We start from the raw sequence: 449,940 nt of genomic DNA on the forward strand, positions 1-449,940 counted from the left end.
GTGGACCTAGATGAACTCCTCCGGCGGGATGGGCCGATGAGGCCGCAGCGCGCAGTCCGAATGGTCGAGCAGTTGGCTGACGCTCTACACGCCGCCCATTCGGCCGGACTGGTGCACCGCGACGTCAAGCCCTCGAACGCGCTGGTGACCGCGAACGACCATGTCTACCTTATTGACTTTGGCATTGCTCATGACGCTGCGGCCCCGAAAATAACGCGAACCGGCGAGATGTTCGGCAGCTTTGGTTACATGGCACCGGAGCGATTCGATATCGATGCCGGTCCACCGGACGCCAGTGCCGACATCTATGCGCTGGCTTGTGTGTTCTATGAGTGCCTCACCGCCTCTCAGCCCTACCCGGGAACCCCGCAGCAGCAATACAGCGGGCACGTGAACCTTGATCCGCCGAAGCCCACTCGGCTCGTTAGCATTCCCGCAGAGTTTGACGAAGTCATTGCCCGCGGCATGGCCAAAGATCCCCGCGAACGCTATGCGAGCGCGTACGACTTATCCGCTGCCGCCCAGCGCGCGCTGCGCGGCAGGTCCAACGAAGCGAAAGTTGTAATCGATCCGATCAGGTCGGCGGCCCCACCCACCCGTCATCACAATCGGGTGCCACCCGCTCCCCCAAGCACGCGGCAACATATGCAAACCACTCCCCCGGCTCCGTTTCACGCGAGGCCTGATGCCGCTGCGCCCGCACAGCGGAGCCGGCAGCGCCGACGGCTCAGTGGCCCATTGATTGCCGGCATCGTTGTCTTGGTCGTGGTCGTTCTCGGCATCACAAGCTATCTCCTGCAACCGAACTCGAACTCACCCGCATCCCAGGCCCCCGCCCCGCAGGCCCCGCAAGGGCCGGGGGCGGCGGGGCAATCGGCAAACCCTTCGGGGCGGCAGCCCGCGCTACCGTTCACCGGCCTCAACAGGCCAGGCGGCATCGCGGTCGACGGCGCCGGCGATGTCTACGTCACCGACGGCGGTAACGATCGGGTGTTGGAGCTGACGACGGGGGCGAGCGCTCCGACCGAACTGCCATTCGCTGGGTTGGGTAACCCGACCGGTGTCGCAGTGGATACCGCCCGCACCGTTTACGTCACCAACGTCGGCAACAATCGAATACTGAAGCTGGCGGCGGGCTCGACCAGCACAGTCGAGCTCCCGATCACCGGCCTCAACGGCCCACAAGCAGTTGCGGTCGACAACGCCGGGAACCTCTATATCGCCGCCGGCAATCGGGTCCTGAAACTTCCGGCGGGATCCAGCAACACCGTGGACTTGGCATTCACCGGTCTCAATGGCGCGACAGGCGTGGCAGTGGACAATGCGGGCGGGGTCTACGTGACCGACAGCGGCAATAATCGTGTGCTGAAACTAACGGCCGGCTCGGCCCAGAGTCTGCCGTTCACCGGCCTGAACAAACCGGACGGCGTAGCGGTGGACACCGGCAGCAATGTCTACGTGGTCGACAGCGGTAACAATCGTGTGCTGAAACTGCCCGCAAACGCGTCCGCGCCAACAGCCTTGTCGTCCAACAACTTTAAGAACCCTGGTGGCGTGGCGGTCGACGCGGCCGGCAACGTCTACGTCGCTGACACAGGAAACAACCGAGTGGTGAAACTCGCGGCAGGCTGAGGCCCCCGGAGCCCGCCGGACATTCATCCGCTCTTTTTCTTGGCCAAGGCGTCTACGCAGCCCTGAATCCACTCCTGCTGATTGAGACCCTGCGCCTGGTTCGTTGCCCAGGAGCCACAAACCGTGGTGGACCCCATCAAGCCAGCTTGGGTTTGTACCAAACTATTGCCGTCGGCGAAGTTGAACCCCTTGTTGTAGGAGTCGCTGTGGCCGAACGAGCCGCCGCAGGCGGTCAGAACGGCGGCAGTAAGCAGGCCAACCGCAGCAAGAACGTTCTTCACTAGCTCAATCCTTTCGTCGGGCAGTCACGAGCAAACGTTGAGGCGGGCGGCTTGCAGAATTCTTGTAACCGAAGAAATTCGCCGACTTCGCTGCACACCAACATGTTTGGCCCGCGATACCGCGGCACATGACGAGCAATTGCGGCCAGAATCCGGCGTGCCGGTGTCGTCATGTGCAGGGCTGCAAGGATTTTGCAAGCCGCCGGCCATACCGTCACTGCGTTCACTGACGTCACCAGATAACGCTGACGCCTTATGGCAAGGGAGAACAAGAATGTCCGATTTGTCGCCGCCCATCGGCAGGCCCCGGTACACCCTCGAAAAGGTAGACGTCCTAACGCAAGACGCGGCTGTAGTCGAGTTGACTCCCTGTCATATCGAGGTTCAGCTGCCACCTGCGACCCTGATTACTGAACAAGCAGTCATCTTCAGCACGGCGGCCGCCACCGCAAAAGTCCGGCCGACGCATTGGTGGACCCGCGCAGTTCGTACTGCCATTGCGGCCACGGCCCGTATCTTCATGATCGCGCCAGCGGACGCCCGGCCAACGCAACACCACTATCCAAGGCGCGACGGCATACTCGAAGACTCCCGCCTGGAACGCGAGATGCACCGGCTATGACTACTTTCGTCGTTTTTTGCGTCGCTGCCACAGTGATGGCGATCGGCATTCCTTACTTGCAGTCTTGGCTGGAGCGCTGGGACTATGACCGTCATTTTGAAGATTGAGGAGCTCGCCGTCACCACAAAATAGAATCGACGTACCCTTCGGACCCGCCGCGCTTGCCGCGTCTGGGTGAGTCCAGCTATGCCAACAGGTCGTGTGGCGTCAGAATGAGACCCTGATGTCGCCAACGCCACGGAGGCATACCTCGCCATGGACGCAACACGACTTAGGTTCGGACTTTTGGGGCCGCTGCTGGTTACCACGGGAGACCAGACCATTGAGTTGGGCTCACCCAAACAGCGTGCTGTGTTGGCCATGCTGTTGATCAACCGGAATCGTGCGGTCGGCACCGAGTCGCTGATTGACGCGACCTGGGACCAATCGCCGGTACCGGCGGCACGCACCAGCATCCACTCCTATGTGTCACACCTGCGCCGGCGACTAGCCGTCGCAGGTGCCGACCCTAACGCCGTGTTGGCCAGCGCGCCGCCCGGGTATCGACTCGGCGTGCCTGATGGCGACTGCGATCTGGACCGGTTCATCACCGACAAGACCGCAGGCATCCAGGCTGCGGCCGCCGGACGATTCGAACAGGCCAGCCACCATCTGCTGGAAGCGCTCCACCAATGGCGCGGGCCGGCGCTGGATGACTTACGCAACTTCGCATTCGTTGAGGCGTTCGCCACCGCGCTCGCGGAGGACCACATGTTGGTTCACGTCGCCCGCGCGGAAGCCGAAATCGCTTGCGGGCGGGCCAATGCCATTATTGGCGAACTCGAAGCGCTAGCGGCCGCTCATCCCTATCACGAACCGCTCTGGGCGCAGTTGATCAGTGCCTATTACGTTGCCGAACGCCAGTCCGACGCCCTGGACGCCTACCGGCGACTGAAAGCGGTGCTGGCCGAGGATCTGGGCATCGACCCCGGCCCTACACTCATCGCCTTGCACGCACGAATCCTGCGCCAGGAACGCTTGGATACCAAGCAGTCCGCCAAGACCACCGCGGCCGGTGCCATGGCTTTCGCGCGCGCCGGCTCCGGCCGCCTGTTGGTTGACGCTGCTTTGCGCGATGCCACCGGACGGCAGTATCCGCTGCGAGGTGCAATGACCCAGATCGGACGCCTTCCCGACAACGACATCGTCCTGCACGATGACGATGTCAGCAGACACCACGCCGTAATCTTGGATAACGGAGGCACTTTCACCATTACGGATCTACGATCGGCCAACGGCGTGGAAGTTGGGCACCGCCCACTCACGCGCAGTGTCACGCTCGCCGATGGCGACGTCATCGGTATCTGCGGCCACCAGTTCACCTTCGAGATCCGGCGCCCCCAGTAGTCGTAAGGAAGGCTGTAGCCCTTCCCTAGCCCGCAGCCGCAACCCCATTTCCCGGGCTTCAAGAATTCTGCAAGTCGACCGCCGAAGTCTATGTGCTGACGGCAACGCGTCGCTGCATCCGCTTGAATTTGCATGCACGAGGGATGGGAAATGAGCAACACATTCTTGGAACAGCTGAAATATGACGTCGCTTATCGGACGATCCGTAGTTACCAGTGGATCCTCAGATGCATCGGGGACATTACCGAGATTGCGACGAATATTACCTGGAGAAACGGTGATAAATAAACTGCAGGCAAGATGCTATCTTGGCCTAGGAATTATCAATATTGGTCGCCTATTGGCGGCATCAGTCGGCGGCGCTCTAGTCGACAGGGCATTGCACCCCATCGATACCTACCATGAAATCCAGAAACGGCGGGCCATCAGCGCGGAGCGGACACTTGAGCCCAGCCTTCCCGAGCATGAACAGAGAAACACTAATGGATCCGCGACGGGCTGAGCTTTACCTTCGTCATATTCGCGAGGGCGGAGCGAAGATTGCGGATTTTCTCACTGCCCGGCCCGATATAGATCCCGATTTTATTGAGGATCTGCCCGCTCGACACGAAGCGGAACTAGAGCGACATATTTCTGACCTGAAGATCACCCAGCAGATTGAGCGGGATGTGTTAGCGATCGAGGAGGAATAGGATGAGTGCCGGGGTTTCGAACTCAAGTGTAAATCGTCGGGAGCAAGAAGCGGTCACCAATTGCCTCAAGGCGACGGGCGGCTCGTGGACTGCCGTGCCGCCCGATTATGCAAATTTTTCTCGCGCCGAGGTTCTGAAAAAGCTCGAACAGGTGCGGGACGCTGTGCTCGCCGAAACGAACGCTCCGAGAGCCGAAGTAGAAGCGGCGCACGACAGGAGCCAATACTTCGTCGAAAGTTCCTTCGACTTCTATGAGCGCAAAAAGGATCTCGGACGAAGGATCGAGCGTGCGTTCGTGGTGCCGGTACGTTCCACCCGACTCGATCACGACCACGGAACAGAAGGCAGCGGGTACGCGAGCGAGTCGACGCCGTTTTGCCCGCTGCTGGATCCAGCCCGATTTGGTGTATCGTCCGAAATCCGCATGCGGACCATATATGGCCTGCCCCCCACCATCCTCGATACGTATTTACGAAGTCCGAATGACAACGAGACGGGGGCGCTTGTCTTGGCACCAGTGTATGCAGATATGGCGCGCGATATATGGTCGAACCCTACAGATGCCGGGCAATCGCGCGAGCTGGCTCGCATCGTCGAGCGGTTGCTGTTCAAGACGGCCGAGTTCGCGCATCATTCATTAGGCGCCAATTTGATTGGTCTGGGGGCGACGCTGCCGCTATTGACAGATTTTGGCGATTCGCTCAAACGCGTCGACCACATGAGGCGACTTACGACGACGACAGGACACGGCGGAACCGTCCATATGCTCGCCAAAACGACGATCGAAGTGATGAAGCAATCCGGCGTCGAGGACCGCGGCACCATTGGAGTTATCGGAGCCGCGGGCTCAATTGGATGGTCAAGCGTCCAGGCCCTCAAGACGATGCTCCCTGATCACAAGTTCGAGGTATTCGACAGACGCGTAGAACGACTGCGGACCCTCCTGGCCGCCGACGCGGATTCCGGCAGGATGAGGCTCAACGAATGCCTTGCGGACGTCTTCAACAACAGCGCCTACATCGTGTGCGCGATCACGGACAAGCTGGACATGATGTCGTCTGAATTCGACGCCGTCGACTTCTCGAACATCAGGGTCATTGACGACAGTCAGCCTGGCGCAATCGACCGAGTCCAAATGGAAAGCCTTGGCGGTCAAGTTTTTTGGGTAGCAGGCAAGGATGCCAGCGCGAATAGATTCATGACACGCGATGGCTACTACACCGAAGGCGTCCCTTACAACTACGGCGACAGCTCCGGCTTACACGGACAGTCCACTGAATTCGCCTGTGGACTCGAAGCTGCGGTCATCGCAGCATGCGGCGACACCAGCAAGGCCGTCAACAAGCGCGTGGTGTACCAGGATGTACAGATCATCGGACATCTCTTTGATGAGTACGGCATCGAAGTCGCAGATTTCCAATCCTTTGGCAGACCGGTCGATATCCGGTGACCGTTGGGTCGGGACTACCGCACCTTCGCGGAGATCTGGTGGGCGATGCTGACCGCGGAACCGGGAGGGCCGGCGCAGGTGGCGACATCTATCGCGACGTTTGCGGCTACGGTCAACGCCCGCTCGCAGGACTGAAGGACGCCGGCGGGCGTAACGGTGGCGCTAAGGGTGCCGTCGTTGTTAGTGACCGGCCCTACGGTATGCATCTGCGAATTACCATTCATGGCAATGACGAATTGGCGTCCTGAGCAGGTCATCCAGCTCTTGATCGAGGCGGTGAAGAAAGAACTCGCACCTTGAGCGGAAGGGAATAACACGACCGCCTGATTGACGGCGTTTTGTTGAGGCTTTTGGGCAACCTCCGCGCGCATGGCGCTCCATCCACTCCCCGCATACACCTCGGCTTGCACCGCGTAAGCCAGGGCCAGACACGCCCGATCCGGCACACGGCTGCTGAAGTCCGGCATCGTCGTCATGGTGCCGACCGCACTCATGCCCGTCGAGTCCATCGCGGCGTTGATCGCATCGATGCCGAGCAGCAACCCGTTCAGCGCATTCGGGGGCAACGGGGGCAGTTCGGGCGTGCTGGCGGTCGAGCTTGGGGGTTGTGCGGGTGCCGACGAGTGCCGGTGTAACACAAGATAACCCGTGATAGCGATGAAACCGCACACCACGACCGCAACCGTCGCGGCGATCGCGGCAATCAGACCCGGTCGACGACGCGGCTGCGGTGTCGTCAACGGCTGGAGGGGCTGTGGGGTTTGCTCGAAATCCGGACGGAGTGCGGGCTGCGGGTGCCGGTATCTGGTAGCCGCCGCCGGGTCGGGACGCGCTATTGATGGGGCGGGTGGCGGCGCAGCCCCCGTGGTCGGCCGGCGAATCGGATCGGTGATCGCAGCGCGGGCGGCGTCGGCGAGCGCGATCGTGGTGTCATAGCGCTGACCGGGGTCCTTGGCCATGCCGGTCGCGATCACCTCATCGACGGGCTGCGGCACGGTGGGTTCAGTGATCGAGGGTCTTGGCGGTGGGTCCTGCAGATGCGCGAGGGCTTGGCTTTCGAAAGAGTCGCCCTGAAACGGCTGGCATCCGGTGAGGCATTCATACAGCACACAGGCCAACGCATAAATGTCTGCGCGGGCATCGACCTCGCCCTTCCTCAGACGTTCGGGTGACATATAAGCCCAGGTGCCAATCGCGGGATCGCCGGTGCCGGTCAGATTTCTCTGCCCGGTATTGCGCGCGATGCCAAAGTCGATCAGATAAGCGAAGTCGTCCTCGTCGAGCAGAATGTTCGATGGTTTGACGTCGCGGTGCACCAGGCCAATCTTGTGTGCGGCATTCAGCGCTTTGGCGACTTGTTCGATGATGCGCACCGTCCGGGTCGCGGACAGCGGCCCGTCACTGAGTATGGTCTGCAGGTCGCGGCCTTCAATGAACCGCATATCAACATAGAGACGTCCGTCAATTTCACCGTAACTATGGATGGGAATGACATGCGGATCGTTTAGCCGTCCTGCCGCATGAGCTTCGATTCGGAAACGCTGCTGAAACTCGTCATCCTCAGACAGATGTGCTGCCAAGACCTTGATCGCAACGATCCGATCGGTAAACGTGTCGTAGGCCCGCCACACCACCCCCATGCCGCCGCGGCCCAGTAACTCAATCAACCGGTAGCGGCCAAACGGGGTGCCGTCCACGTCAGCTTCGTCGGCGCCCATGGTCCAACACGATAAGCCCGGCGCCGTCAAGGCACCTATCGGAAATGCCGACCGCCCTGGGCTTCCCGGCAAGAATCCTGCAGGCTCTTCGTCTCAACCTGCGATTCGGTGTGACTGCGGAGGACAGTCCGTAAAAGAGAGTTGCAAAACAAAACACCCCCGACCATTTCGGCCGGGGGTGTTTCGTACTGCTCGGTTAGTGGTGGTGATGACCGTGGCCGTGGCCGTGGTCGTCTTCCTCGGTGGCCGGCTTCTCGACGACCGCCGTCTCGGTGGTGCTAGATTTAAGCCATGTCTATACAGGCAAAACGTGCTCTCCTCATCATCCGCTTGTCCGAGGTCACCCACGTTGCCGAAGGCTAAGGCCGAATGTCTGGACTGCGGCGTCCAATTTGACCCCAGGCCGAGTGGCCACGGGAAAGCGCGAAGCCGCTGTGAGCGGCACACGCGCCAGTACACAGCGATGTTGAAACGCGCCAGGAGGATGCTGCGGCGGGCGCAAGAATTCGGTGTCAAAGCCGAACTCGTTATTCCAGAGAAGGTCTTTACTCGCGATAACTGGATCTGCCACGTATGCGGGAAGAAAATTCCGCTGCGGTCTAGGTCGTTGCATAATCGCACATCCACGCACGAGTACGATCCGCTATCCCCCTCAATTGACCACATTATTCCGCACAGTGCGGGCGGCCCTCATACCTACGACAACTGCGCCACCGCCCACCGTCGATGCAACTCTTTCAAGAATTCCGAACTGAACTATGTTCACGATGATCCCAATCGGAAACGTCGGCTTACGCGCAAACTTCCTCTGAATGTCGAAGCCGTCAGGGCTCGGTTGAAGCTCCAAACCATACCGCAGGAGGTATCAGAACGTGGACGCCAGCTTTATGGACTGACGGACGATTGCCTGATCTGGACGGGGACCAAACCAAACGCCAGGGGCTATGCCGCCATGTATTTGATTGGCGGGAAGGCTCGACTTATTCATAGGGTGGCCTATGAGGTAATTCATGGTGAGGGATCGGCCGAAGGCCTCACAGTCGATCATCTGTGTGGCGTTCCACTGTGCTGCAATGTCAACCACTTGGAGGCGGTGTCGAACGAAGAGAACGTGAGGCGAAGATCACTCTGGATCACTCATTGCGTCAATGGCCATAAATTCACCGAAGAGAACACATACTATTTTCACACGGACGGCCATCGGCGTTGCCGTCAATGCAACCGGGACGCCTACCATCTAAAAACGCTCGGCCACGAATTCGTACTAGACGAGGAGAACGCACCCGCCAAGCGGGCACGCTGTCTAACCTGCCGGCTGGAGAGGGAATCCACACCACAGTTCTGCCCCTATGGTCACGAATACACGGCGGACAATGATAACGACAAGCGCGATAAACAAGGCAAGCGAGTCTGCAATCAGTGCCGCCGCAACAAGCATCATCTTGAGCAATTCAACCACGAGTTCGTAATTGACAGCTCAAACCCAAGCCTGAAGCGGCAGCGGTGCTTGATCTGTTACAACGCCACCGAGAACGCCACACACTGTCCCCGCGGCCACGAGTATACAGAATTCACGATTGAGTACTCCGTGGATGGCTATCGTAAATGCGCGCAGTGTCGACTCGACCTTCTGCATTACCCCAGCTATGGGCATAATTTCGAGATGGATACCAGCTACACCGGAAAGAAGCGCCGGTGTCTTGAATGCGTGAAGAGAAAGCAGGCGTCAATATCAACCCACTGCAAAAATGGGCATGAATTGACCCCTGAAGTCACGACTTATCACGCCACGCGAGGAAATCGTATTTGCGTTCTATGTGAACTCAACCGCACGCATGTGCCCGCAACGGGACACGAGTTTGTCATCGACGTCAACCACACCGGGCAACTGCGTCGCTGCTTGACATGCAAACAACAAAAGGCAGCGAGTCGGACCCACTGCGCTAATGGACATAAGTTCACTCCAGACACGACCTATTACCACACCTACACCGGCAAACCGCGCTGCGTAATATGCAAAATGAACTATAAACATGTGCCGCAATTTGGTCACGAGTACATGATCTACCAAACTGCCAACGGCAGGCGCTGCCTGACTTGTTTTGAAGACGAGCAAAAGAGAGCTCGAATGCCATGACCGACCAAACCAGACGAGCACTGATCGTCACTCGCCTATCCAAGGTCAGCGACGCTACGACCTCACCGGAACGCCAACGTGAGATCTGCGAGGAACTGTGCCAGCAGCGCGGGTACGAGGTTGTGGGCATCGCCGAAGACCTCGACGTGTCGGGGTCTGTGGACCCGTTCAACCGGAGGAAACGGCCGAACCTGGCTAGGTGGCTTGCGAACGAAGAACAGCCGTTCGACCTGCTCGTGGCGTACCGAGTAGATCGGTTCACGCGGTCCATCCGGCACCTACAGCAACTCGTCAACTGGGCTGACGACCACGGCAAGCTCGTAGTGTCTGCGACCGAAGCACACTTCGATACCACGTCGCCGTTCGCCGCCGTGGTCATCGCGCTTATGGGCACCGTGGCACAGATGGAGTTGGAGGCGATCAGCGAACGGAACGCTTCGAAGTCCCGCCGTGACATCAAGCTCGGTAAGTACCGGGGATCAACACCTCCGTGGGGATACCTCCCCGAGAAGGTCGATGGCGTCTGGCGGCTGTTACAGGACAAAGCGCAGGTCGACATTATCGAGGAGGTAGTTCGTCGCCTACTCGATCACCACCAGCCGATGCAACGGATCGCCCACGACCTCACCCGTCGCGGCGTCCTCACTCCGAAAGACCACTTCGCCCGACATCGCGGCCGGAAGGTCGAAGGCCGCGAATGGAGTGTTACCCAACTCAAGCGGTCACTGCTCAGTGAGACGATGTTGGGCTACGCCATGTCAGGTGGCGAGCCCGTACGTAACGACGACGGATCGCCCGTCATCCGGTCTGAGCCCATCCTCACCCGCGAACAGTTTGACGCCTTGCGGGTGGAACTCGAGAACAGATCGAGACGAGGTGAACCCAGCAGAGCGTCATCCTCATTGCTGTTACGGGTGATCTACTGCGGAATGCCGTGCTCCCACAAGCAAGGCGACGAAGACTCCCCCGGCGACTGCACCGGCGTCTGCGGTGAGCCCGTCTATAAGTTCAACGGCGGCAGCCATAGCCAGTTCCCTCGGTATCGATGCCGCACGATGACGAAAGCGCACAAGTGCGGGAACCGGACGATCCGCACCGACGAGATAGACAGGGTGGTCGAACATACGGTTCTGACGCTCCTGGGAGAATCCGAACGCCTTGAGCGAGTGTGGGATTCGGGTTGTGACAACTCCACCGAGCTATCCGATGTAGAAGCTGAACTGTCGGACATCACGGGAATCGTCGGCACGGGCCCGTACAAGGCCGGTACCCCGTTGCGCGCTCAGCTCGACGCTCGGATCGCGGGGCTGACTGCCCGCTACGAAACACTGTCTTCAGAGGTTGTAAAGCCATCCGGTTGGTCGTGGCAGGGCACCGGCGAGCAGTTCTCCGATTGGTGGGAGCGCCAAGACACCGAGGGCAAGAACATCTGGCTCCGGGCGATGAACGTCCGCATCGAGTACGACCGCGATCAGATCCGGATAGACGCAGGCGATCTGACCGAGATGGCGCGTCAAGTCAGTGCCGCCGGGCCGATAGCCGACATGCTGGAATTGTTCCAGACCATGAGAGACAACAACATTCAAGGAATCACACGGCAACTGGACGGCACTCTGGCGCCGACGCCGTGTGGCACCGATCGAAGCAATTCAACCGAGCACGCTCTAGAACTCCGAAGGCCGTAACTTCTATGCCGCCGAAGAAGTACTTGAAGTTCTACGTCGGCCGCAATTGTGTCGTGGTTCCTGGACGTGGCAGAACCAAAGCAGTCCGTAAAGACTGCGGCGGTTGGTCTAGTTATCAGACTCAGTGGTATCAGAGCAAGCTCACCGGAAACGCGATGCTCAAGAACGGCACGGGTGGTTTGCTTGTTGTTGACATAGACCCGAAGAATGGCGGATCGGTGGAATCGTTGCGGCGCAGATTCCCGGACCTGCTCGACACTAGGACGGTCCAGACGGTCACACCGCACCCTGACGGCTTCGGGGTGCACCTGATCTACACCATTCCCGACGATGTCCGGGTGGCCACGAATCGCCGACTCGGTGTCGGCATAGACGTTCCGCATTGGGCGATGCTGCCGGGGAGCAAGTTCGTAGGCGACGACGGCATCGAGCGGATGTACGAGTTGATCGACGACCGCGAGCCAGCTGCCGCACCCCCGGGGTTGATTGCGGCTGTAGACAAGGGCGTCAAGGACGAGTTGCTCGACAATGAATCGCCGTCTTACATCGACCCCGACGATTCTGTTGGGTTGGTGGACGCACTCGTCAAGAAGTTCGCCAACGCATACGCAGGGGAACGCAACGAGACGTTTGTTCAAGTCGCTCCGACCGTGATCCGGCTCAAAGGTGAGGAGGGCGCGGACATGCTCAGGAACGCCTATACAGGCGATGACGACGGTTGGCTTGAGAGCGCGCTCAGTAGCGCGCTGACCAAGTACGACGGGAGTAGCGCACCCAGCCGTGTCGTTCGTACCGAGTCGCCGTACATCTCCGGTGCACTGGCGCAGACGATGCAGTCGGCGCTGTACGGTAAGTGGCCGGGTGCTGGCGGTGCCAGCGACCGCAGGGTGTTCGTCGGGGTGACCCAGCTGTGTTTGAACACCGGGATGATGCATTGGCCGGCTAGCGTCAGGACGCTCGCGTTGGTGGCTGGTCTTGAACCGAAGACCGTCAGCAAGGCAGTGGCTCGACTGGTGAAATCGGGGCGTCTGTACGCCGTAGAAACCGATGACGGCGGGACACCCGACTACGCCCCAATACCGGGGGAATTGACCACAGTATTGGTTAGTAAGGGAATGCCCCTAGGCATTCCTGTAGTAGATCCACTTCATGATGTGTGGATGAGTGACGGCCTTACGGGCCGTCATGGTCAAGTGTTCGACTTGGTGAGCGTGGGCATCACCCGCGCGAACGACATCGCCAAAGCAGGGGGCATGGGATACGACACAGCGCGTGATGCGCTGTCGAAGCTGGTGAATGTTGGGTTGCTACTCAGGCAGGGCACGGTCTACACCGTGCCTGCAGGCGTGGTTGAGATTGCAGGTCGATTGGCAGATGAGCTAGGCGGCACCGACCGCCGCGAGAAGTTGGCTTCCCGGGTACTTGAGGAACGGCTCCGTCCACGTGGTGATGCCGCTCCCGCTCCGGCTGTCGCAGACGACAACAGCGACGACGACTTGCGTGACTTCCATGAGCAGGAGCTGCTGCGGCAGCTTGGCCTGATCTAGCGGGCCGTCAGCCCGCGTTGTTGTAAACGGTTTGGCGGGAAACCCCGAACTCTTTGGCGAGCGCGGTGACGGACTCACCCGCCGCCATGCGTCCACGCAGAACCTTGACCTGTTCATCGGTGAGGGCTGCTTTCCGGCCCTTGTAGACGCCTTTGGCTTTGGCGATGGCGATGCCCTCGCGCTGGCGTTCGAGGATCATCGATCGCTCGAACTCAGCGACGGCTCCCAGCATCGTCAACATCAGGTTGTTCATGGGTGAGTCATCACCGGCGAACGTCAACGACTCTTTGACGAACTCGACCTTGACACCCTGGCCGGTGAGTTCCCGGACGATCCGGCGCAGGTCTTCGACGTTGCGTGCGAGACGGTCCATAGAGTGCACGACGAGCGTGTCGCCCTCGCGTACGTATTCGATGGCACGGGCCAACTCAGGCCGGTCGGTGTTCTTGCCGCTGGCATGGTCGGTGAACACCTTGTCCAGCTCCACCCCGTCGAGCTGACGACCCGTGTTCTGGTCAACCGTGCTGACTCGCTGGTATCCGATGCGCTGACCCAACTCCGTCTCCCTCACTCAGTCCGTACTGTCCAAATAGACTCTAAGGAGTTGGCGTACACCTGTCAATCAATGCCGCATAAGACCCTAATTTGACGCTGTAGCGGTTAGTGTCGCTTGCCCAACACGGGTGTAGACCAGATGGACATTCCACTTCGGCTCGGACTCAGGCGGCAAACAACGCGGCGAAACAGGATGACGAAGAGTACGGTGGCTCTATGCACGGCTATCAGGAGCTGACGGAGGAAGCCGCTTTCGAGGGCCTTCTGGGAAGAACGTACCCTTGGCTGCCTCGAATGGAACTTCGTCGTGCTTCCGAATTCCTTGTCACGCACATGGACAAGCTTTGTCTAGATGACAGCCCGGAATTCACTCCGGAACTGATGGCGCAGGCGGAAGAAATGGGTCTTGCGTTCGCCGCCGAGTTCAACCTGTCTGCGCCGAACTTGGGGACCTCTCCGTCGGCCCGCGGTCTCCTGCAACGCCTAGCGGTCGACGCGTTGCACAAGGTCGGTATCGGGCGCTAGAGAAGCGACCGCCGTTGAGCACTGCCGGAACTGGCGCGGGTGGTCGCCGCATCCCGGCCCAGCCGGCAGAAAGTCATGCCGAAAAAATTCGTAGAGCTTGGCGGTCCGTTCCACGGGCGACAAAAGTTCTAATTTCGTGGGTGATTTTGTTTGTCTTCGTCGGGTTGGGGCTATTTGTCTGGGTGACTGTCCTCGGGGGTGTGGCGATCGCATTCAACATTCTCACCCAGCATGAGTCGCCTATCCGATCAGGCCTGGGCCCAGCCGGCATGCTGCTTTCGTCGTTCGGATTCTTCGTAGCCCCAGCCATAATTGGCGCGCTGGTCGGCGCGGTATACGTAAGCGCGAGCCAGCCTTCTCCACGCTCGATCGGAAAGCGGATGGAACACATTGAATCGAAGTTGCGTCCGCGGCAGAGCGGCAGGTAGTGCACATGCGTCGACTTGGGGAGTTGTTGGATGAAGGCACCGACACTGAGAAGACATTTGCTGACAGGCTGCTACGCAAGCTGGCGATCGACGGATTTATATGGAATAGAACTTGGCGTCGGGGCGAGGACATTTGGGAGAGGACGGTGCAAATGTTCATTGACCTCGGAAAGCCCAATCCAGAGGTTCGTGCGATGGTTCTCCTGACCGCATGGATGACGGGGGATCCAGACCCGGAGGGATTCGGGCCCATCATTGATCCGTAGGGTGCCCGACACCGGAGGCTCCTGTCTACGGCAGGCATGAGTGCTGGACTACTCCAGGGGGTATACCCCCGCCCCCGCTGTCACGACCGGAATTGGGAAAGTGCTACTGGGCGCGAGGCGACGCGACGGGGGCCGTCCAGATGTCGAAAAGAGCTGTCGGGACTTTGCAAGGTCTCCCGACAAACCCGCTCACCATTAAGCTTGCGATCGACGCCCTCGCGGCGGTAGTCATGGACCTCTCGAACGCCGGCGAGTCGGTCGAGTACATCGAGGGATTCGCTAAAATGGTAACCGCCCTCATCCTGTCAGTCGATGTCGCTGGAGCAAGTGACGACCTTCGCTCATTCGCATTCGACAGAGCCAAATCGGTTCGAGCCTTTCTCAAGAAGCGCACCGAATACATGGCGGTTCGAGCGATCCAACAAGCTGTGGAGGCTCTGAATGGATTTATTGCGCTAGATACCAGCGGAACTGTCGGCATGCAGGATTTGGTTGATGAAGTCAATGACCTCATAGAAGCAAGCAATTACGCCGCTGTCAAAGAGATGATCCCGACCCTTCTTGAAGGTTCTAACGACTATGATCGCCTCACTATCGAATCCATACAGGTGATCGCACAATTGCACTTGAGCGAGTTCGACGCAGCCGGCGCGGGCATCGATCGCCTTTTGGCTTTCCAGATGCATCAGGACTACATGGCAACGCCCCTAATGCAGGGTTTGGGAAAGATACATCAAGTACTCACGGCGCTGAGCGCGAATCTCCCCCCGGCGCTGTCTGCGCGGATCCGGCCGGTTTACGCTCGGACCATGCAGCTGTGGGCGCTGGTAGAGAGCCGATCGAGCCGGAAGCCCGGCGGCGAATAGCTTTCTATTTCGCTCGCCTGGGAAAAAGGTCGCATCACCCGGGCTACTTTGAGCATCGAAGAAGGAATTCGCGCGGGTTGCTCAACTAGTCGCTCCAAGAAGTCGTCGTCTACGCCGTCAAAGGACTCGACCTGGGGAGTTGTTTCGTGGACACCGCGCTTCAAAATCACCTGGACCGCCATACCCCACGGGCTATCTGCGCCGAACCTCGGGAACTCGCCTTCCTTGGAAGGGGCATTCACTCGACCCCATCCCGTTCGCGGAGGTTCTGAAAGCGCTCCTGCAGCAGCTTCTCGATCTCCTCGGGCATCTCCTCGGTCGGCCATTCGTCCATGTCGAGTTGCCGCACCTGCCAAAGCCTTTCGCGGCGGCGCTCGGAAGGCCAGGGTAGGTCGTCATCCCCTTCGACCACTGAAGCTTCATCGGCGGGAACATGCTCACCGGCATCTTCGATTGCCCTCTTGAGCGCCTCGTTCACGCGAGCAAGCCAGGCGACGACACGCGATAGCGGTACGTCGCTGACGAATACTTCTTTGTTGGTCGCACTGATCTGCCCTGGCACCCGATCGGGATATTCGTTCGCAAAGGCGGCCGCTGACCGCCCGCCGACTTCATCCCAGTGCTCGGCGATATTCCGTGTCAGTTCGAACAGTCGCTCGTCAGTCATCTCGGGCCGCACGTCGGCTGGCAGACGATCCTGAGCACGCAGCACGTTGCGGACGGCGACGAAGAACAAGTCGAGTTCATTCGCCACCTGGGCAATCAGTGCGAAAGTGGGGACGCGGATCGGGCGGTGTGAATCGTGTGGGCCGTAGCCATCGTAGTGGCCCTCTCGCCAAGATCGTGCGTGGTCGGTGTCCTCGTTCAGTTGGGCGCGCGAACGCGCGGCCTCCACTGCCCTCATCCAGTCCTGAACGATCGCTTCTAACCGGGTGGCTTGCATCCAGGAGCCCTCGACCCAGCGCAGGCCAGCATGCCATATCGTCAGGTCGTCAGCCGGAACCGCACTGTTTGGCACAACACACCTCCCATAGCCGACGGTGCGAAGGCTTGGAGCCGAAGGGCCGGGCTTTGTCTCCGGACCCGGCCCTCCGAACTCAGTAGAACTTAGTGGTGGTGATGATGGCCATGGCCATGGCCGTGGTCATCATCTTCTTGGCTTACTTTTTCGACGACCGCCGTCTCGGTGGTCAGCACCATGCGGGCCACCGACGCCGCGTTCAGCACCGCCGACCGGGTGACCTTCACCGGATCGATGACACCCTGTTTGATCAGGTCGCCGTACTCCAGCGTCGCGGCGTTCAGGCCCTGCCCCGCGGACAGCTCACGGACCTTGCTGATCGCGACCGCACCGTCGAGCCCGGCGTTGGAAGCGATCCAGTACAGCGGCGCGGTGAGAGCGTCGGCGAACACGCTGACGCCCGTGGCCTCGTCGCCTTTCAGCGATTTTCGCAGCTTCTCCAACACCTCGCCGGCCTGGATGAGCGCCGATCCGCCACCCGCGACGATGCCCTCCTCGACGGCGGCCTTGGCTGCCGCGACGGCGTCCTCGACGCTTTCCTTGCGCTCCTTGAGCGCAGTCTCGGTGGCGGCACCCACCTTGATCACGGCCACGCCGCCGGCCAGCTTGGCCACCCGCTCCTGGAGTTTCTCGCGATCCCATTCCGAATCGCTGTTCTCGATCTCGGCACGCAGCTGCTTGACACGCTTTTCCACCGCGTCCTTCGCGCCGCCGCCCTCGACGATGATGGTGTCGTCCTTGCTGACCACCACGCGCCGGGCCGAGCCCAGCACATCGGTGCCCACCTCGCGTAGCACCAGACCGGCATCGGGATTGACCACCTGGCCACCCGTCACGATCGCCAGGTCCTCGAGGAAGGCCTTGCGCCGGTCGCCGAAGAACGGCGACTTGACCGCAACCGCCTTGAGGGTCTTGCGAATGGAGTTCACCACCAGCGTCGCCAATGCTTCACCCTCGATGTCCTCGGCGATGATCAGCAGTGGCTTGCCCGATTCGGCTACTTTTTCGAGCATCGGAAGCAGGTCGGGCAGCGAGCTGATCTTCTCCTGGTGCAGCAGGATCAGCGGGTCATCGAGCACGGCCTCCTGCGAATCGAAGTCGGTCACGAAGTACGCCGATAGGAAGCCCTTGTCGAAGCCGACGCCCTCGGTGAATTCCAGCTCGGTGTTCATCGTCGACGATTCTTCGACGCTGACGACGCCGTCGGTGCCGACCTTGCTCATCGCCTCGCCGACCAATTCACCGATCACCTCGTCGCGCGAGGAGACGGTCGCTACCTGCGCAATGCCCTCCTTGCCCGACACCGGGATGGCCGCGGCCAGCAGCGCCTCGGACACCGCGTCGGCGGCCTTGCTGATGCCGGAGCCCAGCGAGATCGGGTTGGCGCCCGCGGCCACCTGCCGCAGGCCGGCCTTGATCAGCGCTTGCGCCAGCACAGTCGCTGTGGTGGTGCCGTCGCCGGCGACGTCGTTGGTCTTGGTGGCCACCGACTTCACCAGCTGGGCACCCAGGTTCTCGAACGGGTCGTCCAGGTCGATCTCACGCGCGACGGTGACGCCGTCGTTGGTGATCGTCGGCCCACCGAACGCCTTGGCCAGCACCACGTGCCGGCCGCGCGGGCCCAGCGTTACGCGCACCGCGTCGGCGAGCTTGTTCACGCCGGCCTCGATACCGCGACGCGCGGTTTCGTCGTACTCAATAAGTTTGCTCATCAGGCTCCTTTAACGCGTGCCGCCCCGGAAATCACCCGTGCTTGCGCACGGGGATCGCCGGGGCGGGACACGGTTGTTTACTTGGAAACGACAGCCAGCACGTCGCGTGCCGACAGGATCAAGTACTCCTCGCCGTTGTACTTGATCTCGGTGCCGCCGTACTTGCTGTAGATGACGGTGTCACCCTCCGACACGTCGAGCGGGATCCGCTTGTCGCCATCCTCGTCCCACCGGCCAGGGCCGACTGCGACGACGGTGCCTTCTTGCGGCTTCTCCTTGGCGGTGTCAGGAATGACCAGACCGGACGCGGTCGTGGTCTCGGCCTCGTTGGCCTGCACGAGAATCTTGTCCTCGAGTGGCTTGATCTTCACCTTCGCCACGATTGGAGCCTCCACTATTTGGATCGGGTCCGGGACGTGCGCCCGGACTGGAGTTGGCGGTCGATTCGAGGCTTGCCCGAAACGTCCATTTACCAGATGTTTCGGCATTCGGCCGTGCCCTTGGGCCGTCGTCGCGGGAGCCGACACAAGGGATCGTCCGATTGCCACCTAGCACTCTATACACGAGAGTGCTAGCACTCAAGGCCGCCCTCCTGCTTCCCGCGGATTTACGCTCTCAGCTCAGCCAACCTGGCCTTTTATCACCGGCAGCCCCGGGTCGCTGGCCACGTCCAACGGTGACGGCGCCGCGCCCGCGGCAACCAGGTGCGCGGCGAACGACGCGATCATCGCGCCGTTGTCGGTGCAGAGCCGTGGCCTGGGGATACGCAGCGTCAGGCCCGCCTCGGCGCAGCTTTGGGTGGCCAGCTCCCGCAGCCGCGAGTTGGCGGCCACTCCCCCGGCGATCAGCAGGGTCCCCACCCCGAGCCCGGTGGCCGCGCGCACCGCCTTCATGGTCAGCACGTCGGCGACGGCTTCCTGGAATCCGGCGGCAATGTCGCCCGCGGCGGCGTCGGGATTGCTCTCCACGTAGCGCGCGACGGCCGTCTTGAGCCCGGAGAAGCTGAAGGTATGCGGGTCGTCTCGCGGGCCAGTCATGCCGCGCGGGAACACTGGGATCTCCGCGGCCTCCCGGCCGCAGGTGCGGGCCAGCTCGTCGAGCACCCGGCCGCCCGGATAGCCCAGCCCCAGCAGCCGCGCGACCTTGTCGTACGCCTCGCCCGCGGCGTCGTCGACGGTGCTGCCCAGCTCCAGGATCGGCTCGCCGAGCGAGCGCACATGCAGCAGATGCGTGTGTCCACCGGACACCAGCAGCGCCACACACTCGGGCAACGGCCCATGCTCGTACACGTCGGCGGCCAGGTGCCCGCCCAGATGGTTCACCGCGTAGAACGGCACCCCCCACGCGGCCGAATACGCTTTAGCCGCAGCCACTCCCACCAACAGGGCACCGGCCAGCCCGGGCCCGATAGTGGCCGCGACGACGTCCGGCCTCTCCAGTCCGGCGACCTGCAGCGCACGGCGCATGGCCGGACCGAGCGCCTCCAGGTGTGCGCGGGAAGCGATTTCGGGGACCACGCCGCCGAACCGGACATGCTCGTCGACGCTGGACGCCACCTCGTCGGCCAGCAGGGTGACGGTGCCGTCGGCGTCGAGTCGTGCGATGCCGACTCCTGTTTCGTCGCAAGAGGTTTCGATGGCCAAAATGTTTGTCATCCCACGGCTCCCCCACAAGCGGGAGGTGCCCCCACCCGCCGCATCGTGTACGCGTCCGCGCCGCTGACGCGGTAGTAGCGCTTGCGCAGGCCGATCTGCTCGAAACCCACACTGATGTAGAGCGCGATGGCCGCCTCGTTGTCGGTGCGGACCTCCAGGTAGACGACACCGCCGTCGGCGAACTCGAGCAGCTCGCCGAGCAGCAGCCGGCCGATACCCCGGCCCTGGTACTGCGGGTCGACGCCGATGGTGTGCACCTCGTATTCGAACGGCGGGGTGCGGCCCAACCGGGAAATGCCGGCATAGCCGACGAGGATGCCCGCGGTGCGTGCGCCCACGTAATGGTTGTGGGCACTGGCCAATTCGCGGTTGAACGCCGCCGCGGGCCAGGGGTCGTCGCCGTCGAACAGCTGGGCTTCCAACTCCGCGCACCGCTGAGCGTCGGCGCGGGTCAGGACGCCGATCGTCACGGGCTCGCCGCAGGCCGTCATGGGCGGGCCGCCAGGGGTTTGGCGTCGGGCCGGCGCAGATACAACGCCACCAACGGCTGCGGGCCGGCGGACCAGTCGGACACGGCGGCCACCAACCCGGCCGGCGTCGGGTGGACGGGCTCGCAAACCGGCAGTCCGAACAGCACCGCGTGTGCGGGCGAACCGGCGACCGCTTGGGCCGCGCCGCGGTCGACGCCGGCGGGGGCGTTGACCGCCGGGCCGGCCGTGCGGACCCCGTCGCGGTAGCGGGCCCAGTAGACCTCGCGGCGGCGGGCGTCGGTGACCACCAAGGTGTCGCCGGTGGTCAGCGCTCCGATGGCGTCCAGGCTGCACACGCCGTGCACCGGGATGCCCAGCGCATGCCCATAGGCGGCTGCGGTGGCGATCCCGGCCCGCAGACCAGTGAACGGGCCCGGGCCACAGCCGACCACGACGGCGTCGAGGTCGGTCATCGTCAGCCCGGCATCGTCCAGCGCGGCGAGCACGTTGGGGGTGAGCCGTTCGGCGTGGGCGCGGGCGTCGACGGTGACCTGCTGGGCCAGCACGGTGTGATCGGACAACCGCACAATGCCCGCCGTCACCGCGGGCGTCGCGGTGTCCAGCGTGAGGATCAGATTCACGAGCGGCCCCACTCCCAGGTCGCGATCCGCACGTCGGAGTGGCTGACCCGCTCCAGCCGGATGTCGAGATGACGTTCGGAGAGCCGCTCGGCAAGACCCTCGCCCCACTCGACCACGACGACCGCGTCCTCGAGATCGGTGTCGAGATCCAGTGAATCGAGTTCGCCGAGCAGGTCGGTGCCCTGGTGGTCCAGCAGCCGGTAGACGTCGACGTGAATCATCGTCGGTGCGCCTGCCTGTCGCGGCGGGTGCACCCGGGCCAACACGTACGTCGGCGACGTGACCGGGCCGTCGACATCCATTGCCGCGGCAATTCCCTTGGCCAGCACGGTCTTTCCCGCTCCGAGCGGACCGGAGAGCACCACGACGTCACCGGCGCGCAGCTGCTGTCCGAGCTGCGCGCCGAGCGCAATCGTGTCCTCGACGCGATCGCAGGTCGCCGTGCCTGATCCTGTTCGCCGCGGCGATCGCAAGCCCGGCGCAGCCGGGTGCAGCGAGTCGCCGCCATCCACTCTCAGTTCAGCCACGGCGCCGCATCCGTGCTCGGGTTCGCCGGTACCACAGAGTCATTCTGCCCGGAATGGCCCGATTGACCAGCCTGACCAGCCCGTCGTTGATGGCCTCGGGCTTGTCCAGCAGGGCCAGGTGACTGGCCCCGCTGACGATGACCAGCTCCGATCGCGGCAGCGAGGCCGCCATCTTTCTCGAGTACTCGTCCGGCGTGATCAGATCGTGGTCCCCGCAAGCGATCAGGGTCGGGATTCTCAGCAGTGTCCACAGGCCGGCGGTTTCGTCATGCACTTCCAGCGCGCGCAGGAACCCCACCAAGGTGGGGATCGGGGTGCCGTTCATCATCCGCTGGGAGAACGCGTCCAGGCTGCGGCTGACATGCAGATCGCTGTAGGACGCGGCCCGCAAAATCGGTCCGATCAGCGATCGGGATACGTTGCGGCCGCGGTGCATCAGTTTCGGCGCAGACCGTGCGGTAAACCGAAGTGCTTCCACCGCAGGGTTTTTCAGAATCTCGCCCAGTGGTGAGCGGGTAACCCCTTCGGCGGCAGAGGAAATCAGCGCCGCACCGACGATGCGGCCGCCGTACTGCTCCGGGTACTGCCGCGCATGCGACAACACCGTCATGCCGCCCATCGAGTGGCCGACCAGCACGATCACCCCGCGCGGCGCGACAGCGGTCAGGACGCTTTGCAGGTCCTGCCCCAGCTGCGTCAGCGTGTAGGTCTCGGGCGAGCCTTCGCCGGAACACCCATGGCCACGCTGGTCGTAGAAGACCATGCGCACTCGCGATCCCCACTTCTCGGCGAGCCGCTTGCGCTGAAAGTGGAAGGAGCCCATACGCAGACAGAATCCGTGCGCGAAGACCATCGTCAGCGGGGCGTCCAGCGGGCCGACTTCACGCACCGCCAGCACCACGCCGTCGGGCGTGGTCACCACGTAGTTGCGGTCGCTGTTGAGCCGCTCGAAATCCTCGTCGGCATAAGGGTCGTCGGACAGCGTCACGCGTTGCGTCATCGACCGGCGCACCGACGCGCCGACGATGGTGGCGACCGCAGTCAGCCCTGCCCCTCCCGCAAGCCATGCCCTTCCCCGTTGGCGCCTGCGAGTTTGTTCATCGTTCAACGGTTTCGGCCTCGCGGTAGGTCCTGGCGATGCGCCCCCGTGGGCTGGTGACCACTTCGTAGTGGATGGTGCCGAGCAGATCGGCCCAATCCTGTGCCGTGGGTTCGCCGATAGCGCCGGGACCGAACAGGATCGCCTCGTCGCCTTCGGCCACGTCGAGCGGGCCGGGACCGAGGTCGACCAGAAATTGGTCCATGCAGATCCGCCCGACGGCGCGGCGCAGTCTGCCGTTGATCAGCACGTCGAGCCGACCGCCCAGCGACCGGAAGACACCGTCGGCGTAGCCGATCGGCATCAGCGCCACGGTCGTGTCCTGCTTTGCGACCCAGGTGTGGGCGTACGACACGCCTTCGCCGGCGCGCACCGACTTCACCAGCGCAACAGCGCATTTCACCGTCATCGCCGGTATCAGCCCCATGTCGCCGAGCTCGGGAACCGGGCTCAGGCCGTAGACCGCGATCCCGGGCCGCACCATGTCGAAGGCGAGGTCGGGACGAGACATCGTGGCCGACGAATTCGACAGGTGGGCGATCTCGAACCGCACACCCTGGTTGTGCGCCTCGGCCAGCATCTCGTTGAACCGCTGAGCCTGAACATCATTGATCGAGTTGTCGGGCTGGTCAGCGAAAACCATGTGCGACATCAGCCCGCGCAACCGGACGGCATCGTCGGCGACCGCCTGGCGCAGCGCGGTCAGCATCGATGCGTAGTCACCCGGGGGCACGCCGTTGCGGTTCAGGCCGGTGTCGACTTTGACGCTCACGGTTGCCGTCCGACCGGTCCGGCGTACCGCGTCGAGCAGCTGGTCGAGTTGGCGCACCGAGGACACGGCGATCTCGACGTCGGCGATCACCGCGGGCCCGAAGTCGAGGCCGGGCGGATGCAGCCAAGCCAGGACCGGTGCGGTGATGCCGTCGGCGCGCAGCGCCAGGGCTTCGTCGACGGTGGCGACACCCAGTTCGGCCGCGCCGGCGGCCAACACGGTGTGGGCAACCCGAAGGGCGCCGTGGCCGTAACCGTCGGCCTTGACAACGGCCATTACCTGCGCTGATCCGGCGTGCTCGCGCAGCACCCGCACGTTGTGCGCAATTGCACCAAGGTCCACCACGGCCTCGGCGAGGACACCCGGCGTCAGGGATATCGGCGTGACTGCCACGGCCGCCATTGTCCCAGAGCCGAAGAGAGTGTCGCCGAGCATCGACTTGTTGCGGGGTTTTTGCCCTAATCGGCCCAACAAGTCGACGTTCGGCGTCACCACCTCAGTGCGCGAAGTGCTCGTTGCTGTAATGCCCGCCCGGCTTGAGCTTGTCCAGCGAGGCCAGCGCGCTGCGGGCGTCGTCGTGCAGCGCCCGGGCCAAGTCGGCGGACAGCCCCTCGCGCACCACGATGCGCAGCACGGAGATGTCCGTGGCGTTGTCCGGCATGGTGTAGGCCGGCACCTGCCAGCCGTAACCGCGCAGCTCATGCGAGACATCGAACTCGGTGTAGCCAAGGCCGCGGGCGAGCCGGAAGCTGACCACCGGGATCGCCGAGCCGTCCGAGATCAGCTCGCAGTGGTCTCCGACGCGCAGCTGCTCACCCAGCCAGCGCGCGGTCGTCGACAGTGTGTGCATGACCTGGGTGTATCCCTCGCGGCCCAGCCGCAGGAAGTTGTAGTACTGGCCGACGACCTGGTTGCCGGGACGGGAGAAGTTCAGCGTGAACGTCGGCATGTCGCCGCCCAGATAGTTCACGTGGAACACCAAATCCTCGGGCAGGTACTCCTTGCTGCGCCACACGACGAACCCGACGCCGGGGTAGGTCAGGCCGTATTTGTGGCCACTGACGTTGATCGACACCACCCGCGGCAGCCGGAAGTCCCACTTCAGCTCGGGATGCAGGAAGGGCACCACGAATCCGCCGCTCGCGGCGTCGACGTGCACCGGGACGTCCACACCGCCGCCGGCCGCCAGCTTGTCCAGCGCCGCGCAGATCTCCGCGATGGGTTCGAGCTCGCCCGTGTAGGTGGTGCCCAGGATCCCCACCACCCCGATCGTGTCCTCGTCGACGGCATCGATGACCTGCTCGGGGGTGATGACGTAGCGCCCCTCCTCCATCGGCAGGTAGCGCGGTTCGACGTCGAAGTAACGGCAGAACTTCTCCCAGACCACCTGGACGTTGGAGCCCATCACCAGGTTGGGCGTGCGGCCCTTCCAGTCTTTGCCGACCTTCTCGCGCCACCGCCATTTCATCGCGAGCCCGCCGAGCATCACCGCTTCGCTGGAGCCGATGGTGGACACACCGCAGGCGCTGGACGGGTCGTCGTCGCGTAGGTCCTCGGCGTGGAAGAGGTCGGCGACCATGCATACGCAGCGCTGCTCGATGGCCGCGGTCGCCGGGTACTCGTCCTTGTCGATCATGTTCTTGTCGAACGTCTCGGCCATCAACCGCCCGGCCTGGGGATCCATCCAGGTGGTGACGAAGGTGGCCAGGTTCAACCGCGAGCTGCCGTCGAGCATCAGCTCGTCGTGGATGAAGCGGTAGGCGGCATCCGGGTCCATCGATTCCTCGGGCAGCCGCAGGGCGGGTATCGGCGCGGTGAACAGCCGCCCGGTGTAGGCGGGGGCGATCGAGTGGGCGGGCAGAGATGGGTGGCTGCGGGACACGGCGGATCCTCTCGTTAGCTGTTACAGGGCGGCCAGGGCCGCGCGGATGTGCGCCACGATGCGCGACGCGGAGGTGGGCGCCTCCCCGGGACCCGGATCGGCGGCCGACAGCGCCGCGGCGTGCGCGTGGACGTAGGCGCCGGCGGCGGCCGCCTCGGCGGGCGGTAGTCCCGCGGCGAGCAGCGCGCCGATCATCCCGGACAGCACGTCGCCGGACCCGGCGGTGGCCGCCCAGGACTGCCCGGCCGGATTCAGGTAGACCGGGCCACCGGGGTCGGCGATGACGGTGACATTTCCCTTGAGCAGAACCGTGGCGCCGAACGTGTCGGCCAGCTTGCGGGTGGCGCCTATCCGATCATCCCCGGGCGGGTGACCGGCCAAACGGGCGAATTCACCGGCGTGCGGGGTCAGCAGCGTCGGGGCGCGGCGGTTGGCCACCAGCTCGGGATGCGCGGCAAGGATGGTCAGCCCGTCGGCGTCGACGAGCACCGGCAGGTCGGTGTCCAGCGCGAACCACAATGCGGCGGCGCCGACGTCGTCGGTGCCCAAACCCGGTCCGACCACCCACGCCTGCACCCGCCCGGCCGCCGTGGCGGTCGGTGTCGCGATGACCTCGGGCCATACCGCGAGGACCTGGCTGTGTCCGCTGCCCGCGTAGCGGACCATGCCCGAGGTGGCCGCGACCGCGGCGCCGGTGCACAGTACGGCCGCACCCGGATACGTCGACGAGCCGGCCAGGATGCCGGTCACTCCCTGCGTGTACTTGTCGTCGTGCGGGCCCGGCACCGGCCAGCGGGCGGCGACGTCGTCGGCCTCGAAGCCCAGCACATCGGTGTCCGGGAGATCGAGGCCGATATCGACCAGCGTGACGTCGCCGCAGTCGGCCAGCGCGTGCACGGGCTTTAGGCCGCCGAAGGTGACGGTCAGCGCGGCGTGCACCGCGGGGCCGGTGATCGCACCCGTCCCCGGGTCGATGCCGCTGGGCAGGTCGACGGCGACCACCGGGATGTCTGCAGCGGCCTCGAACACCTCGGCGGCCGCCGGTCGCAGCGGACCCGAGCCGGAAATGCCGACCACGCCGTCGATGACGAGATCGGTTGTCGCCGAGACACTCTCCACAATGCGACCGCCGGCCTTCCGGAAGGCGGCCAGCCCCTTGCGGTGGGTGCGGTCCGGGCTGAGCAACACCGCATCCGCGGCCGCGCCCCGGCGAAGCAGGAAGGTCGCCGCCCACAGCGCGTCCCCGCCGTTGTCACCGGAGCCGACGACCGCGCACACCCGCCGGCCGGCCACACCGCCCGTGCGGGCCGTTAGCTCGCCAATAATCTCGGTGGCCAGCCCGAAGGCGGCGCGCTTCATCAGGGCGCCATCGGGCAGGCTGGCCAGCAGCGGTGCTTCGGCGTCGCGGATCGCATCTACGGAGTAGTAATGCCGCATCGAATTCAGCATTCCATGCTCGTCTGTGTTTGCGCACAGCACTCGTTCAGGAGTCGTCCGTACATTCGGTGGTAGCGACGAATTGGAGGGGCTATGGCGCGCACGGATGACGACACCTGGGATCTGGGAAATGGCGTGGGAGCCACCGCAACCGGCGTCGCGGTGGGCCGGGCACTGGCCACCCGCGCACCCCAGCCACTGATCAACGACCCGTTCGCCGAGCCGCTGGTGCGCGCCGTCGGCGTGGAGTTCTTCACTCGCCTGGCCAGCGGCGACCTGGACCCGGCCGGGGTCGACGACAACGGCGACTTCGGGATGCTGGGGATGGCGGACATGATGGGCATCCGCACCCGGTTCTTCGACGACTTCTTCGTCACCGCGGCCGCCGCGGGGATCCGCCAGGTGGTGATCTTGGCCTCGGGTCTGGACGCCCGCGCCTACCGGCTGCCCTGGCCGGACGGAACGACGGTGTTCGAGATCGACCAGTCCCAGGTCATCGAGTTCAAGAGCGCAACCCTGGCCAAGCTGGGCGCCACCCCGACAGCCGATCGGCGCGCGGTGCCGGTCGACCTACGCCACGACTGGCCCGCGGCCCTGCGCGCCGCCGGACTGGACCCCGGCAAGCCGACCGCGTGGAGCGCCGAGGGTCTGCTGCCGTTCTTGCCGCCCGAGGCCCAGGATCGGCTGCTGGACAACATCACTGAGCTCAGCGCGCCGGGAAGCCAGCTGGCCACCGAAAACGTGCAGGGCGCGGGCGACGCCGTAGAGACGATGGCCGACCGCATGCGTGAGGTCACCGAGCAGTGGCGCGAACACGGCTTCGACATCGAGATGACCGACCTCTGGTATGCGGGCGACCGCAACGACGTCGTCGAGTACCTGCGTTCGCACGGCTGGCAGACAGCCGCCAGCGGGGTCGTGGATTTAGCTGCGAACTATGGTATTTCGCTGCCGCCGAGGCCCGCCGCGCCCGACAAGGAGGGCACGCTGTCGGCGTTGCAATACGTCACCGCCACCCGGAGCTAAGCCTCGAAGGACCTGATCATCCATTCGGTCATCGCGACGGCCAGCGCGGCGCGGTTCTCGCGCTTGATGATGCCGTGTCCGTCGTTGTCGAAGAGCAGGTAGCGCACGTCGCGTCCGAGCTGGCGCAACGTGTCGACGATCTGTTCGGATTCGCTGACCGGCACGTTGGTGTCATGGGCGCCGTGCACCACCAACAACGGCGTCGTCAGCTTGTCGGCGCGCAGCAGGGGTGACAGCTGGTCGAGTAGTTCGCGATCGCCGATCGGATGGCCGTATTCGGGGTACGCGGAGTCGGCGATCCACGGCTCGGTGTTGCGATAGAACGTGCTCAGGTCGCTCATCCCGCAGATGCTGATTCCCGCGGCGAACAGGTCCGGGTGAAACGTCAACGCGGCCTGCGTGAGGTAGCCGCCGTACGACCAGCCTGCGCAGGCAATGCGGCGGGGTTCGACGAAGCCGTTGTCGACCAGGAAGCTCGCGCAGTCGGCGACGTCGTCGATGGCCGCGAAGCGCTTTTCCTTGTCGTCGGCGTGCACGAATGACTTCCCAAAACCCCCGGAGCCACGGACATTCGGCGCCAGCACGACGAACCCATCGTTGACCAATCGCGAGAAGATGTCGTTGTAGCCGGGCCGGGCCTGGCCTTCCGGACCTCCGTGCAAAAAGATGACCGCGCCGGCCGCAGCGTCGGCGTTCATCGGCCGATACAGCCAAGCGTTCAAGCGCAGCCCGTCGCGGGCGATGATCGTCTGCGGCTCGGCGAAGACTGTGGGGATCACCACCGGCTGCTTGCCCTCGGTGTCGATGAATTCCCATTCGCGTGAGCGCGGGTCGACCAATTCGACGGTACGCGGCAGGTCGGGCCCCTCGACGGTCATCGCGACCATCGAGCCGCCCGCGCTGATGGACAGCTCGCTTGCGACCGGCCCGGGCAGCGGAATCGGCTCGCTCAGGGTGTAGTCGGTGTATTCGAGGATCTGTAATTCGCTGCGGCCCTGCAGGTTCCACAGTAGTGCGACGGTGGACAGGTCGTCGCTGACGGCGAACTCGGCGAGGTCGCAATCCGCACGCTCGGCCACCACGATGTAGCTGACGCCGTCCAGCGTGACGGTCACTTCCAGCAATCGGGCCTGCTCGCAGCCATTGTCGCTGCGGATCAGCGCTCGTACGTATCCGTCGGCGCCGGTGCCCGGGTTGTACAGCTTCGTCTGCTCGCCGGAGAGTCCATGGCGCAGGCGACGCGGTTGGTGGTCGTCGAGGATGACCCCCTCGGCGGTCGTCGAGCCGGGATCGGAAGGGAGCAAACTGATTTCGGTCTGTCCGAACATCATGATCATTTCGTGGTAGCCGCGCGGGCCGACCCGAATCAGTGCCGCGCCGGCCCAGGCATCGACCAACCGGCCGCCGGATCGACGGTCCAGCACGGTGTGACGACCGTCGGTCGGATCGATCAGGCAAGACCGCCCCACTCCGTCTTCGCCGGTCAGGATCGCCGCCACCAGGGTGCCGTCCCACGCGATCAGCTCGGCCGTCCCGGCTTCTTCGTCGTCGATACGCCAGGCCATCCGATCGTCGGGATCGGTGGTGACGACCCAGATTTGGCTACGAGACCCGCTCCCGTCGAGCGTTACCTGACACGCCAGCCACTGGCCGTCCGCGGAGTGGATGACGCGAGCGACCGGACCCTCGACCGGCAGCTCCACGTCTCGCGACGAGCTGGCCCGCCAACCGCGCAGAAAGCGTTGCACCGCGCGGGGATAGCCGCCTTCGTCGACGATGTGGGCGACCGCGGTTGCGTCCGGCGACAGCGACGCGCCGTAGACCTCGCGCACCTGCCGCCCCATCGATTCCCACCTCCAGGTTTCTCGCGGCCGTCGTCGTGTCCCGACACGTGACGAGGGTATCGGCCTGGCCGGAATTCCTCTTCCGCGGCCAAGCCGTCAGACCGGCTCCTCGCGGGAACGAAATCGGCGAAACGCGGCCCTGACCCGCGCCGGACTCCACGGCTTGTCCTTTTTCGCCCGGGCCATCGGATAGAAGCAGAGGCCGATGAGGATCGACGTGAAGTGACCGATCGCGGTGAAGTTCAGCCCGTGTTTGGTCATGGTGATCAGCGGAAAACCGAAGATGACCAGCAGCACGCCGAGGTAGAGCCAGCGCCATGGCCGCGCGATGCGATAGGCCAGCACGGCCATGATGCCGACGAGGAAATAGCTCACCCCGATATCGCGTGAGCGAACCAACCGTTCCGATGCGTCGTGTTCCTCGATCGCGAAGTACAGGATGCCTTCGCTGATGTAGGTGGAAAGGATGTGGCTGGTCAACCCCACGGTGAGCCAATTCAGGTGGCCGAGCCAATGTTCGGCCGGGGCGAGAAACAGGGTGAACAGCAGCAGGTAGGGTTCCAGGCTTTTGCCGTCGATCCACAGCAGGCTGGAGAACAGCACGGAGAGCGGGTCGGTGCCCAACTCGTGAATGTTGGTGGAGCGGTGCAGCAGTACCGAGTGCAGTTGCCGCCCGGACATTTGGTTCTGGATGACCGTCGTGATCATCAACACGAATAGCCAGCCGTACGTTAGCGGCGCGCCGCTGACGAAATGCCAGACTCCCAGCGCCAGGCTGCGTAGACGCGCCCCCACCGATCCTTCCGCCACGGCGTCCACCTTTGCATGCCCGGCGGCTTGGGCAAACTGTTATGCCGCCTTTTCGGGTTCGGGTCGTAGATGCCGCCACCAGCAATAGACATAGAGCACCATCGACATCACCAAGGCGACGATGACCCAGAGCGTGACCGTCACGTCAACCCAGGACCCGATCGGGGGCGCGTCGGGCAGAGCATTTCGCAGTGGTATCACCGCGAAGAGCATTGCCGCGTACCACGTTGTCATCGGTGGCTGGAATTTTCGCTTATCGCGCGCCGTCTGAATCGCGACGAATGCGCCCACTCCGGCCACCGCGAGCATCACCACAATGATGACGGCGGCGAACAACGCGATGCTGGGCGACCGGCGCAGTTCGACTCGGTACGGCGACTGCGGATTACCGTCACCAGCAACGGAGAGCCGCCAGCCGGAGACACGGTCGACGAATTTCACCGGCAACTGTTCGGGTCTCTCGCTGCCATAGATGAGGTCGACGGTGATCGGCCCCGATTGATACTTATCCAAGGGCCACACCGACGGATCTCCGCTAATCGTCAGCGGGACAGGGTATTCGCCCGGAAGCATTCCCTTCGTCCACGCGCGCTTGCTGGGCGTGACCGCGGAGTGCACCACGACGGCGAAGTCTTGGTTGAGGCCGCGCGTTCCCGGATCCAGCAGCCCGGGCCCGGGGGTAACGGTCACGTTGGTATGAACCGCGCCCTTCATCGACTGGAGCTCGAGGAAGTCGATCGTCACCGTGGTCCCGTCGGCCTCGGGCTTGCCTTGGGTCAGTTGCAGCGGGCAGCCGCAACCGGACCTGGCGTAGAGCGAGACCGTGGTGATGTAGGCGCCGATGAAGAAAATGACCAGAGCCATGATCGAAAACTTCATGAACCGAGTGCCTCTGGCGAAACCGTTCGATGCCAAGGTTGCCTCCCCGCTGACCGGGCTGTCCTGAGATGGGGTCCCGGCGAGAAATACTAGGCCCGCTGCCCGCCGCAGCTACGGCCCGCCACTCGAGACGGACGCCAGCTCATCGGGTCCGGGCCGCAAATGCCGCCACCAGCAAGAGATGTAGAGCACCATCGAGATCACCAGCACGACAATCACCCAGAGCACGATCGTGACGTCAATCCAGCTTCCGAATGGTGGCGAGTCGGGTAGTGCAGTTCGCAGCGGCATCACCGCAAAGAGCATCGCCGCGTACCACGTTGTCATCGGCGGCTGGAACTTTCGTCGGTTCCGCACCGTCTGGACCGCAACGAACAGGCCCAGGCCGGCAAGGGAAAGGTACACACCGACGATGACCACACCGAACGCCACGGTGCTCGACGTCCGGGAGAAATCCAATCGATATGGCGGGGCATCTCGCCTTTGCCGACCTCAGTCGCGCCGACCTGCCAGCCCAGCAGGCGGTCGACGAATGTCACCGTCGCCCGTTGCGGCACTGCGGCGGGGCCGCGGTCGAGTTCGATTGCGATGGGCTTCGTACGGTAGTGATCGAAGGGCCAATCCCCGACGTCGCCGGAAAGGATCAGCGATACCGGGAAGACATCGGGCAGTGTGCCCTTCGACCAGGCACGCTTGCTCGGCGTGACCACCGATGAGACGTCGACATCGAGGTCTTCCTTGAGTTTGTGGGTCGCCGGATCCAGCAGCGCGGGTCCGGGTGTAATGGTGACGTTGCCGACCAGCACACTGTTGTTCGACCGGATGTCTTCGAGATCGACGGTCACCGTGGTCCCGTCAGTGTCGGACTCACTTTCGGTCACTTGATGTGGGTGGCTCATGCCACTGGTGACATACAGCAGGAGCGAGGCGAGATACGCCGCGATGAAGACGACGACGCCAATGATCCCCCACTTCATAAGCACTGGCTTGGCGTATAGGGATTCATTCACGGACAAGAATGCCCCTCCATTCACTAGCTGTAAGGATGCGGTCTTGCCCGGAGATGCTACGCGGAGAAACCGCGCGAAGGCCTCACGACCGAAGACTCCCGCCGTGCGCAGCTAGTCGCGTTCTGCCTGATTACTCAACAGTGACTGGGCTGAAGCGGGCTGCTCGACAGCAGCGGCTGCAAAAGGGTTGATACCAACGGGATTTCGATCAAATGATCGGCGTAGGGGCGCACGTTGTCGTCGCCCTGTTCGGCGATCACGATGGTCACCGGGCCCCGCCTCTGAATCTCGCCGGCGTAGCAAAACCTTCGCTACACCCGGCCACTCGAGAAGGAGGCCAGCTCATCGGGTTCGGGCCGCAGATGCCGCCACCAGCAAGAGATGTAGAGCCCCATCGAGATCACCAGGATGACGGTCACCCAGAGCACGATCGTGACATCGATGAGGACTCCAATTGGCGGCGAATCGGGAAGCGCATTTCGCAGCGGCACCACCGCGAACAACATTGCCGCGTACCACGTTGCCATCGGCGGCTGGAACTTTCGTTTGTCCCGCACCGTCTGCACCGCGACAAAGAAGGCAAAGAACGCAAGGGCGATCAGCACGCCGAGGATGACGACCGCGAACGCCACGGTGCTCGTCGACCGGACCAAGTCGACTTGGTAGGGGCCGACCAGATCTTCATCGTTGATGCGATCCGTAATGACATCCCAGCCCAGTAGGCGGTCGACCATCGTCACCACCGCCGGCACGCGGGTGGGGCTGGAGCCGGATACGAGCTGGGCGACGACGGGCCCCGAATGGTATTCATCGAAGGGCCACGCGGCGACTTCACCGTCGAGGGCCAGCGAAATGCGAAACACGTCGGGTAGCGTGCCTTTCGGCCAGGTGCGCTTGCTGGCGCTCACCGCGGAGGAGACCGAAATGGTGAGATCGTCCTTGAGATTGTGGGTCTGCGGGTCCAGCAGCCCGGGTCCCGGATAGACGTTGACGCTGGCAACAACCAGGCTGTTGGCCGACTGAACTTCTTGTACGTCAATGGTCACCCGGGTCGCGTCGGGCACCGGCTCGCCCCGAACGACGACATTGGGATGACCCATTCCACCGTCGACGTACAGCCACACCGAGATGGCATAGGCGGCGACAAACAACACGACACCGACGATGCCGAGTATCGCGCGCCGGCTACTCAACGGTGACGGACTTCGCCAGATTTCGCGGTTTGTCGACGTCGTAGCCGCGCGCCTGCGCCACCGACGCCGCAAACACCTGCAGCGGAATGGTCGACAGCAGCGGCTGCAAAAGCGTTGACACCGAAGGGATTTCGATCAAATGATCGGCATAGGGACGCACCGTGTCGTCACCTTCCTCGGCGATGACGATGGTCACCGCGCCACGGGTCTGAATCTCGCGGATATTGGACATCAGCTTTGCGTGCAGCGTAGCCGATCCCTTGGGTGACGGCATCACGACGATGACCGGCAGGTTGTCCTCGATCAGCGCGATCGGGCCGTGCTTGAGCTCGCCCGCTGCGAAGCCCTCCGCGTGCATGTAGGCGAGCTCTTTGAGTTTCAGCGCGCCTTCCAGCGCCACCGGGTAGCCGACATGTCGACCCAGGAACAGCACGGTCGAGGATTGGGCAAACCGATAGGCCAGGGCCACAACGGGTTCGATCGTCGCGAGCACCCGCGACACGATTTCCGGCATCGCTTCCAGCTCGCGGTATTCGCGTTCGACCTCATCAGGATATTTGGTGCCGCGGGCCTGCGCCAGCGCCAGGCCGACCAGGTAGTTGGCGGTGATCTGCGCCAGGAAGGTCTTCGTCGAGGCCACACCGATTTCCGGTCCGGCGCGGGTGTAGAGCACCGCGTCGCACTCGCGCGGGATCTGCGAGCCGTTGGTGTTGCAGATCGCCAATACCTTGGCCTTCTGCGCCTTGGCGTGCCGAACAGCTTCCAGGGTGTCCGCGGTTTCACCGGACTGTGAGATGGCCACCACCAGGGTGCTGCGGTCCAAAACCGGGTCCCTATACCGGAATTCGCTGGCGAGCTCGACTTCCACCGGCAGACGCGTCCAGTGCTCGATCGCATACTTGGCCAGCAGCCCGGAGTGATATGCCGTGCCGCACGCGACGACGAATACCTTGTCGACCTCGCGCAGTTCCTGATCCGACAGCCGCTGTTCGTCGAGCACGATGCGGCCGTTCACGAAATGGCCGAGCAGCGTGTCGGCGACCGCGGTGGGCTGCTCGGCGATCTCCTTGAGCATGAAGTACTCGTAGCCGCCCTTTTCCGCGGCGGCCAGGTCCCAATCAATGTGGAACTCGCGGTATTCGACGTCTTCGTTGCCGTCGAAGTCGGTGATCCGGTAGCCGTCGGCGGTGAGCACCACGCACTGGTCCTGGCCGAGTTCGACGGCGTTGCGGGTGTGCGGAATGAAGGCGGCGACGTCGGAGCCGACGAACATCTCGCCGTCGCCGACGCCGACCACCAGCGGTGTCGACCGGCGGGCGGCCACGATGGTGCCGGGCTCGTCGGCGTTGGCGAACACGAGAGTGAAGTGGCCCTCTAGCCGTCGCAGCACCGTGAGCACCGAAGCGGCGAACTCGCCGGCCGTCTCGCCCTCGCGGTAGGCCTGGGCGACCAGGTGCACGGCGACCTCGGTGTCGGTGTCGCTGGCGAACTCGACGCCGGCCGACTCCAGCTCCTGACGCAGGGTCGCGAAGTTCTCGATGATCCCGTTGTGGACGACGGCGATCTTGCCGGCGGCGTCGCGGTGCGGGTGAGCGTTGCGGTCGGTCGGGCGGCCGTGGGTGGCCCACCGGGTGTGGCCCAGGCCGGTGGTGGCGCGCAGGTCGTCCGGCGGCATTTCGGCGACGGCCTTGTCCAGGTTTTCCAGCCGGCCGGCCCGGCGGCGCACGGTGAGTTTGCCCGTGCCGTCGACCAGCGCGACGCCCGACGAGTCGTAGCCGCGGTACTCCATGCGGCGAAGTGCGTCCATGACGACTTGGCAGGCAGGGGCCTGCCCCACGTAGCCGACGATTCCGCACATTCTGACCAGAATAATGCAGCCGTGCCGGCGGGCCGGCCTGTCGCGGGCCGCCGGGGCGCTGTCGAGCGCGCTAAGGACCACGTCGAACGCGCTCAGGGCGGTTTTCGGCCCGACGTGGCCCCAACCCACGTCGAGTGCGCGCTCAGGGCGGTTTTCGGCCCGAATTGTCGCCCTGAGCGCACACTCAATGCCCTGACGCAACACTCGACGAGCGAGAGGCGCCGTCGGCGCCACCCGACGGTATCGTTGGGCCGCCCACCTGCGCGAAAGGCCTGTTTTGACCGACCCGTACCGCCGCTTCTCCGTCAGGCTCCACGAGCACACCGGGGTGCTGATTCTGTGGGTCCAGCGCAGCTTCACCTTCACCGGCACGCTCGAGCAGTGTGAGAAGGCATACCGCGATCCGCAGCTGCATTGCCTGGTCACCGGCTGGTGGGGCCTGGTGTCGCTGTTCCTGCTGAACCGGATAGCGCTGATCTCCAACTACACGGCGATCCGCCGGGTGCGTGCCCTGGCCACGCAGGCCCCGACGCCCCACGCCGGGGCGCGTTATCCGCCGACCGGCCGGGCCCCTCCCGCCGGCTCAGCAGCCCCACCCGGCCCGGCCGTCGCGCCTCGCCAAGCCCCGCCGCGCCGCCCGGCCGGGCCGCCGCCGCCGCCGGGGTGGTACCCCAACCCGGGCGGGCCGGGGCAGCGGTACTGGGACGGTGTCACGTGGACTCATTGGACCCATCCCCGCTAACGTCAACGCGTGGCCCGCATCCGCAAGCTCGTCACCTCCCTCAGCCGCCGTGGCCCGCACAAGGTTTTGCGTGGTGACCTGGCTTTTGCCGGTCTGCCGGGCGTGGTCTACACCCCCGAGTCCGGTCTGAACCTCCCCGGCATCGCGTTCGGTCACGACTGGCTCACCGCCACTACCCGCTATTCGGGTCTGCTGGAGCATCTCGCGTCGTGGGGCATCGTGGCCGGCGCTCCCGACACCGAGCGAGGTCTGGTGCCTTCGGTACTCAATTTGGCCTCCGATCTCGGCACCGCGCTCGACATCGTCGCGGGCGTGCGGCTGGGGCCGGGCGACATCAGCGTGCATCCCGCAAAGCTCGGGGTGGTGGGCCATGGTTTTGGGGCCTCGGCCGCCGTGTTCGCCGCGGCCGGAATGCCCGGCGCACTGGCGGCGACGGTCGCGGTCTTCCCGACCGTCACGACTCCCCCGGCCGAGCAGCCGGCCACGTCGCTGACGGTCCCGGGCCTGATCCTGACCGCACCCGGAGCCCCAAAGACGTTGAACTCCAACGCGCTGGCGCTTTCCAGCGCCTGGAGTTCGGCCACGCTACGCATCGTCAGCAAGGCCGAGCCCGCTGGGTTGTGTGAGGGCCGACGACTGGCGTCGGTGGTCGGGCTGCCCGGTTCTAACCGCCGCACCCAGCGATCGGTTCGAGCCCTGCTGACCGGATATCTGCTCGCGACGCTGGCCGGCGACAAAACCTATCGCGACTTCGCTGATCCAGATATGGTGCTGCCCAAGACAACTCCGCTCGACCCCGAGGCAGAACCGATCGCCCTGGAAGAGAAGATCGTCGCGCTGCTGAAGTGATCGGGCCGCGTTATGCGGGCCAGCGCGACGTCAACTCGCGAGGTGTCCACGCCGGCCACGTGGGTGTCCCGTCCAGCTGGCCGAAACTCATTTGGGCGACGATGCGAGGGCCCTTGAGCGCACTGTTGTCGTAGACGGTGGCGGAGTCGCAGCGTGCGATGGCGGTGGCAACCAGTGTCCAAAGACGTTGGTAGCGTTGACGAATCTTGTCTTCGGGTACGGCATGTCCGCCGGTGGCAACCCGATGCTTGACCCGCTCCACGGCCAGCTTCTCGGGTATGAGCAGCACGTGCAGCACAATGGTGTAGGACGCCGCGTGTGCGCTGTCGGTCAGCTCGAGTTTGGACGGGTGAGAAAACACCGTTTCGGCGATGAACGATCGGCGCAGTTCGATGAGCCTCGCCCTGGTATCGGCCGCAATCCGCGCGGCCTCGTAGGAATGGGCGGCAGCGTCGGCAGGCCAGCGCTGTCTGGCGATTTCGTCGGCGTTGACGAAGACGCTCGTCGGCAACAGCGGCGCGAGCGTGAATTCGACGAAGGTTGATTTACCGGCTCCGTTGGGCCCGACAACAAGGTCGAGACGGTTCATCGGGCCCCGGCGTTCACCTTCTTGCGCCGTATGGGTCGCGAGTTCGCCGTCAACACGGTCGAACTGCCATCGGGCCGGTATTCGACGATCTCGCCGGCCTCGTTAAGGGCAACGGTGGTGACGCCACGCTTGGCCAGCAGCTTGCCGTAGTTGGCCTGGTTGAGGTTTTCCTGGATCGCCGCGGCGATTTCGGCGTTGAAGACGACACCTTCCTCGACACTCAGCTCGCCCAGTTCCAAATCCCCGGCCAGCGCCGCCTCCACCCGGCGACGTGCAGCGGAGTGCTGGCTCGACACCGCGCGCCCGACCCGCGCCCAGTGATCCAGCTGCTGCTTGGCCGATCGGCTCTGCCGCGCACCCTCGGCCTTCGCACTGTCGACGAGGTCGGCGGCGAACCGGGTAACTCGATCCACGCTCTCAGCCATTTCTCCTCAAATCTGTAGCATTCTGTAACCAGTGTAGCAATCAGCTACACGCGCTGCGAACTCATCAAGAGCACCGCGCTGCGGGCCGCCGGGCGCGGCGTGATTAAGTGTCGTTCATGCGAATCGGAATCGCGCTGGACTATTCGGGCGGCTTCCACGAAGCCGTCGACCGCATCGTCGAACTCGAAAAGGCCGGCATCGACATCGCCGTAGTGGCCGAGGCGTATTCGTTCGACGCCGTCAGCCAACTCGGATATCTGGCCGCCAAGACGAACACCGTCGAACTGGCCTCGGGAGTATTTCCTATCTACATCCGCACGCCGTCGCTGCTGGCGATGACCGCCGCGGGTCTGGACTTCGTGTCCGACGGTCGCTTCCGCTTGGGCATCGGCACGTCCGGGCCGCAGGTGATGGAGGGTTTCCACGGCGTCGAGTTCGACGCTCCGATCGGCCGCACCCGCGAGATCGTGGAGATCTGCCGGCAGGTGTGGCGCCGCGAGCGGGTGCAGTACGACGGCAAGTACTACCAGCTGCCGCTGCCCGCCGACCGAGGGACGGGCCTGGGCAAACCGCTGCAGCTCATCAATCACCCCGTGCGCGAACGTATTCCGGTTACCATCGCGGCGCTGGGCCCGAAGAATGTCGAACTCACCGCCGAGATCGCCGAGGGCTGGCAGCCGGTTTTCTACCTGCCGGAGAAGGCCAACACCGTCTGGGGTGAGGCGCTGGCCGCCGGCAACGCCAAGCGGGATCCGGCCCTCGGACCGCTGGACATCATGGTGCACGCATCGACGGCCATCGGCGACAACGTCGAGGAACGGCTGGCCTGGGTCAAGCCGCAACTGGCCCTCTACATCGGTGGCATGGGCGCCAAGGGCCGCAATTTCTATCACAACCTGGCGACGCGTTACGGCTACGGAGAGGTCGCGGACAAGATCCAGGAGCTGTACCTGTCCGGCCGCAAGAGCGAGGCGATCGACCTGGTGCCCGACGAGCTGGTGCGCAGCATGTCGCTGATCGGTCCGCGCGGTTTCATCACAGAGCGCATCGCCGCCTTCGCCGAGGCCGGTGTGACGACGCTGTTGGTAAGCCCGGCCGCGAGCGACCCGAAGGAAGCCGTGCGCTTCGTCGAGGAAGTGCTGGAGCTGCGCGGCGCCTGACGCGTCATTGCCCGGCCTGCGGAACCTGGTCCGCGGCAATCTCACACGGCGTCGAACCATCGGTCGGCGGCGCGGCCGCGGGAGCGGGCGCTGTGGCCGGAGTGGGCGGCGCGGCCGCGGGAACGGGAGTTGCCGCCGGAGTGGGCGCGCTGGCGGGTGGTTGCTCGCCAACCGGTAGTGGCGGCGTCCCGGCAGGCGGGTCAACTGGTTGAGCCTGCGCGGCTTCCTTTGGCGCAGCAGCCTTTTCGGCGTCGACGTTCTCAGGGTCTTTGTCAGCGTCGTCATGCACGTCGTCGGGGTGAAACGGATCCTCGTCGGAGGTGTCGTCGTCGAAGGGGTCTTTGCCCAACGGATCCGACGGATCGCCAAGCCCGTCCGTCGCCGAACCCAGCAGACCACCTATCGCATCGACAATTTGGCCTGCCAACCCGCTGAGGCCGCCCAGACCGCCGGCTCCCCCACCCAGATCGCCCAGTCCTCCGGCACCCGTGGGGAGGGCGGAAGCATTACCTAGCCCGGCGCCCAAGTCCGACAGTGGAGTCGCGAGGTCCGATAGCGGTGGTGCGGGGGGTGCCGGAGGCGTGGGAATCGCGGCGGGGGCGGAAGCCGGCGTTGCGGGTGCCGGGTCCGCCGCACCGCTGGGAACCACGGCCGCGGGCGCGGTCGCCACTGGCGGCGGTACCGGCTGAGGAGCTACCGGCGGGGACGGTTGAAAACCGGGCCCGAGGTCGCCGGGCGTATCGAAGTACGCTGCGGGCGCGGCACGCATCCGGTCGTTCACCATGTCGTAGGCGGTCCCGAATGCAGACAACGACGAGCGCATGGCCGTCAACCAGTCGTTGCGAATGTCGTTGTCCACGTATGGCGTTATCTGCCCATGGACGACCTGCTCGGCCGTCGACCGCTCCGCCGACCCGGCCGTCACCACCGCGGCGGCGGCCAACCACGCCGACCGATGCGCCTGACTGCGATCGTCGATCGCGATAGCGGTCCCGACCTTGGAGTCGAGCAGATGCCACAAATTGTCGCGCAGCGATTCACACCGCTGCGCGGCCGCCCGCACCTCGTTGGCAACCATGGTCGCGGCATCGCAATGCCGTTGCAGGAACGCAACCGCGGCGTCGCTTCCCACCCCCGTCCATGCCGCGGAGAGCTCGCCAACCTGGTCGTGCTGAATACGTATGCCTTCGGCAACCGCGGCGCCGGCTGCCCGCAGCCGCGCGCAGTCCCGGTCAAGGACATACAAATCGAGGCCGTCTTCGCTGCCGAACCAATCGCGGATCTGGGACGGGTGCGACGTCAAGTCCGGATGCTCGTATCCCAGTGTCTGGCAAGCCCGTACGTAGGCCTGGGTGTGCTCGACAGCGACCCGGCCCTCCGCGAGGCGCTCGGCGACGTCCAACCGATCGGCCATGCTCAGGCGATTCGCGCCGCGGCATACAGCTCGGCGTCGGCGTAGCGCTGCGCCCCGGACCGCAGCGCGACGGCGATCGCGACCGACGCCCGCGACCACTGCGACAGCTGCGTCGTCAAACGCTCCAGCTCGGCTCGCAGCGCATCGCCGCGCGCCGTATACGCCCGGCCGGCCGTCGCGCCGCTAAAACCCAACGCCGCCAGGTGATCACAGACAGCGCTGTCGATCAGTTCGGCGGCGGCCCGCAGTTGATCGGCGACCCGGTGTACCGCCGCGACGTCAATTCCAGTGCGGTCGAAAGTGGCGTGTCGTATTCCCATGCCTAGTCCGACGCCGGACTCCCCGTTGGGGTTCCAAGGCGCTCGAACTAACGCTGATCGCTGACCGCTTCGGCGACGCGGGCGGCCACCCGCTGCGCGGTGTCTTCTTCGGGCGCTTCTACCATGACCCGGATCATCGGCTCAGTTCCCGAGGGGCGCAACAGGATTCGACCGGTGTCGCCGAGTTCGGCCTCGGCCTCGTCGACCGCGCTGCGCACCGAGGGCGCGGTGGCCGCGGTGGTCTTGTCGGCGACTTCGACGTTGATCAGCACCTGCGGGAACGTCTGCATCGACGCGGCAAGATCGGCCAGCGACGAGCCGGTCTGCACCATGCGGGTCATCAGGCGCAGTCCGGTGACGATGCCGTCGCCGGTGGAGCCGTGCGCGGGCATCACGATGTGGCCGGATTGTTCGCCGCCCAGGCTGTATTCGCCGGACCGCAGCTCCTCGAGGACGTAGCGGTCGCCGACGCCGGTCGTGCGGACCGTGACGCCCGCCGAACGCATGGCCTGGTGCAGCCCGAGGTTGCTCATCACGGTGGTGACCAAGGTGTTGGACGCCAGCTCGCCGGCTTCCTGCATGGCCAGCGCGAGCACCACCATGATGGCGTCGCCGTCGACAAGCTCGCCGCTGGCGTCCAGCGCCAGGCAGCGGTCGGCATCGCCGTCATGTGCCAGACCCAGGTCGGCACCGTGCGCGAGCACCGCGGCGCGCAGCGAATCCAGGTGCGTCGATCCGCAGCGATCGTTGATGTTGAGGCCGTTGGGCTCGGCGTTGATCGCGATCACCCGAGCCCCGGCGGCGCGGTAGGCGCGCGGTGCGGCCGACGACGCCGCGCCGTGGGCGCAGTCGACGACCACGGTCAGGCCGTCGAGCGGCAGCGTGCTGGCCTTGCCGACGTGGCGTAGGTAGCGATCGGCGGCGTCCTCGGCGTCGATGACGCGCCCGATCGCGGAACCGACCGGGCGCAAGCCCGGGCCGGCCGCGACCAGCTCTTCGATCTGGTCTTCGGTGTCGTCGTCCAGCTTGCGGCCGCCGGGGCCGAAGATCTTGATGCCGTTGTCGGGCATCGGGTTGTGCGACGCCGAGATCATCACGCCGAAGTCGGCGTCATAGGCGCCGGTCAGGTAGGCCACCGCGGGGGTCGGAAGGATCCCGACGCGCAGCGCGTCGACGCCCTGGCTGGTCAGGCCGGCGATCACGGCGGCTTCGAGCATCTCGCCGCTGGCGCGCGGATCGCGGCCGATCACGGCGACGTGCCGGCCCGGTTTCCCGGGGCTCGCCAGGCGTCGCGCGGCCGCGCTGCCCAGCGATAGTGCCAGCTCAGCGGTCAATTCGCGATTGGCGACTCCGCGAACACCGTCGGTGCCGAATAGTCGACCCATCGGACAAACCTCTCACAGTGACGTCATGCGCACAAAGTGCACTTACTTTTGTGACCGCAACCGCGCAGGTTTACGCGACGACACGCCGAAGACGGCGGACAAAAGACGCACAAGATGCGCGGTCGCGGCCAGAAAGTGATCGCTGATCAGCGCTTGCTGTACTGAGGAGCCTTACGGGCCTTCTTCAGGCCGTACTTCTTGCGCTCGGTGGCGCGCGGGTCACGGGTGAGGAAGCCGGCCTTCTTCAGCGGGGGCCGGTCCTCGGGCTGGGCCAAGATCAGCGCCCGGGCGATGCCCAGACGCAGCGCACCGGCCTGACCCGACGGGCCACCGCCGTGCAGCAGCGCGTAGACGTCGAAGGTCTCCACCCGATCCACGGTGACCAGCGGGGCCTTGATCAGCTGCTGGTGCACCTTGTTCGGGAAGTAGGCCTCCAGGCTGCGACCGTTCAGGTCGAACTTGCCGGTGCCGGGCACCAGACGCACCCGCACCACGGCCTCCTTGCGGCGGCCGACGGTCTGGATGGGCCGGTCGAGCACGATCGGCGCACTGGGCTGGGCCGCGGGAGCCTCAGCGGTGGGCTCGGCAGCGGTCTCGGCCGGGGTCTGTTCGGCGGTCACCTCGACGACGACCTCGACGGTCTCCTCGGGTGCTGCCTCGTTGGTCTCGGTCACTGGGCCACCTGCTTGATCTCGAACGGAACCGGCTGCTGCGCGGCATGCGGGTGCTGCGGGCCGGCGTAGACGTGGAGTTTTTTCTGGATCTGACGGCTGAGCTTGTTGTGCGGAAGCATGCCGACGATCGCGTTCTCGACGACGCGGGTGGGGTGCTTTTCCAGCAGCTCGCCGATGGTGCGTGAGCGCAGACCGCCGGGATACCCCGAGTGGCTGTAGGCCAGCTTGCTCTGCAGTTTGTCGCCGGACAGGGCGACCTTGTCGGCGTTGATGACGATGACGTAATCGCCGCCATCGACATTGGGGGCGAACGTCGGCTTGTGCTTACCGCGCAACAGGGTGGCTGCCGCGACGGCAAGGCGTCCAAGCACTACGTCCGTGGCGTCGATGACGTACCACGACCGCGTGGTGTCACCCGCCTTTGGCGCGTAGGTGGGCACAGCGCTTACCTTCTTTTCTCTCGGGTGGATCCCGGTTCGAGCCGGGTGCCGGTCAGGCGTCCACGGTTGGGGTTTGGTCTCGGCGACCGACATTGACCCGAGTCCCCGGCGTACCGCACGCCAACGGAGCAGCTTACCGACCTACATCCCCGCAGGTCAAAATGACTGTGTGGTCCCGACGGCTCTCCTTCCGCCGGGACCACACAGTGGCTCATGATCGCGGCTACCTTGCCCACAAGCCGGCTGCGCGGCGGTCGGCTTGTGCGACCTCGTCCGCGCCGTCGCGCACCGCGTTGCCAAGGTCGACCAGGATCTCGTTCAACGCGGTCGCCGCTTGGTGCCACTTGAGCTGCTCGGCCTGATAGGCCGACGCCGCCTCGCGGGTCCAGAGCTGCTGCAACGGGGCAATTTGGGAGCGCAGTTCGTCAAGCGCGGCGTTGAGGCGAGCCGACGTGGAGTGGATCTCCTGGCGCACCGAGTGTTCGATTTCGCCGAAGTTATAGGACAGCACTGGGTCCACCGCAATGTCCTCTCACAGATCTCCACCGGCGGCGCCGATGTGATGGGCATGGCTCTGACCGGCAGCCTGCAGCGCGGCCTCGTTCTGCCGAATGGTGTCGGCGATCGCGTGCAGCACGTGATGAAGCCGCAACGACTCGGCATTCCAGCGATCCACCACGTCCTTGAATCGCGCGGCCGCCAGCCCACCCCACACCGACGGCGGCACGCTACTCATCCGGCCGATGAATGCCTGCAGCATCGCGCGGATCTCCTCGTTGCGAGCGTCCGTCGTACCCGCGACCGAGCGCATCAGATCAAAATCGGTGCTCAGCGTGTTCGCACCCGGCGGTGTAGTCACCCTTCTCCTTCCTTCTCCGATACCCAGTACGACCACGCGCGCTGGTGTTCGGTTCCATCCCGATTTCCCAGCCGCGTCGCGGAGCTCATCCGATCGCGTGAGCCGACCGCACCGCCTCGTCACAGGCGTCGCGCACGGCATCTTCTTCACCGGGCCGGCTCTGGCATCCGACACTGATCCGAACCGATCCATCAACCAACACCGTCCAACGGACGTGATGGCTGGCGCGGACTTCGCGGTAGGTCACGGCGGCCCGTCCGGCCGTGACCCCGGACGGGTTGAAGTCGACAAACAAACCCGCGGGCTCGCTGTCGATCGCATGCTTCAACCGGTCCGCAGTGGCGCTGAGCGTCTCCTCTGGAATCGGCGATTGTGTGATGTGCAATGCCACCTCAGAATCTGACGGCGACGTGACCTGCACCCGTGCCGACCCCGGCCCGGCGACCACTCGTCGCGTCGCCCAGTTCGCGGGCACGGTCAATGCAACCCGGCCTTCAACCAGAAACGTCGTCGACGGCGCGTTCCCGGGCGCGACGCCGCGATGGCCGCCCGCCGCGAGCGCCGGCACCGTTGCTACCAGTGCGACTGCCGCGGCGGCCAGACCGCCAAACATCCGGACGCGCGATCGGGCACAACGGGCATCGACTCCCGGCCGCACCACCTCACGCTGGCCCGTGCGAGACGCCGGAAGCTCCAGCCGTGCTAGCCGGGCGTCGTCGATCCGCACTATTCGCCGGCCACTTGTGCGCAAGCCGCGGGCGATCAGCGTCGCAAGCGCCTGCGCCCCGGTAATGCTGCCGGGCACATCGATCAGCACGGTAGTGGTTGTGCCACAAACTATTTCACCGATGCGACCCGCGACCCGCTCGGCCACGGACTGCGGCTCTCCCGTGCGTGCAACGGCGACGACGTCCTCGCCCGTGACCGCTACCAATCGCTCCGCGATCTCCACCACCACCGCTGCTTCCGCACTCGCCGCCTGCCTGAGCAACCACGACCGCGGCCGCACCGCCACATCATCGAATACGGTCTCCGCTGCCGAGGTAACTACATTGAGCCGCGGCGACGGCCACCACGACGGATGCACTACCTGAATTGTTTTCTGCGCGTGCGGATTACCGCAGTCCAATGAACGCAGTCCACTGCGCCACAACGAATCAACCGGGACCGGCAGCCCGTCGACCAGCGCCACTTGATCGTCAATAGCGTCCAGAGCCGCGCGGAGCATCTCCGATGTCTCATCAGCGACTGCGCCTGGGGCGCAACATAACCGGCGAACCGTTCCCGGGCCGGTCGCAATGATCGCGCGATGCGCGTTCACGGGGTCGGGCTCCAGCCCACCTGGATTACTTCTTCGTCGCCGCCATCAGTCAGCCAGACGCCGCGCCCCGCCGGCAATCGCTCCGGACGTCTCGCACCCAATAGCGAGCCGTCATCGGGACGCGCACTCATCATCAATCCCATGCACCCGACCTCACGCAGGCCCGCCAGTAGCGGCTCGAACAGTCCGCGCGCGGCGCCCCCGCTGCGGCGTGCCGCCACGACGTGCAGTCCCAGATCCCGTGCATGCGGCAGGTATTCGAGCAGGGCTAGCAGCGGGTTGCCGGTCGGCGTCGCGACCAGGTCATAATCGTCGACGACGATGTAGATATCCGGGCCGGACCACCAGGACCTGTCCCGTAGCTGCGCCTGAGTCACCTCCGGCGGGGGCATCCGATCCCGCAGCAGATCGACCACGTCCGGCATCAGCCCTCCCAGCGCAGCCGGCGACAGCGCATAGCCGCCGAGATGCTGCGACTGCACGACGCCGAGCAGGGTGCGGCGAAAGTCGACGATCAATAGCCGTGCCTGCCCAGCCGTCTTCGTCCGAACAATTTCGCGGCACAGGGCCCGCAGCGTGCTGGTCTTTCCGCATTCGCGCTCGCCGAGCACCAGTAGATGTGAATTCCGCTCGAAATCGACTGCGACCGGGTGTAATCGACGCTCCTCGAGACCGAGAAGTATGCGCGCTTCACCTTCGCCGCCCGCCAGGTCGAGGACGACGTGGTAGTCGACGTGCGTGGGCAGCAACGGTATGGGCGGGGCGGATGGCCCACCGTGGCGGCATCGCAACTCGTTCGCCTCGAGCGGCCGGGAAATGGCCGTGTGCAGACCGTCGTGGGACAGACCACGACCCGGTCGGTCACGGGGCACCTCGCGCGCCCGTTTTCGATCGAGCTCGGAATCGGCGGGATCGCCCAGCCGCAATTCGATCCGGGTGCCAATCTGATCCCGCAACGAGGGTCTGACCTCCGCCCAACGCGAAGCCGAGAGCACCACATGCACCCTGGACGAAAGTCCCTGAGCAGCAATAGCAGTAATCGGTTCCTCGACCGCCGTGAACTCTTTGCACAGGTTCGCCCAACCGTCGATCACGAGGAAGACGTCAGCGACATCGACGCCCCGCTCGTCAGGGGCGCCCTCCCGCGAGCGCATGATCGACTCGATCTCGGCGACCATGCGTGCCACGAGCCGAGGCTCGGATCTGGTTGCGATCGCGCCGACGTGCGGCAGTGCGCGCAGCGACGCCAGCGTCCCGCCGCCGAAGTCCAGGCAGTAGAAGTGCACCCGGCTCGGATCATGTGTGGCGGCCAACGCGGTGATCAGCGTCAGCAGAACGGTCGACTTGCCCGACCGGGGAGCGCCCACGACCGCGACATTGCCTGCAGCTCCTGATAAGTCGACCATCATCGGTGTCCGGCACTGTTCGAAGGGGCGGTCGACGATGCCGATGGGCACGGTCAGGCGTTCCGATCCCGCATCGGGCAGCACCTCGTCCAGCGGCGGCGCCGCGCCCAGCGGGGGCAGCCACACTCGGTGCGCGGCCGGCCCGTGTCCGGCTAGTCGGTCCAGCGCGGTGCGCAGCAGGGTGGGTGCGGGCAACCCGTCCGACTCGGCGACGCGAGCGACCGGCCCGACGGCTTGCGCGGTGAACCCGTGGACCGATGTCAGGTTCGTGTGGTCTGCGCGCACGGTGTCACGGGCCGGCCCTCCGGCCCGTAGCGGTCCGGACACGAAGACGGTTTGGAAGCGCATCAGCTCGCCGCTTCCGGAACGCAGAAAGCCGGCCCCGGGTGTGTTCGGCAGCTCGTAGGCGTCGGGTGTTCCCAAGACTATTCGTGATTCGCTGGCGGACAGCGTCTTCAAGCACAGGCGATAAGACAGGTGGGCTTCCAGCCCGCGCAGCCGGCCCTCGTCAAGTCGCTGACTGGCAAGCAACAGGTGCATACCCAAGGACCGGCCGAGTCGACCGATCGCGACGAACATGTCGGCGAAATCCGGGTGCTGGCTCAGTAGTTCGGAAAACTCATCGACGATGATGAACAGTACCGGCAGCGCGGTCAATTCGGCGCCCGCCCGACGGGCCTGCTCGTACGCCGCCACACTGGCGCACCCCGCCGTCCGCAGCAATTGTTGCCGGCGGTTCATTTCACCGGCCAGTGCGTCCTGCATCCGCGCAACCAGCGCCGCTTCCTCGGCGAGGTTGGTGATGACCGCGGCGACATGCGGAGCCTGCGCCAAATCGAGAAAGGTTGCGCCGCCTTTAAAGTCGATGAGCAGTAGATTCAGTACTTCGGGCGAGTTCAGCGCCATCATGCCGAGTGCGACGGTGCGCAGCAGCTCCGACTTCCCCGAACCCGTTGCGCCCACGCAGAGCCCGTGCGGCCCCATGCCGTTTTCGGCGGGCTCTTTGATGTCAAGCTCGAGTGGCACCCCGTCGATCGTGTTTCCGATCGGAGCGCGAAGTCGAGCGTGCTGATCTCGGCTGCGCCACAGCGCAATCGGGTCGAAACCGGCGACATCGTCAACCCCGACCAGGCCCGGCCAGCCTGAATCATCCCCGGGGCAGGACGCCGCGCGGACGTGGTATGCGGCAAGCCGACGCGCGCAGATCACCGCGTCTAGCAGATCCATCCGGTCGGGGTGCGACAACGCTTGAGTCAGACCGCCATGGTGGATCGTCAACGGCGAGCCGGTGCGGCAGGGGCCGGCCTCGAGGATGGTCATACCTGCGACGGCGCCATCGAACTCGCTGCGCCCCGGTAGATCGCGGATCACCACCACGCGCGGCGGCAGTCCGATACCGGCCAGTTTGCTTTGCGCCTGCGCCGCGCTTTGATACAGCATTCGTGCAGTGCCCACCGAATCCCGGGCGACCGGATGCTGGTTGTGCGGCAACCACTTCAACCAATCCCAGTCGGCCCGATTCCGGCCCTCGACCACACCGACAATGAGCAGTTGGTCCGGAGGGTGCAGCACGGCCAGCTGGCAGATCATCGCACGCAGCAGTCCGCGTGCCTCGGCCGAATCGCCATCGACAGTGACTGCGGCCGTTGCCGTCAAGTCAATGGCGATCGGCACGTCGCCGACCGTCGCGTGGGTGTGGATGAAGCGGTGGACGGCCGCGGTGGTAACGGGATCCGTCCGCTCGGCGGCGTGGATTTCGGGGGCTACCAGCCGGGTCGAAAGCGGCTGACTACCAATGCCGACACGAACCGAGCAGAAGTCGGCGTCGGTCGCCCGTCGTTCCCACATCCGCGCGCCACCGATCAATGTCCACAGCGTGGCTGGGTCGGGATGGCTCCGACAGAGTGAGACTTGCTGCGCCGCAGCGGTTTCAGCTACCGACTGACGCAGCCGAGTCAGGTATCCCAAATAGTCGGCCCGGCTCGCGGCGATCTCGCCACCGTGCCCACGGCCACGTTGGCTGATCGTCGCCAGGACCATCGAAACCAGCATCATCACCGGGAAGACCAGAAATGCGGGGTTGCGCGTAGACGTCGAGCCGGAGACGAAGGCCAGCGCCATCACGCCCAGGGTGACGACGGACATCCCGATCGGCAGCACGCGCATCAGCGGACTTGTCGTCGACTGCGGCAACTCCGGCGGCGCGGCAACGACGATCTCCGCGGTCACGACTCCCGGCGGCGGCTCCCGCAATCCAGGCACGAACGCCTCAGTCATCCCGGCCCCTCCCAGCGTGCGACGACGGTAAGCAGTGAGCGAAGCGCCCGCAACTCGCCTGTGGACAAGTGCGTACCCGGGTTCCGAAAGTGCTTTAGCGTCTGACCCATCCGAATCTGAAGAGGTTGACGTTGTCCATATCCGATCCGGGGCTTCGCCGTGTGTCCGTGTATGCCGACACTGCGGTCGTCGACTTGGCCCTGCCGTCCGGCATGCCCATTGCCACGCTGCTCCCGCCGATCGTCGACGCCCTCAAAGCCCACGGCGTCAGCGATCCGAACACGACGCGGTATCGGCTGTCGATCCTCGGCTCGGCCACGCTGGATTCATCTACGACCCTGGCGCAGTGCGGAATCCAGGACGGTGATGTCCTCGTCCTGAACCGCTCCGCGACGCCGCCACCCGCGGTTCGATACGACGACGTCGCAGAAGCGGTGTCGGACACGCTTGGTGACCGGGCCCGGAGCCCGTCCCGGACCTCCCGGGCAACACGGCTCAGCGCCGCGCTGGGGGCCGGATGCCTGACCGGCATAGGGTGCCTTGCGCTGGCTCGAAACACCTTCACCCCCAACGCCGTACCTGACTTCGATACCACGACGGGAATCGCTGCGCTTATCGCCTTCGCGGCCCTGATGTTGGCGGCGCTCGCGAATCGCGCATACCAGGACGCCATGGCCGGCCTCACACTGAACCTGGTCGCCACGGCATTCGCCGCGGTCGCCGGCTTTCTCGCCGTACCCGGCGGCCCGGGTCTCCCCAACATGCTTCTGGCGGCTGCTGCGGCGGCGGTCGCCGCCGGGCTGGCGGCGCGTGTATCCGATTGCGGTGCTACCACATTGACCGCGGTGTCGTGTTTCGCGACCGTCGTCGCCGTCGCGGCGTTCGGGGGTGTGGTCACCGGCGTCCGGTTGCAGGTCATCGGTGCCGCCTCGGCACTGGTATCGCTCGGTCTGCTCGGCGTATCGGCACGCGTGGCGATCGTCCTGGCCGGGTTGTCGCCCAAGACGGTCCATACGGCCCCTGATGATCTGGCCGCCCGCGCTATTCGCGCGGATGCCTGGTTGGCCAGTCTGCTGGCCGCGTTCTCGTCCTCCGCGGCCACCGGCGCCATCGTCACCGTAATAGCGGGCACACCGCGGCTCGCCTGCACGGCGCTTGGCCTTGCCACCGGCGGGCTACTGCTGCTGCGCACCGATTCGGTTGCCGGGAGAAGAATACTGACGGGCGTCATCGGCGCTGTGGCCACCATCGGAACAACATTCGGAGCTGCCGCGCTCAGAGCACCAGAGCACGGCGCGTGGGTTGCTGCAGCGACGGCGTTGTTGGTCGCCGGTGCGCTCTACCTCGGGTTCGTGGCTCCCGCGACGTCGCTGTCACCCATGACGCGCAAGAGCGTCGAACTGTTGGAGTGTTTGGTCCTCATCGCGATGGTGCCGCTGACCTGTTGGGTATGCGGCTTCTACGGCGCCGCCCGCGACCTGCATCTGACATGGACTTGACTGCCTCGCGTATCGTGCGGTTGGTGGCGGTATCGGCATTGACGGCATTGACGAACTTGGGAATTCCATTAGCACAAGCAGTTTCGCCGCCGGAGATTGACGACAGGTTACTACCGAAGCCGGCGTTGCCGGCCCCGGGGAGGCCTACCGTGCAACGCGAGGTATGCACGATGGTGAACGGGAACCCAGGGCCGGGGCGAAACCAGTTCGCAGACCTCGATTTACCACGGGTGTGGCGGCTCACCCGCGGTGCGGGCCAACGGGTAGCGGTTATCGACACCGGCGTCTCGCGACACCGACGGTTACCCGACGTGGTGGCGGGAGGCGACTATGTGTTCACCGGCGACGGCACCCAGGATTGCGACGCGCACGGGACGTTGGTCGCCGGAATCCTAGCCGCCGCAGCCGATTCCAAGACCGACAATTTCAGCGGCCTGGCGCCCGATGTCACTTTGATCAGCATCCGGCAGTCCAGCTCGAAATTCGCACCCACGAGCGACCCGTCGAACTCCGGCATCGGTGATGTAGACACCATGGCGCGAGCGGTCAGAACTGCCGCCGACCTGGGCGCGTCGGTGATCAACATCTCGTCGGTGGCGTGCGTTCCGGTCACCTCACCGCTCGACGACCGGGCGCTGGGGGCCGCGCTGGCCTACGCGGTCGACGTCAAGAATGCCGTCGTGGTGGCCGCGGCCGGAAACACCGGTGGCGGCGGACAATGTCCGCCGCAGCGCCCGGATGCAAGTTGGCAGAACATCTCGGTCGCCGTCAGCCCGGCCTGGTACGACGACTATGTCCTGACGGTCGGTTCGGTTGACTTCGCCGGGGTGCCGTCGACATTCACGCTGGCCGGACCCTGGGTCGACGTCGCCGCAACCGGCGAGGCGGTGACGTCATTGAGCTCTGCACCGTTGTCCGGAACCAGTTACGCCGCACCAGTTGTCAGCGGAGTTGCCGCGCTGATCCGGGCCCGGTTCCCGGCGCTGACGGCGCGACAGGTGATGCAGCGCATCGAGTCGACAGCGCATCATCCGTCGGCGGGATGGAATCCGTTGGTAGGCAATGGGACAGTCGACGTCCTTGCCGCGGTGAGCACCGACTCGAGCATGACCGCGACCGCGAAACCACCTCCGGCGCGCGTCCCGATCGGCGCCCCGGCGCCCGGGCCGACGAATTCTCGTGCGCGCGATACCGCGTTGCACGGCGCGGCCATCTGCCTGGTCGCTCTGATCTGCGCGCTGATCATCGGCGCGGCCAAGCGACGGCTACGGGGGTCCCGCGATGACGTCGCGGGCGACTGACGCGTTCGCCCTGCTCAGTTCGGGCCCGGATGGCAACACCACGAGCATCGGCCACGGCGCCGGGACAGCATCAATGCCCAGACCGAGGTCATGGGCGGCATCGTCGTCGTGAATCGCGAAGCGCACGCCGGTGTCGGTGACGAGGTAGCGGGTGCGGGCCCCACGCACGTAGGCGTTGCGGCCGGGTGGCAGGTAGACGGCATCGAGCGCGGGACCGCGACCGTCGGCTTGTGACAACGGCACCGAAGCCTGACCGGCCGGGAGTGGCAGGCCGCTCGCCGTCAGGAATGCGGCATCGGGATGGCCGGAGGCCGCGGGCCCCGAACTCGCACACACGGTGGTGCCGCCGCTCATCCCCCGGTCCCCGGGTGCACGTTCGGGGAACGTCCCCACCGGCAGCGTGTCGACGATTTGGGCGCCGCGGATCACGTCCGGTGCCACCGCGATGATGTTGGCGGCGCCCCGCGAGTCGCTGAAACGCAACAAGTCCGCCGCGACCTGACCGACGCGCTGGACCCCGGTGCTCAGGACGGCGTAATACTCGTCACCATCGCCGCGCGTGACGCGCAACACACTGCCGACCGGAAAGTCGGGAAGCCCGGCTGCCTTGCCGCCCGCGCCCCGAATTCGAGGAACCGTGATCGGTGGAGCCTCCGGGACCGCGTTCAGCAATGCTTGCGAGACGACGAGCGGCGCGTGACCCTCCAATCGCAACGCGCGCACGACCGCGGTGTCCGCAAGATCCACGACAGCCCGCTCGCCGTTGTACAGCAGGTACGCGGGCGGTCCCGGACCCGGTGCGACCAGCAGCGCCTGATCGCGGGTCAGACGATGGACCGACGGTCCCCCGGTCGGCCCGACGACCACCGTCGTGGCCGTTCCACCATCGGTGTCGCAGATCGTCCAGATCGCATCGTCGCCGGACAGCGGCGGCCCGAGAAGCTGCGGTGCACCCGGAATCCCCAGCAACGGGCCACGTTTGGTGCGGCGCAATTCGGACTCGGCAACCGGCTGCGGATTGGCATCGGTCGCCGCGACCAGCCGCGCTGAAGCCAGGTTCAGCACCGGGTGCCAGGTATCGCCCACCCGCACATACAGTGCTCCGGTCTCCTTGTCCATCACGATCTGCGCGCGATCCAGCCGCGCCTGGGGCACCAGCATTCCAAGAAATGCACATCCCGCCACCGTGATGGCCGCCAGCACGCAGCCGACCGTCAGGGGCCCCGGGCGCGCCCGCAGCGGTTCGCCGGACGCGCCCGTATCGCCGCTCAGCAATGCGCGCTCGAGGCGGCGTAGCAGGAATCGGTAACCGCTGACGTGCGCCCAGGTCGTCGGTTGGTGGGGCACTGACCTCCCAAAGTCGGCGAATCCGCTGGTCACGTTAACCGGCTCCGGACGCCGCTGCCCCCGGTTATCCACAGGCGGACAGGTTTGGCCGGGTCTCAATTTGGGTAAAATTGACCGGTGATTTCACACCGCATCCATACCCGTCGGGCGGGCAGCGTGCGGTTAGCCGGTCGCCTGGTCGGCCTGGGGTTCGCCGCCCTGGTCACGGCCGCGGGCCTGCTCGCCACGCCGAGTGCCCCCGTGGCGCACGCGTTCGACTGCCCCGACGTCGAGGTCATCTTTGCCCGTGGCACCAACGAGCCGCCCGGCCTGGGCCGCGTCGGCGACGCCTTCGTCGACACGCTGCGCCAGCAGACCGGATTGAACATCCTGCCCTACGGGGTGAACTACGCCGCCAGCAAGCTGCAGCTGCACGGCGGCGACGGCGCCAACGACACCATCGACCGCGTCAAGAAGAGCGTGGAAACCTGCCCGAACACCAAGATCGTGCTCGGCGGCTACTCGCAGGGCGCATCGGTGATGGACATCGTGGCCGGCGTCCCGATCGGCGGCATCAGCTGGGGCAGCTCGCTGCCGCCGCAGTACGCCAACAACATCTACGCCGTGGCCACCTTCGGTGACGTGGCCGACCGCGCCGGCGGCACCCTGCCCAGCCAGAGCGCGCTGCTGGGCTCCAAGGCCATCGACCTGTGCAACCCCAACGACCCGATCTGCCACGCCGGCCCCGGCAACGAGTGGAGCGGGCACACCGAGGGTTATGTCCCCGTTTACACCACCCAGGCCGCCGCGTTCGTCGCGGCCAAGCTGATGGGTGGCACGGGCCAGTCGGTGCCGGGATACGGCCCGTCGGTCCCGGGCACCGGCCCGCAAACCCCCGGCTACGGCCCGCAGAGTCCCGGGCAAGCACCCGGCCCCCTCCCGCAGAGCCCGCAGGCTCCCGGCCCGCTGACACCGAGCTACGCCCCGCAGTCGCCCACCCCGCCGGTCCCCGCGTCGCCCACGCCGCAGACCGACGTGGTTGCCGCGGTCCACTGACAAACAGTCAATAGTCTGTACCATCGCGGCATGACCTTTGCCGCGAAAAGGCCACGCGCGCACCGTTATGCCAGCGTTACGGCCGCCGCATTCCTCGCCGCGACCGCAATGCTGTTGGGGTTCCCGGCGGTCCCCCGCGCCTTAGCTGCGTGCCCGGCCGTCGAAGTGGTGTTCGCCCGCGGAACCAACGAGCCACCCGGCGTCGGGAAGGTGGGCGGGGCCTTCATCAACTCGCTGCGCCAGCAGACCCAGCGAAATGTCGGCGCCTACGGAGTCAACTACCCCGCTAACGACGACTTCCTGGCCGCCACCGACGGCGCGAACGACGCCAGCGCCCACATCCAGCACATGGCCGACAACTGCCCCAACACCAAACTGGTGCTCGGCGGCTACTCGCAGGGCGCCGCCGTCATGGACATCGTCACCGCGGCACCGTTGCCCGCCCTCGGCTTTCGCGACCCGCTACCGACCGACGCCGCCGATCACGTCGCCGCGGTCGCCCTGTTCGGGAACCCGTCGGGCCGGGCCGGCAATCTGATGACGGCGCTCAGCCCGGATTTCGGCGGCAAGATCCTCAACCTGTGCAACCCGGGCGACCCGATCTGCTCCGACGGCAACTCGTGGCAGGCCCACCTCAGCTACGTGCCCGGATTGACGAACAAGGCCGCACATTTCGTCGCCGCCAAGATCTAGCGGCACAAAGATCCGGTAACGCCCAAGTCGCGGAGTGATCACGGCCGTTCACTGATGCCGGCCGAAAATGCGTACCATCGGCTCATGGGGGTTAGACGGATTCGCAATGCATTGCTGGCGGCGTTCATGGTCGTCGGTTCCGTGGTGGCTTTGGCTCCGGTGGCCTCGGCGGGCCCGCCGTGTCCGGGCGCCGAAGTGGTGTTCGCCCGGGGCCGTGAGGAACCGCCCGGCGCCGGCCTGGTCGGCGATGCGTTCGTCAACTCGCTGCGGTCCAAGACGCAGCTGCCGCTCGGCGTCTACGGGGTCAACTACCCCGCCGACGTGGATCCCGCCAAGGGCGCCAACGACATGAGCAGCCACGTCCAGTACATGGCCAAACATTGCCCCAACACCCGCGAGGTGCTCGGTGGCTACTCGCTCGGCGCCGTCTCGACCGATCTGGTGATCGCGGTGACCCAGCCGTCGTTCGGCTTCAAGAACCCGCTGCCGCCGGGCATCGATGAACACGTCGCGGCGGTCGCGCTGTTCGGCAACGGCACCCAGCGAGTGCTGGGCCCCGTCCCCGGCTTCAGCCCTGCCTTCGCCGGCAAGACGATCGAGGAGTGCGCCCCCGGCGACCCGATCTGCAACGGCAACGGCAAGGCGGTGTGGGCGTCGCATCTGCAGCCGTCCTACATCGACTCCGGACTGGTGGATCAGGCCGCCGCCTTCGCCGCCGGCAAGCTGTAGCCGTATTCCACAGGCGCACAGGCAGTTGCCAGGCGCTTCAAGTGGCGGGAGCCATCGCGCCACCGGACAATGCAGAACGTGACGTCCACCGCCGCAACCGACAAATCGCCCGCTGCCCGGGAAACGCTCGAGGACTACACATTGCGCTTTGCGCCGCGCAGCTACCGCAGGTGGTCCACCGCGGTGGTGGGGATCTCGGCACTCGGCGGTATCGCGTATCTGGCCGACTTCGCGATCGGCGCTAACCTCGGCATCACCTACGGCACCGCAAATGCGTTGTGCGGCATCGGGATTTTCGCGCTGGTGATCGTCGCGACCGGACTACCCCTGGCCTATTACGCGGCGCGTTACAACATCGATCTGGATCTGATCACCCGCGGCAGCGGCTTCGGCTATTACGGCTCCGTGGTGACCAACGTGATCTTTGCGACGTTCACGTTCATCTTCTTCGCGCTCGAAGGCTCGATCATGGCGCAGGGCCTCAAGCTGGGCCTGCACGTTCCGCTGTGGATCGGCTACGCCTGCTCCACGCTGATCATCTTCCCGCTGGTGATCTACGGCATGAAAGTGCTTTCGCAGCTGCAACTTTGGACCACGCCGCTGTGGCTGATCCTGATGGTCGCGCCGTTCATCTATCTGGTGACCAGCCATCCCGAGTCGGTCGGCGAGTTCTTCTCCTACACCGGCAAGCAGGGCCACGGCGGGGTCGACGCCGGCTCGGCGTTGCTGGCCGCGGGGGTTTGCCTGGCGCTGATCGCCCAGATCGCCGAGCAGATCGACTATTTGCGGTTCATGCCGCCGAAGACTCCGCAAAACTCGCGCAGCTGGTGGACCTGGGTGCTGTTGGCCGGTCCCGGTTGGGTGCTGTTCGGCGCGATCAAGCAGATCGTCGGGCTGTTCCTGGCCGCCTATCTGGTCTTCCACCTGGCGGGATCGCTGTCGATCGCGAACCAGCCGGTGCACCAATTCGACGAGATCTATGCGAACTTCATGCCGGAGTGGCTGGCGCTGACGCTGGCGGTGATCCTGGTGGTGCTCAGCCAGGTCAAAATCAATGTGACGAACGCCTATTCGGGTTCGCTGGCCTGGACCAACTCGTTCACCCGCGTCACCAAGCACTACCCCGGCCGCGTCGTGTTTCTCGCCGTGAACCTCACCATCGCGCTGATCCTGATGGAAGCCAACATGTTTGACTTCCTGAACACCATCCTGGGCTTCTACGCCAACTGCGGCATGGCGTGGGTGGTGGCGGTGGCCTCCGACATCGTGTTCAACAAGTACCTGCTGGGCCTCTCGCCCAAGGCGCCCGAATTTCGCCGTGGCATGTTGTATCCCGTCAACCCGGTCGGTTTCGGCTCGATGCTGCTGGCAGCGGGGCTGTCGATCGTCGCGTTCTTCGGCGGCCTCGGCGAAACGCTAAGGCCCTATTCGCCGTTGGTGGCGATCGTGGTCGCGCTGGTGATGCCCCCGATCCTGGCGATCGCGACCCGCGGCAACTACTACCTGCGGCGCACGCACGACGGCATCGATCTGCCGATGTACGACGAGCACGGCAATCCGGTCGGCGACCAGTTGACCTGCCACGCCTGCAATCACGACTTCGAGCGCCCCGACATGCTGGCCTGCGTGGCCCATGCCGCGCACATCTGCTCGCTCTGCCTGTCCACCGACAAGCGCGCCGAGCACCTGCTGGACGCCCAGGCCTAGCGGGTGCGCAGGTCCCGGGTGATCAGGATGCGCGACGCGAGCTCGTCATCGGGCGGATAGTCCACACCGACCAGCGTGAGGCCCTGCGCAGGTGCGGCCGCGAAATCGCTGGATCGTGCCGTCGCGCTGAGTAATTCACGACACCACTCTCGCGTGCGCCGACGCTCGCCGACGGCCAGCAGCGCCCCGACCAGCGAGCGCACCATCTGCCAACAGAACGCATCGGCGCTCACGTGCGCGGTGATCAGATCGCCGTCGCGCGACCAGTCCAGCCGCTGCAGGTCGCGAATCGTGGTGGCACCGCTGCGATAACGGCAGAAGGCCGCAAAGTCGTTCAACCCCAGCAGATCCTGTGACGCCTCGCTCATCGCATCCACGTCCAGGTCGCGCGGCCAGGCGGTGATGTAGCGCGCCCGCTGCGGCTCCACCCCGTAGGCCGCCGTCGACAGCCGGTACTCGTAGTGTCGCCGCAGCGCCGAGAACCGCGCGTCGAAACCCGCTGGGGCGCGGATGATTCCGAGCACCCGAACGTCGGCGGGCAGGAACCGGCCCAACCGGCGCAGCAGCGGCAGGAATTCCGGATCGCCGGTGCGCGGCGAACGCGGATAGGCATTCGGCAAGGCGGCGGCGGGCACGTCGACGTGGGCCACCTGTCCGGTGGCGTGTACTCCCGTGTCGGTGCGCCCGGCCGCCCACAGCCGTACCGGCGTGCGGAAAACCGTCGTCAGCGCGTCGTCGATAACGCCGGCGACAGTGCGCTGCCCGGCCTGAGTTGCCCAGCCCGCGAAATCAGTTCCGTCGTAGGCGATATCGAGCCGCAGACGGACGTCTTCGCTACTTGTCGTCTGACTCGTCACCCTCGTCGGCGGCCTCAGCCTCGGGCTCCGCAGGCGCTTCGGCCTCGGCGGCCGGCTCGGCCGCTTCGGTCGTCGTCTCCTCCGAGGCGGCTTCCTCGGTTGCAACCTCTTCGGTTGCAACCTCTTCGGCCTCAGCCTCTTCGGCCGGTGCCGCCGCGGCGGCGGGCGCCTCAGACTTCTTCGAAGCCTTCACCCGACGCGCGCGGTCGGCCTCGGACGTGACGGTCTTTTCCTGCACCAGCTCGATCACGGCCATCGGGGCGTTGTCGCCCTTGCGTGCCTCGACCTTGATGATGCGGGTGTATCCACCGTCGCGGTCGGCGAAGAACGGCCCGATCTCCTCGAACAGCTTGTGCACGACGTCCTTGTCGCGGATCTTCTTCAGAACCTCTCGACGGTTGTGCAGCGTGCCCTTCTTGGCGTGGGTGATCAGCTTCTCCGCGTAGGGGCGCAATGCCCGCGCCTTCGGCTCGGTCGTCTTGATCCGGTCGTGCTCGAACAACGACGTGGCCAGGTTGGCCAGCAGAGCCTTCTGGTGCGAAGACGACCCGCCGAGGCGAGGGCCCTTGGTGGGCTTGGGCATTGCGCTATCTCCTAATTGGGGCCGACCCCCGTATCAGGTAGGGCCGGGACGGAATGGGCGTTAGAGCTGTTCGGTTTCGGCGTAGTCCGCGTCGTCGTAAGCACCCTCGGTGGACCAGGTGCCGGTGGCGACGTCGTAGCCGGCGACCTCGGACGGGTCGAAGCTCGGCGGGCTGTCCTTGAGCGACAGGCCCAGCTGGTGCAGCTTGACCTTGACCTCGTCGATGGACTTCTGGCCGAAGTTGCGGATGTCGAGCAGGTCGGACTCGGTCCGGCTGACCAGCTCGCCGACGGTGTGCACACCCTCGCGCTTGAGGCAGTTGTAGGACCGCACGGTCAGATCCAGGTCATCGATCGGCAGCGCGAACGAGGCGATGTGGTCGGCCTCGGCCGGCGACGGCCCGATCTCGATACCCTCGGCCTCGACGTTGAGTTCGCGTGCCAGGCCGAACAATTCGACCAGGGTCTTACCCGCCGATGCCAGGGCGTCGCGGGGGGTGATCGAATTCTTGGTCTCGACGTCCAGGATCAGCTTGTCGAAGTCGGTGCGCTGCTCGACACGGGTCGCGTCCACCTTGTAGGTGACCTTGAGCACCGGCGAGTAGATGGAATCGACCGGGATACGGCCGATTTCGGCACCGGAGGCACGGTTCTGCACGGCCGGCACGTAACCACGACCACGCTCGACGACGAGCTCGACCTCGAGCTTGCCCTTGTCGTTCAGCGTCGCGATGTGCATGCCGGGGTTGTGCACCGTCACGCCGGCGGGCGGCACGATGTCACCCGCAGTGACCTCACCCGGACCCTGCTTGCGCAGGTACATGGTGACCGGCTCGTCCTCCTCGGAGGACACCACCAGACCCTTGAGGTTCAGGATGATGTCGGTGACATCCTCTTTGACGCCGGGCACGGTGGTGAACTCGTGCAACACGCCGTCGATGCGAATGCTGGTGACGGCCGCGCCGGGAATCGACGACAGCAGCGTACGCCGCAGCGAATTGCCAAGGGTGTAACCGAATCCCGGCTCCAGCGGTTCGATGACGAACTGGGACCGGCTGTCGGTGAGGATCTCCTCCGACAGGGTGGGGCGCTGAGAAATCAGCATGGTGTTTCTTCTCCTTCTCGGCACCCGCTATTTGATGCCGTTAGGGTTTTCTCTCGGGCGGGATGCCCGAGAGAAGTCTGGGCCCGTTACTTCGAGTAGTACTCGACGATCAGCTGCTCGGTGAGTGGCACGTCGATCTGTGCCCGCTCGGGCAGCTGGTGGATCAGGATGCGCTGACGCTCCCCCACCACCTGCAGCCAGCTCGGGATCGGACGGTCGCCCGCCGTCTCCCGCGCGATCTGGAAAGGCACGGTGTTCAGCGACCCGTCCCGCACGTCGATGATGTCGTACTGCGACACCCGGTAGCTGGGGACGTTGACGTGCACGCCGTTGACGCTGAAGTGCCCGTGGCTGACCAGCTGGCGGGCCATCCGGCGGGTCCGCGCCAGCCCGGCGCGGTACACGACGTTGTCCAGCCGGCTCTCGAGGATCTTGAGCAGCTCCTCACCGGTCTTGCCGGTCTGCCGCACGGCCTCTTCGTAGTAGCGACGGAACTGCTTCTCCATCACGCCGTAGGTGAAGCGAGCCTTCTGCTTCTCCTGGAGCTGCAGCAGGTATTCGCTTTCCTTGATGCGCGCGCGGCCGTGCTGGCCGGGCGGGTAGGGACGCTTCTCGAAGGCCTGGTCGCCACCGACGAGGTCGGTGCGCAGCCGGCGCGACTTGCGAGTGATGGGTCCGGTGTAACGAGCCATGATTGTCCTCCTAGACCCTGCGTCGCTTGGGCGGGCGGCAGCCGTTGTGCGGCTGGGGGGTGACGTCGGAGATCGCGCCGACCTCCAGGCCCGCGGCCTGCAGCGAACGGATCGCGGTCTCCCGGCCCGAGCCCGGGCCCTTCACGAACACGTCGACCTTGCGCACGCCGTGCTCCTGGGCCTTGCGCGCCGCGTTCTCGGCGGCGAGCTGCGCGGCGAACGGGGTCGATTTCCGCGAGCCCTTGAAACCGACGTGGCCCGACGACGCCCAGGCAATGACGTTGCCCTGCGGGTCGGTGATGCTCACGATCGTGTTGTTGAAGGTGCTCTTGATGTGCGCGGCGCCGTGCGGGATGTTCTTCTTTTCGCGCTTGCGGGTCTTCTGCCCCTTCTTGGGCGCGGCGGCTGCTGCCTTCTTGGCGGGTGGCATGGGTTACCTGGCCTTCTTCTTGCCGGCGATGGTGCGCTTGGGGCCCTTGCGGGTACGCGCGTTGGTCTTGGTGCGCTGGCCACGCACCGGAAGGCCGCGGCGGTGCCGCAGACCCTGGTAGCAGCCGATCTCGATCTTGCGGCGGATGTCTGCCTGGACCTCGCGGCGCAGGTCACCCTCGACCTTGAGGTTGGCCTCGATGTAGTCGCGCAGGTGGGTCAGCTGGTCGTCGGTGAGGTCTCTGGTGCGCAGATTCCGGTCGATGCCGGTCGCTTCCAGGATCTCGTTGGAGCGGGTTCGGCCAATGCCGAAGATGTACGTCAGCGCGATCTCCATCCGCTTGTCACGCGGCAGATCGACGCCTACTAGTCGAGCCATAGGTGGCGTTTCCTCTTTTTCTAGGCGGAGGTCTGTTCCCAGGCCGTTCCCGGTGTGATCGGGGCCCGGCCTCCGACCGGGCGTGGATGAGCGGCGTACCCGCTCAGTGGTGCTGGGAGGTCATCATTTAGTTGTCAGTGGGCTGCGGGGTCCATGGCGGCGACCCGCTACGCCCGGCTACGCCGCGCTGGCGATCGCCGCTAGCCCTGGCGCTGCTTGTGGCGCGGATCTGAGCAGATCACCATGACCCGCCCATGCCGACGGATCACCCTGCACTTGTCGCAAATCGGCTTCACGCTGGGGTTGACCTTCACGGCTTTTCGATCCTGTTCTCGTCTGTTGGTTGGTTACTTGTACCGGTACACGATGCGGCCCCGGGACAGGTCGTAGGGAGACAGCTCCACCACCACCCGGTCCTCGGGCAGGATGCGGATGTAGTGCTGCCGCATCTTGCCGCTGATGTGGGCAAGCACCTTGTGACCGTTCTCTAGCTCAATGCGGAACATCGCATTGGGCAGCGGCTCGACCACCCGGCCCTCGACCTCGATGGCGCCGTCCTTCTTGGCCATAACTACTCGTCAAATCCTCGTCGTTTAGTTTCGTTGTCTGCTGCGCCAACAACGGCACAGCATTCACACCGACTTTCCGAACGTGAGCCGGTGACAGGAAATTCCTAGGGAACGGACACACAAAAAAGCCGGCGCGAAAGATGCACCGTCGGTCCATGGTACCCGTTTGTACGGCGTGGCCAAAATCCGTGATCGAAGCGCTCCCGGGCGGCCACCTCGACCCGCCACACCGCACCTGACAAGCGCATACTTGACCCCAATGACAAACCCCCCACGTCACCTTGATGGTGCCGCGCAGTCCCGCAAACCGGTGATACTGACCGTCGACGACGATCCCGCGGTATCCCGCGCTGTGGCCCGGGACCTGCGGCGCAAATACGGCGAGGATCACCGCATCGTGCGCGCGGAGTCGGGTCCCGAGGCGTTGGAAACTCTCAAGCAGCTCAAACTGCGCGGCGAAACGGTCGCGACGATCGTCGCCGACTACCGGATGCCGCAGATGACGGGCATCGAATTCCTCGAGCAGGCGATGGACCTGTACCCAGTGGCCCGCCGGATCCTGCTGACCGCCTACGCCGACACGCACGCCGCGATCGACGCGATCAACGTCGTCGACCTCGACCACTACCTGCTCAAGCCGTGGGATCCCCCGGAGGAGAAGCTCTACCCCGTCATCGACGCGCTGCTGGAAGCCTGGCGCGCGGCGCCCGAACACGCCATTCCGCACACCAAGGTCATCGGGCACCGCTGGTCGGCGCGGTCCTGGGAGGTTCGTGACTTCCTGGCCCGCAACGGGCTTCACTACAACTGGTTCATGGCCGACGAACCCGTGGGCGAGCAGCTGCTCAAGGCCGCCGGCGAGGACGGACTACGGCTGCCGGTCGTCATCACCCAACACGGCGACCCGCTGGTGGAGCCCTCCGACGCCGAACTGGCCGACACACTGGGCCTGTCCACCCAGCTGTCCCAGGACTTCTACGACCTGATCGTGATCGGCGGCGGGCCCGCAGGCCTGGCGGCCGCCGTCTACGGCGCCTCCGAGGGGCTGCGCACGGTGCTCATCGAAAGCACCGCGACCGGCGGCCAGGCCGGCCAAAGCTCCCGGATCGAGAACTACCTCGGTTTCCCGGACGGGGTGTCGGGTGGCCAGCTCGCCCAGCGGGCGCGCCTGCAGGCCGAGAAGTTCGGCGCCGAGCTGATCACCGCCCGCACGGCGACCGCGCTGGAGATCAACGGGCCGAAGCGCACGGTGCGGTTCGCCGACGGCGGTTCGGTCGACGCGCACGCGGTCATCCTGGCCACCGGTGTGTCCTACCGGCAGCTGGACGCGACCGGCTGCACCGAGCTGACCGGCCGCGGCGTCTACTACGGCGCCACGACCTTCGCCTCGGACTGCGAAGACGAAGAGATCTACGTGATCGGCGGGGCCAACTCGGCCGGCCAGGCGGCCATGCACCTGTCGAAGACGGCCAAATCGGTGACCATCTTGGTGCGCGCTCCGTCGCTGGAGGCGTCGATGTCGTACTACCTGATCCAGCAGATCGAGCGGAACCCCAAGATCACCGTCCGCACCTGCACGGAAGTCGAGTGCGCCATCGGCGACGAGCACCTCGAGAAGCTGACCCTGCTCGACAACCGAACCGGCGAGAGCGAAGACGTCAGCTGCGCGCGGATGTTCATCTTCATCGGGGCCGCCCCGCGCACCGACTGGCTGGACGGAGTGGTCGCCCGCGACGACCACGGATTCATCCTCACCGGCCCGGACCTGCGCAACGTGTGCGGCTGGACGCTGGACCGGCCGCCGCATCACCTGGAAACCAGCGTGCCGGGGGTGTTCGCCACCGGCGACGTCCGCTCCACCTCCGCCAAGCGGGTCGCGGCCGCCGTCGGCGAGGGGTCGATGGCCGTGATGCTGGTCCACCGCTACCTTGCCGAGTCGTAGAAGGGTCGCACATCATGACCGCCAAAACGCCGTGTGAGCCCGACGAGCTGCGCAGCCTGTTCCTGTTCGAGGCCCTGACCGACGATCAGCTCGCGGTGTTGTGCGCCAACGGCCACATCGAGAACTATCAGCCGCAACCGATCTGCGTCGAAGGCGAACCGGCGACCTGCTTCTACGTGCTGATCGAGGGCGAGCTGACGATGTCCAAGCTTTCCGGCGGTCAGGACATCGAAACCAACCGCACCTCGCAGCGCGGCGTGTATTGCGGCGCCTGGCGGGCGTTCACCGGTGGGAAGCAGAAGACCTACGACGCCTCGGTCCACGTGACCAAGCCGTCGCGCTTCTTCGTGATGGACGCGCCCATCTTCGCCCAGTTCATGCGCGACCAGTTCCCGATGGCGGTGCACCTGCTCGACGGCATCGCCGTCGGTACCGACCGGACCCGCCGGATCATCGACAACCGGGAGAAGCTGCTGGCCCTGGGCCGGCTGTCGGCGGGGCTGACCCACCAGCTCAACAACCCGGCCGCGGCGATCTCGCGGGCCGCGGCGGATCTGCGTGAACGCGTGGCCAACATGCGCCACAAGCTGGCGATGCTCGCCGACGGCACCATCACGCCCGAGGCGTTGAGCGCCCTGGTCAAGCTGCAGGAGCGGGTCGCCGAGCAGGTCGCCAAGTCGTCGACGCAGCACCTCACCGCACTCGAGACCTCCGACCGCGAGGACGCCGTCGGCGACTGGCTGGAGGACCACGGCATCGAGGGCGGGTGGGACATCGCGCCGACCTTCGTCGAGGGTGGCATCGATACCGATGCGCTGGAACGGATTTCGGCGGTCGCCGAGGAGCTCGAGACGGCCTCGCTGGAGCAGGCGATCCGATGGATCAACTACACCATCGAGAGCGAGCTGTTGATGAACCAGATTCTGGAAGCCAGCAAACGGATTTCGGCGCTGGTCGCCGATGCCAAGCAGTACTCGCAAATGGATCGGGCGCCATTCCAGGTGGCCAACGTGCACGACTTGCTCTACAGCACCCTGGTGATGTTTGCCGACCGGTTGACCAAGGACGCGGGCAAGGACGCCAGCAAGGACGCCAAAGCGATTACCGTGGTGAAGGACTTCGACAAGTCGCTTCCCGAAATCCCTTGCTACCCAGCCGATCTCAACCAGGTGTGGACCAACATCATCGACAATGCGATCGCCGCGATGCGCGATACGGGTGGCACCCTGACCGTGCGCACCTGCCGGTACGGCGAGAACATGGCCCGGATCGAAATCTGCGACACCGGGCCGGGCGTTCCCGCGGATATCCGCGAGCACATCTTCGAGCCGTTCTTCACCACCAAACCGTTCGGGGAAGGCACCGGCCTCGGGCTGGATCTCGCGTTCAACATCGTCGTCAAGAAGCATCGCGGGGATCTGCGGGTGGAATCGGTCCCCGGCGACACCCGGTTCATCGTGCTGCTGCCCCTGGAGAAACCGCCCGTCGCCGACGTCGCCGCCGTCGATGACGACGAAGTGGACGACGCCGACCCGGAATAGCGCCACCGGCGGCCGGGTTAGAGACGGCATGACCGATGCAGCTGCAAGCAAGCCCAATCTTGGCCGGTTCGGAGTGTTCGGACGCGGCGTAACGCCCCGGCAAGCCAAAGAAATCGAGTCACTCGGCTACGGCGCCGTGTGGGTGGGTGGTTCCCCGCCCGCCGAGCTGGCGTGGGTGGAGCCAATCCTGGAAGCGACGACCACCTTGCAGGTCGCCACCGGGATCGTGAACATCTGGACCGCGCCGGCCAAGGACGTGGCCGAGTCGTTCCACCGGATCGACAAGGCCTACCCGAACCGCTTCCTGCTCGGGATCGGCGTTGGCCACCGCGAGATGATCACCGATTACCGCAAGCCCTACGACGCGCTCGTCGAGTACCTCGACGCACTCGACGAGTACGGCGTGCCGGCCCATCGCCGGGTGGCGGCGGCCCTGGGCCCGCGGGTGCTGGGACTCTCGGCGCAACGCAGCGCGGGTGCGCACCCGTATCTGACTACTCCAGAACACACCGCGCACGCCCGCGAGCTGATCGGCCCCTCGGCGTTTTTGGCGCCCGAGCACAAGGTGGTGCTGACCACCGACGCCGAGCAGGCCCGCGCCGTCGGACGCCAGGCCCTGGACATCTACTTCAACCTGGCGAACTACCGCAACAACTGGAAGCGGTCGGGTTTCGCCGACGACGAGGTCGTCCGGCCGGGCAGCGACCGCCTGGTCGACGCGGTGGTGGCCTATGGCACTGTGGACCAGATCGCGGCGCGGCTGAACGAGCACCTCGCCGCCGGTGCCGACCATGTGCCCGTGCAGGTCCTCACCAAAGATGAAAACCTGGTGTCGGCGCTGGCTGAACTGGCGGGCCCGCTTGGACTGAACCGCTCGTAACCAACCGCGGAGGGGAACCTCGTTGAACGACGCCGCATCACTGAAGCCCAACCTCGGCCGCTACGGCGCCTGGCTGCCCACCCGCTCCGTCACACCCGAACTGGCTGCCGGGATCGAAGCACTCGGATATCCCGCCGCCTGGATCGGCGGATCGCCGGACGCCGATCTGGCCTGGGTGGAGCCGGCCTTGGCGCAGACCGGCTCGCTGCAGCTGGCCACCGGGATCGTCAACATCTGGACGGCGGCGGCCGCACCCGTCGCCGAGTCGTTCAAGCGCATCGAAAGTGCTTACCCCGGACGGTTTTTGCTCGGTATCGGAGTGGGCCACCCCGAACACACCCAGGAGTACCTCAAGCCCTACGCCGCGCTGGTCGGCTACCTCGACGCGCTGGACGACGCTCTGGTGCCGACCAGCCGGCGGGTGCTCGCGGCGCTCGGTCCCAAGGTGTTGGCGCTGTCCGCGGAACGCAGCGCCGGCGCGCACCCGTACCTGACCACGCCGGAGCACACGGCCCAGGCGCGCGAACAGCTCGGCAACTCGGTGTTCTTGGCCCCGGAGCACAAGGTGGTGCTGACCACCGACCGCGACAAGGCGCGCGAGGCCGGCCGCCAGCTCGTCCAGCATTACCTGGGGCTGAGCAACTACGTGAACAACTGGCGGCGGCTGGGGTTCACCGAGGACGACGTGCGCGCGCCCGGCAGCGACAGGCTGATCGACGCGGTGGTGGCCTACGGCACCCCGGAGGCCATCGTGCAGCGCCTCAACGAGCACCTCGACGCCGGCGCCGACCACGTAGGCATCCAGGTGCTGGGCGGCTACAACGAGGAGACGCTGCTGCCCTCGCTGCGCGAACTGGCCGGGCCGCTTGGGCTAACCCCCGCAAGCTGACCGCGGCCCTCGGTTAGGGTTTGACCATGCGGTTGCTGGTCACAGGTGGCGCCGGTTTCATCGGCGCGAATTTCGTGCACAGCACCGTGCGCGAGCGTCCCGACGTTTCAGTGACGGTGCTCGACGCCCTGACCTATGCCGGGCGGCGCGAGTCGCTGGCCGACGTCGATGACGCCATCAGGCTCGTCGAGGGTGACATCTGCGATGCCGAGCTGGTCTCCCAGCTGATCGCCGAGTCCGACGCGGTGGTGCACTTCGCCGCCGAGAGCCACGTCGACAACGCGCTGGACAACCCCGAGCCGTTTCTGCACACCAACGTGGTTGGTACGTACACGATCCTGGAAGCGGTACGGCGCCGCGGGATCAGGCTGCACCACATCTCGACCGACGAGGTCTACGGCGATCTGGAACTCGACGACCCGCAGCGGTTCACCGAGTCGACGCCCTACAACCCGTCGAGCCCCTACTCGGCCACCAAGGCCGCGGCCGACATGCTGGTCCGGGCCTGGGTGCGCTCATACGGGGTGCGCGCGACGCTGTCCAACTGCTCCAACAACTACGGGCCGTATCAGCACATTGAGAAATTCATCCCGCGCCAGATCACCAATGTGCTGACCGGCCGACGGTGCAAGCTGTACGGCACCGGCGCCAACGTGCGCGACTGGATCCACGTCGACGACCACAACAGCGCGGTGTGGCAGATCCTGGACAAGGGCCAGATCGGGGCGACCTACCTGATCTCCGCCGAGGGTGAGCGCAACAACCTGACCGTGCTGCGCACGCTGCTTTCGATGATGGGGCGCGAGCCCGACGACTTCGACCACGTCACCGACCGCGTCGGCCACGACCTGCGCTACGCCATCGACCCATCCCTGCTGTACGACGAATTGCACTGGGCACCAAAGCATACCGACTTCGAAGAGGGGCTGCGTGAAACCATTGACTGGTATCGGGCCAACGAATCCTGGTGGCGTCCGCTGAAAGACGCGTCGGAAGCCCGCTACGAAGAACGGGGGCAGTGAGATGGAAGTTCGCGAACTCAAAGTCCCCGGCGCCTGGGAGATCACCCCGAAAAAGCACGGCGATTCCCGCGGCATGTTCTTCGAATGGTTCACCGACCACGGCTTCCGGGATTTCGCCGGTCATGCGTTGAATGTCCAACAGGCCAACTGCTCGGTGTCGGCCGCCGGCGTGCTGCGCGGGCTGCACTTTGCCCAGCTACCGCCCAGCCAGGCCAAATACGTGACCTGCGTGCGGGGCGCGGTGTTCGACGTCGTGGTCGACATTCGGGTCGGCTCACCGACCTTCGGCCAGTGGGATTCGGTGCTGCTCGACGACGAGGATCGCCGGACGATCTACATCTCCGAAGGCCTCGGCCACGGTTTTCTTGCACTGCAAGACAATTCGACGGTGATGTACTTGTGCTCGGCGGAATACAGCCCGCAGCGTGAGCACACCATCTGTGCCACCGACCCGGCCCTGGGCATCGACTGGCCGCTGGTCGACGGCGTCGCCCCGAGTTTGTCCGACCGCGACGCCGCCGCCCCCGGCTTCGACGACGTGCGCGCGGCCGGTCTGCTGCCCACCTGGGAAGAGGCGCAAAAGTTCCTGGTGGAGCTGCGCAGCGAGGCGTGACCGATGTCGTCGCGACTAAAGTGGCGCAGGTCACCGGGGATGTCCGGCCGCTCGGCATGGCCACCTGCCGGTAGCAAAGCGGCAACGTCGGGTTGGCACTAAACCCACGTTTGTCCGAGGTTCATCGACTACCTTGGGCATTCCGCGCGGAATCTCTGGCCGGCCGCGCGGGGAGGACAACAGATACGGATTAGCGCGCATGAAGTTAGCGGAGGTGTTCGACCCTCGATGTAACGCATTGAACCTGTTTCGGCTGGGGCTGGCCGCCGAGGTCATGCTGTTTCACTCCTGGCCGATCACGGGCCACATGCCGCCACAAGCGCTGCTGCAACTCCTCTTTTCGGTGGGCGTCGACGGGTTCTTTGCGATCTCGGGATTCCTGATCACCGCAAGTTGGCTCCGCGACCCGAAAGTCCGTGACTACCTCACCGCACGAGCACTGCGCATCCTGCCCGGGCTCTACGTCTGCCTGATCGTCACCGCGTTCGCGTTCGCCCCGGTCAGCGTGGCGGTTCAGGGCGGTTCGGCCGCGAAACTGCTGCAGTCCAGCGCGCCGTACGAATATGTCCTGAAGAACGCCACGCTGATCTCGGTGCTCCAGTTTGACGTCGCCGGCACACCGCGCAACGTTCCCTCCCCCGGCGCCTGGAACGCTTCGCTGTGGTCTCTGATCTGGGAAGTGCTGTGCTACATCGCCATTGCTGTGATCGGCATCATCGGCCTCGCGAATCGCCGCTGGCTTTCGCCAGTGATCCTGGTGGCCGCGGTGATCGCCGCGGCAATGTTGCCGCCGCTGACGTTCCCCGGCGCATGGACCATCCCCCAGCTCGCCGCGCGCTCCGCCATCATGTTCGCGGCGGGTGCCGTGATGTTTCAGTGGAAGGACGTGATTCCCGCGCGATGGTCACTTGTCGCGGCCAGCGTGGTCATCGTCGTCGCGTCCGCCGCCGTGCTCCCCGATTACCGGGTGGCCGCGGCGCTTCCGCTGGCCTATGCCGTGATCGTTTCGGGTGCCCTGATCCGCCACAAGCGCACGACATTGCGGACGGATCTGTCCTACGGCGTCTACATCTACGCATTCCCGATTCAGCAGATGCTGGCCGTCCTGGGGCTGACCGGCCTGCATCCGGCGCTGTTCTTCGTTATCGCGTTCCTCTCCACCCTGCCACTGGCGGCGATGAGCTGGTTCTGGATCGAGAAGCCCGCGATGGCGCTGAAGTCCCGACTCAAACGGAAGTGGGCCGCGCCGGCGCAGCCCAAAACCGAAGGCACGGCTGCAGACTCCGTCGCCGAGCAGCCGACGCCGGGCGTGCACGGCACGGTGTAGGCGGCCGGCCTTCGGCCCGCTCGATCGCGGCGTGCATCGACTATCTTGGGCGTAGGTGAAACTCGCGCAGGTCTTCGATCCCCGAAACAACGCCCTGAATCTTTTTCGGCTCATGCTCGCCGCCGAGGTCATGCTGTTCCACTCCTGGCCGGTCACCGGCCGCACCCCGCCACGCGTGCTGCTTCAACTGCTGTTCTCGGTAGGCGTGGACGGATTCTTTGCGATCTCAGGATTCCTGATCACCGCGAGTTGGCTCAACGAACCGAAACTGCGTGACTTCCTCGCCGCTCGCGCGCTGCGCATCCTGCCCGGGCTCTACGCCTGCCTGATCGTCACGGCGTTCGTGTTCGCCCCGCTCAACGTGGCAATCGCGGGTGGTTCGGCCACAAAGCTGCTGACGTCCTTCGCGCCGGTCAAGTTCGTCCTGAAAAACAGCGGGGTGGCCTACATCCAGCACTTCGTGGGCGGAACACCGTTCGGCGTCCCCTTTCCCGAGGGCGGCTGGAACGCTTCGCTGTGGTCGCTGATCTGGGAGCTGATGTGCTACCTGGCCGTCGCCGGCATCGGGCTGGCCGGGCTGGCCAATCACCGCTGGGTTTCGCCAGTACTGCTGGGGGTTGCCGTAATTGGCGCTACCCTGGTGCCGCCGCTCGAATTCCCGGGGGTATGGACGGTTTGGCAGCTCGTGGTGCGCTCCACGATCATGTTCGCGGCCGGGGCGCTGCTGTATCAGTGGCGCGACGTGATTCCCGCCCGGTGGTGGCTGGTCGCGGTGAGCGTGGTCATCGTCGTCGCCGCGGCCGCCCTGCTGCCCGATTACCGGGTGGTGGCGGCCCTTCCGCTGGCGTATGCGGTCATCGTGTCGGCGATCAAGATTCATATCAAACGCATGAGATTGCGTACGGATTTGTCCTACGGCGTCTACATTTACGCATTCCCGACACAACAACTGCTGGCAAGCTGCGGGCTTGCGAAGCTGAATCCGATAGTGTTCGCTGGACTTTCGACGACGGCCGTCCTACCCTTGGCCGCGCTAAGCTGGTTCGTGGTCGAAAAGCCCGCGCAGTCACTCAAATTTCGGCTAAAACGGAAGTGGTACGGGGAAGAGCTCTCCGAAGCGGGCCGGGCATGACACCACTGGGGTGGCAAACCGCGTTGGCAGAACCGGTTTGGCGATGCGAAGAAGGGGCGGATCGATTAGATGCACAGACGGGATAACCCGACAGCGGGGGCCACTGGTAGCAGCGCATGAAACTCGGGCAGGTATTTGATCCGCAGAGTAATGCGCTGAACGCGTTGCGGCTCGCCATGGCCACCGAGGTGATCCTCTGGCACTCCTTCGCCGTCACGGGTGGCGTCCTGCCGTCCGCGCACGCACGACAGTTGTTGTTCGGGGTCGGCGTCGACGGGTTCTTTGCGATCTCGGGATTCCTCATCACCGCGAGCTGGGTCAACAACCCAAAGCTGCGTGACTATATCGTCGCTCGGGCACTTCGTATTCTCCCCGGGCTCTACGTCTGCCTGGCGGTGACGGCATTTGTCATCGCACCGATCGGCGTGGCGATTCAGGGCGGAGCGGCCGCAAAGCTGCTCTTGTCCAGCGCGCCGTTCGAGTACGTGCTTAAAAACAGCGCAGTAGCGGTGCTCCAATTCGATGTCGGCGGAACGCCAACCGGTGTCCCATTTCCCGGCATGTGGAACGGATCGCTGTGGACCCTTATCTACGAGGTGCTGTGCTATGTCGGTGTCGCCCTCCTCGGATTGGCGGGACTGACACATCGTCGATGGACTTCGGCGGTGGTACTGGTGCTGGCGGTGTGTTTGGCCGCGTACCTGCCGCCCATGACATTTCCCGGTGTGTGGAGCAACGAGCAGTGCATTGCGCGGTTTGCCATCGTGTTTGCCGCCGGCGCCCTGGTGTATCAATGGAAAGACGCAATTCCCGCTCGATGGTCACTCGTCGCGGCGAGCGTGGTCATCGTTCTCGTGACCGGGTTACTGCCCGACTACCGCCTTGTCGGCGCCATTCCGCTGGCGTACGCCGTCATCGTTTCCGGCGCGTTGATCCACAACAGGTACTTGAGGTTGCCGACGGATCTGTCCTACGGCGTCTACATTTACGCTTTCCCCGTACAGCAGTTGCTGGTTATCTGCGGGCTGGTTCATCTGAATCCCTTCGTGTTCGCGGTCATTGCGACGATCGCTACCCTGCCGCTGGCCGCGCTGAGCTGGTTCCTGATCGAGAAGCCCGCACAGTCCTTCAAGTCTCGACTCAGGAAGAGGCGGGCTGGCGCCGAGCTCCCCGAAGCCAGCCGAACCTGACGCCATCGGGGTAACCGGAAACCATCCACAACAGCACGGTCAGCGCTTCGGCTGCCACGCTGATCGCGGCGTACGGCGAGGGATCCCAACCGTGCTCGGCAAAGCCGAAAAGCCCAGCGGTTCGGGACAATGCAAAGGCGACCAGCGATCCGCCGGCGATCGCCGCCGCGGCCCAGCGCAGCCACCACGGACCGCCGAGCAGGATCAGCAAGCCGACCGCGAACGACGCGCTGGCCTGGACCAAAAACCCCGTGCCGATCGTCGGAATGTGCTGGTAACCGTGGACATAGAGATAGGCGTGGCTGGCGGCGCTGCCGAGCAACGACGCGGCGAAGCCGATCCGGACCAGGATATTCATTGCAGCCTCTGTTCTTTCAAAGCGAGGGCGGTCTCGCCCTTGGTGTAACTGACCTCGCGGATGCCCAGCGCGTCGTGCAGCTTTGCGGCCGGCAACGTGATCGGCTTGGGCGCCGGCCCATCGCCGGGATGCGGCAGCGGGTAGGCGGTCGTCGTCCCGCTGTAGAACGACACGTTGCCCTCCATCTTGGAAAACAATTGGTGCACATGCCCGTTGATGCATGTCACCGAAGCAAACCGGCGCAGGTAGCTGAGTGCCTGGGTGGCGTCGTCGGTGCCCCAGCCCCAATCCGGATACATCGCGAACAACGGGATGTGGCTGAAGACGACGATCGGGGTATCGCTGGAGAGCCCCGCGACGTCCTTTTCGACGAACTCCAGCTGGTCGACACCCAGATGCCCGAGCTTGCGCAGGTTCAACGTGTTGACCAGCGCGATCACGTGGACGCCGGCGGTGTCGAAGCTGTACCAACCGTCGCCCACCGATCCGGCGCCGAACACCTTGCGGTACTTCTGTCCCGCGTCGTCGACCGAATCGTGTTCCCCCGGCACGGTGAACACGTGCGGCGTCTTCAGCCCGCTCATCATTTGCTTCACCTGGTCGAACTGCTCGGGAGTGGACAAGTGGGTGAGGTCGCCGGTGTGAATGACGAAATCCGGTGTGTAGCCGAGGTTGTTGATCTGATCGATCGCGTGCCCGAACGAGCCGGACACGTCCGGGTTGGGTGCGCCGGTGAAGCCGATGTGACTGTCACTGACCTGAGCGAAGCGCAGCGCCGGCTTGAGTTTTGCGCGCTCGGCCGCGGCGGCCCCGGCGACATGCGAGATCACCTCGCCGCCGGCCACGGCGAACCCGACCGCCGCCCCGAACCATGCCCCGTGCCGGAGCAGCTGGCGGCGATTCATCGTGCGCGGGTCATCGCTCATGGCGTCACCACCACGGTGCCGTGCATCATCGGGTGAATCGAGCAGACATAGTCGAAAGTCCCTGCGGTGGAGAAGGTGTGGGTGAAGCTGGCCCCCGTCCCCATGCCGGGCGAATGAAATGAACCGTCGTTTGCGGCAACCGTGTGAGGTTCTTCGTCACGATTGATCCAGGTGACCGTGGTGCCCGCGCGGACCGTCAGCGTCGCGGGTGCGAACGCGAAGCCGTCGATGGCGACCTGGTTACCGCTCGACGGTGCCGAAGGTGCGGTGATCGATGGCATCGCACCGGAATCCGGCCTCATCGTGACCGGGGCGTGCGCATCGGGCCGCGAAGCGGAGCATCCGGCCAGCAAGAGCACCCCCGCCACAAGCAACGCCGAAGGTTTTCGATACAAGATGGCTGTCATGCCAACAGATAGGAGGGGTGGTTACACCGGTTAGGCCGGCCGTTCGGGGTACGGGGGTGGTGCAAGCACCTCGACGACGCCGTTGACCTCACGAATCATCAATGTAGACAGCGGCTTTGGGGCGATCGGTAGTTGATGGGTGAGCACTTCCCCCGCGGGTGAGAACGACGTCGAGTGGCAGGGGCAGCGTAACCTGTCGTCGGGCGCGTCGAACCACAACTTGCACCCCTGATGCGTGCACACCCCGGATACCGCCTCGACTTTGCCATCGACGCGGCGAACGAATCCGCTGACCGACCCGAGGTCGAACGCATGCATGCGGCCGTCCGGCACATCCGAACTCGCCGCGACACGCTGCCAGGTCCCGTCATTGGGCGTGAGTTGTCCTGCGACCGCGGGGCCTTCGGTGATGCCTCCGGTCACGGCGCGATCGATGGAAACCGCGGTGACCGCGGCGGCCGCCGCGGCGGACGTGCCGACGATCACCTGGCGGCGCGTGGTGTTCTGCTTGGGTGTGGGTTGCGCGGGCGGTGCGCCGGCCATTTGTTCGGCGAGACGGCGGTGCAGATCGGTGAGAAATTCCTGGCGCGGGGCGGCGTCACCCTGCCCGGCAGCGCGCAGCTCGATCGCCGTACGGATCTGAGCAGCCTCAAAGTCATCGGGCGCAAACGGTTTTGGCCGGCGGCCCCGCAGCAGATCGTCGACATAGCGACGCAACCCTCGCGCGTTCATGACTGGCCCCCATCGTTGACCTGTGCCGCCAGCCGCAGCGCACGATGTTGAAGCACCTTGGCGTTGGCAACGCTGATTCCGAGTTCCGCGGCTGACTCCTTGATCGAATTCTTTTGCAGGAAGCGTAATTCCAGGATCTGGCGATAGCGGTCGGGCAAATTCTCGAGAACCTGGGCGACGCGCGCCGGTGCGGTGCTGATCGCCTCCTGGCTATCGGGTGGTTGCTCGATGTCCTCCTCGATCGAGGTTATCTCGCGGCCCAGCGTCTCGCGCCAGTGCGCGGCAAGCACCGTTCGCGCCGTGGCACGCAGGTATGCGCGCACCTCACCGACGCTCGCGGTCAGCCGCAGCGGCCGCAGCGCGGCGAGGAACACCTCGGCGGTGAGGTCCTCGGCGTCCGCCCGGTTGCCAACCCGGGCGAACAGCGTGCGGTACACCCAGTCCGCGTTGTCCTGGTACACGGCTTCCCAGTCGGTATAGCCGTCGTTGGGCACCGCGCGCAGGGGACGCGGGCCCGCGGGTTCGTGGTGTGGGGTCACGTGCCTCCTCACCCGATCAATATCTTCTCGGGTTACACCGGGGGTCGGGATCTGGCAAGCAAGCCGTTTTCTATGCATCGTCTAGCAAAAGCGTCTTACTCCTGCGCGAAGCCGCCGGTGGGCCTATCGTGCTTGGTCAACCGCCCGACGCCGGGAGGCCTAGGTGAACATTTCCGCCACGGCAGCGCACAGGCTGGTGTTCGGCGTGACGATGGCTCGGCTGCCGTTCGCGATCGCATTTTTCTTGTGCTCGTATGTCCCGGACGGCCGCGCGCGATGGGCGATGGTCGCGCTCGGTCTGCTCGTGGAGGCCAGCGACCTTCTCGACGGCTACCTCGCTCGCCGGCTGGGGGTGACGACACCCGTCGGGGCGATGATGGACAGCACGGTCGACCATGTGGTGCGGACAACCGAGGCAGTGACCCTGCTCGCGGTCGGCGTCCTTCCCGCGCCCGTGCTGGTGGTGATGATCGGGCGCGACGCCGCGGTCTCGGCGATACGGCAACTCTCGCTGCGCCGGTCGGGCCACGACGGAGGAACGAGGCGCAGCGGCAAACTGAAGGGCATCGCTCAGGGCATCTGCCTGGTGACGCTGACGACCTCGTATGCCGTCGGCCCAGCGCCGGCCCTGTGCTGGCGCACGCTGAACTCCGTTGTGGTCGGCGTGGCGTTGCTCGTCACCGTGCTCTCACTGCTCGACTATTCGATCGCATACTGGCGATCGGCGAGACCCCTGCTCCCGCCAAAGCGGGACGCCGGCGACGTACTTCGCCCACAGAGCAAATCCACCCGCTCTTCAAACTCGATGCCAACGGCAACCTCGTCAACCACCAATTAACCGGCGCCACAAGGTAAATACGATCATCTTGACCTCGCCGACGCTACGACGCGATCGCGCATGGCGCCTGCTGCCCCGTATCCCGCTCGGCAGATGCTCGCCGTCCGCGGGCTTGCCGGCCTGAATATGTTGGCGTTCTTTGCCCTTGGGGTGATCACCACGTTGCCGCGGCGCCGATCCCCGAACTCCCGAGTACCACCTAGTCGCCTTGCGCGGCGAGCGAAGCGACGACGAGTTCGTCGAGCTTCGAGGCGGTGGCGGACAGCACCGTCTTCGCCACGCCCAGGATCCGCTCACGCACCCGCGGCTTGGCCGAGGCCGGCGGCAGCAACTGCCCCACCAGATGACCGAAGAGATCCAGGCGCGAGCCCGACAGCCAGGCCGTCAGGTCGGGGTCGTCGAACCAGCGCAGTTGATTGGCATAGTCGGCCAGCGCGATGCGTAACCAGTCCAGATCGGTATCGGGATGCGGCAACGGCACGCACAACTCGTTTCTGGTGGCGTCGTCCGGATAAGCCGCCTCCACATGGGCGATCAGCGAGGCGCTGAAAATCTGCTGGCAGCCGCGCACGCTTTGCAGCGTGATGCGGCCCGGCTCGAAAATCGCAGTGGCCGGCCGCTTTTCGGCACCGTCGGCGGTGCAGTCGATATAGAGCGCGCGCCCGTCCATCGCCACGTCACCGCCCTCGAGGATCATCTTGTCGTTCTCGATGGCCAGCAGGTGGCCCTTGCGCACCACATCGCCGATGCGGCGCAGCTGGCCCAGTTCGGCCTGGGTCACGGTCGCGCAGCGATACATCGTGGGCGGCACCGCCGCGTCTATCCGCAGCAGGGTGCCGGCGTCCTCGAGGCGGGCGAACAGATCATCGGGCGACGTGGCGTCCCGGATCGCACGCAGCTGCGCGATGAAACCGGCTTTGATCCGGTCGGCGAAGGTCTCCCCGGGCTGCATCATCGCGCGATCCAGGAGCCAGGAGTCGCGGGGCATGATCCAGGTCAGCCGGTCCGGTGCGACGCCATGGCCGAGCAGCCACAGGCAGGTGTCGATGCCGGTCTTGCCGGCCCCGACGACCACATAGCGCTCGTGCGCGCCGCGCCCCGGCAGATCGTTGGGTGGCACGCAGTCGATACCCGGCGCGACGCGATACGACGGCGGGCGCATCGCGGGCACCATCACCCGCATGTAGGTGGCGTCGACGATCCGGCGGGCCACGTCAACGGTGTATTCGGCGCCGGCCAGCGTAACGAAGCGGCCCGCGCCGCGGTATTCGCTCATCGGGAAATAGCGGACCCGCTCGGTCGGCACCAGCCGCTGGCGCATGACGTGGTCGTAATAGGCGCAGACTTCTCCGGCCGTCGCCAACTCGTAAAGCCCTTTGTTCCAGCCGGCCTGATCGATGCTGTCGCGGCCGAGCCGAAGCGAGTTGACACCGTAGAACACCGACGGCTGATGCAGCCGGACGAACGGGTACGCGGCCGTCCAATGCCCGCCGGGCGCGTCGTTACGGTCCACCACCACGACGCTGGCGTCCGTCTCAGAGACCAGCGTGTCCAGGAACGCCATCCCCATGGCGCCCGCGCCGACGACCAGGTAATCGGCCTCAATCGTGTGCATACCGGGCTCAACGCTAGCCCGCACGACCGCGGCTGGTAACCCGCCTTGCCAAGGCCAGAACCCGGTTACTAGGATATGCAAGTATCCGCTCACTCACGCGAACGACACCCAAGGGCACCCCATGACCACACAGATCCCGCACTTCATCGACGGGAAGCGCGTCGCCGGCCAGTCCACCCGCACCGCCGACGTCTTCAACCCCAGCACCGGCGAGGTGCAGGCAAAAGTCCCGTTGGCGTCGGCGGCCGACATCGATGCCGCGGTCGCCTCCGCAGTTGAGGCCCAAAAGGGCTGGGCCGCAACGAATCCGCAGCGACGCGCGCGGGTGATGATGAAGTTCATCGAGCTGGTCAACAAGAACACCGATGAGCTGGCCGAGCTGCTGTCTATCGAGCACGGCAAGACGGTTCCCGACGCGCGCGGCGACATCCAGCGCGGCATCGAGGTGATCGAGTTCTGCATCGGGATCCCGCACCTGCTCAAGGGCGACTACAGCGAGGGCGCCGGCCCCGGCATCGACGTCTACTCGCTGCGCCAGCCGCTGGGCGTGGTCGCGGGCATCACCCCGTTCAACTTCCCGGCGATGATCCCGTTGTGGAAAGCCGGACCCGCGCTGGCCTGTGGAAACGCATTCGTGCTCAAGCCAAGTGAACGCGACCCGTCGGTGCCGGTGCGCCTGGCCGAACTGTTCCTCGAGGCCGGCCTGCCGCCGGGGGCGTTCCAGGTGGTCCATGGCGACAAGGAAGCCGTCGACGCGATCCTGCACCACCGGAACATCAAGGCGGTCGGCTTCGTCGGCAGCTCCGACATCGCGCACTACATCTACTCGACGGCCGCGGCCAACGACAAGCGGTCGCAGTGCTTCGGCGGCGCCAAGAACCACATGATCGTGATGCCCGACGCCGACCTCGACCAGGCCGTCGACGCGCTGATCGGTGCCGGATACGGCAGCGCCGGCGAGCGCTGCATGGCGATCAGCGTCGCGGTGCCCGTCGGCGAGCAGACCGCGGATCGGTTGCGCGCCAGGCTGGTTGAGCGGGTCAACCAGCTGCGGGTCGGCCACAGCCTGGACCCCAAGGCCGACTACGGCCCGCTGGTCACCGAGGCCGCCGTCGCCCGGGTGCGCAACTACATCGATCAGGGTGTGGAAGCCGGCGCCGAAATCGTGATCGACGGGCGCGACCGGCGCAGCGACGACCTGACCTTCGGCGACGCCAACCTCGAAGGCGGCTTCTTCATCGGGCCGACCCTGTTCGACCACGTCACCACCGACATGTCCATCTACACCGACGAGATCTTCGGGCCGGTGCTGTGCATCGTGCGGGCCCACGACTACGAGGAGGCGTTGCGGCTGCCGTCCGAGCACGAATACGGCAACGGTGTCGCGATCTTCACCCGTGACGGCGACGCCGCGCGCGATTTCGTGTCACGTGTGGAGGTGGGCATGGTCGGTGTCAACGTGCCCATCCCGGTGCCGGTGGCCTACCATACCTTCGGCGGCTGGAAGCGCTCCGGCTTCGGCGACCTCAACCAGCACGGTCCGCAGTCGATCCAGTTCTACACCAAGACCAAGACCGTGACATCACGGTGGCCGTCCGGCATCAAGGATGGCGCCGAATTCGTCATCCCGACAATGGATTAGTGCCATGTTCGCCCTGAACGACGACGAGCGGGTCATCACCGAGACGGCGGCCGCCTTCGCCGCCAAGCGCATTGCGCCGTACGCCCTGGAATGGGAAGCAGCTCAACACTTCCCGACCGACGTGTTGCGCGAGGCCGCCGAGCTCGGCATGGCGGCGATCTACTGCCGCGATGACGTCGGCGGCAGCGGGCTGCGCCGCCTCGACGGGGTGCGGATCTTCGAGCAGTTGGCCATCGCCGACCCCACAACCGCCGCGTTCCTGTCCATCCACAACATGTGCGCGTGGATGATCGACAGCTTCGGCACCGACGAACAACGCAAGGAATGGATTCCGCGGTTGGCGCCGATGGATGTCATCGCCAGCTACTGCCTCACCGAGCCGGGCGCGGGATCCGATGCCAGCGCGTTGAGCACCCGTGCGGTCAAGCAGGGCGGCGACTACGTGCTCGACGGCGTCAAGCAGTTCATCTCCGGGGCGGGCGCTTCGGACGTGTACGTGGTGATGGCCCGCACCGGCGGCGAGGGACCGCGCGGCATTTCGGCCTTCATCATCGAAAAGGGCACGCCGGGAATGAGTTTCGGTTCGCCCGAGGAGAAGATGGGCTGGCACGCCCAACCGACCGCACAGGTGATCCTGGAGGGAGTGCGGATCCCCGCCGACGCCATGCTCGGCGGCGCCGACGGCGAGGGCGCCGGGTTCGGCATCGCGATGAACGGCCTCAACGGCGGCCGGCTCAACATCGCGGCGTGTTCGCTCGGCGGTGCGCAGTCGGCCTTCGACAAGGCGGGGGCCTATGTGCGGGATCGGGAGGCGTTCGGCTCCGCACTGCTCGACGAGCCCACCATTCGCTTCACCCTGGCCGACATGGCGACGGGGCTGGAGACCTCGCGAATGATGTTGTGGCGGGCGGCAAGTGCGTTGGACACCGGCGATCCCAACAAGGTCGAGCTGTGCGCGATGGCCAAACGCTATGTCACCGACACCTGCTTCGACGTCGCGGACAAGGCGCTGCAACTCCATGGGGGCTACGGCTATCTGCGCGAGTATGGTCTGGAAAAAATCGTCCGCGATCTCCGGGTGCACCGAATCCTCGAGGGCACCAACGAAATCATGCGGGTGGTCATCGGCCGCGCGGAGGCCGGCCGATTTCGCGCTACCGCTTAGAAAGGCAGCAATGACAGAGCCTTTGAAGATCGCCTTCTTAGGGCTGGGGAACATGGGCGCGCCGATGTCGGCGAACCTGCTGGGCGCGGGCCATGCGGTGCGCGGGTTCGACCCGGTGCCCGCGGCGGCCGCGGCCGCGACCGAAGGCGGCGTCGAGGTGTTCGACAGCGCCGCCGATGCGGTGGCCGGGGCCGACGTGGTGATCACGATGCTGCCCAACGGGGACATCGTCAAACGCTGCTACGCCGAGGTGCTGCCGGTCGCGCGCGAAGGTGCGCTGTTCATCGACAGCTCCACGATCTCGGTGACCGACGCCCGCGAGGTGCACTCGCAGGCCCAGGCGCACGGGGTTGCACAGCTGGACGCACCGGTCTCCGGTGGGGTCAAGGGCGCCGTCGCCGGGACGCTGGCATTCATGGTCGGGGGCGACGAGTCCGCGGTGCAACGGGCACGGCCGGTGCTGGAACCCATGGCGGGCAAGGTTATTCACTGCGGTGCCGCCGGGGCGGGACAGGCCGCCAAGGTATGCAACAACATGGTGCTGGCGGTGCAGCAGATCGCGGTCGGCGAGGCCTTCGTACTGGCCGAGAAGCTCGGGCTGTCGGCGCAGTCGCTGTTCGACGTGATCACCGGCGCGACCGGCAACTGCTGGGCGGTGCACACCAATTGCCCGGTGCCGGGCCCGGTTCCGACATCGCCGGCCAACAACGATTTCAAACCCGGCTTCGCTACGGCGCTGATGAACAAGGACCTCGGGTTGGCGATGGACGCGGTGACGTCGACCGGTTCGGCCGCGCCGCTGGGCACACATGCCGCCGAGATCTACGCGAAGTTCGCAGCCGACCATGCCGACAAGGACTTCAGCGCCGTCATAGAAATGCTGCGCGGCTGACGACCTTCCGCAATGCGGTTGTCTCCGAAGGAGTATTCGATGATCGAAATACTGGATGACATGCCGGCGGGAGTTACCGGCATCCGGGTATCGGGCCGGTTGAACGCCGAAGATCTGCGCACCGTCAAGCCCGCCATGGAAGGGCTCGTGCAGGGCGGCGAGATCAGGATCGTGGAGGTCATCGCGTCCGATTACCAGGGCTTCGGACCCGGCGGGTTGGTCGAGGATCTGAAGTTGGGTCTGGGCTCCGTATTCAAGCATCATTCGGCGTTCAAGCGAATCGCGGTCGTGTCCGACAAGGAATGGGTCCGCCATACCCTGCACGCGCTGGCATGGATGGTCCCCGGCGAGCTCGCCGTGTTCGGGCTCGACGAACTCGACCGCGCCACACGGTGGGCCGCCGGTTAGAAGTCACCGGCGTTGCGGCGCAACGTTTCAATCGAGGACACCAGCGCCTGCGACTCGGCGGTTTCCATGCCGATATCGGCGAACACCTGCTCGTTGAGCGTGACGGTGGCGTCCTCCACCGTCGACCGGCCAAGCTCGGTGATCTGCACCAGTGTCGTGCGGCCATCGGTGGGGTGCGGGACCCGCTGAACCAGCCCGTCGGACTCCAGCCGGCGGATCGCGTGCGTGACGCTGGTGACGTGCACCTGTAGCCGGTCGGACGCCTTGGTGATGGGCAACGCCCCGGTCCGGCTGAACGCGAGCAACCGCAGCAATTCGTAGCGTGAGAAGCTCAGGTCATAGGGCCGTAGCGCCGTCTCGACACGGGCCAGCAGGATCTGATGCGCACGCATCACCGAGGTCACCGCGACCATGCCCTGCGAGACATCCCCCCAGCCCGCACGCTCCCAGTTGGTGCGTGCCGCGGCGATCGGGTCGCGCTTCTTATCGGGGGCCACGCCTTTTCTTACCGCACTTGCGGCAAAAGCGGGTCAACTGGCGCGATTCAGCCGGTGCTTACTTGCCGACCGCGGACAACACCGCCAGGGTGGATGCGCGGCTGCCCACGGTGATCCGCGCGCCGCCGTCCGGGTAGCAGCGCACCCGAAGCCCGCTGTCGGCGAACACCTCACTCCACGGCCGGCCCTGCGCACTCTTCGACGGCAGGTACATGAAGTTCGCGTGCGCGTCGGTGGTGTATATCCCCAGCGCGGACAGGCGCATCCGCAGATACCGCCGCTCGGAGGTGATCATCCGGATCCGTTGCAGCAGTTCGTCTTCAGCGTTGTAGGACGCCGTGACCGCGGGCAGGCTGGTCATCGCGATGCCGAACGGCAGCTGGTGTGACCACATCGTCGCCGCCAGCTCGGGTGCCGCCACCCCATAGCCGATCCGCAGCCCGGCCAGCCCGTAAGCCTTGGAAAACGTCCGCACCACCACGACATTGGGGAATCGCCGCGCCAGTGCCGAAACCTCGACCCGGTGTTCGGGTGCGGTGAATTCGATGTACGCCTCGTCGAGCAGGACGATGGTTTCGCTGCGCACGCGGCGCAGGAACCGGAACAGGTGCGACGTCGGCTCCAGCGTCCCGGTGGGGTTGTGCGGCCGGCACACCACGACGACGCGCGCGTTCGCGGCCGCGTCGGCCAGCCGGTCGAGGTCATTATGACCACCCTTGTCCAGCGGCACCGTCACCAAGTTCAGCCGCGCCATCTGCGCGATGATCGGGTAACCGTCGAAGGTGGGCGTCGACGTGACCATCGTGTCGCCCGCAATGGTCAGCGCCTGCAGGGTCTGCAGCACCACTCCCGTCGCGCCGGCGCCCAGCACCACCTGCTCCGAACCGACCCCGATGCGACCCGCTATCAGGTTGCGCAGCCGCTCGGGCAGGAATTCCGGATACCGGTTGGCCGCATCGATGGACTTGATCAACACCGACCGGACCGCGGGCAGCGGCGGGAACGGATTCTCGTTGAGCGACAAGGCCAGTGGATCAATTGCATCCGGGACGGAGTCATCGATCTCGGCGATGGCAGAACTTGCGACGGGTTGCATCAGTCTCGCCCGCCCCAGCGCACCGCCGCCGCACCGGCGAAGTCGCCGGCGTGGGCGAAGCCCGCCATCAGCACCACGTCGCCGGCCTTGAGCTGACCGTCGGAGATCGCACGATCCAGATTGACCGGGATCCCGGCACCGAACAGGTTGCCGCATTCCTCAAAGGTGTCCCGGTGACGTTCGGGCGGCAACTCCAGCGCGTCGCGCCAGTTGCGCAGAAACGCGCGGTTGGGCTGGTTGGTGACCATCAGATCGATATCCTTGGTGGACAATCCGATTCGGTCGCATACCGCGTACGCCACCTCGGGAACCTGCCGGTTGCCGCGGGCCAGCACCTTGGTGATCTTGCTTTCGGTGAAGCCGATGCTGCCCTCGCCGGGCCCCGCCTCCCACCACTTGCGCGGCGGATCGAAGGAGAGCGTCATCTCCCCGGCGTATTCACCGAAGGTGCGGCACTCGACATCCAGAATGGGCGACTTGTCGCTCACGGCGACCAATCCGACCGCGGCGCCGTCACCGGGCACCGCGGACTGTGCCTTGCGGCGAATCGTCGGCTGGTCGAAGAATTGGCCGGCCGCGTTCTGCGCGATCGCGATCAGCGCGGTCTGGCCTTCGCCGGACGACAGCAGTTTGCGGGCCACGTTGAGCGCCAACACAAATGCCGCACATCCACCGTTGTTCAGGTCGAGCACCCACGACGGTCGCAGACCAAGCCGGTGCGCGATGCCGCCACCTTGCCCGTAGAACGCCATGTCGGGTACCTGAGTGTGGGTGATCAGCACGTCGACGCCTTCGACGACGTCGTGGCCGTGCCGCTCGATCAGTCCTTGCACCGCGCGCTCGATCATGTCGATGGAACTCTCGTCCCGCGCAACGTGATGGCGAAACTTCGGAGCCCGGAACATGACGTTCTCACGGAGCTCGTCGGACTCGGCGAACTGCGCGTAGTACTCGGCGGGGATCGGCTCGCCGGGAAGATAGGTGGAGACGTCGATCAGGCTGACGTTTGGTTTACCCATGGTTGCTCATCTCATCCATTCGGGGGTCACCGGTAGGCCATTGCGGTGGCGGTACTCGGCGATTGCCTTGAGGTTCTTCATTTCCAGCAGGTGGCCGGCGCCGAACATGTCCCAGAAGTCGCCGACCCACACCGGGCGCTGCGCCGGCGCGGTCTCCGGATACGGGTTGTGGTCGTAGAACGGGTGATGGCAATTCGTCCACAGCACAACCGAACCCGGCTTGTCGAGAACCACCTGCGCGTCGATGACCCGCATCAGATAGATCATCCACAGGTGCTTGCCCTGATCCCACGCGCAGTGGTAGTCGACGGTGCGAGCCTGCTCGTTGGCGACGGTGCGCGTATAGATCTCGGTCTCCGAGCCGAGCCTGTCGTAGGCCAGCCACAAGCCGGGCTCGTCGGTCGGGGTGAAACCGCGCAGACTGTATGTCCACTCTTCGAGGCTGCGGGTGTCGGACAGGTACTCGAAAAGCTCGTCCGGCGGGCAGTCGACGTAATCGTTGACGGTGCAGTAATCCCCGAACACCTGATCGTGCGGGTATACCGATCGCATCATGTCCATGATGATCGGAGTGGCCTGCTCCCTAGGACTGGTTTCGATGCGAGTGACCCCATCGATAAGGTCGGGAATATCTTCAAGCGCTGGCAGCGACATTGGGGCATTTCTCCTTAACAGTCGGAATCTCGTCGATAGCAATGGTTTCGGTCTTCGCCGCGGTCAGGAATGGCGCGAAGGGCGGGATCTCGTCGGCGGCGCACTCCACGCTGACCACCGCCGGGCCGTCGATGCCGAGCGCGGTGCCCATCGCCGCGGCGAGTCCTGCTGCGTCGCTGACGTCGATCGACGTCAGGCCCGGAAACATGGCCGCCAGCCCGGCGCCGAGCTGGCTGGGCCGAAATCGGTTGTAGCTGTAGAGGTTGTCGTAGAACAGCTGCTCGCGAGTCACACACATCGCGTGCGCATTGTTGTTGAACAACACGAAGGTCACCGGCAACCGGTATTGCACCGCGGTGTGAACTTCCATGCCGTGCATGAAAAACGCTCCGTCACCGGCGATCACCACGGTGCGCCCGGGCGGCCGTCCGCTATTGGCCCGCCCGAAAGCCATTCCGATGCCGGCCCCGAAGCTATAGCCCATGCCGCCCATGCCCAGTGCGACCGTGAATCTGCCGCCCCGCCGGGCCGGCAGGTAATGCACCGCCGACGCGCCGGTGTTGCCCGCGTCGACCACGATGTCGGCGCGGTCGGGCAGGACGCGGTCGAGCACGGCCATCGCGTCGCGGTAGCGTAGGCCCTCGCCAACCCATGACGGGGGCTTCAATTCGGAGCGAGACACCGCATCGGGCACCCGCACGCCCGTCGGACGCCCGCTGCCGGACAGGGCATTAGTCAGCATCCGCAGCGAGCTACGCAGGTCGTCGGTGTGTACGTGCGTGCACGGAACATAAGGCCGCGCAGAGCCGATCGAGACGGTGCGCACCGCCGACAGGGCGTCGTCGAGCCCGGCGCGGGCCGTGACCGACAGTCGGGTACCGACCACAAGGCACACGGCGCTGGCGGCCACCGCTTCGGCGACACCCGGGTGGCCCATCACGCCGGTTACCCCCAGCGCGGACGACGACCCGAATCCCGGTGTGCCGGAGGCATCTTTGGCGTCCGGCACGGTGGCCACCCGGGCCCGCAACAGTGCGCGCAGCTCCTCGAGCTCGGCACGGGCGTTGTCACGAGCCACCTGCTCGCCGGCGATGATGGTGATCGGTCCGTCGACATTGCGCAGCACCGGAATGATCGGCTGCGGGTTTCCGATCGGCCGCGGGTCGTTAGCGATACCGCGGGATCGATCGGCGTAGACGAAGGCCTGCTGAATGTCCTTGGGCAGCAACAGCACTGCCGGTCCCCCGGTGCGCGCCGCGGCGATGGCCCGCGACATTGCCGCACCGATATCGGCCGGCCGCAGCACCCGCTCGCAGAACACCGACACCGTGGAGAAAACCGCTTCGGCGTTCAGCGATCCGTTGTTGCCGCTGGTGTCCTGAAAGCTGCCGCGGCCATCCATCGTCGTCGGTGCCTGGCCGACCAGCGCCAGCACCGGAACCCGGCTCGTCAGCGACTCCCCAAGGCCCGCTACAAGATTCAGCGCGCCGCCACCCGACGTCGCGGCCACCACACCGAGCCCGCCGCCGCTGCGGCTGTATCCGTCGGCCATCGTTGCGGCGGAGAACTCGTGCTTGGCCAGGACGCCGGTGATGTCGGACCGGAAATGTGCGGCGTCGTAAAGGTCTTCGATGTTGGCGCCGTCCACACCGAAGATGTGGTCGACGCCGACCGAGGCCAGACTTTCGACGATGTGGTCGACAACGCGGTGCTTCCGAGGCATCTGCTCACCTAAAGTTCGATTGAGACGATGCCTAAGGCACGAGTCAGGTGAGCCGCCGGTTCACCTGACGGGTTCTACAGCGAGCGCTGCAACAAAACCTGCCCACTATCGGCGGCCACCACTTGCACGGCGGCGATCTGTTCGATCGGTGTCGAGATGCTCGCGGCGGGCGTCGCGGTGTGGCCGGGTTCGGCCACCCAGGTCGCCAACCGGGTCTGGCTGCCGTCACGACCGACCACAACCATCGCCAGCGTGTCATGGTGCGCGTACGGCGGAGCCAGGCAGACGCACTTCAAGTTGATGGCCGTCCCCCAGTGCTGGCTGGAAATCTGCACCGTCGACGTCAGCAGGTTGGTGCCCACTTGCGCCATCTCCGACGACGCGGCCACCGACTGGACAGGCGCCGCCGGCGTGGTGTGACCCTGGACGCCGACGAACACGCCGACCGCCAGCACCGCGGCCGCAGCCGACGAGGCCACCCAGGTGATCGCCCGGGTGCGGCGGCGGCGCCAGGCCACCTTCGCCAGCAACGACGGCAGCAGCTCGGGCGAGGGCTCCGGGGTAACCGGTGGGATGCCGCCGGACTGCGCGATCGCGGCGGCTTCTTCACTATCAAGCTGCGAAAGCAGGGCCGGCACGCCACTGAGCTCAGCGACGGCCTCCCGGCACGCCGCGCAGTGGACCATGTGCCCTTCGAATTCCCGGCGGTCGACCGACGACAGCGACCCCAGCACGTATGCGGCATCCCACATCGCGTAGCGGTGATTGTCACCCATGATCAAACCAAAGACCTCGTTGTCGCCGGGCGGGCCTACACCTCGGATCGGCGTCTTCATTTCATCCATCTCCTGTCACCCTTCAAGCATTCGGAGCCGATGACCACACGGATTGGTGGTTGGGCTGTCATCGAGTAACTCCGAGTTCCTGCAGAGTGAGCCGCAAAGCCCGCACGGCATAGTGTAGTCGCGACTTCACGGTTCCTTCGGCAATGTCAAGGTCTCCAGCAATCTGCGCGGTGGTCCAGCCGCGGTAGTACGAACGTTCGATGACGGCGCGGTGTTCCGCGGACAGTTGCGTCATCGCATCGGCGATCAACAGCCGGTCCAGGGCGGCGTTGACCTCGTCGGGCGTGGCCTGCTCGGGCGCTCCGTCTTCGTCGAGCGAGCCGACCACGTTGCGATACCGGGCGCTGCGCCGATCGTCGATGATCATGTTCCGGGCAACGGTGAACAACCAGGCACGCGCCGACCGCTCGGTGTCGCCGACGACCTCCGGATGTTGCCAGGCTCGCAGCAGCGTTTCCTGAACGACGTCCTCGGCATGGGCGGCGTCGCCGGTCAGCCGCAGCGCGTAACGCCACAGCACGGCAGCGTGCTCGTCGTAGAGCGCCTTCATCAACGCAGCTTCTGCCGCCGCGGTACCAGCGCCCCGGGCCACTCGATCACCTCCTGCCAATTGACACGAGTGGAGTAGGTGTTTGGTTCGAGGTTCAGCTCAAGGTGAGAATGCGGGGCCCGTCGTCAGTGACCGCCACGGTGTGCTCCCAGTGCGCCGCACGCGATCCGTCGGTCGTGGTGACCGTCCAGTCGTCGTCGAGCACCCGCGTTTTGCCTGTTCCAAGCGTCAGCATCGGCTCGATGGCCAGCACCGAACCGGGGGCCAGCAGCGGTCCGCGGCCCGGGGATCCCTCGTTGGGCAGGAACGGGTCCATGTGCATCTGCCGGCCGATGCCGTGGCCGCCGTAGCCCTCCACGATGCCGAACGCGCGGCCGTGGCGAACCTCGGCGGCACGCGTCCCCATCTCGATGGCGTGCGCGACGTCGGTCAACCGGTTACCGGGGATCATTGCCGCGATTCCGGCTTCCAGCGACTCTCGGGTCGCCACGGACAGTGCTTCGTCGCTGGGGTCGAGCGCCCCGACGCCGAACGTGATCGCCGCGTCGCCGTGCCAGCCCTGCAGAATCGCGCCGCAGTCGATGGACACCAGGTCACCGGGGGCCAGTATTTCCGCCGCGGAGGGGATGCCGTGCACCACCCGGTCGTTCACCGACGCGCAGATCGACGCCGGGTAGCCGTGATAGCCCAGGAACGACGGCGTCGCCCCCGCCTCCCGGATCGCCGACTCGGCGATTTGGTCCAGACTCAGCGTGGAAACCCCGGCGACCGCGGCCGCGTGCACCGCCTGCAGCGCGGCGGCAACCACGGCACCTGCCGCGGCCATCGCGTCGAGTTCGCCGGCGCTGCGCTGCGGCACTACCTTGCGACTGCGCAGCCGCGCCAGCGCGCGCATCGTTACTTGCCCAGCGCTCGCAGCGCGCGGGCGAATACCTCGTCCAACGATCCGATCGCGTCGACGGTCTTCAATTGGTCGTGGTAGTACTCCAGCAGCGGAGCGGTTTCGTCGCGATAGACCTTGAATCGGTTGAGGATGACGTCCTCGGTGTCGTCGGCGCGGCCGCGGCCCTTCAGCCGTTGCAACAGTTCGTCCTCCGACACCCGGAATTCCAGGACCGCGTCGATGTCGGTGCCCCGGCGTCCCAGCATTTCGTGCAGCGCCTTGGCCTGTTCGATCGAGCGGGGGTAGCCGTCCAAAATGAAGCCGCCGGCCGTGTCCGGGTCGTTCAGCCGGTCGTCGACGAGCTGGTTGGTCAGCTCGGAGGGCACCAGGTCGCCGGCATCCAGGTAGCGCTTGGCCTCCAGGCCCAGCTTGGTGCCCTGCCCGATGTTGCTCCGGAACAGATCCCCGGTGGAGATCTGCGGGATCCCGAGCTTTTCGCTGAGTTTCTCCGACTGTGTACCTTTACCCGCCCCCGGTGGCCCCAGCAAAACGACTCTCACTTGAGGAACCCTTCGTAGTTGCGCTGCATCAGCTGACTCTCGATCTGTTTGACCGTATCCAACCCGACGCCAATCATGATCAGAACCGCCGTACCACCGAATGGCAGGTTCTGCACCGCCCCCGCGTTTCCGATCTGCAGGAACAGGTTGGGCAGCACTGCGATCGCACCGAGGTAGATCGAGCCCGGCAGTGTGATCCGGCTCAGCACGAAGCGCAAATAGTCGGCGGTGGGCTTGCCCGGCCGGATACCGGGGATGAAGCCGCCGAACTTCTTCATTTCGTCAGCGCGCTCGTCGGGGTTGAACGTGATCGACACATAGAAGTACGTGAAGAAGATGATGAGCCCGAAGTAGATGCCGATGTAGACCGGATCGCTCGGGTCGGACAGGTACGTGCCGACGAACTTGTCCCACCAGCTGTTGCCCACGCCTCCGCTGCCACTGCGGATCAACTGGGTGATCAGGTGCGGAATGTAGATCAGCGACGACGCGAAGATGACCGGGATAACACCGGCCTGGTTCACCTTGAGCGGCAGATACGTCGAGGTCCCGCCGTACATGCGCCGGCCCACCATGCGCTTGGCGTACTGCACCGGGATACGGCGCTGGCCCTGCTCGACGAACACCACGCCGACGATGATGAGCAGCGCGGCGAGCAGAACGGCGGTGAAGATCATGCCGCCGCGGCTGTCCAGGATCGTCTTGCCTTCCGACGGTATGCGGGCGGCGATGCCGACGAAGATCAGCAGCGACATGCCATTGCCGATGCCGCGCTCGGTGATCAGCTCGCCCATCCACATCACCAGCGCCGCGCCGCTCGTCATCACCAGCACGATGACGACCAGGGTGAAGATGCTCTGGTCGGCGATGATGTCCAGCGAGCAGCCCTGCAGCAGACCTCCGTTGGCCGCCAGCGCCACGATGCTGGTGGCCTGCAGAATCGCCAGGGCGATCGCCAGATAGCGCGTGTACTGCGTCATCTTGGCCTGGCCGGACTGGCCTTCCTTACGCAATTCCTCGAAGCGTGGAATCACCACGGTGAGCAGCTGCACGATGATGCTGGCGGTGATGTAGGGCATTACGCCCACCGCGAACACGGTTAGCTTGAGCAGCGCACCGCCGGAGAACAGGTTGATCAGCGAGTAAATCTGTCCCGCTTCACCACCGCTGGCCTCTTTGATGCACTGCTGGACGTTCGGAAAGTTGACGCCGGGCGACGGCAGCGCCGCACCCACGCGATACAGCACGACAATGCCAAGCGTGAAGAGGATCTTCCGTCTCAAGTCGACTGTTCGCAGCGACGAGATGAAAGCCGAAAGCACTTCTATCCTCCTGCGCGGCCGGGGTTATCCTGCGTTACGCGCGCTCAACACCCGCAGGCCAGGACGTACGGCGTCACGCGTCGAATCGTGTACGAGACTAACAGCTGGTCGGACCGGATCCTCAAAAGGGCGTCATGGAGCCGTGCCAAATGGGCTCAAAAAATTCAGGAAGCGGACAGCCTCGAGGCGTAGAGTTTTGTCAGCTCGTTGCATTTGCTAAGTATCAAAGCTGGCTGTCGACGATTGAGGAGCACCATGACACGCACCGACCAAGACAGTTGGGATCTGGCCTCCAGCGTCGGCGCGACGGCCACGATGGTCGCCGCGGCCCGCGCGGTGGCCAGCAATGAGGACAACCCGATCATCAACGACCCCTTCGCGGGGCCGTTGGTGCGAGCGGTCGGGCTGGATTTCTTCACCCGGGTGGTCGACGGCGAGCTGACCGCCGCCGAAACACCCGAGGGCGGCCTGGGCGACCTGCAGGTCGAGACCGACTCGATCGCGGTGCGCACTCGCTTCTTCGACGATTTCTTCCTCAACGCCGCGCGCGACGGGATCCGCCAGGCGGTGATTCTGGCCGCCGGCCTCGACGCGCGCGCCTACCGGCTGTCCTGGCCGAAGGGCAGCGTGGTCTACGAGGTCGATCAGCCCCAAGTCATCGAGTTCAAGACCACCGCGATGTCGAGCCTGGGCGCGGCACCGTCCGCCGAGCGGCGCACCGTCAGCATCGATCTTCGCGACGACTGGCCGGCGGCCCTGCGCAGCAGCGGGTTTGACGTGACCCAGCCGACGTCGTGGAGCGCCGAGGGGTTGCTGATGTATCTGCCGCCGGAGGCGCAGGACCGGCTGTTCGACAACATCACCTCGCTGTCCGCGCCTTCAAGCGTGCTGGCGACCGAGTTTCATCCGCCGTCCGAGACGACGATGTCGGAGCGGGCTCAGGAATTCAACCAGCGGTGGCTCAATCTGGGCTGCGACATCGACCTGTCGGGATTGTTCTTCGACGGCGAGCGCAGTGACGTCGTCGAGTATCTGAGCGGCCATGGCTGGCAGGTGAGCTCGCGGCCGCGTCGCGAACTGTTCGCCGACTACGGCCGCGACTTCCACGACAGCGAGGCGCTGTCCCAACTTCGCAACATCGTCTCTGTTACCGCAACTCTTCGTTAGGAGCGCCGCATGACGAACACCGACAGCAAGCGATTTGACGGCGACAGTTGGGATTTGGCGTCCAGCGTGGGAGCCACCGCCACCGCGGTGGCGGCCCGCCGGGCGATGGCGTCCAAGGGACCGAACCCGCTGATCGACGATCCCTTCGCCGAGCCGCTGGTCAACGCCGTCGGCGTCGACGCCTTCATCCGGATGATGAACGGCCAGGTCGAGGTGTCCGAGGACGATCCCGCCTTCACCCCGCAGCGGCTCAGCGAAGGCATGGCGGTACGCACCCGCTACTTCGACGCCTTCTTTCTGGAGGCCGCCGAGGCCGGCGTGCGCCAGGGCGTCATTCTCGCGTCCGGGCTGGACACCCGTGCCTACCGGTTGCCATGGCCGGACGGCACCGTGCTCTACGAGATCGACCAGCCGCAGGTGATCGAGTTCAAGACCCGCACCCTGGCCGATCTCGGCGCGACCCCGACCGTCGATCGCCGGACGGTCGCGATCGACCTGCGTGACGACTGGGTAGGCGCGTTGCGCGGCAACGGATTCGACTCGACCCAGCCGACGGCCTGGATCGCCGAAGGACTGCTCGGGTACCTACCGCCGGACGCCCAGGATCGCCTGTTCGACAACATCACCGCGCTGTCGGCTCCCGGCAGCCGCATCGGCACCGGCTACGTCCCGGACATGCGCGACCGCGTCGAAAAGCGGGGCCGCGAGATGAGCGAACGCTGGCGCCGGATGGGGCTGGATCTCAACTGGTCCGAACTGGTCTACACCGGTGAGCGCAACGACGTGGCGTCTTACCTTGGCGAACGAGGCTGGCAGACGACGGTGCGCAGCACCCCGGAGATGTACGCGCACAACGGATTTGAGTTCCCCACCGAACCGTCCATGGTCGCCTTCGGCGACATCAAATACCTATCGGCGACCTTAGGAGGCTGAGCATGACGCGTACCGACCAAGACACCTGGGACCTGGCCTCGAGCGTGGGGGCAACCGCGACCTGGGTCGCCGCCTGCCGCGCTCTTGCCGGCAAGCAAGCGGGCGCCCTGATCGACGATCCATTCGCCGATCCGTTGGTTCGCGCGGTGGGTGCGGACTTCTTCATCAAAGTGCTTGACGGCGAAATCACCGATGAGACCGGCGGCCTCGACCCCGACGCGGACCCCGACGAGGAGTTCAACCTGCAGCGGATGGTCAACATGATGGCCGTGCGCACCCGGTATTTCGACGACTTCTTCACCGACGCGACCGCCGCCGGCATCCGGCAGGTCGTGATCCTTGCGGCGGGCCTGGACTCGCGTGCCTACCGGTTGGATTGGCCCACGGGCACCGTCGTGTACGAGGTCGACCAGCCGGCGGTCATCGACTTCAAGACCACCGCGTTGTCGAACTTGGGCGCCGAGCCCACCGCACAGCGCCGGACGGTTGCCGTCGACCTGCGCGATGATTGGCTAAACGCGTTGCGCCAAGCCGGTTTTGACGAGACAAAGCCCGCGGCGTGGAGCGCCGAGGGCCTGCTGATGTACCTGCCCCCGGAGGCGCAGGACCGGTTGTTCGACGCCATCACCACGCTCAGCGCACCGGGCAGCCGGCTGGCGACCGAATACCACCGCGACGGCATGCCCCTGCTCGAGAAGCGCGCCAAGGCGATGGCCAGGCGCTGGGGGCAATTCGGCTTCGACACCGACGTGTCGGCGCTCGTCTATCACGGTGAACGCACCCCGGCCGCGGATTACCTGAGCGCGGCCGGCTGGCACATTACGGCGCGCACCCGCGCCGATCAGTTCGCCAAGGCCGGGCTGCCCGTGCCACCGGGCGAAGGCCTCAAGGCACTGGAGAACCACATTTCGGTGGTCGCCGTCCTGCAGTAGCCGGTCAGGCCGGTTTGGCCGCCGGAGCGCGAACCACCAACGGCACGGCGGGGAAACACCACGCCAGCTCCGAGCGCGACTTACGCAGCACGGCAGTGCCGTAGCCCCGCTTGCGGTGGTCGGGGTGAATCCAGATCCGCACGTTGACTTCGCCGTGGGCGAGCTCGCCGAAGACCATCCCGACCTTCTCGCCGGAATCGACGGCGACGAACCAGGCCGCTTCTTCGTCGTCGACGCGACGCAGTGCCGCACGGATCTCGTCGTCGAGATTGCCCGCCGGTCCGCCGGATCCATCGCCGGCAGCACCGATCTCCTCGGTGCGGGTGGCGAACAGGTCGCGGTCCTCGGCGGCCGAGAACGGCCGAAGCTCCAGGCTCTCCCCCGAGCTCGCCGGCCGCTCCCCGAGCGTGAAGCTCAGCTGCTTGTTCAGGTCCTCGAGTTCGGCGAGGATCTTGCGGCGCGAATCGATGGTGAGCTGTTCGAAGCACATGCCCATCACCGCTTCGGCGGCGAGGTGGGAGGTGTCGAGCAATTTGACGATCCCCTCGACCGCGGCCGCTTTGTTTTCCGACTCCACCACGACGTCGGCAATTTCATGCCGGCGTTCAAGAGCTTTCAACAGGGCGTCTGCGATCTCTCTCCGGGCGGCTTTGCGGTCCTGGTCGGTCATTGCACCAGCCTAGAACGCCAACCCGGGAACCGCGCTAGATCCTCGAGTCTGAGGCCCGCGACGGCCAGTCTCCCAGCTCCAGGAATCGCCGGTAGCGGTCCTGCACCGGGGTCGCCCAGGCGCGATCGGGATCGACGATGCGCTCGGTGCGGGCCCAGCGCGCGGCATCGGCGATCGACGTCTCCAGCCCGGCCGCCATGCGGCCCAAAAAAGCCGCGCCCAGCGCCGCGCCCTCGGCCACCCCGGAAACCTCCACGGGCCGGCCGGTGGCGTCGGCGATTGCCTGCATCCAGGGCTGAAGCCGGGTCCCACCACCGGTTGCCACGATGCGCGACACCGGAGCCCCGCTCAGCTCGATCAGCTGACGCACGACGAAGCCCGATGCCTCGTAGGCGGCCCTGCGCAGCGCGGCGGGGCCGTGGGTGAGATCGACGCCGTCGAGCACGGCCCGGCGGTCCGGGTCGTGGAACGGTGTGCGTTCCCCGCGAATGTAGGGCGACCACACCGGGACCCGGCGCGGATCGACGGACGCCGGGTCACCGGGTCCGATGACGCGGTCCACCCAGCCCAGAAACAGCCCGCCGGCGTTGCTGGCGCCACCGATCTGGCTTTTGGGCGCCTTGGTGTGCGGAATGGTCCATAGCCCCGGCACCTGACGAGCCTCGGGGACGGTCACCCACACGATCAGCGTGGTGCCACACATCACCAGCACCTCGCCGTCGCGATCGGCGCCGGCCACCATCTGCTCACACAGCGCGTCAACGGCGCCTGTCGCCAGCACGGTTCGGGTCCCGGGTAGCTGCCCGGCCGCGGCGCCGATCGTCTCCACCCGGGGCAGCTGCGCGGCAGTGGCGCCGCGTTCGGCGCACGCCTCCCGGTTCCACCCGGTGCCGTCGAACAGGGGGTACGAGGTGGCCGCGGTGGCGAAGTCGATCACTGCCTCGCCCGCCAGGGCGTGGTTGGCCACTGCCGGCGCCGGCCAGTACCCGGCCGCCTCGGGGGCTTCGACGGCCATCCAGCGCAGGAACTCGGCGGCTTCGCCCAGCGCGGGAAGCGGCTGATCGCCGTCGACCCGTCCGCGCTCGTCACCGTAGAGCAACCCCGGCATGAAGGGCCGGCCCGCGGCGTCGACGGCCGTCAGCGAGGGAACCATCGCCGAAACGGCCACCGCGCGGGGCTCGGGCCCGGAAAGCAGCGGGCGCAGCTGATCCAGGGCCGCCAAAGGGCCGCGCCGCCAAGCCTCGTCGGCATCGTGCTCGAGCCGGTTGGGCGTCGGCACCCGAACCTGATGCGGAATGCGCGCCCGCGCCGTCACGCGGCCATCGGCGTCGGCGGCGACCGCTTTGACCGCCGTGGTCCCGATGTCGATGCCAATCGTGACGCCGTTACGTGACACGGGCGTCACCGTACGCCAGCATTGGCATTCGTGACATCAAGACCGCGTGCCCTGGTGACGGCCCCGCTGCGTGGTCGGGGGTTCGACAAACTCCGGCAGCTCGCCGATGTGGTGTACGACCCCTGGATCGAGGCGACCCCGCTGCGGATCTACAGCCCCGAGCAGTTGGCCGAACGGATCGGCGCCGAAGCCGCCGACGTCGTTGTGGTGGAGAGCGACTCGGTGCGCGGGCCGGTGTTCGACGCGAGTCTGCGTGCGATCGCCTCCACCCGCGGCGACCCCAACAACGTCGACATCGCCGGGGCCACCGCTGCGGGCATCCCGGTGCTGAACACGCCGGGCCGCAACGCCGACGCGGTCGCCGAGATGGCGGTGGCCCTGCTGCTGGCCGCCACCCGCCACCTGCTGACCGCCGACGCGGATGTGCGCAGCGGCAACATGTTTCGCGACGGCGGCATTCCTTATCAGCGGTTCAGGGGTGCCGAGATCGCGGGGCGCACCGCGGGGCTGGTGGGGCTGGGCGCCGTCGGCCGGGCGTTGCGATGGCGGCTGACGGGGCTGGGCATGCGGGTCATCGCCCACGACCCGTATCACGACGAAGCCCGGCACAGCCTCGACGAACTGCTGAGCGAGGCCGACGTCATCTCGCTGCACGCACCGGTCACCGACGACACCACGGGAATGATCGGCGCCACTGAATTCGCCGCCATGCGCGACGGCGTGGTTTTCCTCAACACCGCCCGCGCGCAACTGCACGACACCGACGCGCTCGTCGAGGCGCTGCGCGGCGGCAAGGTGGCCGCGGCGGGACTGGACCATTTCGTCGGCGAGTTTCTGGCCACCGATCATCCGTTGGTGGGCATGCCCAATGTCGTGCTGACCCCGCACATCGGCGGGGCGACCTGGGACACTGAGGCACGGCAGGCGCAGATGGTCGCCGACGATCTGGAAGCGTTGCTATCCGGCAACACGCCCGCCCATATCGTCAACCCGGAGGTGCTGGGGTCATGAAGTTCGTGGACAACCCGGAAGCCGCGGTGCTGGACGCGGCCAAAGACATGCTGCGCCGCGGGCTCGTCGAGGGAACCGCCGGCAACATCTCCGCGCGACGGTCCGACGGCAACATCGTGATCACCCCCTCGTCGGTCGACTATCGCGACATGGCGCTCGACGATCTGGTGCTGATCGACGCGCAAGGCGCTGTGCAGCACGCCAAGGACGGCCGGTCGCCGTCGTCGGAAATGCAGCTGCACCTGGCGGCCTATCAGGCGTTCGACGACATCGGCAGCGTCATTCACAGTCACCCCGTCTGGGCGACCATGTTCGCCATCGCGCATCAGCCGATTCCGGCCTGCATCGACGAATTCGCGGTCTACGTCGGCGGCGACGTTCGCTGCGCCGACTACGCCGCATCGGGCACACCCGATGTGGGGGGTAACGCCGTCAAGGCACTGGAAGGCCGCGGCGCGGCCCTGATCGCCAACCACGGCCTGGTCGCGGTGGGCCCCCGCCCGGACAAGGTCCTGCATATCACCGCACTCGTCGAGCGCACCGCTCAAATTGTCTGGGGTGCAAGGGCTCTCGGTGGGCCGGTGCCGATTCCCGAAGACGTGAACCGCAACTTCGCCGGCGTCTACGGCTACCTGCGCGCCAATCCTCTATGAGCCGCGCACAGCTGGGCCGCGCCTGCGTGACCCGCATCGTTGAGTTTCAGTTCGAGTTGGGGACAACGTCTTTCGCTCAAACCCCGCCGTCCGAATGGCACCACAACGCCGACCTGCTGGTGCCGGACTTCTTCGATCCCGACACCGAGAAATGGCGCATCGCGGTGCAAAGCTGGGTCGTCGAGGTGGACGGACTGACCGTCGTGGTGGACACCGGCGTCGGCAACGACCGTCAGCGCCCGCACATGCCGCCGCTGGATCAGCTGAACACCGCGTTCCTCGCGGGGTGGGAGTCGGCCGGCATCGACCGCAGCGCCGTGGACGTGGTGATCAACACCCACATCCATTCCGACCACGTCGGATGGAACACGATGCTCGACGACGACACCTGGGTACCGACGTTCCCCAACGCCCGATATCTCGCGCCCGCAGCCGATTACCGCTACTTCGCACCCGACGGACCGGTCGCGCGGCGATCGCCGCGCACCGAGCAAGAGGCCACCGCGCAGCGCGGCGATCAGCTGGTCTTCGCCGACAGCGTGCTGCCGATCGACGAGGCGGGCCAGCTCGTCCAATGGTCCGACGACTATCTGATCAGCCCGTCACTGCGACTGCGGGCCGCGGCAGGACACACGCCCGGCTCCTCGGTGCTGTGGCTGGATGCTGGGGTGCCCGCGGTGTTCGTCGGCGACATCACGCACAGCCCGCTGCAAGTGCGCCGACCCGCCGACCCCTGCGCCTTCGACGTCGACGCCCCCGCTGCCGCCGCCACCCGGCACCGCATCTTCACCGAGGCCGCGCAGACGCGCGCCACCGTGATCCCCGCGCACTACCCCGGCCACGGCGGCGCATCGATCCGCACCGTGGCCGACCAATTCGAAGTCGACGAGTGGCTGGACATCGAAAAGCTATGACCTATCGGGTGATTCAATGGTCTACCGGCAACATCGGCAAGCGGGCACTGGGTGTCCTGATCGACCGCAACGATTTCGAGGTGGTCGGCGTCCATGCCTACGGATCTGACAAAGTCGGCCGTGACGCGGGAGTTCTCGGCGAGCGTCCCCCGATCGGTGTGGCCGCGACCGACGATGTCGACGCGCTGATCGAGCTGGCACCGGATTGCGTCAACTACATGCCGCGCGCCATCGACTTCGAACTGGTGGCCAGGCTGCTGCGCAGCGGCATCAACGTGGTGACCACGGGAGACTTCCTGACCGGTTCCTATCACCCGACGGAGCGTGCGGCGCTCGAGGCGGCGGCGCACGATGGCGGCGCGACCTTCCTGGGCACGGGTTTCGAGCCGGGTTTCATCAATGTCGTCGCCGGTTTCCTCACCGGCGCGTGCCGAAAAGTGGACAGCGTCAAGCTCGTTGAAACGTTGGACTGCACCACCTATCCCGTTCAAGACGTCTGGAAGGTACTCGGATTCGGCAAGCCCCCGCGGGGCCGGGTGAAATCGATTGATCCACAGACCCAACGGTATGGCCTCGGCTACTTCGAGACGCTCGACATGATCGCCGGCATGCTCGGCGTCGAGCTCGACTCGACGGAGGCATTCGTCGAGAACGCGGTTCTGACACGGGATTTGCAGCTGGGGTGGACGGACTACGCGGCCGGCACGACCGGCGGTCAACGCCGCAGCTACCGCGGTTACCGCAACGGCCGCCCGGTGATCGAGCTGGCGATCTGCTGGACGATGAGCAGCGACGCGCTCGATCCCCAATGGGAAGACCCTGAGGGTTTCAGCGTGGTGATCGACGGCGAACCGTACGTCGACGCGACGATCCGGTTCGGCCATCCGGGTCAGGATGCGATGACCGTATTGATGGACAGTACTGCCGTCGCGGCGGTCAATGCCGTACCCTTCCTCTGCGATGCGCCCCCGGGCGTCATTACCCCAATTGATCTGCCGATCATCGGATCTCGGGGCGCGATGGCCTAGGTGGCCCGCAGCCGCCAGCCTCGCGGCGGCAGGCCGTGGATCCGGCTGAACTGCCGGCTGAAATAGCCGGGGTCGAAAATCCCGACCCGCCGGGCGACCTCGGCGACCGGCAGATCCGTTTCCTCCAGCAAGGTGCGCGCTTCGGTCATCCGGCGTTCGATGATCCACTCCTGCACGGTGCGTCCGGTGCGGCGCCGCACCACTGTGGTGAGATGCCCCGGCGTCATACCGAGTTCGCCCGCCACGTCGCGCAGCGACAACGCCTCGGCGTAACGGCGCTCGATCACCGCGAACACGTCGGCCAGTAGCGGCTCACCGCTGCGCTTCAGGTCGGCCACCACGTCGCGGGCCAGCCGCGCCAGCTCGATCAGCAATAGCGTCAGGTGCGCCAGGGCCGCCTGCCGATGGCCCTCCTGCCGGGCGGTCAGTTCGGTTTCGATCGAACGGACCGCGTTGTCCCACAAGGATCGTCGATCTTCGGGAATCTCGAGCCGCAACACCCCACCGGACTGCCCGTGCAGAAACGGGAAGAGCACCGGGTGGCCCCGCCACGCCGGCCACGGCGAGCGCGCGTCCTCACCCAACGCGGCGGGATCGAAGAACACCGCGACACCGGCCTCGAGATGTTCCAGCTGCCCCGGGTCGAGCACCTCGCCCGGGGCGGCCACGTACACCAGGCCCGCCACGGGGACGTACCACAGGGCCGGGAAATCGTGAATGTGACGACGCCGCTCGCCGAGGTCTCCGATGTGACGGTGCACCGACACCGGAGAGGCGCCCGGGCCGGTCCGATACTGGTAGATCGGCACACCGCCGCGGTAGTCGATCAGCCGAGCTGCTTGCGTCACAATTGCAGAAGATAGTCCAATTTTTGGCGATGATCACCCAATTCTATGGTCAGCCAGTGGTCCAGTATGGCTTCTGTGACGAAACATCCTCCACATGACTACCTGCCCGCCACTGGCCACGCAGCTTTCCTGCCCGCATACGACTTGATCGCGAGGCTCATGGGCCTGGGCAGCGTCTACCAGCGGCTGGTCAGCCAGGCGGATATCGCCGCCGGTCACCACGTCCTGGAAATAGGTTGCGGCACGGGGAATCTCACGATTCGAGCCAAGCGCGCCCAACCCTCGGCCGACGTGACCGGTTGCGATCCGGACCCGCGCATCCTGGCGGTCGCGAAGCGGAAGGCCGGCGGATTGACCGGCATCCGCTTCGAGCAGGGTTACGCCGAACGGCTTCCCTACGCCGACGGCGAATTCGACCGGGTCCTGTCGTCGATGATGCTGCATCACATCAACGACGATGCGAAACCGGCGGCGGCGGCCGAGATATTTAGGGTACTGCGTCCCGGCGGACGCCTGCACCTGGTCGACATCAGCGGCGACACGACCAGCGGCGGCTTGGTGTCACGGCGCATCCGGCACAACCATCACGCGGCCGGCAACCTCGGCGACGCCGTGCCCAGACTGCTCCGCTCGGCGGGATTCGACTGCACCGAACTCGCCACCACGCGGCAACGGATCGTGGGCCAACTCAGCTTCTACCAGGCCATCCGACCCGTCTAGCGGGTTGCCGGCAGGCGCAGCAAGATTGACCGATGATCGAGATCGGATACGAGATTCGGGACAGAATCGCCTACGTCACGCTGAACCGGCCCCAGGCGAAGAACGCCGTCACGCCGGACATGCACGACGCGCTCTGCCGCGTGTGGGCCGACTTCGAGCACAGCGACGACGCCGACGTCGCGATATTGACCGGTGCCGGTGACGCCTTCTGTGCGGGCGCCGACCTTGCGACGTATGTGCCGATCAACTATGTGGACGCAACACCGAACCGGGTGCGCGACATCGTCGATATGGGGTTCGGTGGCCTCACCCGGGGACTGCACCGGATTCTCAAGCCGACCATCGCGGCCGTCAACGGATGGGCGCTGGCCGGTGGCCTCGAACTCGCGCTGGCCTGCGACGTCCGGGTCGCCTCGGAACGCGCAATGTTCGGATCCTTCGAGGCGAGGCGCGGATTCCATCACGGCGACGGCGGAATCACACGGCTGGTCAACACCTGTGGCGTCGGCGTGGCGATGCAGATGGTCCTCACCGCGGAACCCATCGACGCGACCCGCGCGCTGCAATGCAACATGATCGCCAAAGTTGTTCCACACGAACAACTTATGCAGGAGGCCGAAGTGCTGGCAGGGCAAATCCTGCGCAACTCCCAGCGCGGGGTTCGGTCGGCCAAGCAGACAATCCTGGAGATCATCGGCAAGCCGCTGGACGATCAGCTGAGGACGGAGGGGTGGAACTCGTACACCTGTCTGGACCAGGAGGAAGCTCGCGAATTGCTGGGCCGATTCTTCGACAAAACAGACACCGGGCGAGCGGGCGGTTAGCGCTGGTCGATCGCGACCTTGATGGCGCCGCTTTCGGCCTGGTTGGCAATCGCCAAAAAGGCGTCACGCCAACGGTCCAGCGTGAAGGTGTGGGTCAGCATGGGCCGCAGGTCGATCCGGCCGGCGGCGACGAAGTCGAGATAGTGCGCGATCGCATGCTTGCGCTGCCCCTCGACCTCCTCGAACCCGAAGGCATTGGACCCGACGAGGGCGATCTCCTTGAAGTACAGCGGGCTCCACTCCCACCGGCCGGGCGCATGGACACCGGCCTTCACCAGCGTCCCCCGCGCGCGCAGCAGCCTTACGCCGACCTCGAAGGTCTCGGGCTTGCCGACCGTGTCGTAGACGACGTCGACCGCGCCGGGGTGGGCCATCGGCAGTCCCAGCAGTGGCTGGCGCAGCCGGCCGCCGCCCCAGGCGGCGAGCTCTTCGATCAGGGCCAGACGTGGTTCGTGCGCAAGGACTTTGGCGGCCCCGAACTTTCGCGCGACCTTCCCCTGAGCATCGAAGCGCGCCACCACGGCCACCGCCACGTCGGGATGGAGCGCCTGCAGGATCGCGACCGCACACAACCCGAGCGAGCCGGCGCCGTAGACCAAGACCCGGCCCGAGCGGGGTGGCGGATGGCGGGTAATCGCGTGCAGCGATACCGAGAACGGGTCGGCGAACACGGCCATCTCGTCGGGTATCGACTCCGGAACGGCGAACAGCATGCTGTCGTGCGCGGGCATCAATTCGGCGTATCCACCGGTCACGTCGGCTGACACCCCGGTGTGGATGCCCGGCTTGATATCGCCGTCGGTGAAGCTCCAGCACAGGCTGTAGTCGCCGCTTTCGCAGGCGGGACACTTCGGCTCGATCCCGCGCGGTCCGCACGACAGCCAGGGGTTGAGCACCACCCGCTGCCCCACTTCGAGTCCGCGTGCTCCTGCCCCCAGCGCCACCACGTCGGCGACCACCTCGTGGCCCATCACCTGAGGAAAGGAACAGAAGCCGCCCATCGCGTTGTCGGCGTCGTCCTCGCCGAAATCCATCAGGATCTGCTTGGAGTCCGACCCGCAGATCCCCGTCAATCGCGGCCGGGTGATCACCCAATCCTGGTGTGGCAGTTGCGGATCCGGCACCGCCCGCAGGGCGGTCGGGGTGCGGGCCAGGTTGACGGTCAACGTGTTGGCATCGCCGGGGACCTCGAACGGCTCCGGTGTCACCCCGTACACCAGCGCCTTCATCGGGGCGCCATCCCGGCCACCCCGGCGATGAAGGCGTCGAGGTCGGCGTTCTTGGCGTCGACGACAGCCTTCATGTCGGGCACATAGTGCTCGAATCGGTCGCTGCCCAGCGCGTCGATGATGCCGTCGGCCACTTCTTCGGCGGCGACCTTGGGGCCCTGGTAGAGCGGATCCTCGCTGCCCGGCTGATCCCAGATCTCAGTGTCGACCGGGCCCGGCTCGATCAGTTTCACCGCGACCCCGCTGCCGTGCAGGTCCACGGCCATCGCCTCACTCCACCCGCACAGCGCGAACTTGCTTGCACAATAAGCGGTTTCGTGGATGATTCCGAGCCGTCCGCCGACGCTCGACACGTTCACGATCAGGCCCGAGCCGTGCGCCAGCATTCGCGGCAGCACGGCCAGCGTCATGCGCATCGGGGCGAAGAAGTTCACCCGCATCACGTCCTCGACCTCGTCGGGCTCCAGTTCGGTGACGCGCCGGCGCTTCGGGATCGCCGCATTGTTGATCAGCACGTCGATGCCGCCGAGACCATCCCAGGCCTGCAGCGCAAGCTCCCCGACCGCCGCGGTGTCGCCCAGGTCGGCCACCCACATCGCCGAGGCCGGCGAGGTTCGCCGGCAATCCGCCAGCACCTCGCCGAGGCGGTCGCGCCGCCGGGCGATCAGGCCCACCACCGCGTCCTGTGCGGCCAGCCGCCGCGCCAGGGCCGCCCCCAGGCCCGAGGAAGCGCCCGTGATCAGCACCCGTTTCCCGGCCATGCCGAAGGGCGTTGCGTACGCCATTCGTCAAGGTTGCCCCGAATCGCGGGAAGCGTACAGTGGTGGAAGCTTGTTATATTGGCTAAGTATTAGCGAAGGTAAGCTAAATACATCCGATAGAGGGGGCAACCAATGACTTCCACCAGATACGAGGGCGACACCTGGGACCTGGCGTCCAGCGTCGGGGTGACGGCCACGATGGTCGCGGCCGCGCGCGCGATCGCGACCCGGGCCGAGCGTCCGCTGATCAACGATCCGTTCGCCGAACCGCTGGTCAAGGCCGTCGGCGTCGACCTCCTCTCCCAGCTGGCCAGTGGCGAACTGGATCCTGCCGAGCTGAACGACGTTCACGACGGGGCAGCGGGATCGGCCGGGGCGATGTCGCGCATGGCCGACAACATGGCCGTGCGTACCAAGTTCTTCGACGAGTTCTTCACCGCCGCCACGAAGGCGGGTATCAAGCAGGTTGTGATCCTGGCGTCCGGACTCGACTCCCGCGCCTACCGGTTGGCGTGGCCCGCCGGCACCGTGGTCTACGAAGTCGACCAGCCACAGGTCATCGAATTCAAGACCAAGGCGCTGGCGAACCTGGGCGCCGCGCCCAGCGCCGACCGCCGGGTGGTGGCCATCGATCTGCGCGACGACTGGCCCACCGCGCTGCGCACCGCCGGCTTCGACCCGGCCCAGCCCGCGGCATGGAGCGCCGAGGGCCTGCTCAGTTACCTGCCACCCGATGCTCAGGACCGTCTGCTGGACACCATCACCGCGCTCAGCGCGCCGGGCAGCCGGCTGGCCACCGAGAGTGCGCCGAACCCCGAGCCCGGTGAAGAGGACAAGATGCGCGAGCGCATGCAGACCATCGCCGAGCGCTGGCGCGCCCACGGTTTCCATCTCGACATGGCGGGTCTGGTCTACCTTGGCGACCGCAACGAAGCGGTCGGATACCTCGCCGACCGCGGCTGGCGCCTGGCCAGCAGCAGCATCCGGGAGTTGTTCGCGGCCAACGGCTTTGAGCCGCTCGAGGACGACGACATGCGGATGGGCGAAATCCTTTACACCAGCGGCACTCTGGAGAAGAAATGACAGCAGACACCGGACGCACCGAAGGCGACACCTGGGACCTGGCGTCCAGCGTGGGAGCGACGGCCACCATGGTCGCCGCCTCTCGCGCTGTTGCGTCGCAGGGGCCCGACGCGCTGCTTGACGACCCGTACGCCGATCCGCTGGTGCGGGCGGTGGGGCTGGACGTCTTCGTGCGCGTCATCGACGGCAAGATCGATTTCGAGGACGACGCGCTGCTCAACCGCCAGGCGCGGATTCATCAGATGACGGTGCGGACCAGGTTTTTCGACGACTTCTTCCTGGATGCGACGAAGGCCGGTATCAAGCAGGCCGTCATCCTGGCATCCGGCCTGGACACCAGGGCCTACCGGCTGCCGTGGCCGAGCGGAACCGTGGTGTACGAGATCGACCAGCCGCAGGTGATCGCGTTCAAGACCGACACACTGGCCGGCCTGGGCGCCGCGCCGAGCGCCGAGCGCCGCACGGTCGCAATCGACCTGCGTGATGACTGGCCCGCGGCATTGGCCGACGCCGGCTTCGACGTCACGCAGCCGACCGCCTGGAGTGCGGAAGGCCTGCTGCCCTACCTGCCGCCCGAGGCCCAGGACCGGTTGTTCGACCACATCACCGCCCTGAGCGCGCCGGGCAGCCGCGTGGCCACCGAGCATGTGCCCGACCCCAATGCGTTCACCAACGAGCGCTTGCAGCAGATCAGCGACCGGTGGCGCAGCTTCGGTTTCAACCTCAACGCGGCCGATCTGTTCTACCAGGGCGAACGCAGCGTCGTGGTGGACTACCTGGCCACGCACGACTGGCAGGTGACGGCGCATTCCGCCAAAGAGCTGTATGCCCGCAACGGATTTGAGTTCCCGTCGGACGAGATGACGGCCGCCTTTGGCGACATGAGCTATGTCGCCGCAACCCTGAACTAGGGCGCGGCTAGGGTCGTCTCATGCCTCGTGCACACGACGATAATTGGGATCTGGCGTCCAGCGTGGGCGCGACCGCGACGATGGTGGCGACCGGGCGTGCCATGGCGACGAAGGATCCCCGCGGTTTGATCAACGATCCGTTCGCCGAACCACTCGTGCGCGCGGTCGGGGTGGATTTCTTCACCAAGATGATGGACGGTGAGCTCGACCTCTCGGCCATCGAGAACGCCACGCCGGTCCGCATGCAGTCGATGGTCGACGGAATGGCGGTGCGCACCAGGTATTTCGACGACTACTTCTTGGACGCCAGCGCCGCCGGGGTGCGCCAAGTGGTGATCCTCGCGTCCGGGTTGGACTCGCGCGCCTACCGGTTGCCGTGGCCCGCCGAGACGGTGGTCTACGAAATCGACCAGCCGCAGGTAATCGAGTTCAAGACAACCACTTTGGCCGGCATCGGGGCCCAGCCCACCGCGACCCGGCACACCGTTCCGATCGACCTGCGCCAGGACTGGCCGGCGGCACTACGGGCCGCCGGGTTCGACACCGCCACCCCGACCGCGTGGTTGGCCGAGGGGTTGCTCATCTACCTGCCGCCCGACGCCCAGGACCGGTTGTTCGACAACATCACCGCGTTGTCCGCGCCGGGCAGCACGATCGCCACCGAATTCGTGCCGGGCATTGTGGATTTCGACGCCGATCGGGTACGGGAGATGTCGGGCTCCTTCCGGGAACACGGCGTCGACATCGACATGGCGTCGCTGGTGTACGCCGGGCAGCGCAACCACGTCGTCGACTATCTGGGTACCAAGGGCTGGAGTGTCGAGGGCGTGACGCGAACGGAACTGTTCGGCCGCAACGGCCTGGACGTCCCGCCGCCGGAAAACGACGATCCGCTCGGCGAGATCATCTTCATCAGCGGCCGGCTCGCCGGCTAGAAGCGCGACTCCCCCAGCCACAACACGCTCGCACCGCTGACCGCCTGCTCGAGGTTCTCCACGATCGCGGCGACGGTGCGCCCGAGCAGCGCGCCCAGCGCGTCCGGCAGCGACGCGGCGGCCGGCTGCGAGGACGCCCGGGGCCGCACCAGCGCAAGCAGCGAGGATCCGGGGAAGCTGACGACCCGGACCTCGGCGTCCTCATCCAGACCGGCCAGCACCTTGGCGCGGCGCACCGCGGCGCGCAGACCCCCGAGCTCGTCGACCAGGCCACGCTCGAGGGCGTCGGCTCCGGTCCACACCCGCCCCCGGGCAACGGCGTCGACGGCCTCGGTGCTGAGGTTGCGGCCCTCGGCGACGCGCTGCACGAAGTCGTCGTAGATCAGGTCCGCCTCGGCCTCCCGATCGGCGCGCTGCTGCGCCGTGAAGGGCACGTCGGTCGACCACGCGTCCGCATTGGCGTTGGTGCGCACCGCATCCGAGACGACGCCGAAGCGCTCCTTGAGATCGCGGAACACCAGCTTGCCGGTGATCACACCGATCGAACCGGTGATCGTGGCCGGGTTGGCCACGATCACGTCGGCGGCCATCGCGGCGTAGTAACCACCGGACGCGGCCACCGAGCCCATCGACGCCACCACCGGTTTGCCGCGTTCGCGGGCCCGCGCCACCTCGCGCCAGATGGTCTCCGACGCCGTGACCGAGCCGCCGGGGCTGTCGATCCGCAGGACGATCGCCGACACCGAATCGTCGCCCGCCGCCTCCCGCAGCGCCGCCGCGATCGTGTCACCGCCCACGCTCGAGTTGCCGAACGGCAGGAACTGGGGCCCGCCGCGGCCGTTGACGATCGGACCCTGCAGCGTGATCACCGCGAAGGTGGGCTTGGGGCGGCGGCCGGGAATCGGTGGTGCCGGCGGCACCAGCCGCGATCGGGACGCGGCGGCATAGCGCGTCAGGTTGAGCCGCGGCGTCAGCTTCTCCGGGTCGGCCCCGGTGTCGTCTTCGTCGGGCGAAACACCTTCCACACCAACCAATTCCGCGATCCGCGTGTGGGCCTGATCGCGGAAGCCGATGCGGTCGACCAGCCCGGACGACACCGCGTCGTCGCGCAGCAGCGGAGCCCGGTCTGCCAGCGCGTCGAGCGCGGCGGAGTCGATCTTGCGAGACTCGGCGATCGCGTGCCACACCTGGTCCTGCAGGCTTTCCAGCATCCGGGTGACCGCTTCGCGATGGGCCTCGGTGAAACCCTCTTCGGTGAAAACGTTTGCCGCCGACTTGTATTCGCCCCTCGCGACGAATTCGGCGTCGATTCCCGCCTTGTCCAGCGCGGTGCGCAGGAAGGTCGCGTTGCTCGCGAAGCCGATCAGCCCGACGGTGCCCGAGGGCTGCATCCAGACCTCGCTGAACGCCGAGGCCAGGTAATAGGACAGCGTGCCCGGGTAGGTCTCGGCCCAGGCCAGCGACGGCTTGACCGCACTGAACGCCGCGATCGCCTCGCGCAGCTCCTGGACCACCGCCGGCGGCGCGGCCGCGAGCTGCACCCGGGAGATCAGCCCGGCGACCCGGGGATCCTCGGTGGCGCGGTGGATCGCGGCGACCGCCTGGCGCAGCGTGATCGGCCGCTGCGCCCCGGTGACGAGCGCCATCGGGTCGAAGCCCGCCGTCTCGGGCGGCAGCGAACGCAGGTTGAATTCGAGCACGCAGCCATTGGGGACGCCGTGGTGGCGAGCCGTGTCGACGCGGCCGGCCAGGGCACGCACGTCGTCGACACCGGGCAGCGAAGGCAAAAAGGCGAACATGCTCTGCAGCGTACCGATCGGCGCCCGTAGGGTGAGTTCGTGAGGTTCTCGATCGCCATCCCCCAGTTCGATTACGAGGTCTTCGACCGGGATGGGCTGCGTTCCTTCGTCGAGCGGGCCGAAGAACTCGGGTTCGAGGGAATCTGGACGCTCGAGCAGACCATCGGCCGTTCGCCGATGCTGGCTCCGCTGGAGCTGCTGTCTTATTGCGCGGCGTTCACGCAGCGTTTGCGGCTGGGGGTGGCCGTCCTGGTCGCGTCGCAGCACGAGCCGCTTCAGCTGGCCTCGGCGGTGACGACGGTCGACCGGATCAGCCACGGCCGGCTGGATATCGGTGTCGCACCGGGGCGGGGCGGGGTCACGCTCGCCGCATTCGGCGTCGAGAAGGACACCTTCATCTCCTGGTTCACCGAGGGGCTGAGCCTGATGAAGGCGGCCTGGTCCGACGAGCCGACGGTGGATTTCCACGGCCGGTTCCGCACCGTCGAGAACCTCCCGTTTTCGCCCAAGCCGGTACAGCGCCCGCACCCGCCGATCTGGTTCGGCGCGATGGCCCCCAAGGCCGTGGCCCGGGCGGTGCGCCTCGGTGACGCATTCATGGGCGCGGGCGCGGCGAGCACCGAATCCTTTGCCGGAGTCGTCCCGATCGTGCACCGCGAGCTCGACGCACAGCAGAAGGATCCCGCGCTCTTTCCGATCAGCAAGCGCGTTTACCTGATGGTCGACGACGATGCGGCGCGCGCCCGCGAGCGGGTGCTCGACGGGCTGCATCGCCTCTACGGCGACATGCCCGGCATCGACTCGTTCCCGGTCTCGGGCACACCCGACGACGTCGCCCGCGGACTCCAGGAAGTGATCGACGCCGGAGCACAGTCACTGCTGCTCAATCCGCTCGGCCTCGATGTCCCGGAAAATCGCGAGCAGATGGAACGCCTTGTCGCGGAAGTGATTCCGCAGCTCGGTTAGTCAGCTCCCCAGTTTCTTGCGCAGCCATTCGCCGATCTCGGCGATCGCTTCGTCGACCTCGGGCACCCAGCCCGCGGCGAGGATGAAGGAGTGCTGGCCGCCTTCGACCTCGCGCACCAGGACGTCGTTTCCGGCCGCTTCGATGCGACGGGCGAATTCGGCGTCCTCACCGGCGAGTACTTCGTCGCCACCCCAGAACACCGCGGTCGGCGGCAGCCCGGACAGATCCGCGGCAATCAAACTCACCCGCGGGTCGTCGAAGCCCACGCCGGTGTCGTCCAGCCAGCAGGACCTGAAGAACTCGGCGAGCGGACGGGACAGCAGCCGGTCGCGCTCCGCATTGGTGGTGTAGGTCTCGTTCGTCATCGTGAGATCGACCCACGGGGAGATCGACACGATCGCACCCGGCAGCGCGGCTCCTTCATCGCGCAGGGCGAGCGCGAGGCCGACCGCGAAGTTGCCGCCGACCGAATGCCCAACGCTGGCAATGTTTTCCGGCCGGTACCCCTGGGCCATCAGCCAGTTATAGGCGTTGCGCACGTCTTCGATCTGGGCGGGGAATTTGTTTTCCGGCGAGCGCCGGAAGTTGAGTACCAGGGCGCGCGTGCCCGCCGCCTTCGCGATGTGCGCCGCGGCCTTGCGGTCGGAGTACATGGACGCGACCACGGTGCCGCCCAGGTGGCTGTGCAGCAACACCCGGTCCTGGTCGGCATCGACGGGAATGCACCACAGCGCCTCCACCCCGCCGGCGTCCACTTCGGCGTACGTCACGCCCTCGGGTTCCTTGGTGGCCAGATGCATCGTCTCGATGACGTCGCGCACCGTGTTCAGGTCGAAATTGGGGTTGGCGGACCGCGCGCTCAGAGCGCCGAAGAATTCGGCGAACTCTTTCGCCTGCGTGCTGACCATTGGGGTGCCTCTCACTGGATTTATTGAATAACGGTCGTTATCGTAACGGACGTTATCCTATGCTGGGGTGAGCGTCAAGCAGAAGGGCGGGACCAGTGAGATACCCACCAGGCCAGAAGGCACGCGCGCGCGACGCCCTGGTGCGCGCCGGTACCCGCTCGCTCAAGACGAGCGGATTCAACGGCGTCGGCGTCGACGGGCTGGCCGCCGCGGCGGGCGTGACGTCGGGCGCGTTCTACTCGAACTTCCCGAACAAGACCGCGATTCTCGAGGCCGTCGTCGAGGCGGGACTGGGCGAACCGTTCGTCACGGACACGGGTGCGATGACCCACGCCGAGGCACGGGCGCACATGATCGCTTTTCTCCAGGGATACATGAACACCGATCACAGCCACGATGTGGCTGGTGGGTGCGTGATGCCCGCGTTGAGCGCGGACGTGTCCCGCGCCGAACCGCCCGTCAAAGAGGCCTACCAGCGCAAGATGATCGCACTGATCGATCGGATCACCGAGCTGCTCGACGGAGAACAATCCGACCGCCGGCAACGGGCATGGAGCATCGTCGCCTTGATGGTCGGATCGGTCCTGATCTCGCGCGGCATGCCCGAGCAGAGCGAAACCCGAAGCGCAGCACTAGATTCCGCGCTCAGTACCGCCTCCGCACTAATGGACGCGGGGGCGGAACCGCAGCGTTAGGAGAGCTCGGTGGCCGAGCCGCCGGCGGCGGTGATCTTGTCGCGGGCGCTGCCGCTGAACTTGTGCGCCGACACCTCGACCTTGACGGCCAGGTCGCCGTCGCCGAGGACCTTCACCAGCGAGTTCTTCCGAACCGCTCCCTTGGCAACCAGCTCGGCGACGCCGATGGCACCGCCCTCGGGGAACAGCCGGCTGATGTCACCGACGTTGACGATCTCGTACTCGGTACGGAACCGGTTCTTGAACCCCTTGAGCTTGGGCAGCCGCATGTGGATCGGCATCTGACCACCCTCGAAGGTGACCGGCACGTTCTTGCGCGCCTTGGTGCCCTTGGTACCACGGCCGGCGGTCTTACCCTTGGAGCCCTCACCGCGACCGACGCGGGTGCGCGCCTTCTTCGACCCGGGGGCCGGCTTCAGGTCGTGCAGTTTGATGGTCATTTGGTCTCCTCCACCTCAACCAGGTGGCTCACCACCGCGATCAGCCCGCGGGTCTGGGGGTTGTCCTCGCGGACCACCGACTGGCGAATCTTTCGCAGCCCCAACGTGCGCAGGGACTCGCGCTGCTTCCAGCGCGCCCCAATGGTGCCGCGCACCTGGGTGATCTTCAGCTGGCTCATTGCTGTGCCGTTCCTTCGCGCGCGGCACTGGCGGCCAGCGCTTCACTTTCGCGTCGCGCCTTCAGCATCCCGGCCGGGGCGACATCCTCGATCGGCAGACCGCGGCGAGCGGCCACCTCTTCCGGGCGCTGCAGCAGCTTGAGCGCGGTCACCGTGGCGTGCACCACGTTGATCGCGTTGTCACTGCCCAGCGACTTGGCCAGGATGTCGTGCACCCCAGCGCATTCCAGCACGGCACGCGCCGCACCGCCGGCGATCACACCGGTACCCGGGCTGGCCGGGCGCAACAGCACCACACCCGCTGCCGCCTCACCCTGCACCGGGTGCGTGATCGTGCCGCCGATCAGCGGGACCCGGAAGAAGCCCTTGCGCGCCTCTTCCACTCCCTTGGCGATCGCGGCCGGAACTTCCTTGGCCTTGCCGTAGCCGACGCCGACCATGCCCGCGCCGTCACCCACGATGACCAGAGCGGTGAAGCTGAATCGCCGACCACCCTTGACCACCTTGGAGACACGGTTGATCGCGACGACCCGTTCCAGGTAGTTGCTCTTGTCGCCGTCGCGGTCGCGGTCGCGGCCGCGGCCACCGCCGCCGTCGCGCCGACCCCGCCCGTCACGGGAGTCGCGGGAATCGCGGCCGTCCGGGGCGCCTTGCCCCCCAGCGGACTGCTCCGCCATTATGCGGTCCTTCCAGTTGTCATCAGAATTTCAATCCGTTCTCGCGGGCGGCGTCGGCCAGCGCCGCGATCCGTCCGCCATAGCTGTATCCGCCGCGGTCGAAGACCACGCTGTCGATGCCGGCGGCCTTGGCGCGCTCGGCGATCAATTGACCGACCCGCACGCTGTGGGCTTTCTTGTCACCGTCGACGCCACGCACGTCGGCCTCGATCGAGGACGCGGCGGCCACCGTGGTGCCGGTCAGGTCGTTGACCAGTTGCACGTGGATGTGCCGGGCGGACCGGTTCACCACCAGGCGAGGGCGCTCCGAGGTGCCGGAAATCTTCTTGCGCAGCCGCGCGTGCCGGCGCAGCCGCGCGACACGTCGAGCCGCGGAGATGTTCTTGCCCACCGGCTTTTGGGCGTCAGCCTGTGTTTTCGCCATGACTACTTACCTGTCTTTCCGACCTTGCGGCGGACCTGCTCACCCTCGTAGCGCACGCCCTTGCCCTTGTACGGGTCGGGACGGCGCAGCCGACGGATGTTCGCCGAAATCTGGCCGACTTTCTGCTTGTCGATACCGGTGACGCTGAACTTCGTCGGCGTCTCCACCGCGAAGGTGATGCCCTCGGGCGCCTCGATCAATACGGGATGGCTGTATCCGAGCGCGAACTCGAGGTTGGAGCCCTTGAGCTGCACCCGGTAGCCGACGCCGAAGATCTCCATCTTGGTGGTGTAGCCCTGCGTGACGCCGGTGACCAGGTTGGACACCAGCGTGCGCGAAAGCCCGTGCAACGAACGGCTTTCCCGCTCGTCGTCCGGACGGTTGACCACGATCGCACCGTCTTCGCTGCGGGCCACCGTGATCGGCTCGGCGACAGTCAGGTCCAGGGTGCCCTTGGGACCCTTCACCGAGACCTTTTGGCCGTCGATCGTCACGTCGACTCCGGCGGGAACCGGAATCGGCTTCTTACCAATGCGCGACATGGTTCCCCCTCACCACACGTACGCGAGGACTTCGCCGCCCACGCCTTGTCTGGCTGCCTGGCGGTCGGTGAGCAGGCCTGACGATGTCGAGATGATCGCCACGCCCAGCCCGCCGAGCACGCGTGGCAGGTTGGTCGATTTCGCGTACACCCGCAGACCGGGCTTGGATACCCGGCGCAGGCCGGCGATGCTGCGTTCCCGGCTGGGTCCGTACTTGAGCTGAACCACCAGCGCCTTGCCGACCCGAGCATCTTCGGTCCGGAAGTCGCTGATGTATCCCTCGCTCTTGAGGATCTGGGCGATGTTGGCCTTGATCTTGGAGTGCGGCAACGTCACCTCGTCGTGATACGCCGAATTGGCGTTGCGCAGACGTGTTAAAAAGTCTGCGATCGGGTCCGTCATTGTCATGACAGCGTCTGTAACCTTCCTCGCGATGGTTCCCGTTAGGGGCCTGTCGCGCACCTGTTCTGGAGTGGTCTGTAGTCCTGTGCCTGTTACCAGCTGCTCTTCTGCACGCCGGGCAGTTCGCCCGCGTGCGCCATTTCGCGCAGGCAGATCCTGCACAGCCCGAACTTGCGGTAAACCGCGCGCGGACGTCCGCACTTGTTGCAGCGCGTGTAGCCACGCACCTTGAAGCGCGGCTTGGCGTTGGCCTTGTTAACGAGTGCCTTCTTAGCCATCTACTCAGTTCTCCTTGAACGGAAAGCCGAGGGCCCGCAACAGCGCTCGTCCTTCGTCGTCGTTCGTCGCCGAGGTGACGACGTTGATGTCCATGCCGCGGACCCGGTCGATCTTGTCGACGTCGATCTCGTGGAACACTGACTGCTCGGCCAGTCCGAAGGTGTAGTTGCCGACACCGTCGAACTGCTTGGGCGAAAGCCCGCGGAAGTCACGAATACGCGGTAGCGCAATGGAAGTGAGCCGGTCGAGGAACTCCCACATCCGGTCGCCCCGCAGGGTGACCCGCGCGCCGATCGGCATGCCCTCGCGCAGCTTGAACTGCGCGATGGACTTGCGGGCCTTGCGGATCTCGGGCCGCTGCCCGGTGATCAGGGCCAGGTCGCTGACCGCGCCGTTGATCAACTTGGCATCCCGGGCTGCGTCGCCGACGCCCATGTTGACGACGACCTTGGTCACGGTCGGGATCTGCATGACGTTGCCGTAGCCGAATTCCTTGTGCAGCGCATCGCGAATCTCGTTGCGGTAGCGCTCTTTCAGGCGCGGCTGCACTTTCTCTGCAGTGGTCATGTCAGATGTCCTTGCCGTTGCGCTTCGAAATACGGACGCGCTTACCGGTCTCCTCGTCGACCCGGTAGCCGACCCGAGTCGGCTTGCCGTCGGAGTCGACCACCATCACGTTGGAGACGTGAATCGGCGCTTCCTGGGTCACAATTCCGCCCGAGCGGGCGCCGCGCTGGTTGGTCGAAACCGCGGTGTGCTTCTTGATCGCGTTGACGCCCTCGACGAGCACGCGGTCGCGGTCCGGGTAAACCTTCAGCACTTTGCCTTTGGCGCCCTTGTCCTTGCCCGCGATCACCAGGACGGTGTCGTCCTTCTTGATCTTCATCTACAAAACCTCCGGAGCCAGCGAGATGATCTTCATGAATCGCTTCTCGCGCAGTTCGCGCCCGACCGGCCCGAAGATGCGGGTCCCGCGCGGGTCGTTGTCGGGCTTGATGATCACCGCGGCGTTCTCGTCGAACTTGATGTAGCTGCCGTCGGGACGCCTGCGCTCCTTGACGGTGCGCACCACGACGGCCTTGACGACGTCACCGCGCTTGACGTTGCCACCCGGGATGGCGTCCTTGACGGTGGCGACGATGACGTCACCGATGCCGGCGTAGCGTCGCGACGAGCCACCGAGCACCCGGATGCACAAGATCTCCTTGGCGCCGGTGTTGTCGGCGACCTTCAGCCGCGATTCCTGCTGAATCACTCGATCTCCTGACTGAGTTCACGTGTGCACGGCAGGAGAACACCTCGGCAAACCTCCGGAAAGCAAGGCCCACCACAAACCTGACGTGCGCGGTCTTTGTTACCGAAGGGCACGCGGGGCCTGTGACGCTTGCACGCACCGGCCGAGGTCTGCCCAAGGCAACCCCTAGAGTCTAGGTGAAGACCTGCTCAGCGCCAAATTCCTGGCCGGGCAAATCTCCCCGGGTGCGCGACCCGCCGCCATCGCGCCGCGGCACCCTCATCTAGCAGCGGCGATACCAGCGGTCGCGGGGCTTTAATCCCCTTGCCGGACCCAGGCGAGGATGTACAGACTCATCGCCACCACCAACGCGATCAGCACCCACTGCACGACGGCCTGGTCGATCCAGGAGCCCGGCGGTGGACTGCCGGGCAGGATATTTCGCAGCGGGACGATCGCGAACAGCATGGCGGCGTACCACGTCCCGAACGGCGGCACGAACTTTCTGCGACCCATCACCATCGGAATGGCCACCAACAACGCCAGGGTCGGCAGGGTGATGAGCACGATGCAGATGAAGATGTCGAAGACCAGTGGTCCCTTGGCCCGCTTCATCGTGATGACCAGCTGCGCGTCGTCGAGACCGCGCGAGTTGACGCTGCTGGTTTCGTCGTCGCGGCTGACGGTGACGTCCCAGCCGTCCAAACCCCCGGTCACCTCGACACGGGCCGGTAGCTTTTTGCGGTCGTCACCGGAGCCGACGAAGGTGTCGGCCGAGATTTTCTCGGTCTTGTACGTGTCGAGCGGCCAGTTGGCCGGATCGCCGTGGGCTTCGATCGTGGTCTCGACCTGTGCCGGCGCCTTGCCTTTGGGGAATTGCAGATCACCGAGATCGTTGGTCGGATACAGGCGCACCGCGACGTCGGTGTTCAGCACGTCGAATCGCTTGTCGTACAACGAATCCGGAGGATAGACGAGCACATCCACCTTGAGCCGATTGGCGGTGGTTTTGAAGTCGTCCAGGCGCAATTGCACGATGGTGTCGTTGCCGCCACCCTCACTGAGGTCCAGCGGCGGGAGTGGTCCCTCCGATCGCTGCAAGTAGTGCACGCCGAACAGCGAGAAGGCGTAGACGCCGACGACGACCGCCAGGATGAACGCACCGAGCGAGAGGCGCGGCCGGTGCCTGCTGAAAAAGCTGAGCGGGCCTGACTTCGGCGGCTTCTCCGACTCCGGTGGCGTCCCCGTCGGCGGCGTTTCGGTGGTCACCGGTCCGGGCCGGCAACTCGCTGGCGAAATCCAGCTTGACGGGGCGCCACGGGCAGATGGTAGCGAACATCCACACTGCCCGCGCAACTTGATCCGGTGCCCTGCAGAGTTCTGTCACCTGCCCGAAAGCCGTCGTTAACGCGCGGCGACGAATCCGGGGTCGGCAACGCAGCGAAATCCGATATGGGTGGTAGCGGTGTCCTGCGATTGCGGTGACCGGGCAGCCGGACGGTAGCGGTGGCAGTACTCCGGCGCGCACAGGTGCGAGCCACCCTTCAAGGCCTGGCTGACGGCCGGGTTCGCGGGCCCCGAGGGTGTACAGCAGGCCTTCGGGGGCTCGTCGAGCCGATGGTGCGCAGAAAACTCGGTGGCCGTCCACTCCCAGACGTTGCCGATCATGTCGTGCAGTCCGAACCCGTTCGGCGGAAACGCTCCCACCGGCGACGTTCCCACCCAGCCGAGCGCACCGTCGTTGCGGTACGGGAAGCTGCCCTGCCAGGTGTTGGCCATCAGTTGCCCGCCGGGATTGGGCTCGTCGCCCCACGCGTAGATGCTCGCGCATCCGCCGCGGGCGGCGTACTCCCACTCGGCCTCCGTCGGCAGCCGCCGCCCGGCCCAGCGCGCGTAGGCGGCGGCGTCCGGATACGCGACCTGAACGACCGGGTGTTCGGCCCGGTCCGCGATGTCGCTGTCCGGCCCGAACGGATGGCACCAACTGGCGCCCGGAACCCAGTCCCACCATTGCCGCCAGTCGCGCAGATCGACCGGTCCCGGCGTGGGGCGGAAAACCATTGCACCCGCACGCAGTTCGGCGGGATCGACACCGGGGTACAGCGCCGGGTCGATCGGCTGCTCCGCGACCGTGACATAGCCTGTGGCAGCAACAAATTCGGCAAACTGCGCGTTGGTCACCGGGTGCCGCTCGACGGCGAAAGAGCCCACCCTCGCGGTGTGGATCGGCGCCTCTTCGGGATAGAAGCTCGTCGAGCCCATGCGGAAGGCGCCGCCGGGGAGATCGACCAACTCGGTGAGCACCGTTTCAGGGTAGGCGGCGCCCAACTCGCGTTATGCCCGCGCTAGTTGTACTGCCCAGGCAGGTTGGTTGAGGAAGTGTGACGACACGCTGTAGCGGTCGTTGATGGGTGAAGGTCTCCTGTCGTGGAGTGGAGCTGCTACCACTGCACCCACAACGAACAGGAGACCTTCGTGGTCCACGCTAATGCCGTATTGACCCCTCGTGGGCGGTTGTTGCTCGCGCGCCGCATTGTTGACGAAGGCTGGCCGATTGCCCGGGCAGCCGAACATTTCCGTGTGTCCTGGCCAACCGCCAAGCGTTGGGCTAGCCGCTATGTGGCCATGGGTGTGGTCGGGATGGGCGATCGGTCGAGCCGGCCACACCACTGTCCCAGCCGCACTCCAGAGGTTGTTGTCCGGCGGATCGTGGCGTTGCGGTGGCGGCACCGCCTCTCGCCGTTGGCGATCGCGTCGCGTCTGTCGATGCCGGCCTCGACGGTTCACGCGGTGCTGGTTCGGTGTCGACTGAACCGGTTGTCCCACATCGATATCCGCACGGGTGAGCGGATTCGCCGCTACGAGCACGAACACCCAGGCTCGCTGATCCACGTCGATGTCAAGAAACTGGGCAACATTCCTGTTGGCGGCGGGTGGCGGTTCGTCGGACGTGCGCAGGGCAGCAAGAATCGCGCGGCGACGCCTGGCATCCGCCGCAGCCGCAATCGCGATGAGCTGCTCGGCCACGCCTTTGTCCATACCGTCGTCGACGACCACTCCCGGGCGGCCTATGCCGAGATCCACGACGATGAAACCGCCGACACTGCTATAGCGGTCCTACGCCGAGCAGTGAGTTGGTTCCGCGCGCGGGGAGTCGTCGTTGAACGAGTGATTTCCGACAACGGCAGCTGTTATAAGTCCAAGGCCTGGCGACACGCGTGTTCAGAGCTCGGCGTCAAGCCAAAACACACCCGCCCATATCGGCCTCAGACCAACGGCAAAGCAGAGCGCTTCCACCGCACAATGGCAGCAGAATGGGCATTCAGCCGTCACTACCACAGCGAAGCCCAGCGCCGGTCCGCATTAGCACCCTGGCTGCATACCTACAATCACCATCGGCAACACTCAGCGATCGGGAAGGTCCCGCCCATCACACGGTTGACCAACCTGCCTGGGCAGTACAGCTAGTCCGACTTCTTGTACCAGGTGACCATGTACGCCATCATCGCCGCGACCAGTGCGATCAGCACCCAGATCACCAGCGCTTGGTCAATCCAGGCACCCGGCGGTGGGGCCCCCGGCAGGAAGTTGCGGATTGGGATGACCGCGAACAGCAGCGCGGCGAACCACCCGCCGAACGGAGGTACCAACTTTCGCTTGCCGAGCGCCATCGGAATGACGACCGCCAGCGCCATGGTCGCCAGGGCGAAGAGGACTAGGCAGATGCCCAGATCGAAGATCAGCGGGGCCTTGGACCTCTCCAGCGTGATGATCACGCTGTCGCCGCCTTCGCCGACCCGTTGGACCTGGACGTCCCAGCCTTCCAGTTTTCCGGCCACCTCAACACGGGCCGGTTTGTACTTGCGATCGTCGCCGGAGCCGCCCATGACCTCGGCCGAGAGCGTGTCGGTTTCGTAGGAATCGAAGGGCCAAATCTCGGGGTCGCCGTGCGCCTCCACCGTGGTGGCCACCATTGCCGGTGACTTGCCCGCCGGGTAGGCGAGGTCACCCGCGTCGTTGGGGGGATCCATGCGCACCGCGGTGTCGGTCTTGAGCACCTCCAGCTTCGGGTCCCACATGTTTTCCTGCGGGTAGACCAGCACCTTCACCCCGAGGCGATTGGCGACGGTCTTGAGCTCCTCGATGCGCACCAGCACGACGGTGTCGTCGGCCGCGTTGAGATCCGGGGCCTTCAGCGGTGCCGCCGATTCGCCCAGCAGGTGAAAGCCGAACAACGACAAGGCGTAGACCAAGAAGAAAGCGAACAGGATGACCAGACCGAGCAGCAAGCGGCCCTTCTTTTGGGGCGGCGGCGGGGCGGCGTGCGTTGGCGGGGCTTGGGCGGTCATCGGTCACCTTCCACGAGGGACAACGGGCGGCGAACTCACATCGCTGGGCAATTCCAGCTAACCCGAGACGACACGAAGTCCGATGGTAATGAACTCGTGCCAATCGCGCCGGAAATGCGACTATTCGCAAACTGCCTTAGTCATCCTGTCACCTTCGGTCGGCGTTGCAAACTTTGGTATTCACCCGATGTTTGTTTGCGCGTCGCTTCGATAGCTGTAAATGTCGACGTGTGTCGAAACCGGGTGGACATTCACCCCGAAACCGAGCTCGCCGCCGACGCCGGGCGCCGTCTTCGCCGTCCAGGCGACGCGTACCGACCTGCCCGAAATCTATGCCGCCGGAGACCGAGTCCACACCTGCCTGCCCTTGCTCCGATTGATGCGGTTACCCCAGGTCACCGCTGCCATGAATCACACCGCATCGCTAGACTTCGGTCACAGCCCAAGGCCGTCTGACCCGCTGCCGTTCCCAAGGAGGCAAACAACGTGAAGCACAACAAATCGGCTGCCGCCATAAGCGTGCTGACCGCGGCTGCACTGGTGCTCTCGGGATGCGGCAAACCCCACACCTCCCTGTCGTACGCCAACGGAGCGCGAGTGGATTGCGGCGGCAAACAAGAAATCAGCGCCAGCGGTTCGACCGCGCAGGCAAATGCGATGAAGCGATTCATCGATGCGTACGCGAAGGCCTGCAAGGGACAAAATCTGTCCTACACCGCAAACGCTTCGGGGGCGGGAGTCGCCGATTTCCTCGCGGGCAAAACCGACTTCGCCGGCTCCGACCTACCGCTTTCCGGTGACCAGTACGCGGCGGCCAAGCAGCGCTGCGGCGGCGCCGATGCCTGGAACCTGCCGGTGGTGTTCGGCCCGATCGCTATTACCTACAACCTCAACGCGATTGACTCGCTGGTGCTCGACGCGCCCACGCTGGCCAAGATTTTCAACGGCACGATCACGCGCTGGGACGACCCGGCCATCACCGCGATGAACGCGTCGATGCCGCCGGAGAACATCCATGTCATCTACCGCGCCGACCCCTCCGGCACCACGGCCCACTTCCAGGCCTACCTGCAGGCCGCCTCCGGTGGGGCCTGGGACAAGGGCACCGGCAAGACCTTCAACGGCGGCGTGGGCACCAGCGCCCACGGCAATGTCGGCACCTCGTCGGCGGTGAAGAACACCGAGGGCGCGATCTCCTACAACGAGTTGTCGTTCGCCATGGACCAGGGACTGTTCGCCGCCCAGATCAAGACCCCGGCGAGCCGGAAATCGTTGCGGCCGGTGCGCATCGGGACCGACACCGTCGGCAAGACCATTGCAAGTGCCAAGATCGTCGGCAAGGGCAACGACCTCGTGCTGGACACCGCACCCTTCTACAACCCCTCCCAGCCCGACGTGTACCCGATCGTGATGGTCACTTACGAGATCGTCTGCTCGAAATACCCCGACCCGGCCGTCGGCCAGGCGGTCAAGGCTTTCCTGCAAGCGGCCGTCGGTCCGGGCCAGGCGGACCTCGACAAGAACGGCTACATCCCGCTGCCGCCCGACTTCCAATCACGGGTCTTCACCGCTATCGACGCCATCACGTCGGCGTCGATCGAGAATGTGCGCTAAGGCTTTTCGAGCTCTAGGTTTTCTTCGACTTTCGATCTCGCTGTCGCCACCAGCCGACGAGGAACAGCGACATCGCGGTGACCAGTCCGATCAGCACCCATAGGACAACGGCTTGGTCGATCCACGAGCCGTACGGTGGGCTACCCGGCAGCACGTTGCGCAGCGGAACGACGGCGAACAGCATCGCGCCGTACCAAGTCGTCATCGGCGGCAAGAATGAGGTCTTGCCCAACACCACCGGAATGGCCACCCATAATGCCAACACCGGCAGAGCGATAAGCACCAGGCACACACCGAGATCGAAGATCAGCGGACCCTTGGCCCGGTGCAGCGTGATGACCACATCATCCATCACATTGGGATCGGCATCGTCGGGGTCGTGAACGCGGGTGACGCTGGCGTCCCAGCCGTCCAGCCTTCCGGTCACCTCGATACGGGCCGGCGATTTTTCGCGGTTCTGGCCGGTTCCGGTGAACACGTCGGCGGCGATGACGCCCGTTGTGTACGAGTCGAATGGCCAGTTGCCGGGATCGCCGTGTGCCTCGATGGTGGTGGCGACTTGGGCGGGCGCTTTTCCGACCGGGTACTGCAGATCGCCTAGGTCGTTGTCGGGATACAGTCGCACGGCCGCGTCGGTGGTCAGCACGCCGAAGTTCTTGTCGTACAGCGAATCCTTGGGGTAGACAAGCACATTCACGGTCAGCCGATTCGCCACCGTTTTCAGCTCGCTCAGGTTCACCTGTACGACGCTGTCCTCGGCCTCGACCTTGCTGAAATCCACGGCGGGCAGCGGCGGTGCCGATTTGGCCATCAGGTGCATCGCGATCAGGGAGAGCACGTAGACACTGATGACAGCTACGAGAATCCCGAAGGCTATCGCGATTTGCCGTCCGCGCGAATCTTGTTGCGACGGCGGCAACGGCGCAGCTTCAGCGGTCATCGGACATCACCACCACGAGTAGAAGCGGATAGTTTGCGCCATTCCCGGCAGGCACGGGGTCAGATGCTAGCAGTCGGGCGCGCAGTTTCAGGGGATAACGACCGCGAATTGCTGCATCACCGTGGATTTCGCCGCGTCGAACCCGGGCGCACCCGCGGGCCCCTCCATATGGACAACCACCAGAAAAGCCTTGGTGTTCGTCCAGATATGGGTGATCCGGTCGGCGATGGCGACCCCACCGGCTCCCCCGACACTGCCGCTGAGCAACTGGCTGCTGTAGCCGCAGAACTGAGCCGCGTCGACGCTGACCTGGACGCCCGGCCGTGCGGTGCGCAGGTCGGCGCCGTAGCGCAAGAACGCCCCGCCGGGTTCAAGGTCGGTCGGTGTGATCGTCACCTGCACCGACAACCCGTCGGGCCCGGTCGCGGTCAGGGCCACATCACCGGTGCCCGGCGCCGAGTTCCAGCCGTCGGGTAGCGGGACCGTGAGCTTGGGCGCCACCGGATCCGACACCGACGCCGCGGTCATCCGGCCGTTGCCGGTGGCCGCCGGTAGGCAGGCCAGCGCGTTGGGCGGAATGTGATCAGGCGGTGTGACCTCGACGCCCGGCACCGGCTCGGCCGGGTCGGATTTGCGCGGCTTAGTCCCCGAGGTCGGCGTCGACGACGCCGTCGTGCTGGCCCGAACGGCGTTGCCGCCGGTCGTTTTTCCGCATCCCACGACCAGGCATGCCAGCACACAGATCACCCCCGCCACGGCCAGCGGGACAGACCTAGCTCGTCGTGAGCGCTCAGTCTCGCGAAAATGCAAGCGCAAGTTCGGATTCCACGTCTTGGTAGGGTCGTCCGGACAAATCGATGGTGACCGCGGCGATACTCCCGCCGGTGAAGACGAACGGTGCCTTGTAGCTGCTTGATACTCCCGACCCGCCGTTTCGGCCGACGGTGATGCCGGCACCCGCCAAACCGAAGGTACCGGGGTGGGTGGTGACATCCGCGAGCGTGCCGACCACCTCGTCATCGATGAACAGGGTGACGTCACCCAGCGGAGTATGACTGTTCGGCACGGTCCCGGTCCGCGCGTAGCTGGCGCCGAAAAGGTGTCTGCCCAACGGAACCGCGCCCGAGGAGGACACCAGCTGCTGGCGCTCACCCAAGAAATTGTAGACGTAGTGCAGGCGTCCGTCCTGGATGAACAACACATGCCCGCCGTGCGCACCGCCCTGCTTGAACAACACGCCTTCGGCGCCGGTGGTATCCACGGTCACGTCGGCCAGCACGCCGAACGAGCGGCCACGGATTTCGGCCGCGGCACCGATTCCGACGTCCGCGCAGTCCGGGTAGTAGATGTAGCTGGTCCGCTCCCCCACCAGGTAAGGCCGGAAGCGGGTCAACGTCTCCATCATGTTCAGGTCCCCCAGCGGAAGGCCGTTGTACTTGGCGGCCTCGGAAAACCACAGCGCCTTAAGCTCTTCCAGCTTCTCGGGTTGCTCGGCGGCCAGGTCGTGGCACTGGCTGCGGTCGGCCTCGATGTGGAACAGCTCCCAGCGGTCGGTGTCGAAATGCGACCAGCCCGCCGGCGAGGCGGCGTGCACGGTGTTGGCGAACCAGCCGTTGTGCCAGATCCCGCGGGTACCCAGCATCGTGTAGAACTGGGTCTGCTTGCCGGTATCGGCGTTCGCATCAGCAAGGGCCGCTTTGAAACTCACGCCATCCAACGGCTTCTGCGTAATACCCTTGACCGTGTCCGGCGGTGTCATGTCCAGCAGCTCGTAGACGGTCGGGGTGATGTCGGCGACGTTGACGTAGGTGTCGCGAATCTCGCCGTGTGCGGCAATTCCGTTGGGCCAGGAGATGATTGCCGTGTCGGCGATACCGCCCTCGTGCGAGGCGTAGCGCTTATAAAGCTTGTAGGGCGTGTTGAAAGCCATCGCCCAGCCGATCGGGTAATGGTTGTAGGTCTGGGGTCCACCGAGGTGATCGAAGAGCTTCATGCTCTCCTCGACGGTGTCGATGTATCCGTTGAAGAACTTGCCCTCGTTCACCGATCCGTTCGGGCCGCCCTCGCCGCTGGCGCCGTTGTCGGAGATCACCACGATGATGGTGTTGTCCAGCTGGCCCGACTCCTCGAGATAGTCCAGGATGCGGCCGATCTGGGCATCGGTGTAGCTCAGGAAGCCGGCGAACACCTCGGCCATCCGCGAAAATAGTTTGCGCTCTTCGTCATTCAGCGATTCCCAGGGGCGAACCGTGTCCTGCAGCGGCCACGGCTCACCGTTTGGCCCCTTGACATCCAAGTACGGATTGATCGGGGACAGTTCGGTATCCGGCGGCACCAGCCCCATCGATTTCTGCTTTTCCAGGACGACCTCGCGGTAGCGTTCGTAGCCTATGTCGAACTTGCCGGCGTACTTGTCGGCCCATTCCTTGAACACGTGATGCGGCGCGTGTCCGGCGCCGGGGCACACGTAGCTGAACCAGGGCTTGTCGGGCGCAATCACCTTGGCATCTCGGATGAATTCGATTGTCTTGTCGGCGATGTCCTTGGACAGGTGGTAGCCGTCCTCTGGGGTGCCGGGCGGGTTCACCGGGTGGTTGTCGTAGACCAGGTCGGGGTACCACTGGTCGGTCTCGCCGCCCATGAATCCGTAGAACCGCTCGAAGCCGCGCGAGGTGGGCCAGTGCCGTTTCGTCGAGGCCATGCTGCATTCTTCGAGCGGCGTGAGGTGCCACTTGCCGACGCAGTAAGTGTTGTAACCACGTTCGGCGAGCACCTCGGAGATAAGCGCGGTATCGGTCGGGATTCGGCCGTTGCAATTCGGGAAACCGTCGGTGAATTCTTCGATGGTGGCCATACCCACCGTGGTGGCATTGCGACCGGTCAGCAGCGACGCGCGGGTCGGTGAGCACAGCGCGGTGGTGTGAAATTGAGACAACCGGATGCCGCGCTCGGCAATCCGCGTCATCGTGGGCATCTCGACCAGACCGCCGAAGCAGTCCCAGGTCGCGATGCCGGTGTCATCCCAGACCAGATACAGGATGTTCGGCGAATTCTCCGGGGCCGTCGGCGCCGCGTACGGACCCCAGTCCGGCTCCGAATCGCGAATGTCCAGCTCGATCTTGCCTTGAAATTTCGGGGAGTCAGAAGACATGCGCCGAGCGTAACGCCACGCAAGCGGGTGGTGCCCACGATTCAGGCCGAAAGCAAAACGCCCGAGACCGTGCTGTCTCGGGCGTTGCTTGTCGCTCGGAAGTTACTTGGCCTTTTCCAGCACCTCGACGAGACGCCACCGCTTGGTGGCCGACGTCGGGCGGGTCTCCATCAACGAGACACGGTCGCCGACGCCGGCGACGCTGTCCTCGTCGTGCGCCTTGACCTTCTTGGTCGTCCGGATGATCTTGCCGTACAGCGCGTGACGCATACGGTCTTCCAGCTCGACCACGATGGTCTTCTGCATCTTGTCGCTCACCACGTAGCCGATGCGCGTCTTGCGACGGCCACGTGTCTTCGGGTTCGCCGGGGTGTGCTGCGGCCCCTTCTCTTTCGAAGCGCCATCCTTGCCGGCGGCTTGCTTGGGGGCGGCCTTAGCTTCTGCCATCACGATTCCTTACCGTCGGGTCCGGACGCCAGGCCCAGCTCTCGTTCACGCAGCACCGTGTAGACACGGGCGATCTCCGAACGCACCGTGCGCAGCCGGCGGTTGTTGTTGAGCTGTCCCGTCGCCATTTGGAAACGGAGATTGAACAGCTCCTCCTTGGACTCGCGCAAGCGGTCGGTCAGCTCTTCATTGGTGAGCTCCCGCAGTTCGCCAGGCGAAATACCCACTGCCATCAGAACTGATCCTCTCGGGTGATGATGCGTGCCTTGATCGGCAGCTTGTGGATTGCCCGGGTGAGCGCCTCGCGGGCGGTCTGCTCGTTGGGGTAGCTGAGCTCGAACAGCACCCGGCCGGGCTTGACGTTGACGATCCACCACTCGGGCGAGCCCTTACCGGAACCCATCCGGGTTTCCGCGGGCTTCTTGGTCAGCGGACGGTCTGGGAACACGTTGATCCACACCTTGCCGCCACGTTTGATGTGCCGGTTGATCGCGATACGAGCCGACTCGATCTGCCGGTTGGTGACGTAGGCGTGCTCGAGGGCCTGGATGCCGAAGTCGCCGAAGTTCACCTGCGTGCCACCGCTGGCGATGCCGCGCTGGCGTGGATGGTGCTGCTTGCGGTGCTTAACTCTGCGGGGAATCAACATGATTCAGCTCTCCGTGCTCTGCGGTTCGGGTGCAGGCGCAGCTTCCGCGGGGGCGGCGTTTTCCTCGGCGCCCGCGGCACGCCCAGCCTCAGTGCTGGTGGCCGTGGTACCCGATGCACCGCTGCGGCGAGGGCGGGTGCCCGACGGCCGTTCGCGGCGCGGACGGTCGGCGCCCGCCGGTGCGGCAGCGGCCAATTCGCGCTTGCCACCGACGATGTCGCCCTTGTAAATCCACACCTTCACACCGATCCGGCCGAAGGTGGTCTTGGCCTCGTACAGGCCGTAGTCGATGTCGGCGCGCAGCGTGTGCAGCGGAACCCGGCCCTCGCGGTAGAACTCCGAGCGGCTCATCTCGGCGCCACCGAGGCGGCCCGAGCACTGCACCCGGATGCCCTTGACGTTGGGCTGGCGCATCGCCGACTGGATGGCCTTACGCATCGCGCGACGGAACGCCACACGGTTGCTCAGCTGCTCGGCAACACCCTGAGCCACCAATTGTGCTTGCGACTCCGGGTTTTTCACCTCGAGGATGTTCAGCTGGACCTGCTTGCCGGTCAGCTTCTCCAGGTCGGCACGGATCCGGTCGGCCTCGGTGCCGCGGCGGCCGATGACGATACCGGGACGCGCGGTGTGGATGTCGACCCGGACGCGGTCGCGGGTGCGCTCGATCTCCACGTCGGCGATGCCGGCGCGCTCCAGACCGGTGGACAGCAGCCGGCGGATCGCCACGTCTTCCTTGACGTAGTCGGCGTACTGCTTGTCGGCGTACCAGCGGGACTTCCAGTCGGTGGTAATCCCCAGCCGGAAGCCGTGCGGATTGATCTTCTGGCCCACTAGTCTGAGCCTCCCTTCGCGTCAGAAGTCTCAGACGTCTTGGCTTCAGATTGCGGCGCAGCCTTTTTCGCGGGCGCCTTCTTGGCAGCGGGTGCCTTCTTGGCGGGCGCCTTGGCCGGAGCCTTCTTGGCCGGCGCCTTCGCGGCGGCCTTGCTGCCCTCGGCGCGGCGGGTCCGCGACGACTTGGACGACTGCTGGTCCTTGCTCGGACGGCTTTCCACCACGACGGTGATGTGGCTGGTGCGCCGGCGGATCCGGAACGCGCGACCCTGGGCGCGCGGGCGGATGCGCTTGGCGGTGGGGCCCTCGTCGGCGTAGACCGAGGCAACCACCAGGGTCGCCGGGTCCAGGCCGTCGTTGTTCTGCGCGTTGGCCGCGGCGCTGGCGATCACCTTGGCGACCGGCTCACTGGCGGCCTGTGGCGCCCAGCGCAAGATGTCGAGCGCGTCGGTCACCGACTTGCCGCGCACCAGGTCGATGACCCGGCGCGCCTTCGTCGGCGAAACCCGCACAAACCGTGCTTTGGCGACGGCCGACGGATATTCAGTCGTCGAGGTGCTCATCGGCGCTTGGCCTTTCGGTCGTCCTTGATGTGGCCCTTGAAGGTGCGCGTCGGCGCGAACTCACCGAGCTTGTGGCCGACCATCGCCTCGGTAACGAACACCGGGACGTGCTTGCGGCCGTCGTGCACCGCAAAGGTGTGGCCGATGAAGTCGGGAATGATCGTCGAACGACGCGACCAGGTCTTGATGACCTGCTTGCTGTTCTTCTCGTTCTGTACGTCCACCTTCTTGAGCAGGTGGTCGTCGACGAACGGTCCCTTTTTCAGGCTGCGTGGCATCTGCTACTCCTCGACTTCCTAGCGACCGTGCTTCTTGCCGGTGCGCCGGCGTCGGACAATGAGCTTGTTACTGGCCTTGTTCGGCTGACGGGTGCGGCCCTCGGGCTTACCCCACGGGCTGACCGGGTGGCGACCACCGGAGGTCTTGCCCTCACCACCACCGTGCGGGTGGTCCACCGGGTTCATCACGACACCACGGACGGTCGGGCGCTTGCCCTTCCAGCGCATACGACCGGCCTTGCCCCAGTTGATGTTCGCCTGCTCGGCGTTGCCCACCTCGCCGACGGTGGCGCGGCAGCGCACATCGACGCGGCGGATCTCACCACTGGGCATACGCAACGACGCGTAAGTGCCTTCTTTACCGAGCAACTGGATGCTGGATCCGGCCGACCGCGCCATCTTGGCGCCACCGCCCGGCCGCAGTTCCACGGCGTGGACCAACGTACCGGCCGGGATGTTGCGCAGCGGCAGGTTGTTACCCGGCTTGATGTCCGCGTTGGCGCCGGACTCCACCACGTCGCCCTGCGAGAGTCCCTGCGGGGCAATGATGTAGCGCTTCTCGCCATCGAGGAAGTGCAGCAGCGCGATGTTGGCGGTGCGGTTCGGGTCATACTCGATGTGCGCGACCTTGGCGTTGACACCGTCTTTGTCGTTACGCCGGAAGTCGATCACCCGGTAAGCACGCTTGTGACCGCCACCCTTGTGGCGAGTGGTGATGCGGCCGTGGGCATTACGCCCACCGTGCCCGTGCAGCGGGCGCACCAGCGACTTCTCCGGCTCCGAACGAGTGACCTCGGCGAAGTCGGACACGCTCGCGCCGCGGCGACCCGGGGTCGTCGGCTTGTATTTGCGAATTGCCATGTCTTATCAGGTCTTTCTCTCGGGCGCGGCTAGGCCGGTGCTCCGAACAGGTCAATCGGCTTGCTGCCCGGGGCCAGGGTGACAATCGCGCGCTTGGTGCCCTTGCGCTTGCCAAACCCGGTCCGGGTGCGCTTCCGCTTGCCCTGTCGGTTCGCGGTGTTCACCGATGCGACCTTGACGGAAAAGATCTTCTCGATAGCGATCTTGATCTGCGTCTTGTTCGAATCGGGGTGCACCACAAAGGTGTACACGTTGTCGTCGAGCAGGCTGTACGACTTCTCCGAGATGACCGGAGACAGGATGATGTCGCGTGGGTCAGTGACGGTCGCCATCAGGCCGAAACCTCCACATCGTTGTTGTCCGCGGTTCCCGTTGCTGCCGCGATGTAGGCGTTGAGCGCCTCGACGCTGAACACCACGTCGTCGGAGCGCAGCACGTCATAGGTGTTGAGCTGACCCGGCGCCAGGATGTGCACACCGGGCAGGTTGCGCACGCTCTTGGCACCGGCCTCGTCGGTGCTGCCGATGACGACCAGCACCTGCTTGCGATCGGTCAGCGTGCTCAGAAATGCTTTGGCGCTCTTGGTCGACGGAGTCTGACCCGACACCAGCTCGGTGATCGCGTGGATGCGGCCGTTGCGGGCCCGGTCGGACAGCGCCCCGCGCAATGCGGCGGCGATCATCTTCTTCGGCGTGCGCTGGCTGTAGTCGCGCGGCTTGGGGCCGTGTACGGTGCCACCACCGGTGAACTGCGGGGCGCGGGTCGAACCCTGCCGCGCACGTCCGGTGCCCTTCTGCCGGTAAGGCTTACGGCCACCACCGCTGACCTCGCCGCGCGTCTTGGTCGAGTGCGTGCCCTGGCGGGCCGCCGCGCGCTGCGCGGTGACGACCTGGTGCATCAACGCGATATTGGCGGGGGCGTCGAACAATTCGGCGGGCAGCTCAATCGAGCCATCGACCTTGCCGTCCGGCGTCTTTACGTCAATTTTTAGCGCTGCCATTACTTCTCACCTCGTTTGATCGCGGTGCGAACCACGACGAGTCCGCCGGTGCGGCCGGGGACCGCACCCTTGATCAACAGCACGCCGTTCTCGGCATCGACCTTGTGCACCACCAGGTTCTGCACGGTCACCCGGTCGTTGCCCATCCGGCCCGCCATCCGGGTGCCCTTGAAGACGCGCGCGGGAGTGGCGCAGCCACCGATGGAACCCGGACGACGGTGTACCGCCTGGGCACCGTGGCTGGCGCCCTGGCCGCGGAAGCCGTGACGCTTCATGGTTCCGGCGAAGCCCTTGCCCTTGGAGGTTCCGGTCACGTCGACATAGGCGCCGTCGGCGAAGATCTCCGCCGTCAGCTCCTGGCCGACCTCGTATTCGGCAGCCGCCTCCGGGTTGTCCAGACGCAGCTCGGCCAGATGGCGGCGCGGGTTAACGCCCGCGGCGGTGTACTGGCCCGTGACGGGCTTGTTGACCTTGCGTGGGCTGATCTCGCCGTAGGCCAATTGCACGGCGCTGTAGCCGTCGAGTTCCGGGGTGCGGATCCGCGTGACCACGTTGGGCCCCGCCTTGACCACAGTCACCGGCACGACCCGGTTGTTCTCGTCGAACACCTGCGTCATGCCCAGCTTGGTACCCAGAATGCCTTTTCTTGCCATGAGTTCGCCGATCTCCTACTGGATGTTGACGTCGACACTGGCCGGAAGGTCGATGCGCATCAAAGCGTCAACGGTCTTCGGCGTCGGATCAAGAATGTCGATCAACCGCTTGTGGGTGCGCATCTCGAAGTGCTCCCGCGAGTCTTTGTACTTATGCGGGGAGCGGATGACGCAATACACATTCTTCTCGGTCGGCAGCGGCACCGGCCCTACGACGCTGGCACCCGTACGGACGACGGTCTCGACGATCTTGCGCGCCGAGGCGTCAATGGCCTCATGGTCGTAGGCCTTAAGCCTGATGCGGATCTTCTGTCCCGCCACGCTTCTCCTACCCTCACTCCTCTTGAGGCCCGGGTATCCGGGCCTGGTGCCACCGACGCGCCGACTCGACCCGGCCCATCTGGGGCCGATCGAGCGCTGCGCCGGATACTGCGCCGCTGTTTACCTGTCGTGGTTCACCGGCCCCCGCGGTCGGGCGTGTCACCCTCACACAGCCTTGTTCGCGGCCAAAAAATAGTCGCTCCAAGGATGGGACCGGACGCACCCGTTTGGGCGCTGGTCGTATGCCCGGCCAGGCGCGAACCCGGCTCAAGGCAACCCGAACAGTATGCCCTAGATCATGGCCCAAACAAAATCCCGCCCAAATCCCGGCCAGAATCCCGCGACCAGGTCAGATAGGCGATTTCGAATAGTAGCGAGGAGAGTGGTCCTTCGCCGATGGTCACCCGGCGCTTAGCGTCGGATTTGGGGCGCCGATTCGGGCAAGGGGGACCATGAGCACGCCGATTGTCGACGATGCCGCGAAGGTGTTGATCGATCCCATCGCCTACACCGACGAGGCGCGATTCCATGCGGCACTGAGCCACCTACGCGCACAGGCACCGGTGTCCCTGGTCGACTGGGAGCCTTACCTACCGTTCTGGGCTGTCACCAAGCACGCCGACATCATGCGGATCGAGCGCGCCGACGAATTGTTCGTCAACGAAGCCAGGACCGTGCTCGCTCCCGCCGAGGTCGACGCGCTGGACCGCGCCCGGCTGGACGCCGGGGTGGGCCTGCGCACGCTGGTCCACATGGACGGCTCCGACCACCGGGCGTTTCGCGCGATCGGCGCGGACTGGTTTCGGCCCAGGGCGATGCGCGCCCTGCAGGCTCGCATCGCCGACCTGGCCAAGATCCATGTCGACAAAATGGTGGCCGCAGGCAACGAATGCGACTTCGTCCAAGAGGTCGCGGCGAACTACCCGCTGTACGTGATCATGTCGCTGCTCGGGCTGCCGGAATCGGACTTTCCCCGCATACTCGCGCTCACCCAGGAGCTCTTCGGGGTCAGCGACGCCGAACGTCGCCGCGGCAGCACACCCGAGCAGCAGCTCGAGGTGGTGCTGGAATTGTTCGACTACTTCACCGCGCTCACCGCGTCGCGGCGCGAACGGCCGACCGAGGACCTGGCCTCGGCGATCGCCAACGCCACGGTCAACGGCAAGCCACTGTCCGACATCGACGCCGCGTCTTATTACGTCATCGTCGCCACCGCCGGCCATGACACCACCAGCTCGACGATCGCGGGCGGTCTGCGGGCGTTGATCGAAAATCCCGACCAGCGCCGGCGATTGATCGACAACCTGGGAATGATGCCGTCGGCCGTCGAGGAAATGATCCGCTGGGTGACCCCGGTCAAGGAATTCATGCGCACCGCCGTCAAGGACACCACTATTAGCGGCGTACCGATCGCCGCGGGGGAATCGGTGTATTTGTCCTACGTTTCGGCCAACCGGGACGAGGAAGTGTTCGACGAGCCGTTCCGCTTCGACGTCGGCCGGGATCCGAACAAGCACTTGGCATTCGGCTACGGCGTTCACTTCTGCCTGGGCGCCGCCCTGGCCCGCATGGAGCTGAGCGGCCTGTTCACCGAACTGTTGCCGCGGCTGAAATCCATTGATTTCAACGGGGAACCGGAACTCGTCGCCACGACGTTCGTCGGTGGTTTCAAGCACCTGCCGATTCGGTACTCGCTGCGCTAGCCCTGCCCTGCGCACGCTGAACGTGCAGGAAACCGTCGACGGCCGCGAGCGCGCATTCCCGATAGTCAAAGTCCGGCAGCGTGGACAGACGCCCGAGCACCAGCGGACCGATCAGCAGGGCGATCGCCCGGGATCGGTCCACCTCACCGAGTTCCGCGGCCTCCGGGCTGTCGAATAAGGCGTCGAACGGCGCGGCGTACTGCGCGGCGATGCGTTCGCGAAGCGTGGTGATCGCCGGGCTGTCGGTGGAGCTGGCGCGGTGGGGCTCCGGCAATTCGTCCAGATCGCGGCCCAGGGACAGCCAGGACATGGCCGTCATCACCGCGGGCGCTTGCGCCACCGATTCGGCTTGGGCGAGCACCAGGGCGACAAGCCGATCCCGCAGCGAGCCCTCGTCGGGCGGTATCGGGGACGGCGGTATCAGGCTGTTGAACGCCGCGGCCAGCAAATCATTACCACTCGGGAAGTGGCGATACAGCGTAGCTCTCGCCACGTTGGCGGTCCGGGTGACCGCTTCCACGGTCACCGCACTGGGGCCCCCGGAGTTGAGCAGCGACGCGGCGGCTTCCAGTAAGCGAGCCCGCGATCGCGCGGGTCGCGGATCAGTACTTCCCTCGGTGATTGTGACTCACCTCCCTGTTTAGAAACAAGACTATCGGTCCGCCTACGAGGCTATTGGTCTCGAACCCTCGCGCGCTCCCGAAGGGATGCGCATCTCATGGTCGATGTCCTGATCCGGCCTGACCAGCGTACTGATGCAGTGAGCATTGGCGGTAGCCCTCGCGGGCGCGCCTCGTCGGCGGCTACACCGTGGCGCCGGCCCGCCTGCTGCTGCCGGCCGGTGCGATCGGTGATCGTTACAGCAGGCGCGGCGTCCCGCTGAACGGATTGCAGGTTCGCGGTCGGCTCGGCCGTCGCGATCGCGGTGGCCGCCATCCTGGAAGCACCCAATCGGGGCTGGGGGGATCCGCCGGTGTGGGGCGGCATCGGCGCCGCGGCGATCATCGCGGCGCTCCCGGCACTGGTATCGGGATCTACACGGCCTCAACGACTTCGGCGATCATGGGTGCGGTTCCTGGCCGGACAGCTCGGACCGCAAGGGGCCACACTCGCCGAGGGGGCCGAAACCTATTGCGGCGCATTGTTATCGAACGGGGCGGGGACTGAATCGGAATTCGCGACAGTCGAGCCTCGGTGTTGCATCTGCGCGTCCGGGCGGACGATGGCGCCGAATGCCTGCGGGCCGAGCGCTACGGCGAAACGATCGAAGCGGTCAAGGCGCGAGTCCTCGAGATGACCATCGAGGTCTCCACCCGGGGCGCCGCGATCAACAGGGGCGTCGACAAGGGCGGTCAGGTTCGCACGGCAATGGAGGTACACGACGTACCTCGCTTCGGGGCGCACGGCGCGATCGAACGCCGAACTCGTGGAGAAGGTAGCGCGGACCGCCCGCGAATACGGCCGGCCGATTGCCACGCCGTCGCAGGCGCGCCATCTGATCCTCGTGCGCGACACCCCCCGCACCGGGTTGACGCCGCAACCGAATTTCAACTCGTCTCGTAACACGGACTGCCAAAAGGACAGTCAGGCAACGAATTCCGCCGCGCGGTGTCCGAGCATCACGATGGTCGCGTGCGGACCGCGGCTGGTGATGGCGGGCAAGACCGAGCCGTCGATCACCCATAGGTTGTCCAGCCCGCGCACGCGACACCGGGGGTCGACGACCGCGTGCGGGTCGTCGTCAGACCCCATCGGGGCACTGGCACACAGGTGCTGCGATGTCGCCCACGCCGGTGGCCCGACATATGTTGCCGCACTGGCGAGTTCACGTGCCAACTCGCTGCCGCGGCGCAATGCGGCGACGTCCTCGGGCTCGCTGTCGTAGCGGTGCTCGATGCGCGGGGGAACGGCCGGATCGGCCGACACCAGCGAGATACGCCCGCGTGCTCGCGGCTGCATCAGCGCGACCCCGAGATGCGGCCAGTCGGGATGCCCCGCGGTGCCGTCACCCGTCATCGCGACGAACCCGCCCGTGTACGGTCTGATCTCGATGTCCTCGGCGGCGTTGAGTACCACCTCCAGCACGGGCCGGCCGGTGGCCACCGTCCAGTCGGTGGGCAACACCCACTCCGGGTGATCGCTGCAGAACATTCCCACCGGGAGCGGCGCCGTCACCGGCACGCCGAGCGCCCGCAACATTGCCTCATCGCCGATGCCGGACAGCATCAGCAGCTGCGCTGTTTGAATAGCACCGGCGCACAAAACGATTCGATCAGCGGTGAGCGTCGTGGGTCCTTGCGGACCCACCGCGTCGACTCCCGCGGCGGCTGTGCCGTCGAACCGCAATTGCACGGCCCGAGTCCACGACAGCACAGTCAGGTTGGATCGCCCCAGCGCCGGCAGCAGATATCCGGCGCCCGACCCGATGCGGACGCCGTCGACGATGTTGAGCGGCACCGCACCGACACCCGGGACCAGCTCCGGCCCGCAATCATTGAGGTCGGCAATCCAGGAAAACCCGGCAGCCCGCGCCGCTGCGATGAAACGTTCACTGGTACCGGTCATTTCGTGGGTTCGGCGCACCCGGATCGGCCCGCTGTCACCGTGGGCGGGACCGGTGAAATCCAGGTCGGTCTCGATGGCGCGGAAATGGTCGATAACGTCGGACCACGCCCAGCCCGGTATCGCGGCACGATCGAAATCGCGCGGCAATCCGCGACAGAAGTACCCACCATTGACCGCCCCGGAACCCCCGACCGTCGCCCCCCGCACGATCGGCAGCTCGCGAACGGGCTGATCGGTGATGCGGCTGGTGTAGCGCTGCACCAGCGGGCTGCCCGCCCCGATCGGCAGCTGTAGCCCGTTGGCGGTTTGGGCCAGCAGCGCCGGATCGGCGAGCGCGGGCCCGGCCTCGAGAACGGTCACGGTGCGGCCGGGGTCGGCGGAAAGACGTTCGGCAACAACCGATCCGGCACTTCCGGCGCCGACGATCAGCACATCGCTGTGCGTGCTGGTCAAGGCGGCGGCTAGGTCCGGATCTGCGGTTTGAGCGCGCGCAGGTTACGCTCGCGGACCACGCCCCACCACAGCCCGAGGCCGTAAGCCAGGTCGTCGACGCGCTTGAGCAACAGGTAGGTGAGCAGCCCGATCGGCTCGGCCTCGTCGCCGGTGGCGTCCCGGCGGCGCAGCCAGTCGACCACTCCGTCCATCACGGCCGCGACCACCACGACGCGTCGGCAATGTCGCGACACGATGGCGGCGAGCAACGCGACGGGCCAGTAGTGCCGACAGATGGCCGAGGCCAGCTGCAGCGCCGCCGACCACAGACCGCGAGTCGCGATCACCACGACATCGGTGAACGCGGTATCGGCACTGCGCATGGCTTTGGCGATGCGCCGACCGGTCACGATCGCGATCACGATCGAGGCCACCTGGGACAGGCTGGTGCCGAGCGCCATCAGAATCCACGCCATCAGCGCCCACCCCGAGATCACCACCGGGGCGGTCTTGTCGGGGTGGCGCACCGACAGCGGTGCCGCGGAACCGCCGTAAAATGCCTTGCGCGCAAGCCAATCCCGCAATTGCGTGCGGTGATCGTGCGCGACCAGCGCGATCGGTTCGTAGCGCAGCCGGGCGCCCGCCTCGATCAGTCGCCAGCACAGGTCGACGTCCTCGCCGGACTGCATGGTCTCGTCGAAACCGCCGACCTCACAGATGGCCGAGCGGCGGCAGATGATCGCCGCGCTGGGCACGTAGGACACCGTGCTGTGCGGCAAAACCGGCGCTTCCCGCTGCCCGAGGTCCAGTGAGGAGTGCACCGCCTCGTACCGGGCCACCACGTTCTCGCTGTGCGCCAAGCCCACGATGCGCGGCGCGACCAGGGCCACGGTCGGGTCGCAGAAGTGCCCGAGGAGGGCTTCCAGCCAGCCGCGGCGCGGCGAGACGTCGGAGTCCATGAACGCGACGAAGTCGGTGGTGCATGCGGCCAGACCGGTGTTGCGCGCCGCTGCCGGACCCTTGCTGCGGGGGTGGTGGAGCACCTCGATATCGCAGTGCGTGCCGGCAAAGTCCGCCTGCTCGATCGGCGACAGCGAACCGTCGTCGACCACGATCACGCGCAGACCGCGCAATGAGTTCAACAAACGCCCAACACCAGAAACGTTGTCCCGCACCGGGATTACCACGGTGACATCGCGGTGCGATGGGCCGCCGGCCGGGCGCGGATGGGCGACGGTGGCGTCCAGCAGAGTGCGGGCCAGCTGAGCGCTGAGGTCGTCGCGGACCTTCAGCCGGCCATCGGAGAGCATGCCCTGAGCGGCGGGCGCCAGCTTGAGCAGCCGGGTCGGTGAGCCGCCCAGCAGGGCGGAGCCGTCGCCGAGCACCCGCACGCGGCGATCGACCTGAACGGCGAACCCGTCCGGCAGTCGAGGCTGACTCATGTCAGCATCCCGTCGGGGCCGGGCGACCAACGCACGATCCGGCGCACACAACCGTCGACCATCTCGGAGAAGATGCGCTTGCCCTCGGCCGCAGTGGCGGTGGTCGGGTCCCCCAACACTCCCACCGGGCTGACCGCCGCGACTCCGCCGGTACGCATCGCGGGGAGCAACTCGGGCAGCGGTGCCCGGTTCCCGGCGAGCCACCGGTCGGTCAGCACATCGGACGGCGAGATATGCAGCAACACCGATGTTTCGGTATGGCCGGCATGGGCGTCGGCGCCGGCGGTCGCGCAGGGGCACCACGCGACGTCGCGTCCCTCGGCGCGAAGCGTGGTCACCGCGCGGTGCAACGCCTCCGCGTTGCCGCCGTGGCCGTTGACAAAGACCAGGCGCTGGGCCCAGCAGGCGGCCGACCTGCCGTACTCGACCAGCAGCATCGTCAGCGCGTCGGTGCCGATGGAGATCGTTCCGGCGAAACTCTGGTGCTCGCCGCTGGCGCCGTAGGCGATGGCCGGCGCGACCAACCACGCCTGCTCGAGGCTTGCCCGGGCCCCCCTGGCGACCGCCGTCGCGATGCGGGTATCGGTGTCCAGCGGCAGGTGCGGACCATGTTGCTCGGTCGACCCCAGCGGGATCATTATCGGCGGCGAGGTGCTCAATAGCTCGCTCGACGTCGCAGCTCCTAATTCGCCGAGTACGGGCACTCGGTGATGGTAGGCCGAATTCACCTGGCGTGCACCAATTGTTGAGCGTTCAAAGTTATTTTTTTTCTGGGTTGTTCATCAAGGCGCCGAAAGTCGGCTCGTTCGTCACGGTTGCCACGCGCGTATCACAATTTTCGCATACGTCGATTTTCGCTGGCAATCCCAGATCCGCGCGAATTCGGCTTCACTGACGACGAAGTCCGGGAGGGCACCCGGCCCGAAATTGGGCAAAGTTGCCCAACATGGTCAGAATTCGGTCGACCGTGCCGCGATCAAGCCCGTCCGCCCGGCGGCACGCCGAGCGTCCGGGTGAAGCCGTCCGGCACCAGAATGTCGTCCGGCGACAGATCGTGGACCGAGGCGTGCCCCAGCCCCATGAGCGCCGAGTCGATGCCGCCGCGCAAGACGTCGAGCACGTTCTCGACGCCGGCCTGACCATTCGCGGCGAGGCCCCAGAGATAGGCACGGCCGATCATCACCGCCCGCGCTCCCAACGCCACGGCCTTGACCACGTCGCTCCCACGCCGGATGCCACCGTCCAGCAACACCTCGACCTGATTGCCGACGGCCGCCACCACCGGGGGCAGCGCGCGGATCGACGCGGGCGTCCCGTCCAGGTTGTTGCCGCCGTGGTTGGACACCGATATCGCCGAAACACCGGCATCCACAGCTCTTTTCGCGTCATCGACCCGCATGACGCCCTTGAGCATGAACGGCCCGCCCCACAGCTCGCGCAGCCAGGCGATGTCTTCCCAGGTCGGTGGGGGGGTGCCCATCCACTCCCCGTAGGCCTGGAAGAAAGGCGGACCGGCCTCCCCGCGCGCCGCCTGGTTCGGCACCGAGAGCGCCGGCGGACGCATGGTCTTCGCCCACTTCAGGAACCACCGGGGCTTGAAGGCCGCCTCCGGAGACAATCTCAGAATGGTCCGCAGGTTCATCTCTTCGGGAATCTTGGGGCTGCCCCAGTCGCGCCCATGCGAGAACGACCAGTCGGTGGTGACGATCAAACCGACCGCACCGGCCGCGCGCGCCCGCTCGACCCGCGCGGCGATCGCGTCGCGCCCGCCCAGCCAGTACACCTGGAAGAACAGCTTGGAGTTTGCCGCGATCACTTCCTCGATCGGCTTGCTGGCGAACGACGACAAACCCATCGCCGTTCCCCGTGCCGCAGCCGCCCGCGCGACGGCGACCTCACCGTCGGGGTCGACCGCCTGAACGCCGGTCGGCGAAATCAACACCGGCAGGGAAATATCTTGTCCCATAACGGTTGTTGATAAATCGCGCTTTTCTTGCGCACCTACCACATGGGGCGCAAAACCGAGTTCGCCGAAAGCATCGACGTTGTCGGAAACCGTGATTCCCTTTTCACTGGCCGCAACAAGGGCTGAATAAACGGATTTCGGCAGCCGCCGCTTTGCGCGCTGTTGAGCGATCGCGACGGTTTCAAACCACTCGTCGGCCATGGCTAGACGGGGCTTTCGTTGCACAGCCGCGCCGGCGGTTGCTGGGGCGGCCGCACCGACAGGGTCAGCGGCACCGGCTGGCGCACCTTCTGGCCGCGCGAGTGGTCGGCACGCGGACGCGGGGTCTCCCGGTTGCGGGCCAGCGCCGACGCACTGTGCCCCTGGACGCATTCGGGATCCGGCCCGTCCATCGGCAGGCCGGTAAAGAATTTGGCCGCCATGCAGCCGCCACGGCAGCTGTCGTAGTGCCCGCAACTGCCGCAAGCGCCGGCCGATTGCGGCTCACGCAGCTCGCGGAAAAGCGGTGCGTTCTTCCAGACGTTGTCAAAACCGCCGTCGGACAACACGTTTCCGGCCAAGAAGCGGTCGTGGATGGCGAACGGGCAGGCGTACACGTCTCCCACCGGATCGATCAGGCACACCACCCGGCCGGCGCCGCACATGTTCAGCCCGGACAGCGCACCGGAGGAGCCGAGTGGCGCCAGGTGGAAGAAGGAGTCACCGGTGAGCACCCGCTCCCCCTTGGCGACCAGCCAGTCGTAGAGCTGAACCTGCTGGGCCGCGGTCGGGTGCAGTTCTTCCCACACGTCCGCGCCACGCCCCGACGGCCGTAACCGGGTGATCCGCAGCGTGGCGCCGTAACGGCTTGCCAGAGAAGCGAATTCGTCGAGCTGGTCGACGTTGTGCCGGGTCACCACGACGGAGATCTTGGCGTCTTTGAATCCGGCCGCGGCCAGGTTCTCCAGCGCACGCACCGCCATCGCGAACGACCCGGGCCCGCGGACCGCGTCGTTGACCTCCGCGGTAGCACCGTCCAGCGAGATCTGCACATCCACGTAATCGCTGGCCGCCAGTCGCGCGGCGACCTCCGGCGTGATGCGAACCCCGTTGGTCGAGAACTTGACCCCGACATGGTGGGCGGTCGCATAGTCGACCAGCTCCCAAAAGTCCGAGCGCACAGTGGGTTCCCCGCCACCGATGTTGACGTAGAACACCTGCATGCGTTCCAGCTCGTCGATGATGTCCATGCACTGCCGGGTGGACAGCTCGCGTGGATCGCGCTTACCCGACGAGGAAAGGCAGTGCACGCAGGCCAGGTTGCAGGCGTAGGTGAGCTCCCACGTCAGGCAGATGGGCGCATCGAGCCCGTGCTCGAATTGTTCGATGAGCCGCGGTACGGCCGCTGTTGTCATTGATGGTCCTCCTGGGGCACCAGCATGCGGGAATCGACCAACACACCCAACGCGTGCAGATAAGGTCCCTGCTCGCAGTCCTCGACCCCCTCGACCCGCAGGGCCGACCGGACGTCGGGATGGTCGGCCAGCGACCGCACCACCGCGAGGATGGTGCGGTTCTTCAGAAAAGAAAGCTTGCGGGTGCCGAAGTGATAGAGCAGTGCGCCAAACGGTTCCGGTCGAACCGCGACCTGCGGGTGCAATCGCCAACCGCGATCAGGGTCGAACCGGCCTTCGGTCGGTCGAGCCTGCGCGGACGCAGGCACGGTCAGTAAACCCCGCACATTCCGTCGATGGACACCTCTTCAACCAGGGTCTCGGTGACCAGCTCGGCGTCGGTTTCGATTTCGCGGTCCATATGAATTGCCTCTCGTACGGTCTCGACAACGATGGTCGATCTTGTCACAATCGTCGTCAGAATATGGCATCGAGTGCCGTAATGGAAGGGCTGGTCTGATGCTTCCACAGTCGCGAGTCGGCCGGCGCCGCTCGACGACACCGGGCCACATCACCGACGTCGCGATCGAGCTGTTCACCGAGCGGGGATTTGCCGAGGTGAGCGTCGACGATGTTGCGCAGGCTGCCGGGATCTCGCGGCGCACGCTGTTCCGCTACTACGCCTCCAAAAACGCCATCCCGTGGGGCGAATTCGACACCCATCTCGCGCATCTGCGGGAGCTGCTCGACAGTGTCGGCCCGCGAGTTCGGTTGGGTGGGGCGTTGCGGGCAGCGCTGTTGGCGTTCAACACCTTTAACGACTCCGAGACCGTCGCGCACCGTCAGCGGATGCGTGTCATCCTGCAGACCGCCGAACTGCAGGCGTATTCGATGACGATGTACGCCGGCTGGCGCGAGGTGATCGCGGAATTCGTCGCGCGGCGCACGGGAGCCGAGACGACCGACCTGCTGCCGCAGACCGTCGCATGGACGCTGCTCGGGGTCGCGCTCTCGGCCTACGAGCATTGGCTGCGAGACGAATCCGTCACGTTGCAGACCGCACTCGGCAAGGCCTTCGACGTCGTCGGCGCCGGGCTGGGCAAGCTGTAACCGTGAGCACCGAGCACCTGCTGCACACCCTGCGCGCGCAGGGGCGATTCTGCGGCACGTCGGGGTCGACGATGTACGAGGAACTGTTCGAGCTGGTGGCCTCCGACGTCGAAACAGGCGGCGTCTTCGCAGCGATCCTGTCCGGACAGGAAGACGTCCCGTCGCGCGAGGCGGTGCCGCTGCGGCTGCTGGGCGGTTTGCACCGATTGGTGCTCGACGGCCGGGCAGCGGTGTTGCGCCGCTGGTATCCCAGCACCGGCGGCACCTGGGATGCGGGCAGTGCGTGGCCCGAGATCACGCTTGTCGCGCAAGGCCATGCCGAGGGTCTGCGCGCGGCGCTGGGACATCCGCCGCAAACCAACGAGGTGGGCCGATCCGCCGCCCTGATCGGCGGGTTGCTGCGGATTAATCACGAAATCGATTTGCCGATACGGCTTTTCGAGATTGGATCGAGTGCCGGACTGAACCTTCGGGCCGACCGGTATCACTACCGCCATGCCGGCGGGCAGTGGGGACCGATCGACTCGCCGGTTTTGATCGACGACGCATGGCAGGGTCGGTTACCGCCGGCCGGTTCGGTGCGGATAGCCGAGCGGCGAGGCTATGACATCGCGCCCGTCGACGTCACCGGCGCCGACGGGGAGATGACCGCGCTGAGCTACGTCTGGCCCGACCAGGCCGCCCGGCTGGAGCGGCTGCGTGGCGCCATCGCGGTCGCCCGCAACGTACCCGCGCAGCTGGTGCGGCAGAGCGCCGCCGCCGCGGTCGCCGGCCTGACCCTGGCCGAGGGCGCGCTGACCGTGCTGTGGCATTCGATCACGTGGCAGTACCTGTCACAGGACGAACGGGGCGCCGTACGCGCTCGCGTCAACGCACTCGGCGAGCGCGCGAAGTCCGCCGCACCGTTCGCGCATCTGACGATGGAACCCGCGCGCGACGGACGGGGCAGTCCGCTCAAGTTCCTGGTGCGCGCCCGTCGCTGGCCGGGCGGCGACGCTGTGGTTCTGGGCGAGTGCCATCCGCACGGCCCACCCGTGAACTGGCAATAGGCGCGATAGGCAAAAAATTTTCGCCCACAACCCGTCGGAGTTGGCGTTGCCGCCGCGACGATAAGGGTGTGAGCGCCGAAAAGGGTCACCAATCCGACGCTCGACGCGCGCTTTTGGCGCTCTACGACGAGGCGTTGCCAGTGGTTTACGGGTACTTCGTCCGACGCTGCGGCGATCGTGGCGCGGCGGAGGACCTGACGTCGGAGACCTTCCTCGCGGCGATGGACGCCGCGCGCAGGGCCGAACCGCCGCCGATTTCGATCCCGTGGTATCCGGGACACCGAGTACGGCGTGCTGCTCGACGCCACCGACCCGCACGGCACGGCGTTCGCGGTGCACCAACCCATTGCCGGCCGAAAGCGCCCGGAAATCAACGGTTCCGGGCCCGGCGAACTGTCCTATGTCACCTACGAGGTGGCGGATTCGGCCGGATTCCGCGAGTTCTATGGCCGACTGCTGCGGTGGACCTTCGAGCCGGGCCGCGTCAGCGACGGCTGGCAGGTGGTGGGGTCGCATCCGATGGCCGGCGCGGCCGGTGGCAGCACGCGTCCCGCCACCGTGCCGATGTGGACGGTCGCCGATATCGAGGTGGCGATCGCGCGGGTCCGCGAAGCGGGCGGCACCGTGCTGGCCGAGCCGGCCCGCCAGCCCTACGGCATCAGCGCCGAGTGCACCGACGATCAGGGTGCGCGGTTCTACCTGGGGCAGTTCTAGCTCAGCGCCTCGGGGTTGGCGATCCGGATCGGCGCTCCGTCCAGCCAGGCGACCACGGCTTCGATGCTGTCCGAATAGAAGGCGGCCAGCATCTCGCGAGTGACGTATCCCAGGTGGGGAGACAACGTCACATTCGGCAGACGGCGTAACGGATGGTCGGGCGCGGGAGGTTCGATGTCATAGACATCGAGGCCGGCGCCGGCGATGCGCCCCGTCCGCAGCACCGAGATCAGCGCCGTCTCGTCGACGATCGGGCCCCTGGACGTGTTGATCAGATAGGCGTGCGGTTTCATCAGGGCCAGCTCGGGTTCGCCGACCAGGCCACGCGTGCGCTCGGAGAGCACCAGATGGATGGAGACCACGTCGGAGGATTCGAACAACGCCGCCTTGTCGACCCGGCGCGCACCGGCCGCCGTCGCGGCCTCCTCGGTCAGGTTCTGGCTCCACGCAATGACTTCCATGCCAAACACGTTGGCGTACTCGGCCATCCGCTTTCCGGTCCGACCCAGACCCAGCAGCCCGAGGGTCTTGCCGGCCAGCGTCACGCCGACACTGCTCTGCCACCCGCCATCGCGCATCCGCCGGTGCTCGTCGGCCAGGTTGCGCACCGTCGCGGTCAACAACCCCCACGCGAGTTCGGGAGTGGCGTCGCGGACCGCGCGGAATCGCGGGTTGGCGAAATCCGAATGGGCAACCAGGACGCCAAATTCGCTGGCCGCGGCCATGTCCAGGTTCGGCAGGCTCATGCCCACGATCGTGATCAACTTCAGATTTGGAAGCTGCTCGATCAGCTTGCGCGGCAATGCCATCCGTTCGCGCAGGGTACAGATCACGTCGAACGGCTGCAGTACCTCTGCGGCTTCCGCTTCAGAGAGATGCCGGTCGAAGACGGTGATCTCGGATCGGCTCCGCACCGGCGACCAGTCGGCGAGCTCGAGTGCCATACCGGCGTAGTCATCGAGTATCGCCACCCGGGGCATGGGTGTCAGCCTAGCATCTCCGAAATCGGTGTTGCCGCAGCGATTTTACCGCGGGCCTTCATGACTTTGCCCGGCAAACCGCCGCCGACCACGCCGACCACTACCCCGTCCCGCTCGTAGTAGGCCAGGAACTTTCGTCCGTCGTCCTCGACGAGGTGCACGATGTCGGTGGCCTCCGGCTCGCCCAGGCACTGGATTTTGACGTCGTACTGGTCGCTCCAGAAGTACGGCACGACCGCGATAGACGGCACCTCTTGCCCAAGCATCGCGGGCACCACCACCCTGGCTTGGTCGGCCACGTTGCTCCAATGCTCCACGCGCGCTTGATGTCCCGTCGCATCACGCCACGAGGCGACATCTCCTAGCGCCCACACGTTGGGCGCAGTGGTGCGCCCGGCCTCGTCACAGATGACACCGTTGTCAACGTCGACACCACTGCCCTCCAGCCATTCGGTGGCCGGCCGCGATCCGATGCCGACGACCACCAAATCGGCGGCAAGCTCGGTGCCGTCGCTGAGCACCACGGTGTCGACCCGGCCGTCTCCGCGCACCTCGGCCACACCGATACCGGTACGCACGTCGACGCCTTCGCCGCGATGCAGGCGCGACACCAGTTCGCCGATCTGTTCGCCGAGCACCGACGCCAGCGGCGTCGGCTGCGGCTCCACCAGCACCACGTCGACCCCCAGGCTGCGCAGGCTGGCCGCGACCTCGCAGCCGATGAAGCCGGCGCCGACCACCACGGCGTGCTGCGCCTCGGAAGCGTGCTCGCGCAGCGCCATGCTCTCGTCGAACGAGCGCAGCACGCGAATATCGTCCAGATCCGGGAACGCGGGAATCCGTCGCGGGACCAACCCCGTCGCGATCACCAGCTCGTCGTAACCGAGCGAGGTTCCGTCGGAAAGGGTCAGCGTCTGCGCGGCGGTGTCCAGGCCGGTGGCCGCCGCACCGAGCCGCAGCGTGATGTTGTTCTCGTCGTAGAACTCACGCGGCTTGAGGACGACGTCGTCGACCTCTTTGCGCAGCACTTCCTTGGACAACGGCGGCCGATCGTAGGGCAGATGGACCTCGTCGCTGACGATCGTGACGGGCCCGGTGTAATCCGACCGGCGCAATTGCTCGGCCGTGCGCGCAGCCGCGAGCCCACCCCCGACGATCACGATTCCTTTATTGCTCACGTGGAGTTCATAGCACGCGGGGCGGTCAGTACTTTAGGGCACCCTTATCGACGGGGATCTGCATTCCGGTAATCGTGCCCGCGCCGTCGCCCGCCAGCCAGGCTACGACGTCGGAGACCTCTTCGGCCGCCATGAATCCCTTGTACTGCATCGGCATTGGCGGGAAGCTGTGCACAAAGCGGGGATGCTTGGCGAAGATCTCCATCATCGCTTCCGGTTCGATCATCGGGGTGTCGATCGAGTAGGGATGGATGGAGTTGACCCGGATGCCGTATTCGCCGAGCTCGATCGCCAGGGTGTTGGTCAGTGCGGTCAGCCCGAACTTGCTGGCCGAGTAGTGGCCGTTGCCTGGTGTGGCCTTCAGGCCGGCCGACGAGCTGACGACGATGATCGATCCGCCGTTGCCGGCCTCGATCATCGCGGGAATCGCGGCGCGCAGGGTGCGCCAGGTGCCGGTCAGGTTGACCCCGATGACGGTGTCCCACTGCTCGTCGGTGAGTTCCCAGACCCGGCCCCAGCCCAGCACACCGGCGTTGGCGACCACGATGTCGAGCCGGCCGAACTGCTCCACGCCGTCGGCCACCAACTGGCGCACCGTGGGGTCGTCGCGAATGTCCCCGGCACGGGCCAGGATCTTGCGGCCCTCGGCCTCCACCAGTCGGACGGTCTCGCTGAGATCTTCGGGGGTGGCCGGCGTGTACGTCACGGTGTCCGACGCGGATGCGCAGATATCGAGCGCGATGATGTCGGCGCCCTCACGGGCCAGCCGCACCGCGTGTGCGCGCCCTTGCGCGCGGGCGGCACCGGTAACGAATGCCACCCGTCCTTGCAGTGATCCGTCACGTCCCGACACGGCACGCCCCTTTCGCCGAATCACAGGCTAGCAGCGAAACTGAAACGTGTTCTAACTTGGTTCGAAGACTCGTAGCGCTCAGATCTCCGAGATGATCTGGGTCCGCCGCGCGTTGTACTCCTCGTCGGTCAACGCGCCACTGGTGCGCAACGTCTCGAGCTGTTGGAGTCGCTCGGCGATCGATGCCTGTGGGGGTGAGCCGACCGGTGACGCCCCGGCCGGGGCGCCTTGCGCGGCGGGTGCCTGCTCGGCCGCGCGGCGCACCACGGCTTGGATCTGCTGACGCAGCCCCGGGTTTGACCGGATGTCGACCATCCGGTTGAGCGGAACGTTGTTGTCCTTGAGGATCCGCAGGATCTCCATCAGCGGTCCCGCCTGCCCGCTCAGGTCATAGGTCCTGTTGTCCTCGGCCACCGTAAACTGCGCCGGCACCAGCCCGTTGACCAAAGCGCTTCGTTCCCAGTCGATTTGGTATTCCTGCGTGGTGGGGTCGAGCAGTACCACGAGCTTGCGCGCGGTGAGATTGCCCAACCTGGTGACGCTGGCGATGACCCGGTCTTGACTGTCGAACGGTGTGAACCCAGGCCCGGCGATGTGCAGGTCGACCTTCACCAGCGGCTGGTCGTTGATCCGGGTCCCCGTCTCGGCGAGCCCGGTGATCTGGGCGAGCGCCAGCACGCCGTGCTGTTCCAGCAAAGCCGACTTGGCCGCCGACTTGGCGCCGTAGTTGGTCAGTGCGAGCGCGATCAGAACGTCGGCCACGGTGATGAGCAGCCCGACATAGAACATCCACTGCAGCACGTTGCCCAGGCCGAGAGTGAAGTAGACGACCAGAAAGATCGGCCCGACCAAACCGCCGCACAGCAAAACCACCAACTGCGTCTTGAGATAGCGCGCCAACACGTGGGTCTCCTCGCCTTGCCGGGAAGTTCGTGTCAGATTAGCGCTGTCGCATGCGTTGTATCCATAGCCGGAGCGTGCATCAGCCCTGGCCGGTCAGCGCGATGGTGTGGGAGGCCGGCCTTTGGGAGACGCCGCCGGGGCCGGCGTGGCCAGGCCACTCGACACGGCCGGTATCGCCGCCGGCAACATCGAGGCCGACGAGAGCTCCGCGGTCGCCACATCCGCCGGGGCAGCCGAGGCGGTCGCCGGGCCGGATACATCCACTGCCGCCGCCGGGGCCGCCGGGGCCGGCCCATAAGACGGTGCCTGTGCGTGCGGCGCCGTGGCCGCGGGGGCCGAAGCCGCCGATCCCGCCGGCGCGGCCGCCACCGTGGTGGTCGCCGCCATCGGGGTCACTGTCGCCGCGGCCGGCGCGGCCGCCGGTGCCACCGCGGCGGCCGGCGCCGTGGCACCCGGCTGCACGGCCGCTGCAACCGGCACCCCCGACGCCATGCCACCCGCCTGTGCCGCGGCGCCGATGACCGCCTGCTGCGAGCTCAGTGCCTGGCCCGATGCGCCGGCCGCGCCCAGCACGGGCTGCGCGGCCGCCTGCAGCGGCATCGCGTTGACGACCTCGGTGTCGGCATATTGGGTCGCGCCACCGCTCATGAGCTCGACGAATTGCTGATGGAACAGCGCCGCCTGAGCGCTGATGGCCTGGTAGGCCGCGGCGTGCACGCCGAACAGGTGCGAGATGCTCGCCGACACCGCGTCGGCGCCAGCGGCCTCAACGGCCGAAGTCGCGCCGGACGCCGCCGAGTTGGCGGTGTTGATGGCGGTACCGATTTTTGCCAAGTCTGATGCCGCAGCCGCCACATACTCCGGCGTCGCATTTACGAACGACATCCGAACCTCCCGGCCAGGCCGCGACGGTCAACTTCCCCGACCGTCAATTTCAGACTGGACATTGCAGGATCTTACCGGAAATTAGCTGACCAGGTGTGCAGCTTTATGCAGGCCCGAAATGCACAAAGCCCGGACCGCCGAAATCGGCCAGTCCGGGCTCTGCGCTGTAGAGCTAGTTGATGATCTTGACGACCCGGCCGGCGCCGACGGTACGGCCACCCTCGCGGATCGCGAACCGCAGCCCGTCGTCCATGGCGACGGGTTGGATCAGCTTCACCGAGATGTTGGTGTTGTCACCGGGCATCACCATTTCGGTGCCCTCCGGCAACGTCACCACACCGGTCACGTCGGTGGTGCGGAAGTAGAACTGCGGACGGTAGTTGTTGAAGAACGGCGTGTGCCGGCCGCCCTCGTCCTTGGACAGGATGTAGACGCTGCCCTCGAACTCGGTGTGCGGCGTGGTGGTGCCGGGCTTGACCACAACCTGGCCGCGCTCGACGTCCTCACGCTTGATACCACGCAGCAACAGCCCGACGTTGTCGCCGGCCTGCCCCTGGTCGAGCAGCTTGCGGAACATCTCCACACCGGTGACCGTGGTCTTGGTGCTGGTCGGCTTGATGCCGACGATCTCGACTTCCTCGTTCACGTTGATCACGCCGCGCTCGACACGGCCGGTGACCACGGTGCCACGACCGGTGATCGTGAAGACGTCCTCGACGGGCATCAGGAACGGCTTGTCGGTCTCACGGACCGGGTCCGGAATCGACTCGTCGACGGCGTCCATCAGCTGCTCGACGGACTCGACCCACTGGGCGTCGCCCTCGAGCGCCTTGAGCGCCGAGACGCGGATGACCGGAGCCTCCTCGTCGAACTCCTGGGCGGCCAGCAGCTCGCGTACCTCGAGCTCGACGAGCTCGAGCAGCTCCTCGTCGTCGACCATGTCGGCCTTGTTCAGCGCGACCAGGATGTAGGGCACGCCGACCTGACGCGCGAGCAGCACGTGCTCACGGGTCTGCGGCATCGGGCCGTCGGTCGCGGCAACCACCAGGATGGCGCCGTCCATCTGAGCCGCGCCGGTGATCATGTTCTTGATGTAGTCGGCGTGACCCGGGGCGTCCACGTGGGCGTAGTGACGCTTCTCGGTCTGGTACTCCACGTGGGAGATGTTGATGGTGATACCGCGCTGACGCTCCTCGGGCGCGTTGTCGATCTGGTCGAAGGCGCGCGACTCGTTGAGGTTCGGGTACTTGTCATGCAGGACTTTGGTGATCGCCGCGGTCAGTGTCGTCTTGCCGTGGTCAACGTGACCGATGGTCCCGATGTTGACGTGCGGCTTCGTCCGCTCGAACTTCGCCTTCGCCACTTCTGTGTCCTCCTGGACTGATTGGTGCTTTTGAAAAGCAGTGTTGATGTTGTTGTAAGTGCCGCGGTGGTAACCGGGCTAGGTTACTCCGAGCTGATGTTCACTCGCCCGTCGCCTTAGCGATGATCTCCTTCGAGACGTTCGCGGGGACTTCGGCGTACGAGTCGAACACCATGGAGTAGTTCGCCCGGCCTTGAGTCTTGGACCGCAGGTCGCCGACATAGCCGAACATCTCCGACAGCGGGACGTGCGCCCGAACGACGCGCGCACCAGCCCGCTCCTCCATGGCCTGGATCTGGCCACGGCGGGAGTTCAGGTCGCCGATCACGTCACCCATGTAGTCCTCGGGTGTGGTCACTTCGACCGCCATGATCGGCTCGAGGATCACCGGCTGGGCTTGCTGCGCAGCCTTTTTCAGCACCTGTGACCCTGCGATCTTGAATGCCATTTCCGAGGAGTCAACCTCGTGGTAGGCACCGTCGAGCAAGGTGACCTTCAGGTTCACCAGCGGGTAGCCGGCCAGCACGCCGTACTGCATCGCGTCCTGGGCACCCGCATCCACCGACGGGATGTACTCGCGTGGGATGCGACCACCGGTGACCTTGTTCTCGAATTCGTAGGTCGCACCGTCCTCGCCGGTGAACGGCTCGAGGTTGATGAGCACCTTCGCGAATTGGCCCGAACCACCCGTCTGCTTCTTGTGGGTGAATTCGACCTTCTCCGCGATCCGCTTGATGGTCTCCTTGTAGGCGACCTGGGGCTTGCCGACGTTGGCCTCGACCTTGAACTCGCGGCGCATCCGGTCGACCAGGATGTCCAGGTGCAGCTCGCCCATACCACCGATGACGGTCTGGCCGGTCTCCGCGTCCTGGTGCACCTTGAAGGTCGGGTCCTCCTCGGCGAGCTTCTGGATCGACAGCGACAGCTTCTCCTGGTCGCTCTTCGTCTTGGGCTCGATGGCCACCTCGATCACCGGGTCGGGGAAGGTCATCGACTCGAGCACGATCTGCTGGTTGGGGTCGCTCAGGGTGTCACCGGTGGTGGTGTCCTTGAGGCCGATCACCGCGTAGATGTGCCCCGCCGAGGCCGTCTCGACCGGGTTCTCCTTGTTGGAGTGCATCTGGAACAGCTTGCCCAGCCGCTCCTTCTTGCCCTTGGTGGCGTTGATGACCTGGCTGCCGGAGTCGACCTTGCCCGAGTACACCCGGACGTAGGTCAGCTTGCCGAAGAACGGGTGCGTGGCGACCTTGAACGCCAGCGCCGAGAAGGGCTGGTCCGTCGACGGGTTGCGGGTGATCTCCTCGTCCTCTTTGCCCGGCGCGTGGCCAATGGCCGGCGGCACGTCCAGCGGCGAGGGCAGGTAGTCGATGACCGCGTCCAGCATCGGCTGCACGCCCTTGTTCTTGAACGCACTGCCGCACAGCACCGGGTAGGCCTCTGAGCTGATGGTCAGCTTGCGGATGGCGCCCTTGATCTCGGCGACGGTGAGCTCTTCGCCGCCGAGGTACTTCTCCAGCAGCGCCTCGTCGGTCTCGGCGACGGACTCGAGCAGCTTGGTGCGGTACTCGTCGGCCTTCTCCTGCAATTCGGCAGGGATGTCGATGGTCTCGTAGGTCTCGCCGAGCTTGGTCTCGCCCCGCCACACCTTGGCCTTCATCTCGACCAGGTCGACGACGCCCTCGAAGTCGCCTTCGGAGCCGACGGGCAGCTGGATCGGGATGACGTTGGCGCCGAGGCGCTCTTCCATCGTGCGGACCGAGAAGTAGAAGTCGGCGCCGATCTTGTCCATCTTGTTGACGAAGCAGATCCGCGGCACGTCGTACTTGTCGGCCTGACGCCAGACCTGCTCGGACTGCGGCTCGACGCCCTCCTTGCCGTCGAACACGGCAACGGCACCGTCGAGAACACGCAGGCTGCGCTCCACCTCGACGGTGAAGTCGACGTGCCCGGGTGTGTCGATGATGTTGATCTGGTTGTCATTCCAGAAACAGGTGGTGGCCGCGGAGGTGATGGTGATTCCGCGCTCCTGCTCCTGCTCCATCCAGTCCATGGTGGCGGCGCCGTCGTGGACCTCACCGATCTTGTAGCTGATACCGGTGTAGTAGAGGATGCGCTCGGTCGTCGTCGTCTTACCGGCGTCGATGTGCGCCATGATGCCGATGTTGCGGACCTTGGTCAGGTCGGTCAGCACGTCCTTCTGTGCCACAGAAGTCTTCCCACTCTTTCGTTGCCTAGTTAGCTATCTGTCGCTTTGCGCCCCGGCCGCGCTACGGCCGGTGAATGTCACCAGCGATAGTGCGCGAAGGCGCGGTTGGCCTCGGCCATCTTGTGGGTGTCCTCACGCCGCTTGACGGAAGCCCCGAGGCCATTGCTGGCGTCCAGGATCTCGTTCGCCAGCCGCTCGATCATCGTCTTCTCCCGGCGGGCCCGAGAGAAGCTGACAAGCCAGCGCAGCGCCAGCGTGGTGGACCGGTCCGGACGCACCTCGACGGGCACCTGGTAGGTCGCACCACCGACACGGCGGCTACGCACCTCGAGGGCGGGCTTGACGTTGTCGAGAGCGCGCTTGAGCGTGATCACCGGATCGGTGCCGGTCTTGTCGCGAGCCTGCTCCAGCGCACCATAAACAATGCGCTCGGCGACCGATTTCTTCCCCTTGAGCAGAACTTTGTTCACCAGCTGGGTCACCAGCTGCGACCCGTAAACCGGGTCGTTGACCAGCGGACGCTTAGGCGCGGGCCCCTTGCGCGGCATTAGCTCTTCTCCTTCTTGGCGCCGTAACGGCTGCGAGCCTGCTTGCGGTTCTTGACACCCTGGGTGTCCAGCGAGCCGCGGATGATCTTGTACCGCACACCGGGCAGGTCCTTCACACGACCACCGCGTACCAGCACCATCGAGTGCTCCTGCAGGTTGTGGCCCTCGCCCGGGATGTAGGCGGTGACCTCGACCTGGCTGGTCAGCTTCACGCGCGCGACCTTCCGAAGCGCCGAGTTCGGCTTCTTCGGGGTGGTGGTGTACACGCGGGTGCATACGCCACGGCGCTGCGGGCTGCCCTTCAGGGCCGCGGTCTTGACCTTGGCGATCTTGTCGCGGCGACCCTTGCGGACCAGCTGCTGAATGGTTGGCATCTACCGGCTTTCTGTGTTCGAAGTCTTCGTGCTGCTCTTAAGTCTCTGTACTGCAGTTTTGCCTCGCCGCACTACCCCGCGGCCGGGTGTGTCGCACCCGCTCAGCATCGGAACCATCCGATGCGTGGTGGACATGCGAATTGGCCCGGCATCCATTTCCTTACGTCAGGCGCCGTAAGCCGCCAGGCACGAGCCACCACAATACCCGCCACTGGTCGGGCAGGTCAAAGCGGCCGCTGGACGCAACGGCTGACCTCAGCGCGCGCGTGCGGTGGCCCGCTATTTCGGCGGAGCTCCGTCCGGCGCGGTGCGCTTGTCCAGGCCCGTTGCCAGCCGCAACACCATCTCGGCGAACAGCGCATCGGTGTCGATGTCGTCCATGACACCGGTCATTTCCAGCAATACGAACCCGTGCAGCGCGGACCAGAATTCCAGTGCGGCGAAAAAGGCCTCCTCGCCGTCGAGGCCGTAGGAGGACAACACCGAGATCACGGGGGCGGCCGCTCCCCGGGTTGCCGCGGTGTATTCGGGGTCGTCGCCGCCCAGCGGCATCCGGGTGAACGCCGAGTACCGACCGGGGTGGTGATGGGCGTAGCTGCGGTAGGCACCGGCCATGACCAGCACCGCGTCGTCGCGGGCGCGCCCCTCCCCGACCCGGTTCAGCATGGTGATGATGTCGTCGATGACCCGGATCCGCACCGCGCGACGCAGGTCCTCCAGGCTGTCCACGTGGTTGTAGAGCGACGGCCCCTTGGTGCCCAACTGCGTCGCCAGCGCGTTGATGGTCAGCGAGTCCCAGCCTTCCCGGTCCAGGAACGTCAGTGCGCCATCGACGATGCCGTCGCGGCTCAGCTTTCCCGGCCGGGACGGGGATCTGCCGCCACGTGGGCGGCCTGCCGCCGACGGCTGTTCCGGATGAACTGCCATGGCGATCGCCCTTCGATTGCGGTGACTAGGTGAAGGTCAACTAATGACTCTAGTTGACAGAGTCGCCAATCTACTCGGACCGATCCGGGGCGGGTCGCGGTTGACTACGACGAAAATATTTGCCACCGAGCAGGCAAATACACGTAGGCTCAGTCCAGCAGATACCCGCCACAGACGTACCCAGTGAAGGGGGCCGCGGTGCACTGGAGAGCCGTCGCCGGGTCGCTTGCAACCTGTGTCATCGCGATTGCCGCTACGCCCGCGGCGCCGGCACACGCCAAGAACGGCGACACCCACGTCATCGGGCAAAACACCACGCAGGTGGTGGACTGCAATGACGCAACCCTGATCGTCAACGGCACCGGGAACTACATCAACGCGCTGGGCAACTGCTGGGCGGTGACCGTGATGGGCTCGGGCAACACGATCATCGCGGACTCGGTCACGCACGACATCACGGTGTACGGCTACGACCAGACCGTCTTCTTTCACAACGGCGCGCCGATCCTGTGGGATCGCGGCCGGGAATTGGGCATGGTTAATCGGCTGCAGCAGGTGCCCGCCTGAGGTGCAGTTTCGCTACCGAGGAGGGGATTATGCGCGTCCACATCACTGACCATCCGTCCAAGCTCGCGGTGCTCGCCCTCGCGGCGGTAGTGCTGGCCGGTTGCAGTTCGACCGCCAACCCGCCCGGGAACCCGAGCTCCACGACGAAGAGCAGCGCACCCACCACGACGACCGGCGCGGCGGCGCCGACGACGTCGGGTGGCGAAAGCACCACGGCGTCAGTCGAAATCGGGAACACGCTGAACTACGGATCGATGGGGACGACGGCCACGCTCGACTGCGCCAGCGGCAAATCGCTGAACGTCGCCGGTTCCAACAACACCTTGACCGTCACCGGCAGCTGCGTGACGGTGAATGTCGGTGGCACCAACAACAAGATCACCATCGACAAGGTCGACACCCGCATCACGGTGCTGGGTCTCGACAACACCATCACTTACAAGGACGGCGAGCCGAAGGTGGACAACCTCGGCTCGGGTAACACCATCAACAAGGGCAGCTGAGCGGCTAGCCGGCCGGTGCGCCGTGGCGGCCGGCGCCGGCCGCGAACCGCCCCGCCCCTTCGTTGGCCTCCGCGGCAACCTTCCAAATGCTGGCGAACTCTTGCTCGATTGCCGCCGATTCCGCCAACCCCCACTGCTGTAGCGCCGAAAGCCGGTCCGCCCGCAGGCACTGCTGGGGCAAGGCGGCCAATTCCGCGGCCAACTCCTCGGCCGCCTGTCGCGATTCGCCTTTGGGGACAACACGATTGGCCAGTCCCATCGCGAGTGCTTCGTCGGCTTTGACGCCGCGGCCGGTGAGGATCATGTCCATCGCCCGGCTCTGCCCGATCAGCCGCGGCAGCCGCACGGTGCCGCCGTCGATCAGCGGCACTCCCCAGCGGCGGCAGTACACACCGAACACGGCATCCTCCTCGGCCACCCGCAGGTCGCACCAGATGGCCAGCTCCAGACCACCCGCGACGGCGAAGCCGCTCACCGCGGCAATCACGGGTTTGGACAACACCATTCGCGATGGGCCCATCGGGCCGGGACCGGTGGTGTGGATCGCGTTGGCCTCCGGCGTGCCGAAGGCCTTCAAATCCGCTCCCGCGCAGAAGGTTCCGCCGTCACCCCACAGCACGGCCACCGAGGCGGAATCGTCGCGGTCGAATTCGTCGAACGCCTCATGCAGCGCCGCGGCCGTCGGGCCGTTGACGGCGTTACGCGCGCCCGGCCGGTTGAGGATCACCGTCGTCACCGGACCCTTACGCTCTACTCGCACCGGATCAGTCATCTCGCCTCCAGAAGTTGAGTTGCATCGCGCCGCTGCAGCAATTCGGTCGCGAAGTCGTGGTAGGCGCTGCGCAGCCCAGCGCCCGGCCAATCGCCGTGCAGCAGTTCGGCGGGCAGCATCGGGTCGGTGAGCAGGTGCCGCACTATCGCGGCAGCCACCACAAACCGGCCGGGAATGTCGCAGGCTTCGGCCATCTCGTCCAGCAACCGGCTTCCGTCCTTCACCCACGCCGGTAGATCCCACAGCTCGGCGACCAACTGCTCGGGCTCGTCGTCGCGCGCCTTGAGCACCCGTACCCGGTCGGCAACGTCGGGCTCCAGGTCGAGGTCGAGGTTGTCGGGCCGCATCCAGACACCCTCGCGCAGCTCACCGAAACGCTTGCGGTACAAGCTGGCTCGCTGCGCGGCCCGGGTGCGGGCATCGGTGCCCACACTGGTGACAATCACGACGTGCCAATCTCCGTGCCAGGCCCGGGTTCGTGGCCGCATCGCCTCGTCCTGACGGCCCTGGCGGGCCAGCAGCCGATCGGAGAGCCGATACCCGTCGGCGGAGCGGACCAGATCGCCGGCACTGACCATTCGGGTCAGCGCGACCCGCAGCGTCGTCTCCTTGATCCCGAAATCGGCTGTCAGCCTGATCAAGTCGCTCGCGGTCGCCCAGGCGGGGTGAGCGCCGAGCAGCACGCTCAGCACCACGGACCGGGCCGTCATGTTCGGCATGGCTACACTCCGGAGGTACGGCGGCCGTAGTCACCGAACGGCTCGTCGCGATGGCGGACCGCTTCGCGGAAGCCGTGCTCGACGGAGTCGGCGACGAAGTCGTGGCCCTCTTGGGTGTGCCGGGCGACACCGTCGAACACCGTGCTGACCATCCGGCTGGTGGCCACACCCTGTTGCAGCAGAGCAGAATTCAGCGCAAGTTTGACCATGATCAGTTGATTGACCGGAACCGAGGCGATGCGCTGCACAAGGCGCTCGGTGCGCTCGTCGAGGTCTTTCGGGTCCGGCGCCTCGACGGCCAGCCCCCACTCGGCGGCCTGTGCGCCGGTGATCGAATCACCAGTGAACAGAAGACGTTTGGCGCGCTGATCACCGAGCCGGTGCGCCCACAGGCCGGCCGCCGGGACGCCCCACACCCGGGTGGGCGGGTAGCCGATCTTGGCGTCGGCGGCGGCGATCACCTGGTCGGCATGCAGCGCGATGTCGGTGCCGCCGGCCACACAGTAGCCGTGGATTTTGACCACCGTCGGCTTGTCGGCGTGCATCAGGCTGGAAAACCCGCGCACGAATCGGCTCATCATCTGATAGTCGATCATCGGGTCCCACGGGCGGTCCGGCAGGTGGTTGACGCCCTGGGTTTTTCCATCGAGCACGGTGCCTTGGTATGCCCCGGTGCCGCCTGCCGAGCCGGTGCGGTCGGCGTAGGCGGACAAGTCGAAGCCGGCGCAAAAGCCCTCGCCGCGACCGGATACCAGAATGACGTGCACGTTCGGGTCGAGATCGGCACGCTCGACCAGCGCCGAGAGCTCCAGCGGGGTGTCCGCGACGATCGCGTTGCCCTTTTCCGGCCGGTTGAAGGTGATCCGCGCAACCCGGTCGGTGACCTCGTAGGTCATCGTTTTCAGATTGTCGAAGTCGACCGGCCTGATCGCATGAGTCATGTTCTGGCTCAGCCCTTTACCAGCGACCGCTCCAGGATGGGGGCCAGATCCAGGCCGGCCGGCATGGTGCCGAACGCAGCACCCCACTGTCCGCCCAGCCTGGTCGCCAGGAATGCCTCGGCGACGGCCGGGTGGCCGTGGCGCACCAACAGCGAGCCCTGCAGGGCCAGGCAGATGTCCTCGGCAACCTTGCGCGCGCGGTACTGGATGGTGTCCAGATCGCTCAGGTCGTGCCGTAGTCGTTCGACATGGCCGCCCAGCCGCGGATCCTGGCGCGTGCTCCCATCCAGCTCGGCGAACAGCACCTCGACGCATTCGGGCCGAGTTGCCATGGCGCGCAAGGTATCCAGCGCGCTGACATTGCCGGAGCCTTCCCAGATCCCCATCAGCGGCGCCTCGCGGTACAGCCGCGGCATGCCGGACTCTTCGACATAGCCGTTGCCCCCCAGGCATTCCAGCGCTTCGGCGGCGTGCGGGGTGGAGCGCTTGCACACCCAGTACTTGCTGGCCGCCAGGCCGATGCGGCGCAGCAGCGCTTCCTTCTCGTCTCCGCGCAGCGCGGCATCGGTGGCACCGGCCATCCGCATCGCGACGATCGTGGCGGCCTCGGCCTCGACGGCCAGGTCGGCGAGCACGTTGCGCATCAGCGGTTGGTCAATCAGGTAGGCGCCGAACGCTTTTCGGTGCTGGGCGTGATGGATGGCGCGGGTCAGCCCGGTACGCATGCTGGTGGCGCTGCCCAGGGTGCAGTCCAGGCGGGTGAGGTTGACCATCTCGATGATGGTCGGCACCCCGCGCCCCTCCTCGCCCACCAGCCAGGCGGTGGCGCCGTCGTATTCCACCTCGCTCGAGGCGTTGGCGTGGTTACCGAGCTTGTCCTTGAGACGCTGCAGGAACATCCGGTTGCGGGTGCCGTCGGGCAGGATGCGCGGCAGCATGAAGCACGACAATCCGCCGGGCGCCTGCGCGAGGACCAGGAAGATGTCGCACATCGGCGCCGAGGTGAACCATTTGTGACCGACCAGGCTGTAGGTGCCGTCGCCGTTCGGGGTCGCCTGAGTGGTGCCGGCGCGCACGTCGGAGCCGCCCTGCTTCTCGGTCATCGACATGCCCGCGGTGATGCCGGCCTTCGTGGTGGCCAGCTTGAGTTCCGGGTCGTACTCGCGACTGGTCAGCAGTGGTTCGTATACAGCGGCCAGCTCGGGGTTGTAGCGCAGCGCCGGGACGACGGCATAAGTCATCGAGATCGGGCAGACGTGACCCGGCTCGACATTCCACGCCGAGGTCTTCGCGGCCCGCACCACATGCGCGCCCGGGCGATCGTCGGCCCACGGCGCCGCATGCATGCCGTGCGCAATCGCCGCGCGCATCAACTCGTGGTAGGCCGGGTCGAACTCGACCTCGTCGACCCGGTGCCCGGTGCGGTCATGGGTGTGCAGGATCGGCTGATTGCGGTCCGCGAGCTCACCCCAGCGCTGGGCCTCGTGACTGGCCGACAACGCCCCGACCGCGTGCACCTCGTCCAGACCCCACTGCCCGCCCTCGCGGATCAGGGCCTCGACGAGCATCGGTGATGTCGCGGGGTTGTAGTTGTCCAGCGGCGGAACCTGGTTGGTGACGACGTGCGTGTCCGACATGCCACCCATATTACAGTTTTTCAACAACTGCACAAGAGGTGTAATACGCCGGTCCTGGGTTCAGGCGTTGGTGTTCTCCCGCAGGAACGCGATGTCGTCCTTGCGGCCCTCGTCGGAGGTTTCACAGATCACCGGCGCGTCCGCGGCCTTGACCGCCGCGACCAGCAATTCCGGATCGATCTGTCCGGTGCCCAGATTGGCGTGGCGGTCGCGGCCCGAGCCCGCCTCGTCCTTGGAGTCGTTGCAGTGCACCAGATCGATCCGACCGGTGATGGCCTTGATCCGATCGACGGCATTGACCAGCGCCTCACCGGCCGCCCAGGTGTGGCAGGTGTCCAGGCAGAAGCCAATTCCGCTGTCGCCGATGACATCCCACAGCCTGGCGATGGTGTCGAAGTGGCGGGCCATCGCGTGGTCGCCGCCCGCGGTGTTCTCCAGGTACACCGGCACGGTGGATTCCAGCTGATCGAGCGCCTTGCGCCAGCGTACGAAGCCCTCGTCGAGGTCATTGTCGTCGGCGACGTGGCCACCGTGCACGATGACCGCCGCGGCGCCGATCTCGGCGGCCGCATCGCAGGTCTGCTGCAGGATTTTGCGCGACGGGATCCGTACCCGGTTGTTCGCCGACGCGACATTGATCAGATAGGGCGCGTGCACGTAGATCGGCAGCGCCGCGGCCCTCAGCACGGCGGCGTCCTCACGGGGCTTGGGCGCCTTCCAACTCTGCGGGTTGCCGAGGAATATCTGTACTACGTCAGCGCCCTCGGCCTCCGCTGCGGCCAGCGGGTCTTGCGGACTGACGTGCGAACCGATCAGCACGTTGGCCAGTCTAGTGAGCGGCGCCGACGCGCCGCGAGTTACCGCGAGCAGACGCAAAAGCCCCACACACGCCGTGCGTGCGGGGGCTTTTGCGTCTGCTCGCCCGGGCCTAAAGGTGGCGGTTAATGCGCGCGATCAAGCCAAGCGGATCCAGTCTTATGTCGTTGACGGTCATTGGAATCACTGTCCACCCGCACTCCTGTAGGCGAGCGGTTTTGAGCCGATCGTGGACAAAAGCCTCGCGGCTCATGTGCCATTCGATGCTGTCGTACTCGGCGATGACCATCGCATCCGGCCATGCGAAGTCGACGCGCCAGCACCTCCCGTAATGATCGACGATGCTGTACTGCAACTCCGGCATACGCAACCTATTGTCGACAAATACGAGCCTGGCCTCGCTCTCCATCGGCGACTCTGCGCGACCGTCGGCGTGGCCGGTCAACTCTCGAACCTTGACGATTCCGCGGCGGCCTTTGTGCTCACGGATGACGGCTTCCAGTTCCCCTCTGGTGCATGCGCCAACGTAGAGCGCCGCATCGAGCGTGGCTAGGGCACGCGGACGCCGCAGCATCCGCGCGACTTCGATCACCGTCCACGCGGGTGCGGTCGCAAGACGACCTTCGACTCGTCTCAACGGTGCGCCGATTCGCTGATGCACCATGACTCCGACTGACGGCCGCATTCGCACCCCGGGATCGAGAATGTGAACGCACGACACGCCTTCCGTATCGAATCCGTACAACGCTGCTGCCGTCCCCATGCACGCCACAATCGGCTGGCCGGCAACAAGATCGAGCGCTCCAAGTTTCATCAACACGTCGGGTTCGTGTAACGCATAGACTCCGCGGCATACCCGAACAAGCCTGCCCGCCTTGATCATTCCGGCGAGACGCTTGCGAGAGACCACGGTCAGGAGTTCGCGGGTCGTCGCCAACCCGCCACGGGCTACTAACACGCTTTCGATATCCACGCCAGCGACAATGCATCGCGGTCAGGGCCGAAAGTACTCATCCACCAACGCGTTGGGGATCAAGGCGCATCTATGGATATGGTGACAAGACGCAAAAGCCCCCGACACGCCGTGCGTGCGGGGGCTTTTGCGTCTGTTCGCGCTACTGACTAGCGGTAGTCGCTGTAGCCGTAGTCGTCCAGCGGAACCGCGGCACCGGTGGCCTGGCCGAAGTCCGGGCTGTAGTACTGATCCTCGTAGGACGGGATCGTGTACGCCGCGGCGCGGGCCTCCTCGGTCGGCTGAACCTGGATGTTGCGGTACCGGTTGATTCCGGTACCGGCCGGGATCAGCTTTCCGATGATCACGTTCTCCTTCAGACCATTGAGCTTGTCGCTGCGGCAGTTGATCGCCGCATCGGTCAGCACTCGCGTGGTCTCCTGGAACGACGCCGCACTCAGCCACGAGTCGGTGGCCAGCGACGCCTTCGTGATACCCATCAGCACCGGACGTCCGGCCGCGGGCTCGCCGCCCTCGGCCACTACCCGGCGGTTCTCCGCTTCGAACTCCGCGCGGTCGATCAGCGAACCCGGCAGGAACTCCGTCGCGCCCGAGTCGATGATGGTGACGCGGCGCAGCATCTGGCGAACGATCACCTCGATGTGTTTGTCGTGGATCGACACACCCTGAGCGCGGTAGACCTCCTGGACCTCGCGGACCAAGTGGATCTGCACCTCGCGGGGGCCCTGCACGCGCAGCACCTCGTGCGGGTCGGCCGAGCCTTCCATCAGCTGCTGGCCCACCTCGACGTGGTCGCCGTCGGAAAGCACTCGCTCGGAACCGTCTTCGTGCTTGAACACACGCAGCCGCTGCCGCTTGGAGAGCTTGTCGTAGACGACTTCCTCGCCGCCATCGTCGGGAACGATGGTGATCTTGTAGAAGCGCTCGCCGTCCTCGAGCTGAACCCGCCCGGTGACGTCGGCGATCGGCGCCTTGCCTCGCGGCACCCGGGCCTCGAACAGCTCCTGCACACGCGGCAGACCGCCGGTGATGTCCTCACCGACACCACCCTGGTGGAAGGTACGCATGGTCAGCTGCGTACCGGGCTCACCAATGGACTGCGCGGCCACGATACCGACGGCCTCGCCGATGTCGACCAGCTTGCCGGTCGCCATCGAACGCCCGTAACAGGTCGCACACACACCGGTACCGGTGGTGCACGTCAGCACCGAACGGACCTTGATCTGCGTGATGCCCGCAGCCAGCAAGGCCTCGATCGACGGGTCGCCCAGGTCCTCACCACGCGCGACGACGACGTTGCCGGCCTCGTCGACCGCGTCGGCGCCCAAAGTCCGTGCGTACGCCGAGGTTTCGATGTACGGGTCACGGATCAGGGTGCCGTCGGGCTGACGCTCGGCCAGCTCGACGATGATGCCGCGCTCGGTCTCGCAGTCGTGCTCGCGGACGATGACGTCCTGCGACACGTCCACCAGACGACGGGTCAGGTACCCGGAGTCGGCGGTACGCAACGCGGTGTCCGCCAGACCCTTTCGAGCGCCGTGCGTGTTGATGAAGTACTCCAGCACGGTCAGGCCCTCGCGGAACGACGACTTGACCGGACGCGGGATGAACTCACCCTTCGGGTTGGTCACCAGGCCCTTCATGCCGGCCAGCGTTCGGGTCTGGGTGAAGTTACCCGTGGCACCCGAGTCGACGATCGTGATGATCGGGTTGTCGGCCGGGTAGTGCTCGCGCAGCGCCTTACCGACCTCGTCGGTGGCTTCCTTCCAGATCTCCACCAGCGCCTCGTTGCGCTCGTCGTGGTTCAAAGCACCACGCTGGAACTGCTTTTCGACCTTGTCCGCCCGGTCCTCGTAGTGGTCGAGGATCTCCTTCTTCCGCGGCGGCACCAGCACGTCGGCCATCGAGACCGTGACGCCGCTTCGGGTCGCCCAGTAGAAACCGGCGTCCTTCAGCTTGTCGACGGTCTGCGCGACCACGATCATCGGGTAGCGCTCGGCCAGATCGTTGATGATGGCAGCCTGCACCTTCTTGTGCATCTGCTTGTTCACGAACGGGTAGCCCAGCGGCAGCAGCTCGTTGAACAGCACCCGACCCAGGGTCGTCTCGGCCATCCACGAATCGCCTGGCTGCCAACCGTTCTGACCGAACAGCTCGGTCTCGATCTCGGCCGGCGGACGCAGCTGCGTCAACCGCACCTTGATCTGGGCCCGAACCGAGAGCAAGCCGCGGTCGGACGCCATGATCGCCTCGGCCGGCGAGGAGTACACGCCCTGCTCCGGCTGGTCCTTGCCGGCCGCGCGGTATTCGCCTTCGGCCCCGGCCACCTCGGTGGTCAGGTAGTACAGCCCGGTCACCATGTCGAGTCGCGGCATGGCCAGCGGGCGGCCGGACGCGGGCGACAGGATGTTGTTCGACGACAGCATCAAGATGCGAGCCTCGGCCTGCGCCTCGGCACTCAGCGGCAGGTGCACCGCCATCTGGTCACCGTCGAAGTCGGCGTTGAACGCCTCACACACCAACGGGTGCAGCTGAATGGCCTTGCCCTCCACCAGCATTGGCTCGAAAGCCTGAATGCCGAGTCGATGCAGCGTGGGCGCACGGTTCAGCAGAACCGGGTGCTCGGCGATGACCTCTTCGAGCACGTCCCACACCTGGGGACGCTGGCGCTCGACCATTCGCTTGGCGCTCTTGATGTTCTGCGCGTGGTTGAGGTCGACCAGCCGCTTCATCACGAACGGCTTGAACAGCTCCAGCGCCATCAGCTTGGGCAGACCGCACTGGTGCAGCTTGAGCTGCGGGCCGACCACGATGACCGAACGGCCCGAGTAGTCGACACGCTTACCGAGCAGGTTCTGACGGAACCGGCCCTGCTTACCCTTGAGCAAGTCGCTCAACGACTTCAGCGGACGGTTACCCGGCCCGGTGACCGGACGGCCGCGACGGCCGTTGTCGAACAGCGCGTCCACCGACTCCTGCAGCATCCGCTTCTCATTGTTGACGATGATCTCGGGCGCACCGAGGTCGATCAGCCTCTTGAGGCGGTTGTTGCGGTTGATCACGCGGCGGTACAGGTCGTTCAGGTCGGACGTGGCGAACCGGCCACCGTCGAGCTGCACCATCGGGCGCAGCTCCGGCGGGATCACCGGCACCGCGTCGAGCACCATGCCCATCGGCGAGTTACCCGACTGTTGGAAGGCCGCGACGACCTTCAGACGCTTCAGCGCACGAAGCTTCTTCTGCCCCTTGCCGTTTCGGATGACGTCACGCAGGATGTCGGCCTCGGCGTCGATGTCGAAGTTCTCGATCAACTTCTGGATCGACTCCGCGCCCATGGCCCCGGTGAAGTACTCGCCGTACCGGTCGACGAGCTCGCGGTAGAGGTTCTCGTCGACGATCAGCTGCTTGGGAGCCAGCTTGGTGAACGTCGTCCAGATGTCATCGAGCCGGTCCAGCTCGCGCTGGGCCCGGTCGCGGATCTGACGCATCTCGCGCTCGCCACTGTCGCGAACCTTGCGCCGCGCATCGGCTTTCGCGCCCTCGGCCTCCAGCTCGGCCAGGTCGGCCTCCAGCTTCTGGGCACGGGCCTCCAGGTCGGCGTCGCGCTGGTCCTCAACACCCTTGCGCTCCACCACCATTTCGGCCTCGAGCGTCGAGAGCTCGTTGTGCCGCATCTCGTCGTCGACCGCGGTGATCACGTAGGCCGCGAAGTAGATGATCTTCTCGAGATCCTTCGGCGCCAGGTCGAGCAGGTACCCGAGGCGCGAAGGCACGCCCTTGAAGTACCAGATGTGCGTGACCGGTGCGGCCAGCTCGATGTGTCCCATCCGCTCGCGACGCACCTTGGCCCGAGTTACCTCGACGCCACAGCGCTCGCAGATGATGCCCTTGAAGCGCACGCGCTTGTACTTGCCGCAGTAGCACTCCCAGTCGCGAGTCGGTCCGAAGATCTTCTCGCAGAACAGGCCGTCCTTCTCGGGCTTGAGCGTGCGGTAGTTGATCGTCTCCGGCTTCTTGACCTCGCCGTAAGACCATTGCCTGATGTCTTCCGCGGTGGCCAGGCCAATACGGAGTTCATCGAAGAAGTTGACGTCGAGCACGTAACTCCCTTTCCCCTTGCGGGTTTAGATACTTGAAAACGTTGGTTAGGCCAGATCCTCGACGGACGCGGATTCGTTGCGGGACAGGTTGATTCCCAGGTTCGCGGCGGCGCGCTCCAGGTCTTCATCCTCGCCCTCGCGCAGTTCGATCGCCGCACCATCCGACGACAGAACCTCAACGTTGAGGCACAGTGACTGCAGCTCCTTGAGCAACACCTTGAACGACTCGGGGATACCCGGCTCGGGGATGTTCTCGCCCTTGACGATCGCCTCGTATACCTTGACCCGGCCGACGGTGTCGTCCGACTTGATGGTCAACAGCTCCTGCAGCGTGTACGCCGCGCCGTAGGCCTGCATGGCCCAGCACTCCATCTCACCGAATCGCTGACCACCGAACTGCGCCTTACCACCCAACGGCTGCTGGGTGATCATCGAGTACGGACCGGTGGAGCGGGCGTGGATCTTGTCGTCCACCAGGTGGTGCAGCTTCATGATGTACATGTAGCCAACGGTCACCGGGTACGGGAACGGCTCGCCGCTGCGGCCATCGAACAGCCTCGCCTTGCCGTCCGCGTTCACCATCACGTCGCCGTCGCGGTTGGGCAGCGTGCAGGCCAGCAGGCCCTGCAGCTCCTCCTCCTTGGCGCCGTCGAACACCGGGGTCGACACCGTCTGGTCCGGCTGCGCGTGCCGCAGGCCCTCCGGCAGGTTCGCCGCCCACTCGGGCGTGCCCTCGATGTTCCAGCCGGCCTTGGCGACCCACCCGAGGTGGGTTTCCAGGATCTGGCCGATGTTCATACGTCGGGGCACACCGTGGGTGTTCAGGATGATGTCGACCGGGGTGCCGTCCGGCATGAACGGCATGTCCTCGACCGGCAGGATCTTGCCGATGACGCCCTTGTTGCCGTGGCGTCCGGCCAGCTTGTCACCGTCGGAGATCTTGCGCTTCTGGGCCACGTAGACGCGAACCAGCTCGTTGACACCGGCGGGCAGTTCGTCGTCGTCCTCACGCGAGAACACCCGAATGCCGATCACCTTGCCGGACTCGCCGTGCGGCACCTTCAGCGAGGTGTCGCGGACCTCACGGGCCTTCTCACCGAAGATCGCCCGCAGCAGCCGCTCCTCCGGAGTCAGCTCGGTCTCACCCTTCGGGGTGACCTTGCCGACCAGGATGTCGCCGTCACGAACCTCGGCACCGATGCGCACGATGCCGCGCTCGTCCAAGTCGGCGAGCACCTCGTCGGAGACGTTCGGGATGTCCCGGGTGATCTCCTCGGCGCCCAGCTTGGTGTCGCGGGCATCGATCTCGTGCTCCTCGATGTGGATCGAGGTGAGCACGTCCTCTTCGACCAGGCGGTTGGAGAGGATGATCGCGTCCTCGTAGTTGTGGCCTTCCCACGGCATGATCGCAACCAGCAGGTTCTTGCCGAGGGCCATCTCGCCGTTTTCGGTGCAGGGACCGTCGGCAATCACCTGGCCGGCCTCGACGCGGTCTCCCGCGTCGACGATCGGCGACTGGTTGGCGCAGGTGCCGTGGTTGGACCGGGCGAACTTGCGCATCCGGTAGGTGTGCCGGGTGCCGTCGTCGGCCATCACGGTGATGTAGTCGGCGGACACCTCCTCGATCACCCCGGCCTTGTCGGCCACCACCACATCGCCGGCGTCGATCGCGGCGCGCAGCTCCATACCGGTACCGACCAGCGGCGCCTCGCTGCGCACCAGCGGAACGGCCTGGCGCTGCATGTTGGCACCCATCAGGGCACGGTTGGCGTCGTCGTGCTCGAGGAACGGAATCATGGCCGTGGCCACCGACACCATCTGGCGCGGCGAGACGTCCATGTAGTCCACCTCGGACGACGGCACGTACTCGACCTCGCCCGCCTTGCGGCGAACCAGAACGCGCGACTCCTCGAACCGGCCGTCGGCGTCGATCGGCGAGTTGGCCTGCGCCACAACGTGGCGGTCCTCCTCGTCGGCGGTCAGGTAGTGGATCTCGTCGGAAACCACACCGTCGACGACCTTGCGGTACGGCGTCTCGATGAACCCGAACGGGTTGACCCGCGCGTACACCGACAGCGAACCGATCAGACCGATGTTCGGACCCTCAGGGGTCTCGATCGGACACATCCGGCCGTAGTGCGACGGGTGCACGTCACGGACCTCGAGGCCCGCGCGCTCACGCGACAGACCGCCCGGCCCCAGCGCTGAGAGGCGGCGCTTGTGGGTGAGCCCTGACAACGGGTTGTTCTGGTCCATGAACTGGGACAGCTGGCTGGTGCCGAAGAACTCCTTGATCGCCGCCACGACGGGACGGATGTTGATCAGGGTCTGCGGCGTGATCGCCTCGACGTCCTGCGTCGTCATCCGCTCGCGGACGACGCGCTCCATCCGGGACATACCGACCCGGATCTGGTTCTGGATCAGCTCTCCGACGGTGCGCAGACGGCGGTTGCCGAAGTGGTCGATGTCGTCGGTCTCCACCGGAACCTCGGTGCCGCCGGGAACCGTCATGGTCGCCTGGCCCTCGTGCAGGCGCACCAGGTACTCGATGGTGGCGACGACGTCTTCCTCGGTCAGCGTCGACGACGTGATCGGCTCGCCGGCGTGCAGGCCGAGCTTCTTGTTGACCTTGTAGCGGCCGACGCGGGCCAGGTCGTAGCGCTTCTCCTTGAAGAACAGGTTCTCCAGCAGGGTCTGCGCGGACTCTTTGGTCGGCGGCTCGCCCGGACGCAGCTTGCGGTAGATGTCCAGCAGCGCCTCGTCGGTGCCGGCGGTGTTGTCCTTCTCCAGCGTCGACATCATGATCTCGGAGAAGCCGAACCGCTCGTGGATCTGCTCGTTGGTCCAGCCCAGCGCCTTGAGCAGCACGGTGACCGGCTGACGGCGCTTGCGGTCGATGCGAACGCCGACGGTGTCGCGCTTGTCGACGTCGAACTCCAGCCACGCACCGCGGCTCGGAATCACCTTGACGCTGTGCAGCAGCTTCTCGGTCGACTTGTCGATCGACTCGTCGAAGTACACACCGGGCGACCGGACCAGCTGGCTGACCACGACGCGCTCGGTCCCGTTGATGATGAACGTGCCTTTCTCGGTCATCATCGGGAAGTCACCCATGAAGACCGTCTGGCTCTTGATCTCACCGGTGTTGTTGTTGATGAACTCGGCCGTGACGAACAGCGGAGCCGCGTACGTCATGTCCTTGTCTTTGCACTCGTCCACCGGCGCCTTGACTTCGTCGAAGCGGGGGTCGGAGAACGACAGTGACATTGAGCCCGAGAAGTCCTCGATCGGCGACAACTCGTTCAGCACCTCTTCGAGGCCACCGACCGGGTTGACGTCCCCGCGGCCGGAGGCAATCTCACGCCAACGCGGCGAGCCGATCAACCACTCGAAGGAGTCGGTCTGCACGTCGAGAAGCCCCGGAACCTCAAGCGGTTCGCGGAGCTTGGCGAAAGAAACTCGGTCAGGTGCTCCAGGCACGGAGTTGTTAGAACTAGAGGAGTCCGTCTTGCTCTGGCGAGAATCTGCCAAGATGCATCCTTCCAGCACCTCGTGCGACTGACGAGAACCGGGCCACCGGGTCTGTTCGCCGCAACTTGTTTCGGTTTATGCCGGCGAACGAACTACCAAGCCTCACGCGCGCAACTAAATAGCTGAACCGCAGAAGGGGCTCAGGCTAAGACCACGGTGTCAGGTGGCGGGTGAGGTGGGCAGGAAGTAGCCAGCGCAACGTCCAACAATAGCGCAGGCGCGCGCATTCCTCAACTACCCATCCGGGGAGCATCGGCGCTGGCTGGCATCTCGACTTTCCCGTAGGTACATGCTGCCCAACAGATTGGCCTGTGCGCGCCCGTTCGTCAAGAGGAAGGGGCGGCAAGTTGTCGCCGAATTCCTCTGTCCGCAGCTTGCGGCGCGCACCCCTAGACCCGTCGCCACTGCAAGCCGTGGCGACGGGTCTAGGTCAGACGATTGCGGCTAGTCGCCGAACTCGTGCGCTTGGTACTTGTGTGTGCCCTCGAGGTCGTCGAGGATCGCGGCCTGCGCCTTCTTGGGCAAGGTGTGCAGCATCTCGCGCACCCGGGCCTGGCGACGAGCCACACCCTTGCGCTCGGGCATCCCCGGCGTCGCGGTGATCTGCGGCGGCACACCCTCGATCTCCTCGGTACCACCGGCGTGGTGACCGGCATCGAGCAGCGCCTGCTCTTCGGCCATGGTCGCCTCGTCCTTCTCCTCCGACATACCGATCGGGCCGATACGCCGGCCGTTGAGGAACTGGCGCACCACCGGCTCATCGCTGGTCAGCAGCACCTCACGCGGACCGAACATCACCAAGTGCTTGCGGAACAACATCCCGATGTTGTCCGGCACCGTGCGGGCGATGTTGATGTTGTGCGTCACGATCAGGATCGTCGCGTCGATCTGGGCGTTGATGTCCAGAATCAGCTGGCTCAGATACGCGGTACGGACCGGGTCCAGACCGGAGTCGGGCTCGTCGCACAGGATGATCTGCGGGTCCAGCACCAGGGCGCGAGCCAGGCCGGCACGCTTGCGCATACCACCGGAGATCTCGCCGGGGAACTTCTTCTCGTCGCCGCCCAGACCCACCAACTCGAGCTTCTCCATGACGATGTCACGGATTTCGCCTTCCTTCTTCTTGGTGTGCTCACGCAGCGGGAAGGCGGTGTTGTCGAACAGGTTCATCGAGCCGAACAGCGCACCGTCCTGGAACAGCACCCCGAACAACGTGCGGATCTCGTAGAGCTCCTTGGCCGAACACTCGATGATGTCGGTGCCATCGATGACAATCGAGCCACGTTCTGGACGAAGGAGGCCGATCAAAGACTTCAAAAACACGGACTTGCCGGTACCCGACGGGCCCAGCAAAACGCTGACCTCCCCGGCAGGGACATCCAGGGTCACGTCTTCCCAAATCCTCGATGATCCGAAGGACTTGGTCAGACCATTGACCTCGATAGCGACACCCATAGGGAACCCTTCCGTCGACGCATGCTGCCACCTGCCCCTTTGTGTGGCATGAGTCACTGTAGCGCACGCCCGGGACCGCACAGCATGGTTGCACAGCACCGGAGCGAAAAATTCGCTGACCTGAGACCCGCCCCTGCAGGCAGGCTAATGGTCCCGGCAGTGACCGTAAAGTGTCAATCGGTTGGAGCCCAGTTGCCGTGGAAGCCCATCGGTACCCGCTGCGGCAGGTGAACGGTCGCAACCGAGTCGAGCGTCTGAGCGTCCAGGATCAGCAATTGCCCTTCGTCACGGCCCCGGTGATAGGCGTAGCCCATCAGGACGCCGTCGTCCTCGGCACGCTGCCCCGAGCCGTTGGTGGGGTTGGGCACAAAGGACATCTCGCCGAGCAAAAGGTCCGGTTCCAGCGCCGCGACGGTGCTTGATCCCGTCGCGTAGTCGTGCTTGTACAGCGCCGTGGTCATCTCGGTTGCTCCACCGGAGAGGTAGCCGCCGTCCAGGCCGACGGCGTATCCGAACCGGTGGCGCGCACCCAGCACCGACTCGTCGATCCGGGGAAACTCCTGCGGACGATCGTCGCGGCGTTCGGTGCTGACCGCGCCGGTCGTCAGGTTGATCGTCCAGCGGTTCAGCACGGGGCGGCTGTCGCCGGGACCGCGCAGGTCGCGCTCGAACATCCGCGCGTAGCTGACCACGTCGAGTACCAGGACCTCAGTCCCGGCGCGCATCTCCGAGAAGGCGTTGAGCGGGTGGAAGACGTAGCACGGCTCGATATCGAACCAGCGCACGTCCGCGTTGCCGCCTTCGCGGGGCATCACCCCGATGCGCGCCGGATAGGTGTCCTTCCAGCTGTATGGCATCCGATGCATGGGCTGCCGATTGCTGTTGATCGCCGCCATCATCGGGCCGGGAATCCGGACCCGGCCGAGCACCGACTCCATGACCAAGCGCGCCGGCAAACTCAGCCAGCGCGGCACGTTGGCCGGCACCACCTGGGCCGGGTCGAACGTCACCGGCAGGTCGTAGATCACCACGTACTTATCCGTCAGCGAGAAGTCATGCATCATCGGCGACCCGGACACGTCGATGTCGACGGTGCGCCGCGCGCGCCCCGCGGTGTCGATCACCGAGTACTGCACGGTGTGCCCGCGTCCGAAGCTGTAGGACACCGCGTGCAATTCGCCGGTGCGCGGATCCCGGTGCGGGTGGGCGGTGTAGCCACCGAACAATGTCCCGTCGAAGTCGCATGGCCCGACGGTGTCCAGTTCGTCGGTGAGCTCGTAGTTGGCACCGCCGCCCTCGACCAGTGCCAGCGTGCGCCGGGCGTGGGTCAGCACGTTGGTGTTGGGGCCGACCGACAGCATGCCGATGCGTGGGTTCAACCCCGTTCGCTCGGGCTCGCCCAGCGCGGCGCTGGTCGGCGGGGTGCGGACCCAGCGGTTGCGATACCAGCAGGCCTTGCCGTCGCGCAGCGCCACCCCGTGCACCATCGCGTCGCCGGTGAACCAGTGATAGGTGGCCGGGTCGACCTGCGCGGCCGGGTTGGGCCCGTTGCGCAGGTAGCGCCCGTCCAGGTGCTCGGGGATCTGCCCGGTCACGGTGAGGTCGGTCGCGGTCACTTCGGCGCCCACCGGCGCCAGGAAGCCCTCGAGATAGGGGTTCTCGGATTGGGCGGTTTGTGTGGAAGTCATGGGCTGAGCTCCTATAACATTGTTATTGCAGCGTTATTGAGACGGTACGCCGGTAGTGAGAAGATGGCAAGGCCTCATCGGAGATGGTTGGAGAGATGACTTCGGAAGTTCAGCGCAGTGTTCGCGACGAGATGCTGCACGCCGCGGTCGGCCTGCTCGACAGCGACGGCCCCGATGCCCTGCAGACCCGCAAGGTGGCCAGCGCCGCGGGGACCTCGACGATGGCCGTGTACACCCATTTTGGCGGGATGCGGGGCCTGATCGCGGCGGTCGCCGAGGAGGGTCTACGTCAGTTCGACGCCGCCCAGACGGTGCCGCAGACCGCCGATCCGGTGGCCGATCTGTTTACCGTCGGTGCCGCCTACCGCCGCTACGCCATCGAGCGGCCACACATGTACCGGCTGATGTTCGGTAGCACCAGCGCGCACGGCATCAACGCGCCGGCCGGCAATGTCTTGACCCTAACGGTCGCTCAGATCGAGCAGCACGACCCCAGCTTCGCGCACGTGGTGCGGGTGGTGCGCCGGTGCATGCTGGACGGCCGGATCACGGTGGGCAGCGCCGACGACGACGCGTCCGTCGTGGCCACCGCCGCCCAGTTCTGGGCGTTGATTCACGGATTCGTGATGCTGGAGCTGGCCGGGTACTACGGCGACGACGGCTCGGCGGTCGCGCCGGTGCTCACCGCGCTGACCACGAATTTGCTTGTTGCGCTTGGGGATTCCGCGCAGCAAGTGGCGCAGTCGCTCGAGTCTGCGATGCGCTGAACACACGAAACCCCCGGAACCTGGGTCCCGGGGGTTGCGCGAGTTGAACTACTTGACGGTGACGGTCGCGCCGGCAGCCTCGAGCTTGCCCTTGGCCTCCTCGGCGGCTTCCTTGGCGACCTTCTCCAGCAGCGGCTTGGGTGCGCCGTCGACCAGGTCCTTGGCCTCTTTCAGGCCCAGGCCGGAGACGATCTCGCGGACCACCTTGATGACGCCGATCTTCTTGTCGCCGGCGGCCTCGAGGATGACGTCGAACTCGGACTGCTCCTCGGCGGCCTCGGCGGGGGCACCACCGGCGGCAGCGCCACCGGCAGCGGCAACGGCGACCGGGGCGGCCGCGGTGACCTCGAAGGTCTCCTCGAACTTCTTCACGAAGTCCGAGAGCTCGAGCAGGGTCATTTCCTTGAAGACGTCGAGCAGGTCATCGGTGGAGATTTTTGCCATGGTGTGGGTCCTTCCTGAATTGGGTTTATGGGTTATTCGGCGTCAGCCGGTGTCTCGTCGGGTGCTTCTGCCTCGGCGGGTGCTTCCGAAGCCGCGGCTTCGGGAGCGGGTTCTGCGGCCGGGGCCGCTGCGGCGGCCGGGTCGGCCGCCTTCTTCTCCTGCAGAGCGGCCGCGAGGCGGGCGAACTGCGAAACCGGCGCGTTGAACAGGCCGGCGGCCTTGGCGAGGTTGCCCTTCATGGCACCGGCCAGCTTGGCCAGCAACACCTCGCGGGATTCCAGGTCGGCGATGCGCTCGACCTCGGCCACCGTCAGCGCGTGGCCGTCCATGTAGCCACCCTTGATGACCAGCGCCTTGTTCTCCTTGGCGAAGGTCTTGATGGCCTTGGCGGCGTCGACGGGCTCGCCGCTGACGAACGCGATGGCCGTCGGGCCCGCGAACAGCTCGTCGAGGCCCTCGATCCCCGCTTCCGTGGCTGCCCGCTTGATCAGCGTGTTCTTGGCCACGGTGTAGGTCGCCGAACCCGCCAGCGAGCGGCGCAGCTCGGCCAGGTTGGCGACCGTCAGACCGCGGTATTCGGTGATGACGGTCGCGGTCGAGGCGCTGAACTGCTCGACAATGTCCGCGACGGCGGTGGCCTTGTCGGCTTTGGCCATGCATACCTCCTCAGTGAAACGCAGTGAAACTGTGTCGTCGGTGATCACCCGAGGAACGACGAACGCCCCGGCGCAGGATGCGGCACGGGGCGTTGAGATACACCGGCGCGGGCGCCGGCGGTAAGGCCTCGTCCTCCTGCGTGGGCCGCCGGGATGTTCCCGGACCTTCGACCGATTGCTCGGTGACCGACGGTCTTCGGTGGATCGGCACCAAGGATAGCGGCACAACCCGCCGTCAGCCAAACGGCCAATCTCAGGTGACGGCGACGGCCAGCAGAGCGAGCACCACCAGCAGCAGCAACACCCGCAGCCAGTGCAGCCGGTCCCACCGCGCCGCGAGCTCGCGCGATATCTCGCCGGTGGCCGGCCACTTCGCGATGCGGTTGTTGATCGGCACCAGCATCGTCACGGTCAACAGCACGACGACCACCATCAGGCCCGCGGCGAAGGCGCACAGCCAGCCACTCGTCGCGCCCCAGCCGCGGACCGCCGCCACGGCCAGCATCAGCAGGGTGCCGATGTACCAGAACGGCATCACGGCGCCCAGCACCCGAGCAGCCCGGCCCCGGACCGCGCGGAAGGCATCGTCAGGCAGCGGCGCGAACATCGGATTGAAGAAGGCCGCGACCGACAACTCCACGCCCACCATCGGCCCGGCGATCACCACCGCCAGTGCGTTCAGCATGTCGTTCATGAGAACGACCCTGGCTGTTATGCTGACAAATATCAAGGTACTGACAAATTAGTCAGCATGCTTGCGAGGCTGGGAGCTGCGATGGCGGTATCGAAAAAAGAAATCGGTCACTGCCCGATCGACGCCGCGCTGTCGGTGATCGACGGCCGCTGGAAGGGCACGATCCTGTGGCGGCTGTCTGACGGCCCGATGCGGACCGCCGAGTTGCGGCGCAGCATCCCGGGCATCACCGAGCGGATGCTGATCCGGCACCTGCACGAGCTGGTCGACGCCGGAATCATCGAGCGCCACGACGCCCGCACGGTTCCGCCCTGTGTGCACTACTCGATTTCCGAGTACGGCACAACGCTGGAGCCGGTTCTGGCGAGTTTGTGCGATTGGGGCCGAAAGCATATGCAGCGCAACGTGGTTAGCTATAGCCCCGCGAGCCGGGCCGCGCCGACCAGGCCCGCCTCGCCGCCCAGCTCTGCCGGCACGGCACGTAGGCCGGACAAGAAATCCAGCCCGGCATAGTCGGCCAGCACCGCGTGCAGCGGGTCGAAGAGCAGGCCACCGGATTTGGCGACTCCACCCCCGATGATCACCAGGTCCAGATCGCACACCGCGGCCACCGAGGCGATCATCGCCGCGAGTCCGGTGGCCCCGCGGTGGAATGCGCGCAGCGCGATCGCATCCCCGGCCGCCGCCGCCGCAGCCAGCTCCCGCGCCCCGGCACCGGGTGGTGCGGACCAACCGTTGGCCCTCGCCCAGCGCACCAGCCACGGGCCGGCGGCCACCGTCTCGACGCAGCCGCGACCTCCACACGCGCACCGTTCGCCACCCTCTTCAACCACCACGTGACCGACATGACCGGCATTGCCGGTGCGCCCGGTGTAGGGCATGCCGTTGAGCACCAATCCGCCGCCGACGCCAGTGGACACCACCATGGCCAACAGGAACCCCGCACCCCGTCCCGCTCCGTGCCAATGCTCCCCCAACGCCATGCATACGCCGTCGCCACCCAGCCGCACCGGCACGCCAGGCACGACGGACGCGACCCGGTCCCGCAGCGGAAACCCCTGCCAGCCCCCGATGTTGATCGGACTGACCGTTCCGCTGGGCAGATCGATCGGGCCGGCCGACGCGATGCCCACCGCGCGGACCACCCCGCCGGCCGCGGCTAACGCCTCGGCGATCATCGCGGCGACGACGGCCCACACCTGGTCGGCCGAACCGCCCGCCGGCGTGGGCCGGGTAGCGGTGTAGACCAGCGAACCCTCGGAATCAGCAAGGCCCACAGCGATTTTCGTGCCACCGATGTCGAGGCAGAGGGTAAGCATGGCCGATCAGTGCCTATGGGTGTTGTCGGGTTGACGGGGGTCGCCGGGATGCTCGTAGCCGGGGGCGAGCTCGACCAGCGCGGCCCGTCGCTCGTCCAGCCACAGCCGGAAGGCGCGACGGCGCGCGGCGGCACACAGGTGCTCGGTGATCGCGGAACGAACCTGCTCGAGCGGCGGCCCAGCGCACGACGGCGCGCGCCAGCCGTCGCGGTCGGGGCGCAGAGCGGCGAACCGCAGCGGATTGCGGGCGTGGTAGTCGGCCACCTCGCGATCGCCGACCCGGACCGTCGCGGTCACGTCGGCGAACAGCGCCCGGGCCCGCGGGTCAGCCAGCGCCGCGGCGGCCACGCTGCCGATCTCCAGGCGGGCCGTGACGTCGGGCAGCAGCTCGGCCTCGGCCGGCGCGCCGCGCACGCTCAGTCCGCGCGCGGTCACCTCGGCGGCGACGACGCGATCGGTCACCAGGAGTTGGGTGAGCCAGCGCCGCAGTTGGCGCCCCTCGCTGGTGCCGCGGGCGGGCAGCGCGGCCGCGTGCGGGCCGGCGCGCAAGCGCGCTTCGGCCGCGTCGACCTCCTCGACCGCGACGGGTGTGCCTTCGACGGTGGCAACCGTCTGCGCGCTCATGTCACGGTCACCTTAACCGCCGGCGAGTAGACCAGCCGTCCCGCGCAGCCGACCCGCACCAGGGCCCACCACTGGCCGGGTTCCAGCCACGCGGGCGGGCTGACGTCGAAGCCCAGCTCGACGGTGCCGCGGGCCGGCAGCACCGCGCCGAGCGAGGCCGGGCCGATCCACTCCCAGGTGCCCCAGGGGCTGATCAGATGGGCCTCGGCCGACAGGTCCGACGCGGCATTGCTCCCGATCGTCACCGCGAGCCGGGTCGTCGCACCGGGGCGCAGCGCGATCTCGTCGGGCCCGCCGACGAGGTAGATCAGGTCGGCGTCCTGGCCCTCCCCGACTTCGACGATGCTCACGTCCTCGACCGCCTGACGCCAGGCGGCCGGGACCCGGTCGCCGGTGACACGCAGCTGCGCCCGGATCGAGTACTGGCCGGGCTGGGCATCGGCCGGGATCGCCAGCACCACGTCGGCCTCGCGGTGCTCGCCGCTGCCCAGCGTGAACGGCAGCTCGGCGGGTGTCACCGACCAGCCGTCCGGACCCGCCAGCACCACCACGCCGTGCAGCTCGGCGTCGGTGCAGTCGCTGGCCGCGGTGAGCCGCAGGGTCAGCTCGCCGCCCGGTTCGGCGGGCACTCGCTGCGGGTGCAGGTGCGCGACGGCGGGCAGCCCGCCCAGCGGCGCGGGCCCGCGATTGTGCAGCCAGTACCGCGCGTAGAGCGGCTGGGCGATCTCGGCTTCCGGGCCCAGCGCGATTGGGTCGCCGAGTGCCTCACGGATCTTGAGCCGGGCCAGCACGGTAGCGACCTGGTAGCCGTGCAGCTCGATCGATCGCTTACGCGCCCGCGGCGTCTCCAGCAGGTCGGCGGGCTGCAGCCCGCCCAGCTTGCCGAGCGGGGAGCCGATCTTCACCCGGGTAGCCGACCCGGTCGTTTCGACCAGCCGCAGCGCCACCGTGCCGGGGTCGACGGGCTCGGACCGACCGGCCGTCAGCGGGTTGCCGGCCGCCTTGAACGCCCCGACGTGCACGGTGTCGGCGGGCTTGACGTGCAGCAGCGACCCGGTGGGCGCCAGGTCGCCTTGTCGTCGATCCGGGAAGACGGCGTGCAGCGGGTGGGAGAACTGCGCGCTGCGGTTCGGGATCTCGGCGTCCCGCCAGTCGCCGTCGCCGCAGGCGAGCGCGTAGTCGAAATGGTGTGTCCAGTGCTGGAGTTGGAAGTTCGAGCCGTCCGGCGCGGTGCGGCGTGGTTCGTCGATCCAGGTGCCGGACGGCCAGCCGGTGCAGGACCGCAGCAGTGCGGTGTGCAGGGTGCCGTCGCTGTCGACGGCGAAGCTCGGCACGCCACGGTTGAGCAACGCCACGGTGCGGGATTCGAAGTGTTCGGCGCCCGGCGCGGCCCGCTGTTTGACGCCGATCTCGGCATCGTCGAGATCGGCTGCCACCGAAGCGATTTCGGTGTGGAGGCGCTTCTCGTCGGCGCCATCGATCACCAGCACCGGCAGCGCGCGCACCGCGCGCAGGTCGACGCCGGGCACCCAGGCCGCCGCCAACGACGTCGCCGCGGGCACCCACACCCTGGCCCGGCCCCGCTTGGCCAGCTGGCGATCGAGTTCCTTCGCGTACCCCGGATCGGCCTCGGCCAGCACCGCTTTGGTGAAGGTGTTGCGGTCGGGCCCGCCGAGCGCGATCCGGACATCGGGCAGGTTGGAGTCGACATCGAGGTTGCCGTAGCGCGGTTTGTCGGCGCCGCCGCAGGTCGCCGTGACGCCGGCGCGGACCAGCGCGACCATCAGCTCGCGCGCTAGCGGTCCGGACGACGCCTCCGACGGCGACACCACCTCGGCCACTGATATCGCACGAATATCCTTTTTTCCCAATCGAATCCGCGCAGCCGACGATAGGCCGAACCAGCCGTAGGCCGGGTTGTCCAGCGTCCACGGCAGGTGCTCGGTGTCCACGGATGCGAGCCCGTCATGCAGCAGCGCGAACCCGCGACCCACCACGGCGTCGCCCACCTCGCTGACCGGCATGGCGCCCGGCACCGGACACGGCCAGCGCAGCCGCAGCAGGCGGTCCTCGCCGGTGAAGTCGTCGATCGTGGTGCGGCAGTCCACCCGCCCCACGCCGTTCCACAGCGTCAAGGTCTGGGTGTAACGCAGCAATTCGCCGATCCGGCCCTGCACGACCAGCCGCTGGCCGAGCGGCCCGCGATAGGCCCGCACCTGCGCCGGCGATTCCGACGAGCCCACCACCGGCCCCTTGGGCAGCAGATGCCACGGGCCCTCTCCCTGCGTCGGGTGGGCCGGGTATTCGTCGTAGACGGCGAGCTCGTTACCCACCCGCCCGACCCCGATCAGCTCGCGGCCGTCCTGGATCAGGGACGCGACTCCCCCGCCCCGGGCCGGGTCGGCCGCCAACCGGTAGTACTCATTTTCGATCTCGTGTCCGGGCATCGGTTCCCAGCCGGTCGCCTCGTCCGCGGGAACCAGCCGATAGGCCCGCCAGCCCAGCGATCCGACGTCGCGGGCCAGCCAGCTGACCGACCGCCCGTCGTGCTCGACCAGCGCGGGCAACTCGGCGCCGTCGGCGTCCAGCACCCGCACCCCGGCGGGCAGCGGCGGATCAACCCGGGCGGTGACGATGTCGGTGCGCCGGTGGGTCAGTGCGTTCCACACCACGACCCTGTCCGCGGGACCCTCGACGGCGCCGGACAGCAGCGCCAACGAGTTGTCGCGGGCGGTGCGGCCCAGCTCCCACGCGTCGCGCCAGCCGGTCAGCAGATCGAGGTAGACCTGGTCGGACTCGGAGCCGGTGATCGCGTCGTGGTGGGCGCCGTAGGCCAGCTGCACCCACGCCTTGGCCAACGCGGCATGCGGATAGTCGGCGCCGGCCATCAGTGCGGCGAACACCGCGTAGCGCTCGGCATCCAGCACCGCGTTTTCCGCGGCGCGGTTGGCTTGTTTGGTGTCGATGTAGGAGACGTCCTTGCCGGTGTAGATCGGATTCATGTCGCGCGTCTGCGGCGACGGCACCGACCCCCGCTCGTCCAGCTCGGCGCGCACCGAGGCGAAGAACTCTCGAGGCAGCGCGCACACGAACCGCGGCCAGGTGTAGCGGGCCGCCCAGTCGCGGTGGATCTCGGTGACCCACTTGTTCGGCGGGGTGTAATCGGTGCCCACCGGCAACAGCACGTTGCGGGTCAACGCGACCCTCTTGAGCTGGTCGAACACCGCATACGTGGCGTCCTGCGCCTCGCTCAGCGACGCCGACGAGTCCATGCCCCAGCCCGCCCCGTAATGCGCCGGCATGTAGTGGGTGAGCAGGCCGCGCCCGGATGGCGAGATCCATTCGAACTCGCTGCAGAACTGCATGCCCTCGACGCCGCCGGAGTGGGTCGGCCCCCATTGGTGGTGCGGTCCGCGGGCCCACGAGCTCGACGTCAGCCCGGCATCGGCGGCCATCCCGGGAAACTGCGGGTCGTGGCCGAACACGTCGAGCTGCCATGCGGTGGCCGGATCGGCACCCAGCACATCGCGCTGAAAACCTATGCCGTGTACCAGGTTTCGGATGGTTGTCTCCGGGCTGGTGAGATTGGTGTTGGGTTCGTTGTAGGTCCCGCCCATGATTTCGACCCGGCCTTCGGCGATGAAGCGGCGCAGGTCGGCGCGGTCTTCGGGGTGGGTGTCCCAGTACGGCTTGAGGTAATCCACCTCGGCCAGCACGAACTTGTACTCGGGCTCGCGGCGGGCCATTTCCAGGTGCGCGTGCACCAACTCGAAGCCGTTGGTCTGCCGCCCTTTGCCCGGCGGGTGTTCGCGCCACTCGCTGGTGTAGGCGCCCTGCGTGTTCCACCACACCGGGTCGTAGTGGAAATGGCTGACCATGAACATCGTCCAGCCGGGCTCGGCCACGGTGAACTCGAACGCAACGCCGGCGCCCCCCGCATGCACCCGGGCGGCCCGCCGTTCACCGACGACCGGCCGCTGCACGGTCACCGCAATCTCGACGACTTCGTCACCGACCCAAGCGCGCGCTTCCCCGGTCAGCCCCTCGCCCTCGACCCATACCGGTGTCGGCTCGGTTACCCCGCCGACGGTGACACTGACCAGCTGTAGCGGCGTGTCCTGCGGCCCAACGAACAGTTCGGTCGAGCGCGCCGAAATCAGCTGCATGCCCGCACCTTACGTTGCTCGGCTACAGACTTGTCACCCCTTGCTGCAAAGCTGGATAGCGTGACGGACCTGACCACGCAATGCGGCCCGGCCGAGGGGCGGTACGCCGACTACCCGCTCAGCAAGCTGGTCTTGCACATCAATCGCGAAGCGATCCACCATGGCGTCGAGATCGCTTGCCTCCGAGGCCTTTACGTACATCGTCAATCCATCAACCAGGAGGAGTGATCATGCCAGCCCTCGCCCCGCCGGTAGCCGACGAGCGCAGCGCCCTGCGCGAGTACTTGGCCTTCCACCAAAGCGCCTACTTCGCGGTGTCCTACGGCCTCACCGACAAGCAGGCCCGTTCGTCGCCGTCGACGAGCGCGCTGTCGGTCGGTGGCCTGATCAAGCACGTGACACGGATGCAGCACAGCTGGATGGCACGCGTCGCGGCTGCCCCGGACGCGGCACCGAAGGACCCCCGGCCGTTCGACCCCGAGGCATTTGCGGACCAGCACGTGATGCGGCCCGACGAGACGCTGGACGGACTGCTGCGGGATTTCGCCGAACAGAACGCGACGTCGCTGCGGCTGGTGGAAACCGCCGATCTCGACGCGGCGGTGCCCGTGCCCCGCGACGTCCCGTGGTTTCCCAAAGACCTGGATGCCTGGTCGGTGCGATGGGTGATCCTGCACGTCATCAACGAGTTGGCCCGGCACGCGGGGCACGCCGACATCGTCCGGGAAACCATCGACGGAGCCACGATGTACGACCTGATCGCCGGGCTGGAAGGCTGGGAGATCGAGGGCTGGGTCACACCCTGGAATGCCGGAGCGGGTCGGTAAAAGACCTGCTCACCGTCGAGTGAGTTGGGCCTCGGCACCCCCGGTTTGGCAGACTGCTGGGATGAGTTCCACCAAACACCGAGAGGTGGCCAAGCTCGACCGGGTGCCGTTGCCGATCGAAGCAGCCCGGGTCGCGGTCACTGGTTGGCAGGTCACCCGCTCCGCGGCCCGCGTCGTCAGCACGCTGACGAGCAAGGGTCCATGGCAGCAGAAGGTGATCAAGCAGCTGCCCCAGACCTTCGCCGATCTTGGTCCGACATACGTGAAGTTCGGGCAGATCATCGCCTCCAGCCCCGGTGCGTTCGGCGAATCGCTGTCCCGCGAATTCCGTGGCCTGCTCGACCGGGTGCCGCCGGCCGACTCCGGCGAGGTGCACAAGCTGTTCGTCGAGGAGCTCGGCGCCGATCCGTCCGACCTGTTCGCCAAGTGGGACGAGACGCCGTTCGCGTCGGCGTCCATCGCGCAGGTGCACTACGCCACGCTGCACAGCGGCGAGGAAGTCGTCGTCAAGATCCAGCGGCCGGGCATCCGCCGCCGGGTCGCCGCCGACCTGCAGATCCTGAAACGCTTCGCCCAGGCCGTCGAGCTGGCCAAGCTGGGCCGCCGGCTCTCGGCGCAAGACGTGGTCGCCGACTTCTCCGCCAACCTGGCCGAGGAGCTGAACTTCCGTCTCGAGGCGCAGTCGATGGAGGCCTGGGTCTCGCACCTGCACGTGTCACCGCTGGGCCGCAACATCCGGGTGCCGACCGTGCACTGGGACTTCACCAGCGACCGGGTGCTGACGATGGAGCGGGTGCAGGGCATCCGCATCGACGACGTCGCCGCCATTCGCAAGGCCGGGTTCGACGGCGTCGAACTGGTGAAGGCACTGCTGTTCTCGCTTTTCGAGGGCGGGCTGCGGCACGGGCTGTTCCACGGCGACCTGCACGCGGGCAACCTCTACGTCGACGACCAGGGCCGCATCGTGTTCTTCGACTTCGGGATCATGGGCCGCATCGACCCGCGCACCCGCTGGCTGCTGCGCGAGTTGGTGTATGCCCTGCTGGTCACGAAGGACCACGCCGCGGCCGGCAAGATCGTCGTGCTGATGGGGGCCGTCGGCACGGTGAAGCCCGAAGCCCAGGCCGCCAAGGACCTGGAGAAGTTCGCCACCCCGCTGACCATGTCGACGCTGGGCGACATGTCGTACGCCGACATCGGCCGCCAGCTCTCGACGCTGGCCGACGCCTACGACGTCAAGCTGCCGCGCGAGCTGGTGCTGATCGGCAAGCAGTTCCTCTACGTCGAGCGGTACATGAAGCTGCTCGCGCCGAAGTGGCAGATGATGTCCGACCCGCAGCTGACGGGGTACTTCGCCAATTTCATGGTCGAGGTCAGCCGCGAGCATTCTTCGGATGTGGAGGTCTAGGTGGAGATCCGCACCGGCTATGCGAGTTCCGGGCCCGCGTCGAGCGACCTGAAGCTCTACTTCGAGGACATGGGCGATATCGACGACCCGCCCGTGCTGCTGATCATGGGGCTCGGCGCCCAGCTGCTGCTGTGGCGCACCGAGTTCTGCGAGCGGCTGGTCGGCCAGGGCCTGCGCGTGATCCGTTACGACAACCGGGATGTCGGCCTGTCCAGCAAGACCGAGCGGCGCAGCGCCGGCCAGCCACTGGTCACCCGACTGCTCCGCTCCTGGGCGGGCCTGGAGAGCCGGGCCGCATACAAACTCGAAGACATGGCCGACGACGCCGCGGCCGTGCTGGACCACCTGAACATCGAGGCGGCCCACGTCGTCGGGGCATCGATGGGCGGAATGATCGCCCAAGTCTTCGCCGCGCAATTCGCCTATCGGACAAGAACTCTCGGGATCATCTTCTCGAGCAACAACTCGGCGTTCCTACCACCGCCGGCCCCCCGGGCATTGCTGGCACTCGTCAAAGGTCCGCCGCCGGACTCGCCCCGCGACGTGATCCTCGACAACGCGGTCCGGGTGAGCCGGATCATCGGCAGCCCGGGTTATCGCATTCCCGACGAACAGGTTCGCGCCGAGGCCGCCGAGGGATACGACCGAAATTACTACCCGCAAGGCGTCGCCGGGCAATTCAGCGCGATCCTCGGCAGTGGGAGCCTGCGGCACCACGACCGGCGCATCAAGGCGCCGACCGTTGTCATCCACGGTCGGTCCGACAAACTCATGCGACCTTTCGGCGGACGTGCGATCGCGCGGGCAATAAGCGGCGCCCGATTGGTGTTGTTCGAGGGAATGGGACATGATCTGCCACAGCAGCTGTGGGATCCGGTGATCGGTGTTTTGACTGGCAATTTCGCCGAGGCCAGCTGAGCTGAAGTCGAGCAGGCGGCTTCGGCGTTTTCAGTTCGTCACGGCTTCGCGCGGGATGTGACAGCGTTGTAGCGTTGACACTTGGGAGGACGTGATGGTTGCGAATATGAAGCCGTATTACGAAGAGTCGCAGGCTACTTACGACATTTCGGACGACTTCTTCGCGTTGTTCCTGGACCCCAACATGGTCTACACCTGCGCATATTTCAAGAACGACGAGATGACGCTCGAAGAGGCGCAGCTCGCCAAGCTGGATCTGGGACTCGACAAGCTCAACCTCGAGCCGGGGATGACGCTGCTCGACGTCGGCTGCGGTTGGGGCGGAGCGCTGGTCCGCGCGGTCGAGAAGTACGACGTGAACGTCATCGGCATAACGCTGAGCCGAAACCACTACGAGCGCAGCAAATCCCGGCTTGCCGCGACCCCGACAGAGCGCCACGTCGAGGCCCGTCTGCAGGGCTGGGAAGAGTTCGACGGGCACGCCGACCGAATCATCAGCTTCGAGGCGTTCGACGCGTTCAAAAAAGAACGGTGGCCGGCGTTCTGGGACTGGGCCTACAAGGTTCTGCCCAATGACAGCCGGCTGTTGATGCACAGCATATTCACCTATCCCCAGAACCACTGGACAGAGCACGGCATCCCGATCACGATGAATGATCTGCGGTTCTTGCACTTCCTCGGCAAGGAGATCTTCCCCGGCGGCCAGATGTGCGGCGAAGCCGACATCGTCGACCTATCGCGAGCCAGTGGTTTCTCGCTCGAGCAGACCCAGTATCTGCAGCCGCATTACGCGCGGACCCTGGACATGTGGGCGGCCAATCTGGAGGCCAATCGCGAACGCGCCATCGCCATCCAGTCCGAAGAGGTCTACGACCGCTTCATGCGCTATCTGACCGGCTGCGCCGGTCTCTTCCGCAAGGGCATCTCGAACGTCGGACAGTTCACCCTCACCAAGTAGGACCGGTGCCCGCGACACGCCCGACGTGACAGTCGCGTTGAACTGCGAGGTTTCGCCGTTCGTCGAACAGGGCAGATGCGGAGTAATAAAATTTGCCCCACGCGGGCACGGGGGATTTTCAATGCGTTTCGCGGGGAGGGCGCAGCACTCATGACTCAAAAACTGGAGCCACACTTCGAAGACGTTCAGGCGCACTACGACCTGTCCGACGATTTCTATCGCCTGTTCCTGGATCCCAGCCAGACCTACAGCTGCGCGTACTTCGAGCGCGACGACATGACGCTGGAGGAAGCCCAAATCGCCAAGATCGATTTGTCGCTGGGCAAGTTGGGTCTTCGCCCGGGCATGACGCTGCTCGACGTCGGCTGCGGCTGGGGCGCCACCATGCGCCGCGCGGTCGAGAAGTACGACGTAAACGTGATCGGGTTGACGCTGTCCAAGAACCAGGCCGCTCACGTGCAGAAGACGTTCGACGAGATGGACAACCCGCGCAGCAAGCAGGTGCTGCTGGCCGGCTGGGAAGAGTTCAACGAGCCCGTCGATCGCATCGTGTCGATCGGCGCATTCGAGCACTTCGGCCACGATCGCTACGCCGACTTCTTCAAAATGGCCTACCACGTGTTGCCCGGCGACGGCGTGATGCTGCTGCACACGATCACCGATTTCACGAAACAGGAAATCATCGACCTGGGCCTCCCCATCTCCATCGACCTGCTCCGCTTCATCATCTTCATCCAGCGGGAGATTTTCCCGGGCGGACGGTTGCCGAAAATCCCTATGGTGGAAGAACATTCGGACCAAGCCGGTTTCACCGTGACGCGACGCCAATCGCTGCAGCCGCACTACGCCATGACGCTCGACCTGTGGGCCGAGGCACTGCAGGCGCGCAAGGACGAGGCCATCGAGATCCAGTCCGAAGAGGTCTACGAGCGCTACATGAAGTACCTGACCGGCTGCGCCGACAAATTCCGGCAAGGCTACGTCGACGTCAACCAATTCACCCTGGCTAAGTAAGCCGGCAACCTTGACCCCCGGGATCGAATAATCGGTCCCGGGGCGTGCGCGGGGTATCTTTAGGTGCGTTTTCGTCAGGAAGGCAGACGGTCATGGCTCGGAGACTGACACCGCACTTCGCCGACGTGCAGGCGCACTACGACCTGTCCGACGACTTCTTCCGCCTGTTCCTGGATCCCAGCCAGACCTACAGCTGCGCGTACTTCGAACGCGACGACATGACGCTGGAAGAAGCGCAGCTCGCCAAGATCGACCTGGCGCTGGGCAAGCTCGGCCTGCGGCCGGGTATGACGCTGCTCGACGTCGGCTGCGGCTGGGGCGCCACGATGCGCCGCGCGGTCGAGAAGTACGACGTAAACGTCATCGGCCTCACGCTGTCCAAGAACCAGGCCGCCCACGTGCAGAAGACGTTCGACGAACTGGACAGCCCCCGCAGCAAGCAGGTGCTGCTGGCCGGCTGGGAGCAGTTCAACGAGCCCGTCGACCGCATCGTGTCGATCGGCGCATTCGAGCACTTCGGCCACGAACGCTACGACGACTTCTTCGCGATGGCCCACAGCGTGCTGCCGGATGACGGTGTGATGCTGCTGCACACGATCACCGGTCTGAGGCCGGAGCAATGCACCGAACGCGGCATACCGCTGACGTTCGAGATGGCCCGCTTCATCAAGTTCATCGTCACCGAGATCTTCCCGGGCGGGCGGCTGCCGTCCATCGAGAAGGTGGAAGACCACTCGTCCAAGCACGGTTTCCGGTTGACCCGCCGCCAATCGCTGCAGCTGCACTACGCCCGGACCCTCGATCTGTGGGCGGCGGCCCTGGAAGCGCACAAGGACGGGGCCATCGAGATCCAGTCCGAAGAGGTCTACGAGCGCTACATGAAGTACCTGACCGGCTGCGCCAACGCGTTCCGGGTCGGCTATATCGACGTCAACCAGTTCACCCTGGAGAAGTAGCGATCGCGTTCGCACGCTGACCGGCGGCGGATCCGCCGCCGGGAAACCCAGCGGTATCGGACCGCAAATCCGCGAGATGTGCCCGCCCACGTGTAGGGTCCTCGGGATGGCCTACTCGTCGGGGTGCCGGTCCATCGGGGGGACATATGTCTAAAAGTTCAGCGAGAGCCGCACTCGCGCGGTCTAATGCGGCCAATGTTCGGGCCCATTACGACCTGTCGAACGAGTTCTTCGGGCTGTTCACAGATCCGACTCGCACCTACAGCTGCGCGTACTTTCCGCGCGAGGGCATGACCCTGCACGAAGCGCAGCTCGCCAAAATAGACATGACGCTGGACAAACTGGGCCTGGTGCCCGGGATGACCCTGCTCGACCTCGGCTGCGGCTGGGGCTCGGTGATGAAGCGGGCCATCGAGAAGTACGACGTCAACGTCGTCGGGCTGACGCTCTCCAAAAACCAGCACGCCTACTGCCAGCAGGTCCTCGACCAGGTCGACAGCAGCCGGTCACGCCGGGTACTGCTGAGCGACTGGGCGGAGTTCAACGAGCCAGTTGACCGCATGGTCGTCATTGAAGCGTTGGAGCACTTTGGCTTTGAACGCTACGACGACTTCTTCAAGTACGCCTACGAAGCCCTGCCGGCCGACGGCGTAATGCTGCTTCACGTGATCACAGGCCTACATATGAAGGAGGTCATTGCGCGCGGCATGCCTGTGACGATCGGGGCGGCGAAGTTCGTCAGGTTCGTTGTGACCGAGATCTTCCCCGGCGGCCGGCTGCCAATGATCGAAACCGTTGAGGAGCACTCGACGAAGGTGGGGTTCAACGTAGCCCGCGTTCAGTCCCTGCAGTTGGACTTCGCCAAGACCCTTGACTTCTGGGCCGAGGCCCTCGAGGCGCGCAAGGACGAGGCCATCGCGATCCAGTCTGAAGAGGTCTACGAGCGGTACATGAAGTTTTTGACCGGCACCGCCGACACATTTCGGGTCGGCTACATCGACTGCAACCAGTTCACGCTGCAGAAGTAGCTGCCGAGTAACGGGGACGTTTTACGGGTAGACGAGTACGGCGTTGCCGACAACGCCGTGAATGGGGTTGCAGGCCGATGATCTGCTGATCCTGGTCTCTACTCAGGGGGAAAGGTACTGAAGCACATGGTTGAAAAGGCATCCCGTTCCGCGAACATGCGGCCGCATTTCGAGGACATTCAGGCACACTACGATCTCTCGGACGACTTCTTCGGGCTGTTCCAGGATCCGTCTCGCACCTATAGTTCCGCGTATTTCGAACGGGACGACATGACCCTCGAAGAGGCCCAGATCGCCAAGGTCGACCTGAATCTCGACAAGCTGGATCTGAAGCCAGGCATGACGCTGCTTGACATTGGCTGCGGCTGGGGCGCCACCATGAAGCGCGCCGTCGAGAAGTACGACGTCAATGTCATCGGCCTGACACTCAGCAAGAACCAGTACAGCTACTCCTCGAAGCTGTTTGACTCGATCGACACCAACCGCTCCTGCCAGGTGTTGCTGCGCGGCTGGGAAGAGTTCAGCGACCCCGTCGACCGCATTGTGTCCATCGAGGCGATCGAGCACTTCGGTTTCGAGCGCTACAACGACTTCTACAAGAACGCGTACAACATCCTGCCCCACGACGGGCGGATGACGATTCAGAGCAGTACTAGCTACCACCTGCTGGAGGTGGCCAAGCGCAGTAAGAACCCGGGCGAGGGGCTCCGGTTCATCAAGTTCATGATGATCGAGATTTTCCCGGGCGGTCGTATTCCGTCGGCGGAGAAGATGGTGGACCATGGCGAGACGGCGGGCTTCATCGTTCCCGAGTGCCTGTCGCTGCGGCCGCACTACATCAAGACGCTCGGCATCTGGGCCGACACGTTGGAGGCCAACAGGGACAAGGCCATTCTCGTCACGTCCGAAGAGATCTACAACCGCTATATGAAGTATCTGCGCGGTTGCCACCAGTACTTCACGGAGGACTGTCTCGACGTCAACTTGGTGTCCTACCTGAAGCCCGGAGCCGTGAAGTAATTTCCCGCGGTGTCGGATTAGGGCTGCGTCGTTCGTCGGATAGGTAGAGAGTGGAGCAGGAGGCTCCGCTCACTATCGGAGGTGACGAACGTGCAATATTTCGCGCTGTTGATCAGCAAAGAACAAGACCGCCCAACCGATGATCCGGCCGCCACGATGGCAGCCTGGCAGAACTTTCACGCCAAAGCCGGCCCGGCGATCAAATCCGGAGACGCACTGGCCCCGGCTGCCGCTGCGGCGGTCATCACCGGCGGCCCGGACGCGCCGGTGGTCACCGACGGCCCCTTCGCCGAATCCGCCGAGGTGGCCTGCGGCTACTACGTGTTCGAAGCGGAAAACCTGGACGAGGCGCTGGCCCTGGCCCGCGATATCCCGCTCGCCACGTACGGGGCCGTGGAAGTGTGGCCCGCGGTCCACACCCTTGAGCCGTCCCGCCCGCTCACCGGCAACGACTGGCTCGCGCTGCTGCTGGAACCGGCCGCGACCGCACACACGCCCGGCACACCGGAGTGGGACGCCGTGGCGGCCAAGCACGCGGATCTGCACGCGGCCGCGGGCGATCACGTGCTCGGCGGCGCCGCTTTGCACGATCGGTCCACCGCGACCACCGTGCGGATGCGCAACGGTGAAGTCCTGATCACCGATGGGCCGTATGTGGAAGGCGCCGAAATCGCTACGGGCATCTACCTGCTTGGCGCCTCAGATCGCGACGAGGCCGTCAAGATCGCGTCGATGATCCCCGCGTCGACGGTGCAGCTGCGGCAACTGGCTGGACTCTCGGCACTTTAGCCACCTGCAATGACCAACCTGGACGGCGTCTTCCGCCGGGAATGGGGTCCCGCCGTCGCCGCGCTCGCGCGATGGTCCGGCGACCTCACCGTCGCCGAGGACGCCGTCCAGGAGGCCTGCGCCGAGGCGCTGCGCGGTTGGCCCCGCGACGGAATGCCGGACAGCCCCGGCGCCTGGCTGGTTACCGTCGCCCGCAACCGTGCCCGGGATCGGCTGCGCCGCGAATCTGCCCGTCCCGGAAAGGAATTGGCGGCTTTCGTGGACGACATCAGGGCACGTACCGACCACACCGATCCGCATCCGGTTCGCGACGACGAGCTGCGGATGATGTTCACCTGCGCGCATCCGGCGCTGGACCGGCAGTCGCAGTTGGCGCTGACGCTGCGGTTGGTATCCGGGTTGACCGTCGCCGAGATCGCCCGGGCGTTGTTGCAAACCGACACCGCCGTCGGTCAGCGAATCACGCGCGCCAAGAACAAGATTCGTCACGCCAACATCCCACTGCGGGTGCCGCCGGCGCAGCTGTTGGGCGAACGGACGCCCCACGTGCTCGGTTGTATCTACTCGGTGTTCACCGAGGGATATTGGTCGACCGCGGGCCCGTCGGCGATTCGTGACGAACTGTGCGACGAGGGCGTTCGGCTGGCCGGCGAGCTGTGCGCGCTGATGCCGGACGAGCGTGAGACCCACGCCCTGGCCGCCCTGACCCTGCTGCACGACTCGCGGCGGGCAACGCGGATCGACGACGCCGGAATGCTGGTGCCGCTCGAAGACCAGGACCGCCGCAAGTGGGATCGCGGCCGCATCGCGCGCGGGCTGGACCGGTTGCGGCTGGCCGAGGGTTCGACGGGCCCCTACCTGCCCCAGGCGGTGATCGCCGCGGTGCACGCGACGGCACCATCGTGGGAGCAGACCGACTGGATCACCATCTGCACGGCCTACGACCGTCTCCTGGAGTTGACGGGGTCGCCGGTGGCCGGCGCGAACCGCGCGCTGGCGGTGGGCTTCCGCGACGGCCCCGACGCCGGGCTTGTCGCGCTGGACGACGTCGCGCGCGACCCCCGGCTGACCCGCTCGAATCTGGTCGCGACGGTACGGGCCGATCTGCTGCGGCGCGCGGGACGGCCCACCGAGGCGCTGACCTGGTATCGAACGGCGTTACAATCCAACGGTTCTGAGCCGGGCCGCGACTTCTTACGCCGACGTATCGCCGAGTGCGGCGGGTAGGCGCCGCAGCCGGGACTAGGCCTCGGTGAAGTTGCGGGTGATCGACGGGTCGACCGGGATGCCCGGGCCGGTGGTCGTCGACACGGTGATCTTCTTGAGGTACCGCCCCTTGGACGACGACGGCTTGAGCCGCAGCACCTCGTCGATCGCGGCTCCGTAGTTCTCCGCGAGGTTCTTCTCGTCGAACGAGGCCTTACCGATCACGAAGTGCAGGTTGGCCTGCTTGTCGATGCGGAAGTTGATCTTTCCGCCCTTGATGTCGTTGACGGCCTTGGCGATGTCGGGCGTCACGGTACCGGTCTTGGGGTTCGGCATCAGGCCACGCGGGCCGAGGATGCGCGCGATACGGCCGACCTTGGCCATCTGGTCCGGCGTCGCGATCGCGGCGTCGAAGTCCAGGAAGCCGCCCTGGATCTTTTCGATCAGGTCGTCGCTGCCCACCACGTCGGCACCCGCGGCGGTGGCCTCTTCGGCCTTGTCGCCGACGGCGAACACCGCGACCCGGGCGGTCTTACCGGTGCCGTGCGGCAGGTTGACCGTGCCGCGCACCATCTGGTCGGCCTTGCGCGGGTCGACGCCGAGCCGGATCGCCACCTCGACGGTGGAGTCCTGCTTGGTCGAGGCCGTCTCCTTGGCGAGCTTGGCCGCCTCCAGCGGGGAGTACAGGTTGTCGCGATCCACCTTCTCGGCGGCGGCGCGGTATGCCTTGCTGTTCTTGCTCACTTGCTGATCCAATCTGGTGTTGGGTCGTGGTTATTCGGGCCGAAGCTGGCCCTCCCACGGTTGGGGGCTTATTCGACGGTGATGCCCATCGACCGGGCGGTACCGGCGATGATCTTGGCGGCGGCGTCGATGTCGTTGGCGTTGAGATCGGTCTTCTTGGTCTCGGCGATCTCGCGGACCTGATCCCAGGTGACCTTGGCGACCTTGGTCTTGTGCGGCTCGGCCGAACCCTTGCCCACACCGGCGGCCTTGAGCAGCAGCTTGGCGGCAGGCGGCGTCTTGAGCGCGAACGTGAAGCTGCGGTCTTCGTAGACCGTGATCTCCACGGGGATGACATTGCCGCGCTGGTTTTCCGTCGCGGCGTTGTATGCCTTGCAGAACTCCATGATGTTCACACCGTGCTGGCCCAGCGCGGGTCCCACCGGCGGCGCAGGGTTTGCCTGTCCCGCCACGATCTGGAGCTTGATCAGCCCAACGACTTTCTTCTTCGGGGCCATGAGATTTTGACGTTCCTTCCAGGTTTTCTAGATCTTGGAGACTTGGGTAAAGGTGAGTTCGACCGGTGTTTCGCGGCCGAAGATCGACACCAACACCTTGAGCTTCTGCTGTTCGGCGTTGATCTCGTTGATCGTGGCCGGCAGCGTGGCAAAGGGTCCGTCCATGACCGTCACCGATTCGCCGACCTCGTACTCGACGTCGATGACCGGACGTTCCAGGCCGCCCGTCTCGGCGGCGGCAGCGGTGGTGACTGCGCCCTTGGCGGCCTTCTTCGTCGCCGCGGGCGGCAGCAGGAACTTCACCACGTCATCGAGCGCGAGCGCCGACGGACGCGACGTCGCGCCGACGAAACCGGTCACGCCGGGGGTGTTGCGCACCGCGGCCCACGAGTCGTCGGTCAGGTCCATGCGCACCAGGATGTAGCCCGGCAGCACCTTGCGGTTGACCTGCTTGCGCTGGCCGTTCTTGATCTCGGTGACCTCTTCGGTGGGTACTTCCACCTGGAAGATGTAGTCGCCGACGTCCAGGTTCTGCACACGGGTTTCGAGGTTGGCTTTCACCTTGTTCTCGTATCCCGCGTAAGAGTGGATGACGTACCAGTCGCCGGGCCTGCTGCGTAGGTCCGCCTTGAGCGCGGCGGCAGGATCGGCCTCCTCGGCCTCCTCGGCCGACTCCGCGGGTGCGGGGGCTTCCGGAGCCTCTGTGGCCTCCGTGGTCTCAGCCGCCTCGACGACCTCGTCCACGTCGACCGCTTCACCGGCGGACGTGTCACCGTCGAAGGTAGTCACGGTTTTCAGTCCTCTCTATCTTTCTCGAAGCTCAGCCGAACACCAGCAGCACGAGCTTGGTCAGGCCCAAATCAGCAAGGCCTACCAGCGCCACCATGAAGGCGAGGAACACCAGCACCACGGACGTGTAGGTGAGCATCTGCTTGCGGTTCGGCCAGATCACCTTCCGCATCTCCGCAACGACCTGCTTGAGGTAGTTGAAGACGAAAACGAACGGGTTGGCCGTACGGTCCCCGGGCTTCTTCGGCTTCTTGGCCTTCTTGTCGGCCCCGGCCTTCTTGGTTGCCGCGGTCTTCTTGGAGTCCTTAGCGTCCTCGGTCTCGTCCGAGGACTCGACGTCGACGTCCTCGTCGGCATCCGCCACTCGCTGCCGGGACCGCTTGCCGGTCGGGCGTTGCGGACGCGTCGCAGGCTTGGTCACCACGGCCGTGCGACCACCGCTCGTGCTGTCGTCGGTGTCACCGCCGTCGCGTGCGGCGTCGTTGGCAGCAGGGACGTCGAGGCCCTCGTCGCTCACCGCATGCTCCTTTGTTCGCTAGCCATCTCACGATTCGTCCCGGGCTGGCCCGTTAGTGTCCAGCATGGCACGGATCCCATTGTCCGACTCCTCCTCAGGCCGTTGGGGCCCGCATCGTCGTCGGACGTTCGCCGTTTGCAGGGGCGACAGGACTTGAACCTGCAACCTGCGGTTTTGGAGACCGCTGCTCTGCCAGTTGAGCTACGCCCCTTCGCGGTTGGCAGGCCAACCTGCGCTTACCTACCGGGGCCTACATGACACGCGCGCTCTCCGTTCGGTGATCGCCGAACCTACGGACAGCGCGCTGTAATGGGAAAACCCCGAGGTCCGAGTGTACATCGGCACGCGAGTCAGATACTAATTACGCGGTTCTGACGACCTGTCCGGATTCCGGGTCCCATTTGAGCTGGATGGAACCGTCGTCGTTCGATTCTTCCCGGTATTGACCCATCAAGGTGGTGTAGGCCTCCATCACGACGTCTCCGTTGTCGTCGGTGCAGATGTTTTTGGTGACGACGATGTCGGCCCCGAAGCGTTCGTTGACCGACTCGACGTCCATCCGCCCCCACAGCTTGTCGCCCGCCTTGATCGGCCTGTTGAAGACGAATCGCTGTTCAACCTGGACAATCACCAAGCTCTCCATACCCAGGTCGACGTGCCGGAAGAAATCCAGCTGCACGTACTTGGCGAAGATCGTGACGAGGGTCAGCGGCGCGAGGATTGCGTCGTAGCCGAGTTCGGCTGCCGCGGCTTCCTCGTAGAAGGCCGGGTGTTCGTTCTTGATGGACCGGGCGAACTCGCGGACCTGCTCACGGCCCACCACGAAGTAATCCGGATACCGCCAGACCATTCCGCGGATATCGGTTTTGAGCGCCATGGTTTACGCCAACTTGGCCGACGCGATGGCCCGTCCGAAGATCTTCTTTCCACCAGTAGTGGCGCTGATCGCGATGACCACCGACTTGTTCTCCGGATCAACCGACTTGACCCGACCGCTGAAGACCAGCTCGGCGCCCTTGCCGTCGTTGGGCACCGGCACCACGGCCGTGAATCGCACGTTGTACTCGGTGACCGCACCGGGGTCCCCGACCCACGAGGTGACGTAACCGCCGCCGATCCCCATGGTGAGCATGCCGTGCGCGATCGCGGTCTCCAGCCCGACGACCTTGGCGATCTCGTCGTCCCAGTGGATCGGGTTCAAGTCACCGGAAACGCCCGCATAGTTCACCAGATCCTGGCGGGTGAGCGGGTAGGTCTTTTCCGGAAGCTGGTCACCCACCTTCACCGAGCTGAACTCACGCAGTGGCATCAGTAAATCCCTCTTCCCCGTTGTCACCCGCACGGCCCGCCAGGGTCGTGTAGGTCTCCTGGACGATGTCGCCGGCCTCGTCGGTGATCACATTCTTGGTCACGATGATCTGGGTGCCGTGCGAGACACGCATCGAGTCCACGTACACATCACAGTAGATGCGGTCGCCTGCCACCAACGGCTTGAAGTACTTCAGCACCTGGTCAACCTGGACGATTTGCGCGTCGGTCACCGCGATGTTGGCGTACTTGAAGAACGCCGACTGGGCCTGGTAGCCGAACACACAGCAGAACGTCAACGGGGCCAGCAAACCCTTGTAGCCGAGCTCGGCAGCGGCACCCTCGTCGGAGAACCACGCGTCGTCGTTTTGCACGGCCACCGCGTACTCGCGGATCTTCTCCCGCTCCACCTGGTAATAGTCGGGATACCGGTAATGCATCCCGACTAGATCTTTGGTCAACGGCACAGCTTTAAAACCTACCTGGTCAATCTCGTCTAACGGCCTGAGATAGTTAGCGTGTCTCGCGATGTGCCTGGTGCTTGCCGCAGTTCGGGCAGAACTTCTTCAGCTCGAGCCGGTCCGGGTCATTGCGGCGGTTCTTCTTGGTGATGTAGTTGCGGTGTTTGCACACTTCGCAGGCCAAAGTGATCTTCGGCCGCACATCCGTACTGGAAGCCATTTCAGTTCTCTTTCACACGTCACATTGTTGTGTTGTAGCGATGGCCGGACTCGAACCGGCGACCTAACGATTATGAGTCGTTCGCTCTAACCGACTGAGCTACATCGCCTCTGGTACGCGCCGTCCGCCTGTTCGGCGTCCGCCGAGCCCCCTAACGGAATCGAACCGTTGACCTTTTCCTTACCATGGAAACGCTCTACCGACTGAGCTAAGGGGGCCGCAAAACCCGTAGCGGTCAGTCGTGCCTCGGGCCTAAAAGAGGGTACAGCGCGACGAGCGACGGAACCAAACCACGCCGTAGGCGCTCAGCCCCCGCCGCTGTCGCGGTGTGGTTGCCACGCACTGAGGTCGCTGAACTCGTCATAAATGCCCTCTTGGTCGCGATGGGCATCGGCGTCCAGCAGCGTCCGCAGCGCGAGGTGCACGGCCTCGCGCGCGTCGGCCAAGTGGTAGCGACGTATTGCCTCTTGGACCAGATCGTCGTCAATCTCGATCTCGACCTTCTTCAGCATGGAGCAACAATACCCGCGCCGCGCCGCCGGAGCCGTTCGGCGAAAGCGCGGTTGACAGGCCGTGATGCGCCCGAAATGCCCGTTCGGTTGGCCGGGTCATAGTCTGATGCCGTGACAGATTCGTCAGCGGACCGACTGTATTTCCGGCAGCTGCTCTCCGGTCGCGATTTCGCCGCCGGCGACATGATGGCGACGCAAATGCGCAATTTCGCGTATCTGATCGGCGACCGTCAGACCGGCGACTGCGTCGTCGTCGACCCGGCATACGCGGCCGGCGAACTGGTGGACGCGGTCGAAGCCGACGGCATGCATCTGTCCGGCGTGCTGGTCACCCACCATCACCCGGACCATGTGGGCGGCTCGATGATGGGCTTCGAGCTCAACGGACTCGCCGAGCTACTGGAGCGGACCAGTGTGCCGGTGCATGTGAATACCCACGAGGCGCTTTGGGTTTCGCGGGTTACCGGGATCGGCGTCGACGACCTGACCGCCCACGAGCATGGCGACAAGATCAGCATCGGCGACATCGAGATCGAGCTGCTGCACACCCCGGGCCACACGCCGGGCAGCCAGTGCTTCCTGCTCGATGGCCGGCTGGTCGCCGGTGACACGCTCTTCCTGGACGGCTGCGGGCGTACCGACTTTCCCGGCGGGGACTCCGACGAGATGTACCGCAGCCTGCAGCAGCTGGCCGCGCTGCCCGGCGACCCGACCGTCTTTCCGGGGCATTGGTACTCCACCGACCCGAGCGCGTCGCTGGCAGAGGTCAAGCGCTCCAACTATGTGTATCGGGCCACCAACCTCGATCAGTGGCGAATGTTGATGGGCGGCTAATGGATTGAGCGGGGGTTTGGGTCGTTCAATACTGCCCGAATGTGGGTAATCACCCTGATCATTGCGATTCAGCAGCCGGGCCAGCAGGATTTCGGGTTGACACAAGCGGAGGGATGGATTCAATGGGGTGGATCCAGGGCAGCTGGCACGGGGTCACCGATATCGAGTCCAGCACCTGGTTGGCGTGGGCGGCGTGGGCGGCGATCGCGCTCGGCGTGATCGCGCTGGTCTTTACCAACCACCAGATCGGCCGCAACCGCCGGCTGGCCTCCGAACAGACGCGGCCCCACGTGGGCATGCTCATGGAACCGCATGCCGCGGACTGGCATGTGATCGAGTTGGTCGTCCGGAATTTCGGCCGGACGGCCGCTTACGACATTCGGTTTTCCTTTGCGAGTCCACCGACAGTGGCCGAATACGAAAATTCCACCGACGGCTATGCCGAAGTGGTGGAACTGCAACTCCCCCGCGAATTGCCGGTACTCGCGCCCGGGCAGGAGTGGCGGATGGTCTGGGACTCCGCGCTCGACCGCGGCGAAATCGGCGGTGGCATCGAATCTCGCTTCACCGGGAAGGTGCTCTACTACGACCGCCCCGAGAAGCCGCGCGGATGGCGGTTCTGGGAACGCGAGCGCCAGCCGCTGGAGACCAACGTGGTGCTGGACTGGGATGCCTTGCCGCCCGTTCAGCGCATCGAGTTGATGACGACGCACGACCTGGCCAAGCGGGAAAAGCAGAAACTGGAACTGCTACGCAGCCTGCTGACCTACTTCCACTACGCGAGCAAGGAAACGCACGCCGACGTGTTCCGCACCGAGATCGAACGAATCAACAACGCGGTGGCCGAAACTCAGGACCGCTGGCGCGCCCGCCAGCTCGACGCGCCGACGGACGTCGGCCTGCGCTGGGGCAACTCCCAAAACGATCTCGGTAAACACCGCGACGAGCACGTCTGAGGGTCGCACTACGTCCGGCCCCGCGGGGTCATGCAACGTCGATCTGATTCAATCGATCTGCCCGCAGCGAAGGAGTAACGCATGAGCGGTCCGGTTACCTACAGCCTCAAGGACAGCGTCGCGGTCATCCGGATGGACGACGGCAAGGTCAACGCGCTGGGCCCGACCATGCAGGCGGCGATCAACGAGGCGATCGACCAGGCCGACCGCGACAACGTCGGCGCGCTGGTGCTCACCGGCAACGACCGGGTATTCAGCGGCGGATTCGACCTGAAGATCCTGACCTCCGGCGAGGCGCAGCCCGCGATCGACATGCTGCGGGGCGGCTTCGAGTTGTCGTATCGGCTGTTGTCCTACCCGAAGCCGGTAGTGATCGCCTGCACCGGACACGCCATCGCGATGGGATCGTTTCTGTTGGCCTCCGGTGATCACCGAATCGCGGCGCACGCCTACAACATCCGGGCCAACGAGGTGGCGATCGGCATGACGATCCCCTATGCCGCCCTGGAAATCATGAAGCTGCGGCTGACGCGTTCGGCGTATCAGCAAGCCACCGGGCTGGCCAAGACCTTCTTCGGCGAAACCGCGCTTGCCGCAGGCTTTGTCGACGAAATCGTGTTGCCCGAGATGGTGGTCAGCCGCGCCGAGGAAGCCGCGCAAGAATTCGCCGGCCTGCACCAGCACGCACACGCCGCAACGAAATTGCGTGCCCGCGCGGACGCGCTCAAGGCGCTGCGTGCCGGAATCGACGGCATAGAAGCAGAATTCGGCCTATAGGGAGGAGGCGATGCGGCTGCCCGGGCAACCGCCTCCCCTCCTGTCGCCTCCTCCGCTTCGCAGTGTGGCACGACGACGACGGGCCGTCACTTCACCCTTGACCGCAGGTGTCAGACGGCCCAGCGGAAGCGTTTGAGGTACGCCTGCCAGTCCCACGTCAACAAGAACTCCTGCGCCGCCCCGTAGCCCTTCTGATACAGCGCCTCGAGGCGCTCGGTGGCGACGTCGAAGTCGAGGACACCCACATCGGTCGATTCGACCGCGATCGCACGGGCGGCAACCCACGGCTGGTTGAGGTGGGTTTGGTCGTGGCCCGCGAGCATCGTGGTGAGCAGGCTTTCCAGCAACGCCGTCTGCTCGAAAAGGCGCAGCGGTTTCAGCGCGGGCATCACCGCGCTGAAACCCTCGTTGAGCCTCGGTAGGACCGTCACCCCAAATGTGGGCCAGCGCGGTACTTTTCCGTCGAACCGGTCGAAGGTGTCGATCGGAAAATTGGACAGCACACCACCATCGACGAGGGTGGACATCGACCCGCTGAGGCTGCGCAGCTTGACCGGGGGGTAGAAGAACGGGATCGCCATCGACGCGCGCACGGCGTCGGCGACCAGCTGCTCATCGGGGTCCAGCCCGTAGAGCCGCCGGTAGTCCCAGGGCAGTCTCACCAACTGTGCCGCGCTCACGTCGGCGACGGTGACCACCAGCTTGTGGCGCCGCCCGTCGGGCAGCGTGTCCTCGTCGAGCAGCAGATCTCCGAAGTAGGTGACGCCCAGGTTCTTCAGCTCGCTGCGAATCCAGTCATGGGCGGCGTCACCGCGAAACATGCTGGTGTCCCGGACAAGTCCCCACGCGGCACCGAGAATCGGGACGGGTCCCGCGTCGCGCCATTTGCTCAGCGGCGCCGACAGCGCGAGCTCCTTGACCTCTTGGCTGGTCAGCTGGTCACCCTCGGACGCGGCCGCCAGGATCGCACCGACCACCGATCCGGCCGAGACGCCCGACACCCGCGGAAATGCATATCCCGCGTCCATCAAAGCAACGATGGCACCCACCAGGCCGATGAATTTGACGCCCCCGCCGGAGAGAACGAGGTCCGCTGATTTCAGCTGTTGGCGTGCCCCTGCCATTACCCTCCTTGCGCTGAAACCCAGTCGTAGGCAAGGTACTTGCCGTCAAAAGTCACGACGACGCGGTCGCCCGACGGGTGCGGCTTCTTCTGCAGGTCGACGCTGAAGTTGATCGCGCTCATAATGCCGTCGCCGAACTGCTCGTGGATCAGTTCCTTGATGGCGCCACCGTACACCTGAAGTGCTTCGTAGAAGCGGTAAATGGTGGGGTCGGTCGGCACGGCCGTAGGCAGTCCGCCGCGCATCGGCGGCGCCGCCAGCACCGGCACTACCGACTGGTCGAGACCGAGCATCTCGGCCAGCAGCTTGCCCTGCTCCGGCGGGATCGGATGCTGACCCAGCAACGCCGACGTGGTCCACACCACCGGCTGGCCGATGGCGTCGGCCAGCTCCTGCCAGGTGAGGCCGCGCGTCAGGCGCGCAACGACGATCTGTTCGGTGATCTCGTTTCTGTTCATGAATCCAGCATGCTGCACGCGGCCCGAGCGCGCTCGGTCGCCGTGACAAGACGCGTTGCAACAAGACGCCTGCGCCCGAGCGAAAGAGTTTCGTAAACACGGCGATTGCCTCGCGTGGAGATGTACGCTGCCAGGCGTCGGATCTTCAGCCCGGGGATCGAGGTCGCTGTGCGAATCGTTGTCGACCTGAACCGCTGCCTGGGGTATGCGCACTGCGTGCCGCTGGCGCCGGAGGTGCTCAAGCTCAGCGGCGAAGAGGCGCTCAGCTACAACCCCAACCCCGACGACGATCAGCGTCTGCGGGTGCTGCGGGCCGCGGCCGCGTGCCCGGTGCAGGCGATCATCGTCGACAAGCTCGACGGCGAGTAACGGGCCGGCCGTGAATCCGAACGGCTTCAAAGACCGGGGACGCATCGTCATCGTCGGCGCCTCGCTGGCCGGACTGCGCGCCGCTGAAGCGCTGCGCGAAGAGGGTTTTCGGGGCGAGCTGACCATCATCGGCGACGAGCCCGACGAGCCGTACGACCGGCCACCGTTGTCCAAGCAGGTCCTCAAAGGCTGGGTGGCCGCCGATCACACCAAGCTGCCCCGGCTGCGCGCGGTGGACGCGCAGTGGCGGCTCGGCGTTGCCGCGACCGCCCTGGACCGGGCTAATCAGGTGGTGCGCCTCGCCGACGGCAGCGAGGTGCCCGGTGACAGCCTGCTGATCGCCACGGGTGTGCGGTCGCGGCGATGGCCCAACCCGGAAGAGGCCGCACTGTGGGGCGTGTACACGCTGCGCACCAGCACCGACGCCGCGCGGTTGCAGGCCGCGCTGGCGGCCCGCCCGCGCCGGGTGCTGATCGTCGGTTCGGGCTTCATCGGGTCGGAAGCCGCGTCGGTCTGCCGCGAACTCGGTCTGGAGGTCACGGTCACCGAGCGCGGCCCGGGGCCGCTGGCGGGCGCGCTGGGCGGCGTGATCGGCGCGATCGCCGCCGAGATGCAGCGCGAGGCCGGGGTGGATCTGCGGACCGGCGTGTCGGTGCTGGCGCTCGACGGTGACGCCGACGGTCATGTGCGTCGCGCGCGGCTCTCCGATGGCAGCACCCTCGACGTGGACGTGGTGGTGACCTCGTTGGGTTCGATCCGCAACGTCGAGTGGCTCGAGGGCGCCGGGTTGGCGGCCGGGTTCTGGGGCGTGGGGTGCGACGCCGGGTGCCGCGCGTTCGACATCAACGGGGTGGTCACCAACCACATCTTCGTCGCGGGCGACATCGCCCGTTCTCCGCACGTTCTCTACGACTACGAGTTCCTGGCGATGGAACACTGGGACAACGCCGTGCTGGGCGCCCGGGTCGCCGCACACAACATGGTCTGCGCCGAAATCGATCGCTGGGCGCACCTGCTGATCCCGCAATTCTGGTCGGCCCAGTTCGGTGTCAACATCAAATCCGTTGGCGTGCCGTCGTTTGGCGACGAGATCGTCTTCACCCAGGGCTCGGTCAGACAGCGCCGGTTTGCCGCGGCCTACGGGCGCCACGGCCGCATCGTCGGCGCGGTCACCTTCAACCACGCGAAGTGGATCGACCACTACCGCGACCAGATCGCTCGGTCCGGCCCGTTCCCGCCGCATCCGCCGGGATTCGACTTCCCGGAAAACATGCGGGTGATGCCTGCCGACTTTCCGGCGCGCGGCGTGCCCACCGAGAGTCCGGACGTGGTGTTGACGGGGCACGACCCCAGCGAGTGGCGCGCCGAATTCCGCCCTCGGCACCGATGAGTAAGGAACTTTCGATGACGCCCGAGGAAGCCTTCGACGCCGCAATGCGGCACGAAAACCGCGCGAATCCCTATCCGTTCTTCGACGAGTTGCGCAAGACGCCGGTGGTGCGGGTGACCAACGGCATCTACGCGGTCACCGGGCACGAGGAGCTGATTGCGCTGGCTCACGACCCCAGGGTGAGTTCCGACCTGCGCAAGGGGCACGCACCGACGACCCGCGGCCGCCGGGTCGCCGACGAGTCGGTGGTCGAAATGGCCGAGGCATACGGCCAGGAGCCCAGCTTCATCGCGCAGGACCCGCCCGACCACGACCGGGCCCGGCGTCAGTGCATGCGCTTTTTCGGCCCACCGGATGCGCCGGACCTGATTCCCGGCCAGGAGCCGCTGTGTCAGCAGATCGTCAACGGGCTGCTCGACAAGGCGGTGGGCAAGACGCGCATCGACGTGGTCGACGAGTTCGCCTACCCGCTGCCGGTCAACGTGATCTGCCGGATCATGGGCATACCCATCGAAGACGAACCCCAATTTCACGCGTGGATCGCGGACATGGTCAGCGGCATCTTCGACCTCGGCCCCGACATCCAGACCGAGGAGGGCCGGGCCCGTCGCGCCAAGGGCGAGGCCGCTGACGTCGAGCTCAACGAATACATCGTCGGGCTGGTCGAAAAGGCGACGAAATCACCTGGGCCAGGTATGATTTCGCAGTTGGCCCATGACGACGGACCGGACGGACAAATGTCGCCGAGCGCGATCGTCACCAACACCATCCTGCTGTTCGTCGCCGGTCACGACTCGACGGTCAACCTGATCTCGCATTGCGTGCTCACCGTGCTGCGCAACCCCTGGTCGATCGAATTGCTAAGCAGCAAACCGGAATTGATTCCCGGCGCCGTCGAGGAAGTGCTGCGTATGCAGTCGTCGGTGCAGTTCTTTCCGACCCGGTCGGCGCTGGCCGACATCGATATCGCCGGCACCACCATCCCCAAGGGTGCGCCCATCTACCTCATGTACGGCGCGGCCAACCGGGACCCGCGGCGCTTTGCCGACCCCGACACGTTCGACCCCCAGCGCGCCGACAACGAGCACGTCGGCTGGGGTCGCGGCATACACGTCTGCTTCGGTGGCCCGCTGGCCCGCCTCGAAGTCAACACCGCGTTCGAGGCTTTCCTGCGCCGGGTGAAAAACCCACGGCTGGTTGAGGATCCGCCGCCCTACCGCATCAGCCAGGTGTTCCGAGGCCCACGGCATCTGCTGGTCGACTACGACGAGATCCGGCCCTGAGCCGGCGTGTGATCAGCCCGGTTTGGTCGCGGTGACCAAGCGCGTCGCGAACCAGGGGCCGCCGTACCACATGCGCCAGCCGAGGTTGCGCCGTCGCACGTTGTGCCAGCCCAGTTGACGCAGATGAGCGGCGTGGCGGTTGGTTTCCCACAGGTCGGCGATCGCGAGTTGAGCACCCGGGCGCAGCACCCGAATCGCCTCGTCCAGCGCCTTGCGCCGGCCCTCGTGGCTTCCGATGTTGTGGATGGCCAGACTGCTGACGACGGCATCGACGCTCTCGTCGGCCAGCGGTAGCGCGGTCATGTCGGCGGTCCGCACCTCGACGCGCTCGGCGACGCTTTCCAGGTCCGCGTTGGACAACGTTGACTGCTGCGAATTTTGGGTCTGGTCGGCGCGCCACAGGTCGACGCCTATCGCACGGCCCCTGGGCACCCGCTTGGCCGCGGCGAGCAACACCGCACCGCGCCCGCAGCCGAGATCCAGCACGGTTTCGTCGCCGCGCAGCGCCAGCTCGTCGAGGATCCGGTCCCACACCACGAACTTGCCGCGCCTGGTTGCGTAGATGTACGAGGCGGTCGTCGCAAGCACATCGACCGCCGAGACCGCGCCGAGCACCGCCGCCAACCGGTTACCGCGGGCCAGCGCGACACCGGCGCCCGCGAACAGAACGGCGGAGATGCCGACCACGCCCACAACCTGCCCCCGGGGCGAGACGGTGTGAAACGACCCGTCGTATCCGTATTCGCCTCTGTGCTCGCGCGTCAGGCTCGTGTCCGCCACCGTGCCCGCTCCTACCAGCGTCCGCGGTGGACGACTTCGTCGAACGGGCGCCGGTCCGGCTTGCGGATCGGGGTCAGCGGGCGATCGGCCGGATACCCGACACCGAGCATGAAGGCCACCAGGTAGTCGTCCGGGACACCCAGGACGGCGCGCGCCTTCTCCTGATCCCCCACCGACGAATGGCCGGTGCCGATGCCCAGGTCGGTCGCCGCGATCATCATCGCCATCGTCGCCTGACCGACGTCGTAGTTGTCGGTCACCAGCCGGCGCTCGTCCGGTGGAACCGGCACCACCAACACGATCGCGGCCGGGGCCGATGCGATATGACCGGCGCCGCCCCAGACCGTGGACAGCTCCTGCAGCTGAGCCGGGTCGGTGACGATGACAAAGTCCCACGGCTGACGGTTTTTTGCCGACGGTGCCCGCCAGCCGGCCTCGGCGATCCGATTCAGGTCGTCATCCGCCACCGGTCGCGGCTGATACTGCCGAACATTGCGCCGAGCGCAGATCGCGTCCCAGGTTTCCATCTCGTTCCTCTCGTCTGCGCGCGTCCGCGCCGCGAATGCCGGTGTGCTCTGCCCTTTCTCAGGCTAGCCACACCGGATTCGTCAGGGCGACCATCGCGCCGAGCCGGCCCCGTCGCCCGTCGCGCACCTCGAGTCGGGCAAATCGCGCGGACGCGGCGCCGAGCTCCCATTGCAGCCTGCTGCCCGCCGAGGCTACCGGCGCGCGTCCCGCGCAGCCCGCGGCAGTGATCAGGGCGGCGGTGGTCCCGGGGGCCCCACTGACGACCGCGGTGACCGTCACCGTGGTGCCGGGCGCCGCCCGCAGCTGCTGGCCGGGGCCGGCCACGTCGCCGCTCGGGCAGGACGCGGTCAGCTCACAGGCGACATCGCGTGATCCCACGATGTACGAGCGGCCGCGCCGCAGCCCGTCGACGATCGCGGGCACCGACAGTTCGGCCGCGTGCACGGCCGTCTGCGGCGCGCCGACCACCTGGCGCCGGGCGTGGGAGTCGCTGCCGCCGACCGCGACGATACGCCGGCCCTGCCGCAATAGCCGTTGCCAAATACGAAGGGACACTTCATCATCGACGTTCCACTTGCCGTTCCACACCTCGAGCGAGTCCACGTCGGTGAAACCGAACTCCCACGCCGAGCCGGGTAGGGGCGCGGCGGGATGGGCGGCGACCACCAATCCCCCGGCTTGACGAACCTCGGCGGCGAAGCGCCCGAAGACCCCGTCACTCGGCCCGTAGCGCCAATCGACCCAGCCGTGCGGCGGCAGGCCGACGGCGAGCCAGTGCCCGTGCCGGGTGGTGACCTCGACACCGGGAATCACCAGCAGCGATCCGGTGCGACAGGTGGGCCATACCCGGTTGGCGGAGTTGGTGTTGTGCTCGGTGGAGACGATGAAGTCGAGCCCGCCGGCGTGCGCGGCCGACACCAGTTCACCGGGATCGCGCTCGCCGTCGGAGTGCTCGGTATGCAAATGCAGGTCACCGCGGTACCAGCGCGCACCCCCGACCGAGGCGGGCGTGAACGCCACCGGCGAGTCCTGCATCACCGGCGACTCGGCGGGTGGCTCATAGTCCAGCGTGACCCGTACCTGCCAGGACATCCCCCACGGGCTGAGGACCACCGGACCCAGCGCGACCGCCCATACGCCCGGCTCGATGGGGCCGGCCAGGTAGCCGGGCGTGGCGTAGGTGCGCGAGATCATGAAGCCGTCGCGGGCCCCGCCGGACCAGCCCCGAAATCCCGCCGCATTGCCCAGATCGTGCCCAGCCGCCCCAAATATCCCTAAATCCAACACATTTCGTGCCAGGCCGCCCATACCCGAGTCATAAGAGGCGGCCACCCGAATTTGTTGCACACCCGGCGGTACTTCGAACGGCAGGTAGGCCCACCGGTAGATACCAAAACCGAACCGTCCCGAAAACGCTATTTCGATTGCCGTGCCTGCGATGATGGCATCGGGCGCGACCCTGGCAATGCTCATGGCCTTCTCCCTGTCGGCGTGTTGCCACTCCGACGACGGTGTCGGGTACGCCCACAGCATTCGCCATCAAGGGCTAACCAGCCGTTACATCGACACGAACACCCGCTGTAGGGCTGGTGAGATCGCGCTACGCCGAGCGCTGCGCGGCGACGAACAGGTTGCCGGGGACGTCGTTCTCGACCTCTTCGGCGGGCCTGCGGCCATAGCCGGCCATCAGCTCCAGCGACGGCGTCACCGTGACGTCCCAGCCGTGGCGACCGAACCAGGCACCCACGTCTTCGCGCTCTTCGAAGTACCACAATTCGTCGGTGCTGGGGACCTCGCGCTGCAGACCGGATTTGGCGAACGCCGCGCGGACGCGATCCATTCGCGCCTGCCGCCGCGTCCGCAGCTCGGGATCCAGGAACTTCGGCCCCAACGCCTCCACCCCGATCCGGCTGCCGGCGACGGTCAGCCCCTGCACACGTTCGAACAGCAGCTCCTGTGCCGCGGCCGGCAGATAGGGCATCAGCCCCTCAGCCGACCAGACGCTTGGTTCCGAGGCGTCAAAACCGGCTTCCCGCAACGCCGTTGGCCAATCCTGACGCAGATCCACCGGGACGGCGACCCGATTGCAGGCGGGTTCGGCCCCGTGTTCGGCCAGCGTCGACGCCTTGAATTCCAGCACCCTGGCCTGGTCGAGCTCGTAGACCGTGGTGCCGTCGGGCCAGGGCAACCGCCAGGATCGCGAGTCCAGCCCCGACGCCAGGATCACCGCCTGGGAAATGCCCGCCGTCGCCGCGTCGATGAAGAACGCGTCGAAAAAGGCGGTCCGGGAAGCCATGTAGCCGACCATCGCCTTCATCTGCTGCACCAGATTCGGTTCGGTTTCCAGCAGCTCGGCGGGCAGCTGCGGCGCGGAATACCAGTTCCACACTCCGTCGCCGGCCGCGTCGAGGAAAACCCGCGCGAACGGGTCGCGAATCAGTGGATTGTCGCTCTCGGTCTCCGCCGCGCGGGATGCCGCGACGCCCAGCGCCGTCGCCCCCACGCTCTCGGTGATCTCCCAGCTGTCGTTATCGGTTCTGGCCACGCTCACGTCCTCCCAGTTGACACCCAACTTAGGCGACCCTACGTGAGCAAGCTGTCCGCAGGCTGTGGCCTTGTTCGGCGCCCGCTAGCGTTTACCCGCAGGTGAACAAGCTGGCCGTCAGGTTCATGCGCACTTGCCCGGAGGTATCCGGTTAAGTTGTCGGCGGGCGGCGAACAGTGTGGCCCCGGTCCGAAGGATCCTGACATGCGAGTTGACGGGCGCGACATCAGCGTCTCTGGCAGCTTGCTGCAACCGGTGAATCGGCGGACCAACGACATTCTGCGGCTGATCCTGGCCACCGCCTTCCTTGCGACGGTGATCACCGGTTCGCTGGTCACCCGCACCCGCTGGATTCGGCTGGAGAAATCCGTCTCGCGAATTGTCGGGGTGTTGTCGCCCACGCAGGCCGATGTGGTTTACCTGTTGTACGGATTCGCGATTCTGGCACTGCCGTTCATGATCCTGATCGGCCTGATCGTCGCCCGGCAATGGAAACTGTTGGGCGCCTACGGAGCCGCCGCGATTCTTGCCGCACTGCCGTTGTCGATCAGCAGCAACCGCCTCGCCGCGCCCCGATGGCACTTCGATGTCTCGGACCGGCTGAGCACGCTGCCCGCGCAGTTCCTCGACGACCCGCGCTGGATCGCGATGCTGGCCGCGGTGCTGACGGTTTCGGGTCCCTGGTTGCCCGCGCGCTGGCGGCACTGGTGGTGGGCACTGCTGCTCGCGTTCGTGCCGATTCACCTCGTCATCAGCGCCATCGTCCCGGCCCGCTCGTTGCTGGGGTTGGCGGTGGGATGGTTCGTCGGCGCGCTGGTGGTGCTGGCCGTCGGTACGCCCGCGCTGGAAGTGCCGCTGGCGGCGGCGGTCCGTGCGATGGCCAAGCGTGGATTCGTGGTGTCGCGGCTGATGGTGGTCCGCCCCGCCGGACCCGGTCCGCTGGTGCTGTCGACCGATTCCGGTGATCCCGATTCGACGGCGGCGATCGAGTTGTACGGCCCGCACCAACGCAGCGGCGGTGCCCTGCGAGAGCTATGGCGCAAGCTGCGGCTGCGCGATGCCGAGACCGCGCCGTTTCAGGCGTCGATGAGCCGTGCCGTCGAGCATCGCGCGTTGATGGCCATCGCCATCGGTGAGGCCGGCGTGGCGAACACGTCGACGATCGCCTTCGCGGCCCTGGACCGGGGTTGGACGCTGTACGCGCACAGGCCCGTTCGGGGGATCCCGCTCGACGAATGCACGAAGACCACTCCGGTCGCGCGGGTGTGGGAGTCGCTGCGAAAGTTGCACGCCTATCAGATCTCGCACGGCGACCTGCGCTGCCATGAGATCACGGTCGACGACGGCACGGTGCTCTTCGGTGGATTCGGCAACGCCGAGTACGGCGCCACCGACGTCCAGCTGCAATCGGACGTGGCCCAGCTCCTGGTGACGACCACGGCGCTGTACGACGCGAAGTCGGCGGTGCGGGCGGCGATCGACACGTTCGGCAAGGACCGCATCTTGACCGCGTCTCGCCGGCTCACCAAAACCGCTGTGCCCAAACGGGTCCGGAAGTCGGTAGGCGATGCGGCCGCCGTCATCTCCGCCGCCCGGGCCGAAGTCAAGTCTCAGACGGGTGCGGATCAGATCGAGAAGGAAACCATCACCCGGTTCACCCGCAGCCAGGTCGTCCAGCTGGTTCTGCTCGGCGCGCTGGTCTACGTCGCCTATCCCTTCATCGCCACCGTTCCGGCGTTCTTTTCCGAACTCAGAACGGCGAATTGGTGGTGGGCGCTGCTGGGCGTGTTCATCTCGGCCTCGACGTATGTGGGTGCGGCGGCCGCGTTGTGGGCGTGCACCGACGGGACGGTGAACTTCTGGAAGCTGTCAATTGCCCAGGTGGCCAACACCTTTGCCGCAACCACCACCCCGGCCGGGGTAGGCGGCCTGGCGCTGAGCACCCGGATCTTGCAGAAGGGTGGCCTGTCCGTCATGCGGGCCACCGCCGCGGTGGCGTTGCAGCAATCCGTGCAGGTGATCATGCACCTGGTGTTGCTGATCTTGTTCAGCACCGTGGCGGGCGCGTCGATGGACCTTTCGCATTTCGTCCCGGATGCGACGGTGCTCTACCTGCTCGCCGGTGTGGCGCTGGGCATTATCGGCACGTTCCTGTTCGTGCCCAAGCTCCGCAGCTGGCTGGCGACGGCGGTGCGCCCGCGGCTGCAGGAGGTGGCCAAGGACCTCGTCGAGCTCGTCCGTGAACCCAAGCGACTCTCGCTGATCGTACTCGGTTGTGCCGGAACAACTCTCGGTGCGGCACTGGCACTCTGGACCAGCGTCCAGGCCTTCGGCGGCGGCGCGACCTTCGTCACCTGCACCGTCGTGACGATGGTCGGCGGCACGCTGGCTTCGGCCGCGCCGACACCTGGCGGTGTGGGCGCCGTCGAGGCGGCGTTGATCGGTGGATTGGCGGCCTTCGGTGTACCCGCCGCCGTCGGCGTGCCGTCGGTGCTGCTGTATCGGGTGCTCACCTGTTGGCTGCCGGTGTTCATCGGCTGGCCGGTGATGCGCTGGCTCGCCGACAACGACATGGTCTAGCCACCCGCTCAGGGTTCGTCGGTCTGGGCCTGCGTGTTGACCAGTACGGTTGCCGTCCGCACACTCTCGCCGACCATGGCGGTGAGATAGACGAAGTAATAGCCCTCGGACACCGACCGCGCCACCGTGATCGGGACGGTGACGGTGGACGACCCGTCCGAGGCGAACTGACCCGACACCGGTGCAGCCGTAATCCCGGCGTCGGGCGACACGGCGGAGAGGCTGTAGTTACCGGCACCGTCGACCATCCGTTGCGCGTCGACTTTGACGCTGCCCGTGCTTCCGGGAGCGATCGTGACGACGGGAGTGGACACATTGAGAGTTATCGCCGAACCGCCGGCTCCAAACGACGGCGGCGCCGAGGATTTACCGGCGCCCCAGGATCTGTCCGGGTGCGCGGCGAGGGAGAACGCGAGCTCTCCCCCGGTGCGGATGAGTGACTCGGGCACAAAGGTGCGGTCGGTGGGCTTACCGTCGACGTTCAGACCGCTGATGTACCTCGGCTGGTTCGGTCCGGACGCCCCCGGCGCGGAAATCCGGATGGAATTGCCTGCCGGAAGCCTGATTACGGCACGATCGAAGAGCGGTGTGTTGAGTGTGAGGATTGGCGCACCGGGAGTGCCGGGATACAGTCCGAGCGCAGCCCAGACATACCAACTGGAGAGCGCGCCGAGGTCGTCGTTACCCGGCGCGCCATCCGGCGTGGGCCCGAATAGGCCGCGCACCCGATCGACCGTGAGTTGGGTCTTCCACGGCTGACCGATGTAGTTGTAGAGCCAAGGCACCCCGAAGCCGGGCTCGTTGCCGGCCCAGAGGTACGGCTCGTTGGGACCCACGTTGAGTTTCTTGGTGAAGCGGTCGAGTCGACTGGCCACCGCCTGGCGACCGCCGAGTGCTGTCACCAGGCCGGCTACGTTGTGCGGTACCCACCAGACGTATTGCTCCGCGTTGCCTTCCTCGTATCCGACTTGGCCGAAAGTCGAAGGGGAATCCACGAATCCAGGGCCGCTACGGAAGTACCCCATCAGGCTCCGGGGCGACACGTAGCGGGTGGTCGGATTGAACAGGTTCTGCCAGTACTGCGACCGATTCTGGAATTGGGCCGCGGTCGCGGAGTCACCGAGCGAGTCGGCAAGTCTGGAGATAGCGAAGTCGTCGACCGACCATTCGAGCGTGATCGACGCGTCGGCGATCCAACCATCGGTGCCGAACTCGTACGTAAACGGCGCGTAGCCGTACTCGAGGTAAGTGGCGATGCCCGGCCGCTCCACGTACCCGTTCAGTCCGACTCCGCCTCTCACCGCCGCATTCACCATGTGGCGCAAGGCCGTTCGGACGTCAAAGTCACGGGCTCCGTACATGTAGAGATTGACGATGAGGGGTACCACATTGTCCCCGCTCATCTCGCCGGTCGCATAATTCGCAAATGACCACCGGGGAAACGATCCGCTTTGCTCGGCGTCGTTGACGAGCGATTGCGCCATATCGCTGGCTTGCCTTGGAAACAGCAGTCCCTGAAGGGGCGCCAGACTGCGGTAGGTGTCCCAGTCGGAAAAGTTGGCGTACTGGGTGTGCCCTTTGGCTACTTCGTGGATGACGCCGTCGAATCCGATGTAGCGTCCGTCCGCATCGTTGAAGACGTTGGGGTGCAACAGGGATCGGTAAAGGGCCGTGTAGAACGTGTCGAGGTCGGCGGTATTCCTGCCGGCCACCGCGATACACGACAGCATCGCTTTCCACTCGGAGAGTGCGGCGGCGCGCACCTCGTCGAAGCTCGCAGCGCCCTCGGCAGCCAGATTTGCCCGGGCCCCGTCGATACCGACATAGGAGATCGCGGTGCGGGCTTCGACCACCGAGCCGGGCGGAAAACTCACGTAGCCGCCGCTGTAGGGCGACACCGCGGTACGGGCGCCGGCGTCGACCGAGTAGCCATCCCAGGTTCCGTAAGAGATGAACGGCTGGCTGAACTTCATCGCGAAATACACTGTGTACGTGTTGTTCTTGCCGCAGAACCCACCGCTGGTCGCCCAACCGGTGATGGTGGTGTTGTCCTCGCCGATCTGGATGGCCGCGCGGGAGTTGCCCGCCAGCGACGCGCCGGAACGCACCTGGATTACCGCCGGCCGGCCGTTATGCGGGTAGCTGAACCGACCGACGCCGGTACGGGCAGTGGCGGTGAGTTCCCCGGTCACTGCGGTGTCGGGGAACCGCACGGTGTAGTAGCCCGGCTCGCCCTGTTCCGTGTCGTCGTGGGCGATCCGTTCCCAGGCATTCCAGGGTTGCGAGTCGCTCGCGCTGGTGGTCGGCAACATCGAGATATCCCCGAATGCCGCACAACCCACCGACGCGTGCGTCATGCTGAACCCGGTCGAGTGCGGGTTGTGGTAGTTATAGCCGGCGTAGTTACCGACCGTGTCCGGCGAATACTGCACCATCCCGAACGGCACCGCCGCGCCGGGAAAGTTGTTGATCTCGCCCACCGTCTCACCACCCGTGCCCGTCCCGATGAGCGTGTCAACGTGCTCGACCGGGTCGGCGACGAACGCCGGCTCACCGTCGTAAGCAATGGGCGGCGCGGCCGCCACGAACGTCATGAAGACAGCCACCACCGCAGTCAGTGCGGTGAGGACTGTTCGTGACTTCATAGCTGTCTCTTACTGGATAACAGTCTCTTCGCGTACGTATTTCGCAGAGAGACTTCCGAAAGCTCCGAGCGGCCCGCAGGCCAGCAATCTTTCCCGACGACGTCGATTGATCCCGGTCCGCAAGCCCTGGCACAGGTAACGGTTCAATTTTCGGGGCAATTGCTCAACGAGACGGCCAAATCCAGCAACTATTGTTGGGGTGCTGAGTCTGGCGAGACATCAACATCGACGGCTGCCAGGCGTGGGCGCTGGACGGCGATGATTTCATCCTCTACCTGCCGGCCGAACGCGGCCCGGGCGGGATTTCGCCCGGCGCCGTCTCGCCCCACATCCCGCTGGCCCAGCTCGCGCCGATCCTGCGCGGAAAAGGCTGCTCAACCTGGCGATTGGCCTTACGGTGTGTGCATGGCAGAAGAGTCGTACGCGATCGACGCCGGGCACCCGCCCTCGTTCCTGCTCAAACTCATCAACCCGATGCTGGGTTTCCTGCTGCGCACCCCGCTGGCCGGCCCGGTCCGCAAGCAGCTGATGGTGCTGAGCTTCACCGGCCGAAAGACCGGACGCCCGTTCACACTTCCGGTGAGCGCCCACGTGATTGACAACGATCTGTATGCGCTGACCGGTGCTCCGTGGAAGCAGAACTTCCGCGGTGGCGCGCCGGCCCAGGTCGTCTACGACGGAAAGTCGACCGCGATGAGCGGCCAGCTGATCCGCGACCGCGCCATCGTTTCCGACCTCTACAAGCGCTGCGCCGAGGCGTACGGCCTGCGGCGTGCGCAAACGATGATCGGGCTGAAATTCCGCGACCAGCGCATCCCGACGCTCGAGGAGTTCGGCGAGGCGGTCGACCGCATGCACCTCGGTGCGGTGAAGCTGACGCCGGTCAGCTAGCCCCGGCTTTCGAGCGTGCAACGACGGCGTTGAGTGTGCGCCAGGGGCGGAGATTCGGCTATTTTCCCGCCCAGACGCAACACTCGCGGGCGGTTAGCCGGCCGCCGCGCCGGCAGCCGCCCGGGTTCGGGTGGTCACCGGCGGCTCGAACCCGGCGTCCGACACCGCGTCCCGCACCGCCTCGCCCACCGCCTCCGCCCGGTCGGTCGGCACCAAGGCGATCACGCAACCCCCGAACCCGCCGCCGGTCATCCGCGCGCCCAGGGCACCCGCTCGGACCGCGGTGTCGGCGATCAGGTCGATGCGCCCGGTGGTGATCTCGAAGTCGTCCCGCATCGACGCATGCGAGGCGGTCATGATCTCACCCGCCACGGTGAAGTCCGAATCACGCACCGCGGCAACGAAATCGAGAACGCGCCGGTTCTCGGTCAGCACGTGACGGGCCCGGCGGACGTCGACCGGATCGGTGATCGGCGCCAACACCGAGGGCCCGCCGTCTTGAACCTCACGCAGCGACGACACCGCGAGCGCGGCGGCCGCCCGCTCGCACGACGCGCGCCGGGCCGCGTACTCGCCGCCGGCATGCCGGTGCCGCGCCCGGGAGTCGATCAGCAGCAGCGCGACGCCGCACGCGTCGGGGTCGAAGGCCACCGGCTCGACGGTGACATCACGGAAGTCGATCAGCAGCGCGGTCGACGGCTCGCCGAAAAGTGCGGACAGTTGGTCAAGCAAACCCGTTGGGGCCCCGACGTATTCGTTCTCGGCGCGCCGGGCCAGCCGCGCTTGGTCCTTTCTGTCGATGCGGACACCGGCTACGGTTGTCAGCGCGCCCAGCACCGCGCATTCCAGCGCCGCCGACGACGACAGGCCCGACCCCATCTGCACGTCGCTGGTGACCGACATCGCCCCACCCGGCACCGGGTGACCGGCCTGGCGCAGCGCCCACACCACACCGGCGACGTAACTCGCCCAGCCGTCCAGGTCGCCCGGAACGGTGCCCAGCGGAATACGGACCGCGCCGTCCGCGCGATCGCTACTGACGGTGATGGCGTCGTCGCGGTCGGGGGTAAAGGTCACGACGGTGCGCTGTGGGAGCGCGATCGGCAGCGCGAATCCGAGGTTGTAGTCGGTGTGCTCCCCGATCAGATTGATCCGGCCCGGTGCCGCGTAGCGGACCGTCATGCGAGTTCACGCAATCGCTGGGCCACGCTTTCGGGCATGACGTCGCCGATGAACGCGCCCATCGCCGATTCGGAAGCCGCCAAGTACTTGAGCTTGGTGGCACTGCGCCGGATCGACATCAACTCGACGTGGAAATAGCCGTCCGCTTGGGCCTCGGTGTCCGCGTACTGGTGCAGTGCCGAAATATAAGGCAGCGGAACCGAATACATCCGGTCGAACCGTCCGAGCACGTCGAGATAGAGCCGGGCGAATGCGTCGAGTTCGCCGTCGGTCAATTCGACAAGGTTGTGCACGAACCTGTTCGGGTAGATATGCACCTCGACGGGCCAGCGCGCCGCGAACGGCACGAACGCCGTGAACAGCTCGCTGCGCGCCACGATGCGGCTGCCGTCGGCGACCTCGTGCGCCAGCAGGCCGGCAAAGAGGTTGTCGCCGTGCTGCTTTCGATGTTCGCGTGCCTGCTCCAGCATCGTGGCGGTTCGCGGCGTCAGATACGGGTAGCCATAGATCTGACCATGCGGATGGCTCAGCGTGACCCCGATTTCCTCACCACGATTTTCGAAGCAGAACACCTGCTCGATGCCCGGTGTGGCCAGCAGGTCGGCGGTGCGGTGCCGCCAGGCGTCGACGACCAGCCGTGCGTGCGCAGGTGGCAACTCGGAGAACGAACCGGTGTGGTCGCTGGAAAAACAGATCACCTCGGTGCGGCCGTGCCCGGGCGCGGAGACGAAGTCGTCGCCGGCGGGCGCACCCATCGCCCGCCCGGCGCCGGACAGGCTCGGGAACCGGTTCTCGAACACGACGACGTCGTAGTCCGGTGCGGGCACCTCGCTGGTCAATCCGGTGGGACCCGGACACAGCGGGCACTGATCGGCGGGCGGCTTGTAGGTGCGGTCCTGTCGCAGCGCGGCGATGATCACCCATTGCCCGGTCGACCGGTCGAACCGCAATTGCGACTGGTCCGGATCGCGCTCCGGCAAGGGTCTGCGATCGGCGACCGGCTCCGGACAGTGTCCCGGCAATGCGAAGAACAACAGGTCACGGCCGTCGGCCAGTTTCGCCCGCGTCGGCGCTGTCACGAGTTCGAAGACTAGCCTGGTCGGCAGCAGTCAGGCAGTGACGCCGCCCATAGGGTGAGCAGAAAGAGAGGCGGGAACGGGTGTCGGGTGGGCGCGAGGTGCACGAGCGCGGCCTTGGCGACATCCGGAATCTCGACACCGCCGGCGGTCTGCGCGAATCCACGACGGTGTTCTGCGAGCGAGCGCGAAATTGGTGGATCGGCTCCGATCCCGGGTTGTTGCGACTGCGGATGGCGACTCGGACGACGGCCGCGCTGGCCTGCTCGCTGGCGACGCTTTTCGTGCTGACCCGGGCGACGGGACAGCCGCTGACCGTAGCGTTGCTGGGCGTGGTGATCACGATGATCGCGGCCCGATCCGTCAACGAGCCCGACCCGCGTCAGCAGCGCATCACGATGGCGCTCCTGCCGGTGCCCGCCGCGCTGTCCATCACCGCCGCCGCGCTGCTCGCACCACACCCGGTGGCCGCCGACGCCGTCTTCGTCGTGGTCGTGTTCGCCGCGGTCTACGTCCGCCGCTTCGGACCCCGGGGCAGGGCACTCGGCATGGTCGCGTTCATGGCCTATTTCTTCACTTTGTATCTGCGAGCCAGCATTTCGGAGCTGCCTTGGATGATCGGCGCCGTCGTGGTGGGAACGGTGTGCACTCACGTGATGAGCACCTACGTAATGCCCGATCGGCCAGAACGCGTGCTGCGCGCCACAATTCGGGCACTGCGGGCCCGGATGGCCATCCTGGTCGACACCACGGCCGAGGCGGTTCGTACCGGCCGGCTCGACGAACGGCGTCGACGCCACATGCGGGCCCGCACCATTCGGCTCAACGAGACCGCACTGATGGTGCAGGGCCAGATCGAGGACAAGGCCGATCCCGCCGTCCTGTGGCCCGGAGTGACCAGCCAGCAACTGGCTCCGTGGCTGTTCGACGCCGAACTTGCCATCGAATGGGTCGCCAACGCCGGGCGGACGGTGACCACACTCGTCGCGGAAGATCCCACCGCGATCCCGGTCGGTACTCGCCTCGAATTGGTCGGAGCGCTCAACGAACTCGCGCGAGCGATTCGGATTCCGGCGGCCGACGGTCTGCAGCTGGCCGCGGATCACGCGCAGCGGGTTCTCGACGAGCAGCCCGGGCCCACCGCCGACGACGACCCCGGTCAAGCCGCGGTACGCCGCCTTGCGCTGGCAATCATCAACGCCGCCAACGCAACTGCCGAAGTCCGCGCGATCGTCGAGCACGCCACCACCGGTGCGATGGCGGGCCCCGGTACCACCGAGCCGGCTGAGCCCGCAGACGACCCGCAAGACGAAGGTGCCGAGGCCGAGGAAGCCGACAACGGGCTGTCGCAGACCACCCGGCAGGCCATTCAGGTGACGATCGCCGCGTCGCTGGCCATCATTACCGGTGAGCTGGTCTCGCCGGCCCGCTGGTTCTGGGCGGTTATCGCGACGTTCGTGATCTTCGCCGGTACCAACTCCTGGGGTGAAACGCTGACCAAGGGCTGGCAGCGGCTGTTCGGCACCTTGCTCGGCGTGCCCTGCGGCATCCTGGCGGCCACGCTGGTGGCCGGCGACAAGACGACCTCGCTGGTCGCGATCTTCGTCTGCCTGTTCTGCGCCTTCTATTTCATGACGGTCACCTACAGCCTGATGACCTTCTGGATCACCACGATGCTGGCGCTGCTGTACGGCCTGATGGGCCAATTCTCGTTCGGCGTATTCCTGTTGCGGATCGAAGAGACCGCGATCGGCGCGGTGATCGGAGTGTCCGTGGCGATCCTGGTGTTGCCGACGAACACCAGAACCGCCATCCGCGACGACACTCTCGCCTTCTTGAAGGCATTGACCGCGCTGATCGAGATCTCGACGGCGACGATGTTCGGCAACGACGAAGCCGTCAGCCCGACCGAGCAGGCGCGTCAGCTCGACCGAAACCTGCAACAGTTCCGGATTACCGCCAAGCCGCTGCTGGCGGGGGTGGCCGGCCTCGCCGGACGCCGCAGCATTCGGCGTGGTCTGCGTATCTTCACCGCCTGCGACCGGTACGGGCGAAGCCTGGCGCGCAGCAGCGAGCGCTACCAGGACCACTTCGGATCACCCCAACTCGCGGATGCTTTCACGGCCGCCGCCGAGCAGACCCGGAACAACATCGACGCGCTGGCCGCCCTCGTCGACGGGACACCCGGGGTGAGCGTCAACTCCAAGACCGATGCGCTCGACGCCGCCGAGGCGCTGGCCCGTCATCAAGACGGCGAACACGGGCCGCATCCCGGCACCCGGCGATTCCTCACCGCGGTGCACGCGCTTCGCCAGATCGAACGCGCCATCATCACCGCGGCGACCAACCTCGGCGCGCACGACACCCCGAAGGTATCCAGCTCGACGACGAGCTGAGCCGGGGGCTCGCGCAGATCGCCACCGAACATGATGCGGCTGTTGGAATAACCGACATTTAGCCTCATGTGTATGCCCAGCCGTGTCCAGGCGCTAGCATCTCCTCACGGCCGCCGGTTCGAGGAGCACATTCATCGCCACACCGAACCTCCCGCCGGGGTTCGACTTCACCGATCCCGAGATCTACGCCCACCGGTTACCGGTGGGTGAGTTGGCGGAACTGCGCCGGGCGGCCTCCTTCAACGTCTTACGCAGCCCCAACCCACATTTCGGATTCGGCGGCACCGGAGCTCACTACTGCATCGGCGCCAACCTGGCGCGCATGACGATCGACATCATGTTCAACGCGATCGCCGACCATATGCCCGACCTGGCGTCCGCCGGAGATCCCCAGCGGCTGCGGTCACCGTTCATCAACGGCATCAAACACTGGCAGGTCGACTACCAAAACCCTTCGCAGTCACGCGTTGAGGGCGTACGCCTCCATCGGCCGGTCGTACCCGCGCAGGTTCAGCCGACGTCGCGCTGACGTTTCCATCATGTCGTCGGCCACGCCGGATGCGACGAGCAACTCCCCGGCGGCGGCGTGTTGTTGCATCCGCGCGGAAAGATTGACCGGATCACCCAGCGCGGTGAAATCGACCACCGCGGCACCGACGTTGCCGACGTAAGCGACGCCGGCGTTGACCGCGACACCCAGCTGCAGCCAGGGCCTCTCGTCACCGCCATAGCCGACGGCCCGCAGCAGCTCAACTCCGGCCAGAACCGCGCGACGCCGGTAGTCCGGTCCGCTGATGCCGCGCACAAAGAACGCCATGACCTCGTCACCGATCAGCTTGTCGATCACCGCATCATGTCGCAGCAGCGTCTGCGTCGCGGCCGCGTAGAACCGGTTGAGCAGCGCGGCGAAGTCCGCGGCGATGCCTCGCTGGCCCAGCGCCGTGGAACCGCGGATGTCGGCGAACAACACCGCGACATCCACCTCGGCACCACCCGGGGGAAGCGCGTCACAACAGCGACTGCACAGATTCGGGTTCTTGCGCGACGGGCTGAAACCGGCCGCCGCGAAAACACGCCCACCCGCTCCGCCAAACGGGTTGTTGCACACCTTGCACCGCGGCGCCGACGGCAGGTAGCGGAACACCCGCCGCGCCCGTACCAGTGGTGCGTGCCCTTCCATTAACACCTTGTGCCACGGCTGGTTTGGCGTTATCGCGGCAGTCCTGGGTTCGAAATTGCTGACAACCATGCCGCAATAGTCGACCCTGCGCCGCATGTGCGAATGAGGCATTCGCCCCAAAAAGCCACCCAATTCGGCCGCCGCATTTCGTGTCTCTGCACCGTGCCTCGTTGACACCCGTACGACATGGCCATACATTGTTCGAAAGTTGTCCGCGAGCTCCGCGACCCGGCGCGTCCGCGCTAAGGAGACCGTCATGACCGTCGGCACCGCTCCCGCAAGCGTTTTCGATGCCGACCTCCCGACGCTGAGCTATGACGCCGCGGAAACTCCCGCGCAGGTCTACCCGCGCATCGAAGCAGCCCAACGGCAAAGCCCTATCGCACTCGGACCGTTCGGGCCCGAAGTGCTCTCGTACGGCCTGGTCCGCACCGTCCTTCGTGACACCCGGTTCCAGATCCCGCCCGGCATCAATCTGCTGGTCCAGGACATCACCTCGGGTCCGTTGTGGGACAAGGTGGTCAACAGCCTGCTGTGCCTGGAAGGCGCCGAACACCACCGGCTGCGCAGCCTGACGTCCAAGGCGTTCACTCCCCGCGCGACCCTGCGCCTGCACGACACCATGGCCGACCTGATGAACGAACTCGTCGATCGGGTTGCCGACGCGGGGCGCTGCGACGTGGTCACCGACATCGCCCGTCCCTACCCCGTCCCGATCATCTGCGCGCTGCTCGGTGCACCGCGCGAGGATTGGCAACAGTTTTCGCTGTGGGCCGACGAGATCTTCAAGGCATTCAGTTTCAACGTCGACATTCGCGAACTCGAGCCCGGCGTCATGCGCGCGTGGGCCGAACTCGACGACTATGTCGACGACATGGTCGCCCGGCGCCGGCACAGCCTGACCGACGATCTGCTGTCCGACCTGATCCGCGCGGAGGATGACGGGGATCGCCTCAATGCGGCCGAACTGCGCATGCTCGCCGGGGGCCTGCTGCTGGCGGGCACGGACACCACTCGCAACCAGGTGGGCGCCTCGGTACAGGTCCTCTGCGAGCACCCCGAGCAGTGGCAATTGCTCAAGGAGAATCCCGAGCTGGCCATGCGCGCCGTCGAGGAAACCATGCGTCACTCGCCGATCGCCTGCGGAACTCTGCGGCTGGTGATCGAGGACGCCGAGGTCGATGGCTACCTTTTCCCCGCCGGCACCATGGTGTTGGTGAATACCGCTGCGGCCAACCGTGATCCGGACGTGTACACCGACCCACACCGCGTCGACATCACTCGCGAGGGCGCACCACCCATCCTGACCTTCGGCGGTGGGATTCACTACTGCCTGGGCGCCAACCTGGCCCGTCGCGAACTCGCCGAGGCGCTGACCGTGCTCAGCCAACGGATGGTGAACCCGCGCATCACGGGGCCGGTGCCGTGGAAGCCGATGGTGAGCCTGAGCGGGCCGACGAGCGTTCCCATTGAGTTCGAAGCCGCACCATAGTCATCCACCGGCCACTCGCGTATTGCCAACTGGCAGGATGGAACTCGTGACACTGCGAGATGCCGTCCTTGGTGCGTGGGAATTGGTGTCGTTCGTCGCCCACAACGAAACCACCGGCGAGGACCGCCAGCCACTCGGCACGACACCGCGCGGTCTGATTCTGTACACCGCCGACGGTCACATGTCGGCTCAACTCGCCGAGTCGGATATGAGCGGCTACGTCGCCTACGGCGGGCGATTCTCGGTCGATGAGGAAACAGCGACGCTGCACCACGAGGTCAGCGTGTCGATGATGCCGGAACTGTTGGCGAAACCACAGTTTCGGCAGGTGCGCGTCGAAGGCGACCTATTGACCCTCTCGGCGACGCGAACCGACGAAACCGGCGTGACCACGCACAGCACATTGGTGTGGCGGCGGTCGCCGGTCAGGGCAGTTTGATCGCCGACGTGTACATCTCGACGATCGGCCGGTAGAGGTCGACGTCGTCGAGTTCACTGCCGAGCACTACTGCGTCACTGGTGGCGATGAGTACCTGCGCGAAGGTCAAGGCCGGGATCGTCAGGGTGCCGCCGAGCCGGTCGATGCCTTCGACGATGAACTTGCCCAGCGCCTCGACGACCTCCGCCCGCTTGACCGCCACCCGCTCCCGGGCGTCGGGATTGCGAAGCAGATAGAGGGTGAACTCGTGTCCCAACGCGGCGTGTTGGGCGCCGCGGTCGCGGCTGAGTTGGCGCCACCGCTGCGCGACCTCGTCGAGTTCGCGCGCCCCGATCTGCCTCGACGTCGACATCACCTCGGCGAAATTGTCGAAATAGCGACGCCAGTATCGGTCGCTCACCGCAAGGAAGAGATCTTCCTTGGTGGCGAAGTGTTTGTAGATGGCGCCTTTCGTGTAGCCCGCCGCATGGGCGATGTCGTCGAGAGTGGCTGAGGTGAAGCCCTTTTCGGCGAACACTTCCTCCGCGGCATCCAGGAGCAGCGAACGGGTGTGCTCAAGGCGTCTCTCTCGCGTCCAACGCTCGACCATGCGAATGATTGTGCCACGGGATCTGAGAAACTACTTCCCCTTTTAGATACCCATGGGTATATTTGCGCTCGTTCGGCTACCCGAGGAGTCACCGTCGTGAGCGAACTGTTGAACAAGCGCGCACCCGTCGTCACCGAGTCGTCCGGCGGAGCCACTGCACCAACGGACCCGGTTCACGCGAAGGTGAAGCCCGTCCAGATCTGGGCCGCCATCGGCGGTGCGCTGCTGCTTCTGGAGATCTACGTGTGGATCCGGTGGATGACCGGGCCCTATTTCCAGCGGGTGCCGTCGGGCGTGAGCGATCCGCCGATGTACATGAAGGTGCCGCTCATCGCGAACGCGGTCGCGGCTTGGATCGGCCTGCCAATTGCCGTGTGGTGGTTCATCATTCGACCGTGGCGCCGCGAGCGGCGGATCACCCTGGACGGCATCCTCATGGTGTCGATGGGCCTGATCTTCTTCCAGGATCCCCTGCTCAACTACCTGAATACCTGGTGTACCTACAACCTCTGGATGCCCAACCGCGGCTCCTGGTCCTCGAACATCCCCGGCTGGGTATCGCCGGAGGTGCCGGGACACCAGGTCGTGGAACCACTGCTGACGAACGTGCCGGGTTACTCATTCGGGAATCTGCTGATGGTCATGATCGGCTGCTGGGTGATGCGAAAGACCAAGGCGCGCTGGCCCGGTCTGAGCAATACGAAGTTGATCGGTGTGACCTTCGCCTTCAACATCGTCCTCGACTTCATCATGGAGGGGCTGATCTTTTTGCCCATCGGGTTCTACGTCTATCCCGGGGCGATTCGAGCGGTGTCGATCAATGCGGGCACCTACTACCAGTGGCCCATCTACGAGGGGCTGATGTGGGGTGGCGTCCTGACTGCCTTTTGTTGTCTGCGCTACTTCACCGACGACCGTGGCCGCACCCTCGCCGAACGCGGACTCGATAGCGTCGCAGGCGGTTCCGGCAAGGTACAACTCACCCGCTTTCTGGCGATCTTCGCCGCCGTGAGCGCCTGCTTCTTCGTCCTCTACAACCTCCCCGCACAATGGCTTGCCATGCACGCCGACCCCTGGCCGGAAGATGTGCAACAGCGCTCTTACCTGAACGGGGGCATCTGCGGCGACGGAACCGACCACCCGTGCCCCGATCCCGTCCTGCCGGTGCCGACAAAGCGCTCCGGCTACATCAACACCGATGGCCGACTCGTGCTGCCCCAGGGTTCGGAGGTTCCGAAAGCGGTTCCGTTCCAACCAGGCCGGTGAGGCTTTGACCGCCGGACCTGCGCACCCGCCCTGATTGCGTTCGCGGGCAGCGTAGGGTCCGAACGATGAAAGAGCGCGGGACATCCGACGGCGCCGTGCCGGTCTCACCGGACAACTTCGCCCGGGCCGAAACCGATCTGTATTTCGGCAACGCGGTCGCCGATGGCGGGTTCGGCAAGTTACTCCACCTCCGTGAGTTGATGCCGCTGGACAGGCAACTGGTGGTGCGGTCGAACCGCGACACCCTTTATTCCACCGGCGTCTTCGACCTCGACGCCGGGCCGGTCACGATATCGCTGCCCGACGCCGGCGACCGATTCATGTCGATGCAGGTGATCACCGAGGACCATTACGTGCCCGCGGTGTTCTACGGGCAGGGCGAACACACTCTGGACCGCGACGGCATCGGCACGCGGTATGTCATGGCGGCCCTTCGCATCCTGGTGGACCCCGACGACGACGCCGACCTCGGCACGGTCCATGCGCTCCAAGACGCCGTTGCGGTGCGTCAGGCCGCCACGGGCAGTTTCGATGTCCCGAAGTGGGACCCGGTCAGCCAGAAGGCGGTCAGGGACGCGCTGGTTCAGCTGGGGGCCACGGTTCCCGACTCCAAGGCCATGTTCGGAGCGAAGAATGACATCGACCCGGTGCGGCACTTGATCGGCTCGGCGGTGGCGTGGGGTGGCAATCCGGAAAAGGATGCGATCTATTTCACCTACCATCCCGCCGAAAATGACGGCGCCGCTAAATACCGGCTCACCGTGGGCGAGGTGCCGGTCGACGGCTTCTGGTCGGTCACCGTCTACAACAAAGACGGCTATTTCACGCCGAACCCGCTCAACGCCTATTCGCTGAACAACATCACCGCTCACCGCGACAGCGGCGGCACGATCACCATTCAATTCGGCGGCTGCGACGCGACGACATCGAACTGCCTGCCCATCACCGCGGGCTGGAACTACCTGGTCCGGCTCTACCGACCCCACGAAAAGATCCTCGATGGCGAGTGGACATTCCCAGAGGCCCAACCGCTTTCGTGATCGCGCGATTGTGAGAAAGACCCCACGAGTCGCGGGCCCAGCGAACCCGCTTTACGCTCCTTGGTTACACGAAGTTAACGGGGGGATCTTCTGATGCGTGGGTTCACGGGGCGAAGTCTGCCCGGATACCGGCTGGCCCTGTTGGTGCCTGCGGTCTGCCTGGTCCTTGCCTCCTGTTCGGAGACTGCGTCTCCGCCGGCCGCAACGCCGACGACCTCGACTTCCGAGTCGACGACCACCGCCAGTTCGCCTCCGCCGCCGCCGATCACCGGCCCGCTGGAAAAAGATTGGAAAAGCTACGGCGGAACGGCGTACTTCGGTTGTCCCGAGGAATTCTCCGTCAGCAAATCCGCACTCGAGGACATTCGCCCCAAGATATTCGACACGAAAACCGGACAATACGTCGCACCGTCCCTCCCGACGATTCCCGCCGGCGAGAATGTCACCGGAGCGATCTGCGCGTTGTCGGGTACGGCGGACGACATGAAAGTCGTCTATGTGGTGACGACCGTCAAACCTGCGCAGGCGCCGGCACCCGAAGTCACCAAGACCACCGGCTACGCCTTCGACTTCAAGACCGGGAAGTCCACGGCGACGAAAGAACTGCAACCCCCAACACCTGACTTGAAATTGACCGACCCGAAGCAATGGCGGTTTGGCGCAACGACATCCGGCACCGCCTGGCTCAACGCCTTCACCGACGGACACGCGACCGCGTCACCGCCGCGGACCGTCGTTCTTGCCGGCACCGACCTGTCCATGGCGTGGAACGACCCGCAACCCGGTCGGGTCTGGCCGGATGTCTTGTCGTTTCAGCGAAACACGCAACCCGGCAAGAATTCTGGCGCCGAGCTGCGCCGCCCGTCGGGCGAAGCGATCTATCAGGACAACGACGTAGTCTCCGTCGACGACGAATTATCGGACGGGCCAGACAAATTGGTGAAAATCACCCGGCGAGACTCCCCCACTGTCGTGTCGACCATGTTCTTCGACCTGAACTCCAAATCCATCATCAAGGTCGGCGACTCCGACCGGATCTCCGGCGGCGGGTTGGCCGCGACACTGTCGGACGGAAGCCTGTTCGTCGACGGTCGCGACTCGGCCGACTCGCAATTCGGCTTCGGGGTGTGGAACCTGCGCACCCGGCACTGGGACCTGCTGAAGAACCGAGACGACGCCAAGAAGATGCCGATCGCCAAAATGGCATTCTTCGGTGGCCACCTCTACATCACGAACATCGGCGGAACGTACTCGGTGCTCGCCCTGCCCGCTCCCGACCCGGTCGCGACGAACTGGTCCATCCGGCCCTTCGAGCGGATATCGGGATGGACGCTGGTCTGCCGCGGTGAGACCACCGCGGGCGCAGAGTGCAAGGAAATCGTCATGGTGCAAGACCAGGAAGGCCACTATCCCGGCCCCTGGTTCTAACCCTGCGGCCGGCCCTTCTCGTAGGCCGTCGTCAACCAGAACACCGCGCGCTCCAGGCCGGGCACGATCTCCGAGACGTCGATTTCTCCCTGCGTGTACCGGCCCAGGAAGCCGAATACCACGCCGGTGAGGATCAGTTCGAGATCGCTGGCGAAACTCTGATCGACTTGCGCCAGAACAGCTTTGGCGACGGGGACCACCGCGTCGACGCCGCGCTCGATGAGTCGCTCCCCGCCGGGCCCCGACCTGGCGCGAAAGTAGGATTTCAGCATCTGTGGGTGTTGCTCCCACGGCTCGAAAATGGTCCGCAGCATGTGCATCAGACCCGCGTACAGGGATTCACCGGAAGCAGCGATCGCCTCCGGCTCCAGCAGCTTCGCATAGCGGTTGGTGTCCATCCACCATTCGAGCGCGGCGACGATGAGTTCATCCCGGGTGCCGAAACGCTTGTAAATCGTCGCGAGCGACACCCGTGCCCGCCGCGCGACTTCGCGAAGCGCGACGGCGTCATAGCCCTCGGTGTCGAGTAACTCGACCACGATTCCGATGATCGGGTCGACCGTCTCGCCGGAGTCGACAGTTCCCGCGGACATCGCCCGGGAACCCCTGTTGCCTGCCACGGTAACCATGTTACTCTGGCTGTCCAGTAACCGGGTTACCGGCGATCTAACAGCACTGACGCCGTAATCAAAGTGAGGAAATGTGGGCAAGCTGGACGGCCAAGTCGCCTTTATCTCCGGAGTCGCCCGCGGCCAGGGACGCAGTCATGCGATCCGGCTGGCCCGCGATGGCGCCGACATCATCGGCATCGACATCTGCGCGGACATCCCGGCGAACCATTACCCGATGGCATCGCGCAAAGAACTCGACGAAACGATCGCGCTGGTCGAACAGGTCGGCGGCAAGATGGTCGGCACCGTCGCGGACGTGCGCGACTTCTATCAGGTCAAGTCCGCAATGGATGCCGGTGTCGCGCATTTCGGCCGCCTGGACATCGTGTTGGCCAACGCCGGAATCGCGCCGGTGGCCTTCCGCGAGTTGAGCATCGAAGAAGAACTCGCTCAGTGGCGCGCGGCCGTCGGGGTCAATCTCGACGGCTCCTACCACGTCGCGTGGGCCGCGATCCCCCATCTGCTGTCCGGCAATCGGGGCGGATCGATCGTGTTCACCAGTTCGACCGCCGGACTGAAGGGATTCGGTGGCGTGCACGGTGGCGGCCTCGGCTATGCGGCATCCAAGCACGGCATCGTCGGGCTGATGCGCACCCTCGCCAATGCGCTTGCGCCGGCTAACATTCGGGTCAACACCGTGCATCCCACCGCGGTCAGCACCATGATGGCGATCAATCCGGCGATGACGGAATTCCTCGAAAACTATCCCGGGGGCGGACCACATCTGCAGAACCCGCTGCCGGTCGAGATGCTCGAGCCCGAAGACATCAGTGCCGCCATCGCTTTCCTGGTCTCCGACGAGGCCAAGTACGTGACGGGTGTGACGTTTCCCGTCGACGCCGGCTTCTGCAACAAACTGTGAACAGCGACAGCGGGTCGACGGGGCGTGCGGCGGGCAAGCGCGTCCTGATCACCGGGGCCGCACGGGGATTGGGCCGCAGTCATGCCGTGCGCCTGGCCGAGGAAGGCGCCGACCTCGTCCTGGTGGATATCTGCGCACCCCTAGGGGGGCTGGACTATCCATTGGCGACCGAAGAAGACCTGGCGGAGACCGCGCGACTGGTCCGTGAACGCGGCCGGACGGCTCTCACCTATGTGACCGACGTCCGTGACGACGACGCGCTGAAATCGGTTGCGGACGAGGCGGTCTCCCAGCTGGGCGGGCTCGACGCGGCGGTCGCCAACGCCGGAGTCCTGACCACCGGCACCTGGGACACCACGACGGCCGAGCAGTGGCGCCTGGTGACGGATGTCAATCTGATCGGCGTGTGGAACACCTGCGCCGCTGCGATTCCGCATCTGGTCGAGCGCGGCGGCAGCCTGGTCAACATCAGTTCGTCGGCGGGTATCAAGGGCACCCCGCTGCATCTGCCGTATACAGCCGCCAAGCACGGCATTGTGGGCATGAGCTTGGCGCTCGCCAACGAGCTTGCCGCGCAGAATATTCGAGTCAACACGGTGCATCCGACCGGTGTGGCGACCGGAATGGCACCGGCATCCCTGCACCAACACATCGAGGCGCGACCCGATCTGGTGCCCATCTTCCTCAACGCACTGCCGGCGCCGCTCATCGAAGCATCCGACGTCAGCAACGCCGTGCTCTTCCTGGTATCGGATGAATCGCGATATGTCACCGGACTCGAATTCAAAGTCGATGCCGGCGTGACGATTCGGTAGGAGTCGCGATGGAAACCACACGTCGAGAGCGGGGCCTGCGCCAGTATGCCGAGGTGATGACGGTCGAGCCGCCCGAGGGCGCCAACGACGCGTTTGCGAGCGGACTGATCGACTTTGTCTTCGCCGAGGTCTGGTCGCGGCCCACACTCAGCCGTCGGGACCGTAGGTTCGTCACCCTGGCCTGTGTGGCCGCCGCCGACGCCATCGCGCCGCTCGAGCAACACGTCTACGCGGCGCTGCGCAGCGGTGACATCACGATCACCGAGATGCGGGAGACCGTACTGCATTTCGCCGTCTACGCGGGCTGGCCCAAGGCGTCGAGATTCAACATCGTGGTGGACCAACAGTGGTTCGCCCTGATGGCCGAGCGCGGCCAGCAACCACCGCCCGCCGAGGAATTGCTGCCCTTGGTCACCGAAAGCGATCCGGAGCAACGGCTGCTGGGTGGCGAAAGCTCGTTCAGGGACATCAACTGCATACCGTTCGCGCCACCGCGGGACAATCCGTACACGGGCGCAGGCATCCTGAACTTCGTCTTCGGCGAGATGTGGCTTCGGCCCGGGCTTGGCATGAAGGAACGGCGCCTGATCACCGTCGCCTGCGTCGCATTCCAGGACGCCGAGATCCCGATCATGTCCCACGTCTATGCGGCGCTCAAGAGCGGGGACGTTTCGTTCGAGGAAATGGACGAACTGGCACTGCAATTCGCGGCATATTACGGCTGCGCGAAGGCCGACTACCTGCACCAAGTGATCGGGGAGCAGACGCAACGGGTGTTGGCCGAAAGCGAAGCATCAGGATGACGACGACCGACCCGGTGCACGCGGGCGCGCTGCTCATCGGCGGCGAACGCCTCACCGCGGCATCGGGTGGCAAGCGCTGAGCACGATGGGCGTATGGGAAATGCCATTATCAAAAAGGTGATAGTGCTTCTCTACAGGCGAGAGTACGTTATCGATGTATGAAAACCGTGCGCAGTTTCTGCCGCATATGCACGTCTGTGTGCGGCATTCTCGTCGACGTCGAAGGCGATGAGGTCCTCCGCGTTCGCGGCGACCAGGACCACCCGTTTTCCCACGGTTACTGCTGCCCGAAGGGCCGGGCACTGCCCCAGCTGCATCACCATCCGGACCGGCTCGAACGGCCGCGGATCCGGGTGGACGGCCGGCTGCAGGACACCACCTGGGACACCTGCCTCGACGACCTGGGCACCCGGCTGAAGGACATCATCGACCGCCACGGTCCGGAATCGGTCGGCTTCTACTTCAGCACCATGGAGAGCGCCGGCTTCCGAATGGCCGAAGCCCTACACGCCGCGATCGGCACACCGGCGAAATTCAGCCCGCTGACCATTGACGGCACCGCCAAGCCTCTGGTCTCCGATTTGGTAGGCGGATTCATGGGCCTGTCCGGCCGAACCGATTTGGACAGTTGCGATTTTCTGCTGCTCGTCGGCGTCAACCCGGTGGTCTCGCATGGCCATGCGATCTCGATGCCCAACCCGACCGGCACGGTGCGCGACATCGCCAGGCGCGGGCAGGTGTGGGTGATCGACCCGCGGCGCACCGAGACCGCGCGACTGGCCACCGGCCATCTGGCGGCGCGCCCCAGCACCGACCACGCGGTGCTGGCCTACCTGGTGCGCGAAATTCTGCGCGACGGCATGAAAACCGATGTGCCGGTTCAGGGTATCGACGAGCTGGCCGCCGCGGTCGAGCCGTTCACGCTCGAACACGCCGCGGCGCTCGCCGACGTCCCGGCGACGGAGCTGACGCGGCTGTGCGCGGCGGTGCGCGCCGCCAAATGCGTCGCGGTCGAAACCGGCACCGGCGTGACGATGACCGCCGAGCGGGCCAATGTCACCCAGTGGCTGGCCTGGGTCCTGATGATTCTCACCGGTGCGATGAACCGCCCCGGCGGCACCTGGTTCCATCCCGGATTCGCTTACCAGCTCGAAACTTTCGGCGAGTTCCTACCGATCACTCCGATCGAGGGATCGTTCGGCCCCGGCCCACGCAGTCGCCCGGAGGCCCAGGCGTTCATCAACGAATGGCCGTGCGCGGTGCTGCCCGACGAGATCGCGGCCGGACACATCCGGGCCCTGATCAACGTGGGTGGCAGCCTGGTGACCTCGTTTCCCGAGACCGGCAAGTTGATCCCCGCGCTGCAAAACCTCGAGGTCTTCGCCACCACCGAGATCATCAACAACGAGACCACCGAGTTGGCGACCCACGTACTGCCGACCAAGGATCCGCTGGAACGCCCGGACATCACCATTCACGACATCCTGAGCTCGCAGGTGTCGGTGCAGTACAGTTCCGCGGTCGTCGATCCGGTCGGCGACCGGCGATCGATGTGGTGGGTCTTCGCCGAAATCGGCAAGCGGCTCGGCTACGACCTGAGCAGTCTCGGAGACCCGGACAGCAGCACCGACGACGACGTGCTCTCCGTCCTGTTGGCCGGGGCCCGGACCAAGTACGACGAAGTGGCTGCCACGGGTTGGGCCGAGGTGCCCCGTGAGCTGCCGGCGGCGTGGGTCGACGACCACATCGGTCGCATGGGCGGCTGGCGGCTGGCCCCGCCGCTGCTCGTCAATCAGCTCGCCGGTCTCGAGCCACCACCGCCGTTGGTGATGGTGCCGCGCCGTCAGCGCCGAAAGCTCAACGGGCAGCTCGACTTTCTCGGCGAGGGGCCGGAGATCTTGATCAATCCCGAGGACGGCGCGGCCGCGGGCGTCGTCAGCGGCGGGCGCGTGACGGTGCGCAGCGCCAGCGGAGAGCTCACCGGTATCGCGAAGGTCGACGACGCAATGCGGCGCGGGGCGGTGTCGATTCCGCACGGCCACCACGAGGCCAACGTCAATCGTCTGACCAACAAGGACGACATCGACGTGGTCACCGGCATGGTCCGCTACTCGGGCATCGCTGTCAGCCTGCATCCGGCCTGACCGGAATCAACCGGCCGCCAGGATGGCCAGATAGCGTTGCTGGATTCCGGGCTCCGCCGCTTGCCGGTACTCCAGCAGCTGCGCGCAGCGCAATGCCAGATCGAATGATCGATAGCAGTGGTGCGCGATCAGGGCCAGGTGCTTGAGCTGCTCATTGCTCATCAAGTTCGGGCGGGTGAAGTCGCGCACGTAGACCAGGTCGGCCTCCAGGACCTGGTTGGTGGGCTGGCGCGGATCCACGAACGGCGAAATCGGCCAGAGCTTGATCTCGGGGAAACAGTGTGGGAGGAATCCCTGGCTGCGCAGCTCGGAATCGATGTCTCCCAGCGTTGGCTGATCCTTGTACAGCGTCACGAAGGAAACCTCGGTCTGGATCGCGACCGCTTCGGCGAGTCTCGCCGTCCCGCCCCGAAACACCGCGAGTTCGCCGCCCTGAACGTCGATCTTCAGAAGGTCGACGTGGTGAATCTCGGCAATGTCATCGAGCCTGCGGGATTGCACGGGTACGCGTTCGACCAGCTGCCCCGGAAGCTTGATGTACTCAAAAATGTCCAGCGCCGCCGGGTCCAGTTCGAACAGGCTCGTGAACCCGGATCCGCGATACACGTTGAGCGTGTGCGCGCCGCCATCGCCCACCACATACGGCAGATAACGCTCGTGTGGGCCTTGGCTTTCCTGCAGCTTCTGCAGCGCCTCGAGCTGGGGCTCGAACCCCGTCACACGACAAAGGCCCGCGGAAAGCATTGACGTGTAAGGCGGCTCGGTATCAATCGGATTCGCACCAACGTCTATTACGTCGGTAAGGCGTTGCGGGGCGAGGAGATTCCACAACGCTGAGTTCTTGTTATCGCCATCTGGAAGGTCCCCCATGACCACACCGTATTCGACATTTGCCGACTCGGAGAAGAAGCTCTCAACCAGACGCAAAGACGATACCTATGGAACTCCAATACCGATGGGCCGCGGAGTAATTGCCAGCAATGCCGGCGCTGTGGACGCCGGCAGTCATCGGCGGCGTCCACAGCGTCAGCGCTCAGCTCCCTGCCGGTCGAACGTCAGCACAGAACGACCCGAGCCAATACCTGTTGCGGCAATAGCCATTCCCCCACATAACGCTGTAGCCCCCAGCAATCGACGGAGCTTGACGGTGCGTAACGCCATCGTTTCCCCTTCGTCGGCATGACAATCTCGACGCTACGCACGGGAGGCTAAGCGCACCTTTCGGCTAGCTATGTATCGATTATGTTGCGACTGAGCTGCAACGATGTCGCCTAGCGTTTACAGTTGAAAAACTCTCGGCGCGGGAAAGCGCGCTATCAATAACCCTCATGTAATTTAAATTCAAGTCGCCCAGCGTTGAACGATTCCCCCTTGCTCCTCAAGATGGAGGACGCCAATGTACAAACGTGAAACCGACAAATGCCGTAAGTGCCAGGGGCTGGCGGATGCCCTGGTCTGGTACCAGTTTTCCTCGCGGGGAGAGACGGTCGGAAGGATCATCCACCGAATCCGGTGCCGCAGTGGCTGCTCAGGTTTGGTGGTGGACGGACCGGGAGCGCGCTGCTAGCCCCAACCCGTCCGTGAATAGGTGACCGGTCGGCTAATATCGATTGCATGCCACGGCCGCCAAACCCCGACGTGCGCCGGCGCCTGCTCGCGGCGGGACTCGAGCTCATACACGCGCGCGGCTTTGCCGCCAGCGGCGTCAAGGACATCACCGACGCGGCCGGGGTGCCGAAAGGTTCGTTCTACGCGTACTTTTCGAGCAAAGAAGCGTTCGCCGCGGCGATCCTCGAGCACTACTGGTCCGACATCGAAGCACGGCTGCTGCCCATCCTTGACGCGGACGAGCTGGCACAGCGACGAATCACGCGCTTCTTCCATGCGCTCGCCGACGAACACGAGTCGAGCGAGTTCCTGCTCGGCTGCCTGGTCGGCAACCTGTCGCTAGAGCTGGCCGGCTCCAGCGAACCGGTGCGCGCCGAACTCGTCCGCATTCTTCAGCGCTGGGACACCGCGTTGACCGCATGCGTGCGCTCCGGCCAGAACGGCTCCGGCGACATCCGCGAGGACGTCGATCCCGCCGAACTGGCCTCCCTGCTGATCGAGTCGTGGGAGGGCGCGGCCCTTCGCGGGAAGGTGACCCGCAGCCGCGACCCCTACGAACGGTTCGAGACGATCACCGTGCCGGCACTTCTGGGCTGATTTTCGTGACGATCGGAACACGGGCGCCTGCACCTCTTGATTTATAGACGACTGGTCATCTATTCTAGGACGATGACCGACCACGGCATGTACGCCGAACCGCAGAACCCCGCGCTGCCGGGCTCCAACTTCGAGCTCAACCATCAGCACGCCGCCCTCGTCGTCACCGATCCACAGATCGATTTCCTTAGCCCCGAAGGGGTTTCGTGGTCGGTATTCGGCGACAGCGTCCGCGACAACAACACCGTCGCGCACATCGGTGAACTGTTCGACGCCGCGAAGCTCGCGGGTATCACCGTTGCGATATCACCGCACCACTTCTATCCGACCGACAGTCAGTGGCTCTTCGGTGATCCGCTGGAACAGTTCATGAGCACCGTCGGCATGTTCGACCGCCGGGGCCCGTACACGACGGACGGCTTCGCCGGCTCCGGGGCCGACTTCCTGCCCGAATACCGCCACCACATCCACGACGGACAAACCGTGATCGCGTCTCCGCACAAAATCGTCGGCCCCGAGTCGAACGACCTCGTGCTGCAATTGCGCAAGCGCGGCATCAACCAGGTGGTCCTGGCGGGAATGGCCGCCAACCTGTGCGTCGAAGGCCACCTGCGCGAACTGATCGAGCAGGGCTTCGAGGTCGCCGTCGTCAAAGACGCCACCGCCGGCCCGCGCCTGCCCGAAGGCGACGGCTATCTGGCCGCGCTGGTGAACTTCCGATTCCTCGCCAGCGCCGTCTGGACCACGGCCGAGGCGGTCGATCAGCTCAAGAAAGACATTGGCGCCGAACATCTTTCGCGTCAACTCTAAAAGGAGGCCGAACAACATGAAGACAATCGAGGAGCTGTCTGCGCTCAGATTCGCATTGAACAGCGGTGGTGAGATTCCGGCGCTGGGGTTTGGGACGTCGCTTTCGGACAACCGCAAGACACGCGACACCGTCAAAGCCGCGGTCGAGGTGGGTTTCCGCCACCTCGACGCCGCCGAACGGTATCGCAACGAGGCGGAGGTCGGTGCGGCGCTCGAGGAGTTGTTCGCCGCGGGAACGGTCCGCCGTGAGGACCTCTTCGTCACGACCAAGCTATGGAACAACAACCATCGACCCGAACGGGTCAGGCCGGCGCTGCGGGCCAGCCTGGACAGACTCGGGCTCGATGCGGTCGACCTGTATCTGGTGCACACGCCGTTCGCGTTCCGTCCCGGCGACGACCAAGATCCCCGTGACGTGCACGGGGCCGTCATCTACGACGACGGCGTCACGTTGGAGGAAACCTGGGCCGCGATGGAAAGCCTTGTCGACGAGGGACTTACCCGCGCGATAGGCCTGTCCGACATCGACGCCGACGCCACCCGAAGGATCATCGACGCCGCCCGAATCAAGCCGGCCGTCGTCGAGGTGGAATCGCACCCCTATCACCCGCAGTGGGAACTGCACGAGTTGTGCACGACCGAGGGCATCATCCTGCTGGCCTTCGCCTCACTGGGACACGCGCTGGAGCCGCGACTGCTCGACGACCCGCTGATCACCTCGATCGCTGGGCGTTACGGCAAGACTCCCGCGCAAGTGTTGCTGGCCTGGGGGATTCAGCGAGGCAGCGCGGTGCTCACGGGATCCGTTACGCCGTCGCGCATACGCGAGAACTTCGATGTCACCGCGCTTCCGCAGAGTGCGATCGACGAGATCAACGAGCGCCTCGACATTCGCATTCGGTTCAATTCCGTTGCGGACGCCGGAGTGCCGGGCTTCTCCAACGTGCCCACGGACGCCTGAGGGATTTGCATCGAATTTCGCTGCGCGCCGCCATCCCGCGTCCATAAAATGTGGGATGGCCGTCGGCGTGATCGCGGAATTCGTGCTGGATGAGAAGTGCGTCTCCCAACAGCATCCGTGGAGTGTCTTCGATGCTTCCACGGCCAACGGGCAACTCGCGGGCGTCCTCGCGGGCTTCATGCTGATCTCGATAACGACACTCCTCACCGTCTGGCGCGACGATCTCGAAAGCGCCGAAAGCGCGGTCGTGTATTTGGGATTGGGTGTGATCGTGCTGGGGCTCGACGCCTACCTTTTCGGCTCCGTCGCCGCCATCAAACCGCCGCAGGGCTCTCACGATTTTCAACAGGTTTGCGCGAAGGCGTGGGTCGAGTACATGCCGGGAGTCGGGTTGATGGGTGTGGGCGCGGGCCTGCTGGTGGCCGGCCTCGCCTGGATAATCGCCCGGCATGAGTGGGCCGGTGACAGTACGAAGTTCACCGTTCGGGTAACCCTCGCCGCTCTCTTCGTGGTGATCGGGCCGCTGGCGCTTCTCACCTGGCACTCGATCAATTTCATCGACGAGATGCACGGCGAACTTGCCGAAGTCGACACCACCACACAGGATTTCGGCTCGGCGGTGGTCGGGATCTTCTTCGTCGCCTGTATTGTGACGGTGCTTTGGGTGCTGGTAAGGATCGCGCTCGGCGGCCAGAGCCCGGTCAACCCGCAATGGGCGCGAATCATGATCTCGGCGGGTGTCGCCATTTATCTGGCCGAGGCTCTCGCGTTCACGGTTCTGTATCCGTGGCTGCAGTCCGCGCCCCCGGTTTTCTTCTTCGGCGCCGGGATATTTCTGTGCATCGTCGCGCCATCGATCATTTTCGTGTTGGTCGCGCTCGCAATGCCCGGACGGCGCTGCGAGAACACCTCCGCGCAGCAGGAAGCCGGCCGGGACGTAGCGGCCTAGGTCGCCGCAGGTCTGCGCGCGGCCCTTCCCTACCGTCCCCTTCCCAGACACAAAATTACGGTGTAATTATTATGTGATTTACCCGCCCGGGCGGTCTGCGGCTAAGGAGAGAACGTGAAGGCTTGGCAGGTCCACGGAAGCGGTGAGCCGACCGACGTCCTACGCCAAGTGGACCGCGATGTGCCGGACCCGGGCGCCGAGCAGGTACGAATCCGCGTTGCCGCGACGGGCCTCGGACTACCCGATGTGCTGATGTGTCGGGGCACCTACCCGCTGACTCCCGCATTGCCGTTTACGCCGGGACAGGAGTTGGTCGGCACCGTCACCGCGGTGGGACCGGGCGTCGATATCGCAATCGGCACCCGCGTGCTGGGTGTCAGCGACTTCATCAGCGGCAACGGATCCTTCGCCGCCGAAACTCTTGCGTACGCGAGCAACGTCTTCCCGGCCCCTGCCACCATGGACGACTCCACCGCGGCGGGATTCTGGATTCCCAACATGACCGCGTGGATCGGCCTGGTCGATCGCGGCGGACTCGAAGCGGGACAGCGCCTGGCGGTGCTCGGTGCCGCGGGCGGCAGCGGAATCGCGGCGGTCCAGCTCGGGAAGGCGCGGGGGGCGGAGGTACTCGCCGTCGTCAGCGACGAGAAGCGGGCCGAATTCTGCCGGTCACTGGGCGCCGACCGCGTCGTCGTCGCGCATGGCGAAATCGCTTCTGACGGAACACCCCTCGCACAGGCGCTGCGCGAAGCGACCGACTGGGCCGGTCTCGACGTGATCTTCGATCCGGTCGGCGGTGCACAGGGCACCGCGGCCATGGGCGCCCTGGCACGCGACGGCCGCCATCTGGCGGTCGGCTTCGCCAGTGGTGCGTGGCCCACCCCCGACGTCGCGATGATGGTCATGACCAACACGACGCTGGTGGGTGTGCTTGCGGCGGGCTACAGCCGAGAGCATCTGGAAGGGATCCTGCGCGGCCTCGAAGAATTGGCCGACCGCGGCGCCATCGCACTCAAGGCAGAACGGGTGTCGTTCGACGATATCCCCGAAGCGCTCACGCGACTGGGCGAACGAAAAGTCCTGGGCAAGATCGTCGCCGAAATCGACGGCGCCGGCTAGGCGAGGACGACGTCGAGGGGCACCGCGTTGCTCAGGGTGTGGCCCACCGGCGAGCTGGCCACCACTGTCGTGTGCAACGCCTCAAGCTGCGCCGGGGATGCATCGGTGTCGATTCGGACGGTGGCGGTTATCGATTCAAAGCCCGCGTGGCCATCTTTGAGGCCCAGAAACACCGACAGATCGATGTCACCTCTCAGATCGACCTGCAAGTTGTTGATCCGGATACCGGCGATCGTAGCGTTCGCCGCGTAGCCGACCGCCAGGCAGTTGCCCAGCGCGGCGAGGAGCTGCTCGACCGGATTCGGCGCGCTATCGCCCCCGCCCAGCATGGCCGGTTCATCCGAGGGCACGGCGGCGAATTGGCGCACCCGCGACGACGACGAAAACCCGCCGTTCCACGTCACGTGCGCTGCCCAGGTGGTGTGCGCCTTGCCCGGGTCGGCTCGGACGCCCTCAACCAGAGCGCCAACGGCCCTGATGTCGACCTCGTTCAGCGGCAAGTCGGTGTCGGTAGTCATGAGTTCTCCATCTCTACGCACAACCACGGACGTGGCCGATTTCAAGCATCCCCGGGCCGCAGCTGAGGACCTACAGTATTGAGCGCAGTGATTTGTAGAGCACCTGTTCAAAACCCTTGCGCGCGAACAGCCGCCACCTGTTCTGCGGTGCGCGGCAGAGCCGGGGCCGGCAGACGGTCCTTGACCTGCCAATTTTTATGACACATACTATCTCATTAAATGAAGATGCGGGCGTCAGCTGCACGAGTTTGCTCGACTTACAAAGCGCCGTATGACAATTGGCGCTCATGCTGTCGCTCTCGCATTATCGGCAACTGCATCCGGTGTTCGTCAGCGACACGGTCACAAGTCAGAAGAGCCAGGAGGGGTAAGTCATGACGCCATCCGAATATGCCCACACAAAACTTCAACTTGCGCTCTGGGGCTGCGGGATCGGGTTCGCACTGCTGTTCTTCGTCGGACTGATGCCCTTGTCCGGCTTCATTCCCCCGCCATCGCCCCAGTTGTCCGGAGCCCAATTGATGGCGCAGTACGGCCCCCAGCTGCCGTGGGTCAAATTCGGAATCGTCGTCGGCCTGCTGGGCAGCGCCTTGCTGGTGCCGTGGTCGGCGATGGTCGCCCTGCAGATCGCGCGAATGGAGCAAGGCAGACGCGTCCCGCTCTGGGCCATCTTTGCGTTCGGTGCCGGCTGTGTGAACGCGGTGGCCTTTATCCTTCCCTTCATCTTTTGGGCGGGGGCCTTCTACCGGCCGGACCGCTCGCCTGAGCTGGTCCAGCTGATCAACGACATGACGTGGCTCGAGTTCTTGATGTTCTTTCCGACGTTCAGCATGCAGCTGTTCTGCCTGGCGATGGCCGGCTTCACTCAGCGGCAGGGACCGAAGGTATTCCCCCGCTGGTTCTTGTATCTGAACCTCTGGATGGCGACGATTGGCGGGACCGGTCTGATTTCGATCTTCTTCTTCGGCGGACCCTTCGCATGGAACGGCCTCATCGGATTCTGGCTTCCCGTCGGCTCGTACGTCCCGTTTCTCATCGTCACGTTCGTCCAGTTCTACCGCGCGATCGTCGCCGAGAAGCACTGTTATCAGCCGGCGGACATGCCGGCGACCGTTGGGACGGCCAGGTAGCGGCGCTCTCGCGTCTCAAACCCGTTGCCGTGCGCGAAAATAGCTTCTGACCTGTGGTGGCAGGTACTGGATTCGAACCAGTGTAGGCGTAAGCCGACGGATTTACAGTCCGCTCCCATTGGCCGCTCGGGCAACCTGCCGCCTAGCAGGGTACAACGAGCGGGTAGACAATTCACAAACGGCTAGGAGCAACCCGGAACCAACACGGAAGGGCGTTCGCATGGCGGACTCATCGTTCGACATCGTCAGCAAGTTCGATCGGCAGGAGGTCGACAACGCGCTTAACCAGGCAGCCAAGGAGTTGGCCACCCGCTTCGACTTCCGCGGCACCGACACCACGATCGCGTGGAAGGGCGACGAGGGCGTCGAGCTGACGTCGTCCACGGAGGAGCGCATCAAGGCGGCGGTCGACGTGTTCAAGGAGAAGCTGATCCGCCGCGACATCTCGATGAAGGCCTTCGACGCCGGCGAGCCGCAGCCCTCGGGCAAGACCTTCAAGCTCAACGGCACCCTCAAGCAGGGCATCGACAGCGAGAACGCCAAGAAGATCACCAAGATCATCCGCGACGAGGGGCCCAAGGGCGTCAAGGCCCAGATCCAGGGCGACGAGATCCGGGTCTCCAGCAAGAAGCGCGATGACCTGCAGGCCGTCCAGGCGCTGCTGCGGAGCGCCGACCTGCCCGTCGCGGTGCAGTTCGTCAACTATCGCTAGCCGCATCGCCGTATGACGGACGCGTGTGCGCAGTGCGGCTTCGCCTACGAGCTCACTGCGGCCACGACCGCCGCGGACGCGATCAACGAGCGGATCAACGCGGCCGGGGCCATCCTGCGCCGCGCCGACGTGGACTTGAGATCCAGGCGGCTACCCGAGCAGTGGTCCCCAGTGGAGTACGGATGCCATCTGCGCGACATGCTGCTCGTCCAGCGCGAACGCGTGCTGGCGGCGCTTCGGGTGGATCGGCCGGACTGCACGCCGATGGGACGCGACAAGCGGGCCGTCCACGACGGGTACGCCGACCAGGATCCCGCCGACGTTGCCCGCCAACTCGCCGATGCCGCAACGATGTTCGGCAACGTGCTGAGCCGTATGTCCGCGGGCGACTGGAACCGCACGGTGATTTACCATTTCCCGGAAACCGCCGAGAGGTCGCTGCGCTGGCTGGCGGTACACACCCTGCACGAGGCCCAACACCACCTCGACGACATCCGACGCCAACTGTGATTGGCCGGGTCTGCTCATCCAACCAACCAGTCGGTCCTACGCTAGTGACGAGTCCCACACCGCAAGCGAGGTTCACGATGACCGTGACTCCCCAGGAAGCCACCGGCCAGCCACCGGCCAAGGCCGGCTACTTCGACGTCGTCATCGTCGGTGCCGGGATCTCCGGCATCGGCGCGGCCTACCGGATCGCCGAACGCAATCCCCACCTGACGTGCGCGGTCCTGGAGCGCCGCGAGCAGATCGGCGGCACCTGGGATCTGTTCCGGTATCCCGGAGTGCGCTCGGACAGCAGCATCTTCACGCTGTCGTTTCCGTTCGAGCCCTGGACCCGCAAAGAGGGCGTCGCCGACGGCGAACACATCCGCGAGTACCTGGCGGCCACCGCGCACAAGTACGGCATCGACCGCCACATCCAGTTCAACAGCCATGTCCGTTCGGCGGATTGGGATTCGTCCACCGACACCTGGACGATCGTCGTCGACCAGGGCGACACCACCACGATTTACCGCAGCCGGTTCGTGTTCTTCGCCTCCGGCTACTACAACTACGACGAGGGCTACACCCCGGAGTTTCCCAGCATCGAGCGGTTCGACGGAACCGTCGTCCATCCCCAGCACTGGCCGGAGGACCTGGACTACACCGGCAAGAAGATCGTGGTGATCGGCAGCGGTGCCACCGCGGTGACCCTGCTCCCCTCGCTGTCGGAGCAGGCCGCGAAGGTGACGATGCTGCAACGCTCGCCGACCTATCTGGTCTCGGCGTCGAAGTACCGAAAACTCGACGATGTCATTCGTGCTCTGTTGCCTCGCAAGGCTTCTCATTTGGTCATCCGGACGTACAACGCTTTGACCGAGGCCGTGTTCTTCTTCGTGTCCCGCAAGATGCCGGGCTTGATCAAGTCGCTGCTGCGGCGCAAAGCGGTCGACACCCTGCCCGACGGCTACGCCGTCGACGTCCACTTCAAACCGCGATACAACCCGTGGGACCAGCGGATGTGCATGATCCCCGACGCCGACCTGTACCGCTCGATCACCGCGGGCCGCGCCGACGTCGTGACCGATGAGATCGACCATTTCGACGCCACCGGTATCGCGCTGAAGTCCGGCGCGCACCTCGACGCCGACATCATCGTCACCGCGACCGGCCTGCAGTTGCAGGCGCTGGGCGGGGCGTCGATCAGCCTCGACGGCGAAAAGGTCGATCACCGTGAGCGTTTCGTCTACAAGGCGCACATGCTCGAAGACGTGCCGAACCTGTTCTGGTGCGTGGGCTACACCAACGCGTCATGGACACTGCGGGCCGACATCACGGCACGTGCAACCGCAAAACTCATGGCGCACATGGCTTCTCACGGCTACACGCACGCCTACCCACACCTGGGCAACGAGCCGATGGCGGAGAAACCGTCTTGGGACATCAACGCCGGCTACGTGAAGCGCTCGGCGCACCAGCTGCCCAAGTCCGGCACCAAACGGCCGTGGAACGTCCGACAGAACTACCTCGCCGACGCCCTCGACTACCGGTTCGACCGCATCGAGGAGTCAATGGAGTTCGGCCGCGTATCCGACCGCGCGCCGGTAGCGGGCTAGCGATCGACATGAACTCCTACTAAATGTGAGGTTTCGGCAATACGCTAGACGTCATGTCAGCCGAGAAGCGCGAACCCAAAGTCGTTGTCCTTGGCGGTGGTTCCTGGGGAACCACCGTCGCGTCCATCTGCGCGCGCCGGGGACCGACGTTGCAGTGGGTGCGCTCCGAAGAGACCGCCAAGGACATCAACGAGAATCACCGCAACGCCCGCTACCTCGGCGATGACGTCGAACTGAGCGACACGCTGCGCGCCACCAACGATTTCGCGGAGGCCGCCAACTGCGCCGACGTCGTGATCATGGGGGTGCCCTCGCACGGTTTCCGGGGTGTGCTCACCGAACTCGGCAAGGAATTGCGGCCCTGGGTGCCGGTGGTGTCGCTGGTCAAGGGGCTCGAGCAGGGCACCAATATGCGGATGTCGCAGATCATCGAGGAGGTACTACCGGGTCATCCGGCGGGCATCCTGGCCGGGCCGAACATTGCGCGCGAGGTGGGCGAGGGCTATGCCGCCGCGGCCGTGCTGGCGATGCCCGATCAACACCTGGCCACTCGGCTGGCAGCGTTGTTCCGCACCCGGCGCTTCCGGGTGTACACCAGCGACGACGTCGTCGGCGTCGAGATGGCGGGCGCGCTCAAGAACGTCTACGCCATTGCCGTCGGCATGGGTTACTCGCTGGGCATCGGCGAGAACACCCGCGCGCTGGTGATTGCCCGGGCGCTGCGCGAGATGACGAAGCTGGGCGTGGCATTGGGCGGAGATCCGGAAACCTTTCCCGGACTGGCGGGCCTGGGCGATCTGATCGTGACTTGTACCAGTCAGCGGAGTCGTAATCGCCACGTGGGTGAACAACTCGGCTCGGGCAAGTCGATCGACGAGATCATCGCATCGATGAACCAGGTTGCCGAGGGCGTGAAGGCCGCCAGCGTGATCATGGAGTTCGCCAGCGAGTTCGGGCTGAGCATGCCGATCGCCCGCGAAGTCGACGGTGTGATCAACCACGGGTCGACGGTGGAGCAGGCCTACAGCGGCCTGATCGCCGAGGTCCCCGGACACGAAGTGCACGGATCCGGGTTCTAGTCGAGTCCGAAGCCGTTGTGCTGCGGCCTATTAGGCAGGGCGGAAGCGCAGCGCCACGCCGTTCATGCAGTAGCGCAGGCCGGTCGGTTCGGGGCCATCGTCGAAGACATGGCCGAGGTGTCCACCGCAACGGCTGCAGAGCACCTCTGTTCGTGTCATGCCGGCGCTGTTGTCCCGCCGCTCGAGGACGGCGTTGCTCAGGGCTTTCCAAAAACTCGGCCAGCCCGTGCCGCTGTCGAACTTGGTGGCCGACGAGAACAAGTCCTGTCCGCAGCCCGCACATCCGAAAATCCCGGTGCGGTGCTCATCGTTGAGCGGGCTGCTGTAGGGCATCTCGGTGGACCCCGTACGAAGCACCGCGTACTGCTGCGGGCTCAGAAGCTGGCGCCACTCCGCGTCGGTATGGGTGACCTCGAATCCATCGGTCGGCGGACTCGGCGCACCGGCCGCCAGCGGAACACCAAGCGAATTACAGCCGGCGAGCACGCCGAAAACCGCGGCGCCGAGCAGCATGCGCCGACGGGCCAGAACCGACCGCGGTGGTGTCGGGGCGGTCATCTTTCCAAGCATAGGCCGATCGCGTGGCAGGTCGACCGGTCTTGATCGCTGAAAGCGTCAGCCCCGCGCCATCGCTTCCAGCCGGCGGATCCGATCCTCGATCGGCGGGTGCGTCGAGAACATCGAGCCGATGCGCTCACCCGCACGGAACGGGTTGGCGATCATCAGGTGTGCCTGGCTGGCCAGCTGCGGCTCGGGCGGCAACGGGGCCGCCTGCACGCCACCGGAAATCTTGCGCAGGGCCGACGCCAAGGCCAGCGGGTCGCCGGTCAACAGCGCGCCCGACTCGTCGGCCTGGTACTCCCGGGATCGCGACACCGCCAGCTTGACCACCGTGGCCGCGATCGGCCCCAGCAGCGAAACTAGCAGCAGTGCAAAGGGATTCCCGCCATCACGGTTGCCGCCGAACATGCCGGCCCACATCGCCATGTTGGCCAGGGCGGTGATCACGCCCGCCAGCGCGCCGGCCACGCACGAGATCAGGATGTCGCGGTTGTAGACGTGTGAGAGCTCGTGGCCCAGCACGGCGCGCAGCTCGCGCTCGTTGAGGATGTCCAGGATGCCGGTGGTGCAACACACCGCGGCATTGCGCGGGTTGCGTCCGGTGGCGAAGGCGTTGGGCGCGTTGGTGTCGCTGATGTACAGCCGCGGCATCGGCTGGTGCGCGGCGGTGGCCAGCTCGCGCACGATTCGATAGATCACCGGCGCCTGAAGTTCGGAAACCGGCTGAGCGTGCATCGCGCGCAACGCCAACTTGTCGCTGTTGTAGTACGTGTAGACGTTCATGCCGATCGCGAACATCAACGCCAGGAACATCGCCGTCCTGCCGAACAGCGAGCCGACGAACACGATCATTGCGGACATACCGGCCAACAACAGGAAGGTCTTGAGCCTGTTGGCGTGCGGATGCCAGGTCATCGCTGTCCCCCTCGAAAGGACTCGTTCATTGCTTGACTGCTGTCAATTGAACGCCCGGGATGACCGTCCGGGTTCCATGACGCGCTAGCCGTGCCGGCTGATCGTGTAGTCGACCAACGTCTCCAGCGCACGACGGCCGGGGACGTCGGGCAAAAGCCCCAGCTCATGGTGGGCTTTGGCGGCGTACTGCGCCAGGAACTCCTTGGCCTGGGCCATGCCGGGCGACGCCCGCAACAGCCTCAGCGCCTCGGCCACCGCGTCGTCGTCCTCGACCGGACCCGCTAGCAGCTCGCGCAGCCGATCGCCGTCGGGGCCGGGTTGTCGCAGCGCAAAGACCATCGGCAGGGTGTGCACGCCTTCGCGGATATCGGTGCCGGGCAGCTTGCCCGACTCGTGCGAGTCGCTGTCGATGTCGATGATGTCGTCCGAGATCTGAAACGCGGTGCCCACGATGCCGCCGAGCCGGCTCAGCCGAGCTACCTGATCGTCGTCGGCCCCGGAGAACATCGCGCCGAACTGGCCGGCGGCAGAGATCAGGCAGGCCGTCTTCTCGTACACCACCTTCAGGTAGTGCTCGATCGGATCGCCGCCTGCCACGAAGCCGCGGGTCTCGCGCATCTGCCCGGTCACCAGCTGAGCAAACGTCTCGGCGATCAGCCGCACCGCGTCCGGCCCCAGCCGCGACACCAGCCGCGACGCCGTCGCGAACAGGTAGTCACCGGCCAGGATCGCGACGTTGTTGCTCCAGCGCACATTCGCGGTCTGTGCGCCGCGGCGAACCTCGGCCTCGTCCATCACGTCGTCGTGGTACAGCGTGGCCAGGTGCACCAGCTCGATGACCGCGCCGGCGATCGTCACGTCCGCTGAATCCGGGTTCGGCCCGATCTGCGCCGAAAGCACGGTGAACAACGGCCGGAACCGCTTGCCGCCGGCCTTGAACAGATGCGTCAGCGAATCCGTCATGATCTCGTCGGCACTGCGCAATTCGACGTCCATGAGCTGCTCGATCTTGGCGACGCCGTCCCGCACCGTCGTGGCGAACGCGGCGTCGCCGAAATCAATGCCCGCCACCACCGTCGCGGGAGTCTTCACCCGACCATCCCTATTCGCCGGAGTACTCACGCGACCAACATACTGGGGGGCGTGGACACGAAGGCCTCCGGAGCCGAGGTGGTGGTCGTGGGCGCCGGACCTGCCGGTTCGGCGGCGGCCGCCTGGGCCGCCCGCGCCGGCCGCGACGTCCTCGTCGTCGACTCCGCCGCCTTCCCCCGCGACAAGCCGTGCGGCGACGGGCTGACGCCGCGCGCGGTCGCCGAGTGCGAGCGCCTCGGCCTGGGCGACTGGCTGGATACCCGCATCCGGCATCGGGGCTTACGGATGAGCGGGTTCGGCGGCGAGGTCGAAGTGGATTGGCCCGGCCCGTCGTTCCCGTCGACCGGCAGCGCGGTGGCCCGCCTCGAGCTGGACGACCGGATCCGCAAAGTCGCCGAGGAGTCCGGCGCACGCATGCTACTGGGCACCAAAGCCGTCGGTGTGCACCATGACTCGTCGCGACGAGTGACCTCAGTGATGTTGGCCGACGGCACCGAGCTGGGCTGCCGCCAGCTGATCGTCGCCGACGGCGCCCGCTCCACGCTGGGCCGCAAGCTCGGCCGGCGCTGGCATCAGGAGACCGTGTACGGCGTCGCGGCCCGTGGGTATCTGACCACGCCGCGCAGCGAAGACCCTTGGCTGACATCGCATCTCGAGCTCCGCTCCCCCGACGGCGCCGTGTTGCCCGGGTATGGCTGGATCTTCCCGCTGGGCAACGGCGAGGTGAACATCGGCGTCGGAGCGCTGTCGACGTCGAAGCGGCCGGCCGACCTGTCGCTGCGACCGCTGATCTCCTACTACACCGACCTGCGCCGCGACGAGTGGGGCTTTACCGATGAGCCGCGGGCGATCTCGTCGGCGCTGCTGCCGATGGGCGGCGCGGTCTCCGGGGTGGCCGGGCCGAACTGGATGCTGGTCGGCGACGCCGCGGCCTGCGTGAACCCGCTCAACGGCGAGGGCATCGACTACGGGATGGAGACCGGGCGGCTGGCCGCCGAGCTGCTGGATTACGGCGACGTGTCGAAAGCGTGGCCGTCGCTGTTGTCCGACCACTACGGCCGGGGATTCTCGGTCGCGCGCCGGCTGGCGCTGCTGCTGACCTTCCAGCGGTTCCTGCCCACGACGGGCCCCCTCGCGATGCGATCGACCACGCTGATGACCATCGCCGTGCGGGTGATGGCCAACCTGGTCACCGACGATGACGCCGACTGGGTGGCGCGAGCATGGCGCAGCGGTGGGCGGTTCTCCCGGCTCCTCGATCGCCGAACACCGTTTAGCTGAACCAACTTTTCCGCCTCGCGGTTCGACATACGCACAATATCAACTTCATTGACATATATCAGGATGCTTGATATATCTGAGGCATGACTCAGCCAACTGATTTCGAGTTCGAAACGGCCTACCGCGGTGAATCCACCACGTTCGGCGAGGGAGTGCGTCCGCCCTGGAGCATCGGCGCCCCCCAACCCGAACTGGCCGCGCTGATCGACCAGGGCAAATTCCACGGCGACGTGCTCGACGTGGGCTGCGGTGAGGCCGCCATCTCGCTGACGCTGGCCAAGCTCGGCCACACCACGGTGGGCCTGGACCTGTCCCCCACCGCCATCGACCTGGCCCGCCGCGAGGCCGCGAATCGTGGCCTGACCAACGCCACCTTCGAGGTCGCCGACATCAGCACGTTCACCGGATACGACGGCCGGTTCGGCACCATCGTCGACAGCACCTTGTTCCACTCCATCCCGGTCGAGGCACGCGAGGGCTATCAGCAGTCGATCAGCCGCGCGGCCGCTCCCGACGCCTCGTACTTCGCCCTGGTCTTCGACAAGGCCGCGGTTCCCGGCGGCCCGATCAACGCCGTCACGGCCGACGAACTGCGCGACGCGGTGTCCAAGTATTGGGTCGTCGACGAGATCCGGCCGGCCCGCCTGCACGCCCAGGTACCGGACGCGTCCGTCGGGATGCCCGGCATCGTCGACATTCGCGACGAACCCACCGGTCTGAAGTCGGTCGGCGGCTGGCTGTTGACCGCCCATCTTGGCTGATCGGCCGTGAGCGAGTCGTTATCCCGGTGTATAGTCCGGCTAATGAGGGGTACCAAGCTGCTTGCAGGCTTCGCCGTGGCGGCGGCCGCCATTACGACGCTGTCCGTGCCGGCATTTGCCGACCCGACGACACCGCCGCTGCCGCCCCCGGTCCCGACGCCGCTGCGGACGCCGTCGCCGCCCAGCGACTACGACGCCCCGTTCAAGCAAACCGTGAACGGCTTCGGCATCTACCAGCCGCAGGACCAGCTCGCGTGGCTGGGCAAGATCACCTGCGACCGCTTGGGCAGGGGCGTGGACCACGATGCCTACCAGTCGGCCAACTTCATCCAGCACAACCTGCCGCGGGGCACCAGCCAGGGACAGGCGTTCCAGTTCCTCGGTGCGGCCGTCGACCACTACTGCCCGGATCAGGTGGGCGTGGTGCAGGCAGCCGGGAATCACCCGAACTAGTCAGCGCAGGGGCTTATGCCCCGCATGTAGCGCCACGATGCCGCCGGTCAGGTTGCGCCACCGCACGCCCGACCATCCCGCTTGTGCCATCTGTTCTGCCAGCGCGGCTTGATCGGGCCAGGCCCTGATCGACTCCGCGAGATACACGTAGGCATCGGGGTTGCTCGACACCGCCTGCGCCACCCGCGGCAGCGTCCGCATCAGATATTCCTTGTAGACGGTGGCGAACAGCGCGTTGGTGGGCGTGGAGAATTCACACACCACCAGGCGGCCGCCGGGCCGGGTGACCCGGGCCATCTCCCGCAGGCCCGCCTGCGGGTCGGCGACGTTACGCAACCCGAAACTGATTGTGACGGCATCGAATACGCCGTCGCCGAACGGCAGCTTGGTGGCATCGCCGGCAACCTTCGGCACCTTGCGCGCCCCACCGGCCGCGAGCATCCCGACCGAGAAATCCGCCGCCACACACCAGGCCCCGGATTTCTCCAGCTCCACCGTGGACACCGCGGTACCCGCCGCCAGATCGAGCACCTTGAGCCCGGGTCCGATCCGCAGCGCCGCGCGGGTGGCCCGTCGCCAATAGCGGTCCTGCCCCAGCGACAGCACGGTGTTGGTCAGGTCATAACGACGGGCGACGCCGTCGAACATCGACGCGACCTCCCGGGGATCCTTGTCCAAGGCCGCACGACTCACGACGAAGACGCTACCCGGCCCGATTCGGCCCGCCCGGGAATGGTGCGCCGTCGGAGGTGTTGCAGAAAGGCGTGAGCGAAAAAGTTTGGTTTATCACCGGTACATCACGTGGATTCGGGCACGAGTGGACGATCGCCGCGCTGGAGCGGGGCGACAAGGTGGCCGCCACCGCACGCAACACCGCCTCGCTGGACGACTTGGTCACCAAATACGGCGACGCGCTGCTGCCCATCGAGCTGGACGTCACCGACCGCGACGCGGATTTCGCCGCGGTCCAGCGGGCCCATGATCACTTCGGCCGGCTGGACATCGTGGTGAACAACGCCGGCTACGGCCATTTCGGGTTCATCGAGGAGCTGTCCGAGCAGGATGCCCGCGATCAGATCGAGACGAATGTGTTTGGCGCCCTGTGGGTCACCCAGGCCGCATTGCCTTACCTGCGCGAGCAGCGCAGCGGCCACATCATTCAGGTGTCGTCGATCGGCGGCATCACCGCGTTTCCTCTACTGGGCGGCTACCACGCGTCCAAGTGGGCACTGGAGGGCTTCTCGCAGGCGCTGGCCCAGGAGGTGGCGCCGTTCGGTGTGCACGTCACGCTGATCGAGCCGGCCAGCTTCGACACCGACTGGTCCGGCGCGTCGGCAAGGCACTCCGAGCCACTGCCCGCCTATGACGAGGTGCGCGCCGCGGTACAAGCCGCACGCGCTCGGCGCGCGGCCCAACCGGGCAATGCGAAAGCGTCGGCAGCCGCGCTGCTGAAGGTGGTGGACGCCGAGCAGCCGCCGCTGCGAGTGTTCTTCGGCGCTTTGCCGCTGCAGATCGCAAAAACCGACTACGAGAACCGGTTACGCACCTGGGAGCAGTGGCAGCCGGTCGCCGAGCTGGCACAGGGCTAACGACGCAACGTCATTCCCCGTGGGCGAGTTTGCGCTGCGAGATACGGGCGCGAGCCCGAGCGATAGGAGACTGCACGGCCGCGTAGTGGCCGAGCAGCTCCTCACAAATCGCGGGCCAGGTGCGGGCGAGCACGCTCTTGCGCGCGGCTTGCGAATAGCGCGAACGCTCTTGCAACAGATGGCCCACCGCCTCCGGTAGCCGCTGCTCGAATTCGCTTACGGGCAAGAGCAATCCGGTACGCCACGGGGTGACGAGGTCGCGCGGTCCACCGGCGTCGGGCGCGATCACCGGCAACCCGGACGCCAGCGCCTCCTGCACGACTTGGCAGAACGTCTCGTGCTCGCCGGTGTGGACGAAGACGTCCATGCTGGCGTAGGCCGCGGCGAGCTCCGCACCGTACATGGCACCGGTGAAAAGTGCTGTGGGCATTACCGATTGGAGCTTTTGCTGATCGACGCCGTCCCCGACGATGACGACCTGGACGTCGCCGGTCGCCGCCAGCCCGGCGAGGCGCTCCACATGCTTCTCGGGCGCCAGCCGCCCCACGAAGCCGACTATCGGCTTGCCGTCGGGCGACCAGTGCCGCCGCAGCGCCTCGTCGCGCGCCGACGGCGCGTAGCCCATGATGTCGACCCCGCGCGCCCAGTGATGGACCCGCGGGATTCGATGGGCGACAAGCGATTCCATTGTCGCTGTGGAAGGTGCCAGGGTGCGGTCGGCGAGGCGGTGCAGGTGGCGAAACCATGCCCATGCCGCCCGCGTCGTGATCCCGATGCCGTAGGACTCCGCGAAACCCGGAACGTCGGTTTGGTAGACGGCGACCGTCGGTACCCCGAGGTGGCGCGCGGCCAGCACGCCGCCGTAGCCCAGCAGCGCGGGCGATGCGAGATGCAGCACGTCGGGCTGGAATCCGCGCAGCACCTTCAGCAGTCGCGGCCGGGGCACCCCGAGCGGCAACGTGGTGACCTTCGGGAACATCCGCGACGGCACCCGGTGAACCCGGATGCCGTCGTGAATGCGCTCGGCGGGAGGTTCACCGGGCGGGGTGTCGGGGGCGATCACCAGAGCTTCGTGGCCCGTTCGACGCAGGTGCTCCAGCACTCGAATTACGGAATTACTGACACCGTTGACATGTGGCAGAAAAGATTCTGCGACGATCGCAACGCGCACCTCACCATAGTGTCAGCACTGCCTGTCGCTCAGGTTGCCGACTGGCATACGGGGCGCGAAATCTGCTGCTTAACGTGTTATGTGTCTTTGCTATCCACACTTTTGGCGGCCTCGCGGAGCGCCAGTCGCTTGTCTATCAGCGCCAGGCCTATCAGCACAACCAGTGCGACAAGCCAACTGACGACCGCGATCGAACCCGCCGGGATTATCGCCAGCCCGGCGTTGCGGTGCTGTACTCGCACCAGGTTCGGGTCGTTTTTGTTGTATTCGACGTATATCCGCATACCCGTGGCTAATTCGGACGGATATAGCACGCCGAGTTCGGGTCGGTAGGTGACTCGCTCGGGTGTGACGAATTCGATCGTGGACCGGCGCGGCCCCGCACTGAGCACCTCCGCTTGCGCCACACCCATGTTGTGTCGAATCGCGAGATCGTTGCGCCAGGCGCCGGCCACCAGCAACACCGACTGCAGCGTGACCAGACCGGCGACGATCAGCACCGCGATCCGGGTCAGCCGCAACGCAATCCGAGCCGGCGTGGTCGGGGGCTCATCGCTGCGGCCGTGGATCAAAATGCGCAGCAACGACTTTGGTGACGTCACAGGGCGGCCCTGATGGCGGCATGGAGTCCGCGCAACGAGGACCGGTCCGCCTTGACCTCCAGCACCCGCATGCCGGCGCCGGATTCGCCCAGCGCCGCATCCAGCTCGTCGACCTCGATCTGGCGGCTTTCGACGTGGTAAGCGCGGCAGAGCGCACCGACGTCCACATCGTGTGGGGTGCCGAAGATCCGCGAGGATACGTCGGAGAACCTCGGGTCGCCCTGCTCCAGCAATTCGAAGATGCCGCCGCCGTTGTCGTTGGACACCACGATGGTCAGCTGCCGCGGCGTCGGTTCGGTGGGACCGATCAGCAGCCCGGAGCTGTCGTGCACGAACGTCAGGTCGCCGATCAGGGCGATGGTGCGGGCCGGGTTGTCGGCCGTGCCGCCGCGTTCGTGCGCCAGTGCCGCACCGATCGCGGTGGACACGGTGCCGTCGATGCCGGCGACCCCGCGGTTGGACCGCACCCGGATGCCGTTGGTGTCGAGCCCCACCAGCGCGGCGTCGCGGACCGGATTGGACGCCCCGAGCACGAGCTGATCGCCCGGTCGCAAGGCATCCGCCACGGCCGCCGCGACATGCAGACCGGTGGTCAACGGGTGCGCCGCGAGCTGGCCGCGGACCGCCGCGACCGCGTGCCGGTTCATCTGCGCACAGCGGTCCAGCCACGCTGGGTCGGGCGTCCCGGTGGTGACCGCCCGGGTTCCGGTGGCTTGCGAGTTTCCCGAGACATCCGGCCAGCGCGGCCCGGTGGTCAGCGCATACACCGGCACCTGAGGGTCGGCCAGCAGTGCCGAGACCGGGCGATGCAGGGTCGGGCGGCCGAGCATGATCACCTGCTTCGGGCGCAGCAGGGACAGGGCCAGCGGGTGCAGCGGGTTGGCCGCCGGCGGCGCGGTCGGCTCGGCCACCGTCGGAAGCTGCGCGAGGGTGGGCTGCGTCCCCGCGCCGTGCCCGGCGATGACGACGGTGTCGGGCGACAGGTCGATTTCCAGCGGCTGGTCGAAGGTGACCGGCGGCGTGTAGGTCCACGGATTGCCGTCGGGCCGGCCCGGCGGCGTCACGGCGCCGCCCGGTTCGGGATCCGGCACCAGGGGCTCGCGCAGCGGGATGTCGAACTGCACGGGCCCGGCGTTGGCGGTGCGAGACCCGGTAGCGGCCGCCAACACCCGGCAGGTGGCCGATCGCCAGGTCGCGTTGAGCGAATCCAGCCGTTCGGGTGCGTCTTCGGCCAGGCCGAGGCTAATCGCGGCGCGAACCTGGGTGCCGAAGTAGCCCAGCTGCTCCATGGTCTGGTTGGCCCCGGTGCCCAGCAATTCGTAGGGCCGGTTGGCCGACAGCACGATCAGCGGAACGCGCGCGTAGTTCGCCTCGACGACGGCCGGTCCGAGGTTGGCGACGGCGGTGCCCGAGGTCATCGCGACGCATACCGGCGCGCCGGCCGCGATCGCCAGGCCGATGGCCAGATAGCCGGCGGTGCGTTCGTCGATGCGCACGTGCAACCGGATGCGGCCGCAGCGATCGGCGTCCTGCAACGCGAACGCCAGCGGGGCGTTGCGCGAGCCGGGGCATAACACCACGTCGCGGACGCCCCCGCGGATCAGCTCGTCAACGACGACGCGGGCCTGTGTCGTCGAGGGGTTCACTCCTACAGGGTGTCACAGGGCCCAAACCACGCGTCGAACGTGGACTTGTCGGGCCGAATCCCCGCTATTTCGCCCAACAAGTCGACGTTGGGCAAAAGATCAGGCCTTGACGTCGGAGAAGAACTTCAGCGCGACGCTGTTGACCGCCTCGGGCCGCTCCAGGAAGCCGAGGTGACCCGCGTCGGGGATCTGCACGTAGCGGCCGTTGGGCAAGGCGTCGGCGACCTCGCGCCCCAGATGCGGTGGGGTGATCACGTCGTCGGCGAAACCCATCACCAGCACCGGGGTGTTGATGCCGCGGTACGCGGCCAGCCGGTTGGTCTGCGGGGACACGCTCAGCTGGGTGCGCAGCCCGGGTGTGCGCTTGACCGGCCAGGCCCGAAACATGGTGATCCAGTCGGCCACGAGCACGTCGTCGTTGATCGTCTTGCGCGAAAAGTTTTCCAGCACACGGACTTTCGCCTCATAGGCGGGCGGCAGTTCGGTGTTGGACGCATACAGCTCTTGCTCGCCCTCGTGAAAGCCCTGACGGGCGCGGTCCAGGCGGCCGCGGGTGGCCATCAGCACCGCGGCGGTCACCAGGTCGGGGCGGGCCACCATCAGCTCCTGGGCGATGAAGGCTCCCATCGAAACCCCGACGATGCGCGCCGGGGCGGCGTCCAGGGATTCGATCAGGGCCGCGGTGTCGGCGACCATGGTCTGGGTCGTGAAACCCTCGGCGTTTTCGGTGGCGCCGATGCCGCGATTGTCGAAGGTGATCACGCGGTAGCCGGCCGACATGAACGCCGGGACCTGATGCGGCAACCAGGTGCGCCCGGGGCCGCCGCTGCCCGAGATGAAGACCACGGGCTCACCGCTACCGCGGTCGTCGTATGCCAGGTTGATCACTCGGACGACGGTACAAGGAGCGGATGGCAGGCCGTGATCCGGTCGATCCACCACTGCCGCCGCTCGGGCGGCGCCTGTAGCGCCCGCAGCCGCTGCGGGTCGGGTGTGACCGGCCCGACGGCCAGATGGCCGTCGCCGGCCGCGGGAACGTCGGCCACGTCTTCGACGAACAGGCCGCCGGTGCCCAGCCCGCAGGCGTGCCGCAGGTGGGGCAATGCCGCCGCGGCGGCCAGCCCGGCGGCGATGCCCACCGCCGAGTCGAGCGCGCTGGAGACCACCACCGGGATGTCGATCTGCGCGGTGATGTCCAGCAGGGCCGAAATCCCGCCCAGCGGGGCGACTTTGAGCACCGCGATGTCGGCGGCGCCGGCGCGGACCACGGCCAGCGGGTCGTCGGCCTTGCGGATGCTTTCGTCGGCGGCGATCGGAACGTCCGACATGTCCGGGCGCCGCCGCAGCTCGGCCAGCTCGTCGACGGTGGCGCAGGGCTGCTCGAGGTATTCCAGCGGGCCGTCGGCGGTCAGCGCCGCCGCGGCCCGCGCCGCCTCCTCGACCGTCCACCCGCCGTTGGCGTCCACCCGCACCGTCGAGATCCGTTCGCGCACCGCGTTGACCCGGGCGACGTCGTCGGCCAGCGTCTGCCCGGGCTCGGCGACCTTCACCTTGGCCGTCGCGGCACCGGGAAAGCGGGCCAGCACCTCGCCGACCTGCGCGGCGGCCACGGCCGGCACGGTGGCGTTGATCGGGATGCGCTCGCGGTGCACCGGCGGCGGCTGCCGGTAGGCGCCCTCGATGCCCGACGCCAGCCACGCCGACGCCTCCGCGGGCCCGTACTCCACGAAGGCCCCGAACTCGCCCCAGCCCGCCGGGCCCTCGATCAGCGCGACCTCGCGGGTGGTGATGCCGCGAAACCGCACCCGCATCGGCAGCGCCACCACATGCAGGCGGTCGAGCAGATCGTCTAAAGCGGGCCTCACTGGCTGTAGACCTGGCGGCCCGCCAGATACGTCGCGCGCACGTCGAGATCGGCGATCTGCTCGGGCGGCACCGTCCGGGGATCGGCCGACAGCACCACCAGGTCCGCGTACTTGCCGACCTCGAGCGAGCCGACGACGTCGTCGGCGAACAGCTGCCAGGCCGCGTCGATGGTCTGCGCGCGGATCGCCTGTTCGACCGTCAGGCACTCTTCGGGCGCCAGCACCCGGCCGCTGGGCGCCGTGCGGGTCACGGCCACGCTGATGTTGCGCAGCGGCTCCTCCGGCGTGACCGGCGGGTCGTTGTGCAACGAGATGCGCATCCCGGTGGCCACCGCGGAACCTGCCGGCATCCAACGGGATCCGCGCTCGGCCCCGAACAGCCCGTCGACGATCACGTCGCCCCAGTAGTGGATCTGGTCGACGAAGATGCTGCAGGTCACGCCGAGGTCGGCGGCTCGCTGTAGCTGCTCGGGCCGGATGGCGCCGACGTGCTCGAGGCGCAGCCGGTGGTCGTGGCGCGGGTTGTTGCGCAGCGCCTCTTCGTAGACATCGAGGATGGTGTCGACGCCGGCGTCGCCCTGCACGTGGCAGGCCATCTGCCAGCCCTGCGGGAAGTACGCGCCGACGATCTCGCGCAGTTGCTCGGCGGTGTAGTTCGCGCAGCCGCACGAACCGGGCGGGATGCCGATGGAGCGGGTGGCCTCGGTGTCCAGGTACGGAAAGGACAGCGCGATGTTGCCGATCCACGGCGAACCGTCCACCCAGATCTTGATGCCGACCTGACGCATGATGTCGTCGCCCTGGCCGGGTGTCGCGGCGGTGGACATCTGCGGGTTGGAGACCTCGTAGGTGCGCAGCCGGACCGTGAGCCGATCGTGCAACTGGGAGACCAACGGCCCGAAGTTCGGGTCGAACGCCATCTCCGAGCAGGTGGTCAGCCCGGCCCGGTTGAGCCGAGCGCACTCGGCGAGCAGCATCGCCGGGTAGCTGTCGGCCGAGATGGCGCCACCGAGCAGCGGGAACACCGCGGCGATCTCCTCGGCGGTGCCGTCGAGGTCGCCGTTGGCGTCGCGACCGTATTTGGCGCCCTTGGGATCCGGGGTGTCCCGGGTCAGTCCGTTGAGCCGCGCGGCGTGCGAGTTGAAGTAGGCCTTGTGCCCGGAGTTGTGGATGACGACCAGCGGACCGTCCGGGGCGATGTCGTCGAGCCAGGCCAGCGTTGGGTCGGGCAGGCCCGATTGCAACAGCGCGTCCCAGCCGTTCAGGTAGGCGCCGGTCGATCCGCGCCGCGCGACCTCTGTGCGGATCGCGGCGACGACGTCGTCGGGGCCGGCCATGGTGACCGGCCGGATGTCGACGATGCGGTCCGACAGCGCGACGGCCTCCATCAGCGGATGACCGTGTGCCTCGATGAATCCCGGCATCACGCACCCGTCGCCGACGTCGACGGTGTGGGTGTCGGCGCCGATGAATCCGGCGACCTCGGAGCGGCTGCCGACGGCGATGATGCGGCCACCGGCGATGGCAAGCGCCTCGGCGGTGGGCCTCTCGTCGTCGACGGTCAGGATGGTTCCGGTAACGACGAGATCTGCCTGCGCCATGAGCCCAGAGCCTAGTGATGGTTGCGGTGTGTCAGGGTGTTGCTGACTGGAATTGCAACACGTTCTAGTCTGACGCTATGAGTGACGACTTGTTGCGCCATCCGACCCATAACGGCCATCTGCTGGTGGGCGCGCTCAAGCGCCACAAGAACCGGCCGGTGCTGTTCCTCGGCGACACCACCCTGACCGGGGGCCAATTGGCCGAGCGGATCAGCCAGTACACCCAGGCGTTCGAGGCGCTCGGCGCCGGCACCGGCGTCACGGTGGGACTGCTGGCGCTGAACCGCCCCGAGGTGCTGATGATCCTCGGCGCCAGTCAGACCCAGGGCTACCGGCGCACCGCGCTGCATCCGCTCGGCTCGCTGGACGACCACGCCTACGTGCTGTCCGACTGTGGTGCCACCTCGCTGATCGTCGACCCCAACCCGGCGTTCGTCGAGCGCGCATTGGGGCTGCTGGAAAAGGTCGGGTCGCTCAAGCAGATCCTGACGATCGGCCCGGTTCCCCGGGCCCTCGACGGGGTGGCCGTGGACCTGTCGGCCGAGGCGGCCAAGTACGAGCCCAAGCCGTTGGTCGTCGCCGAGCTGCCGCCGGACCACATCGGCGGCATGGCCTACACCGGCGGCACCACCGGCAAGCCCAAGGGCGTGTTGGGGACCACCGGGAACATCGCCGCCATGACCCAGATTCAGCTGGCCGAATGGGAGTGGCCGGAGTCCCCCCGGTTCCTGATGTGCACGCCGCTCTCGCACGCCGGCGCGGCCTTTTTCACGCCCACGGTGGTCAAGGGCGGCGAGATGGTCGTGCTGAGCAAGTTCGACCCGGCCGAGGTGCTGAAAACGATCGAGGAGCAGAAGATCACGGCCACCATGCTGGTGCCCTCGATGCTCTATGCGCTGATGGACCACCCGGATTCGCAGACCCGCGACCTGTCCTCGCTGGAGACCGTCTACTACGGCGCCTCGGCGATGAACCCGGTGCGGCTGGCCGAGGCGATCCGGCGGTTCGGCCCGATCTTCGCCCAGTACTACGGCCAGTCCGAGGCGCCGATGGCGATCACCTACCTGCCCAAGGCCGATCACGACGAGAAACGGTTGACGTCGTGCGGACGCCCGACGCTGTTCGCCCGGGTGGCGCTGCTGGGCGAGGACGGCAAGCCGGTGCCGCAGGGCGAGCCGGGCGAGATCTGTGTCAGTGGACCGCTGCTGGCGGGCGGCTACTGGAATCTTCCGGAGGCGACGGCCGAAACGTTCAGGGACGGCTGGCTGCACACCGGCGACATGGCCCGCGAGGACGAGGACGGCTTCTACTTCATCGTCGACCGGGTCAAGGACATGATCGTCACCGGCGGGTTCAACGTCTTCCCCCGCGAGGTCGAGGACGTCATCGCCGAGCACGCGGCCGTCGCGCAGGTGTGCGTCGTCGGCACCCCGGACGACAAGTGGGGCGAGGCCGTCACCGCCGTGATCGTGCTGCGCTCCGACGCCCCGCGCGACGACGCGGCGATCGAGAAGATGACCGCCGAGATCCAGGCCGCCGTCAAGGAGCGCAAGGGCTCGGTGCAATCGCCCAAGCGGGTCGAGATCGTCGACGCGCTGCCGCTGACCGGGCTGGGCAAGCCGGACAAGAAGGCCGTGCGGGCGCGGTTCTGGGAAGGCGCCGGCCGCGCCGTCGGCTAGGTCGTGCTCGAGCGCCCGGCCAGCCGGACGTTCGTGGCCCAGCGCCCGGCCAGCCGGGGCGTCGCGTTGGGGCTAGCGGGCGATGCCGGCCAATAGCAGGTCGAGCATGCGGCCCGTCTGCTCGGGCGAGCTGCTGACGAGAAAGATTCCGATCAGGCTGGACACCACGTCCTCGGCCGATACGTCGGAGCGCAGGCTGCCTTCGTCGGCGCCGGCTCGCAACAGCGTGTCGGTCGCGGCGACGATGCGCGCATGCATCTCGCTGATCTCCACGGCCCCCGATTCGACCATCGCGCGCAATGAGTCGGCCATTCCCTTCTTAGCTGCGACGAAGCCGGCGTACCGATCCATCCAGTGCCGCAGCGCAATCTTCGGTGGATGGCGCCGCACCAGTCGATCCGCCTCCGCGACCACCTCGGCCAGCTCCGCGCGGTAGATCGCCTCGACCAAGGCGTCCCGGGTGGGGAAATGGCGGTACAGCGTGCCAATCCCGACGCCGGCCTCACGGGCGATGGACTCCAGCGATACCGGCCGCCCCTCGGCGGCGGCGAAAGCCGAGGTTGCCACCTGGAGAAGCTTTTCGCGGTTCCGGCGCGCGTCGGACCGGTTCGGTGCGGACAAAGCGGAGGTTCCTCCGTTTTTGCTAGGCTCTGAAGACAAGCGGAGGGTCCTCCGCATTTCTCAGTGTACGAGCGAGGGAGCACCATGACGGACAAGCCACAGCCCGGCGGTCTCGGCCGCATCGGCACCGCGACCGTCGCCCGCGTCGGCTACGGCGCCATGCAACTCTTCGAGTCCATCTCCGCCGACGACGCCGCCGCGGTGCTGCGCCGCGCGGTCGAGCTCGGCGTCAACCACATCGACACCGCGTCGTTCTACGGCCCCGGCGAGGTGAATCGCAGGATCCGCGCGGCGCTGGCCCCCTACCCCGACGACCTCGTCATCGTCAGCAAGGTCGGTGCGCGGTGGACCGGCGAACAACCGATACCCCTAGCGGCCGCACAGAAGCCCGCGGAGCTGCGCGCCGCCGTCGAGGACGACCTCCACCAACTCGGCCTCGAGCGCATTCCGGTGGTGAATCTGCGGCGCATGGACCTCGGGCCCGGGCTGGCCGCCGAGGGCGACCAGATCGTCGACCTCGACGACCAGCTGGCCGAGATGATCGCGCTGCGCGACGAGGGCAAGATCGACGCCATCGGCGTCAGCAGCGTGCCGGTCGACGTGGTGCGCCGGGCGCTGCCAGCCGGAATCGTCTGCGTGCAGAACGCCTACAGCCTGCTGGACCGTTCACAAGAAGAGACGCTCGAGCTCTGCATCGCCCGAGGCATCGCGTGGGTGCCGTTCTTCCCGCTCGGGTCGTCGCTTCCGGACTTCCCCAAAATGGCCGACGATCCCGTGGTGCTCGACATCGCGGGCGAACTCGGCGCCACACCCGCTCAGGTGGGGCTGGCCTGGGTGTTGGCAAATGCGCCGAATACGTTGCTGATTCCCGGCACCCGGTCGATCGCGCACCTGGAGGAAAACATCGGCGCCGCGGGAGTCGCGCTGAGCGCCGACGCCCTGGCACGGCTGGACATCGTCGGTACGCGGCAGGGACACGCCCACGGGGTCGAACCCTTCCTGAAGTAACGTCGCTGCCATGGCCAGTGGCAAACCGATCAAGCCGCCCTGGTGGCTGAAGCCGGCGAACAAACTCTTTATCCAGATGTCGCGGCTGGGAATGAGTTTCGGCGGGGAAAGCCCCGTCGTGCTGACGGTGCGGGGACGCAAGTCGGGACGCGAGCGCTCGACGCCCGTGACGCCGATGACCGTGGACGGCAAGCAGTACGTCGTCGCCGGATTTCCCGGCGCCGACTGGGTGGCCAATGCGCGGGCCGCCGAGCAGGCGACCGTGGCGCGCGGCCGCCACGTCCAGCGGGTGCGGATGGTGGAGTTGTCCGCGGCGGACGCGCGGCCGATTCTGCGGGTGTTCCCCCAGGAGGTACCCACGGGTGTGGGATTCATGAAGCGGGCCGGACTCGTCACCGAGGGCAGTCCCGACGAGTTCGAGTGTCTGGCGGGCCGCTGCGCGGTATTCCGCCTGGACCCGGTCTAGGAGTTGAATAACCTTGAGTGACAACCCATTTGATCCGCAAGCGTGGCGGCCCGTCGACGGCTTCGGCGATCTGACCGACATCACCTACCACCGCCATGTCGACGACGCCACGGTGCGGGTCGCGTTCGACCGCCCCGAGGTGCGCAACGCGTTTCGGCCGCACACCGTCGACGAGCTGTACCGGGTGCTCGACCACGCCCGGATGTCGCCCGACGTCGGCGTGGTGCTGCTGACCGGTAACGGCCCGTCGCCCAAGGACGGCGGCTGGGCGTTCTGCTCCGGCGGCGACCAGCGCATCCGCGGGCGCTCGGGCTATCAATACGCCTCCGGCGAGACCGCCGACACCGTCGACGCCGCCCGCGCCGGCCGGTTGCACATCCTCGAGGTGCAGCGGCTGATCCGCTTCATGCCCAAGGTGGTCATCTGTCTGGTCAACGGCTGGGCCGCCGGTGGCGGGCACAGCCTGCACGTGGTCTGCGACCTCACCCTGGCCAGTCGCGAGCACGCCCGCTTCAAGCAGACCGACGCCGACGTCGGCAGCTTCGACGGCGGCTACGGCAGCGCGTATCTGGCCCGTCAGGTCGGCCAGAAGTTCGCCCGGGAGATCTTCTTCCTCGGCCGCCCGTACACCGCCGAGCAGATGCACCACATGGGCGCGGTCAACGAGGTTGTCGATCATGGCGACCTCGAGAAGGTCGCCATCGAGTGGGCCGCCGAGATCAACGCCAAATCCCCGCAGGCGCAACGGATGCTCAAGTTCGCGTTCAACCTGCTTGACGACGGCCTGGTGGGCCAGCAGCTGTTCGCGGGTGAGGCCACCCGGCTGGCGTACATGACCGACGAGGCGGTCGAGGGCCGCGACGCGTTCCTGGAAAAGCGTGACCCGGACTGGAGCCCCTTCCCGCGCTATTTCTAGGGGCCCACCGCCGCCGCCTAGACTCGCGGCCTGTGAGCAAGAGTCCCCTTCGCCGGTTCGCCGACCAGATCGTGCTGGCCAGCATGCGGCCGCCCATGTCGCCACAAGTGCTGGTCAACCGGCCCGCGATCAAGCCAATCGACCTGGAAGGCAAGCGGATCCTGCTGACCGGGGCGTCGTCGGGCATCGGTGAAGCCGGCGCCGAACGGCTGGCCGAGCACGGCGCCACCGTGGTGGTCGTCGCCCGCCGCCAGGACCGCCTTGACGCGCTGGCCGAGCGGATCACCTCGGCGGGCGGCACGGCGCTGTCGATCGCCTGCGACGTCTCCGACATGGACGCCGTGGACGCATTGGTCGCCGACGTCGAAAGCCGGCTTGGCGGAGTCGACATCCTGATCAACAACGCCGGCCGGTCCATCCGCCGACCGCTGGTCGAGTCGCTGGAGCGCTGGCACGACGTCGAGCGGACCATGGTGCTCAACTACTACGCGCCGCTGCGGCTGATGCGCGGGCTCGCGCCGGGCATGCTGGATCGCGGCGACGGCCACATCATCAACGTGTCGACCTGGGGGGTGCTGTCGGAGGCGTCGCCGTTGTTCGCGCCCTACAACGCGTCCAAGGCGGCCCTGTCGGCGGTGAGCCGCGTCGCCGAAACGGAGTGGGGCCGACGGGGTGTGCACTCGACGACGCTGTACTACCCGCTGGTCGCCACCCCGATGATCGCCCCGACGAAGGCCTACGACGGGTTGCCGGCGCTGACATCCGAAGAAGCCGCCGAGTGGATGGTCACCGCCGCGCGCACCCGGCCGGTGCGGATCGCCCCGCGGATGGCGATCGCTGCCCGGGCACTCGACACCATCGGGCCCCGCTGGATGAACACGATCATGCAACGCCAAAACCTGCAGCCCAACCGTGAAGACGGGAGCTGATAACCCGGCTTCGGAGTGTTAGCGTTGCGTTCTCAGGGCCATGTCGGACGTCTGGAACACCATCGCTGCCGAGCGCGGAGCGCTCGCGAGCGACCTCGCCGACCTCACGCCGGCGCAATGGGACGCGCCGTCGCTGTGCCCGGGTTGGACCGTCCGTGACTTGGTCGCTCACCTGTCGGCGACGGCGTCGCTGAATCCGGCCAGCTTCTTTGCCGCAATGGCGAAGGCGCGGTTCAACTTCGACAGGTTCGCCAACGGTCAGATCGCCAAGCACCTCGGCCCCGACCCGGCCGCCACGCTGGCCGAGTTTCGCGGCGTGCAGCATTCCACCTCGGCACCGCCCGGCCCCACCACCTCGTGGCTGGGCGAGGTGGTGATCCACGGCGCCGATATCCGCCGCCCGCTGGGCATCTCGCACACCTACGACTTGGACGCCGTTGGCCGGGTGATCGACTTCTACAAGGGCTCCAACATGCTCATCGGCGCCAAGAAGCGCATTGCCGGGCTGAGTTTGACCGCCACCGACTGCGACTGGCGACACGGTCAGGGCGACACCGTCGAGGGACCGCTGCTGTCACTGCTGCTCGCCATGACCGGGCGGCCCAGCGCGTGCGACGACCTCGCCGGGCCGGGTGTCGCCACGCTGCAAAGCCGATGCGCGTCAGCCCGATAGCGGACGTGATAGACACGACGTCATGGAGATCCTGTTCAGCCGGATGCTGCTGCGGCCGGCTGACTACGTGCGCTCGCTGACGTTCTACCGCGACGAGATCGGACTCGCCATCTACCGCGACTATGGCGCGGGCACAGTGTTTTTCGCCGGTCAGTCTTTGCTGGAGCTCGCCGGCTGGAGCGACGCCGACCAATCTCGGGGGCCCTTCCCGGGTGCACTGTGGCTACAGGTCCGCGACATCGAGGCGACCCAGGCCGAATTGGTGGGCCGCGGGGTGCCGATTGCCCGCGAGGCGCGACGCGAACCGTGGGGATTAACGGAGATGCACGTGACCGATCCGGACGGCATTACCCTGATCTTCGTCGAGGTCCCGGGCGACCACCCGTTACGCCGCGACACCCGAGGTGAACAGCAGGGAACGGCTGGTTAACTGACAGGTAACATCTGGCGACGAGTCGAGATATACCTGCGATTAGCTTCCGTGTGCGTTCGACAATTTAATTCCCCAACCACCAGAATCAGGCGCTGTGGACATACAACTGTTCCTCTTGATCATTGTCGTCGTCACGGCTTTGGCTTTCGATTTCACCAACGGCTTCCATGACACAGCGAACGCGATGGCGACCTCGATCGCCAGTGGCGCGCTCAAGCCCAAGACGGCCGTCGCGCTCTCCGCGGCGCTCAACTTGGTAGGCGCGTTCCTGTCGACCACCGTCGCCGCCACGATCGCCAAGGGCCTCATCGATTCCAGCATCGTTTCGCTGGAGTTGGTGTTTGCCGGCCTGGTCGGCGGCGTCGTCTGGAACCTGCTGACCTGGCTGCTCGGCATCCCTTCCAGCTCGTCTCACGCGCTGATCGGCGGCATCGTCGGTGCCACGATCGCGGCCGTGGGGGCGCACGGGGTGATCTGGTCGGGCGTGATGTCCAAGGCGATCATCCCGGCCGTCGTGTCGGTGTTCGTGGCGCTGTTCGTCGGCGCATGCGCAACCTGGGCGGTCTTCCGGATCACCAAGGGCCTACAGAAGGAGCGGACCGAAGCCGGGTTCCGGCGCGGCCAGATCGGCTCGGCGTCGCTGGTCTCGTTGGCGCACGGCACCAACGATGCCCAGAAGACGATGGGCATCATCTTCCTGGCGCTGATGTCCTACGGGTCGGTCAGCAAGAGCGCCGCGGTCCCGCCGATGTGGGTCATCGTGGCCTGCGCCATCGCGATGGCCACCGGCACTTACCTGGGCGGCTGGCGGATCATCCGCACCCTGGGCAAGGGACTCGTCGAGATCACGTCGCCCCAAGGCATGGCCGCCGAATCGTCTTCTGCCGCAGTCATTCTGCTGTCCGCCCACTTCGGCTACGCATTGTCCACGACCCAGGTCTGCACCGGCTCGGTGATGGGCAGCGGACTGGGCAAGCCCGGCGGCGAGGTCCGCTGGGGCGTGGCCGGGCGCATGGCCGTCGCATGGCTGGTGACCCTTCCGCTGGCCGGCCTGGTCGGCGCGATCACCTACTGGATCGTCCACTACATCGGCGGATACCCCGGCGCCGTCGTCGGCTTCGGCCTGCTGGTCGGCGTCTCTTCCGCGATCTACATCCGGTCGCGGAAGAACAAGGTCGACCAGAACAACGTCAACGACGAATGGAAGGGCGACCTGACCGCCGGCCTCGATGAGAACAAGCCGTCCCGGGGGGCCAAGGTTGGCGCCGCTGCCGGTTCCGACGACGTGAGTGTGGGGTAGCGTCCGATGAGCGCATTTACCGAGTGGTTCAACTACGAGGCAACCCTGAAGATCCTGATCTTCAGCATGCTGGCCGGCGCTTTCCTGCCCGGGCTGTTTGCCGTAGGGATCCGGCTGCAGGCCATGGGCTCGGGCGGCGTTGGCGCCGACGGCTCCACGTCGCAGCCGAACCCGGTCCTGTCCGGCCTGGCCTGGTTGATCTACGCACTGGTTGTGGCCGTGATCGTCATTGGTGTGTTGTTCATCGCGCGCGATTTCATTGCGCACCACACCGGGTACCCGTTTTTGGGGGCCAAACTTAAGTAATATCGAATCGTCGTCCACCGAATACCGAGCCCCCGGGCGGAGTGAGCAAGTGAACCGATTCCTTACGTCGGTGGTTTCGTGGTTGCGCGCAGGCTATCCGGAAGGCATACCGCCGACGGACACCTTCGCCCTGCTGGCCCTGCTGGCCAACCGATTGAGCAATGACGAGGTCAAGCTCGTGGCCAATGCGCTGATGGAACGTGGCGATTTCGACGACATCGACATCGGTGTGATGATCAGCAAGCTCACCGACGAGCTGCCGTCCGAAACCGACGTCGAGCGGGTGCGTGCCAGGCTCGCCGCTCAGGGCTGGCCCCTGGACGACCCGCATGACGATGAGCACGACGAGCTCGACGGCGGAGCACACGCATAGCTGTTCTGCGTGCGCTGCGCGTCTCACCGGGCTCCGCTGCCGCAGTGCTGCTCCCCGCGCTGGAGCGGGTGCTCGCTGGGCGTGACGCGGCTTTCGTTGCGGCGCGACCGGATTACGACGCCGAGCTGGACGCCTTGCGGGTAGGCGAAGCGATCGACGACGACGTCGCATTGGTGGCGACGACGTCGGGAACCACCGGTAAACCCAAGGGCGCCTTGCTCACTGCCGCGGCCCTGGCCGCCAGCGCAGCGGCCACCCATGATCGTCTCGGCGGGCCGGGCCGCTGGCTGCTGGCCTTGCCGGCGCATCACATCGCCGGCATCCAGGTGCTGGTGCGCAGCGTCCTGGGCGGTTCGGCACCCGTCGAGCTGGACGTCTCCTCCGGGTTCGATACCGCCGAATTGCCCTCTGCCGTAGCGCGATTGGGGACCGGTCGGCGATACACCTCGCTGGTCGCGGCGCAACTGGCCAAGGCGCTCACCGATGCCGCGGCCGCGGCCGCGCTCGCCCAATTGGACGCCGTGCTGCTCGGCGGCGGGCCGGCGCCACGACCGGTGCTCGAGGCCGCGGCGGCCGCGGGCATCGCCGTGGTCCGCACCTACGGCATGAGCGAGACCGCGGGGGGCTGCGTGTACGACGGTGTCGCACTCGACGGTGTGCGGCTGCGGGCGGACGACGGCCGCGTCGTAATCGGCGGCGCCACACTGGCCAAGGGCTATCGCAACCCGGTTGATCCCGACCCGTTCGCGGAACCGGGCTGGTTTCGCACCGACGATCTGGGCTCGATCGACTCGGGTGTGCTGACCGTGCTGGGCCGCGCCGACGACGCGATCAGTACGGGCGGGCTGACGGTACTGCCGCAGCCGGTCGAGGCCGCGCTGTGCACCCACCCCGCCGTCGGCGACTGCGCGGTGTTCGGTCTCGCCGACCACCGGTTGGGGCAGCGGGTGGTCGCGGCGATCGTGGTGCGCGACGGCTTCGGCCCGCCGACACTCGATGCGCTGCGCGCACATGTGGGCCGCACGCTGGACGTCACGGCCGCGCCGCGCGAGTTGCACGTCGTCGACGCGCTGCCGCGCCGCGGCATCGGCAAGGTAGACCGGGCGGCGCTGGTGCGCCGGTTCGGCGTCGATCAATAGGCTGGTCGACCGTGAGGATTGCCCGCCGGGAGATGACGGCCGTCGCGGTCGGTGCCGGCCTGGTCGCGGCCGCCGTCGTGCTGCCGTCGCTGGATTGGGGGGTCAGGCCGCGCCTGGACATCGGCCCGGAGCGTTTCGCCACGCACGAACAAACCGCGCCGCTGTTCGGCACCTGGGAGATCCATGCCAGCTGGGGAACCGGGCCGGCAATTCTGCTGGCCATTGCCGCCGTGGTATGGGGACCTGTTGTAGCACAACGTCTTTCGTGGCGCTGGCTGACACTGGGCAGCTGGGCGGTGGCCTGCGGATGGGCGTTCGCGCTGGCGATGATCGACGGCTGGGAACGCGGCTTCGCGGGCCGGTTGACCACCCGGGACGAATACGTGACCCAGGTGCCCGGCATCACCGACATCCCGGCGGCGGTGCGCACGTTTTCCAGCCGGATTCTCGACTACCAGCCCAATTCCTGGATCACGCATGTTTCCGGGCATCCGCCGGGCGCGCTGTTGACGTTCGTCTGGCTGGACCGGCTGGGCCTGCCCGGCGGGGCATGGGCGGGCCTGCTGTGCCTGCTGGTCGGCTCCAGTGCGGCGGCGGCCGTGCTGATCGCCATCCGGGCGTTGGCCGACGAGCAGACCGCGCGGCTGGCGGCCCCGTTCGTCGTGATAGCGCCGACGGCGATCTGGGTGGCGGTCTCGGCCGACGGCTACTTCGCGGGCGTCACGGCGTGGGGCATCGCGCTGTTGGCGGTGGCCGTGCACCGGCAGGTTCGGTTTCCCGCGCTGATCGCGGCCGCCGCCGGGCTACTGCTCGGCTGGGGCGTCTTCCTGAGTTACGGCCTGCTGCTGATGGGCGTTCCCGCGGCGGCGGTGCTGCTTTCGGCCGCCGACTACCGCGCGGCGCTGCGGGCACTGGGCCCCGCCACCTTGACCGCGTTGGTGGTGGCGGTGACCTTCGCCGTCGCCGGGTTCTACTGGTTCGACGGCTACGCGCTTGTGCAGCAACGCTATTGGCAGCCGTATGCGATCGCCAATTACCGGCCACTCCAGTATTGGTGGTGGGCCAATCTGGCATGCGTGGTGTGTGCGATCGGCCTGGGCGGCGTCGCGGGCATCACCCGGGTGTTCGACGTGGCCGCCATCCGCCGTCGCTCCGGGTTTCATTTGTTGTTGCCGGCCATGCTGGCCGCGATCGTCTGCGCCGACCTGAGCATGCTGAGTAAGGCCGAGGTGGAACGGATTTGGCTGCCGTTCACGATCTGGCTCACCGCGGCGCCCGCGCTGCTGCCGGTGCGGTCGCACCGCGTATGGCTGGCCATCAACGCCGCCGGTGCGCTGCTGATCAACACCGTCATGGTCACCCACTGGTAGGTAGATGATGGCAGATCAGCCCGGGCTGGCGCGTCGGCTCAATACCACCGACGCGGTCGTCATCGGGCTGGGTTCGATGATCGGCGCGGGGGTGTTCGCCGCGTTCGGCCCGGCCGCGCGGGCCGCCGGCGCCGGCCTGCTGATCGGGCTGGCGCTGGCCGCGGTGATCGCCTACTGCAACGCCACCTCGTCGGCACAACTGGCCGCGGTGTATCCGACGTCGGGCGGGACGTACATCTACGGCCGCGAACGCATCGGCCCGTGCTGGGGTTTCATCGCCGGGTGGGGATTCGTAGCCGGCAAGACGGCGTCGTGCGCGGCAATGGCGCTCACCGTCGCCGCCTACGCCGTCCCCGGCGCCGATGTGTGGGTGCAGCGCATCGTCGGGATCGCGGCCGTGGCACTGCTGACCACGCTGAACTACCGCGGCGTCACCAAGACCGCGATGCTCGCCCGAATTTTGTTGGCGTGCACACTGATTGCGCTGACCGTCGTGGTCGTCGGCATCGCGCTGAGCAAACCAGACCTCTCGCATCTGAGCGGCGCCTGGTTCACCGGCTCGATCTACGGGGTGCTGCAGTCGGCGGGGCTGCTGTTTTTTGCGTTCGCCGGATATGCGCGGATCGCGACGATGGGTGAGGAGGTCCGCGACCCCGCCCACACCATCCCGCGGGCGATAACCGTTGCCCTGGCGATCGCGGTGGTGATCTATCTGCTTGTCGGGGTGGCCGCGCTGCTGGCCGCGGGACCCGAGCGGCTCGCGAATGCCGTTGCGCCACTGGCCGAAGCAGTGCGTGACGCCGGCGCCCCGGCGCTGGTGCCGGTGATCTCGGTCGGGGCCGCGCTGGCCAGCCTCGGCGCACTGCTGGCGCTGATCGCCGGCCTCGGGCGCACCGCGCTGGCGATGGCCCGGCATCGCGATCTGCCGGGCTGGCTGTCGGCCGTGCATCCGGAACACCGGGTGCCGCATCATGCCGAGATCGCGATCGGCGTGGTGGTCTGCATCCTGGTGAGCACCGTCGATCTGCGTGGAGTGATCGGCTTTTCGTCGTTCGGCGTGCTGATCTACTACGCGATCGCCAACGCCGCCGCGTATACGTTGCGCCGGCGCCGCGTGGTGAATGCCTGCGGCCTGGCCGGGTGCCTGCTTCTCGTCGCCACCTTGCCATGGGAATCGGCCGTCGCGGGGCTGGCGGTATTCGCCGTCGGAATCCTGGGGCGCGCCGCGGTGTTGCGCCGTCGGGACTAAGAGCCGGCTTTCGGCGACCGGAGTCGCCCCGCCGGCGTTTGCCAGGCAGACGTTCCCCGGGTCGCGCGTTGAGTCTGCTGCCACGGCGGCAAGGTCATCGGCTGCGGGCCCGGACGGGTCGGCGCCTTTGCTGGTGAGGATCCGAATTATTGGTGGAGAGATTTTAATTAACGGCATCGCCGGTCGGTGTACGTCGTCTGTGCGTTTTATATGTGTTCACCCTGTAGAGCCTCCACGTTAACGCGAGGTAGACCGGGTCGTCGGCGCCCGGCTTGGTGAGCCGCCGGATCACAACCGGTCTGAAGGCGACGTGTCGACGGTGCGGAACCGGCCGAGGTCGACGACCGCTTTGTCCGGCGGGGCTGGCTAGCGTACTGGCCACGAGAGCAGCTCTACGACTGAAACCCAATCGCAATCACCAGCTTGCGGTGGGTGGAGGTCGCTCAATGTTGTTGACGTTCAACGATGTCGGCGAAGACACGCGCGGAACGGTCGCGATCAGGCAGCCGGCGGAGGGAAGGCAATGGATTTCGGAGCGCTACCTCCGGAGATCAACTCCGGCAGAATCTACTCTGGGCCGGGGTCGGCACCGCTGTTGGCCGCCGGGACTGCCTGGGATGGGTTGGCCAGCGAATTGCGTTCAACGGCAGCGGCTTACGGGTCCATCATCGCAGAGCTGCTGAGCGGTTGGTTTGGGCCCTCGTCGACGTCGATGTTGGCCGCGGCAGCGCCCTATCTTGCGTGGCTGGAAAGCACTGCCGCGCAAGCTGAGCAGACGGGATTGCAGGCCAAGGCGGCGGCCGGCGCCTTCGAGGCCGTCTTCGCGGCCACCATCCCTCCTCAGGTGGTCGCGGCCAACCGGGCGCTGTTGGCGTCGCTGGTCGCGACGAACGTGTTGGGTCAGAACACCCCGTTGATCGCGACCACGGAGGCTCAGTACGCCGAGATGTGGGCCCAGGACGCCGGGGCGATGTACGGCTACGCCGGGGCCTCGGAAGTTGCGACTCGGCTGACCCCGTTCACTGCGCCCCCGACGACCACGAACGACACCGCGACGGCCGACCAGTCGGCCGCGGTCGCCGCCGCGGCCGAGTCCGCGGCCGCTTCCGATGTGCAATCGGCGCTGTCCCTGGCGACCGCTCAGGCTCCGGCCGCGGTGCAAAGCCTCGCCGCCAACGCGACCGTGAATGCGGCAGCGGTTGAGCTCCCCCTGGGTCTGAAGGACATCACCGGAATCCTCAAGACGTTCAACGGCTTCATGACCAACTTCGTGGCCGGGCCGTACAACCCGCTCGGGATCGGGGGCCTGTTCAGGAACTGGTACCAGGTCGCGATCAGCATCCCGGCCGTGGGCACCGGCATCCAGGGCATCGGCCCGCTGCTGCACCCCAAGGCCCTCTCTGGGGTTTTGGCGCCGCTGCTGCACAGCGACCTGCTGACCGGTGCCGGCGCATTGCACCCGGCGGGGGCGGTTGCGGCCGCGGCAGGTCGGGCCGGCACCGTTGGCGCGTTGTCGGTGCCGGCGAATTGGGCTTCGGCGGTTCCGGCGATCAGAACGGTCGCCGCGGAGCTCCCGGAGACCATGCTCGAGGCGGCTCCGGCGATGGCCGCCGACGACGGCATGTTCGCCCCGACGGCCCTATCAAGTCTGGCCGGGCGCGCCGTCGGCGGGACCGCCACCCGCGCCGTCGCGCCCGCGGTACGTGTTCCCGGTGCTGTGGCACTCGACGACATCGCGACGACCTCCACGGTCATCGTGATACCGCCGAACGCGAAATAAGGAGGGACACGGCAATGGTTTTCGCGGATTTCGCAGTGCAGCCGCCGGAACTGATCTCCGGTCTGCTTTATTCGGGCCCGGGTGCGGGGTCATTCTTGGCCGCGGCCGCGGCCTGGGAGGCGCTGGCCGCCGAGTTGCATTCCACCGCGGCCTCCTACGGGTCGGTGATTTCGGAACTGGTCGGCGAGTCGTGGGCGGGTCCGTCATCAGCGGCCATGGCGGCGGCAGCGGCACCGTACGTGACGTGGATGTCGACCACGGCGGGTCAGGCGGAGGAGGCCGCCTCCCAGGCGCTGGCCGCGGCCAACGCCTACGAGGCCGCGCTGGCGGCGGCCGTGCCCCCGCCGCTCATCGCGGAGAATCGCGCCGAGCTGGAAGCACTGTTGGCGACCAACATCTTCGGCCAGAACGGCGGCGAGATCGCGGCCAACGAAGCCGAATACGGCCAGATGTGGTCTCAGGACGTCGAGGTGATGTTCAGCTACGCCGGCTCCGCGGAGGCCGCCGGTGAGCTGACCGCGTTCAGCGAAGCGCCGCAAACCACCAATGCGACCGCTGAGGCAACTCAAGTAGCCGCGGCGGCCGCGGCACAGCCTCAATCTCTCTCGTCCTGGCTGACCGAGCTGGAGAACTACATCAACTCGCTCACCGGCCAATACGCCCAGTTCTGGCAGCAATTGATCGGCGGGGTCACCGGGAGTTCGGACGTCGCCCCGCTGTGGGAGGCGCTGTACTCGTCCATTTCGGCGATCGGCAGCCAGGGCACCTGGACCAACGTCGTCAATGCGACCATCGGCCTGGGCGTTTCGCAGTGGAAGAACTTCTTCATCTACGCGCCATGGAGCGCCGCGATGGCCAAGTCGTCGCTGGGCGCCGGTCTGGTCTCGCCAGGGCATCTCGCCGCGGTCGGCTCGGTGCGGCCCGTGTCGGCAGTGATGGGCACCGCGCCGACGGTGGGATCGATGTCGGTGCCGCCAAGCTGGGCAACCGCCACGCCGGCGATCAGGCTGACCTCCACCGCACTGCCGGCCAGCTTGGCTGCCGCTCCGGCGGCAGAATTCGCCGGCCTGGTCAACGAGGCGACCCTGGGCAGTTTGGCGGGCGGCGCACTGGGCAGCCCGGTGTCTCGCGTCGTCAGCTCCACCGGTATCCAGGCCCGCGCGATCACCGGTGAGCGCCGGGTGGGGCCGGTCAAGCTCGACCGGGTCATCGCGCAACTGCAAGAACAGCCCGACCAGGTGCAGCACTGGAGTGTCGATGAGGCGGGGCTCGACGATTTGGTCGCCAGGCTGACAACCACACCGGGCGTTCACGCGGTGCACGTCACCGACGATCTGCAGACACCGGCGATCCCGAGCGAATCCAAGCTGGGATAGCTCGGGTTTACTTGCGTGACAACAGAATACCGCGCAGCGAAAGAACGCCAGATGGAGGAATCATGAAACTGCTGCTAGCCGTCGTCGGCATCTCAATGGGATTCGTCATCGCGTTGCCTGCGCATGCCGAAACCGGGGTCGATGAGCAGGCCGTCGATGACAACAACGAAGTCTTCCTGGCGGACCTGTCCAAGGTGGGGATCGGCTTTCAGGACCCTGGCCAAGCGATAAGCGCCGGTAAATCGGTGTGCGGGTTGATCTCTCGCGGCGTGTCCGGCCTGCAACTCCTCAACGACCTCAAGATCAATAATCCTGGACTGACCACCAGCGGCGCCGCCCAATTCGCGACTATTTCCGCGAAGTCGTACTGCCCGAAACAACTCGAAGAAGTACCTAGCGGGAAGGGCTGAGTCGCTAAAAACATTATGCTAGAACAAGACCCACGCCTGGTGAGACGAAGGCGCTGGGCCGCGATGCAGACCGACCCGTTCTCGTCCGAAACCGGCAGCGCGCCGACGGCAGACGAGCCGGAACCGCCGGCGTGGCCGGATGTAGCAACACCCGCGACAGCAACGGACTTCGGCTCGCAACCGCCGGAGATCACGTCCGGCCGAATGCATTCTGGCCCCGGCGCGGAATCGCTGATGGCCGCCGCCGCGGCCTGGGATGAGGTTGCCGACCGACTGGACGATGCGGCAGCCGGGTACGAGGCGGTGCCCGCACAGATCCCCGATCCCTATGTCGCATGGCTGAAATACACTGCCACACAGGCCCGTCAGGCAGCGATCCAAGCCACGGCAGCCACGACCGCGCACAGTTCGGCACGGACGGCGGTGGCCCCGCCTGAGGCGGTCGAGTTCAATCGGCAGCAGCGGATGTCGCTGGCCACTACGAACCACCTAGGCCACGCAAGTGCGGTGCTCGCCGAGATCGAAGCCGACTACGAACGGATATGGGCCCAAAACGCCGACGCCATGTTCACCTACGCGCGCTCCTCGGCCGAGATCTCGATGCTGACGCCGTTCAGCTCGCCACCGCTTGCTACTGATTCCACCGTGCCGGTCGTCATATCAACTGGGCACCAAGTAATGTCAGCAATTCCCGAAGCGCTTCGCGCGATCTTTCTCGCACCGAGGACAACCTTCGATGTGTACCTATCCCCGGTAACGATCTCCTTGTCCCAACTGAGTTGCCTGTCTGCGCCGAGGGACTTCGCGCTCAATTACCTGAACTACCTGAACAAGACGGCCGCGGTCAACAAGGCGGCGGCAATGTGGCAGCTATCATCCCCCGTGCGTCGTGCGGCGCCCGGGACGGGCTTCGGTCACGCCGTAGCAATCGGCACGTTGTCGGTACCCCCGGGATGGGTGCGCCAGGAATCAGCGTGGCCGGACCCGCAAGCGGGCCCCTTGGACCAACTCCAATAACCCTTCTGGTCAATGGCTTTCGCCCTGAGTGCGCGGCGTGGCCGCTAGAGTCTCGCCGCGCGGGTGACGCGCGCGAAGCGACTGACGGGCCCGCAGGCCTCTCGCACCGCGGCGATATCATCGACCGTATCGACGTCGCTCAGCCGCTGCACGGCCACTACATCAATACCATTGTCGCGCAGAGCTTTTAAGGTGAGCTCGCCGGTGTCGGGTTGAGACATCGGCACGGTCCGCAGGCATTCGGCCATCGACGGGCTCTGCACCCCGAGCACCCACCAGCCGCCGTCGTCGGCCGGCCCCAGCACGGCCGGCGCTTGCAGCAGCCGGCGCGCGCAATCCGTCAAGAGCTCGGCGGTCACCTGCGGGGTGTCCATGCCGATTTGCAGCACCGGGAAGCCTTCGGCCGCGTCGGCGTGGGCGTTGGCGAGCCGGTCGGCGAAATCGTCACCGCGTTGCTCAATCACCCTGAACGACTCGAACCGCTGGCGGATCTGCGTGGCATCGGCGGCCGCGTCCAGGTCGCCGGTCAGCGCCACCACGCGCGAGGCCACCGCCGCAGCGGCGACTGCGTCCAGGGTGTCCAGCAGCGCCGCGGCGGCGATCTCGGCCGCGACCCGGTCGCCGACCGTGGCCGCGAGCCGGGTTTTGGCCCGGCCGGGTTCGGGCGCCTTGGCGACCACCAGCAGCGTGACCGGCAGCTCGGTCACGAAATCACCTTCCAGAAGTCCAGGATCGCGGTGATACTGCCCCACAGCGAGCCGCTGACTTTCGACTTTCCGCCGGTGCGAGGGCCGTAGCTGACGTCGAGCTCGACCACGCGCCAGCCGGCCGCCGCGGCGCGCACCAGCAGCTCCAGCGGATAACCGGACCGACGATCGACGACGCCGAGACCCAGCAGCGCGTCCCGGCGGGCGACTCGCATCGGCGCGATGTCGTGGACCGCCAGACCGTGGCGGGTGCGCAGCCGCCAGCTCATCACCACGGTGCCCACCCGTGCGACCCACGGCCAGTGCAGCCCGGCGACGGGCCGGCGCCGACCGATTGCCATGTCGGCGCCCTGCTCGAGTGCGGCGACCAGCCGGGGCAAGTCGCCGGCGTCCATCGATCCGTCGGCGTCGATGACCGCCACGATCGGAGTCGTCGCGGCGACCACGCCGGCGTGCACCGCCGACCCGTATCCGGGCCGCGGTTCGGCGACAACCTCAGCACCGTGCCGAACGGCGACGCCCGCGGTGTCGTCGGTGCTGTTGTTGTCCACCACCAGCGCTCGATAGCCGACCGGAACGGCCGCCAGCACCGCCGGCAGCGACTCCTCCTCGTTCAGACACGGCAGCACCACCGTGACCAGATCGCCGGCCGACATTGGGGGAACGCGATCAGAAACCGGACGACGAGTGACCGCCCCCGCCGCTTGACGGTGGCTTCGGGGCCACGGTCTGCGGCGGCGGCTTCGGTGCCGGCGCGACGGTCTGCTGCTGGGTGGGCGGCTTGGGCGCCACCGTCTGCTGCTGAGTGGGTTGTTGGGTCGGCTGCTGGGTCGGCTGTTGCGTCGGCTGCTGGGTGGGTTGTTGCGTCGGCACCTGAGTCTGCGTCTGCTGCGTCTGCGTCTGCTGGGTCTGGGTCGGCTCGGTGGGCGCGACCGTCGTCGGCGTGACCGTGGTGGGAGCGACGGTCGTCGTCGGCGTGATCGGCGTGTACGGCGTCGTGGTCGGGGCGACGGTCGTCGTCGGCGTGATCGGCGTGTACGGCGTCGTCGTCGGGGTCGTCGGCGGCGTGTACGGAGTGGTGGTCGGCGTTGTCGGGGTCGTCGGCGGAGTCGTCGTCGGCGTGGTCGGCGTGGTCGGCGTGGTCGGCGTCGTGTACGTCGGCGGCGTGTACGGCGGATACCAAGGCTGCGGGCGCCAGCCCGGGTACGGAACGATGATCGGCACCGGCATCGGGATCGGCCCATTGGGGTTCGGCACCAGACCGGGAACCACCGGCGCGACCGGCGCGGGGCCGACCGGCGCCTGGCCCGCGGGCACCTGCGGCGCGGCCGGTGCGGGAATGATGCCGCCCTGGTAGCCGGCGTTGGGCGCTTCGGGCGGTGGCGGGGGTACCGGCGCCTGCTGCTGGGTCGGCAACAGCGGCATGAACTTGCCCGGGGCGGCGTTCTGGTGGCCCACCACCGGCTCCTGGGCCGCGGTCGGCCGGACAGCGACCACCACCGCGACGGCCAGCGAAGCCACCCCGATGACGGCGAACGCGATCACGGCATTGCCGACCAGCAACGACCGTCGGCTCAGTTTCAGCGGGCCGGTCTCGGCGTCGGGATCGTCGTCGTAGAACTCGTCGAACTCGTCGAATTCGCCCGGAAGCAGATCTTCGTCGTCCTCGGCCATCGAGTACGCCAGCTGCTCGTCCGCCGGGGGAGGATCGCCGAACCCGGCCGGGGCCATCGCGGTCTCGTCGCCGGTCAGCCCGGCCGCCGGGGCCATCGCCGTCGCGTCGCCGGCCAACCCGACCACCGGGGCCATCGCGGTGGAGTCGCCGGTCAGCGGTACGGCCGCGATCGCGGCGCCGCGAGCCAGCGCGAAGGTGGGGTCTTCCGGAATCTGCACCCGCATCGTCGCGTCGCGCAGCTGATCGGCGACACCCGTCAGATCGGACGAGGCGCCCACCAGAAACACGTCGTTGTGCGCGCCGGGGTGCTCGCCGAGCCGGGCCATCATCGTGTCCAACGTGCCGGTGGCGTCGCCGCCCAGCAGCTCGCTGGCCAACATGGTGGGCGGCGCGTCCGGATCGCCGTCGGCCGGGCCCACCACCGACAGCGTCGCCGTGTTGTCGTCGACCACCAGTGCGCCGCCGGACCGGCCCGCCGCGCGCATCAGGGCCGTCACCGCCTGCGACTGCGACAGCACCGCGACGTTGTGGACCCCGGAATCCTCCAGCGCCTGTCGCAGCTGGTCGGCGCTGGGGTGGTCGGTCCAGCACAGCCGGGTCCCGACCAGCCGGTGGTTGTCGTTCGCCAGCAGCCGATTCGTACCGACCACCGTTTCGGTGAGTTGTTCGATCGGGTTGTTAGCCAGGTCGACGACGGATTGGTCGATCACGTCACTACCGTCCGCACCCGCTCCGACAAGCGCCAAGCGGGCGACGGGGCCTGTGACAGCGACCCCCAAAACGACGTCCATACCTGCTCTCCTTCGGCTGGCCACCCCAGAACCAGCATGTCCCGGCATCATTACACTTCGGTACCGTCGGCAGTAGCAATCATTCGGGCGACCCCGTTCGCCTACAGGCGCAGCGTAACCGCGTTCCCAGACCCGGGGAGTCACTCCCGCGTCGCAGAGGCGGAGATTATGTTTCCAAGTAGGCAACGAAGTCGCCTCGGCAGGGGGTTCCCTGGCCGCCAAAGCGAATTTGCGCCGTCAGTAACCGTCCTCGATACCCGGGGGGAACCGTGAGTCAGAGCAGCGACGAGGCGCCGACCGGCCCCATCAGGGGTGTGCCGGCGCCGCAGCCCGCTCCGGGCCCGCCGGCCGCCGGGGAGCCGACCGCGCGGCGCAACATCGTGGCCGACCTGACCGCCGCCGTCGTGCTGCTGGCCGCGCCGCTGCTGCCGTGGAACCTGTACTTCGGCATCGCGATCCCCGACAGCAACACCACCGTGTTCGCCGTGCTGATCGGGGTGACGCTGCTTTCCCTGATCGCGATCGCTTTGCCCGGTTCCGGGTCGACGGTCGGCCGGATTCGGCTGGCGCTGAACGTTCCCTATTTGCTGCTGGTGCTCGCCTTCGTCGGGTTCGACGCGTTCGAAACCCTCCGCTTCGGCGGCACCGTGACGGTGCCCGGCGGTGTCGGCCCGGGGGCTTGGCTGGGTGTCGCCGGTGCGTTGCTGAGCGCGCAGTCGGCCGGGCGCGCCGCGGCGGCGGACGACGACACCTCGGACGGGCGGCGCCGGTCCGCCCAGATCATCGGCTACGTCGCGATGGTGGCGGCCGCACTGAGCTTCGGCTTCACCCTGTACTGGCGGGTGAGGTACGCGCTGGGCGAGTCCGGCGACTTCGGCAAGCAGAACATCGCGGTGATCGTGACGGCGACGGTGTACGGCCTGGTCGCGTTGATCGCCGTGCTCGTGGCCTCGCGGTGGCTGCTGCGCGGCACCAGGGCATCGCGGCTGGCGACGATCGCGCTGGGCGCCTCGACACTGGTCGCCGGGATCATCGTCTGGCTGCTCCCGGTCGGCCGCGACATCGACGCATTCCACGGCATCGCGCAGAACACCTCGACGGCCGGCGTCGGATTCGAGGGATATCTGGCGTGGGCGGCGGCCGGGGCGATCTTCGTGCCGCGCACGCTGTTCGGCCGGGCGCGCACCGTGTCGTCGGAGGAGGGCGCCTGGCGCGCGGCGGCCCGGACCGGCTTGCTGCTCATCATCGTCTGGTGCCTGGGATCGGTGGCGATGCGGATCACCGACCTGGCCGTCGCGGTCAGCCTGAACTACCCGTACTCGCGCTACGACAGCGTGGTGCTGGCCGCCTTCGATGTGGCCACCGCGGGCCTGGCGATCTGGCTGCGGATCAGCCTCGGCAACGCGGCCGCGTCGGCCCGATTGATCACCTCGCTGTGCGGACTCGTTGCCACGCTGAGCATTTCGCGCGTCATCGTCGGCGTCGTGCTGGCACCGCGGTTCCAGGAAGCGCCCAATGCGGTGCAAAACCCGGTCTACGGAAATGATCTCGCCCAGCAGATCACCAGCACCTTCGACGTGGCGCTGTCCGTGTTGGCGGCGTGCATCCTGGTGGCGGCGATCATCACCGGACACTTCAACCGGCTGCGGCGGCGTCGCCGCGCCGCCCGCAGGCATGCTGTTGCCCAGAACGCCGAGGCGCAGACGACTCAGATCCCGACCGGCGCTGCACCGCCCTCGGCCGAGGCCACCGCTGTGATCCATACCGGCGAATCCCCCACCACCGCAATACCGCAACTGGCCGGCTCGCCGCGAATCTTCCGCGGCGACGACTCCGCGACCCGCCAGATCCCGATCTCCAAGCCGCAGATCTACCGTCCCCCGCAATACCCGTCGTAGCGCGGATTACCGCAACGGCGCGAACGCGAACTCGCGCAGACCCTGGCGCGGATCGATGGCCGCGCGGAAACCCAGCACCTGCGCGGCGCGGGCGGGGTCGGCGACGATGTGGCGCACGTCGCCGCTGCGGTACTGGCCGGTGATCACCGGAGACACCGCCTCATTGCGGGCATCGCAGATCGCGGTGGCCACTTCCAGGATCGAGATCGGCCGGCCCGAGCAGACATTGACCGCGGTGAAGCCGTCGCGTTCAGCGGTGGCGGCCACGTTCGCGGCCGCCACATCGTCGACGTGGACGAAATCACGCATTTGGCCGCCGTCTTCGAAAACCCTTGGCGGCTCACCCTTTTCCAGTGCCGAGCGGAAAATCGCCGCCACTCCGGAGTACGGGGTGTCGCGCGGCATGCCGGGGCCGTACACGTTGTGGTAGCGCAACGCCACCACCGAACCGCCCGTCGACTCCGACCACGCCAGGGCGTAATGCTCCTGGGCCGTCTTGCTGGCGGCGTACAGGCTGCGCGGCCGCAGGGCGGCATCCTCGCCGACCGGCCGCCAGGCCAGCTCCTCGCCGCCGAGCGGGCAGCGGTGCTCGAAGATCCCGGCATCGAGGTCGGCACGCCGTCGTGGCAGTGGGTCGACGGCCCCGTGCTCCGGGCACCGGTAGCGCCCCTGTCCGTACACCACCATCGACGACGCCAGCACCAGGCGGCGCACCCCCGCGGCGAACATCTGCGCGAGCAGCACGGTGGTGCCGTAGTCGTTGTGGCCGCCGTAGGCAGGGGCGTCGGCCGCGTCGACGCCCGCGCCGACCATCGCGGCCTGATGGCACACCAGATCCACCCCATCCAGCATCGGGGCCAGCGCCTCGGCATCCCGGACGTCGACTCGATGACATCCGTTCGGCAGCAACGAGTTTGGGCCGTGCGCGGCGGGCAGCAGCATGTCGACGCCGACCACCTCGTGACCGGCCGCGCGCAGCGCCGCGTCCACCCGCGACCCGATGAAACCGGCCGCGCCGGTCAGCAGCACCCTCACGGCAGCTCGAACGGCAGGGTGACGCCGGTGTGCGACAGGCAGTGCGTGCAGTCGCGCTCGACGGCCACCCGGCCGATGGCGTCACGCACCAGTGTCTTGAATCCCTCGATGTTCTTTTCGAATTCCACCATGACGTCCACCGTCTTCACGCCCTCGCCGTGACCGACGCCCGCATCCAAATCTGTCACTAAAGCGATTGCTGCATAACATATTTCGAGTTCGCGCGCGAGCACCGCCTCCGGGTATCCGGTCATGTTGACCAGCGTGAAACCCGCCGAGGCGAACCACTGACTTTCGGCGCGGGTGGAAAATCGCGGCCCCTGGATCACCACCATGGTGCCGCCGTCGACCACGCCGGGCAGGCCGGTGGCCGCCTCCCGCAGGGTCGGGCAATACGGATCGGCGAAGTCGACGTGAATGGCGCCGGAGTCGAAGTAGGTGTCGGCGCGGCTGTTGGTGCGATCGACCAGCTGATCGGGCACCACGACCGAGCCCGGCCCGTAGTCGGGGTTCAGGCTGCCCACCGCGCACGGCGCGAGCACCCGCCGCACCCCCAGCGAGCGCAGGGCCCACATGTTGGCGCGGTACGGCACGGTGTGCGCCGAATACTCGTGCTTGGCGCCGTGCCGGGGCAGGAAGGCGACCTCGTGCTCGCCGATGGTGCCCACCGTCAGCGGGGCGCTGGGCCGGCCGTACGGGGTGTCCGGGTTGACGTTGCGAGCATCGGAGCCGAAGAACGTGTAGAAACCGCTGCCGCCGATCACTCCGAGCATTCGCCCATTGTGGTGCATAGGGCAGGATGGCCTGGTGGCCAGTGTTGCGCAGTGGATCTCGGGTGCGCGGCCGCGGACACTGCCCAACGCGATCGCGCCGGTCGTCGCGGGCACCGGCGCCGCGGCCTGGCTGCATTCCGCTGTCTGGTGGAAAGCGCTGCTGGCGCTGGCCGTCTCGGTAGCGCTGATCATCGGCGTCAACTACGCCAACGACTACTCCGACGGCATCCGGGGCACCGACGACGTGCGGACCGGCCCGGCGCGGCTGGTGGGCTCGCGACTGGCGGCGCCGCGAGCGGTGCTGACCGCCGCGGTGGCGTCACTCGCAATCGGCGCGGCGGCCGGTCTGGCGCTGGCGCTGGTGTCCGCGCCGTGGCTGGTCGCGGTCGGCGTCGTGTGCATCGCGGGGGCCTGGCTGTACACCGGCGGCTCGCGGCCGTACGGATACGCGGGTTTCGGCGAGATCGCGGTGTTCGTGTTCTTCGGCCTGGTCGCCGTGCTGGGCACGCAGTACACCCAGGCGCTGCGGGTGGACTGGGTGGGACTGGTGCTGGCGGTGGCGACGGGCGCGCTGTCCTCGTCGGTGCTGGTGGCCAACAACCTGCGGGATATCCCGACCGACGCGCAGGCGCACAAGATCACGCTGGCGGTGCGCCTCGGCGATGCCCGCACCCGGGTGTTCTACCAGGGGCTGCTGGCGACCGCCGGGGTGCTGACGCTGGTGCTGATGCTGGCGACACCGTGGTGTGCGGTGGGATTGGTCGCCAGCCCACTGGGGCTGCGCGCCGCCGCGCCGGTGCGATCCGGGCGCGGTGGGCCCGAACTGATCCCGGTGCTGCGCGACACCGGGCTGACGATGCTGGTCTGGGCGGTCACAGTGGCCGCGGCGCTGGCGCTGGCCCACTGACGTACCCGGGCCGTCGAGTGTGCGCGCAGGGCGTTGAGTGTGCGTTCACGGCGCACTCAGCCGGCGTGTCGTCGCCCTGAATGCACACCCGGAGCCGGGATTCCTTGCCCAAGACCTCTTCGGATTCCGTTAACAGGGGTTAGCGTCAGTGTGACAGCCCTTACACCGCTAGCCCGATGACAACGAGCGAGGAGCGCAATGCAGCAGATCGCCGCGACCAGTGGGCCCAGGAATATCGGACTGCTCAGCGTCGGGGCATACCGCCCCGAACGCGTGGTCACGAACGACGAGCTGTGTCAGAACATCGACTCGACCGATGAGTGGATCTTCTCGCGCACCGGAATCAAGACGCGCCGCTTCGCCGCCGCCGACGAATCCGTCGCGTCCATGTCGATCGAGGCCAGCCGGGAAGCAATCGCCAAAGCCTCGCTGCAAGCCACCGACATCGACGGCGTCATCGTCGCCACCAGCACTCAGTTCTTGCAGACCCCGGCCAGCGCCCCGGCGGTCGCCTCGGCGTTGGGCGCAACCGGTGTGCCCGCATTCGACGTCTCGGCCGGATGCGCCGGCTTCGGCTACGCCGTCGGCGTCGCGGCCGACATGATCCGCGGCGGCAGCGTCGCCAAGATGCTGGTCGTCGGTTCGGAGAAATTGTCCCCCACCGTGGACATGCTCGACCGCAGCAACTGCTTCATCTTCGCCGACGGCGCCGCCGCCGTCGTGGTGGGCGAGACGCCCGATCAGGGCATCGGGCCGACCGTCTGGGGCAGCGACGGCGAGCAGGCCATGGCCATCCGCCAGGACATCGACTGGATCTCCTACACCGAGAACCCCACCGGCCCGCGCCCGTTTCTTCGGCTCGAAGGCAGCGCGGTCTTCCGTTGGGCCGCATTCGAAATGGGCAAGGTCGGGCGGCAGGCGATGGACGCCGCGGGCGTGCGATCCGATCAGATCGACGTGTTCATCCCGCATCAGGCCAATGCCCGGATCAACGAGGTACTGGCCAAGAATCTGAATCTGCGGCCGGACGCGATCGTGGCCAATGACATTGAGCACACCGGCAACACGTCCGCGGCATCCATTCCGCTGGCGATGGCCGAACTGCTCGCCACCGGGGCATCCAAGCCCGGCGATCTGGCCCTGCTGATCGGATACGGCGCGGGCCTGAGCTACGCCGCACAGGTCGTGCGGATGCCCAACTACTGACCGTCGGGTTCGTCGTCTATCGCCTCACCGCGCAGCCGGGCCCGCAGCTGTTCGCGCTCGGCGCGACGACGCTCGCCGGAAACGGCAAGCGCGGCCGTGGCACGCCGGCGCAGCGGGGCGAACACCCAGATGCCCAGCGGCATCGCGATGATCAACGCGAACAACGCCGCGACGACGACCGGGAACTGGTTGACGCCGAGCAGGTGCGCCGCGAGATAGATCACTCCAGTGAGCCCGACCGCCAGCAGTAGCCGCGCCACCGCGTACGCCAAAACGTCGACAACCACGCGATCTCGAGTGCGCTGCTGCGCGCCGTCCGCCGGATTGTCCCCAGTGCTGTTGTCGCTCGGCCCTTCTGACACAGCTCGAGCCTACGGCGCGGGTATATTCGCTCACAGGAGGTGTGGAGTGCTCTACCTGGTGGTCGTCCTGGTTCTGGGGACGCTGATCTACATTGGCTGGCGCGCGGCGCGTTCGCAGGCGCACCGGCCGAAGACGCGCGTCATCGGACCCGACGACGATCCAGACTTCATGCGGCGGTTGCGAAACGGGGACGACGACCCCCGCTGACCCCCTCGCCGGGCCCGGCTAACGTAGGCCCAGGTTGGGCTGATCTCCCGGAAACCCTTCGGCGACAACGGCAGCCAGGCTCGTGAGTGCCTCGCGCGTCTCGCGTCGCAGCTGATCCAGATGGATCTCGGCGCCCTCGTCGAGATGAGCGTCGTACGGCACCAACCGCACCGCGCGGCAGCGCCGCGAGAAGTGATCGACCACCTTGTTCATGTCGACCTTGCCGGTCCGCGGGCGCACCGCGTTGATGACCGCGATCGAATTGCGAACCAGCGCTTCGTGGCCGTGGGCATCCAGCCAGTCCAGTGTCGCCGAGGCGCTGCGCGCACCGTCGATGGAACCAGAACTCACCACGATCAGAACGTTGGCGTTCTCCAGCACCGACGACATCGCCGAGTGCAACAAGCCGGGTCCGCAGTCGGTGACCACCAGGCCGTAGTAGCGCTCCAGGATTCCCAGGGTGCGGGTGTAGTCGTCAGCATCGAATGCCTCCGATACCGCCGGATCGCTGTCCGAAGCCAGCACTTCCAGCCCACTCGGGCCCCGCGAGGTGTAGCGGCGGACGTCGCTGTAGCGCTCGACGGTTCCGGCGTCCTGCAGCAATTGACGCACCGTGCCCGCGGTCTCCAGCGGGATCTTCTGACTCAGCGTGCCCCGGTCGGGGTTGGCGTCGACGGCCACCACCCGGTCGCCGCGGATCTCCGCGAAGGTGGCACCGAGCGTGGCAGCGATCGTGGTTTTGCCGACGCCGCCCTTCAGCGAGATCACCGCGACCCGGTAGGAGCCGCGCAACGGCCGGTTGACCTGCGCCACCAAGTTGTTATGCCGGGCAGCCCGCGGGCTCTCCCCCAGGTTGATCATCCGGCCGGACAGCGCATAGACCAGCCGGCGCCAGCCCTCCGAGGGCGGCGGCTTGATCGGGCGCAGCAGCATGCCGGTGGACAGTTCCGGATACGGCGTGTGCGGCAGATGCTCGGGGCGGTACGGCGGCCGGACTTCCGCGGGCACCGCGGCCTGGCCGTTGTAATAAGCGCCGTAGACGGTCGGGTCGACCTGCGGGACCCCGGTCACCGGCGTGGAATCCCACGGCGGCATCCCCACCCGTGGTGGGGCGGGCGGTGCCTCGCGCCGCTCGGTCGGCGGGACCCGACGCTCACGGAAGCCGGCGAAGACCCGAGTCGGTGCCTCGGCGTTGGCATCCGCGGGCGCCTCGACCGCGGACTGCTGATCCTGTGGAGGCAGATCGGCCGTCGGATGTTCGGGCGCCCCCACGCCACTCATTGACTGCTCAGTCACGTGCATTCCCCCTTGTTGCGGTGTTGCTTCCTAACTGTCAGCCCACGCCGGCATACGAATGCAGGCCTACGGTCACCAGGTTAACGAAGAACAAATTGAAAACCATGGCCACGAACCCGACCACGTTCACCCAGGCGGCTTTCCTGTCCCGCCATCCCGCTGTTGACCTGGCATGCAGGTACGCCGCGTAGATCACCCAGGCCACGAACGACACCGTCTCCTTGGGATCCCAGCCCCAATACCGGCCCCAGGCCTCCTCGGCCCAGATGGCTCCGAAGATGACGCCGAAACCGAAGACCGGGAACGCGAAGATCGTGGTTCGGTAGGCGATGCGGTCCAGGGTCTGCGAGTCGGGCAGCCGATGCACGATGCGCGCCAACGCCCCCTCGGCGGCCGGGTCGCCCAGCCGGGAGGTGCGCAGCAAGAACAGGATGCTGGCGATGCCGGCGACCAGGAACACCCCGGAGCCCAGGCTGACCACCGACACGTGGATGGGCAGCCAGTAGGACTGCAGGGCCGGCATCACCGGCGCGGCGTTGGTGTAGAGCCAGCGGCCCGACACCGTGAGCAGGATCAGCACCGGGAGCAGCAGGAAAACCCAGAGCGGGCGGAATTGCGGGCGGCGCAGCACGATCGCGCCGGCGATCAGCCCGCACAGGCAGGTGAGGTTGATGAACTCGTACATGTTGCCCCACGGCACCCGCATGGTGGCCAGGCCGCGCAGCACCAGGCAGGCCAGCAGCAGGCCGATGCCGAGGTAGACCACCGCGAGGCCGGCCCGCCCGGCGCGTTCGTCGAACGGGCGCCGGTCGGCGTCCTCGACGATGCCGGGAGTAGAGCTGTCGGCGGCAACGGAACCGGCCAACACCCGCTCGCGGTTGTCGGCTCGCCGGCTACCGACGTAGGCCAGCTCGAAGGCCAGCAGCAGCAGCGCGACGACCAGGGCCACCACCGCCGAGGTGAACGCCCAATCGGAATAGCGCGCCAGGCCGATATTGACGTGCAGGGTATTCACGTGACGTCCACCTCAGAACTCCTTCTGGATGCTGGGGACTCGCCGAGATCGGCTATCAACCGTTCAGACAGCTTTTCGAACTCGTCGCCCCAACCGGAGTTGTCGGTGCGGGCCAAGCCGCCCAGCTCGACGTTCACCGTACCGGGGGCCGAGTCGACCGGCACGAGACGAACCCACACCCGGCGCCGGCGCACCAGCAACGAGACCAGCAGCCCGGCCATCATCGTGATCGCGAAGAGCAGCACCCAGATCTGGCCGGGGTCGTGGGAGACCTGCAGGTTGACGAACGGCACCGCGCCGTCGAAGCGGATCGTGGTGCCCGCCGCGGGCCCCTGGTCGATCCGCACCTCTTGCCCGGCGCGCAGGTTGACTCGCTTCTCCTTGGTCAGCCGGCCCTGCTCGATCAGCCGCGGGTCCAGGGTGAACAACGACTGCGGGCGCCCGGTGTCCAGGCCGGTGTCGCCGCGGTAGATGTCGACGGCCACCGCGGGGGCGTTCAGCGCCGGGAACCGCGACGACAACAGGGCGCCGTCGAGTTGCTCGGTGGGCGCCAGCAGGCCCTGGATCGCGATCTGGTGTTTGCGGCGCTCGGCGGCATTCGGATAGCTGCCGGCCGGCGGGTCGATGCGCACCACCCCCGACGAGAGCAGGGTCTGCGGGTTGTCGGGCCGCCATTGCACGGTCGACGTCCGAGTCTGCCCGTCGGGGAAGGTCACCGTGAAACTGGGCGCGTAGCCGTGGCCCTGTAGGTACACCCGGTCGCCGCCGGCCCGCAGCGGATGGTTGACCTCGAGCCGGTAGGGCCGCCAGCTGTTGGTCACCAGGTCGCGGCCGTCCTGATAGTCGATATCGGCGGCGAACGAGGTGGCCTGCCCGGACGGCAGATAGTGGGCCTGAAAGTCGTTGACCCGCAAGCATATTGGGTGCAATGACGTGCCGTCGACGGTGTTGCCGGCCCGGAACGAGTCGAACGCGGCCGGTGAGGCCGAGCAGAAGCCGGGACCACCGTCGGCGATCACGATGACATTGCCCTCGTGGCCGAACAGCTTGCCGACGGCCACCGCGACCAGCAGCCCCAGCAGCGAGAAGTGGAAGACGATGTTGCCGAATTCGCGCAGGTAGCCCTTTTCGGCCGAGATCTCGACGGCGCCGTCTTCGTGGCGGATCGCGGTGCGCCAACCGTGCAGCCGCCCGGCAACCTTGTTCGCCACGGCGTTCAGGTCGGCCTCGTCGGCCAGCGTGAGCTGCGCGCTGGCGTGCTTGGGCAGCCGGGCCAGGTTGCGGGGGGCGGGGACGGGCGTGGCGCGCAGGCTGCGGGCGTGCTCGATCATCCGCGGCGTCAGGCAGCCGACCAGGGAGACAAACAACAGCACGTAGATGGCGGTGAACCAGAAGCTGGAGAACACGTCGAAGGCCTGCAGCCGATTGAGCCACGGGCCGATCGTCGGGTGAGCCGCCAGGTACTCGTCGACCTTGCCCGCGTTCAGGCTGCGCTGCGGCAGCAGGGCTCCGGGTATCGCGCCGAGCGCGAGCAGACACAGCAGCACCAGCGCGGTGCCCATCGAGGTCAGCGCGCGCCAGGTGTTGCGTGCCCAAGCAAGAGCCTGTCTCAAATCGGCAGCCTCACGTCGCTGACGAAGGCGTCCCGCAGCCAGGAGATGAAGTCGTTCCACACGCCGGTGACCAGCAGGACCCCGACCACGATCAGCAGCGCGCCGCCGAAGACCTGGATGGCCCGGCTGTGCCGGCGCAGCCAGCTCAACCCGGCGACCGCACGCGCCGAGCCGAATGCCAGCAGCACGAACGGGATTCCCAGCCCCAGGCAGTAGGCGATCACCAGCAGGATTCCGCGGGCGACATTCGCGCCTTCGGTGGCCGAGGCGACGGTGATCACGCCGGTCAGGGTCGGGCCCAGGCACGGCGTCCAGCCGAGCGCGAACACCGCGCCCAGCACCGGCGCCCCGGCTACCGTCGTCAGCTGTTGCGGGCTGAACCGGACCTGGCGCTGCAGGGCGGGAATGAGGCCGACGAACACCAGGCCCATCACGATGGTCAGTACGCCGCCGACCCGCTGCAGCACCAGTTGGTTGCCGATCAGCGTCGTCGTCATCCCGAGCACGGCGACGGTGCCCAGGACGAACACCGTGGTGAATCCGGCGACAAACAGCGCCGCCGATCCCGCGACTCGCCACCGGGCCGCGGGCGGGGCCTTGACCACACCGGTCCCGGCCTCGTCGTCCACCCCGACCACCGCGGCCAGATAGGAGAGATAGCCCGGCACCAGCGGCACCACGCAGGGCGAGGCGAACGACACCAGCCCGGCGAGCACGCAGGCACCCAGCGCCACCAGTAAGGGCCCGGCGGCGGCGGTTTGGGCGAAACCCGTCATTGCTTGCCCGGTGTCTTCAGGCCCGGCGGCGCTTCCTGGGTCAGCTTCTGCACCACCGGCTGCAAATCGGACGCCAGCAATTCCCGCAAAAACACCGCCGCGACCCGGTGCTGGCGATCCAGCACCAGCGTGGACGGGATGACGGTGGTCGGGTATTTGCCACCGAAAGCGATCAGGGTGCGCATCGCCGGGTCGTAGATCGACGGGTATGTCACCGCGCGATCGTTGACGAAGTCCAGGGCCGCCTGGCGATTGTTGTCGCGCACATCGATGCCGAGGAAGGATGCCCCGGCTTCGCGGGTGGCGTCGTAGGCCTGCTGCAGCTGGGTGACTTCGGCGCGGCACGGCCCACACCACTGGCCCCAGACATTGATGACGACGACGTTCCCGGAGAAGATCGGATCGTCCAGCGACAGCGTGCGCGCGGGGTCGGACAGATCCGGTCCGGACAGCGGGCCGGGGCGGCTACGAGTCGAGGGCGGGTCGTAGAAGATGTCGGTTTTGCCTCCGGGAGAGACGAATTCGAAGGTGCCGCCCTGCGCGACGGCGTCGTGACCGGCGGAGCAGCCGGTGAGCAATCCGGAGATTGCCACCGCTGCCCCGGCGATCACCATTCGAAACATGGTCAAGCGCTTGCCGGTCGGGAGTACTCGACGTCGACCAGCCGGTCGCCGTCGTAGACCAGCGTGGTCAGCGACGCGAGGTCGCACTCGCGCCGCCGCGGGTCGTGCCAGAGGCGCTTGCCGGTCAGGTGCAGCCGCAGCGTCCACACCGGCAACTGGTGGCTGACGCACACCACCTCATGGCCGGCGCCGCGCGCGCGAGCCTTGTCCACCGCGGTCGACATGCGGTCGGCGATCTCGCGATACGGCTCACCCCACGACGGTGTGAACGGATTGCGCAGCTGCCACCAAAACCGCGGGTTTCGCCAGGCGCCGTCGCCCGGGCTCATGGGCTTGCCCTGGAAAAAGTTGGCCGATTCGATCAGATCGGGGTCGGTGTCGACGGCCAGGTCGTGCTTGGTGGCGATGGGCGCGGCGGTCTCCTGGGCCCGCTGCAGCGGCGAGGCGATGACCGCGACGATGTCGCGGCCGGCCAGCGCGTCGGCGACCGCCGCCGCTTGCGCTTTTCCCCTGTCCGACAGGTGAAATCCGGGCAGCCGCCCGTACAGGATGCCGTCGGGGTTGTAGACCTCGCCGTGGCGCATCACATGCACCCGGGTTTGCTCGGCCATCAGGACTTGCCCTCCTGGGTCGCGCTCGCGGCAGCGCGCGCGGCACCGGGCAGCGCGGCCGCGATTCGTTCGAACGCGGTGTCGTCGAGTGCCGCCGAGACGAACCACGCCTCGAAGGCGCTGCACGGCGGGTACACGCCGGCGTCCAGCAGGGCGTGAAAGAACGGCGGGTAGCGCCAGGTCTGGCTGCCGCGTGCGGACGCGAAGTCGGTGACCGGCGTGTCGGTGAAGAACACGCTCAGCATATTTCCGGCGCGCGGAATCTGATGTGGCACACCAGCATTGGTGAGAGACTCGGCGAACAGCCCGGCCAGGCGGTCGGCGTTGGCGTCCAGCGCGGCGTAGACGGCGGCGTCCGCGGTGCGCAAGGTGGCCAACCCGGCGGCCATCGCCACCGGGTTACCCGACAAGGTGCCGGCCTGATACACCGGCCCGAGCGGCGCGAGGCGCTCCATCACCTCGGCCCGCCCGCCGAACGCGGCGGCGGGCAGCCCGCCGCTCATCACCTTTCCGAAGGTGAACAGGTCGGCGGCGACGGGATCGATTCCGTACCAACCACTTCGGCTGACCCGGAAACCGGTCATCACCTCGTCTACGATCAGCAGCGCGCCGTGCTCGGCGGTGATCGCGCGCAGCGCGGCGTTGTAGCCGGCACCCGGCGGCACGACGCCCATGTTGCCGGGGCTGGCCTCGGTGATCACCGCGGCGATCTGGTCGCCGAACTGTGCGAATGTCTGGCGCACCGCATCAATGTCGTTGTAGGGCAACACAATTGTGTCGGCCGCGGCGGCGCCGGTGACTCCGGGTGACGACGGCAGGCCCAGCGTCGCCACCCCTGAGCCCGCGTCGGCGAGCAACGCGTCCACGTGGCCGTGATAGCAACCGGAGAACTTGATGATCTTGGCCCGGCCGGTGAAGCCGCGGGCCAGCCGCACCGCGCTCATGGTGGCCTCGGTGCCGGAGTTCACCAGCCTTAAGCGCTCGACCGGGGCGACCCGGCCGACGATCTCGGTGGCCAGTTCGGTCTCGGCCGGAGTGGGCGCCCCGAAGGAGAGCCCGGACGCCGCGGCCTTGGCGACCGCGTCGACCACCGCCGGGTGCGCGTGGCCCAGAATCATCGGGCCCCACGAGCAGACCAGGTCGACGTAGCGGTTGTCGTCGGCGTCGGTGAGCCAGCAGCCGTGCGCCTCGGTGATGAAGCGCGGCGTGCCGCCGACCGCGGTAAACGCGCGCACCGGCGAGTTCACCCCGCCGGGGATCACCGCGCACGCAGCGTCGAACAGACCCGCCGAGGTGGCGACGGACCCCCGGGTCACAGCGGCGGCCTGGTCAGTGCTGCCCATGACCACTAGTGTTCCAGCCTCCACGCCCCGATCAACTACAGGGTGTAAGAGTGCGCTACGGGTTGAGGGGCCCGGGGGGTGGCGAGTTGGATGAGGGGCATGCGAATTCCACAAGGCGTGGCCCGGTTCAACCGTTACGTGACCAATCCAATTCAGCGCAGATGGGCCGGCTGGCTGCCGCCGTTCGCGATCATCGAGCACGTCGGGCGCAAGTCGGGCAAGGCCTACCGCACACCGGTCAATGCGTTCTACACCACCGTCGACGGCAAGCCCGGCGTGGCGATCGTGTTGACCTACGGTCCCGACCGCGACTGGCTGAAGAACCTCGACGCGGCCGGTGGCGGGAAGTTGCGCCGCAGCGCCCGGACGTTCGCGATCACCGATCCGCGCGTGGTCAGCCGGGACGAAGCCGCACAGTACGTCGACGGCGCCTGGCGGCCGGTTTTCGGCCGGCTGCCGTTCGAGCAGGTGGTACTGCTGGACCGGACCGACTGAACACCGCTCGGCCGCCGCGCGCCAGCGCTTTCTGGCCGCGAAGCGACGCCGATCGTCTAGCCGCTGCACCGACGGCACCCCTAGGGTCGAATCCGTCCGCGTGATGCGCGTGCTCCACACCGAGCACGTGAGACGACGGCGGTTGTGCCACACGATGCGCTCCGAGAGAAGATTGCAGTGAAGTTCGGTGTCGTAGAAGCACCCTTGCTCAGCCGATTCGGGCCGACGACGGTCCCCGAAATGGGCTACCGGACAGCCAGATTGACCGGCGCCGATTCCTTTTGGCTGTCCGACCACCTCAACGCCTTTCTGCCCCGGGCCGTGATGACGCCGAAGTACAGCGGGATGGCCCGACTCGTGCCCGACGCGGACGCGTTCCTTGAGCCGTGGACCACGCTCGGGGCCCTCGGCGGCCGCCACCGATTCAGCCGGACACGGCTTGGCGTCTGCGTCACCGACGCCGGGCGCCGGAATCCGGCCGTGACCGCGCAGGCCGTGGCGACGCTGCATCTGATGACTCGAGGCCGGGCCATCCTCGGGATCGGAACCGGGGAGCGCGAAGGCAACGAGCCGTACGGGGTCACGTGGTCACGGCCGGTGGCCCGGTTCGTGGAGGCGCTGGCGACCATCCGCGCACTGTGGGATTCGGACGGGCAGTTGGTCAGCCGGGACTCGGAGTTCTTTCCGTTGCGCAACGCGATTTTTGCATTGCCCCCGGTGAAAGGCAGCTGGCCGAAGATCTGGGTCGCCGCGCACGGACCGCGGATGCTGCGCGCGACGGGACGCTACGCCGACGGTTGGCTCCCGATCGCGATCTTCGGCCCGAAGCGGTACGCCGACAGTTTGCTCCGGGTTCGGGAGGCCGCCGACGACGCAAACCGCGATCCGAACTCGATCACCGCCGCAAACACGCAGTTGGTCATGACCGGACGGAGTTCGGCCGAGGTCGACGAAGCCTTGGACTCGGTGCCGGCCCGCATGTATGCCCTCCTCCTGCCTGATTCGGAGTGGGCCGAGGAGGGTGCCCGTCATCCGATGGGACAGGGATTCACCGGCTTTCAGGACATCCTGCCGCAACTACTCGACGAGGCGACGGCGGTGGCCCACGTCGACGCGGTACCGCGGGCCTTGATGCGACGATGCTTGCTCAGCGGAACACCCGACGAGGTCCTCGATCAGCTCGCCACGTACCGCGATCACGGTCTGCAATATCCGGTGCTGATGAACATGAGCGCCATCCAGCCCAAGCTTGGGCGTGGCCTGTCCAGCGCCTTGCCGTTCCTGAAGATCCTGCGTGGGATCCGCAGGCTGTGAGCACACAGGCGGTGCCGCCTATCCGGACTTGCCGACGGGCCCGACCCGGCCCCGGGCGCGCGCGACGGCGTAGATCGCCAGCACCACCACCCACGACAGCAGGGACAGCCACAGCTGGGTGCGCGCGGCGTGGTCGAACGCCATCTGCACGAGCACCGCGGTGATTCCGGCCAGCGTGAGGATCGACAGCACCGGGAAGAACCACATCTTCACCCGCAGCTTCTCCACCGGAGTGCGGCGGCGCAGGATGATCTGCGACAGCGCGATCAGCCAGTAGACGAACAGGATGATCGCGCCCGAGGAGTTGAGCAGGAACAGAAACACCGTGTCCGGCGCCAGCCAGGCCATCAGGACACACAGGAAGCCGATCGCCGACGAGAACACGATCGCCGCCGACGGGACGCCCCGCCCGCTGAGTTTGACCAGCCGCATCGGCGCCTCGTTGCGGGCGGCGAGCACGAACAACATGCGCGACGCCGTGTACAGGCCCGAGTTCAGGCAGGAGAGCACCGCGGTGAGCACCACCGCGTTCATCACTTGATCGGCACCGGCCAGGCCCATCTGCTTGAACGCCGCGACGTACGGCGAGGCGCCGAGCTCGAGCGAATTCCACGGCAGGATGACGGCGAGCAGAAAGACCGAGCCGACGAAGAAGATTGCGATGCGCGCGACGACCGAGCGCGTCGCCCGCTGGACCCCGAGGGCCGGGTCGCGACTTTCGGCCGCGGCGATCGTGACGATTTCGGCGCCCACCATCGAGAAGATCACCACCACGATCGCGGCGAAGACCGCGCCGACACCCTTGGGGAAGAATCCGCCGTGGGCGGTCAGGTTGGCGAATCCGCCGTGGTGGCCCGGCCACAGGCCGAGCACGTATACCGCGCCGATGCCGAGGAAGACGATGATCGTCGCGACTTTGATTCCGGCGAACCAGAATTCGAACTCGCCGAACGAGGAGACCGAGAACAGGTTGGTCGCGGTCATCAGCACCATCAGGCACAGCGACAGCATCCACAGCGGCGCGTGGAACCAGTAGCTGAGGACTTTGCCGCCGGCGACCGCCTCGAATCCGACGACGATCACCCAGAAGTACCAATACAGCCAGCCCACCGAAAACCCGGCCCACCCGCCCAGCGCCTTGGCCGCGTAATCGGCGAACGACCCGGTCGACGGGTTGGCGGCGGCCATCTCGCCCAGCATCCGCATCACCAGGACGATCAGCACGCCGCACAGCGCATAGGTCAGGAACGCGGCGGGCCCGGTGTCGCGGATCACCACGCCCGACCCGACGAACAACCCGGCGCCGATCACGCCGCCGAGCGCGATCATGCTCAGCTGTCGCTGCGAAAGCCCTTGACGCAGTTGGGTATTGCTGGCGCACGCAGGCCCACCGGGGTCGTCGCCCGCAGAGCCGGGGCCGTCCTGGCCTTGCGCACGCCGCATGACCGGACGCTAGCGGGCTTGACGGTCCGCAGCAACCGCGCGCGGGTTAGAGGTACGCGCGGGTTAGAGGTATAGATCTTGGTCGCTAATCAGCGCCGTGGCGATCACGCTAATCACGGCCGTCGCAACGAGATACGCGCACGCCAGCCACGGCGAACCCTGGGTCGCGGCGATCAGCGCGGTGAGGATCATCGGGGTCACCCCCGAGGCGTAGATGCCGGAGAACTGGTAGACGAACGACAATCCGGTGTAGCGGCTCTTGGTCGGATACAGCGACGAGAACAGCGTGCCCTGCGCGCCGTAGAACAGCGCGTGCACGACACCGAACACGATGACCATCGCCAGCCCGAACAACACCAGGTTCTTGGTGCCGAACAGGGCGAAAACCGGGAAGGTCGCGAGGCCGTAGCAGACCACACCCACCAGATACACCCGTCGGGCCCCGTACCGGTCCGTCAGAATTCCCGAGACCGGCAACAGCACCGCCATCACCAGCCCGGCGATGGTCACCACGATCAGCACCGGCACCTTGTGGAAGCCCAGCGCGCCGGTCGCGTAGCTGATCGCGAACACCCCCCAGGTGTTGAAGGCCGACCCCTCGGCCCAGCGGGCAAGCAGACCGAGGAAGGTGTTGCGCCGGGCGCGAGCCCCCCGGAAGATGTCGCGCACCGGGACGGTGGATGCCGCCTCGAGGTCGCGCAACTCCTGGAACGCCGGCGTCTCGTCGACCCGCAACCGCACCAGGATCCCGACGGCGACGAGCACCAGGCTCAGCAGGAAGCCGATGCGCCAGCCATAGGACAAGAACCGCGCCGAGCCCAAGGCGACCTGCAGGTAAGCGAATATCCCGGTGCCGAGCGCCAGGCCGAGCGCGAGACCGACCTGCGGGATCGCCCCGTAGCGGCCGCGCCGGTCTCCAGGACTGTGCTCGACGGCCAGCAGCACCGCGCCGCCCCACTCGCCGCCGAGCGCGAAGCCCTGTAGCACGCGCAGCACCAGCAGCAGAATCGGCGCCCACACCCCGATCTCGGCCGCGCTCGGCAACACCCCGATCAGCGCCGTCGCGACGCCCATGATCAGCATCGTCAGCGCCAGGCTGCGCTTGCGGCCGATCCGGTCTCCGATGTGGCCGAAGACCAGTCCGCCGATGGGCCGCATGACGAACCCCACGGCGAACGTCGCGAACGCCAGCAGCGTGCCGACCAGCGAGCTGGCGTTGGGGAAGAACAGCTTGTTGAACACCAGCCCGGCGGCGGTGGCGTAGAGGAAGAAGTCGTACCACTCCACCGTCGTGCCGAGCAGGCTAGCCGCGACGACCGTACGCAGCCGCCGGCGCCGATCCGCGTCCGACTCGTCCAATGTGTCGGCCGCCGCGATGGCTCCCGGCACCGGCAAGGTCGTCGCCATGGCTACTGCGCCGAAGCGGCCGCGAACGGCGTCGCCGAGCGCGGCTGGGCCTTGCGGTTGGGGTGCTTCCACACACCCTTGCGCTCGAGCAACGGCAGCACGCCCTCGCCGAACCAGTACGCCTCTTCCAGATGCGGGTAGCCCGACAGGATGAAGTGGTCGATGCCGAGGTCGGCGTATTCGATCAGCCGTTGGGCCACCTCTTCGTGCGACCCCACCAGCGCGGTGCCCGCACCGCCGCGCACCAGGCCGACGCCGGCCCACAGGTTCGGCGCGATCAGCAGCTGATCGTCGTTGCCGCCGTGTAACTTCAGCATCCGGCGCTGTCCCTCGGATTCGCTGCGGGCCAGGCTGGTCTGCACTCGTTCGATGTCTGCCGGGTCGATCGCCTCCAGCAGCCGGTCGGCCTCGGCCCAGGCTTCCGCGGCGGTGGGGCGGCTGATCACGTGGATCCGCAATCCGAATTGCAGGGTCCGGCCGGCCTCGGCGGCCAGCCCGCGAATCCAGTCCAATTTCTCGGCGACGGCCGCCAGCGGTTCGCCCCAGGTGAGGTAGACGTCGGAGTACTTGGCGGCGACGGGTCCGGCCGATCCGGACGATCCGCCGAAGAACACGGCGGGAATCGGGTCGGGCGGGTTGTTGAGTTGGGCACCCTCGATGCGGATGTGTTCGCCGGCGAACGTCACCGGTTCTTTCGACGTCCACAGTTGGCGGACCACGTCGAGGAATTCGGCGGTACGCGCGTAGCGCGCTTGCTTGTCCAGGTAATCGCCGTAGGCCTGTTGTTCGTGCGGTTCACCGCCGGTGACGACGTTGAGCAGCAGCCGTCCATCGGAGTGCCGCTGAAAGGTGCCGGCCATTTGCGCGGCCAAGGTGGGGCTGAGGAGCCCGGGGCGGAACGCGACCAGGAACTTCAGCGTCTCGGTGCGCTCGATCAACATCGCCGTCGTCAACCAGGCGTCCTCGCACCACAATCCGGTCGGTGTGAGCACCGCCTCAAAGCCGTTGTCTTCGGCCGCGGCGCAAATCTGGTGCAGATAGCGCAAAGTCGCGGGCCGGTCGCCGTGCATCGACGTGCCGTGCCCACCGGCGACGAGATTGCGCGAATCCCCGTACGTCGGCAAGAACCAGTGAAATGCCAGACTCATCCAATCCTCTTCCGCTCTTGATCAGCATTCGGTCGACTTTCGAAACCAGGCACGAAAGCTCCAGCGTCGCGAAGCACGTCGCCGCGCGCGAGGGTTGAAACCCGCCAGATTCAATCCACCGAAACCGGATGAGTCGCACGTCACTAGTCGATTTCTGCCGCATCACAATGCCCTTGCAAAACACGCGACGGCCTCGGAATAGCCCTGTGCGCGCGGCATTATGACGCTCGTGCCTGAACTGAACCGCCGCGCGGTGCTGCGAATGGGCGCCAGTGCCACCGCTGCGGCGGCGGGCGCGTGGGCTTTGAGCGCCTGGCTGGATCCGCTCGAACCACAAGCGGCACCGCGGCCGCTGGCGCCCTCCCCATTTGAGCCGTCGACGGCGAGTAGCACCCTGCCGAACCGGCTCACGGGCTCCTTCATCTCGAAGGCACGCGGCGGCGTAAAGACCAACTGGGTGATCGCGCTGCCGCCCGGTCAGACCTCGCAGAGCGGGCCACTGCGCGCGGTCATCGCGTTGCACGGCAAGGACGGCGACGCGAACATGATGCTCGACTGTGGAGTCGAGGACGCGCTGGCCCGGCTGGTCAAGGAGGGCAAGCCGCCCTTCGCCGTGGTGGGGGTCGACGGCGGCTCTGATTCCTACTGGCACAAGCGGGCCGACGGCACCGACTCGGGCGCGATGGTCACCGACGAGCTGTTGCCGATGCTGGGCTCGATGGGGCTGGATACGTCCCGGGTGGGCTTCATGGGCTGGTCGATGGGTGGATACGGGGCGCTGCGCCTGGGCGCCAAGCTGGGGCCGTCGCGGACCGCGGGGATCTGCGCGATCAGCCCGGCGCTGTATGCGTCGTACGCCGACTGCGCACCCAAAGCGTTTGACAGCGAAGAGGACTGGATGGCCAACAGCGTGATGGGCCTGCCGGCGTTGTCACAGATTCCGCTGCGGGTGGACTGCGGCACATTCGACCGTTTCTATCCCGCGACACGCCAATTCGTGAGCCAACTCCAAACGCCACCGGCGGTAAGCTTCACGGTCGGCGGCCATGACGTGACGTGGTGGCGTTTGCAATTACCCGGCGAGCTTTCCTGGCTGGCGACCTAGCGAGGCATCCCGAAAAGGCATGGCAGTCCGGCAGGAAACCGCGACCAGCCCGCCCTCACCAGCGGGCGATAGCCCCACCCGACAAATAGAGCGACGAGGATTCCGCCCCGACATCGAAGGCCTGCGGGCGGTCGCGGTCGTCGCCGTCGTGCTGTACCACGCGGGCATCCCCGGCACCGCCGGCGGCTTCATCGGCGTCGACGTCTTCTTCGTCATCTCCGGCTTCCTGATCAGCGGCCTGCTCTGGCGCGAGGTCAGCATCACGAAAAACGTTGCGCTGGGCCGCTTTTACGGAGCACGGGCCCGCCGTTTGCTGCCGGCCGCGGCCACCGTCGCCGTCGTGACCGCCATCGCGTCCGCCCTCGTGCTGCCGCCGTTGCAGGCCCGCAGCGTGTTCCTCGACGGCATCGCCAGCGCGCTGTACGTCGGCAACTACCGGTTCGCCCACCAGGGCACCGAGTACCTGAACGCCGAGGCACCCTCGCCGTTTCAGCACTACTGGTCCCTCGGCGTCGAGGAGCAGTTCTATCTGGTGTGGCCGGTGCTGATCATCGGCACCGCCTGGCTGGCCGGACGCCTGCGGCGCGACGCCGTGGCCAAGGCGGCGCCGTACGCGCTGGTGCTGACCTTGGTCGCCGCGGCCTCGTTGGCGGCGGCCGTGCTGTGGACGCGCAGCTCGCCGCCGTGGGCGTTCTTCTCGCTGCCGACCCGCGCCTGGGAGCTGGCCGTCGGCGGGCTGGTCGCGCTGTCGATCGAGCAGTGGCGCCGGCTGCCGCCGTTGCCCGCGGCGATCGTCGGCTGGGGCGGGCTGGTGCTGATCCTGCTGACCTGTACGCAGCTGGGCCCCGCCACGCCCTACCCCGGCACCGCCGCGCTGCTGCCGGTGCTGGGCACCGCGCTGGTGATCGGCGGCGGCTGCGTCACTCGCAGCCTGGGGGTGGGTCGCCTGCTGTGCCGGCCGGCTATGCGCGCGATCGGGCGGGTGTCCTACTCCTGGTACCTGTGGCATTGGCCGGTGTTGTTGCTGCTGCCCCGGCTGCTGGGTGACCCCTCCGGCCTGCCGGCTCGACTGGCCGCGACCGCGGTGTCCGCGGGGCTCGCGGTGATCACCTTCCATCTGGTGGAGAACCCCGGCCGGTTCGCGGCCGCCCTGCGCCGGTCGGCCAAGACCAGCCTGGCCGTCGCCGGGATCGCCACTGCGGTCACCGCATCCGCATGCGTGCTGTTGCTGACGGTGATACCGGTTCCGGTCGGTCACGGCCCGGCCGCGGCGAAGGCCAGCTTCATGGCGCTGCCCTCCGCCGCCCCCAACGCCGGTCCGCAGCAGGCGGTCGTCCAGCAGGCTCTGGCCCAGGTGCGTGACGCCGTCGCGGCGGCCGCCGGCCTGCGGGCGGTCCCGTCGAATCTGGACCCGCCACTGGCCCAGGCGCCGGCCGACAAGGCCGCGGTCTTCGTCAACGGCTGCGTGCGATCCTGGCGCGACATCGGGCAAAGCGAGTGCGCGGCAGGCGACATCGGCTCGCCGACGATGGTCGCGCTGATCGGCGACTCGCACGCGGCGATGTGGAACCCGGCCTTCCAGCAGGTTGCCGAGCAGCGGCACTGGCGGCTGGAGACGATGGCCAAGGTGACCTGCCCGATCCAGGATCTCCCCATCGACAGTCCGTATCTGGGCCGCGAGTACACCGAATGCGAACAATGGCGCACCCAGGTGATGGCGCGGGTGGCGGCCGAGCACCCGCGTCTGGTCGTGCTGGATATGAGCCGGCGCTACGGCGGCGACTTCGGATTTGTGTCCTACGACCCGGCGTGGATCGAGACCCTGGGTCGCACCGTCGCGGCGCTGCGTCGCAGCGGGGCGACCGTCCTGGTCCTCGGCCCCGCCCCGGACCCGCAATCCCCGGTGCCCACCTGCCTATCCGGACACCTCGACGACGCCACCGCCTGCGCGCCAAGCCGTTCGGTCGCGGTCAACGATGGCGGTATCTCCGCGGAGCGGGCCGCGACCACCGGCAACGGCGGTCACTACGCCGATCTCACCGACCTGTTCTGCACACCCGAGCGCTGCCCGATGATCGTCGGTAACACCTTGGTGTTCCGCGACGACAACCACGTCACAACCGAATATGCACAGTTGTTGGCACCGGTGATGGGCGCACTCGCAGACGGAGCCATAACGGACGGATGACGTTGCGATGACTTTCTTTGCGAATGAACCCCGCCACCAAACCGAACGTGTTACGAATGAAAGGGTTTTGGAGGTTTGAAATGTCCCCGCTGTTGTTGGTCTGCATCGCGGCTGCTACGCCAGTCGTCGGGATTGGCGTGATGCAGCTACAAGCACGCCTCGAGCAGTGGGACTACGAGCGGCACGCAGAAGACTAGGCGCCCGATTGGCGTGTAAAGCCTTGCGCGGCTGGCACTTTGACGCGGAGCCAGCCCGCAGAAACTCTGAGTGCTTCGCTACCTGAATAGTTGCGTGCGAATCAGCGGCGCAATCTTGTCCGCCATGTACCGATGCCCGGCGTCGTTGGGGTGCACGCCATCTGGGCCAATCAGGTCCGGCCTGTCGACGAACCAGTGCGCGCCGATCGGGTCGACGAATGCCGCGCCCGCGGCCCGCGCCTCGGAGTTGAGCACGTCGCGAATCTGCAGGATGTCCGGCGGCACATCGGCGGTCGGCCACGGCGGCCCGATCACCAGGAATCTCGCCGACGGTGCCAGGATGCGCGCGACTTCGAAGGTGTCGCGAGCCCGGCCGGCCAGCATGCCGGGATCGGAGCCCTGGTCGTTGCGGGAGCCGAAGAACACCACCAGCACGTCGTCGTTCTTGACCGACCTGACAGTCAGATCCTCAAAGATGCTCCCGTGGTCGCCGGGCACGACATAGCCGGCTCTGCCCTCGGCCGCCACATCGGCGTCGATCTGCAGCCCACGTTTGGTGAGCGTCTGCCAGGTCAGGGCGGTCCACGCTTTCGGGCCCAGGCCGCCCTCGTCCGTGCCGGTCGTATAGGAGTCGCCGACTACCGCGATATGGGTCAGCCGACCATCCAGCGTCGTTACCCGATAACCAGGGTCGTGCGCCGGGTGTGCCAAGACGTCACAGAGCAGGCCGACAAGCAGCCCGAGGTTAACGACGAACCCGGTCAGACGACTCACTGCTACCTCCCCCCCGCACACGGCATGGCCTTTGTACTGCACTCAACCAACGGAAATCGTACGAATAACCGACCCGAACGGCCCGCCAACGCGCTGTTGCGCATGTGTGATCCAGGGCCGAGTCGATCAGCATGCCCCAAGCTACCAGTGCGGCGCGGCTACCACTGCCGAATCCAGATCCGAGAGCTTTTGGGACGCAGCATGATTCGCGGGCATTCAGGACGCCGTGCGCTCGGTGACCGGTTCCAGTCCGCCGTCGATCTGGCGGACCTTGGCCGGGGCCGGCTCGCTGGGCTCCGTTCGCTGGGCCGCGGGACGGACGTCGACCATCCTGCGCATCCAGCGCCGCGCGGGCTCCTCGACGACGTGATAGAGCAGGCTCGAAAGCGCCAGCGCGATCGCGAACAGGCCCAGCACGTTCCATTTCCAGGGGGAATCGGATTCCCATGGCGTGAGCTTGAAGTTTTCGACCGCCCATCCCCAGGACGTGTGCACCAGCTCATGCACCATGTACAGGCAGAACGAGATCTGCCCGCCGTAGACCATCACCCGGGTGGACAGCAGCCTGGGCAGGCTGCCCAGGCCGACCGCGAGCGTGATGACCAGGGGGACGAACAGCGCGTCGACCACGCCGCCGCTGTCGTTTTCCACGACTCCGCTGATCGGATGGGCGTTGAACCAGTACAGGACGCCCACCACGGCGGCCAGCAGCAGCACCGACAGGTATCCGGCAATGTGGCGACCACGATCGGTCAGCCGCAATCGGCGCACGGCGGCGCAGGCCAGCGCCCCGCCGTGAACTGTGTCACGATCCGCGGCAGCCAGCTCCACGGCGTGTAGAAGTGGCCGCTGGCCAGCAACATCACCACCGGCGGCAGCGAGGCCAGCACGGCCAGCCACATCAGCGTCCGGGCGCGGGTGGCCAGTTTCATCCGGAAAATGACCAGGGCGAGCACGCCGAACAGCAGGTAGGCGAGCCATTCCGCGCTGATCGACCAGGCCGGCCCGTCCCAGCTCGTCCCGTCGAAGAACGGCTCGAACCACAACTGCACGAGCAAGACCTGACGGATGTAGCTGATCGCGGTCAGATCACTCACCTCGGGTAGCGGCGTATGGCCGACGTGCAGCGACAGGATCACCAGCAGCGCCGCCAGGTGCATGGTGACCAGGTAGACCGGCCACACCCGGGCCAGCCGCAGCCACAGGAAGTGCAGGGTCTCGCGCGTCGACCAGGACCGGCCCATCCGGTCGAGGTAGTTCCAGGTCAGCACGAACCCGCTGAGGATGAAGAACAGATCGACGCCTTGGGCGCCGCAGTTGAGCACCGGCGCCAGGTTCTCGCGGAAATCGGGCGAGATGTCGCTGAGCATCGGCCGGAAATGGAACAGCACCACCCACACCGCGGCGACGATGCGAAGTCCCGTCAGGGCTTTGATCTCACCCTTGATCTCTGCGCTGCGCACGACGCTCTTTCGGTCTGGACGTGGTAGTTTCGTTTGCCTTCTCACCCGGCTGACCAGGCATTTCGCCCTATCACAAGCCCCCCGACTCGCAACCGGTAGCCAGAGCAGCCTAGCAGCGCGGGAGCCCGGATTGCGTGACGGCGGCGGTGTGCCCGCCCGTGTACCTCCGCACGGCCTTGCCACGTCAGCTTTTTAGCAAACAGTTAGACGTAACTGTCGGTCTCCTTATCTTTGGCGGGCAACGTTGTACCTAGCTTCGGTCGGCGTTATGCCGGCCCTCGCACCACCACGGAAATGGGGGCGTTCATGGCGATCGCGATGACCACAGCGCGACAGGGCAGCCTCGACTGCGGTGGAGCCCAGGTTCGGGCGCACTGCCGCCACCTCGCCACGGTGGTGACCATCCGGGGAGAGATCGATGCCGTCAATGTCGATCGGGTCCGCGACTGCCTGCGCCGTTTCATGCTCGGCGACAATCCCCTGGTGCTCGACATCAGCGACCTGAGCCACGTCGCGGGCGCCGGCTTCGGGCTGCTGTACACCTTCGACGAGGACTGCCGCCGGGCCGGGGTGGAGTGGACGCTGGTCGCCGGCGCCGACGTGATCGAGCAGCTGGTCGCCGGTGACGGTGATTCGGTCTTCCCGACCGCCGCGTCGGTGCCCGAGGCGTTCGGCGACCTGGCCGACGCGGTCGTCCACCGCCGCCGGCTGGCGCTGCCGCTGATCAGGAAGACGGCGTAACGCCGCGTCGGGCGCGCCACAGCCGGGCAATCCCGATGACTGCCAGCACTCCGGCGATTATCGCCAACACCATGGCCAGCAGCAGCAGCTGAGGGTTGTAGACCAGTGCCGTGGTCGTCGGCTGGCCGTCCGTGATCGGCCCGACCTCCACGATGTGACGGGCGTGCAACCAGCTCAGCGCGACGCCCACCAGCGCCGCGCAGGCCAGGACGAGTTCGGCCAGGGCCCGGTAACGGGCGATCACAGCTCGGATCCTGTGTCGTCGTTGTAATCGTTGTCGGTGCTCTCCGAGTGAGCCGGCTCCACCCGCTCCTGAACCAGCGGGGTCAGCGCATTCCGAAGATGACGATGGCGCTTCGCCCAGGCCTGGGCGGTACGGCCGCCGGTGAGTCGCAGACCGATGCCCGTGCGCCCGCGCGGCACGCCGAACAATTCACCGAGCGCCCGTGCCGACTGCCACCTCGCCAGCTCCTTGTCGGAGACCGCCGGGTTGTCGGGCTCGGGATAGACCTTGATGATTTCGCGCACCAGGATCGTCTCGGTGCCCTGGCGCAACGCGTCCTCGGTCAGTTCGACGGAAACGTGGATCCGCGCCGCCTTCACCTGCAGCGAGATGAACGCCGACACCATCACCAGAAAGATCGCCGGAACCAACAGCGATATCGCTGCGCCACTCCACATTTCGATCAGGATCATCGACGCCGCCGCGGCGGGGCCGCTCAACACCCATAACCAGCTGGCACCGGGTTCATAGAACAATGGCTTGGGTTCGCTGTCCTTCGCTGCAGTCATTGAAGCCTCATCCCCTGATTGTCTACCGCCGATACGGCCGCTAGGAAAGCCAACCCGCCGCCTCCGCGGCCCAATAGGTCAGCACGATATCGGCACCGGCGCGGCGGATGCTGATCAGCGATTCCAGCGCCGCGGCCCGCCCGTCGATCCAATTATTCTCTGCCGCAGCACAAATCATCGCGTACTCGCCGGACACCTGATAGGCGGCGACCGGCACCGGCGAGACATCCGCGGCGGCGGCCAACACGTCGAGGTAACCCATCGCGGGCTTGACCATGATGATGTCGGCGCCCTCGTCGATATCCAATTCGATCTCGCGCACCGCCTCTCGGACGTTGCCGGGCTCCTGCTGGTAGGTGCGACGATCGCCGGAGAGGCTGGAGCTCACCGCTTCGCGGAACGGGCCGTAGAACGCCGAAGCGAACTTGGCAGCGTAGGCCAGGATCACCACGTCGGTGTAGCCCGCGGCGTCCAGACCGTCGCGAATGGCGCCCACCTGCCCGTCCATCATCCCGCTCGGACCCACCACATGAGCACCCGACTCTGCCTGCGCCACAGCTAATTTCACATATCTACCCAGCGTAGTGTCGTTGTCGACCCGACCCCGGGCGTCGAGCACGCCACAGTGACCGTGATCGGTGAACTCATCGAGGCAGGTGTCGGCCATCAGTACCGTGGCTTCACCGAGATCCTTGGCCAGGTCGCGAAGCGCGACATTGAGAATGCCGTCGGGATCGGTACCTGCCGAGCCGGTCGAGTCCTTGTCCTCGTCACGCGGCACACCGAACAGCATCAGTCCGCCCACTCCGGCGGCCACCGCGTCGGCGGCCGCGCGGCGCAGCGACTCGCGGGTGTGCTGCACGACGTCGGGCATCGATGGGATCGGCCGCGGTTCGTCGATCCCGTCGGCGACGAACATCGGCAGTACCAAATGCCTTGGCTCCAAGGACGTTTGCGCCACCAAGCGACGCAACGCGGGGGTGGACCGGAGCCGACGCGGGCGCTGCCGCGGGAAGGACACTAGCGCCTGCGACTCTTCTTGCGCGGCGGTGGCAGCGCGCCCTCGGCGCGCAACCGCGCGGCGTGTTCGGCCAGCGCGTCGACCAGCGGGCCAATGGCAGCGGTTTCGGGCTGCACATCCACCCGTAGGCCGAACTCGGCAGCGGTCTCGGCCGTCTTGGGGCCGATGCAGGCAATGATGGTGCGCGCGTGGGGTTTACCGGCGATGCCGACCAGGTTGCGCACCGTCGAGCTGGAGGTGAAGCACACCGCGTCGAAGCCGCCCGTCTTGATCATCTCGCGGGTGGTCGCCGGCGGCGGTGCCGCACGCACCGTCCGGTATGCGGTGACATCCTCGATCTCCCAACCACGTTCGCGCAGCCCTTCGGCCAGCGTCTCGGTGGCGATGTCGGCACGCGGCAGCAAGACCCGGTTCACCGGATCGAAAATGCTGTCGTAGGGCGGGAAGTCGTCCAGCAGGCCCAGCGAGGACTGCTCCCCGGCCGGCACCAGCTCCGGGCTGATCCCGAATGCCCGGACCCGGTCGGCCGTCGACTCACCGACGCAGGCGATCTTCACGCCGGAGAACGCGCGGGCGTCGAGCCCGAACTCGCCGAACTTCTCCCACACCGCGCGGACGGCGTTGGTGGAGGTGAACACCACCCACTGGAACCGGCCGTCGACCAATCCCTTGACGGCACGCTCCATCTGGGCGGGGCTGCGCGGCGGCTCGACGGCGATCGTCGGCACCTCGACCGGCAGCGCGCCGTACGACGTCAGCCGCTCGCTCATCTCGCCGGCCTGGTCCTTGGTGCGCGGCACCAGGACGGTCCAGCCGTACAGGGCGCGGCTTTCCCACCAGTTCAGCTTCGACCGGCTGTGCACCGTCTTGCCGATGGTCACCACCAGCGGTCCAGTCAGCGGGCCCGCGGGGTCGCCGGCGCCGGCCACGACGGCCGCATCGGTCAGCCCGTGCAGCGTGGTCTCGATCGAACGCTGCTGACAGGTGGTGCCCTGGGCGGTCACCACGCACGGAGTGGTCTCCGACAGCTCGTGCTCGATCAGGGTCCGGGCCGCGTCGGCCAGGTGCGTCGGGGTGGCCTGCAGGATCAGCGGTCCGGGAGCCGCCGCCAGCGCCTCCCAGTCCACGTCGCCGCGCACGTCGGCCACCGTGTGCGAGGAGCCCAGCGGCAGACCCGCATACGTGGGCACCGCGCTGGTCGCGGCCAGACCCGGCACGATCTCGACGTGCAGGTGAGTGCGCGCGACGGCGTTCACCTCGCTGATCACCGCGTCGAGCGTGAGCGGGTCACCGGACACCAGCCGCACCACGTCGACGCCCGTGCGGGCCTCGGCGGTCAGCGTCTTGGCCACCTCGGCGGGCTCACCCAGCGCCGGGCGGATGTCGGCGCCACCGGACAGCACCGTGGGCGCGGCCGGAGGCGGGTCCGCGTGGGGTGACCCATCGGTCGTCGCGGGCGGTGGTTCGGCAGGCGCCGGGCCCGAAACGGGCGGTAGGTCCTTGCCGATCAGCGCCAGCACCGGTTCGGGTACGTCGGGATCGGTGAATACCAGGGCCGCATTGGCCAGCACTGTGGCTGCCCGCGTGGTCAACAATCCCGGATCACCCGGGCCGGAACCCACGAACGTGATGCGGCCCGGTCTCGGCTTGCGCCCTCGCGTCGTCATTGTCGCTCCCAACACATCCCTTTTGACGTCATTTAGTTTTCGTGCGCGGGGTATTGCCGCGCTCCCCCAATCAGCTCTCCGGCGCCCAACTCCAACAGCTCCGCGGCCACCGAGAGCCCCAGCTCTCGTGCCCGATCGGGAGCACCGATGCCGGACGCGCGGATCACATCGGATCCATCGAGCGCCGCCACGCAACCGCGCAGCGACAGCTCGTCGAAGACCCGGCCGTCCTCATCAATGGACTCGACCACTTCGGCGATCGCTCCCACCGGTGCGGAGCAACCCGCCTCCAGTTCGGCCAACAGGGCTCGCTCAGCGGTGACCGCCGCACGGGTGTCGAAGTCGTCCAACTCCGCCAGCACCGCCGCCAGCCGACTGTCGTCGGCGCGGCATTCGACGGCGAGCGCGCCCTGAGCCGGTGCTGGCAACATTTGCACCGGCTCTAGCGTCTCGGTGACATCAGCGAGCCGGCCCAGGCGGGCCAGTCCGGCCCGGGCCACCACGATGGCGTCCAGATCACCACTACTTACCCTGTTCAACCTGGTATCTAGGTTGCCTCGTAGGGGGCGGATTTCCAAACCGAGACCCAATGCCCTAAGCTGTGCGGCCCGCCGCGGGGATGATGTGCCGACCAGCGAACCCGCCGGCAACTCCCCGAGCACCAGCCCGTCGCGCGCAACCAGCGCGTCGCGCGGGTCATTCCGTGCCGGTATGGCCGCGATCGTGAACCTCGGGTCGTCGGCGGTTGGCAAATCCTTGTGCGAGTGCACGGCGGCGTCGACCCGGCCATCGGCCATGGCCTCGCGCAACGCGGTAGTGAAGACGCCCACACCCAGACTCTCGATGGGCGCCGACGACTGGTCACCTGCCGTGCTGATGATCACCAACTCCGCGGGGTGGCCGTTGGCGATCAGAGTGTCTCTGATGACGGAGGCCTGGGCGGTGGCCAGCAAACTGCCCCTCGTGCCTAACCGGATCACGTGCGCCAATCGGTTACTCGGCGGACGGTATAGGGCCACCGGGCGCGGGGTGGGTGAGCGTACCGGCGTCGAATCCCGTTGACATTGCTGGCAATTCGCCCGCGGTGGCGACGGCGTCGACGGCGGTCTGGTCGAGTTCGAAAAGCTCGCGCAGGGCCTCGGCGTAGCTGTCGCCGCCGGGGGCGCTGGCGAGTTGTTTGATCCGCACCGTGGGCGCGTGCAGCAGCTTGTCGACCACCCGCCGGACCGTGCGCGCAACCTCCTCGCGCTGGGCACTTTCGAGCCCCGGGAGCCGGTTCTCGAGCCGCAGCAGCTCCGCTTCGACGACGTCGGCGGCGCGCTGGCGCAACGCGGTCACGGTCGGGGTCACCTCGGCCATCCGCTGTCCCGCCAGGTAGGCGGCAACCTCGGCGGCCACGATGTGGCGCGCGGCGTCGACGTCGCCCGCGGCGGCGTGCGCCGAGGGTTCGTGCTGGATGCGGTCCACGTCGACGACCCAGACGCCGGGGAGTCCGGCCACCGCGGGATCGACGTCGCGCGGCATGCCCAGGTCGCAGATCAGCAGCGGCTGGCCCGCTTCGTCGCGCTGCGCGGCGGCCAGCGCGTTGTGAACATCGGCCAGGGACACCACGGGACTCACCGCACCGGTGCAGCTGACCACCACGTCGGCGTCGGCCAGTGCCTCGGCGAGCCGGTCCAGCGTCATCGCCTGGGCGCGCACGCCCGACTCGCGGACCTTGCGGACCAGGCGTTGTCCCCGGGACAGCGACCGGTTGAGCACCAGGATGTGGTCGACGCCGGCCCGGATCAGGTGGGCCGCGGACAGCGCACCCATCGCGCCAGCGCCGACGACGACCGCGGTCTTGCCGGCCAGCCCGTCCACCTTGCGTTCGGCCATGCCCAGCGCGACCGACACCACCGAGGCGCCGGCGGCGTCGATGGCCGTTTCGGAGTGCACGCGCTTGCCGACCGACAGCGCGCGTTGGGCCAGCTCGTGCAGCACCCGCCCGACCGTGCGGTTCGACTCGGCCGCGGCGTAGGCCCGGCGCACCTGGCCGAGCACCTGTTGTTCGCCGATGACCGCGGAATCCAGACCGCTGGCGACGGCGAACAGGTGCTCGACGGCCGCCTCGCTGTAGCGCACGTAGGCGTATTTGGTGAGGTCGCCCATCGTCATTCCGGAGTATTCCGACAGCACCTGTCCGATTACGGCCAAACCGCCGTGGAACGCGTCGACCACCGCGTAGACCTCGACCCGGTTGCATGTCGACAGCACCATGGCCTCGGTGACCAGCGGCGATTGCAACACCCGGTCGACGATCTTGTTGCGATCGGATTCGTCGATGCTGAGTTGTTCCAGAACGGAGACCGGCGCACTACGGTGCGAAACCCCGAAGAGCAAGATGCTCACGGCAGCATCACCTGGCCAGCTCCCTCGCTACTCCAGTAACTGAACTGCTGTCTACGGTAAACGTTTATTCGGTGGGCTACCAAATAATGAGTCCACGCCCGCCAAGCTCGCAGCCCGCGGCGTTATCGCGCGAGGTCGGCGCGCAGCCGCGGCTCGTCGATTTCCCAGTAACTGTGCTCGCGGCCATCCAGCAAGATCACGGGCAGCCGGTCGCCGAACTCGGCCCGCAGCCCGGGGTTGCCGGCCGCCGCGGCGGCGTCGACGTCGATGGTGGCGAGGTCGAAATCCAGCTCCCCGGCCAGTTCGGCCAGCCGCGCATAGGCCCGCGCGCAGATGGCGCATCCGTCGCGGGTCAGCAGCTCCACCTTCGGGCGGTCAGTCATGAGACCAGTCTGGCATCGGCGCCCGGCTCGCCGGCCTCGCGCGCCTCAGGGTGAATTGTGGGCGGACCCGGCGATTATTAGGTTGCGGCTATGGCTGCCGACAACGAGCTGCGCGTCGATCCGCAGCTGATGGACGGATTCGCCCAGGCGCTGCTGGGCGGCGCCGAGAACCTGCGACAGCAGCTGGCCCAGCTGGACGGTCAGGTCGGCGAGATGCTGGGCGGCTGGCAGGGCGGATCGGGAAGCGCCTACTCCGCCGCCTGGGAGCTGTGGCGGCGCGGAGCTCGCGAGGTCGAGACCGGATTGTCGGTCCTGGCCAAGGCGGTAGCCCACGCCGGTAAGGGTTTTCAGCACAACGAGGCCGTCTCCAGCCAAGCGATTCGGCGGGTGCACGATGGCTGAGGCGTTTCGGGTGGACCCCCAGGCGCTGTCGGATTCCGTGCAGCGGATGGCCGAATTTCAGCGCTATGCCGAGAGCATGCTTACCGAAATCGACGCTTTGGTAAGCAATCTGCACACACTGTGGTCCGGTGAGGCGGCGGCGGCCCATGCCGAAGCCCATCAACACTGGGCGCGCGGCGAGGCGATGATGCGCGAGGCGTTGGCCCGGCTGCGAGCGGCCGGGGCGACGGCGCACGCCAACTACACCGGCGCCATGTCAACGAATTTGGCGATGTGGTCGTGAGCTAATGGGCCCCGCTAGGAGTCGATCCGGTGGCTCTCGACGGAGCAGGCGCCGAGATGCCGCCAGACAAGGGGGCCGACGGGTGAATACATTACTGAAATTTTTCTTGAAATACCTGGATTTCTTATATCTGGATCCGCGTTTTCGCATAACTGATTCCAGTACTTCAGGCGTCGAGACAAACAACGCATCGCTGACGCTGACCAGTCCGGTGACGACGTGGCAAATCTCTAGGGATCGAGGGCAGATTCATTTTTACGTTGCGCCCACCAAGCTGGCCGACCGGTCCCGAAACTGGTTCCGATTGCCAATAATTCGACAGTATCTCGATGACTACGACGAGACCCACATGGTACCGCCGGCAGAAGCAGTATCCTGGGTTCGGGATAACCGTGGTCGTATTGACGAATTATTTTCCGATACGTCGGTCGCCAACTCGTGCGAGGCTCTGGCTGCGCTATAAAACACGAATGCAGACAGGTATTGGGGACCGTCAAAGCCATAGCAATTTATGCCTTTTGTCCCAATCTTCTGCGCGATAGAACGATTCGGATTTTTCTGCCTCAAGGGAACGTCAGGCAATCCGGTATTGAGCACACTGCGCGCAGATGGCTGGCGTACGAAACGTAAAGTCACAGCTCCGTTCGCAAAGGTCTGCGCAGTACGCAAAGACAACTCTGCGACGGTGTGGGCCAAAAGCTAAGTTCACAAAGGCATTTCGCGCACTAGCCGAACACTTGCAACCCGGTGACCCTCTTGACATCAGCCCATGCCAGAGGCGTAAACGTGCCCATGACATCTGCCGGATAGGGTTAATAGCGGCCGCAACACCGGCCACCAGGCGACCCGGCGATCTAGGAGGTGTGGCGATGACTTCCTCTGAGTCGAATGAGTCGAGCGCCGCAAACCCCGCCGTTCGAAGCGACCTGGAATCCGTGGCCGCCAACGCCAGCGCCGCCCGCGCGCTCGAGGACTTGCAGGAGGCGACCGCCGCAGGCGGGGCCCCGCAACCGCCGATCGACCTGACCGCCGCCGCGTTCTTCGACGTCGACAACACGCTGGTGCAAGGCTCCTCGGCAGTGCATTTCGGACGCGGACTGGCCGCGCGCAACTACTTCACTTACCGCGACGTCGTCGGATTCATCTACGCGCAGGCCAAGTTTCAGCTGCTCGGCAAGGAGAACAGCAACGACGTCGCCGCCGGCCGGCGCAAAGCACTCACCTTCATCGAGGGCCGCTCGGTCGACGAGCTGGTCGCTCTCGGAGAAGACGTCTACGACGAGATCATCGCCGACAAGATCTGGGCCGGCACACGCGAACTGACCCAGATGCACCTGGACGCCGGCCAGCAAGTGTGGCTGATCACGGCAACTCCTTATGAGCTTGCCGCTACCATCGCCCGTCGGCTCGGCCTGACCGGCGCGCTCGGCACCGTCGCGGAGTCGGTCGACGGCATCTTCACCGGCCGACTGGTCGGCGACATCCTGCACGGACCGGGCAAGGCACACGCGGTGCGGTCCCTGGCGATCCGCGAAGGCCTCAACCTGAAACGGTGCACGGCCTATTCGGACAGCTACAACGACGTGCCGATGCTGTCGTTGGTCGGCACCGCCGTGGCCATCAACCCCGACGCGCGGCTGCGCAGCCTGGCCCGCGAACGGGGATGGGAGATCCGCGATTTCCGGACCGCGCGCAAGGCGGCCCGGATCGGGGTGCCGTCGGCACTGGCACTCGGTGCGGCGGGCGGTGCGCTGGCGGCGTTGGCGTCCCGGCGGCAATCCCGCTGATAGGCTGCGCCGCTGACGACGATTCAGTGGGGAGCGGTAATCCATGACAACTCCAGAAGGCGCGCCAGGGGTCATCCCAGCGGGGACCCAGGGCATCATCGGCAGCCATTACCGAGCCCCCGATTTTTTCGAGGTCGGACGCGAGAAGATCCGCGAGTTCGCGCTCTCGGTGCAAGACGATCACCCATCGCACTTCAACGAGGCTGATGCCGCCGAGCACGGGTATTCGGCCGTGGTGGCCCCGCTGACCTTCTTGGCGATCGCGGGACGGCGCGTTCAGCTGGACATCTTCACCAAGTTCAGCATTCCGATCAATATCGCCAGGGTTCTGCACCGCGACCAAAAGTTCTTGTTCCACCGCCCGATCCTGGACCACGACAAGTTGTACTTCGATACGTACCTAGACTCGGTGATCGAGTCCCACGGCACCGTCATCGCCGAGATCCGAAGCGAGGTCACCGACGCCGAGGGCAAGCCGGTCGTCACCAGCATCGTCACGATGCTGGGCGAGGCGGCAGGTCAAGAAGCGGCCGCTGAAGAAACCGTCGCCGCGATTGCATCAATATCTGCACGAAAGTAGGGTCGATTTAATGACGTCCCAGGGGGAAATGGGTGCCACCCAGCAGCTAAAGCCACCGGTCGAAGCAGTCCGATCCCACTACGACAAGTCGAACGAGTTCTTCAAGCTCTGGCTTGATCCGTCGATGACCTACAGCTGCGGTTACTTCGACGAGAACCCGGACCCGCAGAATCTGACCAAGACGCTCGAAGAGGCGCAATACGCGAAGCGCAAGCTCGCTCTGGACAAGCTGGGTCTCCGGCCCGGCATGAAGCTGCTCGACATCGGCTCCGGCTGGGGCTCGACGATGCGGCACGCCGTGGCCGAGTACGACGTCGATGTGATCGGCCTGACGCTCAGCGAGAACCAGTACGCCCATTGCGTGGCCGAGTTCGACAAGATGGACAGCCCCCGCAGCAAAGAGGTGCGCATCCAGGGCTGGGAAGAATTCGACGAGCCGATCGACCGGATCGTGTCGTTGGGTGCGTTTGAGCACTTTGCCGACGGCGCAGGAGACGCCGGGTACGAGCGCTACGCCACCTTCTTCAAGAAGTACTACGACTTGCTGCCCGACGACGGCCGCATGCTGCTGCACTCGATCGTGGTGCCCAGCCGCGAAGAGGGCAACGCAATGGGCTTGAAGGTCAACATGACCCTGCTGCGGTTCATCAGCTTCATCCTGAAGGAGATCTACCCGGGCGGAAAGTTGCCCCAGGTCGATCTGGTCGACAGATACTCGACTGGTGCGGGTTTCAAGATCGAGCGACACCACTTCATCGGCAAGAACTACGTCCCGACGCTGACCGCCTGGGGTGATGCCCTCGAGGCGCACAAGCAAGAGGCGATCGCCCTGAAGGGGCAGGAGACCTACGACACCTACTTGAAGTACTTGCGCGGCTGCTCGGACCTGTTCCGTGACGGCTACACGAACGTCTGCCAGTTCACGATGGTCAAGTAATTCTTTCCGCGGACGTAACGCCACGCCGAAGTTCGGCCGATTTTTGCACCGTGGCGTTACGCTCGCGGCAGAAGGCTAAGGCTATCCGAGAAAGACGTTGCGACGCCCGGCCAACAACCGGTACAGCGTCTGCTGGATGGTCTCGCGCACCTGATCGGTCAACTCGAAGGTGACCATCGGGTCCTCGGCGTCTGCCGCGCTGTAGTCGTTCGTATAGATCGGCTCACCGAACGCGATGCGCCACTTCGACGGCAGCGGCACCAGACCGGCCGGCCCGGCCAACGGGAACAGCGGGGTGACGGGGAAATAGGGCAGCCCGAACAGCCGCGCCAGCAGCTTCACGTCGGTGAGCATCGGGTAGATCTCTTCTGACCCGATGATCGAGCACGGAATGATCGGCGCCTTGGTGCGCAGCGCCGCCGTCACGAAGCCACCGCGTCCGAACCGCTGCAGTCGGTAGCGGTCCTCGAAGCGCTTGCCCAGCCCCTTGTAACCCTCCGGGAACACGGCGGTGAGCTCGCCCGCGGCCAGCAGCCGGTGCGCGTCCGTCGTGCACGCCATCGTGTGACCGGCCTTGCGGGCCGCCTCGCCCACCAGGGGCAGGTCGAACACCATGTCGGCCGCCAGCAGTCGCATGTCCCGCTGCGCCGGATGCTCGTCGTGCACCGCCACCGACAACATCAGTCCGTCGAACGGCAACACCCCGGCGTGGTTGGCCACCAACAGCGCGGCGCCTTCGGCCGGCAGGTTCTCGATTCCGCTGACCTCGACCCGGAACCAGTTCTTGAAAAAGAATCGCAGCAACGGCCGAACGATCGCGTTGTTGAAGTGCGGGTCGAACCCGAACTCGTCGACGGTGTAGTCGCCCGTCAGACGTTGCCGGAAAAATCCGGCGACCGAGGCGACCTGTTGAGCAAACTCGTTGAGCGGAGCGTCAGTTGACGACGTGCCACCCGCGACGCGACGGTGCTCGTCGATCTCGCGGACCACCGCGGCGAGCTGTTCGGCCGACGCATGGACGTGCGGATCGGACAGCGACGAAGGATGTTGACGCGACGCTTCGGCTCTCCGGCGGGCCGCGACGCGACCCCGATTACTGTGCAGGGGAATGACATTCGCTCTGGTTTCACCCGCCACGATATCTACCTGACCCCACCCCATGGAATTGGATTACGGCTTCCCCAGCGCTGCGCTAAGGCTATGGCGCGACCCTCCATGGAGCGTACCCGATGCGGGTCGATTATGGGAGTCAGGCCGCGACCGCGAACGTAGTCGTCAAAAGCTTCCGCCGTCGACCATTTCGGCTGGTAGCCGAGCTCGGAGCGCATCCTCGTGGTGTCCATAACCCGGCCATAGCTCAAGTAATTGAATTGTTCACGATTGATCTCGGTATAGCGGTTAGCTCGTCTCAGCGAATCAAGCGCCCACACCCCGAAACCGGGCACCGGCAACGGAATCCGGCCCGCGCGCCGGATCGCCTGCGACAGCATGATGATGCCGTCGGCGCCGATATTGAAGGTGCCGGCTTTACCCGCCATCGCCGCCCGCTCCAGCGCGCCCAACGCGTCTTGCTCGTGCAGCAATTGCAAGCGCGCGTCGCGGCCGAACATCGTCGGCACCACCGGCCCCGCCAGATACCGCGACAGCGTGGTGTCCATCGCCGGGCCAATCATGTTGGCCAGCCGCAGAATCGTGACCGCGATGTCGGGCCGGCGCCGGCCCAGTCCGCGCACGTATCCCTCGATGTCAAGGGAGTCTTTGGCGAAACCGCCGCGCAGCGGGCGACGGCTACTGCTGTCTTCGGTGAACATCACCGGGTCGTGTGGGCTCGACCCGTACACCTCCGACGTCGACTTCAGCACGACGCGTCGCACCGAGGGTGCTTTCTGGCAGGCCGCGAAAAGTTGCATCGCGCCCATCACGTTCAGTTCCTTGAGCGCGGCCGTGCCGCCGGAACGCGGCGCGTACGACGCCGCCGCGGCATGCACCACCGTGTCGACGTCGCCGTTGCGAATCACCTTGGCGATGAAGGGATTACGAATGTCGGCGCGGACGAACTCGGCCCGTCCCATCCGGCGCAGCATGTCTTTGCTGGGCGCGATCGCGTCCACCGCGATGACGCTTTGAATCAGCGGGTTCTGCGCCAGCCGAGCAATCAGGTAGCCGCCAAGAAACCGGCACGCACCGGTAACCAGCACCACCTTGGGGTAGTGCATCGTGTTATCCGCGTTGTCGCCGGTCCCGGCGCCGCCCCCGTTCGACGAATCCACGCGAACAGCCTAACGGGCCCGATGAGCTACGGCGCTATGGCCGCGCGATGGTCGGCGAGTTCGGGAGTGCGGCGAAACGGGGCTTACTTGCCAAGTTTTCTGCGCTGCACCCGCGTGCGGCGCAGCAGCTTGCGGTGCTTTTTCTTCGACATACGCTTGCGCCGCTTCTTGATTACTGAACCCATGAACTCCGCTATCTGACCGGTGACCGCTTCTTAAGGACTGCTAAAGGGCTTGCAAACTTCGGGGTCACTTTACCCGGCGGGCCGCACCGAACACCAAACCGGCAGTCGCGCGACCACTGGAATGGCCGCGCCCCACACGTCGGTTCCGATCCGTCCCGCCGGCGTCTCGCGGCGGGCAGTGGCTCAGCCGGCGTCGAAGTAGGACGTCTCCAGCATGTCGTGCACGGCCTTGGCGTGCACGCGGAAGGACCGGCCAACCCGCACCGCCGGCAGCTCTCCGTTGTGCACCAAGCGGTAAACCGTCATCTTGGAGACCCGCATCAGGGCCGCCACTTCGGCGACGGTGAGAAATTGTGTCCTTGCCTGGCTATCGGCCGGAGCTGTGTCCCGCGGCTTACCTGCGGAATCTCGCGCCGATGGCCCGTTGGTAGACGTCATCGCAACCCAATCGTGTCAGGCCCGCGCAATGCCAGCGGCTTCCCCTCCGTTGGCACCCACACGGGCATACAGAAAGGAGAATAGCGGGACTAGTGGGGTTACTGGTACTGGTGGGGGACAATCATTTTGAAATCTTTAAATTATTCCGATGTAATTCTTAGCTGCTCAGAGCGGTTTTTGGCGGCCTGAACGGCGGCGTCGACCGCCGTCCGCAGGCCCCCTCGTTCGAGTTCGCGCAGCGCAGCGGCGGTGGTACCGCCGGGTGAGGTCACCATGGCCCGCAGCTGCGCCGCGGTGGCGTCAGCCTGCTTTCCCATCGCTTCGCTGTCGGCCGGCGCCTTGTCTTGATCGAGCCTTTCCAGCAGCAGGGCCGCCGATCCGGCCATCGTCTGTGCCGTCAGGTCCGTCGCCACCCCCCGGCTGAGCCCCGCCGCGACGCCGGCGTCCACCAGCGCCTCGACCATCAGAAAGAAATAGGCGGGCCCCGAGCCCGACAGCGCGGTCACCGCGTCCATCTGCGACTCGGGCACGGTCAGCACGCCACCGACGGCGTCGAACAGCGCGGTCACCTCTTCGAGCTGCGGCGCGGTGACGAAGCGGCCCTTGGCCAGCGCGGTCACCCCCGCACCCACCACTGCCGCCGCGTTCGGCATCGCCCGGACCACCGGAGTCCCCGCCGGCAGCTTGGATTCGAAGAAAGCGATCGTGATGCCCGCCGCGACGGTGACGAAAACCTGCTCGGCGCTGTCCCCTTCGGCCGCGGAAGCGGCCTTGGTCAGCTCCCCCATCACCGACTCGACATCGGCGGGCTTGACCGCAACGACGATAAAAGCCGCGTTGTCCACGGCGTCGGCCAGCGACGACGTCACCAACACCGAATAGGTGTCGGCCAGGTACTTGGCGCGTTCGGGCACCCGTTCCGCCACCACCAGGTCCTTGACCTTGCGCCCCGCCCGAAGCAGACCCGACAGCAAGGCCTCGCCGATGCTGCCACCACCGATGATCGCGATTCTCGCCACGGGAGAAAGCATCGCAGACGGCTTGCCTGCTACGGGCTACCGGGGCGCGGGCACCAGCGCCAATTGGCGTGACTGCACGACCAGCCGGCCCAGGCTGTCGACGACGATGTGGTCCTCGTCGAACCAGTCGTGCCCGATCTCCAGGCAGGTGCAGATCACCCGCAACCAGCCGTCGGCGGGCACGGCCCGCAGGAAGGCGGTGAGCTGAATCGTCGGCGCCCAGCCGGTGCGCTCGACAGCGAACGTCACCGGAGCCGACAGATCCCCGCACATCAGCGCGAAGAGGGCGTCAGGAGCGACGTCGCGCGGCCGCGCCCACATCTGCAGCACCGGGGGCCGCCCGTCGGTGCTGGGCCGCATCGTGGACAGCAGGGGCCGGACATCGCAGCCCTCACCCAGGTGCACCAGACCGGCCAGTGGGTGGCCGGGACCGATCGGCTCGATGTCGTCGGGCGGTTCCGGCGCCATCAGGCCCAGGACCGGGTTCGCCGACAACAGCGGCGCCGTGTCGCCGCCGGGCGGAAAGTGCTCCGGCTCGCCGAGGTTGACCACGGCGTGGACCGCGGTGCGATCGCCCTGGACGAGTTCGACGTCGACGACGCTGATCCGGCGGCCGCGCTTGCGGATCGAGGTCACCGCCCGCATCGTCCCCGGGTCGGGCGCCCACAGAAAGCTCGCCGACACCGCGACCGGCTCGTGCCCCGCCTCGGCGCAGGCGTGACGCGCGGCGTTGGCACACAGCGCCAGCATCGCGCCGCCGTGCACCTTGGGCCCGATTGTCCAGTGCTTGTCGAGCTCTCCCTCGAATACACCCGGATCGATCTCCCGCAGCTGCATTGCGGTGGTGAATAGCGCGGTCATGGTCTCCTGAGGGCTAAAGGGGCAGTCATCGCAGCAGATGCGTGCGGGCGAACTGCAGCGATTCGGCGAGCATGGCCTCGCGTTCGCTGGCCGAGCGCGCGCTCGAGGTGGAGACCTCGAGGATGGCATGGCCGGCGAAATGGCCGGCGGCCAGCATCTGGCACACCTGGGCGGTGGGTTGGGTGCCGCGCCCCGGTACCAGATGCTCGTCGGCGGGCAGGCCGCTGCCGTCGCACAGATGCAGATGCACCAGCCCCGCGCCCATTCGCTCGGTCATCTCCAGGGCGTCGGTGCCGGCCGTCGAGGTGTGCGACAGGTCCAGCGTGTAGTGCGCGTGGTTGCCGTCCAGCGGGTCGTAGGACGGCGAGAACGCCGAAATCGCCGGTCCCGGGCCGCCGCCGCGCTTGCGCATCCGTTCCCGCGACTGGTCGGACCCGAAGAACCGGTCCGCCCGAAACGGGAACATGTTCTCCACCGCGACCATCACGTCGCTGGACGCTTCCAGCTTCGTCACCTGCTCGCTGAATCCCTCGGCGTAGCGCCGCTGCCAGCGGAACGGCGGATGCACGACGACGGTCTGCGCGCCGAGTTGCTCGGCGGCCCGCACGCTGCGTTCCAGCTTGGGGATCGGGTTGGAACCCCACACCCGCTGCGAGATCAGCAGGCAGGGAGCGTGGACCGACAGCACCGGCACCTGATACCGCCGCGACAGCTTCTTGACGGCCGCGATGTCCTGGCTGACCGACTCGCTCCACACCATCAGCTCGACCCCGTCGTAGCCGAGCCTGGACGCGTACTCGAACGCGGCCTCGGCCCTCAACGGATAGACCGAGGCCGTGGACAGGCCGACCTTGATTGCTGGGCGCACTGTTGCGGGTGGCGCCTAGGTGGACTGCATCGATAGCGCCAGCGGTCCCAAGGTGATCAACGCACCGACGGCGACCGCGATCAGTGTGCTCGCGATGTCCTCGGTTTTGCGTACCACCCGCACCCCGGCCACCAGGCCGAGGATGACCAGCACCGACAGCACCAGGGCCACCAGGCTGTTCCATCGCCACAGTTGGTCGAACGCGATGAACAGCCCGGCGCCGAATACGACGGCCAGAATCGACTGCAACACGATCAGGCTGCCGCGCCAGAGCGCCTCGAGTTTGCCGGGCGCCGGGTGGGCGTCCTTGGGCTGGTCGGTGCGGGGCGCCTCGACGGCGGCGTGCTGCTCGGCGGGCGCCGGTGCGACGGCCAGCGAGTCCGCGTCGGCGCCCTCGCGCTCGTCGCTGCGCCGCCGCGCCACCTCGTCGGCGAGGGTCTGTCCACCGAACAGGGTCGAATCCGAAGTCTGCAGGTAGGAGCGTACGTAGGCGGAATCCTCGGTCGCGGGTTCGGCTTCGCGCACGTCGGAGTCCATGACGTCGACGGGGATGTCGGCGTATTGCTCCAGCGGATCCGGGCTCATGTCCTCGGCGCCGGAGGATGCCGCGGGCTTGCCGGCGGGCTCGGCCGGCTGCTCGGCTTCTGCTGCGTCGGGGCGGCGCGTGGGCCGCGGGTAGGCGCTGCGCTCGGGCCCCACCCGGGGCGGCTGCGGCGGCGACTTGGGCCACCGCGGCTCGGGTCGGGATGCGGGCTTGGGCCGGTCCTCAGTGACGGGTTCGGCCACCACGTGCTCCGCGACGGGTTGGCGCGCCGCTTCGGCCTCGGGTTCGGCGACGCCGACCGCGCCGTTGGCCTCGTGTGTCGTCTCGTCGTGTTCGTGGTGCTCGTCCTCGCGGATGACGGGAATCTCGCCGGTCAGCTCGGCGACGGTGACCGTGTCGCCGTCGCCGCGGCGGCGGCGGCGGCGCCGGCGGGTGCCCACCGGGGCGCCGATGGTTCCGTTCCTGGCCAGCAGCTCGGCCACCGAGATTGGCCGAGTACCGGGGCTTTCGGTCTCGGAGTGTGATCCGGTCATGATTTGTCGCCTCTCGATCGGTGGGCGTTCCGATCAACTGCCTGACCTCCAGCATTGCGCACCGGAGTCTCGACGAGCGCGGTTCCGTCGGCTTCACTGTCGAGCTTGCGCAAGATGAGACCTTCCCGTAACGCCCACGGGCAGATATCCACTGTTTCTATCGACAGCGCTCGCATACTCGCCTCCGCCACCAAAGCGCCCGCCACGATCTGCGGCGCCCGCTCGGCGCTGACTCCTTCCAATTCCGCCCTGTCAGCGGTGGTCATCCTAGAGATGAAAGATATGAGTTGCCTGAGGCCGTTGGCGGTCAGCGTTCGCTTCACTCGCGGTCCGGCGGCCGATGGCGCCGCACCGGTGAGCCGGGCCAGCGAGCGGAACGTCTTCGACGTCGCCACCGCGAGTTCGGGGCTGCCCGCATCCAGCACCGCTTCGCTGGCCTCGGCCAGCTCGGTGTCCAGCCAGTCGCGCAGCATCGCCACCCGGCGCCGCCCGGGCGGGTCGTCGGGCAGCCACTCGCGGGTCAACCTCCCCGCCCCCAGCGGCAGCGACAGCGCGACTTCGGGTTCCTCGTCGACGCCGCTGGACAGCTCCAGCGAGCCGCCGCCGATGTCGAGGTTGATGATTCGCCCGGCGCTCCACCCATACCAGCGGCGCACCGCCAGGAAGGTCAGCCGCGACTCGTCGACCCCGGTCAGCACTTGCAACTCGACGCCAGTCTCCTTGCGCACCCGGGTCAGCACGTCGTCGGAATTCTCGGCGTCGCGGACCGCGGAGGTGGCGAAAGCCATCAGCTCGGCACAACCGGAGCTGACGGCGATCTTGGCGAACTCGTCGATCGTGGAGGTCAGCTTTTCGGCGCCGCGCTTGGTGATTTTGCCCGAGCTGTCGGTGGCCTCGGCCAACCGCAAGGTGGCCTTCGTCGAACTCATCGGGGTGGGGTGCCCGCCGCGGTGGGCATCGACCACCAGCAGATGCACCGTGTTGCTACCCACGTCGAGCACGCCTAATCGCACGAAAACAAACTAGCGGGACGGCGATGCGGTTTGAGTTGCGCCCCGCGCAGGAGCACAACAATCTGATCTCGGGCCCCGCGATCCCGGGGCAATTCAAGATCGGCTTATCCACGCGCGCACGGGCGCGAGTGTCAGCGGGTCGGTGGACACGAATTTTGGTCTAACGTTGCATCCGTGGCGAATTCGCACCCCGAGCCTGGGCAGGAAGTTGAATTGGATTTTGCCCGTGAATGGGTGGAGTTCTTCGATCCGGACAATCCGGAGCACCTGATCGCGGCCGACCTCACCTGGTTGCTGTCGCGCTGGACGTGCGTGTTCGGCACGCCGGCGTGCCGCGGCACGGTCGAGGGCCGCCCCGACGACGGCTGTTGCTCGCACGGCGCATTCCTGTCCGACGACGACGACCGCGCCAGCTTGGACGACGCGGTCAAACAACTCACCGACGCCGACTGGCAATATCGCGAAAAGGGTTTGGGCCGTAAGGGTTACCTCGAACTCGACGAGCACGAAGGCCAGCCCCAGCACCGCACCCGCAAATACAAGGGCGCGTGCATTTTCTTGAACCGGCCCGGCTTTGCCGGCGGCGTTGGCTGCGCCCTGCACAGCAAGGCCCTCAAGCTGGGCGTGCCGCCGCTGACGATGAAACCCGAGGTCTGCTGGCAGTTGCCGATCCGGCGCAGCCAGGAGTGGATAACCCGGCCCGACGGCACGGAAATCCTGAAGACCTGGATCACCGAATACGATCGCCGCGGCTGGGGGTCCGGTGGCGCCGACTTGCACTGGTATTGCACCGGCGATCCGGCCGCGCATGTCGGCGCCAAGCAGGTGTGGGAAAGCCTGGCCGACGAGCTCGCCGAACTACTCGGCGCCAAGGCCTACGCCGAATTGGCGGCAATGTGCAAGCGCCGCAGCCAATTAGGGCTCATCGCGGTGCACCCCGCCACCCGGATCGCGGAGTAGCCGCACCCGCCGGGCGCCCGGAGGTAGGCCAATGAAAGAGGAAGTTCGCTTGGCGGCGGCCCCACGTTGGAAGGGTGAGGCCGGGCGGCTGGAGGTCTGGTACGCCACCCTGTCGGATCCGGTGACGCGGGCCGGCGTGTGGATTCACGGCGAGACGGTCGCCCCGACTCAAGGCGGCGGCCCCTATGCGCATGGCTGGGTGAGCTGGTTTCCGCCCGATGGCCCGCCGCGCACCGAACGGTTCGGCCCCGAGCCCGCCGCACCCGCGACCGGTCCGGCCTGGTTCGACGCCGGGGGCCTAGGGGTGGGGCCCGACGGGCTGACCGGACGGGCCGGGTCGCTGCGCTGGGAACTGTCCTGGACGGACACCGGTAGGCCGTTGTGGACGTTTCCCCGGGTGGCCTGGGAGCGCGAGCTGCTGCCCGGCGCCCAAGTGGTGCTCGCACCCGCCGCCGACTTCGCCGGATCGCTGACCATCGACGACACCACGACCCGCGTCGACGGCTGGCACGGTGCCGTCGCCCACATCTACGGGCACGGCAACGCCAAGCGCTGGGGGTGGATCCACGCCGACCTCGGCGACGGCGATGTCCTGGAAGTGGTCACCGCCGTGTCGCACAAGCCGGGGCTACGCAGGCTCGCGCCGATGGCGTTCATCCGCTTCCGGATCGACGGAAAGGATTGGCCCGCAAGCCCTTTCCCGTCGCTTCGGATGCGCACGACGCTTGGCCTGCAGCACTGGGAACTGAAGGGGCGCATCGGCAGCCGCGATGTGTCCATCCGGGTCGATCAGCCGGAGGAAAGGTGTGTGAGTCTGCGATACACCGATCCCGACGGGGCCGTCGCGGTGTGCACCAACACCGAGCAGGCCGACATTCACATCGAGATCAGTCACCGCAAGGGCCGCAGCCGGGTCGTCGACCACAGTTGGTCGGTGCTGGGACATGCCGAGGTCGGTTTGCGCTGAGCGTGCGTTCCGGGCGTCGAGTGTGAGGCCACGGTGGGCTCACTCGGCGCGTCGCCGCCCTGGGTGCACACTCGGTGCTGTAGACGCACATTCGTGTTAGGAACGACGGGTGCCGATCCCCGACTTCATCGTCGAGCTGCGTCGCGCGATCGGCCATGCGCCGTTGTGGTTGACCGGGGTCACCGCCGTCACGATTCACGACCGCAAGGTTCTGCTGGTCAAGCGGTCCGACAATGGCGCCTGGACAGCGGTGACCGGCATTCTGGAGCCCGGCGAAGACCCGGCGGACTGCGCTGTTCGGGAAGTGCTCGAAGAAGCCGACGTCCACGCGCGGGCGGTCAGGCTCGCATGGGTCCACGTGTTGCCGCCGACCGTGCACCCCAACGGTGATCACGCCCAGTATCTGGATCTCGTATTCCGGATGGACTGGCTTTCCGGCGAACCGTTCGCGGCCGACGACGAGTGCACCGAGGCGAGGTGGTTCGACCTCGACGAGCTGCCGCCGATGACAGACAACATGCGCCGGCGCATCGAGTTGAGCGCGCGAGATGACGACCGAACCGTCTTCGATACGCAATAGCGCCTACACGCCCAGCGAAAACCACTGAGCGCCAACGAAAGCGGGCCCGGCGAGCGGGCTACCCCTCGAGCTTGTAGCCCAGCCCGCGAACCGTCACCAGGTGCACCGGGTTGGCCGGGTCGGCTTCGATCTTGGACCGCAGGCGCTTGACGTGGACGTCGAGCGTCTTGGTGTCGCCGACGTAGTCCGCGCCCCAGACCCGATCGATCAGCTGTCCGCGGGTGAGCACCCGCCCGCTGTTGCGCATCAGGTATTCGAGCAAGTCAAATTCCTTGAGCGGCAACGTGATAGCGTCTCCGTTCACCGACACGACGTGCCGCTCGACGTCCATGCGAACCGGGCCGGACTCCAGCACGCCGTCGCTGATCTCGGAGTCGTCGTCGCCGCCGCGGCGAAGCACCGCCCGGATCCGGGCGATCAACTCCCGCGCCGAATAGGGCTTGGTCACATAGTCATCGGCGCCGAGCTCCAGGCCGACCACCTTGTCGATCTCGCTGTCCCGAGCCGTGACCATGATCACCGGCACGCTGGAGCGAGCGCGCAGCTGCTTGCACACGTCGGTGCCCGACATGCCCGGCAGCATCAGATCAAGCAGCACGATGTCCGCGCCGGCACGGTCGAACTCGGACAGCGCCGCTGACCCATCGGTCACCACGGTGGCTTCGAAGCCTTCCTTGCGAAGCAGGAAGGCCAGTGGATCGGCAAGCGACTCCTCGTCCTCCACGATCAGCACACTGGTCATCGACTTAGTTCTTCCTCTCGTTGGGACCTGTTGGGCCGCGCTTCGCGAGCCCGGGGTTGCTCGGTTTCTTCGTCGCCCTCGGTGTCCTGATAGGCCGGGATGGACAACGTGAACGTCGAACCGGTTCCAGGCTTGCTCCACACGCCGATGCTGCCGTCGTGATTGGCCGCAACGTGTTTGACGATCGCCAGCCCCAGCCCACTGCCGCCGGTGGCTCGCGACCGCGCCTTGTCCCCCCGGAAAAACCGCTCAAAGACCCGCTCCTGGTCTTCTAGCGCAATCCCGATCCCGCGGTCGGTCACCGCGATCTCGATGTTGTCGCCACGACGGCGGCGGCTGATCGACACCGGTGACCCCGGCGGCGAATAAGCGATCGCATTGGAGACCAGATTGGCCAATGCGGTCACGAGTAGCGTTTGATCCCCCAACACCCGCAATCCGGTGGGCGAGTCGGTGCGAACCTCGATCTTGGCGTTGTCGGCGGCCACTTTGTGACGCGAAATCGCTTCGGCCACAACGGTATCGACCTCGACAGCAATCACGTTCGGCAACCGCTCGGCACCCTGCAGCCGGGAGAGTTCGATCAGCTCGGCGACCATGTCCCCCAGCCGGTTGGCCTCGATCAGGACCTTTTCGGCGAACCGGCGCACGGTTTCGGAGTCGTCCGCCGACGCCAGCAGGGCCTCGGCGAGCAGCGCCATCGCGCCGACCGGAGTCTTGAGCTCGTGGCTGACGTTGGCCACGAAGTCGCGCCGGGTGGCCTCCATGCGCGCGTGATCGGACTGGTCGTGGACGAAGACCACGGCGAACCGGCGGTCTTCCTCACTCAACAGGGTTGCCTGCCCGTGCACCGAGATCCCGGACCGCCCGGCCGCCCCGCGCTTGCCGGGCTGTAGGTCGAATTCGACGACGTCACCGCCCAGCGCCTGCTGCGCCGCTTGCCAGGCCTGGTCGTCGAGCTGCCGATCGCGCACCAGGCCCAGTTCCTTGGCCCGCTCGTTGAGGTAGACGACGTCGCGGTGCGAATCCACCACCGCCGCGCCCAGCGGCATCAGGGTGACGATTTGCTGCAGCATCTGCGCGACGGTGATCCCGGTCGACTCGGTGGCCACTCGCTGGCGGCGTCGCACCACACGTGCGGACAACTGAGTGCCGGCCGCCACTCCGACGGCCAGCGCCAGCAAGGACAAGACCCCGGCCAGCAACAGCGCCGAGAACACAGTCACGAACAAAATCCTACAAATCCGGTGAACGCAGCCCTAGCGGAACGAGGCCAAAATCGGACAAGTCACAACTTCCGCTACAGGTGTTCGGCTGTCGTTCATGCGAAATTTGGCAAACAGGCTTTTCGCGCGCGAAAGCGGCCCATTTCAGGCCGCCCCGCAATCCTACCGGGCACCCTGGCTGGCTACCGCCGCGGCGCCGGCCGCCGCCGCCTCCGGATCGAGGTAGGTACCGCCGGGTACCACCGGGCGCAAGTTGGCGTCCAGGTCGTAGCGCAGCGGAATGCCGGTCGGAATGTTCAGCTCGGAGATCTCGTCGTCGGAAATCTGGTCGAGATGCTTGACGAGGGCGCGCAGCGAGTTGCCGTGGGCGACGATCAGCACCGTCTTGCCGAAGCGCAAATCCGGGACGATCACGTCGGTGAAATACGGCAGAAAACGCACCACCACGTCGGCCAGGCATTCGGTGAGCGGGCCGCCGCCGATATCGGCGTACCGCGGGTCGGCATCCTGGCTGAATTCGCTGCCTTTCTCGATCGGCGGCGGCGGGGTGTCGTAGCTGCGCCGCCAGGCCATGAACTGCTCGTCGCCGTAGCGGGCCTTGGTTTCGGCCTTGTCCAGACCCTGCAGCGCCCCGTAGTGGCGTTCGTTGAGCCGCCAGCTGCGCTGCACCGGGATCCACAGCCGGTCGGCGGCGTCCAACGCCAGGTGCGCGGTGGTGATCGCACGCCGCAGCAGCGAGGTGTAGAGCACGTCGGGCAGCAGGTTGTGCGCGGTCAGCAGCTCGCCGCTGCGCACGGCTTCGGCCCGGCCCTTTTCGGTGAGGCCGACGTCGACCCATCCGGTGAACAGGTTCAGCGAGTTCCATTCGCTTTCGCCGTGGCGAAGCAGTATCAGCGTCGCGGTGTCTCCCATTGGCCTAGCATTTCACGGCCGGGCGCCGCCTTCATCGTGAGAGTCGCCATCGTCGTCGATCAGGTGGGCGAAGGCCTCCAGATTCTTCAGCGATTCGCCACGCGAAACGCGCCAATCCCATTCTTTCTGGATCGACGATCGAAAACCCAACTCCAGCAAGGTATTAAAGTCCGAATCCACCGCTTCGAGTACCTGCCCCAGCACCCGGTCGATTTCGTCGGCGTCGACCGACGCCAGCGACATCCGGCCGACCAGATAGATGTCGCCGACGTTGTCCAGCGTGTACGCCACCCCGTAGAGCCGGCGGTTGCGCTTCAGCAGGAATCGGTAGACGCCTTCGTGGTTCTCGTCGGGCTTGCGGCACACGAACGCTTCGATGCGTACCGAGTGCTCACCGATGCTCAGGACGGTGTTGGTCTTGAGCTTGCGCTCGCCGGGCAATTCGACGATGAGCCCGGGCAATCCGCCATGTGCGCCTTCGTGTTTCGAGTACGTCAGCTCGCTGGCATCCAGGGCGTGCTCGATCACCTGCTGCACTGACGAGCTCATGCGCCCACCCCGCGGCGCGGTGTCCAGCGGCGCGGTCTGCGCGCCGCTACCCGGTCGCGAACCCGGCGCTGGCGCGCGGCGGTGAAGTCGCCGATGGCGCGCCGATAGCTGGCCAGCAGCGCGTCGGTGGTGTTCTCCCAGGAGAACGTCGCCGCGTGCGCAGCGGCGGCCCGGCGCATCGCCGAGCCCTGCGGTGTGGCGTCCAGTTGCAGCAGCTCGCCCAGCGCGTGGGCCCAGTCGTCGACGTCATGCCCGGACACCAGCGAGCCGGTGACACCGTCGCGCACCGCCACCGGCAGCCCGCCGACCGCGGCCGCTACCACCGGCGTCCCGCACGCCTGCGCCTCGACGGCAACCAAGCCGAACGACTCCGAATAGCTGGGCACCGCAACAAGATTCGCGGCCTGGAACAGTATTGCTAAGTTCTCCCGCGATTGCGGCGGCAGAAAGGTCACCCGCTCGGTGATACCCAATTCGTCGGCGAGGCGAACCAATCCGTCCGGGGTGGCCAGGCCGCTGCCCGACGGCCCGCCGGCCACCACGATGCGCACCCCCGGCAGTTTCGCCGCCGCCCGCAGCACGATGTCGGGTGCCTTCAGCGGCTGGATCCGTCCGACGAACGCCACGATCTGCTCGTCGAGCGCCAGCCCCAATGCGGCGCGGGCCGCGCGGCGATCACCCGGATGGAACACGTCGAGGTCGACGCCGGGGTGGACCACGTCGATTCGTCCCGGATCGGCATGGTGGATCGAAAACAATTGCCGTGCTTCGTCATCGGTGTTGACGATCAGCCGGTCCGCCTCGTCGACGACCTGCTGCTCCCCCACCGTGCGCAGCGGCGGCTCGGGCGCGTCACCCGCGGCCAGCGCCGCGTTCTTGACCGCGGCCAGCGTGTGCGCGGTGTGCACCAGCGGCACCGCCCAACGGTCGCGGGCCAGCCAGCCGACCTGTCCGGACAGCCAGTAGTGCGAGTGCACAATGTCGTAGTAGCCGGGTTCATGCGACGCCTCGGCACGCAGCACTCCGGCCGCGAACGCGCACAGCTGAGTGGGCAGGTCGTATTTGTCCAGGCCCTCAAACGGCCCCGCCACCACGTTGCGCACCAGCACGCCGGGCTCGACCTCGACGACCGGCGGGTCGGCCGACGCGGTGGCCCGGGTGAAGATCTCCACCTCGATCCCCCGCCGTGCCAGATGCAGTGCACTTTGCAGGACGTACACGTTCATCCCGCCGGCGTCGCCGGTGCCCGGTTGAGCCAGGGGCGAGGTGTGCACTGCCAATAGCGCGACCCGGCGCGGATCGTTCAACAGGAGGACGTCGTCGTGCCGCACCACTTCATCTTTACAGCACGACCCGGGGGCCAGCCCAAGCCGTTCGCGTCAGGCAGAAGACTCGTCGGCGATTTCCGGCATCCGGGAGCCGATCACCCCGGCGCGGCGCATCGCACCCAGCGGATCGGCGTACAGGCCGCCCAGCGACACAATGCCCGCTCCGGCCTCCTGCACCCGGTTGCCGAATGCGGTGACGCGGATGTCGCGCGGTGTCAGCACCGAGCGCTCGGCGAACGCGGCCTCCACCTGCTCCATCGCCTCCGGATATTCGGTGAAGGCCTGCCCACCGACCACCAGCTCGTCGGGATTGAGCAGGTCGCGCAGCAGCGCGACCGCTTCACCCAGCACCCGGGCCCGCTCCGCGAGCAGATCCTTGGCCTGCTGGTTTCCGGCCCGGGCTATCCGCACCAGATCGGTGATGCCGGTGGCGGAGCCGTTGGCCTGGCCCGGGGGCGCCGTCGGGAGGATTCGCAGCCGGCGCGCCGCGGCCAGCACGGCCTCGTCGCTGACCGTGGACTCCAGCGCTCCGGTACCGCCGAGCAGCTCGGAGTGGGCCGGCAGGCCGACGATGGTGCCCGGACCGCTGGACGGGCAGTGCACCCGCCCGCCGATCACCAGCGCGTAGCCTACGGTCTCGCGGGCGTAGACGTAGAGGCTGGTCGGCGAGCTGGGCGCGAACCGCCGCATGCCCAGCAGCAGCTCGGCGCCGGCCATCGCGTCGACGTGCGATGCCACCGACACCGGCAGGCTCAAGGCGTCGGCCAGCACCGGTCCCACCGGCGCCTGCCGCCAGCCCAACCGCGGGTGGTCGACATGGCCGGTGGCACCGTCGACGGTGCCACCGATGGCCACCCCGACCCACAGCGGACGCCGGCGATGCCAGCGCCGCAGGTAGCGGGTGGCGCTCTCGGCCAGCGAGGTCAGCGCGGCCGCCGGGGGGCTCAGCGGCGTCGGCGTCTCCACCGTGTCCAGCGTGCGGCCGAACAGGTCGGTGGCCACGATGCTGGTGGTCCGCGCGCCGATGTGGATGCCCAGCGTCACGAACGGCTCGTGGTTGAGCTCCACCGGCACCCGGGGGCGTCCGATGGCTCCGGAGACCGCCAGGTCGGCGCGCTCGCGCAGTAGTCCCGCGTCGAGCAGGGCGATGACTTGCCGGTTCACCGTCGCGATGCTCAGCGAGGTGACCCCGGCGATGACGTCGCGGCCGACCGGGCCGCGCAATCGGACCGCCCGGAAGACCGAGGCCGCGGCGGAGTCGGAGATGTGCAGCGACGGCGGCAGGATCTGGCGGTGCAGCCGCAGGTGGCCCTTACGGCTGGGCGAATGATGGGGGTGGGTGAGAGAAGTCGAGCGCACGAGCGTCCTTTGTCCGAATTCCGATGGCCGGTCTCGGCCACAACCTGTTTTTGGGTTCAGGCGCGGCAAAGTGCGCGGCAACAACACGCACATGCCGCGCAAAGACACGCGGCAGTGTTGTTGAACAGGGCGCTGTGGTGCACCTCAGGAATTTAGCACGTTTATTAGAGTTGTCTCAGTGAGTTCAAATAATGCGCATCAGCGGGTCGCGGTAGTGACCGGTGCCAGTTCCGGGATCGGCGAAGCGACCGCCAAAACCCTTGCCGCTCTTGGGTTTCACGTCGTCGCAGTGGCGCGGCGCGCGGACCGGATAAATGCCCTCGCGAAAGAGATCGGCGGCACCGCAATTGTGGCTGACGTCACAGACGATGCTGCCGTCGAGACTCTCGCCGGCAAATTGAGCCGGGTCGATGTCCTGGTCAATAACGCCGGGGGTGCGCGCGGATTGGCGCCCGTCGCCGACACCGACCTCGAGCACTGGCGCTGGATGTGGGAGACCAACGTGCTTGGCACGCTGCGGGTCACCCGCGCGCTGCTGCCCAAGCTGGTCGACTCCGGCGACGGCCTGATCATCACCGTCACCTCGGTGGCCGCGCTCGAGGTTTACGACGGCGGCGCCGGCTACACCGCGGCCAAGCACGCGCAGGGCGCCCTGCACCGCACGCTGCGCGGCGAACTACTGGGAAAGCCGGTGCGGCTCACCGAAATCGCCCCGGGCGCAGTCGAAACCGAGTTCTCGCTGGTGCGTTTCGACGGCGATCGGCAGCGCGCGGATTCGGTCTATGCCGGCATCACGCCGCTGACGGCGGCCGACGTGGCCGAAGTGATCGGGTTCGTGGCCTCGCGGCCCTCGCACGTCGACTTGGACCTGATCGTCCTCAAGCCGCGCGACCAGGCCAGCACGATGCGGTTTAACCGCCGGGGCTAGGCGACGACGACGTAGTCGTCGTGGTGGTCGTCGGGGTCCCCGACAGACTCGGCGCGGTCGACGGTGTGACCGGCGCGGTGACGGGGATCTGACTGGCCGGCGGGTGCGCATTGGGCGGCGGCAGCGCCGACATGGCCACCCAGGTGTCCCAATCGACGGCCCAGTCCCAGATGTCGCCGTCGGAGTAGGACAGCTGGATCGAGCTGCCGGTCACCTCGACCGGGTCGCCGTACATCGCCGTGGGGTAGTACTCCGCGGCATCTTCGGTCGACAGGTTGATGCAGCCGTTGGTGACATTGGTGTTGCCCTGCGCACCGGCGCTCATCGGGTTGGCGTGGATGAACTCGCCGTTGTTGGAGATCCGCACCGCCCAGCGTTCGTGCACATGGCTGTAGCCGGCCGCGGGGTTGGACATGTAGAAGTCGGCGTACTTCTCGGTGACGACGTGAATGCCGTTGCGGGTCACGTTGCGGGCCTTGTCGGCCTCTCCGTAGCTGCACGGGAAGTCCATGATCACGCCGGCGTCGGTGATGACCTGGATCCGGTGCGACGACACCTCGGCCTTGACCACCTGCTTGCGCCCGATCTGGATCTTCAACGACATGTCCTGCTGGCCGTAGGCGCCGTCGCCGAACGGCAGGCCGTAGAGCTTGGCGTCGACGTTGACGGTGGCGCCCGCCGGGTAGTACTCGCGCGGGCGGTAGTGGACGCGGGCACCCTGCTGCTCGTCGGGCAGCCAGGCCCAGCTGCCCTCCACGGGCGGGTTGGTGGTGACGGTCAGCGCCTTCTCGACGGCGGCCTTGTCGCTGATCGGCGCGTCGAACTGGATGATGATCGGCGCGGCGACGCCCACGGTCTGGCCGTCGGCCAGCTGGAAGCCGCCGTCGATCTTCTTGCTGGGCGCGACGGTGGTGAATTTGCCGGTAACCGGAACGGTCTTGCCGTCGTGGCCCACGACCGACCCGCTCCAGGTATAGCTGGCGTCGTAGCCCAACGGCTCGGTCGTCGTGTAGACGGTGCGGTCGGAGTTGAACGCACCGGCCACGACCTTGCCGGACGAATTCGTCAGCGCCACCTTCTGGAACCAGCCGTCGGTGACCACGACGCTGACCGGCGCGATGGGAGCCACGTCGGCGGCGCCATCGGCGGGCTGGTATTTCAGATTCGGCGCCGACTGCTCGTTGTTCTTCTGCGCTTGCTTGGTCGTGGTGCCGCTACAGGCGGCCAGCACGCTCGGCGCGAACACCCCAAGCCCGAGGGCCGCCAAAGCCACTCGCCGATTAATCGGCGGCTGGTCGGGGGATGTGCTCACGACACCCAAAGATACCGGCAGGAGCGACACGGATTCCGCCACGACAAGTCGCGAAAGCCTGCAGTTATACCAAATTCACAGCTACAGCTCGCAGCCGAGCAGCACGGGTTCGGGCTCCAGTGTGATGGCAAACACGTCGCGGACCCCGTCGCGGACGGTGCGCGCCAGCGCGATCACGTCGGCGGAGGTGGCATTGCCGCGGTTGGTCAGGGCGAGCGCATGCTTGGTGGACAACCGGCAGGGCGCGGCCGGGTCGTCGGGATAGCCCTTGCCGAAGCCCGCGTGCTCCACCAGCCAGCCGGCGGCCAGCTTGACGCCGTCGGGCGCCGGGTAGTTCGGCACCGGCCCGTCGGTGCGGCCGGCCAGCGACTCGTAGACCTCCGGGGCGACCACCGGGTTGGTGAAGAACGAACCCACGCTCCAGGTGTCGTGGTCGCCCGCGTCGAGCACCATGCCCTTGCGGGCGCGCAGGGCCAGCACCGCCGCGCGGACCGCGCGCGGGTCGGCGCGCTCACCGCTGGCGGCGTTCAGTGCCGCCGTGAGCTCGCCGTAGCGCAGGGGCGCGCTGCGGCCCGAATCGTCCAGGGCGAACTCGACTTCCAGCACCACGCCGGGGACCTGCTGGTCGCGCTTGAACATGCTGGTGCGATAGCCGAACCCCAGCTCGCCGCCGGGCATCCAGCGCACCTCGCCGCTGGCGCGATCGAGCACCCGCACCCGAGTGATGGTGTCGGACACCTCCGCGCCGTAGGCGCCGACGTTCTGCACCGGGGTGGCCCCGGCCGATCCCGGGATGCCGGATAGGCACTCCAGCCCGCCCAGGCCGTGCTCGATGGCCGCGACGACGACGTCGTCCCAGACCGCGCCGGCCTCGGCGCGCACCAGGTTGCCGTCGACGGTGATCCCGCGAGCGGCCAACCGCACCGCGGTCAGGTCGGTCAGGTCGTCGGCGATCACCAGGTTGGACCCGCCGGCGAACACCAGCACCGGCCCGTCGCGGGCCGCGTCCAGCTCGGCCAGCACAGCGACCACCTGTTCGCTGCTGGTGCAGGTGATCAGGCGTCGCGCGATCGGCCCGACCCGCAAAGTCGTCAACGGCGCCAACGGCACCGCCTCGGCGACGCGCGCACCAGCGAGGACGGATCCGGCATCGCTGGCTTTCATGGCCCGTAACGGTAGCCTGACCTGCTATGCCCCGCTCATTCGACTTGTCTGCGGACTACGAGGACAGCGTCGAAGAACTGCATCGGGCGTTCGCTGAGGCCGACTACTGGCGGGCCCGGCTGGCCGACATTCCGGTCGACGAAGCGCGGCTGGAATCGATCCGCGTCGGTGGTGAATCCGGGGCCGACGGCACCATCGAAGTGGTGACGCTGCAGGAGGTGCACAGCCACAACCTGCCCGCGATGGTCACCCAGCTGCACCGCGGCGATCTCTACTTCAGACGCGAAGAGATGTGGGGGCCGGTGACCGACGGCATCGCCACGGCGTCCATCAAGGGCTCGATCGTGGACACCCCGGTGGACGTTTCGGGCACCGCCGAGCTGACGCCCATTGCTCGCGGCGGCGCCCGCCTGACGTTCCGGGTCAGCATCCACGTACGGATTCCGCTGATCGGCGGCAAGGTGGAGAACATCATCGGCACCCATCTGGCGGATCTGGTGAGCCGGGAACAACGCTTCACCACCGAATGGATCACCAACAACTCCTAAGCTGGCGGTCATGCGAATCGCCTTGGCCCAGATGCTCAGTGGCAGCGATCCGGCGGCGAATCTGCAGCAGGTGCGCGACTACACCGCCCGCGCCGCCGACGCCGGCGCGACGCTCGTGGTGTTTCCCGAAGCGACCATGTGCCGGTTCGGCGTTCCGCTGGCCCCGGTCGCCGAGCCCGTCGACGGGCCATGGGCGGACGGCGTCCGGCAGATCGCGACCGACTCCGGCGTCACGGTGATCGCCGGCATGTTCACCCCGGCCGGCGACGGGCGCGTGACGAACACGCTTATCGCGACCGGGCCGGGCACACCCAACCAGCCGGACGCCCACTACGACAAGATCCACCTCTACGACGCGTTCGGCTTCACCGAGTCGCGCACCGTCGCGCCGGGCCGCGAACCCGTGGTGATCACGGTCGATGGGGTCGGGGTGGGGCTGACCGTTTGCTATGACATCCGCTTTCCGGAGCTCTACACCGAGCTGGCCCGCCGTGGTGCCCAGCTCATCGCCGTCTGCGCGTCCTGGGGTTCGGGTCCCGGAAAACTCGAGCAGTGGACGCTGCTGGCCCGCGCCCGCGCGCTGGACTCGATGAGCTACGTCGCCGCGACCGGTCAGGCCGATCCCGGTGACACACTGGGCGGCTCGGGCTCGTCGTCGGGCGCGCCGACGGGGGTGGGCGGCAGTCTGGTGGCCTCCCCGCTGGGCGAGGTGGTCGCCTCGGCCGGCGCCGACCCGCAGTTGGTGATCGCCGACATCGACGTCGCCAAGGTCGCGAAGGCCCGGGACAACATCGCGGTGCTCCGCAACCAGTCTGACTTTGCTCGTAGCAATAGGGCAGAATCGGTTGGGTGACGAACCCACCAGGACCACCGAACGAGGGCCCGTCATCGTGGCCTCCTGGCGGGGATCAAGGCCCGTTCGGCCCACCCCCCACTGAGCGCCCAACCGAGCGGCTGCAATACCCGGCCGGTGCGGACACGCAGCAGGCCGGCTATGCACCGCTGCCCACCCCGCCGGCACCGCCGCCTACCCCGCCGGCGCCTCCCACGGAGCGGATCGCGGCCCCCGGCCCGGAGCCGGAACCGGCGAAGAAGAAGAGATTCCGCGACCCGTTGTCCATCGTTCTGATCTGCATCATCGTGGTGTCGCTGCTCATCGCGGGGCTGATCGGCGGCGAGTTGTACGCCCGCCACGTGGCCGACACCAAGGTCGCCGAGGCGGTCGCATGCGAGGTCCAGGATCAGGCCACCGCGTCGTTCGGGGTCGCGCCGCTGCTGCTGTGGCAGCTCGCCACCCAGCATTTCACCAACATCTCGGTGTCGACGGCGGGCAACCAGATCCGCGATGCCAAGGGCATGAAGATCGAGATCAGCATCAAAGACGTGAAGCTGGACAAGACCTCCTCGTCCAAGGGCACCATCGGCTCGCTCGACGCGACCATCACCTGGACGAGTGAAGGCATCAAGGACTCGGTGCAGAACGCGATACCGGTGCTGGGCCCGTTCGTCACCAACAGCGTGACGACTCATCCCGCCGACGGCACCATCGAGCTGAAGGGAATGCTGGACAACATCACGACCAAGCCCGTGGTGTCCGGTAAGGGAATTCAGCTGCAGATTCAGAGCTTCAACGCGTTGGGCTTCACCATGCCCCGCGAAAGCGTCCAGTCGACACTGGACGCCTACACCGCGAAACTGACCGCCGATTACCCGCTGGGGATTCACGCGGACAGCGTGCAGGTGACATCGACCGGCGTGACGAGCCACTTTTCCACCCGGAACGCCACCATCCCCGCCGGCGAGACCAACGACTCCTGCTTCGCCAACATCTAGGCGCCGGGCTTTAACCGAGTCCGTCGAGGACAGCCCGGGTACCGGATAGGCCGAGCCTGGTCGCCCCCGCGTCGACCATCGCGAGCGCGTCGGCGGTGGTGCGAATACCGCCGCTGGCCTTGACCCCGAGGCGACCGCCGACGGTACCGGCCATCAGTGCGACGGCCCGCACCGACGCCCCGCCCGCGGGGTGAAACCCGGTCGAGGTCTTGACGAAGTCAGCGCCGGCATCCTCGGCGACCCGGCACACGTCGATCAGCGTGCGCCCGTCCGAATCACCAAGCAACACAGCCGATTCCACGATCACCTTGAGTACGGAATCGGGCACTGCGGCGCGCACCGCCGCGATGTCGGAGCGCACCGCATCCAGCTCGCCGGCCAGCGCGGCACCGACGTCGATGACCATGTCGACTTCGCTCGCACCGGATGCCACCGCCTGGGCGGCTTCTTGCGCCTTGATCGCGGAGACGTGCTTGCCGGACGGAAACCCGGCCACCGTCGCCACCCGCACCCCGCCGGCCGCCGCGGCGACCGGGACCATCGACGGGGATACACACACCGCGTAGACGTCCAGGTCCGCGGCTTCCTTGAGCAGCGCGACCACGTCGGCGTCGGTGGCCTCGGGTTTGAGCAGGGTGTGGTCGACGAGCGCGGCCAGCTGTTCTCGGCTAAGCGTCACGAGAACGATTCTTCCGGGCCGCCGGGATTGCAACCGGACGCGACCATCTCGGCGTCGTCGACGACGGGTCGCCACGGTTCGAGGTTCCAGCTGGTCTTGCCGGGTTGCGCCATTTCGGCGAATTGCCAGTGGCAGAGGAATTGCGACCGCATGCCGGGCGTGTCGGCGTCCGGCGCCATCGCCAGCACCTCGGCCCAGGCCTCGTCGGCCGCGCCCATTGTGCCGGGTTGCCTGGAGGCCAGCCGCCCGGATGGCGTCGGAAAAACCCGCAGGCTGGACAGCTGTCCCCACCGCTCCCATGCGGTGTGATCGACGTACGGCGGGCCGGCGGCGTTGACCTCGCCGGTGCCGGGATCGGCCAACGCCGTGCCGGTCACCGGCGCGACGGACAGCAGCGCGACCACCGCGGCCGCGGATACGGCCAGCAGAGCCTTCATCGCCTCAGCGTGACTTGCCCTGAATTTCAAGGAGTTTCGGCCGCACGTCGACCAGATACACGCCGGCCGCGCAGGCCGAGATGGCCATTCCGAGCACGCCGAAAACGAAGCTCAGGATGGATGTCAACGCGACGGCCAGGCCCAGGATCACCAGCCACACCGGCTTGGTCAGCTTCTCCGCCGCGGTGTAGGCGTCGGATCGCTGCATCGCCGCATGGATGAACGCGTACACCGCCATCACCAGGACGGCGATCTGCAAGACCAACATGACGGTACCCACGGCTTGGCTCACGCCTTAAGGGTATGTGGGGGCCGTCGTAAACGTCGAATCCGAGTTGCCCCGAAGGGCAACCCGGAATCCGAACTACTTCTGGGTGACCTTCTTGGCCGCCGACTTCTTGGCCGGAGCCTTCTTGGCCGGGGCCTTCTTCGCGGGAGCCTTCTTGGCCGGAGCCTTCTTGGCCGGAGCCTTACCGGCCGACTCGACCTTCTTGGGCAACTCGATGCCGACCAGCTTGGCCGCACGCTCGCCGACCGCGCGGGTCTGGGTGGCGACGGTGCCCAGCGCTTCCTGCGTCAGCTCGACAGCCTGGTCGACGTAACCCTCGGCACGCGCCGTGGTCTCCTCGAACGGCCGCTGGCTGCGCAGCCGCTGCAGGGCGGCCTCGCCCCGCTCGACCAGCTCGTTGTAGCGGTTGGTCGCCGCGTCCAGGTAGCCCTCGGCAGCCTTGCGCAGCTCCTCGGGGGTAAAACGCTCGCGCAGCTCGGTGAACTGCTCGGGCAGGTCCTCCTGCAGCTTGGCGATGCGAGCGCGGCTCTCCTCGACCCGGCTCTTGGTGTCGGTGCGGGTGTCCTCGGCGCGGTCACGCAGGTTGCTGATGAGCTCGTTCACGGTGGCCAGGGCCAGGTCCGCAGCGCCCAGGGCCGCCAGCAGCGGCGCCCGCAATTCTTCGATGTTGGTGTTTTCAGCCATGGTGTTTCCTTTCATGGTTGGTTGTCGTTCTCAGGTTTGTGGAAGTGTTTGGTTTGGAAGTCGAGGCAAGCGTCGGCTCCTCCTGCGAGGAGTAGTCAAGACCCGCGGATTGACATGGCACGCGACTTGCCGGGAAACCTCCTGGTTGGTCGGGTCGGGTTGACGATCGAGTGATTTCGGCGCAGCGCCGCGCCTGGGAATCGGTGCATCCTTCCCTTCCGGGTAACCCAGCGGCCGTCGGGATATACGTCACCAACGTGAGCTCAGGCGATTCCGCAGCTGAGCCGGCCCGGCCGGGCTACCTCACTCGTGGTTGTCGGGTTCGGTCGAACTCTCCTCATGGATCGATTCGTTTTGCTGGGCAAATGAGGCGTAGATCTCGAGCAGAATCTGCTTCTGACGCTCGGTGATCGCCGTGTCGGTGATGATCGCGTCACGCACTTGGCTCTTATCGCTCGGCTCGAGAATCCCGGCCCGCACGTAAAGGACCTCGGCGGAAACCCGCAGCGCTTTGGCGATCTGACTGAGCACGTCGGCAGAAGGTTTGCGCAGTCCGCGCTCAACCTGGCTCAGATAGGGATTGCTGACACCGGCCAGCTCCGCGAGTTGGCGCACCGAAACCTGCGCGAGTTCGCGCTGGCTTCTGATGAAGCTGCCGATGTCGGAAGCCGCGGTAGACACCTTGGCGGAGAGAGTCTCCTCCGGTGGCATTGCGTGCTCCTTGGGTCCGATGGCCGACCTTGACAGGTACAGAGCGTACGGAAATGTGCTTGCATTTGCAAGCACTAGTTAGCACCCCTAGAAGAACAGCTGCGCGATCGTGTAGATGACCAGCCCGGCCAGCGATCCGACCACGGTTCCGTTGATCCGGATGAATTGCAGGTCACGGCCCACATGCAGTTCGATCCGCCGACTCGCCTCCTCGGCATCCCAGCGTTCGATCGTGTCGGTGATGATCGCGGTGATCTCGACCCCATACTGCGAGACCAGATGCTGGGCGGCCCGCACGATCCAGCTGTCGACTTTGTCGCGCAGCTCCGCGTCGTCGCGCAAGGACTCCCCGATGCGGACGACGGTGTCCGCGATGCGGGTGCGCAACGTACTGGAGGGATCGTCGACGCCCTCGAGCACCAGCCGCTTCAGTGTTGTCCACGCCGTCGCGGCGGCATTGGAGATCTCGTCACGCGCCATCAGCTGCTCTTTGATCGCGTCGGCGCGCGCGATGGTGTCCGGGTCATGTTGCAGATCGTCGGCGAATTCGAACAGGAACCGGGTCGCCGAACGCCGCAACTCGTGGTCCGGGTTGCGGCGCACCTTGTCGGTGAAGTCCATCAGCTCGCGGTGGATGCGGTCTCCGACGAGATGGTCGATGAATCGCGGTGACCAGGTCGGAGAATCACGCTCGACCACGCGCTGGATGATCTCGCCCGCGTTCAGCGACCACTGAAAGGCCCGGTCGGCGAGCAACTGGATCAGGGCTTCCTGCCGGTTCTCGGCGAGCAGCGTGGCCAGCACCCGGCCGACCGGTGGCCCCCACTGGGGTTCGGCGATGCGCCGTACGATCATCCGGTCGATCACCTGCTGGACGTCCTCGTCGCGCAGCAGCTCGACGAGGACGCGCAGCACCGTTGCGGCCTCGCCGGCCACCCGCTCGGCGTGCGACCGCTCCGAGAGCCATTTGCCGAGCCGCCCCGGCACCTGGGCGTCGCGCAGCTTGGTCTCGACCACTTCCGCCGACAAGAAGTTCTCCCGGACGAAGGTGCCCAGGCCCTCGCCGAGCTGGTCCTTCTTCCGCTTGATGATCGCGGTGTGCGGGATCGGTATGCCCAGCGGATGCTTGAACAACGCCGTTACCGCAAACCAGTCCGCCAGGGCACCCACCATGCCCGCCTCGGCGGCCGCGCCGACGTAGCCGACCCAGGCGCCCACGCTGCCGTGTGCCTGCGCCCATCGGCACGCCAGGAACACCACGGTGGCGCCGACCAAGAAGCTCAGCGCCACCAACTTCATCCGGCGAAGCCCCACCCGCCGCTGCGCGTCCGCCTCGGGATCGGCGCCGGCGAATGATTCCGCGAAGGACGTACGAGTCCGGTCCGCCGCGGCCGTCGGCGCACTCGGCTCCTGCCGCGAACCGGCCGAACCCGATGCCTCGGCTCTATGTGCCACCACACCATCATGTATCGCTCGGGCCAGTTAGTGTTACTAGACGGTTGATGGAGCCCCGCACGGGAGGAGTCCCATCCGGTCAAATGACCTCCCAACGCCGTAGTATCGGGGGCGTCTAGTGAATGGGAATCGTCGACAGTGACAGAGCAAGTCCCGGCCGCAATCGTGAAGACCGACGGTCGCAAGCGGCGCTGGCATCAACACAAGGTTGAGCGCCGCAACGAGCTCGTTGACGGCACGATCGACGCAATCCGCCGACACGGCCGCTACCTCAGCATGGACGAAATCGCTGCGGAGATCGGCGTTTCCAAGACCGTTCTGTACCGCTACTTCGTCGACAAGAACGACCTGACGACGGCAGTGATGATGCGCTTCGCGCAGACCACGCTGATTCCGAACATGGCCGCCGCGCTGACATCAAATCTCGATGGCCTCGACCTCACCCGCGAGGTCATCCGCGTCTACGTCGACACCGTGGCAAACGAACCCGAGCCCTACCGATTCGTGATGGCGAACAGCTCGGCCAGCAAGAGCAAGGTGATCGCCGATTCCGAGCGGATCATCGCCCGCATGATCGCGGTGCTGATGCGCCGGCGCATGCTGCAGGCCGGAATCGACACCGGCGGCGCGGAACCGTGGTCCTACTTGATCGTCGGCGGTGTGCAGTTGGCCACCCACTCGTGGATGTCGAATCCGCGGATGACCAGAGACGAACTGATCGACTACCTGACCATGCTGAGCTGGAACGCACTGTGCGGAATTGTCGAAGTCGGCGGATCCCTGGAGAAGTTCCGCGAGGAGCCGCATCCTTCGCCGATCGTGCCGCCACGGGAGCCGTAGAACCGTTCTGGCGTGCGCTCCGTTTTGGGGATTGCGGCCGTCTCGTGTGACCCTATGTGACGGGCCGCGCGCACGACCTGCGCCGGTTCGACCCGATAGCATGCAGAGCGTATGCACCGGAGGCCGATGGGCTCCCTCCCATTTCGCCCCGCCTCTGGGATACAGAAAGGCAACTTTCGTTATGGCCGTGCAGCTCACGCCGCATTTCCGCAACGTGCAGGCGCACTACGACCTGTCTGACGATTTCTTCCGGCTCTTTCTGGACCCCTCGCAGACCTACAGCTGTGCGTTCTTCGAACGCGACGATATGACCCTGGAAGAGGCGCAGCTCGCCAAGATCGACCTGTCGCTGTCCAAGCTGGGCCTCGAGCCCGGGATGACGCTGCTGGATATCGGCTGCGGCTGGGGCGCCACGCTGCGGCGGGCCATCGAGAAATACGACGTCAACGTCGTGGGCCTGACGTTGTCGGAGAACCAGGCCGAACACGTGCAGAAGTCGTTCGATCAGCTGGACACCGAGCGCACCCGACGGGTGCTGCTGGAAGGCTGGGAGAAGTTCGACGAGCCGGTCGACCGGATCATTTCGATCGGTGCGTTCGAGCACTTCGGGCGCGCGCGCTGGGCCCGCTTCTTCGAGATGGCCTACTCGGCGCTGCCGGCAGACGGCGTGATGATGCTGCACACCATCGTGCGCCCGGCGTTCAAGGAAGCCAGGGCCAAGGGCCTCCCGCTGACCCACGAAGTCGTGCACTTCACCCAGTTCATCCTGGCCGAGATCTTCCCGGGCGGCTGGCTGCCCACCCCCCAGTTGGTGGAAGAGCACGCCTCGGATGCCGGCTTCAAGCTCACCCGGACCCAATCCCTGCAGCTGCACTACGCGCGCACCCTGGACATGTGGGCGGCGGCGCTGGAGGCCAACAAGGACGCGGCGATCGAGACGCAGTCGCAGAAGGTCTACGACCGGTACATGAAGTACCTGACCGGCTGCGCCAACCTGTTCCGTCAGGGCTACACCGACGTCGACCAGTTCACGCTGGAGAAGTAAACGAAAAGCGGGCCGGACATCAAGTCCGGCCCGCTGCGTCTGGTCTGGGGTCTACTTCACGCAGGTGAACTGCCCCACGTCGGTGATGCCCTTGCGGAAGAAGTTCTCGCACCCCGTCAGGTAGTGCATATAGCGGTCGTAGATCTCTTCGGACTGGATTTCGATCGCCCTGTCCTTGTTGGCCTCGAGGTTGGCGGCCCACATGTTCAGCGTCCGGGCGTAATGCGGCTGCAGCAATTGCACCTTTTCGACCGAGAATCCGGCGTCCGGAGCGAGCTTGAGCAGGTCCTCTATCGACGGCAGCTGTCCGCCCGGGAAAATCACGTCGCCGATGAACTTGGCGAAACGAATGTCTTTCATCGTCAGTTTGATGCCGTTTTCGTGCATCGACTTCTGGGTCTGCGCCAGAATTGTGTGCAGCAACATCCGGCCGTCGTCCGGAAGAATGTTGTAGGCACGGTCGAAGAACGCCGGGTAACGCTCCGACTTGAACGCTTCGAACGCGCCGATGGTGACGATCCGGTCGACCCGGTCCTCGAATTCTTCCCAGCCCTGCAGCCGAATCTCGACGGAGCGCTCGGTCGGGACCTTAGCCATTCTGGCCTTGCTGTATTCAAATTGGTTGCGGCTGAGCGTGATTCCGATGACGTTGACGTCGAACTTCTCGACCGCGCGCTGCAGCGCGCCGCCCCAGCCGCAGCCGATGTCGAGCAAGGTCATGCCCGGCTCGAGGTTCAGCTTGCCCAGCGCCAGGTCGAACTTGGCGTTCTGGGCTTCCTCCAGCGTCATGTCGTCACGCTCGAAGTAGGCGCAGGTGTAGCCCATCGTCGGGTCTAGGAACAATGCGAAAAACTCATCCGACACGTCGTAGATGGACTGCGACTCTTCGTAATACGGCCTGAGCTGCGTCATGCTGAATAGCTACCTCTCGCTTTGGTGACCGCGGAAATGATACCCGACGCAGGCACACCTCTCTGACGTCGTCAATGCGCAGGTCCGGCAAAAATTTGCGATCTGGTTCAGTACGTGTAGAAACCCCGACCGGATTTCTTACCCAACATGCCCGCCTCGACCATGCGGAGCAGCAGTGGCGGGGGACCGTAATGCGGTTCTTTGAATTCTTCGAACATCTTGTCGGCAATCAGTTTGAGTGTGTCCAACCCAACAAGATCAGACAGCCGCAGCGGGCCCATCGGGTGCGACAGGCCGGCAACGACCGCCTTGTCGACATCCTCGACGGTCGCGAATCCCGCCTCCACCATCCGGATCGCCGAGAGCAGATAGGGCACCAGGAGGGCGTTCACCACGAATCCGGACCGGTCGGAGCACCGCACCACCTGCTTGCCCAGCACCGCGCCGGCGAACTCCTCGGTGCGCGCGGCGGCGCCTTCGTCGGTAACCAGCGTGCTGACCAATTCGACCAGCGGCAGCACCGGCACCGGGTTGAAGAAGTGCAAGCCCAGCACCCGCTGCGGGTTCTTGGTGGCCGCCGCGATCTTCATGATCGGAATGCTCGACGTGTTCGACGCCAGCACCGCGTCCGGATCGGTGATCACCTCGTCGAGCTTCGCGAAAACCTCCGCCTTGACGGCCTCGTCCTCGATGATCGCCTCGATCACCAGCTGGCGGTCGGCGAGGTCGTTGAGGTCGGTGGTGAAGCTGAGCTGGCTCAGGGCGCGGTCACGCTCACGCTCGGTCACCTTGCCCGCGCTGACGCCGCGCTCCAGCGATTTGACGATGCGGTTGCGCCCCGCGGTGATCAGCGCCTCGGTGGTCTCGTACACCGTGACGGCGACGCCGGCGCGGACCGAGACCTCGGCGATTCCGGACCCCATCTGGCCGGCCCCGACAACCCCAACCCGCTGAATCCCTTTGTCGCTCACTGCGTTTCTCTCCAGTCATATTGTCTTGGACCGCAATAGGCCCCGCCCGGGATCGCCGGGCGGGGCCTATGCTACTTCAGCCGCAAGTTACGCGGCTGCGCCTAGTGACTCAAGCCGTCGCTTTCACAACGTGCTCAGTGACTTCACCTGTCGGTTTCGCTTTGTCCTCGCGGGCTTACGCCCGCTCGTCCTCAGTGAAACTGACCCTCTTCGGTGGAGCCGGTCAGCGCGGTGGTCGACGACGTCGGGTCCACCGTGGTGGCGATGCGGTCGAAGTAACCCGCACCGACCTCGCGCTGGTGCTTGGTCGCGGTGTAGCCGCGCTCCTCGGCAGCGAACTCGCGCTCCTGCAGCTCGACGTAGGCGCTCATCTGGTTGCGGGCGTAGCCGTAGGCCAGATCGAACATCGAGTAGTTCAGCGCGTGGAAGCCGGCCAGCGTGATGAACTGGAACTTGAATCCCATTGCGCCAAGCTCTTTTTGGAACTTCGCGATGGTGGAGTCGTCCAGGTGCTTGCGCCAGTTGAAGGAAGGCGAGCAGTTGTAGGCCAGCATCTGGTCGGGGAACTCGGACTTGACGCCCTCGGCGAACTTGGCCGCGAGATCGAGGTCCGGGGTTCCGGTCTCCATCCAGATCAGGTCGGAGTACGGCGCGTAGGCCTTGGCCCGCGCGATGCACGGCTCGAGGCCGTTGCGGACGCGGTAGAAGCCTTCCTTGGTCCGCTCACCGGTGATGAACGGCTGGTCGCGCTCGTCGACGTCCGAGGTGATCAAGGTGGCCGCCTCGGCGTCGGTACGGGCGATCACGACCGTCGGCACACCGGCGACGTCGGCCGCCAGACGCGCCGAGGTCAGGGTTCGGATGTGCTGCTGAGTCGGGATCAGCACCTTGCCACCGAGGTGGCCGCACTTCTTCTCCGAAGCCAGCTGATCTTCCCAGTGCGACCCCGCGACGCCTGCAGCGATCATCGCCTTCTGAAGCTCGTACACGTTGAGAGCACCGCCGAAGCCGGCCTCGCCGTCGGCGACGATCGGCGCCAGCCAGTTCTGCACCGACCGGTCACCCTCGACCTTGGCGATCTCGTCGGCGCGCAGCAGCGCGTTGTTGATGCGACGGATGACCTGCGGCACCGAGTTGGCCGGGTACAGGCTCTGGTCGGGGTAGGTGTGGCCGGACAGGTTGGCGTCACCGGCGACCTGCCACCCGGACAGGTAGATGGCCTTCAGGCCGGCGCGCACCTGCTGCACGGCCATGTTGCCGGTCAGGGCACCGAGGGCGTTGATGTACTCCAGGTCGTGCAACTGCTCCCACAACACCTCGGCGCCGCGGCGGGCCAGGGTGTGCTCCTCGACGACGCTGCCCTGCAGGGCCACCACATCGGAAGCGGTGTAGGTGCGGCTGGTGTCCTTCCAACGGGGGTTGGTGTCCCAGTCGTGCTGGATCTGCTCGGCGCTCTTCGGGGTGCCAACGACAGACATTGGGGCTACTCCTTACGGGTCAAAATCTGTTAAGCCGTACCGCTGTCCGGTATCAGCTTCACTCCTGTGCTAACACGACGATGGCACAGCCCGTTGATGCAGGTCCACCCATTTTGTTTGTAAATTTGGGCCACGACTCCACACCGTTTTTGCTAAGTCTGCGAAGGTGTACAGAATCTGAACCGGTTCAGAAGCTACCAGCCGGTAACCAAAATCCGAGGTCAACCACGATTTAACGGGACGGTTGTCCGGTTAGAGATTAAAGAGCGACGCAACCGCTTTCGTCTCGTCGCCGACCGCATATGTGAGCGTTGTAACAAGGCGATCGGTCAGCCCGGGGCCGAATTTGTCGGTCGATCCCGCCGGATGCACGTGCGAGATGATCTCCAGCTTGTCGCCGAGCGCCACCGGCGCCTCGTGCTCGATGGTGACGCGCAGCGGCCCCTGCATGAACTCGGGGTGCGACGCCAGGTAGTCCTCGATGACGCTCCAGTACACCGAGTTGTTCATGTGGTCGAACAGGTCGATGTCGGTGACCCGGACTCCGAACTCGTGGATCTCGGTGGCGTCGTCGCGGCTGCCCGGCTTCAAATAGCCCTTCCAGCGCAGCCGGTCCACGGACGTGGTCTTATGCAGGCCCTCGAGGAAGTCGTCGGAGATGCGCGACGGCATCTCGGTCTCCCGGCTGACGTGGATCCAGAAGGCCTCGGATTCGATCAGGCCACCGTTGCGCCCGTCGATGCGAACCCGCATCTCACACCACCGGTTCGAGGTGCCCGAACACCATCTGCGACACCGCAGCATGTCGCGGAACTCGATCGGGCGCAGCAGGTCGAGCATCGTGCGCCGGACGATCCACAGCGGGTGAGTCTCCTCAAAGCCCATCTCGCGCAGCTGGTCCGACCCGATGTCCTGGATGTGCCGGCACGCGGCGTCCAGGCGCAACCGGCCGGTGGCGTCGATGTCGCCGATGCGCAGTGGCCATTCGCGGTCGAAAACGTCGGGGTGACCGTCGGGCACCGGCATCATTGATTTGTCCAGGCTCACGAGTTACTCCCCAATTGCCTTACCTGCGTTACCCCGAGGTTTACCTGCGACCTCGATGCGAATCATGCCAACGACGGCGGACAAACGCCAAACCTCACGACGTCGCTCTTCGGCTGCCAAGTCTGCTAACCCTTCCTTTGCAATGCAGGTAGGCTGGCATAAATGTCCAAAACGTTCGTCGGCTCCCGCGTTCGCCAGTTGCGTAACGAGCGGGGGTTCTCGCAAGCCGCGCTGGCCCAATTGCTGGAGATCTCGCCGAGCTACCTCAACCAGATCGAGCACGACGTTCGCCCGCTGACGGTGGCCGTGCTGCTGCGGATCAGCGAAGTGTTCGGCGTGGACGCCACCTTCTTCGCCTCCCAGGACGACACCCGCCTGGTCGCCGAGCTGCGCGAGGTGACCATGGATCGCGATCTGGACATCAACGTCGACCCACCCGAGGTCGCCGACATGGTCAACGCCCATCCCGCCCTGGCCCGCGCGGTGGTCAACCTGCACCGGCGCTACCGGCTCACCACCGCGCAGCTGGCCGCCGCTACCGAGGAGCGCTACTCCGACGGCAGCGGCAGCGGATCCATCACGATGCCGCACGAAGAGGTGCGCGACTACTTCTACCAGCGACAGAACTACCTGCACGAGCTCGACACCGCCGCCGAAGACCTGACGATCCACACCCGGCTGCACCACGGCGACCTGGCCCGCGAGTTGACGCGGCGGCTCACCGAGGTGCACGGCGTCCACATCAACAGGCGCATCGACCTCGGCGACACGGTGCTGCACCGCTACGACCCCAAGACCAAGACGCTGGAGATCAGCAATCACCTCTCGCTGGGTCAGCAGGTCTTCAAGATGGCCGCCGAATTGGCCTACCTCGAGTTCGGCGACCTGATCGACAGCATGGTCGCCGACGGCAAATTCACCAGCGAGGAGTCCCATACGCTGGCCCGGCTGGGACTGGCCAACTACTTCGCCGCCGCCGCGGTGCTGCCCTATCGCCAATTCCACGACGTCACCGAGAATTTCCGCTACGACGTCGAGCGGCTGTCGGCGTTCTACTCGGTGAGCTACGAAACCATCGCGCACCGGCTGTCGACGATGCAACGGCCGTCGATGCGGGGCGTGCCGTTCTCGTTCGTTCGGGTGGATCGCGCCGGCAATATGTCGAAACGTCAGTCCGCCACCGGTTTTCACTTCTCCTCCAGCGGCGGCACCTGCCCGCTGTGGAACGTCTACGAGACGTTTGCCAACCCGGGCAAGATCCTGGTGCAGATCGCCCAGATGCCCGACGGCCGCAACTACATGTGGGTGGCCCGCACCGTGGAACGCCGCGCTGCCCGGTATGGTCAGCCAGGTAAAACCTTCGCGATCGGGCTGGGCTGCGAGCTGCGGCACGCGCACCGGCTCGTCTACTCGGAAGGACTGGACTTGTCGGGAGACGTCGCCACACCCATCGGCGCGGGTTGCCGTGTCTGCGAACGCGATAACTGTCCACAACGCGCGTTCCCGGCATTGGGACGCGCCCTCGATCTCGACGAGCACCGCAGCACGGTGTCGCCGTACTTGGTGAAGCAGCCATGAGTGGCGCGCAGACCGGCCACGTCGCCCGCATCCCGTCGTCCACCAAATTTCGCCGGCTGGGCCCGATCAACTGGCTGCTGGCCAAAGGGGCCGCCCGCAAATTGCAGGCGCCCGAGATGCATCTGTTCACCACGCTCGGTCAGCGCCAAGGACTGTTTTGGGCGTGGTCGCTGTACGGCGGCCGGCTGCTGCGCGGCCGACTGCCCCGAGTGGACACCGAATTGGTGATCCTGCGCGTCGCGCATCTGCGATCGAGCGAATATGAGCTGCAGCACCATCGGAAGATGGGACGCCGATTCGGTCTGGACGCTCACATGCAGGCGACGATCTTCGCCTGGCCCGACGTTCCGGACGGCGACGGACCCCGGGTGATACTGAGCGCCCGGCAACAGGCGCTGTTGACCGCGACCGACGAGCTGATCAAGAACCGGTCCGTCAGCGAGGACACCTGGCAGCAACTGGCGATGCACCTCGACCGGCACCGACTCATCGAATTCTGCTTGCTTGCAACACAATACGACGGGCTGGCGGCGACGATATCCGCCCTCAACATCGAGTTGGACAACCCGAAGTAACGCCTCAGGCGTAGACGTCGGCCAGCACCGCCAGCGTCAAAATGACTGGCAGTATTGGCAAGTCGAAGGCGAACGCCGCCCACAGATACTTGCGGCGCCGCCGCAGCAAGAAGCCCCAAATCACGGCGAAGACGCCCAGCAGCACCGATCCCAGCAACACCAGCGGACCCCAGTGGCCCGCCGTCGCGTTGTCACCGGCGAGCGAGATGGCAACCAGCCACAGCACATAACCGGTAGCGGCACCGCCGAGGGCACCCAGAATGGTCTCGCCGCGAACCATCGGCTAGAAGTTGATCATGTGGCCGGTCAGGCCATGGAAGCACTCTTGCAGCGCCTCGGACATGGTCGGGTGGGTGTGCACGTTGCGGGCCAGCTCGGTGGCGGTCAGGTCCCATTTCTGGGCCAGGGTGAGCTCGGGCAGCAGCTCGGAGACGTCGTGGCCGACCAGGTGTCCGCCCAGCAGTTCGCCGTACTTGGCGTCGGCGACCAACTTCACGAAACCGCTGGGGTCGCCCACACCATGCGCCTTGGCGTTGGCGGTGAACGGGAATTTGGCCACCACCACGTCGTAGCCTTCGTCGCGGGCCTGCTCCTCGGTCAGCCCGAAGCTGGCGACGTTCGGTTGGCAGAAGGTCGCGCGCGGCAGCATCCGGTAGTCACCGAGCGCCAAAGTCTCTGCGCCGGCGATGGTTTCGGCCGCGACCACGCCCTGCGCCTCGGCGACGTGGGCCAGCTGGAGCTTGCCGGTGACGTCGCCGATCGCGTAGATGTGGTCGACATTGGTGCGCATGTAATCGGTGATCCCGATCGCCCCGCGATCCGTCAGCGCGACGCCGGCCTTGTCCAATCCGTAGCCCTCGATGTTGGGTGCAAAACCGATGGCCTGCAACACCTTTTCGGCCTTGAGCTCCTCCGACTTACCGTCCTTGCTGACCGCCACCCGAACCACGGAGCCGTCATCGGTGATGGACTCGACCTTGGTCCCGAGCAGGATCTTGACGCCCAGCTTCTTGAACTGCTTCTCGACCTCCTTGGAGACTTCGGCGTCCTCGTTGGGCAGCGCGCGGGGCAAGAACTCCACGACGGTCACGTCGACGCCGTAGTTCTTCAGCACGTAACCGAACTCCATGCCGATCGCCCCACAGCCCGCGATGATGATCGATTCCGGCAGCTCGCGGGACAGGATCAGTTCCTCGTAGGTGACCACGTTTTCCGACAGCGACGTACCGGGAACCAGGCGGGTGCTGCTGCCGGTGGCGATGATGACGTTGTCGAACGTGACCGTTTCGGTACCACCGTCATTGAGATCGACCGACAGCGTGTGCGGGTCGGTGAAGCGGCCGTAGCCGTGGATCTCGGTGATCTTGTTCTTCTTCATCAGGAAGTGCACGCCGGCGACGCGGCCCTCGGCCACTTTGCGGCTGCGATCGAAGGCGACCCCGTAATCGAATGAGGCCTCGCCGCTGATGCCAAACGTCTTGGCCTCTTTGGTGAAGATGTGCACGAGTTCGGCATTGCGCAGCAACGCCTTGGAGGGAATGCAGCCGACGTTGAGGCAGACTCCACCCCAGTACTTCGGTTCCACGACCGCGGTGTTGAGGCCTAGCTGCGCGGCGCGAATCGCTGCGACATATCCGCCGGGACCAGCTCCAAGGACAACGACGTCATAGTGAGAAGTCACGAGCCCACACTAGTGGGCGAGGACTTCTGGCCGCACTGCAGCGTGGGTCAATACGGGATGACGCCGAGCAGACAATGACCCGTGCGCGCGCAGTAGTAATAGCCGTACAGGGGGGCCGCGGCGGCGACAGAGGCAAACGGTCCCGACATCACCGCGATGGACAGTGCGGAGATCAGCGGCCGGCCCTGCACCATTGCCAGCATCACGCCGCCGACGGTGCAGGCAACGACGTAGACCAGCGCCATGAACACCGCCGGGGTCTTGTCGATCGTGTGGTACCACCAGTAGAAGAGACTCAGCCCGACCAGGGCCGTCGCGGCCCACACACCGAGGATCACCAGGGCCAATTTCCACCACTTCAGGTACTGGTAGCGGCCGGGCACGGTAACCGACTGCACCGACTGACCGGCGGCGTCCGGATCCGGATCGGCAACCTCGCCGGTAGCAGCGGGCGTCTTGGCGTCCCCGGCGTTCTTCGCGTCCTTGGCGTCGGCTTTGTCGGGCTGCGCAGCGAAGGATATGGGCTGCGAGCCGGTGTCGTCGAAGTTCGGGATGAACGGCACCGAGTGCTCACCGGTGTCGCTGAAATCCGGGACGAACCCCCGCGTGCCGGTGTCCTCGAAGTCCGGAACGAACGGTTCGGTCCCCGGGTTGGTCACATGGTCGTGCTCGACCTTTTTGTCAGCCATGGGAGGTCACTTCGATCGCGACCAGCACCCCGAACCAGCCGGGACCGATCGCCAGAATGAACGCGCCCAGCGTCGTGACCCAGCGACGGCCCGAGAACAGGATCGTCAGCAGCCCGATCACACCGGGCAACCCGAGGACCAGTGCGATCACCAGGTCGGGACGCACCCGGGTATGGACCAGCACGGTCAACGCCACCCCCGCCAGCAGCCCGACCGCGGCGCCGACCAGCATCGCACCGGCCAGTAGCCAGGGCCGGGGTAACGGGATCACCTCATCGAGCGTACTGAGTCACGGACTACGAGTCGGGCACGTTTCCGGCACGGCTTTGTCAATAACCGGGCCCCGCGTCGACGGCCGCTCGCCCCCCTCGTATGCGGCTCCGGTGATCACGGGCACGGCTTCTAGCTGGGCTTTTTCCTCGTCGGTGAAGACGCGGCCGCGACTGAGAAACCGCATGCCCTCGGGTGCTTCCAGGCTGAATCCGCCGCCGCGGCCGGGCACCACGTCGATGACCAGCTGGGTGTGTTTCCAAGTCTGGTACTGCGGGCCCGAGATCCACACGGCGACGCCGTCGGCTCCCACGTCCAGCACGCCGAGCAGGACGTCGCGGTCACCGACGAGAAAGTCGCCGCACGGGTAGCACATCGGCGACGACCCGTCGCAGCAGCCGCCGGACTGATGAAACATCACCGGGCCGTGGCGGTCCTGCAGGCGAGCCAGCAATTCGGCGGCGGCAACGGTGATGACCGCGGTCGCCGGGGCGCTCATCAGAAGAAGCCCTGCGCCTTGTCGGCGTAGGACACCAACAGGTTCTTGGTCTGCTGGTAATGGTCGAGTGCCATCTGGTGGGTCTCGCGGCCGAACCCGGATTGCTTGTAGCCACCGAAGGCCGCGTGCGGCGGGTACACGTGATAGCAGTTCACCCACACCCGGCCGGCTTTGATCTCGCGACCGGCGCGATACGCGACGTTGCCGTTGCGGCTCCACACCCCGGCACCCAGGCCGTAGAGGGTGTCGTTGGCGATGCTCATCGCGTCGTTGAAGTCCGTGAACGACGTCACCGTCACCACCGGCCCGAAGATCTCCTCCTGGAACACCCGCATCTTGTTGTTGCCGGAGAAGATCGTCGGCTGCATGTAGTAGCCGCCGGACAGATCACCACCGAGTTCGGCACGCTCACCGCCGGTGATGACCTTGGCGCCCTCGCCCTTGCCGATCTCGACGTAGGACAGGATCTTTTCCAGCTGATCGTTGGAGGCCTGCGAGCCCATCATGGTCTCGGTGTCCAGCGGGTCGCCTTGCCGGACCGCTTTGGTCCGGATCGCGGCCAGCTCCAGGAACTCGTCGTGGATGTCGGACTGGATCAGGCTGCGCGACGGGCAGGTGCACACTTCGCCCTGGTTGAGGGCGAACATCGTGAAGCCCTCCAGGGCCTTGTCCTGGAAGTTGTCGTTGGTGGCCATCACGTCGGAGAAGAAGATGTTGGGGCTCTTGCCGCCAAGCTCCAGCGTGACCGGGATCAGGTTCTGCGACGCGTACTGCATGATCAGCCGGCCGGTGGTGGTCTCCCCGGTGAACGAGACCTTGGCGATCCGGTCGCTGGACGCCAGCGGCTTGCCGGCCTCGACGCCGAATCCACTGACGATGTTGACCACGCCCGGCGGGATCACGTCGGCGATCAGCGACATCAGGTAGAGGATCGACGCCGGCGTCTGCTCGGCGGGCTTGAGCACCACCGTGTTGCCGGCGGCCAGCGCCGGCGCCAGCTTCCACGCGCCCATCAGGATCGGGAAGTTCCACGGGATGATCTGCCCGACGACGCCGAGGGGCTCGTGGAAGTGGTAGGCGACGGTGTCCTCGTCGATCTGCGAGAGCGAACCCTCCTGGGCCCGGATGGCCGCGGCGAAATACCGGAAATGATCGGCGGCCAGCGGGATGTCGGCGGCCAGCGTCTCGCGGATCGGCTTGCCGTTGTCCCAGACCTCCGCGAGGGCCAACGAATCCCGGTTCGCCTCAATGCGATCGGCGATCTTGTTCAGCACCGCGGCGCGCTCGGTCGGCGAGCTCCTTCCCCACGCCGGGGCGGCCGCGTGCGCGGCATCGAGCGCCTTGCTGACGTCGCTCTCGTCGGAGCGCGCCACTTCGCAGAATGTTTGGCCGGTCACCGGCGTCGGGTTCTCGAAGTAGAGACCCTTGGCGGGTGCGACCCACTCACCCCCGATGAAATTGTCGTACCGCGATTCGTACGACATCAGGGCCCCACTGGAACCCGGGCGTGCGAAGACAGTCATTTGCTCGACTCCCGTTCTGCTTCACCTGTAATACAGCTCACATTACCGCTGGGGCCACAATGGCTGCCATGACAGCAGAGGTTGCCTGACCCATGACAGCTGAGCTTGCCCGGGACCCCAACTCGCCTGACGACCCGTACCTGTGGCTCGAGGAAGTCACCGGCGAGAAGGCGCTGGATTGGGTGCGCGCACGCAACCATCCGACGATCGCGGAGTTCTGCCGCGGCGAGTTCGAGGCGGACTTCGAGCGGATGCGCGCCGAGGCGCTCGAGGTTCTCGACACCGACGCCCGCATCCCGTACGTCCGTCGCCGCGGCGAGTACCTGTACAACTTCTGGCGCGACGCCGCCAACCCCCGCGGATTGTGGCGGCGCACCACGCTGGACAGCTACCGTGGCGACTCCCCTGAGTGGGACGTGCTGATCGACGTCGACGAACTCGGGCGCGCCGACGACGAGAAGTGGGTGTGGGCCGGCGCCACGGTGATCGAACCGGAGTTCACCCGTGCCCTGGTCAATCTTTCCCGCGGCGGCTCGGACGCGGTGATCGTGCGCGAATTCGACATGCTCACACGCGAATTCATTCCCGACGGGTTCACGCTCCCGGAAGCCAAGTCGCAGATCGGCTGGGAAGATCCGGATACGGTGCTGGTCGGAACGGACTTCGGCGCCGACTCGCTGACCGAATCGGGATACCCGCGCATCGTCAAGCGCTGGCGTCGCGGCACGCCGCTGCGCGATGCCGAGACTGTCTTCGAGGGCACGCGCACCGACGTCAGCGTGTCGGGAAGTGCCGACCGGACGCCGGGATTCGAACGCACCTTCGTCGGTCGCGCGGTCGACTTCTGGAACGAAGAGACTTACGAAGTCCGTGGGCCGGAACTGATCCGCATCGACGCCCCCACCGACGCGAGCGTGTCGGTGCACCGCGAATGGCTGCTGATCGAGCTGCGTACCGATTGGACCTTGGACGACAATGCCGGCGCCACCTATCGCGCCGGCTCGCTGCTGGCAGCCCGTTACGACGAATTCATGTCTGGGACAAAAGATTTGAGTGTGGTCTTCGAACCCGACGAGCACACCTGCCTGCATCAGAGCGCGTGGACCCGGGACCGGCTGCTGCTCGTCACGCTGGCCGACGTCGCCAGCCGGGTCGAAATCGTCACACCCGGCAGCTGGCAGCGCGAACCCATCGCCGGAATCCCGCCGGCGACCCACACGGTGATCGCGGCCGCCGACGATACGGGTGACGAATTCTTCTTGGATTCAAGCGGATTCGACATGCCCTCGCAGCTGGTGCGGGCCACGGATGGCGAACACCTGGAAGAGATCAAGTCCGCCCCGGCATTCTTCGACGCCGAAAACCTGGATGTGCAGCAGTATTTCGTCCCGTCGAAGGACGGCACGTTGATCCCCTACTTCGTGGTGCGGTCACGAGACGCCGAAGCGCCCGGCCCCACCCTGCTGGGCGGCTACGGCGGATTCGAGTCGTCCAAGACACCCGGGTACAGCGGGGTGCTGGGCCGGTTGTGGCTGGCCCGCGGCGGTACCTACGTGATGGCCAACATCCGCGGCGGCGGCGAGTACGGGCCCAGCTGGCATACCCAGGCGATCCGCGAGGGCCGGCACAAGGTCGACGAGGATTTCGCCGCGGTGGCAGACGATTTGGTGCGCCGGGGCATCACGACCGTCGAGCAGCTGGCCGCACAGGGCGGCAGCAACGGCGGACTGCTGATGGGCATCATGCTGACCAAGTACCCGGAGAAATTCGGCGCCTTGGTCTGCGACGTGCCACTGCTCGACATGCGGCGCTACCACCTGTTGCTGGCCGGCGCGTCGTGGGTCGCCGAGTACGGTGACCCCGACAACCCGGACGACTGGGAGTTCATCTCCAAATACTCCCCCTACCAAAATATTTCGGCGACACGCCACTATCCGCAGGTGCTGTTCACCACGTCCACGCGCGACGACCGGGTGCACCCGGGCCACGCCCGCAAGATGGTGGCCGCGCTGCAGGCCGCGGGCCATCAGGTCTGGTTGTACGAGAACATCGAGGGCGGGCATGCCGGCGCGGCCGACAATGAGCAGGCCGCGTTCAAGGCGGCGCTGAGTTATTCGTTCCTATGGCGGACGCTGGGAGGCCACGCGTGAAGATCCTCGACATCATTGAACTCGGCATGGTGATTGCCGGCCTGATCCTGATCGGTGCCGGCTGGGCGCAGGCGCGTTTTCGCTTCATCGCCCAGCGCCGCAAGGCCCGGTACTTCTACTGGGGAACCTCGGCGCTCGGCATCGTCTTGTTCGGCTTCGGAACCGGACAACTGTGGCCGAACGCCGTCATCACGACGCTGATCTTCACCACACTCGTGGTGGGATCGGCCTACTTCACGACGCCGTACCTGAAGATCGGCGACCAGATCTACGCGTCCACTCCGGAAAACCGCGAGCCCGACCCGCCGGTCGAATAGCGCACACTGGGGCCATGTCAGTATCCAAGCCCGACTTCGAGACGCTGCTGTACAAGACCGCGGGTCCGGTCGCCACCATCACGCTGAACCGCCCCGAGCAGCTCAACACGATCGTCCCGCCGATGCCCGACGAGATCGAGGCCGCCATCGGCCTGGCCGAACGGGACTGGGACATCAAGGTCATCGTGCTGCGCGGCGCCGGCCGCGCCTTCTCCGCCGGCTATGACTTCGGTGCCGGCTTCCAGCACTGGGGCGAAGCGATGATGACCGACGGCAAGTGGGATCCGGGCAAGGACTTCGCATTCGTCACCGCCCGCGAGATCGCGCCGTCACAGAAGTTCATGGCCATCTGGCGGGCGTCCAAGCCGGTGATCGCGCAGTTGCACGGCTGGTGCGTCGGCGGCGCCAGCGACTACGCGCTGTGTGCCGACATCATCGTCGCCAGCGAAGACGCGGTGATCGGCACCCCGTACAGCCGGATGTGGGGCGCCTACCTGACCGGCATGTGGCTGTACCGGCTGAGCCTGGCCAAGGCCAAGTGGCACTCGCTGACCGGCCGGCCACTGACCGGCGTTCAGGCCGCCGAGATCGAGCTGATCAACGAGGCGGTGCCGTTCGAGCGGCTGGAGGCGCGGGTCGCCGAGATCGCCGCCGAGCTGTCGCAGATCCCGCTGTCGCAGCTGCGGGCACAAAAACTGATCGTCAACCAGGCCTACGAGAACATGGGACTGGCCTCCACCCAGACGTTGGGCGTCATTCTGGACGGCCTGATGCGCAATACTCCGGACGCGCTCGACTTCATCAACACCGCCGAAACCCAGGGCGTACGGGCCGCGGTGGAGCGCCGCGACGGCCCGTTCGGCGACTACAGCCAGGCACCGGCTGACCTGCGGCCCGACCCCTCGCACGTCATCGTCCCTGATGGCGAGGCCTAGTAAGCCGGACTAAAAGATGACCAAGGCTCGCCCGCAGGCTTTCCGAAGTGCTACCGTTATCTCTATGTCTCGGCTGAGTTCGTGCGTGCGCGCAGGCGCCGTTTTCCTTGCAATGGGTATGGCCGCTGTGACCTTCCCGACGACCGCGTCCGCGGACTCCACGGAGGACTTCCCAATCCCCCGCCGGATGATCAACACCACCTGTGACGCCGAGCAGATTCTCGCGGCGACCCGGGACACCAGCCCGGTGTACTACCAGCGGTACATGATCGACTTCAACAACCACCCGAACGTCCAGCAGGCGACGATCGACAAGGCGCACTGGTTCTACTCCCTGTCACCGCAGGACCGCCGCGGCTACTCGGAGAACTTCTACGCGCCGGTCTCCGACCCGCTGTGGGTGGCCTGGCCCAACCACATGAAGATCTTCTTCAACAACAAGGGTGTCGTCGCCAAGGCGACCGACGCCTGCGCGCAGTACCCGGCCGGCGACATGTCGGTCTGGAACTGGGCGTAACTCCCCGCACTCACCAATTGACCCCGGGCCCGGCCCGGGGTCAATTGCTTTTCCTCCCCCGGTTGGGGGACAACCGAATCATCCGTTGTCAGGCCGCTCGGTGGATGTCTGGCGGCCGGTCCACGGGGAATAGTCGTGGCCATGCGCACCGCGACCCCAGCCACGACCGCAACCACGACCCTCGACTGGCGTGACCTCGTCGGCGCCTGCGACGCCCCGACCACCCGCATCGTGCACGTGCACGCACGCGAGGCCGGGCTCATCGTCGACATGCTGTGCGTGGTTCGCGGACAGCACGTCGAGCCCGAGGCGCGGGTGAAGGTCGGGCGACTTCGCCGCTACCCGGGCACGCACTGCCGCACCTGCGGCGAGTCGGTGCACGCGGCGAACGACGTTCTGCCCCAAGTGGTCGCGCTGTAGCGCGTCAGTAGTGCGGTGAGCTCACCCGCAACAGATCGGTGCTCTGCGAGTCGGGCGACTCACCATTGCTGCCCCGGGCCACAACCTTCGGCAGCATGTGGGCACGAACCGCCGAACGAGGTCCGTAGGGCCGCAGCATCTGGCTCGCCGGACGCGTGCGCACCTGGGTCGGCCACCAGAACCAGCGGCCCATCAAGGCGGCGACCGACGGCATCATGAACGAGCGCACGATCAGGGTGTCGAACAACAGACCCAGCGCGATGGTGGTTCCCACCTGGCCCATGACCCGTAGCGGGCTGATCGCAAACGTCGCCATGGTGGCGGCGAACACCAAACCGGCGGACGTCACCACCGCGCCGGTGCCGGCCATCGACCGGACGATCCCGGTCTTGATGCCGGCATGGATCTCCTCCTTGAACCGGGAAACCAGCAGCAGGTTGTAGTCGGATCCCACCGCCAACAGCAGGATGACCGACATCGCCAGCACCATCCAGTGCAGTTCGATGCCCAGGATGTCCTGCCAGACCAGCACCGAGAGACCGAACGAGGCCCCCAACGAAATCAGCACCGTCCCCACGATGGTGATCGCGGCGACGAGGCTGCGGGTGATGATCAACATGATGATCAGGATCAGGCTGGCCGCCGATATTCCGGCGATCACCAGGTCGTACTTGGACCCGTCACGCATGTCCTTGTAGACCGCGGCCGTGCCGCCCAGCCAGATCTTGGAGCCCTCCAACGGCGTTCCCTTGATGGCTTCCTTCGCCGCCAACTTGATCGGGTCGACGTGCGAAATGCCTTCGGGCGTCGCCGGAGGGACGTCATGGGAGATGATGAACCGGGCCGCGTGGCCGTCGGGGGACAGGAACATCTTCAAGCCGCGCTTGAAATCGGGGTTGTCGAAGACCTCCGGCGGAATGTAGAACGAGTCGTCGTTCTTGGCCGCGTCGTAGGCCTGACCCATGGCGGTCGAGTTCTGGCTCATCACGTCCATCTGGTCATACATCGAGTTCATCGAGCTGTGCATCGTCAGCATCATCTGCTTCATCGTCTGCATGGTCGCGATCATCGGCGGCATCTGTGCCAGCATCTGCGGCAGCAAGGCGTCGAGCGCGGCGATGTCGTCCGTGAGATAGGTGAACTTCTCCACGATCTGATCCAGCCCGTCGAGCGCGTCGAAGATCGACCGCAGCGACCAGCAGGCGGGGATGTCGAAGCAGTGCTTCTCCCAGTAGAAGTAGCTGCGGATCGGGCGGAAGAAGTCGTCGAAGTTGGCGATGTTGTCGCGCAATGTGGCTGTGACATCCAGCATTTCATGCGTCAGGCCGTCCATGTGGTGCGTCACGGCGGCCATCTTCGCCGTGATGTCGTACATGCGCCGCATCGTGTCGATGGACATCTGCATGGCATCGGCCTGCTTCAGCATGTCATCCATGCGCTTCTTCATGTATTCCTGGTTTTCGACCTGCGTCGTGTTCTGCATGCTGATCTGGAACGGGATCGACGTGTGCTCGATCGGCGCTCCCAGCGGCCTGGTGATCGTCTGGACGCGGGCGACACCGGGGATGTGGAAGACGAAGCGCGCAATTCTGTCCAGTACCAACATGTTTGCCGGATTCCGCATGTCGTGATCGGTCTCGATCAAGAGCAGCTCCGGATTCATTCGGGCGTTGGAGAAATGCCGCTCGGCGGCCTCATAACCGACGACCGCCTTCGTGCTCGAAGGCAGGTATTGGCGGTTGTCGTAATTCGTCTTGTAACCGGGCAGCGCGAGCAGGCCGATCAGCGCGATGCCGATCGACACGGCCAGGATCGGCCCGGGCCACCGGACGATGGCGGTGCCGACGCGACGCCAGCCGCGGGTCCGCATCTTCCGCTTCGGGTCAAACAGGTGAAAACGACTGCGGCTGCCCACCGCCAAGATCGCCGGACCGAGCGTGAGCGCCGCGAGAACGGCGACAAGCGTCCCGACCGCGCACGGGACGCCCAGGCTCTGGAAGTACGGAAGCCGGGTGAAGCTGAGGCAATACATCGCACCGGCGATGGTCAGGCCGGAGCCCAGCACCACGTGCGCGGTGCCGTGAAACATGGTGTAGAACGCCTGTTCTCGGTCCTCGCCGAGCGATCGCGCCTCCTGATACCGGCCCAGAACGAAGATCGCATAGTCGGTGCTGGCCGCGATCACCATCAGCACCAACAGGTTCACCGCGAAGGTCGACAGGCCGATGATGTCGTTATGCGCCAGAAACGCGACAACCTGGCGCGCCGCGAACAGCTCGAGCACCACCATCAGCAGGGTGACGAACATGGTGACAAACGATCGGTAGACCCACAGCAGCATGATGACGATCACCGCGAACGTGAGCAGGGTGACCAGGATGACGCCCTTGTCGCCTGCTGCCGACTGATCGGCGGTCAGGGCCGCCGCACCGGTGACGTACGCCTTGACCCCGGGCGGCGCGGGCGTGTCGTCCACCAGCTTGCGGACCGCCCGGACGGAGTCGTTGGCCTTGGTCTCGCCCTGGTTACCCCGCAGATACACCTGCACATAGGCGGCCTTACCGTCCGAACTCTGCGAGCCGGCCGCCGTCAGCGGATCGCCCCAGAAGTCCTGCACGTGCTCGACGTGCGTGGTGTCGGCCTCCAGCTTCTTGATCAGCTGGTCGTAGAAGTGGTGGGCGTCGTCGCCGAGCGGCTGTTGGCCCTCCAGCAAGATCATGATCGCGCTGTCGCTGCTGAATTCGTTGAACACCTTGCCGACGCGTTGCGTCGCCTGCATCGAGGCCGCCTCCTTCGGGCTCATCGGCACCGTGTGTTGCTTGCCGACCGTTTCCAGGTCGGGGACGAACATCGACAGGAATACGACCAGCCCGACCCAGCCCAGCAAGATCAACAGCGCGAACTTGTACACCGTCCGCGCGAAAAACGGCATGTGGGGAAGCCCGACTGCCTCGTTCCTGCCCACGTGGACATCACCGTTGCTGGTCATGCGGACTTCACTATGCAAAAGGTTTCAGCGTTCACGCCGGTGACCGACCTTTCGTCTTTGACCACGTCGTTGACGATGATTTGGCAGCCGATCTGGTCCCCGTCGGTCTGGGCGACGACGTTCACGCTCACCGACGGCAGCGTCGTGGTGACCGCGAGCGTCCAGGGCAGCGGCACGTTGTCGATCCGCCGCGGCTGGGCGTTGATGTCCAGGTAGTTGATGTTCGCGGTGGAACCGGTCCCGTAGACCTTGTAGACGACGTGCTTGGGGTTGAACGGCTTGATGTCGTCGAGGCTGCTGCTGCCGATCCCCGACGTGTCGTGGTTGCCGAAAAAGGAGCGGAGGCGAAGGACGCAGAACGCCGCCACCGCGATGACCACCGCGATGACCACCAGGATCCACAGCCGCTTCACCGCGTTGGCGACAGGCGCCTTCGCCACGCGATCACCTCCCGCTAACCGGGCGGCCGGCCGCCCGTCGGATTGTGCAGCGATTGATTTGGTGCGCGAAGTACCGAAAACGCGCCTGGGCGCGAGCGCGCGGCCCGGTCGGATCCAGGTTCGGCCTCGACTCGACCGCGCCCAGTTCGCACATCCCAATCTGCTTTCTGCTCATGGTGATTCGGCAAGGAGGCCGGTGCAAGTGGCGGTGAGCACCCGGGTGAGTGCGGGGGCGAATTCGATGTTCCATTCCTCGGGCGGCCCGGCCTCCGGCTCGTCGGCGTAGGCATCGGTGAGCCGCTCCGGCGGGTTGGCGATCTGCCAGAAGGCGGCGGCCAGCGAGTAGGCGGCGATCATGCTGTCGAACGCACCGGAACGGCCGAGCTTGGGCAGCGCGCGCTCGATGCCGTCGGCGAGGGCGACCGCGGCAGCCGAGATGGTTCGCCGGATGTCGACAACCCGCTCCACCTCGACCTCGTGCTCGAGGTGCAAGTGCAGGTTCGCGAGCAGGTCGCAAAACAGCGGATCGGCGGCCAGCCCGTTGGCCAGCGTTTCGGCCACCCGGGCCGGCGACATCGGACCCGGCTCGGCCAGCTGCTCGCACACGGTGCCCGACCATCGCACCCAGCCCTCGGCGGCGAGATGAAGCAGAACTTCCTTGTGGGAAGTGAAATAACGGCGCACCGCCGAGTAATGAATGCCGGCGCGACTGGCAACGGCGGTCAACGTCACCGAGGCGACGCCCGTCTCGCAGGCCAGGGTGCGCGCGGCTTCGACGAGTGCGGCCGCACGTCGGCGCTTGTTCTCTTCCGTGCGCGCGCGCTGAAATGTGAGTTGCGCCACCGACCGAGCGTAACGCACACCATGTGATTTGTATAACGCACATCATGTGCTTTGCGCGGTGGGGGCTACGGTGGACAGTCGCCTTGAACCAATCCGTAACCCCCGTCGTCTCGAATAACACGTATGAACACCATTGCGCTCATCGGCTTGCTCGGCGGCCTGATCACCGGCATCTCGCCGTGCATCCTGCCGGTGCTTCCGGTGATCTTCCTGTCCAGCATGGACAGCGGGACCAAGGCCAGCAGCCGCGGTTTGAATTCGGCGATGCGGCCCTATCTGGTGATCGCGGGATTGGTGTGCAGCTTCAGCCTGGCCACCCTGATCGGGTCCGCGCTGCTGTCGGCGCTGCACCTGCCGCAGGACGCCATCCGGTGGACCGCCCTGGTGGTGCTGACCCTGATCGGCCTGGGATTGATCTTCCCGCCACTGCAACACTTGATCGAGCGGCCGTTCGCCCGCCTACCACAACGCCAAACAGGAAGCAGCACAGATGGTTTCGGCCTAGGGCTGACATTGGGTGCGTTGTATGTGCCGTGCGCGGGACCGGTGCTGGCCGCGATCGTGGTCGCCGGCGGCACCACGTCGCTGGGGCCCGCCACCTTCGTGCTGACCGCGACGTTCGCGCTCGGCAACGCGATACCCCTGTTGGCCTTCGCGCTGGCCGGACGCCAGGTCTCGCAACGCGTTGCGGCTTTCCGCCGTCGGCAGCGCCTCATTCAGGTCGCCGGTGGCGTCATGATGATCGTGCTCGCGGTGGGGCTGGTGTTCAACCTGCCCGCGATGCTGCAGCGCGCCGTGCCCGATTACACGACCGCGATGCAGAATCGTCTCGGCGCCAACGATATTCAACGGTCGCTGATCCCGAGCCGCCCGCCGGGGCCGACTACCGGCAGCGTGCTGCCGCTGAATCAGGGCAACTCGAGCAGCAGCGGGCTACCGACCAATTGCACAGACGGTGCCACCGAGCTGCAAGAGTGCGGGCAGGCGCCCGCCATCACCGGCATCACCGAATGGCTCAACACCCCCGACGGTAAGCCGCTCGACCCGGCCGTGTTGCGCGGCAAGGTGGTGCTGATCGACTTCTGGGCCTACTCCTGCATCAACTGCCAACGCGCCATCCCGCACGTCGTCGATTGGTACAACCGCTACCGCGACAGCGGATTGGTGGTGATCGGGGTGCACACGCCCGAGTACGCCTTCGAGCGCATCGCCGGCAACGTCGCCAGCGGTGCCGCCGGGTTGCACATCGACTACCCCATCGCGCTGGACAACGACTACGCGACCTGGAACGCCTTCAACAACATGTACTGGCCGGCCGAATACCTGATCGACGCGAACGGAACGCTGCGGCACACCAAGTTCGGCGAGGGCGACTACAACGACACCGAGAAACTGATCCGCCAGCTGCTGGTCGACGCCAATCCGAATGTCGCGCTGCCGGCGCCGGTCAACGGGGCCGACACCACCCCGAAGACCAGCCTCACCCCCGAGACGTACCTGGCGCCCGACAAGGCCACTACCTACGGCGGCGAGGGCGGCTACCAGGCGGGCACCAGCGGGTTCAACTTCCCGGCGCAGGTGGCAAACGACAAATTCGCCCTGCGCGGCCGATGGACCCTGGACGACCAGGGCATCACCGCCGAAAGCGACGACGCCGCGATCCGGCTGAACTACACGGCCAAGAACGTCTTCGTGGTCGTCGGCGGCACCGGAACCATCACGATGACCCGGGATGGGCAGACCACCACCACGCAGATCGGCGGCGTTCCGACCCTGCACGAGATCGTGTCCGACGGCGCCGCGCACCGCGATCAGCTCGACCTGCAAGTCAGCAAGGGCCTGCAGGTGTTTTCGTTCACCTTTGGCTAGACATCGGTAAGAGCACAGCAGCCCATCCGCCGGTTCGTCGGCTCCGAATAGGAGTTGTGGACTCGTCACACGCGCGGTCGGTCGCCGTCATCGGCAGCGGCGTGGCCGGCCTCACCGCCGCCTACGTCCTGTCCGGCCGTGACCGCGTCACGCTGTACGAAGCCGACGTGCGGCTCGGCGGCCACGCGCACACCCATTTCGTGGACGACGGCGGCGGGCCCGACAATCTCATGGGCGTCGACTCCGCGTTCCTGGTGCACAACGACCGGACCTATCCGACACTCTGCCGCCTGTTCAGCGAGCTCGGGGTGGCCACCCAGGAGTCCGAGATGTCGATGTCGGTGCGCGCCGACGAGATCGGGCTCGAATACGCCGGCGCGCTGGGCGCCAGTGGGTTGTTCGCGAGTAAGCAGTCGCTGCGGCCCCGGTACCTGCTGATGCTCGGCGAGATCGTCCGGTTCCACCGCGCCGCCTCGCGGCTGCTGCGCGACGACGCCGCACAAGACAACCCGGAGACGCTGGAAACCTTCCTGAACCGGCACCGCTTTTCGTCGTATTTCATCGACTTTTTCATCACCCCCCTGGTGGCGGCGGTGTGGTCGTGCGCCAGCGACGACGCCCTGCGCTACCCGGCCCGCTATCTGTTCGTCTTCCTCGACCACCACGGCATGCTGTCGGTTTTCGGCTCCCCCACCTGGCGCACGGTGACCGGTGGGTCGGCGCATTACGTCGCGGCCGTCGCCGCCCGGCTCGCCGAAGTGTCGACCGGGACGCCGGTGAACTCGCTGCGCCGGGTACCCGACGGCGTGTGGGTGCAGGCGGGCGACAACACGCCGCGGCTGTTCGACGCGGCGGTCGTCGCCGTGCATCCCGACCAGGCGCTGCTGCTGCTCGACGATCCGAACCCATGGGAGCGTGCGGTGCTGGGTGCGATTCCGTACTCGACCAACCAGGCCCAGCTGCACACCGACGAATCGGTGCTCCCCCGGCATCGCCGGGCGCGCGCGTCATGGAATTACCTGGTTACCCCCGGGAAGGACCACGTCTTGGTCAGCTATGACGTCAGCAGACTGATGCGGCTGGACGGCTATACCCGGTACCTGGTGACCCTGGGTGGCCACGACCGCGTCGACCCGGCGTCGGTGATCGCCGAGATGACCTACAGCCATCCGCTGTACACGACGGAATCCGTTGCAGCACAAGCATTATTGCCGACGCTGGACAACGACCGGGTGGTCTTCGCGGGCGCCTACCACGGCTGGGGTTTCCACGAGGATGGTGCCGCCTCGGGCCTGGCGGCGGCGCGGCGCCTCGGTGCCGACTGGCCGACGGCGGCCCGTTGCGAGGCGGTGGCACGATGCTGACGCCGGCGATCTACCGCACCACGATCAGCCATTCACGACAGGCCCCGGTGCATCATGCGTTCGAATACCGAAGCTACAGCTGGTATGTCGACGTCGACGAGCTGCCGCGGCTGCCCTGGTGGCTGCGACCGTTCGCCCGGTTCCGCGCCTCGGATCACTTCGACAATCAGCAGCAGGGCTCGTTGCGCGACCGGCTCGGCGCCTTCTTCGCCGACCGCGGTCTGGCCGCTCCCGAGGGCCGCGTCACCGCCCTGCTGCAAGCGCGCGTGTTCGGCTATGTCTTCAATCCGCTCAGCGTCTTTTGGTGCCACGACCGCGACGGCCGGCTGCGCCATGTGATCGCCGAGGTGCACAACACCTACGGCGGGCGCCACGCCTACCTGTTACCCCCGGCCGACCTGCCGGTGGTCACCGAGAAGAAGTTCTGTGTCTCGCCGTTCAATGCGGTGGACGGCTACTACCTGGTGCGGGCGCCACGGCCGGACAGCGAAGTCGACATCACCATCGAGCTGCGCCGCGACCGTCAGCCCGAGTTCGTGGCCAACATGCGCGGACAACGGCGGCCCGCAACCGCCGGGCAGGTCGCGCTCATGCAAATCGTCTCGCCGCTGGCGCCGCTGGTGGTGGCTGCACGTATCCGAATTCAGGGGATCAAACTGTGGTTACGTCGAGTTCCGGTGGTACCGCGATGACCGTGCGGACCATTCAAAAGCACTCGGCAGCAATCGATTCCAACCGCTGGCCGGCGATCGCGAAGGTGCCGTCCGGGCCGGTGAGCGCGATCGGGGCCGTCGCCGCCGACCGGCTGCTGCGGCGCGCGGCCGCTCGCCTCCCGCTACGGGTGGCCTACCCCGACGGCACGGTGGTCGGTGCGGCCGACCCGACGGCACCGACCTTGGTCGTCCACCAACCGGAGGCGATGGCGCGCCGGATCGGGCGCCACGGCCTGATCGGCTTCGGCGAGTCCTACATGGCGGGTGAATGGTCGTCGGATGACCTGCCCGGGGTGTTGACGGTTTTCGCCGGCTCGGTGGGCGATCTGGTGCCGCGCCCGTTGCACTGGCTGCGCCCGATCGCGCCGGCCTTCCGCCCGCGATGGTGGGACGCCAGCCGAGATCGCGCCCGCCGCAACATCTCCGAGCACTACGACCTGTCCAACGATATGTTCGCCGAATTCCTCGACGAGACCATGACGTACTCCTGCGCGCTGTTCGACCGGCTGCCCGCGTCGGCGCCGGACCTGCCCGCCGCCCAGGAGCGCAAGATCGATCGGCTGCTCGACATCGCCGCAGTCCACCAGGGCAGCCGGGTGCTCGAGATCGGCACCGGGTGGGGAGAGCTGTGCATCCGCGCGGCCGGTCGCGGGGCACAGGTCCGCTCGGTCACCCTGTCGGTCGAGCAGCAGCAGCTGGCGCGGCTTCGGGTTGCCGCGGCGGGGCTGTCCGACAGGGTGAGGATCGACCTCTGCGACTACCGCGACGTCGACGGCTGTTATGACGCGGTGGTGTCGGTCGAGATGATCGAGGCGGTGGGATTCCATGCGTGGCAACGGTATTTCGCCACGCTCGAACGGCTGGTGCGTCCGGGCGGGCGGGTGGCGATCCAGGCCATCACGATGCCGCACACCCGGATGATGGCCAGCCGCAACACGCACACCTGGATCCAGAAGTACATCTTCCCGGGCGGACTGCTGCCGTCCACCCAGGCCATCTCCGCAATCACCGAGCGCCGCACCGGATTACGCACGGTCGACATGACCTCGCTGCGCCCGCACTACGCCGAGACGCTGCGGCTCTGGCGGGAGCGCTTCCTGCAGCGGCGAGACCGGTTGGCGCACTTGGACTTCGATGATGTTTTCCAGCGGATGTGGGAGCTGTACCTGGCGTATTCTGAGGCCGGCTTCCGGTCGGGATACTTGAACGTCTACCAGTGGACGTTCGCGCGCGAGGGGTGCTGATGAACAACGTGGGCTGTGTGCAGAACCTGGCCGAGGTGGCCGCCGCATCGGTTCTGCTTCTCGCCGTGGTGCATTCGGTCACGTTCGCCATCGGCAGGCGCATCGGCCGCTACAACGTCGTCGACGTGGCCTGGGGCATCGGCTTCGTCGCGATCGCCGCCGTCGCGGCAGTGTTCGGTCAGGGCGACCCGATCCGGCGCTGGCTGCTGCTGGCGTTGGTGACGATCTGGGGCGTGCGGCTGAGCTGGCACATCCACCGCAAGACCGCCGGCCGGGGAGAGGATCGGCGCTATGCCGCGATGCTGCGTAACGCCACGACCTTGCAAGTGGTGCGCAAAGTCTTTCTGCTACAGGCGCTGATCACCTGGTTCGTCTCCTCCCCGCTGCAACTGTCGGCGGTGACCGGGCCCACCCCGAAACCGCTGACCGCGGTCCTGGCGCTCGGCGTGGCGGTGTGGCTGGTCGGCGTCACCTTCGAAGCGGTGGGCGACCGGCAGCTGCGGGTGTTCAAGTCCGACCCGGCGAATCGCGGCGTGGTGATGGACCGCGGCCTGTGGGCGTGGACGCGTCACCCCAACTACTTCGGCGATGCCACCGTGTGGTGGGGGCTGTGGCTGGTCACCATCACCGGTTGGTGGTCGTTGGCCACGGTGGGCTCGCCAGTGCTGATGACGTACTTCCTGGTGTACGTGACCGGCGCCCGGCTGACCGAGAAATTGATGGCCGGCCGGCCGGGCTTCGCGGAATATCAGCAAAGAACCGCGTGTTTTGTTCCTCGACCACCGCGACCGGGACGGAGCTGACCGTCGTCGAGCGGCCTGGTGGGGAGGGATAGGCTACCCGACAATGACCGGATTGCCGCGGCTGAGCAGCGACCTGGATGAGTTGCTGCGTGAAGTCGCGCGCGGAGACGCCCAGGCTTTCGCCGCCGTCTACGACCTGACCAAGAGCCGGGTGTTCGGGCTGGTGATCCGGGTGCTGCGCGATGCCGGTTACAGCGAGGAAACCACCCAGGAGATCTATCTCGAGGTGTGGCGGTCGGCGGCGGACTACGACCCGGCCCGAGGTTCCGCACTGTCCTGGCTGCTGACCATGGCACACCGGCGGGCCATCGACCGGGTGCGCTCGGAGGAGGCCGGTAGTCGCCGGGAATCGCGCTACGGCGCTGCCAACGTCGACACCGACCATGACGTGGTCGCCGACTCGGCGATCGCCGGTGACGAGCAGCGCCGGGTCGCCGACTGCCTGGGCTCGCTGACCGACGCGCAGCGGCAGTGCATCGAGCTCGCCTACTACGGCGGGCTGACATATTCCGAGGTGTCGCAGCGGCTGGCCGCCAACCTGTCGACGATCAAATCGCGCATTCGCGACGCACTGCGCGGGCTGCGTAACTGCTTGGACGTGCCGTGACCGAACCCACCGACTTCGAGCTGCTCGAGCTGGCCGCACCGTATGCCCTGCATGCGGTGTCCGACGCGGAGCGCGCCGACATCGACCGGCAGATCGCGACCGCGCCGGCGTCGGTCGTGTCGGCCTTCGCCGAGGAAGTCCGCGCCGTGCGTGAGACGATGGCCGTCGTCTCGGCCTCGACCGTCGTCGAACCGCCGGCGCATCTGCGGGCCGCCGTGCTGGCCCTGGCCACGCCCAGTCGCCAGAAGCGCGAAAATCGTTGGCGTACAACCGCATTGATATCGGTCGCGGCGGCGATCGTGGCGGGCCTGACGGCGTTCGGCGTGCAGTCCCTGTTGCGCCCGGCGCCGACGCAGTCGGTGGCCGCACAGATCCTGGCGGCCCCGGACGTGCGGACGGTTTCGCGTCCGCTCGCCAATGGGACGGCCACGGTGGTGTTCTCCCGCGATCGCGGCGCCGGGGTGCTGGTGATGAACAACGTGCCGCCGCCGTCCCCGGGCACCGTCTATCAGATGTGGTTGATCAATGCCAACGGCCCGACATCGGCCGGCACGATGAGCACCGCGGCCGTCTCGCCTTCGACGACGGCGACGCTGCCCAACCTCGGAAAGTCGACGGCCCTGGCCTTCACCGTCGAACCCGGCGAAGGTTCACCGCAGCCGACATCCCCGATCTTGGCGACGCTGCCGCTGAGCTAAGCCTTCTTCTTGAAGAGGCCACCCAGCACCGCGACGATCACCCCGAAAACCACCAGCCCCGCGCCGGCGGCCAAAGTCAGGTTCAGCCAGTCCCGCATGCCGGCTTCGGCGCTGCGCACCATGACGTCGGCGATCTGGCGGACGTCGCCCGTGGTGCGGTTCAGCGCGTCGTCGACGTGGCGGGCGCCCACCTCGATGCCGACCCACCCGGCCGCGCCGACGAGCAGCGCCGAGACGCCCAGGGCCGTCAACGCCTTGCCGCGGCGCCGCGCGACGAGCAGCATCAGCAGCGCCCACACCCCGCACAGCGCCACCGCGCCCAGGCTGGCCCACCTGCCCCAGGCGGCGACCCGGCTCAGGGCGCCCTGCTGCAGCGAGTGCGGCACCGACGTGGTCAGCGGAACGGTCAGCGTGGCGGGCACCTGCACGTTGTGTTCGCTCAAGATCTGCTGAAACGCACTGTCGTTGAGCATCGGGGCCACGTCGATCGCCCAGAAATCTCCGGATCCCGCATCGGCGAACAGCCAGCGGTGCGCTGCCCGGTTGGCCGTCGCGAACATCGGCGGGAATGACGGGCCGGCCGTGTAGGCGGCGGCCGCGTCGTGCACTTGCGCGCCGTCGACCGGATAGCGGCCACCGCCGTGCGCGGCGATCAACGTCATCGTGCGGTTGGTGAGTTCGCCGGCCATCGCGGACTGCAGGGCGGGGTCGCCCGCCGCCCGCTGAGCCAACGCGGCATAGCCGTTCTCGTCGACGAGATTGAGCTGCACCCATGCCGCGGGGACCGCCACCGCCAGCGCGACCGTGGTGGCGAGCCACAGCAGCAGCGTCGCGAGGAATCGCACGCCCGCAAATCTACGGGGCGATCCCCCGGACGTACGCGGCTTGCCCGAGGTGCTGGGCACAGTCGTCGATGATGCTCACCAACCGGGCGCTGGCCGTCACCGGCGGGTCCCAGTTGGTGTCGACGACGCGGGCCAGCTCGTCGGCGGTGACGCCGGCGATGTACTCGCACGAGAGCTTGTGCACCGCGTGGTAGTAGCCGGACAGCAGGTCGGCCGGGGCGCGTACCTTCGCCACGTCCGCGGCGCTGTGGCCGTAGCCGGTGTCACGGCGCGGCAGGTCGAGCGCAAAGCGGTCCACCCAGCCGTCACGGGTCCAGACCTCCTCGACACCGGCCACGTGGGCCAGCTGGATGTCCTGCACCCGGGCGCTGTGCCAGATCAGCCAAGCGATGGTGTTGGCGTCCGGGGCCGGTCGATAGTTGGACAGTTCGTCCGTCAGTCCATCGGTGAGCTCGTCGACGTGTTCGATCAACCGGGTGAACGCGTCGCGGAGTAGTTCGCGGGCGGCGGCGTCGGTATCTGGCATAGCACCGACACTACGAGCCGGCCGGGTGCCGATCGCAAGCGCGGCGAAGCCGGGCGAGGCGAGCCGCCACTATCAGGCAGAAGCGCCGTGATAGACCGCTTCGACGCCAGCACGGTGACGTAGAACGCCTGGGATTCTGGGTAGTCAACGCAGTCAATACCGATGTGGTCGATCACGAATTGATCGTGGCAGGACTTCCGGCACGGTCGTAGATTGATTAGGTGATCTACGACCTCCTCATTCGCAATGGCACCATCGTCGACGGGCTGGGGGGTGAGCCGTACATCGGCGACGTCGCGGTAGCGAACGGCGTCATCGAAAAGGTGGGAGCGGTCGGATCCGCGAACGGGGACGGCGCCCGCCGCGAGATCGACGCCACCGGGCTGCTGGTGACGCCCGGCTTCGTCGACCTGCACACCCACTACGACGGCCAGTCCATCTGGTCGGAGCGGCTGACCCCGTCGTCGGCGCACGGGGTGACCACGGTGGTGATGGGTAACTGCGGCGTCGGGTTCGCGCCATGCCGTCAGGAAGACCACGACGTGCTCGTCGACGTGATGGCCGGGGTCGAAGACATCCCCGGCGTTGTGATGACCGACGGCCTGCCGTGGAGCTGGGAAACCTTCCCCGAGTACCTCGACGCACTGGAAGCCGGCAAGCGTGACATCGACGTGGCCGCCTACCTGCCGCACTCGCCGCTGCGGGTCTACGTGATGGGCCGGCGCGGCGCCGACCGCGAAGCGGCCACCGCCGACGACCTGGCGAAGATGCGCGCGCTGGCCAAGGAGGCCATGGAGGTCGGGGCGCTGGGCTTCGCGTCGTCGCGGTTGACCATCCACAAGACCGAAAGCGGTTCGCCCATACCAAGTTACGACGCCGCCCGCGAGGAGATCGAGGAGATCGCCAAGGGCGTCGTCGACGGCGGCGGCGGGCTGCTGCAGTTCGTGCCCGACATTCCGGCCGGCGGCTACCAGCCGGTGCTGCAGACGGTGTTCGACGTCGCCGAGGAGGTCGGGCTCCCGGTGACGTTCACGCTCGTCGTCGCCAACGCCGGCGACCCGACGTGGCCCGATGCGATCAACATGGTCGAGAAGGCCAACGCCGCGGGCGGCGATATCACCGCGCAGCTGCTGCCGCGCCCGATCGGGTTGATCATCGGTCTGCAGCTCACCGCCAACCCGTTCGTGCTCTACCCCAGCTACCAGGAGATCGCGCATCTGCCGCTGCCCGAGCGGGTCGCCGAGATGCGCAAGCCCGAGGTCCGCGCCCGCATCCTGGCCGACAAGCCCGGCGAGGGACACCCGATCCTCTACGTCGCGCAGATGTGGGACTGGATCTTCCCGCTGGGCGAAAACCCCAACTACGAGCCGGACCCTAAGGACAGCATCGGGGCCCGGGCCCGGGCCCGCGGGGTCAACCCGATGGAAGAGGCCTACGACCGGCTGCTCGACGACGACGGCCGCGCCATGCTGCTGGTCGCGACCAGCAATATGGAGCGCAACTCGCTGAACACCGTCGGCGAGCTGCTGCACCGCGACGACGTGGTGCTCGGCCTCGGCGACGGCGGCGCCCACTACGGGATGATCTGCGACGCCAGCTATTCGACGTTCTTCCTGGCGCACTGGGCCCGAGACCGGGCGTCTGGAAAGTTCTCGGTGGCCGAGGCTGTGCGCGAACTCACCTCGGTTCCGGCCCGGGTCGCCGGGCTGGCCGACCGGGGCCGAATCGCGGTCGGATACAAGGCCGATCTCAACGTCATCGACCACCCCGCACTGCGCCTGCACAAGCCGGTGATCACCTACGACCTGCCCGCCGGCGGGCGTCGTCTGGACCAGACCGCGGATGGGTATGTGGCCACGATCGTGTCCGGTGAAGTGATCGCCGAGAACGGCAAACCCACCGAGGCGCGTCCCGGCAAGCTGGTCCGCGGACGCCAGACCGCGCCCGCACCCACGCCATAACGCCACGAACAAGGGCCTGTCCCGGTTAAGTTATTGCAGTGACGAGCCCGCATTACGCGTGGTTGCCGCCAGAGATCAATTCGGCCCTCCTTTACGCCGGTCCTGGATCGGCGCCGCTGCATGCTGCCGCGGAAGCCTGGGATGGGCTGGCCGAGAACCTGACCTCGTCCGCATCTTCGTTCTTCTCCGTGGCCTCGGATCTTGCCAACGGCTCGTGGCAGGGCCCCTCGGCGACGGCGATGCTGGCCGTCGCGACCCAATACGTGAGCTGGCTCAAAGCGGCGGCGGCCCAGGCCGAGGCGACCTCCAGCCAGGCCTCAGCCATCGCGGGCGCCTTCGAGACGGCGCTGTCGGCCACGGTGCAACCGGCGGTGGTCAACGCCAATCGCGCCCTGGTGCGGGCACTGGCGTCGCAGAACCATCTGGGGCAAAACGCCCCGACGATCATGGACATCGAGTCCGCCTACGAACAGATGTGGGCCACCGACGTGGCGGCGATGTCGGGGTATCACGCCGACGCATCGGCAGCCGCCGAGCAGATGGCGCCCTGGCAAAACGTCATGCAAAACCTCGGGGTGCAATTCAACAACGGCGACCTGATTTTCGGGCCCCACTCGGGCACCGGGAGCCTGGCAAACCACATCAACGCGCTGGCCAGCCTCGATCACACCGGCGGTCATGTCGGATCCTGGCTGACCGACACCCCCGGCACCGGCTTCGTGGATGCCGTCACGAGCGGGCCGAGCTCGGCGGACTTCAGCGCCAGCCTGCTCAACTCACCGACCGCCGGCACGGGTTTCAACCCGGGGACCGCGAACCTGGGCCTGCTCAGCAACCTCGGCTCGGGCGCCATCCCGACGGGTTTGACGGCGGACTGACGCCACCCCCGCGACGCCTATCCTCGACATCATGCGCACGAAGAAGAGGGTGGACCTGGAGAAGCTGGCCGCCGCCCTGCCCGACTACCCGTTCGCGTACCTGATCACCGTCGACGACGGATACCGCGTGCACACCGTGACGGTCGAACCGCGGCTGCGCGACGGCGCCGTCCTCGAGATCGGTCTCATCGGCGGACGCACCCGCGAAAACCTCACCCAGCGCGGCGATGTCACGCTGCTATGGCCGCCGCGCGAACCGGGCGGCTATTCGCTGATCGTCGACGGCCGCGCCGAAATCGCCGAGTCCGGCTCCGAGACGGTCCGGCTGGATGTGGTGCCCACGCGCGCCCTGCTGCACCGCGACGCCGACTCGGCCACCGCCGCCAAAGGCGAGCTGCACGACTGCGTGGTGTTCTCCCTGCCCGTCTGACGGCACGGAACAGCCGCGGCCGTACAGTCATTCGCATGAGCCGCGTCGCACCGCTAGCCCCGCCGTGGAGCGAGGAAGATGCGGCCAGCATCAACAGCTGGGGTCACCCGGACCGCTCCTATGAGCCACTGCTGCTGGTGCGCTGTCTGCAGCGCCATCCAGCGCTGGCCGGCCGGCTGCGCAAGCTCGGTGAATCCCTTTACACCGCAGCGCTTTTGCCGCCGCGGACCCGGACGATCGCGATACTGCGCAGCTGCGCCCTGGTGGGGTGCGAGTACGAGTGGGGCGGGCAGGCGGCGTTCTGGGGCCCGATCGCCGGGGTCAGCGACGAGGAGTGCGACGCACTGGTGACCTGCGGCCCGGAGGACCCGCGGTGGGGCCCGGCCGAGCGGACGCTGATCGAGGCGGTCGACGAGCTGGAGCGCACCGGCTCGTGGTCGGAGGCGACGTGGGCGGCACTGGGCCGCACCCTCGACGACGAGCAGCGCATCGAATTGCTCACGGCCGTCGGTTGGTATCGCACCATCTGCACGCTGTGCAACGCGCTCGCACTGCCGCCCGAGGCCTGGATGCGGCGCTGGCCGCTAGGTCGCTGAGCGGTCTTTCTGCAGACCCGGATGCTGCTTCTTCAGTAACGGCAGCAGCAGGCGTCGCGGCATGAACTGAAACAGCCGGGCGCTGACTTGGCTTGGCAGCCCGGGGATCACGCTTCCGCGGTCGCGGTCGAGCGCATCGATTCCGGTGCGCGCCACCTCGCTTGCGGGCAGCCACATGAACTTCGGGAACGCGTCGGCGAACTTTCGCTCGTCCATGCCGGCGTTCTTCAGGAACTCGGTACGCACCGGCCCGGGGTTCAGCAGCGCGACGGTGACACCGGTGCCGGCGAGCTCGCCGCGTAGTCCTTCGGTGTAGGTGATCACGAACGCCTTGGTGGCGGCGTAGCCGACCTGGCCCGGAAAGGGATAGAAGCCCGCGGTGGATCCGACGTTGAGGATCGCGCCGCGACCGCGCGGCACCATCTGCTGGACCGCGCGTGTGCTCAGGTCGATGACGGCCTCGACGTTGACCCGCACCTGGGCGATCTCGTCGTCGACCGCCACGTTCGTCACCGACCCGATGGTGCCGATGCCGGCGTTGTTGACCAGGACCTCGGCCGTCAGCCCGCGCCGCTCGACCTCGTCGAAAAGGCCGGCGCGAGCGGCGGAATCCGCGACGTCGCAGCCGATCACCTCGACGCGAACCCGGCCCGCGAGTTCGCCGGCGAGCTCGCGCAACTTGTCCTCGCGGCGCGCGACGAGCGTGACGCCGTGCCCGCGATCGGCGAGCTCGCGGGCGATGGCCGCACCGATGCCCGACGATGCTCCGGTGACGACGGCGGTGCTGGTGGGCGAGGGTGTCGGAAGAGCCACCCGGATAACCTACAGGTCCCGGCTAGCCGGACAGCGCGTTGAACAGTGCCGCCAACTGATCCGGCGACACCGAGTTGTTGCATTGGCCGCGCAGGTCGAGCAAAGGCTGCGCGATACCCTTCAGCTCCAACGCCTCACCGGGATGACTGAGGAAATAACCCCGGACGGATGACTTCGCGTCGGCGGGTGATTGGTTGACCGCGGCGGTCAGCACATTGTTGGCATCGGGATGGCCGTCGAGGTATCCGCTTGCCGCGTTGAGGACTCCGCTGGCGGTGGCCGCGACCCCGCTCGCCGAGCACGGATCGGGCGCGGCACCTGCGGTTGGCGCGATCATGAGGCACGCAACGCTGCCGGGGATCACTCCAAGAACTGCGCGCCATAACAATTTGCTCATTGCGTGGTCCCTTCGTACCGAACTGTTCGAATGTTCAGTACACCAATTACCCAAAAATGCGGAGAAGGCCCGGCCCACCCCGCGCAGGGCCGCGCGGGGACCAAACCCACGCTCGCGGCCGTATCCTCGCGTCATGAGCGTGAAAGTGGACCTCGATCAACTGGCCGGCGCGCTGGCCGACTTCACGTTCGCCTACCTGATCACCTTCGGCGACGGCCGGCACGCGCACGCCGTGGCGGTGGACCCGATGCTCATCGACGGCGTCTTCGAGGTGGGCTCCATCGGCAACAGCACGCGCAACAACATCGCGCGGCACGACGGGGTCACCCTGGTCTGGCCGCCGGGCGAACCGGGCGGCTACTCGCTGATCGTCGACGGCACGGGTCTCACCGGCGACGATGTGCTGCAGGTGGTGCCGAGTCGCGCGGTGCTGCATCGCAAAGCGGGCCCGGGGACGGTGACCAAACCCGGCTGCAAGGACGACTGCATGCGTCTCGAGCAGTCCTGACACACGAAAAAGCCCGGCCCACTGGGGTTTCCAGGGGCCGGGCTCCTTCGTAGCTGGGACTTAGAAGTCCATACCGCCCATGCCACCGGTCGGGTCGCCGACAGGAGCGGCGGCCTTCTCCGGCTTGTCGGCCACGACGGCCTCCGTGGTCAGGAACAGCCCCGCGATCGACGCCGCGTTCTGTAGCGCCGAACGGGTCACCTTGACCGGGTCGGCAACGCCGGCCTTCAGCAGGTCCTCGTACTCACCGGTGGCCGCGTTCAGGCCGGTACCGGCCTTCGAGTTGCGCACCTTCTCGGCGACAACGCCGGGCTCCAGCCCGGAGTTGAAGGCGATCTGCTTCAGCGGAGCCTCGAGCGCCACGCGGACGATGTTGGCACCGGTGGCCTCGTCACCCTTGAGCTTGAGCTCCTCGAGCGCCGGAGCCGCCTGCAGCAGGGCCACGCCACCACCGGCGACGATGCCCTCCTCGACGGCGGCCTTGGCGTTGCGGACCGCGTCCTCGATACGGTGCTTGCGCTCCTTGAGCTCCACCTCGGTGGCAGCTCCGGCCTTGATCACCGCAACACCGCCGGCCAGCTTGGCCAGGCGCTCCTGCAGCTTCTCGCGGTCGTAGTCGGAGTCGCTGTTCTCGATCTCGGCGCGGATCTGGGCCACCCGGCCCGCGATGGCGTCGGTGTCACCGGCGCCCTCGACGATGGTGGTCTCGTCCTTGGTGATGACGACCTTGCGAGCCTTACCGAGCAGCGAGATGTCGGCGGTCTCCAGGGAGAGGCCGACCTCTTCGCTGACGACCTGACCACCGGTGAGGATGGCCATGTCCTGCAGCATCGCCTTGCGACGGTCACCGAAGCCGGGGGCCTTGACCGCCACCGACTTGAAGGTGCCGCGGATCTTGTTGACGACCAGCGTGGACAGCGCCTCGCCCTCGACGTCCTCGGCGATGATCAGCAGCGGCTTGCCGCCCTGAATGACCTTCTCCAGCAACGGAAGCAGGTCCTTGACGGTCGACACCTTGGAGCTGACCAGCAGGATGTAGGGGTCCTCCAGGACCGCTTCCTGACGCTCGGCGTCGGTGACGAAGTAACCCGAGATGTAGCCCTTGTCGAACCGCATGCCCTCGGTGAGCTCGAGCTGCAGGCCGAAGGTGTTGGACTCCTCGACGGTGATGACGCCCTCGTTGCCGACCTTGTCCATCGCCTCGGCGATCAGGTCGCCGATCGACTGATCGCCCGCCGAGATACCAGCGGTCGCAGCGATCTGCTCCTTGGTCTCGACGTCCTTGGCCGACTTCAGCAGGGTCTCGGTGATCTTCTCGACGGCCTTCTCGATGCCGCGCTTGAGACCCAGCGGGTTGGCGCCGGCCGCTACGTTGCGCAGGCCCTCTTTGACGAGTGCCTGAGCCAGCACGGTGGCCGTCGTCGTGCCGTCACCGGCGACATCGTCGGTCTTCTTGGCAACTTCCTTGACCAGCTCGGCGCCGATCTTCTCGTACGGGTCCTCCAGCTCGATCTCCTTGGCGATGGACACACCATCGTTGGTGATCGTGGGGGCACCCCACTTCTTCTCCAGGACGACATTGCGGCCCTTGGGGCCCAACGTCACCTTTACCGCGTCGGCGAGGGCGTTAAGGCCCCGCTCGAGGCCGCGACGGGCCTCTTCGTCATACGCAATTGTCTTGGCCATTGCGAAGTGATTCCTCCGGATTGGGGATGACACATTCCGGCCGGGCGCAGTGCCCGCGACGGACGACCACAGCTGTCTAAGGGCTCGGTCTCACCGTCCCGACCTAGCACTCACTGGTCGCGAGTGCCAACGTCATTCTTAGCACTCGCCCATGCCGAGTGCAAGAACGGGGCACCGCTATCGCCCAGCACGTAAACCGTCGACGACGACGTCGGTCACTCGTTCGGCCAACTCGGCGTTGTAGGCCTCCATCGCCTGACAGCCGACCATGATCGTCTTCAGTTCGCGCACGCCGATGTCGGGCCGCGCGGTGCCCGCCCGCTGGGCGGCCCGCAGCAGCTCGTCGAGCATCGCGAGGAAAGCGTCCTCGGCGTCGGGCGCCGCGCTGCCGACGTCGATGCCGAACCCCGCCAGGGCGTCGACCAGGCCGCGGTCGGCCGCGCCCCACTGCAGCACGAGCGAGCGCAGGTAGGCGAAGAGCGCCTCGCCGGGTCCGGCGGATTCCAGCAGGGCGTGCCCGTCGTCGACCAGGTGCTGCATGCGGTCCTCGATGACCGCCCGGAACAGCGCCTCCTTGGTCGGGAAGTGGCGATAGACGGTGCCGGCCCCGACGCCGGCGCGCCGGGCGATCTCGTCGATGGGCACCGACAGGCCCTCGGCCGCGAAGGTGTCATAGGCGACTTCCAGCACCCGCGCGCGATTGCGCGCCGCGTCGGCGCGCAGCCGACGTTCGGGCTGTGCCATCTATTCACCACCTATCGGTTGACAAAACGGGGCGCTCGTTCCGTATAGTGAAGTCAACCGGAGCGCTCGCCCCGTTTAGCTTACTAGTGAGGAGTTTGCCATGGCCAAGTGGACAGCGTCGGACATTCCCGCCCAGAAGGGCCGTGTCGCCGTCATCACCGGAGCCAACACCGGTTTGGGCTACGAGACGGCTGCCGCGCTCGCCGAGCACGGCGCGCACGTGGTGCTGGCGGTGCGCAATCTGGACAAGGGCAAGGACGCCGTCGCGCGCATCACGGCCAAGAGCTCGCAGGCCGACGTCGCGCTGCAAGAGCTGGACCTGTCCTCGTTGGAGTCGGTCCGGGCCGCCGCCGATCAGCTGCGATCCGATTACGACCGCATCGACCTGCTGATCAACAACGCCGGGGTGATGTGGACGCCGAAGTCCACCACCGCCGACGGCTTCGAGCTGCAGTTCGGCACCAACCACCTGGGCCACTTCGCCTTCACCGGCCTACTGCTGGACCGGCTGCTGCCGGTCGCCGGCTCGCGGATCGTGACGGTCAGCAGCCTCGGCCACCGCATCCGCGCCGACATTCACTTCGACGACCTGCAATGGGAGCGCAGCTACAACCGGGTCGCGGCGTATGGGCAGGCCAAGCTCGCCAACCTGCTCTTCACCTACGAGTTGCAGCGACGGCTCGCGCCGCGCGGCACGACGATCGCCGCGGCGGCTCACCCCGGTGGCTCCCGCACGGAGCTGACCCGCAACCTGCCGCCCCTGCTGGCCCGCATCACCCCGCTGATCGAGCCGCTCTTCCAGGGCGCGGACATGGGCGCGCTGCCGACGCTGCGGGCCGCGACCGACCCCGGCGTGCTCGGCGGGCAGTACTACGGTCCCGACGGTTTCGGCGAGCAACGCGGCTACCCGAAGATCGTGTCGTCCAGCGACAAGTCGCACGACCTCGGCCTGCAGCGCCGGTTGTGGACGGTCTCCGAAGAGCTCACCGGGGTCGTCTACCCCGTCGACTGAGGCAAATCGAGCAGCTGCTCGTAGAACCCGCCAAAACCGCGCGGGCGGTCGACCAGATGGATCTCCAGGATCCAGTGGCACGGCCGCCCGCCGGCGTCTGCGCGCCGCATCGGCAGGTCCGAGCCGGGCGTGACGTACCACTGGGCGCCATCGCCGGAGATCTTCTTGTGCGGGAACTCGCCCACCAGATGGCCCGCGATCGGGCTGCCCCACTCGAAACCCTCGGCGTGCGCGAGGCCGACGACACAGGCGAACAACTCGGCGCCGCTGACCTCCGGGTGATTGTCGAAGTACTCGTGCCCGGCCTGCCACACCCGCGGAAGTGCTTCGCGGACAGCCTCTTTGGCCGGGTCGTCGCCCAGCACGAACGTGCGCCCGAAGTCGGCCTCCCACTCCTCGAAGATCGGTCCCAGATCCAGGAACGCGATGTCGTCGGCGGCGAGCACCCGGTCCGGCGGATGCTCCTTGAAGGGCAGCAACGTGTTCTCGCCGGCCCGCACGATCCGCCGATGCCAATGCCGCGTCACGCCGAACATCTCCGCGGCCAGGTCGCGGATCTCGTCGGACAACGCCTGCTCTCCCACACCGGGGCGGACCATCGCGCGTCGTTCGATCTCGTCGAACAGTTGCGCGGCCTTCGCCTGGGCGTCGAGGAGCCGCCGCACCCGCACCTCTTCTCGCGCCTTTTCCGAGGCCTCCACCCTCGCGATGCTAACTGGCAGGCTGGAAACCATGTCCCTCGTCGTGCCGCCGTATCCGCCGCCCCGCTACACCGCAGACGAGCCGCAGGTCAGCGCCTGGCTCAAACGGGCCGACTCGCCGCCGGACCACGAGAGCGCCGGCGTCAAGTACCACTACCTGGCCAACCAGCAGGCCACCGGCGGCGACTACGGCCTCTACCGGGTCGACATCGCCCCGGCCGGCGGCGGGCCCCCGGCGCACTTCCACCGGGCCATGTCCGAGGCGTTCTTCGTGCTGTCCGGGACGATGAAGCTCTACGACGGCACCGACTGGACCGACGGCGGCCAGGGTGACTTCCTCTATGTCCCGCCCGGCGGCATCCACGGTTTCCGCAACGAGGCAGACGAACCCGCATCGATCCTGATGCTGTTCGCGCCGGGCGCACCGCGCGAGGCCTACTTCGAGGGTTTCGCCGCACTGGCCGATATGACCGACGCCGAACGCAGCGAGTGGTTCGTCCGGCACGACAACTTCTGGGTCTGACACGCACGTCACCCGGCGTTAGCGCCTTCTTCAGCCCGAGTTTCAACACGGCGTGAGATTTCTCTTGCGTTGAGACTTGTTTCAACGTAGCGTGAGACTAGTTTCAACACATCGTGAAAACAGGAGATCGCCATGAGCACCCCCTCGAACCCCGACGTCTTGGTGGTCGGCGCCGGGCCCGTCGGCCTGGTCGCCGGCTGCGAACTCGCGCGCCGCGGCATCCGCGTGCGGGTGATCGACAAGCTGACCGAACCCACCGACCAGTCCCGCGCGATCGCGGTGCACTCCCGCAGCCTGGACATGTACGCACGAATGGGCATCGTCGGCGAGATGGTGAGCACCGGGGTCAAGGCCACCGCGATGAAGATGTATGCCGGGCGCAGCCGGCTGTTCCACGTCCCGCTGGGCGGTGTCGACAGCGCCTTCCCGTTCAGTTTGGTCACGGCGCAGACCGAAACCGAGCGGGTGCTCGCCGAATACCTGCAAACGCTCGGCGTCACCATCGAGCGCGGCGTCGAGCTGACCGCGTTGAAACAGGACGACGACGCCGCACACCTGACCTTGCGGCACGCCGACGGGGTGACCGAACTCGTCAGCACGCCGTGGGTGATCGGGGCCGACGGCGCGCACAGCACCGTGCGCAGAATGGTCGGCACCAAACTCGCCGGTTCCTTTGTCGGAGAACGCTTTCTGCTCGGCGACGTCGATGCCGAGCATCAGCTGGACCGCGACGCCATGTACACCTTCTTCGCCACCGAGGGCCCGGTGGTGGTGCTGCCGATGCGCAACGGCCGGATGCGGTTTCTGGCCGAGATCCACGATGCGCCGGACACCCCGCTGAACCTGCACCCGACCCAGGACGAACTGCAGGCGATCCTCGACCAACGAGTCGGCGGTATCCAGTTGGTCGGCTCGCACTGGCTGACCAGTTTCGAGGTGCACCACGCGCGGGTGCCGTCCTATCGCTGGGGCCGGGTCTTCCTGGCCGGCGACGCCGCCCACATCCACAGTCCGGCCGGCGGCCAGGGCATGAACACCGGCATGCAGGACGCGTTCAACCTGGCCTGGAAACTGGCCGCGGTGGTCGACGGCGAGGCCGGCGAACGGCTGCTCGACAGCTATGAGGCCGAGCGGCTCCCGGTGGCGCGCAACGTCATTTCGTTCACCGATCGGCTCACCAAGGTCGGCACGCTGTCCGGCGCGCCGCGGGTGATCCGCAATATGCTGGTACGGACGCTGTCGCACATCCCGGCGACGCGGCGACTGGTCGCCAATGTCGTCGCGGAGATCGGCATCTGCTACAAGGACGGCCCGATCGCCGTCGGCCAACGCCTCAAGCACACCAAAGTGGTTGCCGGTGAGCACTTTCCGCATGTTGCCGACGAGACAGTGCAGAAGCAGCTCATCGCCGCCGGTGCGCAGCACTGCGGGCACACCGTGCTGACCGTTGCCGACAAGCACGTGGCCCCCGCCGCGGGTGAGGGTCAGCCGCAGGTCCTGGTGACCGCTGCCGACACGCCGGTAGCCGGATACGACGCCGTCATCGCCGACACGAACGGCCTTGTGGCACGACGACTCGGACTCGCAGGCGGCGGCCGCGTCGTGATCCGCCCGGACGGCTACATCGGGGCGATCGCCGCCCTGGACGACACCACAACCATCGCCGACTACTTCGCCACCCTGAGGAGCTGAACGCCATGTACACCTACGACGTCGACGCCGCGGACATGTTCACCGACCGCACGCATCAGTTCGAGAAATTCGGTATTCCGCTCGAGGACATCGAACGGGTCCGCGAAGCCGTCACCGACATGTGGACCGACGCGCCGGGTGGCTGGACCTACGAATGGTCCAAGCTGGCCAACGAATACGCCTACCGCGGCGACCACCACATGGCGTCGCTGCTCTACGGATGCGCGAAGTTCCCGTGCCTGACCGATCAAGCGCGAATGCAGGCCCTGCGCAACCAACTCGAGCAATTCCAGCTGGCCGCCAAGAATTTCCCGGTGGCCTTCGAACGACGCATCATCACGGTCCCTTACCGCGGCGGCACCGTCGAGGTTCCCGTCCACCTCTACTCCACCGACGGCGACTACGCGGCCCGGCCGGTGCTGATCGCCAGCGGCGGGGTGGACACCTGGAAGATGGACATCCACCCGTGGTGGGTCGGGTTCACGATGAACGCCGGCGTATCGACACTGGCCTTCGACCACCCCGGCACCGGCGAAACCGCGATCCCGCTGGACCGCCACGCCGACGAGGTGATCCGCGGAATCGCCGACTACGCACGAACACTCGGCGACGGCGGGGTCGCCCACTTCGGCGCCTCGTTCGGCGGCAACTTCGCCGCGATGTCGGGGCTGACCGGGATCGTCGACGCCGCAATCAACCTCGGGGGGCCCGTGGTCAAGTCGTTCGAGCCGGACAACCTCAAGAGGCTGCCCTACGGCATGCATGACATCGTCGGCAACGCCATGCACTGGGACCACTCGCCGAGCCTCGGCGAGACCAGCGCCGGCCTGGGCGACCTCAACCGCTCAGATCTGCTTGCCGGACAGACGAATTCGGCGATGCTGGTGGTCAACGGCGCCGATGACTACTTCATCCCGCAATCGGACACCCTGATCTTCCAAGGCCGCCCCAACACCGAGGTGCACCTGATCGAGGGCACCGGTCACGTCGCGATGAGCAAGGCCCCCGAGGTGGTGCCCCTGATGATCGGCTGGCTGCGCAAGCAGTTCACCGACGACTACGCACGCAGCTCGTAGTCGTCGTCGACCAGCGTGCGGGTGCGCTCGAAGAATGTCCGCCCGCTGTAGGGCAGCTGCGTGACGACCTTCCCGCTGGGATGGCGAAAGTAGTTGGTGCAGGCCAGCCAGACCTTGCCCTCCATCGCGGCCTGGACCTCGTCGTTGTAGCGCCGCTGCGCGTCCCGGGTGACCTCGATGGTGCGCACCCCGCGGCCGCCCATCACATCGAGGATGTGGCGGATGAACGTCGTCTGCGCCTCGTGGATGTAGATGATCGAGTTGACGCCGTTGGTGTTGGGGCCGTAGAGCGTAAAGAAGTTCGGGTACCCGGCGACCAGCGTGCCCAGGTAGGCCTCCGCGCCGTCGGTCCAGTCGTCGCGCAGCTGCCGGCCGCCGGTTCCGTACACGTCGATGCTGGCCAGATAATCGGCGGCTTTGAACCCGGTGCCGTAGATGATGGTGTCGACGCGGTGCTCGGCGCCGTCGGCGGTGCGCACGCCGCGTTCGGTGATCTCGGTGATCGCGCTGGTTTCCAGGCTGACGTTCGGCAACCCGAAGGTCGGGTACCACTCGCGCGACATCAGCGGCCGCTTGCAACCCGCCGGGTAGTCCGGTGTCAGCTTGGCGCGCAGTTCGGGGTCGGCGACCTTGCGGTGCAAGTAACTTCGGGCAAGCTCGGTCGCCTCGCGGATCTGGTCGGCGTCGACGTCGAAACTGGATGACTCGTATGCGTCGAAGGCCTCGTCGCGCAGCTTCTGCGCCGCCGCCGGATCGCGTTCGAACTCCGCGTGCTGTTCGGCGGTGAACGGGAAGTCGAATCGGGGTGCGATCCAGATCGGGGTTCGCTGAAACACGGTGAGATGCGCGGTTTTTGGGGCGATCGCCGGGACGTACTGAATCGCGCTGGCGCCCGTGCCGATCGACGCGACCCGCTCACCCGCCGTCGACTTGCTGTGGTCCCACCGCGCGGAGTGGAATCGACGTCCCCGAAACCGCTGCGCGCCAGGGATCTCCGGAATGCTGGGCACATCGAGCATACCGACGGCGCTGACCACGACGTCGAAAACGTGTTCATCGCCGTCGTCGGTGACCAGCGTCCATCGTCGCTGTCTGTCCGACCAGCGCACGGTGGCGATCGAGGTGTGCGGCCGCAGGTAGGGGCCCAGCCCGTGCTCGGCGGCCACCCTTTCCAGGTAGGCCAGGATCTCGGGCTGGTTCGCGTAGGTCTTGCTCCAGCGCGGGTTCAGCGCGAACGAATACGAGTACAGGTGCGAGGGCACGTCGCAGGCCGCACCCGGAAAAGTGTTGTGCCGCCAGGTGCCTCCGAATCCGTCGGCGCGGTCGAAGATGGTGAAGTCGTAGCCGCCCTCGGCGAGCTGGATTCCCATCGCGATGCCGCCGGCGCCGGCACCGATGACCCCGACGCGCGGCTTCACTCCCATTGCGCGAAGTACGGTCGCTCGGGCCGGCTTTTCTCGACCAGGATGAACACCACGCCCCACGGATCGACGAACCAGGTGGTGCGCACGCGGGCGACGTCGGCGATGCCGCTGACGAGGAACCGGACGCCCTTGCTCTCGAGTTCGGCCCGGGTGGCGTCGAGGTCCTCGCAGATCAGCCCGACGTGCGAGAGCCCGTGATCGGTCAGCGCCGCGGCGGCTCGCTGCGAGTCCCCGTCGACGTCGAGGTACTCGATCACTTCCAGAACGCGATCGCTGCCGTCCCCGAATCCGACGATGGCGGCTTTCATGGTGGGGTCGGCCACCAGCTCACCCATGTCGTTGCGAATGGCGTTACCGGCCATCACATACGGCGGCGACAGCACATGCAGGCCCAATACGTCTCGGTAGAAGGCCACCGCGGCCTCACAATCCGGGACGCACACCCCGGTGTGGGCCAACCCGGTAATCACGTTCTCGACTCTACGTCGGGCGCGCCACACCGGCGTCGGCTTCGGAATCTGTCAGGAAGATAATGGCCGGGTGCGGTCAGTCGAGGAACACCAGCGCGTCGTAGCTGCCATGATCAGCGCCCGCCCCGCCGTGACGGCGCCACTGACCCAGGCGCAAGGCCTGGTCCTGGCCGACGACGTGGTTGCCGAGCTGGCGCTGCCGGTGTTCGACAACTCCGCGATGGACGGATACGCGGTGCGCGCCGACGACACCGACGGCGCCACACCCGAACGGCCGGTGGTCTTGCCGGTCGCCGAGGACATACCGGCCGGACGTATCGACCAGTTGACGCTGCGACCCGGTACCGCGCACCGCATCATGACCGGCGCGCCGATGCCGGCCGGGGCGACGGGCGTTGTGCCGGTGGAGAACACCGACGGCGGCGTGGACAGGGTGTCGATCCGCGCACGCTCGGAACCCGGCAAGCACATCCGCCGAGCGGGCGAAGACGTCGCGCCGGGCACCACCGTGCTGCGCAAGGGCCAGGTCGTCACGCCGGCGGTGCTGGGGCTGGCCGCGGCGCTGGGATTGCCCGGGCTGCCGGTGATCCCGCGGCAGCGGGTGCTGGTGATCTCGACCGGGACGGAGCTGGTGGCGCCGGGCACCCCGCTGCAGCCGGGACAGATTTACGAGTCCAACTCGATCATGCTGGCCGGGGCCGTGCGCGAGGCGGGCGCCGACGTGATCGCCGTCGCGACGGCCGAAGACGATGTCGCGCAGTTCAGCTCGATCCTGGATCGGCATGCGGCCGATGCCGACCTGATCATCACCAGCGGCGGGGTCAGCGCCGGCGCCTACGAGGTCGTCAAGGACGCGTTCGGCCGCGACGGCGATCAGGGCGTCGAGTTCGTCAAGGTGGCCATGCAGCCCGGGATGCCGCAGGGTATCGGCCGGGTCGCGGGCACGACGATCGTCACCCTGCCCGGCAACCCGGTCAGCGCGCTGGTGTCCTTCGAGGTGTTCATCCGTCCCGCGCTGCGCACGGCGATGGGCCTGCCGGATCCGCATCGCCCGCACCGGCCCGCGGTGCTGGCCGAGTCGCTGACCTCGCCGCGCGGCAAGCGACAGTTCCGGCGCGCGATTCTCGACACCGACACGGGCAGCGTGCTCAGCTACGGCCCGCCGGCCTCGCATCATCTGCGGTGGCTGGCGTCCGCGAACGGACTGCTGGACATCCCCGAAGATGTCGTGGAGGTGTCGGCCGGAACCGAACTGCAGGTCTGGGATCTGACTTAATAGTTCGACATAGTTCGACACCCCCGGTTGCTGGCCCGGACGAAGCAGCACGCCACCGGGGCTCCGTAAGATGACGCGGGTGGCACGACGCCCCCGCCATTCCGCTGAGGAAGACCTGTCCCATCAGGGCCCGACGGTCAGCGCACGGCACATGCTCGAGTTGGTGCGCGAGACCGTTCCGCCGGTGCATCCCGCGGGGCTGCCGTTCATCTCCGCCGGCTTGGCGCTGGCCCTGGTCGGACGCAACCACCGGTGGCCGCGCCGGGTCGGCCTGCTGGCCGCCGGTGCCTGCGCGGGGTTCTTCCGGCACCCGCCGCGGGTGCCGCCCACCCGGCCCGGTGTCGTGGTGGCCCCCGCCGACGGCGTGGTCTGCCTGGTCGACTCCGCGGCCCCGCCCGCGGAACTGAGCATGGGCGACGCGCCGCTGCCGCGGGTCAGCATCTTCCTGTCGATCCTGGACGCCCACGTGCAGCGCGCCCCGGTCGGCGGTGAAGTGATCGCCGTGCAGCACCGGCCCGGCCGCTTCGCGTCGGCCGACCTGCCCCCGGCGAGCGACGAGAACGAGCGCACCAGCGTGCGAATCCGCACCGAGCTCGGCGCCGAGGTGGTCGCGGTGCAGATCGCCGGGCTGGTCGCGCGCCGCATCGTGTGCAACGCGCACGTCGGGGACAAGCTGTCGATCGGTGACACCTACGGCCTGATCCGGTTCGGCTCCCGGCTGGACACCTACCTGCCGCCCGGCGCCCGGCCGATCGTGGCGGTCGGGCAGCGCGCGGTGGCCGGCGAGACGGTATTGGCCGAGCTGCGATGACCAACAGGATTCGGGGCCGGGCGGTCAACCTGCAGATCCTGCCCAGTGCGATGACGGTGCTGTCCATCTGTGCGGGGCTGACCTCGATCAAGTTCGCCCTCGAGCATCAGCCGAAGGCGGCGATGGCGCTGATCGCCGCGGCGGCGATTCTCGACGGGCTGGACGGCCGGGTGGCCCGCATCCTGGACGCGCAGTCGCGGATGGGTGAGGAGATCGACTCGCTCGCCGACGCGGTGAACTTCGGCGTGACCCCGGCGATCGTGCTCTACGTGACGCTGCTGTCGACGTCGCCGGCCGGCTGGATCGCGGTGCTGCTGTACGCGGTATGCGTCGTGCTGCGGCTCGCGCGGTTCAACGCGCTGCAGGACGACGGGTCCCGGCCCGCCTACGCGCACGAGTTCTTCGTCGGGATGCCGGCGCCGGCCGGTGCGATCTCGATGATCGGCCTGATCGGGCTCAAGCTGCAGTTCGGTGACGGCTGGTGGTCGTCGACGGTGTTCCTGTGCCTCTGGATCGCCGGGACGTCGATACTGATGATCAGCAAGATCCCGATGCGCAAGATGCACGCGGCGGCGGTGCCTCCGAACTGGGCGGCGCCGCTGCTGGCCATCCTCGCGATCTGCGCTGCGGCGGCGGTGTTGGCCCCGTACGTCCTAATCTGGGTCATCATCATCGCTTACCTGTGTCACGTCCCCTTCGCGGTGCGTAACCAGCGCTGGCTGGCCGCACACCCTGAGGTGTGGGACGAAAATCGCGAGCAACGGCGCGCGGTGCGGCGCGCCAACCGTCGCGCCCAGCCCAACCGCCGGCCGATTGTCCGGCTGGGGCGCACGGGCGGGCGCTCGGTGGCGCGGCTGGGGCTGCGTAAGCCGGGTGGACGATTGCCATGACGGATCCCGGCGCGGGGTCCGGACAGCTGACGCTGACCGCCCGGCTGAACACCTCAGCCGTCGACTCGCGCCGCGGCGTCATCAGGATGCACCCCAATGCCGTTGCCGCCCTTGGTATCCGGGAGTGGGACGCCGTTTCGCTGACGGGATCGCGAACCACCGCGGCGGTAGCGGGACTCGCAGAGGCAGCCATCCCGGTGACCACGGTGCTGCTCGACGACGTCACGCTGTCCAACGCGGGGCTGCGCGAGGGCAGCACGGTTGTCGTCAGCGCGGTCACGGTGTACGGCGCGCGGTCGGTGACGCTGAACGGCTCGTCGCTGGCCATCCAATCGATCACCTCGGCCACCCTGCGTCAGGCGCTGCTCGGCAAGGTGATGACGGTAGGCGATGCGGTGTCGCTGCTGCCCCGCGATCTCGGCCCGGGCACCTCGACATCGGCGGCCAGCCGGGCGCTGGCATCGTCGGTCGGGATCAGCTGGACCTCGGAGCTGCTCACGGTCACCGGCGTGGATCCCGACGGACCGGTGAGCGTGCAGCCGAACTCGCTGGTCTCCTGGGGCGACGGGGTTCCGGTGGGCACCAGAGCACCTCGGCCGCAACCGGTGGCCGTCGCCGATCCCGCCATCCATGTCGACGATCTCAAGGGTTCCCAGGTGCAGGCCGGCAAGCTCAGCGAATGGCTCAAGCTGGCCCTCGACGAACCACACCTGCTTCAAACCCTGGGCGCCACCACGAATTTGGGCGTGCTGGTCTCGGGTCCGGCCGGTGTCGGCAAGACGACGATGGTGCGCGCGGTGTGTGCGGGCCGCCGGCTGGTCCAACTCGACGGCCCGGAGGTGGGCGCACTGGCGGCCGAAGACCGGCTCAAGACTGTGGCTGCCGCGGTGACCGCGATTCGCGACGGCGGCGGCGTACTGCTGATCACCGACGCCGACGCGCTGCTGCCGGCGACCGCCGAGCCGGTGGCCGCCCTGATCCTCGCCGAGCTACGCACCGCGGTGGCCACCGACGGCGTGGCGTTGATCGCCACGTCCGCGCTCCCCGACCAGCTCGACCCGCGGCTGCGCTCCCCCGAGCTGTGCGACCGCGAGCTCGGCTTGCCGCTGCCCGACGGCGCGACCCGCAAGGCGCTGCTGGAGACGATATTGAAGTCGGTGCCCACCGGCGAGCTGAACCTGGATGAAATCGCCGTCCGTACACCGGGTTTCGTTGCCGCCGATCTGGCCGCACTGGTGCGGGAGGCGGCGCTGCGAGCGGCATCGCGGGCCAGCGCCGACGGCCAGCCACCGAAGCTGAACCAGGACGATCTCGTCGGCGCGCTGTCGGTCATCCGGCCGCTGTCCCGCTCGGCCAGCGAGGAGCTGACCGTCGGCAACGTGACGCTCGACGACGTCGGCGACATGGTCGAAGCCAAGCAGGCGCTGACCGAAGCGGTGCTGTGGCCGCTGCAGCATCCCGACACCTTCGCGCGCCTCGGTGTCGATCCACCCCGCGGAGTGCTGCTCTTCGGGCCGCCCGGCTGCGGCAAGACCTTTGTGGTGCGGGCGCTGGCGAGCACCGGGCAGCTGAGCGTGCATGCGGTCAAAGGTTCCGAGCTGATGGACAAATGGGTGGGCGCCTCCGAGAAAGCGGTCCGCGAATTATTCCGGCGGGCAAGGGATTCCGCGCCCTCGCTGATGTTCCTCGACGAGATAGACGCGCTGGCACCGCGGCGTGGGCAGAGCTTCGACTCGGGCGTCACCGATCGGGTAGTGGCCGCGCTGCTCACCGAACTCGACGGCATCGACCCGCTGCGCGACGTCGTGGTGCTGGGCGCCACTAACCGGCCCGATCTGATCGATCCGGCGCTGCTGCGCCCGGGGCGCCTGGAGCGGCTGGTGTTCGTCGAGCCGCCCGACGCGGCCGCCCGCCGCGAAATACTGCGGACCGCAGCCAAATCCATTCCGCTAAGCGCCGATGTCAATCTCGACGACATCGCCGCCGAACTCGACGGCTACAGCGCCGCGGACTGCGTCGCCCTGCTGCGCGAGGCCGCGCTTACCGCGATGCGGCGCTCCATCGACGCCGCCGATGTGACCGGCGCCGACCTGGAAGCGGCCCGCAAAACCGTGCGGCCCTCGCTGGACCCCGTTCAGGTGGAGTCGCTACGCGCGTTCGCCAAAGCCGTCTAGCACCGCACGCACCGACACCGCCACATCGGCCTCCAGCCAGGACGGCATCGGCTCGTCGCGGGCGTGGCGGCGCACGACGGCATAGGGCAGGTCGACGATCGCGCGGGCGACGGCATCGACGGATCGGGAATCCTTGCGGCCATATAGCTTTCGGGCCAGCACCCCGACCCTTTCGGTCAGCGGCGCGTTCATCGCGGCGACGGTCTCCTGAAATTTCGCGTCGGGCTCCTCGTCGAGCAGATCGGCCGGACGGATGGTCAACAGCAGCCGGGCATCCTCGGGAAGCTCACGCGCGAAGCTGATCGAGGCAACGGCCATCGCGACCGCGGTGTCGGCCGGCGTAGCCGCCGCGTCGGCTTCTGAGGCCGCCATCGCCCGGGACTGGAAACGCTCCAGTGCGCGCAGCCACGCCGCCGCCAGAATGCCGTCGCGGTTGCCGAAGCGGTGATACAGCGTGCCGGCCGGCGCGCCGCTGGATTTCGCGATCGCCGCGACACTGGCCGCGCGCGGTCCGCCCTCGAGCACCAGCGCTCGGGCTGCGTCGAGGATCACATCGGTTTCATGCTTCCGCGGAGGTGCCATGATCTAGTACATTCCTTCTATATGGAACGGTTACCCTATATCGATGAGCATGCCATAACAGTCGACGCGAATCGCGCAGAAACGTGGTCGGCACTGCTGCGGGTGATGTGTCGCGACCCGCACGACCCGGCCACCGTGCCAATCGGTTTCGTGCTCGACGAAGCACGCGAGCCCGAACGTCTCGCGCTCAAGGGCCGCCACCTGTTCGCGGTCTACCGGTGGGTGTTCGAGTTGGACACCGACGCCGCCGGCCGAACCCGGGTGCGCGCGACCACCTGGGCGGCCTTCCCGGGCGTGCACGGAAAGATCTATCGCGCCCTGGTCATCGGCACCGGCGCCCACCGGGTGGTCACCCGCCGGACGCTGAAACACATTGCGGCCGCGGCACTCACCGCACAGGCCGAGACCGGCCAGACCGCGTCCGACTACACCGACGTCTTCGAAGTCGGAATCGGGCCCGGCGATGTGCGCACCGCCGAGCAGATGTTTCGCGACGCGCTCGGCAGTGAACGGGGCGGAGGCGCGGTGCTCTGGATCCATCGTCGCGTCTTGCGATTCCAGCTGGGCCCGCATCCCTCGCCCGATCACCTGATCGGCTGGCCGATCGTGCATTCGGATCCCGACGAGCTCGTGCTGACGACGAGCGGGCCGCTGATGCGCGGCGAGCTGACGCTGCGACGCCAGGACGGTCGGCGCGCCACGCTCACCACGCGCGTGCACTATCACCGCAGAGCCGCCTGCGTGGTCTGGGCCGTGATCGGCCCGCTGCATCGGGTCGTGGCACCGCGGCTGATGGCGCGCGCCGCCCATCCCGGCCAACGACGGACAGTGGCGACATGAGTTCGACCTGAACGTTTTCGCGCGCTGGCGCGTAACCACATCGCAGACATCATCCTGATGAGGTTGCCGCTCAATACGTTGCGGCGGCCTCGAGGAGGACTCGGATGACCGACCGCCCCGCGAGGCCAACATGATCGCGACACGACCGTCACCCGGGATAGTGCGCCCCGCACGCCCGGGAGGGTTGTTCGCGAAATTGCGCCAGACCCCGTCCACGAGCGGCGGCCATATCTTGCAGTAAACTGCATTCTTGCGTTCTACTGCACCAGATGCCTACTATGACCCGATGACGACTACGGCAGCGCGGCCGGTGACCGAGTTCATGAACGACCCGATCGGCTTCTTCGGCCAGTCCTACACCCGGATGCACAGCATCGGTCGCGACGAGCTCGAAGAGCTGCAACGCGAGGCCATGGGTATCCGGTTTCGCGAGCACTACGAGCGCATCGAGATGCTGCGCAAACTGGCCGACCGGCTCGGCATCAAGGAACTCAATCAATTCAATGATGTGGTGCCGCTGCTGTTCTCGCACACCACGTTCAAGTCGTACCCGGCCGCACTGGTCGACAAGAAGCGCTTCGACCTGATGACCAAGTGGCTGGACAAGCTCACCAGCTACGACCTTTCGGGCGTGGATACCAACGGCTGCAACGGGATTGACGACTGGATCGACCGGCTCGATGCGCAGACTCCGCTGGAGGTGATCACCTCCAGCGGCACCACCGGCACCATCTCGATCCTGCCCAAGGACAAACGCGGCGCCGAGCAGGGCATGACGCTGTGGAAGATCTGCCTGTTTCAGACCTTCGGCCACGAACCCACCGACGCCGAACTCAACCCGGTCGTGGACGTGGTGTGGCCGAACTTCGCCAGCGGCAAGCTCGGCCACCTGCGCATTGCCAACATGATCAAACGCGGCTTCACCGGTGGCGACGAGAGCCGGTTTCATGCGCTCTACCCGGGCGCGGTCGACACCGACCTGATGTTTCTGGCCTCCAAGATGCGCGCCGCGGCGTCGCGCGGCGAGCTGGACCGGCTGGAGATCGACCCGGCGCTGGCCGCCCGCAAGGACGAATTCATCGCGATGCAGGCGCGCCAGGCCCAGGACACCGAGGCGTTTTTCACCCGCCTGACCGAACAGCTGCGCGGCAAACGGGTCTTCATGACCAGTGCCTTCGGCCAGATGTACGACATCGCCAGGGCAGGCCTGGACCGCGGCGTGCGCAACGTGTTCGCCCCCGACTCGGCGATCCTCACCGGCGGGGGCATGAAAGGCGTTGTGCTACCTGATGATTTCATGGAGGTTATCCAGGAGTTCCTCGGTGTCGACCGCATCCAGGTCGGCTACGGCTTCTCCGAGTCGAGCACCTTCCACTGGGGTTGCAGCGAGGGCCGTTACCACGTCGCACCATGGGTCGTGCCGTTCGTACTCGATCCGGAGACCAGCGAGCCACTGCCGCGCACCGGCGTGCAGACCGGACGCGCGGCCGTCTACGACATCCTGCTGCGCGCGCATTGGGGCGGCGTCATCTCGGGCGACGAGGTCACCATCGACTGGGACCTGCAATGCCCCTGCGGCCAGGCCAGCCTCGCATTCGAGCGCGACATCATGCGTTACAGCGAGAAACAGGGTGTCGAAGACGACCGGATCACTTGCGCCGCAACACATGAGGTGCACAACGAAGCGGTGAACTTCATGAAGGGCGTCGACCTGTGATCGCCTACACCGTCCCGCTGTTCTTGCGGGGAGAGGTGATCACCGACGACCTCGTACCGTTCGATACCCGTATCGGCGCCGCGCAGTTCCAGGCGCCGGACATGAGCAAGTACGTCGAGCGCCTGCCGCTCAAGAGCCCCGGCGCGATGAGTGACCTCTACGAGCTGAGTTTCGACGAGATCCTGGAAGTACTGGCGGCTTTGGGCGACGCGCTGGACTTCGATTCGAACACCCATCTGCAGGAAGCCTACGAAGCCTCGCTGGTGGCCAACGTGCTGCCGGCGGAGATGATGAAGAACAGCTATCTCGTGCTACGGCCGCTGTTTTCGCGGGACAACGTCACCGAAATCGCCGACAGCCAGGTCGGGCTGGACTACCTCAACGGATGGGTCCCGCACACGTTGCACGACGGACGCGAACTACGCGTGCGCGCCTTCGGCTCCCGCATGCTGCACATCCCGGCGGGCAACGGCGGATTGGTGTCGGCGGTGACGATCCTGCGGTCGGTGATCACCCGATCCGACGTCATCATCAAGGCCCCGTCCAACGATCCGCTCACCGCGATCGCGATCGCCCGCACGCTTGCCGATGTCGCGCCGGACCATCCGATCACCCGGCACCTGGCGGTCGGGTACTGGAAGGGCGGCGATCTCGAAGTGGAGGAAAAGCTCTATCAGCCCCAGCACATCGAAAAAATCGTGGCGTGGGGCGGGATGGCGTCGGTCAAACACGTAACCCGGTACATCCAACCGGGTTTGGAGCTCATCGCGCTCGACCCGAAACGCAGCGCGACGATCATCGGCGCCGAGGCATTCGCCGACGACGACACCCTGCGCGAGGTGGCGCGGCGTGCGGCGACCGACATCGGCGTGGCCAATCAGGAGGGGTGCGCCAACGCGCGGGTCATCTACGTGCTCAGCGGAACCGACGCCGAGGGCCTGGCCAACGCGAACCGGCTCGGCGAATTGATCTACCACGAACTCGTCTCGCTGCCCGACATCGTCAGCACCCCGCCGCGCTATCCCAACCGCGAGTTGCTGGATCATCTCGAGGCATCCCGCATGACCGACGACTTCTATCGCGTCATCGGCGGCGAGCGACGCGAAGGCGCGATCGTCGTCTCCCAATTCGACGAGCCCGTCGACTATTCGCCGATGCTGTCGGGCCGCGTCGCCAACATCGTGCCGGTCGATAGCATCGACAAGGTGACCGCTGCCGTCAACGCCTACACTCAGACCATCGGCATCTATCCCGAGTCGCTCAAGCGACAGCTGCGAAACACGCTGCCGCTGTTCGGCGCCCAGCGGCTGACCAGCCTCGGCTACGCGTGCAGTGTCGCGATCGCGATGCCCCAGGACGCCATCGAGCCGATCCGGCGGATGTGCAAGTGGATCGTCGACGAAGAATGCGACCCCACCACGGTCGTTCCGCTTTGGCAGCTGGCCCGGCAATGAGCGAACGTCGGACCGCGCTGGAGGTCGTCGAGGGAATCGACCTGTCCGGCAAGGCGTGTGTGATCACCGGCGCGTCGGCCGGCCTGGGCCGCGAGTCGGCACGCGCGCTGGCCGCCGCGGGCGCCCACGTGATCCTGGCCGCCCGCAACCCGGAGGCGCTGGACGAGGCCGCGCGGTGGGTACGGGACGAGGTGCCGGGCGCGACGACCTCGACGGTCGAACTCGACCTGACCGCACTGACCAGCGTGCGCGCGGCGGCGGCGGCGATCCGCGAGATCGCGCCGGCGGTGCATGTGTTGATGAACAACGCCGGGGTGATGTTCACCCCGTTCGGCCGGACCCGGGACGGGTTCGAATTGCAGATCGGGACAAATCATTTCGGACACTTCGAGCTGACCCGGCTGTTGATCCCGCAGCTGGCCGCGGCCGGGGGCGCGCGGGTGGTGATCCTGTCGTCGGCGGGTCACGTGATGGGTGACGTGGACTTCGACGATCCGAACTGGGAGCGCCGCGACTACGACAAATTCGCGGCATACGGCGCCGCCAAAACGGCGAACATCCTGCACGCCATCGAGGCAGATCGGCGGTTGCGCGAGTTGGGAATTCGCGCCTACGCCGTGCATCCCGGTACCGTTGCCACCTCGCTGGCCAGGTATATGTCGCGCGACGACTTCTCCGACCTTCGCAAACTCGTCGTGGACAACAGCACGCTGCGCGGCGAAACGACCGACGGCCGACTTGACTTCTCCACTCCCGAACAGGGTGCGGCCACCCAGGTGTGGGCCGCGGTCAGCCCCGAGCTGGCTGATCGGGGCGCTCTGTATCTGGAGGACTGCACGGTCGGCGAGACGGGCGCGGCGTATGCGCGCGACGAGCAGCGGGCCGCCGAGTGGTGGACCCTGTCCGAAAAGCTTTGCGACAGCGCATGAGTAGGCTGGAACGGCGCAAGCTCGAGATGCGGGAGAAAATCCTCGTCGCGGCGTTCGACCTGTTTCTGGCGCAGGGGGTCGCGGCCACCACGATCGAGGAGATCTGCGAACGCGCCGATGTCGCCAACCGGACGTTCTTCAACCACTTCGCGACCCGTCAGGACATGATCCGCGCGCTGGCCGAGCGGCGGCTGGTCAACCTGCACGATGTCGTCTTCGACCGCGCCGACCAACCGATCCCGGCGCGGTTGATCGGGGTTTTCGACGACATCGGCACGACGCTGGTCAAATCCGGCGACACGTACCGCGAGCTGATCGGCGAGATGCTGGCCACCTCCGGCTACGGCATACAACGCGGGTTCAACCTGCACGCCACGTTCGGCGAGCTCATCAAGGAAGGCGTCGCACGCGGCGAGGTCGGCACCGGCCACGACGCAAACACCTTGGCCGACATCATCGTTGGTGCACTCTCGGGCGCCATCGTCAATTGGACGCTCGATCGCACCTACTCGCTGGAAACCAACCTGCACAACCTCGGTGTCGCGCTGGCCGACCTACTCAAGAGCTGAGCCGGGCCGCCTCGAGATCGTCGAGCCGGATGCGCAGCAGCGCCTGGCTCTGCGCGGCGGTGACGAACAGCTCGTCGGCCCGTTCGCCGCCGATACAGATATTGGTGGGTAGCGAACCGGGCGGCAGCGTGATCGCCGCGACACACTCGCCCGCCTCGTCGACGACGTCGACGCGGTCCGCGCCGGTCAGCGCGACCCAGTAGTCGCCGCGGGCGCTGACGGCCATCCCGTCGGGCCAGCCGTTGACGAACGTGTGCAACAACTCGGGCGGCCCGGAAGTCGGGAGCGAATACGACAGTAGCCGCGACGAAATTGTCGCCGTGACAAGCAATCTGGTGTTGTCGCGGGAGAAGCCCAGGCCGTTGATGAACACCGGACCATCGTCGATGATGCGCTGGGTCGCGCCCGAGGCGACATCGGTCGCATACACATGCCCGGGCGGGCCGGCATCGGGATCGCTGATGTCGAATTCGGCGCGGGTGTCGGTGATCCATAGCCGCCCGTCGGGCCCGAACATCAGATCGTTGGGGGCGCCCAGACCCTCCACCAGATAGTCGATCCGCGAGCCCGTGATGACCTGGACGCCGGGTTCCGCGGAACCGCTTGCGCCCCAGGCGCCGCCGTTCTGGGCGACATACAGGGTGCCGTCGCCGCCAACCGTCAGGCCGTTGGGCCCACCGCCGGTCTCGATGCTTTGCACCGGCGCGCCCGCCGGGTCCGCGATGTACACCCGGCCATGGCTGATCGACGTCAGCGCCACCCGGCCGTCCGGCAGCCACACCGGGCCCTCGGTGAAGCCGAGCCCGTCCGCGATGACGTCGATGCGGGTACTCACGGCTCCGGCAGGGCTTTCCAGTCATGGGACGCCCGCGAAGTGTATCGCGGGGGCCGCCGGTCGACGAACGCGGCGACGCCTTCACTCGCGTCGGGGGTGCCCATCACGCGGTGGTGCAACTGCGTTTCCAGCGAGGCGACCTGGCGCGGCGTGTAGCCGTGAATCGCGGTGTCCCACAACAGCCGTTTGCTCAATGCCGCCGACATCGGGGAAACATTGACCGCGATGTCGCGGGCCAGCTCCAGCGCGGCGTCGAGCACCTGTACGGCGGGCAACGACCGATTCGCGATGCCGAACGCCACGGCCTCCGGCCCGTCGAACGTCCGCCCGGTCAGCAGCACCTCGGCAGCCACCGCGAGATTGGTCAGATGCGCCAGCGTCCAGTGCGCCATGCAATCGGGTATCACTCCCCGGCGCACCTGCACCACACCATATTTGGCGTCCTCGGCGAGGATGCGAATATCGGCCTGCAGCGCGATGGTCAGCCCGATTCCGATGGCGTGGCCGTTGACGGCGGCGATCACCGGTTTGCGCAATTCGAACGCCGCCGGGTCGATCGGCGATGCGGAGAAGGCCGCATCGTCTCGCGGGCTGTCGAACGGTGTTGCACCACCGGAGAAGTCGGCTCCGGCGCAGAACGCCCGGCCCGCCCCGGTGACGACGATGGCCCGGACGTCGTCGTCCTCGTCGCACTCCCGGTAGGCCCGGCTCAACAACGCGCCCATCTCCGCCGTGTAGGCGTTGAGGTGCTCGGGCCGATTGAGCGTGAGCACCGCCACGCCCGCGTCGACCTCGACCACCAGATCGGCGCTCATCGTCGGGCGGGGGTCCGGTGCAGGGCGTCGATCAGTGCGGCGAGGTCCGCGCTCGGTGGCGTGTAGCCAGGGAAGTAGCAACACACTTCGTCGACGCGATCGCCGAACCGCTCGGCGATCTGCTGGGCACACTGCTGCGGAGTTCCGACGATCCCGATCCGCGCCACCATGTCGTCGGTGATCAGGGCGCGCATCTCGGCGAAGCGGGCCTGCTTGGACAGCGCGTTGAGTTCCGGCTGCAGCTCCGCGGAGCCCTCGACCTCGAGCACCGGCAGGTAGGCCGGGGTCGAGCCGTAGAACGCGATCAACGAGGAGACGCCGTTGACGGCGGCGGCCAGGTCCGTCTCGTTGCTGCCCACCGCGACCATGGCCTGGGCGATCACCGGAAAGTCGCCGGCCTTTCGATCCGAACGGCGCAGTCCCTCGTTGATCGCGGGGATGGTGCGCTCGGCGAAGTGGCGGGTGCTGTTGAACGGCATGACCAGCAGGCCGTCGGCGACTTCGGCCGCCGTGCGCGTCATGATCGGGCCGAGTGCCCCCATCAACACAGGGGGCGGCCCGAACGGGTTGGGGCCCGGGTTGAAGTTGGGCGTCATCAGGGTGTGGGTGAAGAACTCACCGCGAAAGTTCAGGGGGGACTGGCCTTCCCACGCCGCGAATATCGCCTTGATCGCCGCGATCGTTTCGGCCATCCGCGCCGCCGGCCGATCCCACGTGCTGCCGTAGCGCTTTTCGATGTGAACCTTGATCTGCGAGCCCAGCCCGAGCCGAAATCTGCCGCCGCTGAAGACCTGCAGATCGTAGGCAGCGTGCGCCATGTGTATCGGACTGCGGGGCGCGGCGATCGCGACGTTGGTCATCACGTCCAGGCTGGTCTCGTTGGCCGCGACGATCAGCGGGAAGAACACGTCGTGCGGGCCCTCGAAGGTGAACAGGCCGTCCGCGCCGGCCTCGGCGATCTCGGCCGCACTTGCCGACGCCTCGGTCGGCGATCCGTTGACTTGCAGATGTACTTTCACTCAACCGTCCAGTCGCGCAATCAGTTTCCCTATAGGAAAGCACACCCCTACTCCGACAACTGGAACTCCACCATCTCGGCGATCGCATCGACCGCTTCGCCCAGTGCCGCGAGCCGGTCGGCCGCCGAGGGCGCCGACAGCACGGCATAGCGGTCGGCCGCGCCGATCGGGATCCGCGTGGCCAACGTGTACAGCCGCTGCCCGGGGTCAGTTTCGGCCGGGCCCAGCAGCACCTCGCGCTCCGGCAGCTCGGCGTCGCGCGCTTGCGCGATCCGCTCGAACAGGGCCATCATCCGGTCCTCGACGTCGACCAGCTGCGCCGGGGTGACCGTGTCCCCGGCCTCGTCGGGCCACGGCGACACCGACGCCCGCGGGTAGGGATCGTCGGGCAGCCACTCGCGTACCCGAATCCGCTCGCCGGTCCGGCAGCGCAGGCAGTACCGGTCCGCGCCCTGTTCGACGCATTCGTCGATCGCGCACAGCACACCGACGTCGCAGCGCGAGTCGCCGCCACCGACCTCACGCCCGCGCGCGATCAGCACCACGCCGAAGGGTTCTCCGGTGTCGACGCAATGCCGCACCAATGCGACGTAGCGAGGCTCGAAGATGCGCAGCGGCAGATCCTGGTTCGGCAGAAACGCCGACTCCAGCGGAAACATCGCCAGCTCCATCAGATCTCCAGCTCGCCCACCAACGCGTCGACGACCGCGCGCAGATCGCCGTCGTGCTCCTCGGCCACCCGCCGCTGCCGCTGATAGGAAGCGCCGTGTTGCCAGATCTCCTCCACCGACGCGAGTTCGTCGCTGCAGTGCAGCGACTTGGCGACCGGCTCCAGCCGGGTGAGCACATCGACGAGGTCGTCGGTGACCAGGCGCTCGTTGCTGTCGGCGTCCTGGATGATCACCGCGTCCAGGCCGTAGCGCGCCGCGCGCCACTTGTTCTCCTGGTTGTGCCACGGCGGCATCGTCGGCAACGACTCGTCGGCGTCCAGCCTGCGATCCAAGTCGACCACCAGGCAATGCGTCAGCGCGATCAGCGCGCTCAGTTCACGCAGGTTGGACACGCCGTCGCAGACCCGCACCTCGAGCGTGCCCAGATGGGGCGAAGGCCTGATATCCCAACGGACTTCGTCGACATGGTCGATGATGCCGGTCTTCTTCTGGTCGTAGACGAACCCCTCGAATTCCGGCCAGGTCTGAAACTGGAACGGCAGCCCGGCGGTGGGCAGCTGCTGGAACATCATGGCCCGGTTGCTGGCGTATCCGGTGTCCACCCCGCTCCACCATGGTGAAGACGCCGACAGCGCCAGCAGGTGCGGGTAGTAGCGCAGCAGTGAGGTCATGATCGGCATCACCTTGTGCGCCGAGGAGATCCCGACGTGCACGTGCACACCCCAGATCAGCATCTGCCGCCCCCACCATTGGGTGCGCTTGATGAGCTCGGCGTAGCGCGGCGCATCGGTGAGCTTCTGGCTACTCCACTGCGCGAACGGGTGCGCGCCGGCACAGAACAGCTCCATGCCGCGGGCCCGGACGATTTGGCGTGCGGGGCCCAAGGTTTCGCGCAGATCCTCGATCGCCTGCCCGGTGCACTCGCAGATGCCGCTGACCACCTCGACGGTATTGCGCAGCAATTCCTTGTGCACGCGCGGGTTTTCGCCAATCTCGGCGATGACGGAGGTGGCCTCGTTGCTCAGGTCGCGGGTCTGCGCGTCAACGAGCGCGAACTCCCACTCCACACCGAGCGTCGGCCGCGGCGACCGGGCGAAATCGATGTGCGCATCGCCCTTTCTCGAGGGTCTGTTAACCGGCACCAATGACACCGCACGCCACTCGCTTGCCGGCGTCACCAGTGCTCATCGTCATCGCATCCGGCCCCGGCGTCCCATTGGTCTGGCTGTAGCGCTCCGGCGGGATGTTGCCGAAATTGTCGGCTCCGGCATGGATCATGATCGCGGTCTTTTCACCGCTCAGCAGGTCTTCCATAGTGAAGGCGTCCGTGGTTGTCACCAACATCCCGGCACCGTCTTTGCGAACCTCCAGCGAGGTGAGGTCGCCGCTGGCGGGCTCGTTCGAGTGGCCGGGCGCCTGGTAGTGGCCGCCCGCGGAGTTGAAGTCACCGGGAGCGCCGCCGGTGGGGGCAACCGAATTGGCCTCGCACTTGCCGACTTTGTGGATGTGCACGCCATGGAAGCCGGGTGTGATGGCGCCGACGCCGGTCGTCGCGATCGTGATGGTGGCATAGCCGTTGCTGAATTCGAACGTCGCGGTCGCGACCTGGGTGCCGTCGGGCGCCCGCAGATGGGTGGTGATGCTTTGCTTGCCCTCACCCTCCGTCTTTCCGGCGGACGGCGCGGGTGATCCCGTCCAGACGGCCGGCGTGGTACCCGGGACCGACGATGCGTGCTGGGGCGAGGAACACCCACTCAGCAAAGCGACACTCGTGGCGGCAGACAGTGCGGAGATGATGGCGACGGCATTGCGGTGACCGGCAAGCGTAGGCATAGCGAGAGCCTAACCCGGCTCACGACCCTGAGTCAGCCCGCGACCAAGACGATTACGCCGGGCGGTTCACCACTGAGCGCGGGAATGCGCGTCTCGACCGGCGCTCCGAGGTTTTTGCCGACCGCGTCCGCCGTGGCGTGCTCGCCGTCGGCGTCGGTGAAGTACACGGTCGTGACCGTCACTTCGGGTAACGACAGGTTCCCGACGTCGACGACCTTGAAACCGCCGGCCTTGAGTTGGTCCGCGGCGCGTCCGGCGACACCTTCTTTGCCGGAGATGTTGAACACGTGGACCTCGGCGTCGGTGGCCGCGGGCTTCGGGCTGGCCGAGGTCGATGCGGACGAGCTGCTGGAGCTGATCGCATTCGAGGCCGTCGAGGCCGAGTCGTCGTCGGACTTCCCCGAAGAACTCAGCGCCTGCCACCCGAGCAGCAAAAAGATGACCCCGAGAAACAACAGCACCATCACCATGGCCCGCAGTGGGAGCCCCGTGGAATCGGGAACACGCTCTTTCATCGAGCCCTACTGTAGCTAGTCAGGTCACCTCGAAGCCGAGGCGCCGCGCTGCACGCGCTTTCTGACGGCTGGCCCGCAGCCGTCGCAACCGCTTCACCAGCATCGGATCGGCGGCCAGCGCTTCTGGCCGATCCACGAGCGCGTTGAGCACTTGGTAGTACCGCGTGGCCGACATCGAGAACAGCTCTTTGATCGCGTCTTCCTTGACACCGGCGAATTTCCACCACTGACGCTCGAAGGCCAGGATGTCGTGTTCGCGTCGGGTCAGCCCGTCGGCGATTTCAGCATCGTCCCCCGATCGATTTGCCCGCGCCATGGCGCTGTCCATATCGCTTCCCCTGGACCCTTCCGCCGAATTCTCTGTAGCTCTACTGACTTGACTTACACCGGGGCATGTTTCGGCGAATATTGAATCACGCCGCGAACCCTCAAGCCCTCATCCAGACCCGCGAGTCGGCGGATTGCCTACATTGCTTACTTCGCGGCCCTTTAAGCTAGCCGACCATGGCAGTCGTACCCATCCGTATTGTGGGTGATCCGGTATTGCACAACCCGACCGCGCCGGTGCCCGTCGACGCCGACGGTTCGCTACCGGCAGACCTCGCCGGACTGATCTCCGACATGTACGACACGATGGACGCCGCGCACGGCGTCGGGCTGGCCGCCAATCAGATCGGACACGGGCTGCGGCTGTTCGTCTACGACTGCGCCGACGAGCGCGGGATGACCGAGCGCCGCCGCGGCGTGATCATCAATCCGGTCCTGGAAACCTCCGAGATACCCGAGACCATGCCGGACCCGACCGACGACGACGAGGGGTGCCTCTCGGTCCCCGGCGAGTCGTTTCCCACCGGACGCGCGAAATGGGCACGGGTCACCGGGCTGGACGCCGACGGCAAACCGATCACGATCGAGGGCACCGGACTGTTCGCCCGGATGCTGCAACACGAGACCGGGCACCTGGACGGATTCCTCTACCTGGACCGCCTGATCGGCCGGCATGCCCGCGCCGCCAAGCGGACCGTCAAATCGAACGGCTGGGGCGTACCCGGGCTGTCCTGGATGCCCGGCGAGGGACCGGATCCCTTCGGTCACTGATGGTCTCGTGGCCGGATCTCGGAACCCGGGTGACGGTTCGGTACCGGCGCCGGCCCGGATCGGTCCCGCCGCTCACGGACGCGGTCGGACACCTGCTGGCGGTGGATCCGATGGTGCGGGTGCAGACGAAGACGGGCGCGGTCGCCGAATTCGCCGCCGCCGACGTGGTGGCGCTGCGGGTACTGACCGACGCACCGGTGCGCACGTCGCAGATCCGCGCCCTCGAGCATGCCGCCGCGACGGCCCGGCCCGGCACCGAGCAGGCCTGGCTGAACGGCTGGCTGCTGCGGGCCGCCGACGACGGCGGCGTTGCCACCAATTCGGCAGTGCCACTAGATATTTCCGCCCGGCTCGGCTCGGTGCCGGCGATCGTCGCCTGGTACGACCAGCGTGCGCTGACCCCGGTGCTGGCCATCCCGGAACGCCTGCTGACCCCGCCGCGCACCGCGGTCGCCGATCACACCGAGCGCGTGCTGGTGCGTGACATGGCTGACTACACGGCCGCAGAAATCGACCCGGCGGTCACGGATGCAGCCGTGACCAATGCCCCCGACGGCACTCGGTGGGTGGGACTTTCGGCGCCGCGCGAAGAGCTGCTGGCCGGCGGTGCACGCCGCGGCGCCACCCGCGCCTACCTTGTCGTCGCCGAGCACGACACCGGCACCGCCAGCCTGGCCGAGAGTCTGGGCTTCCGGCTGCACCACCGCCGTCGCTACTTCGAAGTCCGGTCGAGCGCCTGGGATACCGTCTAGCCATGCCCGACGGCACAGTTGATGGCGGCGACCCTCCCCCGCAAGCGGGAGGTACCCCCGTGCACCCGGCTTCGCCGCGCGTCCGAATAGCGACCTGGAATGTCAACTCGATCCGCACTCGCCTGGACCGCGTCGTGGACTGGCTCGCCCGCGCCGAAGTCGACGTGCTCGCCATGCAGGAGACAAAGTGCTCCGACAGCCAGTTCCCCGCGCTGCCGTTCGTGGAACTCGGCTACGAGGTCGCCCACGTCGGCTTCAACCAATGGAATGGCGTGGCGATCGCCTCTCGCGTGGGCCTGGACGATGTACAGATCGGATTCGACGGCCAGCCCACCTGGAGCAGCAAGCCGGAGGTGGCGGCGGCCACGGAAGCCCGCGCCCTGGGCGCCACCTGCGGCGGTGTGCGGGTGTGGAGCCTGTACGTTCCCAACGGCCGCACCCTGGCCGATCCGCACTACACCTACAAGCTGGAATGGCTTGCCGCCCTGCGTAATACGGCCGCCGACTGGCTGCACGACGATCCCACTGCGCAGATCGCGATGGTCGGCGACTGGAATATCGCACCGACCGACGACGACGTGTGGAGCATAGAATTCTTTGCCGGCGCTACGCACGTCTCGGAGCCGGAGCGTCAGGCGTTCAATGCCATTGTCGATGCGCAATTCACTGACGTCGTTAGGCCTTTCACACCGGGTCCCGGTGTCTACACCTACTGGGATTACACCCAGCTCCGCTTTCCGAAGAAGCAAGGCATGCGCATCGATTTCATCCTCGCCTCACCCGCGCTGGCCGGCCGGGTGGCCGATGCGCAGATCGTCCGGGACGAGCGCAAAGGCAAGGGGCCGAGCGATCACGCACCGGTTTTGATCGACCTGAATCCTGAATAGACCAGCGAAATACCAGACCACTTCGCGTTGTCTGCGCGTTTGCGACGTGGCAGCATTTCCCACTGTTAGATGCGTGAACAATTTTCGTGGCTGCTGTTGACGTCCCGTTCGGCGGGTATACATGTTGCTACGCGGTTTGCGTACGAAAGCAACCGAGGAACCGGGAGTCATCATGGGTGTCGTCGGAGGGGCAGTCCGTAACGCGGGGAAAACGGTCAATCGCGCGGCAGATGCGACCACCGCCGCCGCGGGCGCTGTCGGGGGCGCCGCAATCAGTGGAATCGTCGGCGGGGTCACCGGGGCGGCGGAGGGCATCAAGCGCGGCATCAGCTCGGGTAGTCATTCGACACCGGCGGCCGCCCTGGCGATCGGTGCGCTGGGGGTGGCCGGGCTGGTCGAGTGGCCGATACTTTTGGCCGTCGGCGGTGGCGCGCTGGTGTTGCGCCGGCTGAACCACAAGCCCGAGCTGCCGGCCAAAGCCAACCTCAAGCCGGTACCGAGCGAGTCGACGCCACCAAAAGCCGCCCCGCGTAAATCTGCCGCCAAGACGCCCGCCAAGAAGACGGCGGGACGTCGGGCCGGTGCCGCCGAGTTGCGCAGCACCAACTGATAGGAAGCCGACTTACGCGGACGCGCGTTGCGGACGGCCGTGGGGCCGCCCGGCGGCGTGCGCTGACGGGTCCGGGCAGAGCGTCCGCCGAGGTCCCGAAACCACTCGAGACGAAAACCGTGGCGTCCTGCGATACGTCCGATCGGGCTGGACGATCTCCACGATCCCGACGCGCCAGAGAAGCGCATAGAGTTCGAGTAACGGCACCCGCAGCACCGAAGCAACAGATGAAAATATCGGATCGGCCAGGGAATCGGTCGTCGACATAAGTCCGACGGTGACCAAGTCACCCGGCGAGTTGGGAAACCCCTCGTTACTGAAAGGCAAATGATGGCGGAAAAGAAAACTCGCCGTGCAACATCTCAACGCGATGCGGTGGAGAAAATTCGCCAAGGCGAAACCTTCGCCGTGAGGCTGCCGGTGGTCGGGCAGACCGAGATTCCGCGGCCCGAACAGCTGGCCTATTACGGCGGCCTGGCCGCGCTGGCCGCCCTGGAACTGATCGACTGGCCGGTCGCCTTGGTGATCGCCGCCGGACACCTGCTGGCCAGCAATCACCACAACCGGCTGCTGGAAGAGATCGGCGAAGCGATGGAAGAGGTCTAGCGGCCGTTATCAGGCGGAATGTGCTCGTGGATCGTCAGCAACAGATGGTCGAACTGGCTCCGCACGGCCGTTGACACCGGGGGCAGATTGCCGACCTCGTGGATCAGTTGCTTGGCCAGCGTGCGCAACTTGATGTTGGTCTCCTGCGAGCGCCACTGCAGCGCCCGAAACGCCTGGTCGGGGCTGACCCGGTAGACGGCCATCATTACGCCCTTGGCCTGCTCGATGGCGGCGCGGTTTTCGAATAGATCGGGCAGCGCCTCGTCGAGCACTTCCTGACGGCTTTCGTGACGGGCCTCGTCGAATGTGCCGGTCAGGTCGATGTAATAGCCGGACGTCCCCCGTACCGCACCCGACTTGTCGTCCACGATGCGATCGGCCACCACGATCGCCTCGTGCACGCCGCCGGACGTGTCGACAAACCGGTGACGACGGGAGAAGGACTCCCCGGAGTGCAGCGTGTGGTGGAGTAGATCCCGGACGTGCTCCCGGTCGTCGGGATGCTTGTGGGACAACATCAGTTTCGTCGTCGGGGCCACCGTCCCGGGCTCGTAGCCGTGCATCCGGGCGACCTCGTCGGACCATTCCCAGCGCTCGCCGTCGAACCAGAACCGGAAGCTGCCGACGTTCAGATAGGTATGCGCGGCGCCCCCGGTTCCGCTCGTCGGCTGATTCCGCGTCGCGGTGAATGTGGCGCCCGTTTGCCTGGGCTGCTGCACCTGGTCATCATCGCATTTCGGGGAATTCACCGTCGAGCAGTCCGCGCAATCTGGAGCACTTCTGCGCGCCCGTGCGGCGCGGATGGTCCGCGGTGGGGGTAACGTCGCGTGCGGGCGTTTTAGCCACCGAAAAGTAAACAACCGCGGGAGCGCACGCCGAGTGTGCTGAGAGGACGGCTTGGGGCCGTCGACCGTACGAACCTGACCGGGTAATGCCGGCGTAGGGAGCTGAAAAATGACCGCAATCGTCGAGCCATCCGTCACCACCGGGCCGATCTGGGGCAGCACCAAGGCCTACCGGGAGCTCCCCGAGGTTTCCGGGGCGCGAGTGCCGTTGCGCCGGGTGAACCTGTCCAACGGAGAGCACTTCGACCTGTACGACACCTCCGGGCCGTACACCGACCCGGACGCCGTGATCGACCTGACCGCCGGGCTGCCGCCACGACCCGGCGTGATCCGCGACCGCGGTACTCAGCTGCAGCGCGCCCGCGCCGGCGAGATCACCGCCGAGATGGCGTTCATCGCCGTCCGCGAGGGCATGCCCGCCGAGCTGGTGCGCGACGAGGTCGCCCGCGGACGCGCGGTGATCCCGGCCAACCACAACCACCCCGAGATCGAGCCGATGATCATCGGCAAGACGTTCGCGACCAAGGTCAACGCGAACATCGGCAACTCGGCGGTGACGTCGTCGATCGCCGAGGAGGTCGACAAGATGGTGTGGGCGACCCGCTGGGGCGCGGACACCATCATGGACCTGTCCACGGGCAAGAACATCCACGAGACCCGCGAGTGGATCCTGCGCAACTCACCGGTGCCGGTCGGCACCGTGCCGATCTACCAGGCGCTGGAAAAGACCAACGGCGACCCGACCGAACTGACCTGGGAGCTCTACCGCGACACCGTGATCGAGCAATGCGAGCAGGGTGTGGACTACATGACGGTGCACGCCGGCGTGCTGCTGCGGTATGTGCCACTGACCGCCAAGCGGGTCACCGGCATCGTGTCGCGCGGCGGGTCGATCATGGCGGCCTGGTGCCTGGCGCATCATCAGGAGTCGTTCCTGTACACCAACTTTGAAGAGCTCTGCGACATCTTCGCCCAATACGACGTCACCTTCTCGCTGGGCGACGGACTGCGGCCCGGCTCGATCGCCGACGCCAACGACGCGGCGCAGTTCGCCGAGCTGCGCACCCTGGGCGAGCTGACCAAGATCGCGAAAGCCCATGGCGTGCAGGTGATGATCGAGGGCCCCGGGCACGTCCCGATGCACAAGATCGTCGAGAACGTGCGGCTGGAAGAGGAGCTGTGCGAGGAGGCCCCGTTCTACACGCTGGGGCCGCTGGCCACCGACATCGCGCCGGCCTACGACCACATCACCTCGGCGATCGGCGCAGCCATCATCGCCCAGGCCGGCACCGCGATGCTGTGCTATGTGACGCCCAAGGAGCACCTCGGCCTGCCGGACCGCAAGGACGTCAAGGACGGGGTGATCGCCTACAAGATCGCCGCCCACGCGGGCGACCTGGCGAAGGGTCATCCGCACGCCCAGGATCGCGACAACGCGCTGAGCCAGGCGCGATTCGAGTTCCGGTGGAACGACCAGTTCGCGCTGTCGCTGGATCCCGACACCGCGCGGGAGTACCACGACGAGACGCTGCCCGCGGCGCCCGCCAAGGCCGCGCACTTCTGCTCGATGTGCGGGCCGAAGTTCTGCTCGATGCGCATCACGCAGGATGTCCGCGACTACGCCGCCAAGCACGGCCTGGAGACCGAAGAGGACATCGAAGCCATGCTCGCCGCCGGCATGGAGGAGAAGTCCCGCGAGTTCGCCGAGCACGGCAACCGGGTGTATCTCCCACTTACCACGCAGTGACGACCGCAAGCGCGGCGGAGCCGGGCGGTTACCTGCCGCTGCCGGCGCCGGGCGCGACGCCGCTGCGGGTGTTGTCCATTGCGGGATCGGACTCCGGCGGCGGCGCGGGCATCGAGGCCGATATGCGCACCATCGCGCTGCTGGGCGTGCATGCGTGCGTCGCTGTTACCGCGGTGACCGTGCAGAACACCTTGGGAGTCAAGAGCTTTCACGAGATTCCCGACGACGTGGTCGCCGGCCAGGTCGAAGCGGTGGTCACCGACATCGGCATCCAGGCCGCCAAGACCGGGATGTTGGCGTCGCCGCGCATCATCGACACCGTCGCCTCCACCTGGCGCCGGCTCGGGTTGACCGTTCCGCTCGTTGTCGACCCGGTGGCGGCGTCCATGCACGGTGATGCGCTGATGGCACCGGCGGCCCTGGATTCGCTTCGCACTCAACTGTTTCCGTTGGCCACGCTGGTGACGCCGAATCTCGACGAGGTGCGACTGCTGGTCGGAATCGACGTGGTGGACGGCGAGTCGCAGCACGCGGCGGCCAAGGCCCTGCACGCGCTGGGTCCGCAGTGGGTGCTGGTCAAAGGCGGTCACCTGCGCTCCTCGCAGCGCAGTTGCGACCTCCTTTATGACGGCGCGGATTTCCGCGAATTCGACACGCCGCGGATCGCGACCGGCAACGACCACGGTGGCGGCGACACCCTGGCGGCCTCGATCGCCTGCGCGCTGGCAAACGGGTTCACCGTGCCCGCGGCTGTCGAGTTCGGTAAGGGCTGGGTCACCGAATGCCTGCGCGCCGCTTACCCACTCGGCCGCGGCCACGGCCCGGTCTCCCCGCTGTTCCGGTTGTCATGAATCTCGAGGCGATAGCGGGCATCGCGCACCAACCCAAGGGTGATCCACAAGGGGTCGTTATGCTCACCCACGGTGCCGGAGGAAACCGCGAATCCGGGCTGCTGCAACGGATTTGCGACGAGTGGGCGCGGCGTGGCTGGCTGGCGATTCGGTACAACCTGCCCTACCGCCGGCGCCGGCCCAAGGGGCCACCATCGGGCTCGGCGGCCACCGACCGCGCCGGAATCGACGAGGCAATCGTGTTGTGCCGCAGCCTTGCCGACGGCCCGCTCATCGCGGGTGGACATTCCTACGGCGGCCGGCAGACGTCGATGGTGGTCGCCGAATCGGACCCACCCCAGGTCGACGTCCTGACGCTGTTTTCCTACCCGGTCCATCCGCCCGGAAAGCCGGAACGACCGCGCACCGAGCACCTGCCCGCCATCCGGGTGCCGACCGTGTTCACCCACGGAACGTCCGACCCGTTCGGCACGCCGGCCGAGGTTCGCGATGCCGCGGCGCTGATCGCGGCCCCGACCGAGGTCGTTGAAATCACCGGCGCCCGACACGACTTGGGCTCGAAGACGCTCGACGTGCCCGCGCTCGCCGTCGACGCGGCGCTGCGCCTGTTGGGCTGAGCGCGTTACTGCCCCGGCAGGGTGCAGGTGGCCGGAAGCAGCAGAACCGCGGGCCACAGTGCGGCGGCTTCACCGAATCCGGCGAGGTCCGCACCGATCGGGGTCACCTTCGACCATTCCACTTGCAGGTCGCGAACCCGGTCGGGATGGACGATGGCCCAGCAGAAGCCGATCAGGAGGTAGGGCAGGGCGAGCCACAAGGCCAACTCGATGACCGCCTGGACCGAAACCGGACGCGAGAGCCCGCGCCGAATGCGGGCCATTCCTGCCGCCAACGCTGCCATATGCGCAACGATAGGTCAGACATCCAGAACGGAGGAGTCGGTGATCGCCAAACTGCGACAGTTGCTGAACTACGAGATGACGATTGCCGAATGGATCGCGCTCGCGGTGCTGCTGGGCATTCCCTACTCGATCGTGGGGCTGATCTGGTCGTCGACACATACCGACCATCTGCGCGGTATGCAGGGCGCCGATCTGGTGGTGTCGTTTCTCGGCTCGATCGTCTCCTGGCCGGTGCTGCTGTTCTCCAACGTCTGCATGACCTGACCGCAAACCCAATTTAGTCAGTCCAAACTGGACAGTTTTAACTGTCTGGTTTACGGGGGAGGCATGGATGGCATCGGCGAGTCCGCCGCGACGGCAACCCGCGATATTCGAGTGGTGTTCAGCCGCCTACGACGTCGGCTGAGAGATGTCGACGTCCGCAACGATCTCACCCCGTCGCAAACAGCGGTGCTCACCCGGTTCTGGAAAGAGGGGGCATCGTCGGCCAGCGCGTTGGCCGGCGCAGAGCGGGTACGCCCCCAGTCGATGGCCACCATCCTGGCCGCCCTACGCCAACGCGGACTCATCGAGCGCGCGCCCGACCCCGAAGATGGTCGGCGCCAGGTGGTCTCGTTGACCGAGGCGGGCCGTCAGCGCGCTGAAAGCGACCGCCAAGTGCGGGAGGAGTGGCTGGCACGCGTCCTGCAGGAGCGCTACTCCGAACCCGAGCGTCGCACCATACTCAACGCGCTGCCATTGCTCGAGCGATTGACAGAATCATGAAAGGGCTTTGGTTGCAATGGAATTAGGTGTGCACTTCATCGACTTTCTGCCCGGCGACCCGGCGCAGCTGGGTCCGACATTGGCGGACGCGGCCAAGACTGCCGAGCAGGCCGGCGCGACGATGTTTACCCTGGCCGACCATTTTCTGCAGATGGAAAATATGGGACGGCCCGCCGAAGATCCATTCCTGGAGGGCTATACATCGCTGGGTTTCCTTGCCGGGTAAACAAATAAGATCAACCTGACCCTTTTGGTCACCGGTGTCACCTACCGCTATCCGGGGGTGCTGGCCAAAACGGTCTCCACACTGGACGTCCTGTCGCAGGGGCGATCGATGCTGGGTCTGGGCGCTGCGTGGTACGACCGCGAGCACGGGGCCCTGGGCATTCCGTGTCCGCCGCTGAGCCAACGCTTTGAGATGCTCGAGGAGACGCTGCAGATCTGCGGGCAGATGTGGAGCGATGTCGACGGGCCCCACGACGGCAAGCACTATCACCTGGCCGAGACGATCTGTGAGCCGCAGCCGATTCGGCGCGCGCCGATCCTGATCGGTGGCGACGGCGAGAAGAAGACGCTGCGGCTGGTCGCGCAATATGCCGACATCTGGAACAGCACGGTTCAAGAGCCCGACGGGCTCCAACACAAGGTCGGCGTGCTGAACCGGCACTGCGAGACGGTAGGCCGGGATCCCGGCGAAATCCGCGAAACCGTAGGCGCTCTTACCGACCCGTTGAGGACGTCGACGGGTATCTGAAGACCGTAGAACGCTACGCCGAGTTGGGATTCGAGATGATCAACGTCGGTCCCCTGCCGGGCAACCCCGATCCGGTCGGCTTCATCCGCCGCTTTGGCGATGAGCTGGTTCCCCGACTCGCTGAGATCGGTTGAGCACCAGAGTTTTCAGGCAGCGACCGCCGACGGCGCAACGCTATCGACGACGAGCACCACGGCCGGGGCACCCGAATAACGGTGGTGTTCTTCCATGCTCCCGCTGATCACCGAGAAGATCGCGCCAATGATGCCGAACACGATCAGGACCGCGCCGATGGCTATCCCCGCAATGGCCAATCCACGGCCACCTTCACCGGTCTGCTTGATCTTGCCCAGTGCAAGGATGCCGAAGATGATGCCCAGGATGGGCCCGATGCCGCACAGCCAGCCCAACAACGAACAGACCAACGATGCGATGGCCATGCCATTGGTGCCGACTGCCGGCGGATACGCCGGACCCGGCGGAGGCGGATAACCCTGCCCCGGTGGAGGTGGATAACTCGGCCCCGGTGGGGGCGAATAACCCTGCCCGGGCGGCGGATACCCGGAATCCCCCGGCGGCGGCGGATAGCTAGGCGGTTCTTCCGTCACGGACGCCTCCTGAGGTCAAGTGGCCCACACTCTACGCCAAGCTCAGGCGGGATAGCGCGAATAGCACGCGTCCATGTTACCGGCCACGCCGGCGCGGAACGCCGCTATGCGCGTGAAGCCGGCCGGCACACTGGTCCCGTCCGCATCGCTGGCGACCATGTGGTTGGTGAGCAAACCAGCGACCGCCTCGTCGAGGTCGCCGGCGGTCAGCACCAGCTCCTTGTGCGACGGGGTGTCGATCGGTTCGGCCATCTTGCGGTGCACCAAACCGGTCAGGCACGCGGTCCGCAGCGCGGTCCACGGGCTCTGCATCGGTAGACCGCGTTCGTGTTGTACCGCAAGCGCGTATCGCGACATGAGGATCGACAGGGCGGTGTCGTCACCTTGCGGCAGGGTGTGTTCCTTCTCGTCGGAGACCTTCGCCATCGCCGCCAGGCCGGCCAGGTCGACCATGATGGTGTTGGTGGCCGGGCAGTAGGACGCGGGTGGACTGGGCTTCGCGTCCGGGCAATCGGTCGTATGGAAGGACAGGGTCGGCGCGCTCTTGGGCGAGAACACCTTTCCCAACAGCTCCATCAGCGTCGACAGCGTGTCCTCGTTGATCGGGACCTCGCCGGTCTCCTGCTCGCCGTTGGGATCCGTCTGCAAGGCGTTGGGCAGATCACCGCGGCGCTGCGTGATCTCCTGCTTGTTGATTCCTGCGCAGGCCGAAGCCCCACTGATGAAACCCATCTGGAAGGCAGAGACCCGGTCCAACGCCGAGCCGTGCTCGTCGTCGTTCTCCGTCTCGGCGTCCATCACCGGGTCACGGGTGACGATGATCCCGGCCAGTACATGGTCGAGGCCGTCGGCGGTGCTCAGCGTGAAGCGCGGGGATTTGCCGGCCGCAACCCAATACAGATAGACGCCGGCGAAACAGTCGGCCTGCTGCTCACGAACGATCGTGAGGTCTCTTTTCGTCACCAGGCTCGCCATCTGCTGCAGGGCGTGGCCGAATTCGTGCGCCAGCACACCGGTGACGGACATGTCGCCGAAGTACTTTTGCGCGACGGGCATGAACACCGCGCGGTCCCAGGCAATCAGGTTGCAGCGGGACGTGAAAAAGGCGTTGACGAGCTTGTACGTGTCGTTGTGGCAAACGATCGGACTGCTCGGGTCGTTGGAGTCGTAGGAGACCAGTTTGGCGACGGGAAGGAACGTTCCCTTCAGCGACTGGCTGTACGTCGATTTCCAGTAGTCCTCGATATCGTTGACCGACAGCAACGACAACTTGTCGATCGCCCCGTTGTCGGTGTTGATCACCGTGCCGGTCGGCGCGGGTCCGTTCGCGCGGATGCCGCTGGGACCGTCGGTGGCGGGAAGGTCGCCCACCCGGAATGGGTCGTTGAGCATCGACAGGGCCCGCCCTTCGAGGACGGTCGAACAGCCCGCTACCACGAAGACGGTCGCTGCACAGGCAATTGCCGCCCTCAGCGAACCGATTACGGCGCTCCTGCGACCACGGTGGGACCGGCGTCGACTGTGCCTGCGGTTCATCATGCCCAACCTCATCCCGACCGGCCGCCCGGCAGCATCAAAGGGTTCTCATTCTAGGTCCGCTGGTTGAACAGCGTAGCGAAAATGACAGACCCAGCAAACACCACTAGGGCAATCGGGGGCGATGCCGCTTATCGTGGGGCGGGACGCCGTTGACGCCCGAGATCGACATGGCATAGCTGCCGACCGCGTATGCCACGCCAGAACCCATGACGGCCAACGCTTCCCGGTTGATGTTGTCGATCGTGTCCCGGGGACTCTGGAAATTGGGGTCGAACCCGACACCGGCCTTGCCGCCCCACAGTCGTGCTTGCACAGGGGTTTTCAGCTGCGACGCGCCGGTGCTCATGCCGCCGATCGGCACGCCCGCGACCATGAACGGGTGGTAGTCGGTCCGGGTGCCCAACGGCATGTCGGCGGGCCGCTTCCCGGCCAGGTTGAGATATCCGGACAGCGTGCGCTCGATACCGGCCGATCCCTCGGGCACATCGCCGGCCGCGACCCCCTGTCCGGGCGGACCGGACTGGTCGCCGTCATCGGTGAAGAAGCCGGCGTTGGGCGAACCGAGCAGGTTGAAATTCAAGTACATCGCGATGTCGTTGAGCTGCTCGTCATCCAGGCCGAACACGTAATCCATGACGCCGTTGAGCCCGTCCTCGTCGGCACCCCAGAACACGAAGCGCACCGCGTCGTTCACCGGTGCCAACGGCCCCAGCTGCAGTGCGGTTTCCAGCACCGCGGCCACCCCGGATCCGTTGTCATTGATGCCCGGACCACTGCGCGGGCCGTCGAGATGAGCGCCGACCACAATCACGTCGTCGGTCGAGCCGGTTTTGGTCTGCGCCAGCACGTTTCGAGAAGTGATCTTGACGTTCTCGGCGTCCAGCACCAGGCGGACCCGTGCGGTGGCGTTGGTTAGCGCGCTGCCACCATAGCTACCCACGACAGCGACCGGCATGGTCAGCTGCTTGTAGTAGCCGGGGGTGAACAACGTGGGCGGGGCGCCCTGGCCGGTGGACGCGCTGACCACGATCAGCGCCGCGGCCCCCTTGTCGCGCGCGCTGTTCTGCTTGTCGACCACCGAGCAGCGTGCGTCGTTGACGACGGCGATCGCACCCGCCGGCAGCGCGGCCGGGTAGTCCCCCGGCGCGCAACCCGACGGCTGCGTGGGCGCAACCGGTTGGCCGCTGAGGCCACCGGGCGGGGTCCGTACCAGCAGCGAGGCCTGGTCGACCGAGTAGGTGCTGCCGGCGATCGTCAGCGACGGCTTGCCCGGCGCCACCGCGATCAGGCGGTCGAACTCCGGCATGGATACCTCGAATCCCTTGCTGCGCAACGCTTTCGCGATATACTCAACGCTGGCGTCATAGCCCGGCGTCCCCTCTGCCCGGTTTCCCTTGTTGGCGTTGGCGATATCCTGCAGCGCGTGCAGGTGGGTGAACATCCCGTCGGCGGTGACCTTTCCGGCGAGCGCGCGGCCGAGGTCCGGCGCGGCACCCGGCGGCGCCGGCCGCGGCGACGAGCACCCCGCCACCAGCCCGATCAGCACCAGCACCGAGCACAGGCGACGGATCATGGCTTTGCGAGCACGTGGCGGGTGCGGTCTGCCATGACGGGAACCCCGTTGTGCCCGGTGAGGTCTTGGGCGTACAGAGCGATCGCGTAGGCGACGCCGGCACCGTTGATGCCCAGCGAGGTGCGGTCGATGTGATCGAGGGTGTCGGTCTTCTGGTGATAGTTCGGGTCGAACGGCTCGTCCGCCGTCCCGCCCCACAACTTGGCCTGGTCGGCGGACTTCTTTGCTTCCGCACCGGAGAACAGACCGCCCGCCGGGATTCCGGCCAGGGTGAAGCCGTCGTAGTCGGACCGTCCGTCGAACGATGTGTCCTCGGCGGTCTTGCCGGCCGACTTCAGGTAGGCGACCAGCGTGCGCTCGATGCCGGCCGAGCCTTCGGGGACCACGGGTTGGCCGCGGGTATCCGCCGGCAGGGATTGGTCACCGTCATAGGTGAAGTAACCGGGGTTGGGCGACGCCAGCATGTCGAAATTGAGATACAGCGCAATGTTTTTGAGGTCGTTGAAATTCAGGGACTCGACGTAGTTGCGCGATCCGATCAATCCGAGTTCCTCGGCCCCCCAGAAGGCGAAGCGCACCGCGTTGTGCACCTGAGGTGAATTCCCCAGCTGCACCGCGGTTTCCAGGATTGCGGCCACGCCAGAGCCGTTGTCGTTGATGCCCGGGCCCTCGGCCACGCTGTCCAGGTGCGCACCCGCCATCACCACGTCGGTGGTCGAGCCGGTCTTGGTCTGGGCGATGATGTTGCGCGCTTTGAAACTCTTGCTGGTGGCGTCCAGCTTGATCGTCGCCGGCCCGGGCTGGGCGCGCAGCTGCATTCCGGTGGATTTGGGGACGCCGACCGCCGGGATCTTCACCTCGGTATTCGCCCCCAGTGTGCCGCCCATCTGCTCCTCGTCGACGTTGTCGGCGACGATCATCGCCACGGCGCCGCGCTGCGCCGCGGCGTTCTCCTTCTGCGCGAACGGGCAGGTGCCGCGGTCCACCAGCACCACCGCGCCCTTCACCGGCAGGTTGTCGTAGTCCGACGCCGCGCACGCCTGGCCGTTGCCGGTCGACACCGCCAGCAGCGGGCCGCTCACCCCGTCGGGTCCGGTGCCGAGGCTGAACTCGAGCGCGTGCGCCTCGACGGCCTTACCGCCGACGGTCACCGCGGGCTTCTCGGCGTGAAAAACCCGCGCCGAAAACTCGGGGGTCTGCACATCAAAACCGCTGTGGCGCAACGTATTCACCACATAATCGACGCTGGCCTCGTAGCCGGGTGTGCCCACCGTCCGGGTGCCGTTATTGGCGTTGGCGATGTCTTGAAGCTTGGTCAGGTGCGCCATCATCGCGTCGGCCGTGACCTTGTTGCGCACCGTGGTGGCGAATTCCGCCGCGCCGTGTTCGCTCGACTGCTGGGAGTTCGCCGACCGATGCGAGCATCCGGTCAACATTGCGGCGAGAGCGACCGCGGCGAGCAGCGCCGCCGTTCGGGAGTTGTTCACCATCGCGCCCAAGGTTAGACGCCCGTCGCTCGTCAGCGCACTCGGCTCACCGCGGCGTGAGGTCAGACATGCAGCCCAGTGAAGGGGGCAAACGGAATGTTGCGCACCACAAACCAAACCGACACCAACGACAGCGCCACCACGGCCGCCCAGCGTTGGTGTTGCCAGCTCCTGATCCGGCGCCCCGTCACGCGGCCGTAGGCCCAGACCAGGTATGCCCAGACCAACAGCACGACCGCCGCCAAGCCCAACGCGTTGAATCTGGCGGCGGCCGTGAAGTTGCCGTGCAAGAGCGAGTAGAGCATGCGCAGGCTGCCGCATCCGGGACAGTCGATACCAAGCAGAGCCTTGGTGGGACATACCGGCAGCGGGCCACCCGGGGTTGTCGGATCACCCACCCAGGTGGCCGCGCACACCAACGTCGTCGACGCGGCCACCAAGAGCGGGGCGCCGAGACGCAGCGGGAGCGACCGCTGGGGGATCACCGTACGTGCAACCCCTTTAGAGCATTGCGGCCAGCGCCGCGGGGGTCGAGGTGTCGGCCGTCATGGCGATGATCGCCAGCACGATGCCGTACAGCACGGCACTCACGACCGCGGCGATAACCGACCACTTCACCCACTTCTTGGCGGCGTCGGCCGCGGCCTGCGCCTCGGCGTACTGACCCTGCGCCCACAACCCACTCACCTGAGTGGATTTGACGATGGCCACGATGCCGAACGGCAGACAGCAGAACAATGTCGCCAAAATGGACCACACCAAATAGTTATCGGGTTGCCCCGCAGGCTGCTGCGGCGGGTACCCCGGGGGTGGCGGTTGTGCAGTCATGAATTCTCCAGTCACGAGAAGTTAGCTGGCGTGAAGCGGTGCCTACCATACCTGAGCGGAGTCGCGAGGGCACTAGGTACGCAAAAATCAGTTCGCCGGGACCCGCGACATCGGCGTCGCCACAGGGGCTCTCCCAGTGCTCAGGTTAGCTCGAAAGCCGGTGTTCAGACGAAATGCGTTGTGTGGGTCGCGTTCCCGTTGACAACCAGAATTGCCCAGTTCAGCGTGGAATAATGCCCAGAAAGACAATGTCCGCTGGAATATATTGCACAGCCACGACATAGCCCTACGATTCCCATAGCGGCACCGCGCCGGGACCACCGAAAGGAGCCGTTGGGTGTCCCCTGAAACCAACCCGCTGCGCGTCGCGACGGCCGCGGCGCTGGTGGGTGGTTTCGCGTTTGCGGGCGCCGCGATGGCAGCCGCCGACCCCAACACCGGCAACGCCGCGGATATCAACACACTAGCCAGCGTTCTGTCGAAGGGATACGGCCTCAACAACTGCACCGCCCAGGCGGTTCCCAGCGGGGCACTGGCCTACCTACAGTGCGGACAGAGCCCCGACCCTGGCGGCCCGATACTCGGCAAGTACTTCCTGTTCGGCGATGGCGCCGCCCTGACGAGCTCCTTCCAGCGCGTCATCGGGGGTGACGCCCTGAGCAACTGCGGGGATGCATCCTCACCGACGCCATGGCATCAAGGCAGCTCCACGACCAGCGCGGGATCGGTGGCGTGTGGGACATTTCAGAACCATGCCGAGATCGTTTGGACCAACGAGGCCAAGAACATGCTGGGCGTGATCCGCGCCGCCGGCGGCGACGTCCCGGCGCTCTACAAGTGGTGGCGAGACAACGGCTGAGCTTTCCGGTTGGGCCGCAACGGGTTCCATGTGCGATGTGCCAGAAATGTTGCCAGTGTAAATGGTATGCGCCGGAATGGGTTGCATGGCGGCGGTTTATCCCTACGATCAGTCTGGCAAACATTTTGCTGGGACCGCCCGTCCCGGCGGTCCCACAATCCCTCAGGAGTCGAGGATGCTTCACCCGACCAACCCGCTGCGCGCCGCGGTGGCCGCAGCTCTGACGGCCACCTTTTGCTGCGTCGGTACTGCCACCGCGACCGCGGACACCACCGGCAGCTCGGCCGATGTCAACACACTGGCCACTTCGCTGGCGAAGGGGTACGGCCTCAACAATTGTCAATCGTCTCCTTTGACGGGTGCCGAAGTGGCGGAGCTCCAGTGCGGGCAAAACCCCGACTCCAGCGGGCCGGCTTCCGCGGTATACCAGCTGTTCAAGAGCGCCAACGACCTCAGCGGTGCGTACGCTTCCAACCTCAAAGACGTGACCCTGTCCTCGTGCAGCGGCAGCGGCAGCAAAGAACCGGGCCCCTGGCACCAAGCCAGTTCCGAGCAGGCTGGTGGTCAGATGGCGTGCGGAACCTACAAAGACGTCAGCCTGGTGCTGTGGACCGTCGACGGCAAAAACGTGTTGGGCTCCCTCTTTTCCAAGGCCGACGTCCCGTCGCTGTACAAGTGGTGGCAAGCCAACGCCTGATCTGGGTTGGGCCGCAACGGGTTCCACTCTGGTGTCGCCGGAAATAGTGCCGGTGTAAACCATATTCGCCGGAATGGGTTGCATAGCTGTGGTTTGCCCCTACGATCATTCTGGCAAAGACAAATAACGTCGGCGCAGCCTTCGGGGCGGTTACCAAATTTCAGGAGTCGAGGATGTCTCACCGAACCAAGACGCTGCGAGCCGCGACGGCTGCAGCCTTTACAGCGACCTTCTTCTGCGTCGGTACTCCCACCGCGATGGCGGACAACAACGCCACGCTGTTGAGCGCCCTGTCGAAGGGCTACAGCGCCAGCAACTGCTCGTCTCAGGCGGTGTCCGAGGTGCAGGGCTCGTTTACCGCCACGGTCGTTGCGGTCTTGCAGTGCGGACAGAACACCGACTCCAGCGGCCCGATGGGCGGCAAGTACTTTCTGTTCGCCAACAGCGCCGACACGGCCAGCTCGTTCACCAAGCTGATCAGCAGCGACACCCTGACCAACTGTGGCGACGCCAAGTCGCCCACCACCTGGCACCAGGGCAGCTCCGACTCCGCCGGACAGGTGGCGTGTGGGACGGATTCGGGCCAGGCCGAGGTGCTCTGGACCGTCGACGCCAAGAATGTACTGGCCTTCGTGCGCGCGTCCAACGGAGACACGGCCGCCCTCTACAAGTGGTGGCAGTCCAACGGCTGAGTTTTAGAGTTGAGCCGCAACGAGTTCGGCCACCGCGCTCATCCCCGCACCGTTGGGGTGTAGCGGGGCGGGCCGACCCGGCAGCGGCACAACGTATTTCGCCGGCGTAGTGGTCCACGGCTGCGCAGACCACGCGTGATGGTCACGGCTGGCCGCGCCGGCGCCGACGATTTCGCAGCCGGATGCCGCGGCCGCGTCGGCGGTGAGTCGTTCCAGCGTCGCGGCCACGTGGCGACCCAGGTCGGCATCCGCATCCGAAATCGGAGGTGCGGATACGCCCGCCGGCGGCAATATCGTCAGGTAGTCGACGAAGAAAACCCGGGCGTGCGGCGCCCGCGCGCACACCGCTTTGCCGACCGCACACAGGGAATCGAACGCTTCCGCCAGGGCCCGCTCGCGCGCGCCACGGTCCAGCAGTTCGGCGATCCGCGTGCCCATCAGCGGCAGCCGCCGGGCCGGCCGCGGCAGTGCGGCCGCCATCAGCAACGGGACGTAGCCGACGTCGTTACCGCCGATGGTGATGGTGACCACGTCCTCCGTGCCGTCCAGTGCGGTGATCTGGGGCGGCGCATTGTGCTGACGATCGGCGAGGATGTGGGCGGTGGTAGCGCCGGAAAAGGTGACATCAACAAAGTCCCTGCCCAGACCCAGGTTCATCCGCTCGGCGAGCAGATGCGGGTAGTTGTGCGCCGATCTGCCCGACCATCGGGGTGCATCCTGGGCGCGCGGCTGGATGCCCGGACCGGCGGCCATCGAACTGCCCAGCGCCACATACCGTTTCGATGGACCCTTCGCTTCGCTCATCGCCCGCGCGGTTTCATCGTTGCGGACTGGAGGCGTGCGCCCAGAAACGTTTCGGGATCCGCCCGGCACGTCGCGCCAGATAGCCGGCGGTGACCGCGGCCGCCATCGCGGCGGCCATCGCGGGCGGATCGGTGGCCCGGGTCACCGCGCTGGCCAACAGCACCGCGTCACAACCCAATTCCATCGCCAGCGCGGCGTCGCTGGCGGTACCGATGCCGGCGTCGAGGATCACCGGAACGCCGGCCCGGGCGACGATCATCTCGATGTTGTGCGGGTTCGTGATGCCCAGTCCGGTCCCGATCGGCGAACCCAGCGGCATCACCGCCGCGCATCCGGTGTCTTCCAGCCGTCGCGCCAGCGCCGGGTCGTCGTTGGTGTAGGGCAGAACGACGAATCCGTCGTCGACCAATTGCTCTGCGGCCCGCACTAATTCGACCGCATCGGGCAACAGCGTGCGCTCGTCGGCGATCACCTCGAGTTTGACCCAGTTGGTGTCCAGTGCCTCGCGCGCCAACTGTGCGGTCAGCACCGCTTCCGCCGCGCCACGGCATCCCGCGGTGTTGGGCAGCGGCGTGATGCCGAGCCGGTTGAGCAGGTCCAGCAGTCCGGTACCGCCCTCGGCGTCGACCCGGCGCATCGCGACCGTGGTCAGCTCGGTGCCCGAGGCGGTCAATGCCTCCTGAAGCACCGAGAGGCTGGTCGCTCCACCGGTTCCCATGATCAGCCGGGACGCGAAGCTGCGGTCCGCGATCGTTAGCTTGGACTCAACCACCCTGCACCGCCGTCACTACCTCGAGCCGAGCACCGTCGAAAAGCTTTGTGGTCCAACTGGACCGGGGCAGCAGGGCATCGCCCATCGCCACCGCGATACCCCGTTCCGGAAAGCCCAGCGATTCCAGCAACCCGGCGACCGTGGTCTGCCCGTCGACCTCGACCGAATTTTCGTTGACTACCACGATCATGAGTGGGCTCCAACCGGAACTAGTTCGGACACAATCTGTTCGGCGGTCCAGGGCGCCAGCAGAAAACCTGACCTGCCGTGACCGGCGGCGACCAGGGTGCGTTCGTCCAGGCGATACACGAGAGGCAGGTTGTCCGGCGTCATCGGGCGCAGCCCGGCAGCACACTCGGCCAGCTCGTATTCACCCAGGGCCGGCAGCACCGCACACGCGTCGTCCAGCAGGTCACGCACGCCGGACACCACCGGGGCGGTGTCGCGGCCGTGCTCGTACTGCGTCGCGCCCACCACCACCCCGTCCGCACGCGGCACCACGTACACCTGTCGCCCGTGCACACGCGCGCGAATCACTCTGCTCAGCAACGGCATACAGCCCTTCCGCCAGCGCAGTCGCAGTACCTCGCCCTTCACCGGGCGCACCGGCAGCCCGGGCAGGAGCGCCGGTGCGTCGATGCCGTTGGCGATCACCACCGCGTCGCCTTCGACCCGCGACAGGTCGTGCGCCGGCGGCGCCCACTCGACGCCGAGACGTTCGCAGTGCGACGCCAGCGCGTCCACCACGGCGCGGTTGTCCACGGCCAGCTCGGTGGGCGCCCGAAAGCTGTGCCGGATGCCTTGCGCCAGAAGAGGTTCGGCGTCACGTGCGTCCGGCTCCCAGATCACCGGATGCCCCTGGCCGGCCAGCCAGTCCGCTACGGTGCGCAGGTCGGCGACGTCGGCCCGGTCGACGGCCACCACCAGCGACTCGCGGGCGGTGACCACCTCTGGCGGCAGCCCGTCCAGATAGCCGCCCTCACGCCACAGCCGCAGCGACTCCAGGCCCAGCCGCAGCAGTCGTTCCTCGCCTGGCCAGCCCTCGCTGTGCGGGGCCAACATGCCGCCGGCGACCCAGGACGCGCCGTGGGCGCCGGTGCGGTGCACTCGCACCGACCATCCGGCTTGGGCTGCCCGGCGCGCCACCGACAGCCCGATGACGCCGCCGCCGATGACGGCCAGCGTCCCGTTCGGTGCACCTGAATGCATCTCCGCTCCCTTCGCCGGCATGATCCGGATCAGGTGTGACGGTAAGGACAGCTCCGGCTACTCCGGCTGTGCCCACTCTCAGCCCCGCAGATCGCCCGGGACTCCCGTGTCTTGGTTGTTCGGGTTCTACGCTAGCGCGCTAGCGTCGCGGTGTGCACGATCGTGTTGCCCGTCTTGCCGCCGCCCGGCTCTATCTGTGTACCGACGCGCGGCGCGAGCGCGGCGACTTGACCCAGTTCGCCGACGCCGCCCTGGCCGGCGGGGTGGACATCATCCAGCTGCGCGACAAGGGATCGGCTGGTGAACAGCGGTTCGGCCCGCTGGAGGCGCGCGACGAGCTCACCGCCTGCGAGATCCTCGCGGGCGCGGCCCGCCGGCACGGCGCGCTGTTCGCGGTCAACGACCGGGCCGACATCGCCCGTGCGGCCGGGGCCGACGTGCTGCACCTGGGCCAGGGCGACCTGCCACCGGCACTGGCCCGCGAGATCGTCGGGCCGGACCCGCTGATCGGCCTGTCCACCCACGACGCCGACCAGGTCGCCGACGCCGCCGAGGCCCGCGTCGACTACTTCTGCGTCGGCCCGTGCTGGCCCACCCCCACCAAACCCGACCGCGCCGCACCCGGGCTGGGACTGGTCCGCACCGCCACTGCGCTGGCGACCGACAAGCCGTGGTTCGCGATCGGCGGCATCGACGAGCAGCGGCTGCCCGAAGTGCTCGAGGCCGGAGCCCGGCGCATCGTGGTGGTGCGCGCGATCACCGCGGCCGAGGACCCCCGGGCCGCGGCCGAGCGACTCAGGTCAGCGCTTCGAGCAACGAGTTGATCCGGGGGCTCAGGTGCGACGCGGGTTCATCGGCATCACCCGGCATACACCAGACGAAGACTCCGGCGTCGATCTCCAGCGTGCGCGGCAGGTGCTGGCGCCGTTCGTCGCCATGCCCCAGCGGAACCAGCGCCGTCGCGGTGCGCAGCCGCTCCCAGCTGGCGGCGAAACCGGGATGCAGCGGCAGATCGGCCACCTCGCCCTCGGCAACCCAGCGCATTTCGGCGCTTTCCCGGTTGGGCACCGTGCGCAGCAACTCGCCCGCGTCGGCGACGACGGTGGTGTAGGTCCAGTGCGTTCCGGCGATCCCGGCCACCTCGGCGGTGATCACCGTCGCCCGCACCGCCAGCCGCTCGGCGAGCAGGCCGGCCTCTTCGTGGGCTTCGCGGACCGCCGTCTCCTCGGGGGTTTCGTGGCTGTCCCGGGCGCCGCCGGGCAACCCCCAGGTGCCGCCCTGATGGCTCCACACCGCCCGGTGCTGCAGCAACACCGCGGGGGTTCCGTCGGGCCGGGGCGCCCGCAACAGCAGACCCGCCGCGCCGAACCGACCCCAGTAGTGGGCGCCGCTGTCGGATATCACCCATCCGTCACCGTCGCCATGCACGCGTTCAGGATATGCAGGCGATCAACGAAATTGGGGCCGCCTCCCCCCATCCGCCCCGACATCCTCTTAGAATTCGCTTATACAGGTACGAGTGGCGCATTCCAGTGACCCGAAAGTTGAGGTCTGAACACACGTGACGGTTGAGCTGGCGCACCCGTCGACCGAACCGCTGGGGACGCGGTCGTCGGGCGAACCGGCCCACCCCCGGTGGTGGTTCATCTCGACCACCCCCGGCCGCATTCTCACGATCGGCATCGTCCTGGCGGCGCTCGGGGTCTCCAGCGCCTTCGCCACCTCGACCACGATCAACCACCGCCAGCAGGTGCTGTCCACGGTGCTCAACCACACCGAGCCGCTGGCGTTCGCGGCCGGACGGCTCTACACCACGCTGTCGGTGGCCGACGCCGCGGCGGCCACCGCGTTCATCGCCCAGGCCGAGCCGTGGCCGGTGCGGATGCGTTACGAGCAGGCCATCACCGACGCGGCGGTCGCCGTCACCCGGGCTTCGAGCGGCCTGACCGATGAACCGCTGGTGCAGCTGCTCGGCAAGATCAACGCCGAGCTGGCCGTCTATACCGGCCTGATCGAAATAGCGCGGACCAATAACCGGGAGGGCAACCCGGTCGGTTCGTCGTACCTGTCGGAAGCCTCGGGCCTGATGCAGTCGACGATCCTGCCCGACGCGGCACAGCTCTATCAGGCGACGTCGGAACGGGTGGACGCGGAAACCACCGCGTCCACGCACTTTCCGGCCCCGGTCGTCCTCGTCATTGCCACCACGGTGGTCTTCGGCGTGTTCTCACACCGCTGGCTGGCGCGTCGCACCCGGCGCCGAATCAATCCGGGGCTGGTCGTGGGTGCGCTCGGTATCCTCGTCATGGTGGTGTGGGTCGGGACTGCGCTAACAATCTCTACGACCGCCAGCCGTAGCGCCAAAGACACGGCGGCCGAGTCGCTCAAGACCGTGACCAGCGTGGCGATCACCGCGCAGCAGGCCCGAGCCGACGAAACGCTGTCGCTGATCCGGCGCGGTGACGAGCAGATCCGCAAACAGTCGTTCTATCAGCGCATCGAGTTCATGCATCAGCAGATCGACCAGTACATGGCCCGCAGCGACGCCGTCGACAAACCCGATCTGCAGGGCGCCGACCAGCTGTTGGTCCGCTGGCGCCAAGCCAACGACCGGATCAACTCCTATATCTCGGTCGGTAACTATCGATCCGCCACCCAGATCGCGCTGGGCAGCGCCGAGGACGACTCGACGCCCGCGTTCGACAAGCTCGAAGATCAGTTGGGCAAGGCCATGACCCAGTGCCGCGCGCACCTGCGCAACGACGTCATCAACGCGCGCAGCGGGCTGTCCGGGGCTCAGGTCGGCGGCGTGGTGCTCAGCCTGGGTGCCGCCATCGCGGTCGCCCTGGGGCTGTGGCCGCGGCTGAAAGAGTATCGATAATGAACCGTCTGCCCAGGATCCGCCGGGCGTGCGCCGTGCTCGCCACGGCGATGGTGCTGGCGGGTTGCGGGCACACGGAATCGCTGACCGTGGCCACCGCGCCGACATTGCCGCCGCCCACCCCGGTCGGCATGGAGCAGCTGCCGGCAGAGCCACCGCTGCCGCCCGACGAGGCCGGCCAGGATTGCAACGCCACCGCCAGCCTGCGCCCCTTCGCGACCAAGCCCGAGGCCGACGCCGCGGTGGCCGACATCAGGGCGCGCGGCCGGCTGATCGTCGGGCTCGACATCGGCAGCAACCTGTTCAGCTTCCGCGACCCGATCACCGGCGAGATCACCGGCTTCGACGTCGACATCGCCGGTGAGATCGCGCGCGACATCTTCGGCGCCCCGTCACACGTCGAGTACCGGATCCTGTCGTCCGACGAACGCATCACCGCACTGCAGCACTCCGAGGTCGACATCGTCGTCAAGACGATGACCATCACCTGCGACCGCCGTAAGCAGGTGAACTTCTCCACCGTCTACCTCGACGCCAACCAGCGGATCCTGGCCTCGCGCGACTCGCCGATCGCAAAAGTGGCCGACCTGTCCGGCAAGCGGGTCTGCGTGGCCAGGGGCACCACGTCGTTGCACCGCATCCGCCAGATCGACCCGCCCCCGGTGATCGTCTCGGTGGTGAACTGGGCGGACTGCCTGGTCGCCATGCAACAGCGCGAGATCGACGCCGTCAGCACCGACGACTCGATCCTGGCCGGGCTGGTCGAGGAAGACCCGTATCTGCACATCGTCGGGCCGAACATGGCCACCCAGCCCTACGGCATCGGCGTCAACCTGGACAACACCGGGCTGGTCCGGTTCGTCAACGGAACACTGGAGCGCATTCGCCGAGACGGCACCTGGAACACCTTGTACCGCAAGTGGTTAACGGTTCTCGGCCCGGCGCCCGCCCCGCCCGTGCCTAGGTATGTGGACTGATGACCGAGGCCGAGCACGACGCCGACGCCGAGGACACCGACCCCGGCACCCAGCCGCCGGACGCACAGACCGGTGCGACGACGGGGCGCGCGCATGCCACCCAGGCGCTCTTCCGTCCCGACTGGGAAGACGATGACGACGACGACCTGCACATCGCGCTCGGCAGCGTAGACACCGAACCGCAAGACCGGATGACGGTCGCGACGCGAGTGCTGCCGCCGACCCGCGAGCTCGGTGGCGGGCTGGTCAAGATCCCCCGCATCCGCGACATCGACCCGCTCGAAGCCCTGATGACCAATCCGGTGGTGCCGGAGGGCAAGCGGTTCTGCTGGAACTGCGGAAAGCCGGTGGGCCGGTCCTCCTCCGAGGGCAAGGGGGCATCGGAGGGCAAATGCCCGTCCTGCGGAAGTCCGTATTCGTTTCTGCCCCAACTGAATCCCGGCGACATCGTCGCGAACCAGTACGAGGTCAAGGGCTGTATCGCGCACGGCGGGCTGGGCTGGGTGTACCTGGCCGTCGACCACAACGTCAACGACCGACCGGTGGTGCTCAAGGGCCTGGTGCATTCCGGTGACGCCGAGGCCCAGGCGATCGCGATGGCCGAACGGCAGTTCCTCGCCGAGGTCGTCCACCCGCAGATCGTGCAGATCTTCAACTTCGTCGAACACACCGACCGCCACGGCGATCCGGTCGGCTACATCGTCATGGAGTACATCGGCGGGCAGTCGCTCAAGCGGGGCAAGAAGGACCCCCGGCTGCCGGTGGCCGAGGCCATCGCCTACCTGCTGGAAATCCTGCCCGCGCTGAGCTATCTGCATTCGATTGGCTTGGTCTACAACGACCTCAAGCCGGAGAACATCATGCTCACCGAGGAGCAGCTGGAGCTGATCGACCTGGGCGCGGTGTCGCGAGTCAATTCGTTCGGCTACCTCTACGGCACACCCGGCTACCAGGCGCCGGAGATCGTGCGCACCGGCCCGACGATCGCCACCGACATCTACACCGTCGGACGGACGCTGGCCGCGCTCACGTTGAACCTGCGCACCCGCAACGGCCGCTACGTGGACGGGCTGCCCGAGGACGACCCGGTGCTGTCCACCTATGACTCATTCGGCAGGCTGCTGCGCCGCGCCATCGACCCCGACCCGCGGCGCCGGTTCAGCTCCGCCGAGGAGATCTCCGGGCAGTTGATGGGTGTGCTGCGCGAGGTCGTCGCCCAGGACTCCGGAGTGCCCCGGCCCGGGTTGTCCACCCTGTTCAGCCCGAGCCGGTCCACCTTCGGTGTGGACCTGTCGGTGGCGCACACCGACGTCTACCTGGACGGGCAGGTGCATTCGGAGAAGCTGACCGCCCGGGAGATCGTCACCGCGCTGTCGGTGCCGCTGGTCGATCCGACCGACGTCGCCGCGCCGGTGTTGCAGGCGACGGTGCTCTCGCAGCCGGTGCAGACCCTGGACTCGTTGCGCGCGGCGCGGCACGGCTCGCTGGCCGCCGAGGGAATCGACGTCTCGGAGTCCGTCGAGCTGCCGCTGATGGAGGTCCGCGCGCTGCTGGATCTCGGGGATGTGGCCAAGGCCACCCGCAAACTCGACGACCTGGCGGAGCGGGTGGGCTGGCGCTGGCGGCTGGTCTGGTTCCGGGCCGTCGCGGAGTTGCTCACCGGCGACTACGACTCCGCCATCAAGCATTTCACCGAGGTGCTGGATATCTTCCCCGGCGAGCTGGCGCCGAAACTTGCGTTGGCCGCTACCGGCGAACTCGCCGGCAATGTCGACGTGGACAAGTTCTACCGGACGGTGTGGCGTACCAACGACGGCGTGATATCGGCGGCCTTCGGGTTGGCGAGATCCCTTTCCGCGGCGGGGGATCGGATGCGTGCGGTACGCACCCTCGACGAAGTACCCGCTACCTCGAGGCATTTCACCACTGCGCGGCTGACCAGTGCGGTGACCCTGCTCTCCGGCCGATCGACCAGTGAGATCACCGAGGAGCAGATCCGCGACGCCGCCCGGCGAGTCGAGGCACTGCCGCCCACCGAGCCGCGGGTGTTGCAGATCCGCGCCCTGGTGCTCGGCGCTGCGATGGACTGGCTCGAATCAAACCAGGCCAGCACCAACCACATCCTCGGCTTCCCGTTCACCAGTCACGGGCTGCGGCTGGGCGTCGAGGCATCGCTGCGCAGCCTGGCCCGGGTAGCGCCCACCCAGCGGCATCGCTACACCCTCGTCGACATGGCCAACCGGGTACGCCCCACCAGCACCTTCTAGTTCGTTTGGTTGGCCCTCGGGGCTTTCGTTGTGCGTCCAGGGCTTTGGGTGTGCGCCCTTGGCTTTGGGTGTGCGCCCAGGGCGGAGACACGCCGATGAACCCCGCCGCCAGCGCACACTCAAAGCCGTTGCCGCACACTCGAAGCGGCCATGGCGGCGCGGATCCGGCGCAGAACCTCGGCGGGCCGGTCCTCAGCGACGACCCGAACGACGATCCAGCCCATCTGCTCGAGCATCTCGAGCCGACGGATGTCTTTGACGTATTGCCGCCGATCCGTCCGGTGGTGCTCACCGTCATATTCCACCGCGACCATGCAGTCCTCCCAGCCCAGGTCGAGGTAGGCGACCGGCATGCCGTCAACACCGACCACCGGTATCTGCGTCTGCGGCCGAGGCAGGCCCGCATCGATCAGCAGCAGCCGCAGGTAGCTCTCTCGCGGCGACTGCGAACCAGCATCAACCAGCTCCAGCGCCGACTCCAGTCGCCGCAGCCCGGGCGAATGGGGGTGGTATTTCGCAACGTGAAGCGCGTCTTCGACTTTGAAACCCGTTGCCCGTGCGAGCGCATCGAGCCGGACGACCGCCGAACGAATGGCGCCACGCCGCCCGATGTCGAAAGCGGTTCGCTCCGGAGTGGTCACGTTAAGCCCGTCGATGACCTGAATCTCGCTTTCCAGCAACGTGTCGCGCCGCGTCAGCACGCCAGGTGGTGTACGTGGGTTGGCGTGTATCAGCTCTACCGGGACACCGTCGGGAATCCATTGGGAGCCGTGTAATGCTGCGGCGGCCGCTCCCGCGACAACCCCTTGACGCTTCGACCACAGCCAAGCCGCTAAGACGCGAAGCTCAAGTGACGGTTCGATGCCTATGGGCAGGTAGACATTGGGAAACACCGCACGGTAGCGAGTCCGCAGCTGATGGCGACTGAGCATGCCGGACGCCAATGCCTCGCTGCCGATGAACGGTTGACTCGAATCCCACATGGCGTGAACCGTCGCACAGCGGGCACTGACGGCGAATTCACTTATGCACAGGGGCGGTGAACGTGTGCCCAGGGCGATGAATGCGCGCCCAGGGCTTTGAGTGTGCGCCCAGGGCGGAGACACGCCGCGGAACCCCGCCGTCAGCGCACACTCAAAGCCGTCAGCGCACGCTCAAGCCAGCAGGGCTGCGCAATCGCGGGCGATCGCCAGTTCCTCGTTGGTCGGGACGACCAGGACGGTGATCGGCGAACCGTCCGCCGAAATCCGCTGCACGCCTTTGCCTGCCGACTGGTTACGGCTTTCGTCGAGCACGATGCCCAGCTCATCCAGCCCGGCCAGCGAGTCACGACGCACCCCCGCATCGTTCTCGCCGATCCCCGCCGTAAAGCTGATGACATCGGTGTGCCCAAGAACGGCCAGGTAGGCACCGATGTACCTGCGCAGCCGGTGAATGAACACGTCGTACGCCAATTTCGCCGAGCCGTCGCCGGATTCGATCATCGCGTGCAGCCTGCGGAAGTCGCGCTCACCGGCCAGACCCCAGACGCCCGACCGATTGTTGAGCATGGACTCGATCGCCTCGACGTCCATCTTCGCGGTACGCCACAGGTAGCTGATGACGCCGGGGTCGATGTCGCCGCTGCGGGTACCCATCACCAGACCCTCTAGCGGGGTCAGGCCCATCGACGTATCAACCGGCCGGCCGCCGGTGATCGCCGAGGCCGAAGCGCCGTTGCCCAGATGCAGCACGATCTGATTCAGACCGTCGCTCGGCCTATCCATGAATGCGGCGGCCTGCTCGCTCACGTACCGGTGCGACGTGCCGTGAAATCCGTAGCGGCGTATCCGGTATCGCTGCGCCAGCTCCCGGTCCATCGCGTACGTTGCGGCCGCGGCGGGCAGGTGGTGGAAGAAGGCCGTATCGAACACGGCGATGTGCGCAACGTCCGGCAGCAGCTTGCGCGCCACCTTGATGCCCTGCACCGCGGGCGGATTATGCAGCGGCGCAAGCTCTGACAGCGTCTCGAGCTCGGCGACCACGCCGTCGTCGAGCAACGTCGGGCGATAGAAGGTCTGGCCGCCGTGCACGACGCGGTGTCCGACCGCCAACAGCCCGCTCGACTTGAGGTCCACGCCATCCTCGGCCAGCTGGTGAAACGCCAGGCGCAGCGCCTCTTCGTGATCGGCGGCCCGCCCCGAGGGCTCACCGATCTCCCCGATCACGCCGGCGCCCAGCGACTCATCCGAATCAGGGTCCACTACTTGAAATTTCAGCGACGAGGAACCCGAGTTGATCACCAATACCGGTCGGTCAGCCATGTCCGACGCCCTGCGCCTGAATTGCGGTGATCGCAATGGTGTTGACGATGTCTTCGACCAGCGCGCCACGCGACAGGTCATTCACCGGCTTGCGCAGGCCCTGCAGCACCGGACCGATCGCGATTGCCCCGGCGCTGCGCTGCACCGCCTTGTAGGTGTTGTTGCCGGTGTTCAGGTCGGGGAAGATCAGCACGGTGGCGTGACCGGCCACCGGCGAGTCGCGCAGCTTGGTGGCGGCCACCGAGGGTTCGATCGCCGCGTCGTACTGGATCGGCCCCTCGACCAAGAGCTTCGGATCCCGGGCGCGTACCAATTCCGTTGCGGTCCTGACCTTTTCGACGTCAATCCCGGTTCCGGAATCACCGGTGGAATAGGACAGCATCGCCACCTTCGGCTCGATGCCGAACTGCGCGGCGGTGCGCGCCGAGCTGATCGCGATGTCGGCGAGCTGTTCGGGCGTGGGGTCCGGGACGATCGCGCAGTCGCCGTAGGCCAGCACCCGATCGGGCAGGCACATCAGGAAAATACTGGACACCGTCGAGACGTCCGGGACGGTCCTGATGATCTCGAACGCCGGGCGAACGGTGTGTGCCGTGGTATGCGCCGCACCGGACACCATCCCGTCGACCATGCCGCTGTGCACCAGCATGGTGCCGAAATACGAGACGTCGTGCATGATCTCGTGGGCCCGCTCGACGGTGATTCCCTTGGCCTTGCGCAATTCGGCGTACTGCTTGGCGAAATGGTCGCACAGTTGCTCGTCCTGCGGATCGATGATCGTGGCGTCCCGCAGGTCGACGCCGAGTTCAGCAGAGCGCGAACGGATTTGAGAGTCATCACCCAGGATGGTCAGGTCGGCGATGCCGCGCTTGAGCACCCGGCCCGCGGCCTTCAGGATCCGGTCGTCGTTGCCTTCGGGAAGGACGATGTGCTTGCGGTCGGACCGGGCCCGCTGCGTGAGCTGGTGGGTGAACATCTGTGGGGTGGTGACGGTGGGGATCGGAATGGCAAGCTGCGCAATCAGATCCGCGACGTCCATGTGGGTGTTCACCAGCTCTACCGCGGTGTCGATCTTGCGGTGCGAGCTGGCCGTGACTCGCCCGCGGGCCGCCGCGACCACGCTGCCCGCGTCGTAGGTGCCCAGCGTGGTGGCGATGATCGGCAGCCGCAGTCGCAGGCCGGACACCAGCGAAGCGATGGATGGATGCAGGTCGAACCCACCGTTGAGGATCAGGCAGCACAGCGACGGAAACCCGTCGGCCGCATGCGCACTCGCGACGGCCAGCACGACGTCCGAGCGGTCGCCGGGGGTGATCACCGCCATGCCGTCGCGCAACCGCTCCAGCACATGGTCAGCGGTCATGCCCGCCACCAGCACGCCCATTGCCTCGCGCGAAACCAGTTCGGCCTCGCCGCTGACCAGCGTGCCGTGCACGGCCGTCTGCAGTTCGGCCACCGTCGGCGCCAGCAGCAGCGGTTCGTCGGGCAGCACATAACCCGGTGGCGTGAACATATGCAGCGCCTCGGCGACGGCACCCACTTCGGCCGGGTCGCACCTGTTGGCGACCACCGCCGCGGTGTGGGCACGCTGCGCGGCGAGCTCGGCCAGACACACCTCGACGACCGCGGCGACCTGATCGGCGGTGCGGTCCTTGGCGCGCACCGCCAACAGCACCGGCGCTCCGAGATTGACCGCGATGCGGGCGTTGACCGACAGTTCTGCGGGGCCGGTGACATCGGTGTAGTCGCTGCCGACGATCACCACGGCGTCGCATGCCTGCGCCATCGCGTGGTAGGCGTCGACGATGCTGGCGATCGCCGCGTCGGTATCGGTGTGGATCTCCTGATAGGTGACGCCCACGCACTGCTCGTAGGACAGGCCCGCGGTGGTCCGCGTGAGCAGCAGCTCCAGGATGTAGTCGCGATCCTCCCCCAATCGCGTGATCGGCCGGAACACACCGACTTTGGCGACCGTCGCCGTCAGCCGGGTGAGCAGCCCCAGCGCGATCGTAGACTTGCCGGTCTCGGGCTCGGGCGCCGCGATGTAAATCGCGGAGGTATCAGCCAAGTCGCCGTAGCCTGGGTGCCAGGTCCTTCTCAAACAGCTCCAAGAACCGGCGCTGGTCGTGACCGGGCGCGTGGAACACCAAGTGGTTCAGGCCCCACGTCACGTACTGACCGACCTTCTCGACGGCCTCGTCGGGATCCGACGCGACGATCCAGCGCTTGGTGATCTGCTCGATCGGCAGCGCGTCGGCGGCCTTCTCCATCTCGATCGGGTCGTCGATGCTGTGCTTCTGTTCGGCGGTCAGCGACAGCGGCGCCCAGAACCGGGTGTTCTCCCGCGCCAGTTCGGGGTCGGTGTCGTACGAGATCTTGATCTCGATCATCCGGTCGATGTCGTCCGGGTTCTTACCCGCCGCTTCGGCGCCCTCACGCATCGCGGGGATGAGCTTGTCCTGGTACAACTCCTCGCCCTTACCGGAGGTGCAGATGAACCCGTCGCCGGCGCGTCCGGCGTACTTGGCCACCTGCGGGCCGCCCGCGGCGATGTAGATCGGGATACCGCCCTCGGGCACGTCGTAGATCGAGGCGCCCTTGGTCTTGTAGTACTCGCCGTCGAAGTCGACGCGGTCGCCCAGCCACAGTTCGCGCATCAGTTTCACCGACTCGCGCAGCCGCGCGTAGCGCTCCTTGAACTCCGGCCATTCGCCCTCGTACCCGGTGGCGATCTCGTTGAGCGCCTCGCCGGTGCCGACGCCGAGGAAGATGCGGTTCGGGTACAGGCAGCCCATCGTGGCGAAGGCCTGGGCGATGACGGCGGGGTTGTACCGGAAGGTCGGGGTGAGCACCGACGTGCCCAGCACCAGCCGCTCGGTGCGCTCGCCCACCGCGGTCATCCAGGCCAGCGAGAACGGCGCGTGTCCGCCCTTGTGCCGCCACGGCTGGAAATGATCGCTGACGGTGGCGCTGTCCATACCGTGTGCTTCGGCGGCAACGGCCAGTTCGACGAGCTCGCGCGGTGCGAATTGTTCAGCAGACGCTTTGTATCCAAGTTTCAGTTCAGCCACCCGTTCTTTCTACTCCTACAGTGTTGGGCATGGCACCAGCGCCAACACTTGTTCAAGTCACCGACACCGTGCACCTCGCCCGGGGTGAGGCCGTCAACTGGACACTGGTCACCGACGACACCGGCGTGCTGCTGATCGACGCCGGCTATCCGGGCGACCGGGAGGCCGTGCTGGCTTCGCTGAAGGCGCTCGGCTGCGGCGCCGGCGACGTGCGCGCGATCCTGCTGACGCATGCCCACATCGACCATCTGGGCTCGGCGATCTGGTTCGCCGGCGAGCACGGCACTCCCGTCTACTGCCACGCCGACGAAGTCGGCCACGCCAAGCGCGAGTACCTCGAACAGGTGTCGGTCATCGATCTCGCGCTGCGCATCTGGCGGCCCACCTGGGCCGTGTGGACCGCACATGTGGTGCGCAGCGGCGGCCTGATCCGCGATGGGATTCCGACCACCCAGCCGCTGACGCCCGAAATCGCGGCGGGCCTGCCGGGCCACCCGATGCCCGTTTTCAGCCCCGGCCACACCAACGGTCACTGCTCCTACCTGGTCGACGGCGTGCTGGCCAGTGGCGATGCGCTGATCACCGGGCACCCACTGATACGTCACGACGGGCCGCAACTGCTGCCGGCAATCTTCAGCTACAGCCAGCAGGACTGCATCCGAACCCTCTCGGCGCTGGCCCTGTTGGAGACCGAGGTCCTCGCCCCGGGTCACGGCCCGCTCTGGCGCGGCCCGATCCGCGAAGCGACCAATGCGGCGCTGGAAAAAGCGGGCGCTCTGTGACGGTCGCCAAGTCGATCGCGTTGTTCGCGCTGGCGGCGCTGTTCGAGATCGGCGGGGCCTGGTTGGTGTGGCAGGGGGTACGCGAACACCGCGGCTGGATGTGGGTGGGCTGGGGTGTGATCGCGCTGGGCGCCTACGGGTTTGTCGCTACTCTGCAGCCCGAGGCCCACTTCGGTCGCATCCTGGCCGCGTACGGCGGCATCTTCGTGGCTGGATCGCTGTTGTGGGGCATGGGTTTTGACGGGTTTCACCCCGATCGGTGGGACATCACCGGCGCGCTGATCTGCCTGCTGGGCGTGGCCGTGATTATGTATGCGCCGCGAACTCGCTGAGCCCCAAATGATCTCGCAGCGTCTCACCGCTGTACTCGATGCGAAACGCACCGCGTTCCTGCAGTAGCGGCACCACCCGTTCGACGAATTCGTCGAGGCCGTGCGGCGTCAGATGCGGCACCAGGATGAACCCGTCGCAGGCGTCGGCCTGGATGTATTTGTCGATTTCGTCGGCGATCCGGGCGGCGGTGCCGACGAATTGCTCGCGGGTGGTGACCGCGATGATCAGCTCACGGATCGACAGCTTCTCGGCTTCAGCGCGTTCACGCCACTTACCCGCGACGGCGACGGGGTCGACGTGGCGGACCCGGCCCTGGGTGATATCGCTGTCGACGACCGGATCGAATTCGGGCAACGGGCCGTCCGGGTCGAAGTCGGAAAGCTCACGGCCCCAAACCTGTTCGAGCATCGCGATGGCCGTGGCGCCGCTGACCTGCTGATAACGGATGTGTCGCGCCTTGTCCTGCGCCTCGGCATCGGTGTCACCGAGAACGAAGGTCGCGGCGGGAAATACCTTGAGCTGATCAGGGTCTCGGCCCGACGACACGGCACGGCCCTTGACGTCGGCGTAGTAGCGCTGACCGTCCTCCAGGGAGCCGTGCAGGGTGAACAATGCGTCGGCGTAGCGGGCTCCGAACGCCCGGCCCTCGTCGGAGTCGCCGGCCTGCAGCAGGATCGGATGACCTTGCGGCCCCACCGGCAGCGTCGCGAATCCCCGCACGTTGAAGTCGGGGCCCCGGTGCTCGACGCTGCGGATCCTGGAAGGGTCGACGTACACGCCCTTTTCGATATCGGCCAGCACGGCCCCGTCTTCCCAGCTGTCCCAGAATTCGCGTGCCGTGACGAGGAACTCCTCGGCCCGCCGGTACCGGTCGGCATGCTTCAGGAAGCCGCCGCGCCGGAAGTTTTCGCCGGTGAAGGCGTCCGACGAGGTGACGATGTTCCATCCGGCGCGGCCGCCGGACAGGTGGTCGAGGGTGGCGAATTGCCGTGCAACTTCGAATGGTTCGTTGAAGGTGGTGTTGATCGTCCCGGTCAAACCGATCCGGTCGGTGACACCCGCCAGCGCCGCCAGCACGGTGAAGGTGTCCGGCCGTCCGACGACGTCGAGATCGTAGATCCGGCCGCGATGCTCGCGCAGCCGCAGCCCTTCGGCCAGGAAGAAGAAGTCGAACAGTCCTCGCTCGGCGGTGCGCGCGAGGTGTACGAACGAGTCGAATTCGATCTGGCTGCCCGCGGTGGGATCGGTCCACACCGTCGTGTTGTTGACGCCCGGGAAATGGGCGGCCAGGTGAATCGGCTTGCGGTGCTTGCCGTTTCTTATATTCATTCGGTGAGTCCCCAGCGTTTGGCGATCAGCTCATGGGACCGCAGCCGGTCGCAGTGCCGGTGGGTCACCGAGGTGATGACCAGTTCGTCGGCCCGGGTCACCCGCTGCAGCGCCTCCAACCGCTCGGCCACTTCGTCCGCGTTGCCGACGAATTGTGTTGCTAATCGATCTTTTACGAGCGCGAATTGCTCTTCGGTCAGTGGTGGGCAGCTGGCGGGGTCGGGGTAAGGCATGGCGCCCACACCGGTCCGGATCGAGTACACCCAGTGGCCGTAGCCGGCGGCCAGGTGCTGGGCGGTGTCGGAGTCGTCGGCGACGACGACGTCGGCCGACACCACCACGTAGGGCTTTGCCAAGGCCGCCGACGGCACGAACGCGTCGCGGTAGGCGTCGATGGCCTCCAGCGCGGTGGCCGGCGTGATGTGATAGCTCGCGACGAACGGCAGTCCCAGCGCCCCGGCCACCCGTGCGCTTTGCCCCCGGGTGCTGCCGAAGATCCACGGCCGCAAGCCGCTTCGTTCACCGGGCACCGCATGCACGTCGAAGCTGCCGACGTGGTAGTCGCCGTCGACCAGAGCGAGGATGTCGTTAACCTGCTCGGCGAAGTCCGGTGATACGGCCTCGGGTTGCTGCAGGATCCCCATCGTGGCCTGGAGCTGCTCGAGATCGAGCAGGCCGCGCAGGTCGAAGGGGGTTGGAACGACGACGCCGTCCACCTCGTGCCACACTCGCGGCGGCCGGGGTTCCTTCGGCTTCTTGGGCTTGTGTTCCTCGGAGCGGCGTTGCCCGGACCGGCCGACACCGAGATCGATGCGTCCGGGATAGAAGGCTTCCAGCATCCCGAAGCTCTCGACGACCGCGACGGCGGTGGTATAGCCGAGTTGCACCGCCGCGGCACCAACCCGAATCCTGTTGGTAGCGGCCGCGATTTGTCCGATCAACACCGCCGGTGCGGCACTGGCGACCGCGACGAAGTGATGTTCGGCCACCCAGTAGCGACGGAAACCCCAGTCCTCGGCACGCTGGGCCAGTTCGATGGTGTTGCGCAGCGCCGTCGCCGGGTCGCTGCCGGCGCTGATCGGCGAGAGGTCCAAGACGGAGAGCGGAACGTTCATTGCCGGACCGTCGCGTATCGGTTGGGCGCGACCGGCAGGCCGAGCCGGGTCCGCAGCGTTTCGCCGTCCTGGTAGGCGGTGCGGAAGCGGCCGGCCCGCTGCAGCAGCGGAACCACCTCGTCCACGATCACCGGCAGATCGGTGGCGTTGACGGCCGGCCGCAACCGGGCGCCGTCGATGCCGAGGCGCTGCCACTGCAGCAGCAGCTCCACCAATTCGGTTGCGGCTCCGGTGAAGTTGAGCGCATCGGAGCGGGGGTCGCCGGGGCCGCCGAACGACACCACCACGTCGGCATAGACCTTCAGCCGCGCGCCGCCGGCGGCGCTCACCTCGTCCAGGATGCCGCGCAGCGAGGTCTCGTCGGAAGGCGTGATAAAGACGAGATCCGCACTGGTGGCGGCGAATTCGTAAACCGGCCCTTGGTGGGCGAGCACCGCGACGACCGGCTGGCCCTGCGGCGGGCGGGGCGTGATCGACGGCCCCTTGACGGAGAAGAACTTTCCGCTGAAATCGATGTAGTGCAGTTTGTCGATGTCGACGTAGCGCCCGGTCGTCGCGTCGCGGATGATCGCGTCGTCCTCCCAGCTATCCCAGAGCCGGCGCACCACGTCGACGTAATCGGCGGCCTCTGGAAAGAGATCCGACAAGCCGTCCAACGCCCCGTCGCGGCGGCCGAACAACGCTGCCTCGTGCGCGGTCGAGCTGACACGTGGCTGCCAGCCCGCCCGGCCGTGCGAGACATAGTCAAGCGTGGCAATGGATTTGGAGATGTGGAACGGCTCGGTATGCGTCACGGTCGCCACCGGGATCAGCCCGATGTGCCGCGTCGCGGGTGCGATGCGCGCCGCCACCAGGGCGGCGTCACCACGACCCGCGAGGCGCCTGGGCGAAATCTCCTCGCGACGCCCGGGCTGGGGCATCAGGGTGTCGTCGATGGTGAGGAAGTCGAGCAACCCGCGTTCGGCGGTGGCCGCAAGACCCGCCCAATAACGTCCGCTCAGCGGCGACAACGTGTCGGGGTCGGCGGCCAACGTGGCCCGCCACGCCTGCGGATCCCAGCCGTATCCGTCCAGCGCGACGCCCAGATGCAACGGGCCGCTCATGTCAGCCACTTCTCGAACGCGATCGGGAAGACCGGACCTTGCGACGGCACCGGCTCGGCCAACCGGCTATATCCGGTGGCCTGATACAACTCCTCGGCCTCGGGCTGACGGTTGCCGGTCATCAGGTAGATCTTCCGGTAGCCGCGCACCGCGATCTCGGCCTCCAGCTCGGCCAGCAGCGCCATCGCGTATCCGCGGCGCCGATGCGCGCTGTCGGTCCAGATTCTCTTGAGCTCGGCCGTCTGCGCGTCGAAGCGGCGAAACCCGCCGCCGGTCACCGGGCGGCCATCCAACAGACCGATCAACATGCCCCCGTCCGGTGGCGCGAACTCGTCGGAGGGGTTGTCCTTAAGCCACGCCAACACCGTTGGTGCCGTGCTGTCGTAGCGCTGCGCGTACTCCACGGCCAGCTCGGCCAGCAGCGGCTGCGCCAGCGCGTCGTCCAACGCGGCCGGTACGAACCGGAGCTGGGTCTTGGACATCACCTCACCTCTAACGCCTATCAGGCGGATGCATTCCGGCCGGGTGTCGCCCCGGGCCTGGCCGATCGTGTGGCGGTGACGTATCGGGGCGTAATCGCGTTGTCATCGGGGGTGCCGCGCCAGCGGGTGCCCATTCCAATCGCACTGAACAAATCGGCGACATTTCTTTCGACGGTCTGCCAGCCATGGCCGGCCAGATACTGCGGGACAGCGCGATATTCGCCGGGGTACGTCAGTCCGGCCAGGTCGACGTCGAGACCGAACTGTCGCCAGGTGTTGACGAACGTCTGGGCGGCCTCCAGCTGGAACGAGGACCAGGTGGGCATGTGATCGCCGGCGAAGCGACTGCCCGGCGCACTGACCGCCGAGACGTCGTCGAGCAACTGGTTCTGGCCGGCCGGCGGCAGGAACCCGATCAGGAATGTCTCGGCGATCCACACCGTGGGTTCGGTGGCGTCAAAACCCGCCCGCCGCATGGCCGTCAACCAATCGCGGCGCAGGTCGACGCCGACCGCCCGGCGGTGCGCGGTCAGCTCGGCGCCCAGGCCGCGCAGCACGGCGGTCTTGAAGTCGATGACGTCCGGCTGATCGATCTCGTACACCGTCGTCCCGGGCGGCCACCACAGCCGATACGGCCGGGTGTCCAGGCCGGAGCCCAGGATCACGACCTGCCGGATGCCCGCCCGCCCGGCGTCGGCGAGGAATTCATCGAGGAACCGGGTGTGCGCGCCGAGCAGGGTGATGAGCCCGGTCATGATCGCGTTGTCGCCACCGTCTTCGGTGTGCCGCTGGTCGTCGACCATCCGGGTGAAGTACTGCACCCCCGCGGCGCGCACCAGCTGCTCCGCGAACGGGTCGGTGACCAGACCCTTGGTGGTTGCCAGCGCCCGCGCGACCGCGCCGAACGTCGCGGTCATTCCGACGCCGCTGTCGGGACCCCACGTGTCGTCGTCGGTCCGTGCCATCAGACGTCGGAGCGGCGCCGCAATGCTAGTCCGACGGCCGCCCGCCAGCCGAGGAGCAACAGCGCGGTGACGGTCGCCGCGACCACGACGAAACTCGCGGCCACGCCCGCGGAACTGGCTTTGCGCAACACCATGCCGATCACCACGGTGGACAACCAGACCACCACGCCGGTGGGCGCCACGGCGGTGGGCCGCTGCCAACCCCGGGACACCAGCCACCCGATCACGGTGCCGGTGAGAAACGGCCAGGCCGTGGTCGCGATGCCGGTGAGATTGATGCCCTCGTCGTGACTGCGGCGTCCCACGGCGCAGAACACCAACACGCACAACACGTCGACGCCCAGCCACCCCAGCCGCTGCATAGAGCGAGACTACCGGGCTGGCCCGGACGCTGTTCTTTGCGATGGACGCGGTGGCAGGCTGACTGCTATGAGCACACACAAACCTCCCGCGTTCAACCGAGAAGACCCTCTCGGCCTCGACGCGTCGCTGTCCAGCGATGAGATCGCGGTTCGCGACACGGTCAGAAAATTCTGCGCCGAGCACGTCATCCCATACGTCGCGGAGTGGTTTGAGATCGGTGACCTGCCGGCGCGCCAACTGAGTAAGCAGTTCGGCCAGCTCGGGCTGCTCGGCATGCACCTGGAGGGCTACGGCTGCGGCGGGGCCTCGTCGGTGCACTACGGCCTGGCGTGTACCGAGCTGGAGGCCGCCGATTCCGGGGTGCGGTCGATGGTCTCGGTGCAGGGATCGCTGGCGATGTTCGCCATCTGGAACTTCGGCTCCGAGGAACACAAGCAGCAGTGGCTTCCCGGCATGGCCGCCGGCGAGCTGCTCGGCTGCTTCGGCCTCACCGAACCCGATGCCGGATCCGACCCCGCGGCGATGAAAACCAATGCGCGACGAGATGGTTCGGACTGGGTGCTCAACGGCCGCAAGATGTGGATCACCAACGGCTCGGTCGCCGACGTCGCGGTGGTGTGGGCCAACACCGACGACGGGATCCGCGGATTCATCGTCCCGACCCGCACCGCGGGCTTCACCGCCAACACGATCCACCACAAACTGTCGCTGCGGGCCTCGATCACCAGCGAGCTGGTGCTCGACGACGTGCGGTTGCCCGCCGACGCGATGCTGCCCGACGCCAAGGGGCTGCGCGGGCCGCTGTCCTGCCTGTCCGAGGCGCGCTACGGCATCATCTGGGGATCGATGGGCGCGGCGCGCTCGGCCTGGCAGGCCGCGCTCGAATACGCGACGCAGCGCACCCAATTCGGCCGGCCGATCGCGGGATTCCAGCTGACCCAGGCGAAACTCGTCGACATGGCCGTCGAATTGCACAAGGGCCAGCTGCTCTCGCTGCATCTGGGCCGCCTCAAGGACAGTGTCGGGCTGCGCCCCGAGCAGGTCAGCTTCGGCAAGCTCAACAATACCCGCGAGGCGCTCAAAATCTGCCGGACCGCTCGAACCATATTGGGCGGCAACGGGATATCGCTGGAATACCCGGTGATCCGGCACATGGTCAACCTGGAGTCGGTGCTGACCTATGAAGGCACTCCCGAGATGCACCAGTTGGTGCTCGGCCAGGCATTCACCGGTAGCGACGCCTTCCGCTGATGGGTTTACGCCGCATCGCAGCCCTGGCCGTCGCCTGCCTGCTCATGGCGGCCTGCGGACCCACGCCGTCACCAGCGCCGCCGAAGGCGGAATCCGCCGACAGGGCCAAGGCCGATGCCGTGATGCGGGTGGTCCACAACTTCATGACGCAGGCGCACCTCAAGGCCGTGATCGTCCGCGTCACGGTGGACGGCAAGGAGGTCCTCACCCAGGCCGTCGGCGACTCGATGACCGGGGTGCCGGCCACCACCGACATGCACTTCCGCAACGGCGCGGTCGCGATTTCCTATGTGTCGACGCTGCTGCTCAAGCTGGTCGACCAAAAGAAGCTGAGCCTTGAGGACCGGCTGTCGAAATGGCTGCCCGACTTCCCCAACGCCGGGCGCGTCACGCTCGGACAGCTGGCGCAGATGACGTCCGGTTACCCGGACTACATCCTCGGCAACGACCAGTTCGACAACGAGTCGTACGCAAACCCGTTCCAGCAGTGGACAACTCAAGATCTGCTGGCGCAGATCTCCGGGCGCCCGCTGCTCTACGAGCCGGGGACGAACTGGAACTACGCGCACACCAACTACGTGCTGCTCGGGCTCGCGCTGGAGAAGGCCACCGGTCAGGACATGCCTACGCTGCTGAGCAACGAGGTGCTGGGCCCGCTCGGCCTTGAGCACACCGCGAACTCCGATACCGCCGAAATCCCCTGGCCCGTCCTACACACGTTCAGCTCCGAGCGGCGACAGGCGCTCAAAATCCCTGCGGGAACACCGTTTTACGAAGAGTCCACGTACTGGAACCCGTCCTGGACCATTACCCACGGCGCCATTCAGACCACCAACATCGACGACATGGAAGCCACCGCCGTCGGAATCGGGTCGGGCAAGCTACTCTCCGCGGACTCGTACAAGAAGATGGTGTCGACCGCGCTGCGCGGCAAGACGCACCCCCAACCGGGCTGCCCGACCTGCTTCGACCAAAGCGAGGGCTACACCTACGGGTTGGGCATCATCATCTCCGGCGATTGGCTCATGCAGAACCCGTTGTTCTCCGGCTGCGCGGGTGTCGAGGCCTACCTGCCGGCCCAGAAGATTGCGATCGCGGTCGCGGTCACGTACGCCCCGGAGGCATTCGACGACCAGGGCAACTACAGTAATCAGGCCGACATACTGTTCCGCAAGATCGGCGCGGTGATGGCTCCGAACGCAGCCCCACCGATGCCGCCGGGGAGATAAAGGAGTTCAGGTATGCGGATTCGCGCTATCGCCGCGTGCACGCTGGCCCTGGGAGCGTTGGGGGTGCCGACTGCCGTCGCCGATCCCACCGGCACGCTGCCCCCGATGACCGCGACCAACGGCGGGCCGATCATCGGTGGCGGGGGTGCCGCCTCGCAGATGACCCAACAACTCAAGGGTCTTAACGACCCGAATGTCCAAGAGGTCGACGGCCCGGACGCGGCTCAATTCATCGCTGCCGCAGCCGGTATCAGCGATCGCGACCTCGCCTCGCCCTTCATGGCGCTGCAACGCGCGTTGGGGTGCCAGAAGAACAATGCCGGATTCGGGGCCCGCGCCTACCGTCGCAATGACGGGAAGTGGGGCGGCGCCATGCTGGTCATCGCCAAGAGCGCCTACCCGGACGTCGCCGGGATGAAGGCGTGCGAGATGTCGAACTGGCGCCGGCCTTCGATGGGCAGCCCCACGTCGATGTGCAACAGCGGATGGGCTTATCCCCCACCGACATTCAACGACAAGGGCGGCGACTACATCGTGCTGCTGGCCGGCACGAACTCCGATTTCTGCACCGCGCTCAACGGGAACTACAAGGGCACCGCGGCCGCGTGGCCGTGAGCCGCGTGTTCAGCAGCCGCTGACAGCCCCGATTTCGGCGGGTTACGGCGTCAGGTCACCGTTGACGTAGTGCTGCAGGTTGGGGGCGACCGCGGCGATCACCTCGTCGTCGGTCATGGACGCGACGGGCTCGATCTTCCAGACGTAGCGCATCAGCGCGAAGCCCAGCATCTGCGACGAGACCAGCCCGCTGCGGATCAGCCGGTCGCGTTCGTCGACGCCCAGGTGCGAGACGCCCATCAGGCTGCCCTCGACGATTCGCCGCAACTTCTCGCGGGTGGCCGGTTCGTGCGCGGCGGTCTGCAGGATGGCCCGCAGGGTGGGCGCCACTTCGTCGTCGGCCCAGGCGTCCAGCAGGGCGGAGATCAGTGCGGCGCCAAGCTGATCCACGGACGTGGTCCACACCTTGGCCACGTTGTCCAGGAACTTCTGCGGCGGGTTCGTCGCCGCGTCCAGCAGGCCTTCCTTGGACCCGAAGTAGTGGTAGACCAGCGCGGGGTCGACGTCGGCCCCCCGGGCGACGGCGCGGATCGTGGTGCCGGCCCAGCCGTGCTGGGCGAACTCGTTGCGGGCGGCCGCCGTGATGCGCGCCGCGAGCACCCCGCGTTCATCTCGGGGCCCCGGTGTTATCGATTTCTTCGGCATAAGTTTCATTGTAGCGTGAATTTCCTCTTGCGTTGAAACTTGTTTCAACGTAGCGTGAGATTAGTTTCAACGACCCGTGAAAAACGGGTGACGGCTTACGGCAGCTTTCGACGCGGCGCTGGACAGAGGCCGTGCTCGGCAATCGCCCGCGCAAGCCCATGACCGAAAAGCAGCGTCGTGAAATACCGACGCGTCTAACGCAATACAAGAAAGAAGGGAGTCCCGCCATGGATTTTGCGTTGCGCCCGCCGGAGGTCAATTCCGGACTGATGTACACCGGAGCCGGCGCCGGACCGCTATTGGCCGCTGCGGCGGCATGGGACGCGGTCGCCGCCCAACTCGAGACGGCCGCTGCCGGCTACTCCGCGGAGATCGCGGGCCTGACCGGACGGTGGTTCGGCCCGTCGGCGATGCGAATGGCCGCCGCGGCCGCGCCCTACATCGCCTGGCTCCAAGCCAGCGCCGCCCAAGCCGCCCAAACCTCCGCCCAGGCCTATACCGCCGCGGCCGCCTACGAGGCGGCGTTCGCGATGACCGTGCCTCCGCCGGTCATCGCGGCCAACCGGGCACGGTTGATGGCGCTGATCGCGACCAACTTCTTCGGGCAGAACACCCCGGCCATCGCGGCCACCGAAGCCGAGTACATGGCGATGTGGATCCAAGATGCCACCGCCATGTGCACCTACGCCGCCGACTCCGAAATCGCCAGCACGCTGAAACCGTTTGACAGATCACCGCAGACCACCGACGAGAACGGGCAGGCCGATCAGGCCAACGCGGTCGCCAAAGCCACCGCCGACACCACGGCCGGCCGCGCGCAGCCCAACTTGGTGGATCGGCCCGTCGGCGGCTCCACCACCGCCCCGGTCACCTATGGCCCCGGCACCTACCCCACACCCGACGGCGGGGTGATCACCGTGAACGCGGGCGGCTTGATCACCGTCGATTCTGCCGGCTCGCTCACCGTCGGGCCCGGCAGCAATCTAGTCGTCGACGGCACGCTCACCATCAGCCCCTTCAGCTCCGTCGACCTCACCAGCGGGGTGTACACCTCCATGTGGGTCTCCGGTGCCCTCCACGTCGGCCCCTTCAGCGCCATCACCGTCGACCAAGGCGGCGCCGTGCTGGTCGGAGGCACCACCACGCTCAACGCCACCGTCGTGGTCGTCGGCGGAGACGGCATCCTGACGATGACGGACGCAACCATCACCAACGGCACCGTCGTGGGTTCCGTGGGCGGCACCGGCTACCTCATCAGCGGCCTCGGCGCTGGTAGCGGCATCGGTGCGGGCTCCGGCGGTACTGCTTCGGGTGCCGTTGCCTCCTCAAGTTCGACGACGGCAGCCGCGGTGAGCGCGGTCAGCGCGCTGACGAGCTCACCGGGCCTGGCCGGTACCGCGGCGATCCAACCCCAGGTCGACGTCGGCCAGGTGTTGGGCTCGCTCCCCTACGCCGCCGACTAAGCGGCGCTAGTCGTCGATGTGCGTCGGCGGGTCGGTGAAGGCGGCACCCCATGGGTGTTGGTCGGGGCCCAACGTCTGACAGTTCGTGTTGGTGACGTAGATCGGCGTGCCGTCACGCCCGCCGGTGGGCGGAAACACGACGCAGCGTTGCCAGGTGCCGTCGGGCTGGATTTGTCCGTCGCATTTGCTGATGACGATGCCGCCCAATTGGCAGCCGGCACTGGCCGGGGGCGCGGCGGCGATCAGCGCACCGGCAGACGCCACGGTAGCCAGTCCTGCGACGACGAATTGCCTCATGCTGTAAGGACTCTACTCAGGTACCAGGGCGGGGGTTCGTCACTACACGCTCGGCCGGCGCCCGAAAGTCTGTTTCGAATGTGTGTCCGATTCTGTGCCCACCCCCCGACAACTGAACGTTCATCTCGCTGAAGTCGTACGGTGGACTTGCGCTGCGGAGACTGTAGAGGCCAGACGGACAGCAGACCTGAAGGAGAATCATGTCGCGCCATCGCGTCGTCATCATCGGAAGCGGGTTCGGCGGGCTGAATGCGGCCAAGGCGCTCAAGCGCGCCGACGTCGACGTCACCCTCATCTCGAAGACGACCACCCACCTGTTCCAGCCGCTGCTGTACCAGGTGGCCACCGGCATCCTGTCCGAGGGCGAGATCGCGCCGGCCACCCGACTGATTCTGCAGAGGCAGAAAAACGTGCGAGTGCTGCTGGGCGAGGTCTACGACATCGACATGACCGCCGGCACGGTGACGTCGAAGCTGATGGGCATGCAGACCGTGACGCCCTACGACAGCCTGATCGTGGCCGCCGGCGCCCAGCAGTCCTACTTCGGCAACGACCAGTTCGCGACCTACGCGCCCGGCATGAAGACCATCGACGACGCCCTGGAGCTGCGCGGCCGAATCCTCGGCGCGTTCGAGGCCGCCGAGGTCACCGACGATCCCGCCGAGCGGCAACGCCGGCTGACATTCGTCGTGGTCGGGGCCGGACCCACCGGCGTCGAGGTGGCGGGGCAGATCAAGGAACTCGCCCACCGCACCCTCAAGGACGCGTTCCGGACCATCGAACCCCGCGATTGCCACGTCATCTTGCTCGACGCCGCGCCCGCGGTGTTGCCGCCGATGGGCGAGAAGCTGGGCCTCAAGGCACAAAGCCGGCTGGAGAAGATGGGCGTCGAGGTCCAGCTGAATGCGATGGTCGACGACGTCGACTACATGGGCCTCACGATCAAGGAGAAGGACGGCACGAAGCGCCGCATCGAATGCGCGTGCAAGGTGTGGGCGGCCGGCGTCCAGGCCAGCTCACTGGGCAAGATCATCGCCGACCAGTCCGAGGGCACCGAGGTCGACCGCGCTGGACGGGTGGTCGTGGAACCCGACCTGACCGTCAAGGGCCACCCCAACGTCTTCGTCGTCGGTGACCTGATGTCGGTGGCAGGCGTGCCCGGCATGGCCCAGGGCGCGATTCAGGGCGCGCGCTATGCCGCCGACCGAATCAAAGACATGGTCAAGGGCACTGACGATCCGGCAAATCGCAAGCCCTTCAACTACTTTGACAAGGGCAGTATGGCGACGATCTCGCGATTCAGCGCCGTCGCCCAGGTCGGCAAGGTGGAGTTCGGCGGCTTCATCGCCTGGCTGGCCTGGCTGGGCCTGCACCTGCTCTACCTGGTCGGTTTCAAGAATCGGTTCACCACGGTGATCGCCTGGTTCATCACCTTCTTGGGCGACGGGAGAAGCCAGATGGCGATCACCACCCAGATGATCTACGCCCGGGTGGTGACGCAGAACTGGATGGAAGCCCAAAACCAGGAAGCGACGGCGGCAACCGAACAGAGAGCCGGTTAGCTCAGGGCCTGGTCGATATCGGCGATCAGATCGTCGGTGTTCTCCAGCCCGACCGAAATCCGGACCACGCCGTCACCGAGCCCGATCGCCGCGCGGCCCTCCGGCCCCATCGCCCGGTGTGTCGTCGTAGCCGGATGTGTGACAAGCGACTTCGCGTCACCGAGGTTGTTCGAGATGTCGATCAGCTGCAGCTTGTCCAGCACCTCGAAGGCGCGCTCCTTGGCGGCGTCGGCCTCCAGCTCGAAGGTGAGCACCGTTCCGCCGCCGGACATCTGGCGCTTGGCCAGGTCGTATTGCGGGTGTGACGAGAGGAACGGGTAGCGCACCCAGCGCACCGCGGGGTGGCCTTCCAGGAACTCCGCGATCCGCTGTGCCGAGGAGTTGCTGTAGTCCACTCGAACAGCCAGTGTCTCAAGGCCTTTCAGCAACACCCAGGCGTTGAATGCGCTCAACGCCGGGCCGGTGTGCCGCATCAGCTTCTGCACCGGCCCGTCGATGTACTCCTGGTCGCCGAGGATGGCACCGCCGAGCACCCGGCCCTGACCGTCGATGTGCTTGGTGCCGGAGTACACCACCACGTCGACGCCGAGCGGAAAGCCCTGCTGCAGAAGGGGTGTGGCAAAGACGTTGTCCAGCACCACCTTTGCCCCGGCCGCATGCGCCAGTTCGGTCACCGCGGCGATGTCCACCAGCGACTGCATCGGGTTGGACGGCGTCTCGAAGAACACCGTCTGCGTGGGCACCGACAGTGCCTGCTCCCATTGGGCGAGGTCGTCGCCGTCGACGAAGACGGTCTCCACGCCCCAGCGCGGCAGGATCTCGTTGCACACCACGAAACACGATCCGAACAGGCTGCGCGCGGCCACCAATCGATCGCCGGCGCCCAGCAGCGCGCCCAGCGAAGTGAACACCGCAGCCATGCCGCTGGCCGTGGCGAACGCCGCCGGTGCGCCCTCGATCAGCCGCAGCCGTTCCTCGAACATCGACACGGTGGGGTTGCCGTAGCGCGAGTACACGTAGCGGTCCAGCTCGCCGGAGAACGACTGCTCGGCCGCGGCCGCCGACGGGTAGACGTAGCCGGAGGTCAAGAACATGCCCTCGGCGGTCTCGTCGAACCCGGACCGCAACAGCCCCCCGCGCACGCCGATGGTGGCCTGGCCGACGCCGTCGGGCAGTACCTTCGGAGTGCGGACCGACGGAATGTCGGTCATTGCTGCTTCCAGGGCAATCCGACTGCCCGCCAACCGGTTTCACCACGGTGCCCGTGCGCGTCGAGATTGCCCTCGAAGCCGTCCAGGATGTTGTAGGACGGCTCGATGCCGGCCTCGGTGGCGGTCTCCGCGGCACCGATCGAGCGGTTGCCCGAGCGACACAGGAAGACGACCGGGCCCGGCTCCGCGGGGAGCCGGTCCTTCAGTTCGGTCAGAAAGTTCGCGTTGTGCCCGGTCGAGGTGTTCCATTCGATGAAGACCGCGTCGCGGCCGAGACTCGACAAATCGGGCACCCCGACGAAGCGCCATTCAGCGTCGGTGCGCACGTCGACCAAAACCGCCTGGGGGTTGTCGCTGAGCAACTTCCATGCCTCAAGCGGCGTGATATCTCCTGCGTAGCTCATTCGCGTGAGTCTAGTTACGGCGCGGGGACACCGCGGTGGCCACGTCCCGGGCCCGGTCTCGCGCGGCCGCCACATCCGGTGCGGTGGCCAGCGCGACACCCCGCCGCGGGCCCGGTCCGCCGTCGAACACGCGGAGGTCGCTTTCCGGCACGGCCAGCGCCGCGGTCAGCGCCGCGGCGGTGGGCGCCGGGTGGCTCGTGCGGGCGGCGGCCGGTGAAATCATCAGGGCATCCACCGGCAGGCCGAGAATCGCCCGGGCCTGCAGCTCGAACGCCGAAATCCGCTGGCTGCGCAGGGTCACCCAGGCACTTTGCGGCAGAACGGCACTCACGTCCGCGAAGTACACCTCGTCGCCGTTGATCATCAATTCGACTCCGAAGACCCCGCGGCCGCCGAGTGCCTTGACGATGCGCGCGGCGATCGACTTGGCGGCATCGAGGGCGGCCGGGCTCATCTTCTGGGGCTGCCAGGATTCCAGCACGTCGGGTTCGGCGCGACGGTGCCCGATGGGCGAGCAGAACTCGATCACCGGCCCGTTCGGGCCCGCACTGCGGATTGCGAGCAGGGTGATGCAAAATTCGACCTCGACCACCGTTTCGGCCAGCACGCGCTGCTGCTCGGCCTGCCCCACCGCGCGCCGCCACGCGGGCTCGAGGTCGTCGGGCCCGGACACCACCGAGCGCCCGGCCGTCGGGCCCAGCGACTCGACCAGCAACGGATATCCGCCGTGAGCGGCTACCGCCTTGAGTTCGTCGACCGATCCGACGAACCAGAACGGGGCGGTCGGCAGGCCCAGCTGGTCGGCGGCCAGCCGGCGCAGGGCCTCGCGGTCGTTGGTCAGCCGGACGGTGCGGGCGTTGGGCACCAGTTCTATCGCGTCGTCCTCGGAGCGGGCCGCGAGCGCCTCGATTGCGGTCGCCGAGACCGCGCCGGTGGCGGTCACCACGAAGTCCGGTTGCAGCCGGTCGATCGCGGCCGGCACGGCATCGGTGTCCGGGTGCTCGTCGACCCGGGCGCCCAGGCGGCGCAGGGCGGTCGCCAGCTCGCGGCTGAGTTCGCCGGAACCCAGCAACATCACCCGGGGCCCGCCTGCGGTCTCGTGCTGTGCTTCGGTCACAGTTGAATGCTACGGCCGACCGCGTTAGGGCTGGCCCGGCAATAACCGCACCATCAGGCCGGTACCTTCGGCCAGCACGGTGGCGTCGGCGTCGACCAATTCGGCGGAGACGAACGCCTTGCGGCCCTCGGTGCCGGTGACTCGCCCCCGCACCAGCAACGGAACGTCGATCGGGGTGATCTTGCGGTAGTCGACATGCAGGAACGCCGTCCGGCTGATCGGGCGCCCCGCGGCGTGCGCGATCATCCCGAACGTGTGGTCAAACAGCAACGGCAGGATGCCGCCGTGCACGGCCATGTTGCCGCCGACGTGAAAGCGGCTGAAACGGCCCGTCATTTCGACGCCGTCGGGGGCGTAGCGCGTCAACGTCCACGGCGGAATCAGCAGGCTGCCCATGCCGGGCAACTCGGGCGCCCGCCCGGCCGGGCCGACGCCCTCGGCGGCCTGGAACGGCTCCAGCAGCTCCACCAATGCGGCGACCCGATCGGCCGCGTCGTCCCAGACGTCGTCGGCGGGATCGGCGGACACGGCGAGGTCCTGCAGCCGGCGCATGGTCGCCACGAACCGCACGAATCCCGGGCCGGGGACGGCCGGCGCGTATTCGGGAAAGCCGCCGTGGTGGTCGTAATCGGGGTCGAGTTCGTATGCG

General features: G+C 66.5%; 459 protein-coding genes, 4 tRNA genes, 9 pseudogenes and 1 riboswitch (2 of these 473 only partly in view). Of the genes and pseudogenes, 200 read left to right on the plus strand and 272 right to left on the minus strand.

Features of this window, described 5'->3' with window-relative positions; all coding sequences use genetic code 11:
* On the plus strand, positions 1–1,632 hold the 3' portion of the coding sequence (locus tag G6N55_RS12000; RefSeq protein ID WP_085224613.1) for a serine/threonine-protein kinase PknD. It extends 264 nt beyond the left edge of the window; the window shows 1,632 of its 1,896 coding nt (coding positions 265–1,896); the start codon falls outside the window, past its left edge; the stop codon is at positions 1,630–1,632.
* A 23-nt stretch (positions 1,633–1,655) separates the two neighbouring features.
* Here the strand turns inward: G6N55_RS12000 and G6N55_RS12005 are convergent, their stop codons facing one another.
* Positions 1,656–1,913 (minus strand): hypothetical protein, encoded by a 258-nt coding sequence (locus tag G6N55_RS12005; protein ID WP_085224410.1) that lies wholly within the window; start codon positions 1,911–1,913, stop codon positions 1,656–1,658.
* 877 nt (positions 1,914–2,790) lie between these two features.
* Between G6N55_RS12005 and G6N55_RS12010 the strand changes: the two genes are divergently transcribed.
* From G6N55_RS12010 to G6N55_RS12020, 3 genes are all read left to right on the plus strand, one after another.
* Positions 2,791–3,921, plus strand: a complete 1,131-nt coding sequence (locus G6N55_RS12010) for a BTAD domain-containing putative transcriptional regulator (protein WP_085224414.1) — start codon at positions 2,791–2,793, stop codon at positions 3,919–3,921.
* A gap of 464 nt (positions 3,922–4,385) precedes the next feature.
* The gene (locus tag G6N55_RS12015; protein WP_139826982.1) at positions 4,386–4,613 is read left to right on the plus strand and encodes a hypothetical protein; all 228 of its coding nucleotides are present in this window, start codon (positions 4,386–4,388) and stop codon (positions 4,611–4,613) included.
* A gap of 1 nt (position 4,614) precedes the next feature.
* Positions 4,615–6,063: a hypothetical protein gene (locus tag G6N55_RS12020; protein ID WP_139826983.1), complete on the plus strand. Its 1,449-nt coding sequence runs from the start codon at positions 4,615–4,617 to the stop codon at positions 6,061–6,063.
* 14 nt (positions 6,064–6,077) lie between these two features.
* Here G6N55_RS12020 and G6N55_RS12025 read toward each other — a convergent pair whose 3' ends face one another.
* Complete coding sequence (locus tag G6N55_RS12025) at positions 6,078–7,781, minus strand: serine/threonine-protein kinase PknH/PknJ (protein WP_085224422.1); 1,704 nt, start codon at positions 7,779–7,781, stop codon at positions 6,078–6,080.
* Positions 7,782–8,244: 463 nt separating this feature from the next.
* On the opposite strand from G6N55_RS12025, the gene G6N55_RS12030 reads away from it, so the two are divergent.
* The 3 genes from G6N55_RS12030 to G6N55_RS12040 are packed head-to-tail and all read left to right on the plus strand — an operon-like array spanning position 8,245 to position 13,150.
* Positions 8,245–9,918, plus strand: a complete 1,674-nt coding sequence (locus G6N55_RS12030) for an HNH endonuclease (RefSeq protein WP_163667330.1) — start codon at positions 8,245–8,247, stop codon at positions 9,916–9,918.
* Entirely contained in the window at positions 9,915–11,603 is a 1,689-nt protein-coding gene (locus G6N55_RS12035; RefSeq protein WP_085224427.1) for a recombinase family protein, read from the plus strand. Before G6N55_RS12030 ends, G6N55_RS12035 begins: the two co-directional genes overlap by 4 nt.
* A 5-nt stretch (positions 11,604–11,608) precedes the next feature.
* Positions 11,609–13,150, plus strand: a complete 1,542-nt coding sequence (locus G6N55_RS12040) for a bifunctional DNA primase/polymerase (RefSeq protein WP_085224429.1) — start codon at positions 11,609–11,611, stop codon at positions 13,148–13,150.
* Positions 13,151–13,157: 7 nt separating this feature from the next.
* On the opposite strand, the gene G6N55_RS12045 is transcribed toward G6N55_RS12040, so the two are convergent.
* Positions 13,158–13,706, minus strand: a complete 549-nt coding sequence (locus tag G6N55_RS12045) for a recombinase family protein (RefSeq protein ID WP_232078985.1) — start codon at positions 13,704–13,706, stop codon at positions 13,158–13,160.
* A gap of 215 nt (positions 13,707–13,921) precedes the next feature.
* Between G6N55_RS12045 and G6N55_RS12050 the strand changes: the two genes are divergently transcribed.
* Both G6N55_RS12050 and G6N55_RS12055 read left to right on the plus strand, forming a co-directional pair.
* Complete coding sequence (locus tag G6N55_RS12050) at positions 13,922–14,230, plus strand: hypothetical protein (RefSeq protein ID WP_085224433.1); 309 nt, start codon at positions 13,922–13,924, stop codon at positions 14,228–14,230.
* A 924-nt stretch (positions 14,231–15,154) separates the two neighbouring features.
* A complete protein-coding gene (locus tag G6N55_RS12055; protein ID WP_139826985.1) occupies positions 15,155–15,790 on the plus strand; it encodes a hypothetical protein in 636 nt (211 codons plus the stop codon).
* Positions 15,791–16,028: 238 nt separating this feature from the next.
* Here the strand turns inward: G6N55_RS12055 and G6N55_RS12060 are convergent, their stop codons facing one another.
* From G6N55_RS12060 to G6N55_RS12110, 11 genes are all read right to left on the minus strand, one after another.
* Positions 16,029–16,808 carry a hypothetical protein gene (locus G6N55_RS12060; protein ID WP_139826986.1) on the minus strand — a complete coding sequence of 260 codons (780 nt, stop codon included), beginning with the start codon at positions 16,806–16,808 and terminating at the stop codon, positions 16,029–16,031.
* An 89-nt stretch (positions 16,809–16,897) separates the two neighbouring features.
* Positions 16,898–18,523 (minus strand): chaperonin GroEL, encoded by a 1,626-nt coding sequence (gene groL / locus G6N55_RS12065; protein WP_085224442.1) that lies wholly within the window; start codon positions 18,521–18,523, stop codon positions 16,898–16,900.
* Positions 18,524–18,600: 77 nt separating this feature from the next.
* Entirely contained in the window at positions 18,601–18,903 is a 303-nt protein-coding gene (gene groES, locus G6N55_RS12070) for a co-chaperone GroES (RefSeq protein ID WP_036466886.1), read from the minus strand.
* A 240-nt stretch (positions 18,904–19,143) separates the two neighbouring features.
* Positions 19,144–20,178, minus strand: a complete 1,035-nt coding sequence (gene tsaD, locus G6N55_RS12075) for a tRNA (adenosine(37)-N6)-threonylcarbamoyltransferase complex transferase subunit TsaD (protein ID WP_085224444.1) — start codon at positions 20,176–20,178, stop codon at positions 19,144–19,146.
* On the minus strand, positions 20,175–20,669 hold the full coding sequence (gene rimI, locus G6N55_RS12080; RefSeq protein ID WP_085224446.1) for a ribosomal protein S18-alanine N-acetyltransferase: 495 nt from the start codon (positions 20,667–20,669) through the stop codon (positions 20,175–20,177). The genes tsaD and rimI overlap by 4 nt, the downstream gene beginning before the upstream one ends.
* On the minus strand, positions 20,666–21,289 hold the full coding sequence (gene tsaB, locus G6N55_RS12085; protein WP_085224616.1) for a tRNA (adenosine(37)-N6)-threonylcarbamoyltransferase complex dimerization subunit type 1 TsaB: 624 nt from the start codon (positions 21,287–21,289) through the stop codon (positions 20,666–20,668). The genes rimI and tsaB overlap by 4 nt, the downstream gene beginning before the upstream one ends.
* Positions 21,286–21,783, minus strand: coding sequence for a tRNA (adenosine(37)-N6)-threonylcarbamoyltransferase complex ATPase subunit type 1 TsaE (gene tsaE / locus G6N55_RS12090; RefSeq protein WP_139826992.1), 498 nt, complete (start codon positions 21,781–21,783; stop codon positions 21,286–21,288). Before tsaE ends, tsaB begins: the two co-directional genes overlap by 4 nt.
* 25 nt (positions 21,784–21,808) lie before the next feature.
* The gene (locus G6N55_RS12095; protein WP_179968179.1) at positions 21,809–22,861 is read right to left on the minus strand and encodes an alpha/beta fold hydrolase; all 1,053 of its coding nucleotides are present in this window, start codon (positions 22,859–22,861) and stop codon (positions 21,809–21,811) included.
* Positions 22,862–22,913: 52 nt separating this feature from the next.
* Complete coding sequence (gene alr, locus G6N55_RS12100) at positions 22,914–24,080, minus strand: alanine racemase (RefSeq protein WP_179968141.1); 1,167 nt, start codon at positions 24,078–24,080, stop codon at positions 22,914–22,916.
* Positions 24,081–24,183: 103 nt separating this feature from the next.
* Complete coding sequence (locus G6N55_RS12105) at positions 24,184–25,569, minus strand: glutamate decarboxylase (protein WP_085224452.1); 1,386 nt, start codon at positions 25,567–25,569, stop codon at positions 24,184–24,186.
* A 21-nt stretch (positions 25,570–25,590) separates the two neighbouring features.
* Positions 25,591–27,006, minus strand: a complete 1,416-nt coding sequence (locus G6N55_RS12110) for an NAD(P)H-hydrate dehydratase (RefSeq protein WP_085224618.1) — start codon at positions 27,004–27,006, stop codon at positions 25,591–25,593.
* A 93-nt stretch (positions 27,007–27,099) separates the two neighbouring features.
* Here G6N55_RS12110 and G6N55_RS12115 point away from each other — a divergent pair, with 93 nt between their 5' ends.
* On the plus strand, positions 27,100–28,032 hold the full coding sequence (locus G6N55_RS12115) for a class I SAM-dependent methyltransferase (RefSeq protein ID WP_085224454.1): 933 nt from the start codon (positions 27,100–27,102) through the stop codon (positions 28,030–28,032).
* On the opposite strand, the gene G6N55_RS12120 is transcribed toward G6N55_RS12115, so the two are convergent.
* From G6N55_RS12120 to glmS, 7 genes and pseudogenes are all read right to left on the minus strand, one after another.
* A complete protein-coding gene (locus G6N55_RS12120) occupies positions 28,029–29,876 on the minus strand; it encodes an alpha/beta hydrolase family protein (protein ID WP_085224457.1) in 1,848 nt (615 codons plus the stop codon). The two genes, G6N55_RS12115 and G6N55_RS12120, sit on opposite strands and share 4 nt — an antisense overlap.
* Before the next feature lie 96 nt (positions 29,877–29,972).
* Positions 29,973–30,686: a rhomboid-like protein gene (locus G6N55_RS12125; RefSeq protein ID WP_139826987.1), complete on the minus strand. Its 714-nt coding sequence runs from the start codon at positions 30,684–30,686 to the stop codon at positions 29,973–29,975.
* A gap of 39 nt (positions 30,687–30,725) precedes the next feature.
* Complete coding sequence (locus G6N55_RS12130; RefSeq protein ID WP_085224459.1) at positions 30,726–31,565, minus strand: DUF4436 domain-containing protein; 840 nt, start codon at positions 31,563–31,565, stop codon at positions 30,726–30,728.
* Positions 31,566–31,676: 111 nt separating this feature from the next.
* Positions 31,677–32,542 (minus strand): annotated as a pseudogene (locus G6N55_RS12135) (DUF4436 domain-containing protein).
* A 182-nt stretch (positions 32,543–32,724) separates the two neighbouring features.
* Positions 32,725–32,865: pseudogene (locus G6N55_RS30120) on the minus strand (hypothetical protein); the annotation flags it as partial.
* A 21-nt stretch (positions 32,866–32,886) separates the two neighbouring features.
* Complete coding sequence (locus G6N55_RS12140; protein ID WP_232078987.1) at positions 32,887–33,768, minus strand: DUF4436 domain-containing protein; 882 nt, start codon at positions 33,766–33,768, stop codon at positions 32,887–32,889.
* Positions 33,761–35,626, minus strand: coding sequence for a glutamine--fructose-6-phosphate transaminase (isomerizing) (glmS, locus tag G6N55_RS12145; protein WP_085224622.1), 1,866 nt, complete (start codon positions 35,624–35,626; stop codon positions 33,761–33,763). Before glmS ends, G6N55_RS12140 begins: the two co-directional genes overlap by 8 nt.
* Before the next feature lie 277 nt (positions 35,627–35,903).
* Here glmS and G6N55_RS30125 point away from each other — a divergent pair, with 277 nt between their 5' ends.
* On the plus strand, positions 35,904–36,368 hold the full coding sequence (locus G6N55_RS30125; protein WP_085224463.1) for a DUF2510 domain-containing protein: 465 nt from the start codon (positions 35,904–35,906) through the stop codon (positions 36,366–36,368).
* 9 nt (positions 36,369–36,377) lie between these two features.
* Positions 36,378–37,217 (plus strand): dienelactone hydrolase family protein, encoded by an 840-nt coding sequence (locus tag G6N55_RS12155; protein ID WP_085224465.1) that lies wholly within the window; start codon positions 36,378–36,380, stop codon positions 37,215–37,217.
* Between the two features lie 10 nt (positions 37,218–37,227).
* Here the strand turns inward: G6N55_RS12155 and G6N55_RS12160 are convergent, their stop codons facing one another.
* Positions 37,228–37,806, minus strand: a complete 579-nt coding sequence (locus G6N55_RS12160; RefSeq protein ID WP_085224467.1) for a zeta toxin family protein — start codon at positions 37,804–37,806, stop codon at positions 37,228–37,230.
* A complete protein-coding gene (locus tag G6N55_RS12165; RefSeq protein WP_085224469.1) occupies positions 37,803–38,231 on the minus strand; it encodes a TA system antitoxin ParD family protein in 429 nt (142 codons plus the stop codon). The genes G6N55_RS12160 and G6N55_RS12165 overlap by 4 nt, the downstream gene beginning before the upstream one ends.
* 116 nt (positions 38,232–38,347) lie before the next feature.
* Here G6N55_RS12165 and G6N55_RS12170 point away from each other — a divergent pair, with 116 nt between their 5' ends.
* On the plus strand, positions 38,348–39,391 hold the full coding sequence (locus G6N55_RS12170; protein ID WP_085224471.1) for an LLM class F420-dependent oxidoreductase: 1,044 nt from the start codon (positions 38,348–38,350) through the stop codon (positions 39,389–39,391).
* Between the two features lie 4 nt (positions 39,392–39,395).
* Here G6N55_RS12170 and G6N55_RS12175 read toward each other — a convergent pair whose 3' ends face one another.
* The 9 genes from G6N55_RS12175 to eccCa all read right to left on the minus strand — a co-directional run bounded on the left by G6N55_RS12175 (position 39,396) and on the right by eccCa (position 49,487).
* Positions 39,396–40,805, minus strand: a complete 1,410-nt coding sequence (locus G6N55_RS12175) for a hypothetical protein (protein ID WP_085224473.1) — start codon at positions 40,803–40,805, stop codon at positions 39,396–39,398.
* Positions 40,806–40,807: 2 nt separating this feature from the next.
* The gene (locus G6N55_RS12180) at positions 40,808–41,125 is read right to left on the minus strand and encodes a type VII secretion target (protein WP_085224475.1); all 318 of its coding nucleotides are present in this window, start codon (positions 41,123–41,125) and stop codon (positions 40,808–40,810) included.
* 47 nt (positions 41,126–41,172) lie between these two features.
* A complete protein-coding gene (gene glmM, locus G6N55_RS12185; RefSeq protein WP_085224476.1) occupies positions 41,173–42,510 on the minus strand; it encodes a phosphoglucosamine mutase in 1,338 nt (445 codons plus the stop codon).
* A 146-nt stretch (positions 42,511–42,656) separates the two neighbouring features.
* On the minus strand, positions 42,657–43,052 hold the full coding sequence (gene rpsI / locus G6N55_RS12190) for a 30S ribosomal protein S9 (protein WP_232079052.1): 396 nt from the start codon (positions 43,050–43,052) through the stop codon (positions 42,657–42,659).
* 128 nt (positions 43,053–43,180) lie between these two features.
* The gene (gene rplM, locus G6N55_RS12195; RefSeq protein ID WP_085224480.1) at positions 43,181–43,624 is read right to left on the minus strand and encodes a 50S ribosomal protein L13; all 444 of its coding nucleotides are present in this window, start codon (positions 43,622–43,624) and stop codon (positions 43,181–43,183) included.
* A gap of 223 nt (positions 43,625–43,847) precedes the next feature.
* On the minus strand, positions 43,848–44,150 hold the full coding sequence (locus G6N55_RS12200; protein ID WP_139826988.1) for a WXG100 family type VII secretion target: 303 nt from the start codon (positions 44,148–44,150) through the stop codon (positions 43,848–43,850).
* Positions 44,151–44,156: 6 nt separating this feature from the next.
* Positions 44,157–44,483: a WXG100 family type VII secretion target gene (locus G6N55_RS12205; protein WP_139826989.1), complete on the minus strand. Its 327-nt coding sequence runs from the start codon at positions 44,481–44,483 to the stop codon at positions 44,157–44,159.
* An 85-nt stretch (positions 44,484–44,568) separates the two neighbouring features.
* Complete coding sequence (locus G6N55_RS12210; protein ID WP_085224486.1) at positions 44,569–45,804, minus strand: type VII secretion-associated protein; 1,236 nt, start codon at positions 45,802–45,804, stop codon at positions 44,569–44,571.
* Positions 45,801–49,487, minus strand: a complete 3,687-nt coding sequence (gene eccCa / locus G6N55_RS12215; RefSeq protein ID WP_085224488.1) for a type VII secretion protein EccCa — start codon at positions 49,485–49,487, stop codon at positions 45,801–45,803. The genes G6N55_RS12210 and eccCa overlap by 4 nt, the downstream gene beginning before the upstream one ends.
* Positions 49,488–49,654: 167 nt before the next feature.
* Between eccCa and eccD the strand changes: the two genes are divergently transcribed.
* Both eccD and mycP read left to right on the plus strand, forming a co-directional pair.
* Entirely contained in the window at positions 49,655–50,986 is a 1,332-nt protein-coding gene (gene eccD / locus G6N55_RS12220) for a type VII secretion integral membrane protein EccD (protein ID WP_308206465.1), read from the plus strand.
* Entirely contained in the window at positions 50,983–52,287 is a 1,305-nt protein-coding gene (gene mycP / locus G6N55_RS12225) for a type VII secretion-associated serine protease mycosin (RefSeq protein ID WP_139826995.1), read from the plus strand. Before eccD ends, mycP begins: the two co-directional genes overlap by 4 nt.
* Here the strand turns inward: mycP and eccB are convergent.
* Complete coding sequence (eccB, locus tag G6N55_RS12230) at positions 52,252–53,634, minus strand: type VII secretion protein EccB (RefSeq protein WP_085224494.1); 1,383 nt, start codon at positions 53,632–53,634, stop codon at positions 52,252–52,254. The genes mycP and eccB overlap by 36 nt on opposite strands.
* A 156-nt stretch (positions 53,635–53,790) precedes the next feature.
* Here eccB and G6N55_RS12235 point away from each other — a divergent pair, with 156 nt between their 5' ends.
* The 4 genes from G6N55_RS12235 to G6N55_RS12250 all read left to right on the plus strand — a co-directional run bounded on the left by G6N55_RS12235 (position 53,791) and on the right by G6N55_RS12250 (position 57,798).
* A complete protein-coding gene (locus tag G6N55_RS12235) occupies positions 53,791–54,669 on the plus strand; it encodes a cutinase family protein (RefSeq protein ID WP_085224626.1) in 879 nt (292 codons plus the stop codon).
* Positions 54,670–54,777: 108 nt separating this feature from the next.
* The gene (locus tag G6N55_RS12240) at positions 54,778–55,362 is read left to right on the plus strand and encodes a cutinase family protein (RefSeq protein ID WP_139826996.1); all 585 of its coding nucleotides are present in this window, start codon (positions 54,778–54,780) and stop codon (positions 55,360–55,362) included.
* 84 nt (positions 55,363–55,446) lie between these two features.
* On the plus strand, positions 55,447–56,091 hold the full coding sequence (locus G6N55_RS12245; RefSeq protein WP_085224628.1) for a cutinase family protein: 645 nt from the start codon (positions 55,447–55,449) through the stop codon (positions 56,089–56,091).
* A gap of 78 nt (positions 56,092–56,169) precedes the next feature.
* Positions 56,170–57,798 carry a purine-cytosine permease family protein gene (locus G6N55_RS12250; protein WP_308206464.1) on the plus strand — a complete coding sequence of 543 codons (1,629 nt, stop codon included), beginning with the start codon at positions 56,170–56,172 and terminating at the stop codon, positions 57,796–57,798.
* Here the strand turns inward: G6N55_RS12250 and truA are convergent.
* The 8 genes from truA to infA form a co-directional block, all read right to left on the minus strand.
* Positions 57,795–58,688 carry a tRNA pseudouridine(38-40) synthase TruA gene (truA, locus tag G6N55_RS12255; RefSeq protein ID WP_085224630.1) on the minus strand — a complete coding sequence of 298 codons (894 nt, stop codon included), beginning with the start codon at positions 58,686–58,688 and terminating at the stop codon, positions 57,795–57,797. The genes G6N55_RS12250 and truA overlap by 4 nt on opposite strands.
* Positions 58,633–59,238: a 50S ribosomal protein L17 gene (gene rplQ / locus G6N55_RS12260; RefSeq protein ID WP_085224499.1), complete on the minus strand. Its 606-nt coding sequence runs from the start codon at positions 59,236–59,238 to the stop codon at positions 58,633–58,635. Before rplQ ends, truA begins: the two co-directional genes overlap by 56 nt.
* Positions 59,239–59,298: 60 nt before the next feature.
* Complete coding sequence (locus tag G6N55_RS12265; protein ID WP_085224501.1) at positions 59,299–60,342, minus strand: DNA-directed RNA polymerase subunit alpha; 1,044 nt, start codon at positions 60,340–60,342, stop codon at positions 59,299–59,301.
* A gap of 86 nt (positions 60,343–60,428) precedes the next feature.
* Positions 60,429–61,034 carry a 30S ribosomal protein S4 gene (gene rpsD / locus G6N55_RS12270; RefSeq protein WP_085224503.1) on the minus strand — a complete coding sequence of 202 codons (606 nt, stop codon included), beginning with the start codon at positions 61,032–61,034 and terminating at the stop codon, positions 60,429–60,431.
* Positions 61,035–61,044: 10 nt separating this feature from the next.
* Positions 61,045–61,464 carry a 30S ribosomal protein S11 gene (gene rpsK, locus G6N55_RS12275; RefSeq protein ID WP_036466830.1) on the minus strand — a complete coding sequence of 140 codons (420 nt, stop codon included), beginning with the start codon at positions 61,462–61,464 and terminating at the stop codon, positions 61,045–61,047.
* 3 nt (positions 61,465–61,467) lie between these two features.
* Positions 61,468–61,842, minus strand: coding sequence for a 30S ribosomal protein S13 (gene rpsM, locus G6N55_RS12280; protein ID WP_025737540.1), 375 nt, complete (start codon positions 61,840–61,842; stop codon positions 61,468–61,470).
* A 200-nt stretch (positions 61,843–62,042) separates the two neighbouring features.
* Positions 62,043–62,156, minus strand: coding sequence for a 50S ribosomal protein L36 (rpmJ, locus tag G6N55_RS12285; RefSeq protein ID WP_003879483.1), 114 nt, complete (start codon positions 62,154–62,156; stop codon positions 62,043–62,045).
* Positions 62,157–62,189: 33 nt separating this feature from the next.
* A complete protein-coding gene (gene infA, locus G6N55_RS12290; protein WP_003418601.1) occupies positions 62,190–62,411 on the minus strand; it encodes a translation initiation factor IF-1 in 222 nt (73 codons plus the stop codon).
* A gap of 259 nt (positions 62,412–62,670) precedes the next feature.
* On the opposite strand from infA, the gene G6N55_RS12295 reads away from it, so the two are divergent.
* From G6N55_RS12295 to G6N55_RS12335, 9 genes are all read left to right on the plus strand, one after another.
* A complete protein-coding gene (locus G6N55_RS12295; protein ID WP_085224505.1) occupies positions 62,671–64,353 on the plus strand; it encodes an FAD-dependent oxidoreductase in 1,683 nt (560 codons plus the stop codon).
* Positions 64,354–64,367: 14 nt separating this feature from the next.
* Positions 64,368–65,894, plus strand: coding sequence for an ATP-binding protein (locus G6N55_RS12300; protein ID WP_085224507.1), 1,527 nt, complete (start codon positions 64,368–64,370; stop codon positions 65,892–65,894).
* 28 nt (positions 65,895–65,922) lie between these two features.
* A complete protein-coding gene (locus G6N55_RS12305; protein ID WP_085224509.1) occupies positions 65,923–66,774 on the plus strand; it encodes an LLM class F420-dependent oxidoreductase in 852 nt (283 codons plus the stop codon).
* A 22-nt stretch (positions 66,775–66,796) separates the two neighbouring features.
* On the plus strand, positions 66,797–67,663 hold the full coding sequence (locus G6N55_RS12310) for an LLM class F420-dependent oxidoreductase (RefSeq protein WP_085224511.1): 867 nt from the start codon (positions 66,797–66,799) through the stop codon (positions 67,661–67,663).
* A 26-nt stretch (positions 67,664–67,689) separates the two neighbouring features.
* Positions 67,690–68,685 carry a dTDP-glucose 4,6-dehydratase gene (gene rfbB / locus G6N55_RS12315; protein WP_085224513.1) on the plus strand — a complete coding sequence of 332 codons (996 nt, stop codon included), beginning with the start codon at positions 67,690–67,692 and terminating at the stop codon, positions 68,683–68,685.
* Between the two features lies 1 nt (position 68,686).
* Complete coding sequence (rfbC, locus tag G6N55_RS12320) at positions 68,687–69,298, plus strand: dTDP-4-dehydrorhamnose 3,5-epimerase (protein WP_085224515.1); 612 nt, start codon at positions 68,687–68,689, stop codon at positions 69,296–69,298.
* A 199-nt stretch (positions 69,299–69,497) separates the two neighbouring features.
* On the plus strand, positions 69,498–70,625 hold the full coding sequence (locus G6N55_RS12325) for an acyltransferase family protein (protein ID WP_085224516.1): 1,128 nt from the start codon (positions 69,498–69,500) through the stop codon (positions 70,623–70,625).
* Between the two features lie 55 nt (positions 70,626–70,680).
* A complete protein-coding gene (locus G6N55_RS12330) occupies positions 70,681–71,757 on the plus strand; it encodes an acyltransferase family protein (RefSeq protein WP_085224517.1) in 1,077 nt (358 codons plus the stop codon).
* Positions 71,758–71,873: 116 nt separating this feature from the next.
* Positions 71,874–72,947, plus strand: coding sequence for an acyltransferase family protein (locus tag G6N55_RS12335; RefSeq protein ID WP_085224518.1), 1,074 nt, complete (start codon positions 71,874–71,876; stop codon positions 72,945–72,947).
* On the opposite strand, the gene G6N55_RS12340 is transcribed toward G6N55_RS12335, so the two are convergent.
* The 5 genes from G6N55_RS12340 to G6N55_RS12360 are packed head-to-tail and all read right to left on the minus strand — an operon-like array spanning position 72,898 to position 75,909.
* Complete coding sequence (locus G6N55_RS12340; protein WP_085224519.1) at positions 72,898–73,305, minus strand: hypothetical protein; 408 nt, start codon at positions 73,303–73,305, stop codon at positions 72,898–72,900. The genes G6N55_RS12335 and G6N55_RS12340 overlap by 50 nt on opposite strands.
* Positions 73,302–74,231 carry a metallophosphoesterase family protein gene (locus tag G6N55_RS12345; protein ID WP_085224520.1) on the minus strand — a complete coding sequence of 310 codons (930 nt, stop codon included), beginning with the start codon at positions 74,229–74,231 and terminating at the stop codon, positions 73,302–73,304. The genes G6N55_RS12340 and G6N55_RS12345 overlap by 4 nt, the downstream gene beginning before the upstream one ends.
* Entirely contained in the window at positions 74,228–74,638 is a 411-nt protein-coding gene (locus G6N55_RS12350) for a cupredoxin domain-containing protein (protein ID WP_085224522.1), read from the minus strand. The genes G6N55_RS12345 and G6N55_RS12350 overlap by 4 nt, the downstream gene beginning before the upstream one ends.
* 30 nt (positions 74,639–74,668) lie before the next feature.
* Positions 74,669–75,370: a Rieske (2Fe-2S) protein gene (locus tag G6N55_RS12355; protein ID WP_085224524.1), complete on the minus strand. Its 702-nt coding sequence runs from the start codon at positions 75,368–75,370 to the stop codon at positions 74,669–74,671.
* The gene (locus tag G6N55_RS12360) at positions 75,367–75,909 is read right to left on the minus strand and encodes an RNA polymerase sigma factor (protein WP_232078989.1); all 543 of its coding nucleotides are present in this window, start codon (positions 75,907–75,909) and stop codon (positions 75,367–75,369) included. The genes G6N55_RS12355 and G6N55_RS12360 overlap by 4 nt, the downstream gene beginning before the upstream one ends.
* A gap of 163 nt (positions 75,910–76,072) precedes the next feature.
* Here G6N55_RS12360 and G6N55_RS12365 point away from each other — a divergent pair, with 163 nt between their 5' ends.
* Entirely contained in the window at positions 76,073–76,747 is a 675-nt protein-coding gene (locus tag G6N55_RS12365; protein WP_085224528.1) for a CDP-alcohol phosphatidyltransferase family protein, read from the plus strand.
* A 199-nt stretch (positions 76,748–76,946) separates the two neighbouring features.
* On the opposite strand, the gene G6N55_RS12370 is transcribed toward G6N55_RS12365, so the two are convergent.
* Entirely contained in the window at positions 76,947–78,362 is a 1,416-nt protein-coding gene (locus tag G6N55_RS12370) for an NAD(P)-binding protein (RefSeq protein ID WP_085224530.1), read from the minus strand.
* A 121-nt stretch (positions 78,363–78,483) separates the two neighbouring features.
* Here G6N55_RS12370 and G6N55_RS12375 point away from each other — a divergent pair, with 121 nt between their 5' ends.
* Genes G6N55_RS12375 through G6N55_RS12390 form a run of 4 tightly spaced genes read left to right on the plus strand, consistent with a single transcriptional unit; the run spans position 78,484 to position 82,469 of the window.
* Positions 78,484–80,004, plus strand: a complete 1,521-nt coding sequence (locus G6N55_RS12375; protein ID WP_085224532.1) for a CoA-acylating methylmalonate-semialdehyde dehydrogenase — start codon at positions 78,484–78,486, stop codon at positions 80,002–80,004.
* Positions 80,005–80,008: 4 nt separating this feature from the next.
* On the plus strand, positions 80,009–81,169 hold the full coding sequence (locus tag G6N55_RS12380; RefSeq protein WP_085224534.1) for an acyl-CoA dehydrogenase family protein: 1,161 nt from the start codon (positions 80,009–80,011) through the stop codon (positions 81,167–81,169).
* Positions 81,170–81,179: 10 nt separating this feature from the next.
* Entirely contained in the window at positions 81,180–82,061 is an 882-nt protein-coding gene (mmsB, locus tag G6N55_RS12385; protein ID WP_085224536.1) for a 3-hydroxyisobutyrate dehydrogenase, read from the plus strand.
* Positions 82,062–82,100: 39 nt separating this feature from the next.
* The gene (locus G6N55_RS12390) at positions 82,101–82,469 is read left to right on the plus strand and encodes a SpoIIAA family protein (protein WP_085224632.1); all 369 of its coding nucleotides are present in this window, start codon (positions 82,101–82,103) and stop codon (positions 82,467–82,469) included.
* Here the strand turns inward: G6N55_RS12390 and G6N55_RS12395 are convergent.
* The 10 genes from G6N55_RS12395 to secY all read right to left on the minus strand — a co-directional run bounded on the left by G6N55_RS12395 (position 82,466) and on the right by secY (position 91,618).
* A complete protein-coding gene (locus G6N55_RS12395) occupies positions 82,466–82,966 on the minus strand; it encodes a MarR family transcriptional regulator (protein WP_085224538.1) in 501 nt (166 codons plus the stop codon). The two genes, G6N55_RS12390 and G6N55_RS12395, sit on opposite strands and share 4 nt — an antisense overlap.
* A gap of 58 nt (positions 82,967–83,024) precedes the next feature.
* Positions 83,025–84,062 carry a pyridoxal phosphate-dependent aminotransferase gene (locus tag G6N55_RS12400; protein ID WP_085224540.1) on the minus strand — a complete coding sequence of 346 codons (1,038 nt, stop codon included), beginning with the start codon at positions 84,060–84,062 and terminating at the stop codon, positions 83,025–83,027.
* Complete coding sequence (locus G6N55_RS12405; RefSeq protein ID WP_085224542.1) at positions 84,062–85,081, minus strand: 3-oxoacyl-ACP synthase III family protein; 1,020 nt, start codon at positions 85,079–85,081, stop codon at positions 84,062–84,064. Before G6N55_RS12405 ends, G6N55_RS12400 begins: the two co-directional genes overlap by 1 nt.
* A 6-nt stretch (positions 85,082–85,087) precedes the next feature.
* On the minus strand, positions 85,088–85,735 hold the full coding sequence (locus G6N55_RS12410) for an SRPBCC family protein (protein WP_085224544.1): 648 nt from the start codon (positions 85,733–85,735) through the stop codon (positions 85,088–85,090).
* A complete protein-coding gene (locus G6N55_RS12415; RefSeq protein WP_085224546.1) occupies positions 85,716–87,458 on the minus strand; it encodes a thiamine pyrophosphate-binding protein in 1,743 nt (580 codons plus the stop codon). Before G6N55_RS12415 ends, G6N55_RS12410 begins: the two co-directional genes overlap by 20 nt.
* Before the next feature lie 74 nt (positions 87,459–87,532).
* Positions 87,533–88,303 (minus strand): anti-sigma factor family protein, encoded by a 771-nt coding sequence (locus G6N55_RS12420; RefSeq protein ID WP_085224548.1) that lies wholly within the window; start codon positions 88,301–88,303, stop codon positions 87,533–87,535.
* Between the two features lie 58 nt (positions 88,304–88,361).
* Positions 88,362–88,895, minus strand: coding sequence for a sigma-70 family RNA polymerase sigma factor (locus tag G6N55_RS12425; RefSeq protein WP_085224551.1), 534 nt, complete (start codon positions 88,893–88,895; stop codon positions 88,362–88,364).
* A gap of 52 nt (positions 88,896–88,947) precedes the next feature.
* Positions 88,948–89,748 (minus strand): type I methionyl aminopeptidase, encoded by an 801-nt coding sequence (map, locus tag G6N55_RS12430; protein ID WP_085224553.1) that lies wholly within the window; start codon positions 89,746–89,748, stop codon positions 88,948–88,950.
* A gap of 2 nt (positions 89,749–89,750) precedes the next feature.
* A complete protein-coding gene (locus G6N55_RS12435; protein ID WP_085224555.1) occupies positions 89,751–90,296 on the minus strand; it encodes an adenylate kinase in 546 nt (181 codons plus the stop codon).
* Positions 90,293–91,618 carry a preprotein translocase subunit SecY gene (gene secY / locus G6N55_RS12440; RefSeq protein ID WP_085224557.1) on the minus strand — a complete coding sequence of 442 codons (1,326 nt, stop codon included), beginning with the start codon at positions 91,616–91,618 and terminating at the stop codon, positions 90,293–90,295. Before secY ends, G6N55_RS12435 begins: the two co-directional genes overlap by 4 nt.
* Before the next feature lie 255 nt (positions 91,619–91,873).
* Between secY and G6N55_RS12445 the strand changes: the two genes are divergently transcribed.
* Genes G6N55_RS12445 through G6N55_RS12455 form a run of 3 tightly spaced genes read left to right on the plus strand, consistent with a single transcriptional unit; the run spans position 91,874 to position 94,650 of the window.
* Positions 91,874–92,785: a class I SAM-dependent methyltransferase gene (locus G6N55_RS12445; RefSeq protein ID WP_085224559.1), complete on the plus strand. Its 912-nt coding sequence runs from the start codon at positions 91,874–91,876 to the stop codon at positions 92,783–92,785.
* Between the two features lie 9 nt (positions 92,786–92,794).
* Positions 92,795–93,718: a class I SAM-dependent methyltransferase gene (locus G6N55_RS12450; RefSeq protein WP_085224561.1), complete on the plus strand. Its 924-nt coding sequence runs from the start codon at positions 92,795–92,797 to the stop codon at positions 93,716–93,718.
* A gap of 2 nt (positions 93,719–93,720) precedes the next feature.
* Positions 93,721–94,650: a class I SAM-dependent methyltransferase gene (locus G6N55_RS12455; RefSeq protein ID WP_085224563.1), complete on the plus strand. Its 930-nt coding sequence runs from the start codon at positions 93,721–93,723 to the stop codon at positions 94,648–94,650.
* Positions 94,651–94,654: 4 nt separating this feature from the next.
* Here the strand turns inward: G6N55_RS12455 and G6N55_RS12460 are convergent, their stop codons facing one another.
* Complete coding sequence (locus G6N55_RS12460; protein ID WP_085224565.1) at positions 94,655–95,320, minus strand: GNAT family N-acetyltransferase; 666 nt, start codon at positions 95,318–95,320, stop codon at positions 94,655–94,657.
* A 34-nt stretch (positions 95,321–95,354) separates the two neighbouring features.
* Positions 95,355–96,716 (minus strand): xylulokinase, encoded by a 1,362-nt coding sequence (locus G6N55_RS12465; RefSeq protein WP_085224634.1) that lies wholly within the window; start codon positions 96,714–96,716, stop codon positions 95,355–95,357.
* A 30-nt stretch (positions 96,717–96,746) separates the two neighbouring features.
* Here G6N55_RS12465 and G6N55_RS12470 point away from each other — a divergent pair, with 30 nt between their 5' ends.
* Genes G6N55_RS12470 through G6N55_RS12485 form a run of 4 tightly spaced genes read left to right on the plus strand, consistent with a single transcriptional unit; the run spans position 96,747 to position 100,322 of the window.
* Positions 96,747–97,727 (plus strand): NAD(P)-dependent oxidoreductase, encoded by a 981-nt coding sequence (locus G6N55_RS12470; RefSeq protein ID WP_085224566.1) that lies wholly within the window; start codon positions 96,747–96,749, stop codon positions 97,725–97,727.
* Positions 97,724–98,380, plus strand: coding sequence for an L-fuculose-phosphate aldolase (locus G6N55_RS12475; RefSeq protein WP_085224568.1), 657 nt, complete (start codon positions 97,724–97,726; stop codon positions 98,378–98,380). The genes G6N55_RS12470 and G6N55_RS12475 overlap by 4 nt, the downstream gene beginning before the upstream one ends.
* Positions 98,377–99,294 (plus strand): MBL fold metallo-hydrolase, encoded by a 918-nt coding sequence (locus tag G6N55_RS12480; protein WP_085224570.1) that lies wholly within the window; start codon positions 98,377–98,379, stop codon positions 99,292–99,294. Before G6N55_RS12475 ends, G6N55_RS12480 begins: the two co-directional genes overlap by 4 nt.
* Entirely contained in the window at positions 99,291–100,322 is a 1,032-nt protein-coding gene (locus tag G6N55_RS12485) for an NAD(P)H-dependent amine dehydrogenase family protein (RefSeq protein WP_085224572.1), read from the plus strand. The genes G6N55_RS12480 and G6N55_RS12485 overlap by 4 nt, the downstream gene beginning before the upstream one ends.
* Here the strand turns inward: G6N55_RS12485 and G6N55_RS12490 are convergent.
* On the minus strand, positions 100,319–101,170 hold the full coding sequence (locus G6N55_RS12490; RefSeq protein WP_085224573.1) for a helix-turn-helix transcriptional regulator: 852 nt from the start codon (positions 101,168–101,170) through the stop codon (positions 100,319–100,321). The two genes, G6N55_RS12485 and G6N55_RS12490, sit on opposite strands and share 4 nt — an antisense overlap.
* A gap of 75 nt (positions 101,171–101,245) precedes the next feature.
* Between G6N55_RS12490 and G6N55_RS12495 the strand changes: the two genes are divergently transcribed.
* Together G6N55_RS12495 and G6N55_RS12500 are read left to right on the plus strand one after the other, a co-directional pair.
* Positions 101,246–101,890 (plus strand): class I SAM-dependent methyltransferase, encoded by a 645-nt coding sequence (locus G6N55_RS12495; protein WP_372517576.1) that lies wholly within the window; start codon positions 101,246–101,248, stop codon positions 101,888–101,890.
* A gap of 32 nt (positions 101,891–101,922) precedes the next feature.
* The gene (locus G6N55_RS12500; protein ID WP_085224575.1) at positions 101,923–102,714 is read left to right on the plus strand and encodes an enoyl-CoA hydratase/isomerase family protein; all 792 of its coding nucleotides are present in this window, start codon (positions 101,923–101,925) and stop codon (positions 102,712–102,714) included.
* Here the strand turns inward: G6N55_RS12500 and G6N55_RS12505 are convergent.
* Both G6N55_RS12505 and G6N55_RS12510 read right to left on the minus strand, forming a co-directional pair.
* The gene (locus tag G6N55_RS12505; protein ID WP_085224577.1) at positions 102,711–103,943 is read right to left on the minus strand and encodes a zinc-dependent alcohol dehydrogenase; all 1,233 of its coding nucleotides are present in this window, start codon (positions 103,941–103,943) and stop codon (positions 102,711–102,713) included. The two genes, G6N55_RS12500 and G6N55_RS12505, sit on opposite strands and share 4 nt — an antisense overlap.
* Positions 103,940–104,704, minus strand: a complete 765-nt coding sequence (locus G6N55_RS12510) for an SDR family NAD(P)-dependent oxidoreductase (RefSeq protein ID WP_085224638.1) — start codon at positions 104,702–104,704, stop codon at positions 103,940–103,942. Before G6N55_RS12510 ends, G6N55_RS12505 begins: the two co-directional genes overlap by 4 nt.
* Positions 104,705–104,836: 132 nt before the next feature.
* Here G6N55_RS12510 and G6N55_RS12515 point away from each other — a divergent pair, with 132 nt between their 5' ends.
* From G6N55_RS12515 to G6N55_RS12525, 3 genes are read left to right on the plus strand one after another with little or no spacing between them, the layout of a single operon-like run.
* Positions 104,837–105,787: a class I SAM-dependent methyltransferase gene (locus G6N55_RS12515; RefSeq protein WP_085224579.1), complete on the plus strand. Its 951-nt coding sequence runs from the start codon at positions 104,837–104,839 to the stop codon at positions 105,785–105,787.
* Positions 105,784–106,698 carry a class I SAM-dependent methyltransferase gene (locus tag G6N55_RS12520; protein ID WP_085224581.1) on the plus strand — a complete coding sequence of 305 codons (915 nt, stop codon included), beginning with the start codon at positions 105,784–105,786 and terminating at the stop codon, positions 106,696–106,698. Before G6N55_RS12515 ends, G6N55_RS12520 begins: the two co-directional genes overlap by 4 nt.
* 20 nt (positions 106,699–106,718) lie before the next feature.
* Positions 106,719–107,633 carry a class I SAM-dependent methyltransferase gene (locus tag G6N55_RS12525; RefSeq protein WP_085224583.1) on the plus strand — a complete coding sequence of 305 codons (915 nt, stop codon included), beginning with the start codon at positions 106,719–106,721 and terminating at the stop codon, positions 107,631–107,633.
* Here G6N55_RS12525 and sppA read toward each other — a convergent pair.
* Positions 107,630–109,432, minus strand: a complete 1,803-nt coding sequence (sppA, locus tag G6N55_RS12530; RefSeq protein ID WP_085224585.1) for a signal peptide peptidase SppA — start codon at positions 109,430–109,432, stop codon at positions 107,630–107,632. The genes G6N55_RS12525 and sppA overlap by 4 nt on opposite strands.
* A 39-nt stretch (positions 109,433–109,471) precedes the next feature.
* On the opposite strand from sppA, the gene G6N55_RS12535 reads away from it, so the two are divergent.
* Positions 109,472–110,398, plus strand: coding sequence for an LLM class flavin-dependent oxidoreductase (locus G6N55_RS12535; RefSeq protein ID WP_085224587.1), 927 nt, complete (start codon positions 109,472–109,474; stop codon positions 110,396–110,398).
* Here the strand turns inward: G6N55_RS12535 and G6N55_RS12540 are convergent, their stop codons facing one another.
* Positions 110,399–111,307: an alpha/beta hydrolase fold domain-containing protein gene (locus G6N55_RS12540; RefSeq protein ID WP_085224589.1), complete on the minus strand. Its 909-nt coding sequence runs from the start codon at positions 111,305–111,307 to the stop codon at positions 110,399–110,401.
* A gap of 95 nt (positions 111,308–111,402) precedes the next feature.
* On the opposite strand from G6N55_RS12540, the gene G6N55_RS12545 reads away from it, so the two are divergent.
* Complete coding sequence (locus G6N55_RS12545; RefSeq protein WP_085224591.1) at positions 111,403–112,002, plus strand: TetR/AcrR family transcriptional regulator; 600 nt, start codon at positions 111,403–111,405, stop codon at positions 112,000–112,002.
* Here the strand turns inward: G6N55_RS12545 and rplO are convergent.
* The 12 genes from rplO to G6N55_RS12605 form a co-directional block, all read right to left on the minus strand.
* Complete coding sequence (gene rplO, locus G6N55_RS12550) at positions 111,999–112,442, minus strand: 50S ribosomal protein L15 (protein WP_085224593.1); 444 nt, start codon at positions 112,440–112,442, stop codon at positions 111,999–112,001. The genes G6N55_RS12545 and rplO overlap by 4 nt on opposite strands.
* On the minus strand, positions 112,439–112,621 hold the full coding sequence (gene rpmD / locus G6N55_RS12555) for a 50S ribosomal protein L30 (protein WP_085224595.1): 183 nt from the start codon (positions 112,619–112,621) through the stop codon (positions 112,439–112,441). Before rpmD ends, rplO begins: the two co-directional genes overlap by 4 nt.
* On the minus strand, positions 112,618–113,298 hold the full coding sequence (gene rpsE / locus G6N55_RS12560; protein WP_085224597.1) for a 30S ribosomal protein S5: 681 nt from the start codon (positions 113,296–113,298) through the stop codon (positions 112,618–112,620). The genes rpmD and rpsE overlap by 4 nt, the downstream gene beginning before the upstream one ends.
* A 22-nt stretch (positions 113,299–113,320) precedes the next feature.
* The gene (gene rplR / locus G6N55_RS12565; protein ID WP_085224599.1) at positions 113,321–113,722 is read right to left on the minus strand and encodes a 50S ribosomal protein L18; all 402 of its coding nucleotides are present in this window, start codon (positions 113,720–113,722) and stop codon (positions 113,321–113,323) included.
* Positions 113,723–113,724: 2 nt separating this feature from the next.
* A complete protein-coding gene (rplF, locus tag G6N55_RS12570; RefSeq protein WP_085224601.1) occupies positions 113,725–114,264 on the minus strand; it encodes a 50S ribosomal protein L6 in 540 nt (179 codons plus the stop codon).
* Between the two features lie 9 nt (positions 114,265–114,273).
* Positions 114,274–114,672 (minus strand): 30S ribosomal protein S8, encoded by a 399-nt coding sequence (gene rpsH, locus G6N55_RS12575; protein WP_036466727.1) that lies wholly within the window; start codon positions 114,670–114,672, stop codon positions 114,274–114,276.
* An 86-nt stretch (positions 114,673–114,758) separates the two neighbouring features.
* Positions 114,759–114,944 carry a type Z 30S ribosomal protein S14 gene (locus G6N55_RS12580; protein WP_085224603.1) on the minus strand — a complete coding sequence of 62 codons (186 nt, stop codon included), beginning with the start codon at positions 114,942–114,944 and terminating at the stop codon, positions 114,759–114,761.
* A gap of 4 nt (positions 114,945–114,948) precedes the next feature.
* Complete coding sequence (gene rplE, locus G6N55_RS12585; RefSeq protein WP_085224605.1) at positions 114,949–115,512, minus strand: 50S ribosomal protein L5; 564 nt, start codon at positions 115,510–115,512, stop codon at positions 114,949–114,951.
* Position 115,513: 1 nt separating this feature from the next.
* The gene (rplX, locus tag G6N55_RS12590; RefSeq protein ID WP_085224607.1) at positions 115,514–115,831 is read right to left on the minus strand and encodes a 50S ribosomal protein L24; all 318 of its coding nucleotides are present in this window, start codon (positions 115,829–115,831) and stop codon (positions 115,514–115,516) included.
* The gene (rplN, locus tag G6N55_RS12595; RefSeq protein WP_003403649.1) at positions 115,832–116,200 is read right to left on the minus strand and encodes a 50S ribosomal protein L14; all 369 of its coding nucleotides are present in this window, start codon (positions 116,198–116,200) and stop codon (positions 115,832–115,834) included.
* 294 nt (positions 116,201–116,494) lie between these two features.
* Entirely contained in the window at positions 116,495–117,448 is a 954-nt protein-coding gene (locus tag G6N55_RS12600) for a DUF4436 domain-containing protein (RefSeq protein ID WP_085224610.1), read from the minus strand.
* 135 nt (positions 117,449–117,583) lie between these two features.
* Positions 117,584–118,483, minus strand: a complete 900-nt coding sequence (locus G6N55_RS12605) for a formylglycine-generating enzyme family protein (protein WP_085224611.1) — start codon at positions 118,481–118,483, stop codon at positions 117,584–117,586.
* A 171-nt stretch (positions 118,484–118,654) separates the two neighbouring features.
* Here G6N55_RS12605 and G6N55_RS12610 point away from each other — a divergent pair, with 171 nt between their 5' ends.
* Entirely contained in the window at positions 118,655–119,647 is a 993-nt protein-coding gene (locus tag G6N55_RS12610; RefSeq protein WP_163667700.1) for an IS481 family transposase, read from the plus strand.
* On the opposite strand, the gene G6N55_RS12615 is transcribed toward G6N55_RS12610, so the two are convergent.
* Complete coding sequence (locus G6N55_RS12615; RefSeq protein ID WP_085222952.1) at positions 119,644–120,528, minus strand: DUF4436 domain-containing protein; 885 nt, start codon at positions 120,526–120,528, stop codon at positions 119,644–119,646. The genes G6N55_RS12610 and G6N55_RS12615 overlap by 4 nt on opposite strands.
* 486 nt (positions 120,529–121,014) lie before the next feature.
* Between G6N55_RS12615 and pstS the strand changes: the two genes are divergently transcribed.
* Entirely contained in the window at positions 121,015–122,142 is a 1,128-nt protein-coding gene (gene pstS / locus G6N55_RS12620) for a phosphate ABC transporter substrate-binding protein PstS (protein WP_085222951.1), read from the plus strand.
* Between the two features lie 13 nt (positions 122,143–122,155).
* Here the strand turns inward: pstS and G6N55_RS12625 are convergent, their stop codons facing one another.
* The 14 genes from G6N55_RS12625 to rpsJ all read right to left on the minus strand — a co-directional run bounded on the left by G6N55_RS12625 (position 122,156) and on the right by rpsJ (position 131,839).
* Entirely contained in the window at positions 122,156–123,082 is a 927-nt protein-coding gene (locus G6N55_RS12625) for a DUF4436 domain-containing protein (RefSeq protein WP_085222950.1), read from the minus strand.
* A gap of 87 nt (positions 123,083–123,169) precedes the next feature.
* Positions 123,170–123,838 carry a hypothetical protein gene (locus G6N55_RS12630; protein WP_232078991.1) on the minus strand — a complete coding sequence of 223 codons (669 nt, stop codon included), beginning with the start codon at positions 123,836–123,838 and terminating at the stop codon, positions 123,170–123,172.
* A 34-nt stretch (positions 123,839–123,872) separates the two neighbouring features.
* The gene (locus G6N55_RS12635; RefSeq protein ID WP_085222949.1) at positions 123,873–126,233 is read right to left on the minus strand and encodes an arylsulfatase; all 2,361 of its coding nucleotides are present in this window, start codon (positions 126,231–126,233) and stop codon (positions 123,873–123,875) included.
* 102 nt (positions 126,234–126,335) lie between these two features.
* Positions 126,336–126,680 (minus strand): 30S ribosomal protein S17, encoded by a 345-nt coding sequence (rpsQ, locus tag G6N55_RS12640; RefSeq protein ID WP_085222948.1) that lies wholly within the window; start codon positions 126,678–126,680, stop codon positions 126,336–126,338.
* Entirely contained in the window at positions 126,680–126,913 is a 234-nt protein-coding gene (gene rpmC, locus G6N55_RS12645) for a 50S ribosomal protein L29 (protein ID WP_085222947.1), read from the minus strand. The genes rpsQ and rpmC overlap by 1 nt, the downstream gene beginning before the upstream one ends.
* Positions 126,913–127,329 carry a 50S ribosomal protein L16 gene (gene rplP / locus G6N55_RS12650; protein ID WP_085222946.1) on the minus strand — a complete coding sequence of 139 codons (417 nt, stop codon included), beginning with the start codon at positions 127,327–127,329 and terminating at the stop codon, positions 126,913–126,915. Before rplP ends, rpmC begins: the two co-directional genes overlap by 1 nt.
* 3 nt (positions 127,330–127,332) lie before the next feature.
* Positions 127,333–128,163: a 30S ribosomal protein S3 gene (rpsC, locus tag G6N55_RS12655; protein WP_085222945.1), complete on the minus strand. Its 831-nt coding sequence runs from the start codon at positions 128,161–128,163 to the stop codon at positions 127,333–127,335.
* The gene (gene rplV / locus G6N55_RS12660; protein ID WP_085222944.1) at positions 128,163–128,726 is read right to left on the minus strand and encodes a 50S ribosomal protein L22; all 564 of its coding nucleotides are present in this window, start codon (positions 128,724–128,726) and stop codon (positions 128,163–128,165) included. The genes rpsC and rplV overlap by 1 nt, the downstream gene beginning before the upstream one ends.
* Positions 128,723–129,004, minus strand: a complete 282-nt coding sequence (gene rpsS / locus G6N55_RS12665; protein WP_025738376.1) for a 30S ribosomal protein S19 — start codon at positions 129,002–129,004, stop codon at positions 128,723–128,725. The genes rplV and rpsS overlap by 4 nt, the downstream gene beginning before the upstream one ends.
* An 18-nt stretch (positions 129,005–129,022) precedes the next feature.
* Positions 129,023–129,865 (minus strand): 50S ribosomal protein L2, encoded by an 843-nt coding sequence (rplB, locus tag G6N55_RS12670; protein WP_085222943.1) that lies wholly within the window; start codon positions 129,863–129,865, stop codon positions 129,023–129,025.
* Between the two features lie 29 nt (positions 129,866–129,894).
* Positions 129,895–130,197, minus strand: a complete 303-nt coding sequence (rplW, locus tag G6N55_RS12675; protein ID WP_085222942.1) for a 50S ribosomal protein L23 — start codon at positions 130,195–130,197, stop codon at positions 129,895–129,897.
* Positions 130,197–130,865, minus strand: a complete 669-nt coding sequence (gene rplD / locus G6N55_RS12680; protein WP_085222941.1) for a 50S ribosomal protein L4 — start codon at positions 130,863–130,865, stop codon at positions 130,197–130,199. Before rplD ends, rplW begins: the two co-directional genes overlap by 1 nt.
* Complete coding sequence (gene rplC / locus G6N55_RS12685; RefSeq protein WP_036466700.1) at positions 130,865–131,518, minus strand: 50S ribosomal protein L3; 654 nt, start codon at positions 131,516–131,518, stop codon at positions 130,865–130,867. Before rplC ends, rplD begins: the two co-directional genes overlap by 1 nt.
* A gap of 15 nt (positions 131,519–131,533) precedes the next feature.
* Positions 131,534–131,839 (minus strand): 30S ribosomal protein S10, encoded by a 306-nt coding sequence (gene rpsJ / locus G6N55_RS12690; protein WP_003873519.1) that lies wholly within the window; start codon positions 131,837–131,839, stop codon positions 131,534–131,536.
* A 452-nt stretch (positions 131,840–132,291) separates the two neighbouring features.
* Here rpsJ and G6N55_RS12695 point away from each other — a divergent pair, with 452 nt between their 5' ends.
* Entirely contained in the window at positions 132,292–133,542 is a 1,251-nt protein-coding gene (locus G6N55_RS12695) for a cytochrome P450 (protein WP_085222940.1), read from the plus strand.
* Here G6N55_RS12695 and G6N55_RS12700 read toward each other — a convergent pair.
* The 8 genes from G6N55_RS12700 to mftA form a co-directional block, all read right to left on the minus strand.
* The gene (locus tag G6N55_RS12700; RefSeq protein ID WP_264002037.1) at positions 133,508–134,113 is read right to left on the minus strand and encodes a TetR/AcrR family transcriptional regulator; all 606 of its coding nucleotides are present in this window, start codon (positions 134,111–134,113) and stop codon (positions 133,508–133,510) included. The two genes, G6N55_RS12695 and G6N55_RS12700, sit on opposite strands and share 35 nt — an antisense overlap.
* Before the next feature lie 1,013 nt (positions 134,114–135,126).
* Complete coding sequence (gene mftG / locus G6N55_RS12710; RefSeq protein WP_179968142.1) at positions 135,127–136,560, minus strand: mycofactocin dehydrogenase MftG; 1,434 nt, start codon at positions 136,558–136,560, stop codon at positions 135,127–135,129.
* A gap of 8 nt (positions 136,561–136,568) precedes the next feature.
* Positions 136,569–137,981 carry a mycofactocin biosynthesis glycosyltransferase MftF gene (mftF, locus tag G6N55_RS12715; protein WP_085222937.1) on the minus strand — a complete coding sequence of 471 codons (1,413 nt, stop codon included), beginning with the start codon at positions 137,979–137,981 and terminating at the stop codon, positions 136,569–136,571.
* On the minus strand, positions 137,978–138,709 hold the full coding sequence (mftE, locus tag G6N55_RS12720) for a mycofactocin biosynthesis peptidyl-dipeptidase MftE (RefSeq protein ID WP_085222936.1): 732 nt from the start codon (positions 138,707–138,709) through the stop codon (positions 137,978–137,980). Before mftE ends, mftF begins: the two co-directional genes overlap by 4 nt.
* Before the next feature lie 248 nt (positions 138,710–138,957).
* A complete protein-coding gene (gene mftD / locus G6N55_RS12725; RefSeq protein ID WP_085222935.1) occupies positions 138,958–140,148 on the minus strand; it encodes a pre-mycofactocin synthase MftD in 1,191 nt (396 codons plus the stop codon).
* Positions 140,149–140,150: 2 nt separating this feature from the next.
* Positions 140,151–141,341, minus strand: coding sequence for a mycofactocin radical SAM maturase (gene mftC / locus G6N55_RS12730; protein ID WP_085222934.1), 1,191 nt, complete (start codon positions 141,339–141,341; stop codon positions 140,151–140,153).
* Positions 141,338–141,667, minus strand: coding sequence for a mycofactocin biosynthesis chaperone MftB (mftB, locus tag G6N55_RS12735; protein WP_179968143.1), 330 nt, complete (start codon positions 141,665–141,667; stop codon positions 141,338–141,340). The genes mftC and mftB overlap by 4 nt, the downstream gene beginning before the upstream one ends.
* Positions 141,652–141,741 carry a mycofactocin precursor MftA gene (gene mftA / locus G6N55_RS12740; RefSeq protein WP_036466690.1) on the minus strand — a complete coding sequence of 30 codons (90 nt, stop codon included), beginning with the start codon at positions 141,739–141,741 and terminating at the stop codon, positions 141,652–141,654. The genes mftB and mftA overlap by 16 nt, the downstream gene beginning before the upstream one ends.
* A 98-nt stretch (positions 141,742–141,839) precedes the next feature.
* Here mftA and mftR point away from each other — a divergent pair, with 98 nt between their 5' ends.
* From mftR to G6N55_RS12760, 4 genes and pseudogenes are all read left to right on the plus strand, one after another.
* Positions 141,840–142,430, plus strand: a complete 591-nt coding sequence (mftR, locus tag G6N55_RS12745) for a mycofactocin system transcriptional regulator (protein WP_085222932.1) — start codon at positions 141,840–141,842, stop codon at positions 142,428–142,430.
* Between the two features lie 2 nt (positions 142,431–142,432).
* The gene (locus tag G6N55_RS12750; protein WP_085222931.1) at positions 142,433–143,479 is read left to right on the plus strand and encodes a DUF2332 domain-containing protein; all 1,047 of its coding nucleotides are present in this window, start codon (positions 142,433–142,435) and stop codon (positions 143,477–143,479) included.
* A gap of 68 nt (positions 143,480–143,547) precedes the next feature.
* Positions 143,548–143,802 (plus strand): annotated as a pseudogene (locus G6N55_RS12755) (RNA polymerase sigma factor); the annotation flags it as partial.
* Positions 143,762–144,193, plus strand: a pseudogene (locus G6N55_RS12760) (VOC family protein); the annotation flags it as partial. The pseudogenes G6N55_RS12755 and G6N55_RS12760, both read left to right, overlap by 41 nt.
* Here the strand turns inward: G6N55_RS12760 and G6N55_RS12765 are convergent.
* The 10 genes from G6N55_RS12765 to G6N55_RS12810 form a co-directional block, all read right to left on the minus strand.
* Positions 144,190–145,173, minus strand: a complete 984-nt coding sequence (locus G6N55_RS12765) for a D-2-hydroxyacid dehydrogenase family protein (protein WP_085222930.1) — start codon at positions 145,171–145,173, stop codon at positions 144,190–144,192. The pseudogene G6N55_RS12760 and the gene G6N55_RS12765 sit on opposite strands and share 4 nt — an antisense overlap.
* Positions 145,174–145,178: 5 nt before the next feature.
* Positions 145,179–146,351 carry an NAD(P)/FAD-dependent oxidoreductase gene (locus G6N55_RS12770; RefSeq protein ID WP_085222929.1) on the minus strand — a complete coding sequence of 391 codons (1,173 nt, stop codon included), beginning with the start codon at positions 146,349–146,351 and terminating at the stop codon, positions 145,179–145,181.
* Between the two features lie 25 nt (positions 146,352–146,376).
* Positions 146,377–147,204: a mycofactocin-coupled SDR family oxidoreductase gene (locus G6N55_RS12775; protein WP_085222928.1), complete on the minus strand. Its 828-nt coding sequence runs from the start codon at positions 147,202–147,204 to the stop codon at positions 146,377–146,379.
* 78 nt (positions 147,205–147,282) lie between these two features.
* Positions 147,283–148,107, minus strand: coding sequence for an SHOCT domain-containing protein (locus G6N55_RS12780; protein ID WP_085222927.1), 825 nt, complete (start codon positions 148,105–148,107; stop codon positions 147,283–147,285).
* Positions 148,108–148,200: 93 nt separating this feature from the next.
* Positions 148,201–148,992, minus strand: coding sequence for a PE family protein (locus tag G6N55_RS12785; protein ID WP_085222926.1), 792 nt, complete (start codon positions 148,990–148,992; stop codon positions 148,201–148,203).
* Positions 148,993–149,164: 172 nt separating this feature from the next.
* On the minus strand, positions 149,165–150,355 hold the full coding sequence (tuf, locus tag G6N55_RS12790) for an elongation factor Tu (protein ID WP_085222925.1): 1,191 nt from the start codon (positions 150,353–150,355) through the stop codon (positions 149,165–149,167).
* A gap of 100 nt (positions 150,356–150,455) precedes the next feature.
* Positions 150,456–152,561, minus strand: a complete 2,106-nt coding sequence (fusA, locus tag G6N55_RS12795; RefSeq protein ID WP_085222924.1) for an elongation factor G — start codon at positions 152,559–152,561, stop codon at positions 150,456–150,458.
* A gap of 77 nt (positions 152,562–152,638) precedes the next feature.
* Positions 152,639–153,109, minus strand: coding sequence for a 30S ribosomal protein S7 (rpsG, locus tag G6N55_RS12800; protein WP_085222923.1), 471 nt, complete (start codon positions 153,107–153,109; stop codon positions 152,639–152,641).
* Positions 153,109–153,483, minus strand: coding sequence for a 30S ribosomal protein S12 (rpsL, locus tag G6N55_RS12805; protein WP_007167812.1), 375 nt, complete (start codon positions 153,481–153,483; stop codon positions 153,109–153,111). The genes rpsG and rpsL overlap by 1 nt, the downstream gene beginning before the upstream one ends.
* 279 nt (positions 153,484–153,762) lie before the next feature.
* Complete coding sequence (locus tag G6N55_RS12810) at positions 153,763–154,410, minus strand: TetR/AcrR family transcriptional regulator (protein WP_085222922.1); 648 nt, start codon at positions 154,408–154,410, stop codon at positions 153,763–153,765.
* A 198-nt stretch (positions 154,411–154,608) separates the two neighbouring features.
* Between G6N55_RS12810 and G6N55_RS12815 the strand changes: the two genes are divergently transcribed.
* Both G6N55_RS12815 and G6N55_RS12820 read left to right on the plus strand, forming a co-directional pair.
* On the plus strand, positions 154,609–154,977 hold the full coding sequence (locus G6N55_RS12815; protein WP_085223051.1) for a DUF3060 domain-containing protein: 369 nt from the start codon (positions 154,609–154,611) through the stop codon (positions 154,975–154,977).
* Positions 154,978–155,006: 29 nt separating this feature from the next.
* Entirely contained in the window at positions 155,007–155,480 is a 474-nt protein-coding gene (locus G6N55_RS12820) for a DUF3060 domain-containing protein (RefSeq protein ID WP_085222921.1), read from the plus strand.
* Positions 155,481–155,484: 4 nt separating this feature from the next.
* On the opposite strand, the gene G6N55_RS12825 is transcribed toward G6N55_RS12820, so the two are convergent.
* The 10 genes from G6N55_RS12825 to G6N55_RS12870 all read right to left on the minus strand — a co-directional run bounded on the left by G6N55_RS12825 (position 155,485) and on the right by G6N55_RS12870 (position 172,112).
* Positions 155,485–156,252: a crotonase/enoyl-CoA hydratase family protein gene (locus G6N55_RS12825; protein WP_085222920.1), complete on the minus strand. Its 768-nt coding sequence runs from the start codon at positions 156,250–156,252 to the stop codon at positions 155,485–155,487.
* Positions 156,249–156,971: a PaaX family transcriptional regulator C-terminal domain-containing protein gene (locus G6N55_RS12830; protein WP_085222919.1), complete on the minus strand. Its 723-nt coding sequence runs from the start codon at positions 156,969–156,971 to the stop codon at positions 156,249–156,251. The genes G6N55_RS12825 and G6N55_RS12830 overlap by 4 nt, the downstream gene beginning before the upstream one ends.
* A 2-nt stretch (positions 156,972–156,973) precedes the next feature.
* Positions 156,974–157,912 carry a crotonase/enoyl-CoA hydratase family protein gene (locus tag G6N55_RS12835; protein ID WP_085222918.1) on the minus strand — a complete coding sequence of 313 codons (939 nt, stop codon included), beginning with the start codon at positions 157,910–157,912 and terminating at the stop codon, positions 156,974–156,976.
* 8 nt (positions 157,913–157,920) lie between these two features.
* The gene (locus G6N55_RS12840; protein WP_085222917.1) at positions 157,921–159,549 is read right to left on the minus strand and encodes an acyl-CoA dehydrogenase family protein; all 1,629 of its coding nucleotides are present in this window, start codon (positions 159,547–159,549) and stop codon (positions 157,921–157,923) included.
* 60 nt (positions 159,550–159,609) lie between these two features.
* Positions 159,610–160,368: a deoxyribonuclease IV gene (locus G6N55_RS12845; RefSeq protein ID WP_085222916.1), complete on the minus strand. Its 759-nt coding sequence runs from the start codon at positions 160,366–160,368 to the stop codon at positions 159,610–159,612.
* Positions 160,369–160,477: 109 nt separating this feature from the next.
* Positions 160,478–161,338 (minus strand): type IV toxin-antitoxin system AbiEi family antitoxin domain-containing protein, encoded by an 861-nt coding sequence (locus G6N55_RS12850; RefSeq protein ID WP_085222915.1) that lies wholly within the window; start codon positions 161,336–161,338, stop codon positions 160,478–160,480.
* 149 nt (positions 161,339–161,487) lie between these two features.
* The gene (locus tag G6N55_RS12855) at positions 161,488–165,438 is read right to left on the minus strand and encodes a DNA-directed RNA polymerase subunit beta' (protein ID WP_085222914.1); all 3,951 of its coding nucleotides are present in this window, start codon (positions 165,436–165,438) and stop codon (positions 161,488–161,490) included.
* 45 nt (positions 165,439–165,483) lie between these two features.
* Positions 165,484–168,969: a DNA-directed RNA polymerase subunit beta gene (gene rpoB, locus G6N55_RS12860; protein WP_276072089.1), complete on the minus strand. Its 3,486-nt coding sequence runs from the start codon at positions 168,967–168,969 to the stop codon at positions 165,484–165,486.
* A 444-nt stretch (positions 168,970–169,413) separates the two neighbouring features.
* Positions 169,414–170,424 (minus strand): ABC transporter ATP-binding protein, encoded by a 1,011-nt coding sequence (locus G6N55_RS12865; RefSeq protein ID WP_085222912.1) that lies wholly within the window; start codon positions 170,422–170,424, stop codon positions 169,414–169,416.
* 173 nt (positions 170,425–170,597) lie between these two features.
* Entirely contained in the window at positions 170,598–172,112 is a 1,515-nt protein-coding gene (locus G6N55_RS12870; protein ID WP_085222911.1) for a carotenoid oxygenase family protein, read from the minus strand.
* A 95-nt stretch (positions 172,113–172,207) separates the two neighbouring features.
* Here G6N55_RS12870 and G6N55_RS12875 point away from each other — a divergent pair, with 95 nt between their 5' ends.
* On the plus strand, positions 172,208–172,879 hold the full coding sequence (locus G6N55_RS12875) for a TetR/AcrR family transcriptional regulator (RefSeq protein ID WP_085222910.1): 672 nt from the start codon (positions 172,208–172,210) through the stop codon (positions 172,877–172,879).
* A 48-nt stretch (positions 172,880–172,927) separates the two neighbouring features.
* Here the strand turns inward: G6N55_RS12875 and rplL are convergent, their stop codons facing one another.
* The 3 genes from rplL to G6N55_RS12890 all read right to left on the minus strand — a co-directional run bounded on the left by rplL (position 172,928) and on the right by G6N55_RS12890 (position 174,673).
* Positions 172,928–173,323 (minus strand): 50S ribosomal protein L7/L12, encoded by a 396-nt coding sequence (gene rplL, locus G6N55_RS12880; RefSeq protein ID WP_085222909.1) that lies wholly within the window; start codon positions 173,321–173,323, stop codon positions 172,928–172,930.
* Positions 173,324–173,355: 32 nt separating this feature from the next.
* The gene (gene rplJ / locus G6N55_RS12885) at positions 173,356–173,979 is read right to left on the minus strand and encodes a 50S ribosomal protein L10 (RefSeq protein WP_085223050.1); all 624 of its coding nucleotides are present in this window, start codon (positions 173,977–173,979) and stop codon (positions 173,356–173,358) included.
* A 253-nt stretch (positions 173,980–174,232) separates the two neighbouring features.
* Positions 174,233–174,673: a DUF1772 domain-containing protein gene (locus G6N55_RS12890; protein ID WP_085222908.1), complete on the minus strand. Its 441-nt coding sequence runs from the start codon at positions 174,671–174,673 to the stop codon at positions 174,233–174,235.
* 81 nt (positions 174,674–174,754) lie between these two features.
* On the opposite strand from G6N55_RS12890, the gene G6N55_RS12895 reads away from it, so the two are divergent.
* Complete coding sequence (locus G6N55_RS12895; protein ID WP_085222907.1) at positions 174,755–175,186, plus strand: winged helix-turn-helix transcriptional regulator; 432 nt, start codon at positions 174,755–174,757, stop codon at positions 175,184–175,186.
* Here G6N55_RS12895 and G6N55_RS12900 read toward each other — a convergent pair.
* The 3 genes from G6N55_RS12900 to G6N55_RS12910 are packed head-to-tail and all read right to left on the minus strand — an operon-like array spanning position 175,087 to position 180,782.
* Complete coding sequence (locus G6N55_RS12900; RefSeq protein ID WP_085222906.1) at positions 175,087–175,992, minus strand: ROK family protein; 906 nt, start codon at positions 175,990–175,992, stop codon at positions 175,087–175,089. The genes G6N55_RS12895 and G6N55_RS12900 overlap by 100 nt on opposite strands.
* A 6-nt stretch (positions 175,993–175,998) precedes the next feature.
* Entirely contained in the window at positions 175,999–176,616 is a 618-nt protein-coding gene (locus tag G6N55_RS12905) for a DUF7158 domain-containing protein (protein WP_085222905.1), read from the minus strand.
* The gene (locus G6N55_RS12910; RefSeq protein ID WP_085222904.1) at positions 176,613–180,782 is read right to left on the minus strand and encodes a glycoside hydrolase family 38 N-terminal domain-containing protein; all 4,170 of its coding nucleotides are present in this window, start codon (positions 180,780–180,782) and stop codon (positions 176,613–176,615) included. The genes G6N55_RS12905 and G6N55_RS12910 overlap by 4 nt, the downstream gene beginning before the upstream one ends.
* A gap of 57 nt (positions 180,783–180,839) precedes the next feature.
* Between G6N55_RS12910 and G6N55_RS12915 the strand changes: the two are divergent.
* The 11 genes and pseudogenes from G6N55_RS12915 to G6N55_RS12965 form a co-directional block, all read left to right on the plus strand.
* Positions 180,840–181,010: pseudogene (locus tag G6N55_RS12915) on the plus strand (DinB family protein); the annotation flags it as partial.
* A gap of 2 nt (positions 181,011–181,012) precedes the next feature.
* Entirely contained in the window at positions 181,013–181,609 is a 597-nt protein-coding gene (locus G6N55_RS12920; RefSeq protein ID WP_085223048.1) for a DinB family protein, read from the plus strand.
* Positions 181,610–181,670: 61 nt separating this feature from the next.
* Positions 181,671–183,017 (plus strand): ABC1 kinase family protein, encoded by a 1,347-nt coding sequence (locus G6N55_RS12925; RefSeq protein ID WP_179968145.1) that lies wholly within the window; start codon positions 181,671–181,673, stop codon positions 183,015–183,017.
* Positions 183,018–183,935, plus strand: coding sequence for an alpha/beta hydrolase (locus G6N55_RS12930; protein ID WP_085222903.1), 918 nt, complete (start codon positions 183,018–183,020; stop codon positions 183,933–183,935).
* Between the two features lie 94 nt (positions 183,936–184,029).
* On the plus strand, positions 184,030–184,893 hold the full coding sequence (locus tag G6N55_RS12935; RefSeq protein ID WP_085222902.1) for a cyclopropane mycolic acid synthase family methyltransferase: 864 nt from the start codon (positions 184,030–184,032) through the stop codon (positions 184,891–184,893).
* 150 nt (positions 184,894–185,043) lie between these two features.
* Positions 185,044–185,907, plus strand: coding sequence for a cyclopropane mycolic acid synthase family methyltransferase (locus G6N55_RS12940; protein ID WP_085222901.1), 864 nt, complete (start codon positions 185,044–185,046; stop codon positions 185,905–185,907).
* Between the two features lie 92 nt (positions 185,908–185,999).
* On the plus strand, positions 186,000–186,863 hold the full coding sequence (locus G6N55_RS12945) for a cyclopropane mycolic acid synthase family methyltransferase (protein WP_085222900.1): 864 nt from the start codon (positions 186,000–186,002) through the stop codon (positions 186,861–186,863).
* A gap of 146 nt (positions 186,864–187,009) precedes the next feature.
* Positions 187,010–187,891: a cyclopropane mycolic acid synthase family methyltransferase gene (locus G6N55_RS12950; protein ID WP_085222899.1), complete on the plus strand. Its 882-nt coding sequence runs from the start codon at positions 187,010–187,012 to the stop codon at positions 187,889–187,891.
* Positions 187,892–188,017: 126 nt separating this feature from the next.
* A complete protein-coding gene (locus G6N55_RS12955) occupies positions 188,018–188,911 on the plus strand; it encodes a cyclopropane mycolic acid synthase family methyltransferase (RefSeq protein ID WP_085222898.1) in 894 nt (297 codons plus the stop codon).
* Positions 188,912–189,001: 90 nt separating this feature from the next.
* A complete protein-coding gene (locus G6N55_RS12960; RefSeq protein ID WP_085223047.1) occupies positions 189,002–189,700 on the plus strand; it encodes a YciI family protein in 699 nt (232 codons plus the stop codon).
* Positions 189,701–189,709: 9 nt separating this feature from the next.
* Positions 189,710–190,927: an RNA polymerase sigma factor gene (locus G6N55_RS12965; protein ID WP_085222897.1), complete on the plus strand. Its 1,218-nt coding sequence runs from the start codon at positions 189,710–189,712 to the stop codon at positions 190,925–190,927.
* A gap of 15 nt (positions 190,928–190,942) precedes the next feature.
* On the opposite strand, the gene rplA is transcribed toward G6N55_RS12965, so the two are convergent.
* The 12 genes from rplA to G6N55_RS13025 all read right to left on the minus strand — a co-directional run bounded on the left by rplA (position 190,943) and on the right by G6N55_RS13025 (position 195,954).
* Complete coding sequence (gene rplA / locus G6N55_RS12970; RefSeq protein ID WP_085223046.1) at positions 190,943–191,650, minus strand: 50S ribosomal protein L1; 708 nt, start codon at positions 191,648–191,650, stop codon at positions 190,943–190,945.
* Between the two features lie 68 nt (positions 191,651–191,718).
* The gene (gene rplK, locus G6N55_RS12975) at positions 191,719–192,147 is read right to left on the minus strand and encodes a 50S ribosomal protein L11 (protein ID WP_036466645.1); all 429 of its coding nucleotides are present in this window, start codon (positions 192,145–192,147) and stop codon (positions 191,719–191,721) included.
* Positions 192,148–192,174: 27 nt separating this feature from the next.
* Entirely contained in the window at positions 192,175–192,936 is a 762-nt protein-coding gene (gene nusG, locus G6N55_RS12980; protein WP_085222896.1) for a transcription termination/antitermination protein NusG, read from the minus strand.
* A gap of 31 nt (positions 192,937–192,967) precedes the next feature.
* Positions 192,968–193,453 (minus strand): preprotein translocase subunit SecE, encoded by a 486-nt coding sequence (secE, locus tag G6N55_RS12985; RefSeq protein ID WP_085222895.1) that lies wholly within the window; start codon positions 193,451–193,453, stop codon positions 192,968–192,970.
* A gap of 138 nt (positions 193,454–193,591) precedes the next feature.
* A tRNA-Trp gene (locus G6N55_RS12990) sits at positions 193,592–193,664 on the minus strand.
* 150 nt (positions 193,665–193,814) lie between these two features.
* Positions 193,815–194,330 carry a (3R)-hydroxyacyl-ACP dehydratase subunit HadC gene (hadC, locus tag G6N55_RS12995; RefSeq protein ID WP_085222894.1) on the minus strand — a complete coding sequence of 172 codons (516 nt, stop codon included), beginning with the start codon at positions 194,328–194,330 and terminating at the stop codon, positions 193,815–193,817.
* Between the two features lie 3 nt (positions 194,331–194,333).
* Complete coding sequence (hadB, locus tag G6N55_RS13000) at positions 194,334–194,762, minus strand: (3R)-hydroxyacyl-ACP dehydratase subunit HadB (protein ID WP_085222893.1); 429 nt, start codon at positions 194,760–194,762, stop codon at positions 194,334–194,336.
* Entirely contained in the window at positions 194,749–195,201 is a 453-nt protein-coding gene (hadA, locus tag G6N55_RS13005; RefSeq protein ID WP_276072418.1) for a (3R)-hydroxyacyl-ACP dehydratase subunit HadA, read from the minus strand. The genes hadB and hadA overlap by 14 nt, the downstream gene beginning before the upstream one ends.
* Positions 195,202–195,274: 73 nt before the next feature.
* The gene (gene rpmG / locus G6N55_RS13010) at positions 195,275–195,442 is read right to left on the minus strand and encodes a 50S ribosomal protein L33 (RefSeq protein WP_003898538.1); all 168 of its coding nucleotides are present in this window, start codon (positions 195,440–195,442) and stop codon (positions 195,275–195,277) included.
* A 35-nt stretch (positions 195,443–195,477) separates the two neighbouring features.
* Positions 195,478–195,551: transfer RNA gene (locus G6N55_RS13015), tRNA-Met, on the minus strand.
* A gap of 36 nt (positions 195,552–195,587) precedes the next feature.
* Positions 195,588–195,660, minus strand: a tRNA-Thr gene (locus tag G6N55_RS13020).
* An 87-nt stretch (positions 195,661–195,747) separates the two neighbouring features.
* Entirely contained in the window at positions 195,748–195,954 is a 207-nt protein-coding gene (locus tag G6N55_RS13025) for a type II toxin-antitoxin system VapB family antitoxin (protein WP_085222891.1), read from the minus strand.
* 111 nt (positions 195,955–196,065) lie between these two features.
* On the opposite strand from G6N55_RS13025, the gene G6N55_RS13030 reads away from it, so the two are divergent.
* The 3 genes from G6N55_RS13030 (at position 196,066) to G6N55_RS13040 (ending at position 198,521) form a co-directional block, all read left to right on the plus strand.
* A complete protein-coding gene (locus G6N55_RS13030; RefSeq protein WP_085222890.1) occupies positions 196,066–196,788 on the plus strand; it encodes an MBL fold metallo-hydrolase in 723 nt (240 codons plus the stop codon).
* 113 nt (positions 196,789–196,901) lie between these two features.
* On the plus strand, positions 196,902–197,744 hold the full coding sequence (locus tag G6N55_RS13035) for a hypothetical protein (protein WP_179968146.1): 843 nt from the start codon (positions 196,902–196,904) through the stop codon (positions 197,742–197,744).
* 81 nt (positions 197,745–197,825) lie between these two features.
* Positions 197,826–198,521, plus strand: a complete 696-nt coding sequence (locus G6N55_RS13040) for a crotonase/enoyl-CoA hydratase family protein (protein WP_085222888.1) — start codon at positions 197,826–197,828, stop codon at positions 198,519–198,521.
* Between the two features lie 110 nt (positions 198,522–198,631).
* Here the strand turns inward: G6N55_RS13040 and G6N55_RS13045 are convergent, their stop codons facing one another.
* Together G6N55_RS13045 and cynS are read right to left on the minus strand one after the other, a co-directional pair.
* On the minus strand, positions 198,632–199,645 hold the full coding sequence (locus G6N55_RS13045; RefSeq protein WP_085222887.1) for a patatin-like phospholipase family protein: 1,014 nt from the start codon (positions 199,643–199,645) through the stop codon (positions 198,632–198,634).
* The gene (cynS, locus tag G6N55_RS13050; RefSeq protein WP_085222886.1) at positions 199,645–200,103 is read right to left on the minus strand and encodes a cyanase; all 459 of its coding nucleotides are present in this window, start codon (positions 200,101–200,103) and stop codon (positions 199,645–199,647) included. Before cynS ends, G6N55_RS13045 begins: the two co-directional genes overlap by 1 nt.
* A gap of 168 nt (positions 200,104–200,271) precedes the next feature.
* Here cynS and G6N55_RS29560 point away from each other — a divergent pair, with 168 nt between their 5' ends.
* The 3 genes from G6N55_RS29560 to G6N55_RS13065 are packed head-to-tail and all read left to right on the plus strand — an operon-like array spanning position 200,272 to position 203,145.
* Positions 200,272–200,472 (plus strand): ferredoxin, encoded by a 201-nt coding sequence (locus G6N55_RS29560; RefSeq protein WP_085223045.1) that lies wholly within the window; start codon positions 200,272–200,274, stop codon positions 200,470–200,472.
* Positions 200,473–200,482: 10 nt separating this feature from the next.
* Complete coding sequence (locus G6N55_RS13060; RefSeq protein WP_085222885.1) at positions 200,483–201,862, plus strand: NAD(P)/FAD-dependent oxidoreductase; 1,380 nt, start codon at positions 200,483–200,485, stop codon at positions 201,860–201,862.
* 14 nt (positions 201,863–201,876) lie between these two features.
* Complete coding sequence (locus tag G6N55_RS13065) at positions 201,877–203,145, plus strand: cytochrome P450 (RefSeq protein ID WP_085223044.1); 1,269 nt, start codon at positions 201,877–201,879, stop codon at positions 203,143–203,145.
* Between the two features lie 12 nt (positions 203,146–203,157).
* Here G6N55_RS13065 and G6N55_RS13070 read toward each other — a convergent pair whose 3' ends face one another.
* The 4 genes from G6N55_RS13070 to G6N55_RS13085 form a co-directional block, all read right to left on the minus strand.
* Positions 203,158–203,925, minus strand: coding sequence for a class I SAM-dependent methyltransferase (locus tag G6N55_RS13070; RefSeq protein ID WP_232078993.1), 768 nt, complete (start codon positions 203,923–203,925; stop codon positions 203,158–203,160).
* Positions 203,926–203,936: 11 nt separating this feature from the next.
* A complete protein-coding gene (locus G6N55_RS13075) occupies positions 203,937–204,452 on the minus strand; it encodes a nitroreductase family protein (RefSeq protein ID WP_085222884.1) in 516 nt (171 codons plus the stop codon).
* Between the two features lie 58 nt (positions 204,453–204,510).
* On the minus strand, positions 204,511–205,926 hold the full coding sequence (locus tag G6N55_RS13080; RefSeq protein WP_139826879.1) for a CehA/McbA family metallohydrolase: 1,416 nt from the start codon (positions 205,924–205,926) through the stop codon (positions 204,511–204,513).
* A gap of 127 nt (positions 205,927–206,053) precedes the next feature.
* Positions 206,054–206,998: a class I SAM-dependent methyltransferase gene (locus tag G6N55_RS13085; protein ID WP_085223042.1), complete on the minus strand. Its 945-nt coding sequence runs from the start codon at positions 206,996–206,998 to the stop codon at positions 206,054–206,056.
* A gap of 204 nt (positions 206,999–207,202) precedes the next feature.
* Here G6N55_RS13085 and G6N55_RS13090 point away from each other — a divergent pair, with 204 nt between their 5' ends.
* Complete coding sequence (locus tag G6N55_RS13090) at positions 207,203–209,578, plus strand: lysylphosphatidylglycerol synthase transmembrane domain-containing protein (RefSeq protein ID WP_085222882.1); 2,376 nt, start codon at positions 207,203–207,205, stop codon at positions 209,576–209,578.
* Between the two features lie 8 nt (positions 209,579–209,586).
* Here G6N55_RS13090 and G6N55_RS13095 read toward each other — a convergent pair whose 3' ends face one another.
* Positions 209,587–212,223 carry a GH92 family glycosyl hydrolase gene (locus G6N55_RS13095; protein ID WP_085222881.1) on the minus strand — a complete coding sequence of 879 codons (2,637 nt, stop codon included), beginning with the start codon at positions 212,221–212,223 and terminating at the stop codon, positions 209,587–209,589.
* A 405-nt stretch (positions 212,224–212,628) separates the two neighbouring features.
* Between G6N55_RS13095 and G6N55_RS13100 the strand changes: the two genes are divergently transcribed.
* Positions 212,629–213,114 carry a hypothetical protein gene (locus tag G6N55_RS13100; RefSeq protein WP_085222880.1) on the plus strand — a complete coding sequence of 162 codons (486 nt, stop codon included), beginning with the start codon at positions 212,629–212,631 and terminating at the stop codon, positions 213,112–213,114.
* Positions 213,115–213,207: 93 nt separating this feature from the next.
* Here the strand turns inward: G6N55_RS13100 and G6N55_RS13105 are convergent, their stop codons facing one another.
* Positions 213,208–214,296, minus strand: a complete 1,089-nt coding sequence (locus G6N55_RS13105; protein ID WP_085222879.1) for a galactokinase — start codon at positions 214,294–214,296, stop codon at positions 213,208–213,210.
* On the minus strand, positions 214,293–215,375 hold the full coding sequence (gene galT / locus G6N55_RS13110) for a galactose-1-phosphate uridylyltransferase (protein WP_372517582.1): 1,083 nt from the start codon (positions 215,373–215,375) through the stop codon (positions 214,293–214,295). The genes G6N55_RS13105 and galT overlap by 4 nt, the downstream gene beginning before the upstream one ends.
* 230 nt (positions 215,376–215,605) lie before the next feature.
* Between galT and G6N55_RS13115 the strand changes: the two genes are divergently transcribed.
* Both G6N55_RS13115 and G6N55_RS13120 read left to right on the plus strand, forming a co-directional pair.
* Positions 215,606–217,768 (plus strand): FUSC family protein, encoded by a 2,163-nt coding sequence (locus G6N55_RS13115; protein WP_085223041.1) that lies wholly within the window; start codon positions 215,606–215,608, stop codon positions 217,766–217,768.
* 235 nt (positions 217,769–218,003) lie between these two features.
* Positions 218,004–218,297, plus strand: a pseudogene (locus G6N55_RS13120) (hypothetical protein); the annotation flags it as partial.
* On the opposite strand, the gene G6N55_RS13125 reads toward G6N55_RS13120, so the two are convergent.
* Positions 218,229–218,948 (minus strand): adenylate/guanylate cyclase domain-containing protein, encoded by a 720-nt coding sequence (locus tag G6N55_RS13125; protein ID WP_232078994.1) that lies wholly within the window; start codon positions 218,946–218,948, stop codon positions 218,229–218,231. The pseudogene G6N55_RS13120 and the gene G6N55_RS13125 sit on opposite strands and share 69 nt — an antisense overlap.
* 256 nt (positions 218,949–219,204) lie before the next feature.
* Between G6N55_RS13125 and G6N55_RS13130 the strand changes: the two genes are divergently transcribed.
* Positions 219,205–220,440 (plus strand): cytochrome P450, encoded by a 1,236-nt coding sequence (locus G6N55_RS13130; RefSeq protein WP_085222877.1) that lies wholly within the window; start codon positions 219,205–219,207, stop codon positions 220,438–220,440.
* A 46-nt stretch (positions 220,441–220,486) separates the two neighbouring features.
* Positions 220,487–220,879, plus strand: coding sequence for a lipocalin-like domain-containing protein (locus G6N55_RS13135; RefSeq protein ID WP_372517583.1), 393 nt, complete (start codon positions 220,487–220,489; stop codon positions 220,877–220,879).
* On the opposite strand, the gene G6N55_RS13140 is transcribed toward G6N55_RS13135, so the two are convergent.
* Positions 220,866–221,468, minus strand: a complete 603-nt coding sequence (locus G6N55_RS13140) for a TetR/AcrR family transcriptional regulator (protein ID WP_085222875.1) — start codon at positions 221,466–221,468, stop codon at positions 220,866–220,868. The genes G6N55_RS13135 and G6N55_RS13140 overlap by 14 nt on opposite strands.
* A gap of 96 nt (positions 221,469–221,564) precedes the next feature.
* Between G6N55_RS13140 and G6N55_RS13145 the strand changes: the two genes are divergently transcribed.
* The 3 genes from G6N55_RS13145 to G6N55_RS13155 all read left to right on the plus strand — a co-directional run bounded on the left by G6N55_RS13145 (position 221,565) and on the right by G6N55_RS13155 (position 225,202).
* Positions 221,565–222,734, plus strand: a complete 1,170-nt coding sequence (locus G6N55_RS13145; RefSeq protein ID WP_085222874.1) for a spirocyclase AveC family protein — start codon at positions 221,565–221,567, stop codon at positions 222,732–222,734.
* Positions 222,735–222,799: 65 nt separating this feature from the next.
* On the plus strand, positions 222,800–223,774 hold the full coding sequence (locus tag G6N55_RS13150) for a DUF1254 domain-containing protein (RefSeq protein ID WP_085222873.1): 975 nt from the start codon (positions 222,800–222,802) through the stop codon (positions 223,772–223,774).
* 93 nt (positions 223,775–223,867) lie between these two features.
* Entirely contained in the window at positions 223,868–225,202 is a 1,335-nt protein-coding gene (locus tag G6N55_RS13155) for a hypothetical protein (protein ID WP_232078995.1), read from the plus strand.
* Here G6N55_RS13155 and G6N55_RS13160 read toward each other — a convergent pair.
* A complete protein-coding gene (locus G6N55_RS13160) occupies positions 225,199–225,795 on the minus strand; it encodes a TetR family transcriptional regulator (protein WP_085222872.1) in 597 nt (198 codons plus the stop codon). The two genes, G6N55_RS13155 and G6N55_RS13160, sit on opposite strands and share 4 nt — an antisense overlap.
* A 109-nt stretch (positions 225,796–225,904) precedes the next feature.
* Here G6N55_RS13160 and G6N55_RS13165 point away from each other — a divergent pair, with 109 nt between their 5' ends.
* The 4 genes from G6N55_RS13165 to G6N55_RS13180 all read left to right on the plus strand — a co-directional run bounded on the left by G6N55_RS13165 (position 225,905) and on the right by G6N55_RS13180 (position 230,497).
* Positions 225,905–226,735, plus strand: a complete 831-nt coding sequence (locus G6N55_RS13165) for a mycofactocin-coupled SDR family oxidoreductase (protein ID WP_085222871.1) — start codon at positions 225,905–225,907, stop codon at positions 226,733–226,735.
* On the plus strand, positions 226,732–227,550 hold the full coding sequence (locus G6N55_RS13170) for a mycofactocin-coupled SDR family oxidoreductase (protein ID WP_085222870.1): 819 nt from the start codon (positions 226,732–226,734) through the stop codon (positions 227,548–227,550). The genes G6N55_RS13165 and G6N55_RS13170 overlap by 4 nt, the downstream gene beginning before the upstream one ends.
* 8 nt (positions 227,551–227,558) lie before the next feature.
* Positions 227,559–228,353 (plus strand): carboxymuconolactone decarboxylase family protein, encoded by a 795-nt coding sequence (locus G6N55_RS13175; RefSeq protein ID WP_085222869.1) that lies wholly within the window; start codon positions 227,559–227,561, stop codon positions 228,351–228,353.
* A gap of 158 nt (positions 228,354–228,511) precedes the next feature.
* Entirely contained in the window at positions 228,512–230,497 is a 1,986-nt protein-coding gene (locus G6N55_RS13180) for a molybdopterin-containing oxidoreductase family protein (protein WP_085222868.1), read from the plus strand.
* Positions 230,498–230,503: 6 nt separating this feature from the next.
* Here the strand turns inward: G6N55_RS13180 and G6N55_RS13185 are convergent, their stop codons facing one another.
* The gene (locus G6N55_RS13185) at positions 230,504–231,367 is read right to left on the minus strand and encodes an FkbM family methyltransferase (RefSeq protein ID WP_085223038.1); all 864 of its coding nucleotides are present in this window, start codon (positions 231,365–231,367) and stop codon (positions 230,504–230,506) included.
* Positions 231,368–232,111: 744 nt separating this feature from the next.
* On the opposite strand from G6N55_RS13185, the gene G6N55_RS13190 reads away from it, so the two are divergent.
* From G6N55_RS13190 to G6N55_RS13210, 5 genes are all read left to right on the plus strand, one after another.
* A complete protein-coding gene (locus G6N55_RS13190; protein ID WP_085222867.1) occupies positions 232,112–232,702 on the plus strand; it encodes a TetR/AcrR family transcriptional regulator in 591 nt (196 codons plus the stop codon).
* A 72-nt stretch (positions 232,703–232,774) separates the two neighbouring features.
* The gene (locus G6N55_RS13195; protein ID WP_085222866.1) at positions 232,775–233,512 is read left to right on the plus strand and encodes a cysteine hydrolase; all 738 of its coding nucleotides are present in this window, start codon (positions 232,775–232,777) and stop codon (positions 233,510–233,512) included.
* 16 nt (positions 233,513–233,528) lie between these two features.
* Positions 233,529–234,473, plus strand: a complete 945-nt coding sequence (locus G6N55_RS13200; protein WP_085222865.1) for an aldo/keto reductase — start codon at positions 233,529–233,531, stop codon at positions 234,471–234,473.
* A 55-nt stretch (positions 234,474–234,528) separates the two neighbouring features.
* Entirely contained in the window at positions 234,529–235,422 is an 894-nt protein-coding gene (locus G6N55_RS13205) for a hypothetical protein (protein ID WP_085222864.1), read from the plus strand.
* A gap of 114 nt (positions 235,423–235,536) precedes the next feature.
* Complete coding sequence (locus G6N55_RS13210) at positions 235,537–236,541, plus strand: NADPH:quinone oxidoreductase family protein (protein WP_085222863.1); 1,005 nt, start codon at positions 235,537–235,539, stop codon at positions 236,539–236,541.
* Here the strand turns inward: G6N55_RS13210 and G6N55_RS13215 are convergent.
* Entirely contained in the window at positions 236,538–237,059 is a 522-nt protein-coding gene (locus G6N55_RS13215) for an OsmC family protein (protein ID WP_085222862.1), read from the minus strand. The genes G6N55_RS13210 and G6N55_RS13215 overlap by 4 nt on opposite strands.
* Positions 237,060–237,433: 374 nt before the next feature.
* Here G6N55_RS13215 and G6N55_RS13220 point away from each other — a divergent pair, with 374 nt between their 5' ends.
* Positions 237,434–238,189, plus strand: coding sequence for a hypothetical protein (locus tag G6N55_RS13220; RefSeq protein WP_085222861.1), 756 nt, complete (start codon positions 237,434–237,436; stop codon positions 238,187–238,189).
* Positions 238,190–238,243: 54 nt separating this feature from the next.
* Here G6N55_RS13220 and G6N55_RS13225 read toward each other — a convergent pair.
* Positions 238,244–238,329, minus strand: a tRNA-Tyr gene (locus G6N55_RS13225).
* Positions 238,330–238,409: 80 nt separating this feature from the next.
* Here G6N55_RS13225 and G6N55_RS13230 point away from each other — a divergent pair.
* From G6N55_RS13230 to G6N55_RS13245, 4 genes are all read left to right on the plus strand, one after another.
* Positions 238,410–238,901: a YajQ family cyclic di-GMP-binding protein gene (locus G6N55_RS13230; RefSeq protein WP_085222860.1), complete on the plus strand. Its 492-nt coding sequence runs from the start codon at positions 238,410–238,412 to the stop codon at positions 238,899–238,901.
* A gap of 12 nt (positions 238,902–238,913) precedes the next feature.
* Positions 238,914–239,411 (plus strand): DinB family protein, encoded by a 498-nt coding sequence (locus G6N55_RS13235; RefSeq protein WP_085222859.1) that lies wholly within the window; start codon positions 238,914–238,916, stop codon positions 239,409–239,411.
* Positions 239,412–239,488: 77 nt separating this feature from the next.
* Positions 239,489–241,000: a flavin-containing monooxygenase gene (locus G6N55_RS13240; protein ID WP_085222858.1), complete on the plus strand. Its 1,512-nt coding sequence runs from the start codon at positions 239,489–239,491 to the stop codon at positions 240,998–241,000.
* Positions 241,001–241,053: 53 nt separating this feature from the next.
* The gene (locus G6N55_RS13245) at positions 241,054–242,079 is read left to right on the plus strand and encodes an NAD(P)H-dependent glycerol-3-phosphate dehydrogenase (RefSeq protein WP_085222857.1); all 1,026 of its coding nucleotides are present in this window, start codon (positions 241,054–241,056) and stop codon (positions 242,077–242,079) included.
* Between the two features lie 30 nt (positions 242,080–242,109).
* Here the strand turns inward: G6N55_RS13245 and msrB are convergent, their stop codons facing one another.
* The 3 genes from msrB to grcC1 form a co-directional block, all read right to left on the minus strand.
* Positions 242,110–242,637 (minus strand): peptide-methionine (R)-S-oxide reductase MsrB, encoded by a 528-nt coding sequence (gene msrB / locus G6N55_RS13250; protein WP_085223037.1) that lies wholly within the window; start codon positions 242,635–242,637, stop codon positions 242,110–242,112.
* A 57-nt stretch (positions 242,638–242,694) separates the two neighbouring features.
* Complete coding sequence (htpX, locus tag G6N55_RS13255) at positions 242,695–243,555, minus strand: zinc metalloprotease HtpX (protein ID WP_085222856.1); 861 nt, start codon at positions 243,553–243,555, stop codon at positions 242,695–242,697.
* A gap of 84 nt (positions 243,556–243,639) precedes the next feature.
* Positions 243,640–244,647: a nonaprenyl/(2E,6E)-farnesyl/geranylgeranyl diphosphat synthase gene (gene grcC1 / locus G6N55_RS13260; protein WP_085222855.1), complete on the minus strand. Its 1,008-nt coding sequence runs from the start codon at positions 244,645–244,647 to the stop codon at positions 243,640–243,642.
* Between the two features lie 51 nt (positions 244,648–244,698).
* On the opposite strand from grcC1, the gene menJ reads away from it, so the two are divergent.
* From menJ to G6N55_RS13275, 3 genes are all read left to right on the plus strand, one after another.
* Positions 244,699–245,928 carry a menaquinone reductase gene (gene menJ / locus G6N55_RS13265; RefSeq protein WP_139826878.1) on the plus strand — a complete coding sequence of 410 codons (1,230 nt, stop codon included), beginning with the start codon at positions 244,699–244,701 and terminating at the stop codon, positions 245,926–245,928.
* A gap of 83 nt (positions 245,929–246,011) precedes the next feature.
* Complete coding sequence (locus tag G6N55_RS13270; protein ID WP_085222854.1) at positions 246,012–246,689, plus strand: class I SAM-dependent methyltransferase; 678 nt, start codon at positions 246,012–246,014, stop codon at positions 246,687–246,689.
* A gap of 42 nt (positions 246,690–246,731) precedes the next feature.
* A complete protein-coding gene (locus tag G6N55_RS13275; protein WP_085222853.1) occupies positions 246,732–247,142 on the plus strand; it encodes a DUF732 domain-containing protein in 411 nt (136 codons plus the stop codon).
* On the opposite strand, the gene G6N55_RS13280 is transcribed toward G6N55_RS13275, so the two are convergent.
* Entirely contained in the window at positions 247,143–247,835 is a 693-nt protein-coding gene (locus G6N55_RS13280) for a demethylmenaquinone methyltransferase (protein WP_085222852.1), read from the minus strand.
* Between the two features lie 71 nt (positions 247,836–247,906).
* Between G6N55_RS13280 and G6N55_RS13285 the strand changes: the two genes are divergently transcribed.
* Complete coding sequence (locus G6N55_RS13285; protein WP_085223035.1) at positions 247,907–248,731, plus strand: SDR family oxidoreductase; 825 nt, start codon at positions 247,907–247,909, stop codon at positions 248,729–248,731.
* A gap of 10 nt (positions 248,732–248,741) precedes the next feature.
* Here G6N55_RS13285 and G6N55_RS13290 read toward each other — a convergent pair whose 3' ends face one another.
* From G6N55_RS13290 to G6N55_RS13315, 6 genes are all read right to left on the minus strand, one after another.
* Positions 248,742–249,902 (minus strand): glycosyltransferase family 4 protein, encoded by a 1,161-nt coding sequence (locus G6N55_RS13290; protein WP_085222851.1) that lies wholly within the window; start codon positions 249,900–249,902, stop codon positions 248,742–248,744.
* A gap of 77 nt (positions 249,903–249,979) precedes the next feature.
* The gene (locus G6N55_RS13295) at positions 249,980–250,504 is read right to left on the minus strand and encodes a DUF3592 domain-containing protein (RefSeq protein WP_085222850.1); all 525 of its coding nucleotides are present in this window, start codon (positions 250,502–250,504) and stop codon (positions 249,980–249,982) included.
* Positions 250,501–252,150 carry a 2-succinyl-5-enolpyruvyl-6-hydroxy-3-cyclohexene-1-carboxylic-acid synthase gene (gene menD, locus G6N55_RS13300; RefSeq protein ID WP_085222849.1) on the minus strand — a complete coding sequence of 550 codons (1,650 nt, stop codon included), beginning with the start codon at positions 252,148–252,150 and terminating at the stop codon, positions 250,501–250,503. The genes G6N55_RS13295 and menD overlap by 4 nt, the downstream gene beginning before the upstream one ends.
* Positions 252,151–252,249: 99 nt before the next feature.
* Positions 252,250–253,038 (minus strand): alpha/beta fold hydrolase, encoded by a 789-nt coding sequence (locus G6N55_RS13305; RefSeq protein WP_085222848.1) that lies wholly within the window; start codon positions 253,036–253,038, stop codon positions 252,250–252,252.
* Positions 253,035–253,961 (minus strand): o-succinylbenzoate synthase, encoded by a 927-nt coding sequence (locus G6N55_RS13310; protein ID WP_372517614.1) that lies wholly within the window; start codon positions 253,959–253,961, stop codon positions 253,035–253,037. Before G6N55_RS13310 ends, G6N55_RS13305 begins: the two co-directional genes overlap by 4 nt.
* A 50-nt stretch (positions 253,962–254,011) precedes the next feature.
* A complete protein-coding gene (locus G6N55_RS13315) occupies positions 254,012–255,616 on the minus strand; it encodes an amidohydrolase (RefSeq protein ID WP_085222846.1) in 1,605 nt (534 codons plus the stop codon).
* Between the two features lie 77 nt (positions 255,617–255,693).
* On the opposite strand from G6N55_RS13315, the gene fadD8 reads away from it, so the two are divergent.
* Entirely contained in the window at positions 255,694–257,295 is a 1,602-nt protein-coding gene (fadD8, locus tag G6N55_RS13320; protein WP_085222845.1) for a fatty-acid--CoA ligase FadD8, read from the plus strand.
* A gap of 72 nt (positions 257,296–257,367) precedes the next feature.
* Here fadD8 and G6N55_RS13325 read toward each other — a convergent pair whose 3' ends face one another.
* Positions 257,368–257,916 (minus strand): TetR/AcrR family transcriptional regulator, encoded by a 549-nt coding sequence (locus G6N55_RS13325; protein ID WP_276072091.1) that lies wholly within the window; start codon positions 257,914–257,916, stop codon positions 257,368–257,370.
* Between the two features lie 84 nt (positions 257,917–258,000).
* On the opposite strand from G6N55_RS13325, the gene G6N55_RS13330 reads away from it, so the two are divergent.
* The 16 genes from G6N55_RS13330 (at position 258,001) to G6N55_RS13405 (ending at position 272,661) form a co-directional block, all read left to right on the plus strand.
* Positions 258,001–258,924 carry an aldo/keto reductase gene (locus G6N55_RS13330; protein ID WP_085222843.1) on the plus strand — a complete coding sequence of 308 codons (924 nt, stop codon included), beginning with the start codon at positions 258,001–258,003 and terminating at the stop codon, positions 258,922–258,924.
* A 10-nt stretch (positions 258,925–258,934) separates the two neighbouring features.
* A complete protein-coding gene (locus G6N55_RS13335; protein WP_085222842.1) occupies positions 258,935–259,390 on the plus strand; it encodes a nitroreductase family deazaflavin-dependent oxidoreductase in 456 nt (151 codons plus the stop codon).
* A 13-nt stretch (positions 259,391–259,403) separates the two neighbouring features.
* Positions 259,404–260,306: a 1,4-dihydroxy-2-naphthoyl-CoA synthase gene (locus G6N55_RS13340; protein ID WP_085222841.1), complete on the plus strand. Its 903-nt coding sequence runs from the start codon at positions 259,404–259,406 to the stop codon at positions 260,304–260,306.
* A 32-nt stretch (positions 260,307–260,338) separates the two neighbouring features.
* On the plus strand, positions 260,339–261,235 hold the full coding sequence (locus tag G6N55_RS13345) for an SDR family oxidoreductase (protein WP_085222840.1): 897 nt from the start codon (positions 260,339–260,341) through the stop codon (positions 261,233–261,235).
* Positions 261,236–261,275: 40 nt separating this feature from the next.
* The gene (locus G6N55_RS13350; RefSeq protein WP_085222839.1) at positions 261,276–261,908 is read left to right on the plus strand and encodes a maleylpyruvate isomerase family mycothiol-dependent enzyme; all 633 of its coding nucleotides are present in this window, start codon (positions 261,276–261,278) and stop codon (positions 261,906–261,908) included.
* 22 nt (positions 261,909–261,930) lie between these two features.
* Entirely contained in the window at positions 261,931–262,338 is a 408-nt protein-coding gene (locus tag G6N55_RS13355) for a VOC family protein (RefSeq protein WP_085222838.1), read from the plus strand.
* A gap of 97 nt (positions 262,339–262,435) precedes the next feature.
* Complete coding sequence (locus G6N55_RS13360) at positions 262,436–263,641, plus strand: inorganic phosphate transporter (protein ID WP_085222837.1); 1,206 nt, start codon at positions 262,436–262,438, stop codon at positions 263,639–263,641.
* A 6-nt stretch (positions 263,642–263,647) separates the two neighbouring features.
* On the plus strand, positions 263,648–263,947 hold the full coding sequence (locus G6N55_RS13365; RefSeq protein WP_085222836.1) for a hypothetical protein: 300 nt from the start codon (positions 263,648–263,650) through the stop codon (positions 263,945–263,947).
* Between the two features lie 49 nt (positions 263,948–263,996).
* Positions 263,997–264,320 (plus strand): DUF3349 domain-containing protein, encoded by a 324-nt coding sequence (locus G6N55_RS13370; protein WP_085222835.1) that lies wholly within the window; start codon positions 263,997–263,999, stop codon positions 264,318–264,320.
* A 44-nt stretch (positions 264,321–264,364) separates the two neighbouring features.
* Positions 264,365–265,459: an o-succinylbenzoate--CoA ligase gene (menE, locus tag G6N55_RS13375; protein WP_211283669.1), complete on the plus strand. Its 1,095-nt coding sequence runs from the start codon at positions 264,365–264,367 to the stop codon at positions 265,457–265,459.
* A gap of 11 nt (positions 265,460–265,470) precedes the next feature.
* Positions 265,471–266,829 carry a hypothetical protein gene (locus G6N55_RS13380; RefSeq protein WP_085222833.1) on the plus strand — a complete coding sequence of 453 codons (1,359 nt, stop codon included), beginning with the start codon at positions 265,471–265,473 and terminating at the stop codon, positions 266,827–266,829.
* Between the two features lie 7 nt (positions 266,830–266,836).
* Entirely contained in the window at positions 266,837–268,078 is a 1,242-nt protein-coding gene (locus G6N55_RS13385; protein ID WP_085223034.1) for an APC family permease, read from the plus strand.
* A gap of 523 nt (positions 268,079–268,601) precedes the next feature.
* The gene (locus G6N55_RS13390; protein ID WP_085222832.1) at positions 268,602–269,858 is read left to right on the plus strand and encodes a PPE family protein; all 1,257 of its coding nucleotides are present in this window, start codon (positions 268,602–268,604) and stop codon (positions 269,856–269,858) included.
* Positions 269,859–269,872: 14 nt separating this feature from the next.
* Positions 269,873–271,234 (plus strand): PPE family protein, encoded by a 1,362-nt coding sequence (locus G6N55_RS13395; RefSeq protein WP_085222831.1) that lies wholly within the window; start codon positions 269,873–269,875, stop codon positions 271,232–271,234.
* 62 nt (positions 271,235–271,296) lie between these two features.
* Positions 271,297–271,644: a DUF732 domain-containing protein gene (locus G6N55_RS13400; protein WP_085222830.1), complete on the plus strand. Its 348-nt coding sequence runs from the start codon at positions 271,297–271,299 to the stop codon at positions 271,642–271,644.
* A 63-nt stretch (positions 271,645–271,707) separates the two neighbouring features.
* Entirely contained in the window at positions 271,708–272,661 is a 954-nt protein-coding gene (locus G6N55_RS13405) for a PPE family protein (protein WP_085222829.1), read from the plus strand.
* A gap of 44 nt (positions 272,662–272,705) precedes the next feature.
* Here the strand turns inward: G6N55_RS13405 and G6N55_RS13410 are convergent, their stop codons facing one another.
* The 3 genes from G6N55_RS13410 to G6N55_RS13420 are packed head-to-tail and all read right to left on the minus strand — an operon-like array spanning position 272,706 to position 275,834.
* Positions 272,706–273,368 carry a TIGR04282 family arsenosugar biosynthesis glycosyltransferase gene (locus G6N55_RS13410; RefSeq protein WP_085222828.1) on the minus strand — a complete coding sequence of 221 codons (663 nt, stop codon included), beginning with the start codon at positions 273,366–273,368 and terminating at the stop codon, positions 272,706–272,708.
* Complete coding sequence (locus G6N55_RS13415) at positions 273,365–274,024, minus strand: glycosyltransferase family 2 protein (protein WP_085222827.1); 660 nt, start codon at positions 274,022–274,024, stop codon at positions 273,365–273,367. Before G6N55_RS13415 ends, G6N55_RS13410 begins: the two co-directional genes overlap by 4 nt.
* A gap of 13 nt (positions 274,025–274,037) precedes the next feature.
* Positions 274,038–275,834 carry a hypothetical protein gene (locus G6N55_RS13420; RefSeq protein ID WP_232078998.1) on the minus strand — a complete coding sequence of 599 codons (1,797 nt, stop codon included), beginning with the start codon at positions 275,832–275,834 and terminating at the stop codon, positions 274,038–274,040.
* Between the two features lie 314 nt (positions 275,835–276,148).
* On the opposite strand from G6N55_RS13420, the gene G6N55_RS13425 reads away from it, so the two are divergent.
* Positions 276,149–277,732, plus strand: coding sequence for a DUF7937 domain-containing protein (locus tag G6N55_RS13425; RefSeq protein ID WP_232079056.1), 1,584 nt, complete (start codon positions 276,149–276,151; stop codon positions 277,730–277,732).
* 6 nt (positions 277,733–277,738) lie between these two features.
* On the opposite strand, the gene G6N55_RS13430 is transcribed toward G6N55_RS13425, so the two are convergent.
* Positions 277,739–278,767, minus strand: coding sequence for an NAD-dependent epimerase/dehydratase family protein (locus G6N55_RS13430; RefSeq protein WP_085222824.1), 1,029 nt, complete (start codon positions 278,765–278,767; stop codon positions 277,739–277,741).
* Positions 278,764–279,540: an S-methyl-5'-thioadenosine phosphorylase gene (locus G6N55_RS13435; protein WP_232078999.1), complete on the minus strand. Its 777-nt coding sequence runs from the start codon at positions 279,538–279,540 to the stop codon at positions 278,764–278,766. The genes G6N55_RS13430 and G6N55_RS13435 overlap by 4 nt, the downstream gene beginning before the upstream one ends.
* Positions 279,541–279,574: 34 nt before the next feature.
* Here G6N55_RS13435 and G6N55_RS13440 point away from each other — a divergent pair, with 34 nt between their 5' ends.
* Together G6N55_RS13440 and fabH are read left to right on the plus strand one after the other, a co-directional pair.
* A complete protein-coding gene (locus G6N55_RS13440; RefSeq protein WP_085222822.1) occupies positions 279,575–280,447 on the plus strand; it encodes a 1,4-dihydroxy-2-naphthoate polyprenyltransferase in 873 nt (290 codons plus the stop codon).
* A 198-nt stretch (positions 280,448–280,645) separates the two neighbouring features.
* Entirely contained in the window at positions 280,646–281,653 is a 1,008-nt protein-coding gene (fabH, locus tag G6N55_RS13445) for a beta-ketoacyl-ACP synthase III (RefSeq protein WP_085222821.1), read from the plus strand.
* Here the strand turns inward: fabH and G6N55_RS13450 are convergent.
* Positions 281,647–282,015, minus strand: coding sequence for a DUF4229 domain-containing protein (locus tag G6N55_RS13450; protein WP_085222820.1), 369 nt, complete (start codon positions 282,013–282,015; stop codon positions 281,647–281,649). The two genes, fabH and G6N55_RS13450, sit on opposite strands and share 7 nt — an antisense overlap.
* Positions 282,016–282,061: 46 nt before the next feature.
* Between G6N55_RS13450 and G6N55_RS29385 the strand changes: the two genes are divergently transcribed.
* Positions 282,062–282,223, plus strand: coding sequence for a hypothetical protein (locus G6N55_RS29385; RefSeq protein WP_169718500.1), 162 nt, complete (start codon positions 282,062–282,064; stop codon positions 282,221–282,223).
* An 18-nt stretch (positions 282,224–282,241) separates the two neighbouring features.
* Here G6N55_RS29385 and G6N55_RS13455 read toward each other — a convergent pair whose 3' ends face one another.
* The 7 genes from G6N55_RS13455 to hemL are packed head-to-tail and all read right to left on the minus strand — an operon-like array spanning position 282,242 to position 289,500.
* A complete protein-coding gene (locus G6N55_RS13455; RefSeq protein ID WP_085222819.1) occupies positions 282,242–283,525 on the minus strand; it encodes a MinD/ParA family ATP-binding protein in 1,284 nt (427 codons plus the stop codon).
* A 31-nt stretch (positions 283,526–283,556) separates the two neighbouring features.
* Entirely contained in the window at positions 283,557–284,534 is a 978-nt protein-coding gene (gene ccsB, locus G6N55_RS13460) for a c-type cytochrome biogenesis protein CcsB (protein WP_085222818.1), read from the minus strand.
* The gene (gene resB / locus G6N55_RS13465; RefSeq protein ID WP_085222817.1) at positions 284,531–286,096 is read right to left on the minus strand and encodes a cytochrome c biogenesis protein ResB; all 1,566 of its coding nucleotides are present in this window, start codon (positions 286,094–286,096) and stop codon (positions 284,531–284,533) included. Before resB ends, ccsB begins: the two co-directional genes overlap by 4 nt.
* 47 nt (positions 286,097–286,143) lie before the next feature.
* Complete coding sequence (locus G6N55_RS13470) at positions 286,144–286,923, minus strand: cytochrome c biogenesis CcdA family protein (protein WP_085222816.1); 780 nt, start codon at positions 286,921–286,923, stop codon at positions 286,144–286,146.
* Positions 286,920–287,546 (minus strand): TlpA disulfide reductase family protein, encoded by a 627-nt coding sequence (locus G6N55_RS13475; protein WP_085222815.1) that lies wholly within the window; start codon positions 287,544–287,546, stop codon positions 286,920–286,922. Before G6N55_RS13475 ends, G6N55_RS13470 begins: the two co-directional genes overlap by 4 nt.
* Before the next feature lie 2 nt (positions 287,547–287,548).
* Positions 287,549–288,157: a histidine phosphatase family protein gene (locus G6N55_RS13480; protein WP_085222814.1), complete on the minus strand. Its 609-nt coding sequence runs from the start codon at positions 288,155–288,157 to the stop codon at positions 287,549–287,551.
* Complete coding sequence (gene hemL, locus G6N55_RS13485) at positions 288,157–289,500, minus strand: glutamate-1-semialdehyde 2,1-aminomutase (RefSeq protein ID WP_085222813.1); 1,344 nt, start codon at positions 289,498–289,500, stop codon at positions 288,157–288,159. Before hemL ends, G6N55_RS13480 begins: the two co-directional genes overlap by 1 nt.
* Positions 289,501–289,599: 99 nt before the next feature.
* Here hemL and G6N55_RS13490 point away from each other — a divergent pair, with 99 nt between their 5' ends.
* On the plus strand, positions 289,600–289,995 hold the full coding sequence (locus tag G6N55_RS13490; protein ID WP_085222812.1) for a nitroreductase family deazaflavin-dependent oxidoreductase: 396 nt from the start codon (positions 289,600–289,602) through the stop codon (positions 289,993–289,995).
* Between the two features lie 240 nt (positions 289,996–290,235).
* Positions 290,236–291,309, plus strand: a complete 1,074-nt coding sequence (locus tag G6N55_RS13495; protein WP_232079058.1) for an LLM class flavin-dependent oxidoreductase — start codon at positions 290,236–290,238, stop codon at positions 291,307–291,309.
* An 18-nt stretch (positions 291,310–291,327) separates the two neighbouring features.
* Here the strand turns inward: G6N55_RS13495 and G6N55_RS13500 are convergent, their stop codons facing one another.
* The 3 genes from G6N55_RS13500 to G6N55_RS13510 form a co-directional block, all read right to left on the minus strand.
* Positions 291,328–292,752, minus strand: coding sequence for an amino acid permease (locus tag G6N55_RS13500; protein WP_085222810.1), 1,425 nt, complete (start codon positions 292,750–292,752; stop codon positions 291,328–291,330).
* A gap of 63 nt (positions 292,753–292,815) precedes the next feature.
* On the minus strand, positions 292,816–294,159 hold the full coding sequence (locus tag G6N55_RS13505) for an MFS transporter (protein WP_085222809.1): 1,344 nt from the start codon (positions 294,157–294,159) through the stop codon (positions 292,816–292,818).
* A 2-nt stretch (positions 294,160–294,161) separates the two neighbouring features.
* A complete protein-coding gene (locus tag G6N55_RS13510; protein ID WP_085222808.1) occupies positions 294,162–295,307 on the minus strand; it encodes an LLM class flavin-dependent oxidoreductase in 1,146 nt (381 codons plus the stop codon).
* Positions 295,308–295,527: 220 nt separating this feature from the next.
* Between G6N55_RS13510 and G6N55_RS13515 the strand changes: the two genes are divergently transcribed.
* Complete coding sequence (locus G6N55_RS13515) at positions 295,528–296,412, plus strand: alpha/beta hydrolase (protein WP_085222807.1); 885 nt, start codon at positions 295,528–295,530, stop codon at positions 296,410–296,412.
* Between the two features lie 19 nt (positions 296,413–296,431).
* A complete protein-coding gene (locus G6N55_RS13520; RefSeq protein WP_085222806.1) occupies positions 296,432–298,600 on the plus strand; it encodes an acyltransferase family protein in 2,169 nt (722 codons plus the stop codon).
* A 275-nt stretch (positions 298,601–298,875) separates the two neighbouring features.
* Here G6N55_RS13520 and G6N55_RS13525 read toward each other — a convergent pair whose 3' ends face one another.
* Positions 298,876–299,571, minus strand: a complete 696-nt coding sequence (locus G6N55_RS13525) for an Rv0518 family GDSL lipase (RefSeq protein WP_085222805.1) — start codon at positions 299,569–299,571, stop codon at positions 298,876–298,878.
* Positions 299,572–299,787: 216 nt separating this feature from the next.
* Positions 299,788–301,034: pseudogene (locus G6N55_RS13530) on the minus strand (acyltransferase family protein).
* Positions 301,035–301,340: 306 nt separating this feature from the next.
* Here G6N55_RS13530 and G6N55_RS13535 point away from each other — a divergent pair.
* Positions 301,341–301,775 (plus strand): STAS domain-containing protein, encoded by a 435-nt coding sequence (locus tag G6N55_RS13535; protein ID WP_085223033.1) that lies wholly within the window; start codon positions 301,341–301,343, stop codon positions 301,773–301,775.
* Here G6N55_RS13535 and G6N55_RS13540 read toward each other — a convergent pair.
* The 7 genes and pseudogenes from G6N55_RS13540 to G6N55_RS13570 form a co-directional block, all read right to left on the minus strand.
* A complete protein-coding gene (locus G6N55_RS13540; protein WP_085222803.1) occupies positions 301,759–302,019 on the minus strand; it encodes a hypothetical protein in 261 nt (86 codons plus the stop codon). The genes G6N55_RS13535 and G6N55_RS13540 overlap by 17 nt on opposite strands.
* On the minus strand, positions 302,016–302,567 hold the full coding sequence (locus G6N55_RS13545; protein WP_085222802.1) for a DUF3093 domain-containing protein: 552 nt from the start codon (positions 302,565–302,567) through the stop codon (positions 302,016–302,018). The genes G6N55_RS13540 and G6N55_RS13545 overlap by 4 nt, the downstream gene beginning before the upstream one ends.
* Before the next feature lie 40 nt (positions 302,568–302,607).
* Entirely contained in the window at positions 302,608–303,588 is a 981-nt protein-coding gene (gene hemB, locus G6N55_RS13550) for a porphobilinogen synthase (RefSeq protein ID WP_085222801.1), read from the minus strand.
* Positions 303,588–305,255, minus strand: a complete 1,668-nt coding sequence (locus tag G6N55_RS13555) for a bifunctional uroporphyrinogen-III C-methyltransferase/uroporphyrinogen-III synthase (protein WP_085222800.1) — start codon at positions 305,253–305,255, stop codon at positions 303,588–303,590. Before G6N55_RS13555 ends, hemB begins: the two co-directional genes overlap by 1 nt.
* A gap of 32 nt (positions 305,256–305,287) precedes the next feature.
* Entirely contained in the window at positions 305,288–306,235 is a 948-nt protein-coding gene (hemC, locus tag G6N55_RS13560) for a hydroxymethylbilane synthase (protein ID WP_085222799.1), read from the minus strand.
* A 13-nt stretch (positions 306,236–306,248) separates the two neighbouring features.
* Complete coding sequence (locus tag G6N55_RS13565; RefSeq protein WP_085222798.1) at positions 306,249–307,646, minus strand: glutamyl-tRNA reductase; 1,398 nt, start codon at positions 307,644–307,646, stop codon at positions 306,249–306,251.
* A 51-nt stretch (positions 307,647–307,697) separates the two neighbouring features.
* Positions 307,698–308,029 (minus strand): annotated as a pseudogene (locus G6N55_RS13570) (glutaredoxin family protein).
* 90 nt (positions 308,030–308,119) lie between these two features.
* Between G6N55_RS13570 and G6N55_RS13575 the strand changes: the two are divergent.
* From G6N55_RS13575 to G6N55_RS13600, 6 genes are all read left to right on the plus strand, one after another.
* Positions 308,120–308,431 (plus strand): WXG100 family type VII secretion target, encoded by a 312-nt coding sequence (locus G6N55_RS13575; RefSeq protein WP_085222796.1) that lies wholly within the window; start codon positions 308,120–308,122, stop codon positions 308,429–308,431.
* Entirely contained in the window at positions 308,424–308,714 is a 291-nt protein-coding gene (locus G6N55_RS13580) for a WXG100 family type VII secretion target (RefSeq protein WP_085222795.1), read from the plus strand. Before G6N55_RS13575 ends, G6N55_RS13580 begins: the two co-directional genes overlap by 8 nt.
* A gap of 82 nt (positions 308,715–308,796) precedes the next feature.
* On the plus strand, positions 308,797–309,177 hold the full coding sequence (locus G6N55_RS13585) for a hypothetical protein (RefSeq protein WP_085222794.1): 381 nt from the start codon (positions 308,797–308,799) through the stop codon (positions 309,175–309,177).
* A 406-nt stretch (positions 309,178–309,583) separates the two neighbouring features.
* On the plus strand, positions 309,584–310,501 hold the full coding sequence (locus tag G6N55_RS13590) for an HAD family hydrolase (protein WP_085223032.1): 918 nt from the start codon (positions 309,584–309,586) through the stop codon (positions 310,499–310,501).
* Positions 310,502–310,544: 43 nt separating this feature from the next.
* The gene (locus G6N55_RS13595) at positions 310,545–311,081 is read left to right on the plus strand and encodes an FAS1-like dehydratase domain-containing protein (protein ID WP_085222793.1); all 537 of its coding nucleotides are present in this window, start codon (positions 310,545–310,547) and stop codon (positions 311,079–311,081) included.
* A 10-nt stretch (positions 311,082–311,091) separates the two neighbouring features.
* Positions 311,092–312,018, plus strand: coding sequence for a cyclopropane mycolic acid synthase family methyltransferase (locus tag G6N55_RS13600; RefSeq protein ID WP_085222792.1), 927 nt, complete (start codon positions 311,092–311,094; stop codon positions 312,016–312,018).
* Positions 312,019–312,099: 81 nt separating this feature from the next.
* On the opposite strand, the gene G6N55_RS13605 is transcribed toward G6N55_RS13600, so the two are convergent.
* The 9 genes from G6N55_RS13605 to G6N55_RS13645 form a co-directional block, all read right to left on the minus strand.
* Positions 312,100–313,179, minus strand: coding sequence for a lysophospholipid acyltransferase family protein (locus G6N55_RS13605; RefSeq protein ID WP_139826875.1), 1,080 nt, complete (start codon positions 313,177–313,179; stop codon positions 312,100–312,102).
* Positions 313,161–314,288: an SDR family oxidoreductase gene (locus G6N55_RS13610; RefSeq protein ID WP_085222790.1), complete on the minus strand. Its 1,128-nt coding sequence runs from the start codon at positions 314,286–314,288 to the stop codon at positions 313,161–313,163. Before G6N55_RS13610 ends, G6N55_RS13605 begins: the two co-directional genes overlap by 19 nt.
* 83 nt (positions 314,289–314,371) lie before the next feature.
* On the minus strand, positions 314,372–314,473 hold the full coding sequence (locus tag G6N55_RS13615) for a 30S ribosomal protein bS22 (RefSeq protein ID WP_003402602.1): 102 nt from the start codon (positions 314,471–314,473) through the stop codon (positions 314,372–314,374).
* Positions 314,474–314,656: 183 nt separating this feature from the next.
* Entirely contained in the window at positions 314,657–314,911 is a 255-nt protein-coding gene (locus tag G6N55_RS13620) for a cell division/environmental response transcriptional regulator (RefSeq protein WP_085222789.1), read from the minus strand.
* A gap of 140 nt (positions 314,912–315,051) precedes the next feature.
* Entirely contained in the window at positions 315,052–315,930 is an 879-nt protein-coding gene (gene proC / locus G6N55_RS13625) for a pyrroline-5-carboxylate reductase (protein ID WP_179968148.1), read from the minus strand.
* Between the two features lie 36 nt (positions 315,931–315,966).
* Positions 315,967–316,791, minus strand: coding sequence for a thioesterase family protein (locus G6N55_RS13630; protein WP_085222787.1), 825 nt, complete (start codon positions 316,789–316,791; stop codon positions 315,967–315,969).
* 25 nt (positions 316,792–316,816) lie between these two features.
* On the minus strand, positions 316,817–317,659 hold the full coding sequence (locus G6N55_RS13635; protein ID WP_085222786.1) for a sugar phosphate isomerase/epimerase family protein: 843 nt from the start codon (positions 317,657–317,659) through the stop codon (positions 316,817–316,819).
* Positions 317,660–317,674: 15 nt separating this feature from the next.
* A complete protein-coding gene (locus G6N55_RS30460; protein ID WP_456299226.1) occupies positions 317,675–318,655 on the minus strand; it encodes a hypothetical protein in 981 nt (326 codons plus the stop codon).
* A gap of 77 nt (positions 318,656–318,732) precedes the next feature.
* On the minus strand, positions 318,733–319,749 hold the full coding sequence (locus G6N55_RS13645; protein WP_085222784.1) for a Ppx/GppA phosphatase family protein: 1,017 nt from the start codon (positions 319,747–319,749) through the stop codon (positions 318,733–318,735).
* A gap of 174 nt (positions 319,750–319,923) precedes the next feature.
* On the opposite strand from G6N55_RS13645, the gene G6N55_RS13650 reads away from it, so the two are divergent.
* From G6N55_RS13650 to G6N55_RS13660, 3 genes are all read left to right on the plus strand, one after another.
* Positions 319,924–320,709 (plus strand): hypothetical protein, encoded by a 786-nt coding sequence (locus G6N55_RS13650; protein ID WP_085222783.1) that lies wholly within the window; start codon positions 319,924–319,926, stop codon positions 320,707–320,709.
* Between the two features lie 31 nt (positions 320,710–320,740).
* On the plus strand, positions 320,741–321,676 hold the full coding sequence (locus G6N55_RS13655; protein WP_085222782.1) for a hypothetical protein: 936 nt from the start codon (positions 320,741–320,743) through the stop codon (positions 321,674–321,676).
* A 109-nt stretch (positions 321,677–321,785) separates the two neighbouring features.
* Positions 321,786–322,256 carry an NUDIX hydrolase gene (locus tag G6N55_RS13660; RefSeq protein ID WP_085222781.1) on the plus strand — a complete coding sequence of 157 codons (471 nt, stop codon included), beginning with the start codon at positions 321,786–321,788 and terminating at the stop codon, positions 322,254–322,256.
* A gap of 58 nt (positions 322,257–322,314) precedes the next feature.
* On the opposite strand, the gene regX is transcribed toward G6N55_RS13660, so the two are convergent.
* From regX to G6N55_RS13690, 6 genes are all read right to left on the minus strand, one after another.
* Positions 322,315–322,998: a two-component sensory transduction protein RegX gene (gene regX / locus G6N55_RS13665; protein WP_085222780.1), complete on the minus strand. Its 684-nt coding sequence runs from the start codon at positions 322,996–322,998 to the stop codon at positions 322,315–322,317.
* A complete protein-coding gene (locus tag G6N55_RS13670) occupies positions 322,995–324,224 on the minus strand; it encodes a sensor histidine kinase (RefSeq protein ID WP_139826874.1) in 1,230 nt (409 codons plus the stop codon). Before G6N55_RS13670 ends, regX begins: the two co-directional genes overlap by 4 nt.
* Positions 324,225–324,386: 162 nt before the next feature.
* Positions 324,387–325,136, minus strand: a complete 750-nt coding sequence (locus tag G6N55_RS13675; protein ID WP_085222778.1) for a phosphoglyceromutase — start codon at positions 325,134–325,136, stop codon at positions 324,387–324,389.
* A 12-nt stretch (positions 325,137–325,148) separates the two neighbouring features.
* Positions 325,149–325,685 carry a type III secretion system chaperone family protein gene (locus G6N55_RS13680; RefSeq protein ID WP_085222777.1) on the minus strand — a complete coding sequence of 179 codons (537 nt, stop codon included), beginning with the start codon at positions 325,683–325,685 and terminating at the stop codon, positions 325,149–325,151.
* On the minus strand, positions 325,682–327,016 hold the full coding sequence (mshA, locus tag G6N55_RS13685) for a D-inositol-3-phosphate glycosyltransferase (protein WP_085223031.1): 1,335 nt from the start codon (positions 327,014–327,016) through the stop codon (positions 325,682–325,684). The genes G6N55_RS13680 and mshA overlap by 4 nt, the downstream gene beginning before the upstream one ends.
* A 48-nt stretch (positions 327,017–327,064) precedes the next feature.
* Positions 327,065–328,372 (minus strand): ROK family transcriptional regulator, encoded by a 1,308-nt coding sequence (locus G6N55_RS13690; RefSeq protein ID WP_232079001.1) that lies wholly within the window; start codon positions 328,370–328,372, stop codon positions 327,065–327,067.
* Between the two features lie 178 nt (positions 328,373–328,550).
* Between G6N55_RS13690 and G6N55_RS13695 the strand changes: the two genes are divergently transcribed.
* Complete coding sequence (locus tag G6N55_RS13695) at positions 328,551–329,300, plus strand: SDR family oxidoreductase (RefSeq protein ID WP_085222775.1); 750 nt, start codon at positions 328,551–328,553, stop codon at positions 329,298–329,300.
* Here the strand turns inward: G6N55_RS13695 and G6N55_RS13700 are convergent.
* Together G6N55_RS13700 and G6N55_RS13705 are read right to left on the minus strand one after the other, a co-directional pair.
* Positions 329,284–330,687 carry a L,D-transpeptidase gene (locus tag G6N55_RS13700; RefSeq protein ID WP_372517615.1) on the minus strand — a complete coding sequence of 468 codons (1,404 nt, stop codon included), beginning with the start codon at positions 330,685–330,687 and terminating at the stop codon, positions 329,284–329,286. The two genes, G6N55_RS13695 and G6N55_RS13700, sit on opposite strands and share 17 nt — an antisense overlap.
* A gap of 6 nt (positions 330,688–330,693) precedes the next feature.
* A complete protein-coding gene (locus G6N55_RS13705) occupies positions 330,694–331,776 on the minus strand; it encodes a UDP-N-acetylmuramate dehydrogenase (RefSeq protein WP_085222774.1) in 1,083 nt (360 codons plus the stop codon).
* 26 nt (positions 331,777–331,802) lie between these two features.
* Here G6N55_RS13705 and G6N55_RS13710 point away from each other — a divergent pair, with 26 nt between their 5' ends.
* Genes G6N55_RS13710 through G6N55_RS13720 form a run of 3 tightly spaced genes read left to right on the plus strand, consistent with a single transcriptional unit; the run spans position 331,803 to position 334,157 of the window.
* Positions 331,803–332,324, plus strand: a complete 522-nt coding sequence (locus G6N55_RS13710) for a DUF2505 domain-containing protein (protein WP_085222773.1) — start codon at positions 331,803–331,805, stop codon at positions 332,322–332,324.
* 10 nt (positions 332,325–332,334) lie between these two features.
* Positions 332,335–333,177, plus strand: a complete 843-nt coding sequence (locus tag G6N55_RS13715) for a carbon-nitrogen hydrolase family protein (protein WP_085222772.1) — start codon at positions 332,335–332,337, stop codon at positions 333,175–333,177.
* Entirely contained in the window at positions 333,174–334,157 is a 984-nt protein-coding gene (locus G6N55_RS13720) for an LmeA family phospholipid-binding protein (RefSeq protein WP_085222771.1), read from the plus strand. The genes G6N55_RS13715 and G6N55_RS13720 overlap by 4 nt, the downstream gene beginning before the upstream one ends.
* Positions 334,158–334,167: 10 nt before the next feature.
* Here the strand turns inward: G6N55_RS13720 and deoC are convergent, their stop codons facing one another.
* From deoC to G6N55_RS13750, 6 genes are all read right to left on the minus strand, one after another.
* Positions 334,168–334,836 carry a deoxyribose-phosphate aldolase gene (gene deoC, locus G6N55_RS13725; protein WP_085222770.1) on the minus strand — a complete coding sequence of 223 codons (669 nt, stop codon included), beginning with the start codon at positions 334,834–334,836 and terminating at the stop codon, positions 334,168–334,170.
* Positions 334,833–335,273: a DUF2599 domain-containing protein gene (locus G6N55_RS13730; RefSeq protein WP_085222769.1), complete on the minus strand. Its 441-nt coding sequence runs from the start codon at positions 335,271–335,273 to the stop codon at positions 334,833–334,835. The genes deoC and G6N55_RS13730 overlap by 4 nt, the downstream gene beginning before the upstream one ends.
* 4 nt (positions 335,274–335,277) lie before the next feature.
* A complete protein-coding gene (locus G6N55_RS13735) occupies positions 335,278–335,565 on the minus strand; it encodes a DUF2516 family protein (protein WP_179968149.1) in 288 nt (95 codons plus the stop codon).
* Positions 335,566–335,637: 72 nt separating this feature from the next.
* Positions 335,638–336,246, minus strand: a complete 609-nt coding sequence (locus tag G6N55_RS13740; protein ID WP_085223029.1) for a heparin-binding hemagglutinin — start codon at positions 336,244–336,246, stop codon at positions 335,638–335,640.
* 303 nt (positions 336,247–336,549) lie between these two features.
* A complete protein-coding gene (locus tag G6N55_RS13745) occupies positions 336,550–336,957 on the minus strand; it encodes a helix-turn-helix domain-containing protein (protein WP_085222768.1) in 408 nt (135 codons plus the stop codon).
* Positions 336,958–337,044: 87 nt separating this feature from the next.
* Positions 337,045–338,415: a DUF445 domain-containing protein gene (locus tag G6N55_RS13750; protein WP_085222767.1), complete on the minus strand. Its 1,371-nt coding sequence runs from the start codon at positions 338,413–338,415 to the stop codon at positions 337,045–337,047.
* Between the two features lie 135 nt (positions 338,416–338,550).
* On the opposite strand from G6N55_RS13750, the gene G6N55_RS13755 reads away from it, so the two are divergent.
* Entirely contained in the window at positions 338,551–339,252 is a 702-nt protein-coding gene (locus G6N55_RS13755; protein ID WP_085222766.1) for a TetR/AcrR family transcriptional regulator, read from the plus strand.
* Positions 339,253–339,433: 181 nt separating this feature from the next.
* Entirely contained in the window at positions 339,434–340,297 is an 864-nt protein-coding gene (gene pcaA / locus G6N55_RS13760) for a cyclopropane mycolic acid synthase PcaA (protein ID WP_085222765.1), read from the plus strand.
* Positions 340,298–340,348: 51 nt separating this feature from the next.
* On the opposite strand, the gene G6N55_RS13765 is transcribed toward pcaA, so the two are convergent.
* From G6N55_RS13765 to G6N55_RS13780, 4 genes are all read right to left on the minus strand, one after another.
* Positions 340,349–341,209, minus strand: a complete 861-nt coding sequence (locus G6N55_RS13765; protein WP_085222764.1) for a cyclopropane mycolic acid synthase family methyltransferase — start codon at positions 341,207–341,209, stop codon at positions 340,349–340,351.
* 107 nt (positions 341,210–341,316) lie between these two features.
* Positions 341,317–342,180, minus strand: coding sequence for a 3-hydroxybutyryl-CoA dehydrogenase (locus G6N55_RS13770; protein ID WP_085222763.1), 864 nt, complete (start codon positions 342,178–342,180; stop codon positions 341,317–341,319).
* Positions 342,181–342,371: 191 nt separating this feature from the next.
* On the minus strand, positions 342,372–343,658 hold the full coding sequence (gene aceA / locus G6N55_RS13775) for an isocitrate lyase (protein ID WP_085222762.1): 1,287 nt from the start codon (positions 343,656–343,658) through the stop codon (positions 342,372–342,374).
* A gap of 252 nt (positions 343,659–343,910) precedes the next feature.
* On the minus strand, positions 343,911–344,705 hold the full coding sequence (locus tag G6N55_RS13780; RefSeq protein WP_085222761.1) for an acyl-[acyl-carrier-protein] thioesterase: 795 nt from the start codon (positions 344,703–344,705) through the stop codon (positions 343,911–343,913).
* Positions 344,706–344,867: 162 nt separating this feature from the next.
* On the opposite strand from G6N55_RS13780, the gene ramB reads away from it, so the two are divergent.
* Both ramB and G6N55_RS13790 read left to right on the plus strand, forming a co-directional pair.
* Positions 344,868–346,283, plus strand: a complete 1,416-nt coding sequence (gene ramB, locus G6N55_RS13785; protein WP_085222760.1) for an acetate metabolism transcriptional regulator RamB — start codon at positions 344,868–344,870, stop codon at positions 346,281–346,283.
* Positions 346,280–346,858, plus strand: a complete 579-nt coding sequence (locus tag G6N55_RS13790; protein ID WP_085222759.1) for a carboxymuconolactone decarboxylase family protein — start codon at positions 346,280–346,282, stop codon at positions 346,856–346,858. The genes ramB and G6N55_RS13790 overlap by 4 nt, the downstream gene beginning before the upstream one ends.
* Before the next feature lie 4 nt (positions 346,859–346,862).
* Here G6N55_RS13790 and G6N55_RS13795 read toward each other — a convergent pair whose 3' ends face one another.
* Genes G6N55_RS13795 through exaC form a run of 6 tightly spaced genes read right to left on the minus strand, consistent with a single transcriptional unit; the run spans position 346,863 to position 351,520 of the window.
* Positions 346,863–347,138 (minus strand): hypothetical protein, encoded by a 276-nt coding sequence (locus tag G6N55_RS13795; protein ID WP_085222758.1) that lies wholly within the window; start codon positions 347,136–347,138, stop codon positions 346,863–346,865.
* A 3-nt stretch (positions 347,139–347,141) separates the two neighbouring features.
* Positions 347,142–348,539, minus strand: a complete 1,398-nt coding sequence (gene lpdA, locus G6N55_RS13800; RefSeq protein ID WP_085222757.1) for a dihydrolipoyl dehydrogenase — start codon at positions 348,537–348,539, stop codon at positions 347,142–347,144.
* Positions 348,540–348,586: 47 nt separating this feature from the next.
* Entirely contained in the window at positions 348,587–349,228 is a 642-nt protein-coding gene (locus G6N55_RS13805) for a hypothetical protein (RefSeq protein WP_085222756.1), read from the minus strand.
* Positions 349,221–349,499 (minus strand): putative holin, encoded by a 279-nt coding sequence (locus tag G6N55_RS13810; RefSeq protein WP_179968150.1) that lies wholly within the window; start codon positions 349,497–349,499, stop codon positions 349,221–349,223. Before G6N55_RS13810 ends, G6N55_RS13805 begins: the two co-directional genes overlap by 8 nt.
* A gap of 18 nt (positions 349,500–349,517) precedes the next feature.
* The gene (locus tag G6N55_RS13815; RefSeq protein ID WP_085222755.1) at positions 349,518–349,997 is read right to left on the minus strand and encodes a DUF779 domain-containing protein; all 480 of its coding nucleotides are present in this window, start codon (positions 349,995–349,997) and stop codon (positions 349,518–349,520) included.
* Positions 349,997–351,520: an acetaldehyde dehydrogenase ExaC gene (gene exaC / locus G6N55_RS13820; protein WP_085222754.1), complete on the minus strand. Its 1,524-nt coding sequence runs from the start codon at positions 351,518–351,520 to the stop codon at positions 349,997–349,999. Before exaC ends, G6N55_RS13815 begins: the two co-directional genes overlap by 1 nt.
* Before the next feature lie 92 nt (positions 351,521–351,612).
* Here exaC and G6N55_RS13825 point away from each other — a divergent pair, with 92 nt between their 5' ends.
* The 5 genes from G6N55_RS13825 to G6N55_RS13845 all read left to right on the plus strand — a co-directional run bounded on the left by G6N55_RS13825 (position 351,613) and on the right by G6N55_RS13845 (position 355,859).
* Positions 351,613–353,670: a prolyl oligopeptidase family serine peptidase gene (locus G6N55_RS13825; RefSeq protein ID WP_085222753.1), complete on the plus strand. Its 2,058-nt coding sequence runs from the start codon at positions 351,613–351,615 to the stop codon at positions 353,668–353,670.
* Positions 353,667–353,987 carry a hypothetical protein gene (locus G6N55_RS13830; protein ID WP_232079003.1) on the plus strand — a complete coding sequence of 107 codons (321 nt, stop codon included), beginning with the start codon at positions 353,667–353,669 and terminating at the stop codon, positions 353,985–353,987. The genes G6N55_RS13825 and G6N55_RS13830 overlap by 4 nt, the downstream gene beginning before the upstream one ends.
* A gap of 14 nt (positions 353,988–354,001) precedes the next feature.
* Positions 354,002–354,922: a crotonase/enoyl-CoA hydratase family protein gene (locus G6N55_RS13835; RefSeq protein ID WP_085222751.1), complete on the plus strand. Its 921-nt coding sequence runs from the start codon at positions 354,002–354,004 to the stop codon at positions 354,920–354,922.
* Positions 354,923–354,986: 64 nt separating this feature from the next.
* Entirely contained in the window at positions 354,987–355,439 is a 453-nt protein-coding gene (locus tag G6N55_RS13840) for a DUF5078 domain-containing protein (RefSeq protein WP_085222750.1), read from the plus strand.
* Between the two features lie 141 nt (positions 355,440–355,580).
* On the plus strand, positions 355,581–355,859 hold the full coding sequence (locus G6N55_RS13845; RefSeq protein WP_085222749.1) for a hypothetical protein: 279 nt from the start codon (positions 355,581–355,583) through the stop codon (positions 355,857–355,859).
* Between the two features lie 4 nt (positions 355,860–355,863).
* Here G6N55_RS13845 and G6N55_RS13850 read toward each other — a convergent pair whose 3' ends face one another.
* The 3 genes from G6N55_RS13850 to G6N55_RS13860 form a co-directional block, all read right to left on the minus strand.
* Positions 355,864–358,791 (minus strand): MMPL/RND family transporter, encoded by a 2,928-nt coding sequence (locus tag G6N55_RS13850; protein WP_139826903.1) that lies wholly within the window; start codon positions 358,789–358,791, stop codon positions 355,864–355,866.
* 53 nt (positions 358,792–358,844) lie between these two features.
* The gene (locus tag G6N55_RS13855) at positions 358,845–359,288 is read right to left on the minus strand and encodes an MmpS family transport accessory protein (protein WP_232079004.1); all 444 of its coding nucleotides are present in this window, start codon (positions 359,286–359,288) and stop codon (positions 358,845–358,847) included.
* A gap of 171 nt (positions 359,289–359,459) precedes the next feature.
* Positions 359,460–360,149, minus strand: a complete 690-nt coding sequence (locus G6N55_RS13860) for a TetR family transcriptional regulator (RefSeq protein WP_085222747.1) — start codon at positions 360,147–360,149, stop codon at positions 359,460–359,462.
* 105 nt (positions 360,150–360,254) lie between these two features.
* Here G6N55_RS13860 and G6N55_RS13865 point away from each other — a divergent pair, with 105 nt between their 5' ends.
* From G6N55_RS13865 to G6N55_RS13895, 7 genes are read left to right on the plus strand one after another with little or no spacing between them, the layout of a single operon-like run.
* Positions 360,255–362,000, plus strand: coding sequence for a cytochrome c biogenesis protein DipZ (locus G6N55_RS13865; protein WP_085222746.1), 1,746 nt, complete (start codon positions 360,255–360,257; stop codon positions 361,998–362,000).
* A 56-nt stretch (positions 362,001–362,056) separates the two neighbouring features.
* A complete protein-coding gene (locus G6N55_RS13870) occupies positions 362,057–363,364 on the plus strand; it encodes an NAD(P)/FAD-dependent oxidoreductase (protein WP_085222745.1) in 1,308 nt (435 codons plus the stop codon).
* Positions 363,358–364,056: a DUF1365 domain-containing protein gene (locus G6N55_RS13875; protein ID WP_085222744.1), complete on the plus strand. Its 699-nt coding sequence runs from the start codon at positions 363,358–363,360 to the stop codon at positions 364,054–364,056. Before G6N55_RS13870 ends, G6N55_RS13875 begins: the two co-directional genes overlap by 7 nt.
* Positions 364,053–365,321, plus strand: a complete 1,269-nt coding sequence (locus G6N55_RS13880) for a class I SAM-dependent methyltransferase (protein ID WP_085222743.1) — start codon at positions 364,053–364,055, stop codon at positions 365,319–365,321. The genes G6N55_RS13875 and G6N55_RS13880 overlap by 4 nt, the downstream gene beginning before the upstream one ends.
* Positions 365,321–366,124: a DUF1295 domain-containing protein gene (locus tag G6N55_RS13885; RefSeq protein ID WP_085222742.1), complete on the plus strand. Its 804-nt coding sequence runs from the start codon at positions 365,321–365,323 to the stop codon at positions 366,122–366,124. Before G6N55_RS13880 ends, G6N55_RS13885 begins: the two co-directional genes overlap by 1 nt.
* A gap of 43 nt (positions 366,125–366,167) precedes the next feature.
* Positions 366,168–366,731, plus strand: coding sequence for a sigma-70 family RNA polymerase sigma factor (locus G6N55_RS13890; protein WP_085222741.1), 564 nt, complete (start codon positions 366,168–366,170; stop codon positions 366,729–366,731).
* Positions 366,728–367,429, plus strand: a complete 702-nt coding sequence (locus tag G6N55_RS13895) for an anti-sigma factor (RefSeq protein WP_085222740.1) — start codon at positions 366,728–366,730, stop codon at positions 367,427–367,429. Before G6N55_RS13890 ends, G6N55_RS13895 begins: the two co-directional genes overlap by 4 nt.
* Here G6N55_RS13895 and G6N55_RS13900 read toward each other — a convergent pair.
* Together G6N55_RS13900 and G6N55_RS13905 are read right to left on the minus strand one after the other, a co-directional pair.
* Positions 367,426–368,274, minus strand: a complete 849-nt coding sequence (locus G6N55_RS13900; protein WP_085222739.1) for a hypothetical protein — start codon at positions 368,272–368,274, stop codon at positions 367,426–367,428. The two genes, G6N55_RS13895 and G6N55_RS13900, sit on opposite strands and share 4 nt — an antisense overlap.
* Before the next feature lie 10 nt (positions 368,275–368,284).
* Complete coding sequence (locus G6N55_RS13905; protein ID WP_085222738.1) at positions 368,285–368,800, minus strand: mycothiol transferase; 516 nt, start codon at positions 368,798–368,800, stop codon at positions 368,285–368,287.
* A gap of 221 nt (positions 368,801–369,021) precedes the next feature.
* On the opposite strand from G6N55_RS13905, the gene G6N55_RS13910 reads away from it, so the two are divergent.
* Genes G6N55_RS13910 through G6N55_RS13925 form a run of 4 tightly spaced genes read left to right on the plus strand, consistent with a single transcriptional unit; the run spans position 369,022 to position 372,665 of the window.
* Entirely contained in the window at positions 369,022–370,761 is a 1,740-nt protein-coding gene (locus G6N55_RS13910; protein ID WP_085222737.1) for an N-acyl-D-amino-acid deacylase family protein, read from the plus strand.
* A 38-nt stretch (positions 370,762–370,799) separates the two neighbouring features.
* Entirely contained in the window at positions 370,800–371,639 is an 840-nt protein-coding gene (locus G6N55_RS13915) for a PPE family protein (protein ID WP_085222736.1), read from the plus strand.
* Between the two features lie 31 nt (positions 371,640–371,670).
* Positions 371,671–372,069, plus strand: coding sequence for a hypothetical protein (locus G6N55_RS13920; RefSeq protein ID WP_085222735.1), 399 nt, complete (start codon positions 371,671–371,673; stop codon positions 372,067–372,069).
* 35 nt (positions 372,070–372,104) lie between these two features.
* Complete coding sequence (locus G6N55_RS13925) at positions 372,105–372,665, plus strand: carboxymuconolactone decarboxylase family protein (RefSeq protein ID WP_085222734.1); 561 nt, start codon at positions 372,105–372,107, stop codon at positions 372,663–372,665.
* On the opposite strand, the gene G6N55_RS13930 is transcribed toward G6N55_RS13925, so the two are convergent.
* Positions 372,654–373,478, minus strand: a complete 825-nt coding sequence (locus tag G6N55_RS13930) for an SDR family NAD(P)-dependent oxidoreductase (protein WP_085222733.1) — start codon at positions 373,476–373,478, stop codon at positions 372,654–372,656. The two genes, G6N55_RS13925 and G6N55_RS13930, sit on opposite strands and share 12 nt — an antisense overlap.
* Positions 373,479–373,500: 22 nt before the next feature.
* The gene (locus G6N55_RS13935; RefSeq protein WP_232079005.1) at positions 373,501–373,815 is read right to left on the minus strand and encodes a heme-binding protein; all 315 of its coding nucleotides are present in this window, start codon (positions 373,813–373,815) and stop codon (positions 373,501–373,503) included.
* A 193-nt stretch (positions 373,816–374,008) separates the two neighbouring features.
* Between G6N55_RS13935 and G6N55_RS13940 the strand changes: the two genes are divergently transcribed.
* Positions 374,009–374,383, plus strand: coding sequence for a hypothetical protein (locus tag G6N55_RS13940; protein ID WP_085222731.1), 375 nt, complete (start codon positions 374,009–374,011; stop codon positions 374,381–374,383).
* A gap of 60 nt (positions 374,384–374,443) precedes the next feature.
* On the opposite strand, the gene groL (G6N55_RS13945) is transcribed toward G6N55_RS13940, so the two are convergent.
* Positions 374,444–376,069: a chaperonin GroEL gene (gene groL / locus G6N55_RS13945; protein ID WP_085222730.1), complete on the minus strand. Its 1,626-nt coding sequence runs from the start codon at positions 376,067–376,069 to the stop codon at positions 374,444–374,446.
* A gap of 177 nt (positions 376,070–376,246) precedes the next feature.
* Positions 376,247–376,813, minus strand: coding sequence for a TetR/AcrR family transcriptional regulator (locus G6N55_RS13950; RefSeq protein WP_085222729.1), 567 nt, complete (start codon positions 376,811–376,813; stop codon positions 376,247–376,249).
* Positions 376,814–376,913: 100 nt separating this feature from the next.
* On the opposite strand from G6N55_RS13950, the gene G6N55_RS13955 reads away from it, so the two are divergent.
* Entirely contained in the window at positions 376,914–377,825 is a 912-nt protein-coding gene (locus tag G6N55_RS13955) for an SDR family NAD(P)-dependent oxidoreductase (protein WP_085222728.1), read from the plus strand.
* Here G6N55_RS13955 and G6N55_RS13960 read toward each other — a convergent pair.
* On the minus strand, positions 377,810–378,559 hold the full coding sequence (locus tag G6N55_RS13960; RefSeq protein ID WP_085222727.1) for a M24 family metallopeptidase: 750 nt from the start codon (positions 378,557–378,559) through the stop codon (positions 377,810–377,812). The genes G6N55_RS13955 and G6N55_RS13960 overlap by 16 nt on opposite strands.
* On the opposite strand from G6N55_RS13960, the gene G6N55_RS13965 reads away from it, so the two are divergent.
* The 3 genes from G6N55_RS13965 to G6N55_RS13975 all read left to right on the plus strand — a co-directional run bounded on the left by G6N55_RS13965 (position 378,558) and on the right by G6N55_RS13975 (position 381,817).
* Positions 378,558–379,049, plus strand: a complete 492-nt coding sequence (locus tag G6N55_RS13965; protein ID WP_085222726.1) for a cupin domain-containing protein — start codon at positions 378,558–378,560, stop codon at positions 379,047–379,049. The two genes, G6N55_RS13960 and G6N55_RS13965, sit on opposite strands and share 2 nt — an antisense overlap.
* Before the next feature lie 132 nt (positions 379,050–379,181).
* The gene (locus tag G6N55_RS13970; RefSeq protein ID WP_085222725.1) at positions 379,182–380,741 is read left to right on the plus strand and encodes an FAD-dependent monooxygenase; all 1,560 of its coding nucleotides are present in this window, start codon (positions 379,182–379,184) and stop codon (positions 380,739–380,741) included.
* 5 nt (positions 380,742–380,746) lie between these two features.
* Positions 380,747–381,817: an alpha/beta hydrolase gene (locus G6N55_RS13975; protein WP_085222724.1), complete on the plus strand. Its 1,071-nt coding sequence runs from the start codon at positions 380,747–380,749 to the stop codon at positions 381,815–381,817.
* Here G6N55_RS13975 and G6N55_RS13980 read toward each other — a convergent pair.
* Together G6N55_RS13980 and G6N55_RS13985 are read right to left on the minus strand one after the other, a co-directional pair.
* On the minus strand, positions 381,799–383,241 hold the full coding sequence (locus tag G6N55_RS13980) for a flavin-containing monooxygenase (RefSeq protein ID WP_085222723.1): 1,443 nt from the start codon (positions 383,239–383,241) through the stop codon (positions 381,799–381,801). The two genes, G6N55_RS13975 and G6N55_RS13980, sit on opposite strands and share 19 nt — an antisense overlap.
* The gene (locus G6N55_RS13985) at positions 383,232–383,711 is read right to left on the minus strand and encodes a VOC family protein (RefSeq protein WP_085222722.1); all 480 of its coding nucleotides are present in this window, start codon (positions 383,709–383,711) and stop codon (positions 383,232–383,234) included. The genes G6N55_RS13980 and G6N55_RS13985 overlap by 10 nt, the downstream gene beginning before the upstream one ends.
* Before the next feature lie 70 nt (positions 383,712–383,781).
* Here G6N55_RS13985 and moeA point away from each other — a divergent pair, with 70 nt between their 5' ends.
* The 4 genes from moeA to G6N55_RS14005 all read left to right on the plus strand — a co-directional run bounded on the left by moeA (position 383,782) and on the right by G6N55_RS14005 (position 388,862).
* Positions 383,782–384,987: a molybdopterin molybdotransferase MoeA gene (gene moeA, locus G6N55_RS13990; RefSeq protein WP_085222721.1), complete on the plus strand. Its 1,206-nt coding sequence runs from the start codon at positions 383,782–383,784 to the stop codon at positions 384,985–384,987.
* 79 nt (positions 384,988–385,066) lie between these two features.
* Positions 385,067–385,798, plus strand: coding sequence for a phosphatidylserine decarboxylase (locus tag G6N55_RS13995; protein WP_264001554.1), 732 nt, complete (start codon positions 385,067–385,069; stop codon positions 385,796–385,798).
* Positions 385,795–386,688 carry a CDP-diacylglycerol--serine O-phosphatidyltransferase gene (pssA, locus tag G6N55_RS14000; RefSeq protein ID WP_085222719.1) on the plus strand — a complete coding sequence of 298 codons (894 nt, stop codon included), beginning with the start codon at positions 385,795–385,797 and terminating at the stop codon, positions 386,686–386,688. The genes G6N55_RS13995 and pssA overlap by 4 nt, the downstream gene beginning before the upstream one ends.
* Entirely contained in the window at positions 386,685–388,862 is a 2,178-nt protein-coding gene (locus tag G6N55_RS14005) for an AAA family ATPase (protein WP_085222718.1), read from the plus strand. The genes pssA and G6N55_RS14005 overlap by 4 nt, the downstream gene beginning before the upstream one ends.
* Here the strand turns inward: G6N55_RS14005 and G6N55_RS14010 are convergent.
* The gene (locus G6N55_RS14010; protein ID WP_085222717.1) at positions 388,836–389,444 is read right to left on the minus strand and encodes a TetR/AcrR family transcriptional regulator; all 609 of its coding nucleotides are present in this window, start codon (positions 389,442–389,444) and stop codon (positions 388,836–388,838) included. The genes G6N55_RS14005 and G6N55_RS14010 overlap by 27 nt on opposite strands.
* Before the next feature lie 21 nt (positions 389,445–389,465).
* Here G6N55_RS14010 and G6N55_RS14015 point away from each other — a divergent pair, with 21 nt between their 5' ends.
* The 5 genes from G6N55_RS14015 to G6N55_RS14035 all read left to right on the plus strand — a co-directional run bounded on the left by G6N55_RS14015 (position 389,466) and on the right by G6N55_RS14035 (position 394,953).
* Positions 389,466–390,284: a DUF2867 domain-containing protein gene (locus G6N55_RS14015; RefSeq protein ID WP_085222716.1), complete on the plus strand. Its 819-nt coding sequence runs from the start codon at positions 389,466–389,468 to the stop codon at positions 390,282–390,284.
* 286 nt (positions 390,285–390,570) lie between these two features.
* Positions 390,571–392,001 (plus strand): long-chain-fatty-acid--protein ligase, encoded by a 1,431-nt coding sequence (locus G6N55_RS14020; RefSeq protein ID WP_085222715.1) that lies wholly within the window; start codon positions 390,571–390,573, stop codon positions 391,999–392,001.
* A complete protein-coding gene (locus G6N55_RS14025) occupies positions 391,998–393,455 on the plus strand; it encodes an acyl-CoA reductase (RefSeq protein ID WP_085222714.1) in 1,458 nt (485 codons plus the stop codon). Before G6N55_RS14020 ends, G6N55_RS14025 begins: the two co-directional genes overlap by 4 nt.
* Entirely contained in the window at positions 393,452–394,384 is a 933-nt protein-coding gene (locus tag G6N55_RS14030; protein ID WP_085222713.1) for an SDR family NAD(P)-dependent oxidoreductase, read from the plus strand. The genes G6N55_RS14025 and G6N55_RS14030 overlap by 4 nt, the downstream gene beginning before the upstream one ends.
* Complete coding sequence (locus G6N55_RS14035) at positions 394,381–394,953, plus strand: TetR/AcrR family transcriptional regulator (RefSeq protein WP_085222712.1); 573 nt, start codon at positions 394,381–394,383, stop codon at positions 394,951–394,953. The genes G6N55_RS14030 and G6N55_RS14035 overlap by 4 nt, the downstream gene beginning before the upstream one ends.
* Here G6N55_RS14035 and G6N55_RS14040 read toward each other — a convergent pair.
* From G6N55_RS14040 to G6N55_RS14075, 8 genes are read right to left on the minus strand one after another with little or no spacing between them, the layout of a single operon-like run.
* The gene (locus G6N55_RS14040) at positions 394,943–395,788 is read right to left on the minus strand and encodes an SMP-30/gluconolactonase/LRE family protein (RefSeq protein ID WP_163667335.1); all 846 of its coding nucleotides are present in this window, start codon (positions 395,786–395,788) and stop codon (positions 394,943–394,945) included. The genes G6N55_RS14035 and G6N55_RS14040 overlap by 11 nt on opposite strands.
* Positions 395,785–396,603: an enoyl-CoA hydratase-related protein gene (locus tag G6N55_RS14045; protein WP_085222710.1), complete on the minus strand. Its 819-nt coding sequence runs from the start codon at positions 396,601–396,603 to the stop codon at positions 395,785–395,787. Before G6N55_RS14045 ends, G6N55_RS14040 begins: the two co-directional genes overlap by 4 nt.
* Positions 396,600–397,622, minus strand: a complete 1,023-nt coding sequence (locus G6N55_RS14050; protein WP_085222709.1) for a TIGR03617 family F420-dependent LLM class oxidoreductase — start codon at positions 397,620–397,622, stop codon at positions 396,600–396,602. Before G6N55_RS14050 ends, G6N55_RS14045 begins: the two co-directional genes overlap by 4 nt.
* A 47-nt stretch (positions 397,623–397,669) precedes the next feature.
* Positions 397,670–398,293, minus strand: coding sequence for an LON peptidase substrate-binding domain-containing protein (locus G6N55_RS14055; RefSeq protein ID WP_085222708.1), 624 nt, complete (start codon positions 398,291–398,293; stop codon positions 397,670–397,672).
* Entirely contained in the window at positions 398,293–399,444 is a 1,152-nt protein-coding gene (locus tag G6N55_RS14060) for a glutamate--cysteine ligase (RefSeq protein ID WP_085222707.1), read from the minus strand. The genes G6N55_RS14055 and G6N55_RS14060 overlap by 1 nt, the downstream gene beginning before the upstream one ends.
* Positions 399,425–400,126, minus strand: coding sequence for a superoxide dismutase[Cu-Zn] (gene sodC / locus G6N55_RS14065; protein ID WP_085222706.1), 702 nt, complete (start codon positions 400,124–400,126; stop codon positions 399,425–399,427). The genes G6N55_RS14060 and sodC overlap by 20 nt, the downstream gene beginning before the upstream one ends.
* Positions 400,127–400,158: 32 nt before the next feature.
* Complete coding sequence (locus tag G6N55_RS14070; protein WP_085222705.1) at positions 400,159–400,641, minus strand: LytR C-terminal domain-containing protein; 483 nt, start codon at positions 400,639–400,641, stop codon at positions 400,159–400,161.
* 19 nt (positions 400,642–400,660) lie between these two features.
* Positions 400,661–400,969, minus strand: coding sequence for a DUF3263 domain-containing protein (locus G6N55_RS14075; protein ID WP_003873790.1), 309 nt, complete (start codon positions 400,967–400,969; stop codon positions 400,661–400,663).
* A gap of 176 nt (positions 400,970–401,145) precedes the next feature.
* Here G6N55_RS14075 and G6N55_RS14080 point away from each other — a divergent pair, with 176 nt between their 5' ends.
* The 4 genes from G6N55_RS14080 to G6N55_RS14095 all read left to right on the plus strand — a co-directional run bounded on the left by G6N55_RS14080 (position 401,146) and on the right by G6N55_RS14095 (position 403,988).
* On the plus strand, positions 401,146–401,739 hold the full coding sequence (locus tag G6N55_RS14080; protein WP_085222704.1) for a peptide deformylase: 594 nt from the start codon (positions 401,146–401,148) through the stop codon (positions 401,737–401,739).
* Positions 401,739–402,491, plus strand: a complete 753-nt coding sequence (locus G6N55_RS14085; protein ID WP_085222703.1) for a GNAT family N-acetyltransferase, cg3035/Rv0428c family — start codon at positions 401,739–401,741, stop codon at positions 402,489–402,491. The genes G6N55_RS14080 and G6N55_RS14085 overlap by 1 nt, the downstream gene beginning before the upstream one ends.
* Before the next feature lie 2 nt (positions 402,492–402,493).
* Positions 402,494–403,378 carry an exodeoxyribonuclease III gene (locus G6N55_RS14090; RefSeq protein ID WP_085222702.1) on the plus strand — a complete coding sequence of 295 codons (885 nt, stop codon included), beginning with the start codon at positions 402,494–402,496 and terminating at the stop codon, positions 403,376–403,378.
* A gap of 172 nt (positions 403,379–403,550) precedes the next feature.
* Complete coding sequence (locus tag G6N55_RS14095) at positions 403,551–403,988, plus strand: hypothetical protein (RefSeq protein ID WP_085223025.1); 438 nt, start codon at positions 403,551–403,553, stop codon at positions 403,986–403,988.
* Between the two features lie 12 nt (positions 403,989–404,000).
* Here G6N55_RS14095 and G6N55_RS30130 read toward each other — a convergent pair whose 3' ends face one another.
* Positions 404,001–404,255 carry an Rv1535 domain-containing protein gene (locus G6N55_RS30130; RefSeq protein WP_085222701.1) on the minus strand — a complete coding sequence of 85 codons (255 nt, stop codon included), beginning with the start codon at positions 404,253–404,255 and terminating at the stop codon, positions 404,001–404,003.
* Between the two features lie 63 nt (positions 404,256–404,318).
* Between G6N55_RS30130 and G6N55_RS14100 the strand changes: the two genes are divergently transcribed.
* Positions 404,319–404,594, plus strand: coding sequence for a hypothetical protein (locus tag G6N55_RS14100; RefSeq protein ID WP_139826871.1), 276 nt, complete (start codon positions 404,319–404,321; stop codon positions 404,592–404,594).
* Here G6N55_RS14100 and G6N55_RS14105 read toward each other — a convergent pair.
* Entirely contained in the window at positions 404,591–405,313 is a 723-nt protein-coding gene (locus G6N55_RS14105) for a PAS and ANTAR domain-containing protein (protein ID WP_085223024.1), read from the minus strand. The genes G6N55_RS14100 and G6N55_RS14105 overlap by 4 nt on opposite strands.
* A 133-nt stretch (positions 405,314–405,446) precedes the next feature.
* Positions 405,447–405,557: riboswitch (TPP riboswitch) on the plus strand.
* Here G6N55_RS14105 and thiC point away from each other — a divergent pair.
* The 3 genes from thiC (at position 405,549) to G6N55_RS14120 (ending at position 408,654) form a co-directional block, all read left to right on the plus strand.
* The gene (gene thiC, locus G6N55_RS14110) at positions 405,549–407,186 is read left to right on the plus strand and encodes a phosphomethylpyrimidine synthase ThiC (protein ID WP_085222699.1); all 1,638 of its coding nucleotides are present in this window, start codon (positions 405,549–405,551) and stop codon (positions 407,184–407,186) included. It overlaps the preceding riboswitch by 9 nt.
* A complete protein-coding gene (thiD, locus tag G6N55_RS14115; RefSeq protein ID WP_085222698.1) occupies positions 407,183–408,037 on the plus strand; it encodes a bifunctional hydroxymethylpyrimidine kinase/phosphomethylpyrimidine kinase in 855 nt (284 codons plus the stop codon). Before thiC ends, thiD begins: the two co-directional genes overlap by 4 nt.
* Positions 408,034–408,654 (plus strand): alpha/beta hydrolase family protein, encoded by a 621-nt coding sequence (locus G6N55_RS14120; protein ID WP_085222697.1) that lies wholly within the window; start codon positions 408,034–408,036, stop codon positions 408,652–408,654. Before thiD ends, G6N55_RS14120 begins: the two co-directional genes overlap by 4 nt.
* A gap of 5 nt (positions 408,655–408,659) precedes the next feature.
* On the opposite strand, the gene G6N55_RS14125 is transcribed toward G6N55_RS14120, so the two are convergent.
* Positions 408,660–408,938 (minus strand): hypothetical protein, encoded by a 279-nt coding sequence (locus G6N55_RS14125; protein ID WP_139826870.1) that lies wholly within the window; start codon positions 408,936–408,938, stop codon positions 408,660–408,662.
* 76 nt (positions 408,939–409,014) lie between these two features.
* Between G6N55_RS14125 and G6N55_RS14130 the strand changes: the two genes are divergently transcribed.
* The 3 genes and pseudogenes from G6N55_RS14130 to G6N55_RS14140 all read left to right on the plus strand — a co-directional run bounded on the left by G6N55_RS14130 (position 409,015) and on the right by G6N55_RS14140 (position 410,592).
* A complete protein-coding gene (locus G6N55_RS14130) occupies positions 409,015–409,203 on the plus strand; it encodes a hypothetical protein (protein ID WP_276072467.1) in 189 nt (62 codons plus the stop codon).
* A gap of 63 nt (positions 409,204–409,266) precedes the next feature.
* A complete protein-coding gene (locus tag G6N55_RS14135) occupies positions 409,267–409,704 on the plus strand; it encodes a MarR family transcriptional regulator (protein WP_085222694.1) in 438 nt (145 codons plus the stop codon).
* Between the two features lie 16 nt (positions 409,705–409,720).
* Positions 409,721–410,592: pseudogene (locus tag G6N55_RS14140) on the plus strand (LLM class F420-dependent oxidoreductase).
* 12 nt (positions 410,593–410,604) lie between these two features.
* Here G6N55_RS14140 and G6N55_RS14145 read toward each other — a convergent pair.
* The 6 genes from G6N55_RS14145 to G6N55_RS14170 all read right to left on the minus strand — a co-directional run bounded on the left by G6N55_RS14145 (position 410,605) and on the right by G6N55_RS14170 (position 416,493).
* Complete coding sequence (locus G6N55_RS14145; protein WP_085222693.1) at positions 410,605–411,066, minus strand: DUF4190 domain-containing protein; 462 nt, start codon at positions 411,064–411,066, stop codon at positions 410,605–410,607.
* 42 nt (positions 411,067–411,108) lie between these two features.
* Positions 411,109–412,602 carry a neutral zinc metallopeptidase gene (locus G6N55_RS14150; protein ID WP_085223023.1) on the minus strand — a complete coding sequence of 498 codons (1,494 nt, stop codon included), beginning with the start codon at positions 412,600–412,602 and terminating at the stop codon, positions 411,109–411,111.
* A 106-nt stretch (positions 412,603–412,708) separates the two neighbouring features.
* On the minus strand, positions 412,709–414,178 hold the full coding sequence (locus G6N55_RS14155; RefSeq protein WP_085222692.1) for a M28 family peptidase: 1,470 nt from the start codon (positions 414,176–414,178) through the stop codon (positions 412,709–412,711).
* The gene (locus G6N55_RS14160; protein ID WP_085222691.1) at positions 414,175–415,668 is read right to left on the minus strand and encodes a M28 family metallopeptidase; all 1,494 of its coding nucleotides are present in this window, start codon (positions 415,666–415,668) and stop codon (positions 414,175–414,177) included. The genes G6N55_RS14155 and G6N55_RS14160 overlap by 4 nt, the downstream gene beginning before the upstream one ends.
* A gap of 59 nt (positions 415,669–415,727) precedes the next feature.
* Positions 415,728–416,150, minus strand: a complete 423-nt coding sequence (locus G6N55_RS14165) for a DUF2752 domain-containing protein (RefSeq protein ID WP_232079006.1) — start codon at positions 416,148–416,150, stop codon at positions 415,728–415,730.
* Positions 416,151–416,166: 16 nt separating this feature from the next.
* Positions 416,167–416,493 carry a CD225/dispanin family protein gene (locus tag G6N55_RS14170; protein ID WP_085222690.1) on the minus strand — a complete coding sequence of 109 codons (327 nt, stop codon included), beginning with the start codon at positions 416,491–416,493 and terminating at the stop codon, positions 416,167–416,169.
* Between the two features lie 337 nt (positions 416,494–416,830).
* Between G6N55_RS14170 and G6N55_RS14175 the strand changes: the two genes are divergently transcribed.
* The 3 genes from G6N55_RS14175 to G6N55_RS14185 all read left to right on the plus strand — a co-directional run bounded on the left by G6N55_RS14175 (position 416,831) and on the right by G6N55_RS14185 (position 418,741).
* Complete coding sequence (locus G6N55_RS14175; protein WP_085222689.1) at positions 416,831–417,352, plus strand: serine/threonine protein kinase; 522 nt, start codon at positions 416,831–416,833, stop codon at positions 417,350–417,352.
* 175 nt (positions 417,353–417,527) lie between these two features.
* Complete coding sequence (locus tag G6N55_RS14180) at positions 417,528–418,049, plus strand: hypothetical protein (RefSeq protein ID WP_085222688.1); 522 nt, start codon at positions 417,528–417,530, stop codon at positions 418,047–418,049.
* 173 nt (positions 418,050–418,222) lie between these two features.
* The gene (locus tag G6N55_RS14185; RefSeq protein ID WP_085222687.1) at positions 418,223–418,741 is read left to right on the plus strand and encodes a hypothetical protein; all 519 of its coding nucleotides are present in this window, start codon (positions 418,223–418,225) and stop codon (positions 418,739–418,741) included.
* Between the two features lie 3 nt (positions 418,742–418,744).
* Here the strand turns inward: G6N55_RS14185 and G6N55_RS14190 are convergent, their stop codons facing one another.
* The 4 genes from G6N55_RS14190 to thiO are packed head-to-tail and all read right to left on the minus strand — an operon-like array spanning position 418,745 to position 421,526.
* Positions 418,745–419,545 (minus strand): SGNH/GDSL hydrolase family protein, encoded by an 801-nt coding sequence (locus tag G6N55_RS14190; RefSeq protein WP_085222686.1) that lies wholly within the window; start codon positions 419,543–419,545, stop codon positions 418,745–418,747.
* A 13-nt stretch (positions 419,546–419,558) separates the two neighbouring features.
* Positions 419,559–420,317 (minus strand): thiazole synthase, encoded by a 759-nt coding sequence (gene thiG, locus G6N55_RS14195; RefSeq protein ID WP_085222685.1) that lies wholly within the window; start codon positions 420,315–420,317, stop codon positions 419,559–419,561.
* Positions 420,310–420,507 carry a sulfur carrier protein ThiS gene (thiS, locus tag G6N55_RS14200; RefSeq protein WP_085222684.1) on the minus strand — a complete coding sequence of 66 codons (198 nt, stop codon included), beginning with the start codon at positions 420,505–420,507 and terminating at the stop codon, positions 420,310–420,312. Before thiS ends, thiG begins: the two co-directional genes overlap by 8 nt.
* Entirely contained in the window at positions 420,504–421,526 is a 1,023-nt protein-coding gene (gene thiO / locus G6N55_RS14205; RefSeq protein ID WP_085222683.1) for a glycine oxidase ThiO, read from the minus strand. Before thiO ends, thiS begins: the two co-directional genes overlap by 4 nt.
* Before the next feature lie 152 nt (positions 421,527–421,678).
* On the opposite strand from thiO, the gene thiE reads away from it, so the two are divergent.
* Positions 421,679–422,350, plus strand: a complete 672-nt coding sequence (thiE, locus tag G6N55_RS14210) for a thiamine phosphate synthase (protein WP_085222682.1) — start codon at positions 421,679–421,681, stop codon at positions 422,348–422,350.
* Here thiE and G6N55_RS14215 read toward each other — a convergent pair.
* Positions 422,322–422,954, minus strand: a complete 633-nt coding sequence (locus tag G6N55_RS14215; RefSeq protein WP_085222681.1) for an NUDIX hydrolase — start codon at positions 422,952–422,954, stop codon at positions 422,322–422,324. The genes thiE and G6N55_RS14215 overlap by 29 nt on opposite strands.
* A 133-nt stretch (positions 422,955–423,087) precedes the next feature.
* Between G6N55_RS14215 and glnX the strand changes: the two genes are divergently transcribed.
* Genes glnX through G6N55_RS14230 form a run of 3 tightly spaced genes read left to right on the plus strand, consistent with a single transcriptional unit; the run spans position 423,088 to position 427,651 of the window.
* Positions 423,088–424,407, plus strand: a complete 1,320-nt coding sequence (gene glnX, locus G6N55_RS14220; protein ID WP_085222680.1) for a protein kinase G-activating protein GlnX — start codon at positions 423,088–423,090, stop codon at positions 424,405–424,407.
* Complete coding sequence (locus tag G6N55_RS14225; RefSeq protein ID WP_085222679.1) at positions 424,407–425,384, plus strand: glutamate ABC transporter substrate-binding protein; 978 nt, start codon at positions 424,407–424,409, stop codon at positions 425,382–425,384. Before glnX ends, G6N55_RS14225 begins: the two co-directional genes overlap by 1 nt.
* Positions 425,384–427,651 carry a serine/threonine-protein kinase PknG gene (locus G6N55_RS14230; RefSeq protein ID WP_085222678.1) on the plus strand — a complete coding sequence of 756 codons (2,268 nt, stop codon included), beginning with the start codon at positions 425,384–425,386 and terminating at the stop codon, positions 427,649–427,651. The genes G6N55_RS14225 and G6N55_RS14230 overlap by 1 nt, the downstream gene beginning before the upstream one ends.
* Positions 427,652–427,770: 119 nt before the next feature.
* Here the strand turns inward: G6N55_RS14230 and G6N55_RS14235 are convergent, their stop codons facing one another.
* The 4 genes from G6N55_RS14235 to fgd all read right to left on the minus strand — a co-directional run bounded on the left by G6N55_RS14235 (position 427,771) and on the right by fgd (position 433,025).
* Positions 427,771–428,634 (minus strand): endonuclease domain-containing protein, encoded by an 864-nt coding sequence (locus tag G6N55_RS14235; RefSeq protein WP_085222677.1) that lies wholly within the window; start codon positions 428,632–428,634, stop codon positions 427,771–427,773.
* A gap of 171 nt (positions 428,635–428,805) precedes the next feature.
* Positions 428,806–429,954 (minus strand): acetate kinase, encoded by a 1,149-nt coding sequence (locus G6N55_RS14240; protein ID WP_085222676.1) that lies wholly within the window; start codon positions 429,952–429,954, stop codon positions 428,806–428,808.
* Positions 429,947–432,022, minus strand: coding sequence for a phosphate acetyltransferase (pta, locus tag G6N55_RS14245; protein WP_085222675.1), 2,076 nt, complete (start codon positions 432,020–432,022; stop codon positions 429,947–429,949). Before pta ends, G6N55_RS14240 begins: the two co-directional genes overlap by 8 nt.
* Positions 432,015–433,025: a glucose-6-phosphate dehydrogenase (coenzyme-F420) gene (fgd, locus tag G6N55_RS14250; RefSeq protein WP_085222674.1), complete on the minus strand. Its 1,011-nt coding sequence runs from the start codon at positions 433,023–433,025 to the stop codon at positions 432,015–432,017. Before fgd ends, pta begins: the two co-directional genes overlap by 8 nt.
* Positions 433,026–433,054: 29 nt before the next feature.
* Between fgd and G6N55_RS14255 the strand changes: the two genes are divergently transcribed.
* Both G6N55_RS14255 and G6N55_RS14260 read left to right on the plus strand, forming a co-directional pair.
* Positions 433,055–433,807: an MBL fold metallo-hydrolase gene (locus G6N55_RS14255; protein WP_085222673.1), complete on the plus strand. Its 753-nt coding sequence runs from the start codon at positions 433,055–433,057 to the stop codon at positions 433,805–433,807.
* On the plus strand, positions 433,804–434,139 hold the full coding sequence (locus G6N55_RS14260; protein WP_085222672.1) for a YnfA family protein: 336 nt from the start codon (positions 433,804–433,806) through the stop codon (positions 434,137–434,139). The genes G6N55_RS14255 and G6N55_RS14260 overlap by 4 nt, the downstream gene beginning before the upstream one ends.
* On the opposite strand, the gene G6N55_RS14265 is transcribed toward G6N55_RS14260, so the two are convergent.
* The 6 genes from G6N55_RS14265 to G6N55_RS14290 are packed head-to-tail and all read right to left on the minus strand — an operon-like array spanning position 434,114 to position 439,496.
* Positions 434,114–435,469, minus strand: a complete 1,356-nt coding sequence (locus tag G6N55_RS14265; RefSeq protein WP_085222671.1) for an NtaA/DmoA family FMN-dependent monooxygenase — start codon at positions 435,467–435,469, stop codon at positions 434,114–434,116. The genes G6N55_RS14260 and G6N55_RS14265 overlap by 26 nt on opposite strands.
* Entirely contained in the window at positions 435,466–436,584 is a 1,119-nt protein-coding gene (locus tag G6N55_RS14270; RefSeq protein ID WP_085222670.1) for an LLM class flavin-dependent oxidoreductase, read from the minus strand. The genes G6N55_RS14265 and G6N55_RS14270 overlap by 4 nt, the downstream gene beginning before the upstream one ends.
* Positions 436,581–437,687, minus strand: a complete 1,107-nt coding sequence (locus G6N55_RS14275) for an LLM class flavin-dependent oxidoreductase (protein WP_085222669.1) — start codon at positions 437,685–437,687, stop codon at positions 436,581–436,583. The genes G6N55_RS14270 and G6N55_RS14275 overlap by 4 nt, the downstream gene beginning before the upstream one ends.
* Positions 437,684–438,169 carry a GNAT family N-acetyltransferase gene (locus tag G6N55_RS14280; RefSeq protein WP_085222668.1) on the minus strand — a complete coding sequence of 162 codons (486 nt, stop codon included), beginning with the start codon at positions 438,167–438,169 and terminating at the stop codon, positions 437,684–437,686. Before G6N55_RS14280 ends, G6N55_RS14275 begins: the two co-directional genes overlap by 4 nt.
* Before the next feature lie 20 nt (positions 438,170–438,189).
* Positions 438,190–439,134 (minus strand): SAM-dependent methyltransferase, encoded by a 945-nt coding sequence (locus tag G6N55_RS14285; RefSeq protein ID WP_085222667.1) that lies wholly within the window; start codon positions 439,132–439,134, stop codon positions 438,190–438,192.
* Entirely contained in the window at positions 439,134–439,496 is a 363-nt protein-coding gene (locus G6N55_RS14290) for a DUF3054 domain-containing protein (RefSeq protein WP_085222666.1), read from the minus strand. The genes G6N55_RS14285 and G6N55_RS14290 overlap by 1 nt, the downstream gene beginning before the upstream one ends.
* Positions 439,497–439,563: 67 nt before the next feature.
* Here G6N55_RS14290 and G6N55_RS14295 point away from each other — a divergent pair, with 67 nt between their 5' ends.
* The 3 genes from G6N55_RS14295 to G6N55_RS14305 are packed head-to-tail and all read left to right on the plus strand — an operon-like array spanning position 439,564 to position 442,592.
* On the plus strand, positions 439,564–440,748 hold the full coding sequence (locus G6N55_RS14295; RefSeq protein ID WP_085222665.1) for an acyl-CoA dehydrogenase: 1,185 nt from the start codon (positions 439,564–439,566) through the stop codon (positions 440,746–440,748).
* A complete protein-coding gene (locus G6N55_RS14300; RefSeq protein WP_372517616.1) occupies positions 440,745–441,977 on the plus strand; it encodes a serine hydrolase domain-containing protein in 1,233 nt (410 codons plus the stop codon). The genes G6N55_RS14295 and G6N55_RS14300 overlap by 4 nt, the downstream gene beginning before the upstream one ends.
* A gap of 12 nt (positions 441,978–441,989) precedes the next feature.
* Positions 441,990–442,592, plus strand: a complete 603-nt coding sequence (locus G6N55_RS14305; RefSeq protein WP_085222663.1) for a hypothetical protein — start codon at positions 441,990–441,992, stop codon at positions 442,590–442,592.
* Between the two features lie 42 nt (positions 442,593–442,634).
* Here the strand turns inward: G6N55_RS14305 and G6N55_RS14310 are convergent, their stop codons facing one another.
* The gene (locus G6N55_RS14310; protein WP_179968151.1) at positions 442,635–443,237 is read right to left on the minus strand and encodes a TetR/AcrR family transcriptional regulator; all 603 of its coding nucleotides are present in this window, start codon (positions 443,235–443,237) and stop codon (positions 442,635–442,637) included.
* 227 nt (positions 443,238–443,464) lie between these two features.
* On the opposite strand from G6N55_RS14310, the gene G6N55_RS30135 reads away from it, so the two are divergent.
* The gene (locus G6N55_RS30135; RefSeq protein ID WP_085222661.1) at positions 443,465–444,700 is read left to right on the plus strand and encodes a PPE family protein; all 1,236 of its coding nucleotides are present in this window, start codon (positions 443,465–443,467) and stop codon (positions 444,698–444,700) included.
* Between the two features lie 6 nt (positions 444,701–444,706).
* Here the strand turns inward: G6N55_RS30135 and G6N55_RS14320 are convergent, their stop codons facing one another.
* A complete protein-coding gene (locus tag G6N55_RS14320; protein WP_085222660.1) occupies positions 444,707–444,997 on the minus strand; it encodes a CDGP domain-containing protein in 291 nt (96 codons plus the stop codon).
* A gap of 200 nt (positions 444,998–445,197) precedes the next feature.
* Here G6N55_RS14320 and G6N55_RS14325 point away from each other — a divergent pair, with 200 nt between their 5' ends.
* Positions 445,198–446,559, plus strand: a complete 1,362-nt coding sequence (locus tag G6N55_RS14325; RefSeq protein ID WP_085222659.1) for an NAD(P)/FAD-dependent oxidoreductase — start codon at positions 445,198–445,200, stop codon at positions 446,557–446,559.
* On the opposite strand, the gene G6N55_RS14330 is transcribed toward G6N55_RS14325, so the two are convergent.
* The 4 genes in view from G6N55_RS14330 to G6N55_RS14345 are tightly spaced (at most 24 nt apart) and all read right to left on the minus strand, a layout consistent with a single transcriptional unit that may run on beyond the window.
* A complete protein-coding gene (locus G6N55_RS14330) occupies positions 446,556–447,770 on the minus strand; it encodes an O-succinylhomoserine sulfhydrylase (RefSeq protein WP_085222658.1) in 1,215 nt (404 codons plus the stop codon). The genes G6N55_RS14325 and G6N55_RS14330 overlap by 4 nt on opposite strands.
* Positions 447,767–448,174, minus strand: coding sequence for a rhodanese-like domain-containing protein (locus tag G6N55_RS14335; protein WP_085222657.1), 408 nt, complete (start codon positions 448,172–448,174; stop codon positions 447,767–447,769). The genes G6N55_RS14330 and G6N55_RS14335 overlap by 4 nt, the downstream gene beginning before the upstream one ends.
* Before the next feature lie 10 nt (positions 448,175–448,184).
* The gene (locus G6N55_RS14340) at positions 448,185–449,291 is read right to left on the minus strand and encodes an ATP-grasp domain-containing protein (protein ID WP_308206474.1); all 1,107 of its coding nucleotides are present in this window, start codon (positions 449,289–449,291) and stop codon (positions 448,185–448,187) included.
* 24 nt (positions 449,292–449,315) lie between these two features.
* A protein-coding gene (locus G6N55_RS14345; protein ID WP_085222656.1) for a PaaI family thioesterase crosses the window boundary here: on the minus strand, positions 449,316–449,940 show its 3' portion. 14 nt of this gene lie beyond the right edge of the window; the window shows 625 of its 639 coding nt (coding positions 15–639); its start codon lies off the right edge, out of view — the gene reads right to left on this strand; the stop codon is at positions 449,316–449,318.

Origin of the sequence: Mycobacterium florentinum (assembly GCF_010730355.1) — a bacterium.
Lineage (GTDB): Bacteria > Actinomycetota > Actinomycetes > Mycobacteriales > Mycobacteriaceae > Mycobacterium > Mycobacterium florentinum.

What these genes read in the sequence shown, in the direction of transcription:
- G6N55_RS14265 (WP_085222671.1), bottom strand. Translation starts at nt 435,469, where the DNA reads ATGAATATAAGAAACGGCAAGCACCGCAAGCCGATTCACCTGGCCGCC.
- G6N55_RS14125 (WP_139826870.1), bottom strand. Translation starts at nt 408,938, where the DNA reads ATGGCAGCGTTGGCGGCAGGAATGGCCCGCATTCGGCGCGGGCTCTCG.
- G6N55_RS13220 (WP_085222861.1), top strand. Translation starts at nt 237,434, where the DNA reads ATGACGCCATCCGAATATGCCCACACAAAACTTCAACTTGCGCTCTGG.
- G6N55_RS12405 (WP_085224542.1), bottom strand. Translation starts at nt 85,081, where the DNA reads ATGGGTAAACCAAACGTCAGCCTGATCGACGTCTCCACCTATCTTCCC.
- G6N55_RS12940 (WP_085222901.1), top strand. Translation starts at nt 185,044, where the DNA reads ATGACTCAAAAACTGGAGCCACACTTCGAAGACGTTCAGGCGCACTAC.
- thiC (WP_085222699.1), top strand. Translation starts at nt 405,549, where the DNA reads ATGACCGCAATCGTCGAGCCATCCGTCACCACCGGGCCGATCTGGGGC.
- G6N55_RS14055 (WP_085222708.1), bottom strand. Translation starts at nt 398,293, where the DNA reads ATGGAGCTGGCGATGTTTCCGCTGGAGTCGGCGTTTCTGCCGAACCAG.
- G6N55_RS12350 (WP_085224522.1), bottom strand. Translation starts at nt 74,638, where the DNA reads ATGACAGCCATCTTGTATCGAAAACCTTCGGCGTTGCTTGTGGCGGGG.
- G6N55_RS13310 (WP_372517614.1), bottom strand. Translation starts at nt 253,961, where the DNA reads ATGCGGGTGCGGTTTCGCGGCATCACCACCCGCGAGGTCGCGCTGATC.
- map (WP_085224553.1), bottom strand. Translation starts at nt 89,748, where the DNA reads ATGCGCGCGCTGGCGCGGCTGCGCAGTCGCAAGGTAGTGCCGCAGCGC.
- G6N55_RS13215 (WP_085222862.1), bottom strand. Translation starts at nt 237,059, where the DNA reads ATGACTACCGACACCGACTTGCCGCTGAACGAGGTCGACATCAGGGCC.
- hadC (WP_085222894.1), bottom strand. Translation starts at nt 194,330, where the DNA reads ATGGCGCTCAAAACCGATATCCGCGGAATGGTCTGGCGGTATCCGGAT.
- resB (WP_085222817.1), bottom strand. Translation starts at nt 286,096, where the DNA reads ATGGGCACCGCGCTGGTGCTGCTGTGTCTGCTCGCGCTCGGCGCGATA.
- G6N55_RS13330 (WP_085222843.1), top strand. Translation starts at nt 258,001, where the DNA reads ATGACGGACAAGCCACAGCCCGGCGGTCTCGGCCGCATCGGCACCGCG.
- rpsL (WP_007167812.1), bottom strand. Translation starts at nt 153,483, where the DNA reads ATGCCAACCATTCAGCAGCTGGTCCGCAAGGGTCGCCGCGACAAGATC.
- G6N55_RS12170 (WP_085224471.1), top strand. Translation starts at nt 38,348, where the DNA reads ATGCGAATCGGAATCGCGCTGGACTATTCGGGCGGCTTCCACGAAGCC.
- rplK (WP_036466645.1), bottom strand. Translation starts at nt 192,147, where the DNA reads ATGGCCCCGAAGAAGAAAGTCGTTGGGCTGATCAAGCTCCAGATCGTG.
- G6N55_RS13245 (WP_085222857.1), top strand. Translation starts at nt 241,054, where the DNA reads ATGTCAGCCGAGAAGCGCGAACCCAAAGTCGTTGTCCTTGGCGGTGGT.
- G6N55_RS13890 (WP_085222741.1), top strand. Translation starts at nt 366,168, where the DNA reads ATGACCGGATTGCCGCGGCTGAGCAGCGACCTGGATGAGTTGCTGCGT.
- thiS (WP_085222684.1), bottom strand. Translation starts at nt 420,507, where the DNA reads ATGATCGTGGTAGTCAACGAAAATTCGGTCGAGGTCGACGGGCAGACC.
- htpX (WP_085222856.1), bottom strand. Translation starts at nt 243,555, where the DNA reads ATGACCTGGCATCCGCACGCCAACAGGCTCAAGACCTTCCTGTTGTTG.
- G6N55_RS14190 (WP_085222686.1), bottom strand. Translation starts at nt 419,545, where the DNA reads ATGAGCGAAGCGAAGGGTCCATCGAAACGGTATGTGGCGCTGGGCAGT.
- G6N55_RS13505 (WP_085222809.1), bottom strand. Translation starts at nt 294,159, where the DNA reads ATGGCGACGACCTTGCCGGTGCCGGGAGCCATCGCGGCGGCCGACACA.
- G6N55_RS12380 (WP_085224534.1), top strand. Translation starts at nt 80,009, where the DNA reads ATGTTCGCCCTGAACGACGACGAGCGGGTCATCACCGAGACGGCGGCC.
- G6N55_RS12175 (WP_085224473.1), bottom strand. Translation starts at nt 40,805, where the DNA reads ATGGCCGATCGGTTGGACGTCGCCGAGCGCCTCGCGGAGGGCCGGGTC.
- G6N55_RS12240 (WP_139826996.1), top strand. Translation starts at nt 54,778, where the DNA reads ATGCTGTTGGGGTTCCCGGCGGTCCCCCGCGCCTTAGCTGCGTGCCCG.
- G6N55_RS14130 (WP_276072467.1), top strand. Translation starts at nt 409,015, where the DNA reads ATGACGATTGCCGAATGGATCGCGCTCGCGGTGCTGCTGGGCATTCCC.
- G6N55_RS13095 (WP_085222881.1), bottom strand. Translation starts at nt 212,223, where the DNA reads ATGAAGTCACGAACAGTCCTCACCGCACTGACTGCGGTGGTGGCTGTC.
- G6N55_RS12900 (WP_085222906.1), bottom strand. Translation starts at nt 175,992, where the DNA reads ATGCTTACCCTCTGCCTCGACATCGGTGGCACGAAAATCGCTGTGGGC.
- G6N55_RS14230 (WP_085222678.1), top strand. Translation starts at nt 425,384, where the DNA reads ATGACCGAGGCCGAGCACGACGCCGACGCCGAGGACACCGACCCCGGC.
- G6N55_RS12525 (WP_085224583.1), top strand. Translation starts at nt 106,719, where the DNA reads ATGCCTCGTGCACACGACGATAATTGGGATCTGGCGTCCAGCGTGGGC.
- G6N55_RS12510 (WP_085224638.1), bottom strand. Translation starts at nt 104,704, where the DNA reads ATGGCCGGGAAACGGGTGCTGATCACGGGCGCTTCCTCGGGCCTGGGG.
- G6N55_RS12485 (WP_085224572.1), top strand. Translation starts at nt 99,291, where the DNA reads ATGACCTATCGGGTGATTCAATGGTCTACCGGCAACATCGGCAAGCGG.
- rplE (WP_085224605.1), bottom strand. Translation starts at nt 115,512, where the DNA reads ATGACCACTGCAGAGAAAGTGCAGCCGCGCCTGAAAGAGCGCTACCGC.
- G6N55_RS13765 (WP_085222764.1), bottom strand. Translation starts at nt 341,209, where the DNA reads ATGACGCAGCTCAGGCCGTATTACGAAGAGTCGCAGTCCATCTACGAC.
- G6N55_RS12410 (WP_085224544.1), bottom strand. Translation starts at nt 85,735, where the DNA reads ATGTCGCTGCCAGCGCTTGAAGATATTCCCGACCTTATCGATGGGGTC.
- G6N55_RS14295 (WP_085222665.1), top strand. Translation starts at nt 439,564, where the DNA reads ATGAGCACACACAAACCTCCCGCGTTCAACCGAGAAGACCCTCTCGGC.
- G6N55_RS13240 (WP_085222858.1), top strand. Translation starts at nt 239,489, where the DNA reads ATGACCGTGACTCCCCAGGAAGCCACCGGCCAGCCACCGGCCAAGGCC.
- G6N55_RS14240 (WP_085222676.1), bottom strand. Translation starts at nt 429,954, where the DNA reads ATGGCTGACCGACCGGTATTGGTGATCAACTCGGGTTCCTCGTCGCTG.
- tsaD (WP_085224444.1), bottom strand. Translation starts at nt 20,178, where the DNA reads ATGACAAACATTTTGGCCATCGAAACCTCTTGCGACGAAACAGGAGTC.
- G6N55_RS14080 (WP_085222704.1), top strand. Translation starts at nt 401,146, where the DNA reads ATGGCAGTCGTACCCATCCGTATTGTGGGTGATCCGGTATTGCACAAC.
- sodC (WP_085222706.1), bottom strand. Translation starts at nt 400,126, where the DNA reads ATGCCTACGCTTGCCGGTCACCGCAATGCCGTCGCCATCATCTCCGCA.
- G6N55_RS12415 (WP_085224546.1), bottom strand. Translation starts at nt 87,458, where the DNA reads ATGCCTCGGAAGCACCGCGTTGTCGACCACATCGTCGAAAGTCTGGCC.
- msrB (WP_085223037.1), bottom strand. Translation starts at nt 242,637, where the DNA reads ATGACCGCCCCGACACCACCGCGGTCGGTTCTGGCCCGTCGGCGCATG.
- G6N55_RS13420 (WP_232078998.1), bottom strand. Translation starts at nt 275,834, where the DNA reads ATGGACGTCGTTTTGGGGGTCGCTGTCACAGGCCCCGTCGCCCGCTTG.
- G6N55_RS13885 (WP_085222742.1), top strand. Translation starts at nt 365,321, where the DNA reads ATGAACAACGTGGGCTGTGTGCAGAACCTGGCCGAGGTGGCCGCCGCA.
- G6N55_RS12305 (WP_085224509.1), top strand. Translation starts at nt 65,923, where the DNA reads ATGACCGATGCAGCTGCAAGCAAGCCCAATCTTGGCCGGTTCGGAGTG.
- rplL (WP_085222909.1), bottom strand. Translation starts at nt 173,323, where the DNA reads ATGGCAAAAATCTCCACCGATGACCTGCTCGACGTCTTCAAGGAAATG.
- G6N55_RS12785 (WP_085222926.1), bottom strand. Translation starts at nt 148,992, where the DNA reads ATGTCGTTCGTAAATGCGACGCCGGAGTATGTGGCGGCTGCGGCATCA.
- G6N55_RS12110 (WP_085224618.1), bottom strand. Translation starts at nt 27,006, where the DNA reads ATGCGGCATTACTACTCCGTAGATGCGATCCGCGACGCCGAAGCACCG.
- G6N55_RS13130 (WP_085222877.1), top strand. Translation starts at nt 219,205, where the DNA reads ATGACCGTCGGCACCGCTCCCGCAAGCGTTTTCGATGCCGACCTCCCG.
- G6N55_RS12910 (WP_085222904.1), bottom strand. Translation starts at nt 180,782, where the DNA reads ATGCAGCTGATTTCGGCGCGCTCGACCGAACTGTTCGTTGGGCCGCAG.
- G6N55_RS13150 (WP_085222873.1), top strand. Translation starts at nt 222,800, where the DNA reads ATGAAAGAGCGCGGGACATCCGACGGCGCCGTGCCGGTCTCACCGGAC.
- G6N55_RS13405 (WP_085222829.1), top strand. Translation starts at nt 271,708, where the DNA reads ATGCAGACCGACCCGTTCTCGTCCGAAACCGGCAGCGCGCCGACGGCA.
- G6N55_RS14225 (WP_085222679.1), top strand. Translation starts at nt 424,407, where the DNA reads ATGAACCGTCTGCCCAGGATCCGCCGGGCGTGCGCCGTGCTCGCCACG.
- G6N55_RS12160 (WP_085224467.1), bottom strand. Translation starts at nt 37,806, where the DNA reads ATGAACCGTCTCGACCTTGTTGTCGGGCCCAACGGAGCCGGTAAATCA.
- G6N55_RS13865 (WP_085222746.1), top strand. Translation starts at nt 360,255, where the DNA reads ATGAACACCATTGCGCTCATCGGCTTGCTCGGCGGCCTGATCACCGGC.
- G6N55_RS14075 (WP_003873790.1), bottom strand. Translation starts at nt 400,969, where the DNA reads ATGGACAGCGCCATGGCGCGGGCAAATCGATCGGGGGACGATGCTGAA.
- infA (WP_003418601.1), bottom strand. Translation starts at nt 62,411, where the DNA reads ATGGCCAAGAAGGACGGCGCCATCGAGGTCGAGGGCCGGGTGGTCGAG.
- G6N55_RS12830 (WP_085222919.1), bottom strand. Translation starts at nt 156,971, where the DNA reads ATGCCGAACATGACGGCCCGGTCCGTGGTGCTGAGCGTGCTGCTCGGC.
- rplF (WP_085224601.1), bottom strand. Translation starts at nt 114,264, where the DNA reads ATGTCGCGCATTGGTAAGAAGCCGATTCCGGTTCCCGCCGGAGTCGAC.
- G6N55_RS12695 (WP_085222940.1), top strand. Translation starts at nt 132,292, where the DNA reads ATGAGCACGCCGATTGTCGACGATGCCGCGAAGGTGTTGATCGATCCC.
- G6N55_RS12500 (WP_085224575.1), top strand. Translation starts at nt 101,923, where the DNA reads ATGATCGAGATCGGATACGAGATTCGGGACAGAATCGCCTACGTCACG.
- rpsS (WP_025738376.1), bottom strand. Translation starts at nt 129,004, where the DNA reads ATGCCACGCAGCCTGAAAAAGGGACCGTTCGTCGACGACCACCTGCTC.
- G6N55_RS13630 (WP_085222787.1), bottom strand. Translation starts at nt 316,791, where the DNA reads ATGACCGCGCTATTCACCACCGCAATGCAGCTGCGGGAGATCGATCCG.
- G6N55_RS12950 (WP_085222899.1), top strand. Translation starts at nt 187,010, where the DNA reads ATGTCTAAAAGTTCAGCGAGAGCCGCACTCGCGCGGTCTAATGCGGCC.
- pcaA (WP_085222765.1), top strand. Translation starts at nt 339,434, where the DNA reads ATGGCCGTGCAGCTCACGCCGCATTTCCGCAACGTGCAGGCGCACTAC.
- G6N55_RS14320 (WP_085222660.1), bottom strand. Translation starts at nt 444,997, where the DNA reads ATGAGGCAATTCGTCGTCGCAGGACTGGCTACCGTGGCGTCTGCCGGT.
- G6N55_RS13230 (WP_085222860.1), top strand. Translation starts at nt 238,410, where the DNA reads ATGGCGGACTCATCGTTCGACATCGTCAGCAAGTTCGATCGGCAGGAG.
- G6N55_RS13180 (WP_085222868.1), top strand. Translation starts at nt 228,512, where the DNA reads ATGAAAACCGTGCGCAGTTTCTGCCGCATATGCACGTCTGTGTGCGGC.
- G6N55_RS12325 (WP_085224516.1), top strand. Translation starts at nt 69,498, where the DNA reads ATGAAGTTAGCGGAGGTGTTCGACCCTCGATGTAACGCATTGAACCTG.
- G6N55_RS14285 (WP_085222667.1), bottom strand. Translation starts at nt 439,134, where the DNA reads ATGGCACGGACCGACGACGACACGTGGGGTCCCGACAGCGGCGTCGGA.
- G6N55_RS13025 (WP_085222891.1), bottom strand. Translation starts at nt 195,954, where the DNA reads ATGCTGAAGAAGGTCGAGATCGAGATTGACGACGATCTGGTCCAAGAG.
- G6N55_RS13595 (WP_085222793.1), top strand. Translation starts at nt 310,545, where the DNA reads ATGACAACTCCAGAAGGCGCGCCAGGGGTCATCCCAGCGGGGACCCAG.
- G6N55_RS13935 (WP_232079005.1), bottom strand. Translation starts at nt 373,815, where the DNA reads ATGATCGCGCCAACCGCAGGTGCCGCGCCCGATCCGTGCTCGGCGAGC.
- G6N55_RS13925 (WP_085222734.1), top strand. Translation starts at nt 372,105, where the DNA reads ATGAGCCGCGTCGCACCGCTAGCCCCGCCGTGGAGCGAGGAAGATGCG.
- rplV (WP_085222944.1), bottom strand. Translation starts at nt 128,726, where the DNA reads ATGAGCACCTCGACGACTGAATATCCGTCGGCCGTCGCCAAAGCACGG.
- G6N55_RS13805 (WP_085222756.1), bottom strand. Translation starts at nt 349,228, where the DNA reads ATGGCTGACAAAAAGGTCGAGCACGACCATGTGACCAACCCGGGGACC.
- G6N55_RS13385 (WP_085223034.1), top strand. Translation starts at nt 266,837, where the DNA reads ATGGCAGATCAGCCCGGGCTGGCGCGTCGGCTCAATACCACCGACGCG.
- rfbC (WP_085224515.1), top strand. Translation starts at nt 68,687, where the DNA reads ATGGAAGTTCGCGAACTCAAAGTCCCCGGCGCCTGGGAGATCACCCCG.
- G6N55_RS13490 (WP_085222812.1), top strand. Translation starts at nt 289,600, where the DNA reads ATGCGAATTCCACAAGGCGTGGCCCGGTTCAACCGTTACGTGACCAAT.
- cynS (WP_085222886.1), bottom strand. Translation starts at nt 200,103, where the DNA reads ATGAACAGAAACGAGATCACCGAACAGATCGTCGTTGCGCGCCTGACG.
- thiO (WP_085222683.1), bottom strand. Translation starts at nt 421,526, where the DNA reads ATGCATTCAGGTGCACCGAACGGGACGCTGGCCGTCATCGGCGGCGGC.
- G6N55_RS12040 (WP_085224429.1), top strand. Translation starts at nt 11,609, where the DNA reads ATGCCGCCGAAGAAGTACTTGAAGTTCTACGTCGGCCGCAATTGTGTC.
- G6N55_RS14280 (WP_085222668.1), bottom strand. Translation starts at nt 438,169, where the DNA reads ATGTCCAAGACCCAGCTCCGGTTCGTACCGGCCGCGTTGGACGACGCG.
- rplQ (WP_085224499.1), bottom strand. Translation starts at nt 59,238, where the DNA reads ATGCCCAAGCCCACCAAGGGCCCTCGCCTCGGCGGGTCGTCTTCGCAC.
- G6N55_RS12615 (WP_085222952.1), bottom strand. Translation starts at nt 120,528, where the DNA reads ATGACCGCCCAAGCCCCGCCAACGCACGCCGCCCCGCCGCCGCCCCAA.
- G6N55_RS12375 (WP_085224532.1), top strand. Translation starts at nt 78,484, where the DNA reads ATGACCACACAGATCCCGCACTTCATCGACGGGAAGCGCGTCGCCGGC.
- rplR (WP_085224599.1), bottom strand. Translation starts at nt 113,722, where the DNA reads ATGGCGAAAACACAGGCTGACGCCCAAAAGCCGGTGGGCAAGAACATC.
- G6N55_RS12345 (WP_085224520.1), bottom strand. Translation starts at nt 74,231, where the DNA reads ATGAGCGATGACCCGCGCACGATGAATCGCCGCCAGCTGCTCCGGCAC.
- G6N55_RS13705 (WP_085222774.1), bottom strand. Translation starts at nt 331,776, where the DNA reads ATGAAAGCCAGCGATGCCGGATCCGTCCTCGCTGGTGCGCGCGTCGCC.
- G6N55_RS13745 (WP_085222768.1), bottom strand. Translation starts at nt 336,957, where the DNA reads ATGCCACCGGAGGAGACTCTCTCCGCCAAGGTGTCTACCGCGGCTTCC.
- G6N55_RS13975 (WP_085222724.1), top strand. Translation starts at nt 380,747, where the DNA reads ATGTACACCTACGACGTCGACGCCGCGGACATGTTCACCGACCGCACG.
- G6N55_RS13960 (WP_085222727.1), bottom strand. Translation starts at nt 378,559, where the DNA reads ATGGTTTCCAGCCTGCCAGTTAGCATCGCGAGGGTGGAGGCCTCGGAA.
- G6N55_RS14070 (WP_085222705.1), bottom strand. Translation starts at nt 400,641, where the DNA reads ATGAAAGAGCGTGTTCCCGATTCCACGGGGCTCCCACTGCGGGCCATG.
- G6N55_RS13075 (WP_085222884.1), bottom strand. Translation starts at nt 204,452, where the DNA reads ATGGAAACCTGGGACGCGATCTGCGCTCGGCGCAATGTTCGGCAGTAT.
- G6N55_RS13045 (WP_085222887.1), bottom strand. Translation starts at nt 199,645, where the DNA reads ATGGCAGGGGCACGCCAACAGCTGAAATCAGCGGACCTCGTTCTCTCC.
- G6N55_RS13455 (WP_085222819.1), bottom strand. Translation starts at nt 283,525, where the DNA reads ATGCACGTGACTGAGCAGTCAATGAGTGGCGTGGGGGCGCCCGAACAT.
- G6N55_RS13315 (WP_085222846.1), bottom strand. Translation starts at nt 255,616, where the DNA reads ATGGCGCAGGCAGATCTCGTCGTTACCGGAACCATCCTGACCGTCGAC.
- G6N55_RS12870 (WP_085222911.1), bottom strand. Translation starts at nt 172,112, where the DNA reads ATGACTTCCACACAAACCGCCCAATCCGAGAACCCCTATCTCGAGGGC.
- rpsM (WP_025737540.1), bottom strand. Translation starts at nt 61,842, where the DNA reads ATGGCTCGACTAGTAGGCGTCGATCTGCCGCGTGACAAGCGGATGGAG.
- rpsQ (WP_085222948.1), bottom strand. Translation starts at nt 126,680, where the DNA reads ATGGCAGAAGCTAAGGCCGCCCCCAAGCAAGCCGCCGGCAAGGATGGC.
- G6N55_RS13600 (WP_085222792.1), top strand. Translation starts at nt 311,092, where the DNA reads ATGACGTCCCAGGGGGAAATGGGTGCCACCCAGCAGCTAAAGCCACCG.
- G6N55_RS12010 (WP_085224414.1), top strand. Translation starts at nt 2,791, where the DNA reads ATGGACGCAACACGACTTAGGTTCGGACTTTTGGGGCCGCTGCTGGTT.
- G6N55_RS13105 (WP_085222879.1), bottom strand. Translation starts at nt 214,296, where the DNA reads ATGACGGTCCGCTACGCGGCACCGGGCCGGATCAATCTGATCGGGGAG.
- glmM (WP_085224476.1), bottom strand. Translation starts at nt 42,510, where the DNA reads ATGGGTCGACTATTCGGCACCGACGGTGTTCGCGGAGTCGCCAATCGC.
- rimI (WP_085224446.1), bottom strand. Translation starts at nt 20,669, where the DNA reads ATGACGGCCTGCGGCGAGCCCGTGACGATCGGCGTCCTGACCCGCGCC.
- G6N55_RS12635 (WP_085222949.1), bottom strand. Translation starts at nt 126,233, where the DNA reads ATGTCTTCTGACTCCCCGAAATTTCAAGGCAAGATCGAGCTGGACATT.
- hadB (WP_085222893.1), bottom strand. Translation starts at nt 194,762, where the DNA reads ATGCCACTGCGTGAGTTCAGCTCGGTGAAGGTGGGTGACCAGCTTCCG.
- G6N55_RS14290 (WP_085222666.1), bottom strand. Translation starts at nt 439,496, where the DNA reads ATGCAGCGGCTGGGGTGGCTGGGCGTCGACGTGTTGTGCGTGTTGGTG.
- G6N55_RS13520 (WP_085222806.1), top strand. Translation starts at nt 296,432, where the DNA reads ATGGCAGTCCGGCAGGAAACCGCGACCAGCCCGCCCTCACCAGCGGGC.
- G6N55_RS13125 (WP_232078994.1), bottom strand. Translation starts at nt 218,948, where the DNA reads ATGGAAGGGCACGCACCACTGGTACGGGCGCGGCGGGTGTTCCGCTAC.
- G6N55_RS12355 (WP_085224524.1), bottom strand. Translation starts at nt 75,370, where the DNA reads ATGAACGCGCGAGGGTTGCGTCGCTATGTCGACGATCTGCTGCGGGGC.
- G6N55_RS14330 (WP_085222658.1), bottom strand. Translation starts at nt 447,770, where the DNA reads ATGACCGACATTCCGTCGGTCCGCACTCCGAAGGTACTGCCCGACGGC.
- G6N55_RS12835 (WP_085222918.1), bottom strand. Translation starts at nt 157,912, where the DNA reads ATGACTCATGCGATCAGGCCGGTCGACTTCGACAATCTGAAAACGATG.
- G6N55_RS12445 (WP_085224559.1), top strand. Translation starts at nt 91,874, where the DNA reads ATGACACGCACCGACCAAGACAGTTGGGATCTGGCCTCCAGCGTCGGC.
- G6N55_RS13605 (WP_139826875.1), bottom strand. Translation starts at nt 313,179, where the DNA reads ATGGGGTGGGGTCAGGTAGATATCGTGGCGGGTGAAACCAGAGCGAAT.
- G6N55_RS30135 (WP_085222661.1), top strand. Translation starts at nt 443,465, where the DNA reads ATGGATTTTGCGTTGCGCCCGCCGGAGGTCAATTCCGGACTGATGTAC.
- G6N55_RS14095 (WP_085223025.1), top strand. Translation starts at nt 403,551, where the DNA reads ATGGGTGTCGTCGGAGGGGCAGTCCGTAACGCGGGGAAAACGGTCAAT.
- G6N55_RS13840 (WP_085222750.1), top strand. Translation starts at nt 354,987, where the DNA reads ATGTCTCGGCTGAGTTCGTGCGTGCGCGCAGGCGCCGTTTTCCTTGCA.
- G6N55_RS13065 (WP_085223044.1), top strand. Translation starts at nt 201,877, where the DNA reads ATGACGCCCGAGGAAGCCTTCGACGCCGCAATGCGGCACGAAAACCGC.
- G6N55_RS12115 (WP_085224454.1), top strand. Translation starts at nt 27,100, where the DNA reads ATGGCGCGCACGGATGACGACACCTGGGATCTGGGAAATGGCGTGGGA.
- G6N55_RS13825 (WP_085222753.1), top strand. Translation starts at nt 351,613, where the DNA reads ATGACAGCTGAGCTTGCCCGGGACCCCAACTCGCCTGACGACCCGTAC.
- G6N55_RS12450 (WP_085224561.1), top strand. Translation starts at nt 92,795, where the DNA reads ATGACGAACACCGACAGCAAGCGATTTGACGGCGACAGTTGGGATTTG.
- fabH (WP_085222821.1), top strand. Translation starts at nt 280,646, where the DNA reads ATGCAGCAGATCGCCGCGACCAGTGGGCCCAGGAATATCGGACTGCTC.
- G6N55_RS13275 (WP_085222853.1), top strand. Translation starts at nt 246,732, where the DNA reads ATGAGGGGTACCAAGCTGCTTGCAGGCTTCGCCGTGGCGGCGGCCGCC.
- ramB (WP_085222760.1), top strand. Translation starts at nt 344,868, where the DNA reads ATGTCCAAAACGTTCGTCGGCTCCCGCGTTCGCCAGTTGCGTAACGAG.
- G6N55_RS13980 (WP_085222723.1), bottom strand. Translation starts at nt 383,241, where the DNA reads ATGGGAGTGAAGCCGCGCGTCGGGGTCATCGGTGCCGGCGCCGGCGGC.
- G6N55_RS13185 (WP_085223038.1), bottom strand. Translation starts at nt 231,367, where the DNA reads ATGGGGGACCTTCCAGATGGCGATAACAAGAACTCAGCGTTGTGGAAT.
- G6N55_RS12895 (WP_085222907.1), top strand. Translation starts at nt 174,755, where the DNA reads ATGGCGGTATCGAAAAAAGAAATCGGTCACTGCCCGATCGACGCCGCG.
- exaC (WP_085222754.1), bottom strand. Translation starts at nt 351,520, where the DNA reads ATGACTGTCTTCGCACGCCCGGGTTCCAGTGGGGCCCTGATGTCGTAC.
- G6N55_RS13395 (WP_085222831.1), top strand. Translation starts at nt 269,873, where the DNA reads ATGGTTTTCGCGGATTTCGCAGTGCAGCCGCCGGAACTGATCTCCGGT.
- mftC (WP_085222934.1), bottom strand. Translation starts at nt 141,341, where the DNA reads ATGACAACAGCGGCCGTACCGCGGCTCATCGAACAATTCGAGCACGGG.
- G6N55_RS13920 (WP_085222735.1), top strand. Translation starts at nt 371,671, where the DNA reads ATGCGCACGAAGAAGAGGGTGGACCTGGAGAAGCTGGCCGCCGCCCTG.
- mftF (WP_085222937.1), bottom strand. Translation starts at nt 137,981, where the DNA reads ATGAGTCAGCCTCGACTGCCGGACGGGTTCGCCGTTCAGGTCGATCGC.
- G6N55_RS12810 (WP_085222922.1), bottom strand. Translation starts at nt 154,410, where the DNA reads ATGGCAGTTCATCCGGAACAGCCGTCGGCGGCAGGCCGCCCACGTGGC.
- rplP (WP_085222946.1), bottom strand. Translation starts at nt 127,329, where the DNA reads ATGTTGATTCCCCGCAGAGTTAAGCACCGCAAGCAGCACCATCCACGC.
- G6N55_RS13950 (WP_085222729.1), bottom strand. Translation starts at nt 376,813, where the DNA reads ATGGCACAGCCCGAACGTCGGCTGCGCGCCGACGCGGCGCGCAATCGC.
- G6N55_RS13715 (WP_085222772.1), top strand. Translation starts at nt 332,335, where the DNA reads ATGCGAATCGCCTTGGCCCAGATGCTCAGTGGCAGCGATCCGGCGGCG.
- G6N55_RS14310 (WP_179968151.1), bottom strand. Translation starts at nt 443,237, where the DNA reads ATGCCGAAGAAATCGATAACACCGGGGCCCCGAGATGAACGCGGGGTG.
- G6N55_RS13740 (WP_085223029.1), bottom strand. Translation starts at nt 336,246, where the DNA reads ATGGCTGAAAACACCAACATCGAAGAATTGCGGGCGCCGCTGCTGGCG.
- G6N55_RS13080 (WP_139826879.1), bottom strand. Translation starts at nt 205,926, where the DNA reads ATGAGCATTGCCAGGGTCGCGCCCGATGCCATCATCGCAGGCACGGCA.
- G6N55_RS13875 (WP_085222744.1), top strand. Translation starts at nt 363,358, where the DNA reads ATGCTGACGCCGGCGATCTACCGCACCACGATCAGCCATTCACGACAG.
- G6N55_RS14010 (WP_085222717.1), bottom strand. Translation starts at nt 389,444, where the DNA reads ATGGCACCTCCGCGGAAGCATGAAACCGATGTGATCCTCGACGCAGCC.
- G6N55_RS12540 (WP_085224589.1), bottom strand. Translation starts at nt 111,307, where the DNA reads ATGGTCAGCACGCAGGCGAAAGAGTTCGCCGAATTCTTCGGCGCTCTG.
- rplW (WP_085222942.1), bottom strand. Translation starts at nt 130,197, where the DNA reads ATGGCGACCGTCACTGACCCACGCGACATCATCCTGTCTCCGGTCATC.
- G6N55_RS12840 (WP_085222917.1), bottom strand. Translation starts at nt 159,549, where the DNA reads ATGTCGGACACGCACGTCGTCACCAACCAGGTTCCGCCGCTGGACAAC.
- G6N55_RS14325 (WP_085222659.1), top strand. Translation starts at nt 445,198, where the DNA reads ATGTCGCGCCATCGCGTCGTCATCATCGGAAGCGGGTTCGGCGGGCTG.
- G6N55_RS12300 (WP_085224507.1), top strand. Translation starts at nt 64,368, where the DNA reads ATGACCGCCAAAACGCCGTGTGAGCCCGACGAGCTGCGCAGCCTGTTC.
- G6N55_RS13415 (WP_085222827.1), bottom strand. Translation starts at nt 274,024, where the DNA reads ATGTCGGCCGGCGATCTGGTCACGGTGGTGCTGCCGTGTCTGAACGAG.
- G6N55_RS14045 (WP_085222710.1), bottom strand. Translation starts at nt 396,603, where the DNA reads ATGAGCGCCGATCTGGTGGTCGAGGTCGACGCGGGCGTGGCGGTGCTC.
- hemL (WP_085222813.1), bottom strand. Translation starts at nt 289,500, where the DNA reads ATGGGCAGCACTGACCAGGCCGCCGCTGTGACCCGGGGGTCCGTCGCC.
- pssA (WP_085222719.1), top strand. Translation starts at nt 385,795, where the DNA reads ATGACCAACAGGATTCGGGGCCGGGCGGTCAACCTGCAGATCCTGCCC.
- G6N55_RS12865 (WP_085222912.1), bottom strand. Translation starts at nt 170,424, where the DNA reads ATGGGTGTCGCTATCGAGGTCAATGGTCTGACCAAGTCCTTCGGATCA.
- G6N55_RS13140 (WP_085222875.1), bottom strand. Translation starts at nt 221,468, where the DNA reads ATGGTCGAGCGTTGGACGCGAGAGAGACGCCTTGAGCACACCCGTTCG.
- G6N55_RS13235 (WP_085222859.1), top strand. Translation starts at nt 238,914, where the DNA reads ATGACGGACGCGTGTGCGCAGTGCGGCTTCGCCTACGAGCTCACTGCG.
- mmsB (WP_085224536.1), top strand. Translation starts at nt 81,180, where the DNA reads ATGACAGAGCCTTTGAAGATCGCCTTCTTAGGGCTGGGGAACATGGGC.
- G6N55_RS14085 (WP_085222703.1), top strand. Translation starts at nt 401,739, where the DNA reads ATGGTCTCGTGGCCGGATCTCGGAACCCGGGTGACGGTTCGGTACCGG.
- G6N55_RS12965 (WP_085222897.1), top strand. Translation starts at nt 189,710, where the DNA reads ATGACCAACCTGGACGGCGTCTTCCGCCGGGAATGGGGTCCCGCCGTC.
- G6N55_RS12130 (WP_085224459.1), bottom strand. Translation starts at nt 31,565, where the DNA reads ATGAAGTTTTCGATCATGGCTCTGGTCATTTTCTTCATCGGCGCCTAC.
- G6N55_RS12460 (WP_085224565.1), bottom strand. Translation starts at nt 95,320, where the DNA reads ATGACCGACCAGGACCGCAAAGCCGCCCGGAGAGAGATCGCAGACGCC.
- G6N55_RS12025 (WP_085224422.1), bottom strand. Translation starts at nt 7,781, where the DNA reads ATGGGCGCCGACGAAGCTGACGTGGACGGCACCCCGTTTGGCCGCTAC.
- G6N55_RS13035 (WP_179968146.1), top strand. Translation starts at nt 196,902, where the DNA reads ATGGATTCAATGGGGTGGATCCAGGGCAGCTGGCACGGGGTCACCGAT.
- G6N55_RS12480 (WP_085224570.1), top strand. Translation starts at nt 98,377, where the DNA reads ATGAGCCGCGCACAGCTGGGCCGCGCCTGCGTGACCCGCATCGTTGAG.
- G6N55_RS13190 (WP_085222867.1), top strand. Translation starts at nt 232,112, where the DNA reads ATGCCACGGCCGCCAAACCCCGACGTGCGCCGGCGCCTGCTCGCGGCG.
- G6N55_RS13680 (WP_085222777.1), bottom strand. Translation starts at nt 325,685, where the DNA reads ATGAGCTCGTCAGTGCAGCAGGTGATCGAGCACGCCCTGGATGCCAGC.
- G6N55_RS13835 (WP_085222751.1), top strand. Translation starts at nt 354,002, where the DNA reads ATGTCAGTATCCAAGCCCGACTTCGAGACGCTGCTGTACAAGACCGCG.
- G6N55_RS13955 (WP_085222728.1), top strand. Translation starts at nt 376,914, where the DNA reads ATGGCCAAGTGGACAGCGTCGGACATTCCCGCCCAGAAGGGCCGTGTC.
- G6N55_RS12265 (WP_085224501.1), bottom strand. Translation starts at nt 60,342, where the DNA reads ATGCTGATTTCTCAGCGCCCCACCCTGTCGGAGGAGATCCTCACCGAC.
- G6N55_RS13575 (WP_085222796.1), top strand. Translation starts at nt 308,120, where the DNA reads ATGGCTGCCGACAACGAGCTGCGCGTCGATCCGCAGCTGATGGACGGA.
- G6N55_RS14035 (WP_085222712.1), top strand. Translation starts at nt 394,381, where the DNA reads ATGAGTAGGCTGGAACGGCGCAAGCTCGAGATGCGGGAGAAAATCCTC.
- G6N55_RS12515 (WP_085224579.1), top strand. Translation starts at nt 104,837, where the DNA reads ATGACTTCCACCAGATACGAGGGCGACACCTGGGACCTGGCGTCCAGC.
- G6N55_RS13205 (WP_085222864.1), top strand. Translation starts at nt 234,529, where the DNA reads ATGGCCGTCGGCGTGATCGCGGAATTCGTGCTGGATGAGAAGTGCGTC.
- rpsG (WP_085222923.1), bottom strand. Translation starts at nt 153,109, where the DNA reads ATGCCGCGCAAGGGGCCCGCGCCTAAGCGTCCGCTGGTCAACGACCCG.
- rplB (WP_085222943.1), bottom strand. Translation starts at nt 129,865, where the DNA reads ATGGCAATTCGCAAATACAAGCCGACGACCCCGGGTCGCCGCGGCGCG.
- G6N55_RS12180 (WP_085224475.1), bottom strand. Translation starts at nt 41,125, where the DNA reads ATGGGAATACGACACGCCACTTTCGACCGCACTGGAATTGACGTCGCG.
- G6N55_RS30130 (WP_085222701.1), bottom strand. Translation starts at nt 404,255, where the DNA reads ATGTCGACGACCGATTCCCTGGCCGATCCGATATTTTCATCTGTTGCT.
- G6N55_RS12335 (WP_085224518.1), top strand. Translation starts at nt 71,874, where the DNA reads ATGAAACTCGGGCAGGTATTTGATCCGCAGAGTAATGCGCTGAACGCG.
- G6N55_RS13545 (WP_085222802.1), bottom strand. Translation starts at nt 302,567, where the DNA reads ATGACTGCAGCGAAGGACAGCGAACCCAAGCCATTGTTCTATGAACCC.
- G6N55_RS14180 (WP_085222688.1), top strand. Translation starts at nt 417,528, where the DNA reads ATGCTTCACCCGACCAACCCGCTGCGCGCCGCGGTGGCCGCAGCTCTG.
- G6N55_RS14255 (WP_085222673.1), top strand. Translation starts at nt 433,055, where the DNA reads ATGGCACCAGCGCCAACACTTGTTCAAGTCACCGACACCGTGCACCTC.
- rplO (WP_085224593.1), bottom strand. Translation starts at nt 112,442, where the DNA reads ATGACCATCAAACTGCACGACCTGAAGCCGGCCCCCGGGTCGAAGAAG.
- G6N55_RS13470 (WP_085222816.1), bottom strand. Translation starts at nt 286,923, where the DNA reads ATGACGGGTTTCGCCCAAACCGCCGCCGCCGGGCCCTTACTGGTGGCG.
- G6N55_RS14305 (WP_085222663.1), top strand. Translation starts at nt 441,990, where the DNA reads ATGCGGATTCGCGCTATCGCCGCGTGCACGCTGGCCCTGGGAGCGTTG.
- G6N55_RS14135 (WP_085222694.1), top strand. Translation starts at nt 409,267, where the DNA reads ATGGATGGCATCGGCGAGTCCGCCGCGACGGCAACCCGCGATATTCGA.
- G6N55_RS13480 (WP_085222814.1), bottom strand. Translation starts at nt 288,157, where the DNA reads ATGGCCGAGCAAACCCGGGTGCATGTGATGCGCCACGGCGAGGTCTAC.
- G6N55_RS13335 (WP_085222842.1), top strand. Translation starts at nt 258,935, where the DNA reads ATGGCCAGTGGCAAACCGATCAAGCCGCCCTGGTGGCTGAAGCCGGCG.
- G6N55_RS12030 (WP_163667330.1), top strand. Translation starts at nt 8,245, where the DNA reads ATGTTGAAACGCGCCAGGAGGATGCTGCGGCGGGCGCAAGAATTCGGT.
- G6N55_RS12765 (WP_085222930.1), bottom strand. Translation starts at nt 145,173, where the DNA reads ATGCCCCGGGTGGCGATACTCGATGACTACGCCGGTATGGCACTCGAG.
- G6N55_RS14185 (WP_085222687.1), top strand. Translation starts at nt 418,223, where the DNA reads ATGTCTCACCGAACCAAGACGCTGCGAGCCGCGACGGCTGCAGCCTTT.
- groL (WP_085224442.1), bottom strand. Translation starts at nt 18,523, where the DNA reads ATGAGCAAACTTATTGAGTACGACGAAACCGCGCGTCGCGGTATCGAG.
- G6N55_RS12475 (WP_085224568.1), top strand. Translation starts at nt 97,724, where the DNA reads ATGAAGTTCGTGGACAACCCGGAAGCCGCGGTGCTGGACGCGGCCAAA.
- G6N55_RS12625 (WP_085222950.1), bottom strand. Translation starts at nt 123,082, where the DNA reads ATGACCGCTGAAGCTGCGCCGTTGCCGCCGTCGCAACAAGATTCGCGC.
- sppA (WP_085224585.1), bottom strand. Translation starts at nt 109,432, where the DNA reads ATGTTCGCCTTTTTGCCTTCGCTGCCCGGTGTCGACGACGTGCGTGCC.
- G6N55_RS13880 (WP_085222743.1), top strand. Translation starts at nt 364,053, where the DNA reads ATGACCGTGCGGACCATTCAAAAGCACTCGGCAGCAATCGATTCCAAC.
- G6N55_RS12825 (WP_085222920.1), bottom strand. Translation starts at nt 156,252, where the DNA reads ATGACTGATCCGGTGCGAGTAGAGCGTAAGGGTCCGGTGACGACGGTG.
- G6N55_RS13850 (WP_139826903.1), bottom strand. Translation starts at nt 358,791, where the DNA reads ATGCCGTTTTTCGCGCGGACGGTGTACAAGTTCGCGCTGTTGATCTTG.
- G6N55_RS13620 (WP_085222789.1), bottom strand. Translation starts at nt 314,911, where the DNA reads ATGACGTCTACCAACGGGCCATCGGCGCGAGATTCCGCAGGTAAGCCG.
- G6N55_RS13790 (WP_085222759.1), top strand. Translation starts at nt 346,280, where the DNA reads ATGAGTGGCGCGCAGACCGGCCACGTCGCCCGCATCCCGTCGTCCACC.
- rpsD (WP_085224503.1), bottom strand. Translation starts at nt 61,034, where the DNA reads ATGGCTCGTTACACCGGACCCATCACTCGCAAGTCGCGCCGGCTGCGC.
- G6N55_RS12050 (WP_085224433.1), top strand. Translation starts at nt 13,922, where the DNA reads ATGCACGGCTATCAGGAGCTGACGGAGGAAGCCGCTTTCGAGGGCCTT.
- rfbB (WP_085224513.1), top strand. Translation starts at nt 67,690, where the DNA reads ATGCGGTTGCTGGTCACAGGTGGCGCCGGTTTCATCGGCGCGAATTTC.
- fadD8 (WP_085222845.1), top strand. Translation starts at nt 255,694, where the DNA reads ATGAGTGACGACTTGTTGCGCCATCCGACCCATAACGGCCATCTGCTG.
- rpsH (WP_036466727.1), bottom strand. Translation starts at nt 114,672, where the DNA reads ATGACAATGACGGACCCGATCGCAGACTTTTTAACACGTCTGCGCAAC.
- G6N55_RS12035 (WP_085224427.1), top strand. Translation starts at nt 9,915, where the DNA reads ATGACCGACCAAACCAGACGAGCACTGATCGTCACTCGCCTATCCAAG.
- G6N55_RS13940 (WP_085222731.1), top strand. Translation starts at nt 374,009, where the DNA reads ATGAGCGTGAAAGTGGACCTCGATCAACTGGCCGGCGCGCTGGCCGAC.
- G6N55_RS13475 (WP_085222815.1), bottom strand. Translation starts at nt 287,546, where the DNA reads ATGTTTCGAATGGTGATCGCCGGGGCAGCGGTGGCAATCTCCGGATTG.
- G6N55_RS13155 (WP_232078995.1), top strand. Translation starts at nt 223,868, where the DNA reads ATGCGTGGGTTCACGGGGCGAAGTCTGCCCGGATACCGGCTGGCCCTG.
- G6N55_RS14015 (WP_085222716.1), top strand. Translation starts at nt 389,466, where the DNA reads ATGGAACGGTTACCCTATATCGATGAGCATGCCATAACAGTCGACGCG.
- rpmD (WP_085224595.1), bottom strand. Translation starts at nt 112,621, where the DNA reads ATGAGCCAGCTGAAGATCACCCAGGTGCGCGGCACCATTGGGGCGCGC.
- G6N55_RS12245 (WP_085224628.1), top strand. Translation starts at nt 55,447, where the DNA reads ATGGGGGTTAGACGGATTCGCAATGCATTGCTGGCGGCGTTCATGGTC.
- G6N55_RS13730 (WP_085222769.1), bottom strand. Translation starts at nt 335,273, where the DNA reads ATGAAGGCTCTGCTGGCCGTATCCGCGGCCGCGGTGGTCGCGCTGCTG.
- G6N55_RS13815 (WP_085222755.1), bottom strand. Translation starts at nt 349,997, where the DNA reads ATGAGCGCCCCGGCGACCGCGGTCATCACCGTTGCCGCCGCCGAATTG.
- G6N55_RS14005 (WP_085222718.1), top strand. Translation starts at nt 386,685, where the DNA reads ATGACGGATCCCGGCGCGGGGTCCGGACAGCTGACGCTGACCGCCCGG.
- G6N55_RS12905 (WP_085222905.1), bottom strand. Translation starts at nt 176,616, where the DNA reads ATGAGCGCGCAGACGGTTGCCACCGTCGAAGGCACACCCGTCGCGGTC.
- G6N55_RS13090 (WP_085222882.1), top strand. Translation starts at nt 207,203, where the DNA reads ATGCGAGTTGACGGGCGCGACATCAGCGTCTCTGGCAGCTTGCTGCAA.
- G6N55_RS12420 (WP_085224548.1), bottom strand. Translation starts at nt 88,303, where the DNA reads ATGGATGAAATGAAGACGCCGATCCGAGGTGTAGGCCCGCCCGGCGAC.
- G6N55_RS12370 (WP_085224530.1), bottom strand. Translation starts at nt 78,362, where the DNA reads ATGCACACGATTGAGGCCGATTACCTGGTCGTCGGCGCGGGCGCCATG.
- rpsK (WP_036466830.1), bottom strand. Translation starts at nt 61,464, where the DNA reads ATGCCACCCGCCAAGAAGGCAGCAGCCGCCGCGCCCAAGAAGGGGCAG.
- G6N55_RS14020 (WP_085222715.1), top strand. Translation starts at nt 390,571, where the DNA reads ATGACGACTACGGCAGCGCGGCCGGTGACCGAGTTCATGAACGACCCG.
- G6N55_RS14275 (WP_085222669.1), bottom strand. Translation starts at nt 437,687, where the DNA reads ATGAGCGGCCCGTTGCATCTGGGCGTCGCGCTGGACGGATACGGCTGG.
- mftA (WP_036466690.1), bottom strand. Translation starts at nt 141,741, where the DNA reads ATGGACCGCGAAATCGAAACCGACGCCGAGCTGGTCACCGAGACCCTG.
- G6N55_RS13115 (WP_085223041.1), top strand. Translation starts at nt 215,606, where the DNA reads ATGGCGACTCGGACGACGGCCGCGCTGGCCTGCTCGCTGGCGACGCTT.
- G6N55_RS13495 (WP_232079058.1), top strand. Translation starts at nt 290,236, where the DNA reads ATGGGCTACCGGACAGCCAGATTGACCGGCGCCGATTCCTTTTGGCTG.
- G6N55_RS13500 (WP_085222810.1), bottom strand. Translation starts at nt 292,752, where the DNA reads ATGCGGCGTGCGCAAGGCCAGGACGGCCCCGGCTCTGCGGGCGACGAC.
- G6N55_RS13535 (WP_085223033.1), top strand. Translation starts at nt 301,341, where the DNA reads ATGGCGATCGCGATGACCACAGCGCGACAGGGCAGCCTCGACTGCGGT.
- G6N55_RS13795 (WP_085222758.1), bottom strand. Translation starts at nt 347,138, where the DNA reads ATGGTTCGCGGCGAGACCATTCTGGGTGCCCTCGGCGGTGCCGCTACC.
- G6N55_RS12955 (WP_085222898.1), top strand. Translation starts at nt 188,018, where the DNA reads ATGGTTGAAAAGGCATCCCGTTCCGCGAACATGCGGCCGCATTTCGAG.
- rplC (WP_036466700.1), bottom strand. Translation starts at nt 131,518, where the DNA reads ATGGCAAGAAAAGGCATTCTGGGTACCAAGCTGGGCATGACGCAGGTG.
- G6N55_RS12340 (WP_085224519.1), bottom strand. Translation starts at nt 73,305, where the DNA reads ATGAATATCCTGGTCCGGATCGGCTTCGCCGCGTCGTTGCTCGGCAGC.
- G6N55_RS12580 (WP_085224603.1), bottom strand. Translation starts at nt 114,944, where the DNA reads ATGGCTAAGAAGGCACTCGTTAACAAGGCCAACGCCAAGCCGCGCTTC.
- G6N55_RS13615 (WP_003402602.1), bottom strand. Translation starts at nt 314,473, where the DNA reads ATGGGTTCAGTAATCAAGAAGCGGCGCAAGCGTATGTCGAAGAAAAAG.
- G6N55_RS13400 (WP_085222830.1), top strand. Translation starts at nt 271,297, where the DNA reads ATGAAACTGCTGCTAGCCGTCGTCGGCATCTCAATGGGATTCGTCATC.
- G6N55_RS13905 (WP_085222738.1), bottom strand. Translation starts at nt 368,800, where the DNA reads ATGCCAGATACCGACGCCGCCGCCCGCGAACTACTCCGCGACGCGTTC.
- rplD (WP_085222941.1), bottom strand. Translation starts at nt 130,865, where the DNA reads ATGGCAGCGCTAAAAATTGACGTAAAGACGCCGGACGGCAAGGTCGAT.
- G6N55_RS14160 (WP_085222691.1), bottom strand. Translation starts at nt 415,668, where the DNA reads ATGGTGAACAACTCCCGAACGGCGGCGCTGCTCGCCGCGGTCGCTCTC.
- rpsE (WP_085224597.1), bottom strand. Translation starts at nt 113,298, where the DNA reads ATGGCGGAGCAGTCCGCTGGGGGGCAAGGCGCCCCGGACGGCCGCGAT.
- G6N55_RS13390 (WP_085222832.1), top strand. Translation starts at nt 268,602, where the DNA reads ATGGATTTCGGAGCGCTACCTCCGGAGATCAACTCCGGCAGAATCTAC.
- mftD (WP_085222935.1), bottom strand. Translation starts at nt 140,148, where the DNA reads ATGGCCGACGAGTGGTTTGAAACCGTCGCGATCGCTCAACAGCGCGCA.
- G6N55_RS14120 (WP_085222697.1), top strand. Translation starts at nt 408,034, where the DNA reads ATGAATCTCGAGGCGATAGCGGGCATCGCGCACCAACCCAAGGGTGAT.
- G6N55_RS13965 (WP_085222726.1), top strand. Translation starts at nt 378,558, where the DNA reads ATGTCCCTCGTCGTGCCGCCGTATCCGCCGCCCCGCTACACCGCAGAC.
- G6N55_RS13270 (WP_085222854.1), top strand. Translation starts at nt 246,012, where the DNA reads ATGACTCAGCCAACTGATTTCGAGTTCGAAACGGCCTACCGCGGTGAA.
- G6N55_RS13845 (WP_085222749.1), top strand. Translation starts at nt 355,581, where the DNA reads ATGCGCACCGCGACCCCAGCCACGACCGCAACCACGACCCTCGACTGG.
- G6N55_RS12890 (WP_085222908.1), bottom strand. Translation starts at nt 174,673, where the DNA reads ATGAACGACATGCTGAACGCACTGGCGGTGGTGATCGCCGGGCCGATG.
- rpmC (WP_085222947.1), bottom strand. Translation starts at nt 126,913, where the DNA reads ATGGCAGTGGGTATTTCGCCTGGCGAACTGCGGGAGCTCACCAATGAA.
- G6N55_RS12875 (WP_085222910.1), top strand. Translation starts at nt 172,208, where the DNA reads ATGACTTCGGAAGTTCAGCGCAGTGTTCGCGACGAGATGCTGCACGCC.
- G6N55_RS14170 (WP_085222690.1), bottom strand. Translation starts at nt 416,493, where the DNA reads ATGACTGCACAACCGCCACCCCCGGGGTACCCGCCGCAGCAGCCTGCG.
- G6N55_RS13100 (WP_085222880.1), top strand. Translation starts at nt 212,629, where the DNA reads ATGGCAGAAGAGTCGTACGCGATCGACGCCGGGCACCCGCCCTCGTTC.
- G6N55_RS13200 (WP_085222865.1), top strand. Translation starts at nt 233,529, where the DNA reads ATGAAGACAATCGAGGAGCTGTCTGCGCTCAGATTCGCATTGAACAGC.
- eccCa (WP_085224488.1), bottom strand. Translation starts at nt 49,487, where the DNA reads ATGACTGAGGCGTTCGTGCCTGGATTGCGGGAGCCGCCGCCGGGAGTC.
- rplX (WP_085224607.1), bottom strand. Translation starts at nt 115,831, where the DNA reads ATGAAGATCAAGAAGGACGACACCGTCCTGGTGATCGCGGGCAAGGAC.
- G6N55_RS13555 (WP_085222800.1), bottom strand. Translation starts at nt 305,255, where the DNA reads ATGACGACGCGAGGGCGCAAGCCGAGACCGGGCCGCATCACGTTCGTG.
- G6N55_RS13350 (WP_085222839.1), top strand. Translation starts at nt 261,276, where the DNA reads ATGTCGGACGTCTGGAACACCATCGCTGCCGAGCGCGGAGCGCTCGCG.
- G6N55_RS13195 (WP_085222866.1), top strand. Translation starts at nt 232,775, where the DNA reads ATGACCGACCACGGCATGTACGCCGAACCGCAGAACCCCGCGCTGCCG.
- G6N55_RS12390 (WP_085224632.1), top strand. Translation starts at nt 82,101, where the DNA reads ATGATCGAAATACTGGATGACATGCCGGCGGGAGTTACCGGCATCCGG.
- glmS (WP_085224622.1), bottom strand. Translation starts at nt 35,626, where the DNA reads ATGTGCGGAATCGTCGGCTACGTGGGGCAGGCCCCTGCCTGCCAAGTC.
- G6N55_RS13655 (WP_085222782.1), top strand. Translation starts at nt 320,741, where the DNA reads ATGAAAGAGGAAGTTCGCTTGGCGGCGGCCCCACGTTGGAAGGGTGAG.
- G6N55_RS12520 (WP_085224581.1), top strand. Translation starts at nt 105,784, where the DNA reads ATGACAGCAGACACCGGACGCACCGAAGGCGACACCTGGGACCTGGCG.
- G6N55_RS13510 (WP_085222808.1), bottom strand. Translation starts at nt 295,307, where the DNA reads ATGAGTCTGGCATTTCACTGGTTCTTGCCGACGTACGGGGATTCGCGC.
- G6N55_RS13040 (WP_085222888.1), top strand. Translation starts at nt 197,826, where the DNA reads ATGAGCGGTCCGGTTACCTACAGCCTCAAGGACAGCGTCGCGGTCATC.
- rpmG (WP_003898538.1), bottom strand. Translation starts at nt 195,442, where the DNA reads ATGGCTTCCAGTACGGATGTGCGGCCGAAGATCACTTTGGCCTGCGAA.
- G6N55_RS12920 (WP_085223048.1), top strand. Translation starts at nt 181,013, where the DNA reads ATGCCAGCCCTCGCCCCGCCGGTAGCCGACGAGCGCAGCGCCCTGCGC.
- G6N55_RS12505 (WP_085224577.1), bottom strand. Translation starts at nt 103,943, where the DNA reads ATGAAGGCGCTGGTGTACGGGGTGACACCGGAGCCGTTCGAGGTCCCC.
- G6N55_RS12295 (WP_085224505.1), top strand. Translation starts at nt 62,671, where the DNA reads ATGACAAACCCCCCACGTCACCTTGATGGTGCCGCGCAGTCCCGCAAA.
- G6N55_RS12055 (WP_139826985.1), top strand. Translation starts at nt 15,155, where the DNA reads ATGGACCTCTCGAACGCCGGCGAGTCGGTCGAGTACATCGAGGGATTC.
- G6N55_RS12820 (WP_085222921.1), top strand. Translation starts at nt 155,007, where the DNA reads ATGCGCGTCCACATCACTGACCATCCGTCCAAGCTCGCGGTGCTCGCC.
- G6N55_RS12165 (WP_085224469.1), bottom strand. Translation starts at nt 38,231, where the DNA reads ATGGCTGAGAGCGTGGATCGAGTTACCCGGTTCGCCGCCGACCTCGTC.
- G6N55_RS12455 (WP_085224563.1), top strand. Translation starts at nt 93,721, where the DNA reads ATGACGCGTACCGACCAAGACACCTGGGACCTGGCCTCGAGCGTGGGG.
- G6N55_RS13970 (WP_085222725.1), top strand. Translation starts at nt 379,182, where the DNA reads ATGAGCACCCCCTCGAACCCCGACGTCTTGGTGGTCGGCGCCGGGCCC.
- hadA (WP_276072418.1), bottom strand. Translation starts at nt 195,201, where the DNA reads ATGCATTACCGGTATCCCGACTATTACCAGGTGGAGCGGGAGAAGATC.
- G6N55_RS13515 (WP_085222807.1), top strand. Translation starts at nt 295,528, where the DNA reads ATGACGCTCGTGCCTGAACTGAACCGCCGCGCGGTGCTGCGAATGGGC.
- G6N55_RS13590 (WP_085223032.1), top strand. Translation starts at nt 309,584, where the DNA reads ATGACTTCCTCTGAGTCGAATGAGTCGAGCGCCGCAAACCCCGCCGTT.
- G6N55_RS12120 (WP_085224457.1), bottom strand. Translation starts at nt 29,876, where the DNA reads ATGGGGCGGCAGGTGCGCGAGGTCTACGGCGCGTCGCTGTCGCCGGAC.
- G6N55_RS12935 (WP_085222902.1), top strand. Translation starts at nt 184,030, where the DNA reads ATGGTTGCGAATATGAAGCCGTATTACGAAGAGTCGCAGGCTACTTAC.
- G6N55_RS14150 (WP_085223023.1), bottom strand. Translation starts at nt 412,602, where the DNA reads ATGAACCGCAGGCACAGTCGACGCCGGTCCCACCGTGGTCGCAGGAGC.
- G6N55_RS12400 (WP_085224540.1), bottom strand. Translation starts at nt 84,062, where the DNA reads ATGCAACCCGTCGCAAGTTCTGCCATCGCCGAGATCGATGACTCCGTC.
- G6N55_RS13580 (WP_085222795.1), top strand. Translation starts at nt 308,424, where the DNA reads ATGGCTGAGGCGTTTCGGGTGGACCCCCAGGCGCTGTCGGATTCCGTG.
- G6N55_RS12925 (WP_179968145.1), top strand. Translation starts at nt 181,671, where the DNA reads ATGAGTTCCACCAAACACCGAGAGGTGGCCAAGCTCGACCGGGTGCCG.
- G6N55_RS13160 (WP_085222872.1), bottom strand. Translation starts at nt 225,795, where the DNA reads ATGTCCGCGGGAACTGTCGACTCCGGCGAGACGGTCGACCCGATCATC.
- G6N55_RS12945 (WP_085222900.1), top strand. Translation starts at nt 186,000, where the DNA reads ATGGCTCGGAGACTGACACCGCACTTCGCCGACGTGCAGGCGCACTAC.
- G6N55_RS14335 (WP_085222657.1), bottom strand. Translation starts at nt 448,174, where the DNA reads ATGAGCTACGCAGGAGATATCACGCCGCTTGAGGCATGGAAGTTGCTC.
- G6N55_RS13365 (WP_085222836.1), top strand. Translation starts at nt 263,648, where the DNA reads ATGAGCGCATTTACCGAGTGGTTCAACTACGAGGCAACCCTGAAGATC.
- G6N55_RS14030 (WP_085222713.1), top strand. Translation starts at nt 393,452, where the DNA reads ATGAGCGAACGTCGGACCGCGCTGGAGGTCGTCGAGGGAATCGACCTG.
- G6N55_RS12020 (WP_139826983.1), top strand. Translation starts at nt 4,615, where the DNA reads ATGAGTGCCGGGGTTTCGAACTCAAGTGTAAATCGTCGGGAGCAAGAA.
- G6N55_RS13435 (WP_232078999.1), bottom strand. Translation starts at nt 279,540, where the DNA reads ATGCTCGGAGTGATCGGCGGCAGCGGTTTCTACACGTTCTTCGGCTCC.
- G6N55_RS13175 (WP_085222869.1), top strand. Translation starts at nt 227,559, where the DNA reads ATGGAAACCACACGTCGAGAGCGGGGCCTGCGCCAGTATGCCGAGGTG.
- regX (WP_085222780.1), bottom strand. Translation starts at nt 322,998, where the DNA reads ATGACCAGTGTGCTGATCGTGGAGGACGAGGAGTCGCTTGCCGATCCA.
- aceA (WP_085222762.1), bottom strand. Translation starts at nt 343,658, where the DNA reads ATGTCTGTCGTTGGCACCCCGAAGAGCGCCGAGCAGATCCAGCACGAC.
- G6N55_RS13355 (WP_085222838.1), top strand. Translation starts at nt 261,931, where the DNA reads ATGGAGATCCTGTTCAGCCGGATGCTGCTGCGGCCGGCTGACTACGTG.
- G6N55_RS14235 (WP_085222677.1), bottom strand. Translation starts at nt 428,634, where the DNA reads ATGTGGGATTCGAGTCAACCGTTCATCGGCAGCGAGGCATTGGCGTCC.
- G6N55_RS13675 (WP_085222778.1), bottom strand. Translation starts at nt 325,136, where the DNA reads ATGGGAGACACCGCGACGCTGATACTGCTTCGCCACGGCGAAAGCGAA.
- mftR (WP_085222932.1), top strand. Translation starts at nt 141,840, where the DNA reads ATGCTTCCACAGTCGCGAGTCGGCCGGCGCCGCTCGACGACACCGGGC.
- groL (WP_085222730.1), bottom strand. Translation starts at nt 376,069, where the DNA reads ATGGCCAAGACAATTGCGTATGACGAAGAGGCCCGTCGCGGCCTCGAG.
- G6N55_RS14100 (WP_139826871.1), top strand. Translation starts at nt 404,319, where the DNA reads ATGGCGGAAAAGAAAACTCGCCGTGCAACATCTCAACGCGATGCGGTG.
- G6N55_RS13710 (WP_085222773.1), top strand. Translation starts at nt 331,803, where the DNA reads ATGCCCCGCTCATTCGACTTGTCTGCGGACTACGAGGACAGCGTCGAA.
- rplJ (WP_085223050.1), bottom strand. Translation starts at nt 173,979, where the DNA reads ATGGCCAAAGCCGACAAGGCCACCGCCGTCGCGGACATTGTCGAGCAG.
- G6N55_RS14090 (WP_085222702.1), top strand. Translation starts at nt 402,494, where the DNA reads ATGCCCGACGGCACAGTTGATGGCGGCGACCCTCCCCCGCAAGCGGGA.
- G6N55_RS12015 (WP_139826982.1), top strand. Translation starts at nt 4,386, where the DNA reads ATGAACAGAGAAACACTAATGGATCCGCGACGGGCTGAGCTTTACCTT.
- G6N55_RS14155 (WP_085222692.1), bottom strand. Translation starts at nt 414,178, where the DNA reads ATGATCCGTCGCCTGTGCTCGGTGCTGGTGCTGATCGGGCTGGTGGCG.
- G6N55_RS14270 (WP_085222670.1), bottom strand. Translation starts at nt 436,584, where the DNA reads ATGAACGTTCCGCTCTCCGTCTTGGACCTCTCGCCGATCAGCGCCGGC.